At 67.2% G+C, this 453,583-nt stretch carries 443 protein-coding genes, 1 tRNA gene, 3 rRNA genes, 3 pseudogenes and 1 other annotated feature (2 of these 451 only partly in view); of the genes and pseudogenes, 283 read left to right on the forward strand and 167 right to left on the reverse strand.

Annotated elements, in window-relative coordinates:
* Nucleotides 1-675: the 3' portion of a lytic transglycosylase domain-containing protein gene (locus RCP80_RS04760; RefSeq protein WP_373693504.1), read on the forward strand. 252 nt of this gene lie to the left of the window's left edge; 675 of the gene's 927 nt are visible here — the last part of the coding sequence; its start codon lies off the left edge, out of view; the stop codon is at nucleotides 673-675.
* Between the two features lie 79 nt (nucleotides 676-754).
* Nucleotides 755-1,639, forward strand: coding sequence for a superoxide dismutase[Cu-Zn] (gene sodC, locus RCP80_RS04765; RefSeq protein WP_308481236.1), 885 nt, complete (start codon nucleotides 755-757; stop codon nucleotides 1,637-1,639).
* Nucleotides 1,640-1,655: 16 nt separating this feature from the next.
* Here sodC and RCP80_RS04770 read toward each other — a convergent pair whose 3' ends face one another.
* A complete protein-coding gene (locus RCP80_RS04770) occupies nucleotides 1,656-2,315 on the reverse strand; it encodes a hypothetical protein (RefSeq protein WP_308481237.1) in 660 nt (219 codons plus the stop codon).
* Between the two features lie 119 nt (nucleotides 2,316-2,434).
* Here RCP80_RS04770 and RCP80_RS04775 point away from each other — a divergent pair, with 119 nt between their 5' ends.
* Nucleotides 2,435-3,496, forward strand: a complete 1,062-nt coding sequence (locus RCP80_RS04775) for a YihY/virulence factor BrkB family protein (protein WP_308481238.1) — start codon at nucleotides 2,435-2,437, stop codon at nucleotides 3,494-3,496.
* Nucleotides 3,497-3,539: 43 nt separating this feature from the next.
* Here RCP80_RS04775 and RCP80_RS04780 read toward each other — a convergent pair whose 3' ends face one another.
* The 6 genes from RCP80_RS04780 to RCP80_RS04805 all read right to left on the reverse strand — a co-directional run bounded on the left by RCP80_RS04780 (nucleotide 3,540) and on the right by RCP80_RS04805 (nucleotide 6,475).
* Nucleotides 3,540-3,758, reverse strand: a complete 219-nt coding sequence (locus RCP80_RS04780; RefSeq protein ID WP_308481239.1) for a hypothetical protein — start codon at nucleotides 3,756-3,758, stop codon at nucleotides 3,540-3,542.
* 30 nt (nucleotides 3,759-3,788) lie between these two features.
* Nucleotides 3,789-4,442: a nitroreductase family protein gene (locus RCP80_RS04785; RefSeq protein WP_308481240.1), complete on the reverse strand. Its 654-nt coding sequence runs from the start codon at nucleotides 4,440-4,442 to the stop codon at nucleotides 3,789-3,791.
* A 109-nt stretch (nucleotides 4,443-4,551) separates the two neighbouring features.
* The gene (locus tag RCP80_RS04790) at nucleotides 4,552-5,028 is read right to left on the reverse strand and encodes a hemerythrin domain-containing protein (protein WP_308481241.1); all 477 of its coding nucleotides are present in this window, start codon (nucleotides 5,026-5,028) and stop codon (nucleotides 4,552-4,554) included.
* Complete coding sequence (locus RCP80_RS04795; RefSeq protein WP_308481242.1) at nucleotides 5,025-5,462, reverse strand: OsmC family peroxiredoxin; 438 nt, start codon at nucleotides 5,460-5,462, stop codon at nucleotides 5,025-5,027. The genes RCP80_RS04790 and RCP80_RS04795 overlap by 4 nt, the downstream gene beginning before the upstream one ends.
* 100 nt (nucleotides 5,463-5,562) lie before the next feature.
* On the reverse strand, nucleotides 5,563-6,042 hold the full coding sequence (locus RCP80_RS04800; RefSeq protein WP_308481243.1) for a MarR family winged helix-turn-helix transcriptional regulator: 480 nt from the start codon (nucleotides 6,040-6,042) through the stop codon (nucleotides 5,563-5,565).
* Between the two features lie 19 nt (nucleotides 6,043-6,061).
* Nucleotides 6,062-6,475 carry a PAS domain-containing protein gene (locus RCP80_RS04805; protein ID WP_308481244.1) on the reverse strand — a complete coding sequence of 138 codons (414 nt, stop codon included), beginning with the start codon at nucleotides 6,473-6,475 and terminating at the stop codon, nucleotides 6,062-6,064.
* A gap of 91 nt (nucleotides 6,476-6,566) precedes the next feature.
* On the opposite strand from RCP80_RS04805, the gene RCP80_RS04810 reads away from it, so the two are divergent.
* Both RCP80_RS04810 and RCP80_RS04815 read left to right on the forward strand, forming a co-directional pair.
* A complete protein-coding gene (locus RCP80_RS04810) occupies nucleotides 6,567-6,980 on the forward strand; it encodes a Fur family transcriptional regulator (protein ID WP_308481245.1) in 414 nt (137 codons plus the stop codon).
* A gap of 25 nt (nucleotides 6,981-7,005) precedes the next feature.
* Nucleotides 7,006-8,499, forward strand: a complete 1,494-nt coding sequence (locus RCP80_RS04815) for a catalase (RefSeq protein ID WP_308481246.1) — start codon at nucleotides 7,006-7,008, stop codon at nucleotides 8,497-8,499.
* Nucleotides 8,500-8,602: 103 nt separating this feature from the next.
* Here RCP80_RS04815 and RCP80_RS04820 read toward each other — a convergent pair whose 3' ends face one another.
* Entirely contained in the window at nucleotides 8,603-9,370 is a 768-nt protein-coding gene (locus tag RCP80_RS04820) for a DUF427 domain-containing protein (RefSeq protein WP_308481247.1), read from the reverse strand.
* Nucleotides 9,371-9,518: 148 nt separating this feature from the next.
* Between RCP80_RS04820 and RCP80_RS04825 the strand changes: the two genes are divergently transcribed.
* On the forward strand, nucleotides 9,519-10,490 hold the full coding sequence (locus RCP80_RS04825) for an IS481 family transposase (protein WP_308480513.1): 972 nt from the start codon (nucleotides 9,519-9,521) through the stop codon (nucleotides 10,488-10,490).
* Here RCP80_RS04825 and RCP80_RS04830 read toward each other — a convergent pair.
* Both RCP80_RS04830 and RCP80_RS04835 read right to left on the reverse strand, forming a co-directional pair.
* Entirely contained in the window at nucleotides 10,487-11,110 is a 624-nt protein-coding gene (locus RCP80_RS04830; RefSeq protein ID WP_308481248.1) for a DUF3060 domain-containing protein, read from the reverse strand. The two genes, RCP80_RS04825 and RCP80_RS04830, sit on opposite strands and share 4 nt — an antisense overlap.
* Before the next feature lie 27 nt (nucleotides 11,111-11,137).
* Nucleotides 11,138-11,437, reverse strand: coding sequence for a hypothetical protein (locus tag RCP80_RS04835; protein WP_308481249.1), 300 nt, complete (start codon nucleotides 11,435-11,437; stop codon nucleotides 11,138-11,140).
* Nucleotides 11,438-11,642: 205 nt separating this feature from the next.
* Between RCP80_RS04835 and RCP80_RS04840 the strand changes: the two genes are divergently transcribed.
* The 6 genes from RCP80_RS04840 (at nucleotide 11,643) to thpD (ending at nucleotide 17,307) form a co-directional block, all read left to right on the forward strand.
* Nucleotides 11,643-13,073, forward strand: coding sequence for an amino acid ABC transporter substrate-binding protein/permease (locus RCP80_RS04840; protein WP_373693505.1), 1,431 nt, complete (start codon nucleotides 11,643-11,645; stop codon nucleotides 13,071-13,073).
* Nucleotides 13,070-13,843, forward strand: coding sequence for an amino acid ABC transporter ATP-binding protein (locus RCP80_RS04845; RefSeq protein ID WP_308481250.1), 774 nt, complete (start codon nucleotides 13,070-13,072; stop codon nucleotides 13,841-13,843). Before RCP80_RS04840 ends, RCP80_RS04845 begins: the two co-directional genes overlap by 4 nt.
* A gap of 279 nt (nucleotides 13,844-14,122) precedes the next feature.
* Nucleotides 14,123-14,671 (forward strand): diaminobutyrate acetyltransferase, encoded by a 549-nt coding sequence (gene ectA, locus RCP80_RS04850; protein ID WP_308482706.1) that lies wholly within the window; start codon nucleotides 14,123-14,125, stop codon nucleotides 14,669-14,671.
* 27 nt (nucleotides 14,672-14,698) lie between these two features.
* Nucleotides 14,699-15,988, forward strand: a complete 1,290-nt coding sequence (gene ectB / locus RCP80_RS04855) for a diaminobutyrate--2-oxoglutarate transaminase (RefSeq protein ID WP_308481251.1) — start codon at nucleotides 14,699-14,701, stop codon at nucleotides 15,986-15,988.
* Nucleotides 15,989-16,021: 33 nt separating this feature from the next.
* Nucleotides 16,022-16,411: an ectoine synthase gene (locus tag RCP80_RS04860; protein ID WP_308481252.1), complete on the forward strand. Its 390-nt coding sequence runs from the start codon at nucleotides 16,022-16,024 to the stop codon at nucleotides 16,409-16,411.
* Nucleotides 16,412-16,422: 11 nt separating this feature from the next.
* Entirely contained in the window at nucleotides 16,423-17,307 is an 885-nt protein-coding gene (gene thpD / locus RCP80_RS04865; protein ID WP_308481253.1) for an ectoine hydroxylase, read from the forward strand.
* Here thpD and RCP80_RS04870 read toward each other — a convergent pair whose 3' ends face one another.
* Entirely contained in the window at nucleotides 17,308-17,661 is a 354-nt protein-coding gene (locus tag RCP80_RS04870; RefSeq protein ID WP_308481254.1) for a DoxX family protein, read from the reverse strand.
* A 139-nt stretch (nucleotides 17,662-17,800) separates the two neighbouring features.
* On the opposite strand from RCP80_RS04870, the gene RCP80_RS04875 reads away from it, so the two are divergent.
* From RCP80_RS04875 to RCP80_RS04890, 4 genes are all read left to right on the forward strand, one after another.
* A complete protein-coding gene (locus RCP80_RS04875) occupies nucleotides 17,801-18,655 on the forward strand; it encodes a sigma-70 family RNA polymerase sigma factor (RefSeq protein WP_308481255.1) in 855 nt (284 codons plus the stop codon).
* A 69-nt stretch (nucleotides 18,656-18,724) separates the two neighbouring features.
* Nucleotides 18,725-19,534 (forward strand): class I SAM-dependent methyltransferase, encoded by an 810-nt coding sequence (locus RCP80_RS04880; protein WP_308481256.1) that lies wholly within the window; start codon nucleotides 18,725-18,727, stop codon nucleotides 19,532-19,534.
* Entirely contained in the window at nucleotides 19,531-20,214 is a 684-nt protein-coding gene (locus tag RCP80_RS04885; protein WP_308481257.1) for a FaeA/PapI family transcriptional regulator, read from the forward strand. The genes RCP80_RS04880 and RCP80_RS04885 overlap by 4 nt, the downstream gene beginning before the upstream one ends.
* Before the next feature lie 476 nt (nucleotides 20,215-20,690).
* Complete coding sequence (locus tag RCP80_RS04890) at nucleotides 20,691-21,761, forward strand: YncE family protein (protein ID WP_308481258.1); 1,071 nt, start codon at nucleotides 20,691-20,693, stop codon at nucleotides 21,759-21,761.
* A gap of 11 nt (nucleotides 21,762-21,772) precedes the next feature.
* Here RCP80_RS04890 and RCP80_RS04895 read toward each other — a convergent pair whose 3' ends face one another.
* Nucleotides 21,773-22,054, reverse strand: coding sequence for a hypothetical protein (locus RCP80_RS04895; protein ID WP_308481259.1), 282 nt, complete (start codon nucleotides 22,052-22,054; stop codon nucleotides 21,773-21,775).
* Nucleotides 22,055-22,083: 29 nt separating this feature from the next.
* Nucleotides 22,084-22,425, reverse strand: a complete 342-nt coding sequence (locus RCP80_RS04900; RefSeq protein WP_308481260.1) for a YnfA family protein — start codon at nucleotides 22,423-22,425, stop codon at nucleotides 22,084-22,086.
* Nucleotides 22,426-22,486: 61 nt separating this feature from the next.
* Between RCP80_RS04900 and RCP80_RS04905 the strand changes: the two genes are divergently transcribed.
* Complete coding sequence (locus RCP80_RS04905) at nucleotides 22,487-24,118, forward strand: long-chain fatty acid--CoA ligase (RefSeq protein ID WP_308481261.1); 1,632 nt, start codon at nucleotides 22,487-22,489, stop codon at nucleotides 24,116-24,118.
* 15 nt (nucleotides 24,119-24,133) lie between these two features.
* Here RCP80_RS04905 and RCP80_RS04910 read toward each other — a convergent pair whose 3' ends face one another.
* The gene (locus tag RCP80_RS04910; RefSeq protein WP_308481262.1) at nucleotides 24,134-25,345 is read right to left on the reverse strand and encodes a lipid-transfer protein; all 1,212 of its coding nucleotides are present in this window, start codon (nucleotides 25,343-25,345) and stop codon (nucleotides 24,134-24,136) included.
* A gap of 60 nt (nucleotides 25,346-25,405) precedes the next feature.
* Between RCP80_RS04910 and RCP80_RS04915 the strand changes: the two genes are divergently transcribed.
* The 3 genes from RCP80_RS04915 (at nucleotide 25,406) to RCP80_RS04925 (ending at nucleotide 28,032) form a co-directional block, all read left to right on the forward strand.
* Entirely contained in the window at nucleotides 25,406-26,008 is a 603-nt protein-coding gene (locus tag RCP80_RS04915; protein ID WP_308481263.1) for a hypothetical protein, read from the forward strand.
* 112 nt (nucleotides 26,009-26,120) lie between these two features.
* A complete protein-coding gene (locus RCP80_RS04920; protein WP_308481264.1) occupies nucleotides 26,121-27,179 on the forward strand; it encodes an NAD(P)H-dependent amine dehydrogenase family protein in 1,059 nt (352 codons plus the stop codon).
* Nucleotides 27,172-28,032 (forward strand): patatin-like phospholipase family protein, encoded by an 861-nt coding sequence (locus RCP80_RS04925; protein WP_308481266.1) that lies wholly within the window; start codon nucleotides 27,172-27,174, stop codon nucleotides 28,030-28,032. Before RCP80_RS04920 ends, RCP80_RS04925 begins: the two co-directional genes overlap by 8 nt.
* Here the strand turns inward: RCP80_RS04925 and RCP80_RS04930 are convergent.
* Nucleotides 28,021-28,986 (reverse strand): patatin-like phospholipase family protein, encoded by a 966-nt coding sequence (locus RCP80_RS04930; RefSeq protein WP_308481267.1) that lies wholly within the window; start codon nucleotides 28,984-28,986, stop codon nucleotides 28,021-28,023. The two genes, RCP80_RS04925 and RCP80_RS04930, sit on opposite strands and share 12 nt — an antisense overlap.
* Nucleotides 28,987-29,007: 21 nt before the next feature.
* Nucleotides 29,008-29,463, reverse strand: coding sequence for a lipoprotein LpqV (locus RCP80_RS04935; protein WP_308481268.1), 456 nt, complete (start codon nucleotides 29,461-29,463; stop codon nucleotides 29,008-29,010).
* Nucleotides 29,464-29,651: 188 nt separating this feature from the next.
* Between RCP80_RS04935 and RCP80_RS04940 the strand changes: the two genes are divergently transcribed.
* Nucleotides 29,652-30,206 carry a cysteine dioxygenase gene (locus tag RCP80_RS04940; RefSeq protein WP_308481269.1) on the forward strand — a complete coding sequence of 185 codons (555 nt, stop codon included), beginning with the start codon at nucleotides 29,652-29,654 and terminating at the stop codon, nucleotides 30,204-30,206.
* Between the two features lie 2 nt (nucleotides 30,207-30,208).
* Nucleotides 30,209-30,670: a rhodanese-like domain-containing protein gene (locus RCP80_RS04945; protein ID WP_308481270.1), complete on the forward strand. Its 462-nt coding sequence runs from the start codon at nucleotides 30,209-30,211 to the stop codon at nucleotides 30,668-30,670.
* Here RCP80_RS04945 and RCP80_RS04950 read toward each other — a convergent pair.
* The 3 genes from RCP80_RS04950 to RCP80_RS04960 are packed head-to-tail and all read right to left on the reverse strand — an operon-like array spanning nucleotide 30,564 to nucleotide 34,133.
* Nucleotides 30,564-32,249 carry an alpha/beta hydrolase gene (locus RCP80_RS04950; protein ID WP_308482707.1) on the reverse strand — a complete coding sequence of 562 codons (1,686 nt, stop codon included), beginning with the start codon at nucleotides 32,247-32,249 and terminating at the stop codon, nucleotides 30,564-30,566. The two genes, RCP80_RS04945 and RCP80_RS04950, sit on opposite strands and share 107 nt — an antisense overlap.
* A gap of 60 nt (nucleotides 32,250-32,309) precedes the next feature.
* The gene (locus tag RCP80_RS04955; protein WP_308481271.1) at nucleotides 32,310-33,086 is read right to left on the reverse strand and encodes an enoyl-CoA hydratase; all 777 of its coding nucleotides are present in this window, start codon (nucleotides 33,084-33,086) and stop codon (nucleotides 32,310-32,312) included.
* Between the two features lie 12 nt (nucleotides 33,087-33,098).
* Nucleotides 33,099-34,133, reverse strand: a complete 1,035-nt coding sequence (locus tag RCP80_RS04960) for an enoyl-CoA hydratase/isomerase family protein (RefSeq protein ID WP_308482708.1) — start codon at nucleotides 34,131-34,133, stop codon at nucleotides 33,099-33,101.
* A gap of 208 nt (nucleotides 34,134-34,341) precedes the next feature.
* Here RCP80_RS04960 and RCP80_RS04965 point away from each other — a divergent pair, with 208 nt between their 5' ends.
* Nucleotides 34,342-35,187: a Bax inhibitor-1/YccA family protein gene (locus RCP80_RS04965; RefSeq protein ID WP_308481272.1), complete on the forward strand. Its 846-nt coding sequence runs from the start codon at nucleotides 34,342-34,344 to the stop codon at nucleotides 35,185-35,187.
* A gap of 122 nt (nucleotides 35,188-35,309) precedes the next feature.
* Here the strand turns inward: RCP80_RS04965 and RCP80_RS04970 are convergent, their stop codons facing one another.
* Together RCP80_RS04970 and RCP80_RS04975 are read right to left on the reverse strand one after the other, a co-directional pair.
* Entirely contained in the window at nucleotides 35,310-36,527 is a 1,218-nt protein-coding gene (locus RCP80_RS04970; RefSeq protein WP_308481273.1) for an acetyl-CoA C-acetyltransferase, read from the reverse strand.
* 33 nt (nucleotides 36,528-36,560) lie between these two features.
* Nucleotides 36,561-37,517: an SGNH/GDSL hydrolase family protein gene (locus RCP80_RS04975; RefSeq protein ID WP_308481274.1), complete on the reverse strand. Its 957-nt coding sequence runs from the start codon at nucleotides 37,515-37,517 to the stop codon at nucleotides 36,561-36,563.
* A gap of 214 nt (nucleotides 37,518-37,731) precedes the next feature.
* Between RCP80_RS04975 and RCP80_RS04980 the strand changes: the two genes are divergently transcribed.
* The 5 genes from RCP80_RS04980 (at nucleotide 37,732) to RCP80_RS05000 (ending at nucleotide 43,164) form a co-directional block, all read left to right on the forward strand.
* Nucleotides 37,732-38,784, forward strand: coding sequence for an alpha/beta hydrolase (locus RCP80_RS04980; RefSeq protein WP_308481275.1), 1,053 nt, complete (start codon nucleotides 37,732-37,734; stop codon nucleotides 38,782-38,784).
* Between the two features lie 56 nt (nucleotides 38,785-38,840).
* Nucleotides 38,841-40,247, forward strand: a complete 1,407-nt coding sequence (locus RCP80_RS04985; protein WP_308481276.1) for a cystathionine beta-synthase — start codon at nucleotides 38,841-38,843, stop codon at nucleotides 40,245-40,247.
* 91 nt (nucleotides 40,248-40,338) lie between these two features.
* Nucleotides 40,339-41,274: a DUF2189 domain-containing protein gene (locus RCP80_RS04990; RefSeq protein WP_308481277.1), complete on the forward strand. Its 936-nt coding sequence runs from the start codon at nucleotides 40,339-40,341 to the stop codon at nucleotides 41,272-41,274.
* 117 nt (nucleotides 41,275-41,391) lie between these two features.
* Nucleotides 41,392-41,949: an Rv1078 family RDD domain-containing protein gene (locus RCP80_RS04995; RefSeq protein WP_308481278.1), complete on the forward strand. Its 558-nt coding sequence runs from the start codon at nucleotides 41,392-41,394 to the stop codon at nucleotides 41,947-41,949.
* Nucleotides 41,950-41,988: 39 nt separating this feature from the next.
* The gene (locus RCP80_RS05000) at nucleotides 41,989-43,164 is read left to right on the forward strand and encodes a cystathionine gamma-synthase (RefSeq protein WP_308481279.1); all 1,176 of its coding nucleotides are present in this window, start codon (nucleotides 41,989-41,991) and stop codon (nucleotides 43,162-43,164) included.
* 6 nt (nucleotides 43,165-43,170) lie between these two features.
* Here the strand turns inward: RCP80_RS05000 and RCP80_RS05005 are convergent, their stop codons facing one another.
* The 3 genes from RCP80_RS05005 to RCP80_RS05015 form a co-directional block, all read right to left on the reverse strand.
* Nucleotides 43,171-43,821, reverse strand: coding sequence for a GPP34 family phosphoprotein (locus RCP80_RS05005; protein WP_308481280.1), 651 nt, complete (start codon nucleotides 43,819-43,821; stop codon nucleotides 43,171-43,173).
* A gap of 48 nt (nucleotides 43,822-43,869) precedes the next feature.
* Nucleotides 43,870-44,364: a transcription elongation factor GreA gene (greA, locus tag RCP80_RS05010; protein ID WP_308481281.1), complete on the reverse strand. Its 495-nt coding sequence runs from the start codon at nucleotides 44,362-44,364 to the stop codon at nucleotides 43,870-43,872.
* A 244-nt stretch (nucleotides 44,365-44,608) separates the two neighbouring features.
* Nucleotides 44,609-45,055, reverse strand: coding sequence for a DUF4307 domain-containing protein (locus RCP80_RS05015; protein WP_308481282.1), 447 nt, complete (start codon nucleotides 45,053-45,055; stop codon nucleotides 44,609-44,611).
* A gap of 144 nt (nucleotides 45,056-45,199) precedes the next feature.
* On the opposite strand from RCP80_RS05015, the gene mca reads away from it, so the two are divergent.
* From mca to RCP80_RS05035, 4 genes are read left to right on the forward strand one after another with little or no spacing between them, the layout of a single operon-like run.
* Nucleotides 45,200-46,069 (forward strand): mycothiol conjugate amidase Mca, encoded by an 870-nt coding sequence (gene mca / locus RCP80_RS05020; protein ID WP_308481283.1) that lies wholly within the window; start codon nucleotides 45,200-45,202, stop codon nucleotides 46,067-46,069.
* Entirely contained in the window at nucleotides 46,066-46,371 is a 306-nt protein-coding gene (locus tag RCP80_RS05025) for a hypothetical protein (protein WP_308481284.1), read from the forward strand. The genes mca and RCP80_RS05025 overlap by 4 nt, the downstream gene beginning before the upstream one ends.
* Nucleotides 46,352-48,343 (forward strand): thioredoxin domain-containing protein, encoded by a 1,992-nt coding sequence (locus RCP80_RS05030; protein ID WP_308481285.1) that lies wholly within the window; start codon nucleotides 46,352-46,354, stop codon nucleotides 48,341-48,343. Before RCP80_RS05025 ends, RCP80_RS05030 begins: the two co-directional genes overlap by 20 nt.
* An 11-nt stretch (nucleotides 48,344-48,354) precedes the next feature.
* Nucleotides 48,355-48,720, forward strand: coding sequence for a nuclear transport factor 2 family protein (locus RCP80_RS05035; RefSeq protein WP_308481286.1), 366 nt, complete (start codon nucleotides 48,355-48,357; stop codon nucleotides 48,718-48,720).
* Between the two features lie 52 nt (nucleotides 48,721-48,772).
* Here RCP80_RS05035 and trhA read toward each other — a convergent pair whose 3' ends face one another.
* Nucleotides 48,773-49,525, reverse strand: coding sequence for a PAQR family membrane homeostasis protein TrhA (gene trhA, locus RCP80_RS05040; protein WP_308481287.1), 753 nt, complete (start codon nucleotides 49,523-49,525; stop codon nucleotides 48,773-48,775).
* 73 nt (nucleotides 49,526-49,598) lie between these two features.
* Between trhA and RCP80_RS05045 the strand changes: the two genes are divergently transcribed.
* The 3 genes from RCP80_RS05045 (at nucleotide 49,599) to RCP80_RS05055 (ending at nucleotide 52,311) form a co-directional block, all read left to right on the forward strand.
* On the forward strand, nucleotides 49,599-50,396 hold the full coding sequence (locus RCP80_RS05045; protein ID WP_308481288.1) for a (2Z,6E)-farnesyl diphosphate synthase: 798 nt from the start codon (nucleotides 49,599-49,601) through the stop codon (nucleotides 50,394-50,396).
* 3 nt (nucleotides 50,397-50,399) lie between these two features.
* A complete protein-coding gene (locus tag RCP80_RS05050) occupies nucleotides 50,400-51,800 on the forward strand; it encodes a hypothetical protein (RefSeq protein ID WP_308481289.1) in 1,401 nt (466 codons plus the stop codon).
* 100 nt (nucleotides 51,801-51,900) lie between these two features.
* A complete protein-coding gene (locus RCP80_RS05055; RefSeq protein ID WP_308481290.1) occupies nucleotides 51,901-52,311 on the forward strand; it encodes a hypothetical protein in 411 nt (136 codons plus the stop codon).
* 125 nt (nucleotides 52,312-52,436) lie between these two features.
* Here RCP80_RS05055 and coaA read toward each other — a convergent pair whose 3' ends face one another.
* Nucleotides 52,437-53,375 (reverse strand): type I pantothenate kinase, encoded by a 939-nt coding sequence (coaA, locus tag RCP80_RS05060; protein WP_308481291.1) that lies wholly within the window; start codon nucleotides 53,373-53,375, stop codon nucleotides 52,437-52,439.
* A 79-nt stretch (nucleotides 53,376-53,454) separates the two neighbouring features.
* Between coaA and RCP80_RS05065 the strand changes: the two genes are divergently transcribed.
* The 6 genes from RCP80_RS05065 to RCP80_RS05090 all read left to right on the forward strand — a co-directional run bounded on the left by RCP80_RS05065 (nucleotide 53,455) and on the right by RCP80_RS05090 (nucleotide 60,352).
* Nucleotides 53,455-54,666, forward strand: a complete 1,212-nt coding sequence (locus tag RCP80_RS05065) for a DUF885 domain-containing protein (RefSeq protein ID WP_308481292.1) — start codon at nucleotides 53,455-53,457, stop codon at nucleotides 54,664-54,666.
* 43 nt (nucleotides 54,667-54,709) lie between these two features.
* A complete protein-coding gene (locus RCP80_RS05070; protein ID WP_308481293.1) occupies nucleotides 54,710-56,188 on the forward strand; it encodes a glycine hydroxymethyltransferase in 1,479 nt (492 codons plus the stop codon).
* 145 nt (nucleotides 56,189-56,333) lie between these two features.
* The gene (locus RCP80_RS05075) at nucleotides 56,334-57,161 is read left to right on the forward strand and encodes an acyl-ACP desaturase (RefSeq protein ID WP_308481294.1); all 828 of its coding nucleotides are present in this window, start codon (nucleotides 56,334-56,336) and stop codon (nucleotides 57,159-57,161) included.
* Between the two features lie 189 nt (nucleotides 57,162-57,350).
* Complete coding sequence (locus tag RCP80_RS05080; protein WP_308481295.1) at nucleotides 57,351-58,694, forward strand: RNA 5'-3' helicase PhoH2; 1,344 nt, start codon at nucleotides 57,351-57,353, stop codon at nucleotides 58,692-58,694.
* Nucleotides 58,695-58,842: 148 nt separating this feature from the next.
* Nucleotides 58,843-59,970: a cation:proton antiporter domain-containing protein gene (locus tag RCP80_RS05085; RefSeq protein WP_308481296.1), complete on the forward strand. Its 1,128-nt coding sequence runs from the start codon at nucleotides 58,843-58,845 to the stop codon at nucleotides 59,968-59,970.
* 31 nt (nucleotides 59,971-60,001) lie between these two features.
* Nucleotides 60,002-60,352, forward strand: a complete 351-nt coding sequence (locus RCP80_RS05090; RefSeq protein ID WP_308481297.1) for a DUF732 domain-containing protein — start codon at nucleotides 60,002-60,004, stop codon at nucleotides 60,350-60,352.
* A 73-nt stretch (nucleotides 60,353-60,425) separates the two neighbouring features.
* Here RCP80_RS05090 and RCP80_RS05095 read toward each other — a convergent pair whose 3' ends face one another.
* The 3 genes from RCP80_RS05095 to glpX all read right to left on the reverse strand — a co-directional run bounded on the left by RCP80_RS05095 (nucleotide 60,426) and on the right by glpX (nucleotide 64,253).
* The gene (locus tag RCP80_RS05095) at nucleotides 60,426-61,703 is read right to left on the reverse strand and encodes an MFS transporter (protein ID WP_308481298.1); all 1,278 of its coding nucleotides are present in this window, start codon (nucleotides 61,701-61,703) and stop codon (nucleotides 60,426-60,428) included.
* 62 nt (nucleotides 61,704-61,765) lie between these two features.
* Nucleotides 61,766-63,166, reverse strand: a complete 1,401-nt coding sequence (locus tag RCP80_RS05100; RefSeq protein WP_308481299.1) for a class II fumarate hydratase — start codon at nucleotides 63,164-63,166, stop codon at nucleotides 61,766-61,768.
* A gap of 34 nt (nucleotides 63,167-63,200) precedes the next feature.
* Nucleotides 63,201-64,253, reverse strand: coding sequence for a class II fructose-bisphosphatase (gene glpX / locus RCP80_RS05105; protein WP_308481300.1), 1,053 nt, complete (start codon nucleotides 64,251-64,253; stop codon nucleotides 63,201-63,203).
* A gap of 54 nt (nucleotides 64,254-64,307) precedes the next feature.
* Between glpX and RCP80_RS05110 the strand changes: the two genes are divergently transcribed.
* Both RCP80_RS05110 and RCP80_RS05115 read left to right on the forward strand, forming a co-directional pair.
* Complete coding sequence (locus tag RCP80_RS05110) at nucleotides 64,308-65,009, forward strand: DUF4245 domain-containing protein (RefSeq protein WP_373693448.1); 702 nt, start codon at nucleotides 64,308-64,310, stop codon at nucleotides 65,007-65,009.
* Nucleotides 65,010-65,033: 24 nt separating this feature from the next.
* The gene (locus RCP80_RS05115; protein WP_308481301.1) at nucleotides 65,034-65,834 is read left to right on the forward strand and encodes a dienelactone hydrolase family protein; all 801 of its coding nucleotides are present in this window, start codon (nucleotides 65,034-65,036) and stop codon (nucleotides 65,832-65,834) included.
* On the opposite strand, the gene RCP80_RS05120 is transcribed toward RCP80_RS05115, so the two are convergent.
* The 7 genes from RCP80_RS05120 to RCP80_RS05150 form a co-directional block, all read right to left on the reverse strand.
* The gene (locus tag RCP80_RS05120; protein ID WP_308481302.1) at nucleotides 65,812-67,017 is read right to left on the reverse strand and encodes an AI-2E family transporter; all 1,206 of its coding nucleotides are present in this window, start codon (nucleotides 67,015-67,017) and stop codon (nucleotides 65,812-65,814) included. The genes RCP80_RS05115 and RCP80_RS05120 overlap by 23 nt on opposite strands.
* A 23-nt stretch (nucleotides 67,018-67,040) precedes the next feature.
* A complete protein-coding gene (locus RCP80_RS05125; RefSeq protein WP_308481303.1) occupies nucleotides 67,041-67,811 on the reverse strand; it encodes an SDR family NAD(P)-dependent oxidoreductase in 771 nt (256 codons plus the stop codon).
* On the reverse strand, nucleotides 67,808-68,863 hold the full coding sequence (locus tag RCP80_RS05130) for an NAD-dependent epimerase/dehydratase family protein (protein ID WP_308481304.1): 1,056 nt from the start codon (nucleotides 68,861-68,863) through the stop codon (nucleotides 67,808-67,810). The genes RCP80_RS05125 and RCP80_RS05130 overlap by 4 nt, the downstream gene beginning before the upstream one ends.
* Before the next feature lie 271 nt (nucleotides 68,864-69,134).
* Nucleotides 69,135-70,229, reverse strand: coding sequence for a 3-beta-hydroxysteroid dehydrogenase (locus RCP80_RS05135; protein WP_308481305.1), 1,095 nt, complete (start codon nucleotides 70,227-70,229; stop codon nucleotides 69,135-69,137).
* 60 nt (nucleotides 70,230-70,289) lie between these two features.
* Complete coding sequence (locus RCP80_RS05140) at nucleotides 70,290-70,523, reverse strand: exodeoxyribonuclease VII small subunit (RefSeq protein ID WP_308481306.1); 234 nt, start codon at nucleotides 70,521-70,523, stop codon at nucleotides 70,290-70,292.
* On the reverse strand, nucleotides 70,520-71,743 hold the full coding sequence (gene xseA / locus RCP80_RS05145) for an exodeoxyribonuclease VII large subunit (RefSeq protein ID WP_308481307.1): 1,224 nt from the start codon (nucleotides 71,741-71,743) through the stop codon (nucleotides 70,520-70,522). The genes RCP80_RS05140 and xseA overlap by 4 nt, the downstream gene beginning before the upstream one ends.
* Nucleotides 71,740-72,306, reverse strand: a complete 567-nt coding sequence (locus RCP80_RS05150; RefSeq protein WP_308481308.1) for a lipid droplet-associated protein — start codon at nucleotides 72,304-72,306, stop codon at nucleotides 71,740-71,742. Before RCP80_RS05150 ends, xseA begins: the two co-directional genes overlap by 4 nt.
* A gap of 65 nt (nucleotides 72,307-72,371) precedes the next feature.
* Between RCP80_RS05150 and RCP80_RS05155 the strand changes: the two genes are divergently transcribed.
* Nucleotides 72,372-73,373, forward strand: a complete 1,002-nt coding sequence (locus tag RCP80_RS05155) for a 4-hydroxy-3-methylbut-2-enyl diphosphate reductase (RefSeq protein WP_308481309.1) — start codon at nucleotides 72,372-72,374, stop codon at nucleotides 73,371-73,373.
* Here RCP80_RS05155 and RCP80_RS05160 read toward each other — a convergent pair whose 3' ends face one another.
* A complete protein-coding gene (locus RCP80_RS05160; RefSeq protein WP_308481310.1) occupies nucleotides 73,374-74,501 on the reverse strand; it encodes a DMT family transporter in 1,128 nt (375 codons plus the stop codon). It abuts the gene before it with no gap.
* Between the two features lie 107 nt (nucleotides 74,502-74,608).
* On the opposite strand from RCP80_RS05160, the gene ychF reads away from it, so the two are divergent.
* The 4 genes from ychF (at nucleotide 74,609) to RCP80_RS05180 (ending at nucleotide 76,686) form a co-directional block, all read left to right on the forward strand.
* Nucleotides 74,609-75,682, forward strand: coding sequence for a redox-regulated ATPase YchF (ychF, locus tag RCP80_RS05165; RefSeq protein ID WP_308481311.1), 1,074 nt, complete (start codon nucleotides 74,609-74,611; stop codon nucleotides 75,680-75,682).
* Between the two features lie 84 nt (nucleotides 75,683-75,766).
* On the forward strand, nucleotides 75,767-76,051 hold the full coding sequence (locus tag RCP80_RS05170; protein ID WP_308481312.1) for a type II toxin-antitoxin system Phd/YefM family antitoxin: 285 nt from the start codon (nucleotides 75,767-75,769) through the stop codon (nucleotides 76,049-76,051).
* Nucleotides 76,048-76,311, forward strand: a complete 264-nt coding sequence (locus tag RCP80_RS05175) for a type II toxin-antitoxin system RelE family toxin (RefSeq protein WP_308481313.1) — start codon at nucleotides 76,048-76,050, stop codon at nucleotides 76,309-76,311. The genes RCP80_RS05170 and RCP80_RS05175 overlap by 4 nt, the downstream gene beginning before the upstream one ends.
* A gap of 18 nt (nucleotides 76,312-76,329) precedes the next feature.
* On the forward strand, nucleotides 76,330-76,686 hold the full coding sequence (locus RCP80_RS05180) for a zinc ribbon domain-containing protein YjdM (RefSeq protein WP_308481315.1): 357 nt from the start codon (nucleotides 76,330-76,332) through the stop codon (nucleotides 76,684-76,686).
* Nucleotides 76,687-76,699: 13 nt separating this feature from the next.
* Here RCP80_RS05180 and RCP80_RS05185 read toward each other — a convergent pair.
* Both RCP80_RS05185 and RCP80_RS05190 read right to left on the reverse strand, forming a co-directional pair.
* Nucleotides 76,700-76,894 (reverse strand): annotated as a pseudogene (locus RCP80_RS05185) (carboxymuconolactone decarboxylase family protein); the annotation flags it as partial.
* A 17-nt stretch (nucleotides 76,895-76,911) separates the two neighbouring features.
* Nucleotides 76,912-77,598 carry a class I SAM-dependent methyltransferase gene (locus RCP80_RS05190; RefSeq protein WP_308481316.1) on the reverse strand — a complete coding sequence of 229 codons (687 nt, stop codon included), beginning with the start codon at nucleotides 77,596-77,598 and terminating at the stop codon, nucleotides 76,912-76,914.
* A 184-nt stretch (nucleotides 77,599-77,782) separates the two neighbouring features.
* Between RCP80_RS05190 and RCP80_RS05195 the strand changes: the two genes are divergently transcribed.
* From RCP80_RS05195 to RCP80_RS05220, 6 genes are read left to right on the forward strand one after another with little or no spacing between them, the layout of a single operon-like run.
* Nucleotides 77,783-78,382 carry a hypothetical protein gene (locus tag RCP80_RS05195; RefSeq protein WP_308481317.1) on the forward strand — a complete coding sequence of 200 codons (600 nt, stop codon included), beginning with the start codon at nucleotides 77,783-77,785 and terminating at the stop codon, nucleotides 78,380-78,382.
* Nucleotides 78,379-78,795 (forward strand): hypothetical protein, encoded by a 417-nt coding sequence (locus RCP80_RS05200; RefSeq protein WP_308481319.1) that lies wholly within the window; start codon nucleotides 78,379-78,381, stop codon nucleotides 78,793-78,795. Before RCP80_RS05195 ends, RCP80_RS05200 begins: the two co-directional genes overlap by 4 nt.
* Before the next feature lie 36 nt (nucleotides 78,796-78,831).
* A complete protein-coding gene (locus RCP80_RS05205; RefSeq protein ID WP_373693449.1) occupies nucleotides 78,832-80,052 on the forward strand; it encodes a serine hydrolase domain-containing protein in 1,221 nt (406 codons plus the stop codon).
* A 6-nt stretch (nucleotides 80,053-80,058) separates the two neighbouring features.
* A complete protein-coding gene (locus RCP80_RS05210; protein WP_308481320.1) occupies nucleotides 80,059-80,607 on the forward strand; it encodes a GNAT family N-acetyltransferase in 549 nt (182 codons plus the stop codon).
* A gap of 9 nt (nucleotides 80,608-80,616) precedes the next feature.
* A complete protein-coding gene (locus RCP80_RS05215; RefSeq protein ID WP_308481321.1) occupies nucleotides 80,617-81,573 on the forward strand; it encodes a DUF1254 domain-containing protein in 957 nt (318 codons plus the stop codon).
* An 11-nt stretch (nucleotides 81,574-81,584) separates the two neighbouring features.
* Nucleotides 81,585-83,096, forward strand: coding sequence for an AMP-binding protein (locus RCP80_RS05220; RefSeq protein ID WP_308481322.1), 1,512 nt, complete (start codon nucleotides 81,585-81,587; stop codon nucleotides 83,094-83,096).
* Here the strand turns inward: RCP80_RS05220 and RCP80_RS05225 are convergent.
* Nucleotides 83,045-83,761: a guanylate cyclase gene (locus RCP80_RS05225; RefSeq protein WP_308481323.1), complete on the reverse strand. Its 717-nt coding sequence runs from the start codon at nucleotides 83,759-83,761 to the stop codon at nucleotides 83,045-83,047. The genes RCP80_RS05220 and RCP80_RS05225 overlap by 52 nt on opposite strands.
* Nucleotides 83,762-83,790: 29 nt before the next feature.
* Between RCP80_RS05225 and RCP80_RS05230 the strand changes: the two genes are divergently transcribed.
* The gene (locus RCP80_RS05230; protein ID WP_308481324.1) at nucleotides 83,791-83,958 is read left to right on the forward strand and encodes a hypothetical protein; all 168 of its coding nucleotides are present in this window, start codon (nucleotides 83,791-83,793) and stop codon (nucleotides 83,956-83,958) included.
* Here the strand turns inward: RCP80_RS05230 and RCP80_RS05235 are convergent.
* Complete coding sequence (locus tag RCP80_RS05235; protein WP_308481325.1) at nucleotides 83,955-84,575, reverse strand: TetR/AcrR family transcriptional regulator; 621 nt, start codon at nucleotides 84,573-84,575, stop codon at nucleotides 83,955-83,957. The genes RCP80_RS05230 and RCP80_RS05235 overlap by 4 nt on opposite strands.
* A 131-nt stretch (nucleotides 84,576-84,706) precedes the next feature.
* Between RCP80_RS05235 and RCP80_RS05240 the strand changes: the two genes are divergently transcribed.
* A complete protein-coding gene (locus tag RCP80_RS05240) occupies nucleotides 84,707-85,651 on the forward strand; it encodes a 2-hydroxyacid dehydrogenase (protein ID WP_308481326.1) in 945 nt (314 codons plus the stop codon).
* Between the two features lie 12 nt (nucleotides 85,652-85,663).
* Here the strand turns inward: RCP80_RS05240 and RCP80_RS05245 are convergent, their stop codons facing one another.
* Nucleotides 85,664-86,518 (reverse strand): alpha/beta fold hydrolase, encoded by an 855-nt coding sequence (locus RCP80_RS05245; RefSeq protein WP_308481327.1) that lies wholly within the window; start codon nucleotides 86,516-86,518, stop codon nucleotides 85,664-85,666.
* Nucleotides 86,519-86,905: 387 nt separating this feature from the next.
* Between RCP80_RS05245 and RCP80_RS05250 the strand changes: the two genes are divergently transcribed.
* The 14 genes from RCP80_RS05250 to RCP80_RS05315 all read left to right on the forward strand — a co-directional run bounded on the left by RCP80_RS05250 (nucleotide 86,906) and on the right by RCP80_RS05315 (nucleotide 102,483).
* Nucleotides 86,906-87,676: an MlaE family ABC transporter permease gene (locus RCP80_RS05250; RefSeq protein ID WP_308481328.1), complete on the forward strand. Its 771-nt coding sequence runs from the start codon at nucleotides 86,906-86,908 to the stop codon at nucleotides 87,674-87,676.
* The gene (locus RCP80_RS05255; protein ID WP_308481329.1) at nucleotides 87,673-88,521 is read left to right on the forward strand and encodes an ABC transporter permease; all 849 of its coding nucleotides are present in this window, start codon (nucleotides 87,673-87,675) and stop codon (nucleotides 88,519-88,521) included. The genes RCP80_RS05250 and RCP80_RS05255 overlap by 4 nt, the downstream gene beginning before the upstream one ends.
* Before the next feature lie 14 nt (nucleotides 88,522-88,535).
* Nucleotides 88,536-90,014 carry an MCE family protein gene (locus RCP80_RS05260; RefSeq protein WP_308481330.1) on the forward strand — a complete coding sequence of 493 codons (1,479 nt, stop codon included), beginning with the start codon at nucleotides 88,536-88,538 and terminating at the stop codon, nucleotides 90,012-90,014.
* A 51-nt stretch (nucleotides 90,015-90,065) separates the two neighbouring features.
* A complete protein-coding gene (locus tag RCP80_RS05265) occupies nucleotides 90,066-91,094 on the forward strand; it encodes an MCE family protein (RefSeq protein ID WP_308481331.1) in 1,029 nt (342 codons plus the stop codon).
* On the forward strand, nucleotides 91,091-92,506 hold the full coding sequence (locus tag RCP80_RS05270) for an MCE family protein (protein ID WP_308481332.1): 1,416 nt from the start codon (nucleotides 91,091-91,093) through the stop codon (nucleotides 92,504-92,506). The genes RCP80_RS05265 and RCP80_RS05270 overlap by 4 nt, the downstream gene beginning before the upstream one ends.
* Before the next feature lie 2 nt (nucleotides 92,507-92,508).
* On the forward strand, nucleotides 92,509-93,825 hold the full coding sequence (locus RCP80_RS05275; RefSeq protein ID WP_308482711.1) for an MCE family protein: 1,317 nt from the start codon (nucleotides 92,509-92,511) through the stop codon (nucleotides 93,823-93,825).
* Complete coding sequence (locus RCP80_RS05280) at nucleotides 93,822-94,967, forward strand: virulence factor Mce family protein (protein WP_308481333.1); 1,146 nt, start codon at nucleotides 93,822-93,824, stop codon at nucleotides 94,965-94,967. The genes RCP80_RS05275 and RCP80_RS05280 overlap by 4 nt, the downstream gene beginning before the upstream one ends.
* Entirely contained in the window at nucleotides 94,967-96,430 is a 1,464-nt protein-coding gene (locus tag RCP80_RS05285) for an MCE family protein (protein WP_308481334.1), read from the forward strand. The genes RCP80_RS05280 and RCP80_RS05285 overlap by 1 nt, the downstream gene beginning before the upstream one ends.
* Nucleotides 96,394-97,089, forward strand: a complete 696-nt coding sequence (locus RCP80_RS05290; RefSeq protein WP_308481335.1) for an Rv1363c family protein — start codon at nucleotides 96,394-96,396, stop codon at nucleotides 97,087-97,089. The genes RCP80_RS05285 and RCP80_RS05290 overlap by 37 nt, the downstream gene beginning before the upstream one ends.
* Nucleotides 97,086-97,829, forward strand: coding sequence for a hypothetical protein (locus tag RCP80_RS05295; RefSeq protein ID WP_308481336.1), 744 nt, complete (start codon nucleotides 97,086-97,088; stop codon nucleotides 97,827-97,829). Before RCP80_RS05290 ends, RCP80_RS05295 begins: the two co-directional genes overlap by 4 nt.
* Nucleotides 97,830-97,840: 11 nt before the next feature.
* Complete coding sequence (locus tag RCP80_RS05300) at nucleotides 97,841-98,743, forward strand: alpha/beta fold hydrolase (RefSeq protein ID WP_308481337.1); 903 nt, start codon at nucleotides 97,841-97,843, stop codon at nucleotides 98,741-98,743.
* A 59-nt stretch (nucleotides 98,744-98,802) separates the two neighbouring features.
* Nucleotides 98,803-100,083 carry a WS/DGAT/MGAT family O-acyltransferase gene (locus RCP80_RS05305; protein ID WP_308481338.1) on the forward strand — a complete coding sequence of 427 codons (1,281 nt, stop codon included), beginning with the start codon at nucleotides 98,803-98,805 and terminating at the stop codon, nucleotides 100,081-100,083.
* 61 nt (nucleotides 100,084-100,144) lie between these two features.
* The gene (locus tag RCP80_RS05310) at nucleotides 100,145-100,672 is read left to right on the forward strand and encodes a DoxX family protein (RefSeq protein WP_308481339.1); all 528 of its coding nucleotides are present in this window, start codon (nucleotides 100,145-100,147) and stop codon (nucleotides 100,670-100,672) included.
* Between the two features lie 65 nt (nucleotides 100,673-100,737).
* Nucleotides 100,738-102,483, forward strand: a complete 1,746-nt coding sequence (locus RCP80_RS05315; protein ID WP_308481340.1) for a DUF3556 domain-containing protein — start codon at nucleotides 100,738-100,740, stop codon at nucleotides 102,481-102,483.
* On the opposite strand, the gene RCP80_RS05320 is transcribed toward RCP80_RS05315, so the two are convergent.
* Nucleotides 102,480-103,130, reverse strand: coding sequence for an SDR family oxidoreductase (locus tag RCP80_RS05320; protein ID WP_308481341.1), 651 nt, complete (start codon nucleotides 103,128-103,130; stop codon nucleotides 102,480-102,482). The two genes, RCP80_RS05315 and RCP80_RS05320, sit on opposite strands and share 4 nt — an antisense overlap.
* Nucleotides 103,131-103,272: 142 nt before the next feature.
* On the opposite strand from RCP80_RS05320, the gene RCP80_RS05325 reads away from it, so the two are divergent.
* Nucleotides 103,273-104,430: a thiolase family protein gene (locus RCP80_RS05325; RefSeq protein ID WP_308481342.1), complete on the forward strand. Its 1,158-nt coding sequence runs from the start codon at nucleotides 103,273-103,275 to the stop codon at nucleotides 104,428-104,430.
* The gene (locus RCP80_RS05330; protein WP_308481343.1) at nucleotides 104,427-105,230 is read left to right on the forward strand and encodes an enoyl-CoA hydratase-related protein; all 804 of its coding nucleotides are present in this window, start codon (nucleotides 104,427-104,429) and stop codon (nucleotides 105,228-105,230) included. The genes RCP80_RS05325 and RCP80_RS05330 overlap by 4 nt, the downstream gene beginning before the upstream one ends.
* A 54-nt stretch (nucleotides 105,231-105,284) precedes the next feature.
* Here the strand turns inward: RCP80_RS05330 and RCP80_RS05335 are convergent, their stop codons facing one another.
* The gene (locus RCP80_RS05335) at nucleotides 105,285-106,061 is read right to left on the reverse strand and encodes a fasciclin domain-containing protein (RefSeq protein WP_308481344.1); all 777 of its coding nucleotides are present in this window, start codon (nucleotides 106,059-106,061) and stop codon (nucleotides 105,285-105,287) included.
* A gap of 211 nt (nucleotides 106,062-106,272) precedes the next feature.
* On the opposite strand from RCP80_RS05335, the gene RCP80_RS05340 reads away from it, so the two are divergent.
* Both RCP80_RS05340 and RCP80_RS05345 read left to right on the forward strand, forming a co-directional pair.
* On the forward strand, nucleotides 106,273-107,409 hold the full coding sequence (locus RCP80_RS05340) for an NAD(P)H-binding protein (RefSeq protein WP_373693450.1): 1,137 nt from the start codon (nucleotides 106,273-106,275) through the stop codon (nucleotides 107,407-107,409).
* Nucleotides 107,406-108,104, forward strand: coding sequence for a CPBP family intramembrane glutamic endopeptidase (locus RCP80_RS05345; RefSeq protein WP_308481346.1), 699 nt, complete (start codon nucleotides 107,406-107,408; stop codon nucleotides 108,102-108,104). The genes RCP80_RS05340 and RCP80_RS05345 overlap by 4 nt, the downstream gene beginning before the upstream one ends.
* Here the strand turns inward: RCP80_RS05345 and tet(V) are convergent.
* Nucleotides 108,101-109,363 carry a tetracycline efflux MFS transporter Tet(V) gene (gene tet(V) / locus RCP80_RS05350; protein ID WP_308482712.1) on the reverse strand — a complete coding sequence of 421 codons (1,263 nt, stop codon included), beginning with the start codon at nucleotides 109,361-109,363 and terminating at the stop codon, nucleotides 108,101-108,103. The two genes, RCP80_RS05345 and tet(V), sit on opposite strands and share 4 nt — an antisense overlap.
* Before the next feature lie 152 nt (nucleotides 109,364-109,515).
* Nucleotides 109,516-110,328, reverse strand: a complete 813-nt coding sequence (locus tag RCP80_RS05355) for an enoyl-CoA hydratase (protein WP_308481347.1) — start codon at nucleotides 110,326-110,328, stop codon at nucleotides 109,516-109,518.
* 116 nt (nucleotides 110,329-110,444) lie between these two features.
* Between RCP80_RS05355 and RCP80_RS05360 the strand changes: the two genes are divergently transcribed.
* The 3 genes from RCP80_RS05360 (at nucleotide 110,445) to RCP80_RS05370 (ending at nucleotide 113,472) form a co-directional block, all read left to right on the forward strand.
* A complete protein-coding gene (locus tag RCP80_RS05360) occupies nucleotides 110,445-111,539 on the forward strand; it encodes a CaiB/BaiF CoA transferase family protein (protein ID WP_308481348.1) in 1,095 nt (364 codons plus the stop codon).
* A gap of 127 nt (nucleotides 111,540-111,666) precedes the next feature.
* The gene (locus RCP80_RS05365; RefSeq protein ID WP_308481349.1) at nucleotides 111,667-112,422 is read left to right on the forward strand and encodes a 3-hydroxyacyl-CoA dehydrogenase; all 756 of its coding nucleotides are present in this window, start codon (nucleotides 111,667-111,669) and stop codon (nucleotides 112,420-112,422) included.
* A 51-nt stretch (nucleotides 112,423-112,473) separates the two neighbouring features.
* Nucleotides 112,474-113,472: an NAD(P)H-dependent flavin oxidoreductase gene (locus RCP80_RS05370; protein WP_308481350.1), complete on the forward strand. Its 999-nt coding sequence runs from the start codon at nucleotides 112,474-112,476 to the stop codon at nucleotides 113,470-113,472.
* Nucleotides 113,473-113,662: 190 nt separating this feature from the next.
* On the opposite strand, the gene RCP80_RS05375 is transcribed toward RCP80_RS05370, so the two are convergent.
* Entirely contained in the window at nucleotides 113,663-113,791 is a 129-nt protein-coding gene (locus tag RCP80_RS05375; protein ID WP_308481351.1) for a hypothetical protein, read from the reverse strand.
* A gap of 166 nt (nucleotides 113,792-113,957) precedes the next feature.
* On the reverse strand, nucleotides 113,958-114,491 hold the full coding sequence (locus RCP80_RS05380; RefSeq protein WP_308481352.1) for a DoxX family protein: 534 nt from the start codon (nucleotides 114,489-114,491) through the stop codon (nucleotides 113,958-113,960).
* 193 nt (nucleotides 114,492-114,684) lie between these two features.
* Between RCP80_RS05380 and RCP80_RS05385 the strand changes: the two genes are divergently transcribed.
* The 3 genes from RCP80_RS05385 to RCP80_RS05395 are packed head-to-tail and all read left to right on the forward strand — an operon-like array spanning nucleotide 114,685 to nucleotide 118,318.
* The gene (locus tag RCP80_RS05385) at nucleotides 114,685-116,988 is read left to right on the forward strand and encodes an MMPL family transporter (protein WP_308481353.1); all 2,304 of its coding nucleotides are present in this window, start codon (nucleotides 114,685-114,687) and stop codon (nucleotides 116,986-116,988) included.
* Nucleotides 116,985-117,677 carry a TetR/AcrR family transcriptional regulator gene (locus RCP80_RS05390; protein ID WP_308481354.1) on the forward strand — a complete coding sequence of 231 codons (693 nt, stop codon included), beginning with the start codon at nucleotides 116,985-116,987 and terminating at the stop codon, nucleotides 117,675-117,677. Before RCP80_RS05385 ends, RCP80_RS05390 begins: the two co-directional genes overlap by 4 nt.
* Entirely contained in the window at nucleotides 117,674-118,318 is a 645-nt protein-coding gene (locus RCP80_RS05395) for a class I SAM-dependent methyltransferase (RefSeq protein WP_308481355.1), read from the forward strand. Before RCP80_RS05390 ends, RCP80_RS05395 begins: the two co-directional genes overlap by 4 nt.
* Before the next feature lie 153 nt (nucleotides 118,319-118,471).
* On the opposite strand, the gene RCP80_RS05400 is transcribed toward RCP80_RS05395, so the two are convergent.
* Nucleotides 118,472-119,197 (reverse strand): NAD-dependent deacylase, encoded by a 726-nt coding sequence (locus tag RCP80_RS05400; RefSeq protein WP_308481356.1) that lies wholly within the window; start codon nucleotides 119,195-119,197, stop codon nucleotides 118,472-118,474.
* A gap of 38 nt (nucleotides 119,198-119,235) precedes the next feature.
* Here RCP80_RS05400 and RCP80_RS05405 point away from each other — a divergent pair, with 38 nt between their 5' ends.
* On the forward strand, nucleotides 119,236-119,598 hold the full coding sequence (locus RCP80_RS05405; RefSeq protein ID WP_308481357.1) for an Rv1152 family transcriptional regulator: 363 nt from the start codon (nucleotides 119,236-119,238) through the stop codon (nucleotides 119,596-119,598).
* Here RCP80_RS05405 and RCP80_RS05410 read toward each other — a convergent pair.
* A complete protein-coding gene (locus RCP80_RS05410; RefSeq protein ID WP_308481358.1) occupies nucleotides 119,574-120,809 on the reverse strand; it encodes a PucR family transcriptional regulator in 1,236 nt (411 codons plus the stop codon). The two genes, RCP80_RS05405 and RCP80_RS05410, sit on opposite strands and share 25 nt — an antisense overlap.
* Nucleotides 120,810-120,931: 122 nt before the next feature.
* On the opposite strand from RCP80_RS05410, the gene RCP80_RS05415 reads away from it, so the two are divergent.
* The gene (locus tag RCP80_RS05415) at nucleotides 120,932-122,425 is read left to right on the forward strand and encodes a flavin-containing monooxygenase (protein ID WP_308481359.1); all 1,494 of its coding nucleotides are present in this window, start codon (nucleotides 120,932-120,934) and stop codon (nucleotides 122,423-122,425) included.
* 1 nt (nucleotide 122,426) lies between these two features.
* On the opposite strand, the gene RCP80_RS05420 is transcribed toward RCP80_RS05415, so the two are convergent.
* Nucleotides 122,427-123,281 (reverse strand): class I SAM-dependent methyltransferase, encoded by an 855-nt coding sequence (locus RCP80_RS05420; RefSeq protein WP_308481360.1) that lies wholly within the window; start codon nucleotides 123,279-123,281, stop codon nucleotides 122,427-122,429.
* 10 nt (nucleotides 123,282-123,291) lie between these two features.
* Nucleotides 123,292-123,810 carry a DUF1697 domain-containing protein gene (locus tag RCP80_RS05425; protein ID WP_308481361.1) on the reverse strand — a complete coding sequence of 173 codons (519 nt, stop codon included), beginning with the start codon at nucleotides 123,808-123,810 and terminating at the stop codon, nucleotides 123,292-123,294.
* Between the two features lie 46 nt (nucleotides 123,811-123,856).
* Between RCP80_RS05425 and RCP80_RS05430 the strand changes: the two genes are divergently transcribed.
* Nucleotides 123,857-124,300, forward strand: a complete 444-nt coding sequence (locus RCP80_RS05430) for a PPOX class F420-dependent oxidoreductase (RefSeq protein WP_308481362.1) — start codon at nucleotides 123,857-123,859, stop codon at nucleotides 124,298-124,300.
* A gap of 146 nt (nucleotides 124,301-124,446) precedes the next feature.
* Nucleotides 124,447-124,620 (forward strand): DUF5302 domain-containing protein, encoded by a 174-nt coding sequence (locus RCP80_RS05435; protein ID WP_308481363.1) that lies wholly within the window; start codon nucleotides 124,447-124,449, stop codon nucleotides 124,618-124,620.
* 1 nt (nucleotide 124,621) lies between these two features.
* On the opposite strand, the gene RCP80_RS05440 is transcribed toward RCP80_RS05435, so the two are convergent.
* Complete coding sequence (locus RCP80_RS05440) at nucleotides 124,622-125,935, reverse strand: acyltransferase family protein (RefSeq protein WP_308481364.1); 1,314 nt, start codon at nucleotides 125,933-125,935, stop codon at nucleotides 124,622-124,624.
* Nucleotides 125,936-126,012: 77 nt separating this feature from the next.
* The gene (locus RCP80_RS05445; RefSeq protein ID WP_308481365.1) at nucleotides 126,013-126,309 is read right to left on the reverse strand and encodes a DUF732 domain-containing protein; all 297 of its coding nucleotides are present in this window, start codon (nucleotides 126,307-126,309) and stop codon (nucleotides 126,013-126,015) included.
* A gap of 97 nt (nucleotides 126,310-126,406) precedes the next feature.
* Here RCP80_RS05445 and RCP80_RS05450 point away from each other — a divergent pair, with 97 nt between their 5' ends.
* Nucleotides 126,407-126,991: an HhH-GPD-type base excision DNA repair protein gene (locus RCP80_RS05450; RefSeq protein WP_308481366.1), complete on the forward strand. Its 585-nt coding sequence runs from the start codon at nucleotides 126,407-126,409 to the stop codon at nucleotides 126,989-126,991.
* Nucleotides 126,992-127,067: 76 nt separating this feature from the next.
* Here the strand turns inward: RCP80_RS05450 and RCP80_RS05455 are convergent, their stop codons facing one another.
* The gene (locus RCP80_RS05455) at nucleotides 127,068-128,048 is read right to left on the reverse strand and encodes an Rv1157c family protein (RefSeq protein WP_308481367.1); all 981 of its coding nucleotides are present in this window, start codon (nucleotides 128,046-128,048) and stop codon (nucleotides 127,068-127,070) included.
* A gap of 37 nt (nucleotides 128,049-128,085) precedes the next feature.
* Nucleotides 128,086-128,670 carry a hypothetical protein gene (locus RCP80_RS05460; RefSeq protein ID WP_308481368.1) on the reverse strand — a complete coding sequence of 195 codons (585 nt, stop codon included), beginning with the start codon at nucleotides 128,668-128,670 and terminating at the stop codon, nucleotides 128,086-128,088.
* Nucleotides 128,671-128,925: 255 nt separating this feature from the next.
* Here RCP80_RS05460 and RCP80_RS05465 point away from each other — a divergent pair, with 255 nt between their 5' ends.
* Nucleotides 128,926-130,140, forward strand: coding sequence for a mannosyltransferase (locus tag RCP80_RS05465; RefSeq protein ID WP_308481369.1), 1,215 nt, complete (start codon nucleotides 128,926-128,928; stop codon nucleotides 130,138-130,140).
* Here RCP80_RS05465 and RCP80_RS05470 read toward each other — a convergent pair.
* On the reverse strand, nucleotides 130,094-130,387 hold the full coding sequence (locus tag RCP80_RS05470; protein WP_308481370.1) for a 4a-hydroxytetrahydrobiopterin dehydratase: 294 nt from the start codon (nucleotides 130,385-130,387) through the stop codon (nucleotides 130,094-130,096). The genes RCP80_RS05465 and RCP80_RS05470 overlap by 47 nt on opposite strands.
* Before the next feature lie 27 nt (nucleotides 130,388-130,414).
* Between RCP80_RS05470 and RCP80_RS05475 the strand changes: the two genes are divergently transcribed.
* The 6 genes from RCP80_RS05475 to narI all read left to right on the forward strand — a co-directional run bounded on the left by RCP80_RS05475 (nucleotide 130,415) and on the right by narI (nucleotide 138,833).
* Nucleotides 130,415-130,810 (forward strand): (deoxy)nucleoside triphosphate pyrophosphohydrolase, encoded by a 396-nt coding sequence (locus tag RCP80_RS05475; protein WP_308481371.1) that lies wholly within the window; start codon nucleotides 130,415-130,417, stop codon nucleotides 130,808-130,810.
* Nucleotides 130,811-130,895: 85 nt separating this feature from the next.
* A complete protein-coding gene (locus tag RCP80_RS05480; RefSeq protein ID WP_308481372.1) occupies nucleotides 130,896-132,110 on the forward strand; it encodes an MFS transporter in 1,215 nt (404 codons plus the stop codon).
* Entirely contained in the window at nucleotides 132,107-135,790 is a 3,684-nt protein-coding gene (locus tag RCP80_RS05485) for a nitrate reductase subunit alpha (RefSeq protein WP_308481373.1), read from the forward strand. The genes RCP80_RS05480 and RCP80_RS05485 overlap by 4 nt, the downstream gene beginning before the upstream one ends.
* A 13-nt stretch (nucleotides 135,791-135,803) precedes the next feature.
* The gene (gene narH / locus RCP80_RS05490; RefSeq protein WP_308481374.1) at nucleotides 135,804-137,453 is read left to right on the forward strand and encodes a nitrate reductase subunit beta; all 1,650 of its coding nucleotides are present in this window, start codon (nucleotides 135,804-135,806) and stop codon (nucleotides 137,451-137,453) included.
* Nucleotides 137,450-138,115 carry a nitrate reductase molybdenum cofactor assembly chaperone gene (gene narJ, locus RCP80_RS05495; RefSeq protein ID WP_308481375.1) on the forward strand — a complete coding sequence of 222 codons (666 nt, stop codon included), beginning with the start codon at nucleotides 137,450-137,452 and terminating at the stop codon, nucleotides 138,113-138,115. The genes narH and narJ overlap by 4 nt, the downstream gene beginning before the upstream one ends.
* Nucleotides 138,108-138,833, forward strand: a complete 726-nt coding sequence (gene narI, locus RCP80_RS05500; RefSeq protein WP_308481376.1) for a respiratory nitrate reductase subunit gamma — start codon at nucleotides 138,108-138,110, stop codon at nucleotides 138,831-138,833. Before narJ ends, narI begins: the two co-directional genes overlap by 8 nt.
* A gap of 5 nt (nucleotides 138,834-138,838) precedes the next feature.
* Here narI and RCP80_RS05505 read toward each other — a convergent pair whose 3' ends face one another.
* The 7 genes from RCP80_RS05505 to RCP80_RS05535 all read right to left on the reverse strand — a co-directional run bounded on the left by RCP80_RS05505 (nucleotide 138,839) and on the right by RCP80_RS05535 (nucleotide 144,031).
* Nucleotides 138,839-139,162, reverse strand: coding sequence for a cytochrome C oxidase subunit IV family protein (locus RCP80_RS05505; RefSeq protein WP_308481377.1), 324 nt, complete (start codon nucleotides 139,160-139,162; stop codon nucleotides 138,839-138,841).
* A 1-nt stretch (nucleotide 139,163) separates the two neighbouring features.
* Nucleotides 139,164-139,682 (reverse strand): cytochrome c oxidase subunit 3 family protein, encoded by a 519-nt coding sequence (locus RCP80_RS05510; protein WP_308482713.1) that lies wholly within the window; start codon nucleotides 139,680-139,682, stop codon nucleotides 139,164-139,166.
* A 117-nt stretch (nucleotides 139,683-139,799) separates the two neighbouring features.
* Nucleotides 139,800-140,549, reverse strand: a complete 750-nt coding sequence (locus tag RCP80_RS05515) for a hypothetical protein (protein WP_308481378.1) — start codon at nucleotides 140,547-140,549, stop codon at nucleotides 139,800-139,802.
* Complete coding sequence (locus RCP80_RS05520; RefSeq protein ID WP_308481379.1) at nucleotides 140,546-141,289, reverse strand: hypothetical protein; 744 nt, start codon at nucleotides 141,287-141,289, stop codon at nucleotides 140,546-140,548. Before RCP80_RS05520 ends, RCP80_RS05515 begins: the two co-directional genes overlap by 4 nt.
* A 259-nt stretch (nucleotides 141,290-141,548) precedes the next feature.
* Complete coding sequence (locus tag RCP80_RS05525; protein ID WP_308482714.1) at nucleotides 141,549-143,267, reverse strand: BCCT family transporter; 1,719 nt, start codon at nucleotides 143,265-143,267, stop codon at nucleotides 141,549-141,551.
* Nucleotides 143,268-143,506: 239 nt separating this feature from the next.
* On the reverse strand, nucleotides 143,507-143,773 hold the full coding sequence (locus tag RCP80_RS05530) for a hypothetical protein (RefSeq protein WP_308481380.1): 267 nt from the start codon (nucleotides 143,771-143,773) through the stop codon (nucleotides 143,507-143,509).
* 90 nt (nucleotides 143,774-143,863) lie between these two features.
* Entirely contained in the window at nucleotides 143,864-144,031 is a 168-nt protein-coding gene (locus RCP80_RS05535; RefSeq protein ID WP_308481381.1) for a hypothetical protein, read from the reverse strand.
* A 55-nt stretch (nucleotides 144,032-144,086) separates the two neighbouring features.
* Between RCP80_RS05535 and typA the strand changes: the two genes are divergently transcribed.
* Together typA and RCP80_RS05545 are read left to right on the forward strand one after the other, a co-directional pair.
* The gene (gene typA / locus RCP80_RS05540; RefSeq protein WP_308481382.1) at nucleotides 144,087-145,994 is read left to right on the forward strand and encodes a translational GTPase TypA; all 1,908 of its coding nucleotides are present in this window, start codon (nucleotides 144,087-144,089) and stop codon (nucleotides 145,992-145,994) included.
* Between the two features lie 54 nt (nucleotides 145,995-146,048).
* Nucleotides 146,049-147,920, forward strand: a complete 1,872-nt coding sequence (locus RCP80_RS05545) for an ABC transporter family substrate-binding protein (protein ID WP_308481383.1) — start codon at nucleotides 146,049-146,051, stop codon at nucleotides 147,918-147,920.
* Between the two features lie 9 nt (nucleotides 147,921-147,929).
* On the opposite strand, the gene RCP80_RS05550 is transcribed toward RCP80_RS05545, so the two are convergent.
* Nucleotides 147,930-149,081 carry a hypothetical protein gene (locus RCP80_RS05550; protein ID WP_308481384.1) on the reverse strand — a complete coding sequence of 384 codons (1,152 nt, stop codon included), beginning with the start codon at nucleotides 149,079-149,081 and terminating at the stop codon, nucleotides 147,930-147,932.
* 219 nt (nucleotides 149,082-149,300) lie between these two features.
* Here RCP80_RS05550 and mshB point away from each other — a divergent pair, with 219 nt between their 5' ends.
* From mshB to RCP80_RS05565, 3 genes are all read left to right on the forward strand, one after another.
* Nucleotides 149,301-150,188: an N-acetyl-1-D-myo-inositol-2-amino-2-deoxy-alpha-D-glucopyranoside deacetylase gene (mshB, locus tag RCP80_RS05555; RefSeq protein WP_308481385.1), complete on the forward strand. Its 888-nt coding sequence runs from the start codon at nucleotides 149,301-149,303 to the stop codon at nucleotides 150,186-150,188.
* 253 nt (nucleotides 150,189-150,441) lie between these two features.
* Nucleotides 150,442-150,915 (forward strand): hypothetical protein, encoded by a 474-nt coding sequence (locus RCP80_RS05560; protein WP_373693451.1) that lies wholly within the window; start codon nucleotides 150,442-150,444, stop codon nucleotides 150,913-150,915.
* Between the two features lie 182 nt (nucleotides 150,916-151,097).
* Complete coding sequence (locus tag RCP80_RS05565) at nucleotides 151,098-153,674, forward strand: bifunctional FO biosynthesis protein CofGH (protein ID WP_308481387.1); 2,577 nt, start codon at nucleotides 151,098-151,100, stop codon at nucleotides 153,672-153,674.
* 21 nt (nucleotides 153,675-153,695) lie between these two features.
* Here the strand turns inward: RCP80_RS05565 and RCP80_RS05570 are convergent, their stop codons facing one another.
* The 3 genes from RCP80_RS05570 to RCP80_RS05580 are packed head-to-tail and all read right to left on the reverse strand — an operon-like array spanning nucleotide 153,696 to nucleotide 156,306.
* Nucleotides 153,696-153,980, reverse strand: coding sequence for a hypothetical protein (locus tag RCP80_RS05570; protein WP_308481388.1), 285 nt, complete (start codon nucleotides 153,978-153,980; stop codon nucleotides 153,696-153,698).
* Nucleotides 153,977-155,701 carry an aa3-type cytochrome oxidase subunit I gene (ctaD, locus tag RCP80_RS05575; RefSeq protein ID WP_308481389.1) on the reverse strand — a complete coding sequence of 575 codons (1,725 nt, stop codon included), beginning with the start codon at nucleotides 155,699-155,701 and terminating at the stop codon, nucleotides 153,977-153,979. Before ctaD ends, RCP80_RS05570 begins: the two co-directional genes overlap by 4 nt.
* Nucleotides 155,698-156,306 carry a DUF2249 domain-containing protein gene (locus RCP80_RS05580; RefSeq protein WP_308481390.1) on the reverse strand — a complete coding sequence of 203 codons (609 nt, stop codon included), beginning with the start codon at nucleotides 156,304-156,306 and terminating at the stop codon, nucleotides 155,698-155,700. Before RCP80_RS05580 ends, ctaD begins: the two co-directional genes overlap by 4 nt.
* Nucleotides 156,307-156,355: 49 nt before the next feature.
* Here RCP80_RS05580 and fdxA (RCP80_RS05585) point away from each other — a divergent pair, with 49 nt between their 5' ends.
* The 5 genes from fdxA (RCP80_RS05585) to RCP80_RS05605 all read left to right on the forward strand — a co-directional run bounded on the left by fdxA (RCP80_RS05585) (nucleotide 156,356) and on the right by RCP80_RS05605 (nucleotide 158,894).
* Nucleotides 156,356-156,697 (forward strand): ferredoxin, encoded by a 342-nt coding sequence (gene fdxA, locus RCP80_RS05585; protein ID WP_308481391.1) that lies wholly within the window; start codon nucleotides 156,356-156,358, stop codon nucleotides 156,695-156,697.
* Entirely contained in the window at nucleotides 156,694-157,323 is a 630-nt protein-coding gene (locus RCP80_RS05590) for a helix-turn-helix transcriptional regulator (RefSeq protein ID WP_308481392.1), read from the forward strand. Before fdxA (RCP80_RS05585) ends, RCP80_RS05590 begins: the two co-directional genes overlap by 4 nt.
* Nucleotides 157,320-157,751: a hypothetical protein gene (locus tag RCP80_RS05595; RefSeq protein WP_308481393.1), complete on the forward strand. Its 432-nt coding sequence runs from the start codon at nucleotides 157,320-157,322 to the stop codon at nucleotides 157,749-157,751. Before RCP80_RS05590 ends, RCP80_RS05595 begins: the two co-directional genes overlap by 4 nt.
* Nucleotides 157,752-157,761: 10 nt before the next feature.
* The gene (locus RCP80_RS05600) at nucleotides 157,762-158,256 is read left to right on the forward strand and encodes a group III truncated hemoglobin (RefSeq protein WP_308481394.1); all 495 of its coding nucleotides are present in this window, start codon (nucleotides 157,762-157,764) and stop codon (nucleotides 158,254-158,256) included.
* An 86-nt stretch (nucleotides 158,257-158,342) separates the two neighbouring features.
* Complete coding sequence (locus RCP80_RS05605; RefSeq protein WP_308481395.1) at nucleotides 158,343-158,894, forward strand: YceI family protein; 552 nt, start codon at nucleotides 158,343-158,345, stop codon at nucleotides 158,892-158,894.
* Nucleotides 158,895-158,988: 94 nt separating this feature from the next.
* On the opposite strand, the gene RCP80_RS05610 is transcribed toward RCP80_RS05605, so the two are convergent.
* Both RCP80_RS05610 and RCP80_RS05615 read right to left on the reverse strand, forming a co-directional pair.
* On the reverse strand, nucleotides 158,989-161,022 hold the full coding sequence (locus RCP80_RS05610) for an NADPH-dependent 2,4-dienoyl-CoA reductase (protein WP_308481396.1): 2,034 nt from the start codon (nucleotides 161,020-161,022) through the stop codon (nucleotides 158,989-158,991).
* Nucleotides 161,019-161,585 (reverse strand): PadR family transcriptional regulator, encoded by a 567-nt coding sequence (locus RCP80_RS05615; RefSeq protein ID WP_308481397.1) that lies wholly within the window; start codon nucleotides 161,583-161,585, stop codon nucleotides 161,019-161,021. Before RCP80_RS05615 ends, RCP80_RS05610 begins: the two co-directional genes overlap by 4 nt.
* Before the next feature lie 257 nt (nucleotides 161,586-161,842).
* Between RCP80_RS05615 and fdxA (RCP80_RS05620) the strand changes: the two genes are divergently transcribed.
* A complete protein-coding gene (fdxA, locus tag RCP80_RS05620) occupies nucleotides 161,843-162,163 on the forward strand; it encodes a ferredoxin (protein ID WP_308481398.1) in 321 nt (106 codons plus the stop codon).
* 8 nt (nucleotides 162,164-162,171) lie between these two features.
* Entirely contained in the window at nucleotides 162,172-163,275 is a 1,104-nt protein-coding gene (gene dapC, locus RCP80_RS05625) for a succinyldiaminopimelate transaminase (RefSeq protein WP_308481399.1), read from the forward strand.
* Between the two features lie 154 nt (nucleotides 163,276-163,429).
* On the opposite strand, the gene RCP80_RS05630 is transcribed toward dapC, so the two are convergent.
* Nucleotides 163,430-164,821, reverse strand: coding sequence for an IS1182 family transposase (locus RCP80_RS05630; protein ID WP_465270705.1), 1,392 nt, complete (start codon nucleotides 164,819-164,821; stop codon nucleotides 163,430-163,432).
* A gap of 162 nt (nucleotides 164,822-164,983) precedes the next feature.
* Entirely contained in the window at nucleotides 164,984-166,561 is a 1,578-nt protein-coding gene (locus tag RCP80_RS05635; protein WP_308481400.1) for a PucR family transcriptional regulator, read from the reverse strand.
* Between the two features lie 84 nt (nucleotides 166,562-166,645).
* On the opposite strand from RCP80_RS05635, the gene pruA reads away from it, so the two are divergent.
* Both pruA and RCP80_RS05645 read left to right on the forward strand, forming a co-directional pair.
* The gene (gene pruA, locus RCP80_RS05640; protein WP_308481401.1) at nucleotides 166,646-168,283 is read left to right on the forward strand and encodes an L-glutamate gamma-semialdehyde dehydrogenase; all 1,638 of its coding nucleotides are present in this window, start codon (nucleotides 166,646-166,648) and stop codon (nucleotides 168,281-168,283) included.
* Between the two features lie 2 nt (nucleotides 168,284-168,285).
* The gene (locus RCP80_RS05645) at nucleotides 168,286-169,248 is read left to right on the forward strand and encodes a proline dehydrogenase family protein (RefSeq protein WP_308481402.1); all 963 of its coding nucleotides are present in this window, start codon (nucleotides 168,286-168,288) and stop codon (nucleotides 169,246-169,248) included.
* Here RCP80_RS05645 and RCP80_RS05650 read toward each other — a convergent pair whose 3' ends face one another.
* Nucleotides 169,249-169,758: an Rv2253 family sensor-like surface protein gene (locus RCP80_RS05650; protein ID WP_308481403.1), complete on the reverse strand. Its 510-nt coding sequence runs from the start codon at nucleotides 169,756-169,758 to the stop codon at nucleotides 169,249-169,251.
* Nucleotides 169,759-169,902: 144 nt separating this feature from the next.
* Nucleotides 169,903-170,448: an NUDIX domain-containing protein gene (locus RCP80_RS05655; RefSeq protein ID WP_308481404.1), complete on the reverse strand. Its 546-nt coding sequence runs from the start codon at nucleotides 170,446-170,448 to the stop codon at nucleotides 169,903-169,905.
* A 29-nt stretch (nucleotides 170,449-170,477) separates the two neighbouring features.
* Between RCP80_RS05655 and RCP80_RS05660 the strand changes: the two genes are divergently transcribed.
* Both RCP80_RS05660 and RCP80_RS05665 read left to right on the forward strand, forming a co-directional pair.
* Entirely contained in the window at nucleotides 170,478-171,887 is a 1,410-nt protein-coding gene (locus RCP80_RS05660) for an acyl-CoA synthetase (RefSeq protein WP_308481405.1), read from the forward strand.
* Entirely contained in the window at nucleotides 171,887-172,234 is a 348-nt protein-coding gene (locus tag RCP80_RS05665; protein ID WP_308481406.1) for a VOC family protein, read from the forward strand. Before RCP80_RS05660 ends, RCP80_RS05665 begins: the two co-directional genes overlap by 1 nt.
* A gap of 20 nt (nucleotides 172,235-172,254) precedes the next feature.
* Here RCP80_RS05665 and dapD read toward each other — a convergent pair whose 3' ends face one another.
* A complete protein-coding gene (gene dapD / locus RCP80_RS05670; RefSeq protein WP_308481407.1) occupies nucleotides 172,255-173,196 on the reverse strand; it encodes a 2,3,4,5-tetrahydropyridine-2,6-dicarboxylate N-succinyltransferase in 942 nt (313 codons plus the stop codon).
* A 53-nt stretch (nucleotides 173,197-173,249) separates the two neighbouring features.
* On the opposite strand from dapD, the gene dapE reads away from it, so the two are divergent.
* Entirely contained in the window at nucleotides 173,250-174,335 is a 1,086-nt protein-coding gene (gene dapE / locus RCP80_RS05675) for a succinyl-diaminopimelate desuccinylase (RefSeq protein ID WP_308481408.1), read from the forward strand.
* Here dapE and RCP80_RS05680 read toward each other — a convergent pair.
* Nucleotides 174,320-176,338: an ATP-binding protein gene (locus tag RCP80_RS05680; protein WP_308481409.1), complete on the reverse strand. Its 2,019-nt coding sequence runs from the start codon at nucleotides 176,336-176,338 to the stop codon at nucleotides 174,320-174,322. The genes dapE and RCP80_RS05680 overlap by 16 nt on opposite strands.
* A gap of 12 nt (nucleotides 176,339-176,350) precedes the next feature.
* Between RCP80_RS05680 and RCP80_RS05685 the strand changes: the two genes are divergently transcribed.
* The 7 genes from RCP80_RS05685 to RCP80_RS05715 all read left to right on the forward strand — a co-directional run bounded on the left by RCP80_RS05685 (nucleotide 176,351) and on the right by RCP80_RS05715 (nucleotide 182,045).
* The gene (locus tag RCP80_RS05685; RefSeq protein WP_373693452.1) at nucleotides 176,351-176,974 is read left to right on the forward strand and encodes a cytokinin riboside 5'-monophosphate phosphoribohydrolase; all 624 of its coding nucleotides are present in this window, start codon (nucleotides 176,351-176,353) and stop codon (nucleotides 176,972-176,974) included.
* Between the two features lie 9 nt (nucleotides 176,975-176,983).
* On the forward strand, nucleotides 176,984-178,765 hold the full coding sequence (gene fadD6, locus RCP80_RS05690) for a long-chain-acyl-CoA synthetase FadD6 (protein ID WP_308481411.1): 1,782 nt from the start codon (nucleotides 176,984-176,986) through the stop codon (nucleotides 178,763-178,765).
* Nucleotides 178,766-178,921: 156 nt separating this feature from the next.
* Nucleotides 178,922-179,797 carry a dihydropteroate synthase gene (gene folP, locus RCP80_RS05695; RefSeq protein ID WP_308481412.1) on the forward strand — a complete coding sequence of 292 codons (876 nt, stop codon included), beginning with the start codon at nucleotides 178,922-178,924 and terminating at the stop codon, nucleotides 179,795-179,797.
* The gene (locus RCP80_RS05700; RefSeq protein ID WP_308481413.1) at nucleotides 179,794-180,738 is read left to right on the forward strand and encodes a glucosyl-3-phosphoglycerate synthase; all 945 of its coding nucleotides are present in this window, start codon (nucleotides 179,794-179,796) and stop codon (nucleotides 180,736-180,738) included. The genes folP and RCP80_RS05700 overlap by 4 nt, the downstream gene beginning before the upstream one ends.
* A gap of 70 nt (nucleotides 180,739-180,808) precedes the next feature.
* Entirely contained in the window at nucleotides 180,809-181,180 is a 372-nt protein-coding gene (locus RCP80_RS05705) for a DivIVA domain-containing protein (protein WP_308481414.1), read from the forward strand.
* Entirely contained in the window at nucleotides 181,177-181,761 is a 585-nt protein-coding gene (locus tag RCP80_RS05710; RefSeq protein ID WP_308481415.1) for a DNA-3-methyladenine glycosylase I, read from the forward strand. The genes RCP80_RS05705 and RCP80_RS05710 overlap by 4 nt, the downstream gene beginning before the upstream one ends.
* A 116-nt stretch (nucleotides 181,762-181,877) precedes the next feature.
* Nucleotides 181,878-182,045, forward strand: a complete 168-nt coding sequence (locus tag RCP80_RS05715; protein WP_005059648.1) for a DUF3117 domain-containing protein — start codon at nucleotides 181,878-181,880, stop codon at nucleotides 182,043-182,045.
* A 14-nt stretch (nucleotides 182,046-182,059) separates the two neighbouring features.
* Here the strand turns inward: RCP80_RS05715 and glgA are convergent, their stop codons facing one another.
* Nucleotides 182,060-183,220 carry a glycogen synthase gene (gene glgA / locus RCP80_RS05720; RefSeq protein WP_308482715.1) on the reverse strand — a complete coding sequence of 387 codons (1,161 nt, stop codon included), beginning with the start codon at nucleotides 183,218-183,220 and terminating at the stop codon, nucleotides 182,060-182,062.
* A 132-nt stretch (nucleotides 183,221-183,352) separates the two neighbouring features.
* Between glgA and glgC the strand changes: the two genes are divergently transcribed.
* A complete protein-coding gene (gene glgC, locus RCP80_RS05725) occupies nucleotides 183,353-184,567 on the forward strand; it encodes a glucose-1-phosphate adenylyltransferase (protein WP_308481417.1) in 1,215 nt (404 codons plus the stop codon).
* A 71-nt stretch (nucleotides 184,568-184,638) separates the two neighbouring features.
* On the opposite strand, the gene RCP80_RS05730 is transcribed toward glgC, so the two are convergent.
* Nucleotides 184,639-185,235: a DUF4126 domain-containing protein gene (locus RCP80_RS05730; RefSeq protein WP_308481418.1), complete on the reverse strand. Its 597-nt coding sequence runs from the start codon at nucleotides 185,233-185,235 to the stop codon at nucleotides 184,639-184,641.
* A gap of 330 nt (nucleotides 185,236-185,565) precedes the next feature.
* Here RCP80_RS05730 and RCP80_RS05735 point away from each other — a divergent pair, with 330 nt between their 5' ends.
* The 3 genes from RCP80_RS05735 to RCP80_RS05745 are packed head-to-tail and all read left to right on the forward strand — an operon-like array spanning nucleotide 185,566 to nucleotide 189,599.
* A complete protein-coding gene (locus RCP80_RS05735; RefSeq protein WP_373693506.1) occupies nucleotides 185,566-185,997 on the forward strand; it encodes a MarR family winged helix-turn-helix transcriptional regulator in 432 nt (143 codons plus the stop codon).
* A gap of 15 nt (nucleotides 185,998-186,012) precedes the next feature.
* Nucleotides 186,013-187,644, forward strand: a complete 1,632-nt coding sequence (locus RCP80_RS05740; RefSeq protein ID WP_308481420.1) for a glutamate synthase-related protein — start codon at nucleotides 186,013-186,015, stop codon at nucleotides 187,642-187,644.
* Complete coding sequence (locus RCP80_RS05745; protein WP_308481421.1) at nucleotides 187,641-189,599, forward strand: thiamine pyrophosphate-dependent enzyme; 1,959 nt, start codon at nucleotides 187,641-187,643, stop codon at nucleotides 189,597-189,599. The genes RCP80_RS05740 and RCP80_RS05745 overlap by 4 nt, the downstream gene beginning before the upstream one ends.
* A gap of 60 nt (nucleotides 189,600-189,659) precedes the next feature.
* On the opposite strand, the gene RCP80_RS05750 is transcribed toward RCP80_RS05745, so the two are convergent.
* From RCP80_RS05750 to RCP80_RS05775, 6 genes and pseudogenes are all read right to left on the reverse strand, one after another.
* A complete protein-coding gene (locus tag RCP80_RS05750) occupies nucleotides 189,660-190,334 on the reverse strand; it encodes a methyltransferase family protein (RefSeq protein WP_308482716.1) in 675 nt (224 codons plus the stop codon).
* Between the two features lie 41 nt (nucleotides 190,335-190,375).
* Nucleotides 190,376-191,042, reverse strand: a pseudogene (locus tag RCP80_RS05755) (methyltransferase family protein).
* Nucleotides 191,043-191,051: 9 nt separating this feature from the next.
* Nucleotides 191,052-192,686: an ABC transporter permease gene (locus RCP80_RS05760; protein ID WP_308481422.1), complete on the reverse strand. Its 1,635-nt coding sequence runs from the start codon at nucleotides 192,684-192,686 to the stop codon at nucleotides 191,052-191,054.
* Nucleotides 192,683-193,588, reverse strand: a complete 906-nt coding sequence (locus tag RCP80_RS05765) for an ABC transporter ATP-binding protein (protein WP_308481423.1) — start codon at nucleotides 193,586-193,588, stop codon at nucleotides 192,683-192,685. Before RCP80_RS05765 ends, RCP80_RS05760 begins: the two co-directional genes overlap by 4 nt.
* Nucleotides 193,585-194,253, reverse strand: a complete 669-nt coding sequence (locus RCP80_RS05770) for a TetR/AcrR family transcriptional regulator (RefSeq protein ID WP_308481424.1) — start codon at nucleotides 194,251-194,253, stop codon at nucleotides 193,585-193,587. The genes RCP80_RS05765 and RCP80_RS05770 overlap by 4 nt, the downstream gene beginning before the upstream one ends.
* Before the next feature lie 78 nt (nucleotides 194,254-194,331).
* On the reverse strand, nucleotides 194,332-194,997 hold the full coding sequence (locus tag RCP80_RS05775) for an O-methyltransferase (protein ID WP_308481425.1): 666 nt from the start codon (nucleotides 194,995-194,997) through the stop codon (nucleotides 194,332-194,334).
* 219 nt (nucleotides 194,998-195,216) lie between these two features.
* Between RCP80_RS05775 and sigE the strand changes: the two genes are divergently transcribed.
* The 4 genes from sigE (at nucleotide 195,217) to tatB (ending at nucleotide 198,475) form a co-directional block, all read left to right on the forward strand.
* Nucleotides 195,217-195,972 carry an RNA polymerase sigma factor SigE gene (gene sigE / locus RCP80_RS05780; RefSeq protein ID WP_308481426.1) on the forward strand — a complete coding sequence of 252 codons (756 nt, stop codon included), beginning with the start codon at nucleotides 195,217-195,219 and terminating at the stop codon, nucleotides 195,970-195,972.
* 124 nt (nucleotides 195,973-196,096) lie between these two features.
* On the forward strand, nucleotides 196,097-196,504 hold the full coding sequence (gene rseA, locus RCP80_RS05785) for an anti-sigma E factor RseA (protein ID WP_308482717.1): 408 nt from the start codon (nucleotides 196,097-196,099) through the stop codon (nucleotides 196,502-196,504).
* Between the two features lie 82 nt (nucleotides 196,505-196,586).
* Nucleotides 196,587-198,089, forward strand: a complete 1,503-nt coding sequence (htrA, locus tag RCP80_RS05790; protein ID WP_308481427.1) for a serine protease HtrA — start codon at nucleotides 196,587-196,589, stop codon at nucleotides 198,087-198,089.
* Nucleotides 198,089-198,475: a Sec-independent protein translocase protein TatB gene (tatB, locus tag RCP80_RS05795; protein WP_308481428.1), complete on the forward strand. Its 387-nt coding sequence runs from the start codon at nucleotides 198,089-198,091 to the stop codon at nucleotides 198,473-198,475. Before htrA ends, tatB begins: the two co-directional genes overlap by 1 nt.
* Before the next feature lie 24 nt (nucleotides 198,476-198,499).
* Here the strand turns inward: tatB and RCP80_RS05800 are convergent, their stop codons facing one another.
* The 4 genes from RCP80_RS05800 to RCP80_RS05815 form a co-directional block, all read right to left on the reverse strand.
* On the reverse strand, nucleotides 198,500-199,639 hold the full coding sequence (locus RCP80_RS05800) for an Mrp/NBP35 family ATP-binding protein (RefSeq protein ID WP_308481429.1): 1,140 nt from the start codon (nucleotides 199,637-199,639) through the stop codon (nucleotides 198,500-198,502).
* A gap of 73 nt (nucleotides 199,640-199,712) precedes the next feature.
* The gene (locus RCP80_RS05805; RefSeq protein WP_373693453.1) at nucleotides 199,713-201,023 is read right to left on the reverse strand and encodes a lytic transglycosylase domain-containing protein; all 1,311 of its coding nucleotides are present in this window, start codon (nucleotides 201,021-201,023) and stop codon (nucleotides 199,713-199,715) included.
* A gap of 103 nt (nucleotides 201,024-201,126) precedes the next feature.
* On the reverse strand, nucleotides 201,127-201,678 hold the full coding sequence (locus RCP80_RS05810; RefSeq protein ID WP_308481430.1) for a DUF1003 domain-containing protein: 552 nt from the start codon (nucleotides 201,676-201,678) through the stop codon (nucleotides 201,127-201,129).
* On the reverse strand, nucleotides 201,675-202,961 hold the full coding sequence (locus tag RCP80_RS05815; RefSeq protein WP_308481431.1) for a magnesium transporter MgtE N-terminal domain-containing protein: 1,287 nt from the start codon (nucleotides 202,959-202,961) through the stop codon (nucleotides 201,675-201,677). The genes RCP80_RS05810 and RCP80_RS05815 overlap by 4 nt, the downstream gene beginning before the upstream one ends.
* Nucleotides 202,962-203,104: 143 nt before the next feature.
* Between RCP80_RS05815 and RCP80_RS25975 the strand changes: the two genes are divergently transcribed.
* From RCP80_RS25975 to RCP80_RS05830, 3 genes are all read left to right on the forward strand, one after another.
* Nucleotides 203,105-203,272 carry a hypothetical protein gene (locus tag RCP80_RS25975; RefSeq protein WP_373693454.1) on the forward strand — a complete coding sequence of 56 codons (168 nt, stop codon included), beginning with the start codon at nucleotides 203,105-203,107 and terminating at the stop codon, nucleotides 203,270-203,272.
* 80 nt (nucleotides 203,273-203,352) lie between these two features.
* The gene (gene tnpB, locus RCP80_RS05825; RefSeq protein WP_373693455.1) at nucleotides 203,353-204,732 is read left to right on the forward strand and encodes an IS607 family element RNA-guided endonuclease TnpB; all 1,380 of its coding nucleotides are present in this window, start codon (nucleotides 203,353-203,355) and stop codon (nucleotides 204,730-204,732) included.
* 41 nt (nucleotides 204,733-204,773) lie between these two features.
* The gene (locus RCP80_RS05830) at nucleotides 204,774-205,757 is read left to right on the forward strand and encodes an HpcH/HpaI aldolase/citrate lyase family protein (protein ID WP_308481433.1); all 984 of its coding nucleotides are present in this window, start codon (nucleotides 204,774-204,776) and stop codon (nucleotides 205,755-205,757) included.
* Between the two features lie 15 nt (nucleotides 205,758-205,772).
* Here the strand turns inward: RCP80_RS05830 and RCP80_RS05835 are convergent, their stop codons facing one another.
* Together RCP80_RS05835 and RCP80_RS05840 are read right to left on the reverse strand one after the other, a co-directional pair.
* Nucleotides 205,773-206,312 carry a DUF4190 domain-containing protein gene (locus tag RCP80_RS05835; RefSeq protein ID WP_308481434.1) on the reverse strand — a complete coding sequence of 180 codons (540 nt, stop codon included), beginning with the start codon at nucleotides 206,310-206,312 and terminating at the stop codon, nucleotides 205,773-205,775.
* A gap of 4 nt (nucleotides 206,313-206,316) precedes the next feature.
* A complete protein-coding gene (locus RCP80_RS05840) occupies nucleotides 206,317-206,715 on the reverse strand; it encodes a DUF4190 domain-containing protein (RefSeq protein WP_308481435.1) in 399 nt (132 codons plus the stop codon).
* 135 nt (nucleotides 206,716-206,850) lie between these two features.
* Here RCP80_RS05840 and RCP80_RS05845 point away from each other — a divergent pair, with 135 nt between their 5' ends.
* The 6 genes from RCP80_RS05845 to RCP80_RS05870 all read left to right on the forward strand — a co-directional run bounded on the left by RCP80_RS05845 (nucleotide 206,851) and on the right by RCP80_RS05870 (nucleotide 212,504).
* Nucleotides 206,851-207,378, forward strand: coding sequence for a YflT domain-containing protein (locus tag RCP80_RS05845; protein ID WP_308481436.1), 528 nt, complete (start codon nucleotides 206,851-206,853; stop codon nucleotides 207,376-207,378).
* 236 nt (nucleotides 207,379-207,614) lie between these two features.
* Nucleotides 207,615-208,964, forward strand: a complete 1,350-nt coding sequence (locus RCP80_RS05850; RefSeq protein ID WP_308482719.1) for an ABC transporter substrate-binding protein — start codon at nucleotides 207,615-207,617, stop codon at nucleotides 208,962-208,964.
* The gene (locus RCP80_RS05855) at nucleotides 208,961-209,878 is read left to right on the forward strand and encodes a carbohydrate ABC transporter permease (RefSeq protein ID WP_308481437.1); all 918 of its coding nucleotides are present in this window, start codon (nucleotides 208,961-208,963) and stop codon (nucleotides 209,876-209,878) included. Before RCP80_RS05850 ends, RCP80_RS05855 begins: the two co-directional genes overlap by 4 nt.
* Nucleotides 209,879-210,724 (forward strand): carbohydrate ABC transporter permease, encoded by an 846-nt coding sequence (locus RCP80_RS05860; RefSeq protein WP_308481438.1) that lies wholly within the window; start codon nucleotides 209,879-209,881, stop codon nucleotides 210,722-210,724.
* A gap of 2 nt (nucleotides 210,725-210,726) precedes the next feature.
* The gene (locus RCP80_RS05865; protein WP_308481439.1) at nucleotides 210,727-211,914 is read left to right on the forward strand and encodes an ABC transporter ATP-binding protein; all 1,188 of its coding nucleotides are present in this window, start codon (nucleotides 210,727-210,729) and stop codon (nucleotides 211,912-211,914) included.
* Entirely contained in the window at nucleotides 211,911-212,504 is a 594-nt protein-coding gene (locus RCP80_RS05870) for a suppressor of fused domain protein (RefSeq protein WP_373693456.1), read from the forward strand. The genes RCP80_RS05865 and RCP80_RS05870 overlap by 4 nt, the downstream gene beginning before the upstream one ends.
* A 131-nt stretch (nucleotides 212,505-212,635) precedes the next feature.
* Here the strand turns inward: RCP80_RS05870 and corA are convergent, their stop codons facing one another.
* Nucleotides 212,636-213,730 (reverse strand): magnesium/cobalt transporter CorA, encoded by a 1,095-nt coding sequence (gene corA / locus RCP80_RS05875; protein ID WP_308481440.1) that lies wholly within the window; start codon nucleotides 213,728-213,730, stop codon nucleotides 212,636-212,638.
* Nucleotides 213,731-213,855: 125 nt separating this feature from the next.
* On the opposite strand from corA, the gene RCP80_RS05880 reads away from it, so the two are divergent.
* Nucleotides 213,856-215,031 carry an NAD(P)-dependent malic enzyme gene (locus RCP80_RS05880; protein ID WP_308481441.1) on the forward strand — a complete coding sequence of 392 codons (1,176 nt, stop codon included), beginning with the start codon at nucleotides 213,856-213,858 and terminating at the stop codon, nucleotides 215,029-215,031.
* 51 nt (nucleotides 215,032-215,082) lie between these two features.
* On the forward strand, nucleotides 215,083-215,892 hold the full coding sequence (locus tag RCP80_RS05885; RefSeq protein WP_308481442.1) for a glycine betaine ABC transporter substrate-binding protein: 810 nt from the start codon (nucleotides 215,083-215,085) through the stop codon (nucleotides 215,890-215,892).
* 5 nt (nucleotides 215,893-215,897) lie between these two features.
* Here the strand turns inward: RCP80_RS05885 and RCP80_RS05890 are convergent, their stop codons facing one another.
* On the reverse strand, nucleotides 215,898-216,728 hold the full coding sequence (locus RCP80_RS05890) for an SDR family NAD(P)-dependent oxidoreductase (protein ID WP_308481443.1): 831 nt from the start codon (nucleotides 216,726-216,728) through the stop codon (nucleotides 215,898-215,900).
* A 127-nt stretch (nucleotides 216,729-216,855) separates the two neighbouring features.
* Between RCP80_RS05890 and RCP80_RS05895 the strand changes: the two genes are divergently transcribed.
* Nucleotides 216,856-217,215, forward strand: a complete 360-nt coding sequence (locus RCP80_RS05895; RefSeq protein ID WP_308481444.1) for a DUF732 domain-containing protein — start codon at nucleotides 216,856-216,858, stop codon at nucleotides 217,213-217,215.
* A 143-nt stretch (nucleotides 217,216-217,358) separates the two neighbouring features.
* On the opposite strand, the gene RCP80_RS05900 is transcribed toward RCP80_RS05895, so the two are convergent.
* The gene (locus RCP80_RS05900; protein WP_308481445.1) at nucleotides 217,359-221,105 is read right to left on the reverse strand and encodes a multifunctional oxoglutarate decarboxylase/oxoglutarate dehydrogenase thiamine pyrophosphate-binding subunit/dihydrolipoyllysine-residue succinyltransferase subunit; all 3,747 of its coding nucleotides are present in this window, start codon (nucleotides 221,103-221,105) and stop codon (nucleotides 217,359-217,361) included.
* Nucleotides 221,106-221,313: 208 nt separating this feature from the next.
* Complete coding sequence (locus RCP80_RS05905) at nucleotides 221,314-222,099, reverse strand: hypothetical protein (protein ID WP_308481446.1); 786 nt, start codon at nucleotides 222,097-222,099, stop codon at nucleotides 221,314-221,316.
* A 153-nt stretch (nucleotides 222,100-222,252) separates the two neighbouring features.
* On the opposite strand from RCP80_RS05905, the gene RCP80_RS05910 reads away from it, so the two are divergent.
* Nucleotides 222,253-223,488 carry a multidrug effflux MFS transporter gene (locus RCP80_RS05910; protein WP_308481447.1) on the forward strand — a complete coding sequence of 412 codons (1,236 nt, stop codon included), beginning with the start codon at nucleotides 222,253-222,255 and terminating at the stop codon, nucleotides 223,486-223,488.
* A 268-nt stretch (nucleotides 223,489-223,756) separates the two neighbouring features.
* A complete protein-coding gene (locus tag RCP80_RS05915; RefSeq protein WP_308482721.1) occupies nucleotides 223,757-225,772 on the forward strand; it encodes an MFS transporter in 2,016 nt (671 codons plus the stop codon).
* A 108-nt stretch (nucleotides 225,773-225,880) separates the two neighbouring features.
* On the opposite strand, the gene RCP80_RS05920 is transcribed toward RCP80_RS05915, so the two are convergent.
* The gene (locus tag RCP80_RS05920) at nucleotides 225,881-229,339 is read right to left on the reverse strand and encodes a TM0106 family RecB-like putative nuclease (RefSeq protein ID WP_308481448.1); all 3,459 of its coding nucleotides are present in this window, start codon (nucleotides 229,337-229,339) and stop codon (nucleotides 225,881-225,883) included.
* Between the two features lie 56 nt (nucleotides 229,340-229,395).
* Nucleotides 229,396-229,926 (reverse strand): LppP/LprE family lipoprotein, encoded by a 531-nt coding sequence (locus RCP80_RS05925; RefSeq protein ID WP_308482722.1) that lies wholly within the window; start codon nucleotides 229,924-229,926, stop codon nucleotides 229,396-229,398.
* A 115-nt stretch (nucleotides 229,927-230,041) separates the two neighbouring features.
* On the opposite strand from RCP80_RS05925, the gene RCP80_RS05930 reads away from it, so the two are divergent.
* The 3 genes from RCP80_RS05930 to RCP80_RS05940 all read left to right on the forward strand — a co-directional run bounded on the left by RCP80_RS05930 (nucleotide 230,042) and on the right by RCP80_RS05940 (nucleotide 233,722).
* On the forward strand, nucleotides 230,042-231,802 hold the full coding sequence (locus RCP80_RS05930; protein WP_308481449.1) for a DEAD/DEAH box helicase: 1,761 nt from the start codon (nucleotides 230,042-230,044) through the stop codon (nucleotides 231,800-231,802).
* Nucleotides 231,802-232,944 (forward strand): acyltransferase family protein, encoded by a 1,143-nt coding sequence (locus RCP80_RS05935; protein ID WP_308481450.1) that lies wholly within the window; start codon nucleotides 231,802-231,804, stop codon nucleotides 232,942-232,944. Before RCP80_RS05930 ends, RCP80_RS05935 begins: the two co-directional genes overlap by 1 nt.
* Nucleotides 232,945-233,005: 61 nt before the next feature.
* A complete protein-coding gene (locus RCP80_RS05940) occupies nucleotides 233,006-233,722 on the forward strand; it encodes a siderophore-interacting protein (protein WP_308481451.1) in 717 nt (238 codons plus the stop codon).
* Here RCP80_RS05940 and RCP80_RS05945 read toward each other — a convergent pair.
* The 4 genes from RCP80_RS05945 to tap are packed head-to-tail and all read right to left on the reverse strand — an operon-like array spanning nucleotide 233,707 to nucleotide 238,262.
* Nucleotides 233,707-234,342 carry a TetR/AcrR family transcriptional regulator gene (locus RCP80_RS05945; protein WP_308481452.1) on the reverse strand — a complete coding sequence of 212 codons (636 nt, stop codon included), beginning with the start codon at nucleotides 234,340-234,342 and terminating at the stop codon, nucleotides 233,707-233,709. The two genes, RCP80_RS05940 and RCP80_RS05945, sit on opposite strands and share 16 nt — an antisense overlap.
* Nucleotides 234,342-235,577, reverse strand: coding sequence for a cytochrome P450 (locus tag RCP80_RS05950; RefSeq protein ID WP_308481453.1), 1,236 nt, complete (start codon nucleotides 235,575-235,577; stop codon nucleotides 234,342-234,344). Before RCP80_RS05950 ends, RCP80_RS05945 begins: the two co-directional genes overlap by 1 nt.
* A gap of 45 nt (nucleotides 235,578-235,622) precedes the next feature.
* Nucleotides 235,623-236,990, reverse strand: a complete 1,368-nt coding sequence (locus RCP80_RS05955) for an FAD-binding oxidoreductase (protein WP_308481454.1) — start codon at nucleotides 236,988-236,990, stop codon at nucleotides 235,623-235,625.
* Nucleotides 236,991-237,035: 45 nt separating this feature from the next.
* Nucleotides 237,036-238,262 (reverse strand): multidrug efflux MFS transporter Tap, encoded by a 1,227-nt coding sequence (gene tap, locus RCP80_RS05960; RefSeq protein ID WP_308481455.1) that lies wholly within the window; start codon nucleotides 238,260-238,262, stop codon nucleotides 237,036-237,038.
* Nucleotides 238,263-238,328: 66 nt separating this feature from the next.
* On the opposite strand from tap, the gene RCP80_RS05965 reads away from it, so the two are divergent.
* From RCP80_RS05965 to RCP80_RS05975, 3 genes are all read left to right on the forward strand, one after another.
* Nucleotides 238,329-239,141: a uracil-DNA glycosylase gene (locus RCP80_RS05965; RefSeq protein WP_308481456.1), complete on the forward strand. Its 813-nt coding sequence runs from the start codon at nucleotides 238,329-238,331 to the stop codon at nucleotides 239,139-239,141.
* A 72-nt stretch (nucleotides 239,142-239,213) separates the two neighbouring features.
* A complete protein-coding gene (locus RCP80_RS05970) occupies nucleotides 239,214-240,524 on the forward strand; it encodes a lipase family protein (protein ID WP_308481457.1) in 1,311 nt (436 codons plus the stop codon).
* Between the two features lie 92 nt (nucleotides 240,525-240,616).
* A complete protein-coding gene (locus RCP80_RS05975) occupies nucleotides 240,617-241,666 on the forward strand; it encodes an LLM class flavin-dependent oxidoreductase (protein ID WP_308481458.1) in 1,050 nt (349 codons plus the stop codon).
* A gap of 8 nt (nucleotides 241,667-241,674) precedes the next feature.
* Here RCP80_RS05975 and RCP80_RS05980 read toward each other — a convergent pair whose 3' ends face one another.
* From RCP80_RS05980 to RCP80_RS05990, 3 genes are read right to left on the reverse strand one after another with little or no spacing between them, the layout of a single operon-like run.
* On the reverse strand, nucleotides 241,675-242,115 hold the full coding sequence (locus RCP80_RS05980; RefSeq protein WP_308481459.1) for a nitroreductase family deazaflavin-dependent oxidoreductase: 441 nt from the start codon (nucleotides 242,113-242,115) through the stop codon (nucleotides 241,675-241,677).
* Between the two features lie 5 nt (nucleotides 242,116-242,120).
* A complete protein-coding gene (locus RCP80_RS05985; RefSeq protein ID WP_308481460.1) occupies nucleotides 242,121-242,546 on the reverse strand; it encodes an HIT family protein in 426 nt (141 codons plus the stop codon).
* Between the two features lie 18 nt (nucleotides 242,547-242,564).
* A complete protein-coding gene (locus RCP80_RS05990; RefSeq protein ID WP_308481461.1) occupies nucleotides 242,565-243,044 on the reverse strand; it encodes a VOC family protein in 480 nt (159 codons plus the stop codon).
* 27 nt (nucleotides 243,045-243,071) lie between these two features.
* Between RCP80_RS05990 and RCP80_RS05995 the strand changes: the two genes are divergently transcribed.
* Together RCP80_RS05995 and RCP80_RS06000 are read left to right on the forward strand one after the other, a co-directional pair.
* Nucleotides 243,072-243,914 carry an AraC family transcriptional regulator gene (locus RCP80_RS05995; protein WP_308481462.1) on the forward strand — a complete coding sequence of 281 codons (843 nt, stop codon included), beginning with the start codon at nucleotides 243,072-243,074 and terminating at the stop codon, nucleotides 243,912-243,914.
* 18 nt (nucleotides 243,915-243,932) lie between these two features.
* Complete coding sequence (locus RCP80_RS06000) at nucleotides 243,933-245,330, forward strand: amidase (protein ID WP_308481463.1); 1,398 nt, start codon at nucleotides 243,933-243,935, stop codon at nucleotides 245,328-245,330.
* A gap of 94 nt (nucleotides 245,331-245,424) precedes the next feature.
* Here RCP80_RS06000 and RCP80_RS06005 read toward each other — a convergent pair whose 3' ends face one another.
* Nucleotides 245,425-245,940 carry a DNA-deoxyinosine glycosylase gene (locus RCP80_RS06005; protein WP_308481464.1) on the reverse strand — a complete coding sequence of 172 codons (516 nt, stop codon included), beginning with the start codon at nucleotides 245,938-245,940 and terminating at the stop codon, nucleotides 245,425-245,427.
* A 32-nt stretch (nucleotides 245,941-245,972) separates the two neighbouring features.
* On the opposite strand from RCP80_RS06005, the gene RCP80_RS06010 reads away from it, so the two are divergent.
* On the forward strand, nucleotides 245,973-247,088 hold the full coding sequence (locus RCP80_RS06010) for an adenylate/guanylate cyclase domain-containing protein (RefSeq protein WP_308481465.1): 1,116 nt from the start codon (nucleotides 245,973-245,975) through the stop codon (nucleotides 247,086-247,088).
* Nucleotide 247,089: 1 nt separating this feature from the next.
* Here the strand turns inward: RCP80_RS06010 and RCP80_RS06015 are convergent, their stop codons facing one another.
* A complete protein-coding gene (locus tag RCP80_RS06015; protein WP_308481466.1) occupies nucleotides 247,090-247,947 on the reverse strand; it encodes an AIM24 family protein in 858 nt (285 codons plus the stop codon).
* A gap of 84 nt (nucleotides 247,948-248,031) precedes the next feature.
* Between RCP80_RS06015 and RCP80_RS06020 the strand changes: the two genes are divergently transcribed.
* Together RCP80_RS06020 and RCP80_RS06025 are read left to right on the forward strand one after the other, a co-directional pair.
* Complete coding sequence (locus RCP80_RS06020; protein WP_308481467.1) at nucleotides 248,032-248,235, forward strand: hypothetical protein; 204 nt, start codon at nucleotides 248,032-248,034, stop codon at nucleotides 248,233-248,235.
* A gap of 66 nt (nucleotides 248,236-248,301) precedes the next feature.
* Nucleotides 248,302-248,826 (forward strand): ATP-binding transcription factor AbmR, encoded by a 525-nt coding sequence (locus RCP80_RS06025; RefSeq protein ID WP_308481468.1) that lies wholly within the window; start codon nucleotides 248,302-248,304, stop codon nucleotides 248,824-248,826.
* A gap of 3 nt (nucleotides 248,827-248,829) precedes the next feature.
* On the opposite strand, the gene RCP80_RS06030 is transcribed toward RCP80_RS06025, so the two are convergent.
* Both RCP80_RS06030 and RCP80_RS06035 read right to left on the reverse strand, forming a co-directional pair.
* Nucleotides 248,830-250,731 (reverse strand): ABC transporter ATP-binding protein, encoded by a 1,902-nt coding sequence (locus tag RCP80_RS06030; protein WP_373693457.1) that lies wholly within the window; start codon nucleotides 250,729-250,731, stop codon nucleotides 248,830-248,832.
* On the reverse strand, nucleotides 250,728-252,473 hold the full coding sequence (locus tag RCP80_RS06035) for an ABC transporter ATP-binding protein (protein ID WP_308481469.1): 1,746 nt from the start codon (nucleotides 252,471-252,473) through the stop codon (nucleotides 250,728-250,730). The genes RCP80_RS06030 and RCP80_RS06035 overlap by 4 nt, the downstream gene beginning before the upstream one ends.
* 138 nt (nucleotides 252,474-252,611) lie before the next feature.
* On the opposite strand from RCP80_RS06035, the gene RCP80_RS06040 reads away from it, so the two are divergent.
* Together RCP80_RS06040 and RCP80_RS06045 are read left to right on the forward strand one after the other, a co-directional pair.
* Nucleotides 252,612-253,121: a DUF3558 domain-containing protein gene (locus RCP80_RS06040; RefSeq protein WP_308482724.1), complete on the forward strand. Its 510-nt coding sequence runs from the start codon at nucleotides 252,612-252,614 to the stop codon at nucleotides 253,119-253,121.
* Nucleotides 253,118-253,690, forward strand: coding sequence for a DUF3558 domain-containing protein (locus tag RCP80_RS06045; RefSeq protein ID WP_308481470.1), 573 nt, complete (start codon nucleotides 253,118-253,120; stop codon nucleotides 253,688-253,690). The genes RCP80_RS06040 and RCP80_RS06045 overlap by 4 nt, the downstream gene beginning before the upstream one ends.
* Here RCP80_RS06045 and RCP80_RS06050 read toward each other — a convergent pair.
* Entirely contained in the window at nucleotides 253,687-254,214 is a 528-nt protein-coding gene (locus RCP80_RS06050) for a SixA phosphatase family protein (protein ID WP_308481471.1), read from the reverse strand. The two genes, RCP80_RS06045 and RCP80_RS06050, sit on opposite strands and share 4 nt — an antisense overlap.
* Nucleotides 254,215-254,313: 99 nt before the next feature.
* On the opposite strand from RCP80_RS06050, the gene RCP80_RS06055 reads away from it, so the two are divergent.
* A complete protein-coding gene (locus RCP80_RS06055; RefSeq protein ID WP_308481472.1) occupies nucleotides 254,314-255,486 on the forward strand; it encodes a metallophosphoesterase family protein in 1,173 nt (390 codons plus the stop codon).
* Nucleotides 255,483-258,104 (forward strand): AAA family ATPase, encoded by a 2,622-nt coding sequence (locus RCP80_RS06060; RefSeq protein WP_308481473.1) that lies wholly within the window; start codon nucleotides 255,483-255,485, stop codon nucleotides 258,102-258,104. Before RCP80_RS06055 ends, RCP80_RS06060 begins: the two co-directional genes overlap by 4 nt.
* Before the next feature lie 64 nt (nucleotides 258,105-258,168).
* Here the strand turns inward: RCP80_RS06060 and RCP80_RS06065 are convergent, their stop codons facing one another.
* Nucleotides 258,169-259,398 (reverse strand): acyl-CoA dehydrogenase family protein, encoded by a 1,230-nt coding sequence (locus RCP80_RS06065; protein ID WP_308481474.1) that lies wholly within the window; start codon nucleotides 259,396-259,398, stop codon nucleotides 258,169-258,171.
* A 112-nt stretch (nucleotides 259,399-259,510) separates the two neighbouring features.
* Between RCP80_RS06065 and RCP80_RS06070 the strand changes: the two genes are divergently transcribed.
* From RCP80_RS06070 to RCP80_RS06080, 3 genes are all read left to right on the forward strand, one after another.
* Nucleotides 259,511-260,038: a hypothetical protein gene (locus RCP80_RS06070; RefSeq protein ID WP_308481475.1), complete on the forward strand. Its 528-nt coding sequence runs from the start codon at nucleotides 259,511-259,513 to the stop codon at nucleotides 260,036-260,038.
* Nucleotides 260,039-260,161: 123 nt separating this feature from the next.
* On the forward strand, nucleotides 260,162-260,674 hold the full coding sequence (locus RCP80_RS06075) for a copper chaperone PCu(A)C (RefSeq protein WP_308481476.1): 513 nt from the start codon (nucleotides 260,162-260,164) through the stop codon (nucleotides 260,672-260,674).
* On the forward strand, nucleotides 260,667-261,869 hold the full coding sequence (locus RCP80_RS06080; protein ID WP_308481477.1) for a Dyp-type peroxidase: 1,203 nt from the start codon (nucleotides 260,667-260,669) through the stop codon (nucleotides 261,867-261,869). Before RCP80_RS06075 ends, RCP80_RS06080 begins: the two co-directional genes overlap by 8 nt.
* 1 nt (nucleotide 261,870) lies before the next feature.
* Here the strand turns inward: RCP80_RS06080 and RCP80_RS06085 are convergent, their stop codons facing one another.
* Genes RCP80_RS06085 through RCP80_RS06100 form a run of 4 tightly spaced genes read right to left on the reverse strand, consistent with a single transcriptional unit; the run spans nucleotide 261,871 to nucleotide 267,347 of the window.
* The gene (locus tag RCP80_RS06085; protein WP_308481478.1) at nucleotides 261,871-263,538 is read right to left on the reverse strand and encodes an oligopeptide ABC transporter substrate-binding protein OppA; all 1,668 of its coding nucleotides are present in this window, start codon (nucleotides 263,536-263,538) and stop codon (nucleotides 261,871-261,873) included.
* 43 nt (nucleotides 263,539-263,581) lie between these two features.
* Complete coding sequence (locus RCP80_RS06090) at nucleotides 263,582-265,441, reverse strand: oligopeptide ABC transporter ATP-binding protein OppD (protein WP_308481479.1); 1,860 nt, start codon at nucleotides 265,439-265,441, stop codon at nucleotides 263,582-263,584.
* Nucleotides 265,438-266,373: an oligopeptide ABC transporter permease OppC gene (locus RCP80_RS06095; protein WP_308481480.1), complete on the reverse strand. Its 936-nt coding sequence runs from the start codon at nucleotides 266,371-266,373 to the stop codon at nucleotides 265,438-265,440. The genes RCP80_RS06090 and RCP80_RS06095 overlap by 4 nt, the downstream gene beginning before the upstream one ends.
* Entirely contained in the window at nucleotides 266,370-267,347 is a 978-nt protein-coding gene (locus RCP80_RS06100) for an oligopeptide ABC transporter permease OppB (protein WP_308481481.1), read from the reverse strand. Before RCP80_RS06100 ends, RCP80_RS06095 begins: the two co-directional genes overlap by 4 nt.
* 131 nt (nucleotides 267,348-267,478) lie before the next feature.
* Between RCP80_RS06100 and RCP80_RS06105 the strand changes: the two genes are divergently transcribed.
* The 4 genes from RCP80_RS06105 (at nucleotide 267,479) to RCP80_RS06120 (ending at nucleotide 271,700) form a co-directional block, all read left to right on the forward strand.
* Nucleotides 267,479-267,970, forward strand: a complete 492-nt coding sequence (locus RCP80_RS06105; RefSeq protein WP_308481482.1) for a beta-class carbonic anhydrase — start codon at nucleotides 267,479-267,481, stop codon at nucleotides 267,968-267,970.
* Between the two features lie 208 nt (nucleotides 267,971-268,178).
* Nucleotides 268,179-269,108 (forward strand): sulfate adenylyltransferase subunit CysD, encoded by a 930-nt coding sequence (gene cysD / locus RCP80_RS06110; protein ID WP_308481483.1) that lies wholly within the window; start codon nucleotides 268,179-268,181, stop codon nucleotides 269,106-269,108.
* Nucleotides 269,108-270,970: a sulfate adenylyltransferase subunit CysN gene (gene cysN / locus RCP80_RS06115; RefSeq protein ID WP_308481484.1), complete on the forward strand. Its 1,863-nt coding sequence runs from the start codon at nucleotides 269,108-269,110 to the stop codon at nucleotides 270,968-270,970. Before cysD ends, cysN begins: the two co-directional genes overlap by 1 nt.
* Complete coding sequence (locus tag RCP80_RS06120; protein WP_308481485.1) at nucleotides 270,963-271,700, forward strand: 3'(2'),5'-bisphosphate nucleotidase CysQ; 738 nt, start codon at nucleotides 270,963-270,965, stop codon at nucleotides 271,698-271,700. The genes cysN and RCP80_RS06120 overlap by 8 nt, the downstream gene beginning before the upstream one ends.
* Here the strand turns inward: RCP80_RS06120 and RCP80_RS06125 are convergent.
* Together RCP80_RS06125 and RCP80_RS06130 are read right to left on the reverse strand one after the other, a co-directional pair.
* Nucleotides 271,681-272,901, reverse strand: a complete 1,221-nt coding sequence (locus RCP80_RS06125; RefSeq protein WP_308481486.1) for a sulfotransferase family protein — start codon at nucleotides 272,899-272,901, stop codon at nucleotides 271,681-271,683. The two genes, RCP80_RS06120 and RCP80_RS06125, sit on opposite strands and share 20 nt — an antisense overlap.
* Entirely contained in the window at nucleotides 272,898-273,971 is a 1,074-nt protein-coding gene (locus tag RCP80_RS06130; RefSeq protein ID WP_308481487.1) for a DUF1214 domain-containing protein, read from the reverse strand. The genes RCP80_RS06125 and RCP80_RS06130 overlap by 4 nt, the downstream gene beginning before the upstream one ends.
* A gap of 80 nt (nucleotides 273,972-274,051) precedes the next feature.
* Here RCP80_RS06130 and RCP80_RS06135 point away from each other — a divergent pair, with 80 nt between their 5' ends.
* On the forward strand, nucleotides 274,052-274,648 hold the full coding sequence (locus tag RCP80_RS06135; protein WP_308481488.1) for a cysteine hydrolase family protein: 597 nt from the start codon (nucleotides 274,052-274,054) through the stop codon (nucleotides 274,646-274,648).
* 28 nt (nucleotides 274,649-274,676) lie between these two features.
* On the forward strand, nucleotides 274,677-275,156 hold the full coding sequence (locus RCP80_RS06140; RefSeq protein WP_308481489.1) for an Rrf2 family transcriptional regulator: 480 nt from the start codon (nucleotides 274,677-274,679) through the stop codon (nucleotides 275,154-275,156).
* Here RCP80_RS06140 and RCP80_RS06145 read toward each other — a convergent pair.
* The 4 genes from RCP80_RS06145 to RCP80_RS06160 are packed head-to-tail and all read right to left on the reverse strand — an operon-like array spanning nucleotide 275,141 to nucleotide 278,223.
* Nucleotides 275,141-275,383: a hypothetical protein gene (locus RCP80_RS06145; protein ID WP_308483055.1), complete on the reverse strand. Its 243-nt coding sequence runs from the start codon at nucleotides 275,381-275,383 to the stop codon at nucleotides 275,141-275,143. The two genes, RCP80_RS06140 and RCP80_RS06145, sit on opposite strands and share 16 nt — an antisense overlap.
* A gap of 42 nt (nucleotides 275,384-275,425) precedes the next feature.
* The gene (locus RCP80_RS06150) at nucleotides 275,426-276,283 is read right to left on the reverse strand and encodes a DUF4097 family beta strand repeat-containing protein (protein ID WP_308481490.1); all 858 of its coding nucleotides are present in this window, start codon (nucleotides 276,281-276,283) and stop codon (nucleotides 275,426-275,428) included.
* A gap of 12 nt (nucleotides 276,284-276,295) precedes the next feature.
* A complete protein-coding gene (locus RCP80_RS06155) occupies nucleotides 276,296-276,940 on the reverse strand; it encodes a response regulator transcription factor (RefSeq protein WP_308481491.1) in 645 nt (214 codons plus the stop codon).
* The gene (locus RCP80_RS06160; protein ID WP_308481492.1) at nucleotides 276,928-278,223 is read right to left on the reverse strand and encodes a sensor histidine kinase; all 1,296 of its coding nucleotides are present in this window, start codon (nucleotides 278,221-278,223) and stop codon (nucleotides 276,928-276,930) included. Before RCP80_RS06160 ends, RCP80_RS06155 begins: the two co-directional genes overlap by 13 nt.
* Nucleotides 278,224-278,396: 173 nt before the next feature.
* Between RCP80_RS06160 and RCP80_RS06165 the strand changes: the two genes are divergently transcribed.
* The 9 genes from RCP80_RS06165 (at nucleotide 278,397) to RCP80_RS06205 (ending at nucleotide 287,127) form a co-directional block, all read left to right on the forward strand.
* On the forward strand, nucleotides 278,397-279,494 hold the full coding sequence (locus tag RCP80_RS06165; protein ID WP_308482725.1) for a TDT family transporter: 1,098 nt from the start codon (nucleotides 278,397-278,399) through the stop codon (nucleotides 279,492-279,494).
* Between the two features lie 36 nt (nucleotides 279,495-279,530).
* The gene (locus tag RCP80_RS06170) at nucleotides 279,531-280,412 is read left to right on the forward strand and encodes an LLM class flavin-dependent oxidoreductase (protein ID WP_308481493.1); all 882 of its coding nucleotides are present in this window, start codon (nucleotides 279,531-279,533) and stop codon (nucleotides 280,410-280,412) included.
* A 425-nt stretch (nucleotides 280,413-280,837) separates the two neighbouring features.
* Entirely contained in the window at nucleotides 280,838-281,272 is a 435-nt protein-coding gene (locus RCP80_RS06175) for a hypothetical protein (RefSeq protein ID WP_308481494.1), read from the forward strand.
* Nucleotides 281,269-282,435 (forward strand): lactate 2-monooxygenase, encoded by a 1,167-nt coding sequence (locus RCP80_RS06180; protein ID WP_308481495.1) that lies wholly within the window; start codon nucleotides 281,269-281,271, stop codon nucleotides 282,433-282,435. The genes RCP80_RS06175 and RCP80_RS06180 overlap by 4 nt, the downstream gene beginning before the upstream one ends.
* Nucleotides 282,432-284,042: a glycoside hydrolase family 13 protein gene (locus RCP80_RS06185; protein ID WP_373693458.1), complete on the forward strand. Its 1,611-nt coding sequence runs from the start codon at nucleotides 282,432-282,434 to the stop codon at nucleotides 284,040-284,042. The genes RCP80_RS06180 and RCP80_RS06185 overlap by 4 nt, the downstream gene beginning before the upstream one ends.
* 149 nt (nucleotides 284,043-284,191) lie before the next feature.
* Nucleotides 284,192-284,755 (forward strand): DUF5994 family protein, encoded by a 564-nt coding sequence (locus tag RCP80_RS06190; RefSeq protein ID WP_308481497.1) that lies wholly within the window; start codon nucleotides 284,192-284,194, stop codon nucleotides 284,753-284,755.
* Between the two features lie 218 nt (nucleotides 284,756-284,973).
* Nucleotides 284,974-285,204, forward strand: coding sequence for a hypothetical protein (locus tag RCP80_RS06195; RefSeq protein ID WP_308481498.1), 231 nt, complete (start codon nucleotides 284,974-284,976; stop codon nucleotides 285,202-285,204).
* A 475-nt stretch (nucleotides 285,205-285,679) separates the two neighbouring features.
* Nucleotides 285,680-286,435, forward strand: a complete 756-nt coding sequence (locus RCP80_RS06200) for a cysteine hydrolase family protein (protein ID WP_308481499.1) — start codon at nucleotides 285,680-285,682, stop codon at nucleotides 286,433-286,435.
* Nucleotides 286,435-287,127 carry an AmiS/UreI family transporter gene (locus RCP80_RS06205; protein WP_308481500.1) on the forward strand — a complete coding sequence of 231 codons (693 nt, stop codon included), beginning with the start codon at nucleotides 286,435-286,437 and terminating at the stop codon, nucleotides 287,125-287,127. Before RCP80_RS06200 ends, RCP80_RS06205 begins: the two co-directional genes overlap by 1 nt.
* 52 nt (nucleotides 287,128-287,179) lie before the next feature.
* Here the strand turns inward: RCP80_RS06205 and RCP80_RS06210 are convergent, their stop codons facing one another.
* Nucleotides 287,180-288,349: an MFS transporter gene (locus tag RCP80_RS06210; RefSeq protein ID WP_308481501.1), complete on the reverse strand. Its 1,170-nt coding sequence runs from the start codon at nucleotides 288,347-288,349 to the stop codon at nucleotides 287,180-287,182.
* A 17-nt stretch (nucleotides 288,350-288,366) separates the two neighbouring features.
* Between RCP80_RS06210 and RCP80_RS06215 the strand changes: the two genes are divergently transcribed.
* Nucleotides 288,367-288,942, forward strand: coding sequence for a TetR/AcrR family transcriptional regulator (locus tag RCP80_RS06215; RefSeq protein ID WP_308481502.1), 576 nt, complete (start codon nucleotides 288,367-288,369; stop codon nucleotides 288,940-288,942).
* Between the two features lie 127 nt (nucleotides 288,943-289,069).
* On the opposite strand, the gene RCP80_RS06220 is transcribed toward RCP80_RS06215, so the two are convergent.
* Nucleotides 289,070-289,462 carry a VOC family protein gene (locus RCP80_RS06220; RefSeq protein ID WP_308481503.1) on the reverse strand — a complete coding sequence of 131 codons (393 nt, stop codon included), beginning with the start codon at nucleotides 289,460-289,462 and terminating at the stop codon, nucleotides 289,070-289,072.
* 147 nt (nucleotides 289,463-289,609) lie between these two features.
* Between RCP80_RS06220 and RCP80_RS06225 the strand changes: the two genes are divergently transcribed.
* Entirely contained in the window at nucleotides 289,610-291,442 is a 1,833-nt protein-coding gene (locus tag RCP80_RS06225) for an alpha/beta hydrolase (RefSeq protein WP_308481504.1), read from the forward strand.
* A gap of 18 nt (nucleotides 291,443-291,460) precedes the next feature.
* Here RCP80_RS06225 and RCP80_RS06230 read toward each other — a convergent pair whose 3' ends face one another.
* Complete coding sequence (locus tag RCP80_RS06230; protein WP_308481505.1) at nucleotides 291,461-292,108, reverse strand: maleylpyruvate isomerase family mycothiol-dependent enzyme; 648 nt, start codon at nucleotides 292,106-292,108, stop codon at nucleotides 291,461-291,463.
* Between the two features lie 398 nt (nucleotides 292,109-292,506).
* Between RCP80_RS06230 and RCP80_RS06235 the strand changes: the two genes are divergently transcribed.
* The 8 genes from RCP80_RS06235 to RCP80_RS06270 all read left to right on the forward strand — a co-directional run bounded on the left by RCP80_RS06235 (nucleotide 292,507) and on the right by RCP80_RS06270 (nucleotide 298,815).
* The gene (locus tag RCP80_RS06235) at nucleotides 292,507-293,685 is read left to right on the forward strand and encodes a tyrosine-type recombinase/integrase (RefSeq protein WP_308481506.1); all 1,179 of its coding nucleotides are present in this window, start codon (nucleotides 292,507-292,509) and stop codon (nucleotides 293,683-293,685) included.
* Between the two features lie 205 nt (nucleotides 293,686-293,890).
* Nucleotides 293,891-294,124: an excisionase family DNA-binding protein gene (locus RCP80_RS06240; RefSeq protein ID WP_308481507.1), complete on the forward strand. Its 234-nt coding sequence runs from the start codon at nucleotides 293,891-293,893 to the stop codon at nucleotides 294,122-294,124.
* A gap of 141 nt (nucleotides 294,125-294,265) precedes the next feature.
* Nucleotides 294,266-294,487 (forward strand): DNA-binding protein, encoded by a 222-nt coding sequence (locus tag RCP80_RS06245; protein ID WP_308481508.1) that lies wholly within the window; start codon nucleotides 294,266-294,268, stop codon nucleotides 294,485-294,487.
* 122 nt (nucleotides 294,488-294,609) lie between these two features.
* A complete protein-coding gene (locus RCP80_RS06250) occupies nucleotides 294,610-296,442 on the forward strand; it encodes an ATP-binding protein (protein ID WP_308481509.1) in 1,833 nt (610 codons plus the stop codon).
* A 485-nt stretch (nucleotides 296,443-296,927) separates the two neighbouring features.
* Nucleotides 296,928-297,416, forward strand: a complete 489-nt coding sequence (locus RCP80_RS06255; RefSeq protein ID WP_308481510.1) for a hypothetical protein — start codon at nucleotides 296,928-296,930, stop codon at nucleotides 297,414-297,416.
* Entirely contained in the window at nucleotides 297,413-297,937 is a 525-nt protein-coding gene (locus RCP80_RS06260) for a flagellar hook-length control protein (protein ID WP_308481511.1), read from the forward strand. The genes RCP80_RS06255 and RCP80_RS06260 overlap by 4 nt, the downstream gene beginning before the upstream one ends.
* Nucleotides 297,934-298,092: a hypothetical protein gene (locus RCP80_RS06265; protein ID WP_308481512.1), complete on the forward strand. Its 159-nt coding sequence runs from the start codon at nucleotides 297,934-297,936 to the stop codon at nucleotides 298,090-298,092. Before RCP80_RS06260 ends, RCP80_RS06265 begins: the two co-directional genes overlap by 4 nt.
* A gap of 33 nt (nucleotides 298,093-298,125) precedes the next feature.
* Complete coding sequence (locus RCP80_RS06270; RefSeq protein ID WP_308481513.1) at nucleotides 298,126-298,815, forward strand: recombinase family protein; 690 nt, start codon at nucleotides 298,126-298,128, stop codon at nucleotides 298,813-298,815.
* 9 nt (nucleotides 298,816-298,824) lie between these two features.
* On the opposite strand, the gene RCP80_RS06275 is transcribed toward RCP80_RS06270, so the two are convergent.
* Complete coding sequence (locus tag RCP80_RS06275) at nucleotides 298,825-299,403, reverse strand: TetR/AcrR family transcriptional regulator (protein WP_308481514.1); 579 nt, start codon at nucleotides 299,401-299,403, stop codon at nucleotides 298,825-298,827.
* A 193-nt stretch (nucleotides 299,404-299,596) separates the two neighbouring features.
* Here RCP80_RS06275 and RCP80_RS06280 point away from each other — a divergent pair, with 193 nt between their 5' ends.
* From RCP80_RS06280 to RCP80_RS06325, 10 genes are all read left to right on the forward strand, one after another.
* Nucleotides 299,597-300,811 (forward strand): cytochrome P450, encoded by a 1,215-nt coding sequence (locus tag RCP80_RS06280; protein WP_308482726.1) that lies wholly within the window; start codon nucleotides 299,597-299,599, stop codon nucleotides 300,809-300,811.
* The gene (locus RCP80_RS06285; protein WP_308481515.1) at nucleotides 300,808-301,239 is read left to right on the forward strand and encodes a nuclear transport factor 2 family protein; all 432 of its coding nucleotides are present in this window, start codon (nucleotides 300,808-300,810) and stop codon (nucleotides 301,237-301,239) included. Before RCP80_RS06280 ends, RCP80_RS06285 begins: the two co-directional genes overlap by 4 nt.
* A gap of 142 nt (nucleotides 301,240-301,381) precedes the next feature.
* Nucleotides 301,382-301,618, forward strand: coding sequence for a hypothetical protein (locus RCP80_RS06290; protein ID WP_308481516.1), 237 nt, complete (start codon nucleotides 301,382-301,384; stop codon nucleotides 301,616-301,618).
* 116 nt (nucleotides 301,619-301,734) lie between these two features.
* Nucleotides 301,735-302,352 (forward strand): hypothetical protein, encoded by a 618-nt coding sequence (locus tag RCP80_RS06295; RefSeq protein ID WP_308481517.1) that lies wholly within the window; start codon nucleotides 301,735-301,737, stop codon nucleotides 302,350-302,352.
* 32 nt (nucleotides 302,353-302,384) lie between these two features.
* Entirely contained in the window at nucleotides 302,385-302,615 is a 231-nt protein-coding gene (locus tag RCP80_RS06300; protein WP_308481518.1) for a hypothetical protein, read from the forward strand.
* 76 nt (nucleotides 302,616-302,691) lie between these two features.
* Nucleotides 302,692-303,270, forward strand: a complete 579-nt coding sequence (locus tag RCP80_RS06305) for a hypothetical protein (protein ID WP_308481519.1) — start codon at nucleotides 302,692-302,694, stop codon at nucleotides 303,268-303,270.
* A 33-nt stretch (nucleotides 303,271-303,303) separates the two neighbouring features.
* Nucleotides 303,304-303,624 (forward strand): hypothetical protein, encoded by a 321-nt coding sequence (locus tag RCP80_RS06310; RefSeq protein WP_308481520.1) that lies wholly within the window; start codon nucleotides 303,304-303,306, stop codon nucleotides 303,622-303,624.
* On the forward strand, nucleotides 303,621-305,135 hold the full coding sequence (locus RCP80_RS06315) for a terminase large subunit domain-containing protein (protein ID WP_308481521.1): 1,515 nt from the start codon (nucleotides 303,621-303,623) through the stop codon (nucleotides 305,133-305,135). The genes RCP80_RS06310 and RCP80_RS06315 overlap by 4 nt, the downstream gene beginning before the upstream one ends.
* Before the next feature lie 45 nt (nucleotides 305,136-305,180).
* Entirely contained in the window at nucleotides 305,181-305,615 is a 435-nt protein-coding gene (locus tag RCP80_RS06320; protein ID WP_308481522.1) for a hypothetical protein, read from the forward strand.
* Nucleotides 305,616-305,626: 11 nt separating this feature from the next.
* Nucleotides 305,627-306,751, forward strand: coding sequence for a DUF4238 domain-containing protein (locus RCP80_RS06325; protein WP_308481523.1), 1,125 nt, complete (start codon nucleotides 305,627-305,629; stop codon nucleotides 306,749-306,751).
* Here RCP80_RS06325 and RCP80_RS06330 read toward each other — a convergent pair.
* On the reverse strand, nucleotides 306,748-307,608 hold the full coding sequence (locus RCP80_RS06330) for a hypothetical protein (protein ID WP_308481524.1): 861 nt from the start codon (nucleotides 307,606-307,608) through the stop codon (nucleotides 306,748-306,750). The two genes, RCP80_RS06325 and RCP80_RS06330, sit on opposite strands and share 4 nt — an antisense overlap.
* Before the next feature lie 265 nt (nucleotides 307,609-307,873).
* Between RCP80_RS06330 and RCP80_RS06335 the strand changes: the two genes are divergently transcribed.
* Together RCP80_RS06335 and RCP80_RS06340 are read left to right on the forward strand one after the other, a co-directional pair.
* On the forward strand, nucleotides 307,874-309,154 hold the full coding sequence (locus RCP80_RS06335) for a tyrosine-type recombinase/integrase (protein ID WP_308481525.1): 1,281 nt from the start codon (nucleotides 307,874-307,876) through the stop codon (nucleotides 309,152-309,154).
* Nucleotides 309,154-310,137 (forward strand): hypothetical protein, encoded by a 984-nt coding sequence (locus tag RCP80_RS06340; protein WP_308481526.1) that lies wholly within the window; start codon nucleotides 309,154-309,156, stop codon nucleotides 310,135-310,137. Before RCP80_RS06335 ends, RCP80_RS06340 begins: the two co-directional genes overlap by 1 nt.
* A gap of 131 nt (nucleotides 310,138-310,268) precedes the next feature.
* On the opposite strand, the gene RCP80_RS06345 is transcribed toward RCP80_RS06340, so the two are convergent.
* From RCP80_RS06345 to RCP80_RS06370, 6 genes and pseudogenes are all read right to left on the reverse strand, one after another.
* Nucleotides 310,269-311,540, reverse strand: coding sequence for a hypothetical protein (locus RCP80_RS06345; protein ID WP_308481527.1), 1,272 nt, complete (start codon nucleotides 311,538-311,540; stop codon nucleotides 310,269-310,271).
* A 235-nt stretch (nucleotides 311,541-311,775) separates the two neighbouring features.
* Entirely contained in the window at nucleotides 311,776-312,351 is a 576-nt protein-coding gene (locus tag RCP80_RS06350; protein WP_308481528.1) for a hypothetical protein, read from the reverse strand.
* Nucleotides 312,352-312,500: 149 nt separating this feature from the next.
* Nucleotides 312,501-313,762, reverse strand: a protein-coding gene (locus RCP80_RS06355) for an IS3 family transposase (protein ID WP_308481227.1) whose coding sequence is annotated in 2 segments (ribosomal slippage) — nucleotides 312,501-313,459 and nucleotides 313,459-313,762 — 1,263 coding nt in all. Because the reading frame shifts where the segments join, the coding sequence is not laid out codon by codon here.
* Nucleotides 313,332-313,463, reverse strand: a sequence feature (AL1L pseudoknot). Its footprint overlaps the gene before it by 132 nt.
* A 62-nt stretch (nucleotides 313,763-313,824) precedes the next feature.
* Nucleotides 313,825-315,333, reverse strand: a pseudogene (locus tag RCP80_RS06360) (AAA family ATPase); the annotation flags it as partial.
* Nucleotides 315,334-315,414: 81 nt separating this feature from the next.
* The gene (locus RCP80_RS06365) at nucleotides 315,415-316,278 is read right to left on the reverse strand and encodes a hypothetical protein (protein WP_308481529.1); all 864 of its coding nucleotides are present in this window, start codon (nucleotides 316,276-316,278) and stop codon (nucleotides 315,415-315,417) included.
* Between the two features lie 211 nt (nucleotides 316,279-316,489).
* The gene (locus RCP80_RS06370; protein ID WP_308481530.1) at nucleotides 316,490-316,762 is read right to left on the reverse strand and encodes a helix-turn-helix domain-containing protein; all 273 of its coding nucleotides are present in this window, start codon (nucleotides 316,760-316,762) and stop codon (nucleotides 316,490-316,492) included.
* Between the two features lie 225 nt (nucleotides 316,763-316,987).
* On the opposite strand from RCP80_RS06370, the gene RCP80_RS06375 reads away from it, so the two are divergent.
* The 5 genes from RCP80_RS06375 to RCP80_RS06395 all read left to right on the forward strand — a co-directional run bounded on the left by RCP80_RS06375 (nucleotide 316,988) and on the right by RCP80_RS06395 (nucleotide 321,557).
* Nucleotides 316,988-318,151 (forward strand): hypothetical protein, encoded by a 1,164-nt coding sequence (locus RCP80_RS06375; protein ID WP_308481531.1) that lies wholly within the window; start codon nucleotides 316,988-316,990, stop codon nucleotides 318,149-318,151.
* Between the two features lie 29 nt (nucleotides 318,152-318,180).
* Entirely contained in the window at nucleotides 318,181-318,408 is a 228-nt protein-coding gene (locus RCP80_RS06380; RefSeq protein ID WP_308481532.1) for a hypothetical protein, read from the forward strand.
* Between the two features lie 439 nt (nucleotides 318,409-318,847).
* Entirely contained in the window at nucleotides 318,848-319,330 is a 483-nt protein-coding gene (locus RCP80_RS06385) for a hypothetical protein (RefSeq protein WP_308481533.1), read from the forward strand.
* Between the two features lie 62 nt (nucleotides 319,331-319,392).
* The gene (locus RCP80_RS06390; RefSeq protein ID WP_308481534.1) at nucleotides 319,393-320,706 is read left to right on the forward strand and encodes a DUF8453 domain-containing protein; all 1,314 of its coding nucleotides are present in this window, start codon (nucleotides 319,393-319,395) and stop codon (nucleotides 320,704-320,706) included.
* Complete coding sequence (locus RCP80_RS06395; RefSeq protein WP_308481535.1) at nucleotides 320,703-321,557, forward strand: hypothetical protein; 855 nt, start codon at nucleotides 320,703-320,705, stop codon at nucleotides 321,555-321,557. Before RCP80_RS06390 ends, RCP80_RS06395 begins: the two co-directional genes overlap by 4 nt.
* 35 nt (nucleotides 321,558-321,592) lie before the next feature.
* On the opposite strand, the gene RCP80_RS06400 is transcribed toward RCP80_RS06395, so the two are convergent.
* Entirely contained in the window at nucleotides 321,593-322,399 is an 807-nt protein-coding gene (locus RCP80_RS06400; RefSeq protein ID WP_308481536.1) for a hypothetical protein, read from the reverse strand.
* Nucleotides 322,400-322,579: 180 nt separating this feature from the next.
* Nucleotides 322,580-322,655: transfer RNA gene (locus RCP80_RS06405), tRNA-Arg, on the reverse strand.
* A gap of 127 nt (nucleotides 322,656-322,782) precedes the next feature.
* Here RCP80_RS06405 and argS point away from each other — a divergent pair.
* From argS to rho, 6 genes are all read left to right on the forward strand, one after another.
* Nucleotides 322,783-324,435, forward strand: coding sequence for an arginine--tRNA ligase (gene argS / locus RCP80_RS06410; RefSeq protein ID WP_308481537.1), 1,653 nt, complete (start codon nucleotides 322,783-322,785; stop codon nucleotides 324,433-324,435).
* Nucleotides 324,432-325,850 (forward strand): diaminopimelate decarboxylase, encoded by a 1,419-nt coding sequence (gene lysA, locus RCP80_RS06415; protein ID WP_308481538.1) that lies wholly within the window; start codon nucleotides 324,432-324,434, stop codon nucleotides 325,848-325,850. The genes argS and lysA overlap by 4 nt, the downstream gene beginning before the upstream one ends.
* A 5-nt stretch (nucleotides 325,851-325,855) precedes the next feature.
* Nucleotides 325,856-327,181 (forward strand): homoserine dehydrogenase, encoded by a 1,326-nt coding sequence (locus RCP80_RS06420; RefSeq protein ID WP_308481539.1) that lies wholly within the window; start codon nucleotides 325,856-325,858, stop codon nucleotides 327,179-327,181.
* A 55-nt stretch (nucleotides 327,182-327,236) separates the two neighbouring features.
* A complete protein-coding gene (gene thrC, locus RCP80_RS06425) occupies nucleotides 327,237-328,322 on the forward strand; it encodes a threonine synthase (protein WP_308481540.1) in 1,086 nt (361 codons plus the stop codon).
* A 12-nt stretch (nucleotides 328,323-328,334) separates the two neighbouring features.
* Nucleotides 328,335-329,276: a homoserine kinase gene (thrB, locus tag RCP80_RS06430; protein ID WP_308481541.1), complete on the forward strand. Its 942-nt coding sequence runs from the start codon at nucleotides 328,335-328,337 to the stop codon at nucleotides 329,274-329,276.
* 398 nt (nucleotides 329,277-329,674) lie between these two features.
* On the forward strand, nucleotides 329,675-331,657 hold the full coding sequence (rho, locus tag RCP80_RS06435) for a transcription termination factor Rho (RefSeq protein WP_416223202.1): 1,983 nt from the start codon (nucleotides 329,675-329,677) through the stop codon (nucleotides 331,655-331,657).
* A gap of 73 nt (nucleotides 331,658-331,730) precedes the next feature.
* On the opposite strand, the gene RCP80_RS06440 is transcribed toward rho, so the two are convergent.
* The gene (locus tag RCP80_RS06440) at nucleotides 331,731-332,285 is read right to left on the reverse strand and encodes a TetR/AcrR family transcriptional regulator (RefSeq protein WP_308482727.1); all 555 of its coding nucleotides are present in this window, start codon (nucleotides 332,283-332,285) and stop codon (nucleotides 331,731-331,733) included.
* A gap of 202 nt (nucleotides 332,286-332,487) precedes the next feature.
* On the opposite strand from RCP80_RS06440, the gene fadD1 reads away from it, so the two are divergent.
* Nucleotides 332,488-334,095 carry a fatty-acid--CoA ligase FadD1 gene (gene fadD1 / locus RCP80_RS06445; RefSeq protein WP_308481543.1) on the forward strand — a complete coding sequence of 536 codons (1,608 nt, stop codon included), beginning with the start codon at nucleotides 332,488-332,490 and terminating at the stop codon, nucleotides 334,093-334,095.
* A gap of 39 nt (nucleotides 334,096-334,134) precedes the next feature.
* Here fadD1 and RCP80_RS06450 read toward each other — a convergent pair whose 3' ends face one another.
* Nucleotides 334,135-334,491 carry a hypothetical protein gene (locus RCP80_RS06450; protein WP_308481544.1) on the reverse strand — a complete coding sequence of 119 codons (357 nt, stop codon included), beginning with the start codon at nucleotides 334,489-334,491 and terminating at the stop codon, nucleotides 334,135-334,137.
* 299 nt (nucleotides 334,492-334,790) lie between these two features.
* On the opposite strand from RCP80_RS06450, the gene rpmE reads away from it, so the two are divergent.
* From rpmE to RCP80_RS06525, 15 genes are all read left to right on the forward strand, one after another.
* Nucleotides 334,791-335,033: a 50S ribosomal protein L31 gene (gene rpmE, locus RCP80_RS06455; protein ID WP_308481545.1), complete on the forward strand. Its 243-nt coding sequence runs from the start codon at nucleotides 334,791-334,793 to the stop codon at nucleotides 335,031-335,033.
* Between the two features lie 90 nt (nucleotides 335,034-335,123).
* The gene (gene prfA, locus RCP80_RS06460) at nucleotides 335,124-336,191 is read left to right on the forward strand and encodes a peptide chain release factor 1 (protein WP_308481546.1); all 1,068 of its coding nucleotides are present in this window, start codon (nucleotides 335,124-335,126) and stop codon (nucleotides 336,189-336,191) included.
* Nucleotides 336,192-336,199: 8 nt separating this feature from the next.
* Nucleotides 336,200-337,087, forward strand: coding sequence for a peptide chain release factor N(5)-glutamine methyltransferase (prmC, locus tag RCP80_RS06465; RefSeq protein WP_373693459.1), 888 nt, complete (start codon nucleotides 336,200-336,202; stop codon nucleotides 337,085-337,087).
* Nucleotides 337,084-337,737, forward strand: a complete 654-nt coding sequence (locus tag RCP80_RS06470) for an L-threonylcarbamoyladenylate synthase (protein ID WP_308481548.1) — start codon at nucleotides 337,084-337,086, stop codon at nucleotides 337,735-337,737. Before prmC ends, RCP80_RS06470 begins: the two co-directional genes overlap by 4 nt.
* A gap of 19 nt (nucleotides 337,738-337,756) precedes the next feature.
* On the forward strand, nucleotides 337,757-339,013 hold the full coding sequence (locus RCP80_RS06475) for a glycosyltransferase family 4 protein (RefSeq protein ID WP_308481549.1): 1,257 nt from the start codon (nucleotides 337,757-337,759) through the stop codon (nucleotides 339,011-339,013).
* Between the two features lie 235 nt (nucleotides 339,014-339,248).
* Nucleotides 339,249-339,734 (forward strand): ATP synthase subunit I, encoded by a 486-nt coding sequence (locus RCP80_RS06480; protein WP_308481550.1) that lies wholly within the window; start codon nucleotides 339,249-339,251, stop codon nucleotides 339,732-339,734.
* 8 nt (nucleotides 339,735-339,742) lie between these two features.
* On the forward strand, nucleotides 339,743-340,501 hold the full coding sequence (gene atpB / locus RCP80_RS06485; RefSeq protein ID WP_308481551.1) for a F0F1 ATP synthase subunit A: 759 nt from the start codon (nucleotides 339,743-339,745) through the stop codon (nucleotides 340,499-340,501).
* An 89-nt stretch (nucleotides 340,502-340,590) separates the two neighbouring features.
* The gene (locus RCP80_RS06490; protein ID WP_126332965.1) at nucleotides 340,591-340,836 is read left to right on the forward strand and encodes a F0F1 ATP synthase subunit C; all 246 of its coding nucleotides are present in this window, start codon (nucleotides 340,591-340,593) and stop codon (nucleotides 340,834-340,836) included.
* Between the two features lie 9 nt (nucleotides 340,837-340,845).
* A complete protein-coding gene (locus RCP80_RS06495) occupies nucleotides 340,846-341,358 on the forward strand; it encodes a F0F1 ATP synthase subunit B (protein ID WP_308481552.1) in 513 nt (170 codons plus the stop codon).
* A complete protein-coding gene (locus RCP80_RS06500) occupies nucleotides 341,358-342,698 on the forward strand; it encodes a F0F1 ATP synthase subunit B/delta (RefSeq protein ID WP_308481553.1) in 1,341 nt (446 codons plus the stop codon). Before RCP80_RS06495 ends, RCP80_RS06500 begins: the two co-directional genes overlap by 1 nt.
* Nucleotides 342,699-342,746: 48 nt before the next feature.
* Complete coding sequence (gene atpA, locus RCP80_RS06505) at nucleotides 342,747-344,396, forward strand: F0F1 ATP synthase subunit alpha (RefSeq protein ID WP_308481554.1); 1,650 nt, start codon at nucleotides 342,747-342,749, stop codon at nucleotides 344,394-344,396.
* A 15-nt stretch (nucleotides 344,397-344,411) separates the two neighbouring features.
* Nucleotides 344,412-345,335, forward strand: coding sequence for a F0F1 ATP synthase subunit gamma (locus RCP80_RS06510; RefSeq protein WP_308481555.1), 924 nt, complete (start codon nucleotides 344,412-344,414; stop codon nucleotides 345,333-345,335).
* A gap of 27 nt (nucleotides 345,336-345,362) precedes the next feature.
* Complete coding sequence (atpD, locus tag RCP80_RS06515) at nucleotides 345,363-346,799, forward strand: F0F1 ATP synthase subunit beta (protein WP_308481556.1); 1,437 nt, start codon at nucleotides 345,363-345,365, stop codon at nucleotides 346,797-346,799.
* Nucleotides 346,800-346,862: 63 nt separating this feature from the next.
* Nucleotides 346,863-347,228, forward strand: a complete 366-nt coding sequence (locus RCP80_RS06520; RefSeq protein WP_308481557.1) for a F0F1 ATP synthase subunit epsilon — start codon at nucleotides 346,863-346,865, stop codon at nucleotides 347,226-347,228.
* A gap of 11 nt (nucleotides 347,229-347,239) precedes the next feature.
* Complete coding sequence (locus RCP80_RS06525; RefSeq protein ID WP_308481558.1) at nucleotides 347,240-347,692, forward strand: DUF2550 domain-containing protein; 453 nt, start codon at nucleotides 347,240-347,242, stop codon at nucleotides 347,690-347,692.
* A gap of 4 nt (nucleotides 347,693-347,696) precedes the next feature.
* Here RCP80_RS06525 and RCP80_RS06530 read toward each other — a convergent pair whose 3' ends face one another.
* On the reverse strand, nucleotides 347,697-348,302 hold the full coding sequence (locus tag RCP80_RS06530) for a cob(I)yrinic acid a,c-diamide adenosyltransferase (RefSeq protein WP_308481559.1): 606 nt from the start codon (nucleotides 348,300-348,302) through the stop codon (nucleotides 347,697-347,699).
* A 70-nt stretch (nucleotides 348,303-348,372) separates the two neighbouring features.
* Between RCP80_RS06530 and murA the strand changes: the two genes are divergently transcribed.
* From murA to rrf, 4 genes are all read left to right on the forward strand, one after another.
* Nucleotides 348,373-349,629: a UDP-N-acetylglucosamine 1-carboxyvinyltransferase gene (gene murA / locus RCP80_RS06535; protein WP_308481560.1), complete on the forward strand. Its 1,257-nt coding sequence runs from the start codon at nucleotides 348,373-348,375 to the stop codon at nucleotides 349,627-349,629.
* 302 nt (nucleotides 349,630-349,931) lie between these two features.
* Nucleotides 349,932-351,453, forward strand: a 16S ribosomal RNA gene (locus RCP80_RS06540).
* A 397-nt stretch (nucleotides 351,454-351,850) separates the two neighbouring features.
* Nucleotides 351,851-354,966, forward strand: a 23S ribosomal RNA gene (locus tag RCP80_RS06545).
* A 209-nt stretch (nucleotides 354,967-355,175) separates the two neighbouring features.
* Nucleotides 355,176-355,289 (forward strand): 5S ribosomal RNA (gene rrf / locus RCP80_RS06550).
* The 16S, 23S and 5S rRNA genes sit together here, the layout of an rRNA operon.
* 65 nt (nucleotides 355,290-355,354) lie before the next feature.
* On the opposite strand, the gene RCP80_RS06555 is transcribed toward rrf, so the two are convergent.
* From RCP80_RS06555 to RCP80_RS06565, 3 genes are all read right to left on the reverse strand, one after another.
* Nucleotides 355,355-355,846 (reverse strand): methylated-DNA--[protein]-cysteine S-methyltransferase, encoded by a 492-nt coding sequence (locus tag RCP80_RS06555; RefSeq protein WP_308481561.1) that lies wholly within the window; start codon nucleotides 355,844-355,846, stop codon nucleotides 355,355-355,357.
* Complete coding sequence (locus RCP80_RS06560) at nucleotides 355,843-357,330, reverse strand: DNA-3-methyladenine glycosylase 2 family protein (RefSeq protein WP_308481562.1); 1,488 nt, start codon at nucleotides 357,328-357,330, stop codon at nucleotides 355,843-355,845. The genes RCP80_RS06555 and RCP80_RS06560 overlap by 4 nt, the downstream gene beginning before the upstream one ends.
* Nucleotides 357,331-357,446: 116 nt before the next feature.
* Nucleotides 357,447-358,244, reverse strand: coding sequence for an SDR family NAD(P)-dependent oxidoreductase (locus RCP80_RS06565; protein ID WP_308481563.1), 798 nt, complete (start codon nucleotides 358,242-358,244; stop codon nucleotides 357,447-357,449).
* A gap of 104 nt (nucleotides 358,245-358,348) precedes the next feature.
* Between RCP80_RS06565 and fabG the strand changes: the two genes are divergently transcribed.
* Genes fabG through RCP80_RS06630 form a run of 13 tightly spaced genes read left to right on the forward strand, consistent with a single transcriptional unit; the run spans nucleotide 358,349 to nucleotide 371,441 of the window.
* Nucleotides 358,349-359,083, forward strand: coding sequence for a 3-oxoacyl-ACP reductase FabG (gene fabG / locus RCP80_RS06570; protein ID WP_308481564.1), 735 nt, complete (start codon nucleotides 358,349-358,351; stop codon nucleotides 359,081-359,083).
* A complete protein-coding gene (locus RCP80_RS06575) occupies nucleotides 359,080-359,856 on the forward strand; it encodes an enoyl-CoA hydratase/isomerase family protein (protein WP_308481565.1) in 777 nt (258 codons plus the stop codon). Before fabG ends, RCP80_RS06575 begins: the two co-directional genes overlap by 4 nt.
* Nucleotides 359,853-360,656 carry an enoyl-CoA hydratase/isomerase family protein gene (locus RCP80_RS06580; protein ID WP_308481566.1) on the forward strand — a complete coding sequence of 268 codons (804 nt, stop codon included), beginning with the start codon at nucleotides 359,853-359,855 and terminating at the stop codon, nucleotides 360,654-360,656. The genes RCP80_RS06575 and RCP80_RS06580 overlap by 4 nt, the downstream gene beginning before the upstream one ends.
* Complete coding sequence (locus RCP80_RS06585; protein WP_308481567.1) at nucleotides 360,653-361,447, forward strand: enoyl-CoA hydratase/isomerase family protein; 795 nt, start codon at nucleotides 360,653-360,655, stop codon at nucleotides 361,445-361,447. The genes RCP80_RS06580 and RCP80_RS06585 overlap by 4 nt, the downstream gene beginning before the upstream one ends.
* Complete coding sequence (locus tag RCP80_RS06590) at nucleotides 361,444-362,694, forward strand: aromatic ring-hydroxylating oxygenase subunit alpha (protein ID WP_308481568.1); 1,251 nt, start codon at nucleotides 361,444-361,446, stop codon at nucleotides 362,692-362,694. The genes RCP80_RS06585 and RCP80_RS06590 overlap by 4 nt, the downstream gene beginning before the upstream one ends.
* On the forward strand, nucleotides 362,691-363,224 hold the full coding sequence (locus RCP80_RS06595; RefSeq protein WP_308481569.1) for an aromatic-ring-hydroxylating dioxygenase subunit beta: 534 nt from the start codon (nucleotides 362,691-362,693) through the stop codon (nucleotides 363,222-363,224). Before RCP80_RS06590 ends, RCP80_RS06595 begins: the two co-directional genes overlap by 4 nt.
* 10 nt (nucleotides 363,225-363,234) lie before the next feature.
* A complete protein-coding gene (locus RCP80_RS06600) occupies nucleotides 363,235-363,489 on the forward strand; it encodes a hypothetical protein (protein ID WP_308481570.1) in 255 nt (84 codons plus the stop codon).
* On the forward strand, nucleotides 363,486-364,694 hold the full coding sequence (locus RCP80_RS06605; RefSeq protein ID WP_308481571.1) for an acetyl-CoA C-acetyltransferase: 1,209 nt from the start codon (nucleotides 363,486-363,488) through the stop codon (nucleotides 364,692-364,694). Before RCP80_RS06600 ends, RCP80_RS06605 begins: the two co-directional genes overlap by 4 nt.
* Nucleotides 364,691-366,016 carry an OB-fold domain-containing protein gene (locus RCP80_RS06610; protein ID WP_308481572.1) on the forward strand — a complete coding sequence of 442 codons (1,326 nt, stop codon included), beginning with the start codon at nucleotides 364,691-364,693 and terminating at the stop codon, nucleotides 366,014-366,016. The genes RCP80_RS06605 and RCP80_RS06610 overlap by 4 nt, the downstream gene beginning before the upstream one ends.
* The gene (locus RCP80_RS06615) at nucleotides 366,006-367,193 is read left to right on the forward strand and encodes an acetyl-CoA acetyltransferase (protein WP_308481573.1); all 1,188 of its coding nucleotides are present in this window, start codon (nucleotides 366,006-366,008) and stop codon (nucleotides 367,191-367,193) included. Before RCP80_RS06610 ends, RCP80_RS06615 begins: the two co-directional genes overlap by 11 nt.
* A gap of 43 nt (nucleotides 367,194-367,236) precedes the next feature.
* The gene (locus RCP80_RS06620; RefSeq protein ID WP_308481574.1) at nucleotides 367,237-368,097 is read left to right on the forward strand and encodes an SDR family NAD(P)-dependent oxidoreductase; all 861 of its coding nucleotides are present in this window, start codon (nucleotides 367,237-367,239) and stop codon (nucleotides 368,095-368,097) included.
* Between the two features lie 18 nt (nucleotides 368,098-368,115).
* Complete coding sequence (locus RCP80_RS06625) at nucleotides 368,116-369,723, forward strand: class I adenylate-forming enzyme family protein (protein WP_308481575.1); 1,608 nt, start codon at nucleotides 368,116-368,118, stop codon at nucleotides 369,721-369,723.
* A complete protein-coding gene (locus RCP80_RS06630; protein ID WP_308481576.1) occupies nucleotides 369,720-371,441 on the forward strand; it encodes a class I adenylate-forming enzyme family protein in 1,722 nt (573 codons plus the stop codon). Before RCP80_RS06625 ends, RCP80_RS06630 begins: the two co-directional genes overlap by 4 nt.
* Before the next feature lie 3 nt (nucleotides 371,442-371,444).
* On the opposite strand, the gene RCP80_RS06635 is transcribed toward RCP80_RS06630, so the two are convergent.
* The gene (locus tag RCP80_RS06635; protein ID WP_308481577.1) at nucleotides 371,445-372,473 is read right to left on the reverse strand and encodes an MBL fold metallo-hydrolase; all 1,029 of its coding nucleotides are present in this window, start codon (nucleotides 372,471-372,473) and stop codon (nucleotides 371,445-371,447) included.
* 184 nt (nucleotides 372,474-372,657) lie between these two features.
* Here RCP80_RS06635 and RCP80_RS06640 point away from each other — a divergent pair, with 184 nt between their 5' ends.
* Genes RCP80_RS06640 through RCP80_RS06660 form a run of 5 tightly spaced genes read left to right on the forward strand, consistent with a single transcriptional unit; the run spans nucleotide 372,658 to nucleotide 377,765 of the window.
* A complete protein-coding gene (locus RCP80_RS06640) occupies nucleotides 372,658-373,596 on the forward strand; it encodes a DUF7064 domain-containing protein (RefSeq protein WP_308481578.1) in 939 nt (312 codons plus the stop codon).
* Nucleotides 373,597-373,614: 18 nt separating this feature from the next.
* A complete protein-coding gene (locus tag RCP80_RS06645) occupies nucleotides 373,615-374,070 on the forward strand; it encodes a MaoC family dehydratase (protein ID WP_308481579.1) in 456 nt (151 codons plus the stop codon).
* On the forward strand, nucleotides 374,060-375,259 hold the full coding sequence (locus tag RCP80_RS06650) for an enoyl-CoA hydratase-related protein (protein WP_308481580.1): 1,200 nt from the start codon (nucleotides 374,060-374,062) through the stop codon (nucleotides 375,257-375,259). Before RCP80_RS06645 ends, RCP80_RS06650 begins: the two co-directional genes overlap by 11 nt.
* A gap of 4 nt (nucleotides 375,260-375,263) precedes the next feature.
* Complete coding sequence (locus tag RCP80_RS06655) at nucleotides 375,264-376,424, forward strand: acyl-CoA dehydrogenase family protein (RefSeq protein WP_308481581.1); 1,161 nt, start codon at nucleotides 375,264-375,266, stop codon at nucleotides 376,422-376,424.
* Between the two features lie 21 nt (nucleotides 376,425-376,445).
* Entirely contained in the window at nucleotides 376,446-377,765 is a 1,320-nt protein-coding gene (locus tag RCP80_RS06660; protein ID WP_308481582.1) for a phytoene desaturase family protein, read from the forward strand.
* 50 nt (nucleotides 377,766-377,815) lie between these two features.
* Here the strand turns inward: RCP80_RS06660 and RCP80_RS06665 are convergent, their stop codons facing one another.
* From RCP80_RS06665 to RCP80_RS06695, 7 genes are all read right to left on the reverse strand, one after another.
* Nucleotides 377,816-378,895 carry an oxidoreductase family protein gene (locus RCP80_RS06665; protein WP_308481583.1) on the reverse strand — a complete coding sequence of 360 codons (1,080 nt, stop codon included), beginning with the start codon at nucleotides 378,893-378,895 and terminating at the stop codon, nucleotides 377,816-377,818.
* On the reverse strand, nucleotides 378,895-379,971 hold the full coding sequence (locus tag RCP80_RS06670) for a TIGR03857 family LLM class F420-dependent oxidoreductase (protein ID WP_308481584.1): 1,077 nt from the start codon (nucleotides 379,969-379,971) through the stop codon (nucleotides 378,895-378,897). Before RCP80_RS06670 ends, RCP80_RS06665 begins: the two co-directional genes overlap by 1 nt.
* Nucleotides 379,968-380,888, reverse strand: a complete 921-nt coding sequence (locus RCP80_RS06675) for an alpha/beta hydrolase (protein WP_308481585.1) — start codon at nucleotides 380,886-380,888, stop codon at nucleotides 379,968-379,970. The genes RCP80_RS06670 and RCP80_RS06675 overlap by 4 nt, the downstream gene beginning before the upstream one ends.
* 1 nt (nucleotide 380,889) lies before the next feature.
* A complete protein-coding gene (locus RCP80_RS06680; protein WP_308481586.1) occupies nucleotides 380,890-381,516 on the reverse strand; it encodes a TetR/AcrR family transcriptional regulator in 627 nt (208 codons plus the stop codon).
* Nucleotides 381,506-382,879 (reverse strand): flavin-containing monooxygenase, encoded by a 1,374-nt coding sequence (locus RCP80_RS06685; RefSeq protein ID WP_308481587.1) that lies wholly within the window; start codon nucleotides 382,877-382,879, stop codon nucleotides 381,506-381,508. Before RCP80_RS06685 ends, RCP80_RS06680 begins: the two co-directional genes overlap by 11 nt.
* A 134-nt stretch (nucleotides 382,880-383,013) precedes the next feature.
* Nucleotides 383,014-383,229: a hypothetical protein gene (locus RCP80_RS06690; RefSeq protein ID WP_308481588.1), complete on the reverse strand. Its 216-nt coding sequence runs from the start codon at nucleotides 383,227-383,229 to the stop codon at nucleotides 383,014-383,016.
* Between the two features lie 38 nt (nucleotides 383,230-383,267).
* Nucleotides 383,268-384,002, reverse strand: coding sequence for a nitroreductase (locus RCP80_RS06695; RefSeq protein ID WP_308481589.1), 735 nt, complete (start codon nucleotides 384,000-384,002; stop codon nucleotides 383,268-383,270).
* Nucleotides 384,003-384,566: 564 nt separating this feature from the next.
* On the opposite strand from RCP80_RS06695, the gene RCP80_RS06700 reads away from it, so the two are divergent.
* The 7 genes from RCP80_RS06700 (at nucleotide 384,567) to RCP80_RS06730 (ending at nucleotide 392,929) form a co-directional block, all read left to right on the forward strand.
* Nucleotides 384,567-385,688 (forward strand): NDMA-dependent alcohol dehydrogenase, encoded by a 1,122-nt coding sequence (locus RCP80_RS06700; RefSeq protein WP_308481590.1) that lies wholly within the window; start codon nucleotides 384,567-384,569, stop codon nucleotides 385,686-385,688.
* A gap of 393 nt (nucleotides 385,689-386,081) precedes the next feature.
* On the forward strand, nucleotides 386,082-387,623 hold the full coding sequence (locus tag RCP80_RS06705; RefSeq protein WP_308481591.1) for an acyl-CoA synthetase: 1,542 nt from the start codon (nucleotides 386,082-386,084) through the stop codon (nucleotides 387,621-387,623).
* Entirely contained in the window at nucleotides 387,620-388,888 is a 1,269-nt protein-coding gene (locus RCP80_RS06710) for a cytochrome P450 (protein WP_308481592.1), read from the forward strand. The genes RCP80_RS06705 and RCP80_RS06710 overlap by 4 nt, the downstream gene beginning before the upstream one ends.
* 10 nt (nucleotides 388,889-388,898) lie before the next feature.
* The gene (locus tag RCP80_RS06715) at nucleotides 388,899-389,690 is read left to right on the forward strand and encodes a coniferyl-alcohol dehydrogenase (protein WP_308481593.1); all 792 of its coding nucleotides are present in this window, start codon (nucleotides 388,899-388,901) and stop codon (nucleotides 389,688-389,690) included.
* An 8-nt stretch (nucleotides 389,691-389,698) separates the two neighbouring features.
* The gene (locus RCP80_RS06720) at nucleotides 389,699-391,081 is read left to right on the forward strand and encodes an aldehyde dehydrogenase family protein (RefSeq protein WP_308481594.1); all 1,383 of its coding nucleotides are present in this window, start codon (nucleotides 389,699-389,701) and stop codon (nucleotides 391,079-391,081) included.
* Nucleotides 391,081-391,269 carry a ferredoxin gene (locus RCP80_RS06725; protein ID WP_308481595.1) on the forward strand — a complete coding sequence of 63 codons (189 nt, stop codon included), beginning with the start codon at nucleotides 391,081-391,083 and terminating at the stop codon, nucleotides 391,267-391,269. Before RCP80_RS06720 ends, RCP80_RS06725 begins: the two co-directional genes overlap by 1 nt.
* Before the next feature lie 55 nt (nucleotides 391,270-391,324).
* Nucleotides 391,325-392,929, forward strand: coding sequence for an FAD-dependent oxidoreductase (locus tag RCP80_RS06730; protein ID WP_308481596.1), 1,605 nt, complete (start codon nucleotides 391,325-391,327; stop codon nucleotides 392,927-392,929).
* Nucleotides 392,930-393,370: 441 nt separating this feature from the next.
* Here RCP80_RS06730 and RCP80_RS06735 read toward each other — a convergent pair whose 3' ends face one another.
* Complete coding sequence (locus RCP80_RS06735; RefSeq protein ID WP_308481597.1) at nucleotides 393,371-393,808, reverse strand: nuclear transport factor 2 family protein; 438 nt, start codon at nucleotides 393,806-393,808, stop codon at nucleotides 393,371-393,373.
* Between the two features lie 164 nt (nucleotides 393,809-393,972).
* On the opposite strand from RCP80_RS06735, the gene RCP80_RS06740 reads away from it, so the two are divergent.
* From RCP80_RS06740 to RCP80_RS06765, 6 genes are all read left to right on the forward strand, one after another.
* Nucleotides 393,973-395,097, forward strand: coding sequence for a phosphotransferase family protein (locus RCP80_RS06740; RefSeq protein WP_308481598.1), 1,125 nt, complete (start codon nucleotides 393,973-393,975; stop codon nucleotides 395,095-395,097).
* Nucleotides 395,094-396,242, forward strand: a complete 1,149-nt coding sequence (locus RCP80_RS06745) for an Rv3169 family protein (RefSeq protein ID WP_308481599.1) — start codon at nucleotides 395,094-395,096, stop codon at nucleotides 396,240-396,242. The genes RCP80_RS06740 and RCP80_RS06745 overlap by 4 nt, the downstream gene beginning before the upstream one ends.
* A 107-nt stretch (nucleotides 396,243-396,349) precedes the next feature.
* Nucleotides 396,350-397,396 (forward strand): phosphotransferase family protein, encoded by a 1,047-nt coding sequence (locus RCP80_RS06750; protein ID WP_308481600.1) that lies wholly within the window; start codon nucleotides 396,350-396,352, stop codon nucleotides 397,394-397,396.
* A gap of 4 nt (nucleotides 397,397-397,400) precedes the next feature.
* Nucleotides 397,401-398,180 carry a maleylpyruvate isomerase family mycothiol-dependent enzyme gene (locus RCP80_RS06755; protein ID WP_308481601.1) on the forward strand — a complete coding sequence of 260 codons (780 nt, stop codon included), beginning with the start codon at nucleotides 397,401-397,403 and terminating at the stop codon, nucleotides 398,178-398,180.
* Nucleotides 398,181-398,253: 73 nt separating this feature from the next.
* The gene (locus tag RCP80_RS06760) at nucleotides 398,254-399,249 is read left to right on the forward strand and encodes an NAD(P)H-dependent flavin oxidoreductase (RefSeq protein WP_308481602.1); all 996 of its coding nucleotides are present in this window, start codon (nucleotides 398,254-398,256) and stop codon (nucleotides 399,247-399,249) included.
* Between the two features lie 11 nt (nucleotides 399,250-399,260).
* Nucleotides 399,261-400,124 carry a PaaI family thioesterase gene (locus tag RCP80_RS06765; RefSeq protein WP_308481603.1) on the forward strand — a complete coding sequence of 288 codons (864 nt, stop codon included), beginning with the start codon at nucleotides 399,261-399,263 and terminating at the stop codon, nucleotides 400,122-400,124.
* Nucleotides 400,125-400,132: 8 nt separating this feature from the next.
* Here RCP80_RS06765 and RCP80_RS06770 read toward each other — a convergent pair whose 3' ends face one another.
* The 5 genes from RCP80_RS06770 to RCP80_RS06790 form a co-directional block, all read right to left on the reverse strand.
* The gene (locus tag RCP80_RS06770) at nucleotides 400,133-401,272 is read right to left on the reverse strand and encodes an acyl-CoA dehydrogenase family protein (RefSeq protein ID WP_308481604.1); all 1,140 of its coding nucleotides are present in this window, start codon (nucleotides 401,270-401,272) and stop codon (nucleotides 400,133-400,135) included.
* Between the two features lies 1 nt (nucleotide 401,273).
* Nucleotides 401,274-402,425: an acetyl-CoA C-acetyltransferase gene (locus RCP80_RS06775; protein ID WP_308481605.1), complete on the reverse strand. Its 1,152-nt coding sequence runs from the start codon at nucleotides 402,423-402,425 to the stop codon at nucleotides 401,274-401,276.
* 62 nt (nucleotides 402,426-402,487) lie between these two features.
* The gene (locus RCP80_RS06780) at nucleotides 402,488-403,183 is read right to left on the reverse strand and encodes a TetR/AcrR family transcriptional regulator (RefSeq protein ID WP_308481606.1); all 696 of its coding nucleotides are present in this window, start codon (nucleotides 403,181-403,183) and stop codon (nucleotides 402,488-402,490) included.
* Nucleotides 403,184-403,245: 62 nt separating this feature from the next.
* On the reverse strand, nucleotides 403,246-404,400 hold the full coding sequence (locus RCP80_RS06785; RefSeq protein WP_308481607.1) for an acyl-CoA dehydrogenase family protein: 1,155 nt from the start codon (nucleotides 404,398-404,400) through the stop codon (nucleotides 403,246-403,248).
* A gap of 102 nt (nucleotides 404,401-404,502) precedes the next feature.
* A complete protein-coding gene (locus RCP80_RS06790; protein ID WP_308481608.1) occupies nucleotides 404,503-405,144 on the reverse strand; it encodes a TetR/AcrR family transcriptional regulator in 642 nt (213 codons plus the stop codon).
* A gap of 373 nt (nucleotides 405,145-405,517) precedes the next feature.
* Between RCP80_RS06790 and RCP80_RS06795 the strand changes: the two genes are divergently transcribed.
* The 9 genes from RCP80_RS06795 to RCP80_RS06835 all read left to right on the forward strand — a co-directional run bounded on the left by RCP80_RS06795 (nucleotide 405,518) and on the right by RCP80_RS06835 (nucleotide 415,450).
* Nucleotides 405,518-405,640 carry a hypothetical protein gene (locus RCP80_RS06795; protein ID WP_308481609.1) on the forward strand — a complete coding sequence of 41 codons (123 nt, stop codon included), beginning with the start codon at nucleotides 405,518-405,520 and terminating at the stop codon, nucleotides 405,638-405,640.
* 651 nt (nucleotides 405,641-406,291) lie between these two features.
* On the forward strand, nucleotides 406,292-406,987 hold the full coding sequence (locus RCP80_RS06800; RefSeq protein WP_308482728.1) for an MlaE family ABC transporter permease: 696 nt from the start codon (nucleotides 406,292-406,294) through the stop codon (nucleotides 406,985-406,987).
* The gene (locus tag RCP80_RS06805) at nucleotides 406,984-407,838 is read left to right on the forward strand and encodes an MlaE family ABC transporter permease (RefSeq protein ID WP_308481610.1); all 855 of its coding nucleotides are present in this window, start codon (nucleotides 406,984-406,986) and stop codon (nucleotides 407,836-407,838) included. The genes RCP80_RS06800 and RCP80_RS06805 overlap by 4 nt, the downstream gene beginning before the upstream one ends.
* Nucleotides 407,839-407,843: 5 nt before the next feature.
* The gene (locus tag RCP80_RS06810) at nucleotides 407,844-409,205 is read left to right on the forward strand and encodes an MCE family protein (protein ID WP_308481611.1); all 1,362 of its coding nucleotides are present in this window, start codon (nucleotides 407,844-407,846) and stop codon (nucleotides 409,203-409,205) included.
* A gap of 29 nt (nucleotides 409,206-409,234) precedes the next feature.
* Nucleotides 409,235-410,263 (forward strand): MCE family protein, encoded by a 1,029-nt coding sequence (locus RCP80_RS06815; protein ID WP_308481612.1) that lies wholly within the window; start codon nucleotides 409,235-409,237, stop codon nucleotides 410,261-410,263.
* Nucleotides 410,260-411,588: an MCE family protein gene (locus RCP80_RS06820; protein ID WP_308481613.1), complete on the forward strand. Its 1,329-nt coding sequence runs from the start codon at nucleotides 410,260-410,262 to the stop codon at nucleotides 411,586-411,588. Before RCP80_RS06815 ends, RCP80_RS06820 begins: the two co-directional genes overlap by 4 nt.
* Nucleotides 411,589-411,653: 65 nt before the next feature.
* Nucleotides 411,654-412,880, forward strand: a complete 1,227-nt coding sequence (locus tag RCP80_RS06825) for an MCE family protein (protein WP_373693460.1) — start codon at nucleotides 411,654-411,656, stop codon at nucleotides 412,878-412,880.
* Complete coding sequence (locus RCP80_RS06830; RefSeq protein ID WP_308481615.1) at nucleotides 412,877-414,016, forward strand: MCE family protein; 1,140 nt, start codon at nucleotides 412,877-412,879, stop codon at nucleotides 414,014-414,016. Before RCP80_RS06825 ends, RCP80_RS06830 begins: the two co-directional genes overlap by 4 nt.
* A 3-nt stretch (nucleotides 414,017-414,019) precedes the next feature.
* Nucleotides 414,020-415,450: an MCE family protein gene (locus RCP80_RS06835; protein WP_308481616.1), complete on the forward strand. Its 1,431-nt coding sequence runs from the start codon at nucleotides 414,020-414,022 to the stop codon at nucleotides 415,448-415,450.
* A 20-nt stretch (nucleotides 415,451-415,470) separates the two neighbouring features.
* On the opposite strand, the gene RCP80_RS06840 is transcribed toward RCP80_RS06835, so the two are convergent.
* Nucleotides 415,471-416,127, reverse strand: coding sequence for a TetR/AcrR family transcriptional regulator (locus RCP80_RS06840; RefSeq protein WP_308481617.1), 657 nt, complete (start codon nucleotides 416,125-416,127; stop codon nucleotides 415,471-415,473).
* A gap of 282 nt (nucleotides 416,128-416,409) precedes the next feature.
* On the opposite strand from RCP80_RS06840, the gene RCP80_RS06845 reads away from it, so the two are divergent.
* The 3 genes from RCP80_RS06845 to RCP80_RS06855 are packed head-to-tail and all read left to right on the forward strand — an operon-like array spanning nucleotide 416,410 to nucleotide 419,816.
* Entirely contained in the window at nucleotides 416,410-417,273 is an 864-nt protein-coding gene (locus tag RCP80_RS06845; RefSeq protein ID WP_308481618.1) for an SMP-30/gluconolactonase/LRE family protein, read from the forward strand.
* 7 nt (nucleotides 417,274-417,280) lie between these two features.
* Entirely contained in the window at nucleotides 417,281-418,258 is a 978-nt protein-coding gene (locus tag RCP80_RS06850; RefSeq protein ID WP_308481619.1) for an LLM class flavin-dependent oxidoreductase, read from the forward strand.
* Complete coding sequence (locus RCP80_RS06855; protein WP_308481620.1) at nucleotides 418,164-419,816, forward strand: acyl-CoA synthetase; 1,653 nt, start codon at nucleotides 418,164-418,166, stop codon at nucleotides 419,814-419,816. The genes RCP80_RS06850 and RCP80_RS06855 overlap by 95 nt, the downstream gene beginning before the upstream one ends.
* Here the strand turns inward: RCP80_RS06855 and RCP80_RS06860 are convergent.
* Genes RCP80_RS06860 through RCP80_RS06890 form a run of 7 tightly spaced genes read right to left on the reverse strand, consistent with a single transcriptional unit; the run spans nucleotide 419,813 to nucleotide 427,142 of the window.
* A complete protein-coding gene (locus tag RCP80_RS06860) occupies nucleotides 419,813-420,622 on the reverse strand; it encodes a crotonase/enoyl-CoA hydratase family protein (protein ID WP_308481621.1) in 810 nt (269 codons plus the stop codon). The two genes, RCP80_RS06855 and RCP80_RS06860, sit on opposite strands and share 4 nt — an antisense overlap.
* A 23-nt stretch (nucleotides 420,623-420,645) precedes the next feature.
* A complete protein-coding gene (locus RCP80_RS06865; protein ID WP_308482729.1) occupies nucleotides 420,646-421,932 on the reverse strand; it encodes an acyl-CoA dehydrogenase family protein in 1,287 nt (428 codons plus the stop codon).
* Nucleotides 421,933-421,957: 25 nt separating this feature from the next.
* Nucleotides 421,958-422,725, reverse strand: a complete 768-nt coding sequence (locus RCP80_RS06870) for an SDR family NAD(P)-dependent oxidoreductase (RefSeq protein WP_308481622.1) — start codon at nucleotides 422,723-422,725, stop codon at nucleotides 421,958-421,960.
* Entirely contained in the window at nucleotides 422,722-423,774 is a 1,053-nt protein-coding gene (locus RCP80_RS06875) for a phosphotransferase family protein (protein WP_308481623.1), read from the reverse strand. Before RCP80_RS06875 ends, RCP80_RS06870 begins: the two co-directional genes overlap by 4 nt.
* Nucleotides 423,771-425,423 (reverse strand): acetate--CoA ligase, encoded by a 1,653-nt coding sequence (locus RCP80_RS06880; protein WP_308481624.1) that lies wholly within the window; start codon nucleotides 425,421-425,423, stop codon nucleotides 423,771-423,773. Before RCP80_RS06880 ends, RCP80_RS06875 begins: the two co-directional genes overlap by 4 nt.
* Nucleotides 425,420-425,854, reverse strand: a complete 435-nt coding sequence (locus tag RCP80_RS06885; protein WP_308481625.1) for a nuclear transport factor 2 family protein — start codon at nucleotides 425,852-425,854, stop codon at nucleotides 425,420-425,422. The genes RCP80_RS06880 and RCP80_RS06885 overlap by 4 nt, the downstream gene beginning before the upstream one ends.
* 1 nt (nucleotide 425,855) lies before the next feature.
* Nucleotides 425,856-427,142 carry a cytochrome P450 gene (locus RCP80_RS06890; protein ID WP_308481626.1) on the reverse strand — a complete coding sequence of 429 codons (1,287 nt, stop codon included), beginning with the start codon at nucleotides 427,140-427,142 and terminating at the stop codon, nucleotides 425,856-425,858.
* A gap of 174 nt (nucleotides 427,143-427,316) precedes the next feature.
* On the opposite strand from RCP80_RS06890, the gene RCP80_RS06895 reads away from it, so the two are divergent.
* Entirely contained in the window at nucleotides 427,317-428,279 is a 963-nt protein-coding gene (locus RCP80_RS06895; protein ID WP_308481627.1) for a helix-turn-helix domain-containing protein, read from the forward strand.
* A 50-nt stretch (nucleotides 428,280-428,329) separates the two neighbouring features.
* Nucleotides 428,330-429,595 carry a glutaminase A gene (glsA, locus tag RCP80_RS06900; RefSeq protein WP_308481628.1) on the forward strand — a complete coding sequence of 422 codons (1,266 nt, stop codon included), beginning with the start codon at nucleotides 428,330-428,332 and terminating at the stop codon, nucleotides 429,593-429,595.
* On the opposite strand, the gene RCP80_RS06905 is transcribed toward glsA, so the two are convergent.
* The gene (locus RCP80_RS06905) at nucleotides 429,592-431,196 is read right to left on the reverse strand and encodes an adenylate/guanylate cyclase domain-containing protein (protein ID WP_308481629.1); all 1,605 of its coding nucleotides are present in this window, start codon (nucleotides 431,194-431,196) and stop codon (nucleotides 429,592-429,594) included. The two genes, glsA and RCP80_RS06905, sit on opposite strands and share 4 nt — an antisense overlap.
* 102 nt (nucleotides 431,197-431,298) lie before the next feature.
* On the opposite strand from RCP80_RS06905, the gene nucS reads away from it, so the two are divergent.
* Together nucS and RCP80_RS06915 are read left to right on the forward strand one after the other, a co-directional pair.
* On the forward strand, nucleotides 431,299-431,970 hold the full coding sequence (gene nucS, locus RCP80_RS06910) for an endonuclease NucS (protein WP_308481630.1): 672 nt from the start codon (nucleotides 431,299-431,301) through the stop codon (nucleotides 431,968-431,970).
* Nucleotides 431,970-432,275 (forward strand): Rv1322 family protein, encoded by a 306-nt coding sequence (locus RCP80_RS06915; protein ID WP_308481631.1) that lies wholly within the window; start codon nucleotides 431,970-431,972, stop codon nucleotides 432,273-432,275. Before nucS ends, RCP80_RS06915 begins: the two co-directional genes overlap by 1 nt.
* Nucleotides 432,276-432,405: 130 nt before the next feature.
* Here the strand turns inward: RCP80_RS06915 and mce are convergent, their stop codons facing one another.
* Nucleotides 432,406-432,879 carry a methylmalonyl-CoA epimerase gene (gene mce, locus RCP80_RS06920; protein WP_308481632.1) on the reverse strand — a complete coding sequence of 158 codons (474 nt, stop codon included), beginning with the start codon at nucleotides 432,877-432,879 and terminating at the stop codon, nucleotides 432,406-432,408.
* 85 nt (nucleotides 432,880-432,964) lie between these two features.
* Here mce and RCP80_RS06925 point away from each other — a divergent pair, with 85 nt between their 5' ends.
* The 3 genes from RCP80_RS06925 to RCP80_RS06935 are packed head-to-tail and all read left to right on the forward strand — an operon-like array spanning nucleotide 432,965 to nucleotide 435,519.
* Entirely contained in the window at nucleotides 432,965-434,146 is a 1,182-nt protein-coding gene (locus RCP80_RS06925; RefSeq protein ID WP_308481633.1) for an acetyl-CoA C-acetyltransferase, read from the forward strand.
* A gap of 49 nt (nucleotides 434,147-434,195) precedes the next feature.
* Nucleotides 434,196-434,594: a DUF3817 domain-containing protein gene (locus tag RCP80_RS06930; RefSeq protein WP_308481634.1), complete on the forward strand. Its 399-nt coding sequence runs from the start codon at nucleotides 434,196-434,198 to the stop codon at nucleotides 434,592-434,594.
* 13 nt (nucleotides 434,595-434,607) lie between these two features.
* Nucleotides 434,608-435,519 (forward strand): tetratricopeptide repeat protein, encoded by a 912-nt coding sequence (locus tag RCP80_RS06935; protein WP_373693461.1) that lies wholly within the window; start codon nucleotides 434,608-434,610, stop codon nucleotides 435,517-435,519.
* 77 nt (nucleotides 435,520-435,596) lie between these two features.
* On the opposite strand, the gene glgB is transcribed toward RCP80_RS06935, so the two are convergent.
* Entirely contained in the window at nucleotides 435,597-437,807 is a 2,211-nt protein-coding gene (gene glgB / locus RCP80_RS06940; RefSeq protein ID WP_308481635.1) for a 1,4-alpha-glucan branching protein GlgB, read from the reverse strand.
* Between the two features lie 65 nt (nucleotides 437,808-437,872).
* Nucleotides 437,873-439,945: an alpha-1,4-glucan--maltose-1-phosphate maltosyltransferase gene (locus RCP80_RS06945; protein ID WP_308481636.1), complete on the reverse strand. Its 2,073-nt coding sequence runs from the start codon at nucleotides 439,943-439,945 to the stop codon at nucleotides 437,873-437,875.
* A 174-nt stretch (nucleotides 439,946-440,119) separates the two neighbouring features.
* Between RCP80_RS06945 and glgP the strand changes: the two genes are divergently transcribed.
* The 3 genes from glgP (at nucleotide 440,120) to RCP80_RS06960 (ending at nucleotide 444,471) form a co-directional block, all read left to right on the forward strand.
* Nucleotides 440,120-442,684 (forward strand): alpha-glucan family phosphorylase, encoded by a 2,565-nt coding sequence (glgP, locus tag RCP80_RS06950; RefSeq protein WP_308481637.1) that lies wholly within the window; start codon nucleotides 440,120-440,122, stop codon nucleotides 442,682-442,684.
* Nucleotides 442,685-442,730: 46 nt separating this feature from the next.
* The gene (locus RCP80_RS06955) at nucleotides 442,731-443,579 is read left to right on the forward strand and encodes a Vgb family protein (protein ID WP_308482731.1); all 849 of its coding nucleotides are present in this window, start codon (nucleotides 442,731-442,733) and stop codon (nucleotides 443,577-443,579) included.
* Nucleotides 443,580-443,694: 115 nt separating this feature from the next.
* Nucleotides 443,695-444,471 carry an MspA family porin gene (locus RCP80_RS06960; protein ID WP_373693462.1) on the forward strand — a complete coding sequence of 259 codons (777 nt, stop codon included), beginning with the start codon at nucleotides 443,695-443,697 and terminating at the stop codon, nucleotides 444,469-444,471.
* A gap of 126 nt (nucleotides 444,472-444,597) precedes the next feature.
* On the opposite strand, the gene RCP80_RS06965 is transcribed toward RCP80_RS06960, so the two are convergent.
* The 3 genes from RCP80_RS06965 to RCP80_RS06975 all read right to left on the reverse strand — a co-directional run bounded on the left by RCP80_RS06965 (nucleotide 444,598) and on the right by RCP80_RS06975 (nucleotide 449,466).
* On the reverse strand, nucleotides 444,598-446,043 hold the full coding sequence (locus tag RCP80_RS06965) for a neutral zinc metallopeptidase (RefSeq protein ID WP_308481638.1): 1,446 nt from the start codon (nucleotides 446,041-446,043) through the stop codon (nucleotides 444,598-444,600).
* A gap of 77 nt (nucleotides 446,044-446,120) precedes the next feature.
* On the reverse strand, nucleotides 446,121-448,169 hold the full coding sequence (locus tag RCP80_RS06970) for an ATP-dependent DNA helicase (RefSeq protein WP_308481639.1): 2,049 nt from the start codon (nucleotides 448,167-448,169) through the stop codon (nucleotides 446,121-446,123).
* Between the two features lie 10 nt (nucleotides 448,170-448,179).
* On the reverse strand, nucleotides 448,180-449,466 hold the full coding sequence (locus tag RCP80_RS06975) for a nicotinate phosphoribosyltransferase (protein WP_308481640.1): 1,287 nt from the start codon (nucleotides 449,464-449,466) through the stop codon (nucleotides 448,180-448,182).
* A 102-nt stretch (nucleotides 449,467-449,568) separates the two neighbouring features.
* On the opposite strand from RCP80_RS06975, the gene clpS reads away from it, so the two are divergent.
* The 6 genes in view from clpS to RCP80_RS07005 are tightly spaced (at most 58 nt apart) and all read left to right on the forward strand, a layout consistent with a single transcriptional unit that may run on beyond the window.
* Nucleotides 449,569-449,871, forward strand: a complete 303-nt coding sequence (gene clpS / locus RCP80_RS06980) for an ATP-dependent Clp protease adapter ClpS (RefSeq protein WP_308481641.1) — start codon at nucleotides 449,569-449,571, stop codon at nucleotides 449,869-449,871.
* Between the two features lie 30 nt (nucleotides 449,872-449,901).
* The gene (aosR, locus tag RCP80_RS06985) at nucleotides 449,902-450,483 is read left to right on the forward strand and encodes an oxidative stress transcriptional regulator AosR (RefSeq protein ID WP_308481642.1); all 582 of its coding nucleotides are present in this window, start codon (nucleotides 449,902-449,904) and stop codon (nucleotides 450,481-450,483) included.
* The gene (locus RCP80_RS06990) at nucleotides 450,483-451,523 is read left to right on the forward strand and encodes a P1 family peptidase (RefSeq protein WP_308481643.1); all 1,041 of its coding nucleotides are present in this window, start codon (nucleotides 450,483-450,485) and stop codon (nucleotides 451,521-451,523) included. Before aosR ends, RCP80_RS06990 begins: the two co-directional genes overlap by 1 nt.
* 42 nt (nucleotides 451,524-451,565) lie before the next feature.
* A complete protein-coding gene (locus RCP80_RS06995; protein WP_373693463.1) occupies nucleotides 451,566-452,231 on the forward strand; it encodes a rhomboid family intramembrane serine protease in 666 nt (221 codons plus the stop codon).
* Entirely contained in the window at nucleotides 452,228-453,067 is an 840-nt protein-coding gene (gene murI, locus RCP80_RS07000) for a glutamate racemase (RefSeq protein WP_308481645.1), read from the forward strand. Before RCP80_RS06995 ends, murI begins: the two co-directional genes overlap by 4 nt.
* A 58-nt stretch (nucleotides 453,068-453,125) precedes the next feature.
* A protein-coding gene (locus tag RCP80_RS07005) for a cyclic nucleotide-degrading phosphodiesterase (RefSeq protein WP_308481646.1) crosses the window boundary here: on the forward strand, nucleotides 453,126-453,583 show its 5' portion. It continues 322 nt past the right edge of the window; 458 of the gene's 780 nt are visible here — the first part of the coding sequence; it begins with the start codon at nucleotides 453,126-453,128; its stop codon lies beyond the right edge, outside the window.

Below are 453,583 nucleotides of genomic sequence, written 5' to 3' on the forward strand. Positions count from 1 at the left end.
GCAGCGGCCTACCGTCAGCAACTGGCCTACCGCGAACTGGGACGACACCCGGAGTGGGACGCGATCGCGCGTCCGCGTGTCCCGGCGGCGCTGCTCGAGGTCTACGACCACAACGTCGGTGCGCGCCGTGAACTGACGGCGATGAGTAGGGGTACGACGAGGACGACGCTGCCACCGTGGCGCATCGGGGCGCCCCCGCCGGCCGACGAGTTGCTCGGCTACTACCGCGCGGCGGAATCGGCCCACGGTGTCGGCTGGAATTACCTGGCGGCGATCAACTTGATCGAGACCGGTCTGGGTCGCATCGAGGGGACGAGCACCGCCGGCGCGCAGGGGCCCATGCAGTTCCTGCCCTCGACGTTCGCCGCCTACGGTGCGGGCGGCGACATCCATTCACACCGCGACGCGATCACGGCGGCCGCCCGCTATCTCGCGGCCAATGGGTTTGTCCGGGACCGCGATCATGCCGTGTACCGCTACAACAATTCGATGAACTACGTGCGGGCGGTCACCCACTACGCCGCCGCGCTGGCCGCGGATCCCGCCGCCTTCAACGGCTTTCACCGATGGGATGTCTACTACAACACGATCTCCGGCGACGTGCTGCTGCCCGTGGGCTACGTCGCCGACGCGCCGATCCCGGTTGCGGAATACCTTGACCGACAGCCACGCTGACCGGCACCGCCGCGACGAATTCAGATAAATCGATCGAATCGTGATGTGTGCTCTCGGCTTTTCGGGTACGCATAGCCCCATGAGAAAGCACGCCACCGCCGCATTGCTGTTTGTCGCGCCGGTGGTCCTGCTGAGCGCCTGCGCCACCGACGACCAGGCCGACGAACAGCAGACCACCTCGCCGACCACCACCGAAAGCCCAGCGCCCCCGCCGGGGGAACAACTGACCGCCGAACTCAGGACGGCCGACGGCACACCGGTCGCCGACGCCACCTTCGACTTCGCCGACGGCTTCGCGACCGTCACCGTCGAGACCATCAACGCAGGCGTCCTGAGCCCCGGTTTCCACGGCATGCACATTCACGCTGTCGGTCAGTGCGAACCGAACTCGGTTTCCCCGACCGGCGGCCCGCCGGGCGACTTCAACTCCGCCGGGGGGCACCTACACCTCCCCGACGGCGGCCACCCCGCCGGCGGTGACTTGATCCCCCTGCAAGTCCGCGCCGACGGCTCGGCCCGGGTGCAGACCACCACCGACGCGTTCACCGCCCAAGACCTGCTGGCCGACGACGGCACCGCGCTGATCATCCACGAGGGGCCGGACAACCTCGCCAACATCCCGCCCCGCTACACGATCGACGGCACGCCCGGCCCGGACCAGGAGACGCTGGACACCGGCGATGCCGGCGCCAGATTCGCCTGCGGTGTCATCGAGGGGACCGCCGCGACGACCACCGAGACGACCGTCACCGAGACAGTCCCACCGGCCACCACCGAGGTGCCCGCGCCGGCGCCGGTGCCCACCGAGAGCGCTCCCGCGACGGTGACCGAAACGCCGACCAGTCCGACCTCGGCGGAGACCACGACTCCGGCGACGACGAGCCCGGAAACCACGACTCCGCCGGTCACCACCACGACGACGCCGCCGGCGGGCCCGCTGCCCGGACCCGCCCCGGAGGGCTAACCGGAGGCGTTCCCGCTCAGATGACTGACAGGCCGGCGGGGCGCTCGGCGGCCTCGCCCGCGTGCAGGGCCGCCGGAGCCAGAAACTCGGCCAGCGCGTACTGCTTTTCCGGCGAATCCGGGCGGGACCCGGGCGCCGGTCCGCGGTACAACTCGGTGGCCGCCTTGGCCTGGAACATCGCCACGACCGCGTCGTTGTGCCGTTCGGAGCCGAACTGGGTCAGCGCGGCGTTCAGCTTGTCGTCGACGTAGTCGAGAGTGTGCTCGAGTCGCCGCAGTTCGGTCGCGTCCTGACGCGCGTCCTCCCCCGCCGCCTGCGCGCTGCGCCGCGCGGCCACACCACGCATGGCCAGCGCACCGAGGGCCGCCGACAGCGCCGGCACGAACAGGACCGTGCTGGCCACGCCCAGCGAGCTGTCCGACGACAACGAGGCGCCGATGCTCAGTGTCATCAGCACCCCCAGCATGGCCGCCAGCAGCGTCAGCGGCGAGGCCGCGGCCACCCGGTCGCCGGCCTGCCGGGCCAGCGGTGTCAGCTTCGACGACACGGCGGCGGCCTGCCGCAGCGCCGTCTGATTCCAGGCCGGTTTGGTCCGCGCCGGGGGCGGGACGGGCGCAGACGCCGCAACGGGACCGGCCTCGTCGCGCGTCTGATACACATCAGCGGGAGCAGTCATGGGGCCATTGTGGCCCGAGTGGCCAATGATTTCCGGGAGGCGCAGCGGCACGAGCAGTGCAGCGTGGGCACCACCCGAACTAGAGGTTCGGCCGGTGCGGCCCCGGGGTAGAGGAAGGTATGGCCTCCACACCGTCGCGGGAACAACCCGACACCGCCCCGCCGCCGGATCCCGACGATCCCCGCAAGCCGGATTCCCCGACGGATCTGACCAAGTCGTCATTCCGCTATGCGCTGCGCAAGACCCTGCGGGAATTCCAGCAGGACCAGTGCACCGACCTTGCCGCAGCGCTGACGTACTACGCGGTGCTGGCGGTGTTCCCGGCGGTGCTGGCAGTGGTCTCCCTGCTCGGCGTGTTCGGCCAGGGCCAACGCACCACCGACGCGATGCTCGACATCGCCGGCGACCTGGTGCCGGCGTCGATCGTCGACACCTTGCGCCCCACCATCCAACAACTCGTCGAAGCGCCGTCGGCCGGTATCGCGCTGCTCATCGGTGTCGCCACGGCAGTGTGGTCGGCCTCCGGTTACATCGGTGCTTTCGGACGCGCGATGAACCGCATCATGGAGATCGACGAAGGCCGGCCGGTGTGGAAGCTGCGGCCAACGCAGTTGCTGCTGACGATGACGGCGCTGGTGATGGTCGCGGTGGTGGGATTCATGCTTGCCATCAGCGGGCCCGTGGCCGAGGCCGTGGGCAACGCGATCGGTGTCGGGACGACGGCGGTGACGGTGTGGAACGTGGGACGCTGGCCGCTGATCCTGCTGTTCGTCGTCGCGGCCGTGGCAATCCTGTACTACGCCACCCCCAATGTGCAGCAGCCGAAGTTTCGCTGGCTCAGTGTGGGTGCGGCGTTGGCCATCGTGATCTGGGTGGTCGCGTCGATCGGCTTCGGCATCTACGTCGCCAATTTCAGCAACTACAACCGGACCTACGGCACGCTGGCCGGCGTCGTGATCTTCCTGCTGTGGCTCTGGATCACCAATCTGGCGTTGCTGTTCGGCGCGGAACTGGACGCCGAACTCGAACGTGGGCGTCAGTTGCAAGCGGGGCTTCACGCCGAGGAGGACCTCCAGCTTCCGCCGCGCGACACGCACGGCATCAAAAAGGAGCGGGAAGCCGAGCGGGAGGACCTCGAGAAGGGGCGGCGGCTGCGCCGAACTCGGGGCAACGGCAGCTGAGCGCGGAACCGCACCGAACGGTCACGAGGGCAGCTCGTGCGGACTATCCCGAAGAGCCGGACCCTCCCGAACGGTTCGTGGCTCGCCGCCATGCCCGCGCCGTGGCGATCACCACGCACACCCCGACGCTAAGGGCGAACAGCGCGAGCACCGCGTGCCGGGGTTGCGCTGAGCTCACGAATGCCCACGCCTGCAATCCGCCGGCCACCAGCGCCAGCACACCGAACGCCATCGACGCGCCTGCGAGCCGCTTGTCCGTCACGTCCTCGAGGGTAGGTGCGCGCCGCAGTGCTCAGTCGGAAGCAACGTCGCGAAACGCACGGTTCCCGTACCGGTCGAGGGAGACCATCTCGCCCACCGGGCGACGGGTCGTGGGTCCGTATTTACCCTTCGGCCAGCCGATCGGGATCACCGCGCACGGGGTGACGTTCCACGGCATTCCCAGGGCACGGCGCGCCAACAGCCTGCTCCACAGCGGCAGGGTGATCAGCGCCGCGCCCAACCCGGCCGCGCGCGCCGCGAGCAACAAGTTCTGCACCGCGGGATAGATGGAACCGTAGGAACTGGTCACCGCGATCGGCGGCCAGGCCGGAATCACGCCCTTGAGGCAGGCCACCACCACGACCGGGATCTCGTCGAAATGCTCCGCCTGCCACTGCACGGCCTTCTCGATCCGGAGCATCTGGTCGTTACCCTCGCCCATTCGGCGCGACGCGATGCGCTTGTAGATCCCGCCGCCGACCTTGAGCGCGCGGCGATTCAATCGGCCGAGTTTCGCGACCACCTCGCGGTCCTTGACGACGATGAACTCCCAGTTCTGCGCATTCGAACCCGTCGGCGCCTTCATCGCCAACTCCAGGATGTGCAGCAGCAACGCGTCGTCGACGGGGTCGCTCCTGACCCGACGGATCGCTCGCTGGGTTCGCATCGCCTCTTCGAGAGGCATGGTCAAAGGCTCGTGCTGGGTCATGACCATGATTCCAACACGGTCGGTTACCGCTGCGGGTGGTTCCGCGACATACCAGCATGGCCTTCGCGGCCGGCCGGCTCTGAGTTCAGTCGACCGGCACGCCGCCGCAGACCCAGCCCGCCGGAAGCTCGCTGGTGCGAAGCAACTTGCTCAGCTCCTCGAGATCGCCCGGTGGCAGCATGCCGTCGGCCGACGGGTAGACGATGCGCTCCTCCTTCATGTTGTGAGAACCCAACTGTTCCAACAGCTCTCGGCACAATTGCGCCGTTGCCTCGGAGTCCCCGTCGGTGACCAGCCGCTCGAGTTCATCGAGCACGGGCCACATTTGCCCGTGCTCATGGACCATCACCATCAGCGGGCCGACGAGCCCGGCCGCGCGCAACGGCGGGAACACGTACTCCTCTTCCAGATAGATGTGACGTCGCAGCACCGCGATGGCGTCGAGCAGGGCGGTGCGCTGGGCGGGGGACACCTCGGACGTGTCGGCGCCGGCGAAGATCGCGATCCCGTCGTCGATGATCCGGTGCTCGCGCTCCAGGACGGCGCCGATGGAAACGGTCACTCGAGTTCGGCCTTCACGCTGATCTTGGCGCCGGCGAACAGCCTCGACACCGGGCACAGTTCGGCGGTCTCGTCGATGATCTGCTGAAACTTCGCGGCGTCCAGCCCGCTGACCTGGGCCTTGACCGCCAACGCCGAGGAGACGATCGTGGGCAGGCCATTGACCTCGTCGAGTGTCACGGTGGCGCGCACATCGAGGCGCTGCGGAGTCAGTTGCTGCTCACCGAGTTTCAGCGCCAGCGCCATCGAGAAGCAGGACGAGTGGGCCGCCGCGGCCAGTTCCTCGGGACTGGTCTTGCCGCCGGGTGTCTCGGTGCGTGCCGCCCACGTCACGTCGAGTCCGGTCAGCGCCCCGCTGCCGGAGTCCAGTCGACCTGTGCCCGACGCCAGCGGACCTTCCCACACGGTGCCGGTGCTGCGTTCAGCGATGCTCATTGCCGCCTCCCTAGTTTCTACAAAATTGTCTTGTAGAAAAGCTACACCCAACCGGGTGTCGATGACCAGGGCTTTTTGTTGGCGGACGCGCCCGTGCGGATCAGAGCGGGCCGCGGTTGTGGGTTTCGGCGGACTCGGCGTGGAAGCGCTCATGGAGTGCGGTCAGGACACGGGCGCAGACTGCGCGCTCGGTGGGATCGAGCTCGTCGAGCACCCGGCGCAGCTCCCGACGACGGCGGTTCGCGGCCTGTTTGACCACCTTGCGTCCCTGGGCCGTGAGCTCGAGCGCCACGATTCTGCGGTTGGACGGATCGGCAACGCGGACCAGATGACCAGAGGCGTGCAGGCGATCGGCCAGCCGGGTCACCGACGAGCCGGCCACGCCGAGTTCTGTCGCACACCGCGTGGAGGTGGACCGGCCCCGCTCGTGGAGCACTGCCAGCAGCCGGAACTGCGGCAGCGATACCTCGAGCTCATCCACACTGCGCAGGGCCACCCCGACCAGGTCCCGGGTCGCCGTCTCGAAGGCCGTCAGCTCGTTGACCGGCGTCTTCGTCAACTCAGGCGCTCCCGTGCTCACGGCGTCAGTCTCGCACGCGTCATCGTTCGGCCAGCTGGCGCCGAAGGTCGCGGGTCTCTTCGAAGCGGGCCGTGACATCGCGCAACGTGGCGGCGATGCCGAGGAGGTGCTGTTGGCCGTCGGTCACGGGGTGGATGACGAACTCCACCGAGATCGCCGAGCCGTCGGCGCGCACGGCCGGCACCGCGAGCAGGTCCCCGTCGCTGTATCGGCTCTGGCCGGTCTCCATGACCCGGTGCCAGCCGGCCCAGTGCCTGGCGCGGTGTCGTTTGGGGATGATCAGATCCAGTGACTCCCCGACGGCCTGTTCGGCGGCGAACCCGAAGATCCGCTCGGCGCCGCCATTCCAGAACGTAATCAAACCATTGCGATCCGCCGCCATGACTGCGTCCGGCCCGGACAGCAGTGCGGCGGCGATCATTTTCTCGTCCATGACTCCCATTATTGCACTGCGCAACACTTGCTTTGTGCAAGAAAGGGGAGCATGGTAGGGACTTGAAGCATTCCAGTCGGAAGGCGGCGGTGTGACCCTCTGGCGCGACGAACTACGCAGGGTGGGGTTGCGGGTGACCCAGCCCCGTCTGGCGGTGCTGGCCGAAGTGCAGATGCGCCCGCACAGCGACGTCGAGGCGATCGCCGCCGGCGCCAGGAAGCGGATCGGATCGCTGTCGACCCAAGCGGTATACGACGTGCTGTACGCCCTCACCGATGCCGGTCTGCTGCGGCGCATCGAACCGGCCCGCTCGCCGGTTCGGTTTGAACTCGAGACCGGGGACAACCATCACCACCTGGTGTGCCGGTCCTGCGGGGCCATCGTGGATTCCCACTGTGCCACCGGGCAGGCGCCGTGCCTGCACACCGACAACGACGCAGGCTTTCGCATCGACGAAGCCGAAGTGACTTTCTGGGGCGTCTGTCCCAATTGTCAAGTCCAGTAACAGCCCAACGGAATCGGAGATTGACATGACTGAAGTCCAACCAGGTTCGACCACCGGCAGTGGTGCCCCGGCCGCCAGCGATCGCAACTCGCTGACCGTCGGATCCGACGGTCCGATCGTCCTGCACGACGTGCACTTCCTGGAGCAGATGGCGCACTTCAACCGCGAACGTGTCCCGGAACGCAGCCCGCACGCCAAAGGCTCCGGCGCGTTCGGCGTGCTCAGGGTCACCGAAGACGTCTCGCAGTACACCAAGGCCGCACTGTTTCAGAAGGGCGCCGAAACCGATCTGCTGGTGCGGTTTTCGACCGTCGCCGGGGAACAGGGCAGTCCCGACACCTGGCGGGACGTGCGCGGCTACTCGATGAAGTTCTACACCTCCGAGGGCAACTACGACCTCGTCGGAAACAACACGCCCATCTTCTTCGTGCGCGACCCGATGAAGTTCCCGCACTTCATCCGCAGCCAGAAGCGACTGCCCGACTCCGGGCTGCGCTCGGCCCAGATGCAGTGGGACTTCTGGACGCTCAATCCCGAGTCGGCGCACCAGGTCACCTACCTGATGGGGCAGCGCGGCCTGCCGCGGACCTGGCGGCATATGAACGGTTACGGATCGCACACTTACCTGTGGGTGAATGCGGGCGGCGAGAAGTTCTGGGTCAAATACCATTTCCACACCGACCAGGGCATGGAGTTCCTCACCAACGCCGACGCCGCCGCCCTGGCGGGGGAGGACGCCGACTTCCACCGCCGCGACCTGTTCGACGCCATCGAACGCGGCGAGCATCCCAGCTGGCGACTCTCGGTGCAGGTGATGCCCTACGCGGAGGCCGCCGACTACCGATTCAACCCCTTTGACCTCACCAAAACCTGGTCGCACAAGGACTATCCGTTGATCCACGTCGGCACCTACACGCTGAACCGTAACCCCGAGAACTTCTTCGCCCAGATCGAGCAGGCCGCGTTCTCCCCGGGCAATACCGTGCCCGGCATCGGGCTGTCCCCGGACAAGATGTTGCTCGGGCGCGCGTTCGCCTACAACGACGCTCAGCGCAACCGGATCGGCACCAACTTCCATCAGCTGCCGGTGAACCAGCCCCGGGACGGCGTGGCGACGAACACCTACATGTTCGACGGTCAGATGACCTACCACCATTCCGGCGCCGCGGCGGTGTATGCGCCGAACAGCACCGGCCGCCCGTGGGCGGACGTCACCGGCCCGGCCGAGGACGGTTGGGAAAGCGACGGTGAGTTGCTCCGCGCGGCCTACCGCCTGCGCTCCGAGGACGACGACTTCGGCCAACCCGGCACGATGGTGCGTGAGGTCTGGAACGACGCGCAGCGCACCGAGGCCGTCGAGACCATTTCCGGTGCACTGGGCGGCGGCGTCAGCGGTGACGTGTTGGACCGGGCCTTCCAGTACTGGCGCAACGTCGACGCCGACCTGGGCGCCCGGATCGAAAAGGCGGTGCGCGAGGGCGGCGTCCCCGAACCGGTCGACGGGATGAGCGAAGCCTGACCGGAACTCACGAGGTCGGTGACCACTCGGTGCGATACTGACCGGGTGGTCACCGTGCCGGCCATCGGGTGGGCAGGCGGGCCCACCGGGCTGCGGATGAGGCTCAGCTGAACTGAGTCCGCGGACGGTCCAGCGCGACCCCGTCGACGGCGATGTCGACCTTCTCGTTGTAGAACGCCACCAGGTTTGCGATCGGCGCGACCGCCGGCAGCGGATAGTGGTAGCTCCAGGCCAGGTCGGGGTGCACGGTGTCGCCGACCCGCACCGACCAGTAGCCCGTGGTCACCCCCTTGTATGGGCACAGCGTCTCGGTGGAGCTGGGCTCCAGGTGCTCGAATCGGACATCGGCCTTGTCGATGTAATACCTTGTCGGCAGGCTGGTTTCGAACAGTAGGACCGGGCTGGTGGTGTCGGCGAGCGCGACGCCCGCCAACGTCACGGTGACTCGCCGGTGGGAGCGCAGCGCGTCGACGCGGGCGTACGGATTGCGCGGGTGGCCGTAGATCGGCTCGTCCTCCTCGAACCAGGACAGCCGATCCCACTCGAACCGCACCAACCCGGCCACCGGACTGTCCGCGTCGCTGTCGAACACTCGCGCCGCCGATTCGAAGACCCGGCCGCCGCTGACCAATGAGTGCATCCGCGACGGGCCGAACTGCACGCGCTGCGGGTAGTCCTCGTCTCGCAGGAACTCCTCGCGGACATCGGACAGCGGGATGTAGTACTGCGGGTAGTACGGCACCTCCCACACATAACGCGCCGCCGTCGTGTCGAAGAGCAGGTCGGTGCCGAGGAAACCGCGTACCCGGCGCGGTGACGGCTCGACCCGGCCGCGTGCCGCGGCGCTCGGGGGGTAGTCCTGTTCGGCCATGAATCCAGTGTGCAGCAGGGACGCACAGCGCAGCGCGGCCTAGCTGTAATGGCCAGGGAGGTTGTGAACGGCGTGGTGCGCGGAAGTAGGTGAGGACCTCCGGTATCGGTGTGGTTACCACACACACGCCGATCACCAGGAGGTCCTCGTGTCCCACGCTAATGCTTCGCTGACCCCGAAGGGGCGATTGAAACTCGCCAAGCTGATTGTCGATGAGGGTTGGTCGATCCGACGTGCTGCTGAGCGGTTCCAGTGCTCACCGGCCACAGCGAAGAAGTGGGCCGATCGCTACCGGGTCGGTGGCGCGGAGGCGATGTTCGACCGACCCAGCCGTCCGCGCCACAGCCCCAACCGGCTGCCGGCACGTCGGGAGCGTCGGATCGTCAAGCTGCGCTTCACCCGCCGCTGGGGGCCCGATCGGATCGCCGCACACCTGCACGTGCCGCGATCAACGGTGCAGGCGGTGCTCAAGCGCTACAAGATGCCCCTGTTGAGGCACCTGGATCAGGCCACCGGCCTGCCGGTACGCCGCCCGAAGCCCAACCGCTACGAGCACGCGGCGCCGGGCGATCTGGTGCACGTGGACATCAAAAAGCTCGGCCGTATCCCCGATGGTGGTGGGCACCGCAAGCTCGGCCGGCAAGCGGGGCGCAAAACCCGCAGCGGGATGGGCTACGCCTACCTGCACCACGCGGTCGACGACCACAGCCGACTGGCCTACTCCGAAGAACTCGACGACGAACGCAAGGAGACCGCCGCAGCGTTCTGGCGCAACGCCAACGCCTTCTTCGTAGACCATGGCATCATCGTTCGGCGCGTCCTCACTGACAACGGATCATGTTACCGCTCAAAGTGTTTCGCCGAAGCACTAGGCGATGTGATCACGCACAAGCGAACCCGACCGTATCGGCCGCAGACCAACGGCAAGGTGGAACGCTTCAACCGCACCCTGGCCGCCGAATGGGCCTACGCCCAGACCTACCGGTCCAACGACGCCCGCGCGCAGACCTACCAAGATTGGCTGCATCACTACAATCACCACCGACCCCACACCGGTATCGGAGGAAAGACCCCCATCGAGCGCCTACGCGTTCACAACCTGCCTGGTCATTACACCTAGCCCCCCTGTTCGACGACGTTGTCGAATCCCGACTGGCTCACCTGGGGCGCGCCGACGCGATAGGTGACCCGGTTCTCGAGCCCGGATATGCCGATCGCGTCCACCGACTGAACGTTGACCGTATTCCTGACCCCGGAGACGGTCACCTCAAGGCAGTGACCGGTGACGGTGACGACGTTGTCGATACCGCTCACGCTCACGGAGTTGTTGTCGCAGTGCACCGTTTCGGTTTCCCCTATGCCCGAGAAGATCACGGTGCTGCCCGGGGCCGGGGCCGGGGCAGGGGTTGGCGCGGTGCGGGGGCGCGACGGCGCGGTTGTGGCGGGAAAGCCCCCGCCGCCGCCGGAGAAGGTGGCGCGGCCCGACGTCGTCGACGAACCCCCGCTTGTCATCAGGTAAATCGCGACTCCGGTGCCGACGACGGCCAGCAGCGCCGTGATCCCGATCGCCGCCACGAGTCCGCCGCGGCCCCGCCGGGGTGGGGCGGGAGCGTCATAGCGCCACGGCGCGGTGGGCGGCGGGTACTGATCGGGGGAGGAGGTGCCCGGTTCGTAGTAGGAGTCGGCCAGCGACCGTTCCAGGTCGCGGATCCGGACCTCCGGGTCGTCCTGCGAACTCACCTGCAGATGGTCGCATAAATCCGGCGTTCAGCCTGTGCAGTCCAGCGACACCGTGATGGTGCGCCGGACCACGACCGGGACGAGCACGTTGCGGTCGTGACGACCGTCGAGTTGCACCAGGCGGGTCTGTTCCTGCGGATTGCGCACACTGGTGACCACACACCGCTCCAACGGTGCGCTGCCGATCCGGTCGACGTTGACGCTGAAACCTTGAGCCTCGAGCTGACCGATCACCACCACCGCGGACTCGGCGTGCGCCACCGCGCCCGGCGCCACCAGCACCCCGGTGACCGCGGCACCGACGGCGATCCAGAACGTCTTGGTCATCACGACGGCCTCTCCACGCTGTCCCAGCCCACTGAACACACGATGTGCGGCACGTAATGGTTCGATGTTGCCGCCCGCCAGTTGCGCCGCGTGGAATGCGGACGGAATACCCGTCGGCCCGCTAGCGTGAGACGTCCGCAGCACCTAGAGGAGGCGCAGCATGCGAGCCGGGTCACCACCACGCGTCGACACCATCGGCAGGCGAATGCGGTTGCGCCGGCTGGTCTATCTGGTCACGGCAATGCTGATCGGCGCGCTCGGTGCCGCGGTGTTGGCCCCCACGGCCGCGGCCGAGGGCGAGAACTACGTCATTGCCACCGATATCACCTTCGCGCCCTTCGAGTTCCAGGACGACCAGGGTAATTTCGTCGGGATCGACATCGATCTGATCAAGGCGATCGCCGAGGATCAGGGCTTCACGGTCACCATCCGGCCGCTGGGCTTCGATGCCGCGCTGCAGGCGGTCCAGGCCAACCAGGCCGACGGCGTGATCGCGGGCATGTCCATCACCGATGAACGTAAAGCGGTGTTCGACTTCTCCGAACCCTATTTCGAATCCGGCGTCCAGATGGCGGTGCTCGAGACCAACACCGAGATCACCTCCTACGAGGATCTGCGCGGCAAGCGGGTCGCGGTCAAGAACGGCACCGAGGGCGCCGAGTTCGCCGAGTCGATCAAGGACGAATACGGTTTCAGCACGGTCTACTTCGCCGACTCGGCCTCGATGTTCGACGAAGTGCGCACCGGCAACTCCGACGCCATCTTCGAGGACTACCCGGTATTGAACTACGGCATCGCCCAGGGCAACGGCTTCCTGGCCGTCACCCCCAAGGAGCAGGGGTCGAGCTACGGGTTTGCGGTCAACAAGGGCCAACAGGCCGAACTGCTGGCGAAGTTCAACGCCGGTTTAAACAACCTGCGGGAGTCGGGCCGCTACGACGAGATCATCGAGACCTATCTCGGTGCGGGTGCGGTGGTCGCCGACAACTCGATTCTCGGCCTGCTGAAGAGCACCTTCCCGCTGCTGATGGCCGGCCTGAAGATCACCGCGATCCTGACCGTGGTCTCGATCGCGATCGCGCTGCTGCTGGGCATCGTCTTCGGTCTGATGCGGGTGTCGCGCTCGCTGTGGTTGCGGGCCATCGGCACCACTTACGTCGACATCTTCCGGGGCACGCCGCTGCTGGTGCAGGCGTTCTTCATCTACTTCGGCATTCCCTCGGCGATGGGCTTCCAGATGACGGCCATGACGGCCGGCATCATCACGCTGTCCCTGAATGCCGGCGCCTACATGACCGAGATTGTCCGCGGTGGCATCCTGTCGGTGGACAAGGGGCAGATGGAGGCCTCCCGCAGCCTCGGCATCGGGTACCTGCCGACCATGCGAAAAGTCATTCTGCCGCAGGCAATCCGGACCATGGTGCCGTCCTACATCAACCAGTTCGTGATCACCTTGAAGGACACCTCGATCCTGTCGGTGATCGGTATCGCCGAACTGACCCAAACCGGGCGGATCATCATCGCCCGCAACTTCCAGTCCTTCAACATGTGGTTGATCATCGGCATCATCTACTTCGTCGTCATCATGGCGCTGACCAAGTTCTCGGACCGACTCGAGAAGAGGCTCGTGAAATGAACCAGCTGGCACCGGAAACCGCCGCGGCCGAACCCGCGGGCAGTGTCAAGATTCGCATCGAGGGCCTCAAGAAGTCCTTCGGCGATCTGGTGGTCCTCGACGGCATCAGCACGACCGTCAGCCAGGGCGAGGTCGTCTGCGTCATCGGCCCCTCCGGTTCGGGCAAGTCGACGTTTTTGCGTTGCCTCAACAAGCTCGAGGACATCACCGACGGCAAAGTATTCGTCGAGGAGTTCGACCTGACCGACAAGAAGGTGGATCTGGACCAGGTCCGCCAGCACATCGGCATGGTGTTCCAGCACTTCAACCTCTTCCCGCACATGACCGTGATCGAGAACGTCACGCTCGCACCGCTGTTGACCAAGAAGATGGACAAGGCGACCGCGAAGAAGCGCGCTCTGGACCTGCTGGACCAGGTGGGTCTGGCCGAGAAGGCGTACGTCAAACCGGCGACCTTGTCCGGTGGGCAGAAGCAGCGGGTGGCCATCGCGCGTGCGCTGGCGATGAACCCGTCGATCATGTTGTTCGACGAGGCCACCAGCGCGTTGGATCCGGAGATGGTCGGCGACGTCCTCGAGGTGTTGCGCCGGCTGGCGGTGGAGGGCATGACCATGGTGGTGGTGACCCACGAGATGGGGTTCGCCCGGGAGGTGGCCTCGCGGGTGCTCTTCATGGCCGACGGCAACATCGTCGAGGATGACACCCCGGACGAGGTTTTCGGCAATCCCAAGCATCCGCGGTTGCGGGAGTTCCTCTCCAAGGTGCTCTGACGGGTCATCGGTGAACCCTGGCAGGTCCCCTGTCAATTTGATAACGATTTGGTAACGACAACGGCAGGCCGTGGAGCAGGGCTTTTGCCGGCCTTTCGGCTGTCGTGCTCGCGTGATGCCAGTCCGAACCGGGGTGGCGGCGTTTGATTAGTCCGTCCGGGTTGCCTACGTTGAGATGCACCGATGCCTGAGACTCAAACGTAGATCGATGACTTGTTCGGTGGTGACAGCTAACTAGATATGTTCGCTTCTGATAGGGAACAGCAAGGCGTTTCTGCCGTGTCCAACGGGCATGGCCAACTGCAGACAGCGCGATCTTGGGATGGGTTTTTACGCCGTCCGACGGGATCGGACGCTATCGCCATGCATCGACTGGTGGCCGAGAGTGAAGTGCTGGATCAGAACTCGACGTACGCCTATCTGCTGATGGCGACCGAGTTTGCCGACACTTCGATTGTGGCCGACCGCGACGGCCAACTCTTCGGGTTTGTAATGGGTTACCACCCGCCGGCCCGGCCCCAGGCGCTGTTCGTCTGGCAGGTGGTCGTCACTCCGGCGGCGCAGGGCACCGGCCTGGGCGCGGCGATGCTCGACACGCTGATCGAACGGGTACGCAGGGAGCGGCACGGCCATCCCGTCACCCTGGAAGCCACTGTTGCGCCGAGCAATTCGGCGTCGCGCGCGCTGTTCGGTGGCGTCGCACGCCGGCATGGCGTCCCGGTGACCGAGCTGCCCTGGTTCGGCACCGAACTGCTGGATGCCGATCAGGCGCACGAGGAAGAGCCGCTGCTGCGGATCGGCCCCATCACTGCCGAGCTCACCAGGTGAAAATTTCAACCAACCGGAAGGGACGTCATGACGTCACTTGCACCACTGCTCAAATTGTCCGAATCTGATTTGCCGGACGTATATCAGTCCGTCGAGTCCGAAGTGCGAAGTTATTGCCGCAGTTGGCCAACGGTGATGGAACACGCGCAGGGGTCTTACATCACCGATGTCAACGGCCGCGAGTACCTGGACTTCTTCGCCGGCGCCGGAGCGCTCAACTACGGGCACAACAATCCGGTGCTCAAGTCGGCTTTGATCGACTACCTGACCAACGACGGGATCGTGCATTCGCTGGACATCGCGACCGTTGCGAAAACCGACTTCCTCACCGCGTTCGAGGGGCTGATCCTCAAGCCGCGCGGGCTGGACTACAAGGTGCAGTTCCCCGGGCCCACTGGGACCAACGCGGTCGAATCGGCGCTCAAGCTGGCCCGCAAGGTGACCGGACGTGAGTCGATCATCAACTTCACCAACGCGTTTCACGGAATGACCTTGGGCTCGCTGTCGGTCACCGGAAACTCGATGAAGCGGGCCGGTGCGGGTATCCCGTTGGTGCACGCAACCCCGATGCCCTACGACAACTACTTCGACGGCGTCACCGAGGACTTTCACTGGTTCGAGCGCGTTCTCGACGACTCGGGCGGCGGTCTGAACCGGCCCGCCGCGGTGATCGTCGAGACTGTGCAGGGCGAGGGTGGAGTCAACGTCGCCCGGGTGGAATGGCTGCAGGCCCTGGCTGCGCTGTGTCGCAGCCGCGACATCCTGTTGATCGTCGACGACGTCCAGATGGGTTGCGGCCGTACCGGACCGTTCTTCAGCTTCGAGGTGGCCGGTATCGAACCCGACATCGTGACGTTGTCGAAGTCGATCAGCGGCTACGGACTCCCGATGGCGCTCACGCTGTTCCGTTCGGACCTCGACGTGTGGACTCCGGGCGAGCACAACGGCACGTTCCGTGGACACAACCCCGCGTTCGTGACTGCCACCAAGGCGTTGGAAACCTATTGGCAGTCTGCCGATTTCACTGATCAGACGCAGTCCAAGGGCGAGCTGATGCGCGCCCGACTCGACGGTATCGCCGGTACTCACGACGGCATCAGCACGCGCGGACGCGGCATGGTGCAGGCCCTGAAGTTCGACGACGCGCCGGCCGCGGAAGCGGTGTGCGGGGCGGCCTTTGAACGCGGTCTGCTCGCCGAGACCAGCGGCCCGTCCGACGAGGTGGTCAAACTGCTGCCCCCGTTGACCACGTCGGAGGCCGACCTGGAATCCGGCTTGGACATCCTGGCCGAAGCGGTGGCCGCGACACTGGCGTAGCGGGAAGCCGCGAACGCCCGAAGGAGTGAAGTCATGATTGTGCGTACTACTGCCGAGATCACGGGCACCGAACGTGATGTCGCCGATGCCGCTTGGCGTTCCAAGCGCATCATCTTGGCCGGTGACGGCGCGGGGTTCTCGTTCCACGAGACCACCATCAACGCGAACTCGGTCAGCGAGTTCCAGTACCGCCACCACGTCGAGGCCGTTTGGATAGTGGAGGGGTCGGGAGTCCTGACCAACCTCGAGAACGGCGAGGAATTCAAGCTGGAACCCGGCACCATGTACCTCCTCGATGGGCACGAGAAGCATCGGGTGACCTGCCATGAGCAGCTGCGGATGCTGTGTGTGTTCAACCCGCCGGTAACGGGTAAAGAGGTGCACGACGAGACGGGAACGTATCCGCCTTCGATTCTGGAATAGCGAGGCAGGTCATGACGGTTGTGCACGACAACTATCCGACCCGGCTCGATCACGCAATCGCGCCGGTGCCGCGGGTGGAACCCGCGGTTTGGGGTGAGCAGGTCCACGGCCCGCTCGGCGAGGAAGCCCTGGCCTCGTTCGCCGAGCGGGGCTACCTGATCCGGCCGAATACCGTTGGTGAGCAATGGTTACCGCCGTTGCGTCAGGAGCTGGAACGGCTGGCCGCCGAGCTCGACGCCGACGACCCGCGCGTCATCAGGGAGCCCGGCGGCGGCATCCGCTCGGTGTTCGAGCCGCACCTGCTCAGCGACCTCATTGCCGAGGTGGTGTCACTGGACACGGTCTTGCCGATCGCGCGCCAGCTGCTGTGCAGTGACGTCTACATCCATCAGGCGCGGATCAACATGATGCCGGGCTTCACCGGAAGCGGGTTCTACTGGCATTCGGACTTCGAAACCTGGCACGCCGAGGACGGGATGCCGGCCATTCGGGCGGTGTCCTGCTCAATTGCGTTGACCGACAACTACGCATTCAACGGCTCGTTGATGGTGATGCCGGGCTCGCACCACACGTTCTACCCGTGTGTCGGCGCCACCCCGAGCGACAACCACGCCACCTCGCTGGTGGCCCAGGAGGTCGGGGTGCCGGATCGTGACACCCTGACCAAGGCCGCGGCGCAGTTCGGCATCGACCAGTTCACCGGACCGGCCGGTTCGGCGCTGTGGTTCGACGCGAACCTGCTGCACGGCTCGGGCTCCAACATCACGCCGTTTCCCCGGTCGAACGTTTTTCTGGTGTTCAACTCGGTGGAGAACGAGCTGACGGCGCCGTTCGCCGCCGACAAGCCTCGCCCGGAGTATCTGGCGGCCCGGCACTACCAGCCCTTCGGCGAGTAGCTACACCAGCGGCAGGAAGTAGGCCACCGACGCGATTGCCAGCACGAGGAAGGCGCCGGGGAAGGCGATGTTGTAGAACACCCGCGTCTTGATGTGTACGGCGACTGCGCCGATGAAGAACAGGGTCAGGCCGATACCGGCGGCGAGGCCCAGCCACGGCAGCGCAAGCAGGCCGACGGCCAGACCGGCGGCCCCGGCCAGCTTGAGCGTCGCCAGGTACGGCACCGCGGTCGCGGGGACGCGCACCTCGGCGGAGTTCTTCACGACAAACCCGGCCTTCAGATAGTCGGCGACCGCGACGAAGACGTTCGCGGCGATTCCCAACGCGGTGGCGCCGAACAGTACGGCGGTCATGCGGCGCCGCCGTCGCAGCGCCGGGGCCGGTACGGATTGATCGGTAGGCTCATTTCGGGTCGCTCCTCGGTGTCGCGAAGGGTTACGAGACGGGGGTCTCGTCCATCCGACGTCTGGCACCGGCGAAAGGTGACACCGATTGCTACCCGAAGCGGATTTCGATGCGGCACGACCGCAGTTGACGGCGGTCGCGTTCCGGTTGCTCGGCTCGATCCACGATGCCGAGGACGCGGTGCAGACGACGTGGCTGCGGGCAACGGCCGCGGACTCCGGCGAGGTGCGCAACAGCGCGGCCTGGCTGACGACCGTGCTCACTCGGGTCTGTCTCGACCACCTGCGGGCGCGCGCCCGACGCCCCGAGGAACCGTTGTCGGCCGACCTGGTCGCGGCCGACGAGCTGGCCGCCGATGAGCAGTACCTACGCCGCGAAAGCGTCTCGCGGGCACTGCTTGTGGTGCTCGACCGGCTGACCCCCACGCAGCGCGTCGCCTACGTGCTGCACGATCTGTTCGACCTGCCGTTCCGGCAGATCGCGGAAACCCTCAACACCACCGCCGAGAACGCGAAGAAGCAGGCCAGCCGGGCCCGTCGGCGTATCGCTGCGCCCAGTACGACAGCCGAGCGCGATGCCGGCGCGGATCCCGCCGTCGTCGCCGCCTTTCTCGACGCGGCCGGCGGCGGTGATCTGGACCGGATGATCGCCCTGATGGTCGAGGACTGCGTGCGGGTCGCCGACGCGGACCTCGTGCCCCCGGGCACTGCGCCCACCGTCACCGGCGCCCGCGCCATCGCGGAGGAGACCGTACTGTTCGCTGACCGGATCCGTGCGGCGGCACCGCTACTGGTCGACGGCCGGCCCGCGCATGTCATCGCCCCCGGTGGGCATCTATTCGCGCTCATCCACGTCGAGACCCGTGCGAGCCTCGTCAGCCGCGTCACCATCAGCAGGGCGCCGGCGCACTCGGCGATGACCCTGAATACGCACTTGCCTTAGCCTAACCAAACTCCTAGTGTTACGCGGAGAGATTTCCTTTTAATTCGGCTCACCCGAGGGGACCCGCAGATGTCACAGAAAGTCGAACTCCCGCTGGCCCAACGGTCGTGGGAAGATCTGCCCGGTCACTGGCTGTTGGCCCGGCTGGGCAAGCGGGTGCTGCGCCCCGGTGGTCGCGAGCTGACCTCCCGACTGCTCGCCGCCGCCGGTATCGGCGGCGCCGATGTCGTCGAACTGGGTCCGGGGCTGGGGCGCACCGCCAAGGACATCGGCGCGTTGGGGCCGGCCACCTATGTCGGCGTCGATGACAGCGGCGCGGCCTCGGCGATGGTGCAGGAGGTGGTCGAGGCCACCGCGGGCCGCACCGTCACCGCCGACGCCGCCAGCACCGGACTCGCGGACGGCAGCGCCGACGTCGTCGTCGGCGAGGCCATGCTGACCATGCAGGGGGACAAGGCCAAGCGGGCCATCGTCGATGAGGCATTCCGGGTGTTGCGGCCCGGCGGTCGCTACGCCATCCACGAATTGGCGCTCACGCCGGACGACCTTCCGCAGGACACCAAGGACGCCGTCCGCCGCGATCTGGCGCGCTCCATCAAGGTCAATGCCAGGCCGCTGACCGTCGCGGAATGGTCTGCGCTGCTTACTGATTCGGGGTTTCGGGTCACCACCGTCGAGCAGGCTCCGATGGCTCTGCTGCGCCCCAAGCGGGTGATTGCCGACGAGGGTCTGTTCGGGGCCCTGCGCATCGTGGGCAACGTGCTCAGCCACCCCGCCGCGCGCAACCGCGTCCTGGGCATGCGCAACACCTTCACCAGGTACGCCGGGGCGATGACCGCCGTGGCGATCGTGGCGGTGGTTCCGGACGCCGCCGGTTGACGACGCCGTCGCACGACACCTCCCGACCTGCGTCCGAGCGTGCGGCCGGCCAGCAGCGCGGGCGCGTGCTGGAGTTGGTGCGCTCGTCCGGCGAGCCCGTCGATGCCCGGCAGGTGGCCGACGCACTGGCCATCCACGTGACCACCGCGCGGTTTCACCTGGGCACCCTGGAGAGCCAGGGGGCGATCCGGCGCGGCGCGGGAACGCGGGGCGGCCGGGCGGGTAGACCGCGACTGACCTACGAACTGGCCCCGCGGCTCGGGTACGCCGAGATCGTCGCGCTGTTTGCGACCCATCTCGGCGGTACGGTCGCCGAGCGCGAGGAGCGGGCGACGCGGATCGGGGCCGATCTGGCGCGGCGCGTCCGGCTGGCCCGAACCCGACCGACCACTTCGGTGACCGACCTGGTGGTGGCCGCGCTCGAGGAACTCGGATTTCAGACCCGTTCGGTGGTGGACGCCTTCGGCGAGGTCACGGTCGGGATCTGTACCTGCCCGTTGGCCGAGATCGCGGTGGATGCTCCCGAAGTGGTGCGCGGAATCCAGCAGGGCCTCATCCAAGAGGTGGTGGACGTCAACGCCGCGACGCTGGGCCGGGGCTACCGGGTCAGCGTGGACCCGGACCCGCGCGCGGGCTCGTGTGAGGTCCGCCTGGTGTTGCGGGCCGAGCCGGGGCTCTGAGCCCAGCGAACATGTGCGGTCCTGCGGCGGGCTCGGCGGTGGCGCGCTGCCGGTGAGCGGGCCCGGACCGGCCCGGTTAAAGTCCGCGTCGCGTAACACGCTCGAAATCGACCGTGTGATTTACCCCTCATTTCGCGGGCGCAGGGGTAAGAGAATCTTATTAAGAGAAGTTGAAGAACAGCCGAATGCCAATTAGCCAGATTGTGAAGCGCGGCAGGCCATCGACTCGCGCGGTCTTGCTGACAGCAAACAACACAATTCGGTAACGGCGGCTCCTGAGCGCCTGCTTAGACAAATCGCCCGATGTGTCCGGTCGCGGCTGCGCGTTCGAATTTTATGTCGTATCGGGTCGCTAGACTCGATCGTGGCCGATGCCGAATTGGCATCCGAACTCACATCCGCGATTGGTGTGCGGGGCGTGCCTGAGGGAGGAATCGACGACTATGGCAAACAACAGAGTGACCAATGTGGAGCAAGTGACCCATGCTGTTGATGGGGCGGCGCTTGCGGCTCGCGCCGACGTTGGCATCGCTCCGGTTGCGCTGCACGCGTCGCTGGCTCAAGATGCCCCCGGCTTCATCCCGGCGCGGGCGGTCACCGTCACGCGCGGTGCCATCACCGCACTCGCCGAACTCGACGGCTGCCTGCTGACCGCCAACTACGGCGCCGACACCGTATCGGTGCGCGCCGCGCAGACGCTGGGCCAGGTGACTGCCGTCGACGACATCTACGAACCGACCGCGATCGTGACCGCCGGCCGGCGCGCCTACGTGGCCTCGGTCGAACCCGCCTACGACACCGTCACCGTCCTGGAACGCGCCGCCGTGGTGGCGCGCATCCCGGTGCGCGGGACCGTGCGTGACCTCGCCGTCAGTCCCGACGCGCGCCGCGTCTACGCCCTGCAGGCCGACGACGCAGCGATGTCACTCGGCGTGATCGACACCGAGACCCACGACGTGCGCACCGTCGACCTGACTGTCGGCCCGCACACGGTGCCGACCGCGCTGGACGTCGCCCCGACCGGCAACGTGGTGTACGTCGCGGCCGTCGACGACGCCACCGGCGTCGTGCTGGCCGTTCGGGACGGCCGGGTCATCGGAGCCGGCCCCATCCCGTCGATGGTCCGCGACATCGTGGTCAGCCGCGATGGTCGGACGATCTTCGCCGTCAGCGACGACGACGAATTCGGCGGTGTGGTCGACCTTCTCGACGCGGAGACGCTGCAGATCACCGGCACCATCGAACTCGGCGCGCCGGTCGGCCAGGTGTCGGTCAGCGCCGACGGCGAGCGCGCCTACATCGTCAACGGCAGCTGCATCACGGTGCTGTGCACCGCCACTCGCCGCCTCATCGACCGCATCGAGACCGGTGTCGATCCGGTGACCGCGGTGGAGAGCCTGGACGGGTCGCTGCTGTTCGTCGCCGACAACGAGGGGCGCGTCGCGTCCCTGACCGTCAACGTGACGACCAACAAGGCGCTCGCGCAGATTCTCGACGCCGACGTCATCGATCTGCCGATGCACGAACTCGAGGCCGCGGCGGTCTAGCGCCGCTCAGCTCACCGCGAGCAGTCCAGCGAGACCGTGATGATCTGGCGCTTCGGCGTCGGGTCCTCGCGCTCGAGTGCAATGCGCATCCGGTTGATCCGGGTCGGGTTGCGGATGTCGGTGACCACGCAGTTCTCCAGCGGGCCGGTGCCCACGCGGTCGATGACCACGTTGTAGCCCTGCCTGCGCAGGTCGGTGATGGCGTCCTGGGCGGAATCGGCCGCGGCCACCGCCGGGAACAACAGCCCGCAGGCCACCATCGCAACCGCCGCGGTCGCACTCGTGATCCGCATCGTCTCGCCCTCCGCCGCTGCCCAGTAGATCATCCCCCGGCGGCGCGCGGCGCGTACATGATGACCCCGACGCCCACCAGGCACAGCAGCGCGCCGGTGAGGTCCCACCGGTCGGGCCGAAACCCGTCGAGCACCATCCCCCAGGCCAACGAGCCCGCGACGAAAACGCCGCCGTAGGCGGCCAGGATGCGCCCGAAATTCGCGTCCGGCTGCAGGGTGGCGACAAAACCGTAGGCGCCCAGCGCGATCGCCCCGAGCCCGGCCCACCACCAGCCGCGGTCCTCGCGGACACCCTGCCACACCAACCAAGCGCCGCCGATTTCGAACAAGGCGGCGACCACGAAGAGTAAAACCGACTTCCCGATCGTCACCAGGGCTAGCGTAGGGCACCCGGGGTGCAGGCCCCATGACGCGAGAGGGCTGAGTCAAGCGATGCAAAGCACCATCGAACCGTTCCCGTTGACCATCGGTGGGATCCTCCGTTACGCGGCGACGGTGCACGGCGAACGCACGGTGACCACCGCAACCGGCGACGGCGGCTACCGGCACACCAGCTACCAGGAGGTCGGGCGCGACGCCGCACGACTGGCCAACGCGCTGCGTCGCTTGGGCATCACCGGCGATCAGCGCGTCGGCACGTTCATGTGGAACAACGCCGAGCATCTGATCGCGTACGTCGCGATCCCGGCCATGGGCGCGGTGCTGCACACGCTCAACATCCGGCTGTTCCCCGAACAGATCGAGTTCGTCGCCTATGAGGCGGCCGATCAGGTACTGATCGCCGATTCGTCGCTGGCCTCGGTACTGGCGCCGGTGCTGCCGTCGATGGAGACCGTGCACACGGTGATCGCGGTCGGCGACGGCGACCTTTCCCCGCTGACGGCGTCCGGCAAGACCGTGCTGCGCTACCACGAGGTGCTGGCCGCCGAATCCGACGACTTCGACTGGCCCGAGATGGACGAAAACTCCGCCGCGGCAATGTGTTACACCAGCGGCACCACCGGACACCCGAAGGGCGTGGTCTACAGCCACCGCTCCAGCTACTTGCATGCGATGGCGACCTGCGGCGGTAACGCGTTGGGCCTCGGATTCTCCGACAAGGCGCTCCCGATTGTCCCGATGTTCCACGCCAACGCCTGGGGTCTGCCGTATGCGGCGTTGATGGGCGGGGCTGATCTGGTGATGCCCGATCGTTTCATGGATCCGGCGTCGTTGGTGAACCTCATCGAGACGCAGCGGCCCACGGTCGCCGGCGCCGTGCCGACCATCTGGAACGGCGTCATGAACTATCTGCACGACAACCCGGGACACGACATCTCGTCGCTGCGGTTGGTCGGGTGCGGCGGCTCGGCGGTGCCGGTGTCGCTGATGCGGACCTTCCAGGAGACGTTCGGGGTGGAGATCCGGCAACTGTGGGGGATGACCGAAACCTCACCGATCGCGACGCTGGCCTGGCCGCCGCCGGGGGTGAGCGAGGACAAGCACTGGGAACTGCGCGGCAGTCAGGGCCGGCCACTGTGCGGCGTGGAGGCCCGCATCGTCGACGATGCCGGCACCGTACTGCCCAACGACGACGAATCGGTGGGCGAACTCGAGGTCCGCGGGCACTGGATCACCAGCTCGTACTACCGCGACGCCGACCCCTCGAAGTTCAAGGCGGGCTGGATGCGCACCGGCGACGTCGGGCGCATCGACGAACTCGGCTACGTCACCCTGACCGACCGGGCCAAGGACGTGATCAAGTCCGGCGGCGAGTGGATCTCGTCGGTGGAGCTGGAGAACCACCTCATCGCACACCCGGCCGTGCTGGAGGCCGCGGTGATCGGCGTGCCGGACGAGCGCTGGGAGGAGCGACCGCTGGCGGTGGTGGTGGTCAAGGACGGCGCCGAGGTCAGTGCCGAGGAACTGCGAGACTTCCTGAGCGACAAGGTCGTTCGGTGGTGGCTGCCGGAGCGCTGGACCTTCGCCATCGAAGTCCCGCGCACCAGCGTCGGCAAGTACGACAAGAAGGCCATTCGAGCCCTGCACGCCGAAGGCAACTACGAGGTGCAGACGCTGGACTGATCGCCGGGGCGGTGACTAGCGTTCGGCGCGCTGATACGCGGTGACGACGGCGGCGCCACCGAGCCCGATGTTGTGCTGCAGCGCCGCGGTGACGCCGTCGACCTGGCGCTTGTCGGCGGTACCGCGCAGCTGCCAGGTCAGCTCGCTGCACTGGGCCAACCCGGTGGCGCCGAGCGGATGGCCCTTCGAGATCAGCCCGCCAGACGGGTTGACCACCCAGCGTCCGCCGTAGGTGGTCTGGTTGTCGTCGATGAGCGCCGGCGCCTCGCCCGGGCCGCACAGGCCCAGCGCCTCGTACAGCAGCAACTCGTTGGCCGAGAAGCAGTCGTGCAGTTCGATGACCTGGAAGTCCTGCGGACCCAGGCCGGACTGGTCGTAAACCTGCCGGGCGGCTTGCACGTTCATGTCATGGCCGATGACGTTGGCGGCGCTGCCGTCGAAGGTCGAGGCGAAGTCGGTGGTCATCGACTGCCCGACGATCTCGACGGCCTGGCCGGCCAGATTGTGCTTGGCCACGTAGTCCTCGCTGGCCAGCACCACCGCCGCCGAACCGTCCGAAGTCGGCGAACATTGCAGCTTGGTCAGCGGATCGGAGATCATCTTGGCGGCCAGGATGTCCTCGAGCGTGTACTCGTCCTGGAACTGCGCATACGGATTGTTCACCGAATGCTTGTGATTCTTGTAGCCGATCTTGGCGAAATGCTCGGCGGTGGTGCCGTACTTCTTCATGTGCTCGCGGCCCGCCGCCCCGAACATCCACGGCGCCACCGGAAATTGCATCTCGTCGATCTCGTTGAGCGCCAGAATGTGGCGCTTCATGGGAGACTCCCGGTCCTCGGAGCCCCCGCTCAACGACCCCGGTTGCATCTTCTCGAAGCCCAACGCCAGCACGCAGTCCGCCAACCCCCCGCGGATGGCCTGCGCACCCAGGTACAGCGCGGTCGATCCGGTGGAGCAGTTGTTGTTGACATTGACAATCGGGATGCCGGTCATGCCCAGTTCGTAGAGCGCCCGCTGACCGCAGGTGGAGTCACCGGCGACGTACCCGACGTAGCCCTGCTCGATCTCGGTGTAGTCCACCCCGGCGTCCTGCAGCGCCTTGGTGCCGGACTCCTTGGCCATCTGCGGGTAATCCCAGCCTTCGCGGCTCCCCGGCTTCTCGAACTTGGTCATGCCGACTCCCACGACATAGACCTTGTTGGCGGCTCGCGACGGCTGCTGACCCATCTCAGATCCCCTTTGATCGGTGGTCAGTCGAATGTAGGCGATTGCTACCGTGGTTCCGCAATGACCCTGCGCCTTCAGTGTTGGCTGTTCGCCGTGGGTGCGACGTTCTTCGCGGTCGCCACCGCGCCCGGCGTTCCGGCCGTCGTCACCGCCACCGGCACCAACGTGCTGTGCTTCATCGGATCCTGGTTCTTCACCAGCGCCGCGTTCATCCAGTGGCGCGGGGCGGGACCGCAGGTGCCCGAACGGCTTTCGGCATCCACGCAGTTGGCCGGGACGGTGATGTTCAACCTCAGCACCGGCGCCGCGGTGTGGGCGCACCGCGTACCCGCCGAGCGAGACTTCGTCTGGACCCCGGATGCGTTCGGCTCGACGCTGTTCCTCGTCAGCAGTGCGGTGGCGGTGTACCTGGTGGTGCGCGGCGGGGGGTGGCTGCGCCCCGATTCGCGGGAATGGCAGGCCGGCTGGCTCAACCTGATCGGGTCGGTGGCATTCGGCGCGTCGGCCGTCGGCGCAGTTGTCCGCGGCGCCGGCACCGTCGCCGACCAGCGACTGGCCAACGTCGGCACCTTCGTCGGCGCGTTGTGCTTTCTGGTGGCGGCGCTGGTGACGCTGCCCGCGCGCGCCCAATCAGCGCGAGCAGACGCAAACTCCCCTGGGTAGGGGCCGGATTGGGCGATTCTGCGTCTGCTCGGCGGGGCGGGCCATGTACAAACCGGGCCGCACCCGCCAAGATGACTTAGAACGTGTTCTAGTTCTGCCGAGGAGGCCGGTCGTGGCGTTGAGGGTCGTGCAGTGGGCAACCGGCGGTGTCGGCGTCGCGGCCATCCGGGCCGTGCTGGACCATCCCGACCTCGAGTTGGCCGGGTGCTGGGTGCATTCACCGGACAAGGCCGGCAAGGACGTCGGCGACCTGATCGGTGCGGATTCACTCGGGGTGACCGCCACCAACAGTGTCGAGCAGATCCTGGCCCTGGACGCCGATGCCGTGATCTACGCCCCGCTGCTGCCGATCCCCGACGAGGTCGCGGCGTTGCTGCGCTCGGGAAAGAACGTGGTGACCCCGGTCGGCTGGATCTACCCGAGCCCCCGTCAGGCCGCACCGCTGATCGAGGCGGCGCTGGCCGGCAACGTCACCCTGCACGGCACCGGAATCGCGCCCGGCGGCATCAGCGAGAAGTTCCCGCTGCTGCTTTCGGCCATGTCCACCGCGGTGACTTACGTTCGCGCCGAAGAGTTCTCCGACCTGCGGACCTATGATGCACCCGAGGTGCTGCGGCATGTGATGGGCTTCGGTGACACCCCGGACAAGGCGCTGAGCGGCCCGATGCAGAAGTTGCTCGACGGCGGATTCATGCAGGCCGTCAAGATGATCGTCGACACCGTCGGCTTCGACGCCGACCCGCAGATCCGGTCCCGCCAGCAGATCGCGGTCGCGACCGCCCCGATCGAATCTCCGCTGGGCGTCATCGAACCCGGTCAGGTGGCGGCTCGAAAGTTCCACTGGGAAGCCGTGGTTGGCGATGAGGTGGTGGTTCGGGTCACGGTGAACTGGCTGATGGGTGAGCAAAACCTGGACCCGGCCTGGACTTTCGGTCCCGAAGGTCAGCGCTACGAGATCGAAGTGAAGGGCAATCCGGACTTCACCGTGAGCCTCAAGGGCTTCCAGAGCGAGGTCGGCGCCGCGGAGGAAACCGGAATCGTGGCCACCGCGGCGCATTGCGTGAACTCGGTGCCCGCCGTCTGCGCCGCACCGCCGGGCATCGCGACATATTTGGATCTGCCGCTGCTGTCGGCGAAGGCGGCGCCGCGGCTGGCGCGCACCGATGTCTGAGGACCGCCGCGCGCTGGTGCTCGGCGGCGGCGGCCTGGCCGGGATCGCGTGGGAAACCGGTGTGCTGCTGGGCATCAGCGACGTGGCACCGGAGGTGGGTCGAGCGCTGGTCGCCTCCGACGTGCTGGTCGGTACGTCCGCGGGTGCGGCCGTCGCCGCCCAGATCAGCAGCCCCATGAGCCTCGCGGAGCTGTTCGACCGGCAGTTGTCGGCCGAATCCGCCGAGATCGACCCGGGGGTCGAGATCGACGACGTCGCCGGGCTGTTCCTGGCGGCGATGCTCACCCCGAACGCGACCAAGGCCGAAAAGCTGCGGAAGATCGGTGCGGTGGCGGCGCAGGCCGACACCGTCAGCGAGGCGGTGCGCCGCGAGGTGATCGCGCACCGGCTGCCGTCGCTCCAGTGGCCCGACCGCGACCTGCGCCTGACCGCGATCGACATCGATACCGGGGAACTGCTGGCCTTCGGCCGCCGCTGCGGTGTCGAACTCGTCGACGCCGTCGCGGCCAGCTGTGCGGTGCCCGGGGCGTGGCCGCCGGTGACGATCGGCGGCCGCCGCTACCTGGACGGCGGCGTGGCCAGCACCGTCAACATGGTCTTCGCGGCGGACTGCGCGACCGCGGTCGTCCTGGTGCCCGCCGCGGCGGATGCCCCGTCGCCGTGGGGCGTGTCCACGGCCGAGGAGATCGCTGCCGCCGACGGTCGGACGTTGGCGATCTTCGCCGACGCCGGCGCGCTGGCCGCCTTCGGGCGCAATCCGCTGGACCCGGCGTGCCGGATCCCGTCGGCGCAGGCGGGCCGCGCCCAGGGCCGGCGCGAGGCCGCGCGGATCGCGACTTTCCTAGGGCTCTGAGGGACGCTCGCCCACGGTGTCCAGGGCCGCGGCGGCCAACTCCTGCCCGATCCCGATGACCTCGTCGGCGCGGTGGAAGTCCAGGCTGCGGCACACCGTGCGCGGCACCTCGATGTACAGATCCGGTGGGTAGGCGGCCAGGGTGTAGCGGGCCAGCGCGTTCTGAGCGATGTCGATGGTGCGGTTCATGACCTCGAATCCACCCAGCCGGGGCACCATGGGTTCGGCGGGCTCGTCGGCCGACTCGGCGTCGGCGTCCTCGACGGTGGCGAACCGGCCCAGCACCGCCCGGCCCGTCGAGGTCTCCAGCAGCGATCGCGCGGCCTTGGTGTCCAGCAGCGAGGAGGTGCTGCGCCACCGCTTGAGCCATTCGGTGGTCGGGCGCTCGCGCGCCGACCGCCGCGCCTCCGGATCGTCACCGGACAACCCGACCGCGATCGTCATGTCGGCATTCACCGAGGCGATCGGTGCCATCGGAATGGGACTGAGGATGCCGCCGTCGGCCAGCAGCCGCCCGTCGAGCACATGCGGCGAGATGACGCCCGGAATGGCGATCGAGGCGCGGATTGCCTCGGAGACCTCGCCTTGTTGCAACCACACCGCCTTACCGGCGATCAGGTCGGTGCAGACCGCCGTGAACGGGATGGGCAAGTCCTCGATTGTGCTGTCCCCGAGGATCTCCCGCACCGCGTCCAGGATCTTCTCGGCGCGCAGAATCCCGGCCGCGGTCAGCGACGGGTCCAGCAGACGCAGCACCGTGCGTTGCGTCAAAGAGCTTGCCCAGGTGCTGTATTCGTCGAGCTTGCCGGCCGCGTGCAGCCCACCGACCAGCGCCCCCATCGAGGATCCGGCGGTCCCGACTATGTCGTGCCCGCGCTCGCTGAGTTCGTTGATCACGCCGATGTGGGCGTAGCCGCGGGCCCCGCCGCTGCCGAGTGCCAGGGCTACCCGCATGACGTCATCGCCTCGCGGCCGCTACCCGCATTGCCCGTCGGCGGCGGCGTTGACGGCCAAGATGACGCCCGCCTGCTGCGCGGGGGTCAACTCCGACCACGGGGTGTGGAAGTTGCCCGGATCGCTGAAGCCGGGCTCCTGCAGGACTTTCAGGTACGGCTCGACCTGGACCTTCGGGTCGCCGCCCTGCGCGTCGATCCACCGCTTGGCGGCCAGGCAGGCCTGGCCGTACTGGGACTCGGTGGCCACCGAGGGCACGTCGACGCGGGTGGTGATCCCGCCGGGGGAGACGCCGACCGCGCCCGCCGGAACCGGTTCGGCCGGCGGCGCCGGCATCTCCGAGGTGGACGTCGACGGGGCGGGCGCGGCGGATTCGGCGGCCTCGTCCTGGCCCGACGAACAGCCCGCACCGAGCGTCGCGGCGACCAGAGCCAGCACCGCGCCACCCCACGGGTTCACATTGGGATACCTGCGCATACGCACCAATCTAGAGCGTGGGTGCGGCGCTCGGGGCGGCAGCCGCCGACCGCGCGCCAGAATCACCGTGAGATTAACTCGTGCGGCGCTGCGGGCGGGCGTGCGATGGTGTTCGCCATGACGAAACGGATGTGTTGTCGGTCCTGCTGACCGCCCCTTTCCCGTCTCGTCGTCTCAGGAGTTCCGCCATGTCCACTGCCGTGCTGCCCACCCACGCCCTTTCACCGGTTCCCGCCGTCTCCGATCCGTCCCGGCTGCGGTTGCCCGACCTGCTCGCGGCCACCGACCGCGCCGCCGCCGACTTCCTCGATGGCCACTACGACCATCTGCTGCCGCCCGGCGGCGTGCCCGTCGACGACCGGTGGTTCACCCGCCTGCACTCCGACGACGACCTCGACGTGTGGTTGATCAGCTGGGCTCCCGGCCACCCCACCGACCTGCACGACCACGGCGGCTCGCTGGGCGCGCTGACCGTGCTGTCCGGTGCGCTGCACGAATACCGTTGGAACGGTGACCATTTGCGACGCCGACGGTTGGTGGCCGGCGATCAGGCCGCGTTCCCGCTGGGGTGGGTGCACGACGTGGTGTGGGCGCCGACGGCGGTGGGCGCCGCGGCGCAGCAGCCGACGCTGAGTGTGCACGCCTACTCGCCGCGGCTGACCGCCATGTCGTACTACGAGGTGACCGAGCGCGGCACGCTGCGTCGGCAGCGCACCGAGTTGACCGATCAGCCGGAGGGTTGACCATGAGCCGGATCGACGTGGTGCTGGCGGCGGCCCGGGCCCGGTTGCACCGACTGCCCGCCGACGAGGTGCCGCGGGCGCTGGCGCGCGGCGCGGTCCTGGTCGACATCCGGCCCGCCGCCCAGCGCGGCCGCGAGGGCGAGGTGCCCGGTGCGCTGATCATCGAACGCAACGTGCTGGAGTGGCGCTGCGATCCGACCAGCGAGGCCCGGATCCCGCAGGCCGTCGACGACGACGTCGAATGGTTGATCCTGTGCTCGGAGGGTTACAGCTCCAGCCTGGCCGCGGCCGCGCTGCAGGACCTCGGCCTGCACCGTGCCACCGACGTCATCGGCGGCTACCACGCCCTGGTGGGGGTCAGCCGTTCTCGTCGCCGTGCACCATCGGTCGTAGCCGCTCGGTCTTCTCCGGCGTCCACCCCGGCGGTTGCAGCACCGCGGCCCAGCCGTTCACCACGTCCTTGACGTACTTGTGGCCGTGACCGTCGGGCACGTCGACGGCCACCGCCATGTCCGCGGAAACCTGCAGGAACGTCACCACCGGAATCCAATGCATGCGCGGTGAGACGTCGTAGCCGCGTGGCTCGCGCAGCCAATCCGGTTCGCGGAACAGCAGATCCGGCGTCCACCACGCAATGGGATCCGAGGCGTGCTGCAGGTACACCACCCGAGGTTCGCTCCAGGGATCGGCGGGCCGGTTCAGATTGTCCGGACGCGCGACAAAGCGCACATTCTCGCCGTCCTCGTAGATCGGCAACCACATGGGCGAGCCCGCATCGCGGTCCGCCGTCAGCTGAGTCCAGATGGTGTTGTTGAAGGTCGGCCCGGAGAACAGCGCGCCGTCGGTGCGTGCGACGAGATTGTTCAGGCTCAGGAACGGTGCCTCGCCGCCGAAGGAGCCGAGGCTTTCGCCGAACACCACCACCTTGGGGCGCTGCGCCTCCGGCAACTCGTTGACCAACTCGTCGACGGCCTCGAACAGCGCCTGGCCGGCCTGCCGCGCGTTCTCCTGGTCGACGAGAAAGGACAGCCAGCTCGGCAGGAACGAGTACTGCATGGACACGATCGCGGTGTCGCCGTTGTACATGTACTCCAGCGCGGACGCCTCGGCCTCGTTGATCCAGCCGGTGCCGGTGGTTGTCGCCACGGCCACCACCTGGCGGTCCAGGCCGCCGGTCCGCAGGAGTTCGCGCGCGGCCAGCTCGGCGGTCTCGCGGATGTTGTCGGCCGTGTCGAGGCCCGCATACGCGCGGATGGGGTCCTGGGCGGGCGCGCGGTTGAAGGCCGTGAGGTCCTCGACGCTGGGACCGCCGGAGACGAAGATGCGGCCCTGGTGTCCCAACGATTCCCAGGACACCAGTGATTCCGGGCCGCCCGAACGCATCGGCGTGGTCGGTGGCGCGGTGTCCGGTGAGTCCTCGTCGTTGATGGCCGCGAAGGTGCTGTTGAGCCAGTCCATCGCGACGCGGGCAACGACGCCGTTGAGCAGCGCGATACTCAACGCGACCACCAGGCCGACCGCGATCACGCCCGAAACCCGCGGTGGGGCAACGCGTTCCAGCTGCCGCATCAAAAACAGCACCAGCCGCCGCAGCAACTGGCCGATCTCGACGATCACGAACCACACGATCACGGCCAGCAGCGCGGCCTGCGGGTAGTTGTACCAGCGCAGGTGCGCCACGCCCATCAGGTCGCGAACGTCGTCCTGCCAGTGCTGGAAGAAGAACTGCATGCCGACCATCCCGGCCACCCCGACCACCACCAGGGCGATCCAGGCCCAGCCGGGAGCGGTTGGGCTGGAATCCTTTCCGCGCATGTAGCGCACCAGCCATACCGCGAACACGCCGATCAGGTAGCCGGCCGCGCCGGCGCCGCCGCTGACCAGGCCCTGAAACATCGGTCCGCGTGGCAGCAGCGACGGCGTCAGCGACAGGAAGATGAACGCCAGACCCACGGCGGTGCCGAAGAAGGTGTAGTGCCTGGCCCACCACGGCCCGTCGGAGGCCCGTTCGGCGGGCGGTGATTCCGGTTCGGGCGGGTCAATGGTGGCTACGGGCCCACTGGCCTCGGTATCGGCGGCGTCCGCATCGGTCACCAGAGCACCTTAACGGTGTTTGAACTGCGCAGTCCTCTTCTCGGCGAATGCGGCCATGCCCTCGGACTGGTCCTCGGTGGCGAAGGCCGAGTGGAACAGTCGGCGTTCATAGAGCAGACCCTCGGTCAGGGTGGTCTCGAAGGACCGGTTGACGGCCTCCTTGGCCATCCGTGCTGCCGACAGCGACATCTGGGAGATGGTGGCGGCGACGGCCTTCGCCTCGCTCAGCAGGTCGGCGGCCGGGACGATCCGCGACACCAGTCCGGCCCGTTCGGCCTCCTCGGCATCCATGTTGCGTCCGGTCAGGATCAGGTCCATCGCCTTGGCCTTGCCGATGGCGCGCGTCAACCGCTGGCTGCCGCCCATGCCGGGCAGCACCCCGAGCTTGATCTCGGGCTGGCCGAATTTGGCAGTGTCCGCGGCGATCAGCAGATCGCACATCATCGCCAACTCGCAACCGCCGCCGAGCGCGTAGCCGGCCACCGCGGCGATGGTCGGGGTGCGGACCCCGGCGAACTCACCCCATTTGGCGAAGAAGTCGGAACCGAACACGTCGGCGAACGACAGGTCGGCCATCTCCTTGATGTCCGCACCCGCGGCGAACGCCTTTTCGCTGCCGGTGATGACGATCGCGCCGATGCCGGGGTCGTTGTCGAGTTCGCGGGCGGCGGCGGTGACTTCGTTCATCACCTGGCTGTTCAGCGCGTTGAGCGCCTTCGGGCGGTTGAGCGTGATGAGTCCGACGCGGTCCTCGCGCTCGACGATGATGGTTTCGTATTGGCTCATGTGCACTCCTTCTCAGAACGTCAGATCGGGATCGGCTGGGGCGAAGTAGTTTTCGATATCCTCGCGGGTGACCTCGCCCAGCGAGGCCGGCGACCACGTCGGGTTTCGGTCCTTGTCGACCAACTGGGCGCGGATGCCCTCGACGAAGTCGTGCGAGCGCGCCGAGGCGCAGGACACGCGGTACTCCTGGACCAGCGCATCGCGCAGGGATTCCAGTGTCTTGGCGCGACGCACGGATTCCAGGGTGACCGACAGGGCAATGGGCGAGCGGCCGGCGATCACGTTGGCCGCGTCGTTGGCCGGGCCCGCGTCGTGGCCGCGCAGGGCGGCGATGATGTCGGAGACGGTATCGCCGGCGAAGCAGTCGTCGATCCAATGCCGCTGGGCGACAAGGTCGCTGGCCGGGGGCGCCACGGCGTGCTTGGCGACCGCGGCGTCGATGTCGCCCGCGACGATGTCGGCGGTGAGTTCGGCGAGCTTGTCGTGCGGGACGAAGTGGTCGGCGAAACCCAGGGCGATCGCGTCGGCGCCGGAGAACGGTGAACCCGTCAGCGCCGCATGCAGACCCAGCGCGCCGGGCGCGCGGGACAGCAGGTAGGTGCCGCCGACGTCGGGAATGAAGCCGATGCCGACTTCCGGCATGGCCATCTTGGTGGTGTCGGTGACGACGCGCACGCTGCCGTGGGCGGCCACGCCGACGCCGCCGCCCATCACGATGCCGTCCATCAGGGCGATGTAGGGCTTGGGGTAGTCGCCGATCAGCGCGTTCATCCGGTACTCGTCGAACCAGAACTTGCGCGCGGCGCTGCCGTCGGCGCGGGCGCTGTGGTAAAGCGCCACGACGTCGCCGCCGGCGCACAGGCCGCGTTCGCCGGCGCCCTCGACGAGCACCGCACGGATGTCGTCATCGTCGGCCCAGGCGGCCAGCGTTTCGGCCAGCACGTCGACCATGGTCTGGTTCAGCGAGTTGATGGCCTTGGGTCGATTGAGCGTCAGGATGCCGACGCCGTTATCGACGCGGGTCAGGATCTCGTCGGTCACGCGGATTCGTCCTGTTCGTCGAGCGGAATGATTTCGAAACGTCAATAGTTGGACATCCTAGTATTGCCAGGTGAACGGCGGGTGGCGCCCCCGGCCTGCGCAGGGCAGGATCGAAGAAATATTCGCGGTGAAAACCGGAACCTGGTCGGGGTGCTATTCGTTGCACCAGTGTTCGTGTCAGACTTCCAGGGACCTCACAGGAAAGGAACCCACGGTGCGGGAAACCAGCAATCCGGTATTTCGTTCGCTGCCTAAGCAGCAGGGCGGGTACGCGACATTCGGCTCTGGTGTGGCCGGCGCCGCTGCAGCAGCGCAGGTACAGCAGGGTTACGAGCCCTATCTCGATCAGCAGCAGCGCGGCGTTTCGCGCCCGCTGACCATCGACGATGTCGTCACCAAGACGGGTATCACGCTCGCCGTGCTGTCCGTGGTGGGTGTCATCTCCTACTTCCTCGTTTCGGCCAACCTGGCCCTGGCGACGCCGTTCGCCTTGGTCGGCGCACTCGGCGGCCTGGCACTGGTGCTGGTGGCGACCTTCGGTCGTAAGCAGGACAACCCGGCGATCGTGCTGAGCTACGCGGCCCTCGAGGGCCTGTTCCTCGGCGCAATCTCGTTCATCTTCGCCAACCTGATGTCCTCGGGCGGCGGCGCGATGATCCTGCAGGCGGTCATCGGGACGCTCGGCGTGTTCTTCGGGATGTTGGTGGTCTACAAGACCGGCGCCATCCGCGTGACGCCGAAGTTCACCCGGATGATCGTCGCCGGCATGATCGGCGTGCTGGTGCTGATGCTGGCCAACTTCGGGGCCGCGATCTTCGGCCTCAACGGTGGCGCGGGCCTGGGTCTGCGCGACGGCGGCATGCTGGCCATCGGCTTCTCGCTGGTCTGCATCGGTCTGGCGGCCTTCAGCTTCCTGATCGACTTCGATGCGGCCGATCAGATGATCCGCGCCGGAGCCCCCGAGAAGGCCGGCTGGGGCGTGGCCCTGGGCCTGACCGTCACCCTGGTCTGGCTGTACATCGAGATCCTGCGTCTGCTCAGTTACTTCCAGAGCGACTAGTACCGACACGAGGAAGGCCCGGCGCATCCCGCACCGGGCCTTTTTCGTTGCGTTGAGGCTGCGCCAACCGTGCGGGTCACTCAGTCGGACATTTGCACGGTGAGCGCAGCCTCAACGAAAAGCTAGGACAGGCGCTCCAGCACCATCGCCATGCCCTGGCCGCCGCCGACGCACATCGACTCGATGCCGAACGTCTTGTCGTGCGTGGTCAGGTTGTTGAGCAGCGTCGCGGTGATGCGGGCGCCGGTCATGCCGAACGGGTGCCCGAGCGCGATCGCCCCGCCGGACACGTTGAGCTTGTCCTTGTCGATGCCGAGCTCGCGTGCCGAGCCGAGCACCTGCACCGCGAACGCCTCGTTGATCTCCACCAGATCGATATCGGAGATGGTCTTGCCCGCCTTCGCGAGCGCCCGCTTGATCGCCTCGATCGGGCCCAGGCCCATGATCTCCGGCGACAGCCCGGACACCCCGGTGGACACGATGCGCGCCAGGGGGGTCAGGCCGAGCTCCTTGGCCTTGGTGTCGCTCATGATGACCACCGCGGCGGCGCCGTCGTTCAACGGGCAGGCGTTGCCCGCGGTGATGGTGCCGTTGGGCCGGAACACGGGCTTGAGCTGGCTGATCTTCTCGTAGGTGGTGCCGGCGCGCGGGCCGTCATCGGTGGCGACGACGGTGCCGTCGGGCAACGTCACCGGCACGATCTCGCGCTCGAAGAAACCGCTCTTGATGGCCTCTTCGGCGCGGTTCTGCGAACGCACGCCCCAGTGGTCCTGGTCTTCGCGGCTGATCCCGGTGTACAGCGCCACATTCTCGGCGGTCTGGCCCATGGCGATGTAGACGTCGGGGATCAGTCCGTCCGCGCGCGGGTCGCGCCACTCGTCGGCGCCCTCGGCCTGCTTCGCGGTCCGCGCCTGTGCCTCGTCGAACATCGGGTTCTTGCTGTTGGGCGCGCCGTCGGCGGCACCGACCCCGAACCGGGACACGGTCTCCACGCCCGCGGAGATGAACACGTCGCCCTCGCCGGCCTTGATGGCGTGGAACGCCATCCGAGTGGTCTGCAGCGACGACGAACAGTAGCGGTTGACCGTGGTGCCGGGCAGGAAGTCGTAGCCGAGCTCGACGGCCACCGCGCGGCCGATGTTGTAGCCGGCCTCACCGGCGGGCTGCGCGCAGCCCATCATCAGATCGTCGATCTCGCGCGGGTCCAGCGACGGCACCTTGTCGAGGGCGGCGCGGACCATCTGGGCGGCGAGATCGTCGGGGCGCATGGTGGCCAGCGACCCCTTGACGGCGCGGCCGATGGGCGACCGGGCGGTGGCGACAATGACGGCTTCGGGCATGGCGTTCTCCTAAAAAAGACGGTGGTGCAAACGCTAGCCCGCGGACACCACCAGCGGCGCGGGCACCCCGGTGGTGCGCCGCGGCCACCGCCTGGCCAGCATCCGCAACCGGGCACCCAGCGTCCGGCTCTCGGCCCCCTCGGTTTCCCAGGGCAGCTCGCCGTGCCATTCGCCGAGCGCGAAGCACAGCGCCGGCAGCAACTGTTGGGCGGCCAGCGTGTAGCCGGCCGCCGACGGATGGAACCTGTCGTCGGAGAACAGCACCTCGGGTGCCTTCAGGAACTCCGGCGCCAGCAGGTCGGCGAACGGCACCGGGACGCCGCCGGCCGCCCGCACCGTGGCCGCCTGTACGCGGGCCAACCGCAGTCCTAGGCTGCGGGTGACCCAGCGCAGCGGCTGCGGGATTGCGGTGATGATGCCGAAGTCCGGGCAGGTGCCGACGACCACGACGGCGCCGCTGGCGCGCAGTCGTTTCACGGCCTCCCCGAGGCGACGGGCCGAGGCGGCAATGCCGTTGAGCGCGGTGATGTCGTTGGCGCCGATCATGATCACCGCGGCGTCCGGCGGCGGGCCCGCCACGAACATCGCATCGACCTGACCGGACAGCCCCTTGGAGGTGGCGCCGACAATGGCCTTGGTGCTGAGCCGGATGCGCTGTCCCGACTGCTCGGCGAGCCCGCGCGCGAGCAGCACCCCCGGCACCTCCTCGGCGTCGCGACAGCCGTAGCCCGTGGCCGTGGAGTCGCCGAACACCATCAGGTGTAGGTCGAACGGGACGTCGTGTTCCCACCGCTCGACGGGGCCGCCGCCGGGTGCGTACACGCCGTCGGCGCGTGGCGGGATGTCCCAGGACTTGGGGATGATCTGGCGGGCCTGGTCGGCCTGTCCGGTGAGTAGATTGCGCGCGCCGAGCACGCCGACGCCCGTGGAAGCCAGGGCCCCTACTGCTGCCAGTGCCAGCGTCGACCGACGCGTTCCGCGTTTGCCCACGGTCATGAGCTTACTGATGAAACGGGTGCGGTCCGGGATTGCCGGAGGCGTGCGTCGGGTACCACGATCACGGCCGGATATCGGATGAGGTATCAATTCAACATCGGAGATTGTTAAAACTCTAAGAAGTGTCAAGCTAAGTTATCCGGGTTGGCTGAACGCCAGCGGAACGCCGGATTGACAGGCCACTACAACGACGTAGGGGAGTGTTGAAATGACCGCACCGAGCAAGGTCCACGGAGCGCCCCGCCTGCACAACGGCACTGGTAGCGTCCGGCGGCCGAGGAAATTTCCGGTCAGTGACGGCGCTCCCGTCGAGATCGTCGAAACCCAGACCAGCCTGATGGGCCACCTCGCGTCGCTGACGTGTCGAGTTACGCTGCGGCCGGTGCTGGCGATCGGCAGCTACGTCCCGCACCTGCCGTGGCCGTTCGGGATCGTCGATCAGCTGGCGCGCGCGCTGACGCCCAAGCCCGGCACCGTGCGCGCCACCATCGCGTTGCCGAACGCCGACGCCATGCTGGTGCGAGCCCCGGGGGTGCTGCCGGCAGACGGGAAACGGCGCGTGGTGCTGTACCTGCACGGCGGTGCGTTTCTGACCTGCGGGGTGAACTCGCACGGACCCATCGGCATCTCGCTGTCGCAGTTCGCCGACGCCCCGGTGCTGATGGTCAACTACCGGCTGATCCCCAAGCATTCGGTCGGCATGGCCGTCGACGACTGTTACGACGCCTACCAGTGGCTGCGGCTGCGCGGCTACGACCCGGACCAGATTGTGCTGGCCGGCGACTCCGCCGGCGGTTACCTGGCGATGACCCTGGCGCAGCGCCTGCAGGATGAGGGCGAGAAGCCCGCAGCGCTGGTGGCCATCTCGCCGCTGCTGCAGCTGGCCAAGGAACCCAAGCAGGCCCACCCGAACATCAAGACCGACGCGATGTTCCCGCCGCGCGCCTTCGACGCGCTGGTCAGCCTGGTGGCCCGGGCCGCGGCCAAGCGCATCGTGAACGACGAACCCGAGCAGGTCTACGAGCCGCTGGACCACATCGAGCCGGGACTGCCGCGGACCCTGATCCACGTCTCGGGATCCGAGGTGCTGCTGCACGACGCGCGGCTGGCGGCGCGCCGGCTGGCCGCGGCCGGGGTGCCCACCGAGGTCCGGGTGTGGCGGGGCCAGATCCACGATTTCCAGATGGGGGCGCCGCTGATCCCGGAGGCCACCCGCTCGCTGCGACAGATCGGCGCATACATCCGCGAGGCGACCGGCTGAGCCCGTAATACCCGGGCTCTGCTGCAGCCCAGATTGGCCTGGGCCAAGATGGAGGCATGCGGATAGCCCGGCACATCAGTGATCTCATCGGCGATACGCCGCTGGTTCGACTCAATTCAGTGGTGCCCGAGGGCCTCGGCACCATCGCGGCCAAGATCGAATACCTCAACCCCGGCGGCAGCTCCAAGGACCGGATCGCGATCAAGATGATCGACGCCGCCGAGGCCAGCGGGCTGCTCAAGCCCGGCGGCACCATCGTCGAGCCCACCTCGGGCAACACCGGCGTCGGCCTGGCCCTGGTGGCGCAGCGCCGCGGGTACAAGTGCATCTTCGTCTGCCCCGACAAGGTCAGCGCGGACAAGCAGGACGTGCTGCGCGCCTACGGCGCCGAGGTCGTGGTGTGCCCGACGTCGGTCCCGCCGGATCATCCCGACAGCTACTACAGCGTCTCGGATCGGCTGGTCGAGGAGATCGACGGCGCCTGGAAGCCGGACCAGTACTCGAACCAGATGGGCCCCGAAAGCCACTACGAGACCACGGGTCCGGAGATCTGGGCGGACACCGACGGCAAGGTCACCCATTTCGTCGCCGGCGTCGGGACCGGCGGGACGATCACCGGTGCGGGTCGGTACCTCAAGGAGATCTCCAAGGACCGCCCGGGCGGCCCGGTCAAGGTCATCGGCGCCGACCCCGAGGGCTCGGTGTACTCCGGCGGGACCGGCCGGCCCTACCTCGTCGAGGGCGTCGGTGAGGACTTCTGGCCCACCGCCTACGACCCCGCGGTGCCCGACGAGATCATCGCGGTCTCCGATGCCGACTCGTTCGAGATGACGCGGCGGCTGGCGCGTGAGGAGGCGCTGCTGGTCGGCGGCTCGTGCGGGATGGCGGTGGTCGCGGCGATCGAGGCGGCTCGCAATGCCGGACCCGACGCGGTGGTGGTGGTGCTACTCCCCGACGGCGGACGTGGCTACCTGTCGAAGATCTTCAACGACGAATGGATGTCGTCGTACGGCTTCCTGCGCAGCCGGATGGACGGTTCGCGCGCCGAACCGACCGTCGGAGACGTGCTGCGGGGCAAGTCCGGCCTGCTGCCGGCGCTCGTGCACACCCATCCGTCGGAAACCGTCCGCGATGCCATCAACATCCTGCGCGAATACGGTGTCTCGCAGATGCCGGTCGTGGGCGCCGAACCGCCGGTGATGGCCGGCGAGGTGGCTGGCAGCGTGTCCGAGCGCGAACTGCTCTCGGCGGTGTTCGAAGGCCGCGCCCATCTCGCGGACGCCGTCGCCAAGCACATGAGCCCGGCGCTGCCGCTGTTCGGCGCGGGCGAGTTGGCCGGCGCGGCGGCCAAGGCGCTGCGCGACTGGGATGCGGTGATGGTGGTCGACGACGGTAAACCCGCGGGCGTGCTGACGCGCAGTGACCTGCTGGGCTTCCTCTCCGACGACGCGCTGCGGGGGTAACCCGACCTCGCTCGTTGGCCGGACATCGCCGCCGGTTCTCCGGTACCGTTATGCCGCTTTGGCCTGCACATTTCATTCTGGAAGGCGCGCAATGACTGAAAATCCGCCACCTCCGCCGGGCGATCTGCCGCCCCCACCGGACGGCGGGTATCCGCCACCTCCGACCGGTGGCTACCCGCCGCCACCGCCCGGGGCCTATCCGCCACCGCCGGCGCCCGGCGCGTTCCCGCCACCGCCGCGCGGATATGCCGGACCGGGCGACGCCCGCTTCGGGGCGCCCGCGTTCAGCGTCGGGGATGCCTTGACCTGGGCCTGGAACAAGTTCGGCAAGAACGCCGCGCCGTTGGTGATCGTGACGCTGATCGCCTTGGTGGTCGTCAGCGTCGTGTCGCTGGTCTTCCAGGGACTGGCGGCAGCCGTGTCGGGCCCGGTCGCCGAATACGACTCCTACGACGAGGGTTTCGACTTCACCGGCACCGCTGATCTGAGTGCGTCCGGCCTGGCCGTGATGCTGCTCGGCTACGTGGTGCTGCTCCTGGTCGGTGCGGCCGTGACGTCGGCCTACCTGGTGGGCGCCTTCGATATCGCCAACGGCCGGCAGGTTTCGGTCGGCTCGTTCCTGCGCCCGCAGCGCATCGGGGCGTTCGCGGTCCTGAGTCTGCTGGTGGGGCTCGCCACCGGGGCCACGGTGTTCGTGTGCACGTTCCTGCTGACGATGGTCGCGCCGGTGCTGGGCATCCTGGGCATCATCCCCGGCCTGCTGGTGTCGATCCTGCTGCTGTTCGCGACCCTGGCGCTGCTCGACCGGAATCTGAGCCCGGTCGAGGCGATGAAGTTCAGCTTCGATCTGGTCAAGAACAACTTCGGCCCGGTGCTGATGCTGTGGTTGGTCACGATCCTGCTGGCCATCATCGGCACGCTGCTGTGCTTCGTCGGCCTGCTGGTCGCGGTGCCGGTGATCGTGCTGCTCGAGATCTACGCCTACCGCACGCTCAGCGGCGGAGAGGTCGCCCCGGCGCTGCAGTAACGACCTGTCGGACCACATTCAAGGCGTCACGCGGTGGCGCCTTGAATGCTGTTCGGGGCAATCCGGCCCCGCGCCGGCGCTACTGTTCTGGCATCGGTACGGCTTGGGGAGTCCCATGTGATTGGTCCACCTGCAGCGCTGCCGGGTGACTCCCCGATCGGCGGCGACGCCCACCTGCTGCCGCGGGCGGCGTTCACGCCCTGGCGCACGAGGGTGGCGGGCGCAATCATCGACGTGGCCCCGATGCTGCTGCTGACGGCGCTCGGAGTCGCCTTCGCGGTGGCGACCAAAGACCGGGCCTGCGTGCCCAGCCGGACGGGGTACGGGGTCGGCATGTCGTGCCGGACCAACTGGACGGTGGCCGGGGTGATCGTGTTCACCCTGCTCGACCTCGCGGCGCTGGCGTTCGTGATCTGGAACTACGGCTACCGGCAGGGCACCACCGGGTCGAGTATCGGCAAGTCCGTGCTGAAGTTCCGCGTGGTGGACGAAAAAACCTGGCAGCCAATCGGGTTCAGCATGTCGATCGTTCGGCAACTGGCCCATGTGCTGGACACCCTGATCTGCTACCTGGGCTATCTGTTCCCGTTGTGGGATGCCAAGCGGCAGACCTTCGCCGACAAGCTGATGTCGACGGTCTGTGTTCCGCTGTCGGACGTCGCGCACAGGCGCTGAGCAGGCTGTGCGCTCAGCGTGCCGACTAGGCTGGTAGGCATGAGCGAGCAACGTAGTCGGGCCGACGCACACTCCTGGCAGGGGCTGGCCACCCGCGCCATCCACGCCGGATACCGTCCGGACCCCGCGACCGGGGCCGTCAACGTACCGATCTATGCGAGTTCGACGTTCGCCCAGGACGGCGTCGGCGGGCTGCGCAACGGCTTCGAGTACGGACGCACCGGCAACCCCACCCGCTCGGCGCTGGAGGCGTCGCTGGCCGCGGTGGAGGGCGGCACCTTCGGGCGCGCGTTCAGTTCGGGCATGGCGGCCACCGACTGCGCGCTGCGGGCCGTGCTGCGCCCCGGCGACCACGTCGTCATCCCGGACGACGCCTACGGCGGCACGTTCCGGCTCATCGACAAGGTGTTCGCCCACTGGGGCATCACGCACACCCCGGTGGCGCTGTCCGATCTCGACGCGGTGCGGGCCGCGCTGACCGATCAGACCCGGCTCATCCTGGTCGAGACGCCCACCAACCCGCTGCTGTCGATCGCCGACATCGCGGCGCTGTCCGCGATCGGCGCCGAACACGGGGCAAAGGTTCTGGTCGACAACACGTTTGCCTCACCGGCGCTGCAGCAACCGCTGGCACTCGGCGCCCACATCGTGTTGCACTCGACCACGAAGTACATCGGTGGGCACTCCGACGTCGTCGGCGGAGCGCTGGTGACCGACGACGAGGAACTCGACGCGGCGTTCGCCTTCCTGCAGAACGGGGCCGGTGCGGTGCCGGGCCCCTTCGACGCCTATCTGACTCTGCGCGGGTTGAAGACCCTGGAACTGCGCATGCAGCGGCACTCCGAGAACGCGGCCGCGGTGGCCGAGTTCCTCGCCGAGCACGCCGCGGTCACCGAGGTGTTCTACCCGGGACTGCCGAGCCACCCGGGCCACGAGGTGGCCGCCCGCCAGATGTCGGGTTTCGGCGGCATGGTCTCGATCCGGATGCGCGGCGGCGTCGAGGCGGCCCGCGCGCTGTGCGCCGGCACCGAAATCTTCATTCTGGCCGAGTCGCTGGGTGGGGTCGAGTCGCTCATCGAACATCCGGGGGCCATGACGCATGCCTCCACGGCGGGCTCGCAGCTCGAGGTGCCCGATGATCTGGTGCGGTTGTCGGTGGGCATCGAGGATGTCAGCGATCTGATCGGGGACCTGCAACAGGCGCTGGAGGGCTGAGGCGGCTCACCGCAGCGCGGCGCACACCATCGCGGTGGTCACGGCGAGGTTGACCTCGGCGATGCTGCTGTCCGCGGCGACCCAACTGCCGCTGGCGATTTCACCGGCGCGGTGGTGCACCCACCGCCGGCTGCGGGGGTTCAGCGACAGCAGCTCGGGTAGTCCGTCGGCGGTGTGCAGCAGCGCGACCACGGCCGCGGTCGGCGGGGCGGGTTCGGCGTCCTCCAGCAGGGCCGCCAGCAGCGCCGAGCGAACTTGCAATGCGCGATCGCGGTCGGTCAGCAGCCAAACATGGGATCGCTTGGTGTACACCGGTGTTCGTCGCAGCTGCCCGGTGCGTTCCAGGTGTGCCAGCACCGCGGGCTCGACGTTGCGGTGCAGCTTGGTGATCGCGGGCCTGGTGCCGACTGGTCTGCGGGCCAGCGCCTCCCACGCCCAGCGGTTGACGGGATCGCCGTCGTCGGGCCCGGGCAGCGCCAGTAGCCGGCCCGCGGGAACCGGGTCGTCCGCGTCAGCCGGCCGGAGGCGCCACGCGTAGGCGAGGTCGAGCAGCGCCGCGCCGGCCAACAGCCGGTGCCTGCGCGCCGGGGGGAGTGCCGGTGTGCCCGCCGCGTTGTCCAGCAGCAGTAACAGCAGCTCCTCGGCAATGCGTGCCATGCGGGAGGGTGGTTCGGCGCGCTTGCGGCTCGCGCGCCGAGCAGACGCTCAGCCCTGGTACGGCTCGGCGCTGACCAACGTCACCGTGACGGTGTTGCCGTTGGGCACCGTGTAGGTGCGGGTCTCGCCGACCTTGGCGTCGAGCAACGCCCCACCGAGGGGGGAGCTGGGCGAGTAGACCTCGAGGTCGCCGTCGGCGACGCCCTGCTCGCGGGTGCCGATCAGGAACGTCTCGGTGTCCGTCTCGTCGCTGTCGTAGTAGACCTTGACCACCGAGCCGGGCAGCGCGACACCGGACTGCTTGGGCACCTCGCCGACCTTGGCGTCGTTGAGCAGATCCTGCAGCTGTCGGATCCGGGCCTCCTGCTGGCCCTGTTCCTCGCGGGCGGCGTGATAGCCACCGTTCTCACGCAGGTCGCCCTCTTCGCGACGGTCGTTGATTTCCGCGGCGATGACGGGTCGATTGGCGATCAGCTGGTCCAGCTCGGCCTTCAGCCGGTCGTACGCCTCCTGCGTCAGCCAGTTGGCATCGATGTCAGTCATGTGCTCGCGCTCCTCGTCTTTGGTCCGCGCTATTTGCGTTGGGCAGTCTGCCTGCATTCGCTGCCGGAGCTCCGCGTGTATTGCCGTCTCAGAGCCGCGGTGTCTCGCGCTAAAGAAGCAATACACGGCCCCAGCAGGAACCGTGTATGTGTGAAGCATACCACTGGGGCGTCGGTCGGGCTTTACGCTCGTGACGCCGCAGGTTGGTCTCTCGGTTACCGGTCGAGCGGTCTCCGGCGGGGTCTCAGTCCGGCGCGCGGAGGTAGCTGGGGATGTCGGTGCCGCAGCCGTAGGCGTCGCCGACCACCGGCGGTTTGCTGGTCTTGACTTGGGCCGTGACCTGCACCGTTGTCGCCGTCGACGGTCCCACCAGCAGCTCGCGGCGGCCGGTCTCGCTGCCGTCGATGGAGCGCGCCCGCATGATGCACACCACCGGCTGCGAGGGGTCCTCGCGCGTCACGCTGAGGGTGACGTCCACCGTCCGATCGTCGATCAGTTGGAAGCCCGCGAGCTCCCCCTTGACCTCGCTGGAGCCCAGCCGCTGATAGCCGGCGATCGCGACCGCCACGCCGAGCGCCAGCGCCAGCACGGTCAGCGCCGCGATGAGCAGCCGGTTGGGTCCGCGCCGCGTCTTGCCGTACCGGGATTCCGGCCGCAGGACCGCAGCGGGAGTCGCAGGAGTGTTCGCCATGGGTGTGGGGTACGTCTCTGGTTGGGGATCGGGTGTCGGTGGCCGATAGCCGGGATGAAATCATTGCCACCAGGACTTGAGAATAGGGCGTGCCCCAGGAGGGTGGCCAATTGTTGAAAGCGAGCGAAGGCGCACGGTGACCAAATGCGGCTGATGGCGGTGCACGCCCACCCGGACGACGAGTCCAGCAAGGGTGCTGCCACGACGGCGCGGTATGCCGCCGAGGGCCATCGCGTGCTGGTCGTGACGCTCACCGGCGGCGAGCTCGGCGACATCCTGAACCCCGCGATGGACCTGCCCGAGGTGCACGGCCGGATCGCCGAGGTCCGCCGCGACGAGATGGCCAAGGCCGCCGAGATCCTGGGCGTCGAGCACACCTGGCTGGGATACGTAGACTCGGGACTGCCGGAGGGCGATCCGCTGCCTCCGCTGCCGGAAGGGTGTTTTGCGTTGGTTCCGCTCGAGGAAGCGACCGAGCGACTGGTCAGGGTGATCAGGCAGTTCCGTCCGCACGTGATGACCACGTACGACGAGAACGGCGGCTACCCGCACCCCGACCACATCCGCTGCCATCAGGTCTCGGTCGCGGCGTACGAGGCCGCCGGCGATCACCGCCGCTTCCCGGACGCCGGTGAGCCGTGGGAGGTGGCCAAGCTCTACTACAACCACGGCTTCCTGCGGCAACGGATGCAGCTGCTGCAGGACGAGTTCGCCAACCACGGTCGCGTCGGGCCGTTCGAGAAGTGGCTCAAGCACTGGGACCCGGACAACGACGTCTTCGCCAAGCGCGTCACCACCCAGGTCGAATGCTCGGAGTACTTCGAACAGCGCGACGACGCGCTGCGCGCGCATGCCACCCAGATCGATCCGTCCGGTGACTTCTTCACCGCCCCCATCGAGTGGCAGCAGCGACTCTGGCCTACCGAGGAGTTCGAATTGGCGCGGTCCCGAGTACCGGTAACGCTGCCGGAGACCGATCTTTTTGCGGGTATCGAACCGGATGACGAAGGATGACTACCGTGCTGATCGCGGGGCTGACGCTGTTGGCCGAGGAGGGTCCGCGTAACACCGGCCCGGACTTCGGCAAGGCCAGCCCGTTCGGGTTGCTCATCGTGGTGTTGCTGTTGATCGGCACCTTCGGGCTGGTGTGGTCGATGAACCGGCACCTGAAGAACCTGCCGGAGTCGTTCGATCCCGAACACCCCGAACCCGATCAGGCCGTCGACGAGGGCACCGTCGGGATCACTTTGCCCGCCGACCTGGACACTCCGTCGGACACCAAGTTCCGGGAGTCGGGTGGCCAACCGCCTGGCTGACGCCGCCAGTCCCTACCTGCGCCAGCACGCCGACAATCCGGTGCACTGGTTGCAGTGGTCGGCGGAGGCGCTGGCCGAGGCCGCGCGTCGCGATGTGCCGATCCTGCTGTCGATCGGGTACGCCGCGTGCCATTGGTGCCACGTGATGGCCCACGAGTCGTTCGAGGACCCGCAGGTCGCCGCCGCGATGAACGCGGGCTTCGTCTGCATCAAGGTCGACCGCGAGGAACGCCCCGACCTCGATGCGGTGTACATGAACGCTACGGTGGCGTTGACCGGCCAGGGCGGCTGGCCCATGACCTGCTTCCTGACGCCGGACGGCCGACCCTTTTTCTGCGGCACCTACTACCCGAAACCGCAGTTTCTGCAGTTGCTTTCGGCGGTCGGGGACACCTGGACGACCCAGCGCGACGAGGTGGAACGGGCCTCGAATCAGATCTCGGCGGAGTTGCGCGCCATCGCCGGTGGGCTGCCCAGCGGCGATGCGCCGGTTGCGGCGCAACTGTGTGATGGTGCGGTGGCCGCGGTGCTGGCCGACGAGGACCGGGCCCACGGCGGCTTCGGCGGCGCACCGAAATTTCCACCCTCGGCGCTGCTGGAGGCGTTGCTGCGCAGCTATGAACGTACCGGCGCGCCCGAGACGCTCGCGGCGGTGCACCGCGCCGCCGAGGCGATGGCCCGCGGCGGCATCTACGACCAGCTGGCCGGCGGCTTTGCCCGCTATAGCGTCGACAACGCTTGGGTGGTACCGCATTTCGAGAAGATGCTGTACGACAACGCGCTGCTGCTGCGGGCCTACGCCCACTGGGCTCGTCGTACCGGTGCTGCGCTGGCGGTGCGGGTCGCGGGCGAGACCGCCGACTTCCTGCTGCGGGATCTGTCGGCCGACGGGATGTTCATCTCGTCGCTCGATGCCGACGCCGACGGCAGCGAGGGCTCGACGTACGTCTGGACGCCCGCGCAGCTGCGTGAGGTCCTCGGTGCCGACGACGGCCGTTGGGCCGCTGAGGTTTTCGGCGTCACGGACGCCGGGACGTTCGAGGCGGGTCGCTCGGTGCTGCAGCGCCCGGCCGACCCGCAGGACACCGCACGGTTGCGACGGGTCCGTGCCGCGCTGTGGGCGGCCCGCGCCGAACGGGTCCAACCCGGGCGCGACGACAAGGTGGTCACCGCGTGGAACGGGTTGGCTATCACCGCACTCGGGGAGGCGGCCGTGGCGCTGGGACGCCCAGATCTGCTCGATGCCGCCGTGCGGTGCGCGCGCACGGTGTTGAACCTGCACCTGGTGGGCGGGCGCCTGCGGCGTGCCAGCCTCGGCGGGCAGGTGGGCGACAGCGCGGCGATCCTCGAGGACCACGCGGCGCTGGCGACCGGCCTGCTGACGCTGTATCAGCTCACCGCGCAACAGGATTGGCTGGACTCGGCGACTGGACTACTCGATACCGCGTTGGCGCATTTCGGCGACCCGGATCGGCCGGGCCGATGGTTCGATACCGCCGACGACGCCGAGCAACTGGTGCTGCGTCCGGCCGATCCGATCGACGGGGCCACCCCGGCCGGGGCCTCGTTGCTGGCCGAGGCAGTGCTGACGGCCGCGCATCTGGCCGAGGGGGCGCGCGCCGGGCGCTACGTGCAGGCGGCCGAAGAGACGTTGCGGGCGCACACGCCGGTGCTGAACCGGGCCGCCCGGTCGGCCGGGCACTGGCTGGCGGTCGCCGAGGCCGCGGTGCGCGGCCCGCTGCAGATCGCGGTGGCGTGCGGGTCCGAGGAATCGACGCTGTTGGCCGCGGCGCGCCGGCTCGCGCCGGGCGGCACCGTCGTCGTCGGCGGTGCGAGGGACTCCTCGGAGTTGCTCGCGGGCCGCGACCGGGTGGGCGGCGCCGACGCCGCGTACGTGTGCCGGGGCACGGCTTGTGACCTGCCGGTGACCGACGTCGAGGATCTCGCTGCCGCGCTCGAGTTGCCCGTGTAGCGTACCCGCACATGACCTTTGAGCCGGATGCCCTGAAGACCCTCGTCCAGCGCTACCTCGACACGGTGGTCAACGGCTCCGCCGATGACGTCGCGGCGCTGTACGCCGAGGACGCCACGCTGGAGGATCCGGTGGGCGGCGGTGAGGTGCATATCGGACGGCAGGCCATCGCCGGGTTCTACAAGAACACCGACGGCCTCGAGCTGAGCACCGAGCTGCTGTCGTTCCGGTCCGGCGGCACCGAGGCGGCGTTCGTCTTCGCGATCACGGTGGGGACCATGCGCATCGAACCGATCGAGGTGATGACCTTCAACAGCGAGGGCCTGATCACGTCGATGAAGGCGTACTGGGGTCCGGCGGACATCACCCAGCTCTGAGTGATTTCGGCGCGGTTTCCGGCGCCGGGCGCGGGGAACCGCGCCGAAATCGTCAGAAGACCGCGAACCACATCGCGATGTAGTGGCAGACGGCGGCCACCGCGGTGCACGCATGGAAGAACTCGTGGTGGCCGAAGGTCTGCGGCCACGGGTTCGGCCACTTCAGCCCGTACAGCACGCCGCCGATCGAATACAGCGCACCGCCCACGATCAGCAGCACCACCGCGGCCACCCCGGCGCCGTCCATGATCGGTCCGATGAACCACGCGGCCACCCAGCCCAACAAGATGTACAGCGGCACGCCGACCCAGCGGGGCGCGCTCGGCCACAACATCTTCAGCGCAACCCCGGCCAGCGCGCCGGCCCACACAATCCAGAACAACAGCCAACCGTCGCTGCGCGGTAGCGCCAGCAGTGCGAACGGCGTGTAACTGCCCGCGATGAAGATGAAGATCATCGAATGGTCAAGGCGCTTCATCCATTTGCGCGCGGCCCCGGAACGCCAGTTCACCCGGTGATAGGCGCCGCTGACGGCGAACATCGCGACGCTGGTGCAGGTGTAGAGCAGGGTCGCGATGCCGGCGCGGGTGGACTCCAGCGACCACGACACCGCCACCAGCGTGATCCCGGCAATGGCGGCGACAACCGCCGAATACACGTGGATCCAGCCGCGGGCGCGAGGTTTGCCGAAGAACTCGACGACACCGTCGACGATCGCTTCGGGAAAGTCCTCGGCCAGGTCGATCTGAGTGATCTCTTTGCGGCGCAGGCCTTGGTCGGCCCCGCGGTCCGAGGGAGCGCTCATTTCGTTCTCCGTGTCGGCTCTAGCTGTCCGGATCGTGTGGGGTTCACCGCGCCTCACAGTAGTCTGATTTGTCGTGGACATCATTCCCCCGCGACTCAAAGAACCGGTGTACCGGCTGTATGAGATGCGGCTCAAGCACGACCTGAAGCGCTCGCGCTCACAGTTGCCCCGCCACATCGCGGTGCTCTGCGACGGCAATCGGCGTTGGGCGCGGGACGCGGGGTATGACGATGTCAGCGTCGGCTACCGGATGGGCGCGGCGAAGATCGCCGAGATGCTGCGGTGGTGCCAGCGCGCCGGCATCGAGATGACCACGGTCTATCTGTTGTCGACCGAGAACCTGCAGCGCGACCCCGCCGAGTTGGCCGCGCTCATCGAGATCATCACCGAGGTCGTCGAGGAGATCTGCGCCCCGACCAACCGCTGGAGCGTGCGCACCGTCGGCGACCTGGGACTGCTCGGTGACGAAACCGCGCGCCGCCTCCGGCAAGCGGTGGACTCGACGAACTCCGGTGCCAAGGATCAGTCCTTCCACGTCAACGTCGCCGTCGGATACGGCGGCCGCCAGGAGATCGTGGAGGCGGTCCGCGCGCTGCTGTCCAAGGAACTGGCCAACGGGGCCGGCGCCGACGAACTCGTCGACGCCGTCACGGTGGACGCCATCTCGGAGAACCTGTACACCTCCGGTCAGCCCGACCCGGACCTGGTGATCCGCACCTCGGGTGAACAGCGGCTGTCGGGTTTCCTGCTGTGGCAGAGCGCCTATTCGGAGATGTGGTTCACCGAGGCGCACTGGCCCGAGTTCCGTCGGGTCGACTTCCTGCGCGCGCTGCGCGACTATTCCGCGCGGCATCGGCGGTTCGGGGCGTAACCGATGGCGGGGCTCTCGGCGGTGGTGTTCGCGGTGAGCTGGTGGCTCGGGCTGTATCTACTGGCTCGCGATCCCCGCAAACCGGTGCTGGTACTCGCGGCCATCGGACTGTGCAGCTTCGCCGCGGTGGTCGCCCTCGATGCGGTGCGGGTGACCGCGGCCGACGGCGCCGGACTGCTGAGCCACCTCGAGATCTATCTGGTGGCGCTGCCCGGGGTGGCCTGGTTCGCCGTCGTGCTGGCGCTGTCGAGCGCCGGCGAGCAGTGGCGCAGTCGGACGGGTGAGATCGCCGCCGTGGTCGTCGTCGCAATGCTTGCGGTGGTCGGTGCGACGCTGGCCGGCGGCGTGGAGGGTCCGCTGCGGCTCGGCCATTGGCTGATGTTCGGCGTGATCTCCGTGGCGGCGTTGGCGGCCATGGTGCTGGTGGTGCGGCGCCGGCCGCGGCCCGGCTCGATGGTGGGCGTGGTCGTGGTGGCCACGCTGTTCTTCGCGTTGGCCAACGCGATTTTGGTGATCCCGCTGGGGTTGGTGCCGAGTTGGCTCGCGCTGGCGGCCACCGGCGTCGACGTGCTGCTGTTGGGCGTCGCGGTGGCGCTGTGGGACGCGTTCGACGAGGGGCAGGCGCTGCGGGCCGACATGTTGCGCTCGTTTGTCGGCACGGTGTTGGTGGCGGGCCTGTTCGGCGGTCAGGTGCTGATCGGGCTGGCGGTGATCGGCGCCGAAGGTCGCCTGGTGGTGACCGTCTTGCTGTTCACCAGCCTGGCCGTCGCGATCGCGATCAACGTGCTGGCCGACCCGCTGGCCGGGCTGCTGGACCGACTCGCGTTCGCGCGGGCGCCGGCGCTGCGGGCGGACCGGGCGGCACTGCGCGGCACCGAGGCGGCGCTGCCGTTGCGCTCGGAGAATCCGCTGGACGGCCTCGATGATGACACCTTCGTGCGGGTGACGCGGCGCGCGTTGGGGCACTACGGGGACCTGACCAAGCTGGTCGCCAGCCCGCTGACCGCGTTGCCCGTCATTGACGAACGGTTGGCGGCGCGCGGCGCCCCCGATCAACCGCTCGAGCGCGCCAATGAACTCAAGGCGCTGCTCGCCGACCGGATCGCGGCGCTCAAACCCCGGGACGGTCGCGACTTCGGCACCACCGAGGAATGGCGGCACTACAACGCGCTGCATTTCCCGTACGTCCTCGGGGTGCGCGCGTACGCGCAGAACGCGACCGCCGCGGGCCTGGACCCGGTGGCCCGGCAGGCATGGCAGTGGTTGGTCACCGAAGTGCCGCAGCGGTCGTTGCACAACTGGCAGAACGCCGCGGCCAGGGTGATCGCCGCCGACCTACGCTCCGCCGGCGATTTCGGGGCGCCCAGGGGCGGTGAGCGCCTCCAGGCGCACCGAAATCCCTGAGTTGGCAGTGCGTGGCAGTGCCGGGTATCGATCTGGCAGTGGCCGCTGAGCAGCATCAATGGTGTCCGAACCGATATCGACCCGAGTAGGAGCACCAACGATGACCGCCACCGCCACCCGCACCCCTGGGCTGCGCACCGACGACCACCTCTTGCGTTTCGGCCTGCGCCTCGACGCCACCCTGACCGGCGCCGCCGGCCTCGCCATCGCGGCGTTCGCCAACCCGTTGGCCGGGCTGACGGGACTCACCCCGACCGTCGGCTTCGTCCTGGGCACGGCCCTGGTGCTCTACGGTGCCGTCGTCTACGCGCTGGCCCGGTTGCGGGAGGTCCGCACCGCCGGCATCGCCGTGATCGTCGCGAACCTGGCCTGCACCGTCGGCGCCGTCCTGGTGGTGGTCGAGGGGCTGGCCCCGCTGACCGGCCTCGGCGTGGCCGCGGCGCTGGCGATGGGCGCCTACACCGCGTTCTTCGCGGGTCTGCAGTACTTCGGAGTGCGCCGTCTGGCGTGACTCCCGCCGCCCCGGTGCGGTGGCGCGAGGCCGTGAGAGGTTGCGGCCGAGCGTCCCGCACCGGGTTTCTGCGTGATTTGGGCGCGGCAACCGGCGCTCACTGCGGGGAAGCGCGCCGAAATCGCTCAGAGCTTGCGCAGCCGCAGCCGGTTGATCGAGTGGTCGGAGTCCTTGCGCAGCACCAGCGTGGCGCGCGGCCGGGTCGGCAGGATGTTCTCGATCAGGTTGGGCCGGTTGATCGAATGCCAGATGTCGCGCGCGGCGAAGACGGCTTGTTCATCGGTCAGCGTGGAGTAGCTGTGGAAGTGCGACTGCGGGTCGGCGAACGCGCCCTCGCGCATCGACAGGAACCGCGAGACATACCACTGCTCGATGTCCTCGATGCGGGCATCGACGTACACCGAGAAGTCGAACAGGTCCGAGACCATCAGCGTGGGACCGGTCTGCAGCACGTTGAGTCCCTCGAGCACCAGGATGTCGGGGTGCCTGACCATCTGCTTCTCGCCGGGGATGATGTCGTAGAGCAGGTGCGAATACACCGGCGCACAGGCCACTTCGGCCCCGGACTTCACCGTCGTCACGAAGCGCATCAGGGCCCTGCGGTCGTAGCTTTCCGGAAAACCCTTGCGGTGCATGATGTTTCGACGGGACAACTCGGCGTTCGGGTAGAGGAAGCCGTCGGTGGTGACCAGGTCCACCCGCGCGTGGTTGCCCCAGCGGGCCAACAGGGCCTGCAGCACGCGGGCCGTGGTGGATTTGCCGACCGCGACGCTGCCGGCCACCCCGATGATGAATGGCACCGGCCGGTCCGGGTTCTGATCGGATTCGCCGAGGAACTCGGCGGTCGCGGCGAAGAGCCGCTGGCGGGCCGCGACCTGCAGATGGATCAACCGGGCCAGCGGCAGATAGACCTCTTCGACCTCGAGCAGGTCGAGTTGTTCACCGAGCCCGCGCAGCCCGAGGACCTCTTCCTCGGTCAACTTGAGCGGCGTCGACATACGCAGCGCTCGCCATTGCTTCCGGTCGAACTCCACGTACGGGCTCGGCTCGCTCAGCCGCGACATGGCGTCAAGTGTCGCAGCACACGTTGCGCCGCGAACGTGTGGGTGGCGTCCGGCGCCACGGCGGCTACCGTGGATCGACATGGAAGCTGCTGCGTTGATCCGCGAGTACCTGCTGCTCGGACTGCGGTTCGACCGCGTCGAAGAGGGCTACGTGGATTCGTTCACCGGGGACCAGACGCTGCGCAAGCAGGTCGCAGACGAGCCCGCGCCCGACCCCGCCGAGCTGGCCCGGCAGGCCCAGCGGCTGTTGGCCGCGCTGCCGGAGGTGCCGCGCCGCGACGGGTTCGACGAGACCCGCGCGGCCTACCTCGGCGCGCACCTGCGGGCCCTGGAGTGTGCCGCACACAAGTTCGCCGGCGCCGACGTCGGGTTCGTCGACGAGGTCCGGGCCTACTTCGACGTGGAGATCAGCAAGGGCGACCAGGACCGCTACCGGCAGGCGCACGCGCTGCTCGACGACGCGCTCGGCGGCGCCGGCCCGCTGGTGGACCGGATGAACGCGGACCGCCGCGCCGACGAGATCCCGCCCGCCCGCCTCGGCGACTGCATCGAGGCGTTCTCGAGCGCGCTGCGCGACCGGGTCCGCGCGGATTTCCCGCTGCCGGAGCGCGAAACCGTCAGCTACGAGGTCGTCACCGACAAACCGTGGTCGGGGTTCAACTACTATCACGGTGATTACCGCTCGACGGTGGCCGTCAACGCCGACCTCAAGCAGCAGATGTCGAACCTGCCGTCGCTGGTGGCGCACGAGTCCTATCCCGGACACCACACCGAGCACTGCCGCAAGGAGGCCGGTCTGGTCGCCGGCCTGGGGCAGCAGGAGCAGACCATCTTCCTGGTGAACACGCCGCAGTGCCTGATGGCCGAGGGGTTGGCGGATCTGGCGCTCTACGCGGCGATCGGCCCGGACTGGGGATTCTGGGCCGCCGAGATCTACGCGGATCTGGGTCTGCGATTCGACGCCGAGCGCGCCCAGGCCATCTCGGTCGCGCGGGCCACGCTCGCCGACGTGCGCCAGGACGCCGCCCTGATGCTGCACGACGAGCACCGCGACATCGACGAGGTGGTGGCGTATGTGCGGCGCTGGCTGCTGGTCGACGAGGCCCGGGCGCGGCAGATGATGCGGTTTCTGTCCTCGCCACTGTGGCGGGCCTACACCAGCACCTACGTCGAGGGTTACCGGCTGCTGCGGCCGTGGCTCGACGACCGGCCGGTCGGGGTGACGCTGACGCAGCAATTCGGCCGGCTGCTGGACGAGCCGCTGATTCCGTCGACGCTGCGCGCGGCCTGAGCGCGGGTTCGGTTGCGGTGCGGCCGCGGTTTAGGCTTGTGGCATGACTGCAGAACCGACTGTGACCGCCGCGACACCCGCCCCGGGCGCCGACTACGCCGCGACCGCGAGTGCCGCCTACCGTTCGGCGCTGCAGGTCATCGAGTCCGTCGAACCGCGCGTCGCCGCGGCCACCCGCAAAGAGCTGGCCGACCAGCGTGATTCGCTCAAGCTGATCGCCAGCGAGAACTACGCCTCGCCGGCCGTGCTGCTGACCATGGGGACCTGGTTCTCCGACAAGTACGCCGAGGGCACCGTCGGGCACCGCTTCTACGCGGCCTGCCAGAACGTCGACACCGTCGAGTCGCTGGCAGCCGAGCACGCCCGCGAACTGTTCGGCGCGCCGTACGCCTACGCCCAGCCGCACTCCGGCATCGACGCGAACCTCGTCGCCTACTGGGCGATCCTGGCCACCCGGGTCGAGGCGCCCGGCCTGGCCGAGTTGGGGGCCAAGCACGTCAACGACCTTTCCGAGCAGGACTGGGAGACGCTGCGCGGCAAGCTGGGCAACCAGCGGCTGATGGGGATGTCGCTGGACACCGGCGGTCACCTGACCCACGGCTTCCGGCCCAACATCTCCGGCAAGATGTTCCACCAGCGCAGCTACGGCACCGACCCCGAGACCGGTCTGCTCGACTACGCCGCGATCGCCGCGGCGGCCCGCGAGTTCAAGCCGCTGGTGTTGGTCGCCGGCTATTCGGCGTATCCGCGGCGGGTCAACTTCGCCAAGATGCGCGAGATCGCCGACGAGGTGGGCGCCACCCTGATGGTCGACATGGCGCACTTCGCCGGCCTGGTCGCGGGCAAGGTGTTCACCGGCGAAGAGGATCCGGTGCCCTATGCCCATGTCACCACCACCACGACCCACAAGTCGTTGCGCGGCCCGCGCGGCGGCCTGGTGCTGGCCACCAAGGAGTACTCCGACGCCGTCGACAAGGGCTGCCCCATGGTGCTCGGCGGCCCGCTGTCGCACGTCATGGCCGCCAAGGCGGTCGCGCTGGCCGAGGCGCGTCAGCCGGAGTTCCAGTCCTACGCGCAGGCCGTCGCCGACAACGCCAAGGCGCTGGCCGACGGATTCCTCAAGCGCGGCGGTCGCCTGGTCACCGGTGGCACCGACAACCACCTGGTGCTGCTCGACGTCACCTCATTCGGTCTGACCGGTCGGCAGGCGGAGTCCGCGCTGCTGGACGCGGGCATCGTGACCAACCGCAACGCCATCCCGGCCGACCCCAACGGCGCCTGGTACACCAGCGGGATCCGGCTCGGGACCCCCGCGCTGACCACCCGCGGTTTCGGCGCCGACGAGTTCGACCGGGTGGCCGAGCTGGTGGTCGAGGTGTTGACCAACACGCAGCCGACCGCCGCCTCGAGCGGGCCCTCGAAGGCGAAGTACACCCTGGCCGACGGCACCGCCGAGCGGGTGCACGCCGGCGCCGCCGAGATGCTGGCCGCCAACCCGCTGTACCCGGGGCTGACCCTGTAGGTCGCGCACCCCGGGGGTCCACCACCCGCCAACATCGACCTTTTGCCGGACCCCACTCGCGCAAAGTGGCCCAACCTCACCTTTGGGCGAAATGGGGTGGGGGGCGATTTCGAGAAACATGTGAACTCGGGTTACAGTTAGTTTTATGGCTGATTTTCCCATTGCCAATGCCTTGACTCTTGAGTTGGAGCCGGTGGTCGCAGAGAACCTGCAACGTCACCTGGATACCGCCGAAGAGTGGTTTGCGCACGACTACGTCCCCTTTGACCAGGGCGAGAACTTCGCGTTCCTGGGTGGACGCGACTGGGAGCCCTCGCAGCAGACGCTGCCGCAACCCGTCGTCGATGCCTGCGAGATCCTGCAGATCACCAAGGACAACCTCGCCGCCTACCATCGCGAACTCGTCGAACACTTCATCCTGGAGTGGAAGTGGGGTCGCTTCATCGGCCGCTGGACCGCCGAGGAGCATCTGCACGCGATCGTGCTGCGCAACTATCTGGTGGTCACCCGTAACTTCGACCCGACGGCCAACGAGGACGTCCGCGTCGAGCAGGTGGTGAAGGGCTACCGGGCCAACTCGTTCACGCAGATCGAGACCCTGGTGTTCATGGCGTTCTTCGAGAAGACCTTCGCGGTGTTCTGCCGGCGGCTGGCCGAGCAGATCGAGGAGCCGGTGCTGAAGTCCCTCATCGACCGGATCGCCCTGGACGAGGAGCGGCATGAGCTGTTCTTCGCGAACCTGGTGCGTTGGTGCGTGCGGTACGACGAGGCCGAGACGATCGCCGCGGTCGCACGCCGGGCCAAGGGCCTGCAGGTCCCGGGTGCCGAGATCGAGCCGTTCGGAGCCAAGGTGGCCAACGTGGCCGAGGCCGGCATCTTCGGTCCGGAGCAGTTGCAGCGGGTGATTTCCGACGAGATCACCGCGTTCGGACTGGCCGACCGCGACGAGCTCCGCGAGTTCATCTGCGCGTAACCGCGCCGCGGCGCGTCTGAGCCCCCCGAATGGCGTTGCGGGAGTAGCGTCATGGGCGATGGCTAGCGACATGCTCTGCTGTCCGGGCGGTATCTCCCGTAGCTACTACGGCAGGACCGGCCCCGGTCCTGATGCCGCTGCGCCCGCTGACAAATCCTCCGCGGGGCCGCGTAGGTCGAGGAGCGCCACGTGAGCGATTCATCGACGGCTCAGACAGAGCAGCCGGAAGCCGGGATTCGGACCTATGTCCTGGATACTTCGGTGCTGCTGTCGGACCCTTGGGCGGCCACCCGGTTCGCCGAGCATCAGGTAGTCGTCCCGCTCGTGGTGATCAGCGAGCTGGAGGCAAAGCGCCATCACCACGAGCTCGGCTGGTTCGCCCGCCAGGCATTGCGCATGTTCGATGATCTCCGACTGGAGCACGGGCGTCTTGATCTGCCCATTCCCGTTGGTACCCAAGGCGGTTCGCTGCATGTGGAGCTCAATCACAGCGATCCAAATGTGTTGCCGCCCGGTTTTCGCACCGACACCAACGACGCCCGCATCCTGACCTGTGCGGCCAACCTGGCCGCCGAGGGCAAGCGCGTGACCCTGGTGAGCAAGGACATCCCGCTCCGGGTCAAGGCCGGCGCGGTGGGCTTGGCCGCCGACGAGTACCGCGCCCAGGACGTCATCACCTCCGGCTGGACCGGGATGACCGAGCTCGAGGTGGCGGCCGAGGATGTCGACGCGCTGTTCGGCGACGGCGAACTCGATCTGGAGGCCGCGCGAGACCTGCCCTGCCACACCGGGATTCGGCTGCTCGGCGGCACCTCCCACGCACTGGGCCGGGTGAACGCCGAGAAGCGGGTGCAGCTGGTGCGGGGCGATCGCGAGGTGTTCGGGCTGCGTGGCCGCTCGGCCGAACAGCGGGTCGCGCTCGATCTGCTGCTGGACGAGTCCGTGGGCATCGTCTCGCTCGGCGGCAAGGCCGGCACCGGCAAGTCGGCACTGGCGCTGTGTGCGGGACTCGAGGCGGTGCTGGAGCGGCGCACCCAGCGCAAGGTCGTCGTCTTCCGGCCGCTCTACGCGGTCGGCGGGCAGGAGCTCGGATACCTGCCCGGCAGCGAGAGCGAGAAGATGGGCCCGTGGGCGCAGGCCGTCTTCGACACCCTGGAGGGGCTGGCGAGTCCGGCGGTTCTGGAGGAGGTGCTGGCCCGCGGCATGCTCGAGGTGCTGCCGTTGACCCACATCCGCGGCCGCTCGCTGCACGACTCGTTCGTCATCGTCGACGAGGCGCAGTCGCTGGAGCGCAACGTCCTGCTGACCGTGCTGTCCCGGCTCGGTTCGGGTTCGCGGGTGGTGCTCACGCACGATGTCGCCCAGCGCGACAACCTGCGCGTCGGCCGCCACGACGGCGTCGCGGCGGTCATCGAGAAGCTCAAGGGCCACCCGTTGTTTGCCCACATCACGCTGCTGCGCAGCGAACGCTCGCCGATTGCCGCGCTGGTGACCGAGATGCTCGAGGAGATCACCCCCGGCGCCCTGCCCTGAGGGATTTCGGCGTGTTCTGCCACGCCCACCGTGGCAGAACACGCCGAAATCGCAAGGATGGTGGCCATGCATTCGACCATTGCGATCGTTCTGACCGTCATGGTGCTCGGCTACGCGGTGATGTCCGCGGCGGTCAAGCGGCTGGTACGTGGCTCCGGCGCTGATCTTCATGGCGATCGGAATGCTGTTGGGCCCGTCCGGATCAGGGGTGCTGCCCGACAGCGACGACGCCGACACCTTCACGGTCCTGGCGCAGCTGGCGTTGACGGTCATCCTGTTCAACCAGGCCGCGGAACTGGTACACGGCGGCCTGCGGGGCCGCATCACCGGCCGGTTGTTGCTCATCGGTATCCCGCTGACCCTCATCCTCGGCACGGTCACCGCGCTGCTGCTGCTGCCGGTGCTGCCGGTGTGGGAGGCGGTCTGCCTGGCCGCGATCCTGGCACCCACCGAGGTCGCCCTGATCGAAGCGCTGATGGAGGATCGCCGGATTCCCGAACAGGTCCGGCACGCGTTGTCGGTGGAATCCGGCCTCTACGACGGGTTCGCACTGGCCACGCTGCTGGCCGCGATCGCGGTGGCCTCGGGCAGCGCGGCCGATCAGAACGCCACCGCCTGGCTGTTGTTCGCGGCGCGCACCGAACTGCTGTCGGTGGTGGTGGGCGTGGCCGTCGGACTGGTCGGGGCGTGGGTGATCGTGGGATCGGTGCGGCGCGCCTGGATGAGCAACACCTGGGCGCAGTTGGCGACCCTCGCGGTGGCCCTGCTGTGTTTCCAGCTGGGGGAGAGCGTGCACGCCAGCGGATTCGTCGCCGCGTTCGTCGGCGGCCTGGCCTACGCCGTGGTGTGCCGGCGCCGCGCGGCCACCATGCCCTCGCAGGTCACAGACGCCACCGCAAAGCTGCTGGAACTCATGGTCTTCGCGTTGTTCGGGGCCTACCTCGTGGTCGGCGGCTGGCGCGCTGCCGGCTGGCAGGTGGTGCTGTTCGCCGTGGTCGCGCTGGTGGCGGTCCGGATGGTGGCGGCGAGCCTCGCGCTGCTGCGCACCGACGTTCCGCTGCGCAGCCGGCTGTTCCTGGGCTGGTTCGGCCCGCGCGGGATCGGCACCCTGGTGCTGGCCATGATCGTGCTGAGCCGCGGCGAACTCGAGCACTCCGATCTGCTGGTCCAGGTCGCGGTGGTGGCGGTGACGATCAGCCTGGTGCTCAACAGCGTGACGGTGCCGTGCGGGATCCGGCTGGTATCGGTCGATCGTCTTGACCGGTCTCACACATAAGTGCGCTGACGGCGTAGTAGATTCAACGCCCATGAAGAAGTCAGTGGTCGCAATGGTGGTCGGCAGCGGTGCGGTGGCCGCGGCACTCGCGGTCGCGCCGGTGGCGCAGGCCGATCAGCTCGGTTACGTCATCAACGTCACGACGGGCCCCGGCTTCAACTTTCCGAACGCTCAGGCGGCGCTGGACTACGGCTACATGCTCTGCGGTCGGATCACCGCGGGCGACAGCTACCCGGCGATGGCCGAACAGATCAAACGGGATTTCGGTCCCGACGAGTACAAGGTGTCGTACCTGCTGAGCCAGTCGGCGCAGGAGCTGTGCCCGGCGCAGATCTGGCAGCTCCGCCAGTCCGTGGGGGACGGCTACCGACCCGCGCCCTGACCGCACCGTGAAGTGACGCTGCGGGCGGGCCATGTCGAGGGGGGCCCACCCGCAGTGTCACTTTCTTTGCCGCTCAACCGGTTTCACGACGGGCGATTCGCCACGGCCCGGGCAGGAATGCCGCCGACACCGCGGAGATGACGGACACGGCAATCAGGTAGGCGGCAATCGCGTTGCTGGTCCCGGTGGCGGTGTACAGCGCGACCGCGATGGTGGGGGCGAACGCCGAACCCGCCACCTGCGAAAGTGTGTAGCCCACCGAGACCGCGCTGTAGCGCACGTCGGCGTCGAAGACCAGGCTGAACAGTGAACCCGTGACGCCGGCCGCCGGCGCCATCGCCAAGCCGAACACCAGCACCAGCGCCAGCAGGAACAGCGCGGAGTCGCCGGTGTTGATCAGGGCGAACGTCGGCAACACCGCCGCACCCATCGCCACCACCCCGGCCAGGAACACCGGCTTGCGGCCGACCCGGTCGGAGAGCGCGCCGAACAACGGATAGACCAGCACCGCAACCACGCCCGCGACGAACACCCCGAACAGCGCCTCGGTGCGACCGATGCCCGCGACCGTCGTTCCGTAGGACACCAGGTAGGCCACGCAGATGTAGGCGAAGACGCCCTGCGACAGATAGGCGCCGGCCACCAGCAGGATCTGTCGCCAGTGCTTCCGGAACGCCTCGGCCACCGGAATCCGCACCGTCGCGGCCCGGGCCCGCACCGCGGCGAAGTCCGGACTCTCGGCCAGCGACAGCCGGATGACCACCCCGATGACGATCAACACCGCGCTGGCCAGGAACGGGAGCCGCCACCCCCACGACAGGAACTGCTCGTCGGGCAGTTGCGCGACGCCCAGAAACGCCAGGGTCGCCAGCGCTGTTCCGGCCGGTGCGCCCATCTGCGGGAACGCCCCGAAGAAGCCCTTGCGTGGCGCGGGTGCGTGTTCGACGGCCATAAGCGTGGCACCGCCCCATTCGCCGCCCACCGCGAAGCCCTGCAGCAGGCGCAGCAGCGTCAGCAGAATCGGCGCGGCCAGCCCGATCTGGGCGTGTGTCGGCAACAGGCCCATGCCGACGGTGGAGCCGCCCATCAACAGCAGCGAGTACACCAGCATCCGCTTGCGGCCGACGCGATCGCCGAAGTGGCCGAACACAATTCCGCCGAGCGGCCGCGCGACGAAGCCCACGCCAAAGGTCGCGAAGGACAGCAGGATCCCGATCGAGGGCTCAGCGTCGGGGAAGAACAACCGCGGGAACACCAACGCCGCCGCGGTGCCGTAGATCAGGAAGTCGTAGAACTCGACGGTCGTGCCGACGAAGCTCGCGATCGCGGCGCGCCACGGGGTGACTGTCATCGTCGTGGTGATTTCGGCGCGCTAACCAGCGCCGAGCGCCGGTTAGCGCGCCGAAATCACTGTCAGTCGCGGACCTTGGCCATGGCCAGCACGTCGAGGCGGCGGTCCAGCTCCTCCTCGGACAGCTTGTCGCCGATCAGCCCGCGGTCGATGACCGTCTGACGGATGGTCTTCTTCTCGGCCAGCGCCTGCTTGGCGACCTTGGCGGCCTCCTCGTAGCCGATCGCGGAGTTCAGCGGCGTCACGATCGACGGTGAGGACTCGGCCTGCTCACGCATGTGCTCCTCGTTGGCCACCAGGCCGTCGATGCACTTGGTGGCGAACAGCCGCGCCGTGTTCGCCAGCAGCGTGAAGGACTCCAGCACGTTGCGGGCCATCATCGGGATGTAGACGTTGAGCTCGAAGGCGCCGTTGCCGCCGCCCCAGGTGACCGCGGCGTCGTTGCCGATCACCTGCGCGGCGACCTGCGTGACGGCCTCCGGGATCACCGGGTTGACCTTGCCGGGCATGATCGAGCTGCCGGGCTGCAGATCCGGCAGGTGCAGCTCGCCCAGGCCGGTCAGCGGGCCCGAGCCCATCCAGCGGATGTCGTTGGCGATCTTGGTCAGCGAGACCGCGATGGTCTTCAGCGCGCCGGAGGCCTCGACCAGGCCGTCGCGGGCCGCCTGGGCCTCGAAAGAGTCCACCGCCGGCCGCAATTCGGTGACGCCGGTCTGCTGCACCAGCACCTCGACGACCTTGGGGCCGAACCCGTCGGGCGCGTTGAGCCCGGTGCCGACGGCGGTGCCGCCGATGGCCAATTCGCCCAGCCGCGGCAGGGTGGCCTGCACTCTTTCTATGCCGGCCTGGATCTGGCGGGCGTAGCCGCCGAACTCCTGGCCCAGGGTGACGGGCACGGCGTCCATCAGGTGGGTGCGGCCGGACTTCACCACGGTCCGCCACTGCTTGGCCTTGTCGTCCAGCGACTTGTGGAGCACCTCGAGGGCCGGGATCAGCTGCCGCACAGCGGCTTCGGTGGCCGCGACGTGGGTGGCGGTGGGGAAGGTGTCATTGGAGCTCTGCGACATGTTCACGTCGTCATTGGGGTGAACCGTGGTGCCGTTGGCGGCACAGATCGAGGCGATCACCTCGTTGGTGTTCATGTTCGAGCTGGTGCCCGAACCGGTCTGGAAGACGTCGATGGGGAACTGATCGTCGTGCTTGCCGTCGGCGATCTCGGCCGCCGCGGCGATGATCGCATCGGCCTTGGCCGCGTCGAGGAGGCCGAGGTCCTTGTTCACCTGCGCGCAGGCGCCCTTGAGTAGACCCAACGCCCGGATCTGGGTGCGCTCGAGGCCGCGACCGGAAATCGGGAAGTTCTCCACCGCGCGTTGCGTCTGCGCGCGCCAGAGGGCCTTGGCCGGCACCCGGACTTCGCCCATGGTGTCGTGTTCGATGCGGTAGTCGTCGGCGTTGTCGGCCATTAGCTTCCTGTTCGTTCAGATGCGATGGATGGGATTACGGCAGCGGGTAGGCGGCGGACTTGTCGCCGGTGAAGTTGATCGCGGAGTACTCGTTGAGTTTCGAGAGGCGATGGTAGGCCTCGATCATCCGGACGGTGCCGGACTTCGACCGCATGACGATCGACTGGGTGGTGCAGCCGCCGCCGAAGAAGCGGACGCCCTTGAGCAGGTCGCCGTCGGTGACGCCGGTGGCACAGAAGAAGACGTTCTCGCCGGCCACCAGGTCCTTGGTGCGTAGCACCCGGTCGAGGTCGTAGCCGCGGTCGATGGCGCGCTGGCGCTCGTCGTCGTCGGTGGGTGCCAGGGTGGCTTGGATCTCGCCGCCCATGCAGCGGATGGCCGCGGCGGCGATGATGCCCTCCGGGGTGCCGCCGATGCCCACCAGCAGGTCGGTGCCGGACTCGGGCCGACACGCCGAGATGGCGCCGGCGACGTCGCCGTCGGAGATCAGCCGGATGCGGGCGCCGGCCTCGCGCACGTCGGCGATCAGCTTCGCGTGGCGGGGCCGGTCCAGGATGCACACCGTGACGTCGGAGACCGAGGCCTTGCGGACCTTGGCGATGCGTTGGATGTTGGCCGCGATGGGGGAGGTGATGTCGATGAAGTCCGCGACGTCGGGCCCACCGGCGATCTTGTTCATGTAGAACACCGCCGAGGGATCGAACATCGCGCCGCGCTCGGCGACCGCGAGCACCGAGATGGCGTTCGGCATGCCCTTGCTCATCAGGGTGGTGCCGTCGACGGGATCGACCGCGAAGTCGCAGTCGGGGCCGTCGCCGTTGCCGACGTCCTCGCCGTTGTAGAGCATCGGGGCGTTGTCCTTCTCGCCCTCGCCGATGACGACGACGCCGCGCATCGAGACCGAGTTCACCAGCTCGCGCATGGCGTCGACGGCAGCCCCGTCGCCGCCCTCCTTGTCGCCGCGGCCCACCCAACGGCCCGCGGCCATCGCCCCGGCCTCGGTGACCCGGACCAACTCCAGCGCAAGGTTGCGGTCGGGGGCCTCGCGGCGCTTGGTGGGGGCAGGCTGTGCGGGACCGTCAGTCATGCCCGTGATTGTCCCAGAAGCGGATCATTAGTCGGGAGCTGGGATACTGGAGCGGTGAGCACCCCAGGACCGGAATCAGGCGCGGCCGCCGATTCGGCGGCCCCGCAGCCGTCCGGGACCCCCGGAACAGCGATTCCGCATCCGAAGCCGGCCAAGCCGCGGCTGCTGCAGGACGGCCGGGACATGTTCTGGTCCATGGCCCCACTGATCATCGGCTGCATCCTGCTGGCCGGGCTGGTGGGGATGTGTTCGTTCCAGCCCAGCGGGCCGACGCAGGGCGCCGTCCCCAGCTACGACGCCGCCGGCGCCCTGCAGTCCGACGCCGAGACGCTGGGGTTCCCCATCCGGCATCCCGCGGTCCCCGACGACTGGCAGTCCAACTCCGGGCGACGCGCCGGTCTGGACGCCGCCCGCACCGATCCCGACACCGGCCAACTGGTCCGGGCGCTGGTCTCCACGGTCGGCTACATCACCGGTTCCGGCATGTACATGAGCCTGACCCAGAGCAACGCCGACGAGGCCAACTTGGTGCGCTCCATCCAGCCCGACCTGGTCCCCACGGGGGCCGCGGAGGTCAACGGCGTGGCCTGGGTGGTCTACGAGGGCGGTGAGCGCGGCGAGCCGGTGTGGACGACGCGGCTGTCGGCTCCCCAGGGCCAGACCCAGGTGGCCATCACCGGCGCCGGCAGTGTTGACGAGTTCCGTACGCTGGCCACGGCGACACAAACCCAGGCACCGCTGGCCCCGCGAGCCTGACAGGCAGCGCAGAGAAGGAGCATCGTGACCACAGCGCCGGAAGCCGACCTCAGCGGTTGGACTTGCGAGTCCTTCACCGGCGGCGGGTTCACCTACGACGTGTACCGCAAGGGCGAGGGTCCCGGCGTGGTGCTGATTCCGGAGATGCCGGGGCTGCATCCGGGCGTGCTGGCGCTCGGAAACCATCTGGTGGAGCACGGCTTCACCGTCGCCTCGCCGTCGCTGTACGGCACCCCGGGCGCGCCCGTCGGACCGGGAGCGGCGGTCCCGCTGCTGCGCGGTTGTATCGCCAAGGAGTTCGCGGCGTTCGCCACCAACAAGAAGCGTCCGATCACCGACTTCCTGCGCGCGCTGGCCCGGGACCTCAACGAGAAGACCCCGGGCCCCGGGGTGGGGGTCATCGGTCAATGCTTCTCCGGCGGCTTCGCGCTGGCCGCCGCCGTCGACGACGCGGTGCTGGCGCCGGTGCTCAGTCAGCCGTCGCTGCCGTTGCCGCTGACGCCGAAGCAGCGCCGCGACCCCGGACTCTCCGAGGACGAGTTGCGCATCGTCGAGAAGCGGGCCGCCGACGGCGGGTTGTGCGCACTCGGTCTGCGCTTCAGCGAAGACCCGTTGTCACCGGGGGCACGGTTCCAGACGCTCAAGGCGCGCCTCGGGGATGCCTTCGAGGTCATCGAGATCAACTCGGCCTCGGGCAATCCGGCGGGGCTGGGCCGGATGGCGCACTCGGTGCTCACCGATCAGGTGCGGGAACGCGACGGTCATCCCGCCTACGAGGCGCGCAAGCGCGTGGTGGAGTTCCTCAAGAGTCGGCTGGTGCACTAGCCGGCTGCGGTGTCTTCGGCGGCACCGCCTGTGGGGTCGACGGGGTGCGACCGAACGGCCACCAACGTTTCCAGAACGGCGGCTTGTCGTCGTCGTCGTCCTCGTCGGGGTCCGGTTGGTCCAGCGGGGTGCCCTTGTAGACGGCCAGGTACACGCTGATGGTGGTGACGATGACGATCATCAACACCGGGCCCAGCACGATGCCGACGAAGCCGAACATCTTCAGCCCGGCGAACACCGCCAGCAGCATCAGGGCGGGATGCAGATGCGCGCTCTTGGGTACCAGGAACGGCCGCAACACATTGTCGATGTTGGTCACCACCACCAGGTGGAACACGATGATGAAGATGCCGCCGATGACATTGCCGAACATCGCCAGCACGATGCCCAGCGGGATCGTCACGATGCCGGCGCCGAGCGGGATGAACGACAACGCGGTGAGGAAGATGACGAACATGAAGAAGCCGTCGTGCAGGCCGGCGAGGTAGATCGACGCGGCGGCCGCCACACCCTGGCAGACCGCGATGATGAACTGACCGCGGACCGTCGCGGTGACCATCGCGCCGACCTTGGCCAGGTAGATGTCCGAGACGTCCCGGCTGAGCGGATTGAGGTCCCGGAACAGCGTGAGGACCTTCTCGCCGTTGGTGAGCAGAGCCAGGAACACGTAGAGAAAGATGATCGCCGAGGTCAAGACCATGGCGATGCTGCCGACGGATTCGCGGGCCAGGTGCAGGGCCATCTCGCCGACGTTCTGACCCACCCGGCTGATCGCGGACTGCACCGATTCGGGGGTGAGTTCGATGTTCATGAACGGCACCTTGGCCAGCAGTTCGTTCGCCGTCGCAAGGAGACGCCGGCCGAGTTCGGTGAGGTCGGTGTTGGCCATCCAGTGGCTGATGCTGTCGACCATCTGACTGATCTGGACCACGGCGAGGAACACGATGCCGCTCAGCGGTGCGGCCACGATCGCGATCGCGGCGAACAGGGTGGCGGTGGCCGACAGGCCGACGCTGAACCGGGCCCGCAGGCGGCGGTAGATCGGCCGGAACAGGTAGGCCAGCACCGCGGCCATCGCGATCAGTACCAGGTAGCTGCGCAGGAAGTACGCGCCGAACGCGAGGGCGACGACCGTCAGCACGGCCAGGACGCGCTTCTGCGTCGGCGTGAACTCGTTGAGCATCGGCCAATCCTAGGCGGAAATCCCTACTGTGCAGCCAGCTTTGCGAGGTGGGCGGCGATGTCGGGGTAGCGCTTGAGGTGTGCACCGCCGTTGATGTCGAGCACCTCACCGGTGATCCAGGAGGCCTTGGGCGACACCAGATACGCGACCGCGTCGGCGATGTCCTGTGGCGTTCCGGTGCGGCCCAGTGCGGTGTTCTCGGTGTATTCCTCGACGACGCCGGGAACCAGCGCCGCGCCCTCGGTCAACGGTGTGGGCACGAAGCCGGGGGAGACGGCGTTGACCCGGATGCCGCGCGGCCCGAGTTCCAGGGCGGCCACCTCGGTGAGCATCGCCAGGCCGGCCTTGGCCGCACAGTAGGCGCTCATGCCGATGCCGGGTTGGCGGGCATTGAGCGAGGCCAGCGACACGATGGCGCCACCCGCGCTCAGCGTCGCCGCCGCGTGCTTGATGACGATGAAGGCGCCGGTCAGGCAGACGTCGACGACCTCGCGGAACTGCTCGACGGGCAGGTCGGTGATGGGCCCGAAACCGGAGAACCCCGCGCAGTTGACCACCACGTCGGGCGCGGCGGTGGTGGCGAACAGGTGCTGCACCGTCTGCTCGTCGGTCACCTCGACGGCGACGGCCGTGTGCGGTGCACCCAGTTCGGTCGCCCGGGCGCGAGCGCCGTCGAGATTGCGGTCGGCCAGCGTGACGAGGTAACCCTCGGCGGCCAACGTCTGCGCGGTGGCCCAACCGATTCCGGATGCGGCGCCGATGATCACCGCGTGGCGGCTAAGAGGGTCGGTCATGGGCGGTCCGGGCTCGGGTCGCCCCATTTGGCCGCGATCGCGCCCCACGGGTCGGCATACGGCTTGGTGGCGCGCCAGTAGGGGGCCCGGCGTTTGAGGAAGGCGTGCGCCGGCGGGGCGGCCAGGCGCAGCAACGCGCGTTTCCAGCCGGTCTTCTCCGCCGTTTCGATCAGCAGGTCGGGCCACGAATAGTGTTGGAAGCCAAGGACTTCCTGTGACCGGCTGGTGTCCATCCAGTCGGTGGCGAACCAGTCGGTGTCGCTGTCGGGGTTGCCCTTCAGCCCGGTGGGCAGGCCGCCGACGAAGCCCATGGCCGCGGCGACCGCCGAACCCACATCGCCTTGCAGCAGTCGGTGCGACTCGTCGCCGCCGATCAGCAGGGTCTCGCCGACGGCCGGCGCGGTGGTGGCCGCCGCGAACGCGCGCGCGACGTCGCGCACGTCGACGGTGTTGAGGCGGTTGTCGATCGGCAGTAGCCCCTCGAAGTACAGGTTGTCGAAGTTCATCATCCCGGCCACCTCGGTGGTCATCACGCCGCCGAGGCGCAGGATCACCCACTCCAAGTCGGAGTCGCGCACCAGTTGCTCGGACGCCCACTTGTGCGCGCCATAGAGGTCCGACGGGTTCGCCGGGGTGTCGGCGCTCAGCAAGTCGGTGATCTTGTGCGGGTTGCGGGCGCCGTAGACCGCGATGCTGGAGGCCTGCACGAACCGCGGGGGTGTGGGCTGCTGGGCGGCCGCTTTCAGCAGGTGGCCGGTCGCCTCGACGTTGACCCGGCGAGCCAGTTCCCGACGGGTGTAGATCAGCGGCGGGATGATCGCGGCCAGATGGATGATGGCCGCGGGCGCGACGGCGGTGACGAGGTTGTCGACGGCGCCGGCATCGGTGAGGTCGGCGTAGCGCACCTCGACACCCGGCGGCAGCGTAGCGGCCGCCTCACGGTTGGCCGCGAGGTCCAGATCGCTGGCGACGACGCGGCGCCCGTCGGCCGCCAGTTGCTTTACGGTCGCCGATCCGACCAGGCCGAACGCCCCCGTGACAAGTACCGTCATGTGTCTCCCCGTTAGCTGACATAGAACACGTTCTAGGAATCATTGCCTACCGGTCAGGTCTGCGCCAGGGGTGGTGCTTCGGGGCGGGCCGTTGCGCCCCTCGGAAACCGATATGGCTCAGGGCAGCTGGGCGGCCGTGACTGTGCCGGTACCCAATTGCCCACCTCCGCGCGACACCGAGCGTCAGCGGGTGTGGCACGGCACCGCCCGCGGTGCGGGTTGTCGCGCGGAGGTGGGCAATTCAATGTGCCTCAGGCAGGCGCTGACGTCACTAGCGGGCGGCGGTGACGGCCGGCGCGTCCTGTGCGGCCTTCATGCGCTCGAACATCTCGACGTAGTACGGCAGGCATTCCGGCAGCGCCTGGGCGGTGGTGAACAGCGGCTGATAGCCGAGTTCGCGGCGGGCCTTGTCGATGGAGAAGTAGTTGTCCAGGTAAAGGCGTTCCACCGCAAGGGGTTCCAGCATCGGTGCGGGCAGCCCGAACTTGAAGTGCAGCCGCTGCCACCCCGTCATCACCGCGCGCACCAGCCGGCCCGCGATGCGGAACTTCGGCCAGTGCTGCCCGCACGCCTCGACCACCGGGCGGGCGAACTCGAACATGTTGATCGGTTCACCGTCGTTGATGAAGTAGGCCTGTCCGGGCGCGGTCCCGCCGGGCACCAGGTGTTCGGCGGCGAGGATGAATCCGTGAATCAGGTTGTCCACGTAGGAGTTGTCCAACTTGGCGTGCTTGCTGCCGATCAGCACCTTGGCGTGACCGGCCAGCACGCTCTCGAACACCTTGCGAAACATCGTCTGATCGCCGCGGCCCCAGATGCCGCTGGGTCGGATGGAGCAGGTCAGCGTTCCCTCGACCCCGTTCTGGCCCAGCACATAACGCTCGGCGACCACCTTGGTCTCGGTGTACAGATCGTTGAATCGTTCGGTGTAGGCCAGGGTTTCGTCGCCGCCGGAGATCCTCTGGCCGCCCATCACCACGCTGTTGGAGGCGGTGTAGACGAACCGCTGGACGCCCGCGGCGCGCGCGGCGTGCAGCAGGTTCTTGGTGCCGTCGACGTTGACCGAGTAGCTGCGCTGCCGGTACTCCTCGGTGACCGAGGCCCCGCCCAGCAGGTCGATGATCGCGGCGGTGTGCAAGATCGTGTCGATGCCGTCGACCACCCGGGCGATGTCGTCGGCGTTGGTGATGTCGCCGACGACGGTTTCCAGCCGTTCGTGCTCGGGTAGCGGGGAGGCGACGCGGTCGAAGGACCGGACGGTCAGGCCGCGGTCCAAGAGAGCGGTCACCAGGTTGGCACCGAGGAACCCGGAACCGCCGGTGACCAGGACGCGGCCGAGGTCGGTGGTCAGTGCAGCATCACCCATGAGGGCAAAGCGTAACTGAAACGTGTTCCAGTTACGACCCCCTCCGGCAAATTCGGCCGGCTAATCCTGCTCGGATTCGTCTGCGGCGGACAAGGCGGTCTCCACCCGCTGGCGGGCGCCAGCTAAGTGTTCTTCACATCGTTTGGCCAGCGCTTCACCTCTTTCCCAAAGCTTCAGCGACTCATCGAGGTCGAGTCCGCCCTGCTCCAGGGTGTGCACGACGGCTACCAGTTCGTCGCGGCACTGTTCGTACCCGAGCTCACTAGGAGCTCTAGTCTGTTCGTTCTCGGTCACTGCGAACCTCCCTGACTCACGGCCGTCACGGCGCCGTCGGCGACCCGGATGCGTAGCTCGGTGCCCGCGGGCGCGTCGGCGACCGTGCGCAGTACCCGCGGGCCGGCCTGCACCACCGCGTAGCCGCGCGCCAGCGTCGCGGCGGGCCCCAGCGTGGACAGTCGAGCGCGCAGATGGCCGACCCGGTCGGACTCGCCGGAAATCAGCCGGGTGACGTCGCGGCGGACCGCGGCACGCGCCCGCTGCACCTCGTCGGCGCGGGCGCTGAGCATCCGCAGCGGGTCGGCCAGCACCGGCCGGCTGCGTAGCTGCGCGAGGTGGCGTTCCTCCCGGCCCACCCAGTTGCGCAGCGCGCGGGCGCAGCGGCGGCGCAGGTCGTCGACGCGGGCCTGCTCGGCGGCGGTGTCGGGCACGATGCGCTTGGCCGCGTCGGTGGGGGTGGCCGCCCGCAGGTCGGCGACCAGGTCGCACAGCGGATTGTCGGGTTCGTGACCGACGGCGCTGACCACCGGGGTGGTGCAGGCCGCGATCGCGCGGCACAGCGTCTCGTCGGAGAACGGCAGTAGGTCTTCTACGCTGCCACCGCCGCGGGCCAGCACGATGACGTCGACATCCGGGTCGCGGTCGAGTTCGCGCAGTGCCTCCACGATCTGGGCCACCGCGTTGGGGCCCTGCACCGCGGTGTTGCGGATCGCGAACCGCACGGCCGGCCACCGCGTCGTTGCCACCGCCGTCACATCGCGCTCGGCGGCGCTGGCGCGGCCGGTGATCAAGCCGATGGTGTTGGGCAGGAACGGCAGCGGCCGCTTGAGCCGCGGATCGAACAATCCCTCGGCCTCCAGCAGCCGCCGCAGACGCTCGATGCGGGCCAGCAGTTCACCGATGCCGACCGCGCGGATCTCCTGGACCCGCAGCGAGAAGGTGCCGCGACCGGTGTAGAAGTTGGGCTTACCGAGCACCAGCACCTGCGCGCCCTCGGTCAGCTGCACCGGGGCGTTGAGGACCAGGTCGCGGGGGCAGGTCAGGGTCAGCGACATGTCCGCGGCCGGATCGCGCAGCACCATGAACACCGTCGCCGAACCCGACCGGGCGTTCAACTGCGCAATCTGGCCCTCGACCCAGACCATGCCGAGCTTGTCGATCCAGCCCGCGACGCGCACCGCGACGGCCCGGACCGGGTACGGGTTCTCCGGTGACTGACCCTGCGCCGGATCGCTCACTTGGCGCTGGCGCGCGTGATTCTGTTGGCCAGCAGGGTCTGGAACGGGGCGCGCGCCTTGGTGTTCTCCTCGTGGGCCAGCAACTCGGTGAGCTCGTCGACCGACAGCGACTGCAGCCGGGCGCGCAACTGCGCCAGCGTCAGCGACCCGTAGTCGATGCGCGTGGCCACCTCCGGCTCGCCGACCTCGGCGTCGTTGTCGCTCTGGCCGTTCGTGGACACGGCCTCACCGACGTCGTCGGTGGAGTACAGCGCGAACCGCCCCTCGGTCATGCGCTCGCCGGACTCTGCCGGAGAACCCGTCTCGGCGGAGTCCGCCGCATCCTCGTCGAACGTCGCCCATTCCGGCTGTTCATCCTTGGGCGGAAACAACGTCTCCAGCGTGGCGTCGCCCTTGTTCACCAGGTCAGCGATGTCCTGCTGCATCTTCATGACGAGCTGGGCCAGTTGGCTCGCCACGCTCATGGGGGACATCAGGATGGTCTGCGGCAACTTGCGGGTCTCCTCGACGGCGGTTGCCGCCACCCCAACGAGCAACCGGACGCCATACGGTGCACTAGACATGGGTGCCAGACTACTTCCGCTTCTTCGGTTGGCCTTGTGTTGCCCGGGGTAAGTAGGCTGGTGTCATGCCAACAACTGTCAACATGGGCATTCCGGGTGCCACCCGCACGGTAGTCGAGCCCGTGTCCGGCAAGCGCGTGCTGTTGGCCGAGCCACGTGGTTACTGCGCCGGCGTGGACCGTGCCGTCGAAACCGTGGAGCGCGCGCTGGAAAAGCACGGCGCCCCGGTCTATGTCCGGCACGAGATCGTGCACAACCGCCATGTGGTGGAGACGCTGGCCAAGGCCGGCGCCGTCTTCGTCGACGAGACCGATCAGGTGCCCGTCGGGGCGATCGTGGTGTTCTCCGCGCACGGCGTCGCGCCCACCGTGCACGTCAACGCCGCCGAACGGGAACTGAAGGTCATCGACGCCACCTGCCCGCTGGTGACCAAGGTGCACAACGAGGCCAAGCGCTTCGCCCGCGACGACTACGACATTCTGCTGATCGGCCACGAGGGCCACGAGGAAGTGATCGGCACCGCCGGCGAGGCGCCCGATCACGTGCAACTGGTCGACGGGCCGGAATCGGTGGACAAGGTCACCGTCCGCGACGAGGACAAGGTCATCTGGCTGTCCCAGACCACCCTGTCGGTCGACGAGACCATGGAGACCGTGCAGCGCCTGCGCGAGCGGTTCCCCAAGCTGCAGGATCCGCCGAGCGACGACATCTGCTACGCGACGCAGAACCGGCAGGTGGCGGTCAAGGCCATGGCCCCGGAATGCGAACTGGTGATCGTGGTCGGTTCGGCGAACTCGTCGAACTCCGTGCGCCTGGTCGAGGTCGCGCTCAACGCGGGGTCGAAAACCGCCCACCTCGTCGACTATGCCGAGGACATCGATCCGGCCTGGTTGGAGGGCGTCACGACCGTCGGCGTCACCTCCGGCGCCTCGGTGCCCGAAATTTTGGTGCGCGGTGTGCTCGAACGGCTGGCGGATCTCGGTTACGGCACGGTGCAGTCGGTCACGACGGCCAACGAGACGCTGGTCTTCGCGCTGCCGCGGGAAATCCGCGCCGCGCGCCGGTAACTATTCGAAGTCGCGGTAGCGATCGCTCGTGCCACGGGACGAGCGGGGCCGCCGCCGATACTGCGCACCCTCGGTCGACCCGTCGTCGCCGGCGTCTGCGCCGCGATACCGCACCTTGGACACCGGGTGATGGGTGCCGCTGGCCGGTGCCGGTCGCCGGCGCGGCGGTGGCGGCGCCCCGTCGTACGGGTCAACACCGGTATACGGGTCGACGGGCGGCCCATAGCGCTCCGGCCGCGGCATCGGACGTTCATAGGGCGAGCGCTGCCGTGGCTGCCGGGGCTCGCGCGGGTCGCGCAGGTATTCCGGGGGCGGTGGGCGCCGGGACGGATCCCTGGGCGCACGGCGGCGCGGCGGCGGTCCATCGGCGAAGTCGTCGTCCTCGCGGGCGTGGGTCGGACGTCTGCGGGACGGCGGCGGGGCCAGGTCGTCGTCGAGCGGCGGACGCACGTGGCGGGACCGAGTCGGTGCCGTGCGTTTGGTGGGGCGTCGCGGGTCCTGGCGCCGTCGCGTCGTGGTGTCGCGGTCGATGGCATGCTTGCGCGGTTCGGCGTCGTCGTGCGCGGCGGAGCCCCGGGGCGGCATGCTCAGCTCCGAGAGCTTGGTCTTGATTGCCGCGAGCACCCCGGCCGCGGCGCCGACGGCGGCCGTGGACTTGGCCGCGGCCTGGCCCGACGTGACCGGTGCGGGCCGCGCGGCGTCCCCGAAGTACCACCGCGCCATCCCGATCAGCAGCACGATCACCGAGGTGGTGAACATCAGCAGGAATCGCTCGATCAGCGGATAACCGCAGTTGATCAGGATGTCCTTGATGCCCTGGATGTCGGAGAGGTGGAACAGGAAGTAGGCCCCCGGCACCGACACGAACAAGATCAGCGGGGGCTGCACGACGGCGGTGAAGATGGCCTCCTGACGCACCGCCAGGACCGCGGCCACGCACCCCATCAGATACAGCGCCGCGAAGACGCCGGAGAGCTCGCGGTTGCCGGAACCCGCGTCGAAGGCGAACCCGACCGCGGTGGCCAGCGTGGCGATGAGCACAGCAGCCCACCACGGCACACCTTGGATATTCGGGTGAGCCGAGCGGTGTTCGGCGGGTATCGAAGACCTCGCCCGCTGCGCTGGCACACATAGACCGTACCGGCTGACTCTGAGTCGTCGCTGACGGCGGGCGTCTGTCGCATGTCGCGTACGTGGTTCGGAGTTGTCGCCGGGCGCTCTAGACTTGTGACCCCGTGAGCCTGAACCTGGGAATCGTCGGTCTGCCCAACGTCGGTAAGTCGACCCTCTTCAACGCGCTGACACGCAACAACGTGTTGGCAGCCAACTATCCCTTCGCGACGATCGAACCCAACGAAGGCGTCGTGCCGCTGCCCGATCCCCGCCTGGACAAGCTCGCCGAGATCTTCGGATCCGAGAAGACCGTGCCCGCGCCGGTGACCTTTGTCGACATCGCCGGCATCGTCAAGGGGGCCTCCGAGGGTGCCGGGCTGGGCAACAAGTTCCTGGCGAACATCCGCGAGTGCGACGCGATCTGTCAGGTGGTGCGTGTCTTCGCCGACGACGACGTGGTGCACGTCGACGGGCGGGTGGACCCGAAGGCCGACATCGAGATCATCGAGACCGAACTGATCCTCGCCGACATGCAGACGCTGGAGAAGGCCGTCCCGCGGCTGGAGAAAGAAGCGCGCAACAACAAGGAGCGCAAACCGGTGCTCGAGGCGGCCGTGGCCGCCCAGGCGGTGCTCGACGGCGGGAAGACGCTGTTCTCGGCCGGGGTGGATGCCGCGCTGCTGCGCGAGCTGAACCTGATGACCACCAAGCCGTTCCTGTACGTGTTCAACGCCGACGAGTCGGTGCTCACCGATGAGGCCAAGCTCGCCGAACTGCGCGACCTGGTGGCCCCGGCCGACGCGGTGTTCCTGGACGCCAAGATCGAGGCGGAGTTGCAGGAGCTCGACGAGGAGTCGGCGGCCGAGCTGCTGGAGTCCATCGGCCAGACCGAACGCGGCCTGGATGCGTTGGCGCGGGCCGGTTTCCACACCCTGAACCTGCAGACGTATCTGACCGCCGGGCCGAAGGAGGCGCGGGCCTGGACGATCCACCGGGGCGACACCGCGCCGAAGGCCGCGGGCGTGATCCACACCGACTTCGAGAAGGGCTTCATCAAGGCCGAGGTGGTGTCGTTCGAGGACCTGGTCGAGGCCGGGTCGATGGCCGCCGCCAAGGCCGCGGGCAAGGTCCGGATCGAAGGCAAGGACTACGTGATGGCCGACGGGGATGTGGTGGAGTTCCGCTTTAATGTGTGACTTTCATGACACGATGCGTTGTGTTTGCGGGCACCATCGCGGCGGCAATCGCCCCGATTCCGTGATCGCGCTAGAATTCTGTACATGACGACTCTGCCGTTGGCCGAGGTCCGGGCCAATCTCTCCAAGCTCGTCGACGAGGCCGTTCGCACCCATCTGCGCATCGAGGTCACCCGGCAGGGCCGGCGAGCGGCCGTGATTCTCAGTGCGGACGACTACGACTCGATCATGGAAACACTCGACGTCTTGAGCGATCCCGACCTCATGAAGGAACTGCGTCAGGGGCGGGCGGACATCGCGAGTGGGAACTTCCACACCCTTGACGAGGTAACCAAGGAGATGCGGGCCAACGGGCGACTGTCCGAGTGACCTATGAAGTGATCTTCTCTCCGAGGGCACGTAAAGCCTTGTCGGAGGACCTTTCGGAAGCCGTTGCCGTGGCATGCTTTGAGTTCATTACAGGGCCGCTGGCCGAGAATCCTCGCCGTGTCGGAAAACCGCTTCGGAGTGAATTGGCCGGTACGTATTCGGCGCGACGAGGTGAGTTTCGGGTCATTTACCACATCGACGACAACAGGATTCGCGTCGAGATGATCTCGATTCGTCACCGTCGTGACGTTTATCGGTGATGAAATACGGTGGAGTTCATGTCTGATGTTCTGCCGCCGTGTCCGGCGTGTGCGAGTGAGTTCGCCTACGAGTCTGGTGCGCTGTTGGTCTGCTCGATGTGTGCCTTCGAGTGGGCACCGGGTGTGGACGAGGCCGCCGAGTCCGGTGAGGTTGTCACCGACTCGGTGGGGAACCCGCTCGCCGATGGCGACACCGTGACCATCGTCAAGAGTTTGAAGGTCAAGGGTGCCGGTAATGGGGTTGTCAAGATCGGCACCAAGGTGCGCGGCATCCGCCTGATCTCCGATGGTGTGGGCGATCACGACATCGACGCGAAGGTGCCGGGCTTCGGGCAGATGCAATTGAAGTCGAGCGTGGTGAAGAAGGTTCTCTGAGCGCCGGAAGTGCCTACGGGGCGACCGGATAGTGGCTGCGGACTGCGACGCGATTCCAGGCATTCATGACGATCGCGAGCCAGCTGATCGCAGAGATCTGCTCGTCGTTCAGTGCGCCGTTGTCCCATTCTCCGGGCGCGGGAACCGGCAGGCGCGTGACTTCCTCGGCAAGGGCGAGTGCGGCCTGTTCCTGCTCGGTGAAGTACTGCCGAACCCGATTCGACGTCAGGCGTAGCCCACCCAGCCGCGAAACGTGAACGCCGAGAAGAACTCCGTGACCTCGGAGAAACCGGCGTCTTCGAGTATCGCGCGGTCCTGCTCGGGGGTCAGCACCGGAACCTGGCTGGCGATCGCGGTGCGCGCCTGCTCGGCGGCGTCGGCTTCGATCCCCGAGCAGACCAGGTACGCGGCATGGCGCCTCATCCACAATTCGCGCTCGGCTTCGTCGCGTGCCGGAATGCTCAGGTGCATAACGACAAAGGGCGCCCCCGGCGCGAGTCGTCGTCGCACCTCGGCCGCGGTATGCACGCGTTGGTCCAGCTCCAGGAAGTGCAACGTCAGCAGGCTGGTGGCGGCCGCGAACGGCCCCGTCGGTGCGTCGTCGATATAGCCGTGGTGCATCCGCACCCGCGAGGCAAGCGGCCCAAGGGTTTTCGTCGCGAGTTCGAGCATGGCGGCCGCCGGATCCACCGCGTCGAACGTCCATCCCGGATGTGTCTCGGCGAACGCCTTGGTCTCGAGCCCGCCGCCGGCCCCGAGTACCAGCACCCGGGCATCGGACGGCGCGGATTCGGCCATGAGCACACTCGCCATGCGGTGCACATCCCGGTATGCGGGCACCATCTGTGGTGCCCGGTCGGCATAGGAAGCGATCTGTACAGCGTCATCGAAAGCGTCGGCAGGTTTCGTCACGCATTCGATGGTGCGGCGCGCGGAGACCTAGCGGCAAGGATTATTGCTGAATTGGCAACCAAAGAATGCATTGGTCGGTCAGACGGCGGAACCGACGGTTAACGTGGGTGAGCGGCATGGTCTGCCGAGAGCGCCCGTCAGCGCGGCTCGGACGGATCAAGTCCCACGGTGTAGGCAGGAGGAGATGACAGCTTTCACCACGCGGTTCCAGCGGTCCTGGGCAGAGTTCGTCGGACCCGGGGCCACCCGGACCAACACCACGATCACCCTCGCGGCCAGCGCTTTCGGGCTCGCCGGCAGTGCGTGGTCCGCTCGCCGGGCCGGCGCCGGAGCTGGTGTGACGACGGCACTTTCGGTACTCGCGATGGACCTCGTCGGCGGCGCCTACGTCAACAACACCCGGGCGTGCGCCCGCTGGTACGAACGACCGGGCCAGGGGACCGCGCAGCATCTGCGGTTCGCCGCGCTGCACCTGCACCCGTTCGCGATCGCGCTCGCCGACCGCAGCGTGGGCCGCCGGGACCGGGTGATCCGGTGGTCGGTGATCCACTACGGCTACCTGATGGCCTCGACCGCGGCCATCCGGCGGTTTCCGCGGCGCCGTCGCAGCCTGGGTGTGGCATTGACGGCCGGCGGGCTGGCCCTGGACCGCGCGCTCGGCCCCTCCACGGTGGCCCCATGGTTCGCCTGGACCTACTATCCGAAACTCCTGTTGGGCCACGCCGCGGCCGCACTGTGGTCCGGCGAAGACCTCCACATCCGCCACGAGGGCCAGCACGGATGAACGCGGCGCTCCTGGACGGCAGGGGATTGCTTGCCCGACTCATCGGGTTCCGCCTGTACTCGGTGGTGTTCGTGATGGACTACGTCCAGTTGTGCTTCGACGGCGACCATCCCGAAGATCGCCCCGTCTTCAACTGTTACGTCTGGCCAGTCATCGACATGTCCTCGCACACTGTCGCCGACGGCGAAATTGGCTACGCCGGCGGATACCGGTCGCTGATCCCCCGACACGTCACGGGAACGTCCGTAGGCGAGCAGGGGGGACTACGGCTCGAATTCGGCAACGCGACCCTGATACTGCGGCCGGCCATGGCGGAAATCGTGGGAGCGGAGATCGCACGCCTTTCAGGCTTCGCAGACGGTCGCTGGACGGCCTGGCGGCCCGGCGAACCCCCCTTCAAATATCTGGTGTGAGTGCTCCCGGCCGCCGGCCCAACGTATGTTGAGCCGGTGAGAACCCGAGCGCGGCGCGGTGCCCTGGCGGGCCTTGCGGTGGTGCTCGTCGCCTGCGCGCCCGCGCCGACCCCGCCCGCGCTGCGGACCATCGACGCGCACGGCTGGCAGGAGGTCGTCGACACCGCCGCCGCGCAACTGGGGGTGCCGGGCGCGATGGTGCTGCTGCGCACCCCGCAAGGCGAATTCACCGCGGCCTACGGCACCACCGAACTCGGCGCGCACACACCGCCGACGGCGGACACGCATTTCCGGATCGCCTCGAACACCAAGACCATGACCGCCGCGCTGGTCGTGCTGCTGGCTCAGGACGGCAAACTCGAGCTCGACGATCCGGTCACCGCCTTCGTTCCGACCCTGCCCGGTGGCGAAAACATCACCGTGGCACAGCTTTTGACGATGCGCAGCGGACTGTACGGCTACACCTCCGATCCCGTGGTGGCCGATGTCCTGGATGCCGACCCGGCCAAGGCGTGGTCGCCGCAGGAGGTACTCGACGTCGCGTACCGGCATCCACCGCAGTTCGCCCCGGGCACCTCCTACGACTACAGCAACACCAACTACGCGCTGCTGGGTCTCATCGCCGAGAAGGCCGGAGGCCGTCCGCTGGGTCGACAGTTCGCCGACCGGCTGTTCGGACCGCTCGCCCTCGCGCAGACCACGCTTCCCGCCGCCGACGACACGTCCCTGCCGGCGCCGTACTCGCACGGGTACATGTACGGCGGCAGTCGCTACGCGCTCGCCGACGACCTCTACCCCGTCGACTTGCAGGTCGCTGCCCGCGCCGGCACGGTGCAGCCCACCGACTACACCTTTCAGAACCCGTCCTACGCCACCGCCGCCGGGGGAGCGATCTCCACCGCCGCCGAGCTGGCCGACTGGCTCAAGGCGCTGGTCACCGGGCGGGTGTTCGACGCCGACTACCAACATCGGTGGTTGACCAGCGTGCAGGCCGAGCAACCGGGTGTCGCCGACGGCCAGCAGTACGGGTATGGGATCTCGTATCAACGATTCGGGCCGAACGCCGCGATGTTCTATCACGGCGGGGAGCTGCCCGGCTTCAACTCCTTCATGGGTTACGATGCGGAAAACGATGTGGGGCTCGTGATTTGGACCAATCTGACGCTGTCGCCGGAGGGCAACACCACGGCGCAGACGATGTTGCCCATTCTGCTGGACGAGATCTACGCTGGTTTGTCGCTGGTGCCGAGTGAGTAGGGGAATATGCGGATCGTTGAACGGCTGCCCGTCCGCGAAGGCGACGTGAGCGTCCGTCAGCTTTCTCATGCGGACGCCGGCGCCTACGCCGCCGGTACCGACGACGCCGCGGTCCGGCGGTACGGACACCTGCCGTTGCCCGAATACACCGCGCAGATCGTGCGCGAGCAGATCGACGGCGACATCGCGCGCGGCTTGGCCGACGACTCGCTGGCGGTGCTGGCGATCGCGGACGCCCACTCGGATGAGTTCCTGGGCAGCATCGTCTTGTTCGACTTCCGTGCCGACCGCGCCGAGGTCGGGTTCTGGCTGACGCCAAAGGCGCGCGGCCGCGGCGCGGCCGGCAACGCCCTGCGTGCCGTCGCGCGGCTGGCCGCGGCCACCGGGCTGCGCCACCTCGACGCCCGGACCGACTGCGCGAACGAGGGGTCCCGCCGGGTGCTGGAGGGGGCCGGGTTCGTGGCGAAGGAAGGGCCGCACGATGCACTGGCACCGTCCGGCGAGGTGGTGACGGTGCTGAGCTATGAGCGGTCCGTCGCCGAGCTACGAGACTAGGCGCACACCATGGCAATCCACGTCAACGTCGACAACTTCGTGCGGGCGGAGTCCCACCGGATGTTCGCGGACATCCAGGCTGCCGCCGGGGGCATCGGGCGGTTCCGGCACAACCGGGAACCGGCGGCCATCGACGAGCAGACCGTGATCCGACTCAACCGCGACACGCTGTACAGCTTCGCGGTGGTCGATCTGGCCCACCCCGCGGTGCTCACGTTGCCGGATGGCGACGGGCGCTACATCTCGGCGATGATCGTCAACGAAGACCACTTCGTCACCGATGTGCTGCACGAGGCGGGCGAGCACACGCTGGACGAGCAGCGGTGCGGTACCCGTTATGTGCTGGTCGGGATCCGCATCCTGGTCGATCCGACCGACCCCGACGACGTGGCGGCCGTCGCGGCACTGCAGGACCGGATCGGGCTGGCGCCCGAATCCTCCGAGGCGTTCGTCATGCCGGACTACGATTCCGCGAGCCTGGATCAGACCCGTGACGCATTGCTGACGCTGGCCCGCGGCCTGAGCGCGTTCGACCGCACCTTCGGTAGGCCCGACGAGGTCGACCCGGTGCGCCATCTGATCGGATGTGCGGCGGGCTGGGGCGGGTTGCCCACCTCGGAAGCAACCTATGTCGGCGTCGACCCGAACGTCGCCCACGGTGACTACGAGCTGGTGTTTTCCGACGTGCCGGTCGACGCGTTCTGGTCGGTCTCGGTGTACAACGCGGCCGGTTACTTCGAACCGAACAACCACAACCTCTACACCGTCAACAGCGTCACCGGCGCGCGCAACGACGACGGGTCGATCACCGTCCGGTTCGTCGCCGCGGCCGACGGCGACATCCCTCCGAACGCGATCCTCACCCCACCGGGATGGAACTACCTCATCCGGCTCTACCGGCCCCGCGCGGAGATGCTCGACGGCACCTGGACCCCACCGACCCTCACGCCGCGCGCTGCGGGCTGAGCGCGTACGGAATGGTGTTCGGCGACGGCAGCACCCGGCTGCACGACCTGATCTCGTCGGCGGCCGCCGCGGTACCCGAGCGGCCCGCCGTGGTGGTTCCCGGCGGGCCCAGCGCGACCTACGCGGAGTTCGACCGGCAGGTGCGTGGAATCGCCGACTGGGTCGCGCGCCGCACCGCTGTCGGGGACCGGGTGGCGGTGATCGCCGACAACGGTCTGGACTACGCCGGGCTCTACTACGGTGTGCCGCGCAGCGGACGCATACTGGCGCTGATCAACCAACGCCTCGGTGTCGCAGAACAACTGGACCAACTGGCCACCGTCGGGGCGACGTTGGTGCTCGGCGACGAGAAGTATCTGGGCGCGCTCGCCGATCATCCGACCGGACAGGTGATCTCGTTCAGCGACCCCGAGTGGTTCGACCGCGCCACGGTCTCCACGGCCGCCGAAAGCCCGGTCGGACCCGAGGATCCCGCCTGGCTGCTGTTCACCACCGGATCGACCGCCAAGCCGAAAGGGATTGTGCACTCCCATGCTTCGCTGCTGGCCGCGGCCTTCGGGACGATCATCGGCCGCGAGGTGGCCAACGGTGGGGTTTACCTGCTGCCGTTTCCGATGTGCCACATCGCCGGATACAACATGCTGGTCCAGCACGCGGTGCAGGCCACCGTGCTGCCGGTGGCCGCGTTCCGTCCGGAGGCCTTTGTCGAGGCGGTCCACCGTTACGGCGTGACTTCCTGCTCGATGGCGCCGACCATGCTGCACAGCCTGCTTGCGCATCTGGAGCGCACCGGTGCCGCGCTGCCGACGCTGCGAGACATCGCCTACGGCTCCGCGGCCATTCCCGCCGCGTTGCTCCGGCGTGCGATGGACCACCTCGACGCGGGGTTTCATCAGGGCTACGGCATGACCGAAACCGGTGGCAATGTCGTCTTTCTCGGACCCGATGAGCACCGCGCCGGCGCCGACGGCGACGCGGCGATTCTGGCCAGTGCGGGCCGACCCCACCCGGGCGCGCAGGTCCGCCTCGCCGAGGGCGGCGAGATCCTGGTGCGCGGGCCGCAGGTCGCACCGTGGTCCTGGCCGGGCTGGGCGCCGTTGGCCGTCGACGGCTGGCTGCACACCGGCGATGTCGGACGCTTCGACGACGCGGGTCGGCTCGTGGTGGTCGACCGGCTCAAGGACATCATCATCACCGGCGGGGAGAATGTGTCCTCCCGCGAGGTCGAGGACGTGCTGTCGGCACACCCGAGCGTGGAACACGTTGCCGTGGTGGGAGTCCCGGACCCGCACTGGGGCGAGGTCGTCTGTGCCGTGGTGGTGCCGCGCCCGGGCGCACACGCCGATCCGGCGGTGCTCGTCGCTCACGTGCGGCAGCGACTGGCCGGATTCAAACGGCCCCGGCACGTCCTGGTCGTCGAGGTGCTACCGCAGACCACCAACGGCAAGATCGACAAGGCCGCGATCCGACGCTACGCCCGCGCCTCGCTGAGCACAACCGAAACTTCCTCGCCCAGTTTATAACCCGGCTTCAGGGGCAGCCTGTCGCCGCTCCAGAACGATCCCGGGTCGAAGTAGTTCTCCTTCTTGTCGGTGGTCAGCAATCCCATCTCCTCATAGGTGATGGCCACCGTCTCCGCGCAGTACGCGGTCTCCAGGCCGACCATCCGGCGGCGGTGCTTGTCCTGCTCCACGGACTGCCTGACCATCTTGTGCACCACGGGAAGTCCCCGCGTCCAGTCGCTGATACCGGGAAACCGGCCGCGGATCCAGCGGCCGGTCAGCCGTGCCGTGCTGGGAAACGGGGTGCCGTCCATGCGGGCGATCACCTTCAGCAGCCGGTCCTCTTGTTCCCGGTTGGCGTACGGGCTGAGCTGACGCAGCCAGCAGCGTTGACCGTACTTGGTCATCCACTGCTCGACGGCGGCGCGCAGATCGTTGAGTTGCACGCCCCGCTGATGGGTGCCGGTCCAGTAGTCCAGCAGCTTGTCGCCGAGTTCGGCGTGCCAGATCAGCGGCGGCAGATCGTCGATGGCCACCGTCATGCCCACATGGTTGACCGGGCTGTTGGTCAGGGTCTGAATCGCGCGGTCGGGGCGCGATCCGCCGCGGAACAGCCACAGGTCCCCGGTACGGGTGGCCTCCAACGCCTGGTCGAGGGTGACGTGTCGTTCTCGGTTGCTCGCCATCACCAGCGCAGCTTATGCAGAATGACACGATGCGCAACGTCTGGAAGTGGATCGGGCTGGCCGGGGTTGTCGGTGTGGCAGCCGGTGGCGTGCTGGTGGCACGGGACCAACGCCGCCGCAAGGCCTACACGCCCAACGACATCCGCGCCCGACTGCACCAACGGCTGGCCGAGGCGGAACGCGGCGACGGGCACTAACTGCCCGCCAACGCGCGTGTCCACAGTTGCGTCAGCACGTCGACCACCAATTCGGGATCGGTCGGTTCGTCGCCGTGCAGGGTGGGGTCGATGATCGCGCGGTGCACCTGCCGCTCGACCCCGGCGACCATCATGTCGGCGATGAAGGCGGTGTGCTGCTTGGCCACGCCGACGTGCTCGAGATGCCAGGCCACCTCGGTAGCAATCCTGCGGTCGCTGTCATACATCCGCCGCTGCAGGTCCCGGGAGCGGGGCGCGCTGTCCCACAACAGGTGATGCATATGGAAATCGTGGACGTGCATCACCACGATCGCCTTGATGACCGCCCGAAGCGAACCCTCCAAACCCGGCTGAGTTTCGCGCAGCCGCTGGAAAAGCCCCTCGAGCAGGACGGTGCCATGGGACAAATGGCGTTCGGCCAGTGCGTAGAGCAGCGCATCCTTGTCCTGCACGTAGTGATACAGCGTGCCGATCGAGATGCCGGCGGCCTCGGCCACTTTGTTGGTGGTGGTGCCCGCGTAGCCCAGTTCGGTGAAGATCTCGGCGGCCACATTCAGGATGCGGTCATAGGTGTCCCGAGATCGCTGCTGACGTGGCTCGACGCGGGGTTTGGCCATCCGGGGTCCACCAAGGTTCGACGCTGAAGCTGATGCGATGACCTTAGCGCTCGGCTCGGTCTCGCACACCGGAAATCGCCACGGGTGCGTTCCGACCGACGCACGGCGCCGCGATAGGTCACTGTAGAAGCATGAACATCCTGCAGGTGGGTCGCCTCGAACCACAGTTGGCCGAACTCGTGCAACAACGTCACAGCCCGCGGCGTCTTCCGGAGGGCGGCCGGCGCGCCCAATTCCTTGCCGAACACCGGGATTCGGTCACAGTGGTGCTGACCTCGGGCGGCCCGGTGGACGCCGAGCTGATCGCGGCGCTGCCGCGGCTCGGGGCGATCGTCAATAGCGGCGCGGGCGTGGACAATATCGACCTCGAGGCGGCCCGACGCAGACACATCGGTGTCAGCAACACCCCCGACGTGCTGACGGACACGGTCGCCGACACCGCGATCGGTCTGATTCTGATGACGTTGCGCCGGTTCGGCGCCGCGGATCGCTATGTGCGGGAAGGCCGTTGGGAAACCGAAGGCCCGTTTCCATACGCCCGGGACGTCAACGGACTGCGGGTCGGCATTCTCGGCCTGGGCCGAATCGGCACTGCGATTGCCGACCGGCTGCTGGCCTTCGGTTGTGTGTTGGCTTATCACAACCGACGCCGGCTCGAGGACTGCCCGTACCGGTACGCGGCCTCGCCGCAGGAGCTGGCCGAATCCGTGGACATCCTGGTGGTCGCCACCGCGGGTGGCGCAGGCACCGAAAAACTGGTCGGGCGCGCCGTTCTGGAAGCCCTCGGCTCCGACGGCTACCTGATCAACATCGCCCGCGGCAGCGTCGTCGACGAATTGGCACTCGTCGATGTGCTGGCCGCGGGCCGCCTCGCGGGCGCGGGACTGGATGTGTTCGCCGACGAACCCCAGGTGCCCGCCGCGCTGCGCGCCCTCGACAACGTGGTGCTGTTCCCGCACATCGGCAGCGCCACGGCCCGAACCCGGCGCGCGATGGCCGAATTGGCGTTGCGCAACCTCGAAAGTTACCTGACCAGCGCAGCGTTGGTGACGCCCGTGCTGCGGCCCGGCGGCTGAGTCGTCGCGGAATCAGCGGGTGACGAACTCAACGACGACTTCGCTGAAGGCGTCGTTGTCGTCGCCTGCGGCGGTGTGCCCGGCCTCGCCGAGTTCGACGAACTCGGCTTGCGGAACCTTGGCCAGAAAGTCGTTGACGCCCTCCGGGGAGACCACATCCGAGAGTTTGCCGCGGATCAGCAGGATGGGAATCTGAAGCCCGCTCACGGCCGTCTCCAGCTTGTCGGTGCGGGCGAACGGGTCATCGCCGGGCGCGGTCAAGAACGCGGGATCCCAATGCCAGTACCAGCGGCCGTCACGCTCGCGGAGATTTCTCTTCAAGCCGTCGGTGCTGCGTGGCTTGGCGCGGTGGGGCAGGTAGGCGGCGACCGCGTCGGCCGCATCCTCGAGCGAGTCGAAGCCGTCGACGTTGCCGAACATGAAATCGCGAATCCGCGCACTGCCCGACTTTTCGAACTTCGGGACCACGTCGACGAGGACCAGCTTGGTGACCTTGGCGCTGCCGGCGAGGCTGGCGACCAGCATTCCGGTCAACCCGCCCATGCTGGCACCGATCAGCGCCACCGGCCGCCCGATGGTGTCGAGGATCCGCAGCACGTCCTCGGCCATGGTTTCCAGCGCATAGTCCGCATTCGGTGCCCGGTCGCTGTCGCCGTGGCCGCGGCTGTCGATCGCGACGACGTGGAATCCCTGATCGGCCAGGACCTGGCCAGTGTTCTTCCAGGAGAACCGATTTTGGCCGCCGCCGTGCAGCAGCAGGATGCTGGGTCGGTCCGGGGCGGTTTCGCCGTCCGGTTGGCTCCATTCGTCGCCGACCAGAGTGATGCCACCGGCACCCTTGAACTCGACGGTCTGCGCTGTGCTCACCGGGCTGACGTTACCCAGGCGCGTCGCGGCGGCCCCCGGCGGCGTGCGTCGCGTGGTCAGAGACGGTCCCGCGACGCTCCGAGACGGGGTATTTGAGCTGGTCACGGACGTGTGGACGGGGCGACTAGACCTATGTCACACAACCCGGATCGGGATATGCAAGGATTCAGCTACCTACCGGTGGGTAGGGTCCGGGAGGTCTGTTGAAAGCGGCCATCCACCGCGAGGCGGTGGTGTACCTTTTCGGCAGTCCTGTGTCTTCAGTCACAGTGGTCACGCAGGAAGCAGGTGTCGCATGTCGGGAGGTGATCTGCCGCTTATGCAGCAAATGATCCCGCCCAGCTTGGATCCCCACGGACCAGCGCCTATCCCGGGGGAGGACCTGTAATGGCCACCGCCACCGCAGCGTTCGCGAAGCCCGTTCGGTCGATCGGCGGCTTCTTCGCGATGACCCTCGATACCTTCGTCGCGATGTTCAGGCCGCCGTTCGCGTGGCGCGAGTTCGTGCTGCAGGCGTGGTTCGTGGCGCGGGTCTCGATTGTTCCGACGCTGATGCTCGCGATCCCCTTCACGGTGCTGTTGGTCTTCACCTTCAACATCCTGTTGGTGGAGTTCGGCGCGGCCGACTTCTCCGGAACCGGCGCCGCCATCGGAACTGTCACCCAGATCGGCCCGATTGTCACCGTGCTCGTCGTGGCCGGGGCCGGCGCCACCGCAATGTGCGCCGATCTCGGCGCGCGCACCATCCGCGAGGAACTCGACGCGCTGCGCGTGATGGGCATCAACCCGATCCAGGCCCTCGTCGTACCGCGGGTACTGGCCGCCACCCTGGTCGCCCTGATGCTGGCGGCGTCGGTGGTCGTGGTCGGCATCGCCGGCGGCTTCCTGTTCTCGGTCTTCCTCCAGCACGTCACACCCGGCGCCTTCGTCGCCGGCCTCACGCTGATCACCGGACCCACCGACGTGGTGATCTGCCTCGTCAAGGCGACCCTGTTCGGCCTGTCGGCCGGTCTGATCGCTTGCTACAAGGGCATTTCGGTCGGTGGCGGCCCGGCCGGCGTCGGCAACGCCGTCAACGAGACCGTGGTCTTCACGTTCATCGCGCTGAACGTGATCAACCTGCTGGTGACCGCGGTCGGTGTGCAGGTGACGACATGACCGCCGCACCGAATACCGCCGTCCGGCTGCGCCGCACCCTGGGCGAGTGGTCCCAGGGCTGGAACCGCATCGGCCGGCAGACCAAGTTCTACGGCTACACGCTCAAGGGCGTCTGGGATGCCGTCGTCTACTACAAGGGCGAGGTGTTCCGGCTCATCGCCGCGATGGGGCTCGGCGCGGGGGCGCTGGCGGTCATCGGCGGCACCATCGCGATCGTCGGGTTCCTGACGCTGACCACCGGCGCGCTGGTCGCCGTCCAGGGCTACAGCCAGTTCGCGTCCATCGGCGTCGAGGCCCTCACCGGTTTCGCCTCCGCGTTCTTCAACGTCCGGTTGATCGCGCCGCTGACGGCCGGGGTCGGCATGGCCGCGACCATCGGCGCCGGGGCCACCGCGCAACTCGGCGCGATGCGCATCAACGAGGAGATCGACGCCCTGGAGGTGATGGGCATCCGCACCATCGCCTACCTGGCGTCCTCGCGGGTGATCGCCGGCGTGATCGTGGTGATCCCGCTGTACTGCGTCGCGGTGTTGATGTCGTTCTTCGCGGCCCGGGTCGGCACCACCATGTTCTACGGGCAGGCCACGGGCGTGTACGACCACTACTTCCGGACCTTCCTCAACCCGGTCGACCTGATCTGGTCGTTCCTGCAGGCTGTGGCGATGGCGCTGGTGATCATGCTGGTGCACACCTACTACGGCTTCACCGCTTCCGGCGGCCCCGCGGGCGTCGGGGAGGCGGTGGGCCGCGCGGTGCGCACCTCGCTGATCGTCGCAGCGTTGGTGACCGTGATGATCTCACTGGCCGTTTACGGTCAGTCCGGCAACTTCAACCTCTCCGGGTAAGCGGGCGCGGAAATATGGAACACGACGACCACACTGGCCTCCGCCCCGCATGGTGGACGCTGATCCTCATCATCTTCCTGGCGGCGCTGGTGTGGATCACCGCGGCGCTGTTCACCGGTTCGTTGAAGAAGTACGTCGATGTCACGCTGACCTCGGACCGGTCCGGGTTGGTGATGGAGTCCGGCGCCAAGGTCAAGCTGCGCGGCGTTCAGGTGGGCCGGGTCAGCACCATCCACGGCGGCACCACCGGACCGGACGCGGTGTCCCTGCGGCTGGAGATCAATCCCGATCAGGTCCAGCACATCCCGGCCAACGTGGGCGCGCAGATCCGCGCCACCACTGTCTTCGGCGCCAAGTTCGTCGATCTGCTGTACCCGGAGAACCCCAGCGAGCAGCGCCTCGCCGACGGGCAGGTCCTGCGGTCGCAGAACGTCAGCACCGAGGTCAACACGGTGTTCGAGAACCTCGTCGGGGTCCTCGATCAGGTCGACACCTCCAAGCTCAACGCCACCCTGTCGGCGTTGGCCGACGGTGTCCGCGGCCAGGGTGAACGGATCGGGCAGGCCACCACCGACGCCAATCAGGTTCTGCTGGCGCTGAATCCGCGCGCCGACACCATCCGCGCCGACTGGCAGTCGCTCCAGGGCTTCAGCGACACCTACAGCGCCGCAGCGAACAACATCGTCACCGTCCTCGACGCGGCCAGCACCACCAGCGTCACCGTCACCAACAACGCCAAGCAGTTGGACGCGTTGTTGCTCAACGTCATTGGCCTCTCCAACAGCGGTATCCAGTTGCTGGCGCCGAATCAGGCGAACCTGATCAACGCGATCAACGTGCTCGAACCCACCACCAACCTGCTGCACAAGTACAACCCCCAGTACACCTGCATGCTGGTCGGCGCGCACTGGCTGCTGGACAACGGCGGGTACGACGCGACCGGCGGCAACGGCAAGTCGTTCGTCGTCGACGGCGGCGCGCTGGCCGGCGACGACATCTACCGCTACCCCGACCACCTGCCGATCATCGGCGCCAAGGGCGGCCCGGGCGGAAAGCCCGGCTGTGGTTCACTGCCGGTCGTCGACGAGAACTGGCCGGTTCGCGCCCTGGTGACCAACACCGGTTGGGGCACCGGAGTCGACATCCGGCCCAACCCGGGCATCGGGTTCCCGGCCTGGGCCAACTACTTCCCGGTCACGCGCGGTATTCCGCAGCCGCCGAGTGTGCGCAACCTGTTCGGTGGGCCCGCACCGGGGCCGAACGTGGGCAACCCGCCGAAGGTCATCCCCGAACCGGGCGACTATCCCTATGGCGCTCAGATGTACGCACCCGACGGCACTCCGCTGTGGAACAATCTGCCCCCGGCGCCGCCGCCGGGCGCACCCCGGGACCCGGGTCCCACTCCGGGAACGGAGCCGTTCGTGGTGCCGTTCCCCGGCCAGGTGCCCTTCCCGAACCCGCCACCACCGGTCCCGGCGGCCCCATCGCCGTAGACCCACCGACGAAAATCCTGACCTGACAACCCGTATCGAGAGGTAACCGCAATGCGAGGCAACCTGGGCGCCGCCGCCTGGCGTCTGGCCGTGTTCATCGCGGTCTGCCTGTTGGGGATGTTTACGCTGTTCGCGGTGTTCGCCGAACTGCGGTTCGAGAAGGCCAGCGACTATCGGGCGCATTTCACCAATGTCACCGGTCTGGAGAACGACGACTTCGTCCGCATCGCGGGCGTGGAGGTCGGCAAGGTCAAGGGCATCAACGTCAACGACGACGGCACTGTGACAGTCGATTTCACGGCCGACGAGTCGGTGGTGCTGACCGAGGGCAGCCGCGCGGTGATCCGGTACGACGACCTCATCGGCGGCCGGTACCTGTCCCTGGTGGAGGGTGTCGGCGGTACCAAACGGATCAACCCGGGCGAGACCATCCCGTTGGCCCAGACCGAACCGGCGCTGGACCTCGATGCGCTGATCGGTGGCTTCCGGCCGCTGTTCCGGGCGTTGGAGCCCGAACAGATCAATGCGTTGTCGGGGCAGCTGATCAGCGCGCTGCAGGGACAGGGTGCGACCATCGGCTCGTTCCTGTCGCAGACCGCGGCCCTGACCAATACGTTGGCCGACCGCGATGAGCTCATCGGCGAGGTGATCGTCAACCTCAACACGGTCCTGGGATCTCTGGCGGGACAAAGCGATCAGTTCGCCAAGGGTGTCGAGGCCATCTCGGACCTGGTCGAGACCCTCGGGGAACGCAAGCAGGAGATCGCCAACGGCGTGGCCTACACCAGCGAGGCGGCCGGCACGGTTGCGGACCTGTTGTCGGCGGCCCGTCCGCCCCTGCAACAAGTGATCACCGAGACCGACCGGGCGGCGGGATTGGTGCTGGCCGACCACGACTACTTCGACAACCTGCTCAATACGCTGCCGGACTCGTATCAGGTGCTCAACCGACAAGGCATCTATGGCGACTTCTTCAGCTTTTACCTCTGTGATATCTCGTTGAAGCTCAACGGCAAGGGCGGTCAGCCGGTGTATGTGAAGGTGGCGGGCCAGGACAGTGGGAGGTGTGCGCCCCGATGAAGTCTTTCGCAGAGCGCAATCCCTACATCATCGGTCTGGTCGGCATCCTCGGAACGGTGGCGCTGATGCTGGCGGCGCTGAACTATCAGAACCTGCCGGGGTTCAGCCAGGGCAAGAGTTACAGCGCCTTCTTCGAAGACGCCGGTGGGCTGTATGACGGTGCCGCCGTCCAGGTTTCGGGCTTCGAGTCCGGTCGAGTGACCGGCATCTCGCTCGACGACCAGCGGGTGCTCGTCAAGTTCAAGGTGAACAAGGGCATTCGTCTCGGCGACCGTGCCGAGGCGGCCATCAAGACCAAGACCGTGCTGGGCACCAAGTACCTCGAGGTCACCCCGCGCGGCGAGGGCCAGTTGGGCGACACCATCCCGCTGGATCGCACCACCTCGCCGTATCAGCTGCCGGATGCGCTGGGTGATCTGACGATGACCATCAGCGGCCTGAACACCGATCAGCTCTCCGATTCGCTGCGGGTGCTGTCCGACACGTTCTCCGAGACGCCGCCGGACCTGAAGATCGCCGTCGAGGGCGTGGCGCGGTTCTCCGACGTCCTCAACGAGAAGGACGCGCAGCTGCGTGAGCTGTTGGCCAACGCGAACAAGTCCACCGGGATACTGGCCGAGCGCAGTGACCAGGTTGTCAGCCTGGTCAACGACACCAACGCCCTGATGGCCGAATTGCAGAGCCAGAGCGCGGCGCTGGACCAGATCTCCGGCAACATCTCCACCCTGAGCCGCCAACTGCGCGGCTTCATCGCCGAGAACCGCGAGACCATGCAGCCGGCCCTGGAGAAGCTCAACGGTGTGCTCGCCACGATCGACAACCGCAAGGACCGGGTCAAGAAGTCCATCAACATGTTGTCGACCTACGCGATGTCCCTCGGTGAGACCGTGGCCTCGGGACCGTTCTTCAAGTCCTACATCGCCAACCTGCTGCCGGGTCAGTTCGTGCAGCCGTTCATCGACGCTGCGTTCTCCGATCTGGGTCTCGATCCGAACGTGATGCTGCCGTCGGAGCTCACGGATCCGCAGGTCGGCCAGCCGGGAACCCCGGCGCTGCCGATGCCGTACCCGCGCACCGGTCAGGGCGGCGACCCGCGCCTGAACCTGCCGGACGCGATCACCGGCAACCCGGGCAATCAGGCTTGTGGGCCGCCCGGCATCCCGCTGTCCGGCACCAACTGCTACCCGTACCGGGATCCCGGACCCGCGCCGGCGCCGGGCGGACCGCCGCCGGGACCGCCCGCGGAGGCCCCGGCAGGGGTTGCCTCGACGCCGCAGCCGGTGCCGTCGCCGTTCCTGCAGCCGGGACCGGGTCAGACGCCGCCGGTGACCCAGGCCGTCGTGCCGGCACCCGCTCCGGAACCGCAGGGCCCCCGACCGGGCCCCGCCGCTGAAGGGGAGGCCGGCCAGTGAAGCTGACCCGTAACGCGACAATCGGTGTGGCCGTGGTGCTGGTGTTGACGCTGATCGGCGGCGCAGCGCTGCTGCTGCGCTCCGGCGGTCCGCTGCACCGCACCAACGTCGTGGCCTATTTCGACAACAGCAACGGCATCTTCGTCGGCGACGACGTGCGCATCCTTGGTGTGAACGTCGGCCGGATCGACAAGATCGAACCCGAGTACAACCGGGTCAAGATCTCGTTCTGGTACGACAGCGCGCACAAGGTCCCCGAAGACGCCATGGCGGCCATCCTGTCGCCGGCGCTGGTGACCGGACGCGCCATCCAGCTCACCCCGTCGTACTCCGGCGGACCGGTGCTGCCCAACAACGCTGTGATCGGGCAGGACCGCACCGCAGTTCCGGTGGAGTGGGCCGACTTCCGGGAGCAACTCAACCGGCTGGCCGAGAACCTCGAGCCCACCGAACCCGGCGGCGTCAGCACGCTGGGCGCGCTGGTGAACACGACCGCGGACAACCTGCGCGGTCAGGGTGCGAGCATCCGCGACACGGTGGTCAAGCTGTCGCAGGCGTTTTCGGCGCTCGGCGACCACAGCACCGACATTTTCAGCACCGTCAAGAATCTGTCGATCCTGGTGTCGGCGCTCCAGGACAGCACCGACGTGATGCGTCAGCTCAACCAGAACCTGGCGAACGTCACCGGCCTGCTCGCCGATGATCCCGGCGAAGTCGCCGCGGCCATCAGCGATCTCAACGCCGCGCTGGGCGATGTCCAGTCCTTCGTCGCCGACAACCGGGAGACGTTGGGCACCACGTCGGAGAAACTCGGTGCGGTCACCCAGACGCTGCACGACAGCCTCGACGACATCAAGCAGTTGCTCCACGTCGCGCCGAACACGCTGCAGAACTACGTGAACATCTATCAGCCGGCCCAGGGCGCGGCGACCAGCGCGTTGGCGATCTCGAACTTCCAGAACCCGGTCTCGTTCCTGTGCGGCGCAATTCAGGCGGCCTCCCGCCTGGGCGCCGAGCAGTCGGCGAAGCTGTGCACGCAGTATCTGGCGCCGATCGTCAAGAACCGGCAGTACAACTTCCTGCCCATCGGGCAGAACTTGTTCGTCGGCACGCAGGCCCGCCCGAACGAGGTGACCTTCAGCGAGGAGTGGCTGCGGCCGGATTACATCCCGCCGCCAGGGTCCGTCCCGCCGCCGGCTCCCGCCGATCCGGCCGCACCGCCGGCCGCGGGCCCGCCGTTGGCGGCCGAGCAGATGGTCGCGACCAACCCCGCCGACGGCTTGCCCGGCATGATGGTCCACTCCGGAGGTGGGCAATGACGCGAGTAGCGCAGATCAAGCGGGCCGCCGGGGCCGCGATGCTGGGCGCGCTGGCGACCGCGCTGACCGCGTGCAGCGGTTGGACCGGGCTGAACTCGCTGCCGCTGCCGGGCACCGAGGGGCACGGTCCGGACGCGTTCACGATTCAGGTCCAGATGCCCGACGTGGACAACATCGAGCAGAACTCGCGGGTGCGGGTCGGCGACGTCACCGTCGGCAACGTGACCAAGATCGAGCGCCAGGACTGGCATGCGTTGGTCACCATGAACCTCAACGGCAATGTCGACCTGCCGGCCAACGCGCGGGCCACCATCGGTCAGACCAGCCTGTTGGGGTCGCTGCACATCGAGTTGGCCCCGCCCGTCGACGTCGAGCCCGAAGGCCGGCTGCAGCAGGGTTCGCTGATCCCGCTGTCCTCGTCCGGCGCCTATCCCACCACCGAGCAGACGTTGGCGGCGGTGTCGCTGTTGCTCAATGGCGGTGGCGTGGGCCGGATCCAGGACATCACCACGGCCTTCGCGACGGCGTTCGACGGCCGGGAAGCCGACCTGCGCAGCCTGATCGAACAGCTCGACCTGTTCATCGCCTACAACAACGATCAAAAAGAAGACATCATCGCGGCCACCGAGAGCTTGAACAGCTTGGTGGGCCAGTTCGCCGACCAGAAGCCGGTGGTGGACAAGGCGCTCGAGACCGTTCCGGATGCGCTCGACGTCCTCAAGGAGCAGCGCACGGCCCTGGCTGATGCGTTGACGAAATTCGGCCAGTTCAGCGCGCTGACCGCCGATACCGTCAACCAGACCAAGGAGTCCCTGGTCCAGGAACTGCGCGATCTCGGTCCGGTGTTGAAGTCGCTGGCCGATGCGGGACCGTCGATGACGCGGGCGCTCAGTTTCTACCCGACCTTCCCGTGGCCCAAGGAAACGCTGGACAACTGGATGCGCGGCGACTACGGCAACCTCAGCCTGGTCTTCGACCTCACGCTGAGCCGCATCGACACCGGTTTCTTCACCGGAACCCGGTGGGAAGGTGATCTGACCGAGCTGGAATTGCAGTGGGGCCGGACCATCGGTCAGCTGCCGAGCCCGTACACGGCCGGCAACCCGCTGATCATGCCGTACCGCTGGGATCAGGGGCGCTAATGCATTTGACACGCAAGACCCTCACGCAGATGTCGATCCTGATCCTCATCGCGCTGGTGGCCGGCTCCGTCATGGTCTTCAACTTCATCGGACTGCCCGGCATGCTGTTCGGCATCGGCCAGTACAACGTCTCGGTCCAACTGCGCGACGGCGGTGGCCTGTACGAGCGGGCCAACGTCACCTACCGCGGCACCGAGGTCGGACGGGTCAAGGAGGTCCGACTCACCGATCAGGGCGTGGTCGCCGACCTCACCTTGGAGTCGAAGATCGAGATCCCCGCCGACCTGGACGCCTCCGTGGGCAGCGTGTCCGCGGTCGGCGAGCAGTACGTCGACCTGGTCCCGCGCAGCGGTAATCCGCCGTATCTGCAGGACGGCGACGTGATTCCGCTGGATCGCACCTTCGTCCCGATCGACGTCAACGCCGTGTTGGACTCCACCAACCGTGGCCTGCAGGCGATTCCGCAGGAGAACCTCTCCACGGTGGTCGACGAGGCCTACACCGCCGTCGGCGGACTGGGCCCGGAGTTGTCGCGCCTGGTGAAGGGCTCGACCCAGCTGGCCATCGACGCACGGGCCAACCTCGGCGAGCTGACGACGCTGATCGATCAGTCCGGCCCGGTGCTGGACTCCCAGACCGACACCTCCGGCGCCGTCCAGCGCTGGGCCGCGAACCTGGCGAGCATCACCGGGCAGTTGAAGCAGGAGGACCCGGCGGTTGCCGGTGTGCTCCAGCAGGGCCCCGGCGCGGCCGACGAGGTGCGTGCGCTGTTCGACGAGCTGCAGCCCAGCCTGCCGATCCTGTTGGCGAACCTGGTCAGTGTGGGCGAAGTGGCGGTCACCTACCAGCCCGGCCTCGAGCAGCTGCTGGTGTTGCTGCCGCAGGGCGCGGCAGTGACGTCGGCGATCGGTGTCGCCAACCGGCACACCCGACAGGACTACCGCGGCGCGTACCTGAGCTTCAACCTGAACCTCAACCTGCCGCCGCCGTGCGTCACCGGCTACATTCCGGCTTCTCAGAAGCGGGTGCCCGCCGCCGTCGACCACCCCGACCGTCCCGCCGGCGATGTGTACTGCCGCGTTCCGCAGGACTCGGCGTTCAACGTCCGCGGTGCCCGCAACATCCCCTGCACGACGGTGCCTGGTAAACGTGCCCCGACCGTGCGGATGTGCGAAAGCGACGAGGTTTACCAGCCGCTCAACGACGGATTCAACTGGAAGGGCGACCCTAACGCGACGAACTCGGGACAGGCTGTCCCGCAGTTGCCGCCGGGCGTCTCACCTGCGGAAGCACAGCCTGCTGCGGCACCACCGGCGCCGCCGATCGCAGCCGCTGAATACGAGCCGAGCAGCGGCACGTACGTTGGACCGGACGGGCAGATCTACACTCAAGCCAATCTGGCCCAAAATGCCGCAGAGGAGCAAACATGGCAGACGATGCTGCTGCCCCCGAAGGGGAACTGACCGAGTCGACCGGAACGGAGTCGACCGGAACCCCCGAGGAGACAACGGAATCGCCGCAGGACGCCACTCAGGAAGCCAGTACCGACGACGCCGCGATCGCCGGGAGCGATGCGGCGGACGACACCGGCGACGTCGCCGAGTCCGGCTCCGCGGAAAGCGAGCCGAAGCCGGGACGGGCGCGGCGCTTTGCCGCCGCCGGTGTGGCGGTGCTGCTGGCGCTCGGGTTGGTCGGCGGGCTCGGCTGGCTGGGCTGGTCGGTGTACCAGCAGCAGCAGGCCGAGCAGCAGCGCGACCTCTTCGTCCAGGTGGGGCGGCAGGCCGCGATCAACCTGACGACCATCGACTTCGAAGACGCCGAGGGCGGGGTGCAGCGCATCCTGGATTCGGCCACTGGCACCTTCTACGACGACTTCTCGCAGCGGTCCGGACCGTTCACCGAAGTGGTCAAGCAGGCCCAGTCCAAGTCCTCCGGCGAGGTGACCGCCGCGGGCCTGGAATCCGAGGAGGCCGACCGCGCGCAGGTGCTGGTGGCGGTCACTGTTCAGACCTCCAACGCCGGTGCTCCCGAGCAGGCCCCGCGCATGTGGCGGATGCGGATCTCGGTGGAGAACACTGACGACGGCCAGGTCAAGGTCTCGAACGTGGAGTTTGTGCCGTGACGAACCCCGAGGACCCGAACACCGTGCCAGAGAAGGAAGCCCCCGCCGTGTCCGCCGAGAACGACGACCTGACCCCGACGGAGTCCGCCGCGGCTGCCGAGACCACCGAGGCCGCTGCGGCCACGGATGCCACCGAGACCACGGTGGCCGCTGACAGTGCGGAGACCGCCGAGGACAGCGACGCCGCCGAAACCGCGGCGGACATCGAGGCGGCTGAGGCCGCCGAAACCACCAAGGCCGACGCGGCCGGTGCGGGCAAGGTCAAGCGCGCCGTCGCGCTGACGGTGGTGCTGTGCGTGTTGCTGGCCGCCGTGCTGGTGGGCGCCGGCTTCCTGGGCTGGAAGTACTACTCGGGGCAGACCGCCGAGACCGCGCGCATCGAAACCGTGCAGGTCGCCAAGGACGCCACCGTGAAGCTGTTGTCCTACAAGCCCGAGACGGTCGAGGAAGAGCTGACCGCCGCCGCGGACCTGTTGTCCGGGGGCTTCCGCGATTCGTACACCGAGCTGACCAACGACGTGGTGATCCCCGGCGCCAAGGAGCAGAGCATCTCGGCGGTGGCCAACGTGCCGGCCGCCGCGTCGATGTCGGCGGAGTCCGACCGCGCCGAGGTGCTGGTCTTCGTCAACCAGACGGTGATCGTCGGCGACGGCGCGCCGACCGCCACCGCCTCGAGCGTCAAGGTGACGCTGGAGAAGGTCGACGGCGACTGGCGGATCTCCGGCTTCGACCCGGTGTAGTCTGCGCCGGCATGGACAGCGAACCGCGCTGGATGGATGTCGAGGTACCCGCGGGGCAGCTGCGGGCCCTGAGCTGGGGTCCCGAGGATGCACCAATCGCGTTGTGCCTGCACGGCTTTCCTGACACCGCTTACGGTTGGCGGAAAATGGCCCCGCAGCTCGTCGACGCCGGCTATCGCGTGGTGGCCCCGTTCCTGCGCGGGTACGTGCCGTCGTCGCTGCCCTCGGATGGCAGCTATCACATCGGCGCATTGATGGACGACGCCCTGCGGATCCGCGAGGCGGCCGGGCCCACCGACCGCGACATCATGATCGGCCACGACTGGGGTGCGATCACCGCGAGTTCGCTGGCGGCGATGCCCGACAACCCGTTCCGCAAAACGGTGGTGATGTCGGTTCCGCCGATCGCGGCCTTCCGGGTCCGCGGCGAGCGGGCCCGGCTGCTCGCGAAGTTGCCCGCGCAGGTGGTGCGCAGTTGGTACATGCTGTACTTCCAGCTGCCGGGGCTGCCCGAACGGTCGGCCCGCTGGATCGTCCCGCTGCTGTGGCGGCGCTGGTCACCCGGCTACCCGGCCGCCGAGGATGTGCGGCACGTCGATGCCGCGATCGGGGCCCCGCAACGCTGGGCGGCCGCGCTGACCGTCTACCGAGCGAACCTGCGCTACACCAAGCCGCCCGCCAGATATGCGCGGCTGCACGAGGCCTGGACGTCCGCGGCCCCGCCCGCCGGGCCCGTGCTGTATCTACACGGTGCCGACGATGGTTGCATGACAGCCGATTTCACGCGCTGGGTGGAGAAGGTGGTACCCGCCGGCAGCCGCACCGTGGTGGTCGAGCAGGCCGGGCACTTCCTGCAGCTCGAACAGCCGCGGCGGGTCGGCGACCTGATCCTCGACTACGTCGGTCCGGCATGATCCCGTCCAGGCTGCGCTGAGCGCGGCCCGTACTCGCACTTTGCCGCGGTAAGCGCAGGATGAACACAGATGCCCGGCGGCTGGCCGCCGTGGACGCCCAGACGTACTGGATGTCGGCCAAGATTCCCAACGACCAGTTCGTGCTGTTCGTATTCGACGGTGTGGTGCGTGTCGACAACGCTCTGGTCGAAGACCTGCGCGTGCGGGCCGCCGCGTGCCCCGACCTGTGCCTGCGCATCATCGACGATCAGCCCTGGCGCTATCCGAGCTGGGTGACCGGCCCGGTGGAGCCGTCGCAGTTCGTGGTCCACCGCGACGACGCCGGCGCGCACTGGGATGCCTGCCTGGCCGCGGTGGCGCGGCTGGCCGAGACCCAATTGGATCCGCGGGCGGCCGCGTGGCGGCTGCACCTGTTCACGCCGGTGCTGGGTGCCCCGGCGGGTGGGCCCGCGGTGACGGTGGCGGTGCTGCAACTGGCGCACGCGTTGGCCGACGGAGTGCGCACCGCGCAGCTGGCCGGCTGGTTGTTCGGCCGCCCGGAACCGGTGCCGCCGGTGCCGAGCCGGCGCCGGCGCCGCGTGCTGGCGGCCGGTGTGGCCGCGGCCCGCGCGGAGAGCCGGCTGACGCGCGACATCGAGGCAGGCCTCGTCCCGGCGCCGCCGCCGTCGCGCCCGGCGCTGCTGACCAACGCCCGCCCCGACGGTCCGCGGCGGATCAGAACCCTCGTCGTGGACCGGGCGGTGCTGCGCCGTCGTTCGACGGTTACGGTCGCCGCGCTGCTCGCGATCGGTACCGCGCTGGCCGGACACCTGCGCGCCCGCGGCGAGGACACCGCTGCGCTCGGCGCCGAGGTGCCGATGGCCAAGCCGGGGCTACGGCTGTCGCACAACCACTTTCGCAACATCGGCGTCGGGCTGTACCCCGGTGAGCCCGAGGCCGTGCGCGCCGCGCGCATCGCCGCCGACCTGCGCGGCGGACCGCAGCGCGCCCAACACCCGGCGGCCCTCGCGGCCGACGACGCCCTGGCGGCGGTGCCGGCGGGGCTGCTGCGCTGGGGGGTGGGCAAGTTCGATCCGCGGGTGCGCTCGGCGCTGGTCACCGGGAACACCGTGGTGTCGAGTGTCGATCGCGGCCCCGCCGACCTGCGACTCGGCGCGGCGGGGGTGCTCTTGACCGCGAGCTATCCGGCGTTGTCGCCGATGATGGGCCTCACCCACGGCGTGCACGGCCTCGGCGACACGGTGGCACTGAGCGTGCACGCCGCGGATTCGGTGCTGGCGGCTTCCGAACTCGATGACTACGTCGCGCGGCTGCGGCACGCGCTGGGCGCGCCGCCCTGACCCGGCACGCAATCGTCACCCCTGCTGGGCAACCGCATAGCAGATGACTTAAGTTCGTCACATGATCTACGACTCAGCCCTGGACGTCGGACTGCTGCTCCTGCGTGTCGTGCTCGGCCTGACGATGGCGGCGCACGGCTACAACAAGTTCTTCGGTGGGGGACGTATCCCAGGCACCGCCGGCTGGTTCGACAGCATCGGCATGAAGCCCGGCATGTTCCACGCGCGCATCGCCGCCACCACCGAGATCGCGGCCGGCCTCGGCTTGGCGCTGGGGCTGCTCACCCCCATCCCGGCGGCCGGGTTCGTGGCCCTGATGTTGGTCGCGGCGTGGACCGTGCACCGCGACAACGGCTTCTTCATCGTCAAGGAGGGCTGGGAGTACAACCTGGTGCTCGCCGGCGCGGCGGTGGCCGTCGCGGCGACCGGACCCGGCAAGTACAGCCTGGACCACCTGCTGTTCTCCGACACCGGCTTCCACAACTGGCTGTACGGCTGGTGCGGTTTGGCGATCGCGCTCGGGCTGGGTCTGGCCGGCGGCATCGGCCAGCTCGCGGTCTTCTACCGCCCACCGGCCAAGACCACGTAACCGCACCCTGGGACACCCGGCGGAACCACCACCGGTCGGCTAGAACACGTTCTAGTCTGTCGGGCATGGGATTTCTCAAGCCCGAACTGCCGGTGGTGGAGTTCGACGAGTGGAGCAAGGGCACCTGGGCCGACAAGATCCGGCCGATGGCGCGGCACTGGGCCGAGGTGGGCTTCGGTACCCCGGTGGTGCTGCACCTGTTCTACGTCGTCAAGATCCTGCTGTACGTCCTCGGCGCCTGGCTGGTGGTGCTGACCACCGCCGGTATCGACGGCTTCACGGCGGTGGGGCAGTGGTGGACCGAGCCGATCGTCTTCCAGAAGGTCGTGCTCTACACCATGCTGTTCGAGGTGGTGGGGCTCGGATGCGGCTTCGGTCCGCTGAACAACCGATTCCTGCCGCCGCTGGGGTCCATCCTGTATTGGTTGCGGCCCAACACCATCCGGCTGCCACCCTGGCCCGACCGGATCCCGTTCACCAAGGGTGACAACCGCGCGCCGGTCGATGTCGCGCTCTACGCCGCGCTGCTGATCGTCCTGGTGGTGGCACTGTTCTCCGACGGGACCGGGCCGATCCCCGCGCTCGGCACCGAGGTCGGCGTGCTGCCGCTGTGGCAGATCTGGGCGATCCTCGGCCTGTTGGCCGTCGCGGGTCTGCGTGACAAGGTGATCTTCCTGGCGGCCCGCGGCGAGGTCTATGCGTCGTTCACCGTCGCCTTCCTGTTCGGCGGCGTCGACATGCTCATCGCCGCGAAGCTGGTGTGCGTGGTGATCTGGGTGGGCGCGGCCACCTCCAAGCTCAACAAGCACTTCCCGTTTGTCATCTCGACGATGATGTCCAACAGCCCGATCGTCCGGCCCCGAGCGCTCAAACGCCTGTTCTTCGAACGGTTTCCGAGCGACCTGCGGCCCGGTCGGCTGTCGCGCGTCGTCGCGCACTTCAGCACCGCGGTCGAGATGCTGGTGCCGCTGGTGCTGCTGTTCACCCACGGCGGCTGGCCGACGGCCATCGCGGCGTTCGTCATGGTCTGCTTCCACCTCGGCATCCTGAGCGCGATCCCGATGGGGGTGCCGCTGGAATGGAACGTCTTCATGATCTTCAGCGTCATCGCGCTGTTCGTGGGACACGCCGGGATCGGCCTGTCCGACATGACCACGCCGTTGCCGGTGCTGCTGTTCGCGGTCCTGGCCACCACGGTGGTGGTGGGAAACCTGTTCCCGCGCAAGGTGTCCTTCCTGCCCGGCATGCGCTACTACGCCGGCAACTGGGACAGCTCGCTCTGGTGCCTCAAGCCCTCGGCGGCGGAGAAGATCGCCGCCGGCCTGGTCGCGATCGCGAGCATGCCCCAGGCGCAACTGGAGAAGGTGTACGGCAGCCCCGAGGCCGCGCAGATCCCGCTGTACCTCGGCTATGCGTTCCGCTCGTTCAACACCCACGGCCGGATGATGTTCACCCTCGCGCACCGCGCGATGGCCGGGCCCAGTGGGACCGATTCCGAGGACGATTACGTGATGACCGACGGCGAGCGGATCTGCTCGACCGCCATCGGGTGGAACTTCGGCGACGGGCACATGCACAACGAGCAGTTGATCGCGGCAATGCAGAAGCGCTGCCACTTCGAACCCGGCGAGGTGCGGGTGGTCCTCATCGACGCGCAGCCCATTCACGTCCAGGCGCAGCGCTACCGGTTGGTCGACGCGGCCACCGGCGAGTTCGAATCCGGCTACATCAAGGTCGCCGACGCGGTGACCCGACAGCCCTGGGACGACCAGGTCCCGGTGTACGTCGATGCCCGACCGGGAATCGGTTAGGCGCGCAACGCCTCGGCGATCGGGGTGGCGCCGTTGTTGAACTCGATGGTGCGCCCGATGGTGCCGTCGTCCGCCAGGGTCGCCGCGATCACGGCCGCGACGTCGGCGCGGGACACCTTGCCCGCGCTGGCACCCTGGCTGCCCACCTCGATCAGGCCGGTCGGCGCATCGAGGGTCAGCCCGCTCGGACCCAGCACGGTCCAGTCGAGATCGCTCGCGCGCAGGTGGGCGTCGGCGGCGGCCTTGGCCTCGGCGTACGGGTAGAACGAATTGTCCTCCGGCACGCCGTGATCGGGCCGGGCTCCGAAATAGGACACCATCACGTAGCGCCGGGTTCCGGCCTGGCCGGCGGCGTCGACGGTCCGAATGGCGGCGTCGCGGTCCACCGCATAGGTGCGTGCCGGGTCGCCCCCGCCGGCGCCGGCGGTGAACACCACGGCGTCGTGCCCGCTGATCAGGGCGGCCAACTCGGACACGCCGAGGGCCTCGATGTCCCCGACGACGGGGTCGGCACCGGTGGCGGCCACCTCGTCGGCATGGTCGGGGTTGCGGAACACCGAGGTGACGCGGTCGCCGCGCTCGCTGAGGAGGCGGGACAGGTGCAGGGCAACCTTGCCGTGGCCGCCGAAGACGATGACATTGGACATAGCTACCGAGGGTACGGTCCACACCAACGGAGCAGGTTGGAACGTCGGAGCGCCCCCGGATTCCGAACCCGGAGTTTGTGGCGGGCTGCACTGGTGCTAAGAACAAGTCATCAACCAACTGATTAGTTGAGAGGAGAGGGACATGGCAGAAGCTGTGATCGTGGAGGCCGTCCGGTCGGCGGTCGGAAAACGAAATGGCGCGTTGGCGGGGGTGCACCCGGCGGAGCTGTCGGCGCAGGTGCTCAACGGTCTCGTGGAGCGGGCCGGCGTCGATCCCGGACTGGTCGACGACGTCATCTGGGGCTGCGTCATGCAGGCCGGTGAGCAGGCGCTGGACATCGCGCGTACCGCGGTGCTGAGCGCCGGCTGGCCCGAGACCGTGCCCGGCGTGACCGTGGATCGCCAGTGCGGTTCCAGCCAGCAGTCGCTGCACTTCGCCGTCGCGGGCGTGGTGGCCGGCCATTACGACGTCGTCGTCGCCGGTGGCGTCGAGTCGATGTCGCGCACCCCGATGGGCTCGTCGCTGGCCAACGGCGGCAACCCGTACGGCGAGTCGTTCAAGGCCCGCTACGCCCAGACCCCGAACCAGGGTGTCGGCGCCGAGATGATCGCCGAGCAGTGGGGCCTCAGCCGCACCCAGCTCGACGAGTTCTCGCTGCGGTCCCACGAGAAGGCCGCCGCCGCACAGGATTCCGGCGCCTTCAAGGACCAGATCGTCGGCATCAAGACCAAGGACGCCGACGGCAATGACACCGTCGTGCTCGAGGACGGCGGCATCCGCCGCGGCGGCACCGTCGAGTCGATGGCCAAGATCAAGCCGGCGTTCAAGGAGGACGGCGTGATCCACGCCGGCAACTCCAGCCAGATCTCCGACGGTTCGGCCGCGCTGCTGATCATGTCGGCGGAGAAGGCCCAGGCTCTCGGCCTCAAGCCGCTGGCCAAGGTGCACACCGCGGTGCTCGCCGGCGCCGACCCGGTCATCATGCTGACCGCGCCGATCCCGGCCACCGAGAAGGCGCTGAAGAAGTCCGGCCTGAGTGTGGACCAGATCGGTGCATTCGAGGTCAACGAGGCCTTCGCGCCGGTGCCGATGGCCTGGCTCAAGGAAATCGGTGCCGACGAGTCCCGTCTCAACCCCAACGGCGGCGCGATCGCGCTGGGTCACCCGCTCGGCGGCTCGGGCGCCCGGATCCTGACCACGCTGCTGTACCACATGCGGGACAACAACATTCAGTACGGTTTGCAGACCATGTGTGAGGGCGGCGGGCAGGCCAACGCCACCATCCTCGAGCTGCTGTGACCGACTCGACCCAGGACGTCCCCGCCGCTCTGGTCGAGCGGCGGGGCAACGTCATGATCATCACGCTCAACCGTCCGGAGGCACGCAACGCCGTCAACGCCGCGGTGAGCACGGCGGTGGGCAACGCGCTGCACGAGGCGCAGAACGATCCCGAGGTGCGCGCGGTGGTGCTCACCGGAGCCGGGGACAAGTCGTTCTGCGCGGGCGCCGACCTCAAGGCGATCTCGCGTCGGGAGAATCTGCACCATCCCGAGCACCCGGAATGGGGATTCGCCGGCTACGTCAGCCATTTCATCGACAAGCCGACGATCGCGGCGGTCAACGGCACCGCGCTCGGCGGCGGCACCGAGTTGGCGCTGGCGAGTGATCTCGTGGTGGCCGAGGAGCGGGCGAAGTTCGGCCTGCCCGAGGTCAAGCGGGGCCTGATGGCGGCGGCCGGCGGGGTGTTCCGCATTGTCGATCAACTGCCGCGCCGGATCGGTCTGGAGTTGATGTTCACCGGTGAGCCGATGACATCCGCCGATGCGCTGCGGTGGGGACTGATCAACCAGGTGGTCCCGGACGACACGGTGCTGGAAGCCGCGTTGGCGCTGGCCGAGCGCATCACCGGGAACGCTCCGCTGGCGGTGCAGGCCTCCAAGCGGGTGGCCTACGGCGCCGACAACGGTGCGGTGGCCGGCGATGCGCCCAACTGGGAACGCAATGCCCGCGAAATGGGTGCGCTGCTGCGCACCGAGGACGCGATGGAAGGGCCGATGGCGTTCGCGCAAAAGCGCGCGCCGGTCTGGAAGGCCAAATAGGGTAGGCGATTTCGGTGCGCTGGGAGGCGCTCAGCGCCTCCCAGCGCACCGAAATCACTCGGCGGCGGCGCTTGCGTTCGGCGACTCAGTCGTGGTCTCCGCAACCTCGGTCGTGGTCTCGGTGGTTTCGGTGGCCTCGGTGGCCTCGGTGGTCTCCGTCGGCGACGTGGTGGTGGTCGCGGTGCCGGGCAGCGCGTTGTCCGGGGACAGCACGGTGTCGATCAGGTAGATCTTGGCGTTCTGCGCGGTGACACCGGCGCACACGACCTTGGCGGTGTCGTCGACCTTGATGTCGCCGCCCTTGCCCGTCACGGTGATCTGCTTGCCCTCCTGCGAGGTCAGCTTGCCGTGCACATCATCGGGGCCCAGCAGGCCGAGCGCCATGCTGTAGTACACCAGCGCGGTCAGGCGTTCCGGGTCGGCCTTGAGCGCCTCGAGCTCGGCAGGCTCCAGCTTGGCGAACGCCTCATCTGTCGGTGCGAACACGTTGTAAGGGCCGTTGTCGAGCACCGCTGCCACGTTCACGGCCGGGTTCAGGCCGCCGGCGAGCGCGGAGCTGTAGGTGCTCAGCGACGGGATGCTGGCGATGGCCACCGAGGCCGGCTGCTTGAAGATTGCGTCGAGGCCGCCGGGTTGCAACTCCTCCTTCAGGGCGTCGCAACCGGAGCCGTGCACGTCGGGCACGGGGGCGGAGTAGGTGGGGGTGGCCGCCGAGCCTGGGGCCGGGGCCGGCTCGGTGGTGGGCTCATCGGCGTACGCGGTGATGGCGGTGGAGATGGCGATCGCGGCGGCGGCTGCAGCCACGCCAAGGGTCTTCAGTCGGGTCGTCAATTCGGCTCCTCTCGTCGCTTCGTTACGTCGTAGGGCCGTCGTCGGCCGTTACTCGGGTGGATGAGTGTGTGCGGTCGGCGAGACGCTGAATGCGGCATCAAGCCAGCTGAAATCGTAAGCACGTTGCGGATGACCACCAAAACGTACTGGTCAGACCGCTTTTATCGCAGGCTGGAAGCGCCTGGGCCAATGGTCCTCTAGCGTGGATGCAATGCGAATCCTGGTGACCGGCGCGTCCGGCTATATCGGTTCGCGGCTGGTGGCCGCGCTGCTCGACGCGGGCCATGAGGTCGTCGCCGCGGGTCGAAACCCGGCTCGCCTGGACGCCTACGGCTGGCGCGACCGTGTGGAGGTCGTCGCCCTCGACGCCGGCGACGCCGAGTCGGTCTCGGCGGCACTGGCGGCCGCGGGCCCGCTGGACGTCATCTACTACCTCGTGCACGGCATCGGTGCCCAAGACTTCCGCGACGTCGACAACCGCGCCGCGGCCATCGTCGGCGCGGCCGCCCGGGACGCCGGGGTTGCGCGCTTCGTATATCTGGGCGGCTTCGTGCCCGCGGGAGACGACCTGTCCGACCATCTGATGGGCCGTGCCGAGGTGGCCGAGGCTCTGCGGGTACCGGACGGACCGGAGGTGGTGTGGCTGGGCGCGGCGATGATCATCGGCGCGGGGTCGACGTCCTTCGAGATGTTGCGTTACGTGGCGGATCGGTTCGTGCTGATGCCCATGCCGCGCTGGGCGCGCCACGAGATCGACCCGATCTCGATTCGCGATGTGCTCTATTACCTGGTGGCCGCGGCCGATCCCCGAATCGAGCCCGGCGGATACGACATCTGCGGACCCACCACCACGACGTACGGCGGGTTGATGCACACCTATGCGCGGCTGGCCGGCACGTGGCGGGCCGGGCTGCGAGTGCGCGGCCTCGACACCGCGGTCCTGTCGCGGCTGACGGCGGCGGCGCTGCCGATCCCGGGCGGACTGGCCGCCGATCTCGTTGCCTCCCTGGACTATCCGATGACCGCGTCGGAGCAGCGCTTCAGTGCTCAGGTGCCGGATCCGCCGGGCGGTCTGCTCGGCGTCGACGCGGCGATCCGCCGCTCGTTGGCGGCGGAGGCGCCGCGGCCGGTGGACCAGCTCGCCGACCCGCATCACCTCGCCGACACCGACGCGGGCTGGGCCGGCGGTGACGCCCTACGGATCCGACGTCTGGCGGCCGCCGTCACACCGCCGTTCGCGCGGCCCGCACTCGGGTTGTTATCCGCGGTGCCCAAGCCCGTCGTCGGCGCGCTGCGGGTCGGCCTGGACGCCCTGACCGACCTGATGCCCAGGCGGGGACCGTCGTGACCGGCACGTTCGACCGGCTGGCGGCCGTGGTCGGGACCGCGGCGACGCCCCCGCCGGAGCCGCCCGCGGTGGTGCGGCGTCGCCGCGTCGTCGTCGCGCTCGGACTCGCTCTCGGCGCTGTGCTGCTTGGCATTTCGCTGAATCGATCTCCGGGCGACCCGATCTTCTACTGGCTGACCGCTGCGCTGGCGGCCGTGTGGGCGACAGCCGCGCTGGCGTCCGGTCCGCTGCGCCTGGGCAGCATCGCCTGGCGCGGGCGGGCGCGACGGCCGGTGCTGACCGGGCTCGGGGTAGGCCTGGCGGTCGGCGCGGCCTTTGTGGTCGGTGCGCTGATCGTGCGGCAGATCGAGGTGATCGCCGAACCCGTCAGCGAGGTGATGCGGTTCGCCAACCAGGGGGTGCTGCCGTTGGTGGTCGCGATCACGCTCATCAACGGGGTGGCCGAGGAACTGTTCTTCCGCGGCGCCCTGTTCACCGCGCTGGAAGGCGCACGGCCCGTGCTGATCTCGACCGTGCTGTACATCGCCGCGACGATGGCCTCGGGCAATCCGATGCTCGGGTTCGCCGCTGTGGTGCTGGGACTGGTGTGCGCGCTGGAGCGCCGCGCCACCGGGGGAGTATTGGCACCGGTGCTCACCCACCTGGTGTGGGGCCTGATCATGGTGCTGGTGCTGCCGAAGATCTTCGCCGGCTAGCCGTCCAGCGGGTGGGCGATCTCGTCGCGCGGCATGCGCGCGGCGGTGAGGGCGATGAGCGCCAACACGATTGGCAGCGCACCGGCCACCGCGAAAATGGTCTGCATGGACACCACCTTCGAAAGTGGCCCGGCGATCGCCATCGACACCGGCAGGAACGCCAGCGACACGAAGAAGTCCAGGCTCGAGACCCGGCCCAGCATGGCCGGCGGCACCCGTCGTTGCAGCAACGTTCCCCAAATCACCATGCCCGCACCATCGGTCACCCCCACCACGAACGCCGCGAGCGCCATCAGCGGGAACGAGTACGTCCACCCGATGACGACCAGGGGCAGCGACCCGGCTCCCCACATCAGCAGCATCACCGTCAGGTAACGCCGCGGCAGGTGCCGCGAGGACACCCCGAGCGCGCCGAGTGCCCCGCCGATCCCGAAGGCCGCCAACACCAGGCCGTACATCCGCGCGCCGTCCTCGAACCGGTCGGCGGCGATGAACGGCAGCAACACCTCGATCGGGCCGATCACCACGAGCACGAAGAGGCTGGCGAACAGCAGCGTCCACAACAGCCACGGCGTCCTGACCATGAACACGAACCCGTCGCGCAGGTCGGTGAGTACCCGTCGCTCCAGGCGTTCCGGTTCGACGACGAAGCTGTTGCGCACCGGGCGGGTGGCGGTCAGCAGCGTCAGTCCAAGGGCGAACAACACTGCCACCGTCACCGCGCCGAGCGTCGGAAACGTCGCTCCCACAAGGACACCGGCCACCGCCGGGCCGACCGCCCGCTGCAGCACGGGCCGCATCACGCCCTCGACCCCGTTGGCCGCGAGCAGTTGACCGGGCGGCAGGATCCGCGGCAGGTAGGCGCTGTAGGCCGGGAAGAAGAACGCCGCGGCGATGCCGAGCAGCGCGGCCGCCACCGCCATGTGCCAGACCCGCAGCACGCCGAGCAGTCCGAGCGCGGCGACCGCGCTCACCGCTGCGAGGTTGACCGCCTCGACGACGATGATGATCGTGCGCTGCGGAAACCGGTCGGCGGCAATGCCCCCGATCAGCACGAATCCCACCAGCCCGACACCGAGACAGGCCGCGACCAGCGACAGTGCGGCGGGGTCGTGGTTGAGTTCCATCACCTGCAGCGCCATCACGACCGCCCACATGCCTTCGGCGAAGATCGTGACCGAGACCGCCGCGATCAGCAGCCGATACTCGCGGAAGCGAAACGGTGCGAGCACGCGCCAACCACCGGACGTGTCCGGCAGTTGCCTGTCGAGGTCGGTGCTCACCGGTAAATCGTCGCCGAGTCGCGGGCCGGGCGTCCACCGATTTTTGGCGCGCCGAAATCAACGAATTGCCGGAAGTTACTCGCACAAACTGGCCCAACGGGGAGTTTGGGCGCAAATAGCGGGCGCGACTAGATGTCGGTGAAGTTGGGGGGCCGCTTGTCCTGGAAGGCCGCGATCCCTTCGGCGAGGTCGTTGCCGCTCAAAAGGACGTACTGCCCGGCGGTCTCGTGTGCCAGCGTGGCGTCGAGGGTGGCCAGCGTCGCGCCGTTGATGGCGGCCTTCGTCTTGGCGTAGGCCACTGCCGGACCCGAGAGCAGGCGCTTGATCACCGCATCGGCCTCGGCGGCCAGGCTCTCGGCCGGGTGCACGGCGCTGACCATGCCCCAGTCCAGCGCCTCGGCCGCGGTGACCCGCTCGGCCAGCAGCGCCATCTTCATCGCCCGGGTGCGGCCGATCGCCGCGGCCACCAGCGCCGAGGCGCCGCCGTCGGGCATCAGGCCGATCTTGGTGAAGGCGAGCAGGAAAAATGCCTTGTCCGAGGCCAATACGAGATCGGCGGCCATGGCCAACGAAACCCCGATGCCCGCGGTCGGGCCCTGGACCACGGCGACCACCGGGCGGGGCAGGTCGACGATCGCCCGGATTGCGCGGTTGCCCTGGTGCAGGGTCTCCATGGGCTCGTGGCCGTCGCCGGTGTCCTCGGCGCCGATGCCCGCACCCGAGCAGAAGCCCCGCCCCGTGCCGCCGAGGCGCACCACCCGGACCCGCGGGTCGGTGGCCGCGCGCTCCAACGCGTCGGCCATACCGGCGAACACCTCGGGGTTCACGGAGTTGAGGCTGTCGGGGCGGTCGATCGTGATCGACAGCACGCCGTCGCTGAGGTCGACAAGGAGGCCTTCGACGGGGGCGAGCGCGTCCAGACCGGATTCGGTGATCGTCATGGGAGACACAATATGGACCCGCCCCGAGCAACAACAGCCCACCCGTCGGTTGGTTGGGAGGTCGGTGAGAGGATGCAGAAAATACGGTCATCAAACTTCGGTGAAGGGCGGACACAGTGGCTGGACCACTCCAGGGATTGCGAGTCGTAGAACTGGCCGGGATCGGCCCCGGCCCGCACGCGGCGATGATTCTCGGTGACCTCGGCGCCGACGTGGTGCGCGTCGACCGCCCCTCGAAGCAGTCGGGTGTCCCGATGCCGCCGCGCGATGCCATGCTGCGCAACCGCCGTTCGGTGACCGCGGACCTGAAGTCCCCCGAGGGCAAGGAGTTGGTCCTCAAGCTGATCAGCAAGGCTGACGTGCTCATCGAGGGCTTCCGCCCCGGCGTCACCGAGCGCCTCGGCCTGGGCCCGGAGGACTGCGCCGAGGTCAACGAGCGACTGATCTACGGCCGGATGACCGGCTGGGGTCAGGACGGACCGCGCTCGCAGCAGGCCGGCCACGACATCAACTACATCTCGCTCAACGGTGTGCTGCACGCGATCGGCCGCAAGGGCGAGCGTCCCGTGCCGCCGCTGAACCTGGCCGGCGACTTCGGTGGCGGTTCGATGTTCCTGCTGGTCGGCATCCTGTCCGCGCTGTGGGAGCGGCAGACCTCCGGCAAGGGCCAGGTGGTCGATGCGGCCATGGTCGACGGCTCCAGCGTGCTGACCCAGATGATGTGGGCCTTCCGGGCCAGCGGAATGTGGTCCGACGAGCGCGGCACCAACATGCTCGACACCGGCGCGCCGTACTACGACACCTATGAGACCGCCGACGGCAAATACGTGGCGATCGGGCCGATCGAACCGCAGTTCTATGCAGCCATGCTCGAGGGGCTGGGCCTCGATGCCGCCGAGCTGCCCGCCCAGAACGACGTCAGCGCCTGGCCGCAGCTCAAGGCGCTGTTCACCGAGACCTTCGCCAAGCAGGACCGCGACCACTGGGCCAAGGTGTTCGCCGGTACCGACGCCTGCGTGACGCCGGTGCTGTCGTTCGGCGAGGTGCTCGACGAGCCGCACATCACCGAGCGGGACACGTTCTACGACGCGGGCGACGACGGCCTGCAGCCGCGGCCGGCGCCGCGGTTCTCCCGCAGTGAGCCCGGGACGCCGACACCGCCGCGGGCTCCCGGCGCCGACAACGACGCGGTGCTGCGGGACTGGGCCTGACTTCGCGCGTCCAAGCGCATCGAGATCGACGAAATACCGAAAGTCACTCGCCCATACCGGCCCAAGGGTGAGGTTCGGTATAGTCCCCAACCAACTGGTAGGTAGAAGCAAGAAAGGTGATGTACCTGTGGAGATCAAAGATTCGGTAGCAGTGGTGACCGGCGGTGCGTCCGGTCTCGGACTCGCCACCACCAAGCGCCTGCTCGAGCGCGGTGCCTCCGTCGTGGTGATCGACCTCAAGGGCGAGGACGCGGTCAAGGAACTCGGCGCCCGCGCACGCTTCGTCGAGGCCAACGTCACCGACCCGGAATCGGTGTCGGCCGCGCTGGACGCCGCCGAGGAGATGGGTCCGCTGCGGATCAACGTCAACTGCGCAGGTATCGGCAACGCCATCAAGACGCTGAGCAAGAACGGCGCCTTCCCGCTGGACGCCTTCACCACCGTCATCCAGGTGAACCTGATCGGCACCTTCAACGTGCTGCGCCTCGCCGCCGAGCGGATCGCCAAGACCGAACCCGTCAACGGTGAGGAGCGCGGCGTCATCATCAACACCGCGTCGGTCGCGGCCTTCGAGGGCCAGATCGGCCAGGCCGCCTACTCGGCGTCCAAGGGCGGCGTCGTCGGCATGACCCTGCCGATCGCGCGCGATCTCTCGCGCGATCTGATCCGGGTGTGCACCATCGCCCCCGGCTTGTTCAAGACCCCGCTACTCGGTTCGCTGCCCGAAGAGGCGCAGAAGTCGCTGGGCCAGCAGGTCCCGCACCCGGCTCGACTGGGGGACCCGGACGAGTACGGCGCTCTCGCGGTCCATATCGTGGAGAACCCCATGCTCAACGGCGAGGTGATCCGCCTCGACGGCGCCATCCGGATGGCCCCCCGCTAAGAGCAGCACGGCGCCCCGCGCCGCGTGCGACGCGAACAGGAGAAAGCACCAGTGGCAATCAAGACGAAGTTCACCGAAGTGTTCGGGGTGGAGCATCCCATCGCTCAGGGCGGTATGCAGTGGGTGGGTCGCGCGGAGTTGGTGGCGGCGGTGGCGAATGCGGGGGCGTTGGGGTTCTTGACCGCGTTGACGCAGCCGACGCCGGCGGATCTGGCCAATGAGATCGCCAAGACGCGGGATCTCACGGATAAGCCGTTCGGGGTGAACCTGACCATCCTGCCGTCGATCAACCCGCCGCCGTATGACGAGTACCGGCAGGTGATCGTGGATGCCGGGATCAAGATCGTGGAGACCGCGGGCTCGAACCCGGCGCCGCATCTGCCGATGTTCCATGACAACGGGATCAAGGTGTTGCACAAGTGCACCTCGGTGCGGCATGCGGTCAAGGCGCAGAGCCTGGGTGTGGACGGCATCAGCATCGACGGTTTCGAGTGCGCGGGTCACCCGGGTGAGGACGACATCCCGGGCCTGGTGCTGATCCCGGCGGCGGCCAACCAGATCGAGATCCCGATGGTCGCCTCCGGCGGGTTCGGTGACGCCCGTGGCCTGGTGGCCGCGCTGGCGTTGGGCGCCGACGGCATCAACATGGGTACGCGGTTCATGGCCACCGCCGAGTCCTGCATCCACCAGAACGTCAAGGACGCCATCGTCGCCGGGGATGAGCGCGGCACCGAGCTGATCTTCCGGCCGTTGCGCAACACCGCTCGGGTGGCCTCCAACGTGGTCTCGCGCGAGGTCGTGCAGATCCTCGACGGCGGCGGTCAGTTCGAGGACGTCAAGGATCTGGTCGCCGGGGTGCGCGGGCGCAAGGTCTTCGACGACGGCGACCTCGACGCCGGCATCTGGACGGTCGGCACCGTGATGGGCCTGATCAACGACATCCCGACCTGTGGCGAGCTGGTGTCCCGCATCGTCACCGAGGCCGAGGAGCTGATCTCCGGCCGGCTCGCGGACATGGTCGAAGACGACGAAGCCGAGTCCGCCGCCTGATCGGACGGCGAAATACGGGACAGGCCTGAGCCGGGCGGCAACGCTCGCGTCTCAGGCCTGACTCGTCCCGGAGCCAAAAAAGCCGATGTCCACCGCGATGGTGGTCATCGGCCTTTTGGCGTCCGGCGCGAAGCCGGCACAGTACCGGCGTCCGGACAGCGGACGAAGGTAGCGCCCGTACCGCAGCGAGCTAGCTCGCTAGTGGCGGGTGTACCTCGTCGAACTGCTCCGAGGTGTCGCCCTCGACCAGGAAATCTCCGTGGTAGAGCGCGTCAAAGTCAATCTTGATGACATCAGCGTTGGTGTCGTCGATCCACATGACACTGAGCGTATTGATAACTATTAAGGAATCATTGAGTCACGACTCGCAATATCATGGCAATTATTACTCCCGGGTAGGGAAAGCTGTGCGCCGTTCGCTCGCCGGCCCCACGATTCCGCTCGTGGGCGGGGTCCGAGGGGCGCACGCTCGCTAAACGTCAAGGTCAGGACCCGGGTGTGGTCAGGTGGATGGGGTTGGTCCCGTTGAGGAACACCCACGTCGCCACGGCCGCGATGATCGCGACCACCAGCAACGTGATCGAGACCAGGCGCGGCCAGTAGGCCCGCCCCCACAACCATTGGTCCATCGAGTAGGTGCCCGCCCCGGTGAGCAGCAGCGCGATGGCGCCGAAGCCGATCAGGAACGGCACGTTGAACGGGGCGGACCAAAACGCGGCCGCGGCGACGTTGACCGCCCACGCGTCGATCATCGCCGCGGTCACCGCCATCGCCGCCAACGGTGTCAGCAGGCCCAACAACAGACCCACGCCGCCGACCGTTTCGGCGGTCGTCACCAGGAATGCGGCCAACTCGGGCATCTTCCAGCCGCTCTGTCTCATGCTGTCGACCACGAACCCGTAGTCGAGCGCCTTCTGCAGGCCGGCCTGCAGGATTGCCGCCCCCACGGCCAACCGCAGTAGCAAAAGTCCCAGATCGCGTCCTGACGTGGAAAAACGGTGATCGAACTCGGTTGTCATGAAAGAAAAGACTAGAAGCGCGGGAGAAAGTAAGCAGACCCGGCGTCGGCTTCCGCCGGGGACTGCGGCACGCACCCCGTTTGGGCACCGCAGGCTGCCTCCGTTAAGTTATCGTCGATAACACACCTGGGGCGCTACAGTGCCGAGGTCAGCGATCGGCGCCGCGGGGGGCCGGCGACGAGAGGGGGTGCCCGTGCTGGGCCGAATCGCCACCATGGCCATCGCCGCACCGCGGCGCATCATCGCGTTCGCGGTGCTGCTCACGATCTCGGCGGCGGTGTTCGGCGTTCCGGTGGCCAAGAGCCTGTCCGCGGGCGGCTTCCAGGACCCGACCGCGGAGTCCTCCGCGGCAGCACGGTTGCTCGCCGAGAAGTTCAACCAGGGCGACATGCAACTGGTCTTCACAGTCGCCGCGCCCGCGGGTGCCGAAAGCCCGGCCGCCCGGGCCGCCGGGTTGGCCGTCGTCGACGCCTTGGAGGCGTCCCCGCACATCGCCAGCGTCACCTCGACCTGGACCGCGCCGCCGGCGGCCATCGCGGATCTGGTCAGCCGGGACGGCAGTACCGGTCTGATCGTCGCGGGCATCACCGGCGGCGAGAATTACGCGCAACGCCACGCCCAGGCACTGGTGGATGCCATTACCGAGGACGTGCTGCGGGCGCATCCGGACATCACGGTGACCCCGGGCGGGCAGGCCATGGTCTACTCCCAGATCACCAAGCAGAGCGAACGCGATCTGCTGCTGATGGAATCGATTGCGATCCCGCTGAGCTTCCTGGTGCTGGTCTGGGTGTTCGGGGGGCTGCTGGCCGCCGCGTTGCCGATGGCGGTCGGGGCGCTGGCCATCGTGGGGTCGATGGCGGTACTGCGGCTGATCACCCACTTCACCGATGTCTCGATCTTCGCCCTCAATCTGACGATCGCGCTGGGGCTCGCCCTGGCCATCGACTACACGCTGTTGATCGTCAGCCGGTACCGCGACGAGTTGGCCGACGGCGTACCCGCCGAACAAGCGCTGGTCCGTACCATGCTGACGGCCGGTCGCACCGTGTTGTTCTCGGCGACCACGGTGGCGCTGTCGATGGCCGCCATGGTGCTGTTCCCGATGTACTTCCTCAAGTCGTTCGCCTACGCGGGCATCGCCACCGTCGCGTTCGCCGCGTTCGCCGCGGTCATCGTGGCGCCCGCGGTGATCGTGGTGCTCGGTCCGCGGCTGAACTCGTTCGACGTGCGGCGCCTGTTCCGGCGGTTGCGCGGCCGCCCGGAGCCGCAGCCGAAGGCCGTCGAGCAGCTGTTCTGGTATCGCTCGACCAAGTTCGTGATGGGCCGGGCCGTGCCGATCGGGCTCGCCGGCGTCGCGCTCCTGCTGCTCGCCGGTGCGCCGTTCCTCGGGGTGAAGTGGGGATTCCCCGACGATCGCGTGTTGCCCAAGGGGGCCTCGGCCCATCAGGTCGGCGACGAGTTGCGCGACGACTTCGCCAACAACTCCGACACCGCCGTCACCGTCGTCGTGCCCGACGCCACGGGGCTGGCGCCGGCCGACTTCGACCGCTACGCCGCGGAACTGTCCCGGGTCACCGATGTCGCGGCGGTGACGGCGCCGACGGGCACGTTCGTCGCGGGCGCCCGGGTCGGGCCGCCGGCGGGGGCCACCGGAATGGCCGACGGCAGTGCATTTTTGACCGTGGCCAGCGACGTGCCGCTGTTCTCCGATACCTCGGAGAATCAGCTCGACGCGCTGCACGCGGTGGCCGGACCGGGCGATCGGGACGTGCAGTTGACCGGCATCGCGCAGATCAACCGCGACAGTGTCAGCGCGATCACCTCCCGGCTGCCGTTGGTGCTCGGCGTCATCGCCGCCATCACCTTTGTGCTGCTGTTCCTGTTGACCGGCAGTGTCGTCCTTCCGCTGAAAGCCCTTGTCCTCAATGTCCTTTCGCTGACCGCGGCATTTGGTGCGCTGGTATGGATTTTCCAGGACGGCCACCTCGGGGCGTTCGGGACCACCCCCACCGGCACGTTGGTGGCCAACATGCCGGTGCTGCTGTTCTGCATCGCCTTCGGGCTCGCGATGGACTACGAGGTGTTCCTGATTTCGCGGATCCGGGAGTTCTGGCTGGCCAGCGGTCGGACTCGGGCCGACAACGACCAGAGCGTCGCACTGGGCCTGGCCCGCACCGGGCGGGTCATCACGGCCGCCGCGCTGGTGATGTCGATCTCGTTCGCCGCACTGATCGCGGCGCAGGTGTCGTTCATGCGGATGTTCGGGCTCGGCCTGACCCTGGCCGTGCTGGTCGACGCGACGCTGGTCCGGATGGTGCTCGTCCCGTCGTTCATGCACGTGCTCGGCAGATGGAACTGGTGGGCGCCAAAGCCGTTGGTGCGCCTGCATGACCGCGTCGGCATCAGCGAGTCCGGCGACCTGTCGACGGTGGGCGCCGGGCGCTCCGCTGACGCCGACGGGGACACCAAGACGACCGGCGCGGGAGCTGGATGAGCAGGCCATCGCTGGAACGCCGTCGACGCGCCCCGCGCGGGTCGGGGGAACAGCTGCGCGTCGAAATCCTCGACGCGGCCACCGAATTGCTGCTTCGCACCGGCAACGCCAAGGACGTCTCGATCCGGGCGGTCGCGCGGCGCGTCGGGGTGACCTCGCCGTCGATCTACCTGCACTTCGCCGACAAGGATGCGCTGCTTGAGGCGGTGTGTGCGCGCTACTTCGAAGCGCTGCACGATGAAATGCAGCAGGCCGCCCAGGACCAGCCGACCACGCTGGCGGCGCTGCGGGCCCAGGGCCTGGCCTATGTCCGCTTCGCCACCGCGACCCCGGAGCTCTACCGCATCGCGACGATGGGCGAGGGCCGCCAGGGCAGCGACGTGGACGCCACGCTGAACTCCTCGGCGTTCGCCCACCTGCGCGGCTCCGTCGAGACGCTGATGGCCGAGGGGCTGTACCCGTCGGGCGATCCGACCCCGCTGACGCTCGAATTGTGGGCCGCCGCCCACGGGGTGGCCGCCATGCTGATCGCCAAGCCGTATCTGCCGTTCGGCGATGCGACGGCATTCGCCGACAACGTGCTGCGGGCGGTGTGCACCGGGCACATGACGCTCGGGATCGTCGGCCCCGACGCCGGCCCAGAGGAAATGATCAGCTGGTTGTTCGACAACAAAGGAGTACATCGATGACGGCATCGCAGGGCCAACTCTCGCATCCGCTGTTCGCTCGGCTGTGGACGGTGATGTCAGCGCACGAAACCGAGGATTTGACCCGGATGCGACAAGCCAACCTGGCCGGTCTCACCGGCCGGGTGCTCGAGGTCGGCGCCGGCACCGGCACCAACTTTGCGCACTACCCCGACACCGTGACGCAGGTGGTCGCGGTGGAACCCGAGGTGCATCTGGTCGACCACGCCAAGGCGGCCGCGGCCGCCGCACCGGTCCCGGTCACTGTCCACGGGCAGGCCGTCGAGACGCTGGCCGACCCCGAACCGTTCGACGCCGTGGTCTGTTCCCTGGTGTTGTGCACGGTGGCCGAGCCCGACGGGGTGCTGGCCCAGCTGTTCTCCCAGTTGCGTCCCGGTGGCGAACTGCGCTATCTGGAACACATCGCCAGTGAAGGTTGGCGCGGTCGACTGCAGCGGTTCGCCGACGCGACGGTGTGGCCGCGGATTTCCGGCAACTGCCACAGTCACCGCCACACCGAACAGTCCATCCGCGCAGCCGGTTTCACAATCGAGACCGCGCGGCGGGAGTGGACCCTGCCGAGCTGGGTACCGCTTCCGGTGGCCGAGTTCGCGCTGGGGCGCGCGGTCAGGCCGACAACCTAGGCCTCGTCCGCACGTGCGTGGGGCCGCGGCTGGCGTCGCTCTCACTTCGAGATTGCATTCTCGGCGACGAGGTTGTCATCAGGGCGGGATCTCGTGGGAATCTCCGCCGCCACGGCAAAGTGAAGGCCATCAGCTCAGTCTCAACGCCGACGGCTACTTTTTCAGCAGGCTCGGTAGCTGCTGCAGCAGCGTGGGCAGCGCCGTGCTGGCGCTTTCGCGCAGCGACACCGTGGCATCGCCGGACAGCGGCGTGGGATCCGGGTTGACCTCCACCACCACGGTGCCCTGGGCCAGCGCCATCTCGGGCAACCCGGCCGCCGGGTACACCACCCCCGAGGTTCCGACCACCACCAGCAGGTCGGCATCCCGCACCGCCGACACCGAGGCTTCCCACGGCTCGTCGGGCAGCGGTTCGCCGAACCAGACGATGTCGGGGCGGATCAGTCCGCCGCAGTCGCACTGCGGGGGTTCGGCCTCCAACCGCGGTTCGGGCATGTCCGGCAGTTCGCCGGTGTAGGCCGAATTGCAGTTGTCGCAGCGAAATTCGAACAGGCTGCCGTGCAGGTGGTGGACCGCGCTGCTGCCGGCCCGTTCATGCAGGTTGTCGACGTTCTGGGTGACCACCGAGACGTCGGCGATCCCGGCGATGCGTTCCCAGTCGGCCACCGCGCGGTGGCCGTCGTTGGGATCCACGCGTTGCACGAGGTGGTGGCGCCACAGGTACCAGGCCCACACCCGCTCCGGGTGGTCGATCCAGCCCTGCGTGCTCGACAGTTCGTAGGGGTCGAACTTGGCCCACAAGCCGTTCTTGTCATCACGGAACGTCGGCACCCCGCTTTCGGCGGAAATGCCGGCCCCGGTCAGAACTGCAATGCGCACCCCACCAAACTAGCGGGCCGTCAGCAATACTGGACAACGTGGAGTTGGGGGAATGGCTCAAGGTCGACGCGCGCGCGGGAACGCCGCTGTTCGACCAGTTGCGCTCACAGATCATCGATGGCATCCGCAACGGCCGCCTGGCGCCGGGCACCCGGTTGCCGACGGTGCGGGAACTGGCCGGACAGCTGGGCCTGGCCGTCAATACCGTCGCACGGGCCTATCGCGAACTCGAGGGCGCGGGTCTGCTCGAAACGCGGGGTCGGTTCGGGACATTCGTGGCACGCGCCGACCCGGCCGACGCCGCGATGGCCGCGGCCGCGCGCACGTACGCCGAGGCGGCCCGCGCGCTGGGCATGGGGCGCGCCGAGGCAATTCGCTACCTGGAAGCCGCGTTGGACTGAGGGTTGCGCCAGCGCACCGCCTCGAGCGCGACCGCCACCTGCACGCTGCGCTCGAGCAACGGACGGGGCAGCAACGTATCGGCGCGGGCGAGCCGCCGCAGCAGGGTATTTCGGTGCAAGAACAGGCGCTGGGCCGCGCGGGAGGCGTTGCAACCCGCGGTCACGAACGTGCGCACGGTGTTCTGAAGTTCGGGCTCGGCGAACTCGAGATCGCCCAGCACCCGGCTGATGAACGCGTTGGCGCGGTCGGCGTCCAAGGTCAGGATCGCGACGTGTTCGATGTCGCCGAACAGCGCGATGCGTTGCGGTGAGTCCAGCCGGGTCATCATCTGCTGGGTGGTGATCGCGCCGAAGTGACTGCGGCGAAAACCCTCCAGGCCCTCACCGGGAACGCCGACCGCGACATGGATCTGTGGCATCGAGTGCAGTGCCGCCCGTAGCTCGTCGGCGTCGAGCGTGCTGCGCCCGGGCGCCCACACCCATCGGGTGGCGCTGCTGGCCAGCACGCTGAGCACCTGGTCGCCGCCCGTGGCCCGGCCGAAGGCCTCGCCGGCCCGGTCGAGGTCGCCCAGGTCGGCCGCGGGGTCGGCGCTCCACAGCACGGCCGCGGTGTGCGTGCCGGTCAGGGCGTAGCCCAGCCGACCCTCGGCCCGGGATCGGGTGATGGGGGCGCCGTCGAGAATCAACGAGACGGTCTCGCGGCGCGTGGCATGGGTGCCGCGGGTGAGTTCGTCACGCTCGGAATCGATCTGGGCGGCAATGGCGGCCAGCGTCGCATCGATGAAGGCGCCGATCGACCGGGAACACACGTCCAGCAACTCGTGCAGTTCGGCGGGTTCGGTGGTCAGTTCGAACGCGATTTCCATGAACCGTCGCCACGCCACCCCCTGCCCCACCCGATAGGCGTCGAGGGCGTAGGCGTCGAACCCGCGGCGGACCAGTTCGCGGGCGATCCCCATCGGTTCGGGACCGGTGTTGGGCGGGACCGGGGCGCCCGGATCACGCAGGTTGGCGGTCGCCCAGAACAGCAGATTGGCCCGGTTGCTGCGACTGACGGCCGCGGCGAGTTCGGGGTCGACGCCGATCGTCGGGTGCGCACCCAGCACCGCGGTGTCGAGTTCGTGCAGCCATTCGGGGTCCGGGTCCAGCACCAGGTGTGCCGATTGCCGGATCAGTTCGCGCACCCGCGCGGACGGCATGGCCCAGGACATGGACTCATGATAGGTGCACTATGCCCCATCGGCAGAGAATCGCGCTGCATATTGACCTCGCCAAGGCGAGTCCCGAACGAGACGATGGTCACATTGCTTCGTTCGGACCGTCAGGAGCCATCATGAGCGCGACCACCACCAGATCCCACGTCGATGTGCTGATCGTCGGTGCCGGCATCTCCGGTCTCGGCGCCGCCTACTACCTGCAGACGCAGCGACCCGGCACCTCGTTCACGATCCTGGAAGCCCGCGGTGCGACGGGGGGCACGTGGGATCTGTTCCGTTACCCCGGCATCCGCTCCGACTCGGACCTGCACACCTTCGGCTACGAGTTCAAGCCGTGGCGCGACGAGGACGCGATCGCCTCGGCGGACAAGATCCTTTCCTACCTTCGGGAGATGGTCGCGGAGAACGGAATCGAACGCCACATTCGGTTTCATCACAAGGTGGTCGGCGCGTCCTGGTGCAGCGACACCGCGCGCTGGACGGTGGACATCGAGCGCGCCGACACCGGCGAGCCGAGCCAACTCAGCGCCAACTGGATCTTCTGCGCCGGCGGCTATTACCGCTACGACGAGGGCTACACACCGCACTTCGCGGGCCGGGACCGGTTCACCGGGCCGATTGTGCATCCCCAGCACTGGCCGGCGGACCTCGACTACACCGGCAAGAAGGTCGTGGTCATCGGCAGCGGCGCCACCGCCGTGACCTTGGTGCCGGCGATGGCACGAACCGCGGCGCGGGTGACCATGCTGCAGCGCTCACCGACCTATGTGATGCCGGTGCCGGCGCGGGACACCTTTGCGAACGCCGCGCAGAAGTTGCTCGGTGCCGACCGCGGCTACGCGCTGGCACGCCGGAAGAACATGCTCAAGCAACAGCTGGTGTACCAGTTCTGCCAGCGCTATCCCGACGCGGCGCGGCGGCTGATCCGCCGAGCCAACGCCAAGCGTCTCCCGGCGGGCTATCCGGTCGACGAGCATTTCAACCCGACGTACAACCCGTGGGATCAGCGGTTGTGTGCGGTGCCCGACGCCGACCTGTTCGCCGCGATCAGCAGTGGCAGTGCCGAGGTGGTCACCGACCGCATCGCGACCTTCACCGAAACAGGTATCCGGCTCGAGTCCGGTCGGGAGCTCGAAGCCGACATCATCGTCACGGCAACGGGATTGAACATTCAGCTGCTCGGCGGGATGACGCTGAACGTGGACGGGCGGCCGGTGGAGCCGGCCGAGAGCATCGTCTACAAGGGCATGATGCTGTCCGGCGTGCCCAACTTCGCCTACGCGTTCGGCTACACCAACTCGTCCTGGACGCTGAAGGTAGGTCTGCTCTGCGAACACCTCTGTCGACTGCTGGCGCACATGGATGCGCACGGCTACGACATCGCCTGCGCCGAGGTCGACCGCGCTGACATGACCACTCGGCCGTTCCTCGACTTCGACGCCGGATACGTGCGACGGGCGGTTGATCGGCTGCCGCGCCAGGGGGACAGCGCACCCTGGCAGACGTCGATGGGCTACCACGACGACGTCAGGCTGTTGCGTCACGACTCCGTGGTGGATCCGCACCTGAGCTTCCGCGCGGCCGTGGCCCAACCCGTCGGGGTCGGCTGACTCAGCCGAACTCCAGCAGTGTGAGCACTCCGCGCAGCGGATGAAACAGCTTCGAGGAGTGGGCCAGCGAGATCAAGCCGTTGATCACCGCGCCGCGGCCGGGTTCCAGCTGGATGTCGCGCACGGACCGCACGCCCGGGAGGTCGATCAGTTTGGCCGCCTCGGTCGGGGTCAGGCTGAACGGCATCGCCGGCACGGTGTACTTCAGACTGGTTCGTAACCAGCCGCGCCGCGACAGACCCGCAAACCATGCCGGCGGCACGTCGAACAGCATCTGCGCGCCCGGAAAACGCTTGGCGCACTCCGCAATCAGGTCAAGCGACTGCTCGGGCTGCAGGTACATCAACAGTCCCTCGGCGGTGATGAACACCCCGGCGGTGGCGTCGACCTGATCCATCCAGCCGTAGTCCAGCGCGGACTGCGCGCGCAACTCGATGCGCGGGGACGCCGGCAGCAGGCGATGCCGGATGTCCACGATCGGCGGCAGGTCCACGGTCACCCACCGGAACCGGGCGCCGGGCAGTGCGGCATCGATGCGCCAGAAGCTGGTCTGCAACCCTTCCGCGAGGGCGACCACCGTAGCATCTGGATGCGTGCTCAGGTACTTCGTGGTCCACCGGTCGAAGGTCTTGGCGCGGATCGACATGTCCTGGCGGGGCGAGCCGAACCGGGAGAAGTCGTAATCGATCGAGTCGAGGAGCCGGATGGCCATCGGGTCGTCGATCACGCCGTCGGGTCGGCCGGCCTCCCTGGCGCGGCCGTAGAGCGTGAGCAGCGCCGTCTCGGAGACGCCGGTCAGTTGAGCCTTGTGCTTCGTCGCATCGTTCTTGATGGCATCGTCACCCGGGGAAGTCACCTCCGCGAGACTACCGGCTGAGCACCTTTCCCAGCGTGCGCAGGTTTCGGGTGGTTGTCGACGACTTGTAGCGCTTCTTGCCCATGGTTCGGCCGACAGCCGAGGCAAGGGTGGCGGCACGGACCACCTGCCAGTACAGCACCCCGTCGCCGCGGGCGATCTTCTCCTCGTCGGTCGGGGGCAGTTCGGCCAACTCGTCGAGCACCTCGGGGTCGGTGACGAACGTGACGTAGGAGTGGTGGCCCTGCATCTCGCGCTCGAATGGATAGGCCTCGTCGACGGCGCGCACGGTGTCGAGGTCGTAGACCAACACCCAGGCCTCGTAGCCGAACGCATCGCGCAACGCCTTTTCGGCCTTGCTCCGCACCGTGCGGGCGGCGGCCCGCGAGTCGAGCACGACGTTGCCGCTGGCAAGCACGGTCGCCACGTTGTCGAAGCCGGCGTCTTCGAAGACCCGTGCGACCTCGGCCATCTTCAGATTCACCCCGCCGACGTTGACGCCGCGCAGGAAAGCGACATAGCGCGTCATGGGTTTGATAGTAGTGAGACCCAGGCCCGGCAAGTAGGCTCTGAACATGACCCGCCAGGTATTCGACGACAAGCTCTTGGCCGTCATCAGTGGCAATTCACTGGGGGTGTTGGCCACCATCAAACGCGATGGCAGACCACAACTGTCGAACGTGTCGTACTTCTTCGATGCGCGCAATCAGGCGATTCAGGTCTCGATCACCGAACCGCGGGCGAAAACCCGCAACCTGCGCCGCGATCCGCGCGCCTCGATCCTGGTGGCCTCCGATGACGGGTGGGCCTACGCGGTGGCCGAGGGCGATGCCGTCCTCACCCCGCCCGCCGGCGACCCGAACGACGAGACGGTCGAGGGGCTCGTCGCGCTCTACCGCAACATCGCCGGGGAGCACCCCGACTGGGACGAATACCGCCAGGCGATGGTCACTGATCGGCGGGTTTTGCTGACCCTGCCGATCTCGCACCTCTACGGCATGCCGCCGGGCATCCGCTGACCTTCCGCACGAGCACACCCCCCACCCCTTTTGCGCGGCCCACCCCTTTTTTGCGCGACCGTGCGTGTCCCCGCCCAACACGCCGGGCAGTCGACGTGTTCTGCGCACGTTCGAGCAGGCGCGAAAGCGGCGTAAGGTTGCCCCCTATGGGCAAGCATGAAATGCCAGAAGACGAAACCAAGAAGAAGTTTCGCGAGGCGCTGGAACGCAAGAATTCGAAGTCCGCGGCGGGTTCCGCACACACCGACTCCGGGCCGAAACCACCCAAGGCGCAGGGACCGGTCGACGGGCGACGGGAATTCCGCCGCAAGAGCGGGTAACTCAGCGCGGCGTGACGGTCGCCGGGACCTTGGTCGCCGACGACGAGTAGCTGAGCAGTCGCGCGCCGATCAATCCCGCGAGCATCACTGCGACACAGGCGATTCCGTCGTCCTTCAAGCCCCACTTCACCGCGGCCAGGATCGCCACGCCGGACAGGCACAGTAGGGTGCCCACCGCCGCGCTGCGGGTACCCGGCGCCGGTGCGACGGCGCCATCCCAGCCCGGCAGCCGATTGTTCTCCAGCGGCCGCAGCGTCATGAACAGCACCAGCACGACTGCGATCACGAGCGCGAGTTGAACGACGCTGAGCAAGACGAAGTGGGGTTCGCCGGGATACCGGTACAGGCCCAGGTAGCAGCACGCCAGGTGGGTGAACAGCAGCGCCGGCATGTGCCACAGGTACAGCGTCATGGCGCCGGAGTTGCCGATCGCGGTCAGCCACCACACCCGCGGTCGCCGGGCCCAGCGATTGATCGCCGGGGCCGCGGCAATCGCGAACGCGCACATCATGATTGCGTGCCCGGCCAGCAGCAGCGACGGCGGCGTCATATTCGCCAGCCGTTGGCCTTCGATGCCGACCAGGCTCACCTCATAGGGCCCGAAGGCCAGTAGCGCCAGGTTGATCCCGACCATCGCGAGTCCGGTCCGCAGGGCGGCGCGCCCGTCGAGCAGGCCGCGCCGGTACGCCACCCCGAACATCCCCGGGATCAACCACACCGCCATGTTCAGATAACCCAGTGGCGCCGCGCCGGGCAGGTGCAGCCGCACCACGTCGACCAGCACCACCATCAGATAGACCGCGAGCACCCCGGCGACGAGCCGCCCCGGGGTGGCGATCCGGTACAGCACCGGAATGGTCGCCAACATCAGCACGTACGCGCCCAGGAACCACAGCAGTTGCACGCTGATCCCGGCGATCGGCTCGTAGACATGGATCGGCAGCAGCGGATGCAATGCCGTCAGCGTGATCGCCCAGAACGCCAGGTAGTAGAACACCGGACGGAACAACCGCGTGCAGCGCTTCATCAGCCAACCGCCCCAGGACGCGCCCGGGGTCCAGGAGGTCACGCTCGCGGCGGCGCCCGCGAAGAAGAACAACGGCATGATCTGCAGCAGCCAGGTCAGCGCCTGAAACACCACCGAGGTGGTCAGCAGGTTGTCCCAGATGAACACCTCGTCGCGGATCATGCTGGTGGCCATGACGGTGTGCCCGGCAACCACCCCGATCAGGGCGCAGATGCGGATGACGTCGATGGCTCGATCACGGTCGGCCGGGGTCTGCGACGCGACCTCGGCGGGTGTGGGAAAGCGCATGCGGCAAATCTAAGCCGTGGTCAGGTAAGTAGAAGTCACTAATTTTCGGGCCGGGCCGGGCCGGGTTCGGCGCCCCGCTACTGCACCGGGCAGGCGTACTTGCGGGCGACATCCATCAACCGCTGGGCTGAGCCCGGACCGATCACGCCTTGCGCGGCGAGTTCCAACCCGATGTATCCGGGAATGCCGCCCACACACGCCTGGTGGGCGACGCGCCACGCGGTGTCGGGATTCAAGTGGAATCCGTTGCGCTCGAGACCTTGCAGGTAGCCGTCGAATTCCGGCGTGCCCTGCGCGGGCAGAGCCGCGGCCGAGCCGGCCAAGGCAACAGCGGTGGCCACCACCCCGATCAGAAGTGCCGTCACACGTCCCATGTCGATCCCCCCTTGAAACCTGTACCGCGATAACCGGCTACACAGTCCCACAGTCCACCGACACCCTCGGCGGAAGGGACCCGCCTAGACTGCAGGCATGGCAAACCTGCAGCTCGCTCAAGATCCCGCGGCGGATGCGCTGCTGGAATCCAACCCGCTGGCCCTGCTGATCGGGATGCTGCTCGATCAACAGATACCCATGGAAGTGGCGTTCGCCGGCCCCAAGAAGATCGCCGACCGCATCGGTGAACTCGACGCGCGCGTGATCGCCGAATACGACCCGGAGAAGTTCGCCGCGCTGTGCGCCGAAACTCCTGCGGTGCACCGGTTTCCGGGTTCGATGTCCAAGCGGATCCAGGACCTGGCCCGCATCATCGTCGACGAGTACGACGGCGGCGCCGCGGCAGTGTGGACCGAGGGCAACCCCGACGGCCGCGAGTTGCTGCTGCGGCTCAAGCGGCTGCCCGGATTCGGCGATCAGAAGGCCCGCATCTTCCTGGCGCTGCTGGGCAAGCAGTACGGCCTGACCGCGCCGGGGTGGCGGGCAGCGGCCGGCGATTACGGCAAGGCCGGCACCCATATGTCGGTGGCCGATGTGCTGGACGCCGAGTCGCTGGGTCAGGTGCGCAGCTACAAGAAAAAGATGAAGGCCCAAGCCAAGGACGCCAAAGCCAAGGCCTGACGACGAGCGCTCACCTGGGTACACCGCGCCCGGCGTGTCGCGTACCTAGATGGCCGCTCGCGCAGGCAGCCCGGGATCAGGGGACGACCGAGGAACCGATGGTCGGCATGAACTGGCACTGCGTGTCGACGGTGGTGACCTGACCGAAGATCGTCGACATGATGCTGCCGGATCCGGTGTCGGCGATGGCCGTGAGCGTGGTCGGTCCCGCCGGGTTGATGTCGTCGCGCGGTTCGAGCGTCGCGCTGCCGGACTTGCCGGTGGTGAGGTTGACCCAGGTGACGTTGAGCGGCAGCTTCTGCTCGTCGGCCGGTGCCGAGGTGCCGACGGCGGTGAACACGTAGGCGGTCTGACCGGGGCCGGGTCCCGGTGTCGGGATGGTCGCCGGTCCGGCGACCGAGATCGCGGTAGCGATCGAGTTGCCCCCGTCGGGCAGGCATCCGTTGCCGATCGACGGATACAGGAAGTCTTGCTTCACCGGGGCGTCCGGGCCGAAGACGGCGGCGCCCTCGGGTGCCGCGGCGGGTGCCGGGGCAGGCGCCTCGGGGGCGGGTGCCGGCGGCGGCGCGGCGGCCTCGGGAGCCGGGGCCGGCGCCGCTTCGGGTGCCGGTGCGGCCGCGGGGACGGCTTCGATCGCGGGACCGACGGCGTGGGCCGGATCGATGCCGGGTGCCAGGTGCGCCGCGGCACCGGGCACCACACCGGCCGGTGGGGTGTGCGGGACACCGGCTGCGGGAGCGGGGGCCAGCGCCCCGGGCGGATCCGAGACGAACTGGCTCACCGCCGCGGCCAGATTATGGGTCTCCGCCGGCGCGTCGCCGTTCTGGGTGAAGGCCGACGCGGCGGCCATCAGCATCTGGGCGGCGTTGGACGGATCGCCCGCGGCCTGCTGAATCGCTGGGCTCAGGCTCTGCATTGCCGACAGACCCGGAGCCTGCAGGCCGTCGATGGGCAGCGGTGCCGGCGCGGCGGGTTCGGCGGCGGCGACACCGGCGAACGTCAGCGCGACCGTCGAGCCGACGACCAACGTGGCGAGCAGGTTCCGGGTCTGCGACATGGGGGAGTCCAATCCTCGAGGAGTCAGCGTGGCGCGATCAGGGCAGTGCGGCGGTGGGGAACAGCGAGGCCAGCGCCGGGGCGGTGGCCGGTGCGGCTGCCGACGGCGTGCCCGCCGCGGTGGCGGCGGCCTGGGCCGGCGTCATGGCGGAGAAGCCGCCGGGCAGCAGCCCGACCAGGTCACCCGGGAAGGACACCTGCTGGGGTAGCGGCACCGGAAGCCCGGGGACCTGCGGCAGCGTGATCTCGGCACCGGGCTGCGGCACCGCCGGCGTGGCCGGCATGCCCGGCAGGGTGCTGGCGGGCACCGTCGGGGCCGTGGCGGGCATGCCCGGCAGCTGCTGCGGCAGATTCACGGAGGCGGTGGCCACCGGCGGCGGGGCGGCCGGCGCCGCCGGGGTGGCCGGGGTGCCGGTGAGGATCGACGCGGCGTTCTGCAGCAGCTGCGGAGCCTTGGCCGGGTCGACGAACTGCTCCACCATGCTCAGACCCGGCACGTTCGGCGCCGGAACTGGCGGTGCCGGGGCGACGGGGTCGGCTTTGGCGATCCCGCCGGTCAACAGTGCGGCGCCGGCGCCGACGACGATTGCGGTGGTGGACAACGCGCTTCTGATTCCTGACATGGCTCCCAATCCCTTGCTTCATGCGGTTGAAGCCGAAGCTACGGTGTTACTGATGAGACTCAAGTGACACGTGTGGCATTTATGCGACCGTTATCGAAGCGAGAGTCGGCTGACACCGCAGGGTCCGCCCCGGGAGGTCCGGGGCGGTTCGCGTCGAATTCACCCCTCAGTGCGGTTCGCCGGCGGGCCCGTCCCGGCCCACCGGGCCGTCCGAAACCCGAGCCCAGACGTTAAAGTCGGCCGATCGACACACTTGTGAAGAACCCGCGGGCAACGCTGCTGCGCCTGGCTCCCGTGCTGTTGCTGGTCAGCATCGCCGCGCGGTTGGCGTGGACGTATCTGGTGCCCACCGGGGCCAACTTCGTGGATCTGCACGTCTACATCGGCGGCGCGCAGGCGCTCGACGTCCCCGGCACGCTCTACGGCTACGTCTACGCCGAGCAGACGCCGGACTTCCCGCTGCCGTTCACCTACCCGCCCTTCGCCGCGGTGGTGTTCTATCCCCTGACATTGCTGCCGTTCGAGGTGGTGGCTTTGGGGTGGACGCTGGGCATCATGGCCGCGCTCTACGGGGTGGTGCGGATCAGCCAGCGGCTACTCGGCCTCATCGGCGGTCGCCGCAGCGCGATGCTGTGGACCGCGGTGGGGATCTGGACCGAACCGTTGCGCAGCACGTTCGACTACGGGCAGGTCAACGTGTTGCTGGTGCTGTGCGTGCTGTGCGCGGTGTACAGCAGCAGATGGTGGCTCTCGGGTCTGTTGCTCGGGCTGGCCGCCGGCGTCAAGCTGACCCCGGCCGTCGGCGGGCTGTACTTCGTGGGCGTGCGCCGATGGGGAGCGGCCGCGTTCGCCGCCGTCGTCTTCTTCGCCACGGTGGGGGTGGCGCTGCTGATCGTGGGCGAGCAGGCGCGGTACTACTTCACCGATCTGCTCGGTGACGCGGATCGGGTGGGCCCGGTGGGCACGTCGTTCAATCAATCGTGGCGGGGCGGCATTTCGCGCATCCTGGGTCACGACGCCGAGTACGGGCCGCTGGTGTTGGGGGCCATCGCGGTGACGGCCGTGGTGGCCTGGCTGGCCTGGCGGTCGGTGGCCGCAGCGCCGGGCGAGCCCGACCGGCTGGGTTTGATCGTGGTGGTGCAACTGTTCGGGCTGCTGCTGTCACCGATCTCCTGGACCCACCACTGGGTGTGGCTGCTACCGCTGATGATCTGGCTTGTCCAAGGTCCGTACCGGTTTCTGCGCGAGGCGCGACTGCTCGGATGGGGCTGGCTCGCCCTGACGCTGATCGGGGTGCCGTGGCTGCTCAGCTTCGCCCAGCCGAGCATCTGGGAGGTCGGCCGCCCGTGGTATCTGGCCTGGGCAGGGCTGGTTTACACCGTGGCCACGGTGGCGACGATGTGCTGGATCGCGGCGCTGCGACTCAGGTTTCCGGGCGGCCGACGATCGAGTCGATATCGCGCGCCATAGCGACATCCTTGTCGGTGATTCCGCCCGCCGAATGCGTCACCAGCGCGAAAGTCACGGTCCGCCAGCGGATGTCGATATCGGGGTGGTGATCCTCGGATTCGGCGTGCTCGGCGACCCGCCGCACCGCGTCGATCCCGTCGAGAAACGACCCGAATTTGATCGAACGGCGCAGCGCCCCGTCCGATCGTTGCCAACCGTCGAGGTCCTTGGCGGCGGCGTCCACTTGTTCATCGGTTAACACAGCCATACTTCGACGGTATACCGTCTCTGGATCATGGCGGTTCAGATCGTTGTCGCCGGCGCCCTGATCGCCGACGGTGCCCTGCTGGTGGCCCAACGTGACCGGCCGTCGGCCCTGGCCGGTCTCTGGGAACTGCCCGGCGGCAAGGTCGCGCCCGGCGAGAGTGATGCCGAGGCGCTGATCCGGGAACTGCGCGAGGAACTCGGCGTGCGGGTGGCCGTCGGCGCCCGGCTGGGTGCCGAGGTGCCGCTGGGCGAGACGATGGCGTTGCGCGCCTACCGCGTCACCTTGACCTCGGGCGACGTCCAGCCGCACGACCACCGGGCGCTGCGCTGGGTGTCGTCCTCGGAGTTGCACTCACTGGCCTGGGTCCCGGCCGACACCGCGTGGTTGCCGGACCTGACGGTGGCGCTGGGTCAGTGCTGCTGAACGCGGTGTGTGCGGTCACTGATTTGGCGCAAAGATTTTCGCCAAACCTCACCCGGGGTCCGGCGGAGGGTGCTTACCTGAACAGGTGACCGCGGCAGCCCCGTCGTCCACTTACGCCGGGCAAGGCGTGAACCTCGCGCTGGCGACTTGGATTTCGACGATCAACTTCTGGGCCTGGAATCTCATCGGCCCGATGTCCACCACCTATGCCGCGGATTTGTCGCTCAGCGCCACCGAGACCTCAATGCTGGTCGCCACGCCGATCCTGGTGGGCTCGCTGGGTCGGCTCGCCAGCGGTCCGCTGACCGATCGGTTCGGCGGCCGGTTCATGTTGATCGCGGTGACCCTCGCCTCGATCCTGCCGGTGCTCGCGGTCGGCTTCGCGGGCAGTATCGGTTCCTATCCGCTGTTGCTGCTGTTCGGCTTCTTCCTCGGCATCGCGGGCACGATCTTCGCCGTCGGTATCCCCTTTGCGAACAATTGGTTCGACGCGTCGCGGCGCGGCTTCGCCACCGGAGTGTTCGGCGCCGGCATGGTGGGTACCGCGTTGTCGGCGTTCTTCACGCCGCGACTCGTCGGCTGGTTCGGGCTGATGGCAACGCATGTCATCATCGCGGCGGCGTTGGCGCTCACCGGGCTGCTGGGCTACCTCATGCTGCGCAACTCGTCGAACTTCCAACCCAACACCGACCCGGTAGTGCCGAAGTTGTTGGCCGCCAGCAAACTTCGGGTCACCTGGGAGATGTCGTTCCTTTACGCGGTGGTCTTCGGCGGTTTCGTCGCCTTCAGCAACTACCTGCCGACCTACATCCGGGCCATCTACGGGTTCGGCGCGGTGGATGCCGGCGCCCGCACGGCGGCGTTCGCATTGGCAGCGGTACTCGCCCGGCCGATCGGTGGCGCGCTGGCCGACCGCATTCCACCGAAGGTGGTGGTGCTCGGGTCCCTGGCCGGCACCGCGGTGATGGCGTTCATCGAGGTCTTCCAGCCGCCGGCGGACTTCTGGTCGGCCGTCAGTTTCACGCTGCTGGCGGTCTTCCTCGGTATCGGCACCGGCGGCGTGTTCGCCTGGGTGGCGGGCCGGGCGCCGGCGAAGTCGGTCGGCTCGGTCACCGGAATCGTGGCTGCGGCAGGAGGTTTGGGTGGCTATTTCCCACCGCTGGTGATGGGCGCCACCTACAACGCCGACGCGAATCATTACACCGTGGGCCTGCTGCTGCTGGTCGTCACCGCCTTGGCCGCGCTGACGTACACGGCGGTTTTCCTGCACAATCGTGAACCGCAGCGGGAGGCATCATGACCACGCATATCGGGGGTCGGCTCGAAGAACTGCTGGCGCGCAGCGGCCGCTTCTTCACCCCGGGCCAATTCTCCGAGGATCTGCGCACCGTCACCCGCCAGGGCGGTCGCGAGGGCGACATCTTCTACCGCGACCGGTGGAGCCATGACAAGGTGGTGCGCTCCACCCACGGCGTCAACTGCACCGGATCCTGTTCGTGGAAGGTGTATGTCAAAGACGGCATCATCACCTGGGAGACCCAGGAGACCGACTATCCCTCGGTGGGTCCCGACCGCCCCGAGTACGAACCGCGGGGCTGCCCGCGGGGTGCGGCGTTTTCCTGGTACACCTACTCGCCGACGCGGGTGCGCTACCCGTACGCCCGCGGCGTGCTGGTCGAGATGTACCGCGAGGCCAAGTCGCGCCTCGGCGATCCGGTGTTGGCGTGGGCCGACATTCAGGCCGATCCGGAGCGTCGCCGCCGATATCAGCAGGCCCGTGGCAAGGGTGGTCTGCTGCGGGTCGGCTGGGCCGAGGCCACCGAGATGATCGCGGCGGCCCATGTGCACACCATCAAGACCTACGGCCCCGACCGGGTGGCCGGGTTCTCGCCGATCCCGGCGATGTCGATGGTCTCGCACGCGGCGGGGTCCCGCTTCGTCGAACTCATCGGCGGGGTCATGACCTCGTTTTACGACTGGTACGCCGACCTTCCGGTGGCCTCCCCGCAGGTGTTCGGCGATCAGACCGACGTCCCGGAATCCGGCGACTGGTGGGACGCCGCATATCTGATGATGTGGGGGTCCAACGTCCCGGTGACCCGGACCCCGGACGCGCACTGGATGGCCGAGGTGCGCTACCGGGGCACCAAGGTGGTGGCGGTCAGTCCCGACTACGCCGACAACACGAAGTTCGCCGACGAATGGATGCCGTGTGCGGCCGGGACCGACGGCGCCCTCGCGATGGCCATGGGCCACGTCTTGTTGACGGAGTTCTTTGTCCGCCAACGCGTTCCATTCTTCGTCGACTATGTGCGCCAGTTCACGGACCTGCCGTTCCTGGTCAAGCTGGAAGAGCGCGACGGCACCCTGGTGCCCGGCAAGAATCTGACCGCCGCCGATCTGGGCGGCGATGTCGCGAGCCAGGAGAACGCCGCCTTCAAGCCCGCCCTGCTCGACGGGGCCACCGACTCGGTGGTGGTGCCGCGAGGGTCACTGGGTTTCCGGTACGGCGACGAGGGCGTGGGGCAGTGGAACCTCGACTTGGGCGACGTGGTGCCCGCGCTGACGGTGGCGCGCGACGGGGGCGAGAGCGCCGCTGTCGCGTTGCCGCGGTTCGACACCCTCGATGGTCACGGCGAGACGCTGGTGCGCGGCGTCCCGGTGCGGCGGGTCGGGGAGTACCGGGTGTGCACGGTCTTCGATTTGATGCTGGCGCAGTACGGTGTGCACCGGCCGGGGCTGCCGGGCGACTGGCCGACCGGCTACGACGACGCCGAGCACCCGTACACCCCCGCCTGGCAGGAACCGATCACCGGGGTATCGGCCGGCCAGGCCATCCGCATTGTCCGCGAGTTCGCTCGCAGCGCCGAGGAATCCGGCGGCCGGTCGATGATCATCATGGGCGCCGGCATCTGCCAATGGTTCCACGGTGACGCCACCTACCGGGCCGTGCTCGCGCTGCTGCTGCTGACCGGTTCGATGGGTCGCAACGGCGGCGGCTGGGCGCACTATGTGGGGCAGGAGAAGTGCCGCCCGGTCACCGGCTGGGCGACCATGGCCATGGCGACCGACTGGTCGCGGCCGCCGCGCCAGATGGCCGGCACGTCCTATTGGTATGCCCACACCGGACAGTGGCGCTACGACGGCTACCGCGCGGACGCGCTGGCCAGCCCGCTGGGCCGGGGCCGGTTCCGCGGGCGGCACACCATGGACGTGTTGGCCTCCGCGACGGCAATGGGGTGGAGTCCGTTCTTCCCGCAGTTCGACCGCTCCAGCCTGGACGTCGCCGACGAGGCGAGCGCGGCGGGCCGCGACGTCGCCGAATACGTGGCCGAGCAACTCGGTTCGGGGGCATTGCAGCTGGCCGTCACCGATCCGGACAACCCGAAGAACTGGCCGCGGGTGCTCAACGTCTGGCGGGCCAACCTGTTGGGGTCCTCGAGCAAGGGCAACGAGTACTTCCTGCGTCATCTGTTGGGGACCACCTCGAACCTGCAGGCGTCCCCGACCCCGGAGGCGTTGCGGCCCAAAGATGTGGCGTGGCCCGAGGACATTCCCGAGGGCAAGCTGGACATGTTGATGTCAATCGACTTCCGGATGACCTCGACCACGTTGCTCTCCGACGTGGTGTTGCCGGCGGCCACCTGGTACGAGAAAGCGGACTTGTCGAGCACCGACATGCATCCGTATGTGCATGCGTTCAGTCCCGCGATCGACCCGCCGTGGGAGACCCGGTCCGACTTCGACGCCTTCGGTGCCGTCGCCCGCGCGTTCAGCAAGCTGGCCGCGCGTCACCTCGGCACCCGCACCGATGTGGTGCTCGGTACGCTGCAACACGATACGCCGGGCGCAATGGCCTATCCCGGTGGTGCCGAACAGGATTGGCGCACCACGGGCCAGACCCCGGTACCGGGTAAGACCATGGGACCGATCGCCGTGGTGGAGCGCGACTACGCCGCCATCGCCGACAAATGGTCGACGCTGGGACCGTTGACCGAGCGGCTGGGTTTGACCACCAAGGGCGTCACCACCCGCCCGGACGTCGAGGTGCAGCAGTTGGCTGCCAAGTTCGGCGTCCTCGATTCCGGTGCTGGGCAGGGCCGGCCCGCGATCACCACGGCCGAACGCATGGCCGACGTCATCCTGGCGCTCTCGGGTACCTCCAACGGCCGGCTGGCGGTGCAGGGATTCCGTGAACTCGAGCACCGCACCGGCCGCGACCTGGTGCACCTCGCCGAGGGCAGCGAGGAGCGGCGCATCACCTATGCCGACACCCAGGTCCAGCCCGTGCCGGTGATCACCAGCGCGGAATGGTCGGGCAGCGAGACCGGCGGTCGCCGCTACGCACCGTTCACGGTGAACATCGAGCACCTCAAGCCCTTTCACACGTTGACCGGCCGGATGCACTTCTACCTCGATCACGATTGGATCGAAGAACTCGGCGAACAACTGCCCATCTACCGGCCGCCGCTGGACATGGCCCGCCTGTTCGGCGAGCCCGCGGTCGGCGCCCGGGACGGCCTCGGCCTCACCGTCAGATATCTGACACCGCACTCGAAGTGGTCCATCCACTCCGAGTACCAGGACAACCTGTTCATGCTGTCGCTGTCGCGCGGCGGGCCGACGATGTGGATGAGCCCACGCGACGCCGAGAAGATCGAGGTCCAGGACAACGACTGGGTGGAGGCGGTCAACCGCAACGGCGTCGTGGTGTGCCGCGCGATTGTGAGCCACCGGATGCCCGACGGCGTGGTGTTCGTCTATCACGCGCAGGAGCGCACCATCGACGTACCGCTCACCGAGACCACCGGCACCCGTGGCGGCATTCACAATTCGCTGACCCGGCTGCTGATCAAGCCCAGCCACCTGGCGGGTGGGTATGCGCAGACGGCGTTCGCGTTCAACTATCTGGGACCCACCGGCAATCAACGCGATGAGGTGACGGTGGTCCGCCGTCGCTCGCAGGACGTCCACTACTGATGCGGGGGATCCGATGAAAGTCATGGCGCAGATGGCGATGGTGATGAACCTCGACAAGTGCATCGGCTGCCACACCTGCTCGGTGACGTGCAAGCAGGCCTGGACCAACCGCGCCGGCACCGAGTACGTCTGGTTCAACAACGTCGAAACCCGCCCCGGCATCGGGTATCCGCGCACCTACGAGGATCAGGAGCGGTGGCGCGGCGGCTGGATCCGGGATCGGAAGGGCCGGCTGCGGTTACGCGACGGCGGACGGCTGGCCAAGCTGCTGCGGATCTTCTCCAACCCGAAGTTGCCGTCGATCGACGACTACTACGAGCCGTGGACGTACGACTACGAGAACCTGACCTCGGCACCGCTGGGTGAGCACATGCCGGTCGCGCCGCCGCGCAGCCTGATCAGCGGCAAACCGATGAAGGTGTCCTGGTCGGCGAACTGGGACGACGACCTGGGCGGGTCGCCGGAGATCGTGCCGCACGACCCGGTGCTCAAGCAGGTCAGTGAGCGCATCAAGCTGGAACTCGAAGAGACCTTCATGTTCTATCTACCCCGGATCTGCGAGCACTGCCTCAACCCGTCGTGTGTCGCGTCCTGCCCGTCCGGCGCGATGTACAAGCGCAGCGAGGATGGCATTGTGCTGGTCGACCAGGACAAGTGCCGGGGATGGCGGATGTGTGTGTCCGGATGTCCTTACAAGAAGGTCTATTTCAACCACAAGACCGGCAAGGCCGAGAAGTGCACGCTGTGCTATCCGCGGATCGAGGTCGGGTTGCCGACGGTGTGCTCGGAGACCTGCGTGGGCCGGTTGCGTTACCTGGGACTGGTCCTCTACGACGTCGACCGGGTGCTCGAAGCCGCGTCGGTCCCCGACGACAAGGACCTCTACGAGGCGCAGCGGCAAATCCTGTTGGACCCCAGCGATCCCCAGGTGATCGCCGGCGCGCGCGCGGAGGGGATCTCCGACGAGTGGATCGAGGCCGCCCAGCGCTCGCCGATCTATGCCCTGATCAACACCTACAAGGTGGCGCTACCGCTGCATCCGGAATACCGCACCATGCCGATGGTCTGGTACATCCCGCCGCTGTCGCCGGTGGTCGACGCCGTCAGCCGCGACGGCCACGACGGCGAGGACCTGGGCAACCTGTTCGGGGCGTTGGAATCGCTGCGCATCCCCATCGAGTACCTGGCCGGGTTGTTCACCGCCGGGGACACCGCCCCGGTCGAGGCGGTGCTGCGCAAGCTGGCCGCCATGCGGTCCTACATGCGCGACATCAACCTGGGGCGGGACACCCAGCCGCACATTCCGGAGTCGGTCGGTCTGACCGAGGAACAGATGTACAACATGTACCGCCTGCTCGCGATCGCGAAATACGACGAGCGGTATGTGATTCCCAGCGCCTATGCCCCCTCGGTGCAGAATTTCGAGGAGCCCGGCTGTTCGCTGGACTTCGACGGCGGGCCCGGCATGTACGAGTCCGGCCCGTTCGGAGAGGCCAGCGGCGGGCCGGTGGCGGTCGCGGTCGAGACGTTCCATGCCCTCCAGCATCGGCAGACCTCCGAGGGCATGGCGGCCAACGCCGAGCGGCCGTCCCGGATGAACCTGCTCAACTGGGACGGCCGCGGGGTGCCGGCGGGAATGTTCCCGGACGGGGGCGACACATGAAACTGCTGAACCGCGGCGGCGACACCACCCGGCGGGATCGGGTGGTGTGGCAGACCGCCTCGCTGCTGCTGGCCTACCCCGACGAGGATTGGGCCCGGCAGTTGGATACCGTCGCCGACCTGCTGACCCACCTCCACGGCCCGGCCCGGGAGTTGCTCGCGCTCGCCCACACCGAGCTCAGCGCGCTGGCCCCGCGGCAGGCCGCCGAGGAGTACGTGGCCACCTTCGACCTGCGCCGGCGCTCCACGATGTACCTGACCTACTGGACCGCCGGCGATACCCGCAACCGTGGCGTGGCGATGCTCGCGTTCGTCACCGCTTACCGGAACTCCGGGGCCCAGGCTCCGAAATCGGAGGCGCCCGATCATCTTCCGGTTGTGCTCGAGTTCGCGGCCAGGGTCGACCCGGTGGCCGGGCGTCGGCTGCTGGCCGAGCATCGGGTGCCCATCGAGGTGCTGCAGGAGTCTCTGGCCGAATCCGGCTCGGTGTATGCCCACGTGGTGGCCGCGGTGTGTACCACGCTGCCCCGGGCCACCGACCAGGAGGTGCAGCGGGCCCAGCGCCTCGCCCAGGCCGGCCCGCCCGCCGAGGCGGTCGGCCTGCAGCCGTTCACGTTGACCGTGCCGCCGCGGCGCACTACGGAAGGTGCCGGACATGGGTGAGATCTTCTGGGACGCCATCCCCTATGTGACGCTGGCCGTCGTCGTCGTGGGCAGTTGGTGGCGCTACCGGTACGACAAGTTCGGCTGGACCACCCGGTCTTCACAGCTGTACGAATCGCGCCTGCTGCGCATCGGCAGCCCGATGTTCCACTTCGGCATCCTGGTGGTGATCGCCGGCCACTTCATCGGGTTGGTGATACCGCAGTCCTGGACCCAGGCGGTGGGCTTGAGCCAGCACGCCTACCACGTGCAGGCGGTGCTGCTCGGCACGATCGCCGGGGTGTCCACGCTGCTCGGCATCACGCTGCTGATCTACCGACGCCGCACCACCGGGCCGGTCTTCATGGCCACCACCGCCAATGACAAGTTGATGTACGTGGTGCTGGTCGCCGCGATCGTGGCCGGATTGTGCGCCACCGCCCTGGGTTCCGGGCTGGTGGGCGAGGAGCACAACTACCGCGAGACGGTGTCGCCGTGGTTCCGCTCCATCTGGGTGCTGCAGCCGCGCGGCGATCTGATGGTGCAGGCGCCGATGTATTTCCAGCTGCATGCGCTGATCGGGCTGGTGCTGTCCTGCCTGTGGCCGTTCACCCGGCTGGTGCACGCGTTCAGCGCCCCGATCGCCTACCTGTTCCGGCCCTACATCGTCTACCGCAGCCGCGACGTCGCCAAGGACAGCGAGCTGATCGGCTCCCAACCCCATCGCAGGGGCTGGTGAGCCGCTCAGAACAGGTAGATCACGAACACCGACAGATGCAGCAGCACCAGCCACGCATCGCAGCTGCGGCGCAGCCACTGCGGAGCGGTGCGCACCTCCATGAAGTAGCGCATCACCAGCCGCGACTTGATGAATGTCAGCAGCAGCACCAGAGCCGTGATGGGCACACTGGGATCGACGGTGTTCTTGAAATGCGCGGGAGCCAGCCACCACGATCCGATTGTGATGAGGCACAGCGCAATCCAGGCCAAGTTGATGGTGCGCGCCGTCGTGGCGGGGGCTGCCGCCCCGGCCGCCGCGCCGGCCGATGTGCCGGATGTCGTGGTCATGTCACCTCATCACGTAGAGCAGGCCGAAGATGATCACCCAGAGCAGGTCCACCATGTGCCAGTACAGTGCGCCGGTTTCGACCATCGAGGTGCGGCGCCGCCCGGGATTGCGCAACTCCCGGATGACCACGCCCAACACGACAAGCCCGATCAACACGTGCAGCAGGTGGACACCGGTGATCACGTAGTAGAACGAATAAAACATCTCGGAGTTGGTGTGGCCGGCGCCGATCTTGCTGGCCCATTCGTAGCTCTTGAACACCATGAAGAGCACGCCGCAGATCCCCGCGCCGTACACCAGCCGGATCGCTTGGACGTGCCGTCCGGCCCTGGCCGCCATCACGGCTCGGGCAATGAACCATGAACTGGTCAACAAGATCACGGTGTTCAAGACGCCGATGTTGACGTCGAGATGTTGCTGCGCCCGGAGGAACTCCGCGGGATTCATGCTCCGGTAGATCATGAAGATGATGAAGTAGCCGGCGAAGATGACGAGATCGCCGAGCACCATCACCCACATGTCCAGCCCGCCCGCCAGGTGCGCAGGGCGCGTAGCGGTCGCGGCCGGCGCGTCGCGCACCTGCGTCGTCGGCGGCGGTGAGTCGGAGGGTGTCACTGAGGTTTCCTTCGATCGAGGTCAGTCCACGGGTGGGGCGTCGAGCGGTTCGCGCGCGGCGGCCCGCTTGAGCAACACGATCAGCGCCCCCAGCCAGACGGTGAACACCACCACCGCCCACCAGAACGCCAGCGAGCCGTTCCAGGCCATCGGGCCGGACTGGAAGACGAACATCTGGGTGGCGATCACCTCGGTCACGACCTGCCAGATCGACACGTAGGCAAACCATCTCGGGAAGACGTCGTTCTTGTCGTAGAGGATCGCAATCGCCAGCGCCAGGTAGGCCACCGTGAAGCAGCCCAATGATCCGTTGTAGGACAGCATCCCGAGGTCGTAGAGCAGACTGATGTGTTCCGGGTTGCGGTCGGGCCGAAACGCCGCGGTCAGGAAGCACACCCCGACGAGCAGGAAACCGGGTAGGGCTCCCACCCCCATGCCGCCGATGTAGACGTAGGCGAAGACCGATCCCGACGACATGCGTTTCATCTGGAACGCAACCAGCCCGTTGGTGATCGCGGCACCACCGAGCAGGATCAGCAGCACCATGAAGCCGATCTGGATGGTCAACCCGTTGGAGACGAAGAACGCCACCTTGTCGGCGTCGCTGACGTCGGGTCGCGGGGGCGGGGTCACCCTGGCCAGCACGCAGATGATGACGCCGAAGACCCCGTACCAGGCCGGGAAGAACCAGGTGATCAGGCGGACGTCGGGCTTGCCGCCCGGCGCCTCGGTGGGTGCCTCGGCGTCCCGATTGGGGGTCAGGATGCTCATCGCACCAGGCCCTCGTCGACGGCCTGCCGGTGCACCGCGCGGCGCAGTACGAAGAACATGACGATGACGAACGCGGCGAAGGCGCCGTTGCGCAACCAGAACGTGAGCAGTCCATCCCAGGCCAAGGGCCCGGTCTGGAACACCGCGGCGCCCGCGGCCGGGATCATCGCGAGCCCCGTCGCCACCGAATAGTGGCCCACCCAGCGGGGAAACACCGGGTCGGGCCCGTCGTCGAAGTACACCGCGAGCGCCAGCAGCGCGAACTGGGCGACCACCATGCCGACCGGCGCGATGAACACGATCCAGGCCAAGTCGTTGAGCAGCAGCACCAGTTCGGGGTTGCGTTCCGGCCGGAACGCCGCCACCAGGAAGAAGATGTTCGACAGCGCAAAGATGGTGGCACCACTGACGATTGCGGTCAGATAGCAGTACGCCAACACGTGGCTTTGCGTCCGCATCCGCTTCATCTGCACCACGATCACCATGAAGAACGGCAGGATCAGGATCCCGCACAGGTTGAACGTCACCTGGCTGAAGCGAATCCACGCGGTGTTCTCCGCATAGAACGCCGCCACCTCGTCGGCGGGCATGGTTGGCGAGATCGGCGGCCAGAACGCGGGGAACGCGAGCACCGCGATCAGCAGCACGAGGCCCACGGCCGGCCCGGTCCACAGGCTGATCCACTGCGTCCTGATGTTGCCGGCCCGGGGCGTGTCCTGGACCTGCTCGAGAATCTGCACCGCACCCTCCGATATGACTAAAGTCAGTAAACCCGCCGCTGCCCGGCCCGGTCTGGCGATCGTCGCGCCGCCACCGGCGCCGTGGGTAAAAGCCGATAGCCCAGCCGAAATCGCTACCTGAGGCAGGATAGCCGATTGGCTACCCTGAGGGGAAGGCCATTCTGAGTTCGGTCAGTCGGGCACCATGCGTGCGCAAACGAGAACGGCCACGAGATCCCGGGTACCGGGTTCGTGGCCGCTCTCGAGTGGTGCCGTTCGGTCAGTTCGGCGCGTCGGACCCAGCGGGGTTGCCCTCGTCCGGTCGGTGGTCGCCCAACGGGTCGACCGGGTCCGCGATGATCAACTCCCCGGTGTCGGGGCAGATCTGGTACGCCCCGGCGGCGATGTTCTCGACCATCACCAGACCGGACAGCGTCGCCGAGACATCCCGCCGCGATTGGGGCGGCGGGGCAACGCCTTCCGGCGTGGAGACTCGAATCAGCCGGGGAGTGGTGGCCAGGTCGTAGTGGAAGGCGCGCAGCATCGAGATGCACGCGATCACCATGATGATCGAGAACGGCACGGCGGTGACAATGGACGCGGTCTGCAACGCCGTCAGGGATCCGGCCCCTCCGACGATCAACAGGACCGCCGCGACAAGCCCTTGCAGGAACGCCCAGTAAACGCGCGTGATCTTGGGAGTTTCCAATTCACCACCGGAGGCAAGGATGTCGATGACCAGCGACCCCGAATCCGATGAGGTGATGAAGAAGAATGCGACCACCACCATGGCGAGCACACTGGTGATGGTCGCCAACGGCAGGCCGTTGAGAAGTTCGAACAACGATGTGTTGGTGTCCACCGCGCCGTCGACGAGCATGGTGCCCTCGTTGCGTTGACGCAGGATCGCCGAATCCCCGAACACGGTGAACCACAACGATCCGATGATTGTCGGGGTGAGCAACACCCCCGCCACGAACTCGCGAACGGTGCGACCGCGGGAGATGCGGGCGATGAACATGCCGACGAAGGGCGCCCAGCTGATCCACCAGCCCCAGTAGAAGATGGTCCATGTGCCCAGCCAGGAGCCGTCGGTGAAGGGACCGGTCCGCAGCATCAGTCCGGGCAGTGATTGCACATAGACGCCGAGGTTCTGCACCCAGGCCTGCAGCAGGAACAGGGTGGGACCCAACAGCAAAACGAAGGCGGCGAGGCAACCGGCCAGGATCATGTTGATGTTCGACAGCCATTTGAGTCCGCGAGTCACCCCACTCACCACCGAGAAGGTCGCCAACGCGGTGATCGCCGCGATCATCGCGACCGTCCACCAGTTGTTCACGCTGATCCAGCCCAGGTACTCGAGACCGGCGGCGATCTGGGTGATGCCGAAGCCCAGCGAGGTGGCGACCCCGAACAGGGTGCCCACAATGGCGACGGTGTCGACGGCGTGACCGATCACGCCCTCCACGCGTTCTTTGCCCAACAGCGGCTCCAACAGCCAGCGCACCGACAGCGGGCGGCCCCGGCGATAGGTCATGTACGCCATGCCGAGCCCGACCACCACATAGATGGCCCAGGCGTGCAGACCCCAGTGGAACAGCGTCAACGCCATGGCCTGGTTGGCGGCGGCATCAGTGGCGCCGGCGATCCCCGAGGAGGGCGGCGGGGTCACGTAGTGACTCAGTGGTTCGGCGACGCCGTAGAACACCAGCCCGATGCCCATCCCGGCGCTGAACAGCATCGCCAGCCAGGCCACGAAGCTGAACTCGGGGCGTTCATTGTCATCGCCGAGGCGAATGGTTCCGACCCGGGAGATCCCGCAGTACAGCGCGAAGCCGACGAAGCCCGTAGTGGCCAGGACATACCACCAGCCCACGCCGTCGGTGACGGCCGCGTTGAGCGTGCCGAATGCGTCGGCCGCCGTACCGGAGTACACCACCGCGAACAGCACCAGCCCGAAGATGATGAGCGAGGCGGGTACGAACACGCGCAGGTCGATGGTTTGCCGAACGGTGCCGAAGGGGCCTCGAGGTTTGCGGCTCGCGTCATCCGGGGTGGAGCGCTTGGTCACGGATTCTCCCTTGTTCGCTGCGGGCGCCTTGTTGAGGCCGGTGGTCGCAGGCGGTTTGAAGCCGCTGACGACCATACCGGGTCAGGTCAAGGGAGGCGGTGACGTCAGCGTCATCTTTGCTGGACAGCCGGCGTCGCCGGCCGGTTGTCCGTGGCGCGGTGTCAGAATCAGAAGTGCAAGGCGTCGTCACGCACCCGCACGGGAGCATCCCGGTGCTTGGACGCGTACATCGGGTGGAACAACACCGGATGGCGGCACTGCGGACACGACACCGACGGCTCGTTCACCGTGGAGCCGGTCAGGTGCCGGCATTCCTTGCAGTGCACGACGTAGAACGCGCCCATCCAATTGAGCAGACCGAGGCAGATCGCCACCGTGGCGACCGTCCCGACCACCGCAATCGCCAGAATTGCCAGAACTGTTGAGACCGTCATTCTGATTACCTCCACCAACGTTCATCCATACGTGACGGATATCTCAACGGTACGCCTGAATGGACCCGGCAGGCGGGCATTGCGGAGGGTTCAGGACTTCCGGGCGCGCTTGTAGACCTTGTGGAGTTCTTTGCCTCGGATTCCCAGGATTTCGGCCTTGTGGACCTTGTTGAGTACCAGCGGACAACGTTTGCAGCGCGGCTTGCTGCGGCAGCACTTCTTCTTCGGCTTGAGGCTGCCGAACTTGCTTGACTTCACGTGGCTGTGGGGTCTCGTTTTCGTGATAGGGGGCCTGCACTGCGACAATCTGTTAGTGAATTCTCGCCCCAACTTTAGAAACGTCGCGATCGTCGCCCATGTCGACCACGGCAAGACGACTCTGGTCGACGCCATGCTGCGGCAATCGGGGGCCTTGACCCACCGAGGTGATGATGCCACCGAACGCATCATGGACTCCGGTGACCTGGAAAAAGAAAAAGGCATCACGATCCTGGCGAAGAACACCGCGGTGCACCGGCACAACCCGGATGGCACGGTCACCGTCATCAACGTGATCGACACCCCCGGGCACGCCGATTTCGGCGGCGAGGTCGAACGCGGGCTGTCGATGGTCGACGGCGTGGTTTTGCTGGTCGACGCCTCCGAGGGACCGCTACCGCAGACCCGGTTCGTGGTGCGCAAGGCGCTGGCCGCGCATCTGCCGGTGATCCTCGTCGTCAACAAGACGGACCGGCCCGACGCGCGGATCTCGGCGGTGGTCAGCGACAGCCATGATCTGCTGCTCGACGTGGCCGCCGACCTGGACGACGCGGCCGCGGAAGCCGCCGAGCATGCGTTGGGGCTGCCGACGCTATTCGCCTCGGGTCGCGCCGGCGTGGCCTCAACCACCCAACCGGCCGACGGCGAGGTGCCGGACGGGGAGAATCTCAACCCGCTGTTCGACGTGCTGATGGAGCACATCCCGCCGCCGTCGGGTGATCCCGATGCGCCGCTGCAGGCGTTGGTCACCAACCTCGACGCCTCGGCGTTCCTGGGCCGACTGGCCTTGGTCCGCATCGCCAACGGCCGCCTCAAGAAGGGCCAGCAGGTCGCGTGGATGCGCGAGGTGGACGGCCAACCGGTTATCACCAGCGCCAAGATCACCGAACTGCTCGCCACCGAGGGCGTCGAGCGCGCACCTACCGCCGAGGCGACAGCGGGTGACATCGTGGCCGTGGCGGGCCTGCCCGAGATCATGATCGGCGACACGCTGGCCGACCCCGACCATGCCCACGCGCTGCCGCGCATCACGGTCGACGAGCCGGCCATCTCCGTGACCGTCGGTACCAACACCTCGCCGTTGGCGGGCCGGGTGTCCGGCCACAAGCTGACCGCGCGAATGGTCAAGAACCGCTTGGATGCCGAACTCGTGGGCAATGTGTCCATCCGGGTGGTCGACATCGGCCGGCCGGACGCCTGGGAGGTGCAGGGGCGCGGTGAGCTGGCGTTGGCGATCCTGGTCGAGCAGATGCGTCGGGAGGGCTTCGAGCTGACGGTGGGCAAGCCGCAGGTGGTCACCCGCACCATCGACGGCAAGCTGCACGAGCCGTTCGAGGCGCTGACCATCGACTGCCCCGAGGAATTCGTCGGGGCGATCACTCAACTGATGGCCGCCCGCAAGGGGCGCATGGAGGAAATGTCCAACCCCTCCACCGGCTGGGTGCGGATGGAATTCATTGTGCCCAGCCGCGGTCTGATCGGCTTCCGGACGGTGTTCCTCACCGAGACCCGCGGCACCGGGATTGCCAACGCGGTGTTCGACGGGTACCGCCCGTGGGCCGGGGAGATCCGGGCCCGGCACACCGGATCGCTGGTGTCGGACCGTACCGGGACCGTCACGCCGTTCGCGATGATCCAGCTGTCCGATCGCGGGCAGTTCTTTGTCGAGCCGGGGCAGGACACCTATGAGGGACAGGTGGTGGGCATCAACCCGCGGCAGGAAGATCTCGATATCAACATCACCCGCGAAAAGAAGCTGACCAACATGCGCGCCTCGACCTCCGAGGTGTTCGAGGCGCTGGCCAAGCCGCTGGAACTGGATCTCGAGAAGGCGATGGAGTTCTGCGCGGTCGACGAGTGCGTGGAGGTCACCCCGGAGATCGTGCGGGTGCGAAAGGTGGAACTGGTGGCCAGCCTGCGGGCGCGGGCGAAGGCGCGGGCGAAGCAGCAGGACAAGGTCTGACTCGGCGCCCCGCGCTGAGCGTTGACGAAGGCACACACGCGTGCCGATACCCTGATGGGCGTGCCAACCGCTCGCAGACGCCTCATGACGACTGCGGCATTACTGTCGCTGCTGGTCACCGGCGGTTGCACCGTGAGCCCGCCGCCGGCGCCGCAGAGCACCGAGACCACTGAAACCACCCCACCCCCGCCGCCCAAGGCGACGCAGATCATCATGGGGATCGACAACGTCGGTCCGGGCTTCAACCCCCATCTGCTGTCGGACCAATCCCCGGTCAACGCCGCGATCAGCGCGCTGGTACTGCCCAGCGCCTTCCGTCCGGTGCCCGACACCAAGAGCCCGACCGGATCGCGCTGGGAGATCGACAACACCCTGCTGGTGTCGGCCCAGGTCACCGACGAGGACCCGTTCACGGTGACGTACAAGATTCGGCCCGAGGCATCCTGGACCGACAACGCCCCGATCGCCGCCGACGACTTCTGGTACCTGTGGCGGCAGATCGTCAGCCAGCCCGGTGTCGTCGACCCGGCGGGCTACGACCTGATCACCGGAGTGCAGTCGGTCGACGGCGGCAAGACCGCGGTGGTCACCTTCTCCCAGCCCTACCTGGCCTGGCGCGAACTGTTCGCCAACATCGTGCCCGCGCACATCGTCAAGGACATCCCGGGCGGCTTCCCCGCGGGGTTGGCCCGCGTGATGCCGGTGACCGGCGGACAGTTCCGGGTGGAGACCATCGACCCGCAGCGCGACGAGATCCTGTTGGCGCGCAACGACCGGTACTGGGGTCCGCCGGCGGTGCCGGATCAGATTCTGTTCCGCCGGGCCGGAGCGCCTGCGGCACTGGCTGATTCGATTCGAAACGGGGACACCCAGGTGGCCCAGGTGCACGGCGGAGCGGCCACGTTCGCCCAGTTGTCGGCCATTCCGGATGTGCGCACCTCGCGGATCGTCACGCCGCGGGTCATGCAGCTGACGGTGCGAGGTCAGCAGCCGCACTTGACGGATCCGCAAGTGCGCAAGGGCATCTTGGGCCTGCTCGATGTCGACCTGCTGGCCGCCGTGGGCGCCGGTAGCGACAACACCGTGACGCTGGCGCAGGCACAGGTGCGCTCGCCGTCGGATCCCGGATATGTGCCGACGGCGCCGGCGGCACTCAGCCGCGACGCCGCCCTGGGTCTGCTCCAGGGCGCCGGATACATCGTCGAACAGGAGACTCCCGTCCCCGAGGAGCCCGCCCCGCCCCAGGGCGCGACGCGGGGGCGGATCAGCAAGGACGGCGAACAGTTGACGTTCGTCCTGGGCGTGGCATCCAACGACTCGACCTCGGTCGCGGTGGCCAACACCGCGGCGGACCAGTTGCGCAACGCCGGGATAGCGGCCTCGGTGCTACCGCTGGATCCGGTGACGCTCTATGGGGAGGCGTTGGCGAACAACAGGTTTGATGCGATTGTCGGCTGGCGTCACGCCGGTGGAGACCTCGCGACACGGCTGGAGTCGCGCTACGGGTGCCGGGCGCTGGAGGCCACCACGGTGTCGACCTCCGGTGCACCGCCGCCGGTGGAACCCCCGCCGCCGCCGACGGCTCAGCCGTCTCCGACCAAGCCGCCGGCGGCGCCCACCGTCACGACCACACCGCCGACGCCCACGCCCGAAGACGGGCGCCTGGTGCAGGCCCCCTCTAACCTGACCCAGGTCTGCGATCGCAGCATTCAACCCGCGATCGACGGGGCGCTCGACGGTTCGTTGGACATCGACGACGTGATAGAGGACGTCGAGCCCAAGTTGTGGAACATGTGGGCGGTGCTTCCGATCCTGCAGGACACCACGATCGTGGCCGCGGGACCGTCGGTGCACAACGTCAGCCTGTCCGGCGCGGTGCCGGTAGGCATCGTTGGAGACGCAGGGATCTGGACCAAGACGCCGTAGCGGGCGACCTCAGTCCTCGGTGGTTTCCGACTTCTCGGAGGTCTCGGACTCGGTGGCCACGCCGGTGCCGTTCTTCTTCTTGCTCTTCGGCGTGGTGAGCCGCTTGACGGTGCGATCGATACGGTCCGAGGTCGACTGCAGCTGCTTGTTGATCGACGTGACGGCCGCCCGGACGGGGCGCGGCTTGCTCTTCGGGACGCCCGCCGTGTCCGACTCTGGCGCGACCGACGAGAGCCGCTGTGGCAGTTGACGGTTCGAGGTCTTCCGTTCGGTGCCGGCGGTAAGACCGACGGCCTCGGACTCGGAGGTGTTCAGATTCGGGTCGACGCCCAGCGCGTCTGCGACCACGGTCCGCGTCTGCGCGCTGGCCTGCCACAACACGTCGTTGCGGAACTGCATGAGGGCGCCGTCCTCGGGACCGGCCACCTCGGGTTGCCTGTCGGTGCCGCCACCGAGCGACTCCGGAAGTACCCGCGCGACGGCCTCGATGCTCGGATCGGCGATCCACAGCGGTGCGTCGATGTACTGCCTGATGGCGCGGTAGAGGTCGGCTTCTTCACCGGTGGCGATGGCTTCGGCAATCGGGATCAGCCCGAGCGGGGCCAGCGCCAGTCCGGTGGCGAAATTCGTTGCGGAGGAGGTGAATCCGGTCGCCAGGACTGCTGCGGGATTCGCGTCGATGGTCGACGGGACCTCGAGTACGTCGGCAACGAAGTTGCGCGCCTGGGCGGTGGCCGACCACAGCACGTCGTTGCGGAACTGCAGGAGCGTGCCGTCGCCGTCGGCCGTGGTGGATTCGTTGCCCGAACCCCCGCCGAGCTGAGCGGGAAGGATGTCCGCCAGCGCTTCCAGGGCGGGATCGGCGGCCCACAGCGGGCCATCGATGCTCTGCCGCAGCGCCGCGTACAGCAATTCGCGATCATTGCCGGCAATCGCCACCGCCATGATCAGCGGGTTCAGCGGCGCCGCGGCCAGGCCCTCGACGATCCGCTGCGCGGACAGCGCCAGTAGCTCCGGCGGAGCTTCGGTGTAGCTGGCCATCATCGCCACCGGCAAGGTGGCCGATTTCGCCGTTGCTGCTGGTGCTACCGGCGCGACCGCAATCACGCTGGCGCCCACGAGCGCCACCCCCGCCGTCAGACCGCACTGGACACGCTTCATATATGAACCCCCCTGGATTCCTCGTCAACAACCCCGACGCCAGCGAAGCTACCGGGAGGGACCGGCAACATTTAAGGTTCTTCTCAGCTTCGTCACGGGTTGTTCACGGGCGGCGCCGCGGGCGAACCGTCGGTGCCGGCCCACGCCGCTGGGGAGCGGATCGCCTCGACCTCGGCGTTGCTGCATCGCGCGGCCAGCTACCACGCTTAGGCTATGTCGATGCGAAACGCGCGGCCGTGCATGCTGTTCGTCCACGCCCACCCGGATGACGAGACCATCACCACCGGAGCGACCATTGCCCACTACGCCGCCCGCGGTGTCGAGGTGTACGTCGTCACCTGCACGCTGGGTGAGGAGGGAGAGGTCATCGGCGACCGCTGGGCGCAGTTGGCGGCCGACTTCGCCGACCAGCTCGGCGGCTACCGGATCGCCGAACTGTGCTCGGCGTTGCACCTGCTCGGAATCGACGACCCGATTTTCCTCGGCGGGGCGGGGCACTGGCGAGACTCCGGGATGGCGGGCACCGAGCCGCGGTCGCAGCAGCAGCGTTTTGTGGACGCCGATCAACACGAGGCCGTCGGCGCCCTGGTCGACATAGTGCGCGAACTGCGCCCCCACGTCGTCGTCACGTATGACCCCAACGGCGGTTACGGGCATCCCGACCACATCCGCGCCCATCAGATCACCACCGCGGCGGTCGCCGCAGCGGCCACCGACGACTACCCGGGCGAGCCCTGGCAGGTGCCGAAGTTCTATTGGACGGTGATGTCGAAATCCGCGCTGCAGGCCGGTATCTCGGAACTGGGCGACGACGACATTCTGCCGCATTGGGTCGTCCCGCCCAGCGACCTCGATTTCGGCTTCGAGGACGACCAGATCACCGCGATGGTGGACGCCGTCGAGGGCCTGGACGCGAAAATCGAGGCGTTGGGCGCGCACGCCACCCAGGTCACCGTGGGGCCGACGGGGCGGGCCGCAGCGCTGTCGAACAACCTGGCGTTGCCCATCCTCGGGCACGAGTACTACGTCCTGGCCTCGGGTGTGGCCGGCGACCGTGACGAGCGGGGCTGGGAAACCGACCTGCTGGCCGGACTCGTCGACGTCTAGCGACAACGAGACGCCGGCGGGACTGCCCCCTCTCAGTCCCGCCGGCGAGCCTTGGCGCGCATCCGAAGTTACGACCGGCCGCGGGGCCGGGAAGCGAGGTCGACCCAACTTGCGTAATGGCGCCGGAGAGTCGGGTAGCGCGCTACCTGTTTCGGGTAGGCTCCCCGACAGCGGCACATCGGAAGGGGCGGACCATGGATCCAGATTTGGACCCGAACCTGCAGCATTGGCAGGACCGGATGGACAACTTCCAGTGGGTCGTGGGGTCGCTGGCCGGACTGCTCGACAGCGTCCCGACCTGATCGACCGACGCGGATTGGACTCCGCCGCACGCCCCGTCATCCTGGGCCTACTGGCCATCGACGGAATCATCTGTGCGGTCATGGCCGCGCTGTTCCTGCCCTCCTACATCGGGGCCATCCCGTTCCCCGTCAGCGCGCTGATCGCCGGCGTCGTCAACCTCGCCCTGGTGTGGGCCGCCGCGCAGTGGACCAGCGAAACGCGCCTGGCGGCGCTGCCGTTGTGGACGTGGTTGGGAACCGTGGCCGTACTGACCTTCGGCGGACCCGGGGGCGACGTGATGTTCGGCGGATCAGGACTGCGCGCCTTCTATCCGATCCTGTTGATCGTCGTGGGCGCCGGGCCCAGCGCCTGGTTGCTGCTGCGTGACGGGGCCGTCACCGCCCCGCCACGGGCTGATCGGGCAGCCGGGAACAGTCCTCGCTGACGCTGTACCCCGAGTGGATCAGATCCGGCGTCGGTCCCGCAATCGTGGTAAGTCGCACGCAGAGGTACCGGCGTGTGCGGCGGCCGCGCCCGCGCGGCTAGGGTGGGTGCGGTCAGGCAGCGCCGAGGTTTCAGATGGTGGGACGCACGGATGAATCTCAATCAGCGACGGGTTACACGGGAGTGGCTCTGAACCCGCAGCACTCCGACCTGCCCACGCCGTCCATCCCCGCCGAACCGGTGGTGTCCAGTCCCGCCGCGATGCGGCGGGTGTTGCGCCGGGCGCGTGATGGGGTGGCGCTCAATGTCGATGAGGCTGTTGTTGCCCTGGGTGCCCGTGGTGATGATCTGGCTGATTTGTGTGCCAGTGCGGCGCGGGTGCGTGATGCGGGTTTGGAGTCGGCGGGTCGGCGCGGTGCGGCTGGCAGGTTGCCGATCAGCTATTCGCCGAAGGTGTTCATTCCGGTCACCCACCTGTGCCGCGACACGTGCCATTACTGCACGTTTGTGACGGTGCCGGGCAAGTTGCGGGCGGCGGGGTTGGGCATGTACATGGAGCCCGATGAGATTGTGGCGGTGGCCCGCGAGGGTGCCGCGGTGGGCTGCAAGGAGGCGTTGTTCACGCTGGGGGATCGTCCGGAGGCGCGGTGGCCTGAGGCCCGGCAGTGGCTCGATGAGCGCGGGTATGACTCGACGTTGGATTACGTGCGGGCGATGGCGATTCGGGTGCTGGAGGAAACCGGTCTGCTGCCGCACCTGAATCCGGGTGTGATGAGTTGGTCGGAGCTCTCGCGGCTCAAGCCGGTGGCGCCGTCGATGGGCATGATGCTGGAGACCACCTCGCGTCGGCTCTTCGAGACCAAGGGCGAGGCGCATTACGGCAGCCCGGATAAGGATCCGGTGGTGCGGCTGCGGACGCTGACCGATGCGGGGCGCCTGTCGATTCCGTTCACCACCGGTCTGTTGGTCGGTATCGGCGAGACGTTGACCGAGCGGGCCGAGACGATCCATGCGATCCGTAAGTCCCACAAGGAGTTCGGACATGTCCAGGAAGTGATCGTGCAGAACTTCCGGGCCAAGGACCACACCGCGATGGCGGCGGCGCCCGATGCCGGCTTCGAGGACTTCGTGGCGACGATCGCGGTGACGCGGTTGGTGCTGGGGCCCGGTATGCGGGTGCAGGCTCCGCCGAATCTGGTGTCGCGGCAGCAGTGTCTGGCGTTGGTGGGCGCCGGTGTTGACGACTGGGGTGGGGTGTCGCCGGTGACGCCGGATCATGTCAATCCGGAGCGGCCGTGGCCGGCGCTGCAGGAGTTGGCCGAGATCACCGCCGAGGCCGGTTACGACCTGGTGGCGCGGTTGACCGCGCAGCCGCGTTACGTGCAGGCCGGGTCGGCGTGGATCGACCCGCGGGTACGAGCCCATGTCGATGCCCTGGCCGATCCGGCCACCGGGTGGGCGCGCGAGGTCAACCCGGTCGGGTTGCCGTGGCAGGAACCCGATGAGGCCTCGGAGTCGTTGGGGCGCACCGATTTGCACACCGCGATCGACACCGACGGCAGGCTGACCGAGACCCGCAGCGATCTGGACAGCGCCTTCGGCGACTGGGAGTCCATCCGGGCGCAGGTGCACGAATTGGCCGCGCGCGCCCCGGAGCGCATCGACACCGATGTGCTCGCGGCGTTGCGCTCAGCCGAGCGGGATCCGGCCGGTTGCAGCGACGACGAGTATCTGGCGCTGGCCACCGCCGACGGTCCGGCGCTGGAGGCGGTGGCCGCCTTAGCTGATGCGCTGCGCCGCGACACCGTGGGCGAGGACGTCACCTACGTGGTCAACCGCAACATCAACTTCACCAACATCTGCTACACCGGCTGCCGGTTCTGCGCGTTCGCCCAACGCAAGGGCGACGCCGATGCGTTCTCGCTGTCGGTCGAGGAGGTCGCGGATCGGGCGTGGGAGGCTCATGTCGCCGGGGCCACCGAGGTGTGTATGCAAGGTGGGATCGATCCGGAGTTGCCGGTGACCGGGTACGCCGATCTGGTGCGGGCGGTCAAGGCCAGGGTGCCGGCGATGCATGTGCACGCGTTCTCGCCCATGGAGATCGCCAACGGCGTGACCAAGACCGGGTCGAGCATCCGGCAGTGGCTGACCGAGTTGCGCGAGGCCGGTCTGGGTTCGATTCCGGGCACGGCCGCCGAAATACTCGACGACGAGGTCCGGTGGGTGCTCACCAAGGGCAAGCTGCCGACCTCGATGTGGATCGAGGTCGTCTCCACCGCCCACGAGGTGGGGCTGCCCTCGAGCTCGACGATGATGTACGGCCATGTCGACACCCCGGCGCACTGGGTGGGCCACCTCAACGTGCTACGCGAGATCCAGGACCGCACCGGCGGATTCACCGAATTCGTGCCGCTGCCGTTCGTACACCAATCCTCGCCGCTGTATCTGGCCGGCGCCGCCCGGCCCGGCCCGACCCACCGCGACAACCGCGCCGTGCACGCGCTGGCCCGGATCATGTTGCACGGCCGGATCGCCAACATCCAGACCAGCTGGGTCAAACTCGGGGTGGAACGCACCCAGGTGATGCTCCAAGGCGGCGCCAACGACCTCGGCGGCACCCTGATGGAAGAAACCATCTCCCGGATGGCCGGCTCCGAGAACGGCTCGGCCAAATCGGTCGAAGAACTGACCGCGATCGCCACCGGCATCGGCCGACCCGCCCGCCAACGCACCACCACCTACAGCGCCCACGGCGCGTAGCGCCGTCCCGCGGGACCTGTCCTAGCGCTGCAGTTCCCTGTGCAGGTGCTCAACGTAGTCGTCGTAAAACGTTGCGACGTCCTGCAGGTCGAGGTCGGTGGGCAGGTCGTCGGCGCGTTGGCGTTCGGTCAGGTAGGCGATGGTCGCTGCGATCACGCGGGTCTCGTCGGCCTCGACGCCGGCGATGCGGCTCACCACGGCGGGGTCGGCGCGCACCCGAAGCGTCACGGTGTCGTCGTCCATGCCGACGTAGGCGAGGTAATCGTGGTCGCCGAGCGCCTCGATGTCCAGTTGCTGGTTCGTCATTTCACACCTCGTTGTTGATGGGACCGTCCCACGTGGGCTTCGGCTTGCAGCCGTTCCGCCATGTGCGGGTAGTGCAGTTCGAAAGCCGGTCGCTCCGAACGGATCCGGGGCAGCTCGGTGAAGTTGTGCCGTGGTGGTGGGCAGGTGGTCGCCCATTCCAGGGAGTTGCCGTGGCCCCAGGGATCGTCGACGGTGACCACCTCGCCGTAGCGCCAACTCTTGAACACGTTCCACACGAACGGCAGCATCGAGATCCCCAGTAGCAGCGCGCCGATCGTCGAGAGGACATTGAGCGTGGTGAACCCGTCGGTGGGCAGGTAGTCGGCATAGCGGCGCGGCATGCCCTCGTTGCCGAGCCAGTGTTGCACCAGGAATGTGGTGTGGAATCCGATCAGGGTCAACCAGAAGTGCAGCTTGCCCAGTCGCTCGTCGAGCAGCCTTCCGGTCATCTTCGGGAACCAGAAGTACACCCCGGCGAACGACGCGAACACGATGGTGCCGAACAACACGTAGTGGAAGTGCGCCACCAGGAAGTAGGTGTCGGTGATGTGGAAGTCCAGCGGCGGGCTGGCGAGCATCACGCCCGAGAGGCCGCCGAGCAGGAAGGTCACCATGAAGCCGACGGAGAACAGCATCGGCGTCTCAAATGTCAACTGCCCCCGCCACATTGTGCCCAGCCAGTTGAAGAACTTGATCCCGGTGGGCACGGCGATCAGGTACGACATCAGCGAGAAGAACGGCAGCAGCACCGCGCCGGTGGCGAACATGTGGTGGGCCCAGACCGCGGTCGACAGCGCCGCGATCGCGACCGTCGCGTACACCAGCGTGGTGTAGCCGAAGACGGGCTTGCGGGAGAACACCGGGAAGATCTCGGTGACGATGCCGAAGAACGGCAACGCCACGATGTAGACCTCGGGATGCCCGAAGAACCAGAAGAGGTGTTGGTAGAGCAGCACCCCACCATTGGCGGGGTCGTAGATGTGCGCGCCGAGGTGGCGGTCGGCGGCCAGGCCCAGCAGCGCCGCCGTCAGCAACGGAAAGGCCATCAGCACCATGATGCTCGTGATGAAGACGTTCCAGGTGAAGATCGGCATCCGGAACATCGTCATCCCCGGGGCGCGCATGCACACCACCGTGGTGATCATGTTCACCCCGCCGAGGATGGTCCCCAGCCCGCTGACGGCCAGGCCGACGATCCACAGATCGGCGCCGGCGCCCGGGGATCCGATGGCGTCGGACAACGGCGCGTAGGCGGTCCAGCCGAAGTCGGCGGCCCCGCCGGGGGTGATGAAGCCCGATAGCGCGATCAGCGCGCCGAAGACGAACAGCCAGAACGACATTGCGTTCAATCGCGGGAAGGCGACATCGGGGGCGCCGATCTGCAGCGGCAGCACCAGGTTGGCGAAGCCGAACACTATGGGTGTCGCGTAGAACAGCAGCATCACCGTGCCGTGCATGGTGAACAACTGGTTGTACTGCTCGGTGGAGAAAAACTGCAGCCCCGGGCCCACGAGTTCGGCGCGGATCAGCAATGCCATCAGGCCGCCGATGAAGAAGAAGGTGAAACACGCGACCATGTACATCATGCCGATGAGCTTGTGATCGGTGGTCGTGATCACCTGGTAGATCAGATTCCCCTTGGGCCCCAACCGTTCCCGGAAGGGTCGCACCGCCACCAGCGTGTCGCCGACGGGCGCGGGGACCTCGGGCGCGGCGGTCATGGCCGGGACCGCGGTTCCGGCGGTTGCAGAACGAGGGCTTTGCGACGCTGGTGCACGGTCAGGTACCGCAACCCGTTGCGGCCCGCGCTGAACTTGCGCTGCGACCGTCGCGGTAGCCAGACCAGATCGCCCGGTGCGAGCGCGAGATGGGTTTCCAGTTCGGTGGTCAATTGACCGTCACCGGAGAGCACATAGATCAGCACGTCAAGGTCCGGTCCGGTGTGGCTGTCGATCCCGCCGCCCGGGGCCAGCGCGACGATGTTGGAGTCCAGGTCCCGCTGGGCCACCGGGATGTTCCACACCGCGCCGGTGGCGTCGGCGTCCTGGGCTTCGGCGGTGCGCATCGTGTTGACCAGGACGCGCGGCAACGCCGTGGCGGTGCGCTTGCCGATGAGGATGTGCCACTCCTTGGGGCCGCGTTGCAGATACGTCCAGTCGTGGCTGCCGGGGTAGTCGGCGTCGAACTCGTCGCGCAGATGTTTCGGGTCGTGGTTGTTGACCAGCACGAAGGAGCCGCCCACGGGCAGGTGGGCGTACGCCGCGAAAATCGCCGGGTGCTTGTCGGGTTTGGGGAGTCCGCGGACATCGAGTTGCTGTTCGGTCATCGAGAATCTCCCTAGTTTCTACAAGCGGTTGTTGTGTAAACTATCGCTCATGACCTACGTGATCGGCAAGCCCTGTGTGGATGTGAAGGATCGGGCCTGCGTGGAGGAGTGCCCGGTCGACTGCATCTACGAAGGCGGCCGGGCCCTGTACATCCATCCCGACGAGTGCGTGGACTGCGGCGCCTGCGAACCGGTGTGTCCGGTGGAGGCGATCTACTACGAGGACGATCTACCGGACGAGCTCACCCCGTATGCGACAGACAACGCAGAGTTTTTCACCGAGACGTTGCCGGGTCAGGACGGACCGCTGGGATCGCCCGGCGGAGCGGCGAAACTGGGACCCATCGGTGCCGACGCACCGTTGGTCGCCAGCCTGCCGCCGCAGCAGTGAACACCCAGGCCGGCGGCCGGCGCCGCGACGTATTGGCGATCCTTCGCGACGCCGAGGAGCCGCTGAGTATCGCCGCGATCGCCGAGCAACTGCAGGTACACCCCAACACCGTCCGGTTTCACCTCGACGCGTTGCAGGACAGTGGGCAGGTGGAGCGGGTGGCCGTCCGCCAGGCCAAGCCGGGTCGCCCGCCGCAGCTTTTCGCGGCGACCAGGGGCATGGATCCGGCCGGACCGCGCGACTACCGGTTGCTCGCCGCGGCGCTGACCGATTCGCTGGCCCGCAGCGCCGACACCGTCAAGACTGCCACCGCCTCCGGCCGGGCCATCGGCGCCGAACTCGGCCGCTCGCGACGCGACGCCGCGCAGGACGAACCGGTCGGGCAGCTGGTGGAACTTCTCGATGAACTCGGCTTCGCGCCCGAGGTGCAAGGCGCGCGGATCGGGTTGCGGCACTGTCCCTTTCTGGAGTTGGCGAAGGTGCACCCCGGGGTGGTGTGTCCCGTGCATCTGGGACTGATGCAGGGCGCGATGGAGGCCTGGGATGCCCCGATCGCCGTCGACGACCTCACCCCGTTCGTCGAGCCGGACCTGTGCGTGGCGCAACTGAGCGGAGCGTCGTCATGAGTGCCGCGGGCGCGGTCGCGGCGGGGGCGATCTTCTTCTGGCTGGGGATGGTGGCGGCCATCTCGTTCCTGGAGGCGCCGCTGAAGTTCCGGGCGCCCGGGGTCACGCTGCCGATCGGGCTGGGTATCGGTCGGCTGGTGTTCAGGGCGCTCAACGCGTGCGAAATGGTCCTGGCGGTGCTCGTCGTCGTCGCCCTGGTCCTCGGATCGCCGTCGGTCACGACCGCGGTCGCGGCGGGGGTGGCGATCGTGGCGCTGCTCATCCAAGTGCTGGCGGTGCGGCCCCGGCTGACGCGGCGCTCGAATGCGGTGCTCGCCGGGGCGGCGGAATCCGAGCAGCGGTCCCGGGTGCACTTCGTCTACCTGGGGCTGGAGCTCATCAAGGTGCTCGGGCTGATTGTGGCCGGCGTCCTGCTGTTGGCCGGGTGAAAGGAAAAGCATGACTGTTCCGACGATGGTGCGCTCCGATATCACCGACCGGGCCGACGTGTACGCGCTGTTGTCCCGCTTCTACGGCCAGGCGCTGATCGACGACGTGCTGGCCGAGCCGTTCAGCGAAGTCCGCGCCAAGGGCCTGGACGAACACCTGCCGGTGATGTGCGACTTCTGGGAGACCATGCTGCTGCGGGCCCGGCTCTATCAGCGCAGCGCGTTGGAGGTGCACCGCGAGGTGCATCTCAAGCATCCGCTGACCCACGAGCATTTCCTGCGCTGGTTGACGCTGTGGGTGGAGACCGTCGACGCCATGTTCAGCGGCCCGGTTGCGGAGAAGGCCAAGCTGCACGGCCGGCGTACCGCCTGGGCCTTCCATCGCCGACTGACCGGCCACGACGTCCCCGAACTCGACGCCGCCGCCCTCCCAACCCCGCGAGCGGGCGTGTCCCCGGGCGACAGGCCGCAGAATCTTCGTGGTTTGCGCACGTTGGCGCAGTGACCGCTCGGGAATTATCCGGACCGGAGTCCGGTTATGCCTAGAGGTGGCGCGGAAGGCCCGCGACCCATGCAACCCCTAGGAGCACGATGACCACCGTACTGACAACGACTCCACTGAGCGCCGGCACCTGGACCATTGACCCGGTGCATTCGGCGATCCAATTCTCGGTGCGCCACCTCGTGGTGAGCAAGGTCCGCGGGAACTTCGGCACCTTCTCCGGCGCCATCACCGTTGCCGAGGACGGGACGCCGTCGGTTTCGGCCGAGATCGACGTCGCCTCGGTCGACACTGGCAACGAGCAGCGCGACGCGCACATCAAGTCTGCCGAATTCTTTGACGTGGAGAAGTACCCGACCGCGACGTTCCGCTCGACCGGCGTCGAGGCAAAGGGCGACGACTACGTGCTCAACGGCGACTTCACCTTGCATGGCGTGACCAAGCCGATCAGCCTCGCCCTGGAGTTCGGCGGCATCAGCCCCGGCATGGGCAGCGGCGAGGTCGCCGGCTTCGAGGCTTCGGTGGTGTTGAACCGCAAGGACTTCGGCATTGACCTGGACATGCCGCTGGAGACGGGCGGGGCGGTCGTCGGCGACAAGGTCACCGTCACCGTCAACATCGAAGCGTTGCGACAGGCCTGACACCTGCCGCGAGCGGGCGCAAACCCCGTGATTATCGCGGCGTGTCGGCCGGGGACTCGCACGCTCGCGCGAATTGTTGGGGGGCGGGCAGGGGTCAGAGACGGGCCGCGAGCTCGGTGCCCTGCCGGATGGCGCGCTTGGCGTCGAGTTCGGCGGCCAGCGCCGCCCCGCCGATGATGTGCGGGTCGATGCCCCGGGCGCGCAGGCCGTCCTCGAGATCGCGCACCGGTTCCTGTCCGGCGCAGACCACCACGTTGTCCACGGCGAGCACCCGCGGATTCTTGCGGTTCTTGCCAAAGCTGATGTGCAGTCCGTCGTCGTCGATGCGCTCGTAGTTGACCCCGGAAAGCTGCTGTACGCCTTTGGCTTTCAGCGACGCCCGATGGACCCAGCCGGTGGTCTTGCCCAGGCCGCGGCCCTGTCGGCCGGGGCTGCGCTGCAGCAGGTAGACCGCACGCGCGGGTGGCGCGGGGATCGGCGTCGCCAACGCGCCACGCAACGTCGGTGGCCCCTCGTGCGGTGCCGGCGCGCCCCATTCGGCCCGCCAGTCCTTGAGGTTCAGCGTGGGGGATTCGTCGGTGGCCAATAGTTCACTGACGTCGAAACCGATTCCGCCGGCGCCGATCACCGCGACGCGGGCTCCGACGGGTTTGACCCCGTAGATCGCTTCGGGATAGGTCAGCACCATCGGGTGATCGATTCCCACGATGTCGGGCAGGCGGGGCGCCACTCCGGTGGCCAGCACCACGTCGTCGAATCCGACGAGGTCCGCGGCGCCGACCCGCGTGCCCAGCCGGACCTGCACGTCGTGCTTGGCCAGCATGGTCGTGTAATAGCGGACCGTCTGGTCGAATTCCTCCTTGCCCGGAATCCGGCGGGCCAGGTCGAACTGTCCGCCGATGAAGTCGTTCGCGTCGAACAGCGTCACGCGGTGGCCGCGCGCGGCGGCGGTCACGGCCGTCGACAACCCGGCCGGACCGGCACCGACGACCGCCACCGAACGGGCCCGAGCGGTGGGTCCGAGCACCAGCGTGGTCTCGTGTCCGGCACGCGGATTGACCAGGCACGACACGGTTTTGTGGACGAACGCGTGGTCCAGGCAGGCCTGATTGCAGGCGATGCAGGTGTTGATCTCGTCGGCGGCATCGGCGGCCGCCTTGGCCACCCAGGCCGGATCGCTCAACAACGGTCGGGCCATCGAGATCAGTTGCACGTGGGTGTCGGCGAGGATCTGCTCGGCGGCCTCGGGCATGTTGATCCGGTTGGACGCCACCACCGGGATGCCGACGTGTTCGGCCACCGCGCTGCTGATGTCGGCGAAGGCGGCGTTGGGCACCGAGGTGACGATCGTGGGCACCCGGGCCTCGTGCCAGCCGAAGCCGGAATTGATCAGCGTGGCCCCGGCCTCTTCGACTTCTTGTGCCAGCGCGATGATTTCGTCCCAGCTCTGGCCGTTGTCCACATAGTCGGCCATCGACAGCCGGTAGTCGATGATGAAGTCCGAACCCACCGCCGCCCGGGTGCGGCGCACGATCTCCACCGGCAGCCGGCGGCGCTTCTCCGGGGTGCCGCCCCAGGCGTCGGTGCGGCGATTGGTGCGGGGAGCCAGAAACTGATTCAGCAGATAGCCCTCGCTGCCCATGATCTCGACGCCGTCATAGCCGGCCTCGCGGGCCAGCACCGCGCACCTCACGAAGTCGTCGACGGTCTGCCGCACCCCGCGCCCGGACAGCGCCCGTGGCCGAAATGGGTTGATCGGGGCCTTGATCGACGACGCACTGACCGACAGCGGGTGGTAGGCGTAGCGCCCGGCGTGCAGGATTTGGAGCAGGATCTTGGCTCCCTCGTCGTGCACCGCCGCGGTGATGCGGCGATGCCGCCGCGCCTCGGTCGACGACAGCAGCTGCGCCGCGAAGGGCAGCAGCCATCCGGTGCGGTTGGGGGAGTAGCCGCCGGTGATGATCAGTCCGACGCCGCCGCGGGCGCGTTCGGCGAAGTACTCGGCGAGCCGTCCGGTGTCCTTGGCGCGATCCTCGAGTCCGGTGTGCATCGAGCCCATCACGACGCGGTTGCGCAGCGTCGTGAAGCCAAGATCCAACGGCGACAGCAGATTCGGGTAAGCGGTCATGACTGCCTTTCCAGTGCGGTCAGTACCTCGTCGAGCCAGTCGATCGAACCCTCCTCGGCCCGGATGCCGCCGCGCAGCACCAGGTATTGATGCAGGCTGGTGCCCGAGAGCCGACCGGGGTCCGGGAATTGGCTTTTCTCGAAGCCGCGGTAGGTGTCCAGCGCTGCCGCCCGTTCGGTTCGCAGCGCGACAATCTGCTCACGCAACGCGGCCACGGCGTGCGCTCCGCCGTAACCGGCGCCGCGGATCTTCACCGCCAGATCGCGGGTGCGGCCGTCGGTCAACGCGGTGCCCACGCCGTCCAGCGGGGCGGCGATCCACCGGGCGAGTTCGGCCCGCCCCAGCTCGGAGACGGTATAGACCTTCTTGTCCGGCCGGTTCTGCTGCGCGACGGGAGTGCCGTGCACCCAGCCGTCGGCGTCCATCACGCGCAGCGTGCGATAGATCTGCTGATGCGTCGCACTCCAGAAGTAGCCGATGCTGCGGTCGAACCTGCGCGCCAGTTCATATCCCGAGCCGGACTGCTCGGACAGCGACACCAGGATCGCGTGGGGCAGCGCCATGGGCACACAGTAGGCGATACCGCGAGTCCTATGCAACAAGTTGCACAATTCCGAGGCGCGGTGCGGTTGCGATTGGAGAGTTTGTATATGCAACGTCTAGTATCAGTAACCGCGCGCTGCCTTGCGAGGCGCGCAAGTTAGGGCACACTGGCACAGCCGTCTAGTTGTGACCGTGGATACTGTTCGCAGCCCGCTGGACGACCAGGACAGCAGCCCACCAAAACGAGACAACGCAGAGAAATCCTGAGGAGCTTTCTGTGACCTACACGATCGCCGAACCCTGCATCGACGTCAAAGACAAGGCATGCATCGAAGAGTGCCCCGTCGACTGCATCTATGAGGGCGCACGGATGCTCTACATCCACCCCGATGAGTGCGTGGACTGTGGCGCGTGCGAGCCGGTCTGCCCGGTCGAGGCCATCTTCTACGAGGATGACGTGCCGGATAACTGGGCTGCCTACACCCAGTACAACGCCGACTTCTTCGACGAACTCGGCTCCCCGGGTGGCGCGTCCAAGGTGGGTCAGACCGACAACGATCCGGAGGCCGTCAAGAACATGCCTCCGCAGGGCGACTGATCCGAACGATGTCACGCCGGCGCCCGGTATCGGCGTCGCTGCCGGTCTTTCCGTGGGACACCTTGGCCGATGTCACGGCCAAGGCCCGCGCGCATCCCGACGGCATCGTCGACCTGTCGGTCGGCACTCCGGTCGATCCCGTCGCCCCGCTGATCCAGGACGCGCTGGCGGCGGCCGCGCCGTCGCCCGGCTATCCGACGACCGCAGGTACCCCGGCCCTGCGCGCGGCCGCGGTGGCCGCGCTGCACCGCCGGTACCGGGTCACCGGGCTCAGCGAGGCCGCGGTGCTGCCGGTCATCGGCACCAAGGAGCTCATCGCCTGGTTGCCGACGCTGCTCGGACTGGGATCCGAGGACCTCGTCGTCATTCCCGAACTCGCGTATCCGACCTATGACGTGGGCGGCCGGCTGGCCGGTACCCAGGTCCTGGCCGCCGACTCGCTGACCCAGCTCGGCCCGCAGCGACCCGCCCTGGTGTTCATCAACTCCCCGAGCAACCCGACCGGCAAGGTGCTGGGCCTCGACCACCTGCGCAAGGTGGTGGGCTGGGCCCGCGAACGCGGCACCGTCGTCGCCTCCGACGAGTGCTATCTGGGTCTGGCGTGGGACGCCGAACCGCTGTCGGTGCTGCACCCGGACGTGTGCGACGGGGACCACACCGGCCTGCTCGCGGTGCATTCACTGTCGAAGACGTCGTCGCTGGCCGGATACCGCTCCGGTTTCGTTGCCGGCGATACCGCGCTGGTCGCCGAGTTGCTCGCGGTGCGCAAACACGCCGGGATGATGGTGCCGACCCCGGTGCAGGCGGCCATGGTGGCCGCCCTCGGCGACGACGAACACGAGGCGCGGCAGCGGGACACCTATCAACGGCGGCGTGCGGCGCTATTGCCCGCGGTGCGCAAGGCGGGTTTCACCGTCGAGCATTCCGAGGCCGGGCTGTACCTGTGGGCCACCCGCGGCGAACCCTGCCGCGACACCGTGTCCTGGCTCGCCGACCGCGGGATCCTGGTGGCACCCGGCGAGTTCTACGGTCCCCGCGGCGCGCAACACGTGCGGATCGCGTTGACCGCGACCGACGAGCGGATCGCCGCGGCCGCCGACCGGCTGGCCTAGGAGCGCGGGTCGGTAACGCCTTGAGGGGGTGCGGGGTGTCGAATGTGGGTAGCGATCGCATTTCACGTGATGTGGGTGATCCGGGTGCCCGCTCGGTGTGGAGGTCTCCGATGGGTCGGGTGCTGGCAATTGAGACGCCCCATCGGATGGCTTGTTAGGCCGGTAGGGCGGTCAGTCCGGTAACTCCGATGTGGCCGTGCAGTTTTCGTAGGTTGTGGCAGGCGGCTAGCAGCAGCCATTCTCCGCGGGCTTGGTCGAGTCCTCGCAGCAGCAGATGTTTGGCGTTCTGCAGGGTGCTCATCTGGCCGAAGACCGGTTCGACGATCGCTTTGCGGCGGGCATAAACGGTCTGTCCGCGTTTGGTGGCCAGCTTGCGGGCCATCCGCTGTTTTGCGGTGGCCTCGGCGGGGATGCGTCCCCGCGGGGCGACCGGTGGCGGGTCATCGCGGCGGGGGCGGCCGGGGGCGATGAAGAACTCGGTGCCATGTTCTTCGGTGAACCCGGCGGCGGCGTCGAGGTTGGCGGTGCTGGTGTAGCCGGCATCGGCGAGCATTTGGCTAGGAATCTGGCCGGTGTTGGTGACGGTTTGTTCGGTCATCGGCATCAGCGTGTTCACGTCGGCGGCGTTGGTGCCCACTTCGGTGGCCACGATCACCTGATGATCACCGTCGACGACGGCCGCGGCGTTGTAGCACTGGTGGAATGCCCCGTCGCTGGTGAGCATGATCTTGGAATCGGGGTCGGTGAAGTTGCGTTGCGCCTTCGGTTTCGGTGTCGCGGCCTGCGCAGCCGCGGCACCCTTGCCCGCGGTGGTGTCATCGTCGTCACCGCGGTCTTTGGCCCGCTGCTCAGCGCGTTCCCGTGCCGCTTGGGCGGCTTCGGCTTCCAGGGCGGCCTTGGCTTCCCGGATCTTGACCAGCCGGGTTTCGCGCCGCGCCAGCTCCGCCGGTAGTTCGTCACCGCGGCGATTTTTGCCGAACGCCTTGTCTTCGGCGGTGTCGATGCGCTGCGCCTCGGCCAGCAGTGCTGAGACCTCAGCGGCCAGGATCTTTTCCTTCTCGGTCATCCGGACGTAGCTCATGGCTTTGCGTTTGGAGGCATTGGCGCGCACCTTCGTGCCATCGAGTGCGACCTGGCCCAGGCTGACCATCCCGGCGGCCTGGCACAACGCCAACGCTTGGACGAACAGGCGTCCCAACGCCGAGAGGTGGCGTTTGCGGAACCGGGCGATCGCCCGATAGTCCGGGGCGCTGCCTGCAGCCAGCCACCGAAACGCGACCACATCGGTGCAGGCGGCTTCCAGCTTGCGCGAGGAACGAACCCCGGTGGTGTAGCCATACAGCAGGATCCGCACCATCAGCCGCGGGTCATACGGTGGCCCACCGCGGACCTCGGTATAGGCGGCGTGGATCCGGGACAGGTCCAAGTGCTCATCGACCAGATCGGCGATGAACCGGACCAGGTGCTCGGCCGGTAGCCAGTCATCCAGCGATGGCGGCAACAACAAGTCTTGATCCGGGTTGAACGGGCGAAACGACTTATCCACCGGCGCCTTCGGCGCCACAGAATGCGAATCCACCCGCAGTTCGGGATCTACCTCGAACAAACCCTCGGCATCGAGATCATCAGGCACACCCCATGATCCCCTACACCCGCCGCCAACCCAGACACCCCACCCGGCGTGTTACCGACCCACGCTCCTAGCGCGTCACTGGTCCAGGGCCCGCAGACTCAACGCCAACAGCAGTCGGACATCCGGATCGGCCAGCGAGGTCCCCAGGACCTGCTCGATCCGGCGCACCCGATAACGCACTGTGTTGGGGTGCACGTGTAGCCACCGCGCGGCGGCCGCCACGTCCCCGAAGCTGTCCAGGTAGGCGCGCAGCGTCTCGGTCAGCATCGAATCCAACCGCCCCACCCGGGAATCGACCAGGTGGGCGTTGGCCGCCAGCCACGTGACGATCTCGTCGAGCACGACGGTGGTGCGGGCCTCCACCAGCGAGCTCACCTGCCCGATGGTGTCCGGATGTCGCCCGGCGCTGTCGAGCACGCGGTCGATGTCGACCCGGGCCGCGGCCGCCTGCGCCAATCCGGCAACCGGCGCCGCGATGACCGCGCGCAGTTCCAGCCCGAGTTCGGTCCGCAGCGATGCGACCACCCCACGAACCCAGGACGTGACGGCGGCGGGTCGGCCCGCCTCGGGGAACAGCACATAGACCCGCTGCCCGACGGCACTGACCTGCGCGTCGCGATGAAAGGCGCTCGCGCTCAGGGCCAGCACATCGGCCAGCCGCGGCTGTGCCGCGGCACTTTCGACCCCCACCACCGCGGCGCGCCCGTCCGGGGCGATCCCGAGTTCGCGGGCGGTGGCGGCCGGATCGTCGGCGGTGCCATCCCGGCGCAGACCGAGCAGTTCCTGCACCCGCAACGCATGCGTCGACGGCGTCGCCGCGAGCCGCGCGATGATGCGTGCGGCCAGCACCGCCGCGCCGTGCAGCACCTCGTCGGCGTCCTCGGCCAACGGCCGCGATCCCTGCTGCACCCAGATGGTGCCGCCGAAGACCGGGGCGTGCCGACGATCCGCGGCGGGCTGGTGGATGCCGATCGCGCGACGCGGCCGCAGCCCCAGCTCCGGCCGCTCCTGCACCCGGACCACCTGCGAATCGCTGCGCAACGCATCGAAGATGCCCCACTGGGCCAACCACCGCAGATGCTCCGGCGGCCCGGCACGCCCCAGAATGGACAGCCGCCGCAGTTCGTCGGCCTCGTCGTTGGAGGCCGAGTACGCCAGGACGTGTGATTGGGCGTCCTCGATGCTGACCATGCCGTGGGTGCGCTCGGCGATCGACTGCGCGAGCCCGAACAGATCGGTGCCGGAATCATGGTGTGGATCGGCCCGGTCGCCGTGATGGTCGAAGACGTGATTGACCAGCCGGTACACCCGCTCCCAGCGGGCGCGGGGCTCCACCGCGACGACGGCGACGCCGCAGGCCGCGGCGCGGCGCACCAGATCGGAACCCGGCTCCTTGACGAAGATGGCGGTGGGCCGGGTGGTCGCGGTCTGGCGGTCGATCCAGCCCAGCGCCTCGTCGCCGGCGACGCCCAGCAGGAAGAACACGTCCGCCGAGCCCGCCGACACGGCCAGACCGAGCCGCACGTCGTCCGCGTCGATCAAGGCCGCCGAGGCCACCGGCAGGTCCAGTCCGCGCGGCGCCTCGACCAGGTTGACCAGCGTCGCGTCCAGCGCAAGCAGCAATTGGCCCAGGCTCACACCGGTACCGGTCATATTGGTCGATTCTACTAACCAAGCTTATGCGCGTTGGTTGATCGGCTAACTGTTTGGCCGCGCTTCTCGGGGATGCTGATCGGTATGGCCGCCGTCACCGGCATCACCGAGGTGCCGCTTCCGCACAACGAACCCGTGCGCGACTACGCGCCGGGATCCCCCGAACGAGACCGCCTGCTCGCGGCGCTGGCCGAACTCTCCGGCGCCGCGATCGCCCTGCCGCACGTCATCGGCGGCAGGCACGCGATGGGCGACGGGCGACGAATCGACGTCGTCCAGCCGCACCGGCACAGCGCGGTGCTGGGCACCCTCACCAACGCCGAACACGGGCAGGCCGCCGCGGCCGTGGACGCCGCGATGTCCGCCCGGGCCGGCTGGGCGGCCCTGCCGTTCGACGACCGGGCCGCGGTGTTCCTGCGCGCCGCGGACCTGATGTCCGGGCCGTGGCGGGAGAAGATCGCCGCGGCCACCATGCTGGGCCAGTCCAAGACCGCGTATCAGGCCGAGATCGACGCGCCCTGCGAACTCGTCGACTTCTGGCGGTTCAACGTCGCCTTCGCCCGCGGCATCCTGGAGCAGCAGCCGAACAGCTCACCGGGGGTGTGGAACCGCACCGACTACCGGCCGCTGGACGGTTTCGTCTACGCCGTCACGCCCTTCAACTTCACCGCGATCGCCGGCAACCTGCCCACCGCACCAGCGTTGATGGGCAACACCGTGGTGTGGAAACCGTCGATCACCCAGACCCTGGCGGCGTATCTGACGATGCAACTGCTGGAGGCGGCGGGTCTGCCGCCGGGGGTCATCAACCTGGTCACCGGCGACGGCTTCGCGGTCTCCGAGGTGGTGCTGACCGACCCGCGGCTGGCCGGCATCCACTTCACCGGCTCGACCGCCACCTTCCAGCACCTGTGGCGGGAGGTCGGATCCAATATCGAGCGGTACCACAGTTATCCGCGGCTGGTCGGGGAGACCGGCGGCAAGGACTTCGTGGTCGCGCACCCGTCGGCGCGCCCGGAAGTGTTGCGCACGGCGTTGATCCGCGGGGCGTTCGACTATCAGGGCCAGAAGTGTTCGGCGGCCTCCCGGGCGTTCATCCCGCATTCGGTATGGCAGCAGATGGGCGATGAGTTCCTGGGCGCCACCGAGCAACTGCGCTACGGCGACGTCACCGACCTGGACAACTACGGCGGCGCGCTGATCGACGAGCGGGCATTCGCCAAGAACGTGACGGCGATCGAGCGGGCCAAGAGCGCCCCGGGTGTCACGGTGGCCGCCGGGGGTGAATACAACGACAGCACCGGGTATTTCGTACGGCCCACGGTGCTGTTGTCCGACGACCCGACCGACGAGGCCTTCGCCACCGAGTATTTCGGACCGATCCTGGCGGTGCATGTCTTCCCCGACGACAAGTTCGACGACATTCTGGGCGTGGTGGATGTCGGCGCCAAGTACGCGTTGACCGGTGCGCTGATCGCCGATGACCGGGTGGCCATCGCCGCGGCCGCCGAGCGACTTCGCTTCGCGGCCGGCAACTTCTACGTCAACGACAAACCGACCGGCGCCGTCGTCGGTCAACAACCATTCGGCGGGTCGCGGGCCTCGGGCACCAACGACAAGGCCGGGTCGCCGCTGAACCTGCTGCGGTGGACGTCCGCGCGCTCACTCAAGGAGACCTTTGTCCCGCCGACCGAACATCGCTACCCGCACATGGGCCGGTAGCGATGGCCACCGTGTTCGGCACCCTCGCGCGTCCGGCGATCCTGGCCGCGAGCCGGTCGGACCGGCTCAAGCAAGCCGCCCAAAGTTGGCCGGTGACCCGGAAAGTGGTGCACCGCTTCGTAGCCGGGGAAACCGTCGATGACGTGGTGGCCGCCGTCGCGAAACTGCGTGGCACCGGCCGCCTGGTCAGCATCGACCACCTCGGCGAGGACGTCACCGACACCGATGCGGCCGATGCGAACGTGCGGGCCTATCTGCTGCTGCTCGACGCGCTGGCCGACACCGCCGCAGCCGGCGCCGGTGCCGTTGCGGAGGTGGAGGTTTCGCTGAAGCTCTCGGCGTTGGGCCAGGCCCTGGGCCGCGACGGTGAGAAGATCGCGGCCGAGAACGCGCATGCGATCTGCGCTCGTGCCCGGGACGTGGGCGCGTGGGTGACGATCGACGCCGAGGGGTTCGCCGGCACCGATTCCCGGTTGGCGATCGTGCGGGAACTGCGCACCGACTTCGACCAGTTGGGCACCGTGGTGCAGGCGTACCTGCACCGCAGCCACGCCGACTGCCGGGATCTCGCCGACGCCGGTGCCCGGGTTCGGCTGTGCAAGGGCGCCTATGACGAGCCGGCGTCGGTGGCCTACCGCGACCGCGACGAGGTCACCGCCAATTATCTGCGCTGCCTGCGCGTGCTCATGGCCGGCAGCGGATACCCGATGGTGGCCTCCCACGACCCGGTCGTGATCGACGCGGTCCCGGCGTTGCTACGCGAGACCGCGCGTGGCGCAGCGGATTTCGAGTATCAGATGCTGTATGGAATCCGGGCGGACGAGCAGCTGCGCCTGGCCGGGGAGGGCCACCCGGTGCGGGTGTACGTGCCGTTCGGCGAGCAGTGGTACGGCTATTTCATCCGCCGCCTCGCGGAGCGGCCGGCCAATCTGATGTTCTTCCTGCGGGCGCTCGCGCGCCGCTGATCACACCGGGTGGGCGGCCACCGGCATGACCACCGAACCCCGGCACGCACCCGAGGCGATGTCGGTGTGCCACATGCCCCGCAACGAACCGTCGGCCCGCGGCGCGTAGTAGGTGAAGGAACGTGCGGGGCTCCACTGCGAGTCCGCCGCGCATTGCCAGACCCAGTCGTAGCTGGTCTTCCACTGCTGTCCGTCCCAGCTGTAGCGCAGCGGATGCGGCACGGTCGGATTCGACGAGGCCGGCCCGATTGCGGTGGCCACACACGCGCCGCCGGCACACGAGGTCGTCACGGCGAAGACCGCACCGAAGTCGCCCTCGCCCTGCCGCGCAGCGGCACTGGTACCGCCCTTCTGCGAGGCGTAGGTCACCATCGAGTACTGCCCCGTCCACGGCTGCGGGGCCGCGTGCGCCGGCGCCACCCCGGCCGCGAACAGCCCCAGTACCGCACCGAGCAGCAACCCCACGGCGGGGTATCCGCGCAGCACGGAACGGAGACGGCGGGCAGTCATGGTGATCCTCGATGGTGGGGGGCTCTCTGCCACCACCGTAGTGGCGGCCGGTGAGCGCTCCGGACCCCGACGCGGCGCGATGACCAGTTGTTATGCAGTCGATGCCGGGTCTTGGCAAAGGCGTTGCCGGTCCGAGACCGCTCCTCAGTTGCCGTCGCCGCCGGACAGTTGCAACAGCGCCCACGCCGCGATCGACTGGGCGTCGGTGATTTCCCCGCGCCGCATCATCGCCTCGACGTCGGCGCGCGCGAACCACGCGCTGCGCATGTCCTGTTCCTCGGGTTCACGCTCGTGTTCGCCCTCGCTGATCCCGGTGGCCAGAAAGACCCGGCCGCGCTGGCTGCTCATGCCGGCCGCGAGGTCGAGCAGACCCAACTCGACCATCGAGTCGGCCCGCAGCCCGGTCTCCTCCCGCAGTTCCCGGGCGGCGAGTTCGGCCGGTGCCACCGCCGCCAGGCCGGGCCCGGTGCCCTGCGGAAACTCCCACCGGCGCAACCCCAGTGGGTACCGGAACTGCTCGACGAGCATGAACCGGTCCCGATCCCGCGCGATCACCAGCGCGTAGTCGGGTTTGTCGATCACCCCGTAGACGCCCCGGGTGCCGTCGGGGCGTCGGAGGGCGTCTTCGCGGACGGTCATCCAGGCGTTGCGGTAGACCTCGCGGCTGGACAGTCGTTCGATCGGATCCACCCGGCCAGTATCGCGGTACCGTCACAGGCGTGTTGCTGGCCTCCCTGAACCCCGCCGCCGTTGCCGGCGGATCCGACCTGCCCGACGCCGTCACGATCGGCGAAACCACGCTGAGCCGCAGCGACCTCGTCGGCGCGGCCACCTCGGTCGCCGAACGAGTCGGGGGCGCCGCGCGGGTGGCGGTGCTCGCGACCCCGAGCGCCACCACCGTGCTGGCCGTCACCGGCTGCCTGATCGCGGGGGTGCCGTTCGTCCCGGTGCCGGCCGACGTCGGCGCGGCCGAACGCGCCCACATCCTGACCGATTCGGGTGCGCAGGCCTGGCTCGGCGAGCTGCCCGCGGACACCGGCGGACTGCCGCATGTGCCGGTCCGGTTGCACGCGCGCTCCTGGCACCGCTATGCCGAACCGGCCCCCGATGCGCCGGCCTACATCATGTACACCTCGGGCACCACCGGTGCGCCCAAGGGCGTGCAGACCAGCCGCCGTGCGATCGCGGCCGACATCGATGCGCTCGCGGCGGCCTGGCGGTGGACGCCGGAGGACACCCTGGTGCACGGGCTGCCGCTGTTCCACGTGCACGGCCTGGTGCTGGGTCTGCTCGGCTCGCTGCGCATCGGCAATCGCTTTGTCCACACCGGCAGGCCGACCCCGGAGGGCTACGCCCGGGCCGCCGAAAGCAACGGCGGCACTTTATTTTTCGGGGTTCCGACGGTCTGGTCCCGGCTGGTGTCCGATACCGCCTCGGCCACCGCGTTGCGGTCGGCGCGGCTGCTGGTGTCCGGCAGCGCCGCGCTGCCGGTTCCGGTGTTCGAGCGGATGGTCGAGCTGACCGGACACGCGCCGGTGGAACGGTACGGCAGTACCGAATCGCTGATCACGTTGAGCACTCTCGTCGACGGCGAACGCAGGCCGGGCTGGGTGGGGATGCCGCTCGACGGCGTGCAGACGCGGGTGGTCGACGAGGACGGCGGCGCGGTGCCGCACGACGCGGAAACCATCGGCCGGCTTCAGGTGCGCGGGCCCATGCTGTTCGACGGCTATCTGAACCGCCCGGCGGCCACCGCGGAGGTGTTGGGTGACGACGGGTGGTACCGCACCGGCGATGTCGCGGTCGTCGACGACACCGGCATGCACCGCATCGTGGGCCGCGAATCCGTCGACCTGATCAAGACCGGCGGCTACCGGGTGGGCGCCGGTGAAATCGAGACCGCACTGCTGGGACATCCCGGGGTGGCCGAGGCCGCGGTGGTCGGGTTGCCCGACGACGACCTGGGCCAGCGGATCGTGGCCTTCGTGGTGGGGCAGGCCACGCCGGAGCAACTCATTGCGTTTGTGGCCGAGCAGCTTTCGGTGCACAAGCGACCGCGGGAGGTGCGGATGGTGGACGCTCTACCGCGCAACGCGATGGGCAAGGTGCTCAAAAAGGAGCTTGGGTAATGGGTTTGACCTTCGCCGAAATCTGCATCGACGCCCGCGACGCCACGGCGCTCGGCCAGTGGTGGGCGCAGGCGCTCGGCTGGCCACACCACGTCGACTCCGACGGGGATGTGCGGTTGACCCCGCCGCCCGGAGCGGGGCCGCCATGGATATTTCTGGCCGTACCCGAGGACAAGGTCGTGAAGAACCGCGTGCACCTGGACTTCACGCCCGACGATCAGCAGGCCGAGGTACGGCGGTTGGTCGCCCTCGGTGCCCGACCCGTCGACATCGGACAGGGGGACCAGAGTTGGGTGGTGCTGGCCGATCCCGAGGGCAACGAGTTCTGCATCTTGGCCGCCGAGTAACCGGCCGCGCGCCGCGGTGCCTAGTTGGCGTGCAGGTCCTCGTTGAGCGTGATGCCGTGGCCGCCGCGGGACACCACCTCGACGGCACCGCTGATCGAGTTCCGGCGGAACAACAGGTTGTTGGCGCCGGACAGCTTGCGGGCCTTGACCGACTTGTCGTCGGGGGTGGCGACCTTGGTACCCGCCGTGACGTACAGGCCGGCCTCCACCACGCAGTCGTCGCCCAGCGAGATGCCCAGGCCCGAGTTGGCCCCGAGCAGGCACCGCTTGCCGACCGAGATAACCTCGCTGCCGCCGCCGGACAGCGTGCCCATGATGGAGGCGCCGCCGCCGATGTCGGACCCGTCGTCGACCACCACGCCCGCCGAGATGCGGCCCTCCACCATCGAGGAGCCCAGCGTGCCGGCGTTGAAGTTGACGAAACCCTCGTGCATGACCGTGGTGCCGGCGGCCAGATGCGCGCCCAGGCGCACTCGGTCCGCGTCGGCGATGCGCACGCCGGACGGCACCACGTAGTCGACCATCCGGGGGAACTTGTCCACGCCGTACACCGTCACCGGGCCGCGGCGCCGGAGCCTGGCCCGCACGGTTTCGAAGCCCTCGATGGCGCAGGGGCCGTGGTTGGTCCACACCACGTTGGTGAGCAGTCCGAAGAAGCCCTCGGCGTTGAGCTTGTGCGGCGCGACCAGGCGATGCGAAAGCAGATGCAGCCGCAGGTACACGTCGTAGGTGTCGACGGCCTTGGCGTCCAGGTCGGCGATCGTCGTGCGGACCAGCACGGTCTCGGTGCCGCGGTCCTCGTCGCGTCCGGTCAGCCCGGCCAGGTCGGCGGGGGCGCCGTCGGGACCCTGTTGGGTGCCCGTGGTGTCGAACGATCCCAGTTCCGGTGCCGGAAACCAGGTGTCGAGCACCGATCCGTCGGCCGCCAGCGTTGCCACTCCAAAACCCGAAGCTCCAGTCACGGTGCTACAGGCTACCGGGGTGGGGCCCGGGCCTGCCCCGATACCCTGAACGGGTGCCCGACCTCCGCGTTGACCGCCTCGATCTGCATGCCGACCCCGTTGCGCTGACGGCGGCCCTCGTCGACATCCCCAGCGAATCGCGCGACGAGGCGCGCCTCGCCGACCTGGTCGAGGCGGCGCTGCGCGCGCAGACCGACGGCTTCGAGGTCATCCGCAACGGCGATGCGGTGCTGGCCCGCACCAACCGCGGCCTGCCGAGCCGGGTGCTGCTGGCCGGGCACCTGGACACCGTCCCGATTGCCGACAACCTGCCCAGCCGCATCGAGGACGGCCGGATGTACGGCTGCGGCACCTCGGACATGAAATCCGGCGACGCGGTCTTCCTGCATCTGGCCGCCACCGTGGCCGACCCGGCGCACGACCTGACGCTGGTCTTCTACGACTGCGAGGAGATCGAGGCCGCCGCCAACGGGCTGGGCCGCATCGAACGCGAGCTGCCCGAGTGGCTGCGCGCCGATGTCGCGATCCTGGGCGAACCCACCGGCGGCTTCATCGAGGCGGGGTGTCAGGGCACGCTGCGTGTCATCGTCAGCGCCACCGGTACCCGCGCGCATTCGGCACGATCGTGGATGGGCGACAACGCGATTCACAAACTCGCCGCGGTGCTGGGCCGCCTGGCGGAGTACCGGCCCCGCAACGTCGACATCGACGGCTGCGTGTACCGCGAGGGGCTGTCGGCGGTGCGGATCGACGGGGGAGTCGCCGGCAACGTCATTCCCGATGCGGCGTCGGTGACGGTGAACTTCCGGTTTGCCCCGGACCGCTCCCCGCAGCAGGCCCTCGACCACGTCCGGGAGGTCCTCGACGGACTGCCGGTCACCCTCGAGCAGACCGACTCGGCCGCCGGGGCGCTGCCGGGGCTGGCGCAGCCCGCGGCCGCCGCACTCGTGGCCGCCGCCGGTGGGCAGGTCCGGGCGAAGTACGGCTGGACCGACGTGGCCCGTTTCGCCGCCCTGGGCATCCCGGCGCTCAACTACGGTCCCGGCGATCCGAACCTGGCGCACCGGCGCGACGAGAACGTCGAGATCGCCCAGATCACCGCCGTGACCGAAACGCTGCGGGCCTACCTGGCGCGCTGAGCGGTCTGCGCCTCGGCCGCGCGCAGCGCCGCCTCGGCGAGCGGGCAGCCCACCGCTGTCGACAGCCGCCGCAACGGGTCGACGGCCCGGGCATCGCCCAACTCCACCGCGTCGCGCCAGCAGCGCACCGCCACGGCCCGCTGGCCCGACCGCTCGGCCATCCCGGCGGCCTGCCGCGCGGCGGCCAGGGCGCCGTGCTCATCGCGGCCCGCGGCCAGCCGCCAGGCCCGCGCGATACCCAACTCGGGGGCGAACAACGCCGACTTGGTGCCGTGTCGGGATTCCGCCCGCGACAACGCCTTTGCGGCCTCGGTGAGCTCCCCGAGCCGGGCCAACGCGGTCGCCGACAACATCAGGGACAGCGGCCCCCACGAGTAGCCGGTCCGGTCCAGCGTCGCCGCGGCCGGACCCAACAGCGTCGCCGCGGACTCGAAGTCGCCGCGGGCGAGCCGGACGTGGGCCAGCAGGACCTCGCCGATGGCGCGCCCGGGCTGCTGCAACTCGGCGAAGTCGGTGTACTGCTGGGCAATTCGTTCGGCGCCGTCGGCGTCGTCGTCCATCAGCAACACGCTGGTCAATGCCAGACCGACGGTGAACCGCAGCAGGCCCGGATGCTCGGCGCCGGCCGCGCGCTGCGCGTACCCGTCGACCTCGGCCAGTCGGCCCATCCGCGCCGAACTCAGGCTCGCCGCACTGGCCGCCCAGGCCACCGCGGTGTCGTCGGCCACCGGCGCGGCCAGCACGTCGGCGGCGATCTGCAGGGCCCGCTGCGGGTTACCCGAGTTCATGGCGAAGGTGGCGGTCAACGCGTCCAGCGTCACCCGGTCGGCGGCAGCGGTGAGGCGGGCGCGCGCGGTGTTGAGAAACGCCGTGGCGCGTTCCGGCGCTCCGAGCATCCAGAACTGGTTGGCGGCCCGCGGCAGCGCCCAGGCCAGCAACTCCGCGTCGGTCAACGCGGCCGAATCCACGGCGGACAGCACCTCATCGGCGTCGCGGCCGCGGCCCTGCCAGGCCAACGCGTGCGCCAGCACCAGCCGCGCATCCAGCCGGGCCGAGCGGGCCAGCGCCGAACGCGCCAGTCGCTCGGCCAACGACAGGTCGCCGAGGCGTAACGCTTCGCCGGCGGCCGCGACGGTCTCGTCGACGGACAACGGATGGTCGCTGCCCAGCGCCAGCCCCGCGATCCGCAGCCGGTCGCTGGGATGCGGGCGGGCGCGGCGGCGGGCCGGTTCGAGGAGCCGGGAGCGCAGCCGGCGAGCCCCGGCATCGCCGAGTGCGGCCAGCGCCTGCGCGGCGAACAGCGGGTGGGCGGTGAACACCATCGGGGTGTCGCCGCGCGCGAGGACCTCGGCGGCGCCGAGGCGTTCGGCTTCGCGCACCGCATCGGCCGACGTCAGTTCGGTGAGGTCCGCGAGCGGAATCGGCTCCTGCACGCTGAGGTGGTCGAGCACCTCCCGCACCGGGGCGGGCAGCGCGGCCAAGAACTCCGCGGTCGCGGCGGGATCCGAGGTGGCACCTGATGTTTCGATCTGTACCCGGCTCAGCAGCCCGTCGTCCCAGAGCGCGCGGACCGTCGGCGCGGCGGTGTCGGCCCGGGCGGTGACGATCATCCGGGTTTGGCCCGCCAGCGCCAACTGATAGGTCAGGGTCGCCGACAGGGGATCGAGTTGATTGGCGTCGTCGACGATCAGCAGGTCTGCGGGCGCGGCCCGCAACGACAGCCGCGCCGCCCGCAACAACGCCGCGGGCTTGCCGATGTCGGCGAGGTCGACGAGGTGACTGAACGCGCCGAAGGGCACCGCTTGCTCGGTCGGGGTCGCGGTCACCCACCGCAACACCGCGTCGGGATGCGCGGCGGCGTACCGTTCGGCGACCTGGCGGGCCAGCGTCGACTTGCCGCTCCCGTCGGGCCCGGTCAGCACCGCTCCCGGGACCCCGGTGAGCGCCGCTTCGAGGCGCTCGAGCGCGTCGGCATGCTGCGGGACGCTCCATTGCACCGACACCGTCCGAATCCTATGGGTGAGCCGGTCTGCCGAGGCCGTGATCGCCCCAAATACCCTCAGCGTGTGCAACGTGAATGGGCGGTGTGTGTGTACTGCGCGTCGGGACCGCGGCATCCGGAACTGCTGGCGCTGGCCACCGAGGTGGGCCGGGCGATCGCCGACCGCAACTGGGCGCTGGTCTCCGGTGGCGGCAACGTCTCGGCCATGGGAGCCGTCGCCGACGGGGCCCGGTCCCGCGGCGGTCGCACGATCGGGGTGATCCCCAAGGCCCTGGTGCACCGCGAGGTCGCCGACGTGCACGCCGACGATCTCATCGTCACCGACACCATGCGGCAGCGTAAGCAGGTCATGGAGGACCGCTCCGATGCCTTCCTCACGTTGCCCGGCGGCATCGGCACCATGGAGGAGATGTTCGAGACCTGGACCGCGGGTTCCCTAGGGATGCATGACAAGCCGGTGGTGGTGCTCGATCCCGACGGCCACTACGACGGCCTGCTGTCGTGGCTGCAGGGCCTGGTGGCGTCCGGCTACGTCGCGCAGCGGTCGCTGGATCGACTGTTGGTGGTCCGCGACGTCGACGCCGCGCTCGACCTTTGTGCCCCCGGGCCCGCCCCGCGGCCCACGGCCCCCGATTAGGCTGGCGGCATGGCAGCCACCGATACCCGCACCTCTGTCGGCCTTCTCGACATCGTCAGCCAGGTGCCCGGCGTACTGATGGACGCGCCGTCGATCCTGCGAGGCGTGAGCACGGGCCTGCTGGCCCGCCCCACCTCGAAGACCTCGATCGGCAAGGTCTTCCAGGAGCGGGCCAAGAAGCACGCCGACAACGTCTTCATCAAGTTCGGTGAACAGCGACTGACGTACGGCCAGGCCAACGACACCGTCAACCGGTACGCCGCGGTCCTGGCCGGCCGCGGGGTCGGGCACGGCGACGTCGTCGGGATCATGCAGCGCAACTCGCCGACCGCGGTGTTGCTGATGCTGGCCACGGTCAAATGCGGCGCGGTGGCGGGCATGCTCAACTACCACCAGCGCGGCGGCGTACTGAAGCACAGCATCGGGCTGCTCAACGCGACGGTGCTGGTCTCCGAGGACGATCTCGTCGAGCACATCACCGAATCCGAGGTCGAACTCGCACCCGGTGTGGTGGTCACCAACACGGACCTCGAGGCCTTGGCGGCCACCGCGCCGACCGGCAATCCGCGGTCGGCCTCGGCGGTGCTGGCCAAGGATCCGGCGTTCTACATCTTCACCTCGGGCACCACCGGTCATCCGAAGGCCAGCGTCATGACGCACATGCGCTGGCTGCGCGCGCTGGGCATCTTCGGCGGTCTCGGGCTGCGGCTCACCAGCGATGACACCCTCTACAGCTGCCTGCCGCTGTACCACAACAACGCGTTGACGGTCGCGATGTCCTCGGTGCTCAATGCGGGTGCGACGCTGGCGCTGGGCGAGAAGTTCTCCGCGTCGCGGTTCTGGGACGAGGTCATCGCGTATGACGCGACCGCCTTCGTCTACATCGGTGAACTGTGCCGCTATCTGCTCAATCAGCCAGTCAAGCCCACCGACCGGGCGCACAAGGTGCGGGTGGTGGCCGGCAACGGTTTGCGCCCTGAGATCTGGGACGAGTTCACCGGGCGGTTCGGCATTGACCGGGTGTGCGAGTTCTACTCCGCGAGCGAGGCCAACACCGCATTCATCAACATCTTCAACGTGCCCAAGACCACCGGCGTCTCGTTCCTGCCGCTGGCCTACGTCGAATACGACGCCGATACCGGCGAGCCCACCCGCGACGAGTCCGGCCGGGTGCGCAAGGTGCCGGCGGGGGAGCCGGGCCTGCTGATCAGCCCGGTCAACCGGCTCTCGCCTTTCGACGGCTACACCGATCCGAAGGCCAGCGAAAAGAAGCTCATCCGGGACGCCTTCAAGGAGGGCGACGTCTGGTTCAACACCGGTGACGTGATGAATCCGCAGGGTATGGGTCACGCCTCGTTCGCCGACCGGCTCGGCGACACCTTCCGGTGGAAGGGCGAGAACGTCGCGACCACCGAGGTCGAGGCGGCCCTGACCGCCGATCCGCAGATCGAGGAATGCACGGTCTTCGGGGTCGAGGTGCCGCGCACCGGCGGGCGCGCGGGCATGGCCGCGGTCAAGGTCCGCGACGGCGCCGAGTTCGACGGCGTGGAGCTGGCCGAGACGCTGTACGCGAAGCTGCCGGTGTACGCGATCCCGCTGTTCATCCGGGTGGTCGACGAACTCGAGCAGACCACGACGTTCAAGAGCCGCAAGGTCGACCTGCGCGAACAGGCCTACGGCGAGGAGGTCGACGACCCGATCTTCGTGCTGGCGGGCCGCCGCGAGGGGTACATCCCGTTCCACGACGAGTACCCGGAAGAGGTCGCGGCCGGGCAGCGTCCGAAGGGCTGAGGGACGAAGTCCTGAAGGGGCGGTGCCCCGTCTGGTTCAGCAGCGTCCGAAGGGCTGAGGGACGAAGTCCTGAAGGGGCGGTGCCCCGTCTGGTTCAGCAGCGTCCGAAGGGCTGAGGGACGAAGCCTTGAAGGGCGCTCCACTAGCCTGGACGGCGTGTACTCGACGTTCCTGGGCAAGCCCGTCGCGGGCGATCGCGCGCTGATCATGGCGATCGTCAACCGCACCCCGGACTCCTTCTACGACCGCGGCGCCACGTTCACCGACGAGGCCGCGAAGTCGGCGGTACACCAGGTCATCGAAGCGGGCGCCGACGTCATCGACATCGGTGGGGTCAAGGCCGGCCCCGGCCAGGTGGTCGATGCGGACGAGGAGATCGCCCGCGTGGTGCCGTTCATCGAGTGGCTCCGGGACGCCTATCCGGAGCAGCTGATCAGCGTGGACACCTGGCGCGCGTCGGTCGCCAAGCTGGCGTGTGCCGCCGGCGCGGACCTGATCAACGACACCTGGGCGGGCGCAGATCCGGGCCTGCCGGAGGTGGCCGCCGAGTTCGGCGCCGGCCTGGTCTGTTCGCACACCGGCGGGGCCATGCCGCGCACCCGACCGTTCCGGGTCAGCTACGGCACCACCACCGACGGCGTCGTCGCCGACGTCATCCGGGAGGTCACCGCGGCCGCCGAACGCGCCGTCTCCGCCGGGGTCGACCGGGACGCGATTCTGATCGATCCGACCCATGATTTCGGTAAGAACACTCACCACAGTCTTAGTTTGTTGCGCCACCTGAAAGAGCTTGTAAACACTGGATGGCCTGTCCTGATGGCGCTGAGCAACAAGGATTTTATCGGGGAGACTCTTGGTGTGGGTCTGACCGAACGTCTGGAAGGCACGCTGGCGGCCACCGCTCTGGCGGCGGCCGACGGCGCGCGGATGTTCCGGGTACACGAGGTCGGCCCCACTCGGCGCGTACTGGAGATGGTCGCGTCGATCGAAGGCCTGCGTCAGCCGACGCGCACGGTGAGGGGACTGGCATGACGACGACACCGGAGCTGTCCACCAAGAGCACATTGCCCGGCGATACCTGGCTTTCCGACCACAGTTGGAGCCGTCCGTCGTGGACGCTCGCCGAGTTGGAGGCCGCCAAGCGGGGCCGCACCATTTCCGTGGTGCTGCCCGCGCTCAATGAGGAGGAGACCGTCGCCTCGGTCATCGACAGCATCTCGCCGATGCTGGGCGGACTCGTCGACGAGTTGATCGTGCTGGACTCGGGTTCCACCGACGACACCGAGATCCGGGCCATCGCCGCGGGGGCGCGCGTCGTCAGCCGCGAGCAGGCCCTGCCGGAGGTGCCGCCGCAGCCCGGCAAGGGGGAAGTGCTGTGGCGCTCGCTCGCGGCCACCAGCGGCGACATCGTGGTGTTCGTCGACTCCGACCTGATCGATCCCGATCCGATGTTCGTGCCGCGACTGGTCGGCCCGACCTTGCTCGCCGACGGCATCCATCTGGTCAAGGGCTTCTACCGGCGCCCGCTGAAGGTCAGCGGCGGTGAGGACACCAACGGTGGCGGGCGCGTCACCGAGTTGGTGGCCCGGCCGCTGCTGGCCGCGCTGCGCCCGGAACTGGGGTGCCTGCTGCAACCGCTGGGCGGCGAATACGCGGCCACCCGCGAGCTACTCACCTCGTTGCCGTTTGCGCCGGGTTACGGCGTGGAGATCGGCCTGCTCGTCGACACCTACGACAAGCTAGGTCTCGATGCCATTGCACAGGTCAACCTCGGGGTACGCGCACACCGCAACCGCCCGCTGACCGAGCTGGGCGTGATGAGCCGGCAGGTCATCGCGACGCTGCTGACGCGTTGCGGCGTGCCGGATTCCGGTGTCGGGCTCACCCAGTTCTTCGCCGACGGCGACGGCTTCACACCGCGGACGACCACGGTGTCGCTGCAGGACCGCCCCCCGATGAGCACCCTGCGCTGAGCGACCGTTATCCACAACCGAGTGGTGACCACGACGCCGGTTCGGCGGGCGTTGAGGCAAAATCGGTGAGGTGACCCTGGTTCTGCTCTATCTCGTGGTCCTCGTTTTGGTGGCCATCGTGCTGTTCGGCGTGGCGAGCGTGATCTTCGGGCGTGGTGAGCAGCTGCCGCCGTTGCCGCGGGGGACGACGGCCACCGTGTTGCCGGCCTCGGGCGTGACCGGTGCCGACGTGGAGGACGTGAAGTTCGCGCAAACCCTGCGCGGGTACAAGACCAGCGAGGTCGACTGGGTTCTGGAGCGGCTCGGCGCCGAACTCGACTCGCTCCGTGGCGAACTCGCGCTGCTGCGCGGCGTCCACGAGCAAGGCGTCGAAGACCGTCGGGCGGCCACCGCGGCCGAGCCCGCGGACGCCGACGCGCAGAGCAGCCAGGACGCCCGGTGAGCGCGGCCGCCGACGACCTCGTCCGGTGCGGATGGGTCGAAGCGGTCCGCGGGGCCCACGCTCAGCTCTACCGCGACTACCACGATCAGGAGTGGGGCCGGCCGTTGCGGGGCACGGTGGCGCTTTTCGAGCGGATGACCCTCGAGGCGTTCCAGAGCGGCCTGTCGTGGTTGACCATCTTGCGAAAACGCGACAACTTCCGGGCGGCTTTCGACGGGTTCGACGTTGCCAAGGTCGCCTGCTACGGCGACCCGGAGGTGCAGCGGCTGATGGCCGATGCGGGGATCGTGCGCAACCGCGCCAAGATCGACGCGACGATCAGCAACGCCCGCGCGATCGCGGAGCTCGACGGCGACCTGACCGAGCTGCTGTGGTCGTTTGCGCCCGTACCCCGGCCCCGGCCGGTGGACCTGTCCGAGGTGCCGGCGACGTCGCCGGAGTCCACCGCGATGGCCAAGGAGCTCAAGCGGCGCGGCTTCCGCTTCGTGGGCCCTACCACTGCTTATGCCCTGATGCAGGCCACCGGGATGGTCGATGACCACGTCGCGGACTGTTGGGTTCCTGCAGCTGAACGCGCTTAACAGCCGGGTCTTGCACACGCTGGCAGGGCCATAGGGAACAATGGAACATTGAATCGGCAGATCGTGCTGACCAGGTCCGGACCCATGGACCAGCTTAAATGTGGAGGGAGCACTCGATGGCGGCCATGAAGCCCCGGACTGGAGACGGTCCTCTGGAAGCAACCAAGGAGGGGCGCGGCATCGTGATGCGGGTACCACTTGAGGGAGGTGGCCGCCTCGTGGTGGAGTTGACGCCCGATGAGGCGGCAGCCTTGGGCGACGAACTGAAGAACGTCACCAGCTGAATGGGCGCCGGCGGCTAACTCGACACCTTGCGGTAGATCTCCAGCGTTTGCTCGGCAACACGCGCCCAGGAGAATTCGTCGATGCAACGCCGCCGGCCGGCCCGACCGTAGGCCGCGGCCCGGTCCGGGTCGGCGACCAATCCGTTCACCGCGGCCGCCAGCCCGGACTCGAAAGCGCGCGGATCCTCGGGGTCGTAGTGCACCAGGACTCCGGTGCTCCCGTCGTCGACGACCTCCGGGATGCCGCCGACGTCGGAGGCGACCACCGGGGTGGCGCACGCCAGCGCTTCGAGGTTGACGATGCCGAGCGGCTCGTACACCGACGAGCACACGAATACGGCTGCCGCGGAGAGAATGTCGCGGATGTCGGCGATCGGCAGCATTTCCCGCACCCAGAACACGCCGGAGCGGACGGCCGCAAGCTCCTGCACCGCGGCCGTCACCTCGGCGGCGATCTCGGGGGTGTCCGGGGCGCCCGCGCACAACACCAACTGCACCTCGGGCGCGAACTGGTGGGCCGCGGCGATCAGGTGCGCGACGCCCTTTTGCCGGGTGATGCGTCCGACGAACGCCACCACCGGTCGGGACAGGTCCACGCCCAATTCGATCAGCACCGAGGCCTCGGCCGGGACGGTCGGATGCCAGACATCGGTGTCGATGCCGTTTCGGACCACGTGCACACGCGCGGGATCCAGCGCCGGGTACACCCGCAGCACGTCCTCGCGCATCCTGGAGCTGACCGCGATGACCGCCGCGGCGGCCTCCAGCGCGGTGCGTTCCACCCACGACGAGACCCGGTAACCGCCGCCGAGTTGTTCGGCCTTCCATGGCCGCAACGGCTCCAGCGAATGCGCCGTGACGACATGCGGCAGGCCGTGCAACAGCGCCGCCAGGTGGCCGGCCATGCCGGTGTACCAGGTGTGCGAGTGCACGACGGCGGCGCCGGCCGCGTGGTGTGCCATCACCAGATCGGCCGACAGCGTCGACAGGGCCGGGTTCGCGTCGTGCAGCGCCGGATCGGGTTGGGCCACCGTGGCCTCGGCCCGCGGCACCCCCATGCAGTGCACGTCGACGTCGCACAGCAGTCGCAGCTGAGCGACGAGTTCGGTCACATGCACCCCGGCGCCGCCATAGACCTCCGGCGGATACTCCCGAGTCATCATCGCCACCCGCATACGCACGACCGTAGTAGCGCGCGCGTCCACCCGCACCGCCGCCCGGCCCTTCGGGACGAATTCTTCTACCAGGTGAGCGTGCATCGGCGTTTGGTCTAGCCGCAACACGACGGTGCGGATAGGTTTGGACCCATGAGGGAAGCGCCACATGTGCTTGGCATCGTCCTGGCCGGGGGTGAGGGCAAGCGGCTCTACCCGCTGACCGCGGATCGGGCCAAGCCCGCCGTTCCTTTCGGCGGTGGCTACCGGCTGATCGATTTCGTGCTGTCGAATCTGGTCAACGCCCGCTACTTGCGCATCTGTGTTCTGACGCAATACAAGTCGCACTCGCTGGACCGGCACATCTCGCAGAACTGGCGGCTGTCCGGACTGGCCGGGGAGTACATCACCCCGGTGCCGGCCCAGCAACGGCTGGGGCCGCGGTGGTACACCGGTTCGGCCGACGCGATCTATCAGTCGATGAACCTGATCTACGACGAGGACCCCGACTACATCGTCATCTTCGGCGCCGACCACGTGTACCGGATGGATCCCGAGCAGATGGTGCAGCAGCACATCGAAAGCGGCGCGGGCGCCACGGTAGCCGGCATCCGGGTGCCGCGGGCCGAGGCCACGGCGTTCGGCGTGATCGACGCCGACGATTCCGGACGCATCCGGCAGTTCATCGAGAAGCCTGCCGACCCGCCGGGCACCCCCGACGATCCCGACCAGGCGTTCGTGTCGATGGGCAACTACATCTTCACCACCAAGGTGTTGATCGATGCGCTGCGGGCCGACGCCGAGGACGACCATTCCGACCACGACATGGGCGGGGACATCATCCCGCGACTCGTCAACGACGGGATGGCCTCGGTCTACGACTTCAGCAACAACGAGGTGCCCGGCGCCACCGAGCGTGACCATGGCTACTGGCGGGACGTGGGGACCCTGGACGCGTTCTACGACGCCCACATGGACCTGGTGTCGGTGCACCCGATCTTCAACCTCTACAACAAGCGCTGGCCGATTCGCGGCGGCTCGGAAAACCTGGCGCCGGCCAAATTCGTCAACGGCGGATCCGCCCAGGAGTCGGTCGTGGGTGCGGGCAGCATCATCTCGGCCGCCTCAGTGCGCAACTCGGTGCTGTCCTCCAACGTCGCGATCGACGACGGTGCGATCGTCGAGGGCAGTGTGCTGATGCCGGGCGTGCGGGTCGGCCGAGGCGCGGTGGTGCGCAAGGCGATCCTGGACAAGAACGTGGTGGTCGGGCCCGGCGAGATGGTGGGCGTCGACGTGGCCAAGGACCGCGAGCGGTTCAGCATCAGTGGCGGCGGCATTGTCGCCGTCGGCAAGGGCGTCTGGATCTAGGCACCCCTCCCCTTCTGGCGCGAGCCCTTCTGGCGCGAGCGTGCGGGTCCCCGGCCGACACGCCGCCGAATTCACGTATTCGGCGCACGCTCGCGCCGGGAGCGAATCCGACGCCACAGTCGCCACCCGCACCAGATCAACGCTGCCAGGATCACCAGTACCAGCAGCGGAAGCAGCAGCGCGATGAAGACCAGCCCGATGCTGGTGACATCCTCGATGGTCGACAGCACGGGCGCCGCCACCCCCGCGGTCGCGACGTTGGCGGCCGGCCGTACCGCCGTCTTCGTCAGTGAAACAGTCAGCGCCACAACGACACCGATCAGCACCGGGACCCACTGCCCGGACTGGGCCCATCCGCCGGGATCGGCCACCGCAGCAGTCTCGGCGGCGGTGCCGGAGCCGAACACGATGCCGCCGGAGGCGGGCCGCACGAACGTCTGGACGGTGTCGTTGATCGAGTCCAGCGCCGGCACCTTGTCGGCGATGACCTCCACCACCAACAGCACGGCCACGATGGTCAGGACCCAGCCGTTCTCGAGCCACGACCAGCCCGAAGGCAGGCTGACCACCTCGGTGAAGCGCGCCAGCAGTCCGAGCATCAGCATGGGGATGTAGGCGTTGAGTCCCGCCGCGGTGGACAGCCCCAGGCCCGTCAGCAACTGCTCCATGGAAGTCAGTATGCGGTCACGTTCCGCGCGGCACGTCTGCTTGCGGCCCAGCCGTGCCCGGTCGGCGCCGCCGCGGGGCGCCCCGAGGCGGCCCGGACGGTGGTGCGACCGGGTGTTAGAGCACCAGGATTAGTTGAGAACACAACTAGCTCCTGGGCGAGCGAAGAGTGTCGGGGGTACCGAATTCTGTCAAACGTCTGCGAGACGGCCTGGAACGGGATAAGCTCACGGCGCCGTCTGGGAGGATCGCCTATTATACTAGTATCGGTAGCAACTACCCGGGGGTGATGGTTGGCGGAGGCAGAATGGCTGAGCGAGTCCGAACAGCAGATGTGGCGTGCCTATCTCGAGAGCACTCGGCTGCTGTTGCGGGCATTGGACCATCAGCTGGAGGTCGACGCCGGGATCTCATTCGCCGACTACGAGGTGCTGGGACTGCTGTCGGAGGCGCCGCAGCGGCGGTTGCGTATGAGCGAGATCGCCGAGGCCGCGGTGACGACACGCAGCGGGGTGACTCGCGCGGTGAACAGGCTCGCGGACGCCGGGTGGCTGCGCCGGGTCCCGTGTCCGGACGACGGCCGGGGCCTGTTCGCGGAACTCACCGAAGCCGGGCTCGCAAAATTGCGGTCGGCCGCGCCGGGGCACGTGGCGATGGTGCGGCGCAACGTCTTCGAACTGATCAGCCCCCGTGATGTCAGGTTGTTCACGCACACCTATGCCGAGATCCGCGCCCACCTGCTCGACGCCCATGACCGTGAGTAACCCGAGGAGCAGTCAATGACCACGGCGCCAGAATCGCGATCCGGCGTGCGGGTGGTGGCCCTGTCCGAGCTGCCCGATAACGCTCCGTTCGCGGTCAACACCGCGGGTGTGGACCTTGTGCTCATCCGGCGTGGTGCGGATGTCTCTGCGTTGTATGGCCGTTGTGCACACCGTGGTGCGCTGCTCGCGGATGGGCACGTAGACGGCGACGTGGTCGTCTGTGACGTGCATGGCTGGCGTTACGACGTCGAGACCGGTGTCTCACCGGTCAACCCCGCGGTGGCGTTGGCGACGTTTGCGGCCTGGGTCCGGGACGGGGCCGTCTATGTCGACCAATCCGCGATCGCCGAGTTCGCCCGGGCCAATGGGCAATCCCACGATGACGACGGTTACCAGGGCCGGTGGGCCAGGCCCGCCGACACGGCGGAAGAACCGTTCAACACCGGAATTCATGAGCTTGCCGCGCACGGACTGAGCAAGGTCGGAAAGCACGGTCCCGCAGCGGCGATGGGCGTGCCGCGCACCGAGCTGCCGTGCTGGGATTCGATCCAGCTGGTCACCGCGCAGCTGGCGCGGCTACCGCTGCTCGATGAGGAACCGGTCAGCACCGAGACAGTGATCGGACCGGGTGCCAGACGCCCGCTGGTGCTCGACATTCCGGTGTTCGTCAGCGATATGAGCTTCGGTGCGTTGTCCGAGGAGGCCAAGACTGCGCTGGCGGCCGGGGCCGAACTCGCCGGGACGGGGATCTGTTCCGGGGAGGGCGGCATGCTTCCCGAAGAACAGCAGCAGAATTCGAGGTACTTCTACGAACTTGCCTCCGGCCGGTTCGGGTGGAGCGTTGAGCATCTGAACAAGGTCCAGGCGTTTCATTTCAAAGGGGGCCAGGGCGCCAAAACGGGTACCGGCGGACATCTTCCCGGCACCAAGGTGGTGGGAAAGATCGCCGAAGTGCGGGGTTTGGCCGCGGGCACGGCGGCGATCTCGCCGGCCCGGTTCCCGGACTGGACCTCCCTGTCGGAGTACAAGGACTTCGCCGCGCAGGTCCGCGACATCTCGGGCGGGATCCCGGTCGGCTACAAACTCAGTGCCCAACACATCGAGCGCGACCTGGACGCCGCCCTCGAGATCGGCGTCGACTACATCATCCTCGACGGCCGCGGCGGCGGAACCGGTTCCGCGCCCACGATTTTCCGCGACAACATCTCGGTACCCACCATCCCGGCGTTGGCCCGGGCCCGCCGGCACCTGGACCGCAGTCAAAGCCGGATCACGCTGGCCATCACCGGTGGCCTCCGCACACCGGCGGACATGGTCAAAGCGCTGGGGCTGGGGGCCGACGCGATCGGCATCGCCAACAGCGCGATTCAGGCCATCGGCTGCGTCGGCATGCGGGCCTGCCACACCAACACCTGCCCGGTCGGCATCGCCACCCAAGATCCGCGCCTGCGCGCTCGCCTGCCGGTGCGACAGGCCGCCGAACGGTTGGACCGGTACCTGCGTTCGGCGGTGGACCTGATGGTGGTGCTCGCGCGGGCCTGCGGACACCGGCGCCTCGCCGATTTCACCCTCGAGGACCTGACGACGTTCGACCGCGACTTCGCCTACCTCAGCGGAGTCCCCTACGCAGGAGTGACGCCGCTGTGAGCATCGTCGACAACGACCACGAACTCGACTGGCACAAAGCCGCCGACCCGGGCGAACTCGACGAGGGCCAGGTCGCAGCGTGCCCGGCCGGGCTCAAGACGGTGGCGGTGACCAAGCTGGACGGCCGCTACGGCGCCATCGACAATCGCTGCCCGCACCAAGGCGGACCGCTGGGGCAGGGGACCCTCGAGAACGCCAAGATCCGTTGTCCGTGGCACGGTTTCGACTTCGACCCGTTCACCGGTCAAGCCGCCGGCGGACCAGATTTCGACGTCGCAACCTACCCGGTGCAAGTGCGCGACGACGGAATCTACGTCGGCATCCCGGCACCTGCGCCCGCGCCGCGCACCGTCAGCGACGTCTTGATCGAGACCATGACCAACTGGGGCGTCGACACGGTTTTCGGGATGGTCGGTCACTCCAACCTCGGCATCGCCGAGGCCTTGCACCGCGCCGAAAGTGCTGGAAAGCTACGCTATTTCGGCATCCGTCATGAAGGGGCCGCGGCGTTTGCGGCGGCGGCCTACGGAAAACTCACCGGCCGCCCCGCGGTCTGCTTCGGTATCGCGGGGCCGGGTTCGACGAATCTGCTGACCGGGCTCTATGACGCCAAGGCCGACCGCGCGCCGGTGCTGGCACTGTCCGGCAACGTCGATTCCGCGGTGGCCGGAAAAGGGGCGTTTCAGGATATCGACCTGCTGGCGGCGTTCGCCGATGTCGCGGTCTACTCCGAGATGGTGCGCGCCGGCTCCGAACACGCCGAACTGATGACCCTGGCGCTCAAACACGCGATCCTCGAACGCGGGGTCGCCCACCTTGTGGTGCCCGATGAAGTGCAGATCATCGAGGACCCGGATCAACCGCCGTCTGGCCCCGAGGGCCGGATGCCCGATCTGCGGGTCGCACCGCCCGCGGCGGCGCTGGAGCAAGCGCTCGACCGCATCGCATCGGCGACTCGCCCGGTGATCATCGTCGGAGCCGGCGCCAAGTTCGACATGGCGGCCATCGTCGCGTTCGCCGAGCGCCTGCGGGCGCCGGTGTTGACCACCTTCAAGGCCAAGGGCCAGCTCTGCGACGAGCATCCGCTGGCCTGCGGGGCGCTGGGCCGTTCGGGCACCCCGGTCGCGTCCTGGATGATGAACAAGGCCGACCTGCTGGTGGTGTTCGGCGCGTCATTCTCGAATCACACCGGCATATCGCCGTACAAGCCCATCGTCCAGGTCGATACCGACCCGCTGGCGCTGGGCCGATTCAACCCCGTGGCGGTGCCCGTGCTCGGCGACGTGGGCGTGACGGCGTCGGCCCTGACGCACCAGCTGCGCACCCATCCGGATCTGGTCGACCAAGGCCCGGAAGTCGCCGACCGATGGTCGGTGTGGCGCACCGAGAAAGCCCGCCGCGCCGCCAAGCACCCCGACGACCGGATCGCTGCAGCGACGGTCTTCGCCGAACTCAGCCACCTCGTCCCGGCCAACGCCGTGCTCACCGTGGACGTGGGCAACCATGCCTACTCGTTCGGGCGCTACTTCGAGACCAAAGACCAACAGTCCGTGCTGATGTCGGGCTATCTCGGGTCCATCGGCTTCGGCTTCCCGGCGGCGATGGGGGCCTGGGCCGCTGGCCCCGACCGCCCCATCATCGCCGTCACCGGCGACGGTGGCTTCGGCCAGTACCTCGCCGACTTCACCACGGCGGTCAAGTACGACATGAACATCACCCACATCCTGCTCAATAACGGTGAACTCGGCAAGATCACCCAGGAACAGCGCAGTTCCGAGTACGAGGTGTGGCAGACCTCGCTGCACAATCCAGACTTCGCCGCGTATGCGCGAGACTGCGGCGCCTACGGGATACAGGTCAGCAGCCCCGCCGAGTTGAACACCGCCATCGCAACGGCGCTCAGCCACCCCGGGCCGGCGCTGGTCGAGATCCTCACCGACGCGCGGTCGAGCTGAGGCAGCTCGGGGCGACGCGGTAGTTGGCCCGAACGGCGTTGCGGTGCGGCCGGCGTCGGTTCACCACAGGTAGGGCACCAACCGGTACGGCACCCGCCTCCGATAATCGGGATAGCCGGCCAGGTCTTGGACGAGCATCTTCTCCTCGTCGAGGATGCGCAGGATCAGCGCGACCGCGGCGATCAGTCCGGGCAGCAGGCCCCAATAGGATCCGAGCCCCAGCGGCATGCCCGCCAACATGATCAGCGCACCGGTGTACATCGGATGGCGCACCACCCCGTACAGGCCGGTACTCACCAGCTCCTGACCGGCTTCCACGGCGATAGTCGCTGCGGCCCAACTATTCTGGACGACCACCAGGATCGCCAGGCCGTAACCCAACGCGGTCAACGCGATCCCGACGACGCACAACCAGAACGGTACGTGCGACCAACCGAACCGGTGGTCGAACGCGCTGACCACCATCATTGCCAGAAAGAACACTTGCAGCAGTCCCACCGCGAGTTTCTGGGTCCCGCGCGATTCTGCCACTGGGCCGGAACGGAGGCGACGCTGCAGGACGTCAGGACGCCTGATGGCCAGATACAGGGTGTAGGGGATCGACAGCAGCAGCATGATCGCCAACACGGCCCATGCTTGCCAGTAGTCGAAGGTTCCTGCGGGCCAGAATAAGAGGACGCCGAACAGGACGAAACCGAGGACGGTGTACACCGCCACGCGTAGATAGGTGCTGATGGTTGTTGCCTTTCTACTCGAACGTTTCGATCAAATCCCGTTCACCAGACGCGGGGCACCAACCGATAACGGACGTACTCGGAGTAGCCGTCCAGTGCGTTGGTGAGCATCCGCTCCTCGTCGAGGATGCGGGACGCCGAGTAATGCCAATGCGGGAACGACGATGACCAGACCCCAGTAGGAGTCGAGCGCCGGCGGCGTTCCGAACATCATGATCAGCGTGCCGGAATACATCGGATGGCGCACCACCGCATACAGACCCGTGGTGACCAGTTGCTGTCCCGGCTCGACGGTGATGGTCGCGGCGGCGTAACTGTTCTGGATTACCACGAGCTGGGCCAGTAGGAGACCGGCGGCCACCAGCACAGTGCCGATCACGTTGACCCCAAGCGACACCGACGACCAACCGAACCGATGATCGAATGCGCTGACCACCAGCATCGCTGCCACCAATACGACGATCACGACCATGATGGCGCGTTGTAGCGGACGGGTCTCGGCGGTAGGGCCGGCCCGCATCCGCCGTTGCAGTGCGGCGGGATCGCGAACCGCAAGATAGCAGCTCGGAACCAGGGTGGTGACCAAGAAGACCGCGATGAAAACCCATGCCTGCCAGTAGTTGAACGTGCCGGCCGGCAAAAACAGCGCCATACCGAAGAGCAGTAGCCCGATCAGTGCGGAGGCGGCGGTTTGCAGCGCAATCTTCATGGTGGTTCCTCAGGTGGCGTCCCGATTGCGGTAGAGGTATCCGGCGAGTACTGCCAGGCCGGCCCCGATTGCGGTGAGTGACAACAGGACAACGACCGAGACGTCGAGGGGAGCGGTGACGCGGCCCACCGGGGACAGGTCGAGGAGCCACTGCGGCAACCGCAGCAGCGCGCCGAGATACAGTGCCGCGATCACGAAGGTCACTGCGGCCCAACCGATCCAGGTGTGACGCAGGGCCACCGCCAGGGCGGCCAGACCGGCCATCGCGACCAGCGCGGGAACGAAGGCCAGTCCGGCCAGCGTCAACCGGACGATGGTGGCCGGCTCGCCGAGGGTGAGTGCGGCCCCCAGGCCGTTGCCGAGTCCGGCGGCGAACATCAGCACCGTCGATCCCAGTGCCGCCGAGACGACCGCGGTCAGCAGCCACCGCCACCGCGAGACCGCGCCGGCCAGCACCGGTTCGGCCAGCCCGTTGCGTTCATCGGAACTGAGCCGCAGGACGGCCGCCACCGTGTAGGCGCCCGCTGCTGCGGCCAGGAACTGGGTCATCGTGGTGTAGACGCCGTCGGTGCCCTGGGTCGCGAGCATCCGGGTGATCAGCTCGTTGCCCTCGGCCGCCTCAAGCATCGAGTTGGTCAGCGAGCCGAGGCACAACCCGGCCAGGAACAGCCCGATCGCCCAGCCCACGGTCTGACCGCGCTGCAACCGCAGATGCAGTCCGAGAACCCCGTTGACGCGGCGGGCGTTCGGACGCTCGCCGGTGGACGCGAAGGTGCCGGCATCGTATTGGCGGCGGTTCTGCAGCACTGCCGCCAGGACGGCGAGCGCGCCGGTCAGCGCCACCGACAGGGCCAGTGGCCACCACCGCAGGTCCGCGAATGGACGCAGCTGCTGCGCCCAGGCGATGGGGGAGAACCAGGACAGCGCGCTGCCGGAGTTGTCGATGACATCGCCGACGCCTCGCACCAGCACCGCAAGGGCCAGCACCGCCAGTGCGGCCCCGGTCGCCGTGCGCGACTGCCGCCACAGCTGTGCGGTTACCGCCGCCAGCGCAGCGAAGACCATCGCGCACGCGGTGACGCCGACCGCCATCGCGGCACTGTCCACCGGGGCGAAGCCGCTCGCGGCCATCGCCGTCGTCATCACCACGGCGAGGACCAGATTCACCCCGGCCGCCAGCAGCAGCGCAGCGGCGGTGCGCGCGTCGCGCCCGACGACCGAGGCCAGTACCAGCTCGGCGGCCCCGGCTTCCTCCTGGGCGCGGGTGTGCCGGATCACCGTCAGTACCGCCAGGATCGAGGTGGCGACAATCAGGGTCAGCGTCAGCTCGGTCGCCATCATGACGCCCATGTCGGTCTCGTTGATGCCGAACATGGGCCCGCCCAGCATCATGGCCGCGGGCGTCTTGAGCAGATCGATGCGCGCGATGCGTTGGGCCTCATCGGGGTAGGCCAACTCCAACGCTCCGGGCGAGTACACCACCAGCAGGCTCAGGGTCGCGGTCCAGATGGCGAGGCGGGTGCGGTCGCGGCGCAGCGCGAGCCACAGCAGGCTCCGGGTGCCGGTGAGCCTGGCACCGACCGCGGGGGCCTGACGGCGCACCCCGGTGCGAACCCGGTCCGGATCCGCCGCGGTGGCGGTCATCGGCCGGTCCCCTGGTATTCGCGCAGGAACAGATCCTCGAGCGAGGCCGGTGTCACCGTCAGGTCCGTGATGCCCAGGCCGACAAGCTGTTCCATGGCGTGATCGAGGTCTGCGCGGTCCACGCTGAATCGGAGCACGCCATCGGTGACGGTGAGCTCGTGGATACCCGAGGACTGTCGCAATGCGGCGGCATCACCGCGGGTTCGGGCGGTCACCGTGGTACGCATCAGGTGGCGCAGTTCGGCGAGTGTCCCCGACCGCACGGCTCGGCCGGACCGGATGATCGTGACGGTGTCACAGAGCTTTTCGACCTCGGCCAGAATGTGGCTGGAAAGCAGCACCGCCGCGCCGTCGTCGGCAACTTCTCGGACGCAGCGCTGGAAGGCCTTTTCCATCAGTGGGTCCAGGCCGGAAGTCGGCTCGTCCAGGATGTACAGGTCGGCCGGCACGCTGAACGCCGCCACGATGGCCACCTTCTGGCGATTGCCCTTCGAATACGCGCGGGCCTTCTTGTGCGGGTCGAGTTCGAATCGGTCGATCAACTCGTCCCGACGGCGGGTGCCACTGTCGGAGTCCCCGCGCAGGCCGATGAGAAAGTCGATGGCCTGCATACCGGTCAGGTTGGGCCACAACGTCACATCGCCGGGCACGTAGGCGAGCCGCCGATGCAGGTCGACGGCGTCGCGCCACGGGTCGCCGCCGAGCACCCGCACGGTCCCGGCGTCACTGCGCAGCAGGCCCAGGAGCACCCGGATGGTGGTGGACTTTCCCGCTCCGTTCGGGCCGAGAAAGCCGGCGATCTCGCCCGGGGCGACCGACATGTCGAGTCCGTCGATCGCCCTGGTCTTCCCGAAACTCTTCGACAGGCCTTCGATTTCGATGGTGCGCGCTGAGTTTGTCATGGAATATCCGATCCATCGTGGTTGGCGGCGGCCACCGGTTCGGCTGCCCGTTGGTGGGCGACGAAGGCGTCGTACATCGTTGCGTCGGCCAGCACGCCTTGGGTGTAGACCTCGAGCGCGGGCACGACCATGTCGCGCGTGTAGTCGCGCAGGACCGCCCGCAGATCGTGTGGGGTGTCGTGCATCTGCAGATACAGCAGAAATCCGCCCCCGCCGGCGATCGCCAGATACTGTGCGCGGGCCCGCGGGTCGCGGCTGCCCTTGATGGTGCCGGCCCGCACCCCCTCCGCCAGATACTGCTCCGCGTTGTCGATCATCCTGCGCCACAGCGTCTTTGCCAGTTCGCCGCCGCCCTGCAGGGTGCGCGCCAGATACGCCATGTGCGGTGCAAAGGATTCGACTTCGTCCAGTGCGGTGAACCATTGGGCGGGATCGGTGGATTGCACCGATTCGGTCTTGGCATCGGCGATGGCCGCGGCGACGTAGTCGTCACACGCCTTGCGCAGGCCGTCCTTGGAACCGAAGTGATGGATCACCAGGCCGGGGCTGACGCCGGCGGCGGTCGCGATGGTCCGCACGCTCACCCCGAACCCGTGCTGGCCGAACTGATCGATGGCCGCGTCGCGGATCCGTGCGGTCGTGGTCAAATCCTCGGTTGAACGCACATTTAATAGCCTAAACGCGCGTTCAGTCTGGCGTCAACTCTGGCGTCAACAGCGTGCGGCGAGAACTTCGCCGGGAATTCAGTCGCGGGCCGCGGCCAGGATGCCGTCGCCCAGCGGGATCAACACCGGCGTCAACCGCTCGTCCTCGGCGATCAACCGGGCGGCCTCCCGCACGGCCGTGACCTCCGCATCGTTGGCAGCCGGATCGCCGGCCCGGCCGCCCAGCGCCGCGCGGTGCACCACGATCACGCCGCCGGACCGCAGCAGCCGGACCCCCTCGACCACGAACTCGGGCTGATCACGCGGATCGGCGTCGATGAACACCAGGTCATAGGACTCGTCGGCCAGCCGGGTCAACACGTCCTGGGCCCGGCCGCCGATCAGCCGGGTTCGCGACGGGCCGATCCCGCCGTCGGCGAACGCCTGCTTGGCCAGGCGCTGATGCTCCGGTTCCACGTCGATGGTGGTCAGCACGCCCGCCTCGCGCATACCGGCCAACAGCCACAGGCCGCTGACCCCGACGCCGGTGCCTACCTCGACCACGGCTTTACCGCCGGACAGACGCGCCAACAGACTCAGCAGCGCCCCAACTGCCGGGGTGACCGCGCCGCTGCCGGTGTCCTCCGAGCGCTCGCGCGTGGCGGCCAGCACGGCATCCTCGGATATCGAGCCCTCGGCGTGGGCCAGCATCGCCTCGGCGCGACTGGGCGCCGTCGCGCCGCTCGATTCGTCTTCAGAGGCCATTCTCGCAGCGTAGAGCGAATTCGCCGAGGTGGGGAACAGGCGCGCCCGGTTGCGGCGCTGCCGGCGGCGATTTCCGGGGCCGCGACACGCCCGGGTCGCCGCACGGGTTTTGCCGAGGTCGACGACGTTTTCGCAGCACCGCGACGGTGTGACAGCATTCTCAGTGAAAGTTCAGTTTGCTCACACCCCCGCCACACGCCGATAGACGACGGTAAGCGCATGGAACGCGGCGCACGTTTGGGCGGGATTGAACTCGGGAATATCCCCCCGCACCTCGATGTTGCCGAGGGGGACGCCTTGCGGGCCACGGTCCGCAGCCACGACGAGGAGGATCCGACGACCGCCCCATTGATGGCCCCGACCACCATGGCCCACTTCGAGCAGGACACTGCGCAGTGGGTGGAAACCAGCGAGGAACCGCAGGGCACGGCGGTGTTCGACGCCACCGGTGACCTGGCCACGATGCCGTCCTGGGATGAGTTGGTGCGCCAACACGCCGACCGGGTCTACCGGCTGGCCTACCGCCTCTCCGGCAATCAGCACGATGCCGAGGATCTCACCCAGGACACCTTCATCAGGGTGTTCCGCTCGGTGCAGAACTACCAGCCCGGAACCTTCGAGGGCTGGCTACACCGCATCACCACCAACCTCTTCCTGGACATGGTGCGACGCCGTGCCCGGATTCGGATGGAGGCATTGCCGGAGGACTACGACCGGGTGCCCGCCGACGACCCGAACCCCGAGCAGATCTACCACGACGCCCGCTTGAACCCCGACCTGCAGGCCGCGCTGGACTCGTTGCCGCCAGAGTTCCGCGCCGCGGTGGTGCTGTGCGACATCGAGGGGCTGTCCTACGAAGAGATCGGTGCGACGCTCGACGTCAAGCTCGGCACCGTGCGCAGCCGCATCCATCGTGGCCGGCACGCGATCCGCGCCTACCTGGCCGCCAATCAGCCGGCCGCCGACCCGGTCTGACGCGAGAAATTCGGTCATGGCCGTGAACTATCGCTATCAACGTGCGCGCGTGGCGCGCTACATTCGAGGTGGATCTGTTCGGCGGCGAGTACGCCACCGAGTCGGTGGGAGAGGAGTGCAGGTGATGGTCGAGCGTGGACACCTGTTCCGCCGCGCCTTCTCATGGCTGCCCGCCCAGTTCGCCTCGCAGAGCGATACGCCCGTCGGGGCGCCGCGGCAGTTTGGCTCCACCGAACACCTGTCCACCGAGGCCATCGCCGCCTACGTCGACGGCGAGTTGCGGATGAACGCCCACCTGCGCGCCGCGCATCACCTGTCGTTGTGCGCTCAGTGCGCCGCCGAGATCGAGGCGCAGCAGCAGACCCGCGCGGCCCTGCGTGAGTCGTCGTGTCCCATCAGCATGCCGAGTTCACTGTTTTCGGCGCTGTCGCAGATCCCCCACGCGCCGCTGACACCGCCCGATGACGCCGCGGGCCCACTGAGCGAGCAGTTAGCGGATGACCGCGCCCGCGGCCGGCGTCGTCGCCGGTAGGGTGGACCACGCCGGACCCACTGCACGGCCGGGCCTCGGAGGAGACGAGTCCCGTGCTGCGTGAGCGCCAGAAGAGGATGACTTGAGCCCTAACCAAGACTCCGCGCCGGGGTCCAGCGGCCCGCGCCTGGCGCCGCGTCCCGTGTCCCGACCGCCCGTGGACGAGGCGTCCCGTCGGACCTTCGGCCGCCCCGCAGGGGTCGACGGTTCCTTCATCGGCGAGAACCTGCGGTCCAAGCGGTTCCGCGACGACGACGAGTTCGCGCCCCGCGATCAACCCCCCGACCCGGTGTTGGCCGAGGCGTTCGGGCGCCCCCACGACGGTGCCGACTCGTTGCAGCGGCACCCGATCGACGCCGGTGCCCTCGACGCCGAGACCCGCGGCCTCGAAGACCCCGATGATCCATGGCGCGACCCGGCCGCCCCGGCGGCGCTGGGCAGCCCCGCCGTCGAGCAGCAGTCGCATCCGCCCGCCACGGGCAGCACCGCACAACTCGGCGTGCGCGACGTCCTCTTCGGCGGCCGGGTGTCCTACCGCGCGCTGGCGATCCTGGCGGTCCTGGCGCTGACGATCGGGCTGGTCGGCGGCTGGTTCGGCCGCAAGACCGCCGAGGTGGTGGAGGCCTTCACCACTTCGAAGGTGACGCTGGAGACCGGCGGGGCCGAGGCGGAACCGGCGGGCCGGTTCGCCGAGGTGGCGAGGTCGGTGGCCGATTCGGTGGTCACCATCGAAGCGGTCAGCGACCAGTCCGGTTCGCAGGGCTCCGGTGTGGTGATCGACGGCCGCGGCTACATCGTGACCAACAACCACGTCATCTCCGAGGCGGCCAGCAACCCGGCCCAGTACAAGATGACCGTGGTCTTCAACGACGGCAAGGAAGTGCCCGCCAATCTCGTCGGCCGCGACCCCAAGACCGACCTCGCGGTGATCAAGGTCGACAACGTCGACAATCTGACGGTGGCCCGGCTGGGTGACTCGGAGAAGGTACAGGTCGGTGAGGAAGTCATCGCCGCGGGCGCCCCGTTGGGATTGCGCAGCACCGTGACCCACGGCATCGTGAGCGCCCTCGAACGCCCGGTGCCGCTGTCCGGTGACGGTTCGGACACCAACACCGTGATCGACGCCATCCAGACCGACGCCTCGATCAACCACGGCAACTCCGGTGGTCCGCTGATCAACATGAACGCCGAGGTCATCGGGATCAACACCGCGGGCAAGTCGCTGTCCGACAGTGCCAGCGGCTTGGGCTTCGCCATCCCCGTCAACGAGGTGAAGCTGACGGCCGAGGCGCTGATCAAGGACGGCCGGATCGCGCACCCCACCCTGGGCCTGAGTGCACGCTCGGTGAGCAACGACCTGGCCTCCGGTGCACAGGTCGCCGACGTCAAACCCGGCAGCCCCGCGGAACAGGCCGGCATACTCGAGAACGACGTGGTGGTCCGGGTGGCCGACCGCAAGGTTGCCGACGCCGACGAGATGATCGTCGCGGTGCGCAAGCTCAAGGCCGGCGAGGAAGCCGAGATCGAGGTGGTGCGCGACGGCCGCAACGTCGTCCTACGGGTGACCCCACAACCGGACACCTGATGTTCGCGAACGTCGGCTGGGCCGAGATGCTGATGTTGGTGGTCATCGGCCTGGTGGTGCTCGGACCGGAGCGGCTGCCCGGCGCCATCCGGTGGACCGGCAACGCGCTGCGGCAGGCCCGCGACTACGTCAGCGGGGCCACGACGTCGCTGCGGGAGGACTTCGGCCCCGAATTCGAGGACCTCAGGCAGCCGCTGAGCGAACTCAACAAACTGCGTGGGATGACGCCGCGCGCCGCGATCACCAAACACCTTCTCGACGGCGATGATTCGATCTTCACCGGCAAATACGACACGTCCGCGCCGCCGCCGACACCACCGCCGCCGGCACCCGATGGCGAACCCGCGCCGGAGCGCCCGACCAAGTTCGACCCGGACGCCACCTGAGCGCGTCGGTCCGGCAGGGCCGACTCAGCGCCGGGTGGTGTCCAGCCCCAGCGACATCCCGGCCAGTCCACGCTTGCGGGTGGACAGCGCGTCGGCGATCGACTGCAGTTCCTTGCCGGCCGCCGAATCCGGTGCGGACAGCACCAGCGGAACCCCGGTGTCCCCGGCCGTGACCAGTGCCGGGTCGAGCGGCACCTGACCCAGGAGCGGCACGTCGGCACCGACCGACCGCGACAGGCTCTCGGCCACCTGCCGGCCGCCGCCTTCGCCGAAGATCGCCATCGTGGTGCCGTCCGGCAATACCAGCCCGGACATGTTCTCCACCACCCCGACGATGCGTTGACGGGTCTGCAGCGCGATCGCGCCCGCGCGCTCGGCGACCTCGGCGGCCGCCAGCTGCGGCGTGGTCACCACCAGGATCTCGGCGGTGGGGATCAGTTGCGCCACCGAGATCGCGATGTCACCGGTGCCGGGCGGCAGGTCCAGCAGCAGCACGTCCAGGTCGCCCCAGTAGACGTCGGCCAGGAACTGCTGCAACGCGCGGTGCAGCATCGGTCCGCGCCACACCACGGGCGTGTTGCCCTGGGTGAACTGGGCGATGGAGATCACCTTCACGTCGTGCGCCACCGGCGGCACGATCATCGAGTCGACCTGCACGGGCCGGTCGTCGGTGCCCATCATCCGTGGCACCGAATGGCCGTAGATGTCGGCGTCGACGAGCCCGACGGACATGCCGCGGGCCGCCATCGCGGTCGCGAGGTTGACGGTCACGCTGGACTTGCCGACCCCGCCCTTGCCGGAGGCCACCGCGTACACCCGCGTCAACGAACCGGGCTGGGCGAAGGGGATGACCGGCTCCGCGGCGTCACCGCGCAGTTGCTTGCGCAGTTCGGTGCGCTGCTCGTCGTTCATCACATCAAGGGTGACCCGGACCGCGCCGGTGCCCGGAACGTCGGCGGCGGCCCGAGTGACCTGCTCGCTGATCTCGGTCTTCTTCGGACAGGCCGCCGTGGTCAGGTAGATCTCGACGTGCACGGCTGCATCGGGGCCGACCTCGATGTTTTTCACCATGCCGAGTTCGGTGATCGGCCGACGCAACTCGGGATCGATCACTTTGGCCAGCGCGGTGCGAACCGCGGCTACGAGGTCAGGGCTTTGAGTCATCAGCGTCAAGTCTAGGCCGCGCGCATTGCGCCCTTGGCACCGATGGCCGGTAGCAGCGGCCGGCGGCAGCGATCTAGGCCGCAGGACCGGGTGCCGGTCCCAGCGGCAACGCCGGAGCCGGCGGCGGTGCGGGCGCCATCCAGGGCGGCGTGAACGGTGCCGGTGCAGGCGGGACGGCCGGCGCGGGAGCGGGCGGCAGACCCGGCGCCGCGGGCGGCGGGGGCCCCATCCACGGCGGCGTGAACGGTGCCGGCGGTGCGGCCGGCGGGGTGGACGGGCGCTTCTCACTGATGCAGAACACCACGCACGGCGAGGCCGGTGCTGTGCCCGGCAGTGCCTCGGGTCCGGGCGGCACCGGCAACTGGTTGGCGACGTCGGTCTGGGCCAGCATCGGGTTGCGCGCCATCGGATCCGTGGACGGCAGGCCCAAGGCGGTGCCCGGCAGGTCCGGACCCAGCCCCTTGTAGGCGTTGATGTGCGACGACACGTTGATCGCGGGGACGGGGCCGTTGATGGGCGGCAGGTCCACCGGCGCGACGCCGGTGGCATAGGCGGCCGCCCAGCCCAACACGTTGCGGGCATAGGCCATTGAGTTGTTGTAGCGCAGGATCGAGGTCAGCACCTGATCCTGGTCGCGCAGGTTCAGGTTGCCGCTGCACAGATAGCGGGCCGCGGCCAGCGTGGCGTCGTAGATGTTCTGCGGGTCGGCCTCACCGTCACCGTCGCCGTCGGAGGCGTACCGCGACCAGGTGCCCGGCAGGAACTGCATCGGGCCCATCGCGCGGGCGTAGGTGACGCGGCCGGCCTGCACGCTCTGCACGATGACCTCATTGCCCGGCAGGGTGCCGTCCAGGGTCGGGCCGTAGATCGGCTTCACGGGGTTGCCGCGGGTGTCGGTGGCTCCGCCGTTGGCGTGCCCGGACTCGATGCGGCCGATCCCGGCCAGCAGGTTCCAGCTGACCCCGCAGTCCGGGTAGGCCCGGGTCATCATCGACTCGGCGTTGCGGTAGGCGCTCAGCGCGATTGAGGGGATGCGCAATGCGCCCGGGGCGGTCACCACGGCCGACGGCGGTGGCGCCGCGGTGCTGGCGGAGGCGACGTTGAAGCTGGTCGCGGGCCTGGCGACGGCCACCACGGTCGGTCCGGAGGTGTCCAGCGGGGTGGGGGCCACGGCCACCATGGGCAGCACGTCGGTGTTCTGCACCGCCGCGGGTGCCGGTGCCGGTACGGGCCCGGCGGCGCCGACGGCCGCGGCCAGCACCAGCGGTGCGATGACGACGACGCCGACCGCCGGCGAGCGCACCGCCCGCGACGTCAGGTCACGCGCAGAACTCAGCGCCGCCGACAGGGCCGGGTGTGCACCCAAGCCGCCCCTTATGCGCACTCGACCGTCCTCTGTGGCTTCCGTAGGCTGTCGTACCCGTCCGGGTTTGGACTTGTGAATCAAGTCACCATACCTAGTCGAATCTGCTCTGTGGCAACAATGGTCACGCTTGTCCGTCCCGTTGCTTCCGGGGACCGTGCGGTTCGGACGCGTCGCCCTTGCGGGCCCGGGTTTTCTCGGGCTTCTCACCCGGTTCGGGTTGCAGCGCCTCCAGCAGTTCGCGCAGCTCGTCGAGCTCTTTGCGGAGGTAGTCGCGGGTGACGCCCTCGCCGACCGCCAACCGCAGCGCCGCCAGCTCGCGGGCCAGGTATTCGGTGTCGGCCTTGGTCTGCTGCGCGCGGCGGCGATCTTCCTCCAGCGACACCCGGTCGCGGTTCTCCTGCCGGTTCTGCGCGAGCAGGATCAAGGGGGCCGCGTAGGCGGCCTGGGTCGAAAACGCCAGGTTGAGCAGGATGAACGGGTAGGGATCCCACTGCCAGGCGAACGCCCCGAGGTTCAGCGCAATCCAGACGATCACCAGCATCGTCTGCCACATCAGATAACGGCCGGTGCCCAGATACCGGGCGATCGACTCGCTGAACTTGCCGACCGCCTCGGCGTCGACGTTGAACCGGGGGCGCCGCGAAACCCGCGGGGTGTCGAGCCGGTTGCTCACGGCGCCGGATCCAGTTCGACTTCGTCGTCGCGCGCCCGCCAGTCGTGCGGCAGCAGATGGTCGAGCACGTCGTCGACGGTCACCGCACCCAGCAGGTGGCCGGCCTCGTCGAGGACGGGACCGCACACCAGGTTGTAGGCGGCGAAGTAGCGGGTCAGCGCCGACAGTGGCATCTCGGGCGTCAGGCTGGGCAGATCGTCATCCAGGATGCCGCTGACCAGCGCCGCCGGCGGCTCCCGAAGCAGCCGCTGCAGATGCACGCCGCCGAGGTAGTGCCCGGTCGGGGTGGCCGTCGGCGGACGCACCACCAACACCAGCGAGGACAGCGCGGGCGTCAGGTCCGGGTCGCGCACCCGCGCCAGCGCCTCGGCCACCGTGGTGTCGGTCCCGACGACCACCGGCTCGGAGGTCATCAGACCGCCCGCGGTGTCGGGGGAGTGCTGCAGCAGCCGCCGCACCGGATCCGAGTCCTCGGGATCCATCCGCGCCAGCAGCAGTTCGGCCTCGGTCGGATTGAGTTCGCCGAGCACGTCGGCCGCGTCGTCGGGATCCATGGCCTCCAGCACGTCGACCGCGCGCTTGGTGCCCAGCGTCTGCAACACCTCGACCTGCTCGTCCTGGGAGAGTTCCTGCAGGATGTCGGCCAACCGTTCGTCGTCGAGGGCGTTGAGTACCTCGGTGCGCCGCTTGGGGGGCAGTTCCCGCATGGCGTCGGCGACCTTGATCGGGCGCTGGCCCTCGAATTGGTGCAACAACTGCGCGACGCCCTGGCCGGGCATCGACAACGCCGACGGGGTCAGACCGGAGACGTTCTGCCAGTCCACCACGTAGACGTTGCTGCGCCGGCCGAGGCGCCGGTGGTTGCGCACCGCGACCCGGGTCACCACCCAGTCCCGGGACCGGGTCTGCTCGATGCCGAGGTCGACGACGTTCAAGTCGGTGCCCGCGAGCTCTTCGAGCTCGGGGTCGTTGACCCGCACCCGGGTGTCGAGCACCTGTCCCAGCACCAGGGCCTCGCCGGGACGCTGGGCGAACCGGCGCAGCGACACGTTGCCGGTGGTCAATGTCACCGCATGCGGTTCGATCGCGGTCACCCGCAGAATCGGCACGAAAATCCTTTGGCGCGTGAGCAATTCGACCACCAGGCCGATGACCCGCGGTTGCTGACGCACAATGCTGATACTCACCACGACATCGCGAACCCGCCCCAGCGATTCGCCGTCGGGTCCCAGTACCACCAGACCGGCGAGCCGTGCTGCGTAGACCCTGTTCACCGCCGCCATAGTTCAAAGGGTCGCACACCCATTGCGAGCTGAGTTGTCGGTGGTGTGCTGTAGGAACAGAAATATGAATCTGGTGGCGTGGGCTGAGCGCAACGGCGTTGCGCTCGTACCGGACTTCGAGTGGGCACGGCGGTGTTGCGCGGATGACTGCGTGGGCGAAGGTCCAGCAGATCCCGGTCGACAAGTTCGAGATCGACGTCGGGTCTGCGTTGAGCTGGCACCGTCGGACGTTTGTTGCCCTGCTGCGTGTGCGGTCGGTGCACCGGAACTTGGGCGAGTATCTGGACCGGCTCGGCTCGGAATCTGTGTAGGCCGCACTGGCCGCACCGGGCCAAGGCTGGTTGTGGTGGGTGCTGTCCGTCGCAGCGACCGATGATCGAGGTGTGGCGTGATGGCGAAGTTGGAGGTCCCTGACGGACGGTGTGTGCAGGCGTTTCGGTTCACGCTGGACCCGACCGAGGATCAAGCGAGTTCGTTGGCAAGGCATTTCGGCGCGCGGCGCAAGGCGTACAACTGGGCCGTGGCCATCCTGAAAGCCGATATCGAAGCGTGGCACGCAGCCGGGACGCAGGCGGCGAAGCCGTCCCTTCGGGTGTTGCGGAAACGCTGGAACACGGTCAAAGACGAGGTGTGTGTCAACGCTGAGACTGGTGCGGTGTGGTGGCAGGAATGTTCGAAGGAGGCCTACGCCGACGGCATCGCTGGAGCGGTGCACGCCTATTGGAACTGGCAGACTTCCCGTGCAGGCAAGCGTGCCGGGAAAAGGGTCGGCTTTCCGCGGTTCAAACGGAAAGGCCGCGACATTGACCGGGTGTCCTTCACTACCGGCGCCATGCGGGTCGAGCCCGACCGTCGTCACCTCACGCTTCCGGTGGTCGGCACTGTCCGCACGCACGAGAACACCCGTCGTGTCGAGCGGCTCATCCGTGCCGGGCGGGCGCGGGTGTTGGCGATCTCGGTTCGCCGCAACGGCACTCGCCTGGATGCGAGTGTGCGGGTTGTGGTCAAACGGCCCCAGCAAGCCGGTGTGGTGCGACCTGATTCGCGGGTCGGTGTCGATGTCGGCGTGCGGCGGTTAGCCACCGTGGCCACCGCTGACGGCACCGTGATTGAGCGGGTCGAGAACCCGCGCCCGTTGGACAACGCGCTGCGTGAGTTGCGCCATGTTTCGCGTGCCCGGTCGCGCTGTGTGAAAGGTTCCCGACGTTACCGGGAACGCAGCACTGCACTGTCCCGGCTGCACCGCCGGGTCAACGACGTCCGCGCTTATCACCTGCACGTCCTCACAACACGGTTGGCTAAAACCCACGGCCGGATCGTTGTTGAAAGATTGGACACCGCGGGGATGTTGCGGCAAAAGGGCTTACCGGGGGCTCGCGCCAGGCGGCGTGGACTCTCGGACGCTGCCCTGGCCACACTGCTCCGCCACCTGTCCTATAAGACGGGTTGGTACGGGTCGCAGCTGGTCATTGCTGACCGCTGGTTCCCGTCGTCGAAAACCTGCCATGCCTGCGGGCATGTGCAGGACATCGGATGGACCGAACAGTGGCAATGTGACGGCTGTTCGGCAGCGCCACATCAGCGCGATGACAACGCATCTATCAACCTCGCACGCTACGAGGAAACTCTAGCGTCGTCGGCCCAGTTGGGGCCGCCGTCAAGCGTGGAGCCGACCGTAAGACCCGGACTGGCCGGGCTGGAGGCCGTGAAGCGCGAAAGGGAACCGGCCACTCGGCCGGGGAACAACCCCGAGATGGGGTGCGAGTCGTGACCACTAGAGTTTCACGTACTCGCAACGGTAGGAGTGGAACCGTGAACAGTGCGCATCGATCCGGCCTAGAAGACGAACTCGTCCATCCCAGGAGGACCTGCCTGTCCGTGCCGGGCAGCAGCCGCAAGATGATCGACAAGGCCAAGGGCCTGCCCGCCGACCAGGTGTTCCTCGACCTCGAGGACGCCGTGGCACCCGACGCCAAGGCCCAGGCGCGCACCGAGGTTGCCGCCGCGCTGGCCGAACCGGGCTGGGGGCGGCAACAGCGCGGCGTCCGGGTCAACGACTGGACGACCCCGTGGACCCACGCCGACACCATCGAGGTCGTCGCCGCGGCCGGTGCGCACCTCGATGTCGTGGTGTTGCCCAAGGTGACCGACGTCTCCCACATCACCGCGCTGGACCTGCTGCTGACCCAGCTCGAGCACACCCACGGTCTGGACGTCGGTCGGATCGGGATCGACGCCCAGATCGAGGACGCCCGGGGGCTGACCAACATCGACGCGATCGCGGCGCATCCCCGGGTGCAGGCGCTGGTGCTCGGTCCCGCCGACCTGATGGCGAGCCTGAACATGCGCACGCTGGTGGTGGGGGAACAGCCCGAGGGATACACCGAGGGCGACGCGTACCACCACGTTCTGATGACGATCCTGGTGGCGGCCCGGACGCACGGCATCGCCGCCGTCGACGGCCCGTTCCTCAAGATCCGGGACGTGGACGCATTCCGCCGGGTGGCCGGCCGGGCCGCGGCGTTGGGCTACGACGGCAAGTGGGTGCTGCACCCGGATCAAATCGCCGCGGGCAACGAGATCTTCAGCCCCCGGCAGGCCGACTACGACCACGCCGAGTTGATCCTCGAGGCCTACGAATGGCACACCTCGCTGGCCGGCGGGGCGCGCGGCGCGGTGATGCTGGGCGAGGAGATGATCGACGAGGCCAGCCGCAAGATGGCGTTGGTGATCGCCGGCAAGGGGCGCGCGGCCGGTATGAAACGTCAGGGGGCGCCGTTCACCCCGCCGAACTAGTCGGGCGGGACGCGGCTACAGCGTCCAGTTGTCGTTCGACATTCCGATCGCACCGAGCACCGTGAACAGCAGGATCAGCAACGCCAGGGTCACCGCGCCGATGACGATCCCGGCGATGGCCATCCCGCGGCCCTCCTGATTGGTCCGCTTGATCTGGTTGAGCGCGACGGTGCCGAGCACGATGCCCACGACCGGCAGGAATCCGCCGATGCAACAGATCAGGCTGAGCAGCGCGCCCACGATCGAGGTGATCAGCGACGCGGTCGCCAGGCTGTTGGTGCCGGCCGGGATCGACGTCGCGTAGGGGTCATACGGCCCGGGTGGGCCACCGAAGCCCCCGGGATAGCCGCCGTACCCGGGCGGGGGCGGATAACCACCGAGCGGCGGCGGGGGATAGGCCCCGTATCCGGGCGGTGGTGGGTAGTCCGCCGGGGGCGGCGGGTAGGCCGGCGGGTCCGGGTATCCCGCCGGGTAGTCCCACGCTGCGTTGGGATCCGCCGGATTCTGGTGCTCGCCCGAGTTGGCGTCGCCGGGGTTCGGGTTCGGTGTTGTCATGTCCTCATCGCATCGCGTAGATGGTCCAGATCAATCCGATGATCAGGGTGGCGACCCCGACGACGATGCCGGCCACGGCCAGTCCGTAACCGTTCTGCGGGGCCTGCTTGATCTGGTTGAGCGCCACGGTACCGAGCACGATGCCGGCAATCGAAAAGACGCCACCGAAATACGGTGCGAAACCGACGATCGAGGCCACCAGCGCCGCGACCGCCATCGGGTTGGTGCCCGCGGCGGTCGGGGGCCCGTATTCGTACCCCGAATAGGCGGGATTATCGGCGCCCGGCGGGACCTGGTGCGGATAGCCCGGGACGGGGTGGGCGCCGTGGGGCGGCGGGGGGTGGGCGGCCCACTCCTCGGGCAGGTGCGGATCCGGGCGAGCATCGCCGTCCGCGGCTGTCATGCTGATAAACCTAGCGTATCCGCAGGTCGAGCGGTGGAACCTCAGGCATCCGGCACCATTGCCCGCGCCGGTTCGTTGCACCGGCAACCCGCGAAGCGCTGAAACAATCGGCACCGAAGAGGAGAATGAGCACCGATGACCAGTCCATTTCAGCCCGGTCCGGCGGCTGGGCCGGGTTCAGCCCAGCCCGGTGCGAGCCGGCGCGGACCGATCAACCTGCCCACGCCACCCAAGGGGTGGCCCATCGGGTCCTATCCGACCTACGCCGAGGCGCAGCGCGCCGTCGACTATCTGTCCGATCAGGAGTTCCCGGTTCAGCAGGTCACGATCGTCGGTGTCGACCTGATGCAGGTCGAGCGCGTCACGGGTCGGCTGTCCTGGCCCAAGGTGCTCGGCGGCGGCATCCTCACCGGCGCCTGGCTGGGCTTCTTCATCGGCCTGGTGCTGGGTTTCTTCAGCCCCAACCCGTGGGCCGCGCTGCTGACGGGTCTGATCGCGGGCGTCTTCTTCGGTCTCATCACCTCGGCCATTCCGTACGCGATGGCGCGCGGCACGCGCGATTTCAGCTCCACGATGCAGCTGGTCGCCGGCCGCTACGACGTGCTGTGTGACCCGCAGAATGCCGAACGCGGCCGCGACCTGCTGGCGCGGCTGAAGATCTGAGCCGGCGGGGCCGCTCCGCCCGCCAAAGCCGCTTCGATAGCCTGCTCGAAATGCGACGCGCGTGCCACAAGTGTTGCGTGTCACGTGGGCGTGGCTCTACGGTTCACGCGCGGGAGTAACCCGAATGTGGAGGCGAGAGGCGGTGTGAGCATTTGGCGGCAGCACGCGCACGCTCGACGGGTAAGCGCGCCCGGTTAAGGAAGCTCGGCGCCGGCACCCTCGCCGCGCTCACCGCGATGTCGACCGTTGCGGCCTGTGGTTCGCCGCCCGACGGGGTGGTGGTCAGTTTCTACACCCCCGCCAGTGAGACGGCGACCTTCACCGCGGTGGCCAAACGCTGCAATGAGGAACTCGCGGGCCGCTTCACCATCGAGCAGGTCAGCCTGCCCAAGGGTGCCGACGATCAGCGGCTGCAGCTGGCCCGGCGGCTCACCGGCAACGACCGCACCCTCGACGTGATGGCCCTCGACGTGGTGTGGACGGCCGAGTTCGCCGAAGCCGGTTGGGCACTTCCGCTTTCGGACGACCCCGCCGGCCAGGCCGAGGCCGACGCCACCAACAACACCCTGCCGGGACCGCTGGAGACGGCGAAGTGGCAGGACAAGCTGTACGCCGCGCCCGTCACCACCAACACCCAGTTGCTCTGGTATCGGCCGGATTTGATGGCCGAGCCGCCCACCACCTGGGACGGCATGGTGGCCGAGGCCACCCGGTTGCACGCCGCGGGCCAGCCCAGTTGGATCGCCGTCCAGGCCAAGCAGTACGAGGGGCTGGTGGTGTGGTTCAACACGCTGCTGGAAAGCGCTGGCGGACAGGTGCTCTCCGACGACGGCGAGCGGGTCACCCTGACCGACACCCCGGAGCACCGCGACGCCACCGTCAAGGCGCTGTCGATCATGAAGGCCGTGGCGACCGCGCCCGGAGCCGACCCGTCGATCACCCAGACCGATGAGGGCACCGCGCGGCTGGCGCTCGAGCAGGGCAAGGCGGCGCTGGAAGTCAACTGGCCCTTCGTCCTTCCGTCGATGCTCGAGAACGCCGTCAAGGGTGGGGTGTCGTTCCTCCCGCTCGACGAGCGCCCCGACCTGCAGTCCGCGATCAACGAGGTCGGCACGTTCTCCCCGACCGACGAGCAGTTCGACATCGCTTACACCGAGAGCCAGCAGGTGTTCGGTTTCGCCCCGTATCCGGGGGTGCGCGCCGGTGAGCCGGCCCGGGTCACCCTCGGCGGCCTGAACCTCGCCGTGGCCAAGACCACCCGGCATCCGGCCGAGGCGTTCGAGGCCATCCGGTGCTTGCGCAACGAGGAGAACCAGCAGTTCACCTCGATCGAGGGTGGTCTGCCCGCGGTGCGGACGTCGCTGTACGCCGATCCCGCGTTCCAAGCGAAGTACCCGCAGTACGCCATCATTCAGGAGCAACTGACCAATGCGGCCGTCCGCCCCGCCACCCCGCTGTATCAGGCGGTGTCGACCATGATGTCGGCCACCTTGGCGCCGATCACCGACATCGACCCCGAACGCACGGCTGACGAACTCGCCGAACAGGTGCAGAAGGCGATCGACGGGAGGGGCCTGATCCCGTGACGACCGCCGCCCCCGCAGCGCCGGCTCGGCGCCTCAGCGACGACCGCAGATCCGAACGCAAACTGGCGTATCTGCTGATCGCTCCCGCGGTCATCCTGATGGTGGCGGTCACCGCCTATCCCATCGGTTACGCGGTGTGGCTGAGCCTGCAGCGCTACAACCTCGCCCAGCCCGACGACACGTCGTTCGTCGGATTGAGCAACTACGTCACGGTGCTGACCGACGGCTACTGGTGGTCGGCGCTGGGCGTCACCACCACCGTCACGGTGATCTCGGTGGCCATCGAGTTCGTCCTGGGTCTGACGCTGGCACTGGTCATGCACCGCACCATCTTCGGGAAGGGCGTGGTGCGCACCGTCGTCCTGATCCCGTACGGCATCGTCACGGTCGCGGCCGCCTACAGCTGGTACTACGCCTGGACCCCCGGCACCGGCTACCTGGCCAACCTCCTGCCCGAGGGCACCGCACCGTTGACCGAGCAGTGGCCGTCGTTGGCGGTGGTGATCCTGGCCGAGGTGTGGAAGACCACGCCGTTCATGGCGCTGCTGCTGCTGGCCGGCCTGGCGTTGGTGCCCGACGATCTGCTCAAGGCCGCCCAGGTCGACGGCGCCGGTCCCTGGCGGCGGTTGACCCGCATCATCCTGCCGATGATGAAGCCGGCAATCCTGGTGGCGTTGCTGTTCCGCACGCTGGACGCCTTCCGGATCTTCGACAACATCTACATTCTGACCGCCGGCGCAAACAACACCGCGTCGGTGTCGATCCTCGGCTACGACAACCTCTTCAAGGGTTTCTCCATCGGATTGGGCTCGGCGATCAGCGTGTTGGTGTTCGTCTGCGTGGCGATCATCGCCTTCGTGTTCATCAAGTTGTTCGGCGCGTCGGCGCCGGGGGCAGATAGCGAGGAGCGCTAGATGTCGACGCGCTTGAGTGGGGGCCGGGCCGCCGGCTGGACCGTCGTCAACGTCGTCGTGGTGATCTACGCACTGCTGCCGGTGCTGTGGATCCTGTCGCTGTCGCTCAAGCCCACGTCGATGGTCAAGGACGGCAACCTGATTCCGTCGCAGATCACCTTCGACAATTACCGCGCGATCTTCACCGGCGGCGCGACCAACATCTTCAACTCGGCACTGATCAACTCGATCGGCATCGGTCTGATCACCACCGTGATCGCCGTCGTCATCGGCGGCATGGCCGCCTACGCGATCGCCAGGCTGGACTTCCCCGGCAAGAAGCTGTTGGTCGGCATGGCATTGCTCATCGCGATGTTCCCGCAGATCTCGCTCGTGACACCGATTTTCAACATGTGGCGCAACATCGGACTGTTCGACACCTGGGCCGGTCTGGTGATCCCGTACATCACGTTCGCGTTGCCGCTGGCCATCTACACCCTGTCGGCGTTCTTCCGGGAAATCCCGTGGGATCTGGAGAAGGCTGCCCGGATGGACGGGGCCACCCCGGCGCAGGCGTTCCGGATGGTGATCGCGCCGTTGGCGGCCCCGGGGATCGTGACCGCGGCCATCCTGGTGTTCATCTTCGCGTGGAACGACCTGCTGCTGGCGTTGTCGCTGACCGCGACCAAGGCGGCCATCACGGCCCCGGTGGCCATCGCAAACTTCACCGGCAGTTCGCAATTCGAGGAACCGACGGGTTCGATTGCGGCCGGCGCGATGGTGATCACCATTCCGATCATTGTGTTTGTCTTGATCTTCCAACGGCGCATCGTCGCCGGCTTGACCTCTGGCGCGGTGAAAGGTTAGCGATGGCCGAGATCGTTCTCTCGCATGTGACCAAGAGTTACCCCGACGGCAAGGGCGTCCGGGACGCCGTCAAGGATCTGTCGCTGACGATCGCCGACGGCGAGTTCATCATTCTGGTCGGGCCCTCCGGTTGCGGTAAGTCGACCACGCTGAACATGATCGCGGGCCTCGAGGACATCACCTCCGGTGAGCTGACCATCGGCGGTGAACGGGTCAACGAGAAGGCCGCCAAGGACCGCGATATCGCGATGGTGTTCCAGTCCTACGCGCTGTATCCGCACATGACGGTGCGGCAGAACATCGCCTTCCCGCTGACCTTGGCCAAGCTGCCCAAGGCCGACATCGCCAAGAAGGTGCAGGACACCGCGAAGGTGCTCGACCTCACCGAGTTGCTGGACCGCAAACCGTCACAGCTCTCCGGTGGTCAGCGGCAGCGGGTGGCGATGGGGCGCGCAATTGTGCGCGATCCCAAGGCATTCCTGATGGACGAGCCGTTGTCGAACCTCGACGCCAAGCTGCGGGTGCAGATGCGCGGTGAGATCGCCCGCCTGCAGCAGCGGCTGGGCACCACGACGGTTTACGTCACCCACGACCAGACCGAGGCCATGACACTCGGCGACCGGGTGGTGGTGATGCGCGCCGGCGTGGCCCAGCAGATCGGTCCGCCCGACGAGTTGTATGCGCGGCCGGCGAACCTGTTCGTGGCCGGCTTCATCGGGTCACCGTCGATGAACTTCCTGCCCGCAACGTTGACGCCGGTGGGTGTGGAGCTGCCGTTCGGGGAGGTGACCCTGACCCAGGAGGTGCTCGACAACATTGCGGCGCACCCGAAACCGAAGAACATCATCGTCGGCGTGCGGCCCGAGCATTTCGAGGACGCCACCCTGCTCGACGGCTACCAGCGGATCCGCGCGTTGACCTTCGAGGTCAAGGCGGACCTGGTGGAGTCCCTGGGCGCCGACAAATACGTGTACTTCGCCACCGGCGGCGAGGGAGCGCATTCCGAGCAGTTGGCCGAGTTGGCCGCCGACTCCGGTGCGGGCGCAAACGAATTCGTCGCGCGGGTGTCCACCGATTCCCCGGTGACCGCCGGGCAAACCGTGCAGCTGTCGTTCGACTCCTCGCGAGTGCTGGTCTTCGACGCCGATTCCGGTGTCAACCTGACCTTGCGCCCGGCCGGAGACGGGTGAGCTCAGTTCTGGCCGAGGTGCGCGCCCACGTGCGCGCGCACTTCGCGGCCAGCGGCATGGACACCGAGCCGGGGTCGGCCAGCGTGACGTTTTTGGGTATCGAGCGCATCGAGGTGCTGCGCTTCGGTCCCGACGCCGACGGTGTGCTGCATTACGTTTCGCTGGGGTGCGCGCGGCATCCGATGGGGGATCCGGCTGCGCTGGCCGCCGACCCGGTGCGCGGCCCCCGCGCCGAAGTGATTGTGAGCCTGCGTAATACGGTGCCCACACCGGGGATCGCCCGTACCGTGGCGCTGCTGGCCGCGACGCCGGCCGTCGACGGGTTGGTGTTGGTGGAGGATGCGCTGATAGACCTCGGATCGGCGTTGTGGGCGCAGGAGCCCGGGCACGCGCCGCTGTCGGCCGTGCTGCTGGGTCCCGGACAGATCGCCGACCTGGAACTGTCGCCGCCGATGGACGCGGTGCAATTTTTGGCCGCCACACCGATCACCGCCAACGAGGCGGCCTGGGTGCGGCTCAAGGGTGTCGACGAACTGCGGGCCACCTGGGCGCAGGACGGCACCGACGTGCTGGATCCGGGCCGCGTCTAGCGAGCAGCACCCCCGACCCTCTTTCCGCGAGCGGGCGAGTCCCCGGCCGACACGCCGCTGATTTCCCGTGGTTTGCGCACGCTCGCGCCTTCGAACGCTCGCGCCTTTAACGCGACGCCGTCGTCGCGCTGTCAGAGCCAGTGGTTGCGGCGAAAGACGCCGTACAGCAGTGAACACACCGTGAGCATCAGCAGCAGCACCGCCGGATAGGCCCAGGGCTCATTGAGTTCGGGCATGTACTCGAAGTTCATGCCGTAGACGCCGGCGATCATGGTCGGTACCGCGGCGATCGCGACCCAGGCCGAGATCTTGCGCATGTCGACGTTCTGTTGCACGCTCACCTTCGCCAGCGCGGCATGCACCAGTGAGGACAGCATCTCGTCGTAGCTGGCGATCCGGTCGGCCGCCTGGGTCTGATGATCGAGCACGTCGCGCATGTAGCGGACCAGTTCTTTGGAAAGCAGATCCTTGTATTCGGAGTTGATCCGACCCAGCTCCACCGAGAGCGGGGCGACCGCGCGGCGCAGTTCCACCACTTCGCGCTTGAGCATGTAGATCTGGCCGATGTCGGTCTTGCTGTTGGTGGAGAACGTCTCCTCCTCGATGGTGTCGATGTCGGCCTCCATCAGCGTCGTCACGTCCAGATAGCTGTCGACGACGTGGTCGGCAATCGCATGCATCACCGCATACGGCCCCAACGCCAGCTGCCGCGGCCGGCTTTCGAGGGCTTTGCGGACACCGGCCAACCCGGAGTGCTCGCCGTGCCGAACGGTGACGACGAAATCCGGTCCGACGAACACCATGATTTCGCCGGTCTCGACGATCTCACGGGTCAGCAGCACCGACTCGTGTTCGACGTAGTTGACCGTCTTGAGCACCAGGAACAACATGTTGTCGTATCGCTCGAGCTTGGGGCGCTGATGAGCGTGCACGGCGTCCTCGACTGCCAGCGGGTGGATGTCGAAGACCTCTGCCACCGAATGCATTTGATCTTCGGTGGGCTGGTGCAACCCGATCCACGCGTAGGCCTTTTGGCCGGCCTGTTCCAGTTCCCGGACGCGGGCGATCGCCTCGATGGGGGTGAACTGACCCGGCAACCGCGTGCCGTCGTGGTAGACCGCGCAGTCGACCATCGCGCCGGATGGGGGACGTGGGTACCGCTCGGCCGTCGCACGGGTGCGGGTTGCCCTGAGCAACGCGGGAGGGACGGCACGAAACGGCGGCATGACCAACCTTCCCTTCTGCAGGGTCGAGCGCACCGTGATGTTACGCCGCGGGCCTGCGGACCGTCCCGTCCTCACGATGGGGGAACCACATTCGGTGAGGTTATCCGGTGCAGTAACCTGGCTCGGTGGCCGAATCGGATAGTGCACCGCATCTGGTGCTCACGGACGAGGAAATTTTCGACGCGCACTTGGGCGGCAAACTGTCGGTGGAGTTGAAGTCGCCGCTGGACACCCAGCGGGCGCTGTCCATCGCCTACACGCCGGGGGTGGCCCAGGTCAGCCGCGCCATCGCCACCGATGTCACCCTCGCCAAGCGCTACACCTGGGCCAACCGCCTGGTGGCCGTGGTGAGCGACGGGACCGCGGTGCTCGGTCTCGGCGACATCGGCCCGGCCGCCTCGCTGCCGGTGATGGAGGGCAAAAGCGCGCTGTTCAAGACGTTCGCAGGCCTGGATTCCATTCCGATCGTGCTGGCCACCAAGGACCCCGACGAGATCGTCGAGACCCTGGTGCGGCTGCGCCCGACGTTCGGCGCGGTCAACCTGGAGGACATCTCGGCGCCGCGCTGCTTCGAGATCGAACGCCGCGTCATCGAGGCCCTGGACTGCCCGGTCATGCACGACGATCTGCACGGCACCGCGATCGTGGTCCTCGCGGCCCTGCTGGGCGCGACGAAGGTGGTCGGCCGTGAGATGAGTTCGCTGCGGGTGGTGGTGTCGGGCGCCGGCGCGGCCGGGGTGGCCTGCACCAACATCCTGCTGGCCAGCGGCGTCTCCGATGTCACGGTGCTGGACTCCAAGGGCATCGTGTCCCGCGAGCGGGAAGACCTCAACAGCTTCAAGGCCGAACTCGCCGAGCGCACCAACCCCGCCGGGCGGACCGGCGGTCTGGCCGAGGCCCTCGACGGCGCCGACGTTTTCCTGGGAGTTTCGGCCGGGGTGGTGCCCGAGGACATCATCGCGACGATGGCCCCGAAGAGCATCGTGTTCGCGTTGTCGAACCCGGACCCCGAAATCCACCCCGATGTCGCGCACAAGTACGCGGCGGTGGTCGCGACCGGACGCAGCGACTTCCCCAACCAGATCAACAATGTGCTGGCATTCCCCGGCGTGTTCCGCGGGGCGTTGGACGCCGGCGCGCGGCGCATCACCGAGCGGATGAAGGTGGCCGCGGCCGAGGCGATTCACGCCGTGGTGGGCGACGATCTGGATCCGGAGTACATCGTGCCGAGCCCGCTGGATCCGCGGGTGTGCCCCGCGGTGACCGAAGCGGTGAGCGCCGCTGTTGAGGACGAGGACTAGCCGCTGACTGGCATCGGCCGGCTACGCCCCGCACTGTGGGGGGTGCTGGTGGTGTTGGTGCTTGCGGGATGCGGTGGCCCGCAACCCGGCGACGGTTCGGTGGGCGTCGGTGCCGGCCCGGACCCGGATTCGGTGCTGCTGGCCAATCTGTACGCGGCCGCGCTGCGGTATTACGGCACCCCGGCCCACGTCGTCGAGCTTTCCGATCCGTTGGCGGGACTGGACTCCGGCGAGGTCACGGTGGTCCCGGGCTACACCGGCCGGCTGTTGCAGCGGTTTGCCCCCGGCACCCGCGGCACCGGCGATGAGCAGGTGTACAAGGCCATGGTCGGCATGCTGCCCGAGGGGGTCAGCGCCGGCGACTACGCGACCGCCGCCGAGGACAAGCCGGCCGTCGCGATCACCGAGGCCACCGCAGCGGACTGGGACGGCCGCGATCTGGCGACCATGGTCGAACACTGCGACGAACTGCGGCCAGGTGCGCCGCGGGGGATGCGGCCGCCGTCGTCGGTCGGCACGTGCACGCTGCCCGCACCTCGCGAATTCAGCGACGACACAGCGCTTTTCGAGGCTCTGCAGGCTGACCGCATCAACGTGGCCTGGACCATGACGGCCGATCCGAAGGTGCCCGGCGAGGTGGTGGTGCTGGCCGACCGCAAGCCGAACATGGTCCGGGCGCAGAACGTCGTACCGCTGTACCGGCGCAACGAACTGAGCGCGCGGCAGGTGCTGGCGGTCAACGAGGTTGCCGGTGTGCTCGACACCGCGACGCTCAAACAGCTGCGAAAAGACCTGGCCGCGGGGGCCGATCCGCGCGTCCTGGCCGAGGAGTGGTTGGCGGAGAACCCGCTGGGCCGCTGAGCGACTCAGTGCGCGCCGGGCACCGCCTTGGCCATCGCCTTTGCGACGATCCGCTGATAGCCCGAACCGGTCAGGCGCACGAGCACGTCGAGGACCTTGGCGTCGGCGCCCACGAGGACCCGCGCCTTCTTCTTGCGCACCGCTTCGAGGATGATCTGGGCGGCCCGTTCGGGGCTGGTGCGCGCCAGCTTTCGGTCGAATTCGTTGGCCAGTTGCTGCGCGTCGAGGCCCTCGGCGGCGGTGGCGTTGCGGGCGATCGCGGTCTTGATGCCACCCGGATGCACCGTCGTGACCGCGACGTGCGGGTACTTGGTGAGCATTTCCTGGCGCAGTGCCTCGGTGAAGCCGCGCACGGCGAACTTCGCCGCGTTGTAGGCCGCCTGCCCGGGCACGGAGAAGATGCCGAACAGGCTCGAGACGTTGACGACGTGACCGTCACCGGACTCGATCAGGTGCGGCAGGAAGGCCTTGGTGCCGTTGACGACGCCCCAGAAGTCGACGTCCATCACGCGTTCCATGTCCTTGTAGGCGGTGACCTCCACATCACCGGAGTAGGCGATGCCCGCGTTGTTGTAAACCTGGTTGACCTTGCCGAAGTGTTCTTTGACCTGTCCGGCATAGAGTTCGAACGCTTCGCGCTCGGTGACGTCGAGGCGGTCGGTCTTCACGGGCGCGCCGATGGCCTTGAGTTCGGCCTCGGTCTCGGCCAACCCCTCGGTGTCGACGTCGCTGATGGCGACCTTGGCCCCGGAGCGGCCGAGTTCGATCGCGAGCGCGCGTCCGATGCCCGAACCGGCACCCGTCACGACGCACACTTTTCCGGCGAAGCCCTCCATGAGCGCACTCCTCGCTTGTTCAACTCGTGTCAAGTAGATCAGATTAGCCGATACCGACGGTACCGGGTTGGGCCGGGTCGCGGTCTGCTTGGGTAACGGAACACTACGGGCCTACGATGCGTCAATCATGAAGTACTCGCATATTGCGGCCGTTGCTGCGATCGGGCTTTCGGTGGGACTGGCCACGGCCGTGCCCGCTGCGGCCGATGCGGAAACCGACGCTTTTCTGAATTCGCTGGCCGATGCCGGTATCACCGACATCGATCCGGCCACCGCAGCGAACGTGGGCCGCGACGTCTGCCCCATGCTGGCCGAACCCGGTCAGCGGATGGCGGATGTGGCCGGACGGGTGTCCGAGTCCATCGGCCGACCGCTGGGACCGGCCACGATGTTCACCGGCCTGGCCATCACGTTGTTCTGCCCCAGCGCGGTGGCCTCGGTCGCCAACGGCGAATACCCCGTTCCGCTCGGGCTGTTCGGCTTCTGACCTACCGGTCTTCGCGCGAGCGCCCACCGTTGTACGCGACACGCCGCTGCGCGGTGTACAAGGGTGGCCGCTCGCGCTGAAGAACTCAGCTCAGGCGAAGGCCTCGCGCTGGTGGGATACTCCTCGGCTGCGCCTTCGCAAGCTCAGGCGAAGGCCTCGTCGATGATCTCCTGCTGTTCGACCGCGTGCACCTTCGACGAACCCGACGACGGTGCCGACATCGCGCGCCGGGAGATCCGCTTGATCCCGGTCAGCTTCTCCGGCAACAACTCTGGCAGGGCCAGCCCGAAGGTGGGCCAGGCGCCCTGGTTCGCCGGCTCCTCCTGGACCCAGAAGAACTCCGCGGCATTCTGGTAGCCGTCCAGGGTGGCCGGCAACCGGCGGCTCGGCAGCGGGTACAGCTGCTCGACCCGCACGATCGCGATGTCCTCCCGGTTCTCCTTGGCCTTGCGCGCCACCAACTCGTAGTACAGCTTGCCGCTGGTGAGCAGGACTCGCTTGACCTTGCTGCGATCACCGACGCCGTCGGCATACGTCGGCTCCTCCAAGACCGAGCGGAACTTCGACTCGGTGAAGTCCTTGATGTCGCTGACCGCGGCCTTGTTGCGCAACATCGACTTCGGGGTGAACACCACCAGGGGGCGGTGGATCCCGTCGTAGACGTGCCGGCGCAGCAGGTGGAAGTAGTTGGCCGGGGTCGACGGCATCGCGACCGTCATGGAACCTTCCGCGCACAGCTGCAGGAACCGCTCGATGCGTCCCGAGGTGTGGTCGGGACCCTGGCCCTCGTGACCGTGCGGCAGCAGCAGGACCACCTCGGAGAGCTGGCGCCACTTGGCCTCACCCGAACTGATGAACTCGTCGATGATCGATTGCGCGCCGTTGACAAAGTCGCCGAACTGGGCCTCCCACAGCACCAGCGCCTGCGGGTTGCCCACCGAGTAGCCGTATTCGAACCCGACCGCGGCGAACTCCGAGAGCGCCGAGTCGTACACCAGGAATTTTCCGCCGCTGGGGGTGCCGTCCTCGTTGGTGGCCAACAGTTGCAGCGGCGTGAACTCTTCGCCGGTCTTGCGGTCGATGATCACCGAATGCCGCTGGGTGAAGGTTCCGCGCCGGGTGTCCTGGCCGGACAGCCGGATCAACTTCCCTTCGGCCACCAACGATCCCAGCGCCAACAGCTCGCCGAAGGCCCAGTCGATCTTGCCCTCGTAGGCCATCTCGCGACGCTTCTCCAGCACCGGCTTGACCCGCGGATGCACCGTGAAGTTCTCCGGGGTCGCCAGGTGCGCATCGCCGATGCGGGCCAGCATCGACTTGTCGACCGCGGTCACCAGACCGCGCGCCAGTTCCTGCTCGGACTCCACCGACTCGCTGGGTTCGATCTCGTGCTTCTCCAACTCGCGCACCTCGTTGAAGACCCGCTCCAGCTGCCCCTGGTAGTCGCGCAGCGCGTCCTCGGCTTCCTTCATCGAGATGTCGCCACGGCCGATCAGCGCCTCGGTGTAGGACTTGCGGACCCCGCGCTTGCGGTCGATGACGTCGTACATCGCCGGCTGCGTCATCGACGGGTCGTCGCCCTCGTTGTGACCGCGGCGGCGGTAACACAGCATGTCGATCACGACGTCCTTCTTGAACTTCTGCCGGAAGTCCACCGCCAGCTTGGCGACCCAGACACAGGCCTCCGGGTCGTCGCCGTTGACGTGGAAGATCGGTGCGCCGATCATCTTCGCGACGTCGGTGCAGTACTCGGAGGAGCGGGAGTCCTCGGGCGAGGTGGTGAAGCCGACCTGGTTGTTGACGATCATGTGGATCGTGCCGCCGACCCGGTACCCGCGCAGCAGCGCCAGGTTCAGCGTCTCGGCCACCACACCCTGCCCGGCGAATGCGGCGTCACCGTGCAGCATCAGCGGCACCACCGAGAAGCCGTCGTCGCCGTCGCCCTTGTCCAGTAGGTCCTGCTTGGCGCGCACCAAACCCTCGAGCACGGGGTCGACGGCTTCGAGGTGGCTCGGGTTGGCGGTCAGCGACACCTCGATGTCGTTGTCGCCGAACATCTGGATGTAGGTGCCCTCCGCGCCCAGGTGGTACTTGACGTCGCCGGAGCCATGCGCCTGCGACGGGTTGAGGTTGCCCTCGAACTCGGTGAAGATCTGCGCATACGGCTTACCCACGATGTTGGCGAGCACATTCAGCCGGCCGCGGTGCGGCATCCCGATGACCACCTCATTGAGGCTGTGTTCGGCACACTGGTCGATGGCCGCGTCCATCATCGGGATGATGGTTTCCGCGCCCTCCAGCGAGAATCGCTTCTGCCCAACGTATTTGGTCTGAAGGAAGGTCTCGAAGGCCTCGGCCGCGTTCAGTCGGCTCAGGATGTACTTCTGCTGGGCAACCGTGGGCTTCTCGTGCTTGACCTCGACGCGCTCCTGCAACCACTGCTGCTGCTCGGGTTCGAGAATGTGGGTGTACTCCACCCCGATGTGGCGGCAGTAGGCGTCGCGCAGCACCGACAGGATGTCGCGCAGCTTCTTGTACTCGCTGCCGGCGAATCCGGCGACCTTGAACTCGCGGTCCAGGTCCCACAGCGTCAGCCCGTGGGTCAGGATGTCAAGGTCGGGGTGGCTGCGGAAGCGGGAGTTGTCCAACCGCAGCGGATCGATGTCGGCCATCAGGTGGCCGCGGTTGCGGTAGGCGGCGATCAACTCGATGACGCGCGCGTTCTTGTCGGTGACCGAGTCCGGGTTGTCGATGCGCCACCGAACCGGCTCATACGGAATGCCGAGTTCGAGGAAGATCTCGTCGTAGAACTCGTCGGCGAGCAGCAGTTCGTGGATGGTGCGCAGGAAGTCCCCGGACTCCGCGCCCTGAATGATGCGGTGGTCATAGGTGGACGTCAGCGTGATCAGCTTGCCGATGCCCAGGTCCGCGATGCGTTCCGCGCTGGCCCCCTGGAATTCGGCGGGGTACTCCATGGCTCCGACGCCGACGATGGTGCCCTGTCCGGACATCAGCCGCGGCACCGAGTGCACCGTGCCGATGGTGCCCGGGTTGGTCAGCGAGATCGTGGTGCCCGCAAAGTCTTCGGCGGTCAACTTGCCGTCGCGTGCGCGCCGCACGATGTCCTCGTAGGCGGCGATGAACTGGCCGAATCGCATCGTCTCGCAGCCCTTGATGGCGGCGACTACCAGCGTGCGCTTGCCGTCCTTGCCCTGCAGGTCGATCGCGAGACCCAGGTTGGTGTGCTCGGGGGTGACGACGTGGGGCTTTCCGTCGATCTCGGCGTAGTGCCGGTTCATGTTCGGGTAGCTCTTGATGGCCTGCACGACCGCGTAGCCCAACAGATGGGTGAAGCTGATCTTGCCGCCGCGGGTCCGCGTGAGGTGGTTGTTGGCGACGATGCGGTTGTCGATCATCACCTTGGCCGGAATGGCCCGCACACTGGTCGCGGTCGGCACCTCCAGCGAGGTGTTCATGTTGCGGACGACGGCGGCGGCCGCCCCGCGCAGCTGCTGGGTGTCCTCGGGCGGCGCGGCCTTGGCGGCCGGCTTCTCGGCGGGCTTCTTGGCCGGTTTCGCCGGCTCGGCGGGCTTGGCGGGGGCCGACTCTTTGACGGGGGCCTTGTTGGTGCTCGGCGCCTTGGTCGGTGCGTCGTTGACGGGCTTCTTGGCCGGCGGGGCGGGCGCCGGCTCGGGCGGTGCGGTCGGGGCGGCGGACGTCGATCTACCGTTGTCGGCCGACGCGGTGTCGGCCTTGACCGGTTCCGGGTTGTAGTCGACGAGGAACTCGTGCCAACTGGGATCGACCGAGGACGGATCGTCCCGGAACTTGCGGTACATCTCCTCGACCAACCATTCATTCTGGCCGAATGGTGAACTTGCACTGCTCACAGCGGCTGCTCGCCTCAATTCGTCTCGTATAACCAGTTACTTGCGCCGGCGGGCCCCGCCCGATGCCTGCCGTCGTGTTCGCGTCACATGCCGGAAGGGGCCGGAGATGTTTCGCCGCAACAAGGCTAGCCCCTGTGTCGTGTGCCAGGCCATGTAAGCAGGGCAAACTCCACGAATTGTCACAGCTTCGCGATCTGGGGCCACCCGTTCAGGAGCCAATGGCGTCGGTGGCGGGTTCCTCGGTGCCGGCCTCCAGCGGCGGCAGCACCCGCAGCGCACCCGGCCACCGCGCGGGCGCGGGGCCGAACGCCTGGCGCGCGTTGCCGACGATCCGCTTGCCCATCAGACGATTGCCGACGGCCCCGACCCCGGCCCCGATGCCGACCGGAAGCAGCTTGCCGAACATCAGCGCACCGCGCTTGATGGCGAACTTCTTGACGAAATACTTCATCAGCTTGGTGTTGACCTGCGACAGCGCGGGCAGCGGCACCGTGGCCGCGCCCTCGCTGAGCCAGGCGCCGCTGGTCCGGCCCGGCCCCAGCAGGCGGGCCACGGCATTCTTGCCGTCGTCGCCGGCCAGGGCGCCGAGCACCAGGGTGCGGCGCCGTTCCTTGTCTTCGGCCGAAACCCCGTGCACCTCGGCGACCGCGAGGATGAACACCGCGGTGGTCTCCAGGAACACCGCGGTTTCGCCGGCGATCAGCGACAACGCCAGCACGGTGCCGACGCCGGGCACCAGCGCGGCAGATCCGACGGCCGCGCCGCTGCCCATCACCGCGGCCAGATAGTGCTTCTCGAGCCGCTCGATGATCTCTTCCGGCGTGGCTTCGGGTGACTTGTCGCGCAGCCGCTGGACGTATGCGCGGATGGCGGGGGCCTGCAGTCGCGAGCCCGTTTCGATCACCCGGGACAGCACATGGGCCGCGGCGCCGGGTTCCTCCGGTTCGGTCGTGGCGGGCAGGTTGTCCGGGTTGGTCTTCTTACGGGCGAACATAGGTTGCCTCCTGGGGACTTGCCTGGTTTCAGGCTAGCCGCTGGTACGTACTGTGTAACGAATGTCGGTCCGGACCGGGTGCCCGGTAGTGATAACAGTCACCGTGTGGTGCCGCGGGAAGAAAACCGCCTCCGGCGAGTGCTACTGACAGTCATGGTGGTTACCCCCGTTCGGCCGAGTCGGCTCCGGATAATCCTTGTTCTCGGTGCATTGGTGGCCCTGGGTCCGCTGACCATCGACATGTACCTGCCCGCGCTGCCGCGCATCGCCGACGATCTCGGCGTCACCTCCTCGGTGGTCCAACTGACCTTGACCGGCACGTTGATCGGCCTGGCGCTGGGGCAGCTGGTCGTGGGTCCGTTGTCGGATTCGCTGGGCCGGCGCCGCCCGCTGCTGGTCGGGGTGTCGTTGCACATGGCGGCGTCGTTGCTGTGCATGTTCGCGCCGAACATCACCGCGCTGGGAGTGGCCCGCGGACTGCAGGGCATGGGCGCGGCCGCGACCGCGGTGGTTGCGATCGCGGTCGTCGGCGATCTGTTCTCCGGTTCCACCGCAGCCGCCGTCATATCGCGGCTGATGCTGGTCCTGGGGGTGGCGCCGGTGCTGGCGCCGTCGCTGGGTGCGGTTGTCCTGCTCGAAGCGTCGTGGCGGTGGATCTTCGGTGCGTTGGTGCTCATCGCCGGGGCGCTGCTGATCATGGCGGCCACCGCGTTACCGGAGACGTTGCCCGCCGAGCATCGCCGACCCCTGCGGATCCGGAGCATCGCGGCCACCTATGGCCAACTGCTGCGCGACGCGCGCTTCATGGCATTGGTGCTGGTGGGGGCGATGGCGATGGCGGGCCTGTTCGCCTACATCGCCGGCGCCGCGTTCGTGCTGCAAGGGCACTACGGCTTGAACCAGCAGGTGTTCGCGGTGGTCTTCGGCGCCGGGGCGGTCGCGTTGATCGGTGCGACCCAGATGAATGTGGTGCTGCTCGACCGGTTCACCCCGCAACGGATCGTCGTCGCCGCCTTGGTGGTCGCGACGGTCGCCGGGGTGGTGTTCACGGCGGTCACCGTCACGCAGTTCGGCGGCATCGTCGGATTCCTGCTCCCGGCCTGGACCGTGTTGGCCGCGATGGGCTTCGTCTTGCCCAACGCGCCCGCCTTGGCGCTGTCCCGGCACCCGGAGGCGTCGGGGACCGCCGCGGCACTGCTCGGTGCCGCGCAGTTCGGGTTGGGCGCGGTGGTGGCCCCGGCGGTGGGGATGCTGGGCAACGACGAGCGCGCGCTGGCGTTGGTGATGACCGTCGGTGCGGCCCTCGCGCTGATCCTGATGTCGGTGGTCCGTCCCCAGCCGGTGCAGGTGCCCGACGCCGTGGTCGACGCGATCCCCGAACGCGCCTGAAACCCCGCACCGGTTGTGGGGCGCGGGCCCGGTCCGTATCGTCCGGTCCGATCGGCGCGGGGTGGGTCCGTTGTGAATGACCTACCATGCGTGGAGCCAGAAACATCCCCCGATGTCCCCGACCGCGTTGGAAACCCGCTGGCCAGAAGGTCAAGCGCGCGGTAGCGCGGCGGTGCGCGGATAACGGAAACGTGAGGTGACGTGTGTGACGCCTCAGCTGAAGACGGTCGTCGACACGGTGCGCGGCCCGTGGAGTGCGCTGTGGGCGATGATGATCGGCTTCTTCATGATCCTCGTCGACTCGACGATCGTGGCCGTGGCCAATCCGACCATGATGGAGCAGCTGCAAACCGACTACGACGGGGTCATCTGGGTCACCAGCGCCTACCTGCTGGCGTACGCCGTACCGCTGCTGGTGGCGGGCCGGCTCGGCGATCAGTTCGGGCCGAAGAAGCTCTATCTGCTGGGCCTGTTCATCTTCACCGTGGCGTCGCTGTGGTGCGGATTGTCGGGGTCGATCGAGATGCTGATCGCGGCCCGCGTCGTGCAGGGCCTGGGCGCGGCACTGCTGACCCCGCAGACGCTGTCGATGATCACCCGGATCTTCCCGTCCGAGCGTCGGGGCGTGGCGATGGGTGTCTGGGGCGCGACGGCCGGGCTGGCCACTCTGACGGGTCCGCTCGTCGGGGGCGTGTTGTTGGACCAGCTGGGCTGGGAATGGATCTTCTTCGTCAACGTGCCGATCGGGGTCCTCGGGCTGGCCTTGGCGGTCTGGCTGATCCCGGCGCAGCCGACCAACAAGCATCGCTTCGACCTGCTCGGGGTGGCGTTGTCGGGCATCGCGATGTTCCTGGTGGTCTTCGGTCTGCAGGAGGGCGAATCGCACCGCTGGGCGGGGTGGATCTGGGCGATGATCCTCGCCGGGATCCTGTTGTTCGGCGGGTTCGTCTACTGGCAGGCCGTCAACAAGGATCAGCCGTTGATCCCGCTGCGCATCTTCGCCGACCGGCACTTCACCCTGTCCAGTCTCGGTGTCGCGATCATCGGCTTCGCGGTCACCGCGATGGTGGTGCCGGTGATGTTCTACGCCCAGCTGGTGTGCGGTCTGACGCCGACGCGGTCAGCGCTGCTGATGGCCCCGATGGCCGTGGTGTCGGGGGTGTTGGCACCGCTGGTGGGCCGCCTTGTGGACCGCTCCCATCCGATGCCGATCATCGGCTTCGGGTTCTCGGTGCTGGCGATCGGGATGACCTGGCTGTCGGTGGAGATGACGCCGACTACGGCGGTCTGGCGGTTGGTCCTGCCCTTCATCGCGATGGGCGTCGGGATGGCGTTCATCTGGTCGCCGCTGGCCGCCACCGCTACCCGAAATCTGGCACCGCAGTTGGCCGGTGCCGGATCCGGGGTCTACAACGCGACCCGGCAGGTCGGGTCGGTGCTGGGCAGCGCCGGGGTGGCCGCGTTCATGACCTCGCGCATCGGTGCGGAGCTACCGGACGGGGCGGCGCAGCGGCCGCCGATCGAGGGTGCGGTCATGGAGTTGCCCGAATTCCTGCACGCGCCGTTCGCCGCGGCGCTGAGCCAGTCCATGTTGTTGCCGGCGTTCGTGTCGCTGTTCGGAGTCGTGGCCGCGATCTTCCTGGCCGACATGGTGCGCACCGCGAGCGCGCCGGTGGTCCGTCGGCCGGCGTCCGAGGAGCGCACCGAGGTGCTGCCGGTGGTCTCCGAGCAGTCCGACGCGTACTGGCGTGCTCCGCAATCCGAGGACGACGGGTTCCATGACGGCTTCGACGAGGAGTTCGATGACGGCATCGACGAGGACGACGACTACGTCGAGTTCACCGTGGACCGGCCGGCGCTTCGATTCGCCGCGCCACCGGAGTTCGATGCCGGGTTCGACGAGAACGATCACCCGGCCGACGACAGCGACACCGCGCCGCTGCCGGCCCAGGTCGCGGACACCCGATCCGCGCCCCCAGAGCCAGAACCAATCGGGTTCGCCCACAACGGCTTCCACACCGACGACGACATGCTGCAACCGCTGCCGCGGCCCGCGGGGAGCGAACCGCGACGCGGCACGCTGCACCACCACGTAGACACCTTTCAACAGCTCGCCGAGCGTATCGACAACCTGTCGGAGGACTTCGCCGATCTGTTCGAGGACAGCGGGGGCACGTGGTCGGCGTTCGAGGTGCCCGAGGACCGCCCGCCGCGACACCGGCCGCGGCACTACCGGGAGGACCCCGACGACGGGGAGAGCTACGGCCGGCACTCCCGGCCGTGACGCGGGCTCAGGCGGCCGTGGCGCCCAGCGCGCTCAGCAGCGCCTCCCGGTGCGCCACGAATTGCGGATCGTGGTGATTGCGAGCAGAGCGGATCGGCCCGTGGGAGATCAACCCGCCGTTCCGGGCGACAGTGCCAGGAACGCGCCGAGGTCGATCAGGCCCTGCGGCGTGCCCGGCAGGTAGTCGGTCAGCGCCGGCGAGCGCACCACGACGGCCAGGTACTGGGCGCGGCTGATCGCCACGTTGAGCCGGTTTCGGTTGAGCAGGAACGACATTCCGCGGGGCACGTCGGCGATGGCCGAGGCCGCCATCGACACGAACACCACCGGGGCCTGCCGGCCCTGCAGCTTGTCGACCGTGCCCACCAGCACATCGCCGAGGTGCGCGTCCTCCAGGTGGGCGCGCAGGGTGAGCACCTGGGCGTTGTAGGCCGCCACCACCAGGACGTCGGTGGCCGCCAGCGGTCGGGTGCCGTGCTCGTCGGTCCACTTCGCGCCGAGCAGATCGCCGATGGCCGCGGTGATCGCGACCGCCTCCTGCACGCTGCAGGTGGCATTGTCGCGATGCTCGACCAGCAGCGTGCGCACCCCCGGCGCATGACCCTCGAGGACGCGTTCGGCGGTCTTGGGGTGCGGCAACAGTCGATTGTCGTACGACAGCGCCGAGACCACGGAGCAGACGTCGGGGTGCATCCGGTGCGTGCATTCCAGGAAGTAGCCGAGCGCGGCCGGCAGCACGTCGTGACCGTCGGTCAACCAGCCGAGCGCCGAGTGATCGACCGGTTCGGGATGGTTGCCGGTCGAGACCTGGCCGAGCTGTTGCGGGTCGCCGAGCAGCAGCATGTTGCGCGCGGCGCGGGCCACCGCGATGGTGTTGCCCAGCGAGAACTGACCGGCCTCGTCGACGGCCAGCAAATCGAGGCAGTCGGTCGCGATCCGATTGTCGTTGGCGAAATCCCATGCGGTGCCGCCGATCACGCAGCCACGGTCGGTGTCCAGGAAGTCGGCATATCCGGAGTCGGGGATGGTGGTGAACCGTCCGCTGAGACCGTCGCGGCCGGCCTTCTTGGCCACTTGGGTCGCGTCGACGCCGGCGGCGACGACCTCGTCGAGCAGGTGACCCACCACGGCGTGTGACTGCGCGACGACACCGATCTTCCAGCGGTGGTTGTTGACCAGCGTGGCGATCACTCGCGCGGCGGTGAACGTCTTGCCGGTACCGGGCGGTCCGTGCACGGCGAGGTAGGACCGGTCGAGGTCCAGAACCGCGGCGGTGATGGAGTCGACGTCGCCGTCGCGGCGGGGCAACTGCGCCGCCCCGCTCAGGGTGGTCGGTGGTCGCCGGCACAGCACGTCGACGACGGCGCAGCGGGGGAGTGCGGGCGGGTCCGCCGAGAGCGTCGCCGCGGCCTCGGTCGCCAGCGCTGCGATGGACTCCTCGATCTTGCCGGTGCGGATCGGCCTGGCCGGGGTCAGTGCCATCGGCAGGTGGTCATGCGGGCCGGACTCGGGTTGCAGTTCGCAGATCCGCACCTCCACCGGGACGCCGTCGACGTCGGTGACGTCGAGGACCTCGGCGTTCCAGGACGCGCGCCGGTCGGGGTGCTCGTCGTCGAGTCCGGCGGGTGCGGGCCGGTCGTAGAGGATCTGCGGTCGGCCGTCGAGTTGGCCGCCCTGCAGTACGCCGGTGAGCCGCAGGTGGCGGCGGGGTTTGCGGGCCCGGGGCGGCAGGTGCCAGTCCTCGACCACCTCGGCCTCCTCGATGAGGAAGACCCCAGTGGTGTCCCATTCGTCGACCGGATGGCTGAGCCGGTGAAAGTGCGCCCACCAGTAGGGTTTTCGCTCCCGCTGGTAGTAACCCCGGGCCGACTCGAGCAGCGCCGCGGCGCTCTGTTCGAAAGTGCGCGGGCTGCTGAACCCGTCGCCCGCGAAGCCCAGCAGAACCTCGGCGACGTCATCGAGTGGCGGGACGGGTTCACCGCCTTCGCCCGGGCGGGTCAGGTGGGTGACGCCGGACTCGAAGGCGCGCAGCAGCAGCCAGTCCCGCAGCCGCCGGGTGGACCGGCAGTCGTAGAGGTTGTAGTCGGTGATCTCCTTGAGGACCGCCTCGGCCTCCTGCTTGCGGCCCGCGTCCAGCAGGCTGCGGTAGTGCTCGTACTGCGTGATCGAGGATGCGGCCGTGGTGACCTCGCCGGTGCGCAACTCCGAGCCCATGTACAGCGGTTCGAGCGCCTTGAGCGAATACGATCCGGTGCCGATGCACAGACCGTTGCGCACGATCGGGTACAGGTCCACCAGCACCTCGGCGCGCAGCAGGTCGTCGACCTCGTCCTCGCCGACCCCGTAGCGGGCGGCCAGGTGCAGCAACGTGGTCCGCTCATAGGCGGCGTAGTGGTAGATGTGCATGCCCGGATACCGGTGGCGGCGTTTGCGGACCATGGCCAGGAAGTCCAGGAACGCCTTGCGCTCGCTGGCCCGGTCCTCGGCCCACAGCGGCCGGAACCGGTCCCGCTCGTCGAGGACGCCCCACATGTATTCCAGACCCCAGGTCTGGCCGTCCTCGGTCCACAGCGGATCGCCCTCGAAGTCGAAGAACAGGTCCCCGGGGTTGGGGGCGGGCAGCGCGCCCAGCGCGTCGGCGTCGGCGATCTCGTAGGGCGGCACCCCGGTGCGCCGCCCCTCGACCTGCAGCCGGGCCTGCCGGCGCAGCGTCGCCACCGTGGACGCCGCGATCCCGTCGACGGCTCCCGCGGACTCGGCCAGCGCGGTGACGCTGTCGATGCCGGCCTGCAGCAGCGTGGCGCGCTGGGTCAGCCGCATGCCCGCCACCAGCAGCACGTCGTCGTCCTCGACGAGGTGGGGTGCGCACGCCTCGCAGCGCATGCAGGCCGCGACCGTCTCATCGCGCCAGGACACCGGCGCGTCGGTGGCCAGGTGGGTGTCGAGCAGTTCCTGCAGGCGCGCGCGCTGCCTGCGGTACACCGGGATGAGGTCGGCCAGCGGGTACTCCACCACCTGTCCGTTGCCCAGTACCAGCTGGGCCGTCGCGGCCACGGCGACGCCGGCGGCGCGCAGCGCGTCCGCGTAGCCGGCGATCTGCAGCAGCGCGGTCACCTTGGCGTGGCGGGCCAGTTTGGTGTCGACGACCCGATACGGCGCGTCGGGTTCGTCGCCGGCGCGGATCAGGAAGTCGGCGAAGCCGACGAACCGACCGTCGAGCACGGCCGCCTGGTAGATCACGGCCGGTCGCGCGGCGAAGGCCGCCGCGGTCGCGGCGGCCGCGCGCTGCAGCGCCGGCACCGAATACGCGGCGCTGGGTATCGTGACCACCCCGGTGGCACCGCTGCCGTGCTGGGTGATCAGGTCCTCGAGGGTCCGTTGTTCGTGTTCGGTGCCGAGTTCGGCGGTGCGACGCAACATTTCGTCCTCGGCGGACTCCAGCGGAGTGCCCCGCCCCAATTTGGCGTCGAAGCTGCGCAGCAGCGCGTATTCGCATCCGGCCGCCGACGCGAGGTCGGAGGCGCTGTAGATGACCACCGGGCCGCCGGGGTCGTCGGCGACGAACACAGCGCCCACTGTAGGTGAGGGCGCCGACAATCCCGGGCCGGCCGACGGCTACCGGGTCAGCCGCCGGGCGCGTTGCCGATCAGTTCGACGCCGCTGCCGTTCCAACGGAACTTGACCACGCTGGAGAGGCCGTCGATCCCGGAGCTGTACTCCAGCGCGACCGTGTCACCGGTGCTCTGCGAGGCGTCCAGGGCATTGAAGCCGAACGTGTCCGGAACCCCGCTGGGGATGTATTTGCCCAAGTGGAACAGCACCGCCCGGGTGCTCGGATTCTCCGCATTGGTGTTGGCCTCGACGATCACCGCCGACAGCGGTGCGCACTCGTTGTAGTTGCCCGCGATGGGTTCGGCACTCCACGGCTGCCGGCTGCGCGGGTCGCGGGGCAGCTCGGAGACCGCTTGGGCGATCGCCGGCGCGGCCAGGTTCACCGCGCACGGGTCGGCCGGCCCCGGCGGCGTCGTGGTCGGGGCTGCGACGGTGGACGGCGCGACCGGCGCCGACGCCGCAGGCAGGGCCGGCGGCTCGGGGGTCTTGGCGACGGTGGAGTCGCCGGACCCGCAGGCCGCGAGCGCGAACAGCGCAGCCATCCCGGCCGCAGACGCCAGAGTTTCTCGACGGGCCGCGGACACACCGGCAGGCTACCGGCTCCGCGATGACCAACCGTGCAGGCATCGCCCGCAAACGGCATTAGACTCACTCGCGATGACCACCGAAGACCCGGACCAGTCCGATCAACCTGCCTTGACGTTTGCCGACCTGCAAATCCACCCCGCCGTGCTGCAGGCGGTGTCCGACGTCGGCTACGAAACGCCCTCGGCGGTCCAGACCGCGACCATCCCGGCGCTGCTGGCCGGCTCCGACGTGGTGGGGATGGCGCAGACCGGGACCGGCAAGACCGCCGCGTTCGCCATCCCGATCCTGTCCAAGATCGACGTCACCAAGAAGCACACCCAGGCGCTGGTGCTCGCGCCCACCCGCGAATTGGCGTTGCAGGTCGCCGAGGCGTTCAGCCGGTACGGGGCGCAACTGCCGCAGATCAACGTGCTGGCCATCTACGGTGGTTCGTCCTACACCCCGCAACTCGCCGGGTTGCGCCGCGGCGCCCACGTCGTGGTCGGCACTCCCGGCCGGGTCATCGACCATCTGGAACGCGGCACCCTGGATCTGTCGCATCTGGACTATCTGGTGCTCGATGAGGCCGACGAGATGCTGCAGATGGGCTTCGCCGAGGACGTCGAACGCATCTTGGTCGACACCCCCGAGTACAAGCAGGTCGCGCTGTTCTCGGCGACCATGCCCGCGGCCATCCGCAAGATCACCACCAAGTACCTGCACGACCCGGTCGAGGTCACGGTCAAGGCGAAAACCGCGACGGCCGAGAACATCACGCAGCGCTACATCCAGGTGTCCGGGCACCGCAAGATGGACGCGCTGACCAGGATCCTCGAGGTCGAACCGTTCGAGGCGATGATCGTGTTCGTGCGTACCAAGCAGGCCACCGAGGAGGTCGCCGAGCGGCTGCGGGCGCGCGGATTCTCCGCGGCCGCCATCAACGGTGACATCGCGCAGCACCAGCGCGAGCGCACCATCGCGTCCCTGAAGGACGGCAGCATCGACATCTTGGTCGCCACCGACGTGGCCGCCCGCGGATTGGACGTCGAGCGGATCTCGCACGTGCTGAACTACGACGTCCCGCACGACACCGAGTCCTACGTGCACCGGATCGGTCGCACCGGCCGGGCCGGAAGATCCGGCACCGCAGTACTTTTCGTCTCACCGCGCGAGCGCCACATGCTCAAGTCGATCGAGAAGGCCACCCGGTCCAAGCTCGTCGAGGTGGAGCTGCCGACCGTCGACGATGTCAACGCGCAGCGGGTGGCGAAGTTCCGCGATTCCATCAGCGATGCGCTCGGCGCCCCCGGCTTCGAACTGTTCCGCCGGCTGATCGAGGACTACGAACGCGAGAGCGATGTGTCGATGGCCGACATCGCGGCCGCGCTGGCGTTGCAGACCCGCAAGGGCGAAGAGTTCCTGATGTCCGAGCCGCCGCCGGACAAGCGCCGCGAACGCCCGGACCGGCCGGATCGCCCGGACCGCGGCGACCGGCCGACGCGCCGGTCCAGCGGCTCGTTCGCGTCCTACCGGATCGATGTCGGGAAGCGGCACAAGGTGATGCCCGGGGCGATCGTCGGCGCGATCGCGAACGAGGGCGGCCTGAGTCGCAGTGACTTCGGGCACATCGCGATCATGCCCGACTTCTCGTTGGTCGAACTGCCGCCGAACCTGCCGCCCGAGACGCTCAAGGCGTTGGAGAAGACCCGAATCCAGGGCGTGTTGATCAACCTCCAGCCCGATCCCGGCGGTGCCGGGACGCGCGACGGCGGCGGTAAGAAGCCGTATCGGGGCGGTGACAAGAAGCCTTACCAGGGCAGCAAGAAGCCGCACAAGCACCGAAAGCCGTAATGGCGGTATCGCAGGACCGCGACGTCCAAGGCGGACTGGAGCAGGTTTCCGGCGTGGACCGGGTCGCCTCGCTGACCGGGGTCCGGGCCGTCGCGGCCATCCTGGTGGTGCTGACCCACGCGGCCTACACCACCGGCCGGTACCCGCAGGGCTATGTCGGACTGGTGTATTCCCGGATGGAGATCGGTGTCCCGATCTTCTTCGCGCTCTCGGGGTTCCTGCTGTTTCGGCCCTGGGTGCGGGCCGTGGCCCTGGACCGGCCGGCGCCGTCGGTGCGGCGCTATGCCTGGCACCGGGTGCGGCGCATCATGCCCGCCTACGTCGTCACGGTGCTGCTGGCCTACCTGGTCTATCACTTCCGCACCGGCGGGCCGAACCCCGGACACACCTGGATGGGATTGTTCCGCAACCTCACCCTGACCCAGCTCTACACCGACAACTACGTGTACTCCTATCTGCACCAGGGCCTCACGCAGATGTGGAGCCTGGCGGTCGAGGTGTCCTTCTACGCGGTATTGCCGGCCTTGGCATATGTGCTGTTGGTGCTGCTGTGCCGCGGGGAGTGGCGGCCCCGGGTGCTGCTGACGGCGCTGGCCGCACTGGGGCTGATCACCCCGCTGTGGCAGCTGCTGGTGCACGATTCGCACTGGCTGCCCGACGGTGCGACGCTGTGGTTGCCCACGTACCTGCTGTGGTTCCTCGGCGGGATGGCGTTGGCCGTGTTGCAGACGATGGGCGTGCGGTGTTACGGGTTCGTCGCGGTGCCGCTGGCGCTGATCTGCTACTTCATTGCCTCCACCCCGATTGCGGGGGAGCCCACCACGTCCCCGCGGGGGCTGTTCGAGGCGATCATGAAATCGGTGTTCTACGCCGTGATCGCGGCCCTGGTGCTGGCCCCGCCGGCGTTGGGGGATCAGCGCGGTTGGTACAACCGGTTCCTCGCGAGCCGCCCCATGGTGTGGCTCGGCGAAATCTCCTACGAGATCTTCCTGGTGCACCTGGTGCTGATGGAGATCGCGATGGTCGAGGTGCTGCACAAGCCCGTCTACACCGGATCGATGGCGGGCTTGTTCGTGGTGACGATGGCGATGACGATCCCGGTGGCGTGGCTGCTGCACCGGTTCACCCGGGTGCGCGGCTGACTCCGGCCCCGATTATCCGCAAGGAAGGGTACCCTTACCTAAGTCGAGGAAAGGGTGCACAGTGGCCGAGTCGAAACCGTCCCGGGGTCTCACCGGAGCCGTCGTCAAATTGTGCCGCGGCGGCGATCACGCGCTGACGGTCACGGGCCGCACCGAGCTCAGTCCGCACTATCTGCGCTTGCACTTCGATTCCGGGTCCCTGCTCGACGCCGGGCCCACGCATCCGACGATGTGGGTGCGGGGCTGGTTCCCCGACGGTGACAGGGCCCACCAGCGCGGCTACACCCTGGTCAACCCCGACCCGCGGGCGCGGACGGTCGATATCGACTTCGCGCTGCACGAGGGGTTGGCCACCCGGTGGGCCTGCGCGGCGCAGCCCGGTGACGTCCTGGAGGTCACCGTCTTGGGCAGCAACTTCGCGCTCCCGACGCCGCCGCCGGCCGGCTACGTCATCATCGGCGACACCGCCTCGCTGCCGGCGATCAACTCGCTGTTGGAGGCCATCGACACGGCCCCCACGCACGTGTTCCTCGAGGCCGGTCATGACGACGACCGAGGGCTGCCGGTGTCCGGCGATCCGAAGCTCACCTGGGTGGACCGCCGGGATTCCGGCCAGGCCCTGATCGATGCGGTCCGCGCCGCGGCGTTCGACGCCGCCGACCATTTCGGCTGGGTCGCCTGCGACAACCGGACCACCCGCGGCGTCGCCCGGGTGCTGCGGGAGGAGTTCGCGATACCGCGCAGCGCGCTCAAGGCGCAGGGCTACTGGGCGGCCTGAGCCGCGCGGTCAGCGCGGTCAGCGCGATCGGCGCGACGTCGGCGCGACGTCGGCGCGACGATCGGCACCAGGAATTCCGCCACCATCCGACGCTCGTCGTCGCGGTCGCGGCCGGGGAAGAGCAGCATCGAGGTCAATACCCGCACCAACCAGCGCGCCTTACGGTCGACGGCCTCGGCATCGGTGTCGGTGTCGCCGAGGGACACCACGAATGCCGCGCTCATGGCCTTGATCACGGCGGAGGAATCGGCGATCTCGGCGCCGATCGGTGCATTGCTGGCGGCGAACCAGGATTGCAGGGCGGGGCTGTTGCGCACCAGGTGCAGCGATACCAGGAACGCCTCCACCAACCGGTCGCCCGGATCCTCGATACCGCCGATCCGGGCCACCACCTCGCCGTGCAAGCGGTGCGCTTCGCGGTGCACGAACGCGGTGTGCAACGCCTCCCGGTTCTCGAAGTAGCGGTACAGGGTCGCCCTGGAACAGCCTGCGGCCTGGGCGATCTCATGCATGCCCACCGAGGCGGCCGGGCGTTGGACGAACAACTCGCCGGCCGCGTCGAGAATGCGGTCGGCGGCGACTTCGCCGCGTCGTGAGCCCAGCCAATCATTGCCCGCCATCAGCGCACCGCAACCGGGACGGACAGCGGCCGGCGCACGTAACTCCCGCCGGCCCAGACGATCCCGTCCTCGTCGACCTCGAAGTCCGGGCAGCGGGTCAACAGCTCGGTCAGGGCGACCCGGGATTGCATCCGGGCGGCCGCGGCGCCGAGGCAGTGATGTGCTCCGTGACTGAAGGTGAGGATGTTGCGGGGGCGGCGGGTGACGTCGAGTTCGGCCGCCCCGGCGCCGTACTGGCGCTCGTCGCGGTTGCCGGAGCCGTAGAGCAGCAGCACTTTACGGTCGCGCGGAATCGTGGTGTCGCCGATGGTGACGTCGCGGGTGACGGTGCGGGCCAGGCCCTGCACAGGGGAGGTCAGGCGCAGGAACTCGTCCACCGCAGCCGGGATCAGCTCCGGCGACTCGACCAGCATCCGACGCTGGTCGGGCCTGCGGTGCAGCAGTTGCACCGAACCGCCCAGCATGCCGGTGGTGGTGTCGTTGCCACCGGTGACCATCGTGAAGGTGAACGCCAGGATCGACAGCACCCCGGCGATGTCCCCGTCGGCCCCGACACCGGCCGCGACCAGGTGCGAGACGGTGTCATCGGCGGGTTCGGTCCGGCGGCGCTCGATCAACGCGGTGAAGTACGCCATCATCTCGCCAAGGGCGTCGCCGAGGGTTTCCAGCGCGCCGCCCACGCCGCCTTCGGTGGTGTTGGCCGCCACGATCGCCTCGGTCCAGGCGTCGAAACGGCCGCGGTCGGACTCCGGCACACCCAGGTAATGCGCGACCACCATCGACGGCAGCGGTTTGAACAATTCGGCGACGATGTCCCCGCCGCCGTTGGCGCGCAACCGCTCGATGCGGGCCACCACGAACTCGCGGACCTGAGGCTCCACGGCCTCCACCTGCCGCGGGGTGAAACCGCGCGAGACCAGCTTGCGGAACTGGGTGTGGGCCGGCGGATCCTGCATGACCATCGGGGGATTGTCTTGCAGGCCAATCATTTCTAGCTCACCGTAGTTGACCGTGAGGCCCTGCGCCGACGAGAACGTGCCGTGGTCGCGAGCGGCGGCCCAGATGTCGGCATGCCGGGACAGCACGTAGTAGTCGTGGTCGGGCCGCTGCTCGGGGATCACGTGGTGCACGGGGTCGTGATCGCGCAGCGCCCGGTACATCGGCCACGGCTCGGCCCAGCTGTCGCCATCGGCCAGCCGGAAGACCGGGCGGTCCTGAGACACTTGCGCTGTCATGTCTCATGAATACGACACAAGCGCGGTGATGTCAACCGGTGGGCGTCAGATGATGGCGCCAGGGTTGAGGATCCCGTCGGGATCCAGGGCCTGCTTGATCCGGCGGTTCAACTCCATCGCCTCGGGGCCCAGATAGCCGGCGAGCCACGGTTTCTTGAGCCGACCGACGCCGTGTTCACCGGTGATCGTGCCGCCCAACTCGACGGCCATGTCCATGATGTCGCCGAAGGCCTGCGCGGCGCGCCGGGTCATCTCGGGATCGTCGGCGTCGTACACGATCAGCGGGTGGGTGTTGCCGTCACCGGCGTGGGCGATCACCGAGATCATCAGGTCGCGCTCGGCCGCCAGCGCCTCGATGCCGGCGACCAGGTCGGCCAGCGCGGCCAGCGGTACCCCGACATCCTCGAGCAGCAACGAACCCTTGGCTTCCACCGCGGGGATCGCGAACCGGCGCGCGGCCACGAACGCCGCACCCTCCTCGGGGTCCGAGGTCGAGAACACCTCGCGCGCACCGTGTTCGGTGAAAGCGGCCGCCATGAACTCGGCATCCTCGGTGCCGGCGGCGCCGCGTTCGTCGGAGGTGGCGACCAGCATCGCCACGGCCGTCCGGTCCAGGCCCATCTTGAGCTTGTCCTCGACGGCGTTGATCGCCACTGCGTCCATGAACTCGAGCATCGCGGGCCTGATCCGGGCGGTCACGGTCGAGACCGCCTCGCAGGCCGCGCGCACCGAACCGAAGGTGGCGACCACCGTGCAGGCGCGCGGCTGGGGCGGCAGCAGGCGCAGCGTCACCTCGGTGATGACGCCGAGGGCACCCTCGCTGCCCACGAACAGTTTGGTCAGGCTCAGCCCGGCCACGTCCTTCAGGCGCGGACCGCCGAGCCGAACCGCGGTGCCGTCGGCCAGCACCACCTGCAGGCCCAGCACGTAGTCGGTGGTGACGCCGTACTTCACGCAACACAGCCCGCCGGCGTTAGTGGCGATGTTGCCGCCGATGCTGCAGATCTCGAACGACGACGGGTCCGGCGGATACCAGAGGCCATGCGCCGCAACGGCGTTCTTCACCTCGGAGTTGAGCAGTCCGGGCTGGGCCACAGCGGTGCGGGTGACCGGGTCGACGGTGATGCCGCGCATCTTCTCGGTGGACAACACGATGCCGCCGTCAACGGCGGTCGCTCCCCCCGACAACCCGGTGCCCATCCCGCGCGGCACCACCGCGATGCGATGCCGGGTGGCCCACCGCAGCGTCGCCTGGACGTCCTCGGTGCAGGTCGGTCGCACCACCGCCAGCGGAGTGCCGGCGTCGGGGTCCGCGGCCCGATCCTGGCGGTACGCGGCCACGATGTCGGGATCGGTGACCACCGCCCCGCCGGGCAGTTCGGCGGCCAGGCTGGCGATCTCGGGCGCGGGCACGCCCCCGATCCTAGAGGTGCGGCGGGCGCCCGGTCGGCGGTGCGCTCAGCCGGGTGTTCGGTCCAGTTCGCGCAGCGAGGGCAGGGCAATAGCGACCAGGCCCAGGGCGATCATCGGAATCGACAACGCCAGGAAGGTCACCTGCAGCCCGGCCCCGTCGGCCAGCGGTCCGGCCACGATCAGCCCGACCGGTCCGGCCGCATACGCCAACGAGCCCATCACCCCGACCACCCGGCCGCGCAGGTGCTGCGGGGCCCGGGTCTGCATGACGTAGTTGTAGATCGGCTGGATCGGCCCGTAGGCGAACCCGCCGATCGCGGCGGCCACCAGGATCACCGGCAGCGGCGGCAGCACCGCGATGACCGTCATGGTGCTGCCCAGGGTCAAGACGGCGGCAATCATCGTCACGCGTCGGCTCAGGTATCTCGAGGTGAACGCGTATCCCAACGCGCCCACCAACCCCCCGATCGACAGCGCCATCAGCACCCAGCCCAACTGCGCGGGCTCGTCGCGGTCGGTGAAGTACTTCGGGAACAGCACACTTTCCATCGGCATGTACAGCCCGACCACCGCCAGATCGATCAGCGCCAGCGTGCGCAGCACCCGCAGATTCCAGACGAACCGCAACCCCTCGACGATTCCGTCCCATACCTGTTCGGGCAGTTGGGTGCGGTCCGGGACACCGGCGCCCTCCAGGCGCAACATCCCGATCAGCCCCATCGCCACCGCGAAGGCCGCCGCGGTCACCCACATCGTGTTGATACCGCCGATCGTGGCGATCAGCACCCCGCCGATGCCCGGGCCCACGATGTAGGCGAGGTTGAACACCGCCTCGTACCCGCTGTTGGCCTTGTCCAGCGTCCAACCCGCCCGCGCCGCCGCCTCGGGCAGCATGGTCTCGCGGGCGGTCATCCCGGCCGGGTCGAAGAAGGCGCCGCAGGCGGCCAGCGCGGCCAGCACCGCGACGTTGACCGCCTCGACCCCGAACAGCAGCGCGATCACGGGCACCCCCGCCACCGACAGCGCCGAGAGCAGATCGGAGATCATCGACACCCGGCGCCGGCCCAGGTAGTCCACCGCGGTCCCGGCGAACAGCGTGGCCACCAGCAGCGGCAGCGTGGCCGCCATCGCCACCACGGAGGCCTCCACCGCGGAGCCGTTGCGCTGCAGCACCAGCCACGGGAACGCGATGATCGAGATGCCGTTGCCCGCCCCGGCCGTCAGGGCCGAGAACAGGATCAGCCCGAGCGGTACGCGCGAGGTGCTGACCATGGCGAATCGACGCTAGCAGCGTCGAACCGGTGACGGCACCGGATTTTCGACTGGCCCGATGAACGGGTGCTGCCACATCCGCGAACCGGCCGGCTGTTCGCGTCCCCCGTACCTCCCGGCACCGGCTGGCCGGGAGACCCGGCGACCGCGACGACACCGGTCGCCGAGGACGACACTGCCGTCGCGGAGCTGGCGGCGGCCGCGTCGAACCTGCGGGAACTGGACGCGGAGGTCAGCGTGTGCCGAGCCTGTCCGCGGCTGGTGTCATGGCGCGAAGAGGTCGCCGTCGTCAAGCGCCGCTCCTTCGCCGATCAGCCATATTGGGGCCGCCCGTCCCCGGGCTGGGGTTCGACCCGGCCTCGGCTGCTGATCCTGGGATTGGCCCCCGCCGCCAACGGCGCCAACCGCACGGGACGGGTCTTCACCGGTGACCGCTCCGGTGATCAACTGTTCGCCGCGTTGCACCGGGCCGGCCTGGTCAATCAGCCGCTGTCGGTGGATGCCGGTGACGGGTTGCGGGCCAACAAGACCCGGATCGTCGCCGCGGTACGGTGCGCGCCACCGGGTAACGCACCCACCCCGGCCGAACGCATCACCTGCTCGCCGTGGCTGCTCGCGGAGTGGGCCATGGTCGCGCCCCACGTCCGGGTAGTGGTGACCCTCGGCGGCTTCGCCTGGCAGGTGGCTCTCGGCCTGCTCGCCGGTCAATTCGAGCGTCCCAAGCCCAAATTCGGTCACGGCGCCGTGGTCCAGTTGGCCACCGGTCAGCAGCTGCTGGGCTGCTTTCATCCCAGCCAGCAGAACATGTTCACCGGGCGGCTCACGCCCGCGATGCTCGACGACATCTTCACCGACGCTCGCCGCCGCGCCCGCATCTGAGACGGCGATTCGGGTGCGCTCAGGCGTGCTGATCGCCCCTGAACGCACCGAAGTCGGTGTTAGGTTCACCCAATGGGTCGGGTAGCGGGGGTTCTGCTGACGCTGTTGTTGATCGGGACTCTCGCGGCACCGTCGAGTGCGCACGCCGATCCCACCAACGACCACTGGAATCCGATCTTCAATGAAGACGAGTACATCCCGTTCTACACCCCGCCGGACCCGCTGCCGCCCGGTGATCCAGGCGAGCTGATCCGCACCGAACCGTCGCGGCTGGTGCTGGAGCCCTCCGGCCAACTCGGCATGATCGTGGCGGACGGCACGCGGATCATGTACCGCAGCACCGACGCTCGCGGCAACCCGATCGCGGTGACCGGAACCTACTTCGAGCCGCACAACCCGTGGCCCGGCCAGGGCCCGCGACCGTTGATCGTCTACGGGCCCGGAACCCAGGGCCAGGGCGACCAATGCGCGCCGTCGCGGCAGTTCAACCAGGGCATCCACTGGTCGCCGTGGCTGGACCTGGCCTTCAACTACGAGGAACTGTTCGTCGCGACCATGGTGGCGCGCGGGTTCGCGATCGTGATGACCGATTACCAGGGCCTGGGCACGCCGGGCCTGCACACCTACGTCAATCATGTCGCCGAGGGCAATGCGATGCTCGACGCCGGACGGGCCGCGCTGAACCTCCCGGACACCTCACTGGATCCCGAAGGGCCGGTGGCATTTTGGGGTTACTCGCAGGGCGGAGGGGCGGCGGCGTCAGCGGCCGAGCGGGCGCCGCTCTACGCCCCCGACTTGGATGTCGTCGGCACCTACGCGGGCGCCCCACCGGCGGATCTGGTCGAGATGCTCCCGTACGCCGACGGCAGCGCACTGGTCGGCGCGGTCGGCTACCTGCTCAACGGTTTCATCGCCGCGTATCCGGAGGCCGAACAGGCGATCCGCGCGAAACTGACACCCCGCGGCGTCGATCTGCTGGCCAAGACGCAGGACCAGTGCGTCGCAGAGACGCTGTTCAAGTTCATGTTTCGCCATATCCAGCCCTACTTCAACGAAGACATCAAGCAGGTGGTCGCCAACGAGCCGTTCAAGTCGCTATTCGACCTGCAGAAGCTGGGCCGACTCAAACCCGCCTCGCCGGTCCTGATCGTCATCAACCGATTCGACCCGCTGGTGCCGTGGACCGGGGCCCATCAGTTGGGCCGCGACTGGTGTGAGCAGGGGGTGGATGTGCAGTTCTGGACCAACGAACAGCCGCCGTTCCTGAACAAGGCCGTCATCAACCATGCCCTGCCGATGCTGGTGGACGGTGAACGGGCCATGCAGTGGATCGCCGACCGGTTCAACGGCGTGCCCACCACACCCAACTGCGGGCAGTTCTAGTCCCGAGTGATTTCGGCGTGATTCCGCACGGTCACCGTGTGAGATCACACCCGAATTGGAAGCAAAACGCGTGCCGTAGCGTTGAGACCGCTATGCAGCTCTCTGTCCTCGATCTCGTTTCCGTGCGTTCCGACCAGACCACGTCCGACGCGCTGGCGGCCACGGTGCGGCTGGCGCAGACCGCTGATCGGCTCGGCTACACCCGCTACTGGCTGGCCGAACACCACAACATGCCCGCGGTCGCGGCCACCAGCCCACCCGTGCTGATCGCCTACCTCGCCGCGCAGACCACGCAGATCCGGCTGGGTTCGGGCGGGGTGATGCTGCCCAACCACGCGCCGCTGGCCGTCGCCGAACAGTTCGCGCTGCTGGAGGCCGCCGCGCCCGGGCGCATCGATCTCGGGTTGGGCCGGGCGCCCGGCAGCGACCCGGTCACCTCGATCGCGCTGCGCGGGCCGGCCGGCCGCGACGACTCCGACATCCAGAACTTCCCGCAGTACCTCGACGAGGTCGCGGCGATGATGAGCCCGCGCGGCGTCCGGGTGGAACTGCCCGCGCATCTGGGCCGCCCCGACTACATCCTCAAGGCCACCCCGGTCGCGACGGGGCAGCCGCGGATCTGGCTGCTGGGGTCCTCGATGTACTCCGCGCATCTGGCCGCGGCCAAGGGCTTGCCGTACGTGTTCGCCCACCACTTCTCGGGCCAGGGCACCGAGGAGGCCCTCGAGGTCTACCGCAGCGACTTCCAGCCCAGCGATCACACCTCCGTGCCGGTGACCTTTCTGACCGTCAACGCGTCGGTGGCCGCCACCCGCGCCGAGGCCGAGGCGCTGCTGCTGCCGAACCTGCAGATGATGGCGCGGTTGCGCACCGGCCAACCGTTGGGCGCGCTGGACCTCGTCGAGGATGCGGAGGCACTGCGGCCCAGCCCGCAGGAGCAGCGCATCATCGACGCCGGCCGCACCAAGAGCATTGTCGGCACGCCCGCCGAGGCCGCCGCGCAGCTACGCGCGCTCGCTGAGCAGTTCGGGGTCGACGAGGTGATGGTCAATCCGGTCGGATCGGCGCACCGCGGCACCGACCCGGCGACCGCGCCGGCCCGCGAGACCACGATCGAACTGCTGGCCAAGGAGCTCTTCTAAACCCCGCGCTATGGCTGCAGCACGACGACCGGGATCGGCCGGGTGGTGCGCTGCTGGTACTGCCGGTACATGTCGCGGTTGTTCGCGTTGACCACGTCCCACATCCGCGCGTAGTCGGGGTCGTCGGGCAGCACGATGCGCGCTGTCACACCGAATCGACGCCGCCCGACATTGATCTCGACCCGCGGCTGCTTCTTCAGGTTGAAATACCAGCCGGGCGCCTTGGGACTGCCGCCGCGGGACGCGACCACCAGGTAGTTGTTGCCGTCGTTGGCGTAACTCAGTGAGGTGGTGCGGGGTTGGCCGGTCTTGGCGCCCACGGTGTGCAGCAACAGGGCCGGGGCGAACCCGGGCAGCCGGTGTCCGACCCACCCGCGCGATTTCTGATAAACGGTGTCGTGCACGCCGAGGAACAGCGCCAGGTAGTTCGTCCAGCGGGATTGACTCATGCCGTTCAGTGTGGCAGTTCCGCCAGGGCGTCCCGCAGGATTTGTGCCGTCGCTTCGCGATCCGGATCGCGCCGCACCACCAGGCCCTTGGCGAACGACAACTTGTCGCCGGTCTGGCGGGGCGCGACGTGCAGATGGATGTGGAACACGCTCTGAAACGCGGCCTTGCCGTCGTTGATCACGACGTTGTTGCCGTCGGCGTGCAACCCGGATTGGCGGGCGGCCCGCGAAATGCGTTGTCCCAGCTTGGCCATGCCGGCCACGGTCTCGGGCGGGGTGTCGGTCAGATCCACGTAGTGCCGTTTGGGCAGCACCAGGGTGTGGCCCCGCACAATCGGACGAATATCGAGGATGGCCAGGTAGTCGTCGTCCTCGTGGACCCGGACCGCCGGGGCGTCGCCGACCACGATGGCGCAGAACACGCAAGACATGCCCGCTACGGTAGCGGGCTACTGCAGGTTCTCCTGCGCCCACCGGGCCAACCGGCGATCACGTTCGTCGGCATCGACATCCTCCACGCGGGTCATGACGGCCCAGCGCAGGCCGAACGGGTCCACCAACGACGCGAACCGATCGCCGGTGACGAACGTGTGCAGATCCTCGCGGATGGTGGCGCCGGCCCGCTTCGCCCGCCCCACCACCTCGTCGACGTCCGGGCAGTACAGCACCAGCGAGTGGGTGACGGAGTCCGATCGGACCGGCGCTTGCAGTCCGAACTGGGGATTCGGGTCGCTCAGCTGTAGCCGGCCGTTGCCGAAATCCAGTTCGGCGTGCGCGATCACGGTTCGGCTCCCGTCATTCGATTCCATCTTCTCGGTGAGTTCCGCACTGAACACCGAGGTGTAGAAGGCAATCGCAGCGGCGGCCCCGTCGATCACGAGGAACGGCGTCAGGCTGGTGTAGCCGGCCGGAATAGGTGTGACGTTCATGTCGCCCAGTTTTCTAGGCTGGACACCGTGCCGGATTGGAAAAACGCGCCACCCGTGCGGCCGCAACGCGGCGTGGTCGGGCGGGTCGCGGCGGCCGCGACCTACGACCTGCAGCGGTGGGAACCGTCGTCGGCGGCCGCGGAGTTCGTCGAGCATTTCTGGTCGGTGAGTTGGGACCTGTCCGATGCGGAGGCGTTCGACAGCGTCGTGATCTCGTTCCCGGTGGTGCACCTCACCCACGAATGGGGTGCCGACTCGCCACGGCACGGGTTCGCGCTGCCGGCCACCCTGATTCACGGCGTCGTGCCGGCGGTGTTCACCACGACGATCAGGCGATCGGGGCAAGTGGTCGGCGCGCGTTTTCGGGCCGGTGGCTTCGCGGCGCGCTTCGACCGGGACGCCTCCCATTACACCGGGCGCATCGCGCCGGTGGACGCTGAACTGTTCGGTGCCCCAGTGCACCTGGCGGACGAGCGGGCGACCGCCGCCGCCCGGCTGGACGACCTGATCGCCGAGCACCCCGGCGCACCGGATCCGACCTACCGGTTGCTGACCGGTCTGCTGGAGCGGATGCGCGACGACAACGATCTGCACCGGGTGGGGCAGGTGATGGCGATCTCGCCCTGGAGCGCCCGCACCACGCAGCGCATCTTCCGGCGCTACGTGGGCGTGTCGGCCAAGTGGGTGCTGTGCCGGTACCGGTTGCAACAGGCCGCGCTGGAGATCGAGACCGAACCCGGGATGGACCTGGCGGCGCTGGCGGCCCGCCTGGGCTGGTACGACCAGGCGCATTTCAGCAACGACTTTCGGACGATGCTGGGTTGCACACCGGGCCAGTACGCCGCCAGACATGGTCGCCCCGCCGAATAAAGTCGATATCCTGCGGTCATGGATTCCATCGAGCTGGCGTTCGCCGGTGCCGCCGAACAGGCCCGGATGCTCGCGTCGGGCGAGGTGTCCGCACCCGCGCTCACCGAGCTGTACCTCGAACGCATCGCCCGGCTGGATCCCGAGTTACGCTCGTACCGAGTGGTTTTCGCCGACGAGGCCCGCGCACAGGCCGCCGCCGCGCAGGAGCGGCTCGACGCCGGCGAACGGCTGCCGCTGCTGGGTGTGCCGATCGCGATCAAGGACGACGTCGATGTCGCCGGTGCGACCACCACCTACGGCAGTTCGGCGCATGGACCCGCGCCCACCAAGGACGCCGAGGTGGTTCGGCTGCTGCGCGAGGCCGGCGCGGTGATCCTGGGCAAGACTGCGGTCCCGGAACTCATGATCTGGCCGTTCACCGAGACGGTGTCCTTCGGGGCCACGCACAACCCGTGGGATCTCTCCTACACCCCGGGCGGCAGCAGCGGCGGCAGCGCGGCGGCCGTCGCCGCCGGCCTGGCGCCCATGGCGCTGGGATCCGACGGCGCCGGCTCCATTCGCATCCCGGCCACCTGGTGCGGGCTGTTCGGCATCAAGCCGCAGCGCGACCGGGTGCCGCTCTACCCGCACGACGACGCCTGGTGCGGGATGGTGTCCAACGGCCCGCTCGCCCACACCGTCGAGGACGCCGCGCTGTTCCTCGACGTCACCTGCGACAAGTCGATGCCGGGACCCGAGGGCGGCTTCGTCGGCGCGGCGTCGCGGCCGCCGAACCGGCTGCGAATTGCGTTGACCACCAAGGTGCCTCCGCTGGTGACCGCGCGGGTCAACGCCGAACACGCCGCGGCCGTCCACCAGGCCGGCCAACTGCTGCGCGAACTCGGCCATGATGTCGTGACCCGCGACATCGACTACCCGCGCATGGCGGTGTACGGGCAGGTGCTGCCGCGATATCTGCGCGGAATCTACGACGACGTCCGGGTCCTGCCGCATCAGGAGCGGCTCGATTCGCGGACCCGCGGCATGGCGCGGATCGGCCGGATGTTCTCCGACGCCCGGATCGCCAAGATCCGCGCCGCCGAGGCCGACCTCGCGGCGCGGATGCAGGCGATCTTCGACGACGTGGACGTCGTGATCACCCCGGGCACGGCGACCGGGCCGTCGCGCGTCGGCGCCTACCGCCGCCTGGGCGCGGTCTCGACGCTGGCGCTGGTGGTCGCGCGGGTGCCGTTCCAGGCCGCCTTCAACGCCACCGGTCAACCCGCCGCGGTGGTGCCGTGGGGCCTGGACCGCACGGGCCTGCCGTTGTCGATCCAGTTGGTGGGCAGGCCCTTTGACGAGGCCACCCTGCTGTCGCTGGCCGCCGAGATCGAGGCGGACCGCCCCTGGGCGCAGCGCCGCCCCGCCCTGAGCTAACGGGAGCTAACGGGGCACTTCCCCTAGCGCGAGCGGGCGCGTCCCCGGCCGACACGCCGCCGAATCCACGGGTTTTGCGCACCCTCGCGGGGCGTCATGGCGCGGACTCCAGCACCGCGGCGCGCCAGGCCGCCAATTTCACCGCGAAACTCACCGTATGCGCGGGGCTCGTCGACGGCAGCCGCGCATACGCCACGTCCGCGGTCACCGACACCAGCCGGCGATAGTTCGCCTCGGCGGCACCGCCGGTGAAGAACACCCGCTCGATGGTCGGATACGCGCCGAAGAACGTCTCGAAATCGTTGGCCACCATGCTGTCTCGCTCCACCGCCGCATCCAGGCTGCCGTGCCGCCGGCAGAATGCGAGCACATCCCAGACCGCGTAGCCCGCCGACGTCAACGCCGCCGCGCGCCACTCATAGGGCGCGTCGGCGTCGAATCCGCACAACTGCGCCATGATCGGCCAGAACGCGTTACGCGGATTGCCGTAGTACTGCTGCCGCTGCAGCGACAGCACACTCGGGGCGTTGCCCAGGAACAGCACCCGCGCGCCCGGCGCGACCAGCGGCGCGAAACCCGCGACGCGCGGGCCGCGCAAGGATCCAGACATCACCGGCAATGATGCCCGGTAGGTTGAGCCCTGTGCCGGTGGACCCGCAGATCGAAGCCTCCGGGCTGTTGGACGGCCTCGACGGTGACGCGCGCGCCGATCGCGCGGAGTTGGTCGCCTGGCTGCTGACCAAGGGTTTCTCCGTCGAGCACCTCCGCGGCGCCTTTTCACCCATGTTGCTGGCGTCACGCCGACTGATCGGCGACGACGGCACCTACGTGTCCACCCGGCAGATCGCCGAGAAGACCGGCTTGGATCTGGACACCGTGCAGCGCGTGCAGCGCGCGGTCGGACTGCCGACGGTCGACGACCCCGACGCCGAGGTGTATCTGAGCGCCGACGGCGACGTAGTCGGCCACACCGCGAAATTCCTGGCGCTCGGCTTCGACACCGATCAGATCCTGGTCGCAACCCGCACGTTGGCCGAAGGTCTGTCCAACGCCGCGGAGATCATGCGCTACACCGCGCTGGCGGCGGTGCTGCGGCCGAACGCCACGGAACTGGACATCGCCCAAGCCTCCGAACGGGTGGTCGGCGAGGTCGCGCCGCTGCTGGCCCCGATGATCTCCGACATGCTGATGCTGCAGTTGCGCCACGCGATGGAGACCGAGGCGATCAGCGCCTCCGAGCGCGCCGCCGGTGAACCACTGCCGGGCGCACGCGAAATCGCGGTCGCGTTCGCCGATCTCGTGGGCTTCACCCGGTTGGGGGAGGAGACCCCTCCCGAGGAACTCGAACGCCTCGCGAACCGGCTCGGCGAGATGGCCCGCGACGTCGCGCACCCGCCGGTCCGGTTCGTCAAAACCATCGGCGATGCGGTGATGCTCGTGTGCCCCGACCCGTTGCCGCTGCTGGAGGCGCTGCTCGAGCTTGCCGGCGCAGCGCAGGCAGACGACGAATTCCCGCGCCTGAGAATAGGTTTGGCGTACGGCGACGCGGTCAGCCGGGCCGGCGACTGGTTCGGCAGCCCGGTCAACCTGGCCAGTCGGGTCACGGGCGCGGCGCGCCCGGGCTCGGTCCTGGTGGCCGAAGCGGCCCGGGAGGCGATCGGCGACGCGCCAGGTATCGAATGGTCGTTCGCCGGGGCCCGGCACCTCAAGGGCTTCAAGGGCGAGACCAAGCTGTTTCGCGCGCGCCCGGCGAACTGACCTACTGCGCCGGGGTGACCGGAACGCCCTCCGACGGTTGCACTATGACGAACCCGGCGCCGTGGAAGACGACCTGCATGGCCTCGCCGGAACCGCGTCCGATCAGCGCGCCGGCCTTGAAGCTGGTCTTGAGCTGAGTCTGCAGATTGGCCGACCACGCCACCACCGCGTCGGTGTCGGCGTACGTCGGGGCCTCGGCGGCGTCGAGCACCACCGGCGGCCCGTCGGTGGTCAAAGCGACCCACCCGGTGCCGCGCAACGTGGTGTTGAACAGCCCGCCGGTGGCGATGCTGCCGCCCTTGACCCGTTCGATGTTCCAGTCCAGATTGCTGGAGAAGGCCAGCACATTCTTGCCGCTGATGGACAGTCCGGTGTTCGTCAGCTGCAGCAGGTGCACATCGCAGGCCCGGTCCGCCAGGAACACATCGCCCTGGCCCTGGCAGCGCATCAGCGGCAGGCCCTCGCCGGTGAATGCCTTCTTGATGAAGCGCGATGCGCCGCCGCCCTCGAAGGCGAACTCCACGTTGCCCTGGTAGGCGACCATCGAACCTTGGCGGGCCATGAACGGTTCGCCGAGCCGAACCCGCAACATCCGGGGGTTCTGGTTGGCGACGGCCGCGCCGGAGTGTTCCGCGAAGCGCCCGTCGACCAGGTCTCCGGTGATGCCCGCGAACCCGTCTTGGGCGGCCGGGGCCGGTGCCGCGGCGGGGGTGGCGGGGACGCGCTGCGGCTCGGGCGGTGCGCCGAGCGGCACCTGCTGGATCTGCCCCTGGTGGGAGACCTGGTCGGTCCATTGCTGCCCGTCCCACCACCGGTATTCGAAGCGTCCCTCGGGATCGGGATGCCACTGGCCTGTCATAGTCAGCCCTCCTGAATCGGCGTGCAGGGCCCACAGTAAAGGCGGATCGTTGCCGTTCCCAGGCTCAGCACGCATCCTGGAGGCATGGCAGGCAAGGAAATCGACCGGTCCCGAGCAAACAGTGCGCTGGCAGTGCTCAAACAACATCCGGGGATGGCGCTGTTCGTGGCATCCCCGGCGCTGATCGTGCTGGCGGTGGTGTGGTTCGCGGCCTCCCCGGGCTGGGCGATCCTGCTGTTCATCGCCTTCGCGGCGGCCGGCGGGGCCGCGCTGCTGCTGAAACGCTGACCGCCCGCACGTTCGCCGACGGTGAACGCCGTTCCCTTGCACCTGTAACGGTGTAATCATGTAATCATGAAACGACAACATGGTCGGGGGCACGCGCTTCCCGACGCCGCCGAAGCGGCGGAATGGTTCGCCGGGCGTCTTCCCGACGCCTGGTTCGACGGCGATCCCGAGGTGGTCGTGGACCGCGAGGAGATCACGGTCATCGGTGCACTGCCGGCGCCCGAGGACGACGAGACCAAGGCCCGCGCCTCGGGTCGGGTCGCCAAGTTCCGCGAGGAGACGCGCCCGGAACGCATGCGCATCGCCGACGAGGCCCAGGATCGCTACGACCGCAAGGTGTCTTGGGGTGTCCGGGTGGGCGACGAGCGAATCCTGTTCACCCACATCGCCGTTCCGGTCATGACCCGGTTGCGGCAACCCGAGCGGCAGGTACTCGACACGTTGGTCGACGCGGGGGTGGCCAGGTCGCGCTCGGATGCGCTGGCCTGGTCGGTGCGGCTGGTGGGGGAGCACGCCGAGGACTGGCTGACCCAGTTGCGCGACGCGATGTCCGAGGTCGACGAGCTGCGCGCGCAGGGCCCGCAGCTCTAGGCGCTAGGCCTGGGTCATGTCCCAGTAGGCGCCGCGGCGGGCCAGCAGTTCGGGGTGCGTACCGTGCTCGACGATGCGGCCGTGGTCGACCACCACGATCAGGTCGGCGTCCCGGATGGTCGACAGCCGGTGGGCGATGATGAAACTCGTTCGGTCCCGGCGTAATTCGGCCATGGCGTGCTGGATCAGCAGTTCGGTGCGGGTATCCACCGAACTGGTCGCCTCGTCGAGGACCAGCAGGCGGGGCCGTGCCAGGAAGGCTCGCGCGATGGTGATCAACTGTTTCTCGCCGGCGCTCACCATGCCGTTGTCATCGCTGACCCAGGTGTCGTAGCCGTCGGGCAGGGTGTGCACGAACCGGTCCACAAAGGCCGCCCGGGCCGCCTCGAGCACCTCCTCGGGACTCGCGTCGGGCCGCCCGTAGGCGATGTTCTCGGCGATCGTGCCGCCGAACAGCCACGGGTCCTGCAAAACCATGGCGGTTCCCGAGCGAAACGAACTGGCGCTGATCGTCGCGATGTCGATGCCGTCGACCAGAATGCGGCCCGCATCCACGTCGTAGAACCGCATCAACAGGTTGACCAGGGTGGTCTTGCCGGCCCCGGTGGGCCCGACGATCGCCACGGTGCTGCCCGGCTCGGCGACCAGCGACAGATCCGAGATCACCACCTGATCGTCGCGATAGCCGAAGCTCACCCGGTCGAATTCCACCCGCGGCGGCGAACCGGTGTGCGGGAGCATGGCTTCGGGCTCCGGCGCCATCTCCTGCTCGTCGAGAAAATCGAAAACCCGCTCGGCGCTGGCGATGCCGGACTGCAAGGTGTTGTACATGCCGGCGACCTGGGTCAGCGGTTGATTGAACTGCCGGACGTATTGGATGAAGGCCTGGATGTTGCCGAGGCTGATCTGCCCGGTGGCCACCTTGAGGCCACCGATCACCGCCACCGCGACATAGCTGAGGTTGCCGACGAACATGGTCGCCGGCGAGATCAGCCCGGAGAAGAACTGTGCTCCGAAGCTGGCGTGGAAGACGTCGCTGTTGCGCTCGGTGAACATGGTGCGCACCGCGGCGCGGTGGCCGTAGGTCTTGACGACGGTGAAGCCGCTGTAGGTCTCCTCGATCAGGGCGTTGAGCCGGCCGGTGTTGTGCCACTGCGCCACGAACATTCGTTGTGAGCGACGAGTGATGACCCGGGTCACCCACAACGACAGCGGCACCGTCAGCACGGTGATCAACGCCAGCAGCGGCGAGATCGTCAGCATCATCACCAGCACGGCGAAGATGGTCAGCACGGCCGACAGCAGCTGGTTTATCGAGATCGCCAACGAGGTCTGCACATTGTCGATGTCGTTGGTGACCCGTGAGAGCAGTTCGCCGCGCTGCCGGGTGTCGAAGTGTGCCAGCGGAAGTCGGTGCACCTTGCTTTGGACGTCGGCGCGTAGCGCGACCATGGTCCGTTGTACCGCGACGTTGAGCAGCCGTGCCTGAATCCAGATCAACAGTGCGGCAACCAGATACAGCGTCAGCGCCAGCGCCAGCGTGCGCCCTACCGCGCCGAAGTCCACCCCCTCGCCTGGGATGATGTTCATTCCCGACAGCAGGTCGGCGAAGGTGCCGTCGCCGCGCGCCCGGGCCGCCTCGACGGCCTGTTCCTTGCTGATCCCGGCGGGCAACTGCTGCCCGATCACGCCGTTGAACAGCAGGTCGGTCGCGTGGCCGAGGATCCGCGGGCCGATCACGCCCAGGGCAATCCCGAGGATCGACAGCACGATCACGGTGATGGTCAGGGCGCGTTGCGGGGTCAGCCGTTTGACGAGGCGGATCGCCGCACCCTTGAAGTCGCGGGACCGCTGCGGGGGACCCTGTTCCATGGCGCGCAACCCACCGCGCAGGGGGCCGGTCACGTCTGTTCCCCGGACTCGGCGTGCACCGATTGCGAGTCGGCCAACTCGGCGTAGGTGGGGCATTCGGTGAGCAGGTCGTCATGCGTGCCGACGCCGACCACCCGGCCGTCGTCGAGGACGATCACCTGATCGGCGGCGGCGATCGTGGCAATGCGCTGTGCCACCACAATTACCGTGGCATCGGCGGACACCTCGCGCAGGTTGGCGCGCACCCGCGCATCGGTGTGGACATCGAGCGCCGAGAAGGAGTCATCGAACAGATAGATCTGGGGACGACGGATGACCGCGCGAGCGATGGCCAACCGCTGCCGCTGTCCGCCGGAGAAGTTGATGCCGCCCTGGGCCACGCGCATCTGGAGACCGTCCCGGTGCGCGGCGATGAAGCCGTCGGCGCACGCGACCCGCAGCGCCTCCCACATCTGGGCTTCGGTGGCCTCGGACAGGCCGTAGCGCAGGTTGGCCGCGACCGTCCCGGAGAACAGGTAACCCCGTTGCGGCACCAGGCCGAACGACGACCACAACCGCTCGGTGCGGTAGTGGCGCACGTCGATGCCGTCGACGTACACCGCGCCGGCCGTGACGTCGTACGTCCGGCACAGCAGCGACACCAGTGTCGACTTGCCCGAACCGGTGCTCCCGACGATTGCGGTGGTGCTCCCGGGCGCGGCGGTGAACGAAACGTCATGCAACACAGAGCGTTCCGCCCCCGGGTACTGAAACGACACCCGGTCGGCGTGCACCGCACCGGTGGTGGCGCCGGCGGGTTCCACCGGGTGTTCGGGGTCGGCGACGGCCGGTGCCGTCCCCAACACCTCGCCGATGCGCTCGGCGCACACCGAGGCCCGCGGCAGAATCGCGAGGAAGATCGTGGCCATCAGGACGGCCATCAGGATCTGCATGAAGTAGGACAGGAAGGCGATCAACGCGCCGACCTGCATTTGGCCGGAGTCGATGCGCAACCCCCCGAACCAGATCACCGCGACGCTCGAAATGTTGATGGTCAGCGTCGTCACCGGGAGCATCAGCGCCTGCCAGCGACCGGCCTCCAGCGCGGTGTCCGACAGCGTCTGGCTGGCGGCCTCAAAACGGGTGCGTTCGAACGGTTCCCGCGCGAATGCCCGGATCACCCGGATCCCGGCGAGCTGCTCCCGCATCACCCGGTTGACGCCGTCGATCAGCTGCTGCATGCTGCGGAAGATCGGCAGCAGGTGCGAGATGATCCAGTAGTTCGCCAGCCCCAGCACCGGGATCGCGATGACCAGCAGCCAAGCCAGGCCCGCATCGAGGTGGATGGCCATGAACACCCCGCCGACGCACATGATCGGGGCGGTCACCAGCACCGTGAACGTCATCTGCACCAGCACCTGGATCTGCTGAACGTCGTTGGTGGTCCGGGTGATCAGCGACGACGGCCCGAAGCGCGCCGTCTCGTGCTCGGAGAAGGTCGTGACGTGGTGGAACATCGCGGCGCGCAGGTCGCGGCCGAAACTCATCCCGGTCCGCGAGCCGAAATACACCGCGCCGAGCGCGCAGAGCACCTGCAGCGCGGTGACGGCGAGCATGACGCCCCCGAGTCGGATGATGGCATCGGTGTCGCCGACGGCCACGCCCTCGTCGATGATCGCGGCGTTGACCGTGGGCAGATAGAGCGAGGCCAGCGTGCTGATCAGCTGCAACGTCATCACGGCAGCCACCAGAGATCGGTACGGCCGCACGTACTGTCGCAGCAGCGCCCAGAGCATCCCGTAACTGTTGCACCCCGTGCGGGGGGCGGCAAAACACCTGGTCAGTCCGCGTGTCGATGGTTCGTCTGCGACGCTGCCGCTACAGTGCATGGGGTGAGCAGCAGAACGTGGGCGGCGGCGGCCTTGGCGACGGGTATGGCACTGCTGGCTGGATGCTCAGGTGAGGACGCCAGTGACCCGCAGGCCAGTGGCGACGCGCCGCCGGCGTCGGCCGAGGCCCAGCACGGCCCGGTGTTTCCGCAGTGCGGCGGGCTGAGCGACGAGACCGTCAGCCAGCTCACCCAGGTCCCAGGTCTGGTCAACACCGCCACCAACTCGGTCGGTTGCCAGTGGTTGGCCGGCGGCAGCATCTCCGGGCCGCACTTCTCCTTCACCTCGTTCCGGGGCAGTCCGATCGGCCGGGAACGCAAGACCGAGGAACTGTCCCGCGACAGCGTCGAGGACATCAACATCGAGGGCTACGACGGCTTCATCGCGGTGGGCTCCGACCTGCTGACCGGGACCGACACCCTCTGCGAAATCGGTATCCAGTTCGACGACGACTTCATCGAGGTATCGGTGAGCTACGCCGCCCAACCCTTCCCGGATCCGTGTGAGGTCGCCACGGAACTCACCCGTCAATCGATCGTGAACGCGAAGAAATGAGTGACTCGGTGCGACAAACGCCGCCGCGCAGTGCGCGGAATCGGGTGCTGGCCGGCGTGGCCGCAGTATCCGCGCTGGCCATCCTGAGCGGATGCGCCTCGACGGTCGACGGCACCGCGGTCAAGGCCGGCGCCGGCCCCCGCAACAACGAGTCGGCGGAGACCTATCCGAACCTGCTCAAGGAATGCGACGTGTTGACCACCGACGTGCTGGCCGAGACCGTGGGCGCCGATCCCACCGCGATCCAGAGCACCTTCGTCGGAGCGGTGTGTCGCTGGCAGGCCAACAGTCAGACCGGCCTCGTGGACATCACGCGCTTCTGGTTCGAGTTGGGCAGCCTGGACAACGAGCGACGGGTCGCCGAGGAACTCAACTACCAGATCGAGGACCGCCGGGTCGCCGGCGTCGCCTCGATCGTGATGCGGATGGGCGACGCCAACGGTGGCTGCGGAGTCGCCAGCGACGCCGCCGGCGTGGTCGGCTGGTGGGTCAACCCGCAGGCCCCCGGGGTCGACGCGTGCGGTCAGGCCATCAAGCTGATGGAACTGACGCTGGCGACCAGTTCCTAACGCGGGATGTGAAACGCCGTCAGCGCGGCGCTGCCGAGTTCCACCTCGGCCCAGGACCCGTTGACATGCAGCACCGCCAGCGCCGAGGTCGGATATTTGACCGAAATATGCTCGGCAGCAGTCGCATTGGTTCCCGGGGCGCCGGACAGTGCGAGCGCCAACGCGGATGTTGTCGGTTCGTGGCCGATCACCAGCAACGTGTCCATGTCGAACCCGAAGGTCGTCTCGGCGGCGTTGATCTCGGCGATGACGGCGCCCGGACTGGCACCGTAGAGGCGGTCGGTGATGTGCACGGGGGCCTCGATGCCCGTTCGCTGCAGGGTCTGGCGGGTCCGGGTCGCCGAGGAACACAGCACCGCCTGCACCGGCGGGTCCACCGGGGGCCCGGCGCGCAGCCAGTCCCCGGCCAACCCGGCCTCGCGTTCACCGCGCGGAGCCAGCGGACGGTCGTGATCGGCCACCTCGTCCGGATAGGCCGACTTGGCGTGCCGCATCAGCACCAGGGTTCGTCTCTTCTCGCTCACACCGGCCACGTTAGGCCAACTTGTCGGAGCGCGGTCATACACTCGCCACGACCGGGTTCGAGACACGGCCCGCGGTAGGTGAAGAAGGTAGGGGACGCAGTGCGATTCGTGCACACCGCCGACTGGCAGCTGGGGATGACCCGGCACTTTCTGGAAGGCGAGGCGCAGCCCCGATATTCGGCCGCCCGGCGGGAAGCGGTGGCCGGACTGCGGACGTTGGCCCAGGACTGCGGCGCCGAGTTCGTCGTCGTCGCCGGGGACGTGTTCGAGGACAACCACCTCGACCCGCGGGTGATCAGCCAGTCGTTGGAGGCGATGCGCGCGATCGGGATCCCGGTGTACCTGCTGCCCGGCAACCACGACCCGCTCGATGCCTCGTCGGTGTACACCAGCACGTTGTTCACCGACGAGTGCCCCGACAATGTCGTCGTGCTGGACCGCGCCGGCACCCATCAGGTGCGGCCCGGGTTGGAGATCGTCGCGGCCCCGTGGCGCTCCAAGCGGCCCACCACCGATCTGGTCGCCGAGGTGCTGGCCGACCTGCCGGCCGACGGCACCACCCGCATCGTGGTCGCCCACGGCGGCGTCGATGTGCTGGACCCCGACCCCACCCGGCCGTCGCTGATCCGGATCGCCGCGGTGCAGGAGGCCCTCGACCGCGGCGCCATCCACTATGTGGCGTTGGGCGACAAGCACTCCCGCACGTGCGTCGGAGACTCCGGCCGGGTCTGGTACTCGGGGTCGCCGGAGGTCACCAACTACGACGACATCGAGCCCGACCCCGGGCACGTCCTGCTCGTCGACATCGACGAGTCGGATCCGGCACGTCCGGTGACGGTCGACGCGCACCGCGTGGGGCGGTGGCGGTTCGTCACCCTGCCCGCCTTCCAACTCGACAACAGCCGGGACATCGCCGATCTCGACCTCAATCTCGATCTGCTGCCCGACAAGGAGCGCACGGTGGTGCGGCTGGTGCTGACCGGCACGCTCACCGTGACCGACCGCGCGCGCCTCGATGCCTGCCTGGACAAGTACACCCGGCTGTTCGGCTGGGTCGGGTTGTGGGACCGGCACTGCGACATCGCCGTGGTCCCGGCCGACGCCGAATTCTCCGAGATCGGTATCGGCGGATTCGCCGCCACCGCGGTCCAGGAGTTGATGGCCGCCGCGCGCGGTGACGATCCGGACGGCGCCGAGGATGCCCAAGGTGCGTTGGCCCTGCTACTGCGACTGTCCGGGAAGCTGTCAGAGCCGAAAAGTGGTGCGGCATGAGACTGCATCGGCTCACCCTGACCAACTATCGCGGCATCACCCACCGCGAGATCGAATTCGCCGAGCGCGGCGTCACCGTGGTGTGCGGCGCGAACGAGATCGGCAAGTCCTCGATGATCGAGGCACTGGACCTGCTGCTGGAATCCAAGGACCGCTCCAACAAAAAAGACGTCAAGCAGGTCAAGCCGACTCACGCCGACGTGGGGGCGGAGGTCACCGCCGAGATCAGCACCGGACCGTACCGGTTCGTGTACCGCAAGCGATTCCACAAGAAGTGCGAAACCGAGCTGAGCATCCTGGCACCCGCGCGCGAGCAGCTCACCGGTGACGAGGCGCACCAGCGGGTCCGCGGCATGCTCGACGAGACCGTCGATGCCGGCCTGTGGCAGGCGCAGCGGGTATTGCAGGCCGCGTCGACATCTGCGGTGGACCTGTCGGCGTGCGATGCGCTGTCTCGCGCGCTCGATGTCGCCGCCGGCGACGCCGCCGACGGACTGTCCGCCGGTCTGTCCGGCGCCGAACCGGTGCTGATCGAGAAGATCGATGCCGAATACGCCCGCTACTTCACCGCGACCGGACGTCCCACCGGCGAATGGGCCGCGGCCATCGCGGCGATGAAGACCGCCGAGGCGGAGGTGGCCGCGCGGGCCGCCGAGGTGGCCGAGGTCGACGAGCGGGTGCGGGCCCACGCCACCATGTCCGAGCAGCTCGAGGCGTTGGTCGGGCAGCGCTCGGCGGCGGCCGCCAGACTGGACACCGCCGCCGCGGCCGCCGAGGAGCTGACCGCACTGACGGCCGAGGTGCGCACCGCGGAGTCGGAGGCCGCCGCCAAGACGGCCACGGCCACCGCGGCCGCGGCCGCGCTCGAGGAGCGCCGGCGCGTCCGGTCCGAGGTGCAGTCCCGGCAGGAGGCGCTCGACGCGGCACAGGTGGCCGCCGTCGAAGCGCAGGAGTCCGAGGACACCGGCCGCGAGGTGGTGGTGGAAGCGGAGGCCGCGGCCGCCGCCGCCGAAAAAGAGCTGCACGCGGTCGACGAGCGGGTGCGCGCCGCCAGCAAGGTGGTAGCCCAGCTCGCTGAGCGTGCCGAGGCCGAGCGGCTGACCGCGCTGGTGAGTCGCGTCGATGCCGCGCTGGCCGAACGGGCCGAGGTCGACGCGGCACTGGCACCGATCGTCTTGACCGACAAGATGTTTCGTGAGATCGAGGCCGCGGCCGCGGCCGCCGACCTCGCGCAGGCACAGGCCGAGCTGACCGCGACCGCCATCGAATTCACGGCCGCAGCCGACGTCGAGCTGACGGTGGGCGAGGACCGGGTGACGCTGACGGCTGGCCAGACCTGGTCGCTGAGCGCCGCCGAGCAGGCCGCGGTGTCACTGCCGGGTCTGCTGCGCATCGACGTCAAACCGGCCGCGACTGCGGTGGACACCCACGCGAAACTCGCAGCCGCGCAGCACCATCTGGCGAAGTTGCTGGCTGGCGCCGGCGTCGCCGACCTCGACGAGGCCCGCCGGGTACAACAGCGGCGCATCGAACTGACCGGGCAGCGCGGCCATCTCGACGCGACCCTGTCCGGGATCACCGGCGACGACGACATCGCCGATTTGCGGGCGCGCCTCGAGGCCCTGCGGCCCGGTGCCGATCTCGGCATCGACGCCGAGGCGGCCCACGCCGAACGGTCCGCCGCCGAACAGGCCCTACAGGAAGCCACCACGCACGCGCAGACCCAACGCCGGGTGGCCGCCGCGGCCCTCAAACAGTTGGCCGAGCGGACCACCTCGGCCACGGTATCGCGGGATCGCGCGGTCGCCGCGCAGACCGAACTGGCCACGAGCACCGCACGGCTGGCCGCGCTGCAAGCCGCGCAGCCCGATGAGGATGCAGTGGCGCAGGTCGCCACCGCGACGGCCGCCGCCGAGGCCGCGCGAGCGCGGGTCGCCGAGTTGTCGGCGCGGCTGGCCGAGGCGGGCCCGGACGCGGTGACCGCGGAGCTGGCCGCGGCGCGGACGGCCGCCGACACCGTCAACCAGCAACACGACGACACCGCCCGCGCGCTGCGCGATATCGAGGTGGAGCTCTCGGTGTTCGGCACCGAGGGCCGGACCGGGCAGCTCGACGCGGCCCAGATCACGCGGGAGCATGCGGTCGCGGCGTACGCCCGGGTGCAGCGCCGCGCCCGCGCGGTCGAACTGCTGCGCACCGTGATGGTCCGACACCGCGACAACATCCGGCTACGTTATGTGCAGCCGTTCCGCACCGAGGTGGAACGGTTGGGCCGCACCGTCTTCGGGGAGACCTTCGAGGTGGAGGTCGACAGCGACCTGTGCATCCGGAACCGGACACTCGACGGACGCACGGTGCCCTTCGAGTCGTTGTCCGGCGGCGCCAAGGAACAACTCGGGATCGTGGCCCGGCTCGCGGTGGCCGCGCTGGTCGCCAACGAGGATACCGTGCCCGTGGTCATCGACGACGCGCTCGGCTTCTCCGATCCGGAACGGCTGGCCCGAATGGGAGCGGTCTTCGACCAGGTCGGCGCCGACGGCCAGGTCATCGTGCTGACCTGCTCGCCGGAGCGCTACAACAGCGTCAGCGGCGCCCACCGGGTGCAGCTGAGCGCCTAGGCCCCTTGCGATTTCGGTGCGTTCAGGGGCACTCAAGCGCCCCCAAACGCACCGAAATCACCCCTCAGAAGTAGGCGTTGGCGGGGATCGGGGTGCCGTGCAGCAGGTTCTCGCCGATCACCCGGGCCTTGTAGACGACGGGGTTGTGCAGCGTGATGGTGCGGATGTTGCGCCAGTGCCGGTCGAGGTTGCGCTGCCGGCTCGACGCGCTGGCCCCACCGAGTTCCAACAGCCGGGAGGCGGCCTCGGGGGCGATGGCGTCGAGGTGCACCTTGACCTTGGCGACCTTCAACTGCGCCTCGGCGGCCAGCCGGGCATCGGGCACTCCACGCTCGTCCTCCGCATCGGTGGCGGCGCCGATCGCGTCGGCGGCGTCGAGCACCGCGGCCCGGGCAATGTAGGCGGTGCTGGCCAGCTCGCCCAGCAGCTTCTGGTAGAGCGGATCGTCGACCGGGGCCGCGGTGAGCGCGTGACTGAAGCTGCGGGTGCGCGAGCGCAGCAGGGCCGCACCGTCGTCGACCACCGCCGCGAGCACCCCGGCCACCACGGCGTGGATGTAGAGCTGCAGCGCGGCGTACTGCACCGTCGGCTCCGGTTCGGCGTCATAGGGGGTGTCGACGAGGACCTCCTCGGCGGCCACGGCGACGTTGTCGAACACCGTGGTGCCGGTGCCCGTGCGGCGCTGCCCAAAGCCGTCCCAGTCGTCGATGAGCGCGACGCCCGTGCGATCCGACGGCACGATCACCGAGGCCACCGAGTCGTGATCGGTGGTGGTGGTGACCGTCAGGTAGTCGGAGAACAGCGTGCCGGTGCTGTAGTACTTCTCGCCGTTGAGCCGGAAGCCGCCGGTTCCATCGGGCAGCAGCCGGGTGTTGAACACCAGGCTGCCCACCGCCAGGCTGCCCTTCTCGCTGAACGCATTCGCAAACAGCTTGCCGGCGGCGACCTGCTGCAACCACCGCTGGGACACCTCGTCGCCGGGGTCGGCCCGCAGCGCGCGCAGCCGCTCCTCGACGAACCAGAAGTGCGTCCGGAAGATGTGGGCGACAATGGGATCGGCCTGCGCTACCTCGATCAGCGTCGAAAACAGTTGGCGCACGGTGTAACCGGGACCACCGAACTCCGCGGGCAGCCGAAGCGTGCCGAAGCCGGCCCGTTTGAGCGCGGCCACCTGATCGAAGGGGTTCTCGTCGTTGAGATCACGGTCTTTGGAGCCCGCCGCGATGTCGGCGAGCAGGGCGGTGAATTCTTCGGAACCCGGCAGCAGGGTCTGCCGGATGGGTGCATGAGTCATATCAGGAGTTCTACCGACATCACCGCCGCGAGACACTGCTTGAGATCACCGCGAATCCAACCCCACCGGCCTTTCTACTATTACCCGTAGTAGGCCGGGTACCCTGGTTCGGGTGAGGTCCGCTGGGTTGACGGCTACTCGTCTGCATGGGGTATCCGTGGCCGCGTGTTCGGCGACGGTGGCCATCGCTGCCCATTCCGCGGCCGGCGGCCACCCGCCGACCGGGGCCGGGTTGATGCTGGTGCTGGCCGCGTCCGCCACGGTGGGTGCGGTGTCCGCGACGAAGAACACCGCGACCGGCTGGGCCCGACACCTCCACCTGCTGGGCTTCCTCGGTCTCGGTCAGCTGCTCGGGCACGTCGCGCTGAGCGTCGGCGGCACGCACGCCCACGCCCCGGCCGCCGCGCTGCCGATGCTGGCCGCGCACGTCCTGGCCGCGCTGGTGTGCGCGGTGCTGATCCTGCTCTCCGAACACCTGTGCCGGGTCCTCGGTTCGGTGCTGCGCGCCACGGTGTGGCCCGGGTGGCTGGTTGTCGGCCCGGGCGGGCGGGTCAGCCCCGCCTACCGGTTCGCGCTCACCGCGCACGTTCTTGCCGGCGGCACCGGTAACCGCGGCCCACCGGCTGTGGCGGCCGCCTGATCGCTCACCTGGGGGTGAGCACGATCGGGTGAGGCCGATCGTGCTGCTTTCACCGCCGTCGCCGAGCGCGGCCGCGGTTCCAACACGTCACCCTGTGACGCCTCCTTTCGAAAGTGAGCCCTTATGAATTCCCGTGTTCTGTTCCGATCGTTGTCCGCTTCTGCCCTGGCCGCCGCGCTGCTGCTGACCGGGTGTAGCTCGGCGGACAGCGGGTCTCAGGCCGAGGCCGTCACCGTCCACGACGCGTGGGTCAAGGCCGCCGACGCGGACATGACGGCGGCGTTTGCCCGGTTGGTCAACACCGGCAGCGGTGCTGCCCGACTGCTCTCGGCCACCTCGCCGGCCAGTGCAGACGTCGAGATCCACGAGGTGGTCGACAACGTCATGCGGACCAAGGACGACGGCGTGGTGATTCCCGCCCGCGGCGAGATCGAGTTGCAGCCCGGCGGCGATCACCTGATGCTGATCGATCTGGGTGAACCGCTGACGCCCGGCACCGATGTGGAGATCGTCGCGACGTTCGAGGACGGGTCTCGTCTGCCGATCACCGCACAGGTGCGGGACTTCGCGGGCGCCGACGAGAACTACGCACCGGACGCGCACGCCGAGCACGGCTCGCACGAATCCCATGGCTAAGCTCAGCCGGCGCCGACTGCTGGGAGCCAGTGTGTTGGCCGCGGGCGCGGCGGGCACCGCCGCGGTGGCAGGCCCGCGGCTGGTGTCGGGTGCGGCGGCCACCGCGGCTTCGGCGGTCGAGCCGTTCTACGGACCCCATCAGGCCGGTATCGCCACGGTGCCGCAGCGCTACGCCACGCTGATCGCGGTGGATCTGCGTCCCGACCGGCGCGACGTCGCGACCTTGCGTTCGGTGATGAAGCTGTGGACCGCCGACGCCGCGCGGCTGACGCAGGGCCTGCCGGCGGTCGCCGACACCGAACCGGAGCTGGCCACCGAACCGGCCCGGCTGACCGTCACCGTCGGCTACGGCCCGACCCTGTTCGACGCGTTGCGGTTGACGCACGCCAAACCGGCCACCCTGCGGGAACTTCCGGCGTTCGCCGTGGACCGGCTCGAACCCCGCTGGAGCGGTGGGCAGCTGCTGGTGCAGTTGTGCGGCGACAGCCCGCTGGCGCTCAGCCACGCCGCCCGCGTGCTGTTGAAGAACGTCCGGTCCATGGCGAGCGTCCGGTGGATTCAGCGCGGTTTCCGCCAGCCGATGCATCCCGAAAATCCCGGCGGATCGATGCGCAACCTCATGGGTCAGGTCGACGGCACCGTCAACCTGACCGCGAACCAGTTCGACCGGTTCGTCTGGGACGACGGGGGCGACCAGGGCTGGTTCGCCGGCGGCACCATCATGGTGGTCCGACGCATCCGGGCGGAGCTGGACACCTGGGATCAACTCGGCCGGGACACCAAGGAATTGGTGGTCGGGCGCACGCTCGACTCGGGCGCGCCGCTGACCGGACAGCACGAGACCGATGAGCCGGATTTCGAAGCGCACGTCGGCGGGATCCCGGTGATAGCGCCGAACTCACACATCGCGCGGGCCCGGCACCACACGGAGGAGGAGCAGTTCCTGCGGCGGCCCTACAACTACGACGACCCGCCGGAGGCCGGCCAGGTCAGCGATTCGGGCCTGCTGTTCCTGGCCTTCCAACGGAATCCGGCCACGCAGTTCGTGCCGGTGCAGCAACGGATCTCCGATGCAGACGCGCTCAACGAGTGGGTCACCCCGGTCGGTTCGGCCAGCTACGCGATGCTGCCCGGGGTGCAGGACGGCGAGTACCTGGGCCAGCAATTGCTCGACGCGGTCGGGCACCGCGGCTGAGTTACTGCATGAAGCCGATCTTGGTGTAATCCACGTCGCCGAGTCCGGCCGCCCCGAAGTTGGCCAGATTGCTGCGGACTGCGACGTTGCCGGCGGACTGGGTCATCGGCAGGCTGAAGCCCTCGGCGAAGATCAGCTCGTCGAGTTCGTTGGCCAGCCCGCGCGCCTTGTCCGGATCGAGTTCGGTGAGCGTCTCCTCGATCTTGGCGTCGATCTCCGGCGAGCCGATCTTGCCGAAGTTGCTCTCGCCGTCGGACTTGTAGATCTGGGTCAGGCCCCCGAACGGGAACGCGTCGCCGACCCAGGAGAACTGCGCGATGTCGAAGTTGCCGACGGTGATCCAATCGGTGAAGAATCCGCCGCCGCCCTTGGCCTCGATCTCCAGCTTGACGCCGATCTGCGCCAGATTGTTCTGCGCGATCTGGGCGAACTGCTTGGTGCTGGCCGCGTCGTAGAGCACATCGCGGATGACGAGTTGCCTGCCGTCCTTCTCGCGGAACTGGCCGTTGAGCTTCCAACCGAGCTCGTCGAGTTCGCGGGCGGCCTGCTCGGGGTCGTAGGCCACCACGGCGCTGTTGTCCTGGTAGCCCTTCTGCCCGGCGACGAAGATGTGGTTGTTCAGCGGCGCGGGGTTGTCGGCCAGGCCGCGCATCGTCACGTTGGCGATGGTCTGCCGATCGATGCCCTTGGAGATGGCCACCCGCAGTTTCGGGTCGGCCAGGATCGAACCCGGTGCGCCGTTGAACGTGAAGTGGTACCAGCTGTTGCCCGGCGCCCGCCGGATCTCGATGCCGGCCGTGTTGCGGGCAATCGTCAGTTCATCCAGTGACGCCACCCCGGCCGCGTCGATGGTGTTGTTCTGCAGCGCCGGCATCCGGGCCGCGTCGTCGAGCACCAGATAGGTGATCGAGTCGAGCACCGGCGTCTCGCCCCACCAGTCCGGGTTGCGGGTCAAGGTGATTCGCTGCGCGGTCCGGTCCACCTTGGAGACCTGGAACGGTCCCGCCGTCGGGCCGGGGCCGTTCAGCTGGCCCTTGTTGAACACCTCGGGGTCGCGCGTCATGCTCGCCGGCAGCAACATCCCGTTGCCCGCGAACATGCCCTGCCAGTCCGCATAGGGCTTGGCGAAGGTGATGACGGCCTGCCTGTCGTCGGTGCCGCGGGTCACCGAGGCCACCCGCTCGCTACCGTTGGGGCTGGCGAACGCGAAGGCGGGATCCTTGCCGCTCGTTGCGTGGATCTGGGCGGCGAGGTCCTGCCAGGTGATGGGGGTGCCGTCGGTCCACACCGCATCCGGGTTGATGGTGTAGGTGACCACCTGCGGGTCGGTCGAGGTGAGTTCGACGTCGGTGAAGTAGTCGGTGTTGACGGTGGTGGTGCCGTCCGGGGCAATGCGGAAGGCGCGCGGCAGGGCGGCGCGCATCATGGCCGCGGCGTCGGCGACGTTGCCGTCGATGTGCAGCGTGTTGAAGTTCGGCGGGAACTCGTTCAGCGTCAGGCGCAGGTTTCCGCCCTGGCGCAGCGTCGACGGATCCTGCGGGTTCATGTCGGCGGCGGTGCCGAGTTCCGCGTCCCCGCCGGCCGAGGGAACGTCCTGGTTGGCGCCCGAGCACCCGGCGAGGATCAGTGCACCCGTCATTGCCAGCGCGGCACAGCGTCGCAGCATCATGAGCACCGATGCTAACCGGCTTTGCGTTGCACCCGGTCGCCCGCTAGCCGTGTTGGGGATCCGGCTGGGGAACCGCGGCCAGCAGCTTTTGGGTGTAGTCGTGCCGGGGCCGGCCGAACACGTCCGCGGCCGGGCCCTGCTCGACGATCTTGCCCTTGTACATCACCGCGACGTGGTGGGCCAGGTGCTTGACCACCGAAAGATCGTGGGAGACGAACAGGTAGGACAGCCCGAAGCGCTGCTGCAGGTCCAGCAGCAGATTGAGGATGCCGGCCTGGATCGACACGTCCAGCGCCGACACCGGTTCGTCCAGCGCGAGGATCTTCGGCTGCAGGGCCAACGCCCGCGCGATACCGATGCGCTGTTTCTGGCCGCCGGAGAATTCCGCCGGGTAGCGGGCGGCGTCGGTCCGGCTCAGACCCACCAGCGTGAGCAGCTCCGCGACCCGGTCCTGGCTCGCGCGCTCGTCGAAACCGTTGGCCTGCAGGGGCTCCGACAACACTTCCGAAACTGGCAGGCGGGGGTCGAGCGAGGCCACCGGATCCTGGAACACCACCTGCAGGTCGCGGCGCAGCCGCCGACGCCCGGCACGGTCCAACGTGGCCACGTCGGTGCCGAGGACCTCGATCGAACCCGCCTGCGGGGCGGTCAGTTCCAGCACTTCGTGCAGCGTCGTCGACTTGCCGGACCCGGATTCGCCGACGATTCCCAGGGTCTGGCCGGCGGGCAGATCGAAGCTGATGCCGTCGACGGCGCGGACCTCGCCGACGGTGCGCCGCAGCACCACCCCCTTGGTCAGTCGGTACGTCTTGACCAGGTTGTCCACCCGGATCACTGCGGGCAGATCGGTGTCGGGGGCCGGGGCGGCCGGGGGAGCGGTTGCCACGCGAAAGATCTCGGCGGCGCTGCGGCCCGCGACGTGTTCGGTGCGAATGCATGCGGCGCGGTGCTCAGCCGAGCGGTCGCCCACGACGATCAGCTCGGGTTCGGCCGCGCTGCATTCCTCGATCGCCAGGGGACAGCGCGGTGTGAACGGGCACCCGGGCGGTAGGTCGGACAACGACGGCGGGGTGCCCGGAATCGGCACCAGCCGGGTGCCCTGAACGGCATCGAGGCGCGGCACCGAGCCCAACAGACCTGCGGTGTAAGGCATTCGGCGGTCGCGGTAAAGCAGCTCGACCGGGGCGGTCTCGACGGCGCGCCCGGCGTACATCACCATCGCGCGGTCGGCGAACTCCGCCACCACCCCCAGATCGTGCGTGATGATCAGCACGCCCGCGCCGGTGGCGTCGCGCGCGGTGCGCAGCACATCGAGGATCTGGGCCTGCACGGTGACATCCAGCGCCGTCGTGGGTTCGTCGCAGATCAGCAGGTCGGGGTCGTTGGCAATGGCGATCGCGATGACGACGCGCTGCCGTTCGCCGCCGGACAGTTCATGCGGGAACGCCTTGGCGCGACGTTCGGGCTGATTGATGCCGACGAGTTCGAGCAGTTCGACGGCCCGGCGCCGGGCCTGTTGCCTGGTGGTCCGGTTGCGTTGGGGGCTGTGCGCGGTGATGGCCTCGGCGATCTGGTCGCCGACGGAGTACACCGGCGTCAGCGCGGACATCGGGTCCTGGAACACCGTGCCGATGGCCTTGCCGCGCACCTGCGACATGCCGCGATCGGGCATGCCGAGCAACTCGGTGCCGCCCAACCGGACCGACCCCGAGACCTGGGCGTATTCGGGCAGCAGGCCGATGATCGCCATCGCCGTGGCCGACTTGCCCGAACCCGATTCGCCGACGACGGCCACCACCTCACCGGGGTCCACCCGCAGGTTCACCCCGCGCACGGCGGTCACTGGGTCGGCGTCGGTGGGGTAGGTGACCGAGAGGTCCGTCACCTCCAGTAGCGCGCTCATCGACTGCTCCTGGACGCGCGGCGGTTGCGCCGCAGGTTGCCCGAGCCGGGATCGACGGCGTCCCGGATGCCGTCGCCGATCATGTTGGCGCAGAGCACGATCAGCACCAAGATCCCGGCGGGGAACAGGAACACCCATGGGAAGGTGGTGACCGACGGCGTGCCGGACGCGATCAGGGTGCCCAGCGAGACGTCGGGCGGTTGCACGCCGAATCCCAGGTAGCTGAGCCCGGTTTCGGCGAGGATCGCCAGTCCGACGTTGAGGGTGGTGTCGATGATCAGGATGGAGGCCACATTCGGCAGAATGTGCCGGGAGATGATGCGGGTGTTGGACACCCCCATATATCTTGCGGCCTGCACGAATTCGAGTTCCCGCAGGCTCATGGTCATTCCGCGCACCATGCGGGCGCTGATCATCCAGCTGAACAGCGACAGCAGCACGATCAACATGACAATGCTGCCGCTCTGCTTGACGCGCGGGGTCGCGATGGCGATGAGGATGAAGCTGGGCACCACCAGCAGCAGGTCGACGAGCCACATCAGCGTGCGATCGCGCCATCCGCCGAAGAAGCCGGCGATGGCGCCGACGGTGGCCGCGATCACCGTCGAGATGAACGCGACGCACAGCCCGATCAGCATGGACTTCTGCATGCCGCGCAGCGTCATCGCGAACAGGTCCTGGCCCAGCGCGTTGGTGCCGAACCAGTGCTGCGGGCTGGGCGGCTGTTGCAAGGCGGTGTAGTCCAGGTCGGTGTAGGACCACGGCAGCAGCGGCGGCAACGCGTAGCAGCCGACGAACATCACGATCAGCAGCGCCAGTGACACCACCGCCGGCCGATTGCGCAGGAAGCGGCGCAGCACCATCGAGCGGCGCGAGGTGAACGCGGCGCTCGGTTCGGGGGCCGCGGCGGGGGTGGTCACGGGTTCGCTCATCGGACCCGCACTCGGGGATCGAGCGCGGCGTAGATGACGTCGGACAGCAGTCCGGCCAACAGGATCACCGCACCGGAGAACACCGTGATCGCGGCGATGATGTTGGTGTCCTGGGTCGCGATGCCCTGGACCACCCATTCGCCCATGCCGTGCCAGCCGAAGATCTTCTCGACGAACACCGCACCGGTCACCAGGCCGCTGACCCCGTAGGCGAACAGCGTGGCCATCGGGATCAGTGCGGTGCGCAGGCCGTGCCGGAACAGCGCCTGCCGTTGGGTGAGGCCCTTGGCCCGCGCCGTGCGGATGAAGTCCTGGCCCAACACGTCGAGCATCGCGTTGCGTTGATAGCGGCTGTAGCCGGCCATGGCCATCAACGCCAGCGTGAAGCTCGGCAGCACCAGATGCTGGAGCCGGTCGACGAACATTTGCCAGGTGCCGCCGAGCGCGTCCGGGGAAGTCTCGCCGGTGTATTCGAACAGCCGTACGCCCAGGACCGTATTGACCTGTAGCGCGCCGAGGATCATCAGGTTGGCGATCACGAACGTCGGCGTCGAGAGCACCAGCAGCGAGGCCACGGTGATCACCCGGTCGGACAGCCGGTATTGCCGGACCGCGCTCCACGCGCCGATCACCACCCCGACCACGGTTCCGAACACCGAGCCGATCACCAGCAGTCGCAGGCTCACCCCGATCCGGCGCCCCAGCTCCTCGGAGACCGGCTGGCCGGTGATGGTGGTGCCGAAATCGCCCTGCACCGCACCGGAGACCCAGTGCACGTACCGAATCGGGACCGGCTTGTCCAGGTCCAGTTCGGCGGCCTTGGCGTCGATGACGGCCTGCGGTGGCCGGGGATTGCGCTGCTCGAGGCTGTCCAGTGGCGAAAACGCGATCGAGGTCAGGCAGAACGTGAGGAATGAGGCCAGCGCCAGCAGGACGACGTAATTGAGCATGCGGCGCGTCAGGAACCGCGTCACCCGCTGCTCCGCCTCTGCTGCATGCGCACAGCGTAGGAGATCGCGGCCGCGGTGCTGGCCAAGCCAGGGGTTGTGTTCACCCTGATCGAAGAAGCTGAATGCCGGCCCGCGAGCTGTTAGCGTCCCCGAACATGAGCGTGACTGATCAATATCTGGCCAACAACGCGAAGTACGCCGAAACCTTCAGCGGTCCGCTGCCGCTGCCGCCGAGCAAGCATGTCGCGGTGCTGGCGTGCATGGATGCCCGCCTCAACGTGTACGCGCTGCTGGGACTCGGTGACGGCGAGGCGCACGTCATCCGCAACGCCGGCGGTGTGGTCACCGATGACGAGATCCGGTCGTTGGCCATCAGCCAGCGACTGCTGGGGACCAGGGAGATCATCCTGATCCACCACACCGACTGCGGCATGCTCACCTTCACCGACGATGCCTTCAAGAAGGAGATCCAGGACGAGACCGGCCTCAAGCCGGAATGGGCGCCCGAATCCTTCCCCGACGTCGCAGAGGATGTGCGCCAGTCGCTGCGCCGCATCGAGGCCAGCCCGTTCGTGACGCTGCACGAGTCGTTGCGGGGATTCGTCTTCGACGTCGCGACGGGCAAGCTCACCGAGGTCACCCTGTAGCTCGCCCCGCCCCGCCCAACTCACCGTTGGGCCACTTTGTGCGAGTAACTCCCGGCATTTCGTCGAGCTCGGCGCGCTGCGGGCGGCGTTCCACCTCGGTACGCGCCAAATCACCTGATCGCAACGCTTGACGGACCGGCTCCCGGCTGGTTATATACCTGACAATAAACATAAACTTGGTCAAATAGCCCAACTTTACGAGGAATCTATGAGCACTGAAGTGGCGAGCCAGCCGGTCGCCGGGCAATACGAGTTGAGCCACCTGCGCTCCCTCGAGGCCGAAGCGATGCACATCATCCGGGAGGTCGCGGCCGAGTTCGAGCGGCCCGTGCTGCTGTTCTCCGGCGGTAAGGACTCCATCGTCATGCTGCACCTGGCCATCAAGGCGTTCGCGCCCGGTCGGCTGCCGTTTCCGGTGATGCATGTCGACACCGGACACAACTTCGACGAGGTGATCGCGACCCGCGACGCAATGGTCGCCGAGCACGGGGTGCGCCTTGTCGTGGCCAGCGTGGAAGAGGACATCGAGGCCGGCCGCGTGATCGACAACGGCCCCTCGCGCAACCCGTTGCAGACGGTGACCCTGCTGCGCGGCATCCGCGACAACAAGTTCGACGCGGCGTTCGGCGGCGCGCGGCGCGACGAGGAGAAGGCCCGCGCCAAGGAGCGTGTGTTCAGCTTCCGCGACGAGTTCGGCCAGTGGGACCCGAAGGCGCAGCGCCCCGAGTTGTGGAACCTGTACAACGGCCGGCACCGCAAGGGGGAGCACATCCGGGTCTTCCCGCTCTCCAATTGGACCGAGTACGACATCTGGGCCTACATCGGCGCCGAGCAGATCACGCTGCCGTCGATCTACTTCGCCCACACCCGCCCGGTGTTCCAGCGCGACGGGATGCTGCTGGCGGTGCACAAGTTCATGCAACCCCGCGACGGCGAGCAGGTGTTCGAAACCTCGGTGCGGTTCCGCACCGTCGGCGACGTCACGTGCACGGGCTGCGTGGAATCCACCGCCGAAACGGTCGAGCAGGTGATCGCCGAGACCGCGTTGTCGCGGTTGACCGAGCGGGGCGCCACCCGCGCCGATGACCGGATCTCCGAGGCCGGCATGGAAGACCGCAAGCGGGAGGGCTACTTCTGATGGGTTCGTCGACGACACTGTTGCGCATCGCGACGGCCGGCTCGGTGGACGACGGCAAGTCCACCCTCATCGGGCGGTTGCTGTTCGACTCCAAGGCGGTCATGGAAGACCAGCTCGCCGCGGTCGAACGCACGTCCCACGAGCGTGGCCACGACTACACCGACCTGGCGCTGGTCACCGACGGGCTGCGCGCCGAGCGCGAACAGGGCATCACGATCGATGTCGCCTACCGCTACTTCGCCACCGCCAAGCGGAAATTCATCATCGCCGACACCCCGGGGCATCTGCAGTACACCCGGAACATGGTCACCGGCACCTCGACCGCCCAACTGGCGATCGTGCTCGTCGATGCCCGCCACGGCCTCCTGGAGCAGTCGCGACGCCACGCGTTCCTGGCCTCGCTCCTCGGGGTGCAGCACATTGTGCTGGCGGTCAACAAGATGGACCTGATCGACTGGGACAAAGAACGTTTCGAGCAGATCCGCGACGAGTTCCACGCCTTCGCCACCCGGCTGGATTTCCACGATGTGACCACCATTCCGCTCTCGGCGCTGCAGGGCGACAACGTGGTGACGAAGTCGGACAAGACGCCGTGGTACGACGGTCCCGCGTTGCTGAGCCACCTCGAGGACGTCTACATCGCCGGTGACCGCAACCTGGTCGACGTGCGCTTCCCGGTGCAGTACGTGATCCGGCCGCAAACCCACGAGCATGCCGATCACCGCAGCTACGCCGGCACCGTTGCCGGCGGCGTGATGCGCCCGGGCGACGAGGTGGTGGTGCTGCCGAGCGGAAAGACCAGCACCATCACCACGATTCACGGACCCACCGGTCCGGTCGCGGAGGCGTTTCCGCCGATGGCGGTGTCGGTGAGTCTGACCGACGACATCGACATCAGTCGCGGCGATATGATCGCCCGCCCGAACAATCAGCCGGTGGCCACCAAGGAATTCGACGCCATGGTGTGCTGGATGGCCGACGAGGCCACCTTGGAACCCGGCCGCGACTACCTCATCAAGCACACCACCCGCACCACGCGGGTCCGGGTGGGCGCGCTCGACTACCGTCTCGACGTCAACACCCTGCACCGCGACAAGGCGGCAACGGCGTTGAAGCTCAACGAACTCGGCCGCATCACGCTGCGCTCACAGGTGCCGCTGCTGCTCGACGAGTACGCCCGCAACGCCAGCACCGGGTCGTTCATCCTGATCGACCCGGACACCAATGTGACCGTGGCAGCGGGAATGGTGCGCGACACCGCACCCGCGGCCACCCGCGGCGCCACCCCGAACACCGTGCGCCACCAGTCGCTGGTCACCCCGGGGGAACGGCTGAGCAAGGGCCGCACCCTGTGGTTCACCGGACTGTCCGGCTCCGGCAAGTCTTCGGTCGCGGTGTTGGTTGAGCAGCAACTGGTCGAAAAGGGCTGCCCCGCCTACGTTCTCGACGGCGACAATCTGCGTCACGGCCTCAATGCCGACCTCGGCTTCTCGATGGACGACCGCGCCGAGAACCTGCGGCGTCTTGCGCACATCGCCACGCTGATGGCCGACGCCGGTCTGACGGTGCTGGTGCCCGCCATCAGCCCGTTGGAGGAGCATCGCGAGTTGGCCCGCAAGGTGCACACCGATCAGGCGACCGACTTCTACGAGATCTTCGTGGACACCCCGCTCGCGGACTGCGAGCAGCGCGACCCGAAGGGGCTCTACGCCAAGGCGCGGGCAGGGGAGATCACCCATTTCACCGGCATCGACAGCCCCTATCAGCGGCCCAAGAATCCGGACCTGCGGCTGACGCCCGACCGTAGTCCCGACGAACTGGCACAGCAGGTCATCGACCTCCTGGAGGCCGGTCGTGGCTGATCATCAACTGGCCGCCGACCTGGCGACCCGCGCCGGTGAACTGTTGCTCGCGGTGCGGACCGAACTCGAGGATGCCACCGCCGAGGAACGAAAGGCCGCCGGCGACAAGCGCTCTCACGACTTCCTGATGGCGGAGTTGGCGGCGACCCGGCCAAACGACGTGGTGCTGTCCGAGGAGGGCGTCGACAACCCCGAGCGGCTGACCGCACAGCGGTTGTGGATCGTGGACCCGCTCGACGGCACCCGGGAGTTCTCCGAGTTGGGGCGCGAGGACTGGGCCGTGCACGTAGCGCTGTGGGAAGCCGGTGAACTCGTCGCCGGTGCGGTGGCGCTACCGGCTCAAGGGATCACGTTGTCGACACCGACGGTGCCGAAGGTCCCGCCCGCGCCGAGCCAGCCCCGCATCGTCGTGTCGCGCACCCGGCCGCCGGCGGTAGCGCTGGCAGTGCGCGACGCGTTGGGCGGTGTGCTGGTCGAAATGGGTTCGGCCGGTGCCAAGGTGGCCTCGGTGGTGCAGGGCGTCTCCGATGTCTACGTCCACGCCGGTGGGCAGTACGAATGGGACTCGGCGGCGCCGGTCGCGGTGGCGCGAGCGGCAGGCCTGTACACCTCACGCATCGACGGTTCGCCGTTGCGCTACAACCAGTCCGACGCGAAACTGCCCGATCTGATCGTCTGCCGGCCCGAGCACGCCGAAGCGGTCCTGGCGGTCACGGCCGCGACGAACTGAGTTCGTCGAGGAAGGCGAAGCGCTCCCGGACCTCGTCGGCCACGATCCCGAACTGTTCGGACGTGTAGCGGTGTTGCCCCGCGGCGTCGCGGGGGTGACTGCGCTGGTAGGAGTCCACGAATGCCGGCAGGTCCTCCGGCGGGGCCAGGCCGGCGGCGCCATAGATGTCGGCCACGACGGTGGCGGGCGCGGCGGTCAATTCGCGGTAGTCGATGTCGACGAAGGTGGCCGCGGTCTGCCGTCGCACCTCGACCGCCCGACGGAACCACAGTTCGCTCTGGGCGACCTGCTGGCGACCGACCTCGAAGGGGTCGACGTCATCGCTGTAGGTGGCGCGGTAGACCGCGAACAGACTGGCCCCCGAGGTCAGGGTCGCGACGATATCGCGATGAATCTGCACCACCACCAGCCCCGGGAAGGTGTCGATGAGATGGTCGAGTTCGGCGGTGTGGGCCGGGGCCTTCAACACGAGCCGCCGGGGATCGCCGGCGGTCAGCAGTTGCAGCACCTCTCGGTAGCGCGCGTAGGTGCCGGTGAAGTCCTGCGCGGCAAGCCAATCGGCGTACGACGGCAGCCGCATCATCGAGGTGAAACCCCAGTTGCGCAGGTCGGTGCCCATCCCCAGCACGCATTCCTCGGGGAGGGTGGGTCCCGAGGGGTGCACCACGGCCATGGCGGGGTTCAGCGTATGCAGCAACTCGCTGGCCGGGCCGGCCGCCGCTGCGGTGGCCGGGCGTTCCGGGCCGACAAAGCGCCACGGTGCGACGAGTTCGGCCGGCAACGGCGCATGCAAACGGGGGTCGGTGTTCAGCAGCCGGAACAGGAACGTCGTCCCGGTCCGCCACCCGCCGATGATCACGATCGGCGGCGCCATTTCGACGTCGTGGAGCGCGGGGTCGTCGTTGTAGCACTGCGCAATTCGGGCGCCGGCGGTCAACCTGCCGGCGGCGGAGTCCAAGGCCATTCTGATTCCGACGGCGTTCAGCCGGCCGTCCTGGTGGGCCGAACCCAGGAACTCCTCCAGTGCGGATGCCCAACCGTCGGCGAAAAGCGCGGGGGAGTGCTTGCCGCCTCGGGTCGCGCGCTCCCCGACCCGATCCGCGTCGAATCGGTAGCGGTGCGGGTTCTCGAGCCGATCGCGCTCCGCTTCGGCGTAGATCTGCCGGGCCGTCGGGCTGCGTTCGGGCAGCCGCCAGGTCATCGCAACACCTCGAGGTCACCGAGTCGGATGCGTTGCGCCTGCGGAAGGTCCGGCGCGGCGCCGGGTTGCAGGAACCGCAGCACGAACAACCCGAACCGGCGGCCTTCGGTGTCCAACCAGTCGTAGCCGCGCACACCCGGATCCCGGGCGGCGAGCACGAATCGGTACCTGCCGTCGGTCAACGTACTCGAGGCGCCGGTGCGCGACACGGTGCGGTGCCGGTAGTCCAGCGAGTTCAGAAATCGGCTGTACAGCACGATGTTCCAGTGCCGACACGGCGGCGGGACGCCCTCGATCAGCAACGCCTCACCCTCATCGAGCTGCCAGGCGCCCCGCAGATAGTCGATTCCGGGTTCGGTGAAGGCCGCCCCGCCGGCCATCGCCGACCAACGTCGCACGGTGTTGGGTTCTTTCGCGTCGGCGGCCACCGACAGCTCGAAAACCTGCGGCACATTCGCGATGACGGCACCGATCCGGGACAGGCCGGCGTCCAACGTCCGGGTCCGCACCGCGGCTGGGGCCGGCGGCGGGTCCAGCGTTTCGATGCGGCACCAACCGGGGCGTTCGGGGTCGGCGCCGTGGTGGGCATAACGCACCCACAGCGATGTCGAGCCGGACGGCAGTGTCAAGCCCGGAGCGGCCCCGAAGTCGTTGGTAGCCAGCGTCACCCCGAAATCACCATCGGCGTCGACGCCCAGGTCGTCGCTGTCGATGCGGGCCACTGCGGCTGCATCGCCGACGCCTTTACCGCTGTAGACCGTGATGGATTGGTACACCGACTGGCCGATGTTGCCGGTGATCCGATAAGAGCGGTCGTCGCGGATGTCGGTGATCCAGTATCGGTAATCCGGGTTGTCCATGAAGAATTTCTCACGCCACCCGTTGAACGGCATCAGCTCGGGCCGGTCCCGGTCGACTTCGAGGCGGCCCAACAGGTTGTTGACCGCGCGCAGCAGTGCTCGCCGACCGTCGGCGCGTTCGGCCGCATCGAGTGCGGCGGTGGCCGCATCGAGGGATTCGCCGGCCGCGCGCATGCCGTCGACCAGGGCGGTCCAGCCGTCATCAGTCATTGCCCGGCATGCTAGCCGCGCGGTCGGCGTCCGGATGGGAACTGGGACGACGCGGCGTTGTCGAACGGTAGCTTGGTGGCATGACCGACCACCCCACCTTGCGCGCCCTGACGGGCCTGCCCGTCGAGCCGTCGAGTCTCGCCGCGTCCACCCTGATCCTGATCGACTGCCAGAACACCTACACCCGTGGTGTGCTGGAACTCGAGGGCGTGCAGGCGGCGCTGGCGGAGGCGGCCACCATGCTGGACCGCGCGCGCACGGCCGGAATTCCGGTCATCCACATTCAGCACGACGCGGGCCCGGGTTCGCCCTATGACGTACGGGAGGAAATCGGCGCGATCGTCGACAGCGTCGCGCCGCGCGAAGGTGAACCGGTGGTGGTGAAGAACTACCCGAATTCCTTCGTCGGAACCGACCTCGACGAGCGACTCAAGTCGCTGGGCGCGCAGAACCTGGTGCTGACCGGGTTCATGACCCACATGTGCGTCAACTCCACCGCGCGCGGCGCGTTCAACCTCGGTTACGCCCCGACCGTGGTGGCCGCGGCGACCGCGACCAGGGCGTTGCCCGGGGTCGAGGGCGAGGTTCCGGCGGCCGCCGTGCACAGCGCCAGCCTGGCCGCAATCGCGGACCTGTTCGCGGTCGTGGTGCCCGACGCGGCGGCGATACCGGACTGAACTGGGCCGAAATGGCAGGATTGCGCTGATGCGGATGTCGGCGAAGGCGGAATACGGCGTGCGGGCGATGGTGCAGTTGGCCACGGTTGCCGCCGGGGAGCTGGCCACCACCGACGACCTGGCGAAGTCCCAGGGCATTCCGCCGCAGTTCCTGGTGGACATTCTGACGGTCCTGCGAACCGACCGTCTGGTGCGCAGCCACCGCGGTCGCGACGGGGGCTACGAGCTCGGCCGGCCGGCCGACCAGATCAGCATCGCCGACGTGCTGCGGTGCATCGACGGACCGCTGGCCAGCGTGCGGGACATCGGTCTCGGTGATCTGCCGTACTCGGGGCCCACGGCCGCCCTGACCGACGTGTGGCGGGCCTTGCGGGCCAGCATGCGCTCGGTGCTGGAGCAGACCACTCTGGCCGACGTCGCGGCCGGGGCGCTGCCCGAGCACGTCAGCCTGCTGGCCGACGACTACCGCACGCAGGAGACGCAGCGCGGGCATCAGCCCGCGGGTTGAGTCTTTTCCGGGTTTTCCGGGCCGTTATCCGGACCCTTGTCCTGGCCCCACTTGGGATTGCCGTCGTCATCGAGCCACTCGTTGATCGCGGTCCCGGTCACGGTGTTGTCCGAGCCGGGTAGCACTGCGGTCGGCCGGTCCTCGTAGACCTTGGCCATGCGTTTGGCTTCCTTCTTGGCCGATTCGGTGATCTCGACCTGCTCGGGTGGATCGGTTTGCTCGTTCATCCCTGAGGGCTGCCCGCTGCTGTGATCCATCAAACACCGAACTCAGATCCGATCGTCGATCGTCACACTCCCGAATTCCGAGCGCGCCGTGACCTCCGAGACCGCCTCGGTGGGGTCGGAGGTTCGCGGCACCCGGACCACGGTCCGACCGTCGGCGGCGCCGGTGCTGGCTTGGACCAGGAACGGCCCGTCTCCGCCCAGCCCGATCGTGACTTCACCTTGGCCCGTGGTCGCCTCGATGCGCGGCGGCGGCGGGTCCTGGAAGTCCACACTGATCCTGCCCTCAACGGTGTTGGCGGAGAATGATTCTCGAACGGCGATGGGCCGACGACTATGAATCGAGCCGTGCTCGTTGTGGATCTCGGTGGTGCGGGCCGCGCCGCGCAGGATTACCGCTCCGTTGTCGGTCCGGGCCACCAGCTTGTCCAGGTCGGCGTCGACCATCAGGGCGCCGTAGCGCTGGGCGGTGTTCAGCGTCAATCCGCGGGCCGCCGCCGGCGGCAACACGACCTTGACCTCGCCGGCTCGCACCCACCGGAGCCAGCCCGGGGCCGCCCCGCGGACCGAGACGCGGGCGCTCTCGGCATCGGAGGTCACGTCCAATTCGTGGCGGTTGGTCCCCGTGGTGGTGACAAATCGCAGTTCGACGCGCGCCTCGGTGGCCTCGTCGTCGGACACCACCCGGATGGCCATCGGCACGTTGGCGGCATCGATGTGCAACGTTCGCAGGGTGGCGGGCAGAGTCTGGGTGTCGGCGATGGCCCGGATGCGGCCCACCCCCAGGGCGACGGTGGTCAGGCTCGTCACCACGCCGAGGCAGAGCACGATGGCGGCGGCGACGATGACGACCCGGATGGTGTTTCGTCCGCCGCGGGTGAGCGGAGTGGATGTTTCGGTCATGAGGTCCTCCGGTCAGCTGTCCAGGTAGCGGAGTACCGCCAGGATGCGGCGGTTTTCGCTCTGGTCGGGAGCAAGGTCGAACTTGGTGAAGATGGATGCGATGTGCTTTTCGGCGGAACCGGTCGAGATCGACAGCGTCGCGGCGATCGCCGAGTTGGTCTTGCCCTCGGCCATCAACTGCAGTACGTCGCGCTCCCTGGGCGTCAGTTCGCTCAGCGCGTTGCGGCGCTGCGATCGGACCAGGATCTGCGCGACGACTTCGGGATCCAGCACGGTGCCGCCGGCGCCGACGGTGGCGACCGCGTCCAGGAACGCCGGCACGTCGGCGACCCGATCCTTGAGCAGATATCCGAATCCGCGGGTATCTGCCGCGATCAGTTCGGCCGCATAGCGTTCCTCGACGTAGTGCGACAGCACCAGGACCGCCGAATCCGGGTTCTGGCGGCGGATCAGGGCCGCGGCCCGGATGCCCTCGTCGGTGAAGGTGGGCGGCATCCGGACATCGACGATCGCGAGGTCCGGGTGCAGGTCGTTGACGACGCGCAGCAGGTCGGTGGCGTCGGCCACGCCGGCGACCATCTCGTGGCCGGCGTCGGTCAGGATGCGTTCCAACCCCGCGCGCAGCAGCGCCGAATCCTCGGCGATCACGATGCGCATGGCAGCACCGCGCTCACGATGGTGGGGCCGGTGGCCGGGCTGGACAACGACAGCGTCCCGCCTGCGGCGCGCACCCGTTCGGCCAGCCCGCGCAGACCGGTGCTGTCGGGATCGTCGGTGATCTGCGCGCCGCCGCGCCCGTCGTCGAACACCGAGACGTGTAATTGGTGAGCCGCGTTGTCGAGGCGCACCGTGACCACCGCCCGGCTGGCATCAGCGTGCTTGGCCACGTTGGTCAGCGCCTCGGCCACCACGAAGTAGGCCACCGCCTCCACCTCCTCCGGCAGCCGACGGGGCAGATCGACCTCGAGATAGGTTGGGATACCGGAGGTTTCACTGCGTTGGGCGACAGCGGACAGCGCGGCGTCGAGGCCGCGGTCGGACAGGATGGTCGGCGCGATGCCGCGTACCACGTCTCGTAATTCCGAGAGCGCCTGCTTTGCATCGCCGTGCGCCTCGTTGATCAGGGTCTTGGCGGCAGGCAGGTCGGAATCCAGCTTGGTCTGCGCGAGCCCGATCGTCATGGCAAGCGACACCAACCGCGGTTGCACGCTGTCGTGCAGGTCGCGTTCGATGCGATGCCGCTCGGTGTGCGCGGAGGACACCGCACCCTGTCGGGCGTCGGCCAGCGCGGTGACCTGATGTTGCAACGCCGCGGTGCTCGACGGTGCCAGCAGCCAGCGGTCGATCAGGGCGTCCACGCTGGGTGCCACGGCCAGGATCCCGACCGCGCCGAGCAGTGCGGTGATCGCCAGCAGCCACGCCACCGGCACCGGCAGGAAGTCCAGGCCGACGGCCGGGTCGCTGTTGCGCACCGCGATGGCAACGGCCGGGCCCACGATGGCGGATGTCAACAGCACCAGCGCGATACCGGTGGCCACCACGTCGTAAAGCATCCGCAGATAGTGGTGGCTGAACACCTTCCAGAACCGGGCGCTGCTGAGGTCCAGCCACAGTTGGTGCAGCCAACCTTGAAACCCGGTGTATTTCGACAACGGCCGTGCCGGTACCGCGATACCCAGACCGAATACCGCCTCGCTGCGGACCCGTTCCACCACATCCACGCCGCGGATCACATAGACGAAGGCCACCGCGGCAATCACGGTGCCGATCAGCGAGGGAATCGAGGAAACGGCAATGATGATGAGGGCCAGGGGAATCCAGAACCACACCAGGGCGAGGAAAGCGTTGGTCACCATCGACGCGGTGGGTACCACGCCCAGATGCCACCCTTGGGTGCGGGCCCGCGGCGGTGCCGGAAGAACATCGGTTTCGACTGCCATACGTCAAACCTAGGTATCCGCGGCGTGCGGCGACATGCCGTTTTCCGGACAGTGTGGCGGGGGATATCCCCCAGGTCCGTCGGGGATCAATGGATCCGACGTCGCGTTAGGGTCGGGGCGTGATCGCTGCTGCCAGCCCCGGTGAGGCGCCCGCGCCGCACTCGCGGGTCGAAATGCTGGGAAACATCGGACCCAATTGGTTCGCCGCGGTGATGGGGACGGGCATCGTCGCCACCGCCGGTGCCACCTTGCCGGTGCAGATTCCCGGTGTGCGCGGATTCACCGAGGTGGTCTGGGTGATCGCCCTGGCGCTGCTGGTCGTGCTGGGTGTCGTCGTCGGCGGGCACTGGCTCTGGCATCCGCGGGTGGTGCGCGGACATGCCCGCAACCCGCAGATGGCCCACTTCTACGGCGCGGCCCCGATGGCCCTGGTGACGGTCGGATCCGGCGCGCTGCTGGTGGGTAAGGACCTGATCGGGGAGCGCGTCGCGGTCGATCTGGCGTGGGTGTTGTGGACCGCGGGCACGTTGGGGGGTTTGTTCACCGCGGTGAGCATCCCGTTCCTGATGTTCACCCAGTACACGGTCGAACCGGATGCGGCGTTCGGTGGCTGGTTGATGCCCGTGGTGCCGCCGATGGTGTCAGCGGCCGGCGGTGCGCTGCTGATTCCGCATATGGCTCCGGGCACCGGGCGCGAGACCATGTTGTACGGCTGCTACGCGATGTTCGGCCTGTCACTGGTGGCGTCGTTGATCATCATCTCGATGATCTGGACGCGGCTCACGTTGTACGGCACGTCGGGCACCGCGCGGGTGCCGACGCTGTGGATCGTGCTCGGCCCGCTGGGCCAGTCCATCACGGTGGCCGGCCTGCTGGGCAGCTACGCGGCGCTGGCGGTGGATCCCGCGCTCGCCGACGGCATGCGCGTCTTCGGGATCTTGTTCGGCGTGCCGGTGTGGGGTTTCGCCGTGCTGTGGATCGCCTTGGCGACGGCACTGACCGTCCGCACGTTGCGGCGGGGTATGCCGTTCGCGCTGACGTGGTGGAGTCTGACGTTCCCGGTCGGTACGTTCGTCACCGGCACCACCCAGCTGGCGACACACACGTCGTTGCCGGCGTTCGAGGTCGCCGCCGTGGCCGCCTATGTGGGTCTGTTGGGGACCTGGGTGTTGGTGGCGATCCGCACCACCAGGGGCAGCGTGCGCGGCAACCTGTTTCAGCCGCCGATCAACACCGACCCGATCCGGGCCCGCAAGGATCCCCTGGGCTGAGCCCGGCCGTGCCACAATCCCGGTGTGCGCATAGGGATGACGATGCCGGTCATGGAACCGGATTTGGACGCCGCGACGCTGCGGCTGTGGGCGAAGACCGTCGACGAGGGCTCGTTTTCGTCGTTGTGCTGGGGTGAGCGCATCGCGTTCGACAACCCGGACAGCCTGACGCTGCTGGGCGCACTGGCGGCCTGGACCGACCGGGTGCAGTTGGTGACGACGGTGATAGTGCCGCAGTTGCACGATCCGGTGATGTGCGCCAAGGCATTGGCCACCGGCGACCTGATCTCCGAAGGTCGGCTGACGGTGGGGTTGGGGGTCGGCGGCCGGCATGAGGACTACCAGGCCGTCGGCGCGGACCCGAAGACCCAAACGATGCGCGGCATGGCCGAACGGGTCGAGATCATGCGTCGGGTGTGGGCCGGGGAACGCGTCGGCGACGCGGTGCTGCCCGTGGGACCGTCCCCGGTGCAACGCGGCGGACCGCGGCTACTGGTGGGGACCATCGGACCCAAGACCGTGCGCAGCGCGGCCGGCTGGGCCGACGGGCTGGCCGGCACCACGCTCGATCTCGACGTCGCCAAGCAGAATGACCTGTTCGACGTCGCCCGTCAGGCGTGGGCCCAACTCGACAAACCCGCACCGCACTTGGCGACGTCATTCTGGTTTGCGCTGGGTCCGGCCGAGGCGGCGCGTGATCAGGTGCGTGCGCACCTGCGCCGCTATATGAACTGGATTCCCGCGGAGTTCGTCGATGCGATCGCCCCGACCACCGGATGGTCGGGAGACGAGGACGAGCTGGCAGCGGTGTTGCGGGCTTTCGAAGCGGTGGGCACCGACGAGGTGCATCTCATTCCCACCAGCTCCGACGTGGAGCAACTGCGGCGTGTTGCCGAGGTGGCGCGCGACTTCAATTAAGCCGCCGAATGCGATTGCCCGCCAAGCGGTCTGGACCCGACGGGTCAGGTGGTGGGCGAGGCGGTGCGGTTCTTCTCGGGTGATTCTCGCCGCGGGCGGTCCGAAAAGACAAGCGCGGCAACGTCATTATCGCGTGACGTGTTCTTCGGTGCCGCGGTCGGCTGATGCGGGTGCGAGAAGAGAAGCTCTGGTTCCATGGTGGTGTCCTAGCGTTTAGGGGTCACGCATGCGGGGCGTTACAAAGATGTACACTGCGCCACAAACGCGTGAATGTCGCCGTCTCGGCGCTCTAGTGCCCAGTGCTTGCGGCATCTGATGCCCACTGTACACGGTGCGGCCGAATCCGGGCCGGAGTTGGGCGGCGATGTCGACCGATTTCGAGCACGTCCGGCGGTGGGTGCCCCGATCCGCGGTTATGGTGAGACATGGGTAACCGCCGCTCACTGTCCTGGTTCTATCAGCTCGATCGCGCTGATCAGGCCGTTCTTTTGGCCCGGCCGCATGGGTACCTACCCGACGGCGTGGCAGCCAAAATCGAAGGCCACACGGTGCCCGCCGGGCGCGACGGCACCCCCGACGCGACCCCGCGTTGGCAGCTGCGGTCGGCGGAGGCGAATCTTCTCGAAGACGAGCGATTGCGGCTCGACGCCATGTGGCGCGGCTTGTCGCCCGGCACGCGTGCGGAACTGGTGGCCTCGCGCGGCGGGCCGGTGCCGGCGCACTGCCGAGAGGCCATCCTCGATCTGCTACCCGGCGGTGTGCCCCCGGGTACCGACCTGGACGTCGCCTTCGACCTCACGGGCATCGTCGCCGCGTACGTGGAGATGGCCGCCGGTGACGGCCGGGGGATTGCCGTATGAACGCCTTTGGCAACTACCAATACGAGATCTACTTTCAGGGCCTCACCGGCGTGCTGCCCACCTTGCCGATGTCGTATGCCGAACTCGAGGAACGGGCCCGCCACGCGCTATCGCCGTCGGTGTGGTCCTACGTCGCCGGGGGCGCCGGCGATGAGCACACCCAGGACGGCAACGTCACCGCCTTCCGGGACTGGGGTCTGATGCCCCGGATGCTGGTGGGAGCGACCGAACGGGACCTCTCGGTCGAATTGTGGGGGAAGCGTTGGCCGGCACCAATTTTCCTGGCACCGATCGGCGTCATCGGCCTGTGTGCCCAGGACGGTCACGGCGACATCGCCACCGCCAAGGCGGCCGCCGCCACCGGGGTTCCGATGGTCGCCTCGACCTTGGTGGAAGACCCGATGGAGGACATCGCCGCGCAATTCGGGGACACCCCAGGGTTTTTCCAGCTTTACTGTCCCAACGACCGCGACATTGCCGAGAGCCTCGTCCGCCGCGCTGACGCCGCCGGCTACGACGGGATCGTCGTCACGCTGGACACCTGGATCCCGGGCTGGCGCCCGCGGGACCTGGCGATGTCGAACTTTCCGCAGTTGCGCGGCAAGTGTCTGGCCAACTACACCAGCGACCCGGTGTTCCGGGAGAAGGCCGGGCTTGCCGAGGGCGGTGATCCCCGCGATGCGGTCATGTACTTCGCGAGCGTCTTCGGCAAGTCGCTGACCTGGGAGGACCTGACCTGGCTGCGTTCGCTGACCACGTTGCCGCTGATCCTCAAGGGCATCTGTCACCCCGACGATGCCCGGCGCGCAGCCGATTTCGGTGTCGACGGGATCTACTGTTCCAACCACGGCGGTCGGCAGGCCAACGGCGGGCTGCCCGCCATCGACTGTCTCCCGGATGTCGTCGAGGCCGCGGGGGACCTGCCGGTGCTGTTCGACTCGGGGGTGCGATCCGGTGCCGATGTCATCAAGGCGCTGGCGCTCGGAGCCAGTGCGGTGGGCATCGGCCGACCCTACGCCTACGGTCTGGCGCTCGGCGGCGTCGACGGGATCGTGCATGTGGTGCGCTCACTGCTGGCCGAGGCCGATCTGATCATGGCGGTCGACGGATACCCGACGCTGGCCGATCTGACCCCGGATGCGTTGCGCCGCGTAGGACGGTGACTCCTGTGCAGTGGTGGGAGACCGCGGTGGTCTACCAGGTCTACATCCGTAGTTTCGCCGACGGTGACGGCGACGGGATCGGCGACCTCACCGGACTGCGCGCGCGGTTGTCGTATCTGGCCGCGTTGGGAATCGACGCGGTGTGGATCAACCCGTGGTATCCCTCGCCGATGGCCGACGCCGGATACGACGTCGCCGATTACCGCGAGATCGAGCCCGCCTACGGCACTTTGGCGCAGGCCCGCGAATTCATCGACAAGGCCCACGGCGCCGGCATCAAGGTGCTGCTGGACATCGTGCCCAACCACACCTCCGATCAACACCGGTGGTTCCAGCCCGCGCTGCGCGACGAACCCGGGGCGCGGGAACGCTACCTGTTCCGGCCCGGCCGCGGCGCGAACGGCGAACTGCCGCCGAACGACTGGCAGAGCATCTTCGGTGGTCCGGCGTGGACCCGGACGGCCGACGGGACGTGGTATCTGCACCTGTTTGCGCCCGGGCAGCCCGATCTCAACTGGGACCACCCCGAGGTGCGGGCCGAGTTCGAGCAGGTGCTGGCGTTCTGGTTCGACCTGGGTGTCGACGGATTCCGCATCGACGTGGCACACGGACTGGTGAAGGCGGCGGGGTTGCCGGATCGCGGTGGGGTGGGCAATCCGCATCCAGCGTTCGACCAGGACGGTGTGCACCAGATCTACCGCAGCTGGCGTGCGGTCGCCGATCGCTATGAGCCGCAACGGATCTTCATCGCCGAAGCGTGGGTGCCCAGCAACGAGCGGCTGGCGCGTTATCTGCGGCCCGACGAACTGCACACGGCCTTCCAGTTCGACTTCCTGCGTGCACCGTGGCGCGCGTCGAATCTACGGGCGGTCATCGACGAGGCGATTTCCAGCGCGGCGTCGGTGGGGGCACCGCCGACCTGGGTGTTGTCCAATCACGATGTGCCACGGACCGTGACCCGCTACGCGCGCTCACAACCGGACGGCATGGTCGAGTCCGAATGGGAACGGGCGCGCTGGGCCGAGGAGGAGGCCGACCACGGCCTGGGCCGGCGACGGGCGCGCGCGTGTGCGCTGCTGCAACTGTCGTTGCCCGGCACGGCCTATGTCTACCAGGGCGAGGAGCTGGGTTTGGAGGAGATCGAGAACCTGCCCGACGAGGTGCGACAGGACCCGACCTGGGTGCAGTCCGGGTTCACCGACGTCGGCCGTGATGGCTGCCGGATCCCGCTGCCGTGGTCGGATCTGCAACCGTCCTACGGGTTTTCGCCGCCCGATGCGGCACCCACCTGGCTGCCGCAGCCCGCGCACTGGGGCGGCCATTCGGTGGCGGTACAGGAGCAGGACCGCGACTCCGTCCTGAACCTCTACCGGTCTGCGCTGGCGCTGCGCCCCCGGTTGTGGGTCGGCGCCGGCGAGGTGCAGTGGCTGGCAAGCGGCGACGGGGTCCTGGGCTTTGCCCGCGGCGCCGCGCAGTGCTGGGTCAACACCGGCGACACCGGTGTGCCGCTGCCTCGAAACTCGGCGGTGGTACTGGCCTCGGGGCCGGGGGTGGGCACGGTGTTGCCGCCGGATACCGCGGTGTGGCTGAGGCCGGCGTCGTCCTGACGAACGCTGCGCTCGATTCCGGCCGCGCACAACAAACTTCCCGTAGGGTGGAGGTACTGGCGGCTTATCTTCCGCGGCTCCGATCGGACCCGACGTCATCGCCGGTTTTCGCAAGTTGGCCGAATCCGGCCAGAGAACGGAGCGTCCTCATGACGCTGGTTGAGAAGGTTGTTCATCGAGGCCCGACTGGTTCGGGCCCCATACAGACTCCGCGGCTGCGGCTGAAGCCCCTGGCCCCCGAGACCGGGATCGTCGACGGTGCGTGGTGGCCTCGCAGCGACGACCTCGCCGGCGAGTTGCCGGACTTGTTGGCGGTGCTGACCGTCCGGCTGGGTGGCATCGAACGCGTGCAGTATGGACTGAACGAGTGGAAAGACGTCCCCAAGACGGTGGATGTGGCCGGCAGGACGGTGAAACTCGATGGTTACTGGCGCCAGCCGCCCGGCACCATCGGCGTTCTCGGCCTGACACACGACGCACTGACCCTGCTGGTGGTTCCGGTGCTCATGGACGCCGAGGACGCGCACACCTCGATGATGACCGCGGCCCACCCCGACGACCGCGGTACTCCCGATGCCCTGCTGGGTGTCGGAACCGATGAGCGCATTGCCCGCGACTTGTCCACGATCGCGGTACAGCGTTGGGAATCGGAGGGGGGAGCGGCGGCCAAGTCGGCGCAGTACGCGCGCAACGACATGGCGCTTGCCGAGTAATCGCACACGCAAAGAGTTCGTCGCGTGACCGCCGCTGACCTCCGTGTTTAGCAGAATCGGGACCGATGTGGTCCGCGTTCTGCACTGCGGACTGGCTAACACCCGCCGACGGTGGAACGATATCCATAGTGGATTAGCGCTGAGTTGCGGTCGTGTCGCTATGGCACCCACGTCATACCCGCCGGATGCGACTGAAGCCAGCGGTGAGGAGTGCACAGATGAGATTGAAGAACATCGCGGCCGGAGCGGCCGTGACCGCGGCGCTGGGATTCGGCGCGATCGGACTGGCCGGCCAGGCTGGTGCCGACGACAATTGGCGCCCGTGGTTTGACCCGATCCCACCGCCCGGACACGTCGGCCACATTGTCGGCATTCCACCCGGCCATATCGGCCACGCCGTGGGCGTCCCGCCGGGGCACTGGGACAAGCCGTGGAAGTGGTTCCACTAAGGACGACGACTGCTCGACACGAGGGCCGTCCCGCGATCAGCGGGGCGGCCTTCGTGCTGTCGCGGGGCTTCTCCGCTGGCAGTGGTCTCCGCTGGCATCGAGATTGCTGCCCTGGTCTCGAGGTTGTCCTGAGGGCGGAAATTCGACGACATTTCCGCCGTGAGCTCACTCTCGAAACCAAGAATGCAATCTCGACCCCTGCCCGTCGAGCCCGGGTGGGGCGCGTGAAGGAACGTCCGTTGGCCGGGCAGGCTCCAAAGAATCCCGCCGATTCGAATGCTTCCGGCACGCGACCGGCGCTGCCAACATCATGAGCGTGTTCTGTTAATCGACGCGATCCCGTCGCCTCGCTGTGCAATCTGCACATTCGAAGTCCGCCGGCACGACCGGCTGGTAAAGCCCCCGGATGCAGCCATCTGCTGTCCACCTCTTGTCGCAATCGCTCTGCCGCAGGCAGTTTCAGGAAAGGAATACCGTGACCGTCACCATCGACAGCCCGTTCCGTATCACCCCGCTCGAACCGGTCGAACTCGATCCGAACGCACTTGGTCACCCCGCCAGCAATGTGGATTCGATTCCGCCGCTGGCCCCGCACTGGCAAACGCTCGACTTTCGCGAAATCCTCTCGCGGCCGGCCGCATTCCTCTCGGTGAGCCAGTCGAATTCGCTCTATCGCCCGGGCGGCGTCCAGTATGCCGAGGGCCATGCCTTCCGCGGTAGCCTGGCGGCCACCGTCAGGGCCGTGCAGGCCGCGCGCAACGCCCCGAACTTCGCGTCCTTCAACTGGATCGGCTTCTCGGTGTTCCGCGATGACTATCCGCAGACCGATTTCGACCGGGCGCAGTATCAGAGTTGGACGGGGGACATCGACGCCACCGCGGAGCAGATCGCTTGGGACAACGAACTTGTCGGGGAACTGCGCGAGCTGGTGCGACCGGGAGACAATGAGCTCTATGAGAAGGCGCTGCAGACGGCGTTCGTTGGCACCGATCTGCCCGGCACGCTGATCCGGCAGAAGGTGGAAGTGGTGGTCATCACCGGAATCCACCTCGACTGGTGCATCGAGGGCAATGCGCGAGCGGCCCGCGACCACGGCCTGCTGCCGATCGTGATCGGTGATGCCACGGGTGCGGCGCACCCGGATTCGGAGCGCGCCTCCTTTGAGCGGATCAACAATTTCTTTGCCCCGGTGATCACGTCCGAGCAGTTCGTGAATTGGGTGAACCGCTGATGGGAAACGTGGGATTGCTGCTCGTCGGGGTCGTGCTGTTCCTCAACGGGCTGGTGTCGGTGGGTGTGGTCAGCCCCCGCAGCGCGGCGCCGTTGAACCTCCTCGTCGGTGCTGCGCAGGTGGTCTTGCCGACGCTGGTCCTCGTGCAGGCCGGCGGTGACTTGGCGGTCATCAACGCGACCTGGCCCAGCTACCTGTTCGGCTTCACCTACCTGTGGTTCGGACTCATTCAGATCACCGATCTCGACCCGCGTGGATTCGGTTGGTACAGCTCGTTCGTCGCGGTGATCGTCGGGTTTTATGCGGTCAAGGCCATCGGAACCGACCCGGTGTTCGCCGTCCTGTGGGCCACCTGGGCCGTCATGTGGTCGCTGTTCTTCGTGCTGCTGGGCCTCGGTGTGACCAAGGTGGGCAGGCTGGATCTCGGGCATTTCACCGGCTGGGTGCTGGTGTTGCTGGGAATCCCGACGTGCACCATCCCGGCCCTCCTGCTGCTGAACGGTGTCTGGCCCACCTCCGGTGCCGCGGGCCTGGCGGCGCTGGCCGCGCTGGCCGCGCTGGCCGCGCTGGTGGCCGCCCTCGCGTTGTCGGTGATCTTGGCCGGTCGCACCGCGGACTCTCAACGCGACACCCCGGATCTCGTGCAGGCGCCGAAACGCGAGTTGCGGGAAGAGGTCCCGCAGCTGGTGTGAATGCTGCGTATCGCGGGTGAACTGGGGGCGGGATCGGATTCCCGCCCCCAGCTCATTGCTCGAACGCGTCGACCGCGGATTCGCGTTGCGTCGGTGCGGAGCGACGCGAGGCGGGTTTCAGCAACACCGATACGCAGCCGACGGTGGCCATTACCGCCAATGCTGTTGTATGGCCTAATGATTCAGCCAGGAATCCGGTGAGCGGTGCGCCAAGGGCCTGGCCGGCCGCGAGGGCGAAGAAGGCCAGGCCCACCCCGAAGGATGCCGATTCCGGGTAGGTGCGGGTGCCCCAGATGAGCAGCAGACCGGTCATGCCGATGTAGGCCGCACCGAAGACGGTGACCGCCAGCAGGACAATCGCGGTGTGCTGCGTGGCAACTGCCAATAGGACGGTCGCGGCCGACATGGCGCTGATGACCGCGATCCACGCGGGTCGAAATCCCAGGTGTCGGACCAGGTCGCCGCCCAGGGCCCCGACAATGCCGGCGGCTCCGAGAAGCACCCACGATGCCGTCGCAAACCCGTCGACATGAAACTGGCTGATCACGTCTCGGCCGAAGTTCCAGACCGCGATGCTGCCCAGGCCACCCAGCAGTGACGCGCTCAACAGCGCGCCCGTGCCGGGCCGGTACCACCGACCGAAGCCCCGGCGCCGGAGGCGGCCTCGCGTTTCGCCGCGCAGCGCGATCGCTATCCATCCGGTGACCAATGCGGCAACCAGGGCATACACCCCCCACGCCACTCGCCATTGATCGGTGAGCAGATAGGCGATCGGTCCCGAGACGACCACACCGACGCCGGTGCCGGCGTTGACGAAGGTTTGCGCGCGGTCGGCCGCATCGCCGGTCAGTCGTTGCGCGACGGCGGCTGCCAGCGGTGGGGAGGCGAGCCCGGTGCTGCTACCGGCGATCAGAATGCCCACGGCCAACACCGTCGCGGTGGGCGCCACCGCCACCAAGGCCAGGCCCGCGGTCGCGACGACGCCGGCGGCGAGCGCTGTCCGGCGCGCCCCGAGCCGATCGGTCAGCACCAACGCGGCCACGATCGCCACGCAGTAGCCGACGTAGCTGCCGGCCCCGATCACCCCGATGGCGCTCGGGGTGAGGGCGAACTGCTCGGTGAACGCGGGCACGAACAAGCCGTAGGCAAACCGCGCGAAGCCGTAACAACACCCGATCAGCGCGGCGCCCGCCGCGACCAATGAATAGAACGTTCGTTGCACCTGGCTAGAATGGCAGCATGCCGCGAAGCACGCAACCCGCCCGCGACCGACTCCTGCGCGCGGCCGACGAACTCTTCTACGCGCACGGCATCGCCGGCACCGGGGTCGACGCCGTAATCGAGAAGGCCGGCGTCGCGACCGGCTCGCTGTACAAGAACTTCGGCGGCAAAGCCGCCCTGGTGGCCGCGTACCTGGCCGACCGCGACCGCCGCTTCCGCGAGCTGTGGGAGACGCACATCGAATCCGCCGGCGATGCGCGCGCCCGGCTGCTCGCTCTGTTCGCCGCGCATGCGGACTGGGCCCAGCAGACCGGTGGGCGGCGCGGCTGCGCGCACGTCGCCGCTGCCACCCAGCTTCCCGCCGACCACGTCGGGGTCGCAGCGGCCGTCGAACACAAGCGACGGCTGGTCGCGCGCCTCATCGAACTCGCCGAGTCGGCCGGGGCGTCGGAGCCGCGCGAACTGGCCCACGAGCTGGCACTGATCTACGACGGGATGCTCAGCGCGCAGGCCATCGGAATCGACCCGGACCCCCTCGCACGGGCACGCAGGTTGGCAGCGCGGGTCGTCGAGGCTGGCCTCGGTACCCGCTGACCGCGGTGGCGTACGAGCCGTTCGGTCTCACCCAAGTTGTACTGGCGGCGAGAATTCGGCGGTGTTTGCGCCGTCAGCTCAATCTCGACGCCACGGCTGCAATCTCGCAGCGCGGGCGAAAAGTGCGTTATGAGCCGCCGGATCCGTACGGCCGGGTGATGATCTCGAGATTGTGCCCGGACGGATCCTGGAAGTACACGCCGCGGCCGCCGTCGTTGTGGTTGATCTCGCCGGGGCGCTCAGCGCGGGGGTCGGCCCAATGTTGCAGTCCCCGTTGCTGAATGCGGCCGTAGATCTCGTCGAACTCGGCTTCGGAGACCAGGAACGCGTAGTGCTGCGGATGAATGTCCGCCCCCGCGGGGACCTGGGCGTAGTCGAGGCTCGCCCCGTGGTCGATGGTCACGGCCAGGAACGGTCCGAACTCCGTGGCAGCGGGCAGGCCGAACATCTCGGTGAAGAACGTCGCGGACTCCGCGCGATCCCGCGCCGCGACAATGGTGTGGTTGAACTCGATAGCCATGTCAATCCAGTGAACCACCACGGGCCGACGGCTCGCAACGGTGCACAACCCTCGTCATCGGGGCCCGCCACTTTTCGCGAACTGTGGTCTGCGCGGCGGCGGCCTCGTTAGGGTCCACTCGAACGCTGGAATCGAGGGGGAGAAATCGTGGAGCGCTTGACGGTGTGGGTGGGCGGCGGCATCGTCGGCGCCGGGGTATCAGCGGCGGTGATCGCCGGTGCCGGAGCGGCGCACGCCGATACCGATGCGGCATCGGACTCGGGCCGCGCCGGCCCGTCGGCGCCGGCCAAGGCGGGCAAGTCCGGACAGTCGGGCGACGCCCCGAAGGCCGAGCACAAACAGCGGCGGGACGTCGCATCGACGGCGAGCCGCTCCGGAGCGAAGCAGCCCGCAGCGCGGTTCGCCCGTTCGCTGGCCAAAAACGTCTCCAAGAACCTCCGCGAGGCGGTCTCCGTCAAGGCGAAACACGTTCTGGCCAAAGCGGAGTCACGCGTGGCTGATCGGCTGGAGCAGGCGCGAAACTCCCTTGAGTCGGCCCAGCCTGCCCAAGCGCCCACCAAGCGTGAGGCCCTGACCAAGGCCGTGGTGCTCCGGGTCACCCCGAAGTCGGTCGCAGCGGACCCCGGCGGTTCCGACCGAGCGGTGGCCGACGCCCCGCTGCGCCGAGAACTGTCCCGCACCGTCGCGAAGCTGTTCCGGCATTCGACACCCGAACCGACCGCCGCCGCTTCGGCGGCCGAGTCACCGATTGCCAACGCTCCCGAGCCGGCCTTGCGGCTCGCGGCGACCAAGGCGTCCGACGCCGTCGCCGCGGCCACCACCGTCGCGGCCCCCGCTGCCGCGAAAAGCCCGTTCGCGGTGTTGGATCGGTTGCCGACGCCGATCAAGCGGATCGGGTCCCTGGCGCTCCGAGCGCTGGCGGTGGCCGAGCGAATTGTCGTGGGCCCGGCCCGGGTGCCGCCCGCCAGCACGGTCACCGTGCAAAGTTCCACGCTCGACCTCGGCAACGGGCAGACCGTCCCCGCCGACTGGTACTTCCCGGCGGGCGATACGCCACCGGAGCGGATGATCTACCTGCAACACGGATTCCTGGCCACCGGCCCGATGTACAGCTACACCGCGGCACACCTGGCGCAGAGCACCAACAGTGTTGTCGTGGCGCCGTCGCTGTCCTCGGACTTCTTCGGCGCCGACGACCGCTGGCTCGGCGGCGACGGCATGCACGACGTCATCGCCGCGCTGTTCGTCGGCGACCGGGACGCGCTGACTGCCAGCGCCGTCGCGGCCGGGTACGCCACCCATTACGGACTCGATGCCGCCGACGCCCAGCTGCCGCAGAAGTTCGCGCTGGTCGGGCATTCACTGGGCGGTGCGGCCGTCGCCGGGGCGGCGGGATACCTCGCCGAGAACGGCGGCGCGCAACATCTGGTCGGTGTCATCCTGCTCGACGGGGTGCCGACGGGAACCACGATGACCGATGCGCTGCGCAAGCTGCAGTACTACGAGGACCACGGCGGGGCGTTCATCCCGGTCCGGGAGATCGGGGCACCGAACAACCTTTGGAACTCGGTGAGCAACGTCAACCAGGCGTTGGCCGCCGAGCGACCCGACCACTACAACGGGGTGGTGCTGGTCGACGGCGTGCACATGGATTCCATGCAGGGCGGCAACGTGCTGATCCAGTTCGCGGCCTATGTGGCCGCCGGCATCCCGCGACTGCAGAATCCGCCGGCCGTCCAGATCCTGGCCACCGAGTGGCTCAACGACTGGTTCGGCGGCGACACCGGCGAAAGCGACTGGCTCGAGCCCGGTTCGAGTTTCGACATCCCCACCGACAGGGGCGTCGCCACCGCCATCGTCCTCGGCGGCGGTTCGGTACCGACGGTGTACGGCACGGTGTTCGATCCGGCCGCCATCCTGGCCGTGGTGCGGCCCGAGCTTCCGCGCGGAAATGGATTGCAGCTCAGTGTGTCTGCGTGAGGAATCGCTTGCCGGCGCTCAAGTGAGGCGAGACTGCAATAGGGGTACCCCGGGTCCGGCGAGTCGACCGAACGCGGCGGTGCGTCCGCATACCGCCACCATCACCGCCACTCCCGGACCGTGGATCGTTTCGCCACGGCCCCAAGTTTTTCCGGTGTCCTCGTCGTGCAACGCGATGCCGCGGAGTCGTCGGCGCGGGAAAAAGCCGATCTGAGTCGGGCTGGTCAGGAAATCGAGCACCCTGGCGACTTGTGCGGGATCCGGGTGATGCGGAATTCCAAGAGGGATGCGTATGTCGGCACCGTGCACCAACACGTCAGCGAGGCCTGATAGCGGACCGGTCACCGGCGGGCTCAGCCTATGGTCGGCGCGACTACGCAACGTCTCGGCGATCTCGGCGGCTGATGCTTGCGCCCGGCGACGGGCCAACGCGTCGATGCCCCGATCGATACTTGCGTGACGGATGCCGCTGGCCAGGAAGCCCCAGAACCCGTCGGCAAAATCACTGACCAAATGCGCGGCTACGGTTTTGACATCCCACCCGGCGCAGAGGCTTGCCGTGGCCAGCTGATCGGGGCTGAGGCTGTCGATCAGGGTGGCGATCGACCGACGCTCGTCCGCCACCGCCGCGAATACCCGCTCGCGTTCTGCTCGGCTCAGGCGCACGGGCGCAGAATACCGGGATCAAGGCACAGTTTCGCCAGACCACCGATGTGCCGCACCGTTCGCAGGCGATCGCCTTGGTTAGCCGTTCGGCGTCGGCCACAGCGTCGTCAGTTTCGGGCTGCTGCCGGGGCGAGCCAGGTTCGTCTCGCGGCTTCCGCTCGATGCTCCGTCGGACCGCAGAACTGGCAGGTCAGACGTGGTGCCCCCGGCAGGATTCGAACTAGCCGGATGAGGCTCTAGCCCACCCGCCCTCGCGTGCGCTGATGCCGCTATTATTGCTGGCAGCAGACTATTTCACCGATTGCTGGTGTTAGATTCTGTTCGGTTCTGTATAGGCCCGTTATAGCCCGCTTATAGCCCGCTTATAGCCCGAAACTCGCCCGTGAGGAGCAGCAGCGATGCCGCAGAAGAAACCCGCCGCCGCCACCCGTAGCCGCCGGGGGTTCGGGCGGCTTCGCCAACGCGGGTCGGGCCGCTGGCAGGCGAGCTACCTCCATCACGGCGCGCTGCATTACGCCCCGGCGACGTTTCCGACGAAGGACTCCGGTGCGTCGTGGTTGCAGAACGAGCGTGACCTGATCGACCTCGACCGCCGCAAGCCGGGCACCTGGACCCCACCCGCCGAGCGGGTGACCAAGGCTGCGGCGCGCAAACTCACGCTGCGCGACTACGCGAAGCCGTGGCTGCAGCACCGCAACCTCTCGCCACGCACCCGCGACAACTACGAGTACCACCTTGAGCGGAACATCTTGCCGACACTGGGGGATTCGGCGCTGGCCGAGATTACGGCCGAGGACGTGCGCGTGTGGTTCACCGGCCTGGGCACCGAGCACCGCACCCGCAACGCTCAGGCCTATGGCGTGCTGCAGGCGGTGCTGAACACCGCGACCGATGACGGTCTGATCGACCGCAGCCCGGCCCGCATCAAGGGCGCGGCGGCGGTGAAGCACACCAAGCGGTCGGTGGTGTTGTTGGAGCCCGACGAGTTGGCGGCGCTGGCCGACAAGATGCCCGAGACGCTGCGGCTGACAGTGCTGCTGGCCGGGTGGTGCGGGCTGCGGCGAGGGGAGTTGTTCGCGCTGACGCGGGCCGACGTCGCCGACGATGCGGCCACGGTGCGCGTCAGCAAGGCGGTGACGTTCCGGCACGGCAAGTTCGAGGCCGGGCCGACCAAGACCAAGGAGTCCAACCGCACCGTCACCGTGCCGCCGCACCTGCGCCCGATCATCGCGGCGCACCTGCGCGCCTATGTCGGGGAGGCCAAGACGGCGCTGCTGTTCGCCGACCCGGCGACGGGTGGCTACTACGCCGAGGGCCGGTATCGCGCGCCGTTCTTCAACGCCCGGCAGGCCATCGGCAAGGACGAACTGCATTTCCACGATCTGCGGCACTTCGGCGGCGTGATGGCGGCGGTGGCCGGAGGCACCACGAAGGAGGTCATGGCCCGGTTGGGTCACGTCACCAGCGGCACCGCCATGCGCTATCAGCACGTCGCCGCCGGGCGGGCCGACATGCTCGCCGATCGCCTGTCGGAGCTGGCCGCTCCGGTGTCGGGCGACGCGCCAGCGGCGGGCTGAATCCCGCACTCAGGCAACGATTCTGAGATAGCAGTCGATAATATAACGGAACCACTCGCGCCCTAGGCTATTGTTAGCGAGCCGGTCACGTAGCCCCAGACCCGCACTCTCAGCCTCACTCTCCGTCTCAGGCACCACCCCTCCCGTCTCCGTCTCCCTCTCCCTTCTCAGCTGGGGATGATCACCAGACGACGGAGCAAATCCAGTGAGTGCCAAGACCACCACTCCGCATTTCATCTCCCTGCAGGACGCCGCGACCCGTACTGGGTTCTCGGTGTTCACCTTCCGCGAGAAGATCGCCAGCGGCGAGCTACCCGCCTACCGGCTCTCGGACAAGCCCGGCAGCGCCATCCGCGTGAAGGTCGTCGACGTCGACGCGCTGATGAAGCCGTTCATCCCGGCGGAGATATACGCCGATCGCTCGGCGGTCGCTCCATGATCTCTGCTGTCACGTCACCGAAATCGACACCGCCACAAGCCCTCCGATGTCGGGGAACTCCGCCCCGGCTCGGCGGGTGTGTGCACGGTCGCCTCGTAACGTCCAGAGACACAACCACATCGGTAGAGAGGAGACCCACCGATGACCGTCACCCTCGACAACCCCGACGCGCTGCTGCTGCCGCGTGACGTCGCCGCGCTGCGGTGCACCACCGAGAACGCCCTGGCGCAGGAGAGGTGGCGCGGTCGCGGCCCGCGCTATGTGCGCGACGGGCGGCGCGTGCTGTACCGGGCCGGTGACCTCACCGACTACATCGCCGCACACACGATTGAGCCGGGAGCGCCAGTGCCGCAACAGGAGTGAGAAACAGCGATGCCGCCCAGCGCGTCCGTTTGGCCTCGACGCATGTGCCGGGCGGCATCACCACCAACGACGACTCTACCGCAGAGTCACCCCGCACGATGTCCAACGAGAGGTACGGCCCGATGTCCAACGAGAGGGACAACATGGAGTTTAGCAACGATCCGCGCAGCGGTGCCGGATCACCAGAGGCCAACGGTCACAACGGCAACGGGCACGTCGTTCCGGCTGACCTCCCCGCCGACTTCGGTAAGCGCCCACGCAGGGTCAACGAGCGTCCGCCCGGCGACCACAGCCCGTACCCCGATCGGCCCGCCAACTTCGTGCCCGGTTCACCCGAGGCCGCGACGACCGTGGGCGGTCTCTATGCCGCTGAGCATGGTGTGGCGAGGGGCAAGCTGGCCAGGGGCACACGGGGTTACGAGACGGTCGCGCAGCTGGGCAGCGTCACCCTGGCTCACGCCAGGGCGACCGGGCTGATCGACCGTGACCACAAGCCCTCGGTGGCCGAGGTGTCGCAGTGGTACGCCGGACTGGACGCGGCGCTGGGGTGGGAGTGGGAGCCGGAGACGCCCGCCACAGTCGCCACCGCCGCCGGGCTCAAGGCCGCGATCAAGGGGCTGGACCCCGACCGCAAGATCGCGCTGACGACGATCGACGCGCTCGCGGCCGAGGGTGTGCAGTGGGCGGCGGCGGTGGTTGAGGCGGCGCGTGCGGAGAACACCTACGCCGCGCTCATCGGCGACCGTAAGCAGCGCCCGCTGTCGCTCACCACGGCGCAGCTGTACGACCGGGGAGCACCGCCCGAGGACATCGTCACGCTGCCCGCCGCGACAACCACGTCGCTCGGTGAGTCGGCTCGCGTCGTGCGCGCCTGGGACGCGGAAGATCGACTACGCGCCACTGAGCAGGCCCGCGCCACCGAGGCCGCGAAGCTGGTTGCCGCCGTGGAGATTCCCGGTCGGATCAACCTCGCGACATACACCCCTCCCGACACGGCCTGGCTGATCGACGGGCTGATACCGATGGACGGGAGCCTGGGCCTGTTCGCCGAGCGGAAGGCCGGCAAGACCACCACCGTGGTCGAGATGGTGCGCTCGATGCTAAGCGGCGACGAGTTCCTGGGTCGGTTCGCCACCCACCTGCCCGCCGGGGCGCGAGTGGCGTTGCTGGACACCGAGATGACCCCGGCGATGCTGCACCATGAGTACACGAAAGTCGGGGTGCCCGTCGATGACCTCGACCGCATCGACCTGCACCCGCTGCGGGGTCGCAGCCGCCTGCTGGACTTGCGCGACGACGCCACTCGGGCGCGCTGGCAGAACTTGATCGCGCCGGGCGCGTTGATCGTCGTGGACTGCCTCTACACCGTGCTCGCGGCGGCTCAGGTGGACGAGAGTTCGGCGCAGGTGTCCGACATCATCGACGGCATCAAGGCGCTCGCGGTCCAGTGCGGTGCCGCCGGGCTGGTCATCGTGCACCACCTCGGCAAGGACCCCACCAAAGGCGCTCGCGGCCATAGCTCGATCGAGGGTGGCGTCGACACCCTGGCGACCATCTGGCTCGACGGCCCGCCCGCCGCCGACACGCCCCGGCTGTTCTCGGCGACCGGGCGCCTTGATGTCGACGTGCCTCCGGCGCTGCTAAACCGTGGTGACGACAACCGGCTGACACTCAGCGCCAGCACTCCGAAGGCCGACCGCGCCAGGGCGGCGGATCGCAGCGACGACGACACCGCCTGGAAGCTCATCAGCGACCACCCCGGCAAGTCGCTGCGGGGTCTCGAAGAACTCCCGACCGAGACCCGCAAGCTGTCGCGGAGCCGCCTGCGGCGGGCGCTCGATCGGCTCGACGGCCTCGGCTACATCGTCAATCGCGGCAGCGCCGAGCGGCCCGCGTGGCACGCCGCCGACCGGCCTGGCGACGCCTTCACGATCGCTGCCGAGCGCGCCGATTGATGCGCGGCGCGGTCCGGCGCGGTTCGACTCGGCTCCGCAAAAGCCCAGGTGAACCGCGCCGATCAACACCCGGCGAGGTCCGTGAAAAGCCCAGGTCGGCGGCGAACCGCGCCGACGCGACCGGCGCGCTCCGAAACGCCCTCTGACCTGCGGGAACGACCAGTATCCCGCCCTCGTCGGGGTTAAGCGCGCCGAACCGCCCGGAGCGCGCCAGTCCGGAACCCGCGCACTAATAACCGCAGTTCAGAGCATATTTTTGGTGAAAAATGCGCCGAAGTGCGCCGGTTCGCCGACTGGAACCGCGCCGAGCGCGCCCGGTCCTTATGGGACCGGCGCGGTTGGCCGGTCCGTGGGCGCGGTCGGTTCAGAGGGATGGATGGGAGGCGGGTGAGAGGCGGCGGGTGGCGGCGTCACGGACCCACAGCGCACCGCGAGGGAGGCGGCGGCTCCCCGACGTCTGCACGGTGCGAGAACAGAATGGGAACATGCCTGGACCGACCATGACCCGAGAGGACAGCCGACGCCGCGCCGAGCGCGCCCACCGGCTGCGGGCACTCGGGCGCACCTGGCAGGAGATCGCCGACGCCGAGGGCTTCCAGTCCCGTGGAGCGGCGCGAACGGCTGTGGCGCGCTACACGTCCACCGAACCCGCCGAGAGCGCCGAGGAGGTGCGCCGGTCCGCGTCGGAGACGCTGCGCATCACCCGCTCGATCCTGTTGGGCCGCGTCGCCTCGGCCACTCAGCGCGGCGACGATCAGACGCTGGTGACCCTGACCCGCGAGGTGCACCGCAACATCGACCAATGGGCCAGGCTCGCTGGCGCTTACGCGCCGACCACTCAGCAGGTCGACGTCACCGTGTGGACGTCGCCGCAGGAGATCATCGCCGACACCGAGCGCCGGTTGCTTGCGCTCGCCGCCGAACGGCAACAACAGTTGCCCGCCAACATCATCGAGGGAGAAGTGATCGCATGACCACCGCCACGACGTCCGACGTCATCACCGCCGCGATGTCGATCGCCAGCGACGCCGCCGACGGCAAGCTGTCGCCGACCGATCTGCAGACCACCGCCGTCGCCGAGTGCCGGGAGTTGTTCGGCACCGTCGTCGGTGAAGGCGATGCCCTGTGGACCCTGCACGCCGACGTCGCCCGGCAGGCGATCGCGCTCGGGGCGCTGAGCGCCGACGAACTCAGCGAGTGGACAGCGGTGATGCGCCGCCGCACCGGAGAAGCGTCGGAGGCACCCGCCCCACCCCTCGACCTGTTGCCGGCGAAATCGGCTGCGAGCGTTGACGAGAGCCAGCCGGAATCGACCGACGAACCTGAAGCCACTCCGGCGGGCGGCGTGGCCGGGGCGCTCGCCGTCCTCGCGGCGCTCGCGACTGCAGCCCGCTCCGCCGAGACCGAGGCTGCGCCGACTCCTGCACCGAAGCGCCCCACCGACGGGTACGACCCGCTGGCGGGGTGGGACGCCGGAAGTAGTCGCCGACCGTGAAGCGTGCCGACATTGCCGCCACGGCAGGGCAATTGCGACTGATCCTCGCCGCGATCGAGCGGGGCGAGTTGGACGCCAGCGCGACCGAGCGCAACCGGCTTGAGGGCGCGGTGGCTGCACTCGACGCGCTGGCTGGAGACGCGCCAATCGTTTAACCCAAACGGTCGATTGCGTTATAAAATCGGGGTATGACTGCGCCTCGCACCCGCCGCCGCCGCACTCAGTCTGCGCCCGCTGGCACCGTCGCCGCCTACATTCGCGTGTCCACCGAGGAGCAAGCCGCCAGTGGTGCGGGCCTCGACGCACAGCGCGCCGCCATCGCCGCCGAGTGCGAGCGCCGGGGCTGGACGGTGGTGGCCTGGCACGCCGATGAGGGCATCAGCGGCGGCAAGGCGCTCGACGCCCGGCCCGGCCTGACCGCCGCGCTGGGCGAGGTGCAGTCGGCCACGGCGGCGGTGCTGATGGTCGCCAAGTCCGATCGGCTCGCACGGAGTCTGCCGACCCTGCTCGACGTCCTCGACCGGACTGAGCGTGCGGGCGGTGTAGTCGTCGCAGTCGATGGCACGGTCGACACGAGCACGGCGGCGGGCCGGTTCACGACCCAGATCATGGGCAGCGTCGCGGAGTTGGAACGCGGTCTGATCAGCGACCGGACTAAGGCCGCGTTGGCGGTCCGCAAGGCGCAGGGCGTTCGCCTCGGTCGCCCGACGACCGTGCCGCCCTCGGTGGTGGCCCGTATCGCCTCCGAGCGTGCTGCAGGCGCAACGTGGGCCGCTATCGCTGACGGGCTCAACACCGACGGCACACCGACCGGCCAGGGCGGCTCGAAGTGGTTCCCGAACACTGTTGCCCGCATCCATAAGCGAGCGGCGGTGTAACCCGACTAGCTATGAGGGTGGCTGAGCTACCGAGTTCCCGTCGGCTGCGTAAGGCGGTCCGAGGAATCGACGCACCATCTCATGCTCGGCATCGGCGTCTTGGAGGGGCCAGTACCACAGGGCTAGGAATGCTCGGATCAACCATTGTGCGGCAAGGGGATCGGGCGTGCTTAGCCCGACCATTTCGTTGGCGAAGCGGGTGACCATGGGTGAGTCGCTGAGCCATTCGTCGGCGGGGACTGTGGCCATCGAGCGCATGATCTGTGCGAGCGGATCGGCTCGCAGGCGTCGCAACGCGACTGTGGTGGCGGTGACGATGCGCTCTGATCCGGTCAGCCCAGCGATGGCTTCGCGAACCGAGTCGAGGATGCGTTCGGCTTGCCGGCCTAGAACGGCGTCGCGGATTGCTGCCTTACCTCCGGTGTGGCGGTAGATGGTCGCTGGTGAACAGTGAACTGTGGCGGCCAAGGTGTCGATGCTGAATGCGTCGTAGCCCTGACGCGACATCAGGTCGGCGGCGGCCGCGTAAATCCGTTCGGCAGCCTCGCTGTGGCGGTCGCGCCCAACCAGCCAGTCGTCAGTCGCCATCGGTCAGTTGTCCCCTCGCCGCGAACCCATGAAGTCGTTTTATCACTGTGAGAAGAATGGTGGCCGATTTCTCAGCGAAGGCGCTGGTCGGCTCACCGGACTGAGAAAGCGCCTCGCAACACTTACTGAGATGGGTTTTCACGTTCGCCGTGCACCGTTGACGCAGGTGTACACCGCGTTCAACCCTGAGCGCATGACCCTCTTGGCGGACGCGAAAGACTTCTTCGGAACCGACGCCCTACAGGACCCCTACCCGCTCTATGACCGGATGCGCCACCAAGCACCGGTGCACCGCATCGGTGACTCCGTCTTCTACGCCGTGTGCGGCTGGGACGCCGTGATGGAGGTCGTCAACCGCGTCGAGGACTTCTCGTCGAACCTGACCGCGACGATGGTGTATCACGACGATGGGACCGTTACCCCGTTCGACATGGGGCCTCTTGGTGGGCCTCAGAACGCGCTGGCCACAGCGGACGACCCGGTGCACGACGCGCATCGCAAGCTGCTGTTGCCCCACCTGTCCGCCAGGCGAGTAAATGTCATCGAAGAGTTTGCTCAAGACACTGCTCGGCGGCTTTGGTCGGAGGGGTTGGCCGACGGGCAGATCGAATGGATGAGCGCCATGGCCAATCGGCTCCCGATGATGGTGGTCGCCCGCTTGCTGGGGTTACCAGACGAAGATGTCGACAAGCTGATCCGACTGGGCTACGCCACCACCACCCTGCTCGACGGCGTCGTGAACCCGGCCCAACTCGAAGCCGCAGGCATGGCTGCAATGGAGCTGTCCGGGTACGTGATGGAGCACTTCGCGAAGGCCAGTGAAAGTCCTGGCCCGGGACTCATTGGCGACCTTGCTGCCCGCTACGCATCCGGTGAGTTGGAGCAACTCCCAGCGATGGCGATCATGCTCACATTGTTCAGCGCAGCAGGCGAATCCACTGCCTCCTTGCTGGGTAGTGCCGCGTGGATTCTGGTGAGCCATAGCGACATTCAAGAACAGGTCCGTGCCCATCCCGAACTGCTGGGTGCGTTCATCGAGGAGACGTTGCGCTATGAGTCGCCGTTTCGCGGTCACTACCGCCACGTAGTCAGAGACACCACGCTGGCCGGGGTCGATGTGCCCGCCGATTCCCGCCTGCTGTTGATGTGGGGAGCCGCAAACCGCGACCCCCAGCAGTTCGACAGACCCAACGAGTTTCGGCTCGACCGCAGCGGCGCAAAAGGGCACATCACCTTCGGCAAGGGTGCACACTTCTGCGTCGGGGCCGCACTGGCACGCCTGGAGGCTCAGATCGTATTGCGGATGCTGCTTGAGCAGACCGAGTGGATTCGCGCCGCCGACGTAGGGCAATGGCTGCCTAGCATCCTGGTCCGCCGACTCGAACGCCTGGAATTGGTGGTCTCATGACCGATCAGGCAGAGATCATCGCGTATTGCGAACTGTCCCAAGCGAAGGCCAAGTACTGCCGCGCTCTCGACACCCTGGATTGGGCCGCGTTAGCCGCGCTGATGACCGAAGGCATCGAATTTGGCATGAGTGACAGTGAATCCGAGCCTCACATGACCCTCGGACGCGACGAAACGCTGACGATGCTGCGATCCCTGGTCGCGGGCGCAAGGACCGCTCACCAAGTCCACACACCCGAGATCGACCTCAACGGAGAAGAGGCGCGGGTGATTTGGGCAGTGCAAGACCGGGCCGTGTTCGACAACGGCACGTCGGTCACCGGCTACGGGCACTACTACGAACGCTGGGTGCGCCAAGCGGGTGCATGGAGGATTGCGTCACTGACGCTGGTTCACCTCATCACCGACGTTCAGCACGCCAACACGTGACCAGATGACCTGATCAGTTCAAGTACGTGCCCTGATTCGTCAGTACTTACCCGACAGTGACGGGTTATCTGGCTATCCTGCAACAGATTTCGCCACCTTGGCCTCCTGCGTCGCTGCACCGCTGCCCTCTATTGTCGGTGCTATGCAGAGCACGATCGTTCTCGCCGATCCGACCGCGCTGACCCCGGCGCAGTGGTCGGGGCGGCTGGCCGCGTACCTCGCTCGCGGTCGCGGCAACGATGACCCCGCCGTGACCGCTTGCCGTGCGGCGCTGAGCTATTGGCGGTGCCGCCGGGTGATCGACGCCGAGGTCGACGCGCTCAACCCTGCGCACGCCGACGCGCTCGCTGCCCGACTCCGCACGGCGGTGCCCGCATGATCGCGATGCGCGGCAAGCCCTTGTCGACCCCCAAGACACCGACGCCGATCCGGCCCAGTCGGATGACGCCGCCCACTACTCCCAAGCCGCATCGCCCGTCGAGAGGACGACTCGCCATGAAGCAGGCCGATATTCGCCGCCGTCGCCGTGCCCACATGCCGACCGTGAACGATGGCGACTGGTCGCTACGCCGCGAGATCGCCGAGGTCGCCGCGCCTTTCGCCGCCCGCGCCGCCGCCCAGTCCATGCCGCTGCAGCTGCGGCGGCAGGTGCTGGCCTACGCCGACGCGGCGCATGAGGCGGCGGGCACGGCGACCGGCTGGGTGGCGGAGCGCGATGCTCGCCGCCGCACCGCGCATCTTGCCCATGACGAGGGCAAGCGTCGGTACGCGATGACGACGTTGATCGACCTCGCCCCGCGCCCGGCCCTGCCGGAGATCACTGACGAGATGATCGCCGATGGCAGCTGGGCGGCGGCGCTCATCGAGATGGTCGAGCCGGTCGACGCGGCGCTGAGCGACCTGCTGGCCAAGGCCTTTCCACCCGGCGCTCCTCCGCTGGGCGGTCAGCCGTCGCGCTCCGACCGGCTGGACCGGCTGCTGCGCGAGACCGTCGACCGGGCCGCGCTGTCGCTGGAGCGTGCGCTCAATGCTGCCGCCGAGAAGCAGACGGCCGCACCAAGCGCCAAGTCCGATCCTCGCGACGAACTCGCCGCGCTAGGTGTCGAGGTTTGAGACACCAATCCGTCAGAGAGACAGGACTTCTGATGACCGACTATTACAGCCCGCGTTGCCGGTCCTGCAACGGGCCGTGCTGGCTGTACAAGGGTGACGTCTGGGGTTACACCTGCTCGGCGTGCATCGACCGCCACCTGGAAGCGGCTGCAGCGCGTGCCGACGCCCGCGACCGCAAAGCCCGCGAACGACTGCTCTCGAAGCGGTTAAACCACAACGACTCTCCTCGCGTCTCGAAGGTGGGCGTCGGGGCGGTGATCTGAGCTATGTGCCGATCGCCCCGACGTCCCGCCAAAGAGATGAGAAGTAATGGGAAGCAATGTGAAGGAAGGCCATCAGATGACTAAGTCCCGCCGCCCGCTGAGATGGGCGGACCTCACCGCACGCGAACAGATGGGCCTGCGCATCGCCGTGCACGAGAGTTCTCACGCCGTCGCCGGGGCTCTGCTCGGTGGCCGTATCCGGTCGGCGGTGCTAACCAACAGCCGGGTGTGGGGCGTCGATGGGTTGACGACGTTCGAGGAGGTACCGGCCAGCAGTTCGCCTGCGATCGCCTATGCGGGACCGTTTGGCGAGGCGCGGTGGCTCGACGGTCGTCATCCCACCCAGCGCACGCTGTTCGCCCTGATACGGGGCAGCGGCCATGGCGACCACCGGGCGATCTGTGCGGCTGCCGCGTCGGCGGACGTGTACAGCTACGGCAACACCTCGGCGGAGGCGCGGCGGACGGTGCCGCCCCTGCTGGAACGCGCCTGGCCCGCCGTGATCAACCTCGCCAAGAAGATCCATGTCGACGGCGAGGCGACCCACGACGACGTGTGCAAGGCGTTGGGCATCACCGACAGCGGTGGACCCGGCAGCAGTCAACTCGCCAGCCTGCGTGCCGGATTGCGACGCGTGCCGCCGATCGCCGCCTGACTCCAACCGATCACCGCGCCGAGCCTCGGCGGCGTGGTGACCTGGCCACTCGATCGACCGACCAATGACACCACCGAGGAGACGACCGTGACCACCATCGAACGCCAGCCGGGCAGCCGCTGCATTGACTTCCTGCCCGACTACTGCCCGCACTGCAACCCGCTCGGCGACCAGGCCAACAGCCGGGTTCGGCTGGCCGCGCTCACGGAGCCGACGTCGGTGACGTGGCATGGCGGTCGGCGGCTGATCTGTGAGTACCGCTGCGACCGCTGCGGGCACCCGTGGGTGCGCGCCGATCTCTGGACCGCCGAGCACGCCGGTCTCGACCCCAAGCAACGGAGGACCGCCGCATGACCGCCGCGACCGCTGACCAGACCCGGCTCGCCGCCGTCCGCGTTCAGAGGGCCAGTCGAGGCCGGCAAAAGCCCAGCAGCCCTGCTGAACTGGCACGGCGCATCGTGCGCAACTACCGCATCACCCCCGCCATCGAGTTGATCTCCGACGTCATCAGCGACGCGATCGGCCAGCCGGGGCGGCGCTATGTAATCACCACCCCGCCGCGCACCGGCAAGAGCGTGCTGGTGTCGAGGGTGGGCGTGGTCGACGCGCTGCGGCACAACCCGAATGCTCAGATCATCCTCGCGTCCTACAGCGACGAACTGGCCCAGGATCACAGCCGCGAAGCGCGGGCGATGATCGCCGAGCACGCCGACCTGCTCGGTTACCGGCTGTCGGCGGACAAGACGGCGGTCGGTCGCTGGCGTGTCGACGGGCACGCCGGAGGCTTGCTGGCAGGCGGCATCAACTCCGGTGCAACAGGGTTCGGTGCAGACCTCCTGCTGGTGGATGACCCGGTGAAGGACGCCTCCGAGGCCGACTCCGCCGCCCACCGTCGCCGGGTGATCAACGAATTCCGGTCTACCTTGATGTCTCGCGTGCATCCCGGTGGCTCCGTGGTGCTTGTGATGACCCGGTGGCATCCCGATGATCTCGCGGGCACTCTGCTGCGCGACGAACCCGACGTCTGGACGCATGTGAACATTCCCGCCGTCGCGGAGGCGGGTATTCCCGACGCACTGGGCCGCGCTCCCGGCGTGGTGATGACCTCGGCGCTCGGGTACACCGCTGCAGAGTTCGCGGCGATTCGGCGCAGCGTCGGCGAGCGGGCGTGGTACTCCCTGTATCAGGGGGTGCCCGCCGCGCCCGAGGGCGGATTGATCAAGCGCGACTGGCTCGATCAGTGGCGGCTGCCCGCAGCGCCGACCGCCCCGACCAAGACCGTCGTCGGCGTCGACCCGGCTGACTCCGGCTCCGGTGACGCCTGTGGCATCGTAGCGGCGTCGCTGACCCGCGAGGGCGTGGTGGCGGTGATCGCCGACGTCTCCGCGCCGATGACGAGTGATCAATGGGCCAGGGCCGCTGTCGATTTGGCGGTCGACGTCGGGGCGTCGGAGATCGCCGTTGAAGGCTTTGCCGCCCGCGAGACCTACCAGCGCGTGGTGAAGGACGCCATTCGCCGGACCGCGACGCCGCACCCGATCAGGGTCACCACCTGGCCTCCCAAGGGCAGCGGGCGCGGCGGCGGCGATGCACTGGCACGGTCGGCGGCGCTGCTGCAGGGCTTGGAGACCGGCACCACCCGCATCGCGGGACACCTGCCCGACCTCGAACAGTCGGCGGTCACATGGCAGGCCGGACAGCACCAGCCCGACAGCCTCGCCGCACTCGTCGTGGCCCACGACGTGTTGGTCCACTCGATCGGTCAGCAGTGGGGCTTCTCGTCACCGCTCGACACCGAGCGGCGGATGCGCAACCAGTCGATCACGTCGATTCCCGAGTACCTGCGCCGCCGCGTCGGCGGGTAGCTGACTCGCCCGTCGTTGTCGGGGGTCTCGGACATACTCGCGCTCATGGCAGAAACCTGGGAGTCGCGAGACCTTCCCGTCCTTAAGGCAGCGGTCGAATTGTACGAGGAGAGTGGTCGACGCCTGCGCGCAAGCGCGATCGAGAAAGCCACCGGGTTCGATAAGGAGACCGTGCAGCGCGCCCTACGGGCGCTCTACCGCGAGCCGTACTTCGAGGAGGCGACCGGCAGCTTCGGGGGTGAGATCGTCTTCGTTGGCGAGCCGACCGGCGAGGCGTTGCGGGTCGCGGGGCAATGGCCGTCACCTGAGATGCAGTTACAGAGGTTGATCGAGGCGTTCGAGGCCGTTGCCGCCGACGAGTCGCGCCCCGAGGAGGAACGCAGCCGCGCCAAGAAGATCGGGCTGTGGCTCACCGGCGCACTCCAACAGGTGGCCATCGGCGCGCTCAGCGGCGCGGGCGGCAACCTAATGACGGGATAGACCATTAGCGAATGACCATCCAGGAAGAGTTGGGCGACATCAGCGGGTGGCGGGTGACGAAGGTCGTCCGAAATCCGTGGGGGCAGGTTCCGCACACGGGCGGTGGACGCTACCTGACCGATGCCGCCCGCGCCTACATGGACAGACTCTTGGCCCAGCAGCGGGTGCCTGACACGGAGAGCCGTCGACACCACTACGTCCCTCAGGCGTACCTGCGCAAATGGTCTTTCGACGGTCGGCGGGTGTGGACGCTCGACACGGTGACGGGATTGGTCAAGCCGCTCGGCACCAGGGATGTCTGCGTGAACGAGAACTTCTACAGGGTGATCGGACCGGATGGCGCGCCGCACAATCGAGTCGAGAAGCTGTTCGGTGTCGTAGATGCGGAACTTGGGCGAGTTCAGCGGCTATTTGATGACCTCGAAGACCCGGAAACCCTGAATTTCGATGACCTCTTGGGCCTGGGCATCACAATGGCGGTGCAGCGGATGCGGACTCTTCAGCAGAGGCGCGTTCAAACCCAGTACAGCGTGTGGATGGCGGCTCAAAGCCCCGAGTTCCGGTCGATCGCCGACGACGATCAGAACCCGCATCAGGCAGCTGGCATCCATACCGAGATGCTGTTCAGGGCTATGTGGGGTGGCGCCGACGTCCTCATCAAACGGCAGATCGAGGTCTGGGACGATCCGAAGGCGCGGTTTATGACGTGCGACGCGCCGGTGCTAATTCCCTTCGTGCGGAATGAGCGACCGGGAATCATGGACGCCGCGTACATCGTTTGGCCCGTGAGCCCGCGTCGCGTGGTAGCACTGAGCAGAAACGATGTCGGCGAAAAGGCTGTTATCCGCGAGGCCACCGGCGAACTCGTCGGAATCGTGCGAGATGCCGTTGAGCAGGGCCGCGAGCGCATGATCTTCGCCAGCGAGGCGCAGCGCGACCGGCTACCGACTGGCAAGCTGTTCCGACGCCGCACCCAGGTCCGCCTCCGATGCTCTGATCGCAGTCCGCAGGGCGAGTACGTCGCTCCTCCTGGGTGTGTGGTGAAGATGTCGGAGGCCTATGCCGACAAGCCAGATGTCGCGTTGTGCGCTCAGGGCCTGCACTCTCCTGCTCCCGAGATATTCCCGCTCGCCTAGCCGGGCGCAGCTGGCCCCTGCAGGTCGGCGAAGGTCTCAACGATCGCCGCCACGTGGTCGATCAGATCGCCCACGGCGAACAAGCTGATCTCGGAACCGTTATTGGCTCGGAAGGAGAAGTCCACATTGGGCGGAGCTGGCTGCTCGAAATTGATACCTGACGACCAGAGCATCACGGCGTCGTCGTGCGGCACTCCGTCGGGGTAGACGGACACTCGCGCCACCTTGACTGATGTACCGGGTTTGATCGTGACGACTGGCCCTTTGTCGATGTCGCCAGGTGCTCGATCTAGCCAGATGTCAACGCCGATGCCCGTGCCCGAGGGCCAGACGGCGTTGGCCGAAAACGCCGCAGCCGCACACAGGACTAGGTTGCGGTGCTTGTCGGTGCCGCCCAGACCTCGCAATGTCGGGAGAGCGTTGACATTCTCGCCCGTCTGGGAGAAAGGCTGCGCGGCCTTCATGAGATCGGCGGCCTCCGGCCAGACGCCGGGCACCTTCTTCTCGACCACCGAGTCCCAGGGGTCGGCAGTGTTGACGATGGGGAACGCCACCCTCTCTGCCTGCTTGCCGTCAGGGGTGCCCCCTGCAGCCAGATAGCACTGAAAGGCAACGTATTCGAGCGCGGACCGGACGTTGTTGACGATCTGCCCGGCCATCAGGGGGAGGTTCCTCGCAGGTTCGGAGGTGACTGCGACTTCCCAGAGGTACATCGCGAACTGCGGGTGGCGAACAGTCCGGACGCCGATGCCGCCGTTCTCCATCCAACCCATGAACACGTTCATCAACTCGCCGCACTGGCCCTTGGCCTCAGTGATGCGAGCGCGGGAATCGGATAGGTCTAGGACGCCGGTCATCGTAACGACCAGAGTAGGGCGACCGTCCGACGAGAGGACCACTTGCTATAGCCCGGATATAGCCCGGCTCACCCGGATACCTGCATCTACATGGTGCCCCCGGCAGGATTCGAAAGTGCCGCCCGGTTTCTAGCAAATATGCCCCATGACCTGCGATAACGTTGCAGCCCAACGGATTTAACGGTCTCGATGTTCGCTCACTTCGCGCATCAGGCGCGGGGTAGAATGGTCGGCATCGTTGAACCATCGTTGGGTAGTCGCAAACATGCTGGCCAACTTGATGGGCCGCAGGATTCAAACGGATTTGCCTTGCGATTGCAGAGGGGATGGGCTGGTAATGGCCGGTAAGAAAAACCCGCGCGAGTGGGGATCAATCCGCAAGCAGCCGACGAAATCAGCGCGCTATCAGGCGTCGTACGTCGGTCCCGGTCTGCGGCGGCACTTCGCCCCGGTGACCTTCGAATCGAAAATGATGGCCGAACGTTGGCTCAACATAGAAAAGGACCGGATCGACCGCTGCGCGGCCAGCGACGAAGGGCTGGCGTCGTGGAAACCGCCAGAAGTAATCAGCGAGGAAACCAAAGCGGTAGCGCTCACGGTCGCGCAATACGCCAAGACGGTCATCGGTGAACGCAACCTCAAAGCCCGAACGCGAATCGGCTACGAAGCGTCGTTGACCAATTCCATCGAACCCAAGCTTGGCCGATACGCCGTTCGGGATCTCATGCCCGCTTTGGTGCGTTCGTGGTTTTCTGGCCTTGGCAGCACCCACCCGACGCGCAACGCGCACGCCTACGCGCTTCTGAACATGGTCTGCAATACCGCCGTGCGTGACGGGTTGATCGAGCGCAATCCGTGCATGATCGAACGGGCGATGAATCCGAAAACGAAGCGCCAGGCCGTCGTGCCCACGATTCCCGAACTTGAGGCCATCGCCGACAGGCTCGGCAGCGACACCAAAAATGCCCGCTTCCGTGCGCTGGTATTGCTTTCGGCCTGGTGCGGCCTGCGGTATGGCGAAGTGTCCGAATTGCGCCGCAAGGATTTCGATGCCGACTGCTCGGTGGTCACGGTAGCGCGTGCTGTGACACATCGACGCGGCGATGATGGGCAATGGTGCCGAATCGACACGCCCAAAGACGGCAAGCCTGCCAAGGTGGTGATTCCTCCACATATTCGAGCCGACATTAAAGAGCACTTGGCGAAATATGTTGATAAGAGCGGGGATTCGTTGCTCTTTACTCCGGCGCGCGGTGGCTGCCATGTCAATGATCGCGTGTCTGCCAAAGACGTATTCGAACCGGCGCTAGTTGCGACTGGCCGCGAAGATATGCGCGTGCACGATCTGCGACACTTCGCAGGCACGATGACGGCTCAGGTCGGCAACCTGGTCGAGACAATGGCTCGGTTGCGACACACGACGCACAAGGCCAGCCTGATCTATCAACAGCAGGTGTCGGGGCGTGACATTGCGGTTGCCGACGCTCTGTCGGCACTGAGAGCGGAAACCCTTTCTGCGGCCACTGTGGGGAGTGGGTCGGCCTGATGAACCAACCCGACCCGATGGAATTTCTAGCAGCTCTGATGAATCGAGCCCAGACCTTGGAGATAGTCAATCGCACCGAAGCGAAAGCGAAACGCGGCGCAGAGCTGCGACCGTGGGGGATGGGTGTCAAGCGATATCTGGTCGATTCCGGTGGCAGTCTGGCCCTTGATGACGCGGGTTTCATGACCGACTACGCGGGCGACATGGTGAGCGGGACAGCGGTATTCCCGATCATGAACGCAACTGACGGCATCACCGCGATTGGCGAATTAATCGCTGGCAGAATCGATTCCGAAGACAAGAAGGGCTCCGGTGATAGTCACGCATCGTCTCTGCTGACGCTGAGCCGCATGGCAACCGAATCGGCAGCGACCACCATATGGCTGGTGATGAGCACTGACCGGGAGATAAGACGAAGCCTCAGCGTGCGCTTCACCGCGTCGGAGCTCGACGAGCAAAGGAAGTATCAGAGCGCGGCGCGTAAGTGGCATGAACTCGGGCCCGGCAGGAATCAACCGGTGGAGTACCAGAAGTTGCTCGAACACATTCGGCTGTTCGATGAGCGCGTGGCGATGTTGGAAAGAGGCAAGCAGGAGACTCCGACAGCCAAGGTGCTGGGTAAGAGCAATGTTGTTGCAGCGGCCGCCCGTTGGCTTGACCAGCACCCGCCGATTCATGACTCAGGCCCCTACGGTCGAGGGGCCTTCGGGTTCGAATACGTTGCGGCGTCGTTCTATAACGTGAGTTCGGCCATTGTTCACGGTCTCAAGTGGCCGCTGGACTACATGCCGAACGGCGAAGTTGACTTGTCTCGCATGATCGTGGAGGGCGTCAACGTCGCGGTTTCCATGGCTGAGTGCGCCGTGGCGCTGTTTGAGGCGCAGGCGCAGAACTGGCACGCCGAAACCGACAGGCCGCTTCTCTATCCGGACTCGCTGCAACCGACAATCGAGCAATGGGCCACGCTTTACCCGGTGCAATGAAAGACGTTGCTACACAGCCTTATTCGGTGCAGCCAAGTTTGGGTGATCGCTGAGGTATTGTTGTATATCCGTGTCAGAAGTCCCTGACCTGCAAAAACAGGCGATTCCCGGCAGTTTTTGACCCTGCCGGGTTACCGACCGGAGAGACCACGTGGCAACGCCCGCTGCGATCGGTGCAGTCTCGCATGCCCAGCGGTGCCCAGGTTATTTATGCGAGCGGCACGGATCACCGCCTCATCGAGCGGAAGCAAGCCGTCAGGCGGTGGGTCGCTCTCGCCGAACGGGTTCGGCTGATCGTCGTAGCCGTCGATTCCTGGCCCGGTGGCTTCGTCTGGCTGCCAATCGTCATCCTCTGGTGTCAGCGGGTGGGCGTCGCTCTGTTGATCGCTCTCAGAGACGATCTCGACGTCGACCGGCTCGTCAGTGTTGGCAGCCGCCAGGGCGGGTGGGGTTTTATCGGAATCGTCTGCGATGCCGTGGGCGCGACGCCACTCGGCGCGGCTGCCGCCTTGCAACTTTGGCATGTTGTCCAAAAGCTGTTCGTACGGCTTGGCGCTGAGTTCGATTTCGGTCTTGGCTCCCAAACCACCCCGGTCGAGCGCATCCCGAATTGCCGCCAGCTTCACTGAGTCGGAAACATTGTCGTCGGTCGCCATGCGAAGCAATTCCTTCGCCATCCGGTCAGCAGCGTTGGCGAGCCTCACACGTGCTGCATTGCGAACAGCGGGTGCGCGTGCTCCGTGATGACCGCACACCACCGCGCCGGGATCATGCGGGGGCTGATCGTCGTAGCCGTCGATTCCTGGCCCGGTGGCTTCGTCTGGCTGCCAATCGTCATCCTCTGGTGTCAGCGGGTGGGCGTCGCTCTGTTGATCGCTCTCAGAGACGATCTCGACGTCGACCGGCTCGTCAGTGTTGGCAGCCGCCAGGGCGGGTGGGGTTTTATCGGAATCGTCTGCGATGCCGTGGGCGCGACGCCACTCGGCGCGGCTGCCGCCTTGCAACTTTGGCATGTTGTCCAAAAGCTGTTCGTACGGCTTGGCGCTGAGTTCGATTTCGGTCTTGGCTCCCAAACCACCCCGGTCGAGCGCATCCCGAATTGCCGCCAGCTTCACTGAGTCGGAAACATTGTCGTCGGTCGCCATGCGAAGCAATTCCTTCGCCATCCGGTCAGCAGCGTTGGCGAGCCTCACACGTGCTGCATTGCGAACAGCGGGTGCGCGTGCTCCGTGATGACCGCACACCACCGCGCCGGGATCATGCGGGCGCCTGCAACGGTCGCCATTCTTTCGGTGCGCCTTACAGCGCCCGACGTTGTTACGGGCCTCCCACCAGCCAAACGAGTACTTGACCGGCCGTGTTGAAGGGTTCGGATGCTCATAGGTCGCGTCGGTCTCATTCATCGCTGTTCCATCTCGGTTCATACACTCACTGTTGGGGGTTGATGCCTATGCGCGCGTGCGCGCATACCTCACATATCTACGGTCTCTAGTAGGTTCTAGTGATCTCTAGTAGTTCCTAGAGCGAGAGCCAGAAGACACTAGAGACCACTAGTTGTCAGAGGCAGTAGCCATTGGTTTGTAGACTGGTCACACCCCTTTTCGGCGGTAGAGCGCCCGCAGCCTTGCGGACTGCGATTCAGTGGGCATTTTGTTTCGATCCTCCTGTTGTGTTTGTCGGGATGACGGTGGGTGGAAGCCTCCACGTCCAGTGGTCGATTTTTCCGTTCGAGCCGTATACAGAGTCTTTGACGATTCCGAGCTTCTTCGCGGCCGATTTCGCGGTTGCTTTCGAGCATCCCGCTATACGCATCGTTTCGGCGACGGCCTCGGTCATTTTCATCGGCCCACCGGCAAGCACTTGTTGTAAAGCCGATTCGGCGTCATCGCGCATGGGCGCGTTCTTGCGTGCATCACTGACCTTGGCGCCATCGGCGCCGATGAGCTGATCGGCGGTCAACTCCGTTGTACCGCACCACTTCACCACTGACACCCGTAGTTCCTCATCTTCGGGTGTGGGCAGGCTCGGAAGCTCCGGCGCGTCGTCGAGCCGGTATGTGATCGTTTCCGGCGGTTTGGATAGATTGCCAATGGCCCGTGCGATGGCGAACGTCGCACCGTCGGCAGTCGGCTCCATCAATTTTCCCGCTGACAGCACCGAACGAACCAACGCGCTGTAAGCCACCGATCCCCCGCCGCGATGCTTGGCGCTCATCCCAGCGGCCTTGTTGAAGTGACGGATCAACACGATTGCCGAATCGGTTTCGCGAGCCAGATCGACTAGACACATCAGAATGCGCCGGATCGATGAATCGATGCCGTGCTTGGTGTTTTGAATCGCCCTGGATTTGCTGGAGGCTCGAGCTATTGGATTCCGACCAGGGCTTGGTCGGTCCGTGATGCATCGTAGAACGCGGCTTCGAACTCCGTCGGAGGTAGGTCGTCGAGGTAGCTGTGGAGTCGGCTCGTGTTGTGCCAGTACACCCAGCTGAGGGTGGCAAGCTCGACATCCTCGACGGTCTTCCACGGCCCGGTGCGGGCCGGTCCGTAGATCAACTCGGCCTTGTAGTAGCCGTTCACCGTCTCCGCGAGGGCGTTATCGAAGCTATCGCCAACGGTTCCGATTGAGGGCACCGCGCCGATCTCTGCCAGACGCTCTCCATAGCGAATGGACGTGAACTGAGACCCGGCATCGGAGTGACATACCAAGTGTGGCAGCGTGTTTCCGCGTGACCACCGCGCCATTTCGATTGCATCGAGCACCGTCGAAGTGCGCATATGCGAGGCTACTCGCCAGCCCACGATCATCCGTGAGTAGGCATCGACGATGAAGCACACATACGCGACCCCGGCCCAGGTCGGCACGAACGTCAGATCGGTCACCCAGAGCTGATTCGGGGCGATCGCGGTGAACTTGCGCTTGACCAGATCCGGATGCCGGGCCGCCGTCGGATCAGGTTTGGTGGTGCGGATACGTTTGCCGCGCCGGACTCCTTCGATGCCTGCGGCCCGCATCAGCCGGGCCACCTGATCGCGGCCGACGTCGTGACCAGCACGCCGGGCGGTTTTCCAGAGTTTGTGGGCGCCGTAGACGCAGTAGTTGTCCTTCCAGAGTTGATGCAGCGCCGGCCCCAGGACCGCATCGCGCTGCGCTCGCGCCGACAGGGGGCGGGTTTTGACGTCGTAATAGGTGCTCGGGGCCACCTGCAGACCTGCGCTACGCAGGACGGTGCAGATGGGCTCGACCCCGAACTCGCCCCGTTGGGCGTCGATGAAATCGACTATTTCTTGTGTTGGCGGTCGAGCTCCGCCCCGAAGAAACTCGCCGCTCGTTTCAGGATCTCGTTGGCACGCTTGAGTTCTCGAATCTCCTGCTCGAGATCCTTGACCCGCTGAGACTCGGAGGTAGATACCCCAGGTGCATGTCCGTCGTCGATGTCGGCCTGACGCACCCAAGATCGCACCGACTCGATGCCGTACCCGAGCTGGCGAGCGACCCGCGCCACCGTGCCCTGCTCGGTCCCCAACTCTTCTCGCAGCGTGCGGACCATCCGCACCGCGGCAGCCTTCTCCTCAGCACTGTAACGGCGTGTCGTGGGCTTCCCAGGCGACTGTTCTTTCGGTATACCTGCATCCTCGTTTCCAAGGTCAGGAGCCTCCAGCATTTCCAGGGCGATTCATTTTCCGGCAGGCATGCGGTTATCGGATCAATAATGACAAGACGCGCCTCAACTTCAACGATGGCCCGGCGCAACCAATCGATGTCGTCTGGGATCGTGAAGGGTTTCGGATTGCCGTCGTCATCGATAGGTCGATTCAACGCGTGAACCCGCCTCAGATCGGCGCCGGCTGCGATCAGTCGCGGCACTACCGTGTCGTCGTTTGCGTCTTCCACACCGACTAGCACAACGCCTGCCGGATCGTGCTGAGAAACAAGCGATTTACCATCGAACACCGTTACTGGCCAACGGGAGCCATTCGACACAATCGACGCCCACGCCAGCGTCACCGTCGACTTACCCACATCGGAATCACCTTCGAGAATCGACACTTTGCCCAGCGGCAGCCATGCTTTCCACAGCCACCGCAGCGGCGCCGGAGTCACATTGGCCAAACACACCGTGGCCGATGTCGCAGTCTCGTCGCCACGTTTCACCGGCTTCCCGTTCGAATCGTCCGACGCCTTTTGCCCGGTTTCCACGACGAACTCCAACCCGTCGAACACGCCAACATAATCGCGGTGATCGGTGCCGAAGTCGCGGTTTCCCCGGTTGCGCAGCTCATCTGAGTCGCAAGCTTGCGCCTGCGCGACAGCGGTGCGAACCATCGCCGGAAATTCGCCCGCTGGTGGGGTGCGATCGTTTTCACCGAAGCTTTGTGACCAATCGTCGTAGAGGTCATCGAATACCGTCGCAGCGATGAAACCGGCTTCGACTTCGCGCGCCGCCCAGAAAAGAACTTTCATCATGGCGTCGTGGTGACGTTCGCCGTGTGCAACGCATTTGGCGTAGGAGTCGCGCAGTGATCTTCGCCGCCAAGGCTGCGGTTCGCCGCGGTGCGCGGCCCAATACGCTTCAGCGTCGGCGTTGGATTGCAGCGCGACCCGCTCACTGCGACCGGCCTTGGCGGTCAGGTAGGCATAAGCCTCATCGGGCAGCTCTGGCACGACGCCCGTTGTGATCCAGCGGTATTCGCCGCCTTCATCGGCTTTGGCATGCGGTGAGGGTTGGGTGATGATGACCGTGTTGCCGGACCGGATTTCACCGACTCGGGTGCCGTCTGCCGTGCGCAGCGCGCCGCTGGTGAACGTGTCGGAACTGGCGAACACGTAGTGCCCGCGCGCACCGCGACCGCCGCGCGTCGACTGAAATACTCCCGTCTTGAGCCATGTCAGCTCTTCGGCGATCACGTCCGCGTCGTGGTCGAAAACCACTAGGCCGCTTCGCCCGGTATGGATTGCGATTCCCGAATCGGGGTTGGCCGCACACCACGCGGTGATTGTCTGGGGGTCGCATGTCGATTTGGCGGGCCAACCCTTCCCGGCGTGGCTGCCGGGGTGCTTGCCCGATTTGACCAACAACAAGTAGATACCCTCAGCGGCGAACGCCAGTGCCGCATCGACCAGCGACAGACCGCCAACGTCGGGGATGGTCGGCAAGTGTCGACCGCTTTTGTCGTTGGCGGCGAGTAGAGTCATTGCTAGCTTGCTTTCGTCTGTGGCGGGCTACGCCCCGGTGATTCGACCCTTCGTCACCGGGGCTTCGCCGTTTGGTTCGATTTAGGCTTGTTCTTCGACGTCGGTCTCGTAGATCGTTTCCTCAGGCGGTTCGGGCACCGTTTCGTCGACCCACTGTTGCCAGCATTCGCGGCACACGTGAGCGATGACGATGAGGTCGCCGTGCGCAAATGGGAAGACGTTGAAGATCGTTGGCTTGTTTGTGCGCGTGCAGCATCCGTAGGCGAAATCGCAGTGCTTGTCGGCCTCAACGACGTCGATCACGTCTTGCAGCGTTTGCGCACCGCGCAGCGGCCATCGGTGTCCTGGGCGTGACGTTGAAATCACCACAGCCGCATCGAGTTCGATGCCAGGGACAAGTAGCTCGCCGTAACGGCTGTGAGCGTCGTGGGTCTGCGGCAGATTGTCGGTCTCGAATCCACGACACCGATCAGGCGCAGCGAAGCGGCGTTCGTATTCCTCAACGTCTCGCGGTAGCAACTCACCAACGTCGATACGCTCGCGATCAGGCGCGCTACCGAAATACCAATCGTGGCTCGCAACGGCTTTCGCTACGATTGGCTCCCATGGTTCGCCTTCGGGTGCGTCCAAAGACTCGGCAGCCGACCAGGATGCCAGAATTTGTGAGACCGCTCGCTCGGTTTCGGGCGGCAGTTTCGTATCAACTGGTGAATTCAGCAGGCGCTCAAGTGATTCTGCTGCCTCCCACACCTGCCGAGTGGTTCTCGGTTTGCCGCCAATGGGCAGCGAATTGCCCTCGGAGTCGGCTGCACGCGGCGCGTTAGTCAGGCGCTCCGCGATTTCTTCGAGCGTGGGGCGCTTGCGGTTGCGCATCGCCGCGTTGCGTTCGCGGTCTGCTGCCGTCTCGGCAAGGTATTGCTCCCAAGTCATTCTGCGTGCGGTCACGGCGCTTCACTCCCAAACAGGTGAACCGGATGGTCGATGATCGTGTGTGCGATCCGAGCTTTGAATTCGTCACTCATGCCGGGTAAGTCGCGAATCGCACCGCAAACCCTCTCGATTCGTTCGGCGTCTTCGCGTGTTATCGCCGCAAGCTCACGACGAGCGCGCGACTGTCTCGCTCGCGCCTGCGAGTCGGTGACACCGCGAATCGTTGTCATGCGCTGGCCGTGCGGTTGTCGATTCTCCGCACGAGCCTGTCAACGTCGTTCGGATCGAACTTGAGCAATCGCAACCCGACCTGGTGCGCGGGGATCAATCCGAGCGCAACATACTTGCGCAAAGTGTTCGGAGAGATTTTCAAACGATTCGCCGCCTGCTTCGTGGAAATCAATTCAGAAGCAGAATCAACACGCTCAGGCCGGGTAGTTGACCCAACCTGACTCCGTTGGGAATCGCTGCGCGGCAACGTGGGCGATGTGCGAGACATGCGGAGCACCTTTCATCAGTTGATTGAACACTGCTGATGGAGTCCGACCAGACCCCGAGGTGCTTAGAAACCTCCGCTGTTGGTTTCCAGAATAGCACAATAACGGCCCTACGCTATGTGCGCGACTTGGCCGACATTGGCCCGACATCCCGTCTACACCAACGTGATTCGTGCGTAACGGAGCGTAGAATCGAGCGCAAGGCAGCACCGAATTGAGGCAGAACGATGACGGCACCGAACGGCCAATATGGCATCGTCACAACTGGCGAGATCGCGCCTGTTCTTTCCACGCTGCGCGACGGCACCGACCTCATGGCCGTCTGGACCGAATTCTCTGAGGTCCTTGATATTTGGAACAAGGACCGCAAGAAGCTCACGGACCTGTTGGCGTTCCGCACCACTAACGCTGGCGAAGCCGTGCCGCAGAACATCACCCCGGCGCTGTTCGAACAAGCCACAGAGATCGGCGTCCCGCAAGCTGCTGGTGCGCCTGGTGATTCGTTGATGCTCGGGTACCAGTTCACCGATTACGATATTTCAACGCGGTTGACGCGTTTGTTCCTTCGCGGTGCCGACGTGCGTCAGGTACGCGCGATCATGGATAACATTTTGACCGGCGACACCACGCTTTGCACCGGCGAAATCCTCAAAGCGGTCTTCGGCAAGACTCGCCGAAAGAATCCCGAAGGGTTCACCGTCTATGACCTCTACGACGGTGTTGCGCCGGGTCCCCCGCCGTATCTGGGTCGTCAGTTCCCGACAGAAGAAACTCACTACGTCACTTCGGGAACCGAGCAGGTCGATGCAGGCGACGCCGAGCAGCTGATTCGATTGGTGACGCGCAAAGGTTTCAGTAAGGAGACCGGCGCGACGTTGCTTCTGCTGTGCAACCCCGACGAAGCAGAACACGTAATGAGCTGGCGAGCCAATCAGCCCAGCCGCCCGCCCGAAGGCGCGGAAACTCTCGATGATGTTCCGAAGGCCAAGTGGGATTTCATTCCGAGCGAGTCGCAGCCGCCTTACCTGAGTGGTGACGGCGGCGAGTTGATCGGTGAGCCGGTCGCCGGATCGATCTACGACATCCCCGTACTCGGTTCTTACGGCGAAGCTCTGGTGATTCAATCCGATTATGTGCCAAGCGGTTACATCGCCGTCGTAGCGACGTACGGGCCGAATTCTGACCGCAATGTCGTGGGATTCCGTGAGTGGCCCGACGGTTCGCAACAGGGTTTGCGGCTTATGCCGGGTAACTGGCAGGGCGTGCCCCTGGTTGAAAGCTTCGCCACGCGCGGATTCGGAACCGGCGTGCGTCGTCGTGGCGCTGCTGCGGTGTGTCAGGTCACCACGAACGCCAACTACACCGCCCCCACGTTCGTGACGCACCGATGACCGCGCTACCGCCATGGGTTGAATCAGCGATGGCTGACGCCGAGCGCGATCCCAGGCCCGTCGTGCCTGATGCGCTGGCGGTCGGCCTTGACGCGGCGATGCGCGGCGAGCCTCGGCGGGTTGGTCCCGGCGAGTTGAGCGGTGACGCAGGCCAGCCGCGCCACTACAACCCCATCACGACCGGCGAGGCTCGCGTCAAAGTCAACCGGGGGACCGTGGGCAGGCCAGACGGGCCGTCGATCAAGTTGGCCGACTGAGAGGCAACTATGGCTACGAAAAACCAGAAGGCCGCAAGAGCGAAATTCGCCCGTCAGGCGAGGGCGAAAGGATCGAGCAAGGTCGGTAAGGCCGCAGCGAGCCGCACGCGGCGCAAGCGGAAGCACTGAGCGCATGGCGAAACGACGCACTTACAAGCGTGACCGAAAAGGGCGGTTCGCTCCCACCGGCAGCTCGCGCGCCAAGCGCGTCGGGAAGAAGATCAACCGCCGTCGTCCTCGCTACGTGCGCGGGTCGGTGGGGACCACAGTGAAGCTCGGTCGCGTTGGTCCAGGCCGCGAGTATTACGGATTCTCGGCGGGTGCGAAGTTGCGCACACGCAAGCGCCGCGCTGAGTATTACGTCGGCATGACGGCGGGCAGACGCATCGCTAGCGCTTACTAGGTTCATCGCTGGCAACCTCGTCGTAGTGTTCGGCACATGGCGGATGTGCAGTTCAAGCAACCAAAGCTGACTAACCAACAAGTGGGCTATGCGGGTGAAAATTTCGTCGCAGCCGAGATACATCGGCGCGGCGGCTACGCGGTGACGTTCTCGGGGAACATGAAGGGCATCGACTTGCTTGCCAGCGACGTCAACCACGAGCGGGTTATCAGCATTCAGGTGAAAACGAAAACGGCCGGCACGTGGCAGACCAGTACCAAGCACGGTAAAAAGCAGACGGAACCGAGCGACGTGACTCGATTCTGGATCTTCGTTGATCTGCGTAAGGCCGACCCCGAGTATTACGTCGTTCCCGGCTGGTGGATGGAAAACGACATCTTCACGAACCACCAGAAGTATCTGGACCTGCACGGAGGGCACCGAGCGAAGACCGACAGCAGCACACACCACGCGATCCCGGTGAAGCGCATATCCCAGTGGAAAGACGACTGGGACGGGTTGGGCATACTGCCGCAGTAGCCGCCAAGGGCGGTGGTGTGTCGTCGCGGGAACGTGTCGGCGCAAATGCCTACGATCGCCGCATGGGCAAACTGAGCGCGTTTGCAACGCAATGGTGGCCGTTTGCAATCCTGCTCCTGCTGAGCTCTGTTGCCGTGTTGGACATGTCCGGCAAGCTCGGAGCGGTCTACCGCTGGATGGTGCGCTACATGCCGCCCGAAGTCTGGTCAGCGCTGGCCGCATGGGTTGCCGTCGCAGTCGGAATCGTGACCGTTGTCGTCGCCGGTCGCTACGCAAAGCAACAAGTTGACAAAGCGCAGGAGCAGGTCCGTGAGGCGCGAGAAGCGCGGTTGGATCAAGAGCGTCACGCGCGAGAGGCAATCGAAACTCAGGTCAGGATCGCCGAAGAACAAGCACAACCAAACGTCGTCCTGTACACCGAACTCAATCCGTCGGCAAAACAGTTCGTCGAGATCGTCGTTAAGAACTTCGGAACTACCCCGGCCTACCATGTCAAAGCGGCATTTGACCCACCGCTGAAGGCGACACCAAATCTGCTTTCGAAAGGCAAGCTGGCCGACGTTCCAATACCAGAGTTCCCGATACTTGCACCGGGCCAAGAATGGCGGACCGGTTGGGATCACTCGGTCTCTCGGAAGCAACATCAGAAAGAATGGGCACCCGTTGCCGGAAAAAAAGAACCCGAGCTGACTGACGAGCAGAAACTTATGATTCAGGCGTACATGAGCTACACCGGCGAAGCCTATTCGTACGAGCAGGCCATCGCAGACATGACGCTGCCACCTAGGCACACCGCAGTGGTGACTTACGAAGACAGTCATGGAAAACACTTTGAGACAAAGGCAGTCCTTGACTCCGAATTATTCAAGGGCACGACATGGGTTGACATCAAAACGGTGCACGATCTCGCCAAGACCCTAGAGCAGCAATTAAAAGAACAGAACAGGGGTCTCGGAGCTATCCACCGCCGTTTGGCCGAATTCGGCACCGAGCATGACGGTATCTGGATATACACCAGCAGCGACGACGAGGAACGCCAATATAGGCGCTCGATATCTAATGCGGAGGCGCAGGAATCTCGCGAATCGCACGATCACCTTGAATGGGCGATGTCGGGCCGAAAAGGCGACGACCCATGGAGGCGGCCGAACCCCAACGACGCGTCGCAAATTCCAATCGAGACAGTCAATATCGGTGACTGGTTCATTCCTGGCGATGACGAATCATTCCAAGTCGGCCAGGCTTGGCGGGTCGCTTTCATCAAAAAGCATGAATTCGAAGACTTCGGCGCTGTGTTTGAGCTATTCAGATCGGATGGCGATTCCATCCGAGAGCGCGAAGGTACGCAGATTTGGTGTATTAGGAGACCATCGTGACGGACGAAGATCCCAAATTCCAACATCCAAAATGTTATGCTAATCTGCACGGCGGGTGTTCTACAAAAATCTCCGGTGAGCATTACATCTCGCATTCGTTGATCAAGCTCTACACGTTCAATGATTCGTCTGTGAGGGTCAAACACGACCACGGCTTCGGCGTTCGCCACGAAGTGCAGCCGAAGTACTTCGTCGTAAATGCGTTGTGCCGCAACCACAACACCTTGTTGGGCAAGGCCGACAAGGCCGCGTTTGAGTTCGCGTCTTTCGTGCGAGGCATTGCACTCAACTTTCTAGGCGGCGCTGGCGCATGGGGCGAACGCGAAGTAATCACGGTCTCGGGCGACGATCTAGAACGGTGGGCACTCAAACTACTATTGAATCATGCTGCGGGTAAAGCATTTTCGGCCAATCAAGGGCAAGTCAGCAGTCCGATCCCGCCGCAAGCGGTTGACTTCCTGCTCGGTCGCACGCAGTGGCCGTTCGGTATGGGTTTGTGCGTGGCGGGCGACCCGGACAACACAGATCTTGGCTATGATCCATTTACGAAAATAGAACACTCTACGACTAATTTCTGGGGCGTCCGGCCACTTCTATGGCACGAAGACCAGACACTCGGCGGCGGTTTGGTCGAATTGAACGGTGTCGGGTTTGGTCTCACTTTGTTTCCTATCAATCGGGGTTACACCGAAGTGAATGGCGTAAAGAACCCGTTCCGTGGCTCGTTGGAACGGCCCGATTACATGGAATGGAATTTAAACGGCGTCGGAAAGCGGGTTAACTTCACCTGGTCGAACCCGACCGAGCACAAGTACATCGTCTACACGATGACGATGCGCCCAAAGCCCTGACGGTTGCGGCGTGGCCGCCTATGCCCACGACTTACTTAATGGCCCCAGGGAGTTCGGCGCAGGATTTCGACCAGTTGGTCGGATATATCGACTGCTTTCTCGAGATCGCTGGCGGATATTGGGCGCGAATGCGCGACGGTATTTCGGGCCGCCTGCACGATCTGTAATTCTTGCTCAAAGACGGTTCTAAATCGCCCAAGTTCTGTGGCGGGAAGAATCGTGTCGAACCTTTTGATTTTCTCCCAGTTCTCCAGAAGTTTGACAACCATCGTCGGGTCAGAACTGGATACTGGTGCCGGGGGCTCAGCGAAGGTCGGCGTGGATTCGCGACCGTGCACGAACGCGTCGACCTTCGTCCGCATGTTCTCGTCCGCTTTGTCGATAGTCTCGCCTGAAATGATGTACATATTGCCGATTCCCTGTGCGCTGGCGTGCGCAAGGTTCTGGCTGAGGAGGTCGAGGCGCTGGGTCTGCGCTTGCAATTGAAGTTCTAGCCGTTCCGCCTTCTGCTCGGACGCAGCCGCCTTTGTCTCCGACGCGTCGGCCTTCTTTTCGGCAGCCTCCAAGCGACGTTTGAGTGATACGCCGAAGACGCCAACTTCGCTCATGTCGGGTACCAGCAACAGAATGACAAGCAATGCGACCGCAACCGTGCCTGCGTCTGTGATCGTGGGACCGGCGCAAGTTTTGGTGACAGTCGCCTCGCCCTTTTCAGTGACAGTTTCGACGTTGCACACCGTGAACCTGCTCGCCAGCAGACAGAAGACGCAAAAGGTCAAAATCGCGAACGCGAGCGCCAAACGCGGAATGCGGTACGAGTTGGCTTTGCAATCGATGGCCAAGTCGCTTCCTCCCGTCGCGTTGGCCTACGCCGTTCGCGATACTAGCGGCACGGACTGCGCATCGATAGCTAACAGATATCAACTACCAGCGAAGACGATGATGGTTGGATCATCGTTGAGCCCTGCCGGGCAGGTGAGTCGAATCGGCCTATACTAGCTGGTGAGAGCGGGTTTTCGGCTTGGTGCCCCCGGCAGGATTCGAACCTGCGGCCTTCTGCTCCGGAGGCAGACGCTCTATCCCCTGAGCTACGGGGGCGCAGTGTCTGGAACACGCCAGAACAAGCTGAGCCATTGGGCTTGCACAGACTAACGCATCATCGGGGCAGCGCCAGCATCGGAACGGATTCGGGGCCTCACCACCGGAGACCATAGGATGGACCCCCGTGACCCCCGCCGATCTGGCCGAGCTACTGAAGAGCACCGCTGCTGCGGTGCTGGCCGCCCACGACCTCGATTCCGCTGCGCTGCCCGCCACGGTGACCGTCGAGCGGCCGCGCAACCCGGAACACGGGGATTACGCCACCAACGTGGCCCTGCAACTGGGCAAGAAGGTCGGCGTCAATCCGCGTGAATTGGCCGGCTGGCTGGTCGAGGCCCTGACCTCCGCCGCCGGCATCGCCTCGGCCGAGGTCGCCGGGCCCGGGTTCGTCAATCTGCGCATCGAGGCCTCGGCCCAGGGCGTGATCCTCAACAACGTCCTCGAGGCCGGCGCGAAATACGGCCACGCCGACGAGCTCGCCGACCTGAAGGTCAACCTCGAGTTCGTCTCCGCCAACCCGACCGGACCCATCCACATCGGCGGCACCCGCTGGGCCGCGGTCGGCGACGCACTGGGCCGGCTGCTCGCTGCCCAGGGCGCCGAGGTGGTGCGCGAGTACTACTTCAATGACCACGGCGCGCAGATCGACCGCTTCGCCCGGTCGCTGGTGGCCGCCGCGAAGGGCGAGCCCGCGCCCGAGGACGGCTATGCCGGCACCTATATCGCCGACATCGCCGCGCAGGTCATCGCCAAGGCACCCGACGCGCTGAGCCAGCCCGCCGCGGAGCAGCAGGAGACTTTCCGCGCCATCGGTGTGGACCTGATGTTCGCCCACATCAAGAAGTCGCTGCACGACTTCGGCACCGACTTCGACATCTTCACCCACGAGGACTCGATGCACACCTCGGGCCGGGTCGACGAGGCGATCGCCCAGCTGCGCAAGACCGGCAACATCTATGACCACGACGGTGCGACGTGGCTGCGCACCACCGACTTCGGCGACGACAAGGACCGCGTCGTCATCAAGAGTGACGGCGAACCCGCCTACATCGCCGGCGACCTGGCCTACTACCTGGACAAGCGGGCCCGCGGCTTCGACCTGTGCATCTACATGCTCGGCGCCGACCACCACGGCTACATCGCCCGGCTCAAGGCCGCCGCGGCGGCCCTCGGTGACGACCCCGACACCGTCGAGGTGCTCATCGGCCAGATGGTCAACCTGGTCCGCGACGGCCAACCGGTCCGGATGAGCAAGCGCGCCGGCACCGTCATCACCCTCGACGACCTGGTCGAGGCCCTCGGCGTCGACGCCGCGCGCTACGCCCTGACCCGCTCCTCGGTGGACACCCCCATCGACATCGACCTGGAGCTGTGGTCCTCGGCGTCCAGCGAAAACCCGGTCTACTACGTGCAGTACGCCCACGCGCGGCTCTCGGCGTTGGCGCGCAATGCCGCCGAGTTGGGGCTCATCGCCGACACCGACCACCTCGAACTGCTCACCCACGACAAAGAGGGTGTGCTCATCCGCAACGTCGGCGAGTTCCCCCGGGTGCTGAAAACCGCTGCGTCCCTGCGGGAGCCGCACCGGGTGTGCCGTTACCTGGAGGACCTCGCCGGGGATTATCACCGGTTCTACGACACCTGCCGGGTGTTGCCGCAGGGCGACGAGGTACCGGGCGATCTGCATCGGGCGCGGCTGGCCCTGTGCCAGGCCACCCGCCAGGTGATCGCCAACGGACTGCAGATCCTCGGCGTGACCGCACCGGAGCGGATGTGAACGCGCACCCCGCCGGCCCCCGGCACGCCGAAGAGGTCCACCACGCCGGTGCGCCCCCCAAGCCGCAGAGCCCCCAGGAGGTGCTGCTGCTGGCTCCTAACGTCTGGCCGCGCAACCTGGTTCGCGGCGAGGGTGGCGAGGTGTCCATCGCCGGAGTGTCGGTGTCGGAACTCGCCCGCAAGTACGGCACCCCGCTGTTCATCATCGACGAGGACGATTTCCGCTCACGCTGCCGCGAGATCGCCGAGGCATTCGGTGGCGGCGCGCATGTGCACTATGCGTCGAAGGCCTTCCTGTGCAGCGAGATCGCGCGCTGGGTGGCCGAGGAGGGGCTCTCGTTGGATGTGTCGACCGGCGGTGAGCTGGCGGTGGCCCTGCACGCCGAATTCCCACCAAAGCGGATCGCGCTGCACGGCAACAACAAGTCGGTCGCCGAGTTGACCGCGGCCGTCGAGGCCGGCGTCGGGCACGTGGTGCTGGACTCGATGATCGAGATCGACCGCCTTGATGCCATCGCCGCTGCGGCCGGCGTGGTCCAGGACGTCTTCCTGCGGGTCACCGTCGGAGTCGAGGCCCACACCCACGAGTTCATCTCCACCGCGCACGAGGACCAGAAGTTCGGTTTATCGCTGGCCAGCGGCGCCGCCATGACCGGGGTGCGACGGGTGTTCGAGACCGAGAACCTGCGGTTGGTCGGGCTGCACAGCCACATCGGTTCGCAGATCTTCGACGTGGCCGGCTTCGAGGTCGCCGCCCGCCGCGTCCTCGGGCTGCTGCGCGACGTGGTCGCCGAATTCGGTCTGGACAAGACCGCGCAGATATCCACGGTGGACCTCGGTGGGGGACTGGGCATTTCGTACCTCCCGACCGATGATCCGCCGCCGATGCAGGAGCTTGCCGACAAGCTGCTGTCGATCGTCGCCGACGAATCGGCCGCAGTCGGGCTGCCCGCGCCGAAGCTGGTCGTGGAACCCGGCCGCGCCATCGCCGGCCCGGGCACCGTCACCCTCTACGAGGTGGGCACCGTCAAGGACGTCGCGATCAGCGCGACGTCCCAGCGCCGCTACGTCAGCGTGGACGGCGGGATGAGCGACAACATCCGCACATCGCTGTACGGCGCCGAATACGACGCCAGGCTGGTGTCCCGGTTCAGCGACGGCGAACCCGTGCTCGCCCGCATCGTCGGAAAGCATTGCGAGAGCGGCGACATCGTGGTCCGGGACACCTGGGTGTCCGACGATGTCGCCCCGGGTGACCTGATGGCCGTCGCGGCAACCGGTGCGTACTGCTATTCGATGTCGAGCCGGTACAACCTGTTGTGCCGGCCGGCCGTAGTGGCCGTTCGGGACGGCGCCGCACGACTTGTGCTGCGCCGGGAGACGATTGACGACCTGTTGAGTTTGGAAGTGAGGTGAGCGCCATGGCCGAAAGTCAGAAGCCGATCGGGGTCGCGGTACTGGGGCTGGGCAATGTCGGCAGTGAGGTCGTCCGGATTCTCGAGGCCGACGCCAAGGACCTCGCCGCCCGGGTCGGCGCACCGCTGGAGTTGCGCGGCATCGGGGTGCGGCGAGTGGCCGACGACCGTGGCGTGCCGGTCGAACTGCTCACCGACGACATCGACGCCCTGGTGGCGCGCGACGACGTCGACATCGTCGTCGAACTGATGGGTCCGGTGAAGCCCGCCAGCAAGGCGATCCTCGCGGCCCTGGAGAACGGCAAATCGGTGGTGACCGCCAACAAGGCCCTGCTGGCCCAGTCGGCCGGAAAGCTGGCGGAGACCGCCGAAAAGGCGGGCGTCGACCTCTATTTCGAAGCCGCTGTCGCCGGCGCGATCCCGGTGATCCGTCCCCTGACGCAGTCACTGGCGGGCGACACCGTGTTGCGGGTCGCCGGAATCGTCAACGGCACCACCAACTACATCCTGTCGGCGATGAACGACACCGGCGCCGACTACGACAGTGCCCTGGCCGACGCCAGCGCCCTCGGGTACGCCGAGGCCGACCCGACCGCCGACGTCGAGGGCCACGACGCGGCCGCCAAGGCCGCGATCCTCGCCTCGATCGCGTTCCACACCCGGGTGACCGCCGACGACGTCTACTGCGAGGGCATCACCAAGGTCACCGCCGAGGACTTCGAGTCGGCAAAGGCCTTGGGCTGCACCATCAAACTGCTGTCGATCTGCGAGCGGGTCAACGGCGCGGACGGTAACCAGAGTGTTTCGGCGCGGGTCTATCCGGCGTTGGTGCCCTTGGATCATCCGCTGGCAGCGGTGGGCGGGGCGTTCAACGCAGTGGTGGTCGAGGCCGCCGCGGCCGGCCGGTTGATGTTCTACGGGCAGGGCGCCGGCGGTGCTCCGACGGCCTCGGCGGTCCTGGGCGACCTGGTGATGGCCGCCCGCAACCGCGTGCACGGCGGCCGTGGTCCACGCGAGTCCAAGTACGCCAAGCTGCCCATCGCTCCAATCGGTGTCATCCCGACCCGGTACTACGTGAGCCTCTATGTCAGCGACAAGCCCGGTGTGCTGTCCTCGGTCGCGGCGGAATTCGCCAAGCGCGAGGTCAGCATTGCCGAGGTTCGGCAGGAAGGCGTGGTCAACGAGGGCGGCGAGCGGGTGGGGGCCCGGATCGCGGTGCTCACCCACCGTGCCACCGACGCCGCGCTCAGTGAGACCATTACTGCGCTCGAAAGTCATGACGCCGTGTCCAGTGTGGCCAGCGTGCTGCGTATGGAAGGAGCCGGCGAATGAAGGCAGCGAGTCGACGATGCCGAGCGAGGCACGAGCCGGGCGAAGGAGCGAGCGAATGAATAACGCCGCCAAGACTCCGGTGCATCAGGTCTGGCCTGGCCTCATCGAGGCCTACCGCGACCGGTTGCCGGTGGCCGCGGACTGGACGCCGATCACCCTGCTCGAGGGTGGCACGCCGCTGATCCACGCCAAGCGGTTGAGCGAGTACACCGGTTGCACCGTGCACCTCAAGGTGGAGGGGCTCAATCCGACGGGCTCGTTCAAGGACCGCGGTATGACGATGGCGGTCACCGACGCGGTGGCCCGCGGTCAGCAGGCGGTGCTGTGCGCCTCGACCGGCAACACCTCGGCCTCGGCGGCGGCCTACGCCGCCCGCGGCGGCATCACCTGCGCGGTGTTGATCCCGCAGGGCAAGATCGCGATGGGCAAGCTCGCGCAGGCCGTCATGCACGGCGCGAAGATCATCCAGATCGACGGGAACTTCGACGACTGTCTGGAACTGGCGCGCAAGCTGACCGCCGATTACCCGACCATTGCACTGGTCAATAGTGTCAATCCGGTCCGGATCGAAGGGCAGAAGACCGCGGCGTTCGAAATCGTCGACGCGCTCGGGTATGCGCCGGATGTGCATTCGCTGCCGGTCGGCAACGCCGGCAACATCACGGCGTATTGGAAGGGCTACCGCGAATACCACCGCGACGGCCTGGTGGAAAAGCTGCCCCGGATGCTCGGAACGCAGGCCGCCGGGGCCGCCCCACTGGTGCACGGTGCGCCCGTGAAGGAGCCCGAGACCATCGCCACCGCGATCCGCATCGGCTCGCCGGCCTCGTGGTCGGCCGCCGTGGACGCCCAGCAGCAGTCCGACGGCCGGTTCATCGCGGCAACCGACGAGGAGATCCTGGCCGCCTATCACCTGGTGGCCCGCACCGAGGGCGTGTTCGTCGAACCCGCCTCGGCGGCCAGCATCGCAGGCCTGCTCCAGTCGGTGGAGGACGGCTGGATTGCCCGCGGTTCCACCGTGGTCTGCACCGTCACCGGTAACGGGCTCAAGGATCCGGACACCGCCTTGAAGGGGATGCCGTCGGTCGAGGCGGTTCCCGTCGATCCCGCGGCAGTGGTCGCGAAGCTGGGCCTGGTTTAACGTGGTGCTCCGATGACTCTCACTCTGCCCGCCGGTCTCGTCTCGAAGGCGACCGTCGCCGCCTCCAGCGCCAACCTCGGTCCCGGGTTCGACAGCCTCGGTCTGGCGTTGAGCATCTACGACGAAATCGCCGTTGAGTCAACGGAATCCGGCCTCGTTGTGGAGGTCGAGGGCGAGGGCGCCGGCCAAGTGCCGACGGGCCCAGAGCATCTCGTGGTGCGGGCGATCGAGCGCGGTTTGGCGGCCGCGGGTGTGCAGGCTGGCGGGCTGATTGTTCGCTGCCGCAACACAATTCCGCATTCCCGCGGCCTGGGATCATCGGCTGCGGCGGTCGTCGGTGGCCTCGCGGCCGCCAATGGGCTGGTCGCGCAGACCGATAGCGCACCGTGTGATGAACAGACCCTCGTCCAGCTGTCCTCGGAATTCGAGGGCCATCCCGACAACGCCGCGGCCGCGGTCCTCGGCGGCGGCGTCGTCTCCTGGACGGAGGCAGGTGCCGCACCGGGGTACTGTGCGGCCGGCCTGCGGTTGCACCCTGCGATCCGGCTCTACGTTGCGATCCCGGAGATTCAATCCTCCACCGCGGAGACCCGCGTGCTGCTTCCCGCCCAGGTCTCCCACGACGACGCCCGGTTCAACCTGAGCCGTGCCGCGCTGCTGGTGGTTGCCCTGACCGAGCGTCCCGACCTGTTGATGGCCGCGACCGAGGACGTGTTGCATCAGCCGCAGCGCGCCGCCGCAATGCCGGCCTCCGCGGAATTTCTGGGGCTGCTGCGCCGTTGTGGATTGGCAGCAGTACTATCCGGTGCTGGACCTGCGGTTCTCGCGTTGACTACCCAGTCGACATTGCCCGCCCAAGCCCGCGAATTCGCCGCTTCGCACGGATTCACCGTCCGGCAGGTGGACGTCGGGGAAGCAGTTCGCTGGACTTCCGGGGTTCCGGCCAGCGCGTGAGCCCCGAGACGCACTGAGGGTGGGTTTGCTTGCTTCCGGTAAAAATGCAGGCTATCCTCGTTGCCGTCCCGGCAATTCGCAGCGTCTTCTGCGCCGACACTAGGACTATCACTCAAATTCTCGTGTCTTACTCGTGCACCGACGGTTCGTCGTTTAGCCGCGAATCCCGGAGATCGCCGTTGCCAAGCTGACGGTGGCACTTCGTGTCCGGGGATAACCCGGCACACCGAACCCTTGCTGGACACACCGCGAGGGAAGAAAGGAAATCCGTGACTGATACGGACCTCATTACGGCTGGGGACGCCACCTCGAAGGCGGATCTGCCCCAGGCTGTGAACTCCGACCCTCCCGCCGCCGCCGCAAAGGCCCCGGCCAAGGAAGCAAACTCACTGGCCAGCATGGTGTTGCCGGAGCTACGTGCGCTGGCCGCCAAGGTAGGTGTCAAAGGCACCTCCGGAATGCGCAAGGGCGATTTGATCGCCGCGATCCGCGAACGCCAGTCGGCGGGCGACAGCGCCCCCTCCAACGACAGCCCTGAGCCCAAACAGGGCGCCAGCGCCGGCCAGGCCCGTAAGGCCGGCGACAAGGCCGCTGCCAAAGACGCCCAGGCTGCGGATGCGTCCACGCCTGCCGCCACCGAGCCGAAGGCCGAAGCCGCCCCGGCGGCGCCCGCCGAAGACGCCGGCCAGCGCAGCGAGACCCCGCGCCGTGAGCGCCGGGGCGCTTCCCGTGACTCCGGCGCTCCGGCCGCTGAGAAGCCCGCCAAGGCGGTGCAGACCGATTCCGCTGGTGCCGGTGCCGAAGACGGCGCAACCGCCGGCCGCGAGGACACCAGGCAGGACCGCGGGAGCGAGCAGCAGAACCGCCGCGGCGAGCAGAACCGTGGCGACCAGAACCGCAGTGACCAGCAGAACCGCGGTGGTGACCAGCAGAACCGTGGCGACCAGAACCGCGGCGAGCAGAACCGCGGTGGTGACCAGCAGAACCGTGGCGAGCAGAACCGCGGTGGTGACCAGCAGAACCGCGGCAACCAGAACCGCGGGGATCAGCAGAACCGTGGGGATCAGCAAAGCCGCGGCGACCAGAACCGCGGCGGCAACGCCGACAACTCCGATGATGACGACGACAGCCGGCACGGTCGGCGCGGACGTCGTTTCCGTGACCGTCGGCGCCGCGGCGAGCGTTCCGGTGAGGGCGGCGGCGAGACCGAACTGCGCGAGGATGACGTCGTACAGCCGGTCGCGGGCATCCTCGACGTGCTGGACAACTACGCGTTCGTCCGGACCTCGGGCTACCTGGCCGGACCCAACGACGTCTACGTCTCGATGAACATGGTGCGCAAGAACGGTCTGCGCCGCGGCGACGCCGTCACCGGCGCGGTGCGGGTGCCCCGGGAGGGCGAGAGCAACGACAAGAATCCGCGCCAGAAGTTCAACCCGCTGGTCCGGTTGGACAGCGTCAACGGCGGACCCGTCGATGCGGCGAAGAACCGTCCCGAGTTCGGCAAGCTGACCCCGCTGTACCCGAATCAGCGGCTGCGCCTCGAGACCGCCCCGGAGAAGCTGACCACTCGGGTCATCGACCTGATCATGCCGATCGGTAAGGGTCAGCGCGCCCTGATCGTGTCCCCGCCCAAGGCCGGTAAGACGACGATCATGCAGGACATCGCCAACGCGATCACCCGCAACAACCCCGAGTGCCATCTGATGGTCGTCCTTGTCGACGAGCGGCCGGAAGAGGTCACCGACATGCAGCGCTCGGTCAAGGGCGAGGTCATTGCCTCGACCTTCGACCGTCCGCCGTCCGATCACACCCAGGCGGCCGAGCTGGCCATCGAGCGCGCCAAGCGCCTGGTGGAGCAGGGCAAAGACGTTGTGGTGCTGCTGGACTCCATCACGCGCCTCGGTCGTGCGTACAACAACGCATCGCCGGCCTCGGGCCGAATCCTGTCCGGTGGCGTGGACTCCACCGCGCTCTACCCACCCAAGCGTTTCCTGGGTGCGGCCCGCAACATCGAAGAGGGTGGCTCGTTGACCATCGTCGCCACCGCGATGGTGGAGACCGGTTCGACCGGTGACACGGTCATCTTCGAGGAGTTCAAGGGCACCGGCAACGCGGAACTGAAGCTGGACCGCAAGATCGCCGAACGCCGGGTGTTCCCCGCGGTCGACGTCAATCCGTCCGGTACGCGTAAGGACGAATTGCTGCTCGGCGCCGACGAGTTCGCCATCGTGCACAAGTTGCGTCGGGTGCTGTCGGGGCTGGATTCGCATCAGGCGATCGACCTGTTGATGAGCCAGTTGCGCAAGACCAAGACCAACTACGAGTTCCTGGTTCAGGTCTCCAAGACGGCTCCGAAGTCGCCGGAAGACATGGACTGACCCGCAGCCGCAACAACCGGAGAATCCCTCGCCGCCGTCGCGCGTCGGGGGATTCTTCGGTTGCGGACCCGGTTCAGGTTCGAGGTGCCAGTGCGGGCATCAAATAGCGGTTGAGGAAGCGCGACACCGCGTCGTGATCGTCGACGTCGACGTGTTGGCCGGGCACGGTCGCCAGACTCAGCAGGTTCCGGGCCACCCACTCGGTGGCCTCGGACAGGTTCTCGACCTCGATTTCGTTGCGGTCCAGGGCGGCCGCCAGGTAGGGCTCCCAAAATGCGGTCAGGTCCGGGATCAGGCCCTGCACGCCCGCGCCGGCACACGCGGCGAACTCCTCGGGCTCATCGACCCGGAGTTTCATCACCAGCGCTCCCGGTGAGTCGTAGGCGCTGCGCCCCAGTCGGATGCCCTCGGCGATCTGCGCTGCCAAGTTGTCGATCTCGGCCAGCACCGTATGGGCCTCACCCCAGAACGCATCATTGAGCCGCACGATCGCAGCACCGAGCAGGGCGGCCTTGTCCGGGAAATGGCGGTACAGCCAGCCGCGCGAGACGCCGGCCAGTTCTGCCACCTCGGAGACGGTGGTGGCGCGAATACCCTTGGTGCGCAGGCACTCCTCCGCAGCATCCATCAGGCGCTCACGCACCGGCGGGACGGCCGCGGGGGCGTTGGTGTCGGAGCTGTCGATCACGGTGTCAGGTCCTCACGTCATACGGCCGTTTGGCATATCTTCGCAGAGCGGTGCCGCACCCACGGGGGGTGATGCGCCGACTATGGAGTAGACAAATCTAAGGTTCTGTTCACTGACACTCACGGATTGGGCGGTACGACCGGTGGCACAGGCTTCCCCGACATTCCAGACCATTCAGGAACTGTTGCGCGCTCGGCGGGCCGAGACCGCCCTCGCGGTGCGGTTCGACGACCGGCAATGGACCTGGCAGGAGCACCTCGACGAGGCGGCGGCGCAGGCCGCGGCGCTGCTGGGAGTCATGGACACCACCCGACCGGCGCACGTGGGCGCGCTGTTGGGCAACACTCCCGACATGCTCGCCGCGATGGCCGCCGCGGGCCTCGGCGGCTATGTGTTGTGCGGCATCAACAACACCCGTCGCGGGCCTGCCCTGCAGCGCGACATCCGCCACGCCGACTGCCAGATCCTGCTCACCGATGCCGAGCACCGTGGCCTCATCGAGGGGCTGGACTTGCCGGGTGTGCAGGTCCTCGACACCAGCACGCCGCACTGGGCCACGCTGCTCGCCGAGGCCGGCCCGCTGGTACCGCTTCGCGAGGTCGGGCCCACCGACACCTTCATGATGATCTTCACCTCCGGGACCAGCGGCGACCCGAAGGCCGTCCAAATCGCCCACATGACGGTGCTGTTCGCCGGCTTGGCGCTGGTGGAACGGTTCGCCGTGACGCCGCAGGACGTCTGCTACCTGTCCATGCCGTTGTTTCATTCCAACGCGCTGCTGGCCGGCTGGAGCGTTGCCGTGGGCGCCGGCGCCGCGATGGCGCCGGCGACGTTCTCGGCCTCGGGGCTGTTGCATGATGTGCGGCGCTACGGCGCCACCTACCTGAACTACGTCGGCAAGCCGCTGGCCTACGTGTTGGCCACACCGGAGCAACCCGACGATGCCGACAATCCGCTGCGGGTTGCCTTCGGCAACGAGGCCAGCGACCGCGACATCGCCGAGTTCGGTCGCCGTTTCGGCTGCACCGTATGGGACGGTTTCGGCTCCAGCGAGGGGGCGGTGATCGTCACCCGTGAGGACGACTGCCCGCCGGGTTCGGTAGGCAAGGGCTTCCCCGGCGTCGCGATCTACGATCCCGACACCGTCACCGAATGCGCGGTGGCGGAGTTCACGTCGCACGGCGCACTGGCCAACGCGGACAAGGCGATCGGCGAACTGGTGAACACCACCGGGGCGGGACTGTTCCAGGGTTACTACAACGACAGCGCCGCCACCGATGACCGGCTGCGGCACGGCATGTACTGGTCGGGAGACCTGGCCTACCGCGACGCCGACGGGTGGATCTACCTGGCCGGGCGTACCGCCGACTGGATGCGCGTGGACGGCGAGAACATGACCTCCGCGCCCATCGAGCGGATTCTTCTGCGCCACAACGGGATCAACCAGGTCGCCGTGTATCCGGTGCCGGATGAGCACGTCGGCGACCAAGTGATGGCCGCGATCGTGCCCTATCCGGATGCCGACCTGGTCGCCACGGAATTCGGGGATTTCCTGGCCGCGCAAGCGGACCTGTCACCGAAGGCGTGGCCGCGCCGGGTCTGGATCACCGACGCCCTACCGTCGACCGCCACCAACAAGGTGCTCAAGCGGTCGCTGGTGGCGTTGGGTCCGTCCCCCGACGGCGGCCGGCTCTGGGTCCGGCCCGCGCGCAGCGCGACCTTCACAGAACACGATCGCCGCACCACCTGAAGGTGATGCGGCGACCGTGATGCCGTAGCCGGGCTGGTGTCAGCCGACGCTGACGTTAGGCACCGGCGGGATGGCCGGCGGGGCCGGAATCGCCGGCGGAGCCGGGATGTTCACATCCGGCGGGGCCGGGATCGCCGGCAGGGCCGGCACGTTGACGTTCACATCCGGCGGCGGCGGGATCGCGGGCGGGGCCGGGATGGCCGGCGGCGGCGGAATCACGACATCGGGTGCGGGCGGTATGGCGGGCACCGGCGGTACGTCGACATCGACGCTGGGACCCGGGGGCGCCGGAGCCGGAGTGGTCTCCGCCTGGGCCAGTCCCGCGGTGAGGCCGAGTGCCGCCACCCCGATGCCAGCGGCAATCCCGCTAGGTACGAGTAGCTGCTTCAGTTTCATCGCGCGTCTCCTCTTCGTGTGGATGGGATCATCGGCGGTGCTGCCGCTGTCCTGTCTTCAGGGCTACCCAGCGCGGCCGCGACCAACACATGAAATTCGGCCGGCCGTTCCAAAATCTGGGAACGCACTGGTGGCGCCCGGGGGATTTCACCGCGGGAATCGGGCGGCGTTCCCAGGCGTTTAGGACTACGGCGGCTGAACTGGCATAATGGACCGCCGACCACCTCCGGTTCCGGTTCACGCCCTAACACACCAGTTCAGAGCGGGCGACCCGGCGGCCGACGATTGAAGAGGACACCATGAAAACGGGCATTCACCCTGACTACAAAGAGACCACCGTGGTCTGCGGCTGTGGCAACAGCTTCACCACCCGCAGCACCAAGAACAGCGGCCACATCGTGGTCGAGGTGTGCTCGCAGTGCCACCCGTTCTACACCGGCAAGCAGAAGATCCTCGACAGCGGCGGCCGCGTCGCCCGCTTCGAGAAGCGTTACGGCAAGCGCAAGGCTGCCGACGACGCCAAGGCTGCCGACGACAAATAGCTGTGTGAACGGCGCCCGATGCCCGCGTATGCGGTTGTCGGGCGCCGGTTCTTTTTGCCACTTGGAAGCAGTCGGCGTTAGGAGGCTCGCGTGACCACCAGTGCCATCGACGCGCTGTTGGCCGAACACGCCGACCTCGAACGGCAACTCAGCGAACCGGAGTTGCATGCCGATGCGGGCAACGCGCGCCGGGTGGCCCGCCGCTTCTCGCAGGTCTCGCCGATTGTCGGGACCTATCGCAAGCTGGAGGCGGCGCGCGGTGACCTCGAAGCGGCGCGCGAACTCGCCGGCGAAGACGAATCGTTCGCCGCGGAGATACCCGAACTCGAGTCGCGGGTTGCCGAGTTGGACCAGCAACTGATGGACCTGCTCGCCCCGCGCGATCCGCACGACGCCGACGACATCCTGCTCGAGGTGAAATCTGGTGAGGGCGGCGCGGAATCGGCCCTGTTCGCCGCCGACCTGGCGCGGATGTACATCCGCTATGCCGAACGGCACGGCTGGAGCGTGACGGTCCTCGACGAGACCACCTCGGACCTCGGCGGCTACAAGGACGCGACGCTGTCGATCACCAGCAAGGGCGATTCGCTCGACGGGGTCTGGTCGCGGCTGAAGTTCGAAGGCGGGGTTCATCGCGTCCAGCGGGTCCCGGTGACCGAATCCCAGGGCCGGGTGCACACCTCGGCCGCCGGCGTGCTCGTCTACCCCGAACCTGAGGAGATCGGCCAGATCCAGATCGACGAGTCGGACCTGCGGGTGGACGTCTATCGCAGCTCCGGCAAGGGTGGTCAGGGGGTCAACACCACCGACTCCGCGGTGCGCCTGACCCACCTGCCCACAGGCATCGTGGTGACCTGTCAGAACGAGCGTTCGCAGCTGCAGAACAAGGCCCGGGCGTTGCAGGTCCTCGCGGCGCGCCTGCAGGCGCTTGCCGAGGAGCAAGCCCAGGCCAGCGCCTCCGCCGACCGGGCCAGCCAGATCCGCACGGTGGACCGCAGCGAACGCATCCGTACCTACAACTACCCCGAGAACCGGCTGACCGATCACCGCATCGGGTTCAAGGCCCACAATCTCGATCAGGTGCTCGACGGTGAACTCGACGCGCTTCTCGATGCGTTGGCCGCCGCCGATAAGCAAACCCGGCTTCAACAGAGCTGATGGCGCGCGTGGACACGCGGACGGCCGTCGCCAACGAGCTCATCGCGGCTACTCGGACGCTGTCGGCGGCCGGTGTCGACTCGGCCCGCGCCGATGCCGAGCAATTGGCCGCCCACGTGCTGGGCGTCGACCGCGGCAGGTTACTGCTCGCGGACCCGTCCGCAGACTTTGTCGACAGGTTCCGGAGTCTCGTCGCCGCCAGGTCGGAGCGGATCCCGCTGCAACACCTCGTCGGCACCGCGCCGTTCGGCCCGCTGACGCTGCGGGTGGGACCGGGGGTGTTCATCCCGCGACCAGAGACCGAGTCGATGCTCGAGTGGGCGATGCGCGAGGTGGGAACGCTTGCATCGCAGCCGAATCCGCTCATTGTCGACCTGTGCACGGGCAGCGGTGCCCTCGCCGTCGCGCTCGCCCGTCATCGACCGGACGCCACCGTCCTGGCCATCGACGACTCGGCCGCGGCCCTCGAGTACGCCCGACACAACGCCGAGGGCACCGGGGTGCGGGTGCTCCAGGCCGACGTCACCGAACCGGACCTGCTGCGCGAACTGGACGGCCAAGTGGACCTCGTGGTCTGCAACCCGCCCTACATTCCCGTTGGGGCGCCGCTGGAACCCGAAGTCGCCGAACACGATCCGCACCACGCCTTGTTCGGGGGAGCGGACGGGATGAGCGTCATCGGCCCGGTCACCGCGCTGGCCGGGCGGTGGCTGAAGGCAGGTGGCGGGTACGCCGTCGAGCATGACGACACCACCTCGGCCGCTACTGTCGATCTGATCCGCCGCACCGCGTTGTTCGACGAGATCCGACCGCGACCGGATCTCGCCGGGCGGCCGCGGTTCGTGACCGCCGTGCGTGGCCGCGGCCCCGCCACCCAGAGGAAGCAGCAGTCATGAGCAGATTGTTCGATTGCGCCGACCCGGACCAGCGGCAGACCGGGATCGCCGCGGCGGTCAGCGCGGCCAGGGACGGGCGACTGGTGGTGCTGCCCACCGACACCGTCTACGGCCTGGGTGCCGACGCATTCGACAGCGACGCCGTGGCCGCTCTGCTGGCGGCCAAGGGACGCGGCCGGGACATGCCGGTCCCGGTCCTGGTCGGGTCCTGGCACACCATCGAAGGACTGGTGTACACGGTGCCGCAGGCGGCCCGCGAACTGATTCGGGCGTTCTGGCCGGGCGCGCTGAGCCTCGTCGTACGCCAGGCCCCATCGCTGCAGTGGGATCTCGGCGACGCGGACGGCACCGTGATGTTGCGGATGCCGCTGCACCCGGTGGCCATCGAGGTGTTGCGGGCCGTGGGCCCGATGGCCGTCTCCAGCGCCAACATCTCCGGCTACCCGCCCGCGGTGACGGTCAACGAGGCGCGTGAGCAACTCGGCGACCAGATCCAGGTCTACCTCGACGGCGGCCCCGCCGAGCAGCGTGCGGCCTCGACGATCGTCGACCTCACCGGCCCGACACCCAGAATCCTGCGGGAGGGCCCCATCTCCGCCGAGTCCCTCGCGAGCGTGCTCGGCGTGGCGCCCGAGTCGCTGCAGGACTGATTCCGCTGGGGTCTTGGCGATGTCCAGTACGGTTTATGCGGTGGTGAGTGCAGGCAGTCCAGGCACGGTTCTGGCCGACGGTCTGTTCGCCCTCTCCGACCGCGGCGCCGGCGTCCCGCTGCGCGAGTTGGCCCTGGTGGGCCTGACCGCGGCGATCATCACCTACTTCGCCACCACCCCGGTCCGCGTGCTGGCCACCAAGATTGGTGCGGTCGCCATACCCCGCGACCGGGACGTGCACGTCAAACCCACGCCCAGGATGGGTGGGCTGGCGATGTACATCGGCGTCGTGGCGGCGGTCTTTCTGGCCTCCCAGTTGCCGGCGCTGACGCGTGGGTTCGTGTACTCCAGCGGGATGCCCGCCGTGGTGGTCGCCGGCGGGCTGATCATGGCGATCGGTCTGATCGACGACCGCTGGGGACTGGATGCGCTGACGAAATTCGCCGGCCAGATCACCGCGGCCAGCGTGCTGGTCACCATGGGGGTGGCCTGGAGCGTGCTGTACATCCCGATCGGCGGGGTGGGCACCATCGTGTTGGATCAGACGGCGTCGATCCTGCTGACGCTCGCGCTGACGGTGTCGGTGGTCAATGCCATGAACTTCGTCGACGGCCTGGACGGGTTGGCGGCCGGACTCGGCCTGATCACGGCGATGGCGATCTGCGTCTTCTCGGTGGGGCTGCTCGCGGACCACGGCGGGGACGTGCTGTTCTATCCGCCGGCAGTCATCTCGGTGGTGCTGGCCGGGGCCTGCCTGGGGTTCCTGCCCCACAACTTTCACCGGGCCAAGATCTTCATGGGCGACTCCGGATCGATGCTCATCGGTTTGATGCTGGCCGCCGCGTCCACGACGGCGGCCGGGCCCATCTCCCAGAACGCCTACGGCGCCCGCGACGTATTCGCGCTGTTGTCGCCGTTCCTGCTGGTGATCGCGGTGGTGTTCGTGCCGGCCCTGGACATGCTGCTGGCCATCGTCCGCCGCACCCGCGCCGGGCGCAGCCCGTTCAGCCCCGACAAGATGCACCTGCATCACCGACTGTTGCAGATCGGCCACTCGCACCGACGCGTCGTGTTGTTGATCTATCTATGGGTCGGCATCGTCGCGTTCGGCGCGGCCAGCACGATCTTTGTCGATCCGCGCTACACCGGCGCGGTGATGCTGGCGGCGATCGTCGTCGCCGTCGTCGTGACCCTGATTCCCTTGCTGCGGCGCTCGAACCGGGGCCTCGAAGACGGGTTCGAGGACTACTTCGAAGGCCGATACGACGTTAAGTAGTAGGCCCCCGATTCGGGCCTCTACCATGTGGTACCGTTCTGGCAGAACCCGAAAAACCTCGCGGGTTGCCGGCCCGGCCCACGGTCTGAAAAGTCCGATCGGCGCCACCAACGACCGGTAGTAGACCGACACTTATTTGACGTACAGGGAGTTACCCCTTGGGTGAGTCGAGGGCGCATGCGCGCCTCCGATACGCTCAGCGGGCACGCAACCGCCGCGAGATAGAGGAGAGGCCGTGACGACGCCAGCGCAGGACGCGCCGTTGGTGTTTCCGTCCGTTGCATTCAGGCCGGTGCGCCTGTTCGCGATGTGTGTCGTACTCGCCGGTCTCGTGACGGCCGCGGCGGCCTTCCTCGGTCATGCGATGTTCGGGGTGTTCTTCGGTATCGGTTTGGGCCTCGGTCTGTTCAACGCGCTGATGGTGCGGCGAGCGGTCGAAGCGATCACCGCCAAGGATCATCCGCTCAAGAGCCAGATGGCGATGAACTCGGCGACGCGCCTGCTGGTCGTCACCGTGATCGGTCTGGTCATCGCGTTCTACTTCCGCCCGACGGGTCTGGGAGTGCTGTTCGGCCTGGCGTTGTTCCAGGTTCTGCTGGTGGCGACGACCTCGCTGCCGGTCCTGAAGAAACTGCGCTCTGGTTCCGACGATGCCGCAGTGCCTGTTTCCGAGCCTGTTTCCAAGCCTGCCTCCAACGACGGATTTGCTTCGAAGGATTGAACCCGCACATGACTGAAAACGTCCTCGCTCTCCAGGTCGGACACCACGTTCAACAGCAGTGGTTTGGTATGACGGTCAACGTCGACACCGTGCTGTCGACCGCGATCGCCGCGGCGATCGTCATCGCCCTGGCGTTCTTCCTTCGCGCCAAGGTCACCTCGACCGGTGTGCCCGGCGGTGTGCAGTTGTTCTTCGAGACGGTGACGATTCAGTTCCGCCAGCAGGTCGAGAGTGCGATCGGCATGCGGATCGCCCCGTTCGTGCTGCCGCTGGCGGTCAGCCTGTTCACCTTCATCCTGATCTCCAACTGGATTGCGGTGCTGCCGCTGCAGTACACCAGCGGCGGGATGGAACACGAACTGCTCAAGGCGCCGGCCTCCGACGTCAACTTCGTCTTCGCGCTGGCAGGGTTCGTCTTCATCGCCTATCACGCGGCCGGCATCTGGCGCCGGGGCGTGATCGGCCACCCGGTCAAGCTGCTCAAGGGTCACGTGACATTCCTGGCCCCGATCAACCTCGTCGAGGAATTGGCCAAGCCGATCTCGCTGTCCCTGCGACTCTTCGGCAACATCTTCGCCGGCAGCATCATGGTCGGTTTGATCGCGATGTTCCCCGCGTACATCTTGTGGGCGCCGAACGCGATCTGGAAGGCTTTCGACTTGTTCATCGGCCTCATCCAGGCGTTTATCTTCGCGCTGCTGAGCATCCTGTACTTCGGGCAGGCGATGGAACTCGACCATGACGATGAACACGCGGAAGCGCACTGACCCGACCGACTTGTAACAAGAAACAAGAGCCAGAACCAACAAAGAACCCCTGGTGGACAAACGGCTACCAGCTATCAAGGAGGATATGAATGGATCCCACAATCGCTGCCGGCGCGCTCATCGGCGGTGGTCTGATCATGGCCGGCGGCGCGATCGGTGCCGGTATCGGTAACGGTGTTGCCGGTAACGCGCTGATTTCGGGTATCGCACGTCAGCCGGAAGCTCAGGGCCGACTGTTCACTCCGTTCTTCATCACCGTCGGCCTGGTCGAGGCGGCGTACTTCATCAACCTCGCGTTCATGGCGCTCTTCGTCTTCGCCACTCCGGTCGGCTAATTCAGCGATATGGGTGAATTGACCGCAACCGTCCTGGCGGCGGAGGACGTGGGGGAGACAGGTAACTTCCTGCTTCCCAACGGCACGTTCTTCGTCGTGCTGTTCATCTTCCTGATCGTGCTCGGTGTGATCGGTAAATGGGTGGTGCCGCCGATCAGCAAGGTGCTCGCCGAACGTGAGGCCATGCTGGCCAAAACTGCCGCCGACAACAAGAAGGCCGCGGAGCAAATGGCCGCGGCTCGCGCCGACTATGAGCAGGCGATTGCGGGTGCGCGGGGGGAAGCCTCCGCCATCCGTGACGAAGTACGAACAGAAGGTCGCAAGCAGATCGAGGAGTCGCGTGCCGGCGCCAGCGGTGAGGTCAGCGAGAAGCTCCAACGCACAAGCGAGCAGCTTTCTCAGACCGCGTCCGCTACCTCGAATGAATTGCAGCCATCGGTTGACGGTCTTTCGACCAAGCTCGCGAGCCGGATACTCGGGGTCGATGTTTCCGGGGCCGTTGCCTCGGACGGGAGGCGCTGATGTCCACATTTATCGGGAACCTCATCGGGTTCGCCCTCATCGTTCTGCTCTTGCGGAAGTACGTCGTACCGCTGATTGCCAAGATGATGAAGGCGCAGCAGGACGCGGTCCGGGAGGCTCTGGACGAGAGCCAGTCGGCGTCGCAGAAGCTCGCGAGTGCCGACGAGGACCACGCCAAGGCGTTGGAAGACGCCAAGAAGGATGCGCAGCGGATCACCGAGGAGGCTCGCACCGATTCCGTGCGTATCGCCGAGCAACTCCGTGAGCAAGCGGCACTCGAGGCCGAGCGGGTTCGGAGTCTGGGTGAGCAGCAGGTGCATCTCCTGCAGCAGCAGACCATCCGGGAACTGCGACAGGGCCTCGGCGCGGAATCGGTCGAGAAGGCCAGTGAAATAGTCCGCAACTATGTCGCCGACCCGGAAGCGCAAGCCGCCACGGTCGATCGGTTCCTCGACGAACTCGATGCGATGTCGCCGTCCGCGGCGGCATTCGACGCCGGCGCCTCGCTGAATCTGCGGGCTTCCAGTCGTGAGGCCCTCGCCGAGGTGGCCAAGAAGTTCGAGCAGGTCACCAAGGATCTTGACGCCGGTGCGCTGAGCACACTGGCCGACGAACTGGCCGCGGTGGCCGGGGTTCTGCTCAGTGAATCGGTAGTGCTGAAGCACCTCGCCGATCCGGCCGATGACTCTGAGCCCCGTATTCGGATGGCCAACACGCTGTTCGGTGGAAAGATCGGTGCACCCGCGCTCGAGCTCGTGAGCACCGCGGTGGCCCAGCGTTGGTCGGTCGAAGCAAACCTGATCGATGCCATCGAGCATCTCGCCAGGTTGGCCCTGCTGGTGGGGGCGGACCGCGCCGGCGAGAGCGAGCAGGTCGAAGACCAACTGTTCCGATTCGGCCGGGTGCTCGACGAGCAGCCGCGATTGACGGCGCTGCTGTCTGACGACACCACGCCGGCGGAACGTCGAGTCGGCTTGCTGCACAAGATTCTTGGCGATGCGGTGGGGACGGCGAACCCGACCACTGCTGCATTGCTGAGCCAGACTGTCGAGCTGCTGCGGGGTGCACGCGCCGATCTGGCCGTCGCTGACCTGGCGGAACTCGCGGTCTCTCGGCGGGGCGAGATCGTGGCGCACGTGACGGCCGCGGCCGATCTCCGCGATGCGCAGCGCAACCGTCTCACCGAGATCCTGGGCCGCATCTACAGCCATCCGGTTGCGGTGCAGCTGAGCATCGACCCGGCCCTGCTGGGTGGACTGCAAGTCGCGGTCGGCGACGAGGTCATCGACGGGGCTATTTCATCGCGGTTGGCGGCGGCCCGCGCCGGCCTGCCGGACTGACCAACTAGAACTCGAGCAGTAGACAAACGAAGGCAGGAACGAAAGACCATGGCAGAGTTGACAATCTCCGCTGCTGATATCGAAGGTGCCATCGAGGATTACGTATCCTCGTTTTCCGCCGACACAGGGCGTGAAGAGGTCGGTACCGTCATTGACGCTGGCGACGGTATTGCGCATGTCGAGGGCCTGCCCTCGGTCATGACGCAGGAACTTCTCGAGTTTCCAGGTGGCGTGCTCGGTGTGGCGCTCAACCTCGACGAGCACAGCGTCGGTGTGGTGATCCTGGGCGACTTCGAGAAGATCGAGCAGGGCCAGCAGGTCAAGCGGACCGGCGAGGTGCTTTCGGTGCCCGTCGGTGACGGCTTCCTCGGACGCGTCGTGAACCCGCTCGGTGAGCCCATCGACGGTCAGGGCGACATCAAGGCCGACGCCCGTCGCGCCCTGGAACTGCAGGCGCCCTCGGTGGTGCAGCGGCAGGGAGTGTCCGAGCCGCTGCAGACCGGCATCAAGGCGATCGACTCGCAGACCCCGATCGGTCGCGGTCAGCGTCAGCTCATCATCGGCGACCGCAAGACCGGTAAGACCGCGGTGTGCATCGACACCATCTTGAACCAGCGGGAGAACTGGGAGTCCGGCGATCCCAAGAAGCAGGTCCGCTGCGTGTACGTGGCCATCGGCCAGAAGGGCACCACCATCGCCAGCGTGAAGCGGGCGTTGGAAGAGGGCGGTGCGATGGAGTACACCACCATCGTCGCGGCCCCCGCCTCCGACGCCGCCGGCTTCAAATGGCTTGCGCCCTACACGGGTTCGACCATCGGCCAGCAGTGGATGTACGACGGCAAGCATGTGCTGATCGTGTTCGACGACCTCTCCAAGCAGGCCGACGCCTACCGCGCGATCTCGCTGCTGCTGCGTCGTCCGCCGGGCCGCGAAGCCTTCCCGGGTGACGTCTTCTACCTGCACTCGCGCCTGCTCGAACGTTGCGCCAAGCTCTCCGACGAGCTCGGTGGTGGATCGATGACCGGGCTGCCGATCATCGAGACCAAGGCCAACGACATCTCGGCGTTCATCCCCACCAACGTCATCTCGATCACCGACGGCCAGTGCTTCCTGGAGTCCGACCTGTTCAACCAGGGCGTGCGGCCGGCCATCAACGTCGGTGTCTCGGTGTCTCGCGTCGGTGGCGCGGCCCAGATCAAGGCCATGAAAGAGGTCGCCGGCTCGCTGCGTTTGGATCTGTCGCAGTACCGCGAGCTGGAGGCGTTCGCCGCCTTCGCGTCCGACCTCGACGCCGCGTCGAAGGCGCAGCTGGAGCGCGGTGCCCGTCTGGTCGAGCTGCTCAAGCAGCCGCAGTACTCGCCGATGTCGGTCGAGGACCAGGTGGTCGCGATCTTCCTCGGCACCAAGGGCCATCTGGACTCGGTCCCGGTCGAGGACGTGCAGCGCTTCGAGACCGAGTTGCTCGAGCACGTGAAGGCCAGCCACGACGGGATCCTCACCGAGATCCGGGAGAGCCTGAAGCTCTCGGAGCAGACCGAGGAGAAGCTCGTCGAGGTCATCAACGACTTCAAGAAGGGCTTCCAGGCCACCGACGGCAGCTCGGTAGTCGTCGACGACAAGGTCGAGGCCATGTCGGACGAGGACGTCGAGAAGGAGTCGGTCAAGGTCCGCAAGTCCGCTCCGCCGAAGAAGAAGTAGGGATCCGGATACCAGATGGCAGCCACACTGCGCGAGTTGCGCGGCCGCATCCGTTCCGCGGGGTCGATCAAGAAGATCACCAAGGCCCAGGAACTGATCGCGACGTCGCGGATTGCCAAGGCGCAGGCCAGGGTCGAGGCGGCCCGGCCGTACGCCGAGGAAATCACCACCATGCTGACCGACCTGGCCGGTGCCAGCGCGTTGGATCACCCACTGCTCGTGGAACGCGAGAACCCCCGGCGCGCTGCCGTGCTGGTGGTCTCGTCGGACCGCGGTTTGTGCGGTGGCTACAACGCGAATGTGCTGCGGCAGGCCGAGGAGCTCTTGGCGCTCCTGCGGGACGAGGGTAAAGACGCGGTGCTGTACGTAGTCGGCCGTAAGGCGTTGGGCTACTACAGCTTCCGTAACCGCGAGGTCACTGAATCGTGGACCGGTTTCTCTGAACGGCCCACCTATGAGGACGCCAAGGTGATTGCCGACACCTTGGTCGAGGCGTTCATGTCCGGCCAGGACGACGACGGTGATGATGCCGGCGCCGACGGTGTCCTGGGCGTCGATGAACTGCACATCGTGTTCACCGAGTTCAGGTCGATGCTCTCGCAGGTCGCCGAGGCGCGTCGGATCGCGCCGATGGTGGTCGAGTATGTGGGCGAGGCCGAGGAAGGACCGCACACGCTGTTCTCCTTCGAGCCGGATGCCGAAACGCTCTTCGGCGAGTTGCTCCCGCGTTACGTCGCGACCCGTGTCTACGCGGCGATGCTCGAGGCTGCGGCCTCGGAGTCCGCGGCGCGGCGCCGAGCGATGAAGTCCGCCAGCGACAACGCCGACGACCTCATCAAGGACCTCACGCTGCAAGCCAACCGCGAGCGTCAGGCCCAGATCACCCAGGAAATCAGCGAGATCGTCGGCGGCGCCAATGCGTTGGCCGATGCCAAATAGACCCACACCGTAGGAAAGCGAAGAGATATGACTGCCCCCGCAGAAGCTAAGAAGGACACCACCGGGCGCGTGGTTCGCATTACCGGCCCGGTTGTGGACGTCGAGTTCCCCCGTGGCTCGGTACCGGCGTTGTTCAACGCGCTGAACGCCGAGATCACCTATGAGGAGCTGGCCAAGACGTTGACGCTGGAGGTCGCGCAGCACCTCGGCGACAACCTGGTGCGCGCCATTTCGATGCAGCCCACCGACGGCCTGGTCCGCGGCGTGGAGGTGACCGACACCGGCAAGTCGATCTCGGTCCCCGTCGGCGACGGCGTCAAGGGCCACGTGTTCAACGCGCTGGGCGAGTGCCTCGACGAGCCCGGCTATGGCAAGGACTTCGACCACTGGTCGATCCACCGCAAGCCGCCGGCCTTCTCCGACCTGGAGCCCCGCACCGAGATGCTGGAAACCGGTCTCAAGGTCGTCGACCTGCTGACGCCGTATGTGCGTGGCGGCAAGATCGCGCTGTTCGGCGGTGCCGGCGTGGGCAAGACGGTGCTCATCCAGGAGATGATCAACCGCATCGCCCGCAACTTCGGTGGTACCTCGGTGTTCGCCGGTGTCGGCGAGCGCACCCGTGAGGGCAACGACCTGTGGGTCGAGCTTGCCGATGCCGACGTGCTCAAGGACACCGCGTTGGTGTTCGGTCAGATGGATGAGCCGCCGGGCACCCGTATGCGGGTCGCACTGTCGGCGCTGACCATGGCGGAGTTCTTCCGCGATGAGCAGGGGCAGGACGTGCTGCTGTTCATCGACAACATCTTCCGCTTCACGCAGGCGGGCTCTGAGGTGTCGACGCTGCTCGGCCGGATGCCGTCCGCCGTGGGTTACCAGCCCACGCTGGCCGACGAGATGGGTGAGCTGCAGGAACGCATCACCTCGACTCGTGGCCGGTCGATCACCTCGATGCAGGCCGTGTACGTGCCCGCCGACGACTACACCGACCCGGCGCCGGCGACCACGTTCGCGCACCTCGACGCGACCACCGAGCTTTCTCGTTCGGTGTTCTCGAAGGGCATCTTCCCGGCCGTGGACCCGCTGGCCTCGAGCTCGACCATCCTGGACCCGGCGGTCGTCGGTGACGACCACTACCGCGTCGCTCAGGAAGTCATCCGGATCCTGCAGCGCTACAAGGACCTCCAGGACATCATCGCGATTCTCGGTATCGACGAGCTGTCCGAAGAGGACAAGCAGCTGGTCAACCGGGCCCGCCGGATCGAGCGTTTCCTGAGCCAGAACATGATGGCCGCCGAGCAGTTCACCGGCCAGCCGGGTTCGACGGTGCCGCTCAAGGAGACCATCGAGGCCTTCGACAAGCTGACCCAGGGCGAGTTCGACCATCTGCCGGAGCAGGCGTTCTTCCTGATCGGTGGACTCGACGACCTCGCCAAGAAGGCCGAGAGCCTCGGCGCCAAGCTGTGATGAGCGCTTGCGCGAAGAACCGACAAACACAGTCGGTTTCGATATCTCGGAAGGTGGTGCGTGGTGGCTGAACTGGACGTCGATATTGTCGCCGTCGAGCGCAAGATCTGGTCGGGCAAGGCCACTTTCGTCTTCACCCGGACCACCGCCGGCGAGATCGGCATCTTGCCGCGGCATATCCCGCTGGTGGCCCAACTCGTCGACGACGCGATGGTGCGCGTCGAGCGAGAAGGCGAAGATGACCTGCGCATCGCGGTAGACGGCGGATTCCTGTCGGTGACCGACGAAGGCGTCATCATCCTGGCCGAATCGGCCGAGTTCGAATCCGAGATCGATGTCGATGCGGCCAAGGCCGATTCGGAATCCGAGGATCCGGCGACGGCCGCCAAGGGTCGGGCCAGACTGCGCGCCGTCGGCCAAATCGCCTAGGGACACCTGCCATGAGCACGCCCATGATTGTGATGGCCGTGCTGGTGGCCGTGCTATTGCTGCTGGTCCTCGCCCTGACTTACCGCTTATGGAAGCTGCGTCAGGGCGGGACCGCGGCGATTCTGCGGGACACTCCCGCTGTCGCAGGACACGGCTGGCGCCACGGCGTGATCCGATACCGCGGTGGTGAAGCCGTCTTCTACCGGTTGTCGAGCGCGCGGTGGTGGCCCGATCGCCGGTTGAGTCGACGCGACACCGACATCATTTCCCGGCGGGCGCCGCGCGGCGATGAATTCGACATCATGACCGATCAGATTGTCGTACTCGAATTACGCGATACCGCCGCCGAACGGCCGGAGCGGCGCAACGGATACGAGATCGCGCTGGATCGTGGCGCGTTGACCGCTTTTCTGTCGTGGTTGGAGTCGCGGCCGAATCCCCGCGCCCGCCGACGCAGCACGTGATCGGCTAGTCGTTCGAACTCTCGGCCGCGGGCGCGGATGCCCCGCCGCCGCCCGGCTTCCACAACACGTCCCCGTCGGGATTCGCGACGCGCGACAGGATGAACAGCAAGTCCGACAGCCGATTCAGATACTTGGCGGGCAGCACGCTGACGGAACCCGGATGCGCATCGATTGCACTCCAAGCGGACCGCTCGGCGCGCCTGGCCGCGGTGCGTGCCACATGCAGCAATGCGGACAGCGCAGTTCCCCCCGGCAGTATGAAGGAGTTCAGCGGCTCGAGCGACGCGTTGAACTCGTCGCACCAGGTCTCGAGGCGGTCGATATAGGGCTGCGTGATGCGCAGTGGGGGATGGACGGGGTTGTCCACCACCGGAGTCGACAGGTCCGCGCCCGCATCGAAGAGGTCGTTCTGGATCTGTTGCAGCACCGAGGCCATTTGCTGGTCTGGGTTTCCGAGCGCCAGCGCCGTTCCGATTGCCGCGTTCGTCTCATCGCAGTCGGCGTAGGCGACCAGACGAGCGTCGTTCTTGGACACCCGGGAAAAGTCACTCAGGCCCGTGGTGCCGTCGTCCCCGGTGCGGGTGTAGATGCGGGTCAAATGGACTGCCATAGCCAAACCGTACCCGGGGGGAGTGACCGAGCTGACTGACACCTGCAGGTGTCCTGCTTAGACTGACCGCGTGACTGAGCGATTCGTGGTGACCGGAGGCTGCCGGTTGGCGGGCACGGTTGCTGTCGGCGGAGCAAAGAACAGTGTGCTCAAGCTGATGGCGGCCAGCCTGCTTGCCGAGGGCACCACGACGATCACGAACTGCCCAGACATCCTCGACGTGCCCTTGATGGCGGAGGTGCTGCGCGGATTGGGTGCCACCGTCGAACTCGACGGCGACACCGTCCGAATCACCTCGCCGGATGAACTCAAGTACGAGGCGGACTTCGCCGCCGTGCGGCAGTTCCGCGCCTCGGTGTGTGTGTTGGGTCCGCTGGTCGGACGCTGCAAGCGAGCCCGGGTCGCGCTGCCGGGTGGCGACGCGATCGGGTCGCGGCCGCTCGACATGCATCAAGCGGGGCTGCGCCAACTGGGCGCGAAGTGCAACATCGAACATGGTTGTGTGGTCGCCGAGGCGGAGTCGCTGCACGGCGCCGAGATTCAACTCGAGTTTCCGTCCGTCGGCGCGACCGAGAACATTCTGATGGCCGCGGTGCTGGCCCAGGGCGTCACCACCATTCACAACGCCGCGCGCGAACCGGATGTGGCCGACCTCTGCGACATGCTCAACCAGATGGGTGCCCAGGTTTCGGGGGCCGGCTCGTCCACCTTGACGATCGTCGGGGTGCCGAAGCTGCACCCCACCGAGCACCGGGTGATCGGCGACCGCATTGTCGCGGCCACCTGGGGTATCGCGGCGGCGATGACCCGCGGCGACATCACCGTCACCGGCGTGGACCCCGCGCACCTGCAGTTGGTGCTGCACAAGCTGCACGACGTGGGGGCCACAGTCACCCAGAGTGACGACGGGTTCCGGGTGGTCCAGTACGAGCGACCCAAGGCGGTCAACATCGCCACCCTGCCGTTCCCGGGATTTCCGACCGACCTGCAGCCGATGGCGATCGGACTGGCAGCGATCGCCGATGGAACATCGATGATCACCGAGAACGTCTTCGAAGCGCGCTTCCGGTTTGTCGAGGAGATGATCCGGCTGGGTGCCGATGCCCGCACCGACGGTCATCATGCGGTGGTGCGTGGAATTCCGCAGTTGTCGAGCGCACCGGTGTGGTCCTCGGACATCCGCGCCGGCGCCGGCCTGGTGCTCGCGGGGCTGGTTGCGGACGGAGAGACCGAGGTCCACGACGTTTTTCACATCGATCGGGGCTACCCGTTGTTCGTGGAGAACCTGGCGAGTTTGGGCGCAGAGATTTTCAGGGTAGGGTCTTAGGAGCAAGCACAGCAGTGCGGCGACCATCACAGCGAAGGACGCCACAGAGCAGCTTGACTTCCCAGTCCAGATCGGTCTAAGCTGGCAGGGTTGCCCCAAACCGGGGAAACAAAGAAGCAAGTCTGTTGTTTGAGAACTCAATAGTGTGTTTGGTGGTTTTTGTTTGTTGTTGTTTTTTGCCACATTCTGGGGCTTCCCGTGTTTTGGGGTGTGGTGTTTTTGATGCCAGTTTTTGGTGTCTTTTTGTTAGGTCAGATTTTTCTGATTCGAATTCTGCCTGGCCCTGTGGGGTTGGGGGTTTTTGTTTGGAGAGTTTGATTCTGGCTCAGGACGAACGCTGGCGGCGTGCTTAACACATGCAAGTCGAACGGAAAGGCCCTTCGGGGTACTCGAGTGGCGAACGGGTGAGTAACACGTGGGTGATCTGCCCTGCACTTTGGGATAAGCCTGGGAAACTGGGTCTAATACCGAATACACCTCATTGGTCGCATGGCCTGGTGGGGGAAAGCTTTTGCGGTGTGGGATGGGCCCGCGGCCTATCAGCTTGTTGGTGGGGTGATGGCCTACCAAGGCGACGACGGGTAGCCGGCCTGAGAGGGTGACCGGCCACACTGGGACTGAGATACGGCCCAGACTCCTACGGGAGGCAGCAGTGGGGAATATTGCACAATGGGCGCAAGCCTGATGCAGCGACGCCGCGTGGGGGATGACGGCCTTCGGGTTGTAAACCTCTTTCAGCATCGACGAAGCGCAAGTGACGGTAGATGCAGAAGAAGCACCGGCCAACTACGTGCCAGCAGCCGCGGTAATACGTAGGGTGCGAGCGTTGTCCGGAATTACTGGGCGTAAAGAGCTCGTAGGTGGTTTGTCGCGTTGTCCGTGAAAACTCACAGCTCAACTGTGGGCGTGCGGGCGATACGGGCAGACTAGAGTACTGCAGGGGAGACTGGAATTCCTGGTGTAGCGGTGGAATGCGCAGATATCAGGAGGAACACCGGTGGCGAAGGCGGGTCTCTGGGCAGTAACTGACGCTGAGGAGCGAAAGCGTGGGGAGCGAACAGGATTAGATACCCTGGTAGTCCACGCCGTAAACGGTGGGTACTAGGTGTGGGTTTCCTTCCTTGGGATCCGTGCCGTAGCTAACGCATTAAGTACCCCGCCTGGGGAGTACGGCCGCAAGGCTAAAACTCAAAGAAATTGACGGGGGCCCGCACAAGCGGCGGAGCATGTGGATTAATTCGATGCAACGCGAAGAACCTTACCTGGGTTTGACATGCACAGGACGCCGGCAGAGATGTCGGTTCCCTTGTGGCCTGTGTGCAGGTGGTGCATGGCTGTCGTCAGCTCGTGTCGTGAGATGTTGGGTTAAGTCCCGCAACGAGCGCAACCCTTGTCTCATGTTGCCAGCACGTTATGGTGGGGACTCGTGAGAGACTGCCGGGGTCAACTCGGAGGAAGGTGGGGATGACGTCAAGTCATCATGCCCCTTATGTCCAGGGCTTCACACATGCTACAATGGCCGGTACAAAGGGCTGCGATGCCGTGAGGTGGAGCGAATCCTTTCAAAGCCGGTCTCAGTTCGGATCGGGGTCTGCAACTCGACCCCGTGAAGTCGGAGTCGCTAGTAATCGCAGATCAGCAACGCTGCGGTGAATACGTTCCCGGGCCTTGTACACACCGCCCGTCACGTCATGAAAGTCGGTAACACCCGAAGCCAGTGGCCTAACCCCTTGTGGGAGGGAGCTGTCGAAGGTGGGATCGGCGATTGGGACGAAGTCGTAACAAGGTAGCCGTACCGGAAGGTGCGGCTGGATCACCTCCTTTCTAAGGAGCACCACGAGATCTGAGCCCGCCCACATCGTGTGGGGGTTCGGTGTTTCAGACGATTCGTTGGATGGCCTTCTGCCTGTAGTGGGTGGGGGTCTGGTGCACGACAAGCAAATGTTCTGCGAACGGGAGCATCCCTTTGGGGTGGGTTCGTGGTCTGCCAAACACACTGTTGGGTCCTGAGGCAACAGGCCCGTTTTTCTCTGGCCCCTGTGTGGGGTGGGAGGGTTTGGTGTCGCTCCATCTTGGTGGTGGGGTGTGGTGTTTGATTTGTGGATAGTGGTTGCGAGCATCAGAGCGCATAGTTTCCGGTTGCGGGCCTTTCGGGGTGTTGTGGCCGGGGGTGTGGGTTCTGTTGTGGTGTAATTTCAAATTTATTCTTTGGTTTTTGTGTTTGTAAGTGTTTAAGGGCGCATGGTGGATGCCTTGGCACTGGGAGCCGATGAAGGACGTAGGAGGCTGCGATAAGCCTCGGGGAGCTGCCAACCGAGCGTGGATCCGAGGATGTCCGAATGGGGAAACCCGGCACGAGTGATGTCGTGTCACCCGTCACTGAATACATAGGTGGCGGGGGGGAACGCGGGGAAGTGAAACATCTCAGTACCCGCAGGAAGAGAAAACAAAAGTGATTCCGTGAGTAGTGGCGAGCGAAAGCGGAGGATGGCTAAACCGCGTGCATGTGATACCCGGCGGGGGTTGTGTGTGCGGTGTTGTGGGGCGTTTCTTCTCTCATCCGCCGATGAGGGCAGGAGTCAGAAATTGTTGTGTTAGTCGAAGTGGTCTGGGATGGCCTGCCGTAGAGGGTGAGAGTCCTGTAGGCGAAAACATGACAACTCCTGTGGAATGTTCCCCGAGTAGCAGCGGGCCCGTGAAATCTGCTGTGAATCTGCCGGGACCACCCGGTAAGCCTGAATACTTCCCAGTGACCGATAGCGGATTAGTACCGTGAGGGAATGGTGAAAAGTACCCCGGGAGGGGAGTGAAAGAGTACCTGAAACCGTGCGCTTACAATCCGTCAGAGCCCTCGACTTTGTTGTGGGGTGATGGCGTGCCTTTTGAAGAATGAGCCTGCGAGTCAGGGACATGTCGCGAGGTTAACCCGTGTGGGGTAGCCGAAGCGAAAGCGAGTCTGAATAGGGCGTATCCCCGTCAGGGGTGTAGTGGCGTGTTCTGGACCCGAAGCGGAGTGATCTACCCATGGCCAGGTTGAAGCAGCAGTAAGATGTTGTGGAGGACCGAACCCACTTAGGTTGAAGACTGAGGGGATGAGTTGTGGGTAGGGGTGAAAGGCCAATCAAACTCCGTGATAGCTGGTTCTCCCCGAAATGCATTTAGGTGCAGCGTTGCGTGTTTCACACCGGAGGTAGAGCTACTGGATGGCCGATGGGCCCTACTAGGTTACTGACGTCAGCCAAACTCCGAATGCCGGTGTGGTGAAAGCGTGGCAGTGAGACGGCGGGGGATAAGCTCCGTGCGTCGAGAGGGAAACAGCCCAGATCGCCGGCTAAGGCCCCTAAGCGTGTGCTAAGTGGAAAAGGATGTGCAGTCGCGAAGACAACCAGGAGGTTGGCTTAGAAGCAGCCACCCTTGAAAGAGTGCGTAATAGCTCACTGGTCAAGTGATTGTGCGCCGATAATGTAGCGGGGCTCAAGCACACCGCCGAAGCCGCGGCAACAAACTTTGTTTGTTGGGTAGGGGAGCGTCCTGCATCCAGTGAAGCAGCCGGGTGACCGAGTTGTGGAGGGTGCGGGAGTGAGAATGCAGGCATGAGTAGCGATAAGGCAAGTGAGAACCTTGCCCGCCGAAAGACCAAGGGTTCCTGGGGCAGGCCAGTCCGCCCAGGGTGAGTCGGGACCTAAGGCGAGGCCGACAGGCGTAGTCGATGGACAACGGGTTGATATTCCCGTACCCGTGTATGAGCGTCCCTGATGAATCAGCGGTACTAACCGCCCAAAACTGTGGTCACCGATCCCTTCGGGGTGAGGGTCCATGGGGCTGCGCGGGACCTTCGTTGGTAGTAGTCAAGCGATGGGGTGACGCAGGAAGGTAGCCGTACCAGTCAGTGGTAATACTGGGGCAAACCTGTAGGGAGAAACCTAGGCAAATCCGGGTTTCATTAATCCTGAGAGGTGATGCATAGCCGATTGAGGCGAATTCGGTGATCCTATGCTGTCGAGAAAAGCCTCTAGCGAGTCCGTACACGGCCCGTACCCCAAACCAACACAGGTGGTCAGGTAGAGAATACTAAGGCGTACGAGTGAACTATGGTTAAGGAACTCGGCAAAATACCCCCGTAACTTCGGGAGAAGGGGGACCTCCTACTGTCAAGGCTCTTGCGGCCGGCAGCGGTGGGGGGTGGCACAAACCAGTGAGAAGCGACTGTTTACTAAAAACACAGGTCCGTGCGAAGTCGCAAGACGATGTATACGGACTGACGCCTGCCCGGTGCTGGAAGGTTAAGAGGACCTGTTAACCCTTCGGGGTGAAGCGGAGAATTTAAGCCCCAGTAAACGGCGGTGGTAACTATAACCATCCTAAGGTAGCGAAATTCCTTGTCGGGTAAGTTCCGACCTGCACGAATGGCGTAACGACTTCTCAACTGTCTCAACCATAGACTCGGCGAAATTGCACTACGAGTAAAGATGCTCGTTACGCGCGGCAGGACGAAAAGACCCCGGGACCTTCACTACAACTTGGTATTGATGTTCGATTCGGTTTGTGTAGGATAGGTGGGAGACTGTGAAGCAGTAACGCCAGTTATTGTGGAGTCGTTGTTGAAATACCACTCTGGTCGTATTGAACCTCTAACTTCGAACCGTATATCCGGTTCAGGGACAGTGCCTGGTGGGTAGTTTAACTGGGGCGGTTGCCTCCTAAAATGTAACGGAGGCGCCCAAAGGTTCCCTCAACCTGGATGGCAATCAGGTGTTGAGTGCAAGTGCACAAGGGAGCTTGACTGTGAGACATACATGTCGAGCAGGGACGAAAGTCGGGACTAGTGATCCGGCACCCCCGAGTGGAAGGGGTGTCGCTCAACGGATAAAAGGTACCCCGGGGATAACAGGCTGATCTTCCCCAAGAGTCCATATCGACGGGATGGTTTGGCACCTCGATGTCGGCTCGTCGCATCCTGGGGCTGGAGCAGGTCCCAAGGGTTGGGCTGTTCGCCCATTAAAGCGGCACGCGAGCTGGGTTTAGAACGTCGTGAGACAGTTCGGTCTCTATCCGCCGCGCGCGTCAGAAACTTGAGGAAAACTGTCCCTAGTACGAGAGGACCGGGACGGACGAACCTCTGGTACACCAGTTGTCCCACCAGGGGCACCGCTGGATAGCCACGTTCGGACAGGATAACCGCTGAAAGCATCTAAGCGGGAAACCCCTTCCAAGACCAGGTTTCTCACCCACTAGGTGGGATAAGGCCCCCCGCAGACCACGGGATTGATAGACCAGACCTACAAGCGCAGCAATGCGTGCAGGGAACTGGCACTAACCGGCCGAAAACTTACCAACAACCAACCCCACTATTGTGTGGAACGTTGAAAACCACAGGGTAAGCACCACAACGCGTCTCGCAACCACACTCCACAAATACACAAACATGCACACCCCACCACCAAAAACACCTTTCTTGGTGAACACGGTGCCCCCACCCAGGGACCCCGCCCCCCACCTACGGGGGCGACCCCCACCCGGGCCGGCACCACACAAGAAAATAAAGTTACGGCGGCCATAGCGACAGGGAAACGCCCGGACCCATCCCGAACCCGGAAGCTAAGCCTGTCAGCGCCGATGATACTACCCAACCCGGGTGGAAAAGTAGGACACCGCCGAACACACACATAGAAACACCCCCCACCACAAATGGGGGGTGCTTCTATTTGTGCTGCAAGTACTTTTGCTATTCGAACAGCGTCAGGTTTGCGCTATTCCTTTCCAGGTCCAATAGCGTGGATTTCCGCGCCATTCCGCCGCCGAATCCGGTCAGGCTGCCATTCGCGCCGATTACTCGGTGACACGGCACAATAACCGCGATCGGATTGCGACCATTGGCCAATCCGACGGCGCGAAATGCGGTCGGAGCGCCGATTTGTCGGGCGATTTCGCCATATGAACGCGTGTCGCCATAGGGAATGGTGCGCAGCGCTTCCCACACCCGCCGCTGAAAGTCCGTCCCCGCCAGCTCGAGCCGTAGGTCGAATTCCTTGAGTTCGCCCGCGAAGTACGCGCCCAGCTGCTCCACCGCGTCGGGAAAGGCGCGGTCGTTGAGCTGCCAATCGGCGCGGTCGGGCTCGTAGGTCTGATCGACCATCCGAAGATTGGTCAATACCGGGCCCTTGCCGGCGAGGGTCAGCGGCCCGATCGGACTGTCGATGATGCGGTACTGAGTCATGCTGCTTCCTTTGGTGGCCAGTGATTCACGGAATGTTCGAGGGCGGTCCACAGGTACTGGGTGGCGTAGGAGCGCCAAGGCCGCCATCGGCTGCTGATTTCGGACAACCTACGCGCGTCGTCGGACAGTCCGAGTCTGGCCGCTGCGGTACGCGCTCCGAGATCGGTGGCGGGGAAGGAATCCGGGTCGCCGAGGCCGCGCATCGCGATGATCTCGGCGGTCCAGTGCCCCACCCCCGGCATTGCGAGCAGGTGCGCCCGCGCTGCGTTCCAGTCCACCCCGGCGTCGAGTGCCAGTTCCCCGTCGGCGAGGGCCCGGACGAGTCCGTGCAGGGCACGTTTGCGCGCCGCGGGCATGGCGAGACGTTCGGGGGCGATGTCGACCAGGTCGGCCGTGGTGGGGAAGACACGGGTCAAGCCGCCCGCATGGTCCACCAGGGGCCGGCCGCAGTCCCGGACGAGCCGACCGGCCAGCGTCTGTGCGCGCTTGGTCGAGATCTGCTGACCAAGCACTGCCCGCACCGCCAGTTCGTGTTCATCGACCGTGCGCGGGATGCGTTGCCCCGGGGCCTTGAGCAACAGCGGGCGCAGCACCTCATCCTCGCTGAGCACGGTGTCGACGGCATTGGGATCGGCATCGAGGTCGAGCAGTCGCCGACAGCGGGCGATCGCGACCGGCAGGTCGCGGAAGTCCTCGAGTTGTAGGGTGCAGCGCACGTGGTCGGGCGCCGGCGTCAGATTGACGATGCCGGTTCCCGACGGCAACCGCAGTGAGCGACGGAAGGCACCGTCGCGGACCTCCTCGCAACCTGGTACGGCAGTCGCCGCGAGATGGCCGAACACCCCCTCGTAGGCGAACGGTTGGCGCACGGCAAGCCGAAGCGTCAGTGCGCCGCCAGGGGCGCCTTGGCCCTGGTCGCGGGTCCGCTTCCGACGGCGTAGTTCGCTCGGCGTCACGTCGAAGACGTCCCGCACAGTGTCGTTGAACTGCCGAATGCTGGAAAAGCCCGCCGCAAAAGTGACGTCGCCGAATGGCAGGTCCGTGGTCTCGATCAGGATTCGCGCGGTCTGCGCCCGCTGCGCCCGGGCCAGCGCGAGCGGTCCCGCGCCGACCTCAGCCCGCAGTAGCCGTTCGATCTGTCGGGTGGTGTAGCCCAGGCGATTCGCCAGCCCGGTGACGCCGGTGCGGTCGACGGTGCCGTCGGCGATCAGTCGCATGGCCCTGGCCACCACGTCACCACGGATGTTCCACTCCGGGGATCCCGGGGACGCATCGGGACGGCACCGTTTACAGGACCGGAAGCCGGCCCGCTGCGCCGCGGCCGCAGTCGGATAAAAGCGCACATTGTGCGCGAGCGGGGTGCGGGCCGGGCAACTCGGGCGGCAATAGATGCCGGTCGTGAGCACGGCGATGACGAACCATCCGTCGAACCGCGCGTCCTTGGACTGAACGGCGCGATAGCAGTGGTCGAAGTCGTCGTGCACCCTTCAACGATTACACGCGGGCACCGACATGACTAGCGGGAATGCGACATCGCGGTGAGCGGCCAGGCGGCATGTGCCGCAGCCCGAGAACCGCGCCGATCGTGGGCAGGCCACGGTCACGGCATCGTGTAGCCCCCGCTGACCGAGATCATCTGCCCGGTGACCTGTCTGGCGGCCCGGGCGGAGGAGAACCACAGCACCGCTCGGGCGACGTCCTCGGCGGTGGTGAGCTGACGGGTCGGGGTGTCCTTGACCATGTAGTCGATCTGGTCCTGGTTGAAGACGTTGTCCTGGCCGACCGACCACAGGCTGGCCGCCCCCACCGCGTCGGGGCCGTCGGGGATCACCAGGCCGGGACAGACGATGTTGGACCTGATGCCATGCCGGCCATGTTCCCGCGCGGTGGTCCGGGCCAGCGCCACCATCGCGGCCTTGGAGGCGCCGTATACGCCTTGGCGGATCTGGCCGAACGCGGCGTCGCTCGCGATGAACACGATCGATCCGCCGCCGCCATCCTTCATGGGACCGATTGCGGCCTGCGTGGCGCCGATCGCGGTGAACAGGTTGATCTCGATGGTGCGCTGCCACTTGTCGCGGTCGGTATCGGTGGCGATGAAGCCTGGGACGCTCCAACCGGCGTTGTTGACGAGCACGTCGAGGCCGCCCCAGTGCTCGACCGCCACCGCGATGGTGGCGTCGGCGGCATCCGGTTCGGTCAGATCGGCGATGGCGAGTTCGACTGCGGCAGCGCCCCGGTCCAGGGCTTCGGCGCGCACCTTTTCGGCCTGCGGCCCATCGATGTCGCTGATCACGATTCGTGCGCCCTCGGCAGCGAACTCGTGCACGATGCCGCGACCGATGTTCGATGCGCCGCCGGTGACGACAACCCGGGCGTTGTCCAGTCCCAAATCCACTTTGACCTCCTCGTTGTGGGCCAGCTTGAAGGCGCCCGTTTGCGTGGCTTAACCTAGATTAGAAATTTATGTTAAATTTGTCCACAACGAGCCCAAGGAGTCGCATGTCCAGCCCGCTACTTGCCGGCAAGATCGCGGTGGTGACCGGGGCCGGCCAGGGGATCGGCCGCGAAATCGCCCACGTGCTCGGTGCTCACGGTGCCACCGTAGTGCTGGCGGACCTCGATGCCGACGCCGCTCGAGCGGCCGCCGCTGAACTCGGCGGCACCGGCGTGGGGTGTGACGTCACCGACGAAGGCCAGATGGAGCGACTCGTGGCCGACACCGTTTCGGAGCATGGTCGCCTGGACCTCTTCGTCAACAACGCGGGTATCACCCGCGATGCCTCGCTCAAGAAGATGACCGTGGCGGATTTCGACGCCGTCATCACGGTGCACCTGCGCGGCACCTGGCTCGGGGTCCGGGAAGCCACCGCTGTGATGCGGGAGCAGAAGTCGGGCAGCGTGGTCAACATATCGTCGCTGTCCGGAAAATCCGGTAACCCCGGCCAGACGAACTACAGCGCCGCCAAAGCGGGCATCGTCGGACTCACCAAGGCCGCCGCGAAAGAAGTCGCGCACCACAACGTGCGCGTCAACGCCATTCAGCCGGGATTGATCCGGACACCCATGACTGCCGCGATGCCCCCGGCGGTCTTCGCCGAACGAGAGGCGGCCGTGCCCATGAAGCGCGCGGGCGAACCGGCCGAGGTGGCGGGTGCGGTGGTCTTCCTGGCGTCGGACCTGTCGAGCTACATCACCGGCACGGTGCTCGAAGTCGGTGGCGGGAGGTACATGTGAGCGTGTCATATCAGGCGGACTCCGGGATCGGGCAGATCACCCTGAACCGCCCCGAGCGGATGAACGCCATCAGCATTGAACTCGCGACGGGTCTCGAACGGGCCATCCTCGATCTCGGACGTGACCCGGCGGTCAACGTGATCGTCATCCGCGGTGCGGGCGGAAACTTCAGCGCGGGCGGCGATTTCGGCGAGGTCGAACGTCTCCGCGCCGAGGGGGCCCCAGCATTGAAGGGTTTGTTCAGCGCGTTTCGTGCCGCCTGTGACGCGATCAGCGCAGTGGAGATTCCGGTCGTCGCCGCGGTGCAAGGTGTCGCGGCCGCCGGGGGTTTCGAGTTGATGCAGGCCGCCGACATCGTCTTGGTCAGCGCCGACGCCAAAATTGCCGACAGTCACGTCAAGTTCGCCATGGTGCCGGGCGGCGGCAGCAGTGCCAGACTGCCCCGCCTCGTCGGCCGCCAGCAGGCGTTGGGGTTGCTGCTATCGGGAGATCGGCTCTCCGGGGCCGAAGCGGTCGCACTGGGCCTGGCTTACCGTGCGTATCCGGATCAGGAATTCAATGCTGCGGTAACACTATTCGCGCAGCAGCTGGCGGGACGAAGCCGACAATCCGTCATCACGATCAAACGTCTCGTGCGCAGCGGCCTTGACCAGACACTGCCCGAAGCCCTGGACACTGAGATCGACGCCGTCGTGCAGCACATCCTCGGTGATGCGGGCACCGGCAGCGTCGAACAGTTCGAGAACCGAAACGACCGAAGGACGCGCGCATGACCACATCGATCGATGCTCCAGTGACCCTGCAGACCGACGCCGACGGCATCGCCCGACTGCGACTCAACCGGCCGGGTGCCTCCAACGGCCTCACGGTGGAACTGCTCAAGGCGCTGCACGAGGCGATCCTGGCGTGCCATGCCGATCCCGCAGTGAAGGTTGTCCTGCTGACCGGCGAGGGCCGCAACTTCTGTGCCGGTGGCGACGTCAAGACCTTCGAGTCCAAAGGCGAGGCGCTGCCGGACTACCTGCGGGAGGCCACGGCGTGGCTGCAACTCGCGACGGCCGCCCTGATCCAGCTGAGGGTTCCGGTGATCACCGCGGTGCAGGGATTCGCCGCCGGCGGGGGTGGACTCGGACTCGTATGCGCTTCCGACATCGTGGTCGCGGCCCGCTCGGCGAAGTTCTTCTCCGGGGCGGTGCGGGTCGGCATGGCGCCGGACGGCGGGTCGTCGGTGACGCTGACCCAGCTGGTGGGCCTGCGCCAGGCGCTCCGCATCCTGCTCACCAACCCGACGCTGACCGCGACCGAGGCCGCCGACATCGGTCTGATCACCGAGGTCGTCGAGGATGACGACCTCACCGCCCGCGCCGAGGCGCTGGCCACCGAACTGGTTGCGCTGCCGACGCTGGCGCTGTCGGCGACCAAGCGCCTGGTGTGGAGCGGTGTCGGGCAGTCCGTCGAACAACGACTGGCCGAGGAGGCCCGCACCGTGTCGGAACTGTCCGGCACGGCCGATTCGCTGGAGGGGCTGCGTGCGGTCATCGAGCGTCGAGCACCGAAGTTCGTGGGCCGATGACCACACCCGAGATCTTGATCGACGATGACGCAGCGGTGCGCATCGTCACGCTGAACCGCCCAGAGGTGCGCAACGCCATCGACATGCCGCTGCGGATCGCCCTCGCCGCCGCGCTCGAAGCCGCCGACGCCGATCCGAAGGTGCGCGCCATCGTGCTCACCGGCGCCGGCCGGGCCTTCTGCTCTGGCGGCGACATCGCGACGATGGAACGCACTCCCGAAGCGCAGGCCATGGAACGAGTGCAGCTGGCGCAGCGGGTGATTCGTGCGATCTGGAACACCCCCAAGCCGGTTATCGCGGCAGTGGAGGGGTCCGCATTCGGCGCCGGCGCCGCGTTGGCCGCCGCCTGCGACCGCATCGTCGCCGCCCGCGATGCGCGGTTCGCCACCACGTTCGTCAATGTCGGACTGGCCGGCGACATGGGTGTGTACGCGTCGCTGCCCACCCGGATCGGCGTCGCGCGCACCCGGCAGATGTTGTTGATGGCCCAACCGATTGACGCCGCCACGGCCGCGGAATGGGGCCTGGTGGACGCCCTCGCCGAAGCGGGCGCGGCCCGCGACGCTGCCATCGCCGACGCGCACACCCTGGCCGGTCGGCCCGCCGAGGCGCTGAGGGTGATGAAAGAGATGCTCGCGCGCAGCCCGCAACTTCATCCGCTGGAGATCCTCGACCGTGAGGCGAGCCATCAGGCTCGGCTCTTCGATACCGACGACTTCGCCGAGGGCGTCGCCGCCTTCCGCGAGAAGCGCACCGCCAACTTTGGTCCCAGGCAAGGAGTTCGATCATGACGTCCGCGATCAGCAGCCGCCTCGGCGAACTGATTCAACCCAGCCGGGTGCACGGTTCGCTCTACACCGACCCGGCCCTCTTCGCCGAAGAGTTGCGCAAGATCTGGTACCGCACTTGGGTTTTCGTCGGTCACGAGAGTGAAGTGCCGCAGCCCAACGACTACGTCCGCAAGAAGCTCGGCTTGCAGGACATCATCATGACCCGGGACCGGGACGGAGAAATCCATCTCCTGCTCAACCGGTGCTCCCACCGTGGCAACCAGGTGTGCGACGACGCCAAGGGCAACTCCGGCACCTTCCGCTGCCCGTATCACGGCTGGACCTTCCGCAACACCGGTGAGCTGGTGGGCTTCCCGTTCTTCAAGGGGTACGGCGATCGCAAGCTCGATCTACCGCTGGGTCGGGTGCCTCGGATGGACTCCTACGGCGGGTTCGTCTTCGGCAGCTTCGCCACCGAAGGCCCCAGCCTGCAAGAACATCTCGGCGCCGCCGCGGGCGAGATCGACCGGCTCACTCGGCTGTCGCCGGAGGGCAAGGTCGCGCTGAACGCCGGCTGGCTGCAGCACCGCACCCGGGGCAACTGGAAGTTGCTCGTAGAGAACGAGACCGACGGCTACCACCCGCAATTCGTGCACGGTGCGATCTTCGGCGTGACGGGTAGCACCATCGGCCCGCTCTACAGTGACTCGTCGACCGCGGTGACCCGTGATCTCGGCGGCGGACACAGCGAAAACGATCTGCGCCCGGAGTTCCGCAAATTCGCCGAGCCGATGCGCTGGTTCGGCACCACCGAATCGCGCGTCCCGAACTATGCCGCGGCGATGCGGGCCAAGTATGGAGCGGATGCGGACCAGATCCTCATCGAGGGGGCCCCGCACGTGATGATCTTCCCCAACCTGTTCATCGCCGAGATCCAGGTGTTCAACATTCAGCCCGTCGCGGTGAACGAGTGCGTGCAGTACTCGACCGCAGTGCAGTTGGTCGGTGCCCCGGAGCTCAATCGCCGGATGGTTTCGCAATGCGTGGGCTCGGTGGGGCCCGCGGGCATGCTGCTGGCCGACGACACCGAGATGTACGAACGCAACCAACAGGGCCTCGAGGCGCTGACGCCGGAATGGCTGGACGTTCGGCGGGGACTCAACCGCGAACGAGTGGACGAGCAGGGCTTCACGATCGGCGGCGCGACCGACGAGACCGGTATGCGCGGGTTCTGGTCGCATTACCAGCAGTTGATGGAGGCAGGATGAGTGCCGCAGTGGATTCGGCTGCCGGGCTGAGCCCGATTCCCGACTGGGTCGACCGCTTCGAGGTGGAGCAGTTCCTGTTCCGGGAGGCCCGCTACGCCGACGAAAGCGATTACGACGCCTGGGAAGCGCTGTGGACCGACGACGCTCTGTACTGGGTGCCCGCCAACGGGGCCGACACCGACCCGCGCCGGGAGATGTCGGTGATCTACGACAACCGCAGCCGCATCAGGACCCGTCTCAAACAAACCCGCACCGGGCGCCGGTTCGCGGCCGCTCCCGCCTCCCACCTACGGCGGCTGCTGAGCAACATCGAGTTTCTCGGTGGGCGAACCAACCCGGACGGGGGCCTCGACCTCGAGGTCGCCGCAAACTTCATTGTCTTCGAGGCGCGTGCCCGTGGAAACCACTTGTGGGGCGGGCGAGCCACCTACCGACTTCGGCACGGGGCCGAGGGTCTGCGGCTGGCGTACAAGAAGGTGGTCCTGACCGACAACGACAGGCCGATCCCCACGCTGGGATTCCTGATCTGAGGAGCAAGACGTGGGTATTCAATTCGGTGACCCCGGACCCGTGGCCGTGTCAGGGGTGGGTCCAGTGATCGGCAGTGAATTTGCCGAGGTGTCGGTGACATTCGATACCGAGGGCAACGCCCCCCGGCTGCGGTTGGAGGATTTGCGCACCGGGCGGGTGCGCTTCCTGGACGCGATGGAACTCGAGGCCCTGGTGTGGCTGCCCGAACAGACGATGACCGAACTGCTGGACCCGTCCCGCAACCGCTGGCGGGGCGAAGCATGAGGCGCGCGGCCATCGTGGCGCCCGTGCGGACCGCCGTCGGTACCTTCGGCGGCAGCCTGCGACCGCTGCGCGCCGAGGACCTTGCCGCATCAGTCGTCAAGGCTGTCGTGGCACGCAGCGGGGTCGACCCCGAACTGGTGGAGGACGTGGTGTTCGCCCAGTCCTACGCCAACTCCGAAGCGCCCTGCATCGGCAGGTGGGTCGCGCTGCATGCGGGGTTGCCGATCAGCGTCCCGGGCCTGCAGATCGATCGTCGCTGCGGCGGCGGCCTACAGGCGGTGATCACCGCGGCGATGACCGTGCAGACCGGTGCCGCCGACGTGGTGCTGGCCGGCGGCGTGGAGTCGATGAGCAACATCGAGCACTACACCACCTCGGCGCGGTGGGGATCGCGGTCGGGCAACCAGACGCTGTACGACCGGCTGGACCGCGGGCGCGAAATGTCGCAGCCGGAATGGCGTTTCGGGCGGATCAGCGGAATGATCGAAACCGCGGAGAACCTGGCCGGCGATTACGGGATCAGCCGGGAGGCCGCCGACGAGTTCGCCGTGCGCAGCCACCGACGGGCCGCCGTCGCGCAGGAGGCGGGCGTGTTCGCCGACGAGATCATTCCGATCGAGGTACCCCAGCGGCGCGCAGACCCGCTGAGCTTCGCGCGCGACGAGGGCGTGCGGCCCGACTCCAGCCTCGAGAGCCTGGCCCGGCTGCGCACCGTCACCCCCGGTGGCACGGTCACTGCCGGCAACTCGAGCCAGCAGAACGACGCCGCCGCCGCGTGCCTGGTGGTCGCCGAGGACGCCTTGGACCGATTGGGTCTCGAGCCCGTCGGCTACCTGGAGGGCTGGGCCGCGGTCGGATGCGAACCGGACCGAATGGGCATCGGCCCCGTCGGCGCAGTCGAAAAGCTTTTCAAGCGAACGGGGTTGGGGTTCGACGACCTGGATCTCATCGAGATCAACGAAGCCTTCGCGGTGCAGGTGCTCGCGGTGCTCTCCGGCTGGGGCCTGCAACTCGCCGACGTGGAGGACCGGCTCAATGTCAACGGCTCCGGGATCTCATTGGGGCACCCGATCGGTGCCACCGGCGTGCGGATCCTGACCACCATGCTGCACGAGCTTCGGCGCCGCAAGGGTGCACTGGCGCTGGAGACCATGTGCATCGGCGGCGGTCAGGGAATCGCCGCGGTGTTCCGGGGTGCGGTATGACGGGGTTGCTCGGATATTCGACGTACGTGCCCGCCCACCGGCTGGGCAAGCGGGTGGTCGCCGGCTACGACGAGGACTCCACCACGATGGCCGTGGCCGCCGCCGCGGAGCTGGTGCAGGGTGCCGCCGCACCCGCGGCGCTCTACCTGGCCACCAGCAGCCCGGCCTACGCCGACAAGACCAACGCGAGCGCCGTGCATGCCGCGCTCGGGTTGCCCGCCGAGGCCTTCGCCGCCGACATGTGCGGCACCGGCCGCAGTGCCTTCGCGGCGATCAGGTCGGCGGCGCAAACCGGGGGACTGGTGGTATCCGCCGACGTTCGGGTCGGCCGGCCCGGTTCCGCCGACGAGAAACTGGGTGGCGACGGCGCGGCCGCGCTGCTGTTCGGTGCCGGGGAACCGATCGCCGAGGTGCTGGCCACCGCGTCCCGAACCGAGGAATTTCTGGACCGCTGGCGGGCACCATTGCAGCCGACCGGCCAGCAGTGGGAGGAGCGGTTCGGATTCGAACGGTACGCCCCGCTGATCAGGGCCACGGTTGCCGCGGCGCTCGACGCCGCGGGCCTGTCCGATGTGGACCATGTGGCATTGGCCTGTCCGAACTCCGCGGTCGTCAAGCGCGCCGCGACCTTGGTCAAGGGTCAGAAGTCGGTTGTCACATCGCCGTTGGGGTTCAGCGGGTCCGCCGATGCCACGCTGGCCTTGTGCGCGGTGCTCGACAGGGCCGATCCCGGGGACACCATCGTGATGGTGTCGGCCACCGACGGTTGCGACGCGCTCGTGCTGCGGACCACCGCCGCGCTCGCCGAGCGCCGGCAGCGCCGCCCACTCGTCGAACAACGCAGCGGCGGGCGGCCCGTTCCGCACCTGACGTATCTGTCTTGGCGCGGCCTTGTCGACCTGGAACCGCCGCGGCGTCCGGAACCTGAGCGGGCCGCGGCCCCGCCGGCCGGCCGCGCCGCGGAGTGGAAGTTCGGGTTCACCGGATCCCGCTGCACCGCCTGCGATTTCGTGCACCTGCCGCCGGTTCGGGTGTGCCGGTCCTGCGGAATTCCCGACGATATGGCCCCGGTGCCGGCGGCGGGCTTGAGCGGGGCCGTCGCCACCTACACCGTCGACCACCTGGCGTTCTCGCCCTCCCCGCCGATGGTGCAGGCCGCCGTCAACGTCGACGGCGGCGGACGCTGCACGCTCGAGGTGGCCGACGCGGACCCCGACCAACTGAGCGTGGGCGCGCGGGTCGGCTTCACCTTCCGTCGCTTGTTCACCGCCGGTGACGTGCACGACTACTTCTGGAAAGCGGTGCTCCTCGATGGCCAGTAACGGAATCGCCGGCAAGGTTGCCGTCGTCGGCATGGGCTGCAGCAAGTTCGGCGAACGCTGGGATGCCTCCACCGACGACCTGATCCTGGAAGCCTTCGCCGAATGTCTCGACTCGGCCGGCGTGAGCCGCGACGACGTGGACGCCTATTGGCTGGGGACGCTGAGTTCGGGTCTGGGGGGTCTGACGTTGAGTCGGGCCATCGGCAGCGACGACAAACCCGTCACCCGGGTGGAGAACTTCTGTGCCACCGGTTCGGAGGCGTTCCGCAACGCTTGCTACGCGGTGGCCTCCGGCGCCTACGACATCGCGATGGCCGTGGGCGTCGAAAAGCTCAAGGACTCCGGATATTCCGGGCTGCTGCGCCAAGACCCGCCCGGTGACGGCACCGCGCCCGAGATCTCGATGACCGCCCCGGCGGCGTTCTCCATGCTCGACCCGGCCTACTGCGCGCGCTACGGGGTGCATCCCGACGAGATGCGCGCGGCGATGACGCACGTGGCCTGGAAGAACCACGAGAACGGCGCGCGAAACCCGAAGGCGCAGTTCCGTTCCCCGGTCAAGAAGGACACCATCGACAACGCGGTCAAGGTGGCCGGCCGCCTCGGCGTGTTCGACTGTTCCGGGGTGTCCGACGGGGCGGCGTGCGCGCTGATCGTCCCCGCCGACCGCGCCCACGAGTACACCGACACCCCGATGTACGTCAGCGCGCTGGCGCTGATCGCGGGGTCGGCGCGCGGCGCGGTGGACCCCGCCTACGACTTCACGACGTTCCCCGAAGTCGTCAAGTCCGCCAAGGACGCCTACGCGCAGGCCGGAATCGAGGATCCGGCGACCCAACTGTCGTTCGCGGAAGTGCATGACTGCTTCACCCCCACCGAAATCGTCCTGATGGAAGACCTCGGCTTCACCGAACCCGGGCAGGGCTGGAAGGACGTGCTCGGCGGCGAGTTCGACGCCGACGGTCGACTACCGGTGAACATCGACGGCGGGCTGAAGAGCTTCGGCCACCCGGTCGGGGCCAGCGGGCTGCGGATGCTCTACGAAGCCTGGCTGCAGTTCCGCGGCGAGGCCGGGGAACGCCAGCTGTCCGATCCGCACACCGCATTGACCCACAATCTCGGTGGCCGCCCCGGCGGCTGTGTGTCGTTCGTATCGGTCGTCAGCCGCGACCGCTAACACCCCCGAAATTGCGAAAACCCAACGCTCGAAAGGAACATCAGTGCCTGGAGTAACAGACAAGGTCGTCGTCGTCACCGGAGCCGGCGGCGGCCTGGGCCGCGCCTACGCGCGCTTCCTCGCCGCCAACGGCGCTCTGGTCGTGGTCAACGACCTCGGCGGAGCGCGTGATGGATCCGGCGCGGGAACTTCCATGGCCGACACCGTCGTCGAGGAAATCCGCACGGCCGGGGGCCGCGCCGTCGCCAACTACTCGTCGGTGGCCACCGGCGAAGGTGCCGCCGAGATCATCAAGACCGCCCTCGACGAGTTCGGCGCGGTGCACGGAATCGTCAGCAACGCCGGCATTCTGCGGGACACGGCTTTTCACAAGATGACCGACGAGAACTGGGACGCCGTGCAGCAGGTGCACCTCAACGGCGGCTACCACGTGATCCGGGCGGCGTGGCCGCACTTCCGTGAGCAGAGCTACGGCCGGGTCGTCGTCGCCACCTCGACCAGCGGGCTCTACGGCAACTTCGGTCAGGCCAACTACGGCGCCGCCAAGGCCGGGCTCATCGGGCTGATCAACACCCTGGCCATCGAGGGCGCCAAGTACAACATCACGGCCAACGCGATCGCGCCGCTGGCCGCCACCCGCATGACCGCCGACATCGCGCCGCAGGAACTGCTGGACAAGCTGGACCCCGACCTGGTGGCCCCCGCCGTCGGCTACCTGGTGTCCGAGCAGAACCACGACACCGGTTCGGTGTTCGTCGTGGGCGGCGGCCTGGTCCAACGGGTCGCCCAGTTCCAGAACGACGGGGTCACCTTCGCGGCGCCGCCCACGCTGGATGAGATCTCGGGTCGGTGGGCGGAGATCAGCGATATGGCCAACGCCAAACTGGGCACCAACCCGGTTTGATACCCGGCAATTGAGGCGATGATGCACCTCGAACAGTCCTACTTGCCCGCCAACCGCGGCGCACCACTGGTGGAGACGACTGTCGGTGCGCTGCTGAAGGCGCAGGCGGCCAAGCACGGTCCGCGCCTGGCACTGGTGGGCGTCCGGCACGGGACCGCGGTGACCGAACGCCTCACCTACGCTGAACTGTTCGACGAGGCGAGGCGGGTTGCGGCAGCGTTGTCGCAGCTCGTCCCGCCGGGCAGCTTGGTCGCGCTGTGGGCGCCGAACGTCATCGAATGGCCCATCATCCAGTACGGCGCCGCGCTGGCCGGAATGGTGCTTGTGGCGCTCAATCCGGTTCTGCGCGACGACGAGCTGGAATATGCGCTGTCGCACTCGCGGGCGGTGTTGCTCCTGCATGCCGATGTCAGCCGCGACTACCCGATGGTCGAGGTCGCTGAGCGGGTGTGCGCCGGGCTGCCGCAGGTGCGGCGAATCTCGCTGAGCGAGACCGAAACCTGGCGAGCTTCCGCGCCGGTCGAGGCGGGCCCCGTCCCGGACGACCCCGACGCCGTCGCCATGCTGCAGTACACCTCCGGCACCACCGGAAGGCCCAAAGGTGTTGTCCTCAACCATCGTGCGCTGGTCAACGTCGCTCGCCTGACCATGGACACCCTCCGGGTGCCCGCGGAGGCTGTCGCGTTCAATCCGCTGCCGATGTTTCACACCGCCGGCTGCGTGATTGCGACGCTGGGTCCGTTGTGGGTGGGCGGCACCGTCATCCTGGCCGAGCGGTTCACCCCGCAATCGGCACTGGAGGTCCTGCGCAACGAGGCGGTGGAGGTGCTGTTCTACGTGCCGACCGTCCTGGCCGCCTTACTCGACCAACAGCGCCGCAGTGCCGAGCCCGCCCCGCGCCTCGGCATCGTCATGGGCGGTGCCTCCGAGGTGGCGCCCACCCTGATCGATGGAGTCGCGGAGGTGTTCGGCGCCGAGGTCTACAACCTTTACGGCCAAACCGAACTCTCATCGGTGTTGACCCTCACCCGGCCCGGCGACAGTCGGGACGACCGGCTCAACACCGTTGGCCGTCCGCTTCCGCACGTCGACTGCAAGATCATCGACCCGGACACCGGAGAGGTGCTGCCGGTGGGCGTGGAGGGGGAGATCTGCGCGCGCGGCTACCAGCAGTTCGTGGAGTACCTGCATGATCCGGACGCCACCGCCCGGGCGCTCGACCGGGAGGGATTCGTGCGCACCGGCGATCTGGGCCGGATGGACGAACGCGGCCTCGTGACCGTCACCGGACGGCTCAAGGAGCTGATCATCCGCGGCGGCGAGAACATCGCGCCGGCCGAAGTCGAAGGGCCGCTGAGCCAAGCGGATACGGACGTCGACGTGGTGGTCCTGGGCCTGCCAGACGACCGGTTCGGGGAGATCGTCGCCGCCGTGCTGCATTCCAGTGGCGGTGTCGACGCCGCCGTGAAAGCTCAGTTCATCGAGCATGCGCGTGACCGACTCGCGGCCCACAAGATACCGGCGCGCTGGTTCGTCGCCGACGACTTGCCGGTCACCCCGACCGGCAAAGTCCAACGCTTCGCTCTCCGGGACGCCATCCTGCGAAATGAGATGCCCGAACTATGATCCCCGGCAACGACATCGACGCCCGCCGACACGCGCTCAGCTCACGGCACCCCGTATGGCAGCCTGTCACGCTCGGGGCCTGGCTGGACACCTGCTCCCAACGTCATCCCGAGCGACCGTTCGTGATCACCGATGAGATCACCCTGAGCTACCGGGATGTCGCCGAGGAGTCGCTGCGGCTGGCGGCGGGACTGCACGCACTGGGACTTCGCCCCGGCGATCGTGTCGGGATAGTGATGGGCAACTACCCCGAGTTCGTCACACTCAAGTTCGCGGTGGCACGGCTCGGCGCTATCGCGGTCCCGTTCAACTACCTGTACCGCACCGAAGAACTGCGCTACGTCCTCGCCGACTCCGGATGCCGAGTCCTCATCACGATGACGCGGTTCGGGCAGCAGGATTATCAGGGCATGCTCGATGACATCGTCCCGGGTTGGGACACAACGTCATTCGTCGAGCGGTCCGTGCCCGTGTCCGCGGGACTCTCCGAGTTGCGTCATGTCGTGCTACTTGAGACCGACGGCGAGCCGCCCCGGCCAGGCTCGTTGACCGTCGCCGACCTCGGCGCCCTCGGGGACCCCGCGTCGGTCCCAGCCACGGTCGGTGATATCGATCCGCACGCCGCGGCCGACATGCTCTACACCTCCGGCACCACCGGCTTTCCCAAGGGCGTGGTCACCTCGCACGACGCGGTGCTGCGCACGGCCTACGCGTCGGCGCTGACCCGAGCGTTCGAGGACGGGCGACGGGTGCTGTTCTCGCTGCCCTGCTATCACATGTTCGGCTACATCGAGGGTTTGCTGTCCGTCATGTTCGTTGGGGGCGCGATCGTTCCGCAACCCGCGTTCACCGCCGAGGGTTACTTCGCGGGCATCGCCGCACACCGGGCCACCGACATGTTGTGCGTGCCGACGATGGCGGTCGCGATGGTGGAGAGCCCGCACCGGCGCGACTATGACCTGAGCTCGTTGCGCGCGATCCTGTGCGGCTCGGCACCCGCGCCGGTATGGCTGTGGCGCCAGATCGAGAAGGATTTCGGCGTCAGCGAGATCGTCACCGGCTACGGCATGACCGAATGCGGGGGAGCGATGACACTGACCTTGCCCGAAGACCCCTTGGAGCTGACCTCAGAAACTGTCGGCCGGCCGAAGCTCGCCGGTAGCGCCGGTGTCGCAGAAACCGGGGCGCTCACCGTCTACAGTGCCGTCGACCCCGAGAGCGGACAGGAAGTGGGAGTCGGCACCGAAGGCGAACTGGTATCGCGTGGGCCGACAACGATGCTTGAGTACTGGAACCGGCCGACCGACACCGCCGAGGCGCTGCGAAATGGCTGGCTGCACTCCGGTGACCTGGGGCGTGTCCGTGCCGACGGCTACCTTCAGGTCACCGGCCGCAGCAAGGAGCTCTACAAAAGCGGCGGCGAGTTGGTGATGCCCAAGGAGATCGAGGATCTGCTGGCCGGATTCGACGACATCAGCCAGGTGTTCGCCATCGGCCTGACCGACGAGCGCTGGGGCGAGATCGGCTGTGTAGTGGTGGTTCCGGCGCCGCGCGCGGAGCTCACCGAAGAGTTGGTTCTGTCCCGGTGCCGGGCCAACCTCGCGCGGTTCAAGGTGCCCAAGCGCGTCGAGTTCATCGAGGCCGCCGGCCTGCCCACCACGCCCACCGGAAAGGTGCAGAAGTTCCGGCTGGTCCAGCGCTTCACCGGCGGGAGCTGATGGTCACGCCAGCGTGAACGTCGCGCTGGTTTGGGATTCGTCGACGGCAAGTACGCCCTGATGCACCAACAGATCCAGATGCGCCATCACCTCGAGCACCGCGACCATCCGATGGATCGGATTCAACTCGGCGATCAGCCGCTCATGCCTCGTCCAACGCATCTGGGCGGCAATGTCATAGGCCGTGGCCGACTCGTTCGTCGCCACCAGATCAGCCACCGCCGTAAGGCGTTCGCGGTGATGCTCGATGAGTTCGGCGGCGCGCACGGCAGTGGTGTTGTCGACGCCCCCGTGCGCCGGCAGCATCCGGTGATCGGGAAGATCGACGAACAGCCGGAGCGACGCGAGGAACGACCGCAACGGCAGCCGCTCGGGCGTGCGCTCGAAGGCGATCGACGGCGTGATCCGCGGCAGCAGGTGGTCACCGGTGAAGACCAGGCCGGCGGCCTCGTCCTCGTACACGACGTGCCCCCTGGTGTGGCCCGGTGTCGATCGGGCCACGATCTGCGTCCCGCCGCAGTCGATCCGTTCGCCGCCGTGGAGCCAACGGTCCGGGGGAGCGAAGGGTGCGTTGTGTTCGTAGGGCTCCCACGGCGTCTGTTGGATGACGCGCGAGAGATCGGGGGCGCCGGCCCGGAGCAGCATTTGCCGCTGGACGGGATGGATGCCCTCGGCGGCATCGAAGGCCTCGATCGAGTGCCGTTCACCGGCGCCGAGCATCAACTCGGCGCCCAGCTCATCACGCCATTTCACGGCCAGGGTGTAATGGTCCCAGTGCGCATGAGTGACCAAGATGCGCTCGACGTCGGATCGGCCGTATCCCAGGCTGTGCAACGCCGCGAGCAACTGCGCCTCGGATTCGGCGGTCGACCAGCCGGGATCGACGAGCGTGATGCCGGTGGTGCCTTCCACGATGTAAGCGTTGATGACCTTCAGATCGGGCAGGGGCAGCGGCAGCTGAACCCGGACCACCCGAGGTGCGATTCGCTGCAGATGGTCGCTGTCTGGGGCGTTGGTGGAAGTAGGGGTCACAAGGACCTCCTCCGATGTCGTAGGGGCTGTCGTAAGTTTAACAACCGATAAAAACCTATGTTAGATTGCTTAGGTGCAGCCAGCGTCGCTGTACCAGGTTAGTATTTAATGCAAATTAAACGTAGTAGGGCGAGGGAGCGAGAAGATCAGCGTCATCACCGCCGAAGACGATTTCACTCATCCCGTGGGACCAGAACCCACGTTCAATGAGTCGATGTACTTCCAGTTCAGCGACCCAGCGTCGGGGCTGGCGGGATTTCTACGGCTGGCAAACCGGCCGAACGAGGGGCGCGGAGAACGCACCATCTGCCTGTATCTGCCCGACGGCACCCTGGCCTTCGGGTTCGCCCGGCCCACCGTGACGAGCAACGATCAGATGAACGCCGCCGGCCTGAGTGTCGACCTTGCGGTCCCGATGAAGCAACTGCGGGTGCGCTTCGACGGCCAAGTTTCCCTGCTTGCGGACCCTCGCACCCTCATCGACCCCAAACGTGCCCTGAGCGCCAGTCCCATCGCGGATTGCCGCATCGAACTGCAGTACGCCGCGATCGCACCGCCCTACGCGGGCACCTTCGACGGCGACGGCGAGGGCGCCTCGTTCGCGCCCAACCACTACGAACAACTGGCCGCGGTGACCGGAACTGTGCAGATCGGCGACGCGGAAACCCTCGTCAACGGACATGGGCTGCGTGACCATTCGTGGGGGCCACGCTCCTGGCAGGCGCCGTGGTTCTACCGGTGGGTCCACGGGTCCGCTGCCGACCAGGGCTTCATGGTCGCCTACTTCGGCGAACCCGACGGCACCTCCCGCAGCGGCGGGTTCGTGTGGGACGGTGCGACTTTGCACACCTGCCGCGAGGCCACGGTGAGCACGGTCCGCGACACCGATCACTACCAGCAGACGGTACGTGTCGAGGCCATCGGCGATGAACGGCGCTGGAGTTTCGAGGGGCAAGTGCTGACTTCGGCCCCGCTGCGGAACCGTTCTCGGGACGGCGCCGCCACCACCCGCATCATCGAGTCCACCGTGCGTTGGACCGACGCCGACGGACACGTGCTGCACGGCATGGCCGAATACCTTGATCAGCTCCGCGACGACCTGCCCGTCGGGCTGGACGTCTGAGACGAAAGGAAAAATGCAGTGACACAGGTTTACTCAGGGCTCGACGCCATCGCCGACGCCGCGGGCAGCGAGTTGGGGCCCACCGACTGGCTGACCGTCACCCAGGAGCGCGTCGACCTGTTCGCCGACGCCACCGACGACCATCAATGGATCCATGTCGACCCGGCGCGGGCCGCCGACGGGCCGTTCGGGGCGACCATCGCCCATGGTCTGCTGACGTTGTCGCTGCTGCCGCGGTTCATGCATGAGCTGTACCGCGTCGACGGGGTGAAGATGGCGATCAACTACGGGTTCAACAAGGTCCGGTTCATCTCGCCGGTTCCGGTGGGAGCCAAGGTCCGTGCCCGCGCCCGCATCGAAAAGGCCGAGCGCCTCGACGCCGCGGTGCAGGCCACCATGGTCACCACGGTCGAGATCGAAGGCGTCGACAAGCCCGCCGCCGTCATCGAATCGGTGGTCCGCTATGTCGGCTGAGCGCGCGGTTGAGACTGCCAAGCGTCTGTACGAGGCACTTGCCGGCGGTGACAAGGATGCCTTGGGTGCGTTGTTGCATCCGGACTTCGTCGGGCACGCGGCCGAAGGGCTGCCCCTGCAGATGGGCGGCGAACATGTCGGCGGCGAGGCCATGCGCACCAACCTGTGGTGGCGCATCGGCGAGCACTTCCGGGTCAAGGCGATTGCCGAGGAATTTCAGAGCCTGCCCGACGCGCGACTGATGGTGACCGGCCGCTACCGCGGCACCGCGCGGCGGAGCGGAAACCCGTTGGATGCCGCCTTCGTTCACGTCATCGCCTTCAGCGATGACGGTCGCATCGTGGCATTGCAGCAGCTCACCGACACCGCGGCCTGGCATGCCGCGCTCGACGGCCCATCCGCGCTCGAGACAATCGAGTATCGCGTAGACGACGGTGTCGCCACCGTGTGTCTGAATCGACCTGCCGAGCGCAACGCCATCGACATGCGCGTGGGCCAGGAGACCCTCGAGGTGGCCCGTCGCATCGAGGCCGACCCGACCGTGCGGTGCGTGCTCATCTGCGGCAACGGACCCGCCCTCACCGTGGGCGGCGACATCAAGCACTTCGTCGAAGGCCGCTCGGAGCGGTTCGGTGACTACCTCGCCGAGATGACTGTCCCGTTTCATCGTGCATTCGACATCCTCAGCCGAATCCAGGCGCCGATTGTCACCGCGGCGCATGGCGCTGTCGCCGGCGGCGGTATCGGGTATGTGTACGCCGCCGACATCGTGGTCGCCGCCGAGGGCACCAGGTTCTTGACCGCCTTCGCGGGGCTCGGGGTGTCCGGCGACGGCGGCGGCACCTGGCATCTGCCGCGCTTGATCGGCCCGCGCCGAGCCGCGGAGGCGTATTTGCGCAACAAGCCGATCAGTGCGCAGCAGGCACTGGAGTGGGGAATGATCAACGAGATCGTGCCCGCGGACCGGCTACGCGAACACGCCACAGAGCTGGCTCGGGAACTGGCCACCGGACCGACCCGGGCCTTCGGCGCGATGCGCGAATTGCTGCGCGATTCCTGGCGCAGCGACCTGTCGGGGCATCTGCTCGCTGAAACACGCGCCCTCAAGGCCACTGGCGACACCCAGGATGCTGCGGCCGCGATCAACGCGTTCGCGGCCAAACAACAACCCACTTTCATCGGAAGGTAAGAACATGTCGGGGCTGATGCACGAAAGCGACGATCACCGCGCGATCCGGGAAACGGTCGCCGGAATCGCCCAAAAGTACGGTGCCAGTTATTTTCTCGAGCGCGGTCGTACCGGGGGTGACATCGACGAACTTTGGAAGGACCTCGCGGAGTCCGGCCTGCTCGGCGTCCACCTTCCCGAGGAGTACGGCGGTGGCGGCGGCGGGATGGCAGAGGCCGTCGTGGTCGTCGAAGAGCTTGCCGCCCACGGGATGCCGCTGTTGATCTGGGTCATCTCACCGGCCATCTGTGGAAGTATCCTGGCCCACCACGGCTCGGACGCCATGAAGAAGGAGTGGCTGCCGGCGATTGCCGACGGCACCCGCAAGATGGCCTTCGGACTGACCGAACCCGACGCCGGTTCCAACAGCCACAACGTCAAGACCACGGCGCGGCGCACCGACACCGGTTGGGCGATCTCGGGATCGAAGTACTACATCTCCGCCGTCGACCAGTCCGACTCGATCCTGTTGGTGGCCCGCGACGGCGATCTGTCGACGCCGGAGAAATCCAAGCTGTCGCTGTTCGTCGTGCCCGCCGACGCCCCCGGGCTGAGCTATCAGGAGATCGAGACGTCGATCGTCTCACCTGACAAGCAGTTCACGGTGTTCCTCGACAACGTCGAAGTCGGCGGTGATGCTCTCATCGGGGATGCGGGCAATGGCCTTCGTCAGGTCTTCGACGGGCTGAACCCCGAGCGGATCCTGGTGGGCGCGCTGTCCGGCGGCATCGGACGCTATGCCATCAGCAAGGCCGCCGAATACGCCAACCAGCGGCAGGTGTGGTCGACTCCAATTGGGGCACATCAAGGTATCGCCCACCCGTTGGCCGAGTGTCACATCGCGGTAGAGCTGAGTCGGCTCGCGACCGCGCGCAGCGCGGAACTGTTCGACGCCGGTGAACCCGCCGGCGAGGCCGCCAACATCGCGAAGTTCGCGGCCTCCGAGGCCGCGCTGAAGGCACTCGACCAGTCGATCCAGACCCACGGCGGCAACGGCCTGTCCCACGAGTACGGGTTGTCGGAACTCTGGTTCGTCGCCCGGCTCATGCGCACCGCGCCGGTGAGCCGGGAGATGGTGCTGAACTTCGTCGCGCAGACATCGCTGGGTCTGCCGCGGTCCTACTGAAATCGAGCTGAGGAGACAAGCATGACGACCACCGAGCAGACCTTCGACGCGATCGTGATCGGGGCCGGGGCGGGCGGGTTGTTCACCGCGGCGCGGCTGGCGCACCAGGGTTTTCGCACGCTGGTGATCGAGCAGCTCGACAAGGTCGGCGGACGGGCCTCCACCGATGACATCGACGGCTTCAAGGTGAACAACGGGGCCATTGTCATCGAGGTCGGCGGGATCACCCAGCAGACCTGTGAGGAGGTCGGTGCCCCGTTCGATATCCGCGAGCCCCAGCCGCCGATCCTGTACCGCATCGCGGGCAAGGATGTTGACGTCACCGGCGGCGGGTGGGGGTTCCTGCTGGGCAAACTGACGCGGCAGGGCGCCAAGCTGGTCAAGGGGATCGGCGCGGCACGTAACGACTCCGGCCTGCCCGAGGACGAGCTCTCCACGGCCGAGTGGGTGGCGAAGTACACGAAAAATGAAGGCGTGCACGGGATCTTCCGCAACATGTGCGCCTCGGTCTTCGCTGTCGGCTCTGAAGACCTGCCCGCACGGGTGTTCTTGACCTACTTCACCCGCAAGAGCGCGTTCAAGCGGTTCGGCTTCCACCCCGAGGGCACCATCGGCCTGTGGAAGGGGCTGGCCGGCGCGGTGGAACGCCATGGCGGACAGATCTGGCTGTCGACTCCCGTGACGAAGATTCTCACCGAGGGTGGGACCGCTACCGGCGTAGTGGTCGAGCGCGACGGACAGCAGGTCACACTCACCGCCCCGGTGGTGGTCAGCGATGTCGGCCCGGCCGCCACGGTCGGGCTGCTCGGTGCGGACAACGTGCCGGCGGACTATCGGGAACTGGTTGAGCAGGGGACCCGGCCCACCTCGATGATCTCGGTGAACTTCGCCAGCCGCGAGCGCCTGGTCGAGGTTCCGGGCATGCTGAGTTTCGCCAAATCCCGCCGGCTGGCCTATGTCGCCAACTTCACCGACATCTGCCCGGAGATGGCTCCGCAGGGCTGGAATCTGTATGTCGGTACCGCAGTGCCCAAACCGTCGGTGGGTGATTTCGATGAGGCCGCCGAGACCGAGCTGCTGCTCCAGGATCTCCGTGACAACATCGACGACTTCGATACTCGCGCCCGAGTGCTCAACATCGCGGTCACCCGGGACGGTTGGCCGCCGCAGCGGGCGGTCGCGGGCTTCGACCTGCCGCATGACACCCCGATCACGGGTCTGTGGAACGTCGGGGACGGTGTCAAGGAGTACGCCAACGGCGGCACCACCGCCTGCGCGGAGACCGCCAAGCTGGTCGTCGACAAGATCGTGGCCAGCCATCGGCCCGCCGTGTTGAACTGAGCTGTGTTGTGAAAGCGTGGGGCGGGCCCAGCCGGGCCCGCCCCACGGCTTTACAGTGCCTTGATCGCCGAGTAGCTGTCGTTCGCCCGGATCTGTTCTGCGGCACGGGAAGCCATCGCCGCGAACATCTTGTCGCCGCGATCGGTCGCCTGCACTCCCAGTGACACCGGGATGGTCAGCACCAGCCCGTACAGCGCATGCGCCTGATACTCCAACCAGCACTTATCGGCGCTGTACCCTTCCACGCCGTAGGACAGCAATCGCCGATGGTATTCGGTGACCAGGTCGCGCTCGTGCTCGGCCCGGTCCGCCTCGGTCATGGAGTTACCGATGAAGTACGAGACATCGATTATGCCCGGTGCGGCCGCCACGCTCTGCCAGTCGACGACGGCGATCGGCGTGGCTCCGCCCTGTGCCGCGAACAGCAGGTTGTCCAGTCGGAAGTCGCCGTGCCACAGGCAGCGGTGCTCGCCGAGGGTGGCCAGCCACGCGGGCACATGATCGCCGAGTTGCTGGACTACCGAAACATGCTCCGGGTCAAGATGATTGCCGAATCGCTCCAACCACATCCCGGTGATCTGCGGTATCGACCCGCCGAGTTGAGTCCATGCCTGTTGGCCGGGGAGCCACTCGTGCTCGCGTAGGGCGGGGTGCGCCCAGGAGGATCCGTGCAGAGCCGCAGCCTGGGTCAGGGCTAGGTCCGCCTGGTCCGCCGAGCACCCGGTGATCTGATCGACCATTTCGGCGGGCCCCATATCTTCCAGTAACAGGATGAATCCGCACCGGTCATCCGCGATCTCGGCGAAATAGCTTTCCGGTGCGCGGGCGGCGCAGAGGCCGGACAGGTGCTGGTAGTAGAAGACTTCTCGTTGATAGGCCCCGGTCGCGATGGCCATCTGCCGGCTGGTTTCGTCGGTGCTCGAGATCTTCGCGATCATCGTGGCCGGCGCCACGTCGGTGTCGTCGGCGTAGGTGAGCGTCAGCCGGTAGCTGTTGGCCATCTGCCCGGTTCCCACCGGTGTGGCGTCGACCTCGGTGACCGTGACGGATGCCCAATCGGGCCGACGGCGCAGCGTGGTCGTCAGCGATTCTGGGGTCAGCTCAGCCAGGGTGTAGTCGGTAAACGCCATCAGTTTGCGGCCTTTCGTGATCGGATCGCGCGATATTCGGGAAGGATCGGCTCGAGTTCGGTGGGCGAGGCGCCGTGCAGAATGACTCCGTCGGCCCCGAGGTCCAACTGGTTCTGGACGGTGGCGGCGCACTGCGCCGGGCTTCCGGTGGCCGCAGGGGCCAGCCATTCGTCGGGCAGCAGGGTCGCGATGTGTTCGAGTTGCTCCACCGTGGTGGACGGGCTGTCGATCACTTTGATCGCGCCGCCGGGCGGCTGGAAGCTCTGCACGACCGGGTCTTGGCGGAAGCGTTCGAGAACCGCAGGGTCCCAGTCGTTGGTGCGCACCATCAGGTCGCCATAGCCCTGCAGGTAGGTTGCGAGCCTGCCGACGGTCTTGCGCAGTCGCAGCTCCTCCGGCAGGTGATCGCCGATGGTCGCCAAGCATGACCACACCTCGACCTTCGCCGGGTCGCGGCCCGCCGCCTCGGCGGCGTCCTTGACGGTCTGCACGCACCGTTGCAGTGTCTCGTCGGTGAAGAAGGTGTGCAGGATGACCTTGTCGAAGGCTCTGCCGCCCAACGCCAGTGAGTTGGGCCCGAATGCGACGAGGCCCAGCTTCACGTCCTCGTCGAAGTTGGGATCGAGCCGCAGCGCCGGATAGCTACCCATCGGACCGTCATGACCGACGACGGTTTCGCCGCGGAACAGCCGGCGCATCACGCCCGCGAAGTCCTCCATCTGTGCGGTGGTGATCTCCGGGATGCCGAACGCCCGTTGCAACGGGACTATTCCGCGGCCTAGCCCGAGGGTGAACCGCCCGCCGGTAAGGCGATGCATGGTGGTCGCGTGAGCGGCTGTCACGATCGGGTGGCGGATGTTGTGATTGGTTGCGCCGGTGGTGATCCCGATGGTGTCGCTGATGGCTCCGACAGCTCCGCAGATCGTCGCGGCCTCTTTGGTGGAGAACCGCTCCGAGACGAAGCATTCGCCGATTCCGAGGCGTTCGGCGTCGCGGACTTCGGCGATCAGATCGCGGGGGTGATCCGCCTGGCCGGCCAGCGTGTAGAACCCGATCTCGGGCATCTGCTCGGTCATGACGCCACCTCCACCGGAGTCAGAACGCGCTGCAGGAAGGCGACCTGATGGGCGACCACCCGGTCATGACAGGAGGTGCCCGGATAGACGTCGAAGTGGTCGCATGGGTAGTGATGCACGGTGGCTCGCAGTCGCGTCGCTGTGCGGGTCGCCGCGCCCGGGGGAGCGGTCTGATCGGCATCGGCGATCTGCATCAGGACCGGGCATCGCACCCGGTCGGCGAAGGCCCCGGGTCGGTACAGGCCCATCTGCAGGAACAACCGCGACGCCACCGCATTTTTCCAGGTGGGACCGGCGGTGGCAGCCATGCCGGCCACCGCGCCGGGCGCGGTGAGCGCAGCGAGTTCGCCGGGATGGCCGACGATCGGCGTCAGCACCGGGGGGCGTCGTAGTGCGGTGCCAATCGCATCCGATAGACCGCGGCCCACCAGTTTCGCGAGGTGTGCCGGCCCGTTGGCCTTGGCCATCGCGGCCACCGCGGCCAGACCGTCGACCGCGGGTGTCAGGCTGATCACCGCGGCAACCGAGGGGTCCTCGGCCGCCACCTTGAGCACATGCCCGCCGGACAACGACACGCCCCAGATCGCGACGCGATCGGCGTCGACCTCGGGCAGCGACCGGGCGTAGCGCAGCGCGGCATGGTAGTCGCGGAGCTGGGCCGGCAGCGATACCAGTTGCCTTGGGGTGCCGTCGGATTCGGCGAAGTTGCGATAGTCGAAGGTGACGACGTCGAGGCCCGCAGCAGACAGCGCCGTGGCGAAGCCCGCCAGGCCGCTGTCGCGGGTTGCCCCCAAGCCGTGGGCCATCACGACGGCGGGGCGGCCGTTCCGGCCGCGCAGCGCCTCGGAGGTCGCGGGGAAGTGCGTCGCGGCGAGCCTGGCGCCGCCGTCGGTGGGAATACGTATTGGGTCAGACATGTCAGCTCTCCTTGCCGAGGATGGTTGAAGACCAGATGTCGAGCAGCGTGGCGTGCGCGCGTCGCGCCGCGTCCTGACCGCCGCCGCTGCGCAATAGGCGTTGCAGCACTTGCTCATTCGTGGCGATCAGGGCATGGGCGAGGTCGGCGGGATCGGCGCCACTCACTGTGCGGTTTTCCGAGATGTACTCCGCGACGAAGTCTTCGTAACGTTGCAGCCATGTGGTCCAGATCTGCCGAGTGGCGGCATCGGTATCGCGGGCATCCAGCATCGCCAGGTAGAGGGCCTTCTCGCCGAGCCAGGCGTCGACCACCGATTGCAGCGACCGCGACATGTTGTCGAGCTTGTCTCCTGGTGCGTTGATGATCTCGGTGACCGTCGACACCTGATCGGAGAAGATGTCGGCGAGCAGATGCGTGACCGCCTCGTGCTTACCGCTGAAGTAGTGGTAGAACGCCGAACGACCCAGGCCGGCCTCATCGGTCACATCCGCGATCGACACCTCGGCCAGCGGCTGGCCTTCGAGGCGGGTGGCCAACGCGTTAAGCAGTCGGGTGCGCCGCATCTCGCCTCGGTGCTGCGGTCGGACCGGATTGTGGCGCGGCGCGGCGACGTCGTCAGACCGCATCGGCTGCGGGTTCCGCGACGCGCCCGCTCAGCACCACCGGCCCGTGCTTGGCGACCCGACGACGCCCGGCGGGCAGCTCCCGCCCGCGAATGTCGCGTTCGTAGTCGAAGTAGTCGAGTTGCTGGGTATGGCGGGGCCGGTCGGCGAAATGCCCGATGTACTTGCGTTCGTCGGCGGCGATCACCTTCTCCATCTGCTGCGGATTCGGCGGGCGATACGTCCCGGCCAGATAGGCGGCCGCCAGCCTGGCCTGGCATTCCACGAAGGGAAACAGCGTGGGCAGAGCCTGGGCGAATCCCACGAAGATCAGATCGTCGATGCCGGGCTTGAGCATCCGCTTGAAGAGTGGCAGCCGGTTGTCGGGTGCCGAGAGGAACTCCGGGTCGAAGAACGGGAAGGTGATGTTGTAGCCGGTCGCATAGATGATGACGTCCGCGGCCACCCGGGTGCCGTCGGTGAAGACGACGTGGTCGCCGTCGAGCCGCTCGATGTTGGGTTTGGCCGTTGCGTCGCCGGCACCCAACCGCATCAACAGTTCGGCGGACTGCGTGGGGTGCGCCTCGAGGAAGTGGTGGTTGGGAGTGGGCAGGCCGTAGTGTTCGGGGTGGCCGAACAGCAGCCGCGGCACGGGCCGCATGATGCGGCGTTGCCAGGACAAGGGGATCACTGGGAGCGTGCGGGCGATCTTGTCGGCAGTCATTCCGAAGATGTACTTGGGCACCACCCATGCACCGGAGCGCGTGGACAGGTACACGGTGTTCTGCCAGGACTTTTGCGACAGCTCGGAGACGATATCGGCCGCCGAGTTGCCGATGCCGACCACCACGATGCGCTTACCGCGAAGGTCGAGGGGTTCGGTGGGGTCGATGTAGGCGTGGGAGTGGATGGTCTGGCCGTTGAACTCGCCGGGGAAGTCCGGGAATCGGGGATCCCAGTGATGTCCGTTGGCGACCACCAGTGCGTCGTACTGCCGGCGGCTGCCGTCGCTGATCTGGAGTTCCCAGCCGCCGCCGTCGAGCCGACGCGCATGCTCGACGGCGGTCTGGAACTTGATGCGTTCGCGTAGGCCGAACGCGTCGGCGTAATCGTCGAGATAGTCCTTGATCTCGCTGTGGTGCGGATAGTCCGGAAGGGAACTGTCCATCGGGAAGTCCTTGAAACACAGCAGGTCCCGCGAGGTGTCGATATGTAGTGAGCGGTAGGCGCTGGAATGACCGTTGGGGTTGCGGAATGCCCAGTTCCCGCCGACCCGGTCCGAGGACTCGAAGCAGTCGTAGTCCACACCGGCGTCACCGAGGTTCTTCGCGGTGGTGAGCCCGCTGATGCCGGCTCCGATGATTGCGGTCCGCGGTGTGGTGTGCATTTCGCCTCCGACGAGTTGTGACCTGAGTCGCTTGCCGCCACCGTAGAGCCCAATCCTGACAAGAGTCAACTTTCGGCGATAATTTTCTAGTATTTGTTCAAGAACATCGTGTCGCAGGTCGTTCCCTGCCTGGGTCAGCGGTGCAACTGCAGCGTGCAACGCGCCTGTGTGGCGAGGGCGTCGCAGACCGAGATCATTTCCATCGCGAGTACGTCTTGGAGGGGGTGGTCCGCAGACTGCGTTGATGCCGCCTCGACCGGATCGATCGGCGCTTCGGCGGCAATCGGCACCGTTGCGGTGGTCCGATCCCGACGCACGGGCATTGATCCGCAACGGGCGAGCGCGAACACCGTTGTCTCATGCCCCTCATCGCTGCTACCGGTACTGATCAGGACGTGATCCAGTCGACGACCTCGGTCAACGGGGCGCGGGTGGTCCGGTAAGTGTTTGTCGGGTGGTCGAAATCGGGGTAGCCAAAGGAGATGCCGCACACGATTTGGCGGTCCGGCGTCAGGCCGAGTTCGTCGCGCAGAGTGTTGGGGTACATGGCCAGGGCGGCCTGCGCAATGCTGCCTACGCCGCGAGCGGTTGCCGCGAGCATGAAGTTGCTGACGTAGCCACCGCAATCGACCGCGCCGTACGGGCCAAGTGCCTCGTCGGCGTGGATGATCGCCACGTGCGGGGCGCCGAAGAAGTTGAAGTTCTGCAGCGTTTGCTCCATCTGACGCTGGCGATCGCCGCGTTCGATGTCCAGGGCGTTGTACAGCTGGAATCCGCTCTCGCGTCGGCGGTCACGGTGAACGCCGCGATATTCCCGAGGAAAAGGAATGTCCGGCGTGTCGGTATGACCGCTGGACGCTGCGGTGAACAGCGCTTTGCGGAGCCGATCGGTTCCTGCCCCGCTGGCGACAGCGACCCGCCAGGACTGGCTGTTGCACCACGAAGCCGTCAATTGAGCGGTCTCCAGGATCTCGCGAATCGTCTGTTCCGCAACAGGTTCCGGCCGGTAGGCGCGATAGCTCACTCGTACGGCCAGCAAGTGTTCGAGGATGTCAGCCGCGTTGTCCGGGAGATGATCGGATCGGCGGGACTCGACGACAGATCGGATGTCGGTGGTGGTCAAGAAAGTTGCCCTTTCAGATGCATCGGTTCCCACTCGAGATGGTCGTCACCGATGGGTGAGCCAAAGTGGCCGTAGGAGCGACGGGTGCGCACGCACAGTCTAGATCGCTGCGATTTAAGTTTTGAAGTGAAGGTTGATCGGCTGTGAGAGCACCAGCTACGGCTGCTCCAAGGCTGCGTCACGCAGCAAACCCGAGCCGGCAGCGGTGCTCTCGCACCTACGCAGCCACGTCTACCTGCACGATTGTCGGATGGCTGGTGATCGAACCGTTGGCCAGAGCACGTTGCATGTGACCGTGATCATAGTCCGTGTAAAGTAGCGCGCGCATGCCCCAGTGGCGCAGTGGCCGAGAAATCTAACTCGGATTAACGAAGCGCTCCTGGCGGTGTCGCGCCTGCGAGGAGGTCGTCGGTGTATCGACGCGCTTCTCGAGTGCGCGTAGTACCGAGGCAAGTTGTAGTTGGGCCTGCCTGTGCGTGAACGTACGTCGAATATCAAATAGAAAAATGATTCAATCCACCCCCCGTTCGGGAGGATGGTCATCGGCGACTGAGGAGACGACCCGTGAAGACCAAAGCCGCAGTTCTGACGGAGTTCGGTAAGCCCTGGAGCATCGAGGAGGTCGACGTCGACCCGCCCGCTGCGGGCGAAGTCCTGGTGGCCTGGGAGGCCAGCGGACTGTGCCATTCGGACGAGCACCTGCGCCTCGGAGATTTCGGCGGGCCGGTACCCGAGGTCGCGATGATCGGCGGCCACGAGGGGGCGGGCCGTGTCCTCGAGGTCGGTCCTGGTGTGCGCGAGCTGAAGGAGGGCGACCACGTGGTGGCGTCTTTCCTGCCGGCGTGTGGCCGGTGCCGATTCTGTGCGACCGGACATTCCAACCTGTGCGATCTGGGCGCCTATCTCATGACGGGGACTCAGCCGGACGGTACCTTCCGTCGCCGCTGGAACGGTAAGAACGTCGGGGCCATGGCCTTCGTCGGAAGCTTCTCGCAGTACGGGTCGGTGCCGGAGGCGTCGGTGGTCAAGATCGATGATGACATCCCGCTGTCGAGCGCGTGTCTGCTCGGGTGTGGCATCACCACTGGGTGGGGGTCGGCAGTCAACAGCGCCAAGGTCGGGCCAGGTGACACCGTCGTCGTCCTGGGGTGCGGCGGTATCGGCACCGGGGCAATCCAGGGTGCCCGGCTGGCCGGAGCTGAACACATCGTGGTGGTCGAACCCGTCGAGTCCAAGCGGGACAAGGCCATCGAATTCGGGGCCACGCACTTCGTCACCTCTGCGCCGGAGGCCACCGCCCTGGTCGCCGAACTCACCCGTGGTGTGATGGCGGACTCCGCGATCCTGACGGTGGGCGTGCTCAAGGGGACAATGATCGAAGAGGCGCTCAACATGGTTCGCAAGGGTGGCGCCGTCGTCATGACCGCGATCGCCCCGATAACCGACCAAGCGGTCACCATGTCGATGTGTGTGGCCACGCTGTTTCAGAAGCGCGTGCTCGGCAGCCTCTACGGAGAGGCCAACCCGCGCGCCGACATCCCGCGGCTGCTGCGGCTCTACCGCAGCGGCCAGCTGTTGCTGGATGAGGCGATCACCGCGCGGTACAAGCTCGAGGACGTCACCACCGGCTACGACGACATGCTCGCCGGTCGCAACATCCGTGGCGTGATGATCCACGAGCACTGATCGAAGTTCGCCGCCGCGAGCGCAGACCTTCCGGCATCCGTCCGGTGCTCGGCGGGGATGATTCTATCTTCCGTCTGCATGCAAACGGGCCACCCGGCATTTTGAAACGAAAGTTGGCGGGCTGACCAGTCTCGCCATCCATGTCCTCATGGGCGTCGCCGGAATCCTCGGCCGGAGCCGCTGGCGGACCGATGGCGGGCTGATCAGCGAGGACCAGCTCTTCTGGTTGACCATAAGTGCCGTTATGGCTAGTCTGTGTGACAGCGGTCATAGCTTCGGCTACGATGGCTGTGACCTCAGCGGCACCGGTAGGCACACAGAATTTAATCAACATTAAGGAGTCTGACGGTGGGTATGGGTAGTAGCGACAGCGACGTTCGGATCGCCTGACCGATGTTTCCGGGAACGCATGCAGGATCGGCGCCAGAGCGGCCGGCGGTGATCATGGCGAACTCTGGCCAGGTGTTGACGTACGGACAGCTGGAGGACCACTCGGCACGGTTGGCCGCGGCGCTGCACGCGGCCGGATTGCGCAAAGGCGATGTGATCGCGCTGCTGACCGACAACACCGCGGAGGCCTTTGAAGTCTATTGGGCCGCACTTCGTTCGGGCCTCTACATCACCGCGATCAATTGGCATCTGGCCCCAGAGGAAGCCGCTTACATCGTGTCCGACAGCGGCGCGCGGGCCGTCATCTGCTCGTCCGGAGTGGGAGACCTGGCCGAACAGGTCGCCAAACTCGTCACCGGAGTCCAGCATTGGTACGCCTTTGGTGGTGTGGTCGATGGTTACGGCGACTACGCCGAGCTATTGCAGTCAGTGGGTGAGACCCGCCTTTCCGATCGGCCCCGCGGTTCGGAGATGCTCTACTCGTCGGGCACCACTGGCCGTCCCAAAGGGATTAAGCCGCATCTGATTCCGGGCCAGATCGACGAGGACGGTGACCCGCTCGTCGGACTGCTGCAGCACGCCTTCGGATTGACCGACAACGATGTGTACCTCTCACCGGCGCCGATCTACCACACCGCGCCCCTGAAGTGGTGTGGTGCTGTGCAGGCGTTGGGCGGCACGGTCGTGCTGATGGAACGGTTCGATGCCGAGCAGACGCTGGCCGCCATCGCAAAGTACCGGGTCACCGCGACGCAGATGGTGCCCACCATGTTCGTCCGGATGTTGCAGCTGCCCGCGGAGGTTCGTGAGCGCTACGACGTGTCGTCGCTGCGCCTAGCAGTACATGCCGCAGCGCCGTGCCCGCCCGAAGTCAAGGACGTGATGATCGACTGGTGGGGGCCGGTCCTCGTCGAGTACTACGGCGCCACCGAGCAACACGGTACGACGATCATCACCACCGACGAATGGCGGACCAAGCGCGGCTCGGTGGGCAAGGCCGCGATGGGGACACTGCACATTTGCGACGACGATGGAGTCGAGCTTCCGCCGGGGCAGGTCGGCACCATCTATTTCGAGCGTGAGGTCGCGCCGTTCGTCTACCACAACGATTCGGAGAAGACCGCCCAGTCACGCCACCATGAGCACGACAACTGGTGCACCGTAGGCGATCTCGGCTACGTAGATCAGGACGGCTACCTATTCCTCACCGACCGCAAGGCCTTCATGATCATCTCCGGCGGGGTGAACATCTACCCCCAGGAGATCGAGAATGTGCTGACCTTGCACCCCAAGGTGTTCGACGTTGCGGTCATCGGCATCCCGGACGCCGAGATGGGGGAGCAGGTCAAGGCCGTGGTGCAACTACGTGATGGAGAGCGGCCCTCGGAGGATCTCGCCGCCGAGATCATCGCCTACGTGCGTGAGCGCATCGCGCACTACAAGGCGCCCCGGTCCGTCGATTTCGTCGAAGAACTTCCCCGGCTGGCCACCGGAAAACTGGCCAAACGAGTTCTCATCAACCAGTACGTGGAGGCACAGCCATGACCACCGACACCACCCAGAATCGTGTCGATCGTCCGGAGTTCGACCCCATCAGCGTTTCGACCCTGGAGTTCTGGGCGCAGACCGCCGAGGAGCGGGAACCAAGCTTCAAGATCTTGCGTGACGAGCGCCCCATCAGCTGGCACCCCCCGATCGAGGGCGCTTTGATGCCGCCCCCCATCGACGGGGTGTGGGCCGTCACCCGCCATGAAGACATCGAATACGTGAGCAAACACCCGGAGCTGTTCTGTTCCGGGCAGGGCACCCAGATCGAGGCCGTCCCACCAGAGTTGCTCGAGCAAGCCGAGTCGTTCCTGGCGATGGATGGTGAGAAGCACTCCAGCCTGCGGCGGCTGATCAGTTCGGTGTTCACCCCACGACGGCTCGGCGTGATCCGCGATCAGGTGAACGCCCAGGCGGTGCAGATCGTCGACGATCTCGTGAAGACGAAGGAGGGCGACTTCGTCGAGCAGGTGTCCAAGCGGCTGCCCATGTGGTCGATTTACGAGATGATGGGATTGGACCCGGAACTGCGGGAAGAGGTGACCCGCCACGCGGACGGGATGGTGTCGTGGGCCGATCCGGATGTGGCAGCGGGTCGCGAACCTATGCAGGTGCTCATCGATTCGTTGTTTGGCCTGCGCACAGCAGCATTCGACTTGGCCGAGCAGCGTCGCGCGAAGCCCACCGACGACCTGATGTCGCAATTGGTCCAGGCAGAGGTGGACGGCCGTCGTCTGACCAATGACGAACTCGGGGCGTTCTTCGTGCTGCTGTCGGTTGCGGGCAACGACACCACCCGCAACACCACCAGCCTCACCACGATGGCGCTGCAGCAGTTCCCCGACCAGAAGGACCTGCTGATCAACGACTTCGACGAGCACATCCACGTCGCAATCGAGGAGTTCGTGCGCTGGAGCACCCCGGTGATGACGTTCCGCCGCACAGCGACCCGAGATACGGTGCTGCGCGATCAGGAGATCAAGGAAGGCGATTGGCTCCTGATGATGTACTCGTCGGGTAACCGGGACGAGCGCGTCTTCACCGATCCACACAAGTTCGACATCGGTCGTAAACCGAACCCGCACGTGTCTTTTGGCGGTGGCGGACCGCACTACTGCATGGGTGCCTTCCTGGCCAAGATGCAACTCGAGTCGATCTTCCGGGAGTTGATCTTCCGTGCACCGACCCTGCGTGTCGGGGAGCCGGAGTATCTGCGAAGCAACTTCATGCACGCGGTCAAGTCACTGCCCTACACCCTGGATTAGGAGTCCTCCGATGTCTGAGTTCAGCAACAAGCGCTATGTCGTCACCGGAGCGGCCTCCGGGATCGGTGACGCCACGGCCCGCAAACTGCTCGACGTGGGAGCCGAGGTGGTCTCCCTGGACCGGAACACGCCTGCCGCACGGGTTTCCAAGCACATCGAGGTCGATCTGTCGAACCCGCGTGCGATCGATGCGGCCGTCGAACAACTCGACGGGACCTACGACGGGCTGATGAACATCGCCGGCATTCCGGGCACCGCTCCGGGTGATCTGGTCTTGGCGGTCAACAGCCTCGCAGTCCGGCACCTCACAGACGCGTTCCTCGGGCGGCTCACACCCGGCGGCACCGTCACCATCGTGTCCTCGACGGCCGGATTCGGCTGGCCCGAACGCCTCGATGCCATTCGTGACCTCCTTGCCACCAAGACTTTCGAAGAGGGCGCGGCGTGGTTCAAGGAACACCCACAGCAGGGCAACGCCTACAACTTCTCCAAGGAGGTCACCACCGTCTACGCCATGTCGATGGGCTTGGTTGCGGCGCAAAAGGGACTACGCGTCAACGCGGTGCTGCCGGGCCCGGTCGAAACGCCCATCCTCGTCGACTTCGAGGAAACCATGGGTAAAGACACCCTTGACGGGGTCAAGGGGCTGCTGGGCCGGCACGCGACCGCTGACGACATCGCAGACGTGGTCGTGTTCCTGGCTTCCGACGCCGCCCGGTGGATCAACGGCCAGGCCCTCGCCGTGGACGGCGGTCTTACTGGCGCCGTCGCCGCAGGTGTCATTCCCAAACCCGAAATCTGAGAGTAATCATGACAATTCAGACCGACCAGCCCACGCTTGCTGGAGTGCGGGACGATCTCCAGCAGGTATTCGCCTCGGGCCGGACCAAGCCGCTTCAGTGGCGGCTGGCTCAGCTTGCCGGTATCGAGCGCCTGTGTCAGGAACAGGAATCGGCCATCGCCGAGGCGCTCGCCGCAGACCTCGGCCGGTCGCCCGTGGAGGCGTGGCTCGGTGACATTGCCTCCACCGTCGCCGAGGCCACGTACGCGCGCAAGCACCTCAAGAAGTGGATGCGCCGCAAGCGGGTCGGTCTGCCCCTGGCCCAAAAGCCGGGCCGCGGCTGGGTGCAGTACGACCCGCTCGGTGTCGTTCTGATCATCGGGCCCTGGAACTACCCGCTCTACCTGAGCTTGGGGCCTTTGGTGGCGGCCGTGGCCGCGGGCAACTGTGCCGTGGTCAAGCCGTCCGAACTGGCACCGGCCACCTCTGCGCTTTTGGCGCGGCTGATTCCGCGGTATCTCGACGGCGACGCCGTCAAGGTGGTCGAGGGCGATGCGCAAACCACCCAGTCGCTGTTGGCTCAGGGGTTCGATCACGCGTTGTTCACCGGTGGCACCGAGGTCGGGCGCAAGATCATGGCCGCCGCAGCCCCCACGCTGACGCCGGTCACCCTGGAACTCGGCGGCAAGAGCCCGGTCATCGTGGCTGCCGACGCCGACCTGGACGTCACCGCCCGGCGGATCGCGTGGGTGAAACTGCTCAACTCGGGTCAGACCTGCATCGCTCCCGATTACGTTCTCGTCGAGCGTTCGGTTCGTGACGCCCTGGTCGCCAAGATCGTGGACACACTACGAGCGTTCCGCGCCGGCGATACTCCGTCGCTGCGGATCGTCAACGAGCGTCAGTTCGACCGGCTCGCCTCCCTGATCGCCACGACGACCGGCGAGATCGCCGCCGGCGGCGGCACGGACCGGGCGGCGCTACGTATCGAGCCCACGGTGATCGTCGATCCGGCACCCACCGATCCCGTCATGAGCGAGGAGATCTTCGGTCCGATACTGCCGATTCTCACCGTCGAATCGGCGGAAGCCGCGGTGAAGTTTGTCAACGCACGGCCAAAGCCGTTGGCGCTGTATGTATTCACCAAGTCCGGGCAGGGCGCTCGCCGGCTGATCGACGCGATCCCGTCGGGCGGTGCGGTCATCAACCAGATCGCGATGCACTGCTTGGTTCCCCAGCTGCCGTTCGGTGGGGTTGGGGCCAGCGGCATGGGGGCGTATCACGGTCGGTGGGGATTCGAGGCACTCAGTCACCGGCGTGCGGTGCTCGCCAAGCCCAGTAAGCCCGACCCGTCGCTGGTCTACCCGCCCTACACCGACCGCGCGCTGAAGATCATGAGGAGGTTGTTCTGATGACTGTTCGAGTCGACAAGACCAAGTGTTCGGGCATCGGGATGTGCGAAGTCACCGCGCCCACGGTGTTCGAAGTCGGCGACGACGGGCAATCGCATGTGATCGACGAAAACCCGCCCGCCTCCGAGAGGGCTGCCGTCGAGGAGGCGATTTCAAACTGCCCGACCGGCGCTCTGTCGATGGATTGAACGACGCTCGAGATCCCACTGCCCCCAATAGCTCATCCAGCCCAAGCGAGTATCAGTGACCTTCGTTATCACGCAAAACTGCTGCAACGACGCCAGTTGTGTCCCGGTCTGCCCGGTCGACTGCATCCGGCCGGTGCCGTCAACCGACGGTACTGGTTCGACCATGCTCTACATCGATCCGGCATCGTGCGTCGACTGCGGTGCGTGCGAGGCCGAATGTCCGGTTGGGGCAATCTATTTCGAGGACGATGTGCCGGTCTCTCAGACGGACTTCCTCGACATCAACGCCGACTACTTCACCCGGAACCCGTTGGCGGTGCGTGCGGTCGCGCCGGAGGTCGGCCATCGAGCCGTCGAACCCGGCGCGTTGCGGGTGGCCATCGTGGGAACCGGCCCCGCGGCCTGCTACGCGGCCGCCGAGCTGATGCGCACCGACGGCGTCGAGGTCAACATGTTCGAGCGGCTGCCGACGCCGTTCGGCCTCATCCGCTCCGGTGTGGCACCCGATCACCAGCGCACCAAGGGTGTCGTCTCGATCTTCGAACCGGCACTGGCGCACCCGAATCTGCGGTGCTACTTCAATGTCACGGTAGGTGACGATATTTCGCACCAGGAGCTGCTCGAGCATCATCATGCGGTGATCTACGGTGTCGGCGCCTCCTCGAGCAGGAAGCTGGGCATCGGCGGTGAGGAGCTGCCCGGAAACCACGCCGCCGCTGAGGTCGTCGGCTGGTACAACGGTCACCCCGACCACGCCGACGATGTGATCGACATGTCCGCTCGCCGAGCGGTCATCATCGGCAACGGCAACGTCGCCCTCGATGTCGCCAGGGTTCTGCTCAGCGCGACCGAGCAACTCGCTGCCACCGACATCGCTGAGCATGCACTACGGCACCTCGCGGAGAGCGAGATCGAAGAGGTGGTGATCGTGGGACGCCGTGGCGTCGCCGACGCGGCCTTTTCTGTCGGTGAGTTCCTCGCACTGGGCGAGCTGTCCGGCGTGGATATCGTCATGACCGGAGAAACGGGCGATCGACCCGACTCGGACTTCGACGGGGCGCTGAAATTCGACACCGCCGAACGTTATGCCCGCCGGACCCCGACAGGCGGCAACAAGCGGTTGGTGTTCCGGTTCGGAACCACACCCGTGGAGGTGGTGGGAGCGGACCGGGTCGAAGGACTGCGGGTCACCGCGACCCACGGGGGCGCCGCTGCCGACGATGAGGTCATCGAGACTGGGCTGGTTCTCCGGTCGGTGGGTTACCGCGGAACGGCGCTGCCTGGTGTGCCTTTCGACACCGAACGCGGTGTGGTGCCCAACGAACGTGGTCGGGTCACCGAGGGCGGGGACATCGTGCCCGGCGTCTACGTCACTGGCTGGATCAAACGGGGTCCGCGGGGCTTCATCGGAACCAATCGAACGTGCGCCCAGGAGACCGTCGCAGCGCTGATCGACGACTTCCGCGGTGGGCGACTTCCCGAGGTCGCCGCTCCCGACGCCGGTATTGACGCCGTGTTGGAAGCAAGCGGTGTCGCACCCATCGATTGGGCCGGCTGGCAGCGCATCGACGAGGAAGAGCGACGCCGGGGTGGCGAGACCTCGAAGCCTCGCGTCAAGCTGGTCGCCGTGCCCGACTTGGTGACGGCGGCACGGGAGTAGCGCTACGGCGCAATCCCAAGCTCGGCCTCGACGGTGACAACAGCACGTCAGTGGGGGCGCGCGATCGGTGATCGGTGACGATCGGGCTACCTCAAGCCGCCGCCGTGGGGGCCTGGGCTCGGCCGGGACGGCGGGTAGGCCGAGACGACCATCATCTACGCGGACGACCTCATCGAGGTTCCCGATGAGGTCTCCATGGTGCAGGCGGCCGTGGCATCTGACTCGTCTACGACCGCATTTCACGCGGTGCGCACGGTGGGTGCGGTGTCAGAGGGTTCCGCGGTCGGGATCATCGGGCTGGGCGGACTCGGCGGCCTCAGCGGTGCGCGCTTCGCAGCCCTCGCGGGAGCGAAAGTCTACGGTGTCGACGTCGATCCGAACTACCTTCGCCGCTGCGCATGGCGATTCTGGGGCCCGCCGGCGGCGGGCCCCACGGCGGCGTTAGCCGATCGGCACCCCGGCCTGGTCCAGGACAGTGGCCAGGTCCCAGTAATCGTCGTGTGAGGTTAGCTTGCCGTTCGCGTCATAGGTACACACAGCCACACCCGGCACGCTGAATTGGGTGCCCATGGCATCGATCAGCTTCCCCGACCGGAGGCGCAGCGGGCCGTCGAAGCTTCCGCTCCACACCCACTTTGCATACAGCCGGCCATCGGAAGCGTGGGTGTCACCGAATTCGATCACCGTATCGGACGTGAACTTGAGCATGAACCGATGAAAGCGTGCGATCTCTTCGTGGCCCTGGTACCGCCCGTCCAGCGCGACATCGGTGTAGACCCCGTCGGCGGCAAAGTACCCCACCATCGCATCGGGATCGGAGGTCCAGGCGGCCGAGTACGCCTTGGCGAAGTTCGGGTCGGTCGGGTGAGCTGTTGTCATCACAATTCCTTGCGTAGTCGAGTGCCCTCGTTCGAATCTAGTGAAAAATAGAAATGCTACGCAAGGAACCGCGCCCTCTGCTTGAACTTTGCATAGCAATAGACCAACGGTGATACGTTAAGACTAATTTAGTGTGCATTAGATAACGAGGATTGGGAAGCCTGTTGGTCAACTACTCGAGTGCGCCCGCCCCCACGACGGCCGCGGACGTCACCACGGGGTGGCTGACAAGGTGTTTGCAGCAGGCCGGCCATGATGTCGAAGTCACTGACTTCCGAGCACAGCCGATCGGCAACGGCATGATGGCCGCGGCCCAGCGCTTCACGATGACGTTCACCGGCGAAGCGAAGACCGCCCCGAAAACCCTTGTGCTCAAGTACGCCCCGGACGGCGAGGCAAGCCGGCGCACCGGCCGCCTGGGGTTTGGCTTCGCGGGCCGCCCGGGCTTCTACGAGCAGGAAGTACGGTTCTACCGCGATCTCGCACCGAAGCTCGAGGTCCGGGTGCCGCGAAGCTACGCGCAGTGGATTGCGCCCGAGTGCGACCAGTTTGTCCTGCTGCTCGAGGATATTGCGCCCGCAAGTCCCGGCGACGAGTTCGCCGCACTCCAGCCGGCCGAGTTGCACGGAGCGATGGTCAATCTCGCCGGCCTGCACGCCCCGCTCTGGAACGGACCCTTCCCAGAAGGGGACAACCTGCTCAAACCACCGACGGCGGAAGAGGGCCTGCGTTACCAGCGGATAGTGGCGCGCAATATCGAGCACTTTCGCAGCGCGCTCGGGATCGAGCCGAGAAGCGCGACCGACCGGGTCCTCGGCCGCTTTGTCGAGCGCGCCGATCGTTGGTGGGTGTCGGCGGGGCGCCCGAAGAGTTTGGTGCACGGCGACTACCGGCCGGACAACATGTTGCTTCCGACGTGCGGCGCAAGCCGGCCGGTCGTGGTGGACTGGCAAACAGTGTCGGTCGCCCATTCGGGCCGGGACCTCGGCGGCTTTCTCGGTGCATCGACCCCCACTGATGTGCGCCGGGAGCACCAACACGATCTGCTGCGTACCTACCAGGCTCGCCTGGCCGAGCTTGGCGTGACCGGTTATTCGGCGGAGGATTGCCTGCTGGACCTCCGGCTGGGCGCCTTCCACGGATTGCAGAACAACGTGTCGATAGCGCGGGCGGTGGATATGAACGAACGTGGCTGGCGGCTGGTCACGACGTGGCTCGACCGGTTGCTTGCGACCTTCGATGATCTCGACTCGCTCGACGCCCTCGACGATTTGGAGGCACTGTCATGACCCCGCGGGCACCGCAACTCACCGACGCCGACGAACTCCTCGTCCATCAACACGTCGGCACCTTCGCCGAGGCAGCAACAACCGATCCGGCCTGGACCGAACGGGTTTGGGCCGGCGCGGGCGACACGGACGGCCACGTGCATGTGGCCTTCGGGATGGGCCGATACCTGAACCGCAACGTCTTCGACGGGTTCGGGATGGTCACCGTCGGGAAGATCCAGTACACCGTGCGGGGTAGCCGGCGCCTTTATCCGGAGCCCACTGCAACGACGGTGGGGCCGTTGCGGTACGAGGTGGTCGAGCCGCTGGCGGCGGTGCGCTGCATTCTCGAGCCGAACGATGTGCAGCCGATCGCGTTCGACCTGACGCTGCACGGGCACACCCGGCCGTGGACCGAACGCAACACCGTCGTGCGCGGCTACCGCACCACCGACGACGTCACGCGCTACATCCAGACCGGCTCCGCCGAGGGCCGGATCGAGGTGGCCGGAAAGGTCTACGAGCTGACCCAATCGAACTCGTTCCAACTGCGGGACCATTCGTGGGGTATTCGACCGCACATCGGTCCGCCAGCCGCGGATGCGCGAGCGGATGAGATCGGTGCGGACACGAACTTTCGGATGGCGTGGGCCCCCGGGTTGATTCGCGGACAAGACGGCGAGTACGCGATCCACCTGTCCCACTGGATCAGCGAAGGACCCCGCGGCACCGTCGCCGAGGACAACACTCGTCTCGTTCGACCGGATGGCACCCAGCTGGCGGCGGTTACCACCACCATGCAACACCGATTCGACCCCTCGACCGGCCAGCTCCTCGAGCTGAAATTCGACTGCGAGATGGCGGACGGGACGAAACGTCGCTTTGTCGTCGAACCGCTCGGCGGAGCCGCCTCGTGCCTGGGGCCCGGCCTCTACTACGGGTGGAACGGGCATTATCACGGTGAAGACCGCGGCCGGTTGGCCGTCGATGGTGAGCGAATCGACGACATCGAGAAACCCGAACTGCAGCCGCGGCTGCATCAGCTGCGCCAGTCCGTCGCGCGGATCACCGACGAGGCAACCGGCGAAAGCGGTTGGTGCGGGTTTCAATCGGAGGCCGTGGGCCGGTTCCCGGAGCTGGGACTTCCCAGCCGCGACTATCGCTGAACCCCGCGTGAGCCCTGTCCCCACCGGCGGGTCCCGGCGATGGGTATGATTTAACCAAGAATCAAAAAACTCGCGATGCCGGCGGCCACGATCAAACAGGAGTGCTGATGACCGAGCCCAACGCGCCGACCATCGAGGCGGCGCCATCGATGTGCGACCAGCCCGCCACGGTGGCGGATTGGCTTGAACGCAACGGCCAACAGGTGCACGGTCCGGTAACGATCGCACGGGTGGGTTTCGGGCAATCGAACATCACGTCGTGCGTGACCGATCAGTCTGGGCGGGAGTGGATCCTGCGCGAGCCGCCGCCGGGCAAGGCGATGAGCACCGCCCATGACGTCCATCGTGAAGCCCGCATCATTTCGTCGCTGGCTGCCAGCGGAATTCCGGTACCGCGTGTCGTCGGGACCGGACAGTCGCCCAGTGGCACCTCGTTTTTCGTGATGGATCGGGTCAGCGGTCGTGCCTTGGAGACCGAGCAGGACGCCGAGGAACTGACGCTCGAGCAGCGTCAAGACGTCGGACACCAGGTTGCATCCATCCTGGGGCGTCTGCACACCCTCGACACCGATGTGCTGGGCCTTCCCGAGTCTCGCACGCCGTACCTCGAACGACAGATTCGGCGCGTCACGCAGGCCTGGGACGCCAACGGGCGTGAGAGCCGCCACGATGCTGGATGGCAAACGCTACGCGACAATTTGGTTCGATCCGCCCCGCCGCAGGGTCGCTCGGTGGTGATGCACGGCGACTTCCGCCTGTCGAACACCCTGATCGACGACGGCACGGTCACCGCGGTACTTGATTGGGAGTTGACCGCCATCGGTGACCCGCTCGCCGATCTCGCCTGGCTGCTCGACGACTGGCGCGCACCGGAAGACCCGGCCATCGTGATGCCGAGTCCCACGCGCGCTGGGGGATTCCCCGACCGCGAGGAGATGGTCCGCATCTACAGCGAGGTCTCCGGTGTGCCGATCGACCGCATCGACTACTACCGTGCGTTCTCCCAATGGCGGGCCGCCAGCCTGCTGCAGGGAGTGCTGATTCGACGCCGCAAGGGCATGATGGGCGACCACGGAGCCGTCGACCTCGGTGACCTCGACACCTCGATTGCGACGCTCCTGACGTCCGCTGCCGCACACCTCCGGCAGGTGTGATCCGATGACCCCCAGCCGCATCGCTGCGCTGCGCGCTGAACGTGCCTTGCTCCTAGAGATGTGCCGCGGGCTCACCGACGGACAATGGGCGACCCCCAGCCGTGCCGAGGGCTGGAGCGTTCAAGACGTGGTGGCACATATGGGGGCCGGTTGCCGCGCAATCTTCACCGTGGGCGCGCTGGAAATACTGCGCAGCAACGATATTGAGAAGTTGAATGACGTGTTGGTCGAGCAGCGTCGGCAGTTCGCCCCAGCACAGGTCTTGGCGGAGTATGAACGGTGGAGCCTGCGCCTCATTCGGTTGGCCCGGATCGTCGATGCCAGCCCGCTGTCGCGTATCCGAGTGCCGCTTGCCGAACTGGGACGCTTCCCGGCGAATCTGCTGGTGGGTAGCGCCATGGTTTTCGATCACTACACGCATCTGCGGCACGACCTCGCCCCCGCACTGGGGCTGGCTCCGCCGCCCTCGGATGCGAATGCCGTGGCGGTGGTTCTCGAATGGATGCTCGCGGTGCTCGGCAACCAACTTCGGGTCGCGCGGCACTCCTGGCTGACCGCTCCGATACGGGTCAACCTGGCCGGCGCCGGCGGCGGAAGCTGGACCGTGCTTCCAGACGCAACCATCACCGCCCAGTCCGTGGCGTCGGCCGCCGAAATCACGGCTTCTGCAGCGGAGTTCCCGGAATGGGCGACGCGACGGGTCGAGTGGCGGAAACGGGACGTGACTGTCAGCGGAGACACCGAGTACGCGGCGACGTTCCTGGATGCAGTAAACGTTGTATGAGCATCGCGATGTCCGCGGGCGAGCCGGGATCGGCCGGATCCCAGGCAGACCCGCATCACAGTGAGGAAGCATGATGGCGTTGAAGACGAAGTTCACCGAGGTATTCGGGGTGGAGCATCCCATCGCTCAGGGCGGTATGCAGTGGGTGGGTCGCGCGGAGTTGGTGGCGGCGGTGGCGAATGCGGGGGCGTTGGGGTTCTTGACCGCGTTGACGCAGCCGACGCCGGCGGATCTGGCCAATGAGATCGCCAAGACGCGGGATCTGACGGATAAGCCGTTCGGGGTGAACCTGACCATCCTGCCGTCGATCAACCCGCCGCCGTATGACGAGTACCGGCAGGTGATCGTGGATGCCGGGATCAAGATCGTGGAGACCGCGGGCTCGAACCCGGCGCCGCATCTGCCGATGTTCCATGACAACGGGATCAAGGTGTTGCACAAGTGCACTTCGGTGCGGCATGCGGTCAAGGCGCAGAGCCTGGGTGTGGATGGCATCAGCATTGATGGTTTCGAGTGCGCGGGGCATCCGGGTGAGGACGACATTCCGGGCCTGGTGCTGATCCCGGCGGCCGCGGACCAGATCGAGATCCCGATGGTCGCCTCCGGTGGGTTCGCCGATGCCCGTGGCCTGGTGGCCGCGCTGGCGTTGGGTGCCGACGGGATCAACATGGGGTCGCGTTTCATGTGCACGGCCGAGTCGCCGATTCATCAGAACGTCAAGGAAGCCATCGTCGCCGGAACCGAACTCGACACCGAACTGATCTTCCGCCCACTGCGCAACACGGGCCGCGTGGCCAGCAATGCGGTGTCCCGTGAGGTTGTGCAGATCCTCAACGACGGCGGTCAGTTCGAGGACGTCAAGGATCTGGTGGCCGGCGTGCGCGGCAACAAGGTGTACGAAACCGGTGACCTGGACGCGGGGATCTGGTGGGTCGGTACCTCGATGGGTCTAATCAACGACATCCCGACCTGTGGCGAGTTGGTGTCCCGCATGGTGACCGAGGCCGAGGAACTGATCACGGAACGACTTGGCGGCGCTGTGGTCGAGACGGTGTCGGCGAGCCGATGACGGCGTCCCCAGTGAGTGAATCTCGGGTTGCCGCAACACCAAACGGCAGGGAGTCGGCCTGCCTGGTCAGCAAGCCGACGTCGGTCGAGGCGCGATTCGGGCTGCACTCCTGCAACCCTCGCGACGGGGACAGCCACACCGACATCCAGCTAGACACCTGGGCGCTCGACGACCGAGGCCAGGTTCAGGCGGGCGTGTTGGCGTTGCTGGCCGATCACACACTCGGGGAGGTGCCGTATCTGCTCCGTCCGCCCGCCACGTGGTCAGTCACGACCGAACTGACCCTCGATTTCGTCCGGCCCGTCGAACCTGGGGAGGCCCTGCACGCCTGGGCGACCCCGACGCGGATGGAGCAGGGCGGCGGACTCGTTCATGGGGTTGTCACCGATACAGACGAGTCGGCAGTGGCGCTGGCAACCACACGGTGCGTATTTGTCCCTGCGAAAAGTGAGGTGCCGCTCGCTCCGGTGGCAGGCGTCAACACGCGAAAGTCTGCGACGTCCATCACCGAACATCTGGGCCTCACCCGAAGCCACACCGACGACGGCGCCGGCGTTCATTTGGACGACGTCTCCGGTTGGGTCAACGATTTCGGGATCCTGCACGGCGGCATCTGGGCCTGCATGGCGGAGATTGCCGGGTCAGAAGCGATTGCCGCGCAGAACCCGGCATTGAGCACCGCACAGATTCACACGTTGTACTTCCGGTCGGGCTTGCCAGGCGCCTCGGTGAGTCTGGAAGCGAGCGTAGTTCATATGGGCAGGCGTTTTGCCGTGGCGCAGGTATCGGGCCGCACTGCCGACGGGACGTTGTGCACGTTGTCGACAGTGACTGCCCGGTTCGTCGAGGACTTCGCGCCGACGACCAACGCCTGAGCCGGCGGCTAGCCGCCGGCGGCGAGGTCGCGGCCGATGATCTCTTTCATGATCTCGGTGGTACCGCCGTAGATGGTCTGGACCCGAGTGTCGACATAGGCACGCGCAACCGGGTATTCGGTCATGTAGCCGTATCCGCCGTGTAGCTGCAGACAACGGTCGATGACGCGTTTCTGCAGCTCGCTGACAAACCATTTGCCCTTGGCCGCGTCGACCGGGGTGAGTTCGCCGGCGTTGTAGGCGAGCACCGATTGATCGGTGTAGGACTGGGCGACATCGATCTCGGTGGCCATCTCGGCTAGCTCGAACCGCACGTGCTGCTTGTCGATCAGTGGGGCACCGAAAGCCTGGCGCTGCCGGCAGTATTCGGTCGTTATCTCAAAGATCGCTCGGGTTGTCGCCATCGCCTTGGCGGTCACTCCAAGTCGCTCCCGGGGCAGGTGACTCATCAAGTGGCCGAGCCCGCGGCCCTCCTCTCCGAGGAGGTTCGCGGCGGGGACTACCGCGTCGCGGAAGAACAGTTCGGCGGTGTCCTGCGCCGGCAAGCCGATCTTGTCGAGTTTGCGCCCGCGCTCGAAGCCGGGGGAGTCACCTTCTACTACGAAGAGGCTCAGCTTCTCTCCGGTGCGGGCGGCAACGATGACCAAGTCGGCCATGATGCCGCTGGAGATAAACGTCTTCTGGCCGTTCAAGATCCAGTTGTCACCGTCGCGCCGGGCCGTGGTGCGGATGCCACGCAGATCGCTACCGGCGCCGGGTTCGGTCATGGCCAAGGCGCCGATCAACTCACCTGCGGCGAACCCGGGCAACCAGCGCTGCTTCTGTTCCTCGTTGGTCAGGTCCAACAAGTAGTGCAGCACCAGGTCGTCCTGGAGGCTGACCGTGAGACCGAATGACAGTGCGTTGATGCGAGCAATTTCCTCGCATACCACCATGCGGTAGCGGTAGTCGGGCTCACCGGCCCCGCCGTATTGCTCTCCGATCTGCAGTGCATAGATACCGGCCTTGGCGGCACGACCGAATACGTCCCGGTCAATCCAGCGCTCCCGGTCCCACTCGTCTTGGCGGGGAACGACTTCGCGGGCCAGGAACTCCCTTACTGTTTCCCGGTAGGCCTCGTGGTCGGCCTCGTAGAGTGACCGGCGCACGTCAGAGCCGTTCGATGATGGTGACGTTGGCCTGGCCGCCGCCCTCGCACATGGTCTGCAGGCCGTAGCGACCGCCGGTGCGCTCGAGGTGGTGCAGCAGCGAGGTCATCAGTCGGGCACCGGTGCATCCGATCGGATGCCCCAGCGCGATCGCGCCGCCGTTGGGGTTGACCCGCGCCGGGTCTGCTTCCAGCTCGGCCAGCCAGGACAGGACGACGGGAGCGAATGCTTCGTTGATCTCGACGGCATCGATGTCCCCGATTGACATTCCGGCGCGCTTGAGGGCGTGCTGGGTAGCCGGAATCGGCGCCGTCAGCATCATCACCGGATCGGCGCCGCGCACCGAGATGTGATGAATGCGGGCCCGCGGTGTGAGGTTGAATCGGTCGACGGCGGCCTGCGAGGCCACCAGCAGCGCCGCGGCGCCGTCGGAGATCTGGCTGGCCACTGCCGCCGTAAGCACACCACCTTCTACCAAGGTCTTCAGACCCGCCATCTTCTCCAGCGAGGTGTCCGCGCGAGGTCCTTCGTCGACTGTCGCATTCGCGAACGGGGTGATCTCCTTGTCGAAGTAGCCGGCCTCGATCGCCGCCAAGGCGCGTCGGTGGCTTTCCAGCGCAAACTTCTCGTTGTCCTCGCGGGTCAGGTTCCACTGCTGGGCAATGAGTTCAGCGCCGCGGAACTGGGAGATCTCCTGATCGCCGTAGCGGTCCGACCAACCCTGGCAGTCGGTCCAGGGATCGGTGGATCCGAACGGTTCTCCAGCGGAGAACGCACTAAGAATCGGGAACTGGCTCATCTTCTGCACACCGCCGGCCACAATCAGGTCGGCCGTTCCGCTCATCACGCCCTGCGCGGCGAAATGGACGGCCTGCTGGGCCGATCCGCACTGCCGATCGATGGTCACCCCAGGCACAGATTCGGGCAAACCCGCTGCCAGAGCGGCGGTCCGCGCAATGTCGCCGGCCTGAGCGCCGATGTTGTCCAGGCAACCCAGGATCACGTCGTCGATCGCGGCCGGGTCGATGTCGTGGCGGCCGACCAAGGTCTTGATCACGTGGGCGGCCATATCGGCCGGATGCGCGCCGGACAGGCCGCCGTTACGCCTTCCGACGGGAGTACGGACGGCATCGACAATAAAGGCTTCAGTCATGCCAGTTAATTTAACATAAAATCAAAAGCTCGCGCCACCTCGGTGCGATGCGAGGCGTGCGCTCAACGCTTTGCGGCCCGCGCCTTGCCCTTGCTCGTCCCAGCGGCATTGTTGGCCCGCGCCGGGTGGGGAGCCAGACTGTGGCGGACGAACACCTGCGCGTTGGCCACGATGGTGTCCAGCGATCCACGGCGTGGATCCCACCACTCGGCAGTCCAATTCAGCGCGCCGAGAACGAGCGCTTGGGCGAGTTGCTCGTCGAGGTCCTCGCGCAGCTGGCCCTCGGCGCGAGCGGCACTGAATAGCTTGCGCCAAATCCGGTTGTAAGCGGCCGCCTCCTTCTTCTGGCGGCTGCGCAGATGTTCCGGGATTTGCCCGGAGTTCCGAATGGACGCGGTGGTGTAGTCGGACAACTCGAGTTCGTGCCGCAGGTGGGTTTCGACGGCGAACACGATGCGGTCCATGGGAGACACGCCGTCCGGCAGGCGGTCGAGTTCGGCCTGCAGATGCCGCCGCATGTCACTGATGCCGGCGAACATCACTTCTTCGATGAGGTCGTCGCGGGAGGAGAAGTAGTAGTAGATCGCCGGAGCCTGCAGTTCCGCATACGCGGCCACGTCGGTCAATCGCGTTCCGGCGTAGCCCTTCTCGCTGAGGACTCGGGCCGTGGCGTCCAAGATCCTGATGCGGGTGAGCTCGGACTTCTTGGCGTCCGCGGTGTCGGATGCTACGGCTGGCTTTGCCGGTCTTCGGGCCATCGTTCGATTCTAGGGGTAACGATCTGCCTGATGGAGATGTGCAACGGTGCCGGTGTCACGGTCTATAGCCCTCCGCGTGCGACCAACTGTGCGGCGATGACGTTGCGTTGGATTTCGTTGGTGCCTTCGCCGACGATCATCAGGGGGGCGTCGCGTAGGTAGCGTTCGACGTCGTATTCGGTGGAGTAGCCGTAGCCGCCGTGGATGCGTACGGCGTTCAGGGCGATGTCCATGGCGGTTTCGGAGGCGAAGAGTTTGGCCATGCCGGCTTCCATGTCGCAGCGGGCGCCGCTGTCGTAGCGGGTGGCGGCGTGGTGGGTGAGTTGGCGGGCGGCGGTGAGTTTGGTGGCCATGTCGGCGAGGTAGTTGCCGACCGATTGGTGTTTCCAGATGGGTTGGCCGAAGCTTTCGCGGTGTTGGGCATACGCCAGGGCGTCCTCGAGGGCGGCGGTGGCCACCCCGAGGGCGCGGGCGGCGACCTGGATGCGCCCGGTTTCCAGGCCCTTCATCATTTGGGCGAAGCCGTGGCCGGGGGTGGTGCCGAGGATCGCGGTGGCCGGGATGCGGTAGTTGTCGAAGGCCAGCTCGCAGGACTCGACGCCTTTGTAGCCGAGTTTGGGTAGATCGCGGGAGACGGTGAGGCCGTCGCCGTGTTCGGCCAGCACGATCGAGATGCCGGTGTGTTTCGGGACCGCGGTGGGGTCGGTTTTGCACAGCAGGGCGATCAGCCCGGAGCGGCGGGCGTTGGAGATCCAGGTTTTGGCGCCGGTGATCACCAGGTCGTCGCCGTCGGTGCGGGCGGTGGTGGTCATGGCTTGTAGGTCGGAGCCGCCGCCGGGTTCGGTCAGGGCCATGGTGGCGCGTAGTTCGCCGGTGGCCATCGCGGGCAGGTAGCGCTGTTTTTGCTCGTCGGTGCCGAACAGGGTCAGCAGTTTGGCGACCACGGTGTGCCCACCCATGGCCCCGGCCAGGCTCATCCAGCCGCGCGCGAGTTCCTGGGTGACCTCGACGTAGCAGGGCATCGAGACCGGGGTGCCGCCGTATTGCTCGGGTATGGCCAGGCCGTAGATGCCGAGGTGTTTCATCTGCTCGATCCACGCCTCGGGATATTGATTGGCGTGCTCGACCTCGCGCACGGTGGGCTTGACCTCACGGTCGATGAACGCCCGCACCGTCTGCACCAGCAACTGTTCTTCGTCGTTCAGCTCGGCCGTCACGCCACGAGGGTAACGTATTTATAGTTTAGATTAAAATAGTTGAGCGTCGCCACCCACCTGACCGCGTATGCGGCGTGGATTGCCGCGAAACGGGGGCCGGGATTAGGTCTCGAGCAGCATGGCCCGTGCGACCGCGTTCCAGTCCCGGACGTGCGGGTCCTTCGCCGGATCACGGGTTTCGATGGCGTAGGTCAGTGCCACGCCGCGCATGCTCGTGACGAGCATTTCCCGTACCGCCGGGTAGGCCGGATGGCTGGATAGGGCGGGCCCGAAGAGCACATCGGTAGACGCGCGGATGACGGAGCCCGTGATGTGTTCCTCGGGAAGCAGCGCAAGTCGAAGATCCTCGTGTGACCGTGCGGCGACCCACAACTCGACCGATGCCCAGAAGTACGGCTGAGAATAGGTGGCCCACATCGTGTCGATTGCTTCGGCAATCCGCTCGGCGGGATCATCGGCCCATTGTGTGCGCGTTCCGAGGCCGCGGATCCACTCGATGGCGAGATGGTGCACGGCGGCGACGAGCAGCTGATCGCGCGACGGGAAGTGGTTGAGCAGTCCGCCTCGGGAAACGCCGGCTTCTTCCTGGATGCGAAGCGTCGAGGTCTTCGCATATCCGTGCTGGTGCAGCACGCGCACCGCGGCATCGAGAATCCGCTGTTTGGCGATCCGGCTGCGTTCCTGCAGCGCGCGCTTGGGGCGCGCGGTGGGGGTATTCCCCGCTGCTTCGGACGGGACAGTCATTGCGACCTCGCTTGTACTCCCTGTTGGGTGAAGTGTAGTCAGCCAGGGCCCAATGGCCGGTGGCTTGGTCCCGTGCGCGCTCCCCGCGGGCGGTTGGCATGCGTGAGGGATTGAGTCAATAAAGTCATCATCGACTAATTAACGTCGCCGTCGACAGTAATGTTCGGCGCCAGGATATCCACGAAAACCCACTTTCTGAGCAGCATTGGCCGATAGTCTGCGGGATCGCTTGCCCTCAAGGAGATGTGAAGTGGCTTGAGTGGCGATCGCTAGACAGTCAGGTGTGACTGTATTAGATTGCTCGGGGTAATGGGAGCTGTCCCGCCGAGAAGCGAAATGTGCGAGTCGTTGCGAACCAGGATGGAGCGGCTTCATGAAGCAGCAGGAAATGCGATTCGATGACGATCTGGATCGTCACATGCGTGATCCCGCATCGCTGAACGGCGGCGGGTCGGTGATCGCCGCCCTGTTCGCCGGGGCGCTCGGAGAGGGCTGAGCGCCGAAAGGTCGCGGGCAACATCCTCGTTCGAGAGTTGGACAATGTCCGCAGCAGCGCAGCGTTTTATCGTAAATTAAGGAGCCGTCATGGGGTGGCTATCGCCGATATCCGGGATTGGCGGTTTTTTGGCGATCGGGCCTCAGCCGCCGTTGCTCCGGCCCGCTATCGGTACCGAACCGGGAATTTCCGCACCCCGCGATGGCAGGAATGTGGAGGGTTCGGAGGTGAGCTTTACGGGTGCCGCACTCGCTCTGAAACACAAGGACAGCAACGGTATATGCGCCTCACCGGGCTCGATGTCACCTATCCTGGCCGTGCCAATGGAGGCGTTGTTCCCGCCCGAGGGTTGCTGGTCCCAATGGCGAGACCGTCGGGTTGCGTACCAACGGATCTCCGCGACCGTGCCGGATCTGCGCTTCCGGCCGGGACGCGCGCGCCGCGGCACTCAATTTCCGACAAACGCCACCCGCGCTTGCCACTAGCTTTTTTTTAGTCTAGTTTCGACGCGATCACAGAGCGGGCACCGGGGTGGCCTACGCCACACCGGAACGTTCGGTCAGACGAAGGGATCAGAGCGTGACATTGCGCAGCACAGTCGCCAAGCCGCTGGGCTCCGTCGGTGATTTCGTTGCCTTCGCGGTGGACACGATGGTCGCGATACCGAGGCGCCCCTTCGCCTGGCGTGAGTTGATCCAGCAATGCTGGTTTTTGGCGCGAGTGTCGATCGTGCCCACCTTGATGTTGTCGATTCCGTTCACCGTGCTGTTGGTGTTCACGTTCAACATCCTGTTGGTCGAGTTCGGCGCGGCAGACTTCTCCGGTACGGGTGCCGCATTCGGCACTGTGACCCAGATTGGGCCCGTCGTAACGGTTCTCGTCGTTGCCGGCGCCGGGGCCACTGCGATGTGCGCGGACCTCGGGGCCCGGACGATCCGCGATGAACTCGATGCGCTCAAGGTGATGGGGATCGACCCCATCCAGGCGCTGGTGGTGCCTCGGGTGCTGGGGGCGACGATTGTTGCCACCGCCTTGTCGTCCCTGGTCGTATTGGTGGGATTGACTGGCGGATTCGCCTTTTCAGTCTTCGTTCAGGACGTCACGCCGGGAGCCTTCGTGGCGGGACTGACCTTGATTACCGGTTTTGCCGACGTGATGATCTGTCTCGTCAAGGCGGCGATCTTCGGATTCGCCGCCGGTCTCATCGCCTGCTTCAAGGGGACGACCGCCGCCGGCGGCCCCGCGGGGGTGGGAAACGCCGTGAACGAGACGGTCGTCTACTCATTCCTTGCCTTGTTCCTCATCAATATTTTGGCGACTGCGGTCGGTGTGAAGGTGACGATATGACCACGGGTGTTTCGCGCGGAACCATGCCGCGACTGCGGCGTCTCGCCGACGGATTTCTGGATGGTCTGGCCAGGCTGGGGGATCAGGCGCAGTTCTACGGACGGACGTTCCGTTCAGTGGGTGATGCGGTCATCCACTACAAGGGCGAGGTGGTTCGTCTGATCGCCCAGATGAGTTTGGGCGTGGGCGCTCTCGCGGTAGTCGGCGGCACCATCGTGATCGTCGCTTTCCTCACCCTGTCCACCGGTGCTCTCATCGCGGTGCAGGGTTACAACCAGTTCGCGGACATCGGTGTGGAAGCCCTCACCGGATTTGCCTCCGCCTATCTCAACGTTCGGCTCATCGCACCCCTGACGGCGGGTGTGGCGCTGGCCGCGACCATCGGCGCCGGCGCCACCGCGCAGCTCGGTGCCATGCGCATCAACGAGGAAATCGACGCCCTGGAAGTGATGGGCATCAGATCGTTGACGTATCTGGCATCGACTCGACTACTCGCCGGAGTGGTGGTGGTCATACCGCTGTACTGCGTGGCAATGCTGATGTCGTTCCTGGCGGCACGGTTCGGGACAACCTTCATCTACGGGCAGTCCACGGGTGTTTACGACCACTACTTCAACACCTTCCTGCAGCCCACCGACGTCATCTGGTCGTTCTTCCAGGCCGTCGTCATGGCGATCGTGATCATGATCGTGCACACCTACTACGGCTACACCGCAGCCGGCGGACCCGCGGGCGTCGGTGAGGCAGTGGGTCGGGCCGTGCGGACGTCGTTGATCAGCGCGGTGTTCGTCACCGTGTTCGTGTCCTTGGCCATCTACGGCCAGTCCGGCAACTTCAACCTCTCCGGGTAGGCGCGATGAATTCAGTAGCCGGAACCAGCCGGTCCCGATCGATCGGGTATGCCCTGGGCCTGATCGCCGCGGTCGTGGTTCTCGTGGTGGTGTGTTCCATGCTCTTCGTCGGGGCCCACCACACCTATACGGCGGTCACCCTGACCGCTGAGCGCTCCGGTCTGGTGATGGAACGGGGTGCCAAGGTGAAGCTGCGCGGGGTGGAAGTCGGCCAGGTCGGCCAGATCGTCGGCGGCAAGGAGCCGGTCAACCTCCAGCTCGAGATCAAGCCCGATCAACTTCGATACATCCCTGCCAACGTCGAGGCCGAGATCAAGGCCACCACCGCGTTCGGCGCCAAGTACGTCAACCTGATCATTCCCAACGATCCGGCGGCGCAGAAGCTCACCGGAGGCGCAGTCCTCAAGTCACGCAACGTGAGCACCGAGGTCAACACCGTCTTCCAAAACCTGGTCGGCGTGTTGGACCAGGTCGATGTGTCCAAGCTCAACGCCACCCTGTCGGCTTTGGCCGATGGCCTTCGTGGCCAGGGCCAGCGCATCGGGGAGGCCACCACAAGTGCCACCCAGGTGCTGCAGGCGGTGAACCCTCGGATGGACACCGTGCGGGAGAACTTCAGGTCACTGCGGGGCTTCAGTGACGCATATAGCGTTGCCGCAGAGGATATTCTGCGTGTCCTGGATTCGGCCGCGACCACCAGCACCACCATCACCGAGCAGTCGCAGGCGCTCCAGGGAGTGCTGCTCAGCGCGATCGGCTTCGGCTCCTCCGGCGTCGACCTCCTGGCGCCGAACTCCGAAAACCTGGTGCGCGCAGTCAAGGCGCTCGAGCCAACCACCGATGTCTTGGAAAAATACAGCCCGACCTACACCTGCCTCATGCAAGGTTCGGTCATTGTCCTCAACAAGCTGGCCTACGACGCGATGGGTGGCTCGAACGGCAAGTCGCTGGTGGTGGACGCAGGGCTGCTGCTCGGCGATGACACCTACCGGTATCCGCAGAACCTTCCGCTGATCGCCGCCAAGGGGGGACCCGGCGGAAAACCCAGCTGCGGTTCGCTTCCCGATGCCGCGAAGATGTTCCCGGTCCGTCAGGTCGTGACTAACACCGGGTTCGGAACCGGCCTGGACATCCGTCCCAACCCCGGCATCGGATTCCCGGGCATCGCCAACTACTTCCCCGTCACCAAGGGGGTGCCGGAACCGGCCAAGATCCGCCATCCCGGGGGGCCGGCACCGGGCCCGGCGCCGGCGTACCCCGGCGGACCTCCCTACGGCGCAGCGCAATACGGCCCGGACGGAGCACCGCTGTACCCGCCGCCCCCGGGCGCGTCGGTTGAGCCCGCGCACGGCACGTCCGCACCCTAGATCCCACTTCGACCCGCAAAGGAATCTCGTTGAAAGACAACCTACGAGGTGCCACCTGGCGACTGGCCGCATTCCTCGTGGTGTGTGCCATGGGGACCTTCGCTCTCCTGATGATTTTCGCTGAGCTGCGGTTCTACAGCGAGAACGTGTACCGGGCCGATTTTGCCGATGTCAGTGGCCTGGAGTCCGGCCAGTTCGTGCGGATCGCCGGGGTCGAGGTGGGCAAGGTCAAGTCGATTGAAGTCGGTGCGAAGGGCACGGTCCACGTCGAGTTCTCCACCGCGGATTCGGTCATCCTCACCGAGGGCACGCGTGCGGCCATTCGGTGGGCTGACATGATCGGCGGCCGTTATCTCAGCTTGGAGCCCGCCGCCGGAAGTGTCCGGCCGTTGGAGCCCGGCGCGACGATCCCACTGGCTCGGACCGCGCCAGCACTCGACCTCGATGCGCTCATCGGCGGATTCCGGCCGTTGTTCCGGGCGCTGGACCCCGATCAGGTGAATGCGTTGTCAGGCCAGCTTATTCATGCCTTCCAAGGGCAGGGCGCCACCATCGGCTCGCTTCTTCAGCAGACCGCGGACGTGACGAGAACGCTTGCCGACCGTGATCAACTCATCGGAGACGTCATCACCAACCTGAACACCGTGCTGGGCGCGTTCGCCAGCGAGAGCGACAAGTTCGGCGAGTCCGTCGACTCACTGTCGCAACTGATCGACGGGCTCAACAGCCGCAAGGTCGACATCAGCAATGCGGTCGCGCATATCGACAGTGCGGCCGGCACCCTCGCGGACCTTCTGGTGCAGGCGCGGCCGCCCCTGCAGCGGGTGGTGGAACAGACCGACCGCACGGCGGGCATCGTGGTGGCCGATCACGACTACTTCGACGACCTGCTCAACACGCTGCCGGACACCTACCAAATCATTGCGCGCCAGGGTATTTACGGAGACTTCTTCACTTTCTACCTGTGCGATGCGGTCCTGAAACTGAACGGAAAGGGCGGACAACCGGTGTATGTGAAGGTTGCCGGCCAGGACACCGGGCGGTGTACCCCCAAATGAAACCCTTCGCTGAACGCAACCGCGTGACCGTCGGAGCCGTCGGTGTACTGATGGCAGCCGGATTGGTGGTCGGTGCACTGCAATACGACAAGCTCACCTTCTGGTCGGATAAGGAGTACACGGCCTACTTCACCCAGATCGGTGGACTCCGCACCGGGGCCACTGTCCAGGTGTCGGGGTTTCGGTCGGGCCGGGTATCCAGCATCGAGCTGGAAGGTACCCAGGTGCGGGTCACCTTCGATGTCAATCGGGGCATCCAGCTGGGCGATCGTAGTGAGGCGGCCATCAAGACCAAGAGCCTGCTCGGGTCCAAGTATGTGGAGGTCACCACGCGCGGTGACGGCGAGTTGGACGGTGCCATCCCGGCTGAGCGCACCACCGCCCCATACGAACTGCCCGATGCGCTCGGGGACCTGGCCACGACCATCAGTGGGTTGAACACAACCCAGGTGTCGGATTCGCTGGCGACCCTGGCGGAGACATTTCAGAGCACCCCACCCGATGTACAGCAGGCCGTGCAGGGACTTTCGGCATTCTCCGAGACCATCGATCGACGTAACCAGGAACTGCGGGAACTGCTGGCCAGCGCGAACAAGGTCACCGGTGTGCTCGGCGAGCGCAGCGAGGAGATTGCCGCGCTGATCCGAAACACCAACTCGCTGCTGGTTGCGTTGCAGCAACAAAGCGTCGCCCTCGATCAGATCTCCGGAGACATCTCAGCTTTCGCCCGGCAGGTCTCGGGCTTGGTCGCCGAGAATCGCACGCAGCTTCGGCCGGCGCTCGACAAGTTGAACGGCGTCCTCACGATCGTCGACAATCGTCGCGAACGAATTCAGCAGACCATGAAACTGTTCAACCAGTACGCGATGCATCTCGGTGAATCCGTGGCGTCCGGGCCATTTTTCAAGGCCTACATTGTGAACCTGCTGCCGGGTCAGTTCGTGCAGCCGTTCATCGACGCCGCGTTCTCCGACCTCGGGCTCGACCCGAATGTGCTCGCGCCCACCGAGCGCCCAGATCCCCAGCTCGGGCAACCCGGCACGCCTGCGCTTCCCGTTCCTTACCCGCGCACGGGTCAGGGCGGCGAGCCGCGTATGACACTGCCCGACGCCATCACCGGCAAACCCGGTGACCCGCGCTACCCCTATCGTGAACCGCTGCCCGCGCCGGCGCCCGGCGGGCCGGCTCCCGGACCGCCGGCCACCGCGCCGCCCAATATGGCCAGCCAGTACGAGCCAAGACAACCGACTGTCATGTTGGCGCCGGGTGAACCGGGCGCACCTGGACCGTCGGTGCCACCACCACCACCGGAGGCTGCACCGTGACGCGAACGTACCGCCGCCGAAGCACCGCTCTGGCAGCGGTTTTGGTAGCAATTCTGGTAGCCGGAATGTTCGTCGTCGTTCGCGCGTACGGAACGAGCGATCGCATCCACTTCACCGCCTACTTCGAGAGCAGCAACGGCGTCTATCCCGGGGACGAAGTGCGCATCCTCGGGGTCGCGGTGGGCGCGATCGACCGCATTGAGCCAGAGGCCGAGCGCGCCAAGATCGTCTTCTGGGTCAGCGACAAGTATCAGGTTCCGGCCGACGCCCGTGCCGTGATCTTGTCTCCCCAGTTGGTGACCGCCCGCTCACTCGAACTCACGCCCGTCTACACCGGCGGACCCGTTCTGCAAGCCGACGCCGTGATACCACTGGAGCGCACGGCGGTGCCGGTGGAATGGGACGACCTGCGTGATCAACTGGAGAAGCTCACCGACGCATTGCAGCCGACAGAACCGGGGGGCGTCAGTACCCTCGGTGCCTTCGTCAACACGACCGCGGACAACCTGCGCGGCCAAGGCGTCGACATTCGCCAGACCGTCATCAAGCTGGGCGCGGCGATGTCGATTCTGGGGGACCACAGCGACGACCTGTTCACCTCCGTCAAGAACGTGTCACTGCTGGTGTCCGCCCTGCACGACAGCACCGATCTGATGCGGCACCTGAACGGGAATCTGGCGTCCGCCACCGGGCTGTTGGCCAACGATCCCAACGAGGTGGGCCAGGCACTGGAGGACCTCAACGTGGCCGTCGGTGAGGTCGGAAGCTTCGTCGCCGAGAACCGCGAGGCGATCGGCACCGGGACCGACAAGCTGGCATCGGTCACGACCGCTCTGAACGACAGCCTCGAAGACTTCAAGCAAGCGCTGCACATCGCCCCGAACACGCTGCAAAACTTCTACAACATCTACCAGCCTGCGCAGGCCTCGCTGACGGGTGCGTTGGCGGTCAACAACTTCGCCGACCCGATCTCGTTCCTGTGCGGCGCCATCCAGGCGGCCTCGAGGCTAGGTGCCGAAGAGTCGGCGAAACTGTGTGTGCAGTACCTGGCACCGATCATCAAGAACCGCCAGTACAACTTCCCGCCGATCGGTCTGAACCCCTTCGTGGGGGCGGCGGCGCGTCCGAACGAGATCACCTACAGCGAGGATTGGATGCGCCCGGATCACCGACCGACTCCGCCGCCGGCGATCGACCGGGCCGGCGCCGACCCGCTTGCTGCCGAAGTGTCGTCGACCGACCCGACTCAGGGTCTCACCGGAATGATGGTTCCCTCGGGAGGCGGATCATGATTGGCGCGAACCTCCGGCACCGGGCCACCGTCCTGGTGGGAGCCGTGACGGTACTCAGTCTGGTCACCGGATGCGGTTCGTGGCGCGGGCTGAACTCGGTTCCGATGCCGGGCACGGCGGGCGACGGGGCGGGCTCCTACACCATCCAGGCGCAGTTGCCCGATGTCTCGACGGTGCAGGAGAACTCACGCGTGCGGGTAGGCGACGTGAACGTGGGAACCGTGACCAAGATCGAACTGCAGAACGTGCACGCCCTGCTCACGATGCGACTCGACGGCGATGTCGACCTGCCCGCGAACACCACGGTGAAGGTCGGTCAGACGAGCCTCCTCGGGTCCACTCATATCGAACTGGCGGCACCGGCCGACGCACAGGGACGCTTGCGCGACGGGGACCTGCTTCCGTTGGCCTCCGGTGGCGCCTATCCCAACACCGAGCAAACGCTGTCGGCGCTGTCGCTGCTGCTCAACGGTGGTGGTGTCGGAAAGCTCCAGGACATCACTACCGCGCTCAGCACCGCATTCACCGGGCGAGAAAACGACCTGCGCGACCTCATCACCGAGATCGATACGTTCATGGCGCGCATCAACTCCCAGACCGACGACATCATCGCCGCGACGGAGAGTTTGAACGGCCTGGCCGCGCAGGTGGCCGCCCAGAAGCCGGTGGTGGACCGGGCCTTGGCAACGGTTCCCGATGCCCTGACGGTCCTGAGCGGCCAGCGCGACAATTTGGCCGAAGCGGCCGACAAGTTGGGCCAGTTCAGCGCGGTCGCCAACCAGGCCGTGAGCCAGAGCAAAGAAGCGCTTGTCGCAGAACTCGAAGACCTCGGGCCGGCGTTGGAGGCCTTGGCGAATGCCGGACCGGACCTGACCCGTGGGCTGAGCCTGCTGACCACGTTCCCCTGGGCAAAGGAAACGGTGGACAAGTGGTTCCGTGGCGACTACGCGAACCTCACGGCGGTCATCGACCTGACCCTGAGCCGTATCGATACGGGCTTCTTCACCGGGACACGATTCGAGGGCGATCTCACCAAACTCGAACTCCAGTGGGGCCGGACCATTGGCCAGACGCCGAGCCCGTACACCGCCGGCAACCCGCTCGTCGTTCCCTACCAGGCCAATCAAGGACCGTAAGCGATGCACCTCACTCGTCGAATTTGGATGCAACTGGCGATCTTTGTTGCCGTCTCCCTGGTGGCGGGAACAGTGATGATCTTCGGAGTCATCAAAGTGCCCGCGCTCTTCGGCGTCGGCCGTTATACCGTCACGCTCGAATTGCCGGAAGCAGCCGGACTTTACAAGGGCGGCAACGTCACCTACCGCGGAACGACGGTGGGCGGCGTTGACGGTGTCCGGTTGACCGACACCGGGGTAGAGGCGGTGCTTTCGCTGAAGTCGGGCACCGACATCCCGTCGACTCTGCGGGCCGAGGTACACAGCCAGTCTGCGGTCGGCGAGCAGTTCGTTGCGCTGCTGCCGCGCGACGGCGGGTCGGCACCGCTGAAGAATGATGACGTCATCACCCGGGACAACGTCACGGTGCCGCCCGACATCAACGCGCTTGTTGATGCGACAAACCGAGGACTGCAATCGATTCCACGCGACAACCTGAAGACGGCGGTCGATGAGGGTTACCTGGCCTTCGGTGGGCTCGGACCCGACTTGGCACGGCTGGTCCAGGGCAGCGCCTCGCTCGCGATCGACGCCCGCAAGAACCTCGACTCGGTGACCTCGCTCATCGATCAGTCCGGACCGGTGCTCGATTCCCAAGTTGATTCCTCGGATTCGATCGCCGCATGGGCGCGCAATGTGGCCACCCTGGCCGACCAGGTGAAGACCCACGATGCCGACTTGAGGGGATTGCTCGACCGCGGCGCGGACTCCGCCGATCAAGGCCGCGAGTTATTCGACCGGTTGAGGCCCACGCTTCCGGTGCTGCTCGCGAATCTGGTCAGCGTCGGCGAGGTGGCTGTCACCTACAACGCCGCCATCGAGCAACTGCTCGTCGTGCTGCCGCCCAGCGTTGCCGCGCTGCAGGCGGCGGGGATGGCGAATCTCAACACCAAGCAGGACTACAAGGGTGCCTACCTGGACTTCAACCTGAACTTGAATCTGCCGCCGCCGTGCAACACCGGCTATCTGCCCGTGCAACAACGCCGGCCGGCGGCCAACACCGACTCGCCGGATCTGCCCGCGGGCGACCTCTACTGTCGGGTGCCGCAGGACTCCACCGTCTTGGCGGTGCGCGGTGCACGAAACATCCCGTGCCTCAACGCTCCCGGAAAGCGTGCTCCCACAGCACAACTGTGCCAGAGCAATGAGGAGTATGTGCCGCTGAATGACGGGATGAACTGGAAGGGCGACCCGAACGCCACGCTGTCCGGCCAGGCTGTTCCGCATATTCCACCCGGTCCGGACCCGGCAGCGACCATCCCGGCCACCCAGTACGACCCGGCCACGGGAACCTACGTCGGTCCCGACGGGCAGCTCTACACGCAGTCGAACCTGGCTCGGCCCGTGACCGGGGAGCAGACGTGGGAATCGATGCTGGTGCCGCCGAGCCGATAGTGTGTCGGCGGCACCGACCTCTATTCGATGGTCGTGATACCATGCTCGATCACTGATTGGGCGTTGGCGACGACGGCTTCCAACGACCCGCGGCGCGGATCCCACCATTCGACCGCCCAGTTCAAGGCACCCAGTACCAGCATCTGCGCGATGTATAGGTCTAGCTCGGGCCGCAACGAGCCCTCTCGAGCCAGCGCGTTGATAATGTTCCGCCAGACTTCGCCGTAGCGTTCCTCCTCGCGGATCTGGCGTTTGCGGATAGCCAGCGGAACCTGTCCGGCGTTGCGGATCGACGCGGTGGTGTAGTGCGAGATCTCCAATGCATGCCGTAGATGGGTCGCTACCGCCGTTCGCAGCCGCTCCAGCGGCGGCGTGCCGTCCGGCAGGTCGGCGAGGGCGGCCGAGAGGTGTTCGCGCATATCGGCAATGCCGGCCCACATCACCTCCTCGATGAGCGCATCGCGCGAGGGGTAGTAGTAGTAGATCGCTGGCGCCTGGATCTCGGCTTCGGCGGCGACGTCGGTGAGACGTAGCCCCGCATAGCCGCGCACACTGAGCACGTGGGCGGCCGCGTCGAGAATTCTGGCCCGAGTGAGTGCAGACTTCGACTCCGCGACGTGGTCGTCGCCCTCTGCGAGAGCCGGTGTCGATGCGCCGTTGCTAGTCCGTCGAGCCATTTTTCTATCTTACGTTGCAGGGCGTCGCGCATAACGACATCTCCAGCGTCAACGTGTCCCAACCAACTGCGGGGATGCCGATCCCCTTCGCCGTATCTTTGGTGGTACTGCGATTTAAACGAAATTCGATTAACGCCTGTCAGCGTGTGAACGCTGGGCTACGGTGGGGCCGAACGCGGGCGAAAAGTACGGCGAGAGAGGGACATCCAAAGTGACCGAGCTGACGATTCTTGCGCAAGAGTTGCGATTCCCGGAAGACCGGTTGCGCTGAGCGATGGCAGCGTGGTGGTCGCCGAGGTGGCCGCGGGCCGCATCTCCCGGGTTGCGCCGGACAGCGCCACGTCCGTCGTGGCGAAGCCCGGCGGCGGCCCGAATGGCTTGGCGCTGGGCCCCGACGGCAAGCTGTACGTCTGCAACAATGGTGGCTGCTTCACCTGGATCGACCATGGGGCTGGGCTGATCCCCGGTCCGCACGATTCGAAGGGTTACACCGGTGGCCGCATCGAACGGGTCGATCTGGACACCGGCGCCACCGAAGTGCTCTACACGGAGTGCGGTGGCCGCCCATTGCGGGCACCCAACGACCTCGTATTCGACGCCGACGGCGGGATGTGGTTCACCGACTTCGGGATCGGAACCGAACGTCAGCACGATCGGGGGGCGATCTACTACGCCACCGCAGACGGGTCGGATATCCGGGAGGTGATCTTCCCGCTCGATTCTCCCAACGGGATATCGCTGTCCCCGGACGGCAAGCGCCTCTACACGGCGGAAACGTATACCGGGCGCGTCTTCTGGTGGGATGTGACTGATTCTGGCGCCGTCGCACTGGTGCCGGGGCTGCTGCCCCACGGGGGGACACTGTTGCGGGGGCTGGGCGGGGAGCGGACAGTGACGGCCCTGGACTCGATGGCGGTCGACGGGGAGGGCTGGGTCTGTGTCGCCACATTGCTGGCCGGTGGAATCACTGCCGTCAGTCCGGACGGCGAAGAGACCGAGTTTCACCACACCGGGGACCTGATGACCACCAACATCTGCTTCGGGGGCGAGGGCCTCACCACCGCCTACGTCAGCCTGTCGAGCAGCGGTCAGCTTGCGGCTATGCCCTGGCCGCGGCCGGGTCTCAAGCTGGCTTTCGGACGTTAGGCAACTCATGACCTTGACGATGTCGTGCATTCTGGTTCCGGACAGCCGCAGCGCCGAGCACGCTCGCCACGCCAAGGAACTCGGTTACGCGTGGGCGTGGTTCTACGATTCACCCGCCCTTTACACCGATGTGTGGATGCGGCTGTGCCAGGCCGCCGAACGCACGAGCCGGATCGGCCTGGGCACCAGCGTGATCGTGCCCAGCAACCGCCATCCGATGACGACGGCCTCGGCCATCGCGACCCTGGTGGATGTCGCGGGGGACCGGGTGTGTGTCGGGGTCGGTACCGGCTTCACGGCCCGCGTGGCAATGGGCCAACCGCCGCTGCCTTGGGCCGACGTCGAGGAGTACGTCGCCACGGTGCAGGCGCTGCTGCGCGGTGAGGTTGTGGACTGGGAAGGCGCGGCGGTGCAGATGCTGCACTCCCCGGGGTTGGCGCCACCGCTGCCGATCGAGGTGCCGATCGTGTTCGCCGCCGACGGACCGAAGGGGCAGGCTGTCGCGCGCCGGCTGGGCGACGGTGTCTTCGCCACCCGCACACCGGTGCCCGGGTTCGACTGGAGCACCGTTCTTACGGTGGGCACCGTCCTCGGCGACGGTGAAAGCCCGGACAGCGAACGCGTTTTGGCCGCGGCGGGCCATGCCGGTGGGGTGCTGTTGCACTTTCTGCACACCACCGGCCAACTTCCGCCCGAGGACGAGAAGATCTGGCTGAAAGGCTACGAAGCCGTACCGGCAGACCGCAGGCATCTGGCGATGCACTACGGCCACCTGGTGCACCTCAACGAGCAGGACAAGCCGTATGTCACGGGCGCGCGCCTGGCCGAGTGGGGGTTGGCGATGTCGCCGGAGGGGTGGGCGAACCACTTCGAGCAGGTCGAAAAGGCCGGTGGCACCGAAGTCGCCTACCAGCCGGCGGGGCCGGACATCAGGCGCGAACTCGAGGCGTTCTCGGAAGCCTTCCACCGTTACAGCGGCAGCTGAGAAAGCAGGAACAATGGGCACGATCAGCAACGGTGACCGCAGGCTGTCCACGGATGAGATCGCACGGCGAATCGCCCAGGCGGCAGCCGGGCTGCACGATCTCGGACTTCGGGCCGGCGACGGGGTGGCAATCTGTTTGCGCAATGACATCGCAGTCTTTGAGGCGACGATGGCCGCCGGCGCCATCGGTTGCTTCCCCGTACAGATCAACTGGCACTACACCGCAGACGAAGTCCGCTACATTCTGGAGGATTCAGGCGCCAAGGCACTTGTCATCCACGCGGACCTCTTGCACAACCTGCGGGATGCGATACCGCCGCACGTCCGTGTCCTGTCGGTGGCGACACCACCGGTGATCCAAACCGCGTACCGCGTGACCGACGACGCGGCCGCGGTGGCACCCGGCGATACGGACTGGGATCGCTGGCTCGAAGGATTCTCCGCGCCGCCCGGATCGCTAGGGACCCTGCCGCCCACGATCGTCTACACCTCAGGGACGACGGGCAAACCCAAAGGCGTGAAGCGGCAGCCGTTCACACCCGAGCAGCTCACTGCCGTCAGCGCCATGCTCGGCCATAGCTACGGGTTTCATCTGGTCAGCGATCCGACCCAGGTGGTGAGCGCGACCATCGGGCCGATGTACCACTCGGCGCCCAACAACCACGGCATGTTCTGTTTCCGTGCGGGTGCGAGCGTCGTCGTCCTGCCGCGGTTCGATGCCGAGGAACTGCTGAAGACAATTGAGCGGGAACGGATCACGCATCTGAACATGGTGCCGATCATGTTCAGTCGGCTGCTCAAGCTGCCCGCCGAGGTCCGCGACCGCTACGACCTGTCGTCGCTACGCTTCGTGGCGCATGCCGCCGCGCCGTGTCCGGCCGAGCTCAAGCGCGCCATGATCGCCTGGTGGGGCCCGGTCATCTATGAATATTACGGCTCCACCGAGATGGGCAACGTCACGTTCTGCTCGTCCGAAGAGTGGCTGGCGCATCCCGGCACGGTGGGTAGGGCGATGCCCGGCGCGGAAGTGCAGATCCTCGATGACGACGGCAGCCCGCTGCCAGCCGGCCGCGTCGGCGAGATTGCCGGTCGGTACAACGGCATCGGTGAGTTCACCTACAACAACGACGATGAGAAACGCCGTGGCATCGACCGCGGCGGACTGATCGCGCCGGGAGACATCGGCTATCTCGACGAGGACGGCTTCCTGTTCATCTGCGACCGCAAGGTGGACATGGTGATCTCCGGTGGGGTGAACATCTATCCCGCCGAAATCGAAGCAGTGTTGCACGAGATGCCGGCCGTCGCCGACTGCGCGGTGTTCGGCATTCCCGACGACGAATACGGTGAATCGTTATGTGCCGCAGTGCAGGCCAGGCCCGGCCACGAGGGTCTTACCGCCGAGAGCGTGCAAGAATTCCTCCGGACGCGGGTTGCCGGGTACAAGGTACCCAAGCTGGTGACGTTCTCGACCAGCCTCCCGCGCGAGGATTCCGGCAAGATCTTCAAACGCAAACTACGAGAGGAATACTGGGCCGCGGCCGGACGAGCGATTTAGGATCCGCGACCGGATCGCACCCGGTCCAGACGCGCTTTGACGCCCGCTGCGAACTCGGGATCGTCCAGTAACCCCGCCACGGATACCTGTTCGGCGTCCAACCCCACCACAAGCTCGACCCGACCGGCCATGTCCAATAGTTTCTTCGCCTCGCGCAACGCATTGCGATCATGTTGGGCGATCTCGCGTGCCAGCTCGGTCGCTGCCGCAATCGGGTCCGTGGATGCGCGAGTCGCCAACCCCAGTCGCACGGCGTCCTCCCCGCTCACCTTGCGACCCGTGAAGGTCAGCTCCTTGGCGACGTCTCGGCCGACCAGCTCGGGAAGCAGCTGGGTGCCGGCCATGTCCGGGATCAGGCCCCAGCTGATCTCCATCACCGACAGCTCGGCGGTCGGCGCGACGATGCGGATATCTGCACCCAGCGCGATTTGCAGGCCGCCCCCGAAGGCCACGCCGTGAATCGCGGCGATCACCGGTACCTGCAGCTCGGACCAGACCCGAACCGCCTGCTGACCCAGCGCGCGCGCCCCGCCGAGGCGGGTGTCGCCGACGACGATCACCTCGGCCCCGGCGCCGGGGCTTTGAGACATCTGCGCGAACTGGGTGAAATCGAGTCCCGCACAGAAGGCGCGCCCCGCCCCGGCCAGCACCACGGCGCGGACCGACTCATCGGCGATGAGGGTACGTCCGGCCTCGACCAACCCGCGAAACATCTTGTGGTCCAACGCATTGAGTTTCTGGGGCTTGTTGAGCCGGACGTGGGCGACGGCACCGTCGACGTCGACGCTGACGGGGTTCGTATTCACGAGGGTCAACTCCCTTGTCTGGCCTAGCTGTTGGTTTGTGCGGATACTCCGTGGCGGGCCAGCACATCCGCGAACTTGGCTTCGGCCTGCTCGCGCCGCCGGATGAGATGGTAATCGGGGAACACATCCGTGTCAGCGGTGTACCCGCGCAGTATCGCCTTGGCGAGGTTGACCTGGTGTACTTCGGTGGGCCCGTCGGCCAGCGCCATCACATACGAGTCGCGCACCGCGGTCATAAACGGCATCTCCTCGCTGACGCCGATCGAGCCATGGATTTGCAGGGCGCGGGAGGCAACATTGTTCAAGACCCGCGGCATCAGGGTCTTCACTGCCGAGATATCACCGCGGACACGCTTATAGTCCTGATACTTGTCGATCTTCCAGGCGGTCTGCAGCACCAGCAGACGGAAACTCTCGATCTCGCACCAGGAGTCGGCGATCGCCGCTTGCACGAGTTGTTTGCGTGCGAGCTGTTCGCCGCCGGTGGTCCGGGAGAGCGCGCGCCGGCACATCAGGTCGAAGTTGTGTCGGACCAGCCCCACGGTGCGCATCGCGTGATGGATCCGGCCCCCGCCAAGCCGGGTCTGAGCCACGACAAACGCTTCGCCGCGCCCGCCGAGAACGTGGTCGGCCGGAACCCTCACATCGTGGAACCGCAGGTAGCCATGGTGGCCGTCGACGTTGCGCACATGTTCGATTCCAGGTGTTTCCGCAGGCACCACGAACATTGAATGTCGCTTGTAGGCTGGCCCGTCGGGGTCGGTCAGTGCCATGACGATGAAGAATGAAGCGGCGTGGGCGCTGGAGGCGAACCACTTCTCACCGTTGATCACCCACGAGTCCCCGTCGAGCGCGGCGCTGGTGGTCAGAACCTCGGGGTCTGAACCGCCCTGCGGTTCGGTCATCGCAAAGCACGACACGATACGACCGGCCAAGAGCGGCTCCAGGTAGCGCTCCTTCTGCTCGTCCGTACCGAAGTGGGCCAGAATCTCTGAGTTACCCGAATCCGGGGCCTGACAGCCGAACACGATCGGGGCCGCCAAGGAGCGGCCCAGCCGTTCGTTCATCAGCCCCAACTTCACTTGGCCGAATCCAGGTCCACCCAACTCGGGACCGAGGTGGCATGCCCACAATTTGCGTTCCTTGACCTGCTCTTGCAGCGGCACGATCAGGGCGTTGCGCAGCTCATCGTGCACGTTCCATGGATCGGCAACGAACAGATCGATCGGCTCCACCTCTTCGCGAACGAACTCGTCGATCCACTCGAGTTCGTTGGCAAATTCCGGATCGGGTTCGAAACTGAACGTCATGTGTTTCCTCACTATCGATTGGGGATCAGATGATGCCGCCGACGACACCGCCGTCGACGCGTAGCAGTGCGCCGGTCGTGAACGCGCTGGCATCGGAGGCGAAATACATGGCAGCGCCGATGATCTCGTCGGGGAGTCCGCCGCGACGCAGCGCGATGCTACGTTCGGCCATGGTCTGAAACGCTGCCATGTCCCATGCTTCGGCGATATCGGTCAGGAACGGTCCGGCGAGAATCGCGTTCACCCGGACGCTTGGCCCCAGTGCCGGAGCGAGGCCCTGGGTGATGGTGTTGAGTGCAGCTTTGGCCGCCGCATAGGGCAGTGCGTGTGTGGTCGGAAATACGCTCTCGATAGACGACACGTTGATGATCGAACCCCGTCCGCGGGCAACCATCTTCTCACCCAACAGCGTGCTGAGTCGGAATGGGCCCTTGGTGTTGACCCCGAAAACCTTGTCGTACAACGCTTCACTGATCTCGGTGAGGCTGGGGTAGAGCGGGGAGAGGCCGGCGTTGTTCACCAAGATGTCCACCCCGCCCGTGGCCTCATCGGCGGCTTCGGCAAGCTCGGTGCATTGATCCCAGGAGCTGACGTTGCAGCCGAATGCCCACGTTTTGACACCGCTGTGAGCGGCGATCGACTCGGCCACCTCGACGCAGGCCTCGCGCTTGCGACTGGCGATGGCAACGTTGGCGCCGGCAGCCGCGAAGGCCCGCGCCATCGCCAGGCCGAGGCCGCGCGACCCGCCGGTGATCAGGGCGGTTCTGCCGCTGAGGTCGAAGAGGTTGGTCATCGGACTCCTGATAGTCGGCCGGCGCGCTCGAACAGGAGCACCGCGGCGTTGTGTAGGGCGGATCCAATCGCGCTGGGCGCCAGCCCGGCGCAAGATCGTGCATATGTGCCTTCGAGGATGATGCCTAGCTTGAAACACCCCATGACGACATACCAGCGCAGATCGGTGTCGGGTCGGCCCGATCGCGCGCAGTAGCGGGCGGCGACCTCCTCCGGGGACGGCAGTTCGCCGGCGCTCCAAATTCCGCCCGCGTCCATGATCACCTCGTGTTGGTCCGGCCACGTGGCCAGATAACGGCCGAGGTCGAGCAAGGGATCCCCGATGGTGCTCATTTCCCAGTCGAGCACCGCAGCCAACGTGCCGAAGCGATGCTCGAAAATGAGGTTCCCCAGGTGATAATCGCCGTGCATGAGGCCGAGGCGGAATGCGGCCGGCACGGTGGCCGCAAGGTAATCACGGATGTCTTCGAAGTGAGGCAGGGAGGTTCCGTCGTAGCCGTCCATACCCAGGTACTTGTCACGTTCCGCCACCCACCGCGGCACCTGACGTTCCAGAAAGTCCTGCGGCTTACCGAAATTCGCCAACCCAATAATTTCGTGATCTAGTGAGCCGATCTCGGCAAGGGCATCGGTGGCCTGGTACACCAGATGCTCTCGTCCGTGCTGCGAACGGAAGGCTTCGGGTACCTCCTCGGCGGGATTGAACCCGTCCACGGCCTCCATCAGGTAGAAGACTGCAGAGCCCAACACACTGGGGTCATCACACACGGCGACCAAACGTGCGTGCGGGACGCTAGTAGCAGCCAACGCCTTCAATACTGTTGCCTCGCGGAGGATCAGCTCGTTATTCCGGGGCCGCGGCCGCAGCGGTGGCCGTCGAAATACCAGGCTGCGCCCGTCAATCTGCAGCCGAAGCAGAATATTCTGGGTTCCGCCCGCGAGCAGTTGCGGGTCCTCGATCGATCCTTCGCCAAGGCCTTCAGTTCGCAGCCACGCCGACACCGCGGCCAAGTCAACCGCGTCGTCAATTGCCAGTTTGAGGCCCGTCATGCGTTCTCTCGCAGTATGTTTCGGCGTACCTTACCAACCTCGGTACGGGGCAGCACGTCAACGAAGTCGATGATCTTCGGATACGCGTGGCGTCCGAGCCGCTCTTTCGCCGCATCTTGTATTGCTCCGGTTAGTACAGTTCTGGGCACACTGCCGTCATCGACAACCACCGCCCGCACCACTGATCCGCGTGCCTCATCAGGTGCTGCCACGACGGCGACCTCGCATACTCCCGGAACTGCCGCGATCACATTCTCGACCTCAGCGGGTCCTACGTTGTAGCCAGCGGTGACGATCACGTCATCGTGGCGGCCGGCGAACCAGTAATAGCCATCCTCGTCACGCCGCGCCATGTCGCCGGACAGGAAGACGTCGTTCACGGTTCTGCTGCGCCACAGCTCGTCGAGCCCCTGGTAGCCGAGGATCGGCCATCGGGCGTTGCGGACGCCGATGATCCCTTCGGTCTCCTGTTGCTGACCGTGTTCGTCGACCAGTACGACATCGAATCCGGGCACTGCCGATGTCAGTGCTCCAGCTGGTGCGGGGCATACGTCATCGGCCAGATTGGCGAGCACCATTCCCATTTCGCTGGAGCCATAGCCGTCCTGAAGTGGACCTCCGCCGAGGTCGCCCCATGCCTTGACCAGTGAGGCGGTAAGTGGTTCACCCGCGGAAAGTCCTCCTCGAACTGTCTCCGGCAGGCTAGTTCGGGCGGCGGCGAGCAACGAACGGTAGGCACTGGGCGCGGAGGCGATGTAGGTGACGCGCTCCTTATTCATGACCTTAAGCCAGGCGACCGGGTCGAAGGCGCCGGTATAGATGACCCGTCCTATCCCAAGGGATTGCACGCCGAGACCCGCGGCGTACAGGCCAAAGGACCAACCCGGGTTGGCGCCGGCGAAGACGAAGTCGTCTTGACCCGGGGCCATCACGTGTCGTAGGAAGCTTTGCAGCGGCAGAATGAGCGAATGCGGGTGCAGACAGCCCTTCGGGTTCCCGGTAGTGCCGCTGGTGTAAATCAAGGTGGCGCAATCAGTGGGTTCAGTTCGTACCGTTTCGAAAGCGGCTGTATGAGTATCGATCTCTTGCCAGAAGCTTCGGTCTCCAACCATGATGCCGAGTCCACGGTTGCCTGCAACCGTCCACACCGATGGGCCGGCCGTCAGACCGGCGTGGACCTTGGCGTAGGGCGCGCGGTACCGGTGATCGACAACGACAGCGGTCGCTTCGGCGCCATCGATCCGCTGCGCGAGGGCATCGACCCCGAAGCCCACGAACAGCGGAACGTAGACCAACCCTGCCCGCCATGCAGCCAGCGCACAGATGTAGGCCTCTACCTGTTGGTCAAGGACCGCTGCCACCCGGTCACCGCGGCGAAATCCCGCGCTGATGAAGGCGTTCGCGAGCGCGCGTGAAGCTTCCATCAACTCGAAATAGGTCCACCGCGTCACGCTTCCATCCGGTTCGTGAACGCTCAGCGCTATGCGTGACCGATCCGTGGCCCACCGGTCACAGCACTCGTGTGCCAAGTTCAAGCCGTCGGACAGGGGCCAGTCGAGACGCTTTTCGGCGACCGCCCAGTAGTCGTCGATACTGAGTTTGCGCTCTGCGAGCAGTTCGTGGCGAAGCTGGGAATGCGTGCCGATCAAGGTGCGCCCGCCGGGCTGATGTCGATGCCGGCAGCTTGCATCTGAATGACCGCATGCGCCGCGTCGACGTACTCCCACACCTTGGAGATCTCATCGCCCCGCGTTTCGATGCACACGCAGTACTCGTTGGAGTACTTGCCCCCGTTCGGGAATTCCCCGCTCAGGGTGAAGCGCACGGTGCCGAGGTTGCCTTCGCCGAAGGCGCTATGAACCACGGTCCGCATCGTTTCGCCGTCGTACAGAACTGAGAAGACCCGCTGCATGTTGCCGCGGATGACGTCTCTGCCGGTGCTGAGGCTCTGCATGATTTCCGGCGGAACGGTGGGGGATATCCACCATGTCGCGTCGTCGGCGAGCACTGCGGCGATGTCGTCGGGCCTTCCGAAGGCTTCGACAAGTTGGGTGGCCAATTGTGCGGGGGTGCGGCTCATGTCAGTCCTTACTGGCGGTGGGGGTGAAGGTGCAGGGCATCCGCTTCACCGCGCGGATGATGGTGTTCAGTTCGTATTCGGGTTCGCCGACCTCGAGGTCGGGCACCCGGGTCAGCAATTCGGTGATCATCGATCTCAGCTGTGTCCGGGCCAGTTGGGCACCGAGACAGAAGTGCGGTCCGCCGCCGCCGAAGGCGAAGTGGTGGTTGGGCCGACGCTGGATGTCAAAGGTTCGTGGGTTGGGGAAGACTCTCTCGTCGAAGTTCGCCGAGGGGTAGAAGAGGACCACTTTGTCCCCCTCCAGGATTTGCATCCCGGCAAGTTCGACGTCGCGGGTCGCGGTGCGGCGCATGGTCATCACCGGGCTTGCCCAGCGCAGGAACTCCTCGATCGCGGTGGGCAGCAGCCCATCGAGGTCGTCCTGCAGTCGCGCCCGCTGATCAGGGTGGTTTGTCAGCGCATGCATGGCCACGCTGATTGTGTTGCGGGTGGTGTCGCTTCCGGCGACGCATAGCAGCAAGAAGAACGACGAGATCTCCATCTGGGTGAGCTTCTCGCCATCGACCTCGGCGTTGACCAAGTTGGTCATCAGGTCGTCCTCGGGATGAGCCCGGCGCTGTTCAGCGATGTTCTGGGCCAGGCCGTGCAGGTACATCGCCGCCTCGGCCTGGACCTCGGCGGGGTCGCGGCCCTGGTTGATCTCCGGGTCCTGGAAGCCGTTGATCTTGATTGCGGCGTCGATCATCTCGTCCCGGTGTTCGGCGGGGATGCCGACCATCTCGCTGATGGTCCACAGCGGGAGTCTCGAGGACACGTGCTGGACGAAGTCGCATTCTCCCGATTCGATCTTGGCCAGATCCGAGACGATCGATGCCGCCTGGGCCGCGATTTGGTCGCCGATCGTGCGCAGGCGTTTCGGGGTGAACGCGGACGAGACCAGCGTGCGAATCTTCACGTGTCGGGGTGCGTCCAGCGCAAGGATCGAGGCCATCGCCTCGTACGCCTCGGGCGGGAAGTCCTCGTACATCATGCCCTTGCCGCTGCAGAACGTCGCCGGATCCTTGGACACCGCCGCGAGTTCGCGGTGCCCGGTCACGGCCCAGAAACCGTCCTCGTCGGGGTTGATGACGGGCATGGTGCCTTCGGCAGGAGGCTGCCAGGAGACGGGCAGGGTGGCCCGCAGGGGCGCAAAGATGTTTTCTTCGCGGTCTTCGGGACTGGCCAGCCAGAACGGAAGATCTCCCACTCGCTCGTTGGCAAAGGGCGGACGAATACGCGTCGTCGTCACAGGGTTTCTCCTCGGGTAATTCGGTTGGACTGCACCGTCGACCAGCCTCGAGCGTGCCGCGCCAGTAGCCGCTTTGCCCATGTCTGTGAGTGTCACGAACAGTCCTCTGCGTGACACACACCACTGAGACTAGTAAAGTTTAATTTATAGTAAATTCCGAGCTTAGGGATGGAAATGACCTCCGCGATCTCCTGGTCGGCCCAACCGGGCCGCCTCAATGCGCAGCATCTGGCTGAGGTGCTGGGGCGCTACGTTCCTTTTTCGGTGCCGGACGACCGTCGGGGCGGAGTCGTCGGCGAGTTCACCAGCATCGTGCCGCTCGAGGACATCGTCTATACCGACGTGTCCTGGAGTGACCGAGAGCTGAACCGGCGCGCCCGCAGCGAGGTGCCCTCGAACGGCGAGTACTTCGCACTGGCCGCGATTCGCTCCGGAAGCGAGTTGGTTGGGATCGCCGGTGACACCCATCGGCTGACCGCCGGCGATGTCGTCCTGTGGGATTGTCAGGCGCCAACGCTCGTCAGCGTGCCCTCGACACTGCGCAAAAGTTCGTTGCTGATTCCCAGCCAGCTGTTGCAGCACATGTCGCTCACCCCACGTCACCGTGCGGGATTGACCTATTTGACCGACGCGCCGACCGCGCCCATGCTCCGTCAATTGCTCACCTATCTCAGCGACCACCCACAGCCGCAGTCGTCGGTGTATCGACGCACCCGCAACGCGCTACTCGAGTTGGCGCTGGGGACCATCGAGTCCGCCCGCGACACCGAATCCACCTCGTTGCTGCCGACGTTGCGTGCGGCGGTCTGCCGTTGGGTCGATGACCACCTCCATGAGCCGGATCTGCGTCCGGACACCATCGCCGCGGCCCACGCGGTCTCGGTGCGAACGCTGCACCGAGCGTTTCAGTCCGAGCCACAGTCGCTGGGGGAGCTGATTGCGATCCGCAAGCTCGAACGAGCCCGCGACCTGCTGTCCGATGGCCGCACGGTCGCGGTGGTCTCGGCCATGCTCAACTTCGCCAGCCCGAGCCACTTTTCGCGAGTGTTCACCCGGCGGTACCAGGTGACTCCGAGCGAATACAAGCGAAGCTGTCGCAATGACGGAGCCGGTGACCTGGCCGAATCCGTGGTCTGAGACAACTTAGGCACACCGTCCGCCCACCCTCCGACCGGTACACTCGCCGGGTGACGGTGTTGGTGCAGCGGTATTTGGACGAGATCCTCGCCGAGCATGCCGACAACGCCGAGGGCGTGGTCGCCGACTACATTCCCGAACTCGCCACCGTGGATCCCTCGTCGTTCGGATTATCACTCGAGATGACCGACGGGTACGTCTACGAGTCCGGCGACAGCGCAGTGGAATTCAGCATCCAGTCCATCTCCAAGCCGTTCACGTATGCACTTGCCCTCGACGAGGTCGGCCAGGACGCGGTGGACGCCAAGATCGGCGTCGAACCTTCGGGGGAGCCGTTCAACGAGATCAGCGTCGATGATCAAACCAAGAAGCCGAAGAACGCGATGATCAACGCCGGCGCCATCGCCGCAGTCTCGCTGGTGCCGGGTGCGAATCCGCATGAGCGGTTTTCTCGGTTACTGGACTTCTATTCGGTGTGCGCCGGGCGGGCCCTCGACGTCGACGAAGACATCTACCAATCGGAGAAGTCCGCCGGTAGCCGGAACCGGGCGATCGCCTACATGCTGCAGAGTTTCGGGGTGCTCGATGACGACCCCGACGAGGTGCTCGACGTCTACTTCCGGCAATGCGCGATCAAGGTCACCAGTACCGACCTGGCCTGTATGGCCTCGACGCTGGCCGGCGGGGGAGTGAACCCCCGCACCGGCGTCCGGGTGGCTTCCCCCGCGGTGGTGCAGCGAACGCTCAGCGTGATGATGACCTGCGGGATGTACGACGCCACCGGTGTCTGGGTCACGACCGTGGGCATGCCGGCCAAAAGTGGTGTCGGCGGCGGCATCATCGCGGTGCTCCCGAGCCAGCTCGGGATCGGCGTGTACTCGCCACCGCTCGGTGCAAACGGCAACAGTATCCGGGGAGTCCTTGCCTGCCAAAGCCTCTCGGCGCAGTTGGGGTTGCACTTCCTTTCCGTCACCCGCGAATCGCGCGCGACCATCCGGGCCACCCACGACGTCGCCGACGGCGTCCGGATCTACGAACTGCACGGTGACTTGCTGTTCGCCGGTGCCGAGCAGGCGCTGCGCATCGTCGAGCAGGACGGCGACGGGGTCGATGTCGCGATCCTGGACCTGTCGCGCGTCGACGACATCAATGACGTCGCCCGTCGCATGCTCATCGGGATGCGCGAGGCGCTGAACAAGGTCGGCAAGGAGGGCTTTCTCGTCGACCCCGACCGCAGAGTCATCCCTGCCGACCGTGCGAACGCGGCCGTGTATCCCACGGTCGAGGAGGCGGTGGCGGCCGCCCGTCGCCCCTAGCGCGGAAATGCCAGCTGGGTCGGTATCTCGTAACCGCGCAGCGTGACGGTGTCGCCGAAAGTCCATAGTGCCCGTTCGGTTTCGGTCGCGCCGCGGATGGTGTCCGAGGAGGCCAGCAGGTGGCCGGGGGTCGTTTTCGCCAGCTCGCACAGGCGGGCGGCCTCATTGACCGGGGCGCCGATGACGGTGTATTCGAAGCGGTCGTGGGCCCCCACATTTCCCGCGACGACCGTACCCGCCGCGACGCCGATGCCCGCCTGGATCTCGGGGACCTCCACGCGCAACCGGGCCGCGATGCCGCGCGCGGTGGCCAGCGCGGCGTCCTCGGGACTCTCGAGGTCATTCGGGGCGCCGAAGACCGCGAGGCACCCGTCGCCCTCGAACTTGTTGAGTAACCCGTCGTGCTCGTTCACCTCTTCGACGACCACGGTGAAGAACCGGTTCAGCAGGGTCACCACGTCCGCGGCGGCTCGCGTCGTGACCAGCGTGGTGGAGCCGGTGATGTCGACGAAAAGCACGGCGGCATGGCGCTCTTCGCCGCTGGGGTTGATTCCCCTGGATTCGGCGGCGCGCGCGACCGCGTGCCCCACATGCCGGCCGAACAGATCGCGTACGCGTTCCCGCTCCCGCAGGCCCGTGACCATCGAGTTGAAGCCGCGTTGCAACTGACCGAGCTCGGTGCCGTCGAACACCACGAGGTTGGTGTCCAGGTTGCCCTCTTCCACCCGTCGGAGCGCGGCCCGGACCACCCGGATCGGCGTGGCGGTGATCCAGGCTGCCACCCACATCAGGCTGAATCCGAAGACCAGGGTCGCCGCCGAGGAAATGAGCACCGCGACTGCGAACTGGGTCTGGGTGAGATTGCGCAACAGCAGGACGAACAACGCGATGAGTCCGATGCCGACCACCGGAACCCCGGCGCCGACCATCCACACCGTCATGATGCGGCCCATGATTCCGGGCGCCAGCCGCCGGGGTGGGTCACCGGCCTCGAGAGCCTGCGCCGCCACCGGTCGCAGCGCGAACTCGGTGAACAGGTAGGCAAACGTCGCGACCATGACACCGCAGATTCCGACCGCGATGAGGAACCTCGGGATAAACAGGGGGTCGTAGATCCCGTAGAGCACGGCCAGGATGACGGTGCCCAGTCCCCACAGGATGAGATGGGCGATCGCCACCCGCCACGGCGCCACGAACGTCTGGCGCAGGTTGTCCTTGGTGGGGGCGTCGTCCTCGATGGCCCAGCGCAGGGCGTTGACCGTGCTGTGGGTGATCCACACCGTGCCGATGCCCAACGCCACTGTGAGATAGGCGGGCGCCACCCCGTAGGTCAGCCAGCCCGGGGCGTCGTCGAACACGCTGGGATCCGGAAAGGCCACGGTGACCAGCACGATCGAGACGATCATGCCGACCAGATTGGTGACCAGAATGAACACCGTGAGGATCAGCTGGATCCGGATACGCCGCCGCTTCGGACCCTCGGCCACGTCGCCGAGCAGCCAGGACCCGTAGGAGGACGTCTCCGGCAGTCGGCCACTGGTTTGCGTCAGGCGCTCCAGGAAGCGGCCCAGTCGCTGCGCCAGCGTCGCGTTGGCTTTCATCGGTCTCAGAGCGTAGTCGGTGGAGGCCGCTTCGCCGGCGATGTAGTCGGTTCGGGTTGTGGCGATGCGGCGACGGCCGCGGCTACCCCTAAGGTTGACCGGGTGCGTCTCGTGATCGCCCAGTGCACGGTCGACTATGTCGGCCGACTCACCGCCCATCTGCCCTCGGCGCGTCGGCTGCTGTTGATCAAGGCCGACGGTTCGGTCAGCGTGCACGCCGACGATCGCGCCTACAAGCCGCTGAACTGGATGTCTCCGCCCTGTTGGATCACCGAGAACACCGACGGCCCGCTGCCGTTGTGGGTGGTGGAGAACAAGGCCGGTGAACAGCTGCGCATCACGATCGAGGAGATCGACCACGACACCGAGCACGAACTCGGCATCGACCCGGGTCTGGTCAAGGACGGCGTCGAGGCGCATCTGCAGGCCCTGCTGGCCGAACACGTCGAGTTGCTCGGAGTGGGTTACTCGCTGGTGCGCCGCGAGTACATGACCGCGATCGGCCCGGTGGATCTGCTCTGCCGCGACGAGCAGGGCAAAACGGTGGCGGTCGAAATCAAGCGGCGCGGGGAGATCGACGGCGTCGAGCAGCTGACGCGATATCTGGACCTGCTCAACCGGGACAGTTTGATTGCCCCCGTCAGTGGCGTCTTCGCGGCCCAGCAGATCAAACCGCAGGCCCGAACCTTGGCCATGGATCGCGGAATCCGATGCGTGACACTGGATTACGACAAGATGCGGGGTCTCGACAGCGACGAGTTCCGGCTGTTCTGATGGCCAGGAACCGGCGCTCCGGTAAGCGGCAGGGGCCGCCTCGGCCGCTGGGGATGTCGTTGTCTCAGCAACGAGTCGAGCAGGGCGCCGACGGCTACGACTATCTGGTCCGTCATGTGGTGGCCGCCCGGGCCACCAAGACCTACCGCTGTCCGGGATGCGACCAGGAAGTTCGTCCCGGCGTCGCGCACGTCGTGGTGTGGCCCGCGGACCTGGGCGAGACCGCCGTCGAGGACCGACGGCACTGGCACACGCCGTGCTGGACGCACCGCGCCAATCGAGGGCCGACTAGAAAGTGGAGCTGAACCGTCCGGTGATCCGTCCGGTTCGACGAGCGGTGTAGTTCCGCGAGGGAGAGGCCGGACGGCAACTGATCCGTCCGGTTCGACGAGCGGTGTAGTTCCGCGAGGGAGAGGCCGGGCGGCAACTGATCCGTCAGTGCGCGTTGGCGGCCGGCTCGACCAGTTCGATCAGCACGCCGCCGCCATCCTTGGGGTGGATGAAGTTGATCCGGGAATCCGAGGTGCCGCGCTTGGGCGCGTCGTAGAGCAGTCGCACGCCCTGGTCCCGCAGGCGCTCCGACAAGGCGTCGATGTCGCTGGTCCGGTAGGCCAACTGCTGCAGGCCGGGGCCGCGCTTGTCCAGGAACTTCGCAATGGTCGAGGTCTCGTCGATCGGGGCCATCAGCTGGAGCTGGGCGCTGCCGACCGGGGCACCGCGCACGCTCAGCATGGCCTCGACGATGCCCTGCTCCTCGTTGACCTCTTCGTGCAGCACGATCATGCCGAGGTGGTCGTGATACCACTTCTTGGCGACCTCGAGATCCGGCACGGCGATACCGACATGATCAACTCCCGTCACCAGCGCGCTGGCGAGGACGGGACGGGTATCAGCCTGGTCGGTCGTCATAACGTAACGGTAACCTAGTGACGACAATTGCGCCTATGCGCCAGGTCACAGCGACCTGGGCGCACCCCTTGCCTTGGAGGTAGTCATGACGACGTCTGTAATCGTTGCCGGAGCCCGCACGCCGATCGGCAAGCTCTCCGGAGCGCTGAAGGACTTCTCGGGCTCCGACCTCGGCGCCATCGCGATCAAGGGTGCGCTGGAGAAGGCCGGCGTCGAGCCCTCGGCCGTGCAGTACGTGATCATGGGTCAGGTGCTCACCGCGGGTGCCGGCCAGATGCCCGCGCGCCAGTCCGCCGTCGGCGCGGGCATCCCGTGGGATGTGCCGGCGCTCTCGATCAACAAGATGTGTCTGTCCGGCATCAACGCCATCGCCATGGCCGACCAGCTGATCCGCGCCGGCGAGTTCGACGTGGTGGTCGCGGGCGGCCAGGAGTCCATGACCCAGGCGCCGCACCTGCTGCTCGACTCGCGCGCCGGCTACAAGTACGGCGACGTCGTGGTCAAGGACCACCTGGCCTACGACGGACTGCACGATGTGTTCACCGATCAGCCGATGGGGGCACTGACCGAGCAACGCAACGACGCCGACCAGTTCACCCGCGCTGAGCAGGACGAATACGCGGCCCAGAGCCACCAGAAGGCGGCCGCTGCGTGGAAGGACGGGGTGTTTGCCGACGAGGTGGTGTCGGTGCAGATTCCGCAGCGCAAGGGCGATCCGATCGAGTTCAGCGAGGATGAGGGCATCCGCGGCAACACCACCGCGGAGTCGCTCAGCGGCCTGCGGCCAGCCTTCCGCAAGGACGGCACCATCACCGCGGGCTCGGCGTCGCAGATCTCCGACGGTGCCTGTGCGGTGGTCGTGATGAGCAAGGCCAAGGCGACCGAGCTGGGCCTGGACTGGCTGTGCGAGATCGGTGCCCACGGCGTCGTCGCCGGCCCGGACTCCACCCTGCAGTCGCAGCCGGCCAATGCCATCAAGAAGGCCATCGCCCGCGAGGGGATCGGCGTCGACCAGCTGGACGTGATCGAGATCAACGAGGCGTTCTCGGCGGTCTCGCTGGCCTCGACCAAGGAACTCGGCGTCGACCCGGAGAAGGTGAACGTCAACGGCGGTGCGATCGCCGTCGGGCACCCGATTGGGATGTCCGGCGCTCGGATCGCGCTGCACGTCGCACTCGAGCTCAAGCGGCGCGGCGCCGGGTACGGCGTTGCCGCGCTGTGCGGTGCCGGCGGCCAGGGTGACGCGTTGGTGCTGCGGGCCGGCTGACAACTACACGCAGTAGTAGCTGGGCTCCGCATTGGGCACAATGTCTGGTGTGAACTCTGCGACGACTGGCAATTTTGATCTCCGGACGACGGCCGGACGGTTTCGGTTGGTGGCGCTGGCCGAGGCCGTCAGCTGGGTAGGGCTGCTGCTCGGGATGTACTTCAAGTACCTGGGTACGCCTCGTACCGAACTCGGGGTCAAGATCTTCGGACCCGCGCACGGGGCGGTCTTCGTCGCGTTCCTGGCCGCGGCGGTGCTGGCCGGTTTCGCCTTCAAGTGGTCGCCGGTGACCTGGTTGCTGGCGTTGCTGGCGAGCATCCTGCCGCTGGCCACTGTGATTTTTGTCATATGGGCCGATCGCACGGGAAAGCTGGGGGAGGTCCAGCACGCGCCGGGGGGTTCCACATTCGGGACGGCGACAGCCCGACCGGCATCCGAGACGGCGTGACAGACTTGTCGGCGTGACACGCCCAGATCCCTCCCGACTTGCGGCGGCGGCCTCTATGGCCGGTGCCGTCGACCTCTCCGCTCTGAAGCGCCCGGCAGGTCCGGCAGCCGCGGCTGGTGCCGCGGAGCTGAACATCCCGGGCGCCGTCGAAATCACCGAAGCCAACTTCGAGGCCGAGGCGCTGATCCGCTCGGGCGAGGTGCCCGTGGTGGTGGTCCTCTGGACGCCTCGCAGCGAGGCTTCGGTGCAACTCGCCGAGACCCTCGGGGCGTTGGCCGACCAGGACAACGGCAAGTGGGTCGTGGCGACGGTCAATGTCGACACCACGCCCCGGGTGGCGCAGGCCTTCGGCGTGCAGAAGATCCCGACTGTCGTCGCGCTGGCCGCGGGTCAGCCGTTGTCGAACTTCGAGGGCATGCAGCCGCCCGAGCAGTTGCGCCTGTGGGTCGACTCGTTGCTCGACGCCACCGCGGGCAAGTTGTCCGGCGGCGCCGGAGCCGAGGAGGCCGAACAGGTCGATCCCGCGGTGGCAGCCGCGCGCGAACATCTCGACGCGGGGAACCTCGAGGAGGCCAAGGCCGCCTACGAAGCGATCCTCGCCAACGAGCCCGGTAACACCGAAGCGGCCGGCGCCGTGCGGCAGGTCGGCTTCCTGATCCGCGCCAGCGGCCAGCAGCCCGACGCGATCGCGGTGGCCGACGCTGACCCGTCCAACATCGAGGCCGCCTTCGCGGCCGCCGATGTCCAGGTACTCAATCAGGACGTCAGCGGGGCGTTCGACCGCCTGATCGCGTTGGTCAAGCGCACCGCCGGCGACGAACGCGGCACCGTCCGCGCACGGCTGGTGGAGCTCTTCGAGTTGTTCGACCCCGCGGACCCCGAGGTGATCGCCGGCCGGCGCAACCTGGCCAACGCGCTGTTCTGAGCCAACCCGCAACCCGCCGAGATCGACGGTTTGCCGGAAAGTACTCGCACAAACCGGCCCAGTGGTGAGTTTGGGCGTTACGGGGCGGCGGGGGCGAACCAGAGGGCGGAGTTGGCGGGCAGGACCAGGACCGCCGAGGCGGGGCGGCCGTGCCAGGGCTCGGCGGTGGCGTCCACACCGCCGAGGTTGCCCGCACCCGCCCCGTGATAGCTGGTGGCGTCGGTGTTGAGCACCTCGCGCCACCGCCCGGCGTGCGGCAGTCCCAGGCGGTAGCTGCCGTGCTCGGTGCCCGAGAAGTTGAACACGCAGGCCAACACGGATCCGTCGGCGCCGAACCGCAGGAAGCTCAGCACGTTGTTGCCCGAGTCGTTGGCATCGATCCACGAGTAACCCTCGGGCTTGGTGTCCTGGCTCCACAACGACGGCGTGGCCTGGTAGATGCCGTTCATGTCGCGCACCAGCTGCTGGATACCGGTTGAGAAACTGTTCTCGTCGAGCTGGAACCAGTCCACGCCGCGTTCCTCGGACCACTCCGCGCGCTGGCCGAACTCCTGGCCCATGAACAGCAACTGCTTGCCCGGGTGCGCCCACTGGTAGGCCAGCAGACTGCGCAGCCCGGCCGCCTTGGCATGATCGTCGCCCGGCATCCTGGTCCACAGCGTGCCCTTGCCGTGCACCACTTCGTCGTGGCTGATCGGCAGCACGTAGTTCTCGCTGAACGCGTAGAGCATCGAGAACGTCATCTCGTGATGGTGGTAGCTGCGATAAATCGGATCACGACTGATGTAGTCCAGCGTGTCGTTCATCCAACCCATATTCCACTTCATCGAAAACCCAAGGCCGCCAAGGCTGGTCGGACGGGTGACACCGGGCCAGGACGTGGACTCCTCGGCAATGGTGACGATCCCGGGGGCGGTCTTGTGCACCGTGGCGTTCATCTCCTGCAGGAACTGCACCGCCTCCAGGTTCTCCCGGCCGCCGTAGATGTTGGGCGTCCAGTCGCCATCCGGTCGCGAATAATCGAGGTACAGCATCGAGGCCACGGCGTCGACCCGCAGGCCGTCGATGTGGAACTCCTGCAGCCAGAACAACGCATTGGCCACCAGGAAGTTGCGCACCTCGGGACGTCCGAAGTCGAAAACGTAGGTGCCCCAGTCGAGTTGCTCGCCGCGGCGCGGGTCGGCGTGCTCATACAGCGGGGTGCCGTCAAAACGGCCGAGTGCCCAGGCGTCCTTGGGGAAGTGGGCCGGCACCCAGTCGACGAGGACGCCGATGCCGGCCTGGTGCAGCCGATCCACGAGATAGCGGAACTCGTCGGGCGAGCCGAACCGCGAGGTCGGCGCGTAGTACGAGGTGACCTGATACCCCCATGACCCGCCGAACGGGTGCTCGGCGACCGGCAACAGCTCGACATGGGTGAACCCCTGGTCCACCACGTATTCGGTGAGCTGATCCGCGAGCTCGCGATACGGCAGCCCCGGCCGCCAGGACCCGAGGTGTACCTCGATGGTGCTCATGGGCTCGAACACCGGATTGGTCGCCGCGCGCTTCGTGCACCAAGCATCGTCGGCCCAGCGGTAGTCGCTGACGAACACCCGCGAGGCGGTCTGCGGGGGGATCTCGGTGGCGAACGCCATGGGATCGGCGCGGTCAGACACGCTGCCGTCGGCCCCGTGAATGCGGAATTTGTACAGCCCGTCGGCGGGAAAGCCGGGCCAGAACAGTTCCCAGACCCCCGTCGAACCGAGCACCCGCATGGGCGCCTCGGTGCCGTCCCAATGATTGAAGTCACCGATGAGGCTCACGCCCTTGGCATTCGGCGCCCACACCGCAAACGACACGCCCGCGACGGTGCCGTCGGGGGTCTCGAACGAGCGCGGATGCGCGCCGAGGACTTCCCACAGCCGCTCGTGACGGCCCTCGGCGAACAGATGCAGATCGACCTCGCCGAGGGTGGGCAGGAACCGGTAGCCGTCGGCCACCGTCAGATCGATGACGCCGCCGTCGTGGGTCGGGTAGCCGATCTCCAACCGGTAGTCCATCAGGTCGACGAACGGCAGCGCGACGGCGAACAGGCCCGAGTCGATGGGCTGCAACGGGTACTGCCGACCACCGATGAGCGCGCTCACCCGGGTGGCGTGCGGCCGGTAGGCCCGGATGACGGTGTGATCGCCGAACTCGTGGGCGCCGAGGACCGAATGGGGGTCGTGGTGGGTCCCGTCGACCAGGCGATGCAGATCCGCGGGGTCCGGCGCCAGGTGCTTGCTCGCCACGTTGGTACCGGTCATCGGCCCTGTCCTCTCCGTGTCGTCGCCGGCGGTGGCTCCCGGCGCGACGCCTCCCGCGGCGCCCGTCACTCGCGACGCAGCAGCGTCCTGCGGGCTTCCGGGGAGAGCAGCGGCATGTTCACGACGTGCGCGACCGCCTTTGCCGGGTCGAGTCGAACGTAATTCGCCTGACCCCACTGATACTCCTCTCCGCTGATCTCATCGCGTACCCAGAACCGGTCGTAGGCCTGCATACCCAGCGCGCCCATGTCCAACCACAGCGTGCCGTCCTCGGGCCCGAACGGGTTGAGGGTCACCACCACGAGCACGCAGTCGCCGCTGATCGGGTCGAACTTGCTGTAGGCCAGCAGGGCGTCGTTCTCGATGTGATGGAACGTGATGTTGCGCACCTCCCGCAGCGCGGGATGCAATCGCCGGATCTCGTTCAGTTGGGTGATGAACGGCTCGAGCGAACGACCCTCGGCCAGCGCGCGCTCGAAATCGCGGGGGCGCAGTTCGTACTTCTCGGAGTCCAGGTACTCCTCGCTGCCCTCGCGCACGGGCTGGTTCTCGAAGAGTTCGAAACCGGAGTAGACACCCCACAGCGGACTCAGCGTCGAGGCCAGCACCGCCCGGATGGCGAACATCCCCGGGCCGCCGTGCTGCAGGCTCGCGTGCAGGATGTCCGGGGTGTTGACGAACAGGTTGGGGCGCGCCACGTCGGCAAACTGCGCGATCTCGTTGCCGAACTCGGTGAGCTCCCACTTCGCGGTCCGCCAGGTGAAATAGCTGTAGGACTGGGTGAACCCCAGCTTGGCCAGCCCGTAGAGCCGGGCCGGGCGGGTGAACGCCTCCGACAGGAACAGCACATCGGGATCGATCCGCTTGGCCTCGGCGATCAGCCAGGCCCAGAAGTTCGGCGGCTTGGTGTGCGGATTGTCGACCCGGAAGATCTTGACCCCGTGGGCAATCCAATGGGCCACCACGCGCAGCACTTCGGCGTAGAGCCCGGCCGGGTCGTTGTCGAAGTTCAGCGGGTAGATGTCCTGGTACTTCTTCGGCGGGTTCTCCGCGTACGCGATGGTGCCGTCGGGCAACTCGGTGAACCACTGTCGGTGCTCGACGGCCCACGGATGATCCGGTGCGCACTGCAGCGCCAGGTCCAGGGCCACCTCCAGGCCGAGATCCCCGGCCGCGGAGACGAACTCGTCGAAGTCGTCGATGGTGCCGAGATCGGGGTGCACGGCATCGTGTCCACCCTCGTGGCTGCCGATCGCCCATGGCGAGCCGACATCACCGGGTGCTGCGGTCACGGTGTTGTTGCGGCCCTTACGATGCACCTTGCCGATCGGATGGATGGGCGGCAGGTACACCACATCGAAGCCCATCCGGGCGATCCGGCCCAGCGCCTTGGTGGCGGTGGTGAACGTGCCGTGCACGGGCCGTCCGTCGGCGTCCCAGCCGCCCGTCGACCGGGGAAACATTTCGTACCAGGCCGCGAAGCGCGCGCCGGGTCGGTCCACCCACACGCCGAATTGTGCACCGCGGGTGACCAATTCGCGCAGCGGGTATTGCGCGAGCAACGCACTGACCTCGTCGGAAAGTGCGCGTGCGGCGCGCTCGGTGGGGTCGCCGGGCTCGCGCAGGGCGGCGGCGGCCTCGGCCAGCGGGGCGCGCAGCTGACGCGGCACGCCGGTTGCGGCGCGGTCCAGCAGTTGGGCGCCCACGAGCAGATCATTGGACAGCTCGGCCTCACCCTGCCCGGCTTCGAGCTTGGCGACCACGGCGTGGCGCCAGGTGGTCGTCGGATCGCCCCACCCGTCGACCCGGAACGTCCACAGGCCGACCTCGTCGGGGACGAACTGGCCGTGCACCACGTCGGGGTTGGGCCCGGCCGCCATCGGCAGCGCCTGTGGTTTGCGCCGGGGCCCGGCGGCGGTGGGACCCGTCCCGGCGCCCACGGCCGGGACCGGACCGGTCACCAGGGCCGGGTAGTTGGCCCCGTGGTAGCGGACCACCAGCGTTGCCGCGACCGCGTCGTGGCCTTCCCGCCACACCGTCGCGCTGACCGGGACCACCTCGCCGACCACCGCCTTGGCCGGGAATCTGCCACCGGATACTGCGGGCGCGACATCGTCGATCTCGATGCGACCGGACACTCAAGCGCTCCTCAATGTGTAGGCGGCGACCGTCGGTTCTGCACTGTGCCTGTTGGTCTTGGTTTTAACCACTTCGCGCGTACTTCACACCGTAGTGGTCGCCGGGGGCGGTGGGGAGCTAAGCGCTCGCCGACGAAAGTGCAGGTCCCCGAAATGTCAGTAAGGTATCGATGCGTGAAAGCTCTCCGCCGGTTTACCGTCCGCGTGCACCTGCCGCAGCGGTTGGCTGCCCTCGCCCAGCTGTCGACCAACCTGCGCTGGTCGTGGGACAAACCCACTCAAGACCTGTTCGCCACCATCGATCCCGGTCTGTGGGGCGAGTCCGGCGGCGACCCGGTGGCACTGCTGGGCGCGGTGCGCCCCCAGCGCCTCGACGAACTCGCCCGCGACGACGAATTCGTCGCTCGGCTGGACGCCTTGGCCGGTGATCTCGAGCACTATCTGACCCGGCCGCTGTGGTACCAGCAGCAGCCGGCCGAGACCGTGCCGACCGGCATCGCCTATTTCTCGATGGAGTTCGGGGTCGCCACCGTGCTGCCGAACTACTCCGGCGGGCTCGGCATCCTGGCCGGGGACCACCTCAAATCGGCGTCCGATCTGGGTTTGCCGCTGATCGCCGTCGGCCTGCTGTACCGGTCGGGCTACTTCCGGCAGTCGCTGACCGCCGAGGGCTGGCAGCACGAGACCTACCCGTCACTGGATCCGCACGGGCTGCCGTTGCGGCTGCTCACCGACGCCGCGGGCAGTCCCGCGCTCGTCGACCTGACGATGCCGGCCGGCGCCCAGCTGCGGGCCCGGATCTGGGTGGCGCAGATCGGACGCGTGCCGCTGCTGCTGCTCGACTCCGACATCCCAGAGAACGAGCACGACATGCGCGGGGTGACCGACCGGCTCTACGGCGGTGACCAGGAGCACCGGATCAAGCAGGAGATCCTCGCCGGCATCGGCGGCATCCGGGCCGTCCGCGCGTACACCGAGATCGAGGGTTTGCCGGCCCCCGAGGTCTTCCACATGAACGAGGGCCACGCCGGTTTCCTCGGGGTCGAGCGGATCCGCGAGTACATCGCGTCCTCGGGACTGGATTTCGACACCGCGCTGACGGTGGTCCGGGCGAGCACGGTGTTCACCACGCATACCCCGGTGCCCGCCGGCATCGATCGCTTCCCGACCGAGATGGTGCGGCGGTATTTCGCCGACGACCGACCGAACCCGCTGCTGCCGGGGGTTCCGCTGGATCGGGTCATCGAGTTCGGCAACGAGGACGATCCGGCCGTGTTCAACATGGCTCACATGGGGCTGCGACTGGCGCAACGCGCCAACGGCGTCTCGCTGCTGCACGGCGAGGTCAGCCGGTCGATGTTCAGTGCATTGTGGCCGGGCTTCGACCGCGGCGAGGTTCCCATCGGCTCGGTGACCAACGGCGTGCACGCCCCCACCTGGGCCGCCCCGCAGTGGATCGACCTCGCGCGCGAGTTGGCCGGCGACGACTCGATGACCGACCCCAACACCTGGTTGCGCGTCCAGCAGGTCGATGCGAGCCGGCTGTGGCAGATCCGTTCGGAGTTGCGCGCGCTGCTCGTCGAGGACGTCCGGGCGCGGCTGCGCAGCTCGTGCCTGGAACGCGGTGCGACCGACGCCGAACTCGGCTGGATCGCGACGGCCTTCGACAAGGACGTGTTGACCATCGGGTTCGCGCGGCGGGTGCCCACCTACAAGCGGTTGACGTTGATGTTGCGCGACCCCGAGCGGCTGGAGGCGTTGCTGCTCGATGAGAGCAGGCCCGTGCAGCTGATCGTCGCGGGGAAATCACACCCCGCCGACGACGGCGGCAAGGCATTGATCCAGCAGATCGTGCGCTTCGCCGATCGGCCCGAGGTGCGGCACCGCATCGCGTTCCTGCCCGACTACGACATGTCGATGGCGCGGTTGCTCTACTGGGGCTGCGATGTGTGGTTGAACAACCCGCTGCGGCCGCTGGAGGCATGCGGGACCTCGGGGATGAAGAGCGCGCTCAACGGCGGCTTGAACCTGTCGATCCGCGACGGCTGGTGGGACGAGTGGTACGACGGCCAGAACGGCTGGGAGATCCCGACCGCCGCCGGCGTGACCGACGAGGCCCGTCGCGACGATCTAGAGGCCGCCGCGCTCTATGACCTGCTGAGCACCTCGGTCACGACGAACTTCTACGACCGCGACGACGCCGGGGTACCGACGCGTTGGATCGAGATGGTCCGGCACACGCTGCAGATCCTCGGCCCCAAGGTGCTGGCGTCGCGAATGGTGCGCGATTACACCGAGCAGTACTACACGCCGGCGGCGCAATCGTTCCGGCGCACCGTCGGCACGTCATACGAGCCGGCCAGGGAGCTGACCGCCTACCGGGCGCGGGTCGAGGCGGCGTGGCCACAGATCGCCATCACCGATGTCGACGCCACCGGGTTGCCCGACACCCCTGTGCTGGGATCGGAGTTGACCCTGACCGCGACCGTGCACCTGGCGGGGCTGCGCCCCGACGAGGTCGACGTCCAGGCCGTGCTGGGCCGGGTCGACGGCACCGACGCGTTGCTGGACCCGGTCACCGTGCCGATGACCCACACCGGCCCCGGCGAGGGTGGCGAGGTGTTCACCACCACCGCCGCGCTGCCGGTCGCAGGCTCGGTCGGCTACACCGTCCGGGTGATGCCGTGCCACGAACTGCTGTCCGGCGACAACGAACTCGGCCTGGTCACGCTGGCGTGAGCACCGGGACGAGAAGCGAGGACCATCAGCGACGAGGAGTCCAGACATCAGCGATGCACTGACGGTGGCACTGCCGGGCGGGCCGTATGCGTTGGCCGCGGGGCCCGACGACCGGATGTGGGTGACGCTGCCCCACAGCGGGGAGATCGCCCGGATCGGCCAGGACGGCGCCGTCGACGTGTTCCCGGTGGCCCCGGAGGCCAAGCCGTCCATAATCACCGCGGGCTCCGACGGCGCGCTGTGGTTCACCCGCGCCGGGGACGGGCGCATCGGCCGGATCACCGTCGACGGCCAGTGCAGCGAATATGTGCTGGGCGAAGGCAGTGCCCCGTACGGGATCACCAATGGTCCCGACGGCTGCCTCTGGTTCACCGACATGGCCGCGGGGACCGTCGGTCGCATCACGGTCGACGGTGAACTCTCCATCGAGCAGGCCACCGGCGGGATGCCGTCGATGATCGTCAGCGGGCCGGACAATGCCGTGTGGTTCACCCTCAACCAGGGCAACGCGATCGGACGGCTCGACCTCAGCGGTGAGCTCACGGTGCGCAGGTTGCCCACCCCCAACGCGGGCCCGGTCGGGATTGCCACCACGCACGACGACTCCGTGTGGTTCACCCAGATCGTCGCCGAGAAGCTCGGGCGCATCCCCCTGGACGAGGCCATCCAGGAACTCGACATGCCCGGCAAGCCGCACGCGGTGGTGGCCGATCCGGCCGGCGGCGTGTGGGTCAGCCTGTGGGGCAGCGATCAGCTGGCCCGGGTCAGCGCCGACGGCGAGGTGATGACCTTCGACCTGCCGGCGGGCAGCGAACCGCACGGGATGGCGATCGGCTCCGAAGGTGCGCTGTGGGTGGCGCTCGAAAGTGGCTTTGTCTCGCGCCTGCCCAGTTGAACTCCGATGTGCTTGCCGGGACGCATCGCGCGGGGAGGTAAGTTCCCGAAAGGGGCTTCACTTGTCGTCGCATCGGGGCGACGGAGCACGCTGGGGCCCCAGGAGAGGCTGCATCGTGATCGTTGGTCGTCGCTTCGCCGCCGTGGCGGCGGGTCTGCTGTTGGTCTGGACCGCCCCGGTGGCGGGTGCGGATCCGGAGCCGGCGCCCGAGCCCGTCGACGCCGTGGCCGCGGCCGCCCCGGCCGATCCCGGAGCGGATCCGGCTGCGGTACCGGTGGATCCGGGCGCACCGCCGCCTGTCGACGAGGCCGTGATCGAGTCCGCGCCGCCCGCCACTTCGGAGTCGCCCGACGGCTGGACCCTCACCGTCGGTGCCAAGGACGAGACCCTGCGTGCGGTGCCCCCGTTGACCACCGCGCTGTCCTCGCGGAGCTACGAGGTCGCCGGGGTCTTCAACGGTTCGGCAACCGGACCTGGGGGCGAGGGGGAGCCCCCCGAAGGCGTGCTCGAGGTCGGCTACCACATCGGGTGCGGAATCGACATGAGCACGTCCAACGGCGTCACGCTGACCGGCAGCGTGGGCATCACGCCCTCGATCGGTCTGCTGGGCATCGACGCCGCGGGACTCGGGGTCGACGGGATCGCGCCGGTGCTGTCCACCCCGGTCAGCGGCGGCATTGCGGTCGGTCTCAAACCGGGGATCATCCACATCATTCCGGTGAACAAAAAGGAGTACAAAGGCGCCGACCCCTGGGTCTCCATCAACGGCTTCCAGGTCAAGATCGACGGCTGCCTCGGCGAATCGTTCATCCGCTCGTATGCGGTGCTGACCCGGTCGACGGATGTCTCCGACGCCATCCAGGCCTACTACGGCACGGTGAAAAAGGTCTGACAACGCGCTCCCTCGAGATTGCAGGCTGGGCGCCGACATTGCGGCTGCGGCGAGAATGTGGCGGGACTATCGCCGTCACTACAACCCCGGCGCCATCAGCGCAATCTCGATGTGGACCGGGCAGTCTCAGGGGAAGCGCTTGAGGCAGCGGTCCTGATCGCCGAGCACACCGGTGCGGAAGGCGTCGATCCGGGAGAACCCGGAGGGCACCGATTCGCCGTTGACATCGCTGGCGGCCAGGCCGTTGCTGAGCAGGCCGGCCACCGCCTCGTCGAGATCGCCGGCGGTCAGCGCGATCGTGTCGCCGTCGGGGGTGCGGACCCGCTGCGTCAGGATCGTGGTGGCCACCCCGGTGAGGCAGGCGGTGCGCAGCGCGGCTTCAGCGGTGTCGAGCGCCAATCCGCCGTGCGCCTGCTGCAGGGCCAGCATGTAGCGCGAGACCAGCACCGAGTACGCCGAGTTGTCGCCCGACAACGGCGCCGCTGGGCCGAATTCCTCAGCACCGGAGCCCATCTCGGCGAGACCGTCCAGGTCGACGGTGATGGTGTTGGTGCCCGGGCAATACGACGCCGGCGGGCTGGGCCGGGCGTCCGGGCACGCGGGCGCTTCGGCGCCGAAGCGCAGCTGCGGTGGCGGAGTCGGGTCGAACTTCATGTTCAACGCGTCGATGAACGAGCGCACCGACTCCTCGGACACGGCCCACTCGCCGGTCTCACCCTGCTGCAACGCCACCGGTAGATCCCCACGGCGCTGCGCGATCTCCTTGGCATCGATGGACCGACACGCCGCGACCCCGTCGGTGAAACCGAACTGGAACGCCGAAATTCGTTCGAACGCCGAGCCGTGTTCGTCGATGCCGTCGGGGTCGACGAAGTCGTCCGCGGACAGCAGCGGATCGCGAAACGTGATCATCCCGGCGAGCAGAGTGTTCAGCCCGTCACCCGTGCTCAGCGTGAAGCGATCGGAATGGTCTTCGGCGACCCAGCGCATGTAGGCCCCGGCGTAACAGTCCGCCTGCTGCTCGGCCACCAACGTCGAGGTGCCGCGCTTGGTGATCCGGGCCTGCTTTTGGATCGAGTGCCCGTATTCGTGTGTGAGCACCATGGTGATCGCCATATCGCCGTGGGCCTGCTGCAGCGCGGGTAGCAACACCCCGCGGTCCCAGCCGATGGTGTTGTCGATCGGGCAGAAGGCCGCGTTGACGAAGCCGTAGGTGTCGCCGCCACAGAAGTCGCCCGCGTAGTCCGCCGCGTCCCATGACAGCAACGCGTCGACGGGACGAAAAGTACGCCCCGGGAACGCGGTTCCGTAGGCGTCCGCCCAGAACTCCTCGATGTCGGCGATGGCCTGGCCGCCGATCGCGTCGATGGCGCCGCCGTCGGATTGCTGCACCTTGCGGCCATTGCGCTCGATGCCCTCACGCAGACCCGTGGGCCCGTCTACGGCCTGCATGCCGGCGACCTTGAACGGATCGGCGAACACCGACACCGGTGCGCCCTGAACGGTCGTCGAGCACGCCGCGAGCAGCAGCGTTGCGCCCATGACCGCACCCACCAGGCCCAGCCTCGGCATACTGGCGCTACCTCCGACCCCCTAGGAGCAGGCGCCCCCGTGGGATCAGGATAAGGGTCCGGGCCGGTTCTGACGGCTCACTTGCCGTCCAGCGTCGTCCGCAGTCGCGTCAGCGCCTGCCGCACCGCGGCGGGGTCGGTGGTCGACCAGAACGGTGGCAACGACGCCCGCAGATATCCGGCGTAGCGGGCCGTGGCCATCCTCGAGTCCAGCACCGCGATCACTCCGCGGTCATCGGCCCGGCGCAGCAATCGCCCCGTGCCCTGTGCCAGCAGCAGCGCCGCGTGGGAGGCCGAGACCGCCATGAAGCCGTTGCCGCCCCGCGCCGCGATCGAGCGTTGACGTGCCGTCAACAGCGGGTCGTCCGGCCGCGGAAACGGGATCCGGTCGATGAGTACCAGCGACAGTGACGGGCCCGGCACGTCCACGCCCTGCCACAGCGACAGCGTGCCGAACAGCGAGGTGGCCTCATCGGCGGCGAACTGTTCGATCAGTGTCGAGGTCGACTCCTCGCCCTGACACAGCACGGGGGTGCTCAACCGCTCGCGCATGGCCTCGGCCGCCGCGCGGGCCGCGCGCATCGAGGAGAACAGGCCCAGAGTGCGACCGCCGATGGCGGTGATCAGGTCTTCGATCTCGGTGAGCTGTTCTGCGGTGCCGGTGCCGTCGCGCCCCGGTGGTGGCAGCTTCTTCGCGACGTAAAGGATGCCGGCCTTGTGGTGCTCGAACGGGGACCCGACGTCGATCCCGCGCCATTGGGGCACGGTGGGCGCCGGGGTGTTGTCGGGATCCTGGCTCGGCGCCCGGGTCAGGCCCCAGGCGGCGGCCATCGAATCGAAGGTGCCGCCGACGGTCAGCGTTGCCGAGGTCAATACCGTTGTGGTGGTGGCGAATAGCCGGGCTCGCAGCAGGCCGGCCACCGACAGCGGCGCGACCCGCAGCACCGGTCGGACCGACCCGCGGTTGTCCTCGTGATCGAGCCACACCACATCGATCCGGTCGGTCAGCGGCGGACCGAACGAATCGATGATCCGGGTGGCGGTGTCGGCGACATCGCTCAACGAGGTGACGGCCTCGGCCCGGGCCGCGGCGGCTTGAGGATCTCCCGGGGTCGGGTTGATGGCCGCGCGTGCGGCGTGTGCAGCATCGCGCAGCGCCGTCAGATAGGTCGCCAGTTCGTCGTCGAGGTGGTCGATGCGGCCGGGCTCGGCGTCGTGGATCGCGGCGGTGAAGGTCGCGGTGGCGGCCTCGAGTCGGGTCGACAGCTCCGGCCCGATCAGCTTGGTGCTGCGGCGGTGCGCGACCCCGAGGGTCGCGGCGGTCAGTTCGCCGGTGGCCACCGCGGTGACCCGGTCCACCAACTCGTGGGCCTCGTCGATGATCAGCAGGTCGTGCTCGGGCAGCACGGCGGCATCGCCGATGGCATCGATGGACAGTAAAGCGTGGTTGGTGACCACGACATCGGCCAAACCGGCGGTGCCGCGGGCCTTCTCGGAGAAACAGTCGGTGCCGTACGGACAGCGTGCCACGCCGATGCATTCGCGGGCCGACACGCTGACCTGGGACCAGGCGCGCTCGCTGACACCGGGCTTGAGCTCGTCGCGGTCACCGGTGTCGGTTTCGGACGACCACGCCGTGAGCCGTTGCACCTCGCGCCCGAGCGCGGAGGCCGCGAACGGTTCGAACAGCTCGTCCTGTGCGGCGTCGGCCTCCGACTCGGTGCCGCCACCGTGGATCTTGTTCAGGCACAGGTAGTTTCCCCGCCCCTTGAGCAGCGCGAAGCGAGGTTTGCGAGGCAGCTTGGCGGTCAACGCCTCGGCCAGCCGGGGCAGGTCGCGGTCCACGAGTTGACGTTGTAGGGCGATGGTGGCGGTGGAGACGATCACGGTGCCCTGGGACTCGTGGCGGTCGGCCGAGACCGCCGCGGCCAGCGCGGGGACCAGGTAGGCCAGCGACTTCCCGGTTCCGGTGCCGGCCTGCACCGCCAGATGCTCGCCGGTGGCGAAGGCGCGCGCCACCGCCTGGGCCATTTCGATCTGACCGGTGCGTTCGCTTCCGCCGAGCGCGGCGACGGCCTCGGCGAGCAGTTCCACCGTGCCGGCCTGTTCGGGTTCACCCACGGTCATCGGCGTGGACTCATGGCGCGACGACGCGGGTGGGAATCGCCGGGTCGCCATCGGAGAGCTTCAGGCCCTCCCAGGGCAGGCTGGTGAGGCCGGCGGTCACCAGCTTGCGCGCGGCGGCCAGATCGCTCGCATGGACCGTCGAGCCCGCGCGCACCAGGGGGATGGTCAGCGGTCGCGCGTCGACCGCGTCCTGGGGTGGCCGACCCGCCGGGAACACCACCTCTTCGGTGATGGTGCCCGACGGTTTGGCCAGCCGAGCGGCTTGTTTGGCCCCGCCGGCGGAGGCCTTGTTGCTGCTGCGCTTGGTCACCGGGCGCCCGTCGACCTCGACAAGTTTGTAGACCATGTTGGCCGTGGGCGCTCCGGAACCGGTGACCAGCGACGTGCCCACGCCGTAGCTATCGACGGGTTCGGCACGCAGTGCGGCGATCGCGAACTCGTCGAGGTCGCCGGACACCACGATGCGGGTGTCGGTCGCGCCCAGGTCGTCGAGTTGCCGACGGGCCTGGCGGGCCAGCACGCCGAGGTCGCCCGAGTCGATACGCACCGCACCGAGACCCGGGCCCGCCGCGGTGATCGCATTGGCGATACCGGCGGTGACGTCGTAGGTGTCCACCAGCAGCGTGGTGCCGACGCCCAGCGCGGCGACCTGCGCGCGGAAGGCCGCAAGTTCGTCCGGGCCCTCGGCGCCGGTGTAGAGCATCGTGAACGCGTGCGCGCTGGTACCCAGGGCGGGCACGCCGTAGCTGCGGCCGGCCTCGAGGTTGGAGGTGCCGGCGAACCCGGCAAGGTAGGCCGCGCGGGCCGCGGCCACCGCCGCGCGCTCATGGGTGCGCCGCGAGCCCATCTCGATCAGCCCGCGACCGGCCGCCGCGCTCACCATGCGGGCGGCGGCCGAGGCGATCGCGGTGTCGTGGTTGAAGATCGACAGCGAAAGCGTCTCCAGCAGGACACATTCGGCGAAGGTTCCGTGCACCGTCAGCACGGGGGAGTTGGGGAAGTACAGCTCGCCTTCGGCGTATCCGTCGACATCGCCGGTGAAGGTGAAGTCCTGCAGGAAATCCAGCGTCGTCGGATCGCAGAACTTCGATACCGTCGCCAGCGCCGCATCGTCAAACCTGAATTGTTGCAGCGCTTCCAGGAAGCGGCCGGTGCCCGCGACAATGCCGTAGCGCCGACCGTGCGGCAGTCGGCGCGCGAACAACTCGAAGCTGGTGCGCCGCGTTGCGGTGCCGTCGCGCAGTGCGGCGGACAGCATCGTCAGTTCATATTTGTCGGTCAGCATCGCCACCGTCACAGGGGTAGAGGCTAGCCGAGACGACGACGGGCTGGTGTGCAGCGCAGTGCCGAGCCGCCAGTACGAGTGATTCGAAAATCGCCGGGCGGTATCCTGGGGCGCATGGCTGCGTCAGCACCGACTAAGCCGGGGTCGGTAGGTCAACGGCAGGACGACACCGTCGAATCGACCCAGCGGCCCTGGGTGACGATCGTGTGGGACGACCCGGTGAACTTGATGAACTACGTCACCTACATCCTGCAGAAGCTGTTCGGCTACTCCGAACCCCACGCCACGAAGCTCATGCTGCAGGTCCACAACGAGGGTAAGGCGGTGGTCTCGTCGGGCACCCGGGAGTCCATGGAAGTCGACGTCACGAAGCTGCATGCGGCAGGCCTGTGGGCCACCATGCAGCAGGACCGCTGACGGCACTGCGAGAGGCGACGGGGATAGCGCGTGCGTAAGTGGAAGCGGATCGACACCCCCGCGGGTCCGCGGTTCCGCTCCGCTCTGGCCGCGCATGAGGCGGCGCTGCTGCGGAATTTGGTGGCCTCGATCGTCGGCATGCTCGATGAGCGGGAGTCCGCGGCGCCCACCGATGAACTCGAGCAGATCACCGGGATGCGCACCGGCAACGCCGCGCCCCCGGAGGACGCCACCATGAACCGGTTGCTGCCGAACTTCTTCCGTCCGCACAACGACCATCCGGCGGGGTCGGCGGCCGCCGAGAGCCTCAACGGGGCGCTGCGCAGCCTGCACGAACCGGAAATCATCAACGCCAAACGTGAAGCGGCGCAATGTATTTTGTCAACGTGTCCCACTGACGGCAGCCGTTTCGAGCTGACCGAGGACGAGGCGAACGCCTGGATCGCCGCGGTCAACGACGTTCGTCTTGCCCTGGGCACCATGTTGGAGATCGGTGCCGACGGCCCCGATCGGCTGCCCGACGACCATCCGCTGTCCGGCCATCTCGACGTGTATCAGTGGCTCACCGTCTTGCAGGAGTATCTGGTGTTGGCACTGATGGGACAAAGTTGATGGCGGCCGGATCGATCACCGACGTCGCGGGCATTCTGGTCGGACACCACCAGCGGATCGATCCGGACGCGACGCTCGGATCGGGATGGGCCTGCGGGAGCACCGTGGTCCTCACCCCGCCGGGCACCGTCGGGGCGGTGGACGTGCGCGGTGGCGCCCCGGGGTCGCGCGAGACCGATCTGCTGGACCCGGCGAACAGCATTCGCTACGTCGATGCCGTGGTCCTCACCGGCGGCAGCGCTTACGGTCTGGCCGCCGCCGACGGCGTGATGACCTGGCTCGAGCAGAACGATCGCGGCGTGGCGATGGACGGCGGCCTGGTGCCCATCGTGCCCGCCGCGGTGATCTTCGATCTGCCGGTCGGCGGCTGGGATTGCCGACCGAACGCCGACTTCGGCTACCGGGCGGTCGCCGCCGCAACCACCGACCGCACCATGGGCAACGTCGGAGCGGGCGTGGGCGCGCGCGCCGGCGTGCTCAAGGGCGGGCTGGGCAGCGCGTCGGTGACGCTGGACAACGGTGTCACCGTGGGCGCGATCGTCGTGGTGAACTGCGCCGGAAACATCCTCGATCCCCGCACCGGGTTGCCGTGGATGGCACACCTGATCGAGGAGTTCGGGCTGCATCCGCCGGCGGCGGCCGAAATCGCGGCGTTCGCGGCACTGGACCGCGAGAGCAGTCCGCTGAACACCACGATCGCCGTCGTGGCCACCGACGCTGTGCTGAGTCCGGCGGCCTGCCAACGGTTGGCCATCGCAGCCCACGACGGGCTGGCGCACACGATCAAACCGGCGCACACCCCGATCGACGGCGACACCGTCTTTGCGCTGGCGACCGGGGCGGTGGAAGTGCCGCCGGAGGCGGACATCCCCGCGTCGATGTCGCCGGAGACCAAACTGGTGGCGGCCCTCGGCGCCGCGGCAGCCGACGTGCTGGGGCAGGCCGTGCTGGCCGGGGTGTTGGCCGCGGAATCGCTGGCCGGCATCCCGACCTACCGGGACCTGCTGCCCACCGCCTTCGGACGCGGCGATAGTGGGTAGCCTGGATGACGCCGCAGACGCGCTAGAAGGGCAGCTATGGGCATGACCGCACAGCCGGGCGCCGCACCGCGCAAGCAACCGGCCTGGAAAGTCGGCGGCGCCACCATCCTCACCTTCGTGGCGTTGCTGTATGTGATCGAGCTGCTCGACCAGCTGTTCGGGCATCGTCTCGATCGGAACGGCATTCGGCCGCTGGAAACCGACGGGCTGTGGGGCATCGTCTTCGCGCCGCTGCTGCACGCCAACTGGGGGCACCTGCTCGCCAACACCGTGCCCGCGCTGGTGCTCGGCTTCCTGATGACGCTCGCGGGCCTGAGCCGCTTCATCTGGGCCACCGCGATCATCTGGGTACTCGGCGGATTCGGCACCTGGTTGATCGGCAACATGGGCGGTTGTGCGGGACTGCCCACGGTCCACATCGGTGCGTCCGGGCTGATCTTCGGCTGGCTGGCGTTCCTGTTGATCTTCGGCTGGTTCACCCGCAACGGCTGGGAGATCGGGATCGGCATCGCGGTACTGATCTTCTACGGCGGCCTGCTGTGGGGTGCGGTGCCGGTGCTGGATCGCTGCGGCGGAGTGTCCTGGCAGGGCCATCTGTGCGGTGCGATCGCCGGCGTGGTCGCGGCGTATCTGCTGTCGGGCCCGGAGCGCAACGCGCGCCAACAGCGCAAACTGAACAAGACCCGGCCGCCGTACCTGACGTCATGAGCGGGGCCGTCGTGAATCCGTTGGCGCCGGTCGGGGTCTTCGACTCCGGCGTGGGCGGGCTGACGGTCGCGCGAGCAATCATCGACCAGTTGCCTGACGAGGACATGATCTACGTCGGCGACACCGGCAACGGGCCCTATGGTCCGCTGCCGCTGGCGCAGGTCCGCTCGCATGCGCTGGCCGTGATGGACGACCTGGTGGACCGCGGCGTGAAGGCCTTGGTGATTGCCTGCAACACGGCGTCCTCGGCCTGTCTGCGCGATGCCCGGGAACGCTACGACGTGCCCGTCGTCGAGGTCATCCTGCCGGCGGTGCGGCGGGCGGTCGCCACGACCCGCAACGGCCGCATCGGGGTGATCGGGACGCAGGCGACCGTCACCTCCCGGGCCTACCAGGACGCGTTCGCCGCGGCCCGGGACACCGAGATCACCGCGGTGGCCTGCCCGCGGTTCGTCGACTTCGTGGAGCGCGGCGTGACCAGCGGCCGTCAGGTGCTCGGGCTGGCCGAGGGCTATCTGGAACCGCTGCAACGCGCCGGCGTGGACACCTTGGTGTTGGGCTGCACGCATTACCCGCTGCTGTCGGGGCTGATACAGCTGGCGATGGGGGACAACGTGACGTTGGTGTCCAGTGCCGAGGAGACCGCGAAGGACCTGCTGCGGGTGCTCACCGAGAAGGACCTGCTGCATCCGCACTCGGAGACGGGGTCCACGGTCACGAGGGTGTTCGAGGCGACCGGCGATCCCGAGGCGTTCACCGCGCTCGCGGCCCGGTTCCTGGGTCCCGTCATCACGGGTGTCGCGCCGGTTCGCCGGCACGTCGGCAGCCCGCCGTGAAGCCGGCCGCGCAAACTCGCGATGTTTTCGCTTTCGCTATGGCGGGCATGGCAAGCTAATGGCTGTGCGCATCACCGTCCTGGGCTGCTCTGGCAGTGTCAGCGGTCCGGATTCGCCCGCCTCGGGTTACCTGCTGACCGCGCCGGACACGCCGCCGCTGGTCATCGACTTCGGCGGCGGGGTGTTGGGTGCGCTGCAGCGGTACGCCGACCCCGGCGACGTGACCGTGTTGCTCAGCCATCTGCACGCCGACCACTGCCTCGATTTGCCGGGGCTGTTCGTATGGCGGCGGTATCACCCCAACCCGCCGCCGGGTAAGGGGGAGTTGTACGGCCCCGGCGACACGTGGTCACGGTTGGCCGCCGCGAGTTCCCCCGAGGGTGGCGAACTCGATGACTTCACCGACATCTTCGACATCCGGCACTGGGCCGACGGGCAATCGGTTCGGCTCGGCAGCCTCAATGTCGTGCCGCGGCTGGTGTCGCACCCCACCGAGTCCTACGGCATGCGCTTCAC

This window comes from Mycolicibacterium sp. MU0053 (assembly GCF_963378095.1).
In the GTDB taxonomy this organism is placed as follows: Bacteria; Actinomycetota; Actinomycetes; order Mycobacteriales; family Mycobacteriaceae; genus Mycobacterium; species Mycobacterium burgundiense.

Coding starts and splice junctions, on each gene's coding strand:
- RCP80_RS04955 (WP_308481271.1), bottom strand. CDS start 33,086: ATGAGCCAATACGAAACCATCATCGTCGAGCGCGAGGACCGCGTCGGA.
- RCP80_RS05325 (WP_308481342.1), top strand. CDS start 103,273: ATGGCAGAAGCTGTGATCGTGGAGGCCGTCCGGTCGGCGGTCGGAAAA.
- RCP80_RS06075 (WP_308481476.1), top strand. CDS start 260,162: ATGAATTCCCGTGTTCTGTTCCGATCGTTGTCCGCTTCTGCCCTGGCC.
- RCP80_RS06875 (WP_308481623.1), bottom strand. CDS start 423,774: ATGACGGGCCTCAAACTGGCAATTGACGACGCGGTTGACTTGGCCGCG.
- RCP80_RS05090 (WP_308481297.1), top strand. CDS start 60,002: ATGAAGAAGTCAGTGGTCGCAATGGTGGTCGGCAGCGGTGCGGTGGCC.
- RCP80_RS06385 (WP_308481533.1), top strand. CDS start 318,848: ATGGCGGATGTGCAGTTCAAGCAACCAAAGCTGACTAACCAACAAGTG.
- RCP80_RS06195 (WP_308481498.1), top strand. CDS start 284,974: ATGAGATTGAAGAACATCGCGGCCGGAGCGGCCGTGACCGCGGCGCTG.
- RCP80_RS06140 (WP_308481489.1), top strand. CDS start 274,677: ATGCGGATGTCGGCGAAGGCGGAATACGGCGTGCGGGCGATGGTGCAG.
- RCP80_RS06175 (WP_308481494.1), top strand. CDS start 280,838: ATGGGTAACCGCCGCTCACTGTCCTGGTTCTATCAGCTCGATCGCGCT.
- ctaD (WP_308481389.1), bottom strand. CDS start 155,701: ATGACCGCCGCGCCCGAGGTCCCCGCGCCCGTCGGCGACACGCTGGTG.
- RCP80_RS05055 (WP_308481290.1), top strand. CDS start 51,901: ATGACCGCCACCGCCACCCGCACCCCTGGGCTGCGCACCGACGACCAC.
- RCP80_RS06165 (WP_308482725.1), top strand. CDS start 278,397: ATGCTGGGAAACATCGGACCCAATTGGTTCGCCGCGGTGATGGGGACG.
- RCP80_RS04970 (WP_308481273.1), bottom strand. CDS start 36,527: ATGCCCGAAGCCGTCATTGTCGCCACCGCCCGGTCGCCCATCGGCCGC.
- RCP80_RS06040 (WP_308482724.1), top strand. CDS start 252,612: ATGGCACTGCTGGCTGGATGCTCAGGTGAGGACGCCAGTGACCCGCAG.
- RCP80_RS06005 (WP_308481464.1), bottom strand. CDS start 245,940: ATGTCTGGATCCTTGCGCGGCCCGCGCGTCGCGGGTTTCGCGCCGCTG.
- RCP80_RS06905 (WP_308481629.1), bottom strand. CDS start 431,196: ATGAAAGCCAACGCGACGCTGGCGCAGCGACTGGGCCGCTTCCTGGAG.
- RCP80_RS05580 (WP_308481390.1), bottom strand. CDS start 156,306: ATGACCGAACAGCAACTCGATGTCCGCGGACTCCCCAAACCCGACAAG.
- RCP80_RS06685 (WP_308481587.1), bottom strand. CDS start 382,879: ATGCACACCACACCGCGGACCGCAATCATCGGAGCCGGCATCAGCGGG.
- clpS (WP_308481641.1), top strand. CDS start 449,569: ATGGCTGCGTCAGCACCGACTAAGCCGGGGTCGGTAGGTCAACGGCAG.
- RCP80_RS05265 (WP_308481331.1), top strand. CDS start 90,066: ATGCGAGGCAACCTGGGCGCCGCCGCCTGGCGTCTGGCCGTGTTCATC.
- RCP80_RS06775 (WP_308481605.1), bottom strand. CDS start 402,425: ATGACTGAAGCCTTTATTGTCGATGCCGTCCGTACTCCCGTCGGAAGG.
- RCP80_RS06780 (WP_308481606.1), bottom strand. CDS start 403,183: ATGGCCCGAAGACCGGCAAAGCCAGCCGTAGCATCCGACACCGCGGAC.
- RCP80_RS04775 (WP_308481238.1), top strand. CDS start 2,435: ATGGCCTCCACACCGTCGCGGGAACAACCCGACACCGCCCCGCCGCCG.
- RCP80_RS05800 (WP_308481429.1), bottom strand. CDS start 199,639: ATGACTCAAAGCCCTGACCTCGTAGCCGCGGTTCGCACCGCGCTGGCC.
- RCP80_RS04870 (WP_308481254.1), bottom strand. CDS start 17,661: ATGACCGCCGTACTGTTCGGCGCCACCGCGTTGGGAATCGCCGCGAAC.
- RCP80_RS05975 (WP_308481458.1), top strand. CDS start 240,617: ATGCAGCTCTCTGTCCTCGATCTCGTTTCCGTGCGTTCCGACCAGACC.
- RCP80_RS06315 (WP_308481521.1), top strand. CDS start 303,621: ATGACCGCCGCGACCGCTGACCAGACCCGGCTCGCCGCCGTCCGCGTT.
- glgB (WP_308481635.1), bottom strand. CDS start 437,807: ATGACCGGTACCAACGTGGCGAGCAAGCACCTGGCGCCGGACCCCGCG.
- RCP80_RS05215 (WP_308481321.1), top strand. CDS start 80,617: ATGGCAATCCACGTCAACGTCGACAACTTCGTGCGGGCGGAGTCCCAC.
- RCP80_RS05065 (WP_308481292.1), top strand. CDS start 53,455: ATGGAAGCTGCTGCGTTGATCCGCGAGTACCTGCTGCTCGGACTGCGG.
- RCP80_RS05255 (WP_308481329.1), top strand. CDS start 87,673: ATGACCGCCGCACCGAATACCGCCGTCCGGCTGCGCCGCACCCTGGGC.
- RCP80_RS05280 (WP_308481333.1), top strand. CDS start 93,822: ATGACGCGAGTAGCGCAGATCAAGCGGGCCGCCGGGGCCGCGATGCTG.
- cysD (WP_308481483.1), top strand. CDS start 268,179: ATGAGCACTGAAGTGGCGAGCCAGCCGGTCGCCGGGCAATACGAGTTG.
- RCP80_RS05740 (WP_308481420.1), top strand. CDS start 186,013: ATGACCACGGCGCCAGAATCGCGATCCGGCGTGCGGGTGGTGGCCCTG.
- RCP80_RS04880 (WP_308481256.1), top strand. CDS start 18,725: ATGTCACAGAAAGTCGAACTCCCGCTGGCCCAACGGTCGTGGGAAGAT.
- RCP80_RS05760 (WP_308481422.1), bottom strand. CDS start 192,686: ATGACCGCCACCGCGGCGGATCCGGACCGGGTTCGCACCGGGGTGCGC.
- RCP80_RS06625 (WP_308481575.1), top strand. CDS start 368,116: ATGATGCACCTCGAACAGTCCTACTTGCCCGCCAACCGCGGCGCACCA.
- RCP80_RS06180 (WP_308481495.1), top strand. CDS start 281,269: ATGAACGCCTTTGGCAACTACCAATACGAGATCTACTTTCAGGGCCTC.
- RCP80_RS05380 (WP_308481352.1), bottom strand. CDS start 114,491: ATGACAACCGAGTTCGATCACCGTTTTTCCACGTCAGGACGCGATCTG.
- RCP80_RS05135 (WP_308481305.1), bottom strand. CDS start 70,229: ATGGGTGATGCTGCACTGACCACCGACCTCGGCCGCGTCCTGGTCACC.
- RCP80_RS06305 (WP_308481519.1), top strand. CDS start 302,692: ATGACTAAGTCCCGCCGCCCGCTGAGATGGGCGGACCTCACCGCACGC.
- RCP80_RS04845 (WP_308481250.1), top strand. CDS start 13,070: ATGAACCAGCTGGCACCGGAAACCGCCGCGGCCGAACCCGCGGGCAGT.
- RCP80_RS05100 (WP_308481299.1), bottom strand. CDS start 63,166: ATGGCCGACAACGCCGACGACTACCGCATCGAACACGACACCATGGGC.
- RCP80_RS05095 (WP_308481298.1), bottom strand. CDS start 61,703: ATGACAGTCACCCCGTGGCGCGCCGCGATCGCGAGCTTCGTCGGCACG.
- RCP80_RS05235 (WP_308481325.1), bottom strand. CDS start 84,575: ATGGCCAAACCCCGCGTCGAGCCACGTCAGCAGCGATCTCGGGACACC.
- RCP80_RS04945 (WP_308481270.1), top strand. CDS start 30,209: ATGAGCCGGATCGACGTGGTGCTGGCGGCGGCCCGGGCCCGGTTGCAC.
- RCP80_RS04980 (WP_308481275.1), top strand. CDS start 37,732: ATGACCGCACCGAGCAAGGTCCACGGAGCGCCCCGCCTGCACAACGGC.
- RCP80_RS05595 (WP_308481393.1), top strand. CDS start 157,320: ATGAGTGCCGCGGGCGCGGTCGCGGCGGGGGCGATCTTCTTCTGGCTG.
- RCP80_RS04915 (WP_308481263.1), top strand. CDS start 25,406: ATGACCCTGCGCCTTCAGTGTTGGCTGTTCGCCGTGGGTGCGACGTTC.
- coaA (WP_308481291.1), bottom strand. CDS start 53,375: ATGTCGCGGCTGAGCGAGCCGAGCCCGTACGTGGAGTTCGACCGGAAG.
- RCP80_RS06500 (WP_308481553.1), top strand. CDS start 341,358: ATGTCCACATTTATCGGGAACCTCATCGGGTTCGCCCTCATCGTTCTG.
- RCP80_RS06390 (WP_308481534.1), top strand. CDS start 319,393: ATGGGCAAACTGAGCGCGTTTGCAACGCAATGGTGGCCGTTTGCAATC.
- RCP80_RS04935 (WP_308481268.1), bottom strand. CDS start 29,463: ATGCGCAGGTATCCCAATGTGAACCCGTGGGGTGGCGCGGTGCTGGCT.
- RCP80_RS05075 (WP_308481294.1), top strand. CDS start 56,334: ATGGCTGATTTTCCCATTGCCAATGCCTTGACTCTTGAGTTGGAGCCG.
- RCP80_RS05970 (WP_308481457.1), top strand. CDS start 239,214: ATGGGTCGGGTAGCGGGGGTTCTGCTGACGCTGTTGTTGATCGGGACT.
- RCP80_RS06630 (WP_308481576.1), top strand. CDS start 369,720: ATGATCCCCGGCAACGACATCGACGCCCGCCGACACGCGCTCAGCTCA.
- RCP80_RS05125 (WP_308481303.1), bottom strand. CDS start 67,811: ATGACCGACCCTCTTAGCCGCCACGCGGTGATCATCGGCGCCGCATCC.
- RCP80_RS05505 (WP_308481377.1), bottom strand. CDS start 139,162: ATGACCACGACATCCGGCACATCGGCCGGCGCGGCGGCCGGGGCGGCA.
- RCP80_RS05715 (WP_005059648.1), top strand. CDS start 181,878: ATGGCGGCCATGAAGCCCCGGACTGGAGACGGTCCTCTGGAAGCAACC.
- RCP80_RS06190 (WP_308481497.1), top strand. CDS start 284,192: ATGACGCTGGTTGAGAAGGTTGTTCATCGAGGCCCGACTGGTTCGGGC.
- rho (WP_416223202.1), top strand. CDS start 329,675: ATGGTGTTGCCGGAGCTACGTGCGCTGGCCGCCAAGGTAGGTGTCAAA.
- thpD (WP_308481253.1), top strand. CDS start 16,423: ATGACGGTTGTGCACGACAACTATCCGACCCGGCTCGATCACGCAATC.
- RCP80_RS05635 (WP_308481400.1), bottom strand. CDS start 166,561: ATGACCGGTACCGGTGTGAGCCTGGGCCAATTGCTGCTTGCGCTGGAC.
- RCP80_RS06160 (WP_308481492.1), bottom strand. CDS start 278,223: ATGGCAGTCGAAACCGATGTTCTTCCGGCACCGCCGCGGGCCCGCACC.
- RCP80_RS05700 (WP_308481413.1), top strand. CDS start 179,794: ATGACGACGACACCGGAGCTGTCCACCAAGAGCACATTGCCCGGCGAT.
- RCP80_RS05180 (WP_308481315.1), top strand. CDS start 76,330: ATGTCTGATGTTCTGCCGCCGTGTCCGGCGTGTGCGAGTGAGTTCGCC.
- RCP80_RS06885 (WP_308481625.1), bottom strand. CDS start 425,854: ATGAGCCGCACCCCCGCACAATTGGCCACCCAACTTGTCGAAGCCTTC.
- RCP80_RS06245 (WP_308481508.1), top strand. CDS start 294,266: ATGACCGTCACCCTCGACAACCCCGACGCGCTGCTGCTGCCGCGTGAC.
- RCP80_RS06495 (WP_308481552.1), top strand. CDS start 340,846: ATGGGTGAATTGACCGCAACCGTCCTGGCGGCGGAGGACGTGGGGGAG.
- RCP80_RS05035 (WP_308481286.1), top strand. CDS start 48,355: ATGACCTTTGAGCCGGATGCCCTGAAGACCCTCGTCCAGCGCTACCTC.
- RCP80_RS04815 (WP_308481246.1), top strand. CDS start 7,006: ATGACTGAAGTCCAACCAGGTTCGACCACCGGCAGTGGTGCCCCGGCC.
- RCP80_RS06300 (WP_308481518.1), top strand. CDS start 302,385: ATGACCGACTATTACAGCCCGCGTTGCCGGTCCTGCAACGGGCCGTGC.
- RCP80_RS06150 (WP_308481490.1), bottom strand. CDS start 276,283: ATGACCGAAACATCCACTCCGCTCACCCGCGGCGGACGAAACACCATC.
- RCP80_RS05570 (WP_308481388.1), bottom strand. CDS start 153,980: ATGACGAACCAGCAACTGGACATCGAGGCGCTCGGCGACCACGATTAC.
- RCP80_RS05150 (WP_308481308.1), bottom strand. CDS start 72,306: ATGTCTAGTGCACCGTATGGCGTCCGGTTGCTCGTTGGGGTGGCGGCA.
- RCP80_RS04835 (WP_308481249.1), bottom strand. CDS start 11,437: ATGACCAAGACGTTCTGGATCGCCGTCGGTGCCGCGGTCACCGGGGTG.
- RCP80_RS06970 (WP_308481639.1), bottom strand. CDS start 448,169: ATGACCGTGGGTGAACCCGAACAGGCCGGCACGGTGGAACTGCTCGCC.
- RCP80_RS06130 (WP_308481487.1), bottom strand. CDS start 273,971: ATGACTGATGACGGCTGGACCGCCCTGGTCGACGGCATGCGCGCGGCC.
- RCP80_RS05250 (WP_308481328.1), top strand. CDS start 86,906: ATGGCCACCGCCACCGCAGCGTTCGCGAAGCCCGTTCGGTCGATCGGC.
- RCP80_RS05910 (WP_308481447.1), top strand. CDS start 222,253: ATGGTGGTTACCCCCGTTCGGCCGAGTCGGCTCCGGATAATCCTTGTT.
- RCP80_RS06250 (WP_308481509.1), top strand. CDS start 294,610: ATGTCCAACGAGAGGGACAACATGGAGTTTAGCAACGATCCGCGCAGC.
- atpD (WP_308481556.1), top strand. CDS start 345,363: ATGACTGCCCCCGCAGAAGCTAAGAAGGACACCACCGGGCGCGTGGTT.
- RCP80_RS05930 (WP_308481449.1), top strand. CDS start 230,042: ATGACCACCGAAGACCCGGACCAGTCCGATCAACCTGCCTTGACGTTT.
- RCP80_RS06990 (WP_308481643.1), top strand. CDS start 450,483: ATGGCGGCCGGATCGATCACCGACGTCGCGGGCATTCTGGTCGGACAC.
- RCP80_RS05230 (WP_308481324.1), top strand. CDS start 83,791: ATGCGCAACGTCTGGAAGTGGATCGGGCTGGCCGGGGTTGTCGGTGTG.
- RCP80_RS06510 (WP_308481555.1), top strand. CDS start 344,412: ATGGCAGCCACACTGCGCGAGTTGCGCGGCCGCATCCGTTCCGCGGGG.
- RCP80_RS06590 (WP_308481568.1), top strand. CDS start 361,444: ATGACGTCCGCGATCAGCAGCCGCCTCGGCGAACTGATTCAACCCAGC.
- greA (WP_308481281.1), bottom strand. CDS start 44,364: ATGACTGACATCGATGCCAACTGGCTGACGCAGGAGGCGTACGACCGG.
- mce (WP_308481632.1), bottom strand. CDS start 432,879: ATGACGACCGACCAGGCTGATACCCGTCCCGTCCTCGCCAGCGCGCTG.
- RCP80_RS05865 (WP_308481439.1), top strand. CDS start 210,727: ATGGCCGAGATCGTTCTCTCGCATGTGACCAAGAGTTACCCCGACGGC.
- RCP80_RS06530 (WP_308481559.1), bottom strand. CDS start 348,302: ATGGCAGTCCATTTGACCCGCATCTACACCCGCACCGGGGACGACGGC.
- RCP80_RS05450 (WP_308481366.1), top strand. CDS start 126,407: ATGGCAAACCTGCAGCTCGCTCAAGATCCCGCGGCGGATGCGCTGCTG.
- RCP80_RS04930 (WP_308481267.1), bottom strand. CDS start 28,986: ATGCGGGTAGCCCTGGCACTCGGCAGCGGCGGGGCCCGCGGCTACGCC.
- trhA (WP_308481287.1), bottom strand. CDS start 49,525: ATGAGCGCTCCCTCGGACCGCGGGGCCGACCAAGGCCTGCGCCGCAAA.
- RCP80_RS04820 (WP_308481247.1), bottom strand. CDS start 9,370: ATGGCCGAACAGGACTACCCCCCGAGCGCCGCGGCACGCGGCCGGGTC.
- RCP80_RS06965 (WP_308481638.1), bottom strand. CDS start 446,043: ATGCCGAGGCTGGGCCTGGTGGGTGCGGTCATGGGCGCAACGCTGCTG.
- mshB (WP_308481385.1), top strand. CDS start 149,301: ATGCGAAACGCGCGGCCGTGCATGCTGTTCGTCCACGCCCACCCGGAT.
- RCP80_RS05685 (WP_373693452.1), top strand. CDS start 176,351: ATGGGTGAGCCGGTCTGCCGAGGCCGTGATCGCCCCAAATACCCTCAG.
- RCP80_RS06380 (WP_308481532.1), top strand. CDS start 318,181: ATGGCTGACGCCGAGCGCGATCCCAGGCCCGTCGTGCCTGATGCGCTG.
- RCP80_RS05815 (WP_308481431.1), bottom strand. CDS start 202,961: ATGGCGGCGGTGAACAGGGTCTACGCAGCACGGCTCGCCGGTCTGGTG.
- tnpB (WP_373693455.1), top strand. CDS start 203,353: ATGGCGAAGTTGGAGGTCCCTGACGGACGGTGTGTGCAGGCGTTTCGG.
- RCP80_RS05070 (WP_308481293.1), top strand. CDS start 54,710: ATGACTGCAGAACCGACTGTGACCGCCGCGACACCCGCCCCGGGCGCC.
- tap (WP_308481455.1), bottom strand. CDS start 238,262: ATGGTCAGCACCTCGCGCGTACCGCTCGGGCTGATCCTGTTCTCGGCC.
- RCP80_RS06660 (WP_308481582.1), top strand. CDS start 376,446: ATGACGACCACCGAGCAGACCTTCGACGCGATCGTGATCGGGGCCGGG.
- RCP80_RS05155 (WP_308481309.1), top strand. CDS start 72,372: ATGCCAACAACTGTCAACATGGGCATTCCGGGTGCCACCCGCACGGTA.
- RCP80_RS05550 (WP_308481384.1), bottom strand. CDS start 149,081: ATGAAGCGTGTCCAGTGCGGTCTGACGGCGGGGGTGGCGCTCGTGGGC.
- RCP80_RS05415 (WP_308481359.1), top strand. CDS start 120,932: ATGAGCGCGACCACCACCAGATCCCACGTCGATGTGCTGATCGTCGGT.
- RCP80_RS05530 (WP_308481380.1), bottom strand. CDS start 143,773: ATGACGGTCTCAACAGTTCTGGCAATTCTGGCGATTGCGGTGGTCGGG.
- RCP80_RS06285 (WP_308481515.1), top strand. CDS start 300,808: ATGACCGATCAGGCAGAGATCATCGCGTATTGCGAACTGTCCCAAGCG.
- RCP80_RS05290 (WP_308481335.1), top strand. CDS start 96,394: ATGGCAGACGATGCTGCTGCCCCCGAAGGGGAACTGACCGAGTCGACC.
- RCP80_RS06475 (WP_308481549.1), top strand. CDS start 337,757: ATGTCCAGTACGGTTTATGCGGTGGTGAGTGCAGGCAGTCCAGGCACG.
- RCP80_RS06170 (WP_308481493.1), top strand. CDS start 279,531: ATGACGATGCCGGTCATGGAACCGGATTTGGACGCCGCGACGCTGCGG.
- RCP80_RS05615 (WP_308481397.1), bottom strand. CDS start 161,585: ATGGCGCTGCCCCACGCGATCCTGGTGTCGCTGTCCGAGCAGTCCGGC.
- RCP80_RS05015 (WP_308481282.1), bottom strand. CDS start 45,055: ATGGCGAACACTCCTGCGACTCCCGCTGCGGTCCTGCGGCCGGAATCC.
- RCP80_RS06155 (WP_308481491.1), bottom strand. CDS start 276,940: ATGCGCATCGTGATCGCCGAGGATTCGGCGCTGCTGCGCGCGGGGTTG.
- RCP80_RS05600 (WP_308481394.1), top strand. CDS start 157,762: ATGACTGTTCCGACGATGGTGCGCTCCGATATCACCGACCGGGCCGAC.
- RCP80_RS06825 (WP_373693460.1), top strand. CDS start 411,654: ATGTTCGTCGTCGTTCGCGCGTACGGAACGAGCGATCGCATCCACTTC.
- RCP80_RS05980 (WP_308481459.1), bottom strand. CDS start 242,115: ATGAGTCAATCCCGCTGGACGAACTACCTGGCGCTGTTCCTCGGCGTG.
- RCP80_RS05775 (WP_308481425.1), bottom strand. CDS start 194,997: ATGGCCTCTGAAGACGAATCGAGCGGCGCGACGGCGCCCAGTCGCGCC.
- corA (WP_308481440.1), bottom strand. CDS start 213,730: ATGCCGCCGTTTCGTGCCGTCCCTCCCGCGTTGCTCAGGGCAACCCGC.
- RCP80_RS05260 (WP_308481330.1), top strand. CDS start 88,536: ATGGAACACGACGACCACACTGGCCTCCGCCCCGCATGGTGGACGCTG.
- RCP80_RS06260 (WP_308481511.1), top strand. CDS start 297,413: ATGACCACCGCCACGACGTCCGACGTCATCACCGCCGCGATGTCGATC.
- RCP80_RS06270 (WP_308481513.1), top strand. CDS start 298,126: ATGACTGCGCCTCGCACCCGCCGCCGCCGCACTCAGTCTGCGCCCGCT.
- RCP80_RS04805 (WP_308481244.1), bottom strand. CDS start 6,475: ATGGACGAGAAAATGATCGCCGCCGCACTGCTGTCCGGGCCGGACGCA.
- RCP80_RS05730 (WP_308481418.1), bottom strand. CDS start 185,235: ATGGAGCAGTTGCTGACGGGCCTGGGGCTGTCCACCGCGGCGGGACTC.
- RCP80_RS25975 (WP_373693454.1), top strand. CDS start 203,105: ATGACTGCGTGGGCGAAGGTCCAGCAGATCCCGGTCGACAAGTTCGAG.
- sigE (WP_308481426.1), top strand. CDS start 195,217: ATGGAACGCGGCGCACGTTTGGGCGGGATTGAACTCGGGAATATCCCC.
- RCP80_RS05990 (WP_308481461.1), bottom strand. CDS start 243,044: ATGAACGTCACACCTATTCCGGCCGGCTACACCAGCCTGACGCCGTTC.
- RCP80_RS04860 (WP_308481252.1), top strand. CDS start 16,022: ATGATTGTGCGTACTACTGCCGAGATCACGGGCACCGAACGTGATGTC.
- RCP80_RS05050 (WP_308481289.1), top strand. CDS start 50,400: ATGGCGGGGCTCTCGGCGGTGGTGTTCGCGGTGAGCTGGTGGCTCGGG.
- RCP80_RS04785 (WP_308481240.1), bottom strand. CDS start 4,442: ATGCCTCTCGAAGAGGCGATGCGAACCCAGCGAGCGATCCGTCGGGTC.
- glpX (WP_308481300.1), bottom strand. CDS start 64,253: ATGACTGACGGTCCCGCACAGCCTGCCCCCACCAAGCGCCGCGAGGCC.
- RCP80_RS05650 (WP_308481403.1), bottom strand. CDS start 169,758: ATGACTGCCCGCCGTCTCCGTTCCGTGCTGCGCGGATACCCCGCCGTG.
- glgC (WP_308481417.1), top strand. CDS start 183,353: ATGAGGGAAGCGCCACATGTGCTTGGCATCGTCCTGGCCGGGGGTGAG.
- RCP80_RS05845 (WP_308481436.1), top strand. CDS start 206,851: ATGACCAGTCCATTTCAGCCCGGTCCGGCGGCTGGGCCGGGTTCAGCC.
- RCP80_RS06795 (WP_308481609.1), top strand. CDS start 405,518: ATGAAGCAGCAGGAAATGCGATTCGATGACGATCTGGATCGTCACATG.
- RCP80_RS05840 (WP_308481435.1), bottom strand. CDS start 206,715: ATGACAGCCGCGGACGGCGATGCTCGCCCGGATCCGCACCTGCCCGAG.
- RCP80_RS05410 (WP_308481358.1), bottom strand. CDS start 120,809: ATGTCCTGGGCCATGCCGTCCGCGCGGGTGCGCGAACTGATCCGGCAA.
- RCP80_RS06350 (WP_308481528.1), bottom strand. CDS start 312,351: ATGAGCGCCAAGCATCGCGGCGGGGGATCGGTGGCTTACAGCGCGTTG.
- RCP80_RS06370 (WP_308481530.1), bottom strand. CDS start 316,762: ATGTCTCGCACATCGCCCACGTTGCCGCGCAGCGATTCCCAACGGAGT.
- RCP80_RS05765 (WP_308481423.1), bottom strand. CDS start 193,588: ATGACAAACTCAGCGCGCACCATCGAAATCGAAGGCCTGTCGAAGAGT.
- RCP80_RS05390 (WP_308481354.1), top strand. CDS start 116,985: ATGAGCAGGCCATCGCTGGAACGCCGTCGACGCGCCCCGCGCGGGTCG.
- RCP80_RS05000 (WP_308481279.1), top strand. CDS start 41,989: ATGAGCGAGCAACGTAGTCGGGCCGACGCACACTCCTGGCAGGGGCTG.
- RCP80_RS06755 (WP_308481601.1), top strand. CDS start 397,401: ATGACCCCCAGCCGCATCGCTGCGCTGCGCGCTGAACGTGCCTTGCTC.
- RCP80_RS06735 (WP_308481597.1), bottom strand. CDS start 393,808: ATGACAACAGCTCACCCGACCGACCCGAACTTCGCCAAGGCGTACTCG.
- RCP80_RS06605 (WP_308481571.1), top strand. CDS start 363,486: ATGAGGCGCGCGGCCATCGTGGCGCCCGTGCGGACCGCCGTCGGTACC.
- RCP80_RS06710 (WP_308481592.1), top strand. CDS start 387,620: ATGACCACCGACACCACCCAGAATCGTGTCGATCGTCCGGAGTTCGAC.
- RCP80_RS06745 (WP_308481599.1), top strand. CDS start 395,094: ATGACCCCGCGGGCACCGCAACTCACCGACGCCGACGAACTCCTCGTC.
- tatB (WP_308481428.1), top strand. CDS start 198,089: ATGTTCGCGAACGTCGGCTGGGCCGAGATGCTGATGTTGGTGGTCATC.
- RCP80_RS05915 (WP_308482721.1), top strand. CDS start 223,757: ATGATGATCGGCTTCTTCATGATCCTCGTCGACTCGACGATCGTGGCC.
- RCP80_RS05445 (WP_308481365.1), bottom strand. CDS start 126,309: ATGGGACGTGTGACGGCACTTCTGATCGGGGTGGTGGCCACCGCTGTT.
- RCP80_RS06840 (WP_308481617.1), bottom strand. CDS start 416,127: ATGGCTCGACGGACTAGCAACGGCGCATCGACACCGGCTCTCGCAGAG.
- ectB (WP_308481251.1), top strand. CDS start 14,699: ATGACGTCACTTGCACCACTGCTCAAATTGTCCGAATCTGATTTGCCG.
- RCP80_RS06870 (WP_308481622.1), bottom strand. CDS start 422,725: ATGACCAACCTCTTCGACCTCAGCGGCAGAACCGCCCTGATCACCGGC.
- mca (WP_308481283.1), top strand. CDS start 45,200: ATGCGGCTGATGGCGGTGCACGCCCACCCGGACGACGAGTCCAGCAAG.
- RCP80_RS06085 (WP_308481478.1), bottom strand. CDS start 263,538: ATGATGCTGCGACGCTGTGCCGCGCTGGCAATGACGGGTGCACTGATC.
- RCP80_RS06925 (WP_308481633.1), top strand. CDS start 432,965: ATGACGACGTCTGTAATCGTTGCCGGAGCCCGCACGCCGATCGGCAAG.
- fdxA (WP_308481391.1), top strand. CDS start 156,356: ATGACCTACGTGATCGGCAAGCCCTGTGTGGATGTGAAGGATCGGGCC.
- RCP80_RS06145 (WP_308483055.1), bottom strand. CDS start 275,383: ATGAACGAGCAAACCGATCCACCCGAGCAGGTCGAGATCACCGAATCG.
- RCP80_RS06915 (WP_308481631.1), top strand. CDS start 431,970: ATGGCCAGGAACCGGCGCTCCGGTAAGCGGCAGGGGCCGCCTCGGCCG.
- RCP80_RS06340 (WP_308481526.1), top strand. CDS start 309,154: ATGAACCAACCCGACCCGATGGAATTTCTAGCAGCTCTGATGAATCGA.
- RCP80_RS06865 (WP_308482729.1), bottom strand. CDS start 421,932: ATGACGTTCAGTTTCGAACCCGATCCGGAATTTGCCAACGAACTCGAG.
- RCP80_RS06220 (WP_308481503.1), bottom strand. CDS start 289,462: ATGGCTATCGAGTTCAACCACACCATTGTCGCGGCGCGGGATCGCGCG.
- RCP80_RS06135 (WP_308481488.1), top strand. CDS start 274,052: ATGACCGACCACCCCACCTTGCGCGCCCTGACGGGCCTGCCCGTCGAG.
- RCP80_RS06325 (WP_308481523.1), top strand. CDS start 305,627: ATGACCATCCAGGAAGAGTTGGGCGACATCAGCGGGTGGCGGGTGACG.
- RCP80_RS06895 (WP_308481627.1), top strand. CDS start 427,317: ATGACCTCCGCGATCTCCTGGTCGGCCCAACCGGGCCGCCTCAATGCG.
- thrC (WP_308481540.1), top strand. CDS start 327,237: ATGAATAACGCCGCCAAGACTCCGGTGCATCAGGTCTGGCCTGGCCTC.
- RCP80_RS06615 (WP_308481573.1), top strand. CDS start 366,006: ATGGCCAGTAACGGAATCGCCGGCAAGGTTGCCGTCGTCGGCATGGGC.
- RCP80_RS05645 (WP_308481402.1), top strand. CDS start 168,286: ATGGCCACCGTGTTCGGCACCCTCGCGCGTCCGGCGATCCTGGCCGCG.
- RCP80_RS05950 (WP_308481453.1), bottom strand. CDS start 235,577: ATGACAGCGCAAGTGTCTCAGGACCGCCCGGTCTTCCGGCTGGCCGAT.
- RCP80_RS06375 (WP_308481531.1), top strand. CDS start 316,988: ATGACGGCACCGAACGGCCAATATGGCATCGTCACAACTGGCGAGATC.
- RCP80_RS06215 (WP_308481502.1), top strand. CDS start 288,367: ATGCCGCGAAGCACGCAACCCGCCCGCGACCGACTCCTGCGCGCGGCC.
- RCP80_RS05395 (WP_308481355.1), top strand. CDS start 117,674: ATGACGGCATCGCAGGGCCAACTCTCGCATCCGCTGTTCGCTCGGCTG.
- RCP80_RS05860 (WP_308481438.1), top strand. CDS start 209,879: ATGTCGACGCGCTTGAGTGGGGGCCGGGCCGCCGGCTGGACCGTCGTC.
- RCP80_RS06450 (WP_308481544.1), bottom strand. CDS start 334,491: ATGAAACTGAAGCAGCTACTCGTACCTAGCGGGATTGCCGCTGGCATC.
- RCP80_RS06275 (WP_308481514.1), bottom strand. CDS start 299,403: ATGGCGACTGACGACTGGCTGGTTGGGCGCGACCGCCACAGCGAGGCT.
- RCP80_RS06790 (WP_308481608.1), bottom strand. CDS start 405,144: ATGACTGTCCCGTCCGAAGCAGCGGGGAATACCCCCACCGCGCGCCCC.
- RCP80_RS06020 (WP_308481467.1), top strand. CDS start 248,032: ATGGCAGGCAAGGAAATCGACCGGTCCCGAGCAAACAGTGCGCTGGCA.
- RCP80_RS05665 (WP_308481406.1), top strand. CDS start 171,887: ATGGGTTTGACCTTCGCCGAAATCTGCATCGACGCCCGCGACGCCACG.
- RCP80_RS06490 (WP_126332965.1), top strand. CDS start 340,591: ATGGATCCCACAATCGCTGCCGGCGCGCTCATCGGCGGTGGTCTGATC.
- RCP80_RS05320 (WP_308481341.1), bottom strand. CDS start 103,130: ATGTCCAATGTCATCGTCTTCGGCGGCCACGGCAAGGTTGCCCTGCAC.
- RCP80_RS06850 (WP_308481619.1), top strand. CDS start 417,281: ATGACCTTGACGATGTCGTGCATTCTGGTTCCGGACAGCCGCAGCGCC.
- RCP80_RS04770 (WP_308481237.1), bottom strand. CDS start 2,315: ATGACTGCTCCCGCTGATGTGTATCAGACGCGCGACGAGGCCGGTCCC.
- RCP80_RS04940 (WP_308481269.1), top strand. CDS start 29,652: ATGTCCACTGCCGTGCTGCCCACCCACGCCCTTTCACCGGTTCCCGCC.
- narJ (WP_308481375.1), top strand. CDS start 137,450: ATGAAACTGCTGAACCGCGGCGGCGACACCACCCGGCGGGATCGGGTG.
- RCP80_RS05850 (WP_308482719.1), top strand. CDS start 207,615: ATGTCGACCGTTGCGGCCTGTGGTTCGCCGCCCGACGGGGTGGTGGTC.
- RCP80_RS05285 (WP_308481334.1), top strand. CDS start 94,967: ATGCATTTGACACGCAAGACCCTCACGCAGATGTCGATCCTGATCCTC.
- RCP80_RS05455 (WP_308481367.1), bottom strand. CDS start 128,048: ATGTCGCAGACCCGGAACCTGCTCGCCACGTTGGTCGTCGGCTCGACG.
- RCP80_RS06035 (WP_308481469.1), bottom strand. CDS start 252,473: ATGCTCTGGGCGCTGCTGCGACAGTACGTGCGGCCGTACCGATCTCTG.
- RCP80_RS06235 (WP_308481506.1), top strand. CDS start 292,507: ATGCCGCAGAAGAAACCCGCCGCCGCCACCCGTAGCCGCCGGGGGTTC.
- fadD6 (WP_308481411.1), top strand. CDS start 176,984: ATGGCAGCCACCGATACCCGCACCTCTGTCGGCCTTCTCGACATCGTC.
- RCP80_RS04905 (WP_308481261.1), top strand. CDS start 22,487: ATGCAAAGCACCATCGAACCGTTCCCGTTGACCATCGGTGGGATCCTC.
- RCP80_RS05510 (WP_308482713.1), bottom strand. CDS start 139,682: ATGTGGGTGATGGTGCTCGGCGATCTCGTCATCTTCGCCGGCTACTTC.
- pruA (WP_308481401.1), top strand. CDS start 166,646: ATGGCCGCCGTCACCGGCATCACCGAGGTGCCGCTTCCGCACAACGAA.
- RCP80_RS05515 (WP_308481378.1), bottom strand. CDS start 140,549: ATGAGCATCCTGACCCCCAATCGGGACGCCGAGGCACCCACCGAGGCG.
- RCP80_RS05545 (WP_308481383.1), top strand. CDS start 146,049: ATGGGCGTGCCAACCGCTCGCAGACGCCTCATGACGACTGCGGCATTA.
- RCP80_RS06525 (WP_308481558.1), top strand. CDS start 347,240: ATGAGCACGCCCATGATTGTGATGGCCGTGCTGGTGGCCGTGCTATTG.
- RCP80_RS06650 (WP_308481580.1), top strand. CDS start 374,060: ATGTCGGCTGAGCGCGCGGTTGAGACTGCCAAGCGTCTGTACGAGGCA.
- RCP80_RS04985 (WP_308481276.1), top strand. CDS start 38,841: ATGCGGATAGCCCGGCACATCAGTGATCTCATCGGCGATACGCCGCTG.
- RCP80_RS06805 (WP_308481610.1), top strand. CDS start 406,984: ATGACCACGGGTGTTTCGCGCGGAACCATGCCGCGACTGCGGCGTCTC.
- RCP80_RS05735 (WP_373693506.1), top strand. CDS start 185,566: ATGTGGCGTGCCTATCTCGAGAGCACTCGGCTGCTGTTGCGGGCATTG.
- RCP80_RS06290 (WP_308481516.1), top strand. CDS start 301,382: ATGCAGAGCACGATCGTTCTCGCCGATCCGACCGCGCTGACCCCGGCG.
- RCP80_RS05120 (WP_308481302.1), bottom strand. CDS start 67,017: ATGCTCAACGAGTTCACGCCGACGCAGAAGCGCGTCCTGGCCGTGCTG.
- RCP80_RS06835 (WP_308481616.1), top strand. CDS start 414,020: ATGCACCTCACTCGTCGAATTTGGATGCAACTGGCGATCTTTGTTGCC.
- RCP80_RS06670 (WP_308481584.1), bottom strand. CDS start 379,971: ATGACCGAGCAGATGCCCGAGATCGGGTTCTACACGCTGGCCGGCCAG.
- RCP80_RS06095 (WP_308481480.1), bottom strand. CDS start 266,373: ATGAGCGAACCCGTGACCACCCCCGCCGCGGCCCCCGAACCGAGCGCC.
- RCP80_RS06715 (WP_308481593.1), top strand. CDS start 388,899: ATGTCTGAGTTCAGCAACAAGCGCTATGTCGTCACCGGAGCGGCCTCC.
- RCP80_RS06720 (WP_308481594.1), top strand. CDS start 389,699: ATGACAATTCAGACCGACCAGCCCACGCTTGCTGGAGTGCGGGACGAT.
- RCP80_RS06810 (WP_308481611.1), top strand. CDS start 407,844: ATGAATTCAGTAGCCGGAACCAGCCGGTCCCGATCGATCGGGTATGCC.
- sodC (WP_308481236.1), top strand. CDS start 755: ATGAGAAAGCACGCCACCGCCGCATTGCTGTTTGTCGCGCCGGTGGTC.
- RCP80_RS06995 (WP_373693463.1), top strand. CDS start 451,566: ATGACCGCACAGCCGGGCGCCGCACCGCGCAAGCAACCGGCCTGGAAA.
- RCP80_RS05835 (WP_308481434.1), bottom strand. CDS start 206,312: ATGACAACACCGAACCCGAACCCCGGCGACGCCAACTCGGGCGAGCAC.
- RCP80_RS06585 (WP_308481567.1), top strand. CDS start 360,653: ATGACCACACCCGAGATCTTGATCGACGATGACGCAGCGGTGCGCATC.
- atpA (WP_308481554.1), top strand. CDS start 342,747: ATGGCAGAGTTGACAATCTCCGCTGCTGATATCGAAGGTGCCATCGAG.
- rseA (WP_308482717.1), top strand. CDS start 196,097: ATGGTCGAGCGTGGACACCTGTTCCGCCGCGCCTTCTCATGGCTGCCC.
- glgA (WP_308482715.1), bottom strand. CDS start 183,220: ATGCGGGTGGCGATGATGACTCGGGAGTATCCGCCGGAGGTCTATGGC.
- RCP80_RS05195 (WP_308481317.1), top strand. CDS start 77,783: ATGACAGCTTTCACCACGCGGTTCCAGCGGTCCTGGGCAGAGTTCGTC.
- RCP80_RS06440 (WP_308482727.1), bottom strand. CDS start 332,285: ATGGATGCTGCGGAGGAGTGCCTGCGCACCAAGGGTATTCGCGCCACC.
- RCP80_RS05300 (WP_308481337.1), top strand. CDS start 97,841: ATGGACAGCGAACCGCGCTGGATGGATGTCGAGGTACCCGCGGGGCAG.
- RCP80_RS06105 (WP_308481482.1), top strand. CDS start 267,479: ATGAGCGTGACTGATCAATATCTGGCCAACAACGCGAAGTACGCCGAA.
- RCP80_RS06320 (WP_308481522.1), top strand. CDS start 305,181: ATGGCAGAAACCTGGGAGTCGCGAGACCTTCCCGTCCTTAAGGCAGCG.
- RCP80_RS06705 (WP_308481591.1), top strand. CDS start 386,082: ATGTTTCCGGGAACGCATGCAGGATCGGCGCCAGAGCGGCCGGCGGTG.
- thrB (WP_308481541.1), top strand. CDS start 328,335: ATGACTCTCACTCTGCCCGCCGGTCTCGTCTCGAAGGCGACCGTCGCC.
- RCP80_RS05220 (WP_308481322.1), top strand. CDS start 81,585: ATGGTGTTCGGCGACGGCAGCACCCGGCTGCACGACCTGATCTCGTCG.
- RCP80_RS05605 (WP_308481395.1), top strand. CDS start 158,343: ATGACCACCGTACTGACAACGACTCCACTGAGCGCCGGCACCTGGACC.
- RCP80_RS05130 (WP_308481304.1), bottom strand. CDS start 68,863: ATGACGGTACTTGTCACGGGGGCGTTCGGCCTGGTCGGATCGGCGACC.
- cysN (WP_308481484.1), top strand. CDS start 269,108: ATGGGTTCGTCGACGACACTGTTGCGCATCGCGACGGCCGGCTCGGTG.
- RCP80_RS05985 (WP_308481460.1), bottom strand. CDS start 242,546: ATGTCTTGCGTGTTCTGCGCCATCGTGGTCGGCGACGCCCCGGCGGTC.
- RCP80_RS04910 (WP_308481262.1), bottom strand. CDS start 25,345: ATGGGTCAGCAGCCGTCGCGAGCCGCCAACAAGGTCTATGTCGTGGGA.
- RCP80_RS05310 (WP_308481339.1), top strand. CDS start 100,145: ATGATCTACGACTCAGCCCTGGACGTCGGACTGCTGCTCCTGCGTGTC.
- atpB (WP_308481551.1), top strand. CDS start 339,743: ATGACTGAAAACGTCCTCGCTCTCCAGGTCGGACACCACGTTCAACAG.
- RCP80_RS05945 (WP_308481452.1), bottom strand. CDS start 234,342: ATGGCGGGCAATGATTGGCTGGGCTCACGACGCGGCGAAGTCGCCGCC.
- RCP80_RS05210 (WP_308481320.1), top strand. CDS start 80,059: ATGCGGATCGTTGAACGGCTGCCCGTCCGCGAAGGCGACGTGAGCGTC.
- RCP80_RS06345 (WP_308481527.1), bottom strand. CDS start 311,540: ATGAATGAGACCGACGCGACCTATGAGCATCCGAACCCTTCAACACGG.
- RCP80_RS06595 (WP_308481569.1), top strand. CDS start 362,691: ATGAGTGCCGCAGTGGATTCGGCTGCCGGGCTGAGCCCGATTCCCGAC.
- RCP80_RS05240 (WP_308481326.1), top strand. CDS start 84,707: ATGAACATCCTGCAGGTGGGTCGCCTCGAACCACAGTTGGCCGAACTC.
- RCP80_RS06015 (WP_308481466.1), bottom strand. CDS start 247,947: ATGACAGGCCAGTGGCATCCCGATCCCGAGGGACGCTTCGAATACCGG.
- RCP80_RS06610 (WP_308481572.1), top strand. CDS start 364,691: ATGACGGGGTTGCTCGGATATTCGACGTACGTGCCCGCCCACCGGCTG.
- narI (WP_308481376.1), top strand. CDS start 138,108: ATGGGTGAGATCTTCTGGGACGCCATCCCCTATGTGACGCTGGCCGTC.
- RCP80_RS05005 (WP_308481280.1), bottom strand. CDS start 43,821: ATGGCACGCATTGCCGAGGAGCTGCTGTTACTGCTGCTGGACAACGCG.
- RCP80_RS06725 (WP_308481595.1), top strand. CDS start 391,081: ATGACTGTTCGAGTCGACAAGACCAAGTGTTCGGGCATCGGGATGTGC.
- RCP80_RS06760 (WP_308481602.1), top strand. CDS start 398,254: ATGGCGTTGAAGACGAAGTTCACCGAGGTATTCGGGGTGGAGCATCCC.
- RCP80_RS05460 (WP_308481368.1), bottom strand. CDS start 128,670: ATGTCAGGAATCAGAAGCGCGTTGTCCACCACCGCAATCGTCGTCGGC.
- RCP80_RS06655 (WP_308481581.1), top strand. CDS start 375,264: ATGTCGGGGCTGATGCACGAAAGCGACGATCACCGCGCGATCCGGGAA.
- RCP80_RS06205 (WP_308481500.1), top strand. CDS start 286,435: ATGGGAAACGTGGGATTGCTGCTCGTCGGGGTCGTGCTGTTCCTCAAC.
- RCP80_RS06025 (WP_308481468.1), top strand. CDS start 248,302: ATGAAACGACAACATGGTCGGGGGCACGCGCTTCCCGACGCCGCCGAA.
- RCP80_RS05890 (WP_308481443.1), bottom strand. CDS start 216,728: ATGGAGGGCTTCGCCGGAAAAGTGTGCGTCGTGACGGGTGCCGGTTCG.
- RCP80_RS06420 (WP_308481539.1), top strand. CDS start 325,856: ATGGCCGAAAGTCAGAAGCCGATCGGGGTCGCGGTACTGGGGCTGGGC.
- RCP80_RS06555 (WP_308481561.1), bottom strand. CDS start 355,846: ATGACTCAGTACCGCATCATCGACAGTCCGATCGGGCCGCTGACCCTC.
- dapC (WP_308481399.1), top strand. CDS start 162,172: ATGTCACGCCGGCGCCCGGTATCGGCGTCGCTGCCGGTCTTTCCGTGG.
- RCP80_RS05340 (WP_373693450.1), top strand. CDS start 106,273: ATGCGAATCCTGGTGACCGGCGCGTCCGGCTATATCGGTTCGCGGCTG.
- RCP80_RS06665 (WP_308481583.1), bottom strand. CDS start 378,895: ATGGCGTTTACCGACTACACCCTGGCTGAGCTGACCCCAGAATCGCTG.
- RCP80_RS05200 (WP_308481319.1), top strand. CDS start 78,379: ATGAACGCGGCGCTCCTGGACGGCAGGGGATTGCTTGCCCGACTCATC.
- RCP80_RS05925 (WP_308482722.1), bottom strand. CDS start 229,926: ATGGCTGCGCTGTTCGCGCTCGCGGCCTGCGGGTCCGGCGACTCCACC.
- RCP80_RS06750 (WP_308481600.1), top strand. CDS start 396,350: ATGACCGAGCCCAACGCGCCGACCATCGAGGCGGCGCCATCGATGTGC.
- RCP80_RS06280 (WP_308482726.1), top strand. CDS start 299,597: ATGACCCTCTTGGCGGACGCGAAAGACTTCTTCGGAACCGACGCCCTA.
- RCP80_RS04840 (WP_373693505.1), top strand. CDS start 11,643: ATGCGGTTGCGCCGGCTGGTCTATCTGGTCACGGCAATGCTGATCGGC.
- RCP80_RS05225 (WP_308481323.1), bottom strand. CDS start 83,761: ATGGCGAGCAACCGAGAACGACACGTCACCCTCGACCAGGCGTTGGAG.
- rpmE (WP_308481545.1), top strand. CDS start 334,791: ATGAAAACGGGCATTCACCCTGACTACAAAGAGACCACCGTGGTCTGC.
- RCP80_RS05305 (WP_308481338.1), top strand. CDS start 98,803: ATGAACACAGATGCCCGGCGGCTGGCCGCCGTGGACGCCCAGACGTAC.
- RCP80_RS05315 (WP_308481340.1), top strand. CDS start 100,738: ATGGGATTTCTCAAGCCCGAACTGCCGGTGGTGGAGTTCGACGAGTGG.
- RCP80_RS05475 (WP_308481371.1), top strand. CDS start 130,415: ATGGCGGTTCAGATCGTTGTCGCCGGCGCCCTGATCGCCGACGGTGCC.
- RCP80_RS05610 (WP_308481396.1), bottom strand. CDS start 161,022: ATGACCGCTTACCCGAATCTGCTGTCGCCGTTGGATCTTGGCTTCACG.
- RCP80_RS04990 (WP_308481277.1), top strand. CDS start 40,339: ATGACTGAAAATCCGCCACCTCCGCCGGGCGATCTGCCGCCCCCACCG.
- RCP80_RS06060 (WP_308481473.1), top strand. CDS start 255,483: ATGAGACTGCATCGGCTCACCCTGACCAACTATCGCGGCATCACCCAC.
- fabG (WP_308481564.1), top strand. CDS start 358,349: ATGTCCAGCCCGCTACTTGCCGGCAAGATCGCGGTGGTGACCGGGGCC.
- RCP80_RS04795 (WP_308481242.1), bottom strand. CDS start 5,462: ATGAGCATCGCTGAACGCAGCACCGGCACCGTGTGGGAAGGTCCGCTG.
- RCP80_RS06125 (WP_308481486.1), bottom strand. CDS start 272,901: ATGACCTGGCGGCTGCCCGAACGCAGCCCGACGGCCCGGCAGATCTAC.
- RCP80_RS05470 (WP_308481370.1), bottom strand. CDS start 130,387: ATGGCTGTGTTAACCGATGAACAAGTGGACGCCGCCGCCAAGGACCTC.
- RCP80_RS05425 (WP_308481361.1), bottom strand. CDS start 123,810: ATGACGCGCTATGTCGCTTTCCTGCGCGGCGTCAACGTCGGCGGGGTG.
- RCP80_RS05170 (WP_308481312.1), top strand. CDS start 75,767: ATGACGACTCTGCCGTTGGCCGAGGTCCGGGCCAATCTCTCCAAGCTC.
- RCP80_RS06045 (WP_308481470.1), top strand. CDS start 253,118: ATGAGTGACTCGGTGCGACAAACGCCGCCGCGCAGTGCGCGGAATCGG.
- RCP80_RS06335 (WP_308481525.1), top strand. CDS start 307,874: ATGCTGGCCAACTTGATGGGCCGCAGGATTCAAACGGATTTGCCTTGC.
- RCP80_RS06330 (WP_308481524.1), bottom strand. CDS start 307,608: ATGACCGGCGTCCTAGACCTATCCGATTCCCGCGCTCGCATCACTGAG.
- RCP80_RS06295 (WP_308481517.1), top strand. CDS start 301,735: ATGAAGCAGGCCGATATTCGCCGCCGTCGCCGTGCCCACATGCCGACC.
- RCP80_RS05375 (WP_308481351.1), bottom strand. CDS start 113,791: ATGTGGATCGACGACACCAACGCTGATGTCATCAAGATTGACTTTGAC.
- RCP80_RS05025 (WP_308481284.1), top strand. CDS start 46,066: ATGACTACCGTGCTGATCGCGGGGCTGACGCTGTTGGCCGAGGAGGGT.
- RCP80_RS04925 (WP_308481266.1), top strand. CDS start 27,172: ATGTCTGAGGACCGCCGCGCGCTGGTGCTCGGCGGCGGCGGCCTGGCC.
- RCP80_RS06080 (WP_308481477.1), top strand. CDS start 260,667: ATGGCTAAGCTCAGCCGGCGCCGACTGCTGGGAGCCAGTGTGTTGGCC.
- RCP80_RS05430 (WP_308481362.1), top strand. CDS start 123,857: ATGACCCGCCAGGTATTCGACGACAAGCTCTTGGCCGTCATCAGTGGC.
- RCP80_RS05440 (WP_308481364.1), bottom strand. CDS start 125,935: ATGCGCTTTCCCACACCCGCCGAGGTCGCGTCGCAGACCCCGGCCGAC.
- RCP80_RS06680 (WP_308481586.1), bottom strand. CDS start 381,516: ATGCGGTCTGACGACGTCGCCGCGCCGCGCCACAATCCGGTCCGACCG.
- RCP80_RS06470 (WP_308481548.1), top strand. CDS start 337,084: ATGAGCAGATTGTTCGATTGCGCCGACCCGGACCAGCGGCAGACCGGG.
- RCP80_RS05935 (WP_308481450.1), top strand. CDS start 231,802: ATGGCGGTATCGCAGGACCGCGACGTCCAAGGCGGACTGGAGCAGGTT.
- RCP80_RS06820 (WP_308481613.1), top strand. CDS start 410,260: ATGAAACCCTTCGCTGAACGCAACCGCGTGACCGTCGGAGCCGTCGGT.
- RCP80_RS06800 (WP_308482728.1), top strand. CDS start 406,292: ATGGTCGCGATACCGAGGCGCCCCTTCGCCTGGCGTGAGTTGATCCAG.
- RCP80_RS05895 (WP_308481444.1), top strand. CDS start 216,856: ATGAAGTACTCGCATATTGCGGCCGTTGCTGCGATCGGGCTTTCGGTG.
- murI (WP_308481645.1), top strand. CDS start 452,228: ATGAGCGGGGCCGTCGTGAATCCGTTGGCGCCGGTCGGGGTCTTCGAC.
- RCP80_RS06090 (WP_308481479.1), bottom strand. CDS start 265,441: ATGAGCGCGCTACTGGAGGTGACGGACCTCTCGGTCACCTACCCCACC.
- RCP80_RS05905 (WP_308481446.1), bottom strand. CDS start 222,099: ATGTTCGCCCGTAAGAAGACCAACCCGGACAACCTGCCCGCCACGACC.
- RCP80_RS06675 (WP_308481585.1), bottom strand. CDS start 380,888: ATGTCTGACCCAATACGTATTCCCACCGACGGCGGCGCCAGGCTCGCC.
- RCP80_RS04895 (WP_308481259.1), bottom strand. CDS start 22,054: ATGCGGATCACGAGTGCGACCGCGGCGGTTGCGATGGTGGCCTGCGGG.
- RCP80_RS06065 (WP_308481474.1), bottom strand. CDS start 259,398: ATGACTCATGCACCCATCCGGCAGACCCTGCTGCCGGGTTCCGAAGAA.
- RCP80_RS06000 (WP_308481463.1), top strand. CDS start 243,933: ATGGATTCCATCGAGCTGGCGTTCGCCGGTGCCGCCGAACAGGCCCGG.
- RCP80_RS05270 (WP_308481332.1), top strand. CDS start 91,091: ATGAAGTCTTTCGCAGAGCGCAATCCCTACATCATCGGTCTGGTCGGC.
- RCP80_RS06830 (WP_308481615.1), top strand. CDS start 412,877: ATGATTGGCGCGAACCTCCGGCACCGGGCCACCGTCCTGGTGGGAGCC.
- narH (WP_308481374.1), top strand. CDS start 135,804: ATGAAAGTCATGGCGCAGATGGCGATGGTGATGAACCTCGACAAGTGC.
- RCP80_RS05485 (WP_308481373.1), top strand. CDS start 132,107: ATGACCACGCATATCGGGGGTCGGCTCGAAGAACTGCTGGCGCGCAGC.
- RCP80_RS05435 (WP_308481363.1), top strand. CDS start 124,447: ATGGGCAAGCATGAAATGCCAGAAGACGAAACCAAGAAGAAGTTTCGC.
- RCP80_RS06580 (WP_308481566.1), top strand. CDS start 359,853: ATGACCACATCGATCGATGCTCCAGTGACCCTGCAGACCGACGCCGAC.
- RCP80_RS06255 (WP_308481510.1), top strand. CDS start 296,928: ATGCCTGGACCGACCATGACCCGAGAGGACAGCCGACGCCGCGCCGAG.
- RCP80_RS05355 (WP_308481347.1), bottom strand. CDS start 110,328: ATGACGATCACCGAATCCGGTCTGGACGCGCTCGCCCCCGTCGAAGGC.